Annotated in this window: 393 protein-coding genes, 2 tRNA genes, 1 other RNA gene, 22 pseudogenes and 3 riboswitches (2 of these 421 cut by a window edge); of the genes and pseudogenes, 209 read left to right on the forward strand and 209 right to left on the reverse strand. The window is 66.9% G+C overall.

Annotation, left to right across the window (positions count from 1 at the left end; translation table 11 throughout):
* Positions 1–652, reverse strand: partial view of an acyltransferase family protein gene (locus WT26_RS11250; protein WP_069270131.1) — the 5' portion only. 458 nt of this gene lie to the left of the window's left edge; 652 of the gene's 1,110 nt are visible here — the first part of the coding sequence; the start codon lies at positions 650–652; the stop codon falls past the left edge of the window.
* Positions 653–1,426: 774 nt separating this feature from the next.
* Between WT26_RS11250 and WT26_RS38880 the strand changes: the two genes are divergently transcribed.
* A complete protein-coding gene (locus WT26_RS38880; RefSeq protein ID WP_069270132.1) occupies positions 1,427–2,035 on the forward strand; it encodes a patatin-like phospholipase family protein in 609 nt (202 codons plus the stop codon).
* Here WT26_RS38880 and WT26_RS11260 read toward each other — a convergent pair.
* On the reverse strand, positions 1,998–3,104 hold the full coding sequence (locus tag WT26_RS11260; protein WP_069270133.1) for an acyltransferase family protein: 1,107 nt from the start codon (positions 3,102–3,104) through the stop codon (positions 1,998–2,000). The genes WT26_RS38880 and WT26_RS11260 overlap by 38 nt on opposite strands.
* Before the next feature lie 91 nt (positions 3,105–3,195).
* Here WT26_RS11260 and WT26_RS38410 point away from each other — a divergent pair.
* Positions 3,196–3,315 (forward strand): annotated as a pseudogene (locus WT26_RS38410) (IS3 family transposase); the annotation flags it as partial.
* Between the two features lie 108 nt (positions 3,316–3,423).
* Here the strand turns inward: WT26_RS38410 and WT26_RS11265 are convergent.
* The 3 genes from WT26_RS11265 to WT26_RS11275 form a co-directional block, all read right to left on the reverse strand.
* Positions 3,424–3,696, reverse strand: coding sequence for a hypothetical protein (locus WT26_RS11265; protein ID WP_059768079.1), 273 nt, complete (start codon positions 3,694–3,696; stop codon positions 3,424–3,426).
* Positions 3,697–4,115: 419 nt separating this feature from the next.
* Positions 4,116–4,403: a DUF1330 domain-containing protein gene (locus tag WT26_RS11270; RefSeq protein WP_069272885.1), complete on the reverse strand. Its 288-nt coding sequence runs from the start codon at positions 4,401–4,403 to the stop codon at positions 4,116–4,118.
* Positions 4,404–4,552: 149 nt separating this feature from the next.
* A complete protein-coding gene (locus tag WT26_RS11275; protein ID WP_155774648.1) occupies positions 4,553–5,563 on the reverse strand; it encodes a lysozyme inhibitor LprI family protein in 1,011 nt (336 codons plus the stop codon).
* A gap of 306 nt (positions 5,564–5,869) precedes the next feature.
* Between WT26_RS11275 and WT26_RS11280 the strand changes: the two genes are divergently transcribed.
* Complete coding sequence (locus WT26_RS11280; protein WP_069273735.1) at positions 5,870–6,343, forward strand: VOC family protein; 474 nt, start codon at positions 5,870–5,872, stop codon at positions 6,341–6,343.
* Positions 6,344–6,627: 284 nt separating this feature from the next.
* Complete coding sequence (locus WT26_RS11290; RefSeq protein WP_059895985.1) at positions 6,628–6,855, forward strand: hypothetical protein; 228 nt, start codon at positions 6,628–6,630, stop codon at positions 6,853–6,855.
* Between the two features lie 106 nt (positions 6,856–6,961).
* On the opposite strand, the gene WT26_RS11295 is transcribed toward WT26_RS11290, so the two are convergent.
* A complete protein-coding gene (locus WT26_RS11295; protein WP_069272887.1) occupies positions 6,962–7,585 on the reverse strand; it encodes a phospholipase D family protein in 624 nt (207 codons plus the stop codon).
* Between the two features lie 64 nt (positions 7,586–7,649).
* On the opposite strand from WT26_RS11295, the gene WT26_RS37260 reads away from it, so the two are divergent.
* Positions 7,650–7,823: a hypothetical protein gene (locus WT26_RS37260; protein WP_155123098.1), complete on the forward strand. Its 174-nt coding sequence runs from the start codon at positions 7,650–7,652 to the stop codon at positions 7,821–7,823.
* 31 nt (positions 7,824–7,854) lie between these two features.
* Here WT26_RS37260 and WT26_RS11300 read toward each other — a convergent pair whose 3' ends face one another.
* Positions 7,855–8,340, reverse strand: coding sequence for a winged helix-turn-helix transcriptional regulator (locus WT26_RS11300; protein WP_069272888.1), 486 nt, complete (start codon positions 8,338–8,340; stop codon positions 7,855–7,857).
* A 168-nt stretch (positions 8,341–8,508) separates the two neighbouring features.
* Here WT26_RS11300 and WT26_RS11305 point away from each other — a divergent pair, with 168 nt between their 5' ends.
* A complete protein-coding gene (locus WT26_RS11305; protein WP_069272889.1) occupies positions 8,509–8,946 on the forward strand; it encodes a PaaI family thioesterase in 438 nt (145 codons plus the stop codon).
* A 123-nt stretch (positions 8,947–9,069) separates the two neighbouring features.
* Positions 9,070–10,122 carry an NADP(H)-dependent aldo-keto reductase gene (locus tag WT26_RS11310; protein WP_059526297.1) on the forward strand — a complete coding sequence of 351 codons (1,053 nt, stop codon included), beginning with the start codon at positions 9,070–9,072 and terminating at the stop codon, positions 10,120–10,122.
* 77 nt (positions 10,123–10,199) lie between these two features.
* Here the strand turns inward: WT26_RS11310 and WT26_RS11315 are convergent, their stop codons facing one another.
* Positions 10,200–11,486 (reverse strand): MFS transporter, encoded by a 1,287-nt coding sequence (locus WT26_RS11315; protein WP_069272890.1) that lies wholly within the window; start codon positions 11,484–11,486, stop codon positions 10,200–10,202.
* 194 nt (positions 11,487–11,680) lie between these two features.
* Between WT26_RS11315 and WT26_RS11320 the strand changes: the two are divergent.
* Positions 11,681–12,055 (forward strand): annotated as a pseudogene (locus WT26_RS11320) (RNA-guided endonuclease InsQ/TnpB family protein); the annotation flags it as partial.
* A gap of 84 nt (positions 12,056–12,139) precedes the next feature.
* Here WT26_RS11320 and WT26_RS11325 read toward each other — a convergent pair.
* Entirely contained in the window at positions 12,140–13,561 is a 1,422-nt protein-coding gene (locus WT26_RS11325; protein ID WP_069272891.1) for a M20 family metallopeptidase, read from the reverse strand.
* Between the two features lie 166 nt (positions 13,562–13,727).
* Here WT26_RS11325 and WT26_RS11330 point away from each other — a divergent pair, with 166 nt between their 5' ends.
* The 4 genes from WT26_RS11330 to WT26_RS11345 all read left to right on the forward strand — a co-directional run bounded on the left by WT26_RS11330 (position 13,728) and on the right by WT26_RS11345 (position 17,522).
* Positions 13,728–14,681 carry a LysR family transcriptional regulator gene (locus tag WT26_RS11330; RefSeq protein WP_069272892.1) on the forward strand — a complete coding sequence of 318 codons (954 nt, stop codon included), beginning with the start codon at positions 13,728–13,730 and terminating at the stop codon, positions 14,679–14,681.
* Between the two features lie 65 nt (positions 14,682–14,746).
* Positions 14,747–15,838, forward strand: a complete 1,092-nt coding sequence (gene mnmH, locus WT26_RS11335; RefSeq protein ID WP_069272893.1) for a tRNA 2-selenouridine(34) synthase MnmH — start codon at positions 14,747–14,749, stop codon at positions 15,836–15,838.
* A 14-nt stretch (positions 15,839–15,852) separates the two neighbouring features.
* Complete coding sequence (locus tag WT26_RS11340) at positions 15,853–16,911, forward strand: permease (RefSeq protein WP_069272894.1); 1,059 nt, start codon at positions 15,853–15,855, stop codon at positions 16,909–16,911.
* 188 nt (positions 16,912–17,099) lie between these two features.
* The gene (locus tag WT26_RS11345) at positions 17,100–17,522 is read left to right on the forward strand and encodes a hypothetical protein (RefSeq protein ID WP_059526280.1); all 423 of its coding nucleotides are present in this window, start codon (positions 17,100–17,102) and stop codon (positions 17,520–17,522) included.
* 73 nt (positions 17,523–17,595) lie between these two features.
* On the opposite strand, the gene WT26_RS11350 is transcribed toward WT26_RS11345, so the two are convergent.
* Together WT26_RS11350 and nodI are read right to left on the reverse strand one after the other, a co-directional pair.
* A complete protein-coding gene (locus WT26_RS11350; protein ID WP_059526277.1) occupies positions 17,596–18,429 on the reverse strand; it encodes an ABC transporter permease in 834 nt (277 codons plus the stop codon).
* Positions 18,430–18,435: 6 nt separating this feature from the next.
* Entirely contained in the window at positions 18,436–19,350 is a 915-nt protein-coding gene (gene nodI, locus WT26_RS11355; RefSeq protein ID WP_069272895.1) for a nodulation factor ABC transporter ATP-binding protein NodI, read from the reverse strand.
* Between the two features lie 353 nt (positions 19,351–19,703).
* Here nodI and WT26_RS11360 point away from each other — a divergent pair, with 353 nt between their 5' ends.
* Positions 19,704–20,201 carry a universal stress protein gene (locus WT26_RS11360; protein ID WP_069272896.1) on the forward strand — a complete coding sequence of 166 codons (498 nt, stop codon included), beginning with the start codon at positions 19,704–19,706 and terminating at the stop codon, positions 20,199–20,201.
* Between the two features lie 90 nt (positions 20,202–20,291).
* On the opposite strand, the gene WT26_RS11365 is transcribed toward WT26_RS11360, so the two are convergent.
* The 3 genes from WT26_RS11365 to lexA are packed head-to-tail and all read right to left on the reverse strand — an operon-like array spanning position 20,292 to position 22,014.
* Positions 20,292–20,975, reverse strand: coding sequence for a DUF2939 domain-containing protein (locus tag WT26_RS11365; RefSeq protein WP_069272897.1), 684 nt, complete (start codon positions 20,973–20,975; stop codon positions 20,292–20,294).
* Between the two features lie 29 nt (positions 20,976–21,004).
* Positions 21,005–21,340: a hypothetical protein gene (locus WT26_RS11370; protein WP_069272898.1), complete on the reverse strand. Its 336-nt coding sequence runs from the start codon at positions 21,338–21,340 to the stop codon at positions 21,005–21,007.
* 26 nt (positions 21,341–21,366) lie between these two features.
* Positions 21,367–22,014: a transcriptional repressor LexA gene (gene lexA, locus WT26_RS11375; protein WP_006754655.1), complete on the reverse strand. Its 648-nt coding sequence runs from the start codon at positions 22,012–22,014 to the stop codon at positions 21,367–21,369.
* Between the two features lie 264 nt (positions 22,015–22,278).
* On the opposite strand from lexA, the gene WT26_RS11380 reads away from it, so the two are divergent.
* The 19 genes from WT26_RS11380 to WT26_RS11470 all read left to right on the forward strand — a co-directional run bounded on the left by WT26_RS11380 (position 22,279) and on the right by WT26_RS11470 (position 47,084).
* Positions 22,279–23,316, forward strand: a complete 1,038-nt coding sequence (locus tag WT26_RS11380) for a sulfate ABC transporter substrate-binding protein (protein WP_011351893.1) — start codon at positions 22,279–22,281, stop codon at positions 23,314–23,316.
* Positions 23,317–23,438: 122 nt separating this feature from the next.
* A complete protein-coding gene (cysT, locus tag WT26_RS11385) occupies positions 23,439–24,332 on the forward strand; it encodes a sulfate ABC transporter permease subunit CysT (protein WP_059728233.1) in 894 nt (297 codons plus the stop codon).
* Positions 24,329–25,279, forward strand: a complete 951-nt coding sequence (gene cysW, locus WT26_RS11390) for a sulfate ABC transporter permease subunit CysW (protein ID WP_059526263.1) — start codon at positions 24,329–24,331, stop codon at positions 25,277–25,279. Before cysT ends, cysW begins: the two co-directional genes overlap by 4 nt.
* A 13-nt stretch (positions 25,280–25,292) precedes the next feature.
* Positions 25,293–26,351 (forward strand): sulfate/molybdate ABC transporter ATP-binding protein, encoded by a 1,059-nt coding sequence (locus WT26_RS11395; protein ID WP_011545347.1) that lies wholly within the window; start codon positions 25,293–25,295, stop codon positions 26,349–26,351.
* A gap of 75 nt (positions 26,352–26,426) precedes the next feature.
* Positions 26,427–27,353 (forward strand): CysB family HTH-type transcriptional regulator, encoded by a 927-nt coding sequence (locus tag WT26_RS11400; protein ID WP_069272899.1) that lies wholly within the window; start codon positions 26,427–26,429, stop codon positions 27,351–27,353.
* A 346-nt stretch (positions 27,354–27,699) separates the two neighbouring features.
* Positions 27,700–28,650: a sugar ABC transporter substrate-binding protein gene (locus WT26_RS11405; protein ID WP_069272900.1), complete on the forward strand. Its 951-nt coding sequence runs from the start codon at positions 27,700–27,702 to the stop codon at positions 28,648–28,650.
* A gap of 145 nt (positions 28,651–28,795) precedes the next feature.
* Positions 28,796–30,400 (forward strand): sugar ABC transporter ATP-binding protein, encoded by a 1,605-nt coding sequence (locus WT26_RS11410; protein WP_069272901.1) that lies wholly within the window; start codon positions 28,796–28,798, stop codon positions 30,398–30,400.
* The gene (locus tag WT26_RS11415) at positions 30,397–31,416 is read left to right on the forward strand and encodes an ABC transporter permease (RefSeq protein ID WP_069272902.1); all 1,020 of its coding nucleotides are present in this window, start codon (positions 30,397–30,399) and stop codon (positions 31,414–31,416) included. Before WT26_RS11410 ends, WT26_RS11415 begins: the two co-directional genes overlap by 4 nt.
* A 49-nt stretch (positions 31,417–31,465) precedes the next feature.
* Entirely contained in the window at positions 31,466–32,497 is a 1,032-nt protein-coding gene (locus WT26_RS11420; protein WP_069272903.1) for a LacI family DNA-binding transcriptional regulator, read from the forward strand.
* Positions 32,494–33,435, forward strand: a complete 942-nt coding sequence (rbsK, locus tag WT26_RS11425) for a ribokinase (RefSeq protein ID WP_069272904.1) — start codon at positions 32,494–32,496, stop codon at positions 33,433–33,435. Before WT26_RS11420 ends, rbsK begins: the two co-directional genes overlap by 4 nt.
* A 193-nt stretch (positions 33,436–33,628) precedes the next feature.
* Complete coding sequence (locus WT26_RS11430) at positions 33,629–35,305, forward strand: methyl-accepting chemotaxis protein (RefSeq protein ID WP_069273737.1); 1,677 nt, start codon at positions 33,629–33,631, stop codon at positions 35,303–35,305.
* A 488-nt stretch (positions 35,306–35,793) separates the two neighbouring features.
* Positions 35,794–37,716 (forward strand): PrkA family serine protein kinase, encoded by a 1,923-nt coding sequence (locus WT26_RS11435; RefSeq protein ID WP_011351905.1) that lies wholly within the window; start codon positions 35,794–35,796, stop codon positions 37,714–37,716.
* Between the two features lie 127 nt (positions 37,717–37,843).
* The gene (locus tag WT26_RS11440) at positions 37,844–39,112 is read left to right on the forward strand and encodes a YeaH/YhbH family protein (RefSeq protein WP_059526245.1); all 1,269 of its coding nucleotides are present in this window, start codon (positions 37,844–37,846) and stop codon (positions 39,110–39,112) included.
* Entirely contained in the window at positions 39,109–40,788 is a 1,680-nt protein-coding gene (locus WT26_RS11445) for a SpoVR family protein (protein ID WP_059664005.1), read from the forward strand. Before WT26_RS11440 ends, WT26_RS11445 begins: the two co-directional genes overlap by 4 nt.
* Before the next feature lie 232 nt (positions 40,789–41,020).
* Positions 41,021–42,325 carry an MFS family transporter gene (locus WT26_RS11450; protein WP_059526240.1) on the forward strand — a complete coding sequence of 435 codons (1,305 nt, stop codon included), beginning with the start codon at positions 41,021–41,023 and terminating at the stop codon, positions 42,323–42,325.
* A gap of 249 nt (positions 42,326–42,574) precedes the next feature.
* Entirely contained in the window at positions 42,575–44,521 is a 1,947-nt protein-coding gene (locus WT26_RS11455; RefSeq protein WP_069270140.1) for a rhomboid family intramembrane serine protease, read from the forward strand.
* A 163-nt stretch (positions 44,522–44,684) separates the two neighbouring features.
* Positions 44,685–45,500, forward strand: a complete 816-nt coding sequence (locus tag WT26_RS11460; RefSeq protein ID WP_059526227.1) for an ABC transporter substrate-binding protein — start codon at positions 44,685–44,687, stop codon at positions 45,498–45,500.
* Between the two features lie 118 nt (positions 45,501–45,618).
* Complete coding sequence (locus WT26_RS11465; protein ID WP_069272905.1) at positions 45,619–46,344, forward strand: amino acid ABC transporter permease; 726 nt, start codon at positions 45,619–45,621, stop codon at positions 46,342–46,344.
* Between the two features lie 2 nt (positions 46,345–46,346).
* Positions 46,347–47,084 (forward strand): amino acid ABC transporter permease, encoded by a 738-nt coding sequence (locus WT26_RS11470; RefSeq protein ID WP_069273738.1) that lies wholly within the window; start codon positions 46,347–46,349, stop codon positions 47,082–47,084.
* Between the two features lie 21 nt (positions 47,085–47,105).
* Here WT26_RS11470 and WT26_RS11475 read toward each other — a convergent pair whose 3' ends face one another.
* Entirely contained in the window at positions 47,106–48,347 is a 1,242-nt protein-coding gene (locus WT26_RS11475; RefSeq protein WP_069272906.1) for a M23 family metallopeptidase, read from the reverse strand.
* A 320-nt stretch (positions 48,348–48,667) separates the two neighbouring features.
* A complete protein-coding gene (locus tag WT26_RS11480) occupies positions 48,668–49,315 on the reverse strand; it encodes a TetR family transcriptional regulator (RefSeq protein ID WP_069272907.1) in 648 nt (215 codons plus the stop codon).
* 150 nt (positions 49,316–49,465) lie between these two features.
* On the opposite strand from WT26_RS11480, the gene WT26_RS11485 reads away from it, so the two are divergent.
* The 4 genes from WT26_RS11485 (at position 49,466) to WT26_RS11500 (ending at position 56,310) form a co-directional block, all read left to right on the forward strand.
* Positions 49,466–50,665 carry a MexX/AxyX family multidrug efflux RND transporter periplasmic adaptor subunit gene (locus WT26_RS11485; protein ID WP_059526215.1) on the forward strand — a complete coding sequence of 400 codons (1,200 nt, stop codon included), beginning with the start codon at positions 49,466–49,468 and terminating at the stop codon, positions 50,663–50,665.
* A 25-nt stretch (positions 50,666–50,690) separates the two neighbouring features.
* A complete protein-coding gene (locus tag WT26_RS11490; RefSeq protein ID WP_059664010.1) occupies positions 50,691–53,828 on the forward strand; it encodes a multidrug efflux RND transporter permease subunit in 3,138 nt (1,045 codons plus the stop codon).
* Complete coding sequence (locus tag WT26_RS11495; RefSeq protein ID WP_069273739.1) at positions 53,828–55,270, forward strand: efflux transporter outer membrane subunit; 1,443 nt, start codon at positions 53,828–53,830, stop codon at positions 55,268–55,270. The genes WT26_RS11490 and WT26_RS11495 overlap by 1 nt, the downstream gene beginning before the upstream one ends.
* Positions 55,271–55,374: 104 nt before the next feature.
* The gene (locus WT26_RS11500; RefSeq protein WP_069270145.1) at positions 55,375–56,310 is read left to right on the forward strand and encodes a hypothetical protein; all 936 of its coding nucleotides are present in this window, start codon (positions 55,375–55,377) and stop codon (positions 56,308–56,310) included.
* A 151-nt stretch (positions 56,311–56,461) separates the two neighbouring features.
* Here WT26_RS11500 and WT26_RS37265 read toward each other — a convergent pair whose 3' ends face one another.
* Complete coding sequence (locus WT26_RS37265) at positions 56,462–56,686, reverse strand: hypothetical protein (RefSeq protein WP_155123099.1); 225 nt, start codon at positions 56,684–56,686, stop codon at positions 56,462–56,464.
* Positions 56,687–56,923: 237 nt separating this feature from the next.
* On the opposite strand from WT26_RS37265, the gene WT26_RS11505 reads away from it, so the two are divergent.
* The 12 genes from WT26_RS11505 (at position 56,924) to WT26_RS11560 (ending at position 70,356) form a co-directional block, all read left to right on the forward strand.
* The gene (locus tag WT26_RS11505) at positions 56,924–57,436 is read left to right on the forward strand and encodes a fimbrial protein (RefSeq protein ID WP_069272908.1); all 513 of its coding nucleotides are present in this window, start codon (positions 56,924–56,926) and stop codon (positions 57,434–57,436) included.
* Positions 57,437–57,554: 118 nt separating this feature from the next.
* Positions 57,555–60,008: a fimbria/pilus outer membrane usher protein gene (locus WT26_RS11510; RefSeq protein ID WP_069272909.1), complete on the forward strand. Its 2,454-nt coding sequence runs from the start codon at positions 57,555–57,557 to the stop codon at positions 60,006–60,008.
* 16 nt (positions 60,009–60,024) lie between these two features.
* Entirely contained in the window at positions 60,025–60,768 is a 744-nt protein-coding gene (locus tag WT26_RS11515) for a molecular chaperone (RefSeq protein WP_069272910.1), read from the forward strand.
* Positions 60,765–61,775, forward strand: coding sequence for a fimbrial protein (locus WT26_RS11520; protein ID WP_069272911.1), 1,011 nt, complete (start codon positions 60,765–60,767; stop codon positions 61,773–61,775). Before WT26_RS11515 ends, WT26_RS11520 begins: the two co-directional genes overlap by 4 nt.
* Before the next feature lie 82 nt (positions 61,776–61,857).
* Positions 61,858–63,207 (forward strand): calcium-binding protein, encoded by a 1,350-nt coding sequence (locus WT26_RS11525; RefSeq protein ID WP_069272912.1) that lies wholly within the window; start codon positions 61,858–61,860, stop codon positions 63,205–63,207.
* A gap of 314 nt (positions 63,208–63,521) precedes the next feature.
* Positions 63,522–64,190, forward strand: coding sequence for an RNA polymerase factor sigma-70 (locus tag WT26_RS11530; RefSeq protein ID WP_069272913.1), 669 nt, complete (start codon positions 63,522–63,524; stop codon positions 64,188–64,190).
* Positions 64,191–64,298: 108 nt separating this feature from the next.
* On the forward strand, positions 64,299–64,541 hold the full coding sequence (locus tag WT26_RS11535) for an MbtH family protein (RefSeq protein WP_021163602.1): 243 nt from the start codon (positions 64,299–64,301) through the stop codon (positions 64,539–64,541).
* A 44-nt stretch (positions 64,542–64,585) separates the two neighbouring features.
* Complete coding sequence (locus WT26_RS11540) at positions 64,586–65,596, forward strand: TauD/TfdA family dioxygenase (protein WP_059664018.1); 1,011 nt, start codon at positions 64,586–64,588, stop codon at positions 65,594–65,596.
* Positions 65,593–66,441, forward strand: a complete 849-nt coding sequence (locus tag WT26_RS11545) for an ABC transporter ATP-binding protein (protein ID WP_059728263.1) — start codon at positions 65,593–65,595, stop codon at positions 66,439–66,441. Before WT26_RS11540 ends, WT26_RS11545 begins: the two co-directional genes overlap by 4 nt.
* Entirely contained in the window at positions 66,438–68,534 is a 2,097-nt protein-coding gene (gene fhuB / locus WT26_RS11550) for a Fe(3+)-hydroxamate ABC transporter permease FhuB (RefSeq protein WP_069272914.1), read from the forward strand. The genes WT26_RS11545 and fhuB overlap by 4 nt, the downstream gene beginning before the upstream one ends.
* A complete protein-coding gene (gene fhuF, locus WT26_RS11555; RefSeq protein WP_069273740.1) occupies positions 68,531–69,340 on the forward strand; it encodes a siderophore-iron reductase FhuF in 810 nt (269 codons plus the stop codon). The genes fhuB and fhuF overlap by 4 nt, the downstream gene beginning before the upstream one ends.
* Positions 69,337–70,356, forward strand: coding sequence for an ABC transporter substrate-binding protein (locus tag WT26_RS11560; RefSeq protein WP_069273741.1), 1,020 nt, complete (start codon positions 69,337–69,339; stop codon positions 70,354–70,356). The genes fhuF and WT26_RS11560 overlap by 4 nt, the downstream gene beginning before the upstream one ends.
* Positions 70,357–70,477: 121 nt before the next feature.
* Here WT26_RS11560 and WT26_RS11565 read toward each other — a convergent pair whose 3' ends face one another.
* Positions 70,478–72,235, reverse strand: a complete 1,758-nt coding sequence (locus WT26_RS11565) for a cyclic peptide export ABC transporter (protein WP_069272915.1) — start codon at positions 72,233–72,235, stop codon at positions 70,478–70,480.
* 231 nt (positions 72,236–72,466) lie between these two features.
* Between WT26_RS11565 and WT26_RS11570 the strand changes: the two genes are divergently transcribed.
* The 10 genes from WT26_RS11570 to WT26_RS11615 all read left to right on the forward strand — a co-directional run bounded on the left by WT26_RS11570 (position 72,467) and on the right by WT26_RS11615 (position 95,931).
* Positions 72,467–82,132, forward strand: coding sequence for a non-ribosomal peptide synthetase (locus tag WT26_RS11570; RefSeq protein WP_069273742.1), 9,666 nt, complete (start codon positions 72,467–72,469; stop codon positions 82,130–82,132).
* 9 nt (positions 82,133–82,141) lie between these two features.
* Positions 82,142–87,106 (forward strand): non-ribosomal peptide synthetase, encoded by a 4,965-nt coding sequence (locus tag WT26_RS11575; protein ID WP_069272916.1) that lies wholly within the window; start codon positions 82,142–82,144, stop codon positions 87,104–87,106.
* Positions 87,096–88,112 (forward strand): GNAT family N-acetyltransferase, encoded by a 1,017-nt coding sequence (locus tag WT26_RS11580; protein WP_069272917.1) that lies wholly within the window; start codon positions 87,096–87,098, stop codon positions 88,110–88,112. The genes WT26_RS11575 and WT26_RS11580 overlap by 11 nt, the downstream gene beginning before the upstream one ends.
* A gap of 32 nt (positions 88,113–88,144) precedes the next feature.
* A complete protein-coding gene (locus WT26_RS11585; protein WP_069272918.1) occupies positions 88,145–89,512 on the forward strand; it encodes a lysine N(6)-hydroxylase/L-ornithine N(5)-oxygenase family protein in 1,368 nt (455 codons plus the stop codon).
* A 46-nt stretch (positions 89,513–89,558) separates the two neighbouring features.
* Positions 89,559–91,781, forward strand: a complete 2,223-nt coding sequence (locus WT26_RS11590; protein ID WP_069272919.1) for a TonB-dependent siderophore receptor — start codon at positions 89,559–89,561, stop codon at positions 91,779–91,781.
* 85 nt (positions 91,782–91,866) lie between these two features.
* The gene (locus WT26_RS11595) at positions 91,867–92,724 is read left to right on the forward strand and encodes a formyltransferase family protein (protein WP_069272920.1); all 858 of its coding nucleotides are present in this window, start codon (positions 91,867–91,869) and stop codon (positions 92,722–92,724) included.
* On the forward strand, positions 92,724–93,740 hold the full coding sequence (locus WT26_RS11600) for a GNAT family N-acetyltransferase (RefSeq protein WP_069272921.1): 1,017 nt from the start codon (positions 92,724–92,726) through the stop codon (positions 93,738–93,740). Before WT26_RS11595 ends, WT26_RS11600 begins: the two co-directional genes overlap by 1 nt.
* A 209-nt stretch (positions 93,741–93,949) precedes the next feature.
* Positions 93,950–94,213, forward strand: a complete 264-nt coding sequence (gene vapB, locus WT26_RS11605) for a type II toxin-antitoxin system VapB family antitoxin (protein ID WP_069272922.1) — start codon at positions 93,950–93,952, stop codon at positions 94,211–94,213.
* Positions 94,210–94,626: a PIN domain-containing protein gene (locus WT26_RS11610; protein WP_081333727.1), complete on the forward strand. Its 417-nt coding sequence runs from the start codon at positions 94,210–94,212 to the stop codon at positions 94,624–94,626. Before vapB ends, WT26_RS11610 begins: the two co-directional genes overlap by 4 nt.
* 141 nt (positions 94,627–94,767) lie before the next feature.
* Entirely contained in the window at positions 94,768–95,931 is a 1,164-nt protein-coding gene (locus WT26_RS11615; protein ID WP_059526154.1) for a M20 aminoacylase family protein, read from the forward strand.
* A 257-nt stretch (positions 95,932–96,188) separates the two neighbouring features.
* Here the strand turns inward: WT26_RS11615 and WT26_RS11620 are convergent, their stop codons facing one another.
* The 5 genes and pseudogenes from WT26_RS11620 to WT26_RS11640 all read right to left on the reverse strand — a co-directional run bounded on the left by WT26_RS11620 (position 96,189) and on the right by WT26_RS11640 (position 100,976).
* Positions 96,189–97,493 (reverse strand): cobyrinate a,c-diamide synthase, encoded by a 1,305-nt coding sequence (locus WT26_RS11620; protein WP_069272923.1) that lies wholly within the window; start codon positions 97,491–97,493, stop codon positions 96,189–96,191.
* A gap of 2 nt (positions 97,494–97,495) precedes the next feature.
* On the reverse strand, positions 97,496–98,098 hold the full coding sequence (gene cobO / locus WT26_RS11625) for a cob(I)yrinic acid a,c-diamide adenosyltransferase (RefSeq protein ID WP_069272924.1): 603 nt from the start codon (positions 98,096–98,098) through the stop codon (positions 97,496–97,498).
* Between the two features lie 36 nt (positions 98,099–98,134).
* Positions 98,135–98,512 (reverse strand): cobalamin biosynthesis protein, encoded by a 378-nt coding sequence (locus WT26_RS11630; protein WP_059664042.1) that lies wholly within the window; start codon positions 98,510–98,512, stop codon positions 98,135–98,137.
* Positions 98,509–99,260 (reverse strand): annotated as a pseudogene (gene cobA, locus WT26_RS11635) (uroporphyrinogen-III C-methyltransferase). The gene WT26_RS11630 and the pseudogene cobA overlap by 4 nt, the downstream one beginning before the upstream one ends.
* A 199-nt stretch (positions 99,261–99,459) precedes the next feature.
* Positions 99,460–99,628, reverse strand: a riboswitch (cobalamin riboswitch).
* A 136-nt stretch (positions 99,629–99,764) separates the two neighbouring features.
* On the reverse strand, positions 99,765–100,976 hold the full coding sequence (locus tag WT26_RS11640; protein ID WP_069270160.1) for an MFS transporter: 1,212 nt from the start codon (positions 100,974–100,976) through the stop codon (positions 99,765–99,767).
* Between the two features lie 116 nt (positions 100,977–101,092).
* Here WT26_RS11640 and WT26_RS11645 point away from each other — a divergent pair, with 116 nt between their 5' ends.
* The 14 genes from WT26_RS11645 to WT26_RS11710 all read left to right on the forward strand — a co-directional run bounded on the left by WT26_RS11645 (position 101,093) and on the right by WT26_RS11710 (position 118,422).
* Positions 101,093–102,079 carry a LysR family transcriptional regulator gene (locus tag WT26_RS11645; RefSeq protein ID WP_080485647.1) on the forward strand — a complete coding sequence of 329 codons (987 nt, stop codon included), beginning with the start codon at positions 101,093–101,095 and terminating at the stop codon, positions 102,077–102,079.
* 44 nt (positions 102,080–102,123) lie between these two features.
* A riboswitch (cobalamin riboswitch) is annotated at positions 102,124–102,389 on the forward strand.
* A 186-nt stretch (positions 102,390–102,575) separates the two neighbouring features.
* Positions 102,576–103,634, forward strand: coding sequence for a HoxN/HupN/NixA family nickel/cobalt transporter (locus WT26_RS11650; protein ID WP_059481726.1), 1,059 nt, complete (start codon positions 102,576–102,578; stop codon positions 103,632–103,634).
* A 26-nt stretch (positions 103,635–103,660) separates the two neighbouring features.
* Positions 103,661–104,749, forward strand: coding sequence for a cobalamin biosynthesis protein CobW (gene cobW, locus WT26_RS11655; RefSeq protein ID WP_069272925.1), 1,089 nt, complete (start codon positions 103,661–103,663; stop codon positions 104,747–104,749).
* A gap of 6 nt (positions 104,750–104,755) precedes the next feature.
* Positions 104,756–108,568: a cobaltochelatase subunit CobN gene (gene cobN, locus WT26_RS11660; RefSeq protein WP_069272926.1), complete on the forward strand. Its 3,813-nt coding sequence runs from the start codon at positions 104,756–104,758 to the stop codon at positions 108,566–108,568.
* The gene (locus WT26_RS11665) at positions 108,565–109,635 is read left to right on the forward strand and encodes an ATP-binding protein (protein ID WP_069272927.1); all 1,071 of its coding nucleotides are present in this window, start codon (positions 108,565–108,567) and stop codon (positions 109,633–109,635) included. Before cobN ends, WT26_RS11665 begins: the two co-directional genes overlap by 4 nt.
* A 77-nt stretch (positions 109,636–109,712) precedes the next feature.
* Complete coding sequence (locus tag WT26_RS11670; RefSeq protein WP_069272928.1) at positions 109,713–110,327, forward strand: vWA domain-containing protein; 615 nt, start codon at positions 109,713–109,715, stop codon at positions 110,325–110,327.
* A gap of 284 nt (positions 110,328–110,611) precedes the next feature.
* On the forward strand, positions 110,612–110,881 hold the full coding sequence (locus WT26_RS11675) for a hypothetical protein (protein ID WP_059954169.1): 270 nt from the start codon (positions 110,612–110,614) through the stop codon (positions 110,879–110,881).
* Positions 110,882–111,178: 297 nt separating this feature from the next.
* Positions 111,179–111,835 carry a glycoside hydrolase domain-containing protein gene (locus WT26_RS11680; protein WP_196222152.1) on the forward strand — a complete coding sequence of 219 codons (657 nt, stop codon included), beginning with the start codon at positions 111,179–111,181 and terminating at the stop codon, positions 111,833–111,835.
* Between the two features lie 110 nt (positions 111,836–111,945).
* Positions 111,946–113,082 carry a hypothetical protein gene (locus WT26_RS11685; RefSeq protein WP_060137449.1) on the forward strand — a complete coding sequence of 379 codons (1,137 nt, stop codon included), beginning with the start codon at positions 111,946–111,948 and terminating at the stop codon, positions 113,080–113,082.
* 10 nt (positions 113,083–113,092) lie between these two features.
* On the forward strand, positions 113,093–114,256 hold the full coding sequence (locus WT26_RS11690) for a caspase family protein (RefSeq protein WP_060137448.1): 1,164 nt from the start codon (positions 113,093–113,095) through the stop codon (positions 114,254–114,256).
* The gene (locus WT26_RS11695) at positions 114,253–116,133 is read left to right on the forward strand and encodes a pYEATS domain-containing protein (protein WP_069270166.1); all 1,881 of its coding nucleotides are present in this window, start codon (positions 114,253–114,255) and stop codon (positions 116,131–116,133) included. Before WT26_RS11690 ends, WT26_RS11695 begins: the two co-directional genes overlap by 4 nt.
* A 112-nt stretch (positions 116,134–116,245) precedes the next feature.
* Entirely contained in the window at positions 116,246–117,388 is a 1,143-nt protein-coding gene (locus WT26_RS38420) for a hypothetical protein (protein WP_230461624.1), read from the forward strand.
* A 123-nt stretch (positions 117,389–117,511) separates the two neighbouring features.
* Entirely contained in the window at positions 117,512–118,084 is a 573-nt protein-coding gene (locus tag WT26_RS11705) for a DUF1993 domain-containing protein (protein ID WP_069272930.1), read from the forward strand.
* An 11-nt stretch (positions 118,085–118,095) separates the two neighbouring features.
* Entirely contained in the window at positions 118,096–118,422 is a 327-nt protein-coding gene (locus WT26_RS11710) for a low molecular weight protein tyrosine phosphatase family protein (protein WP_060104034.1), read from the forward strand.
* A gap of 11 nt (positions 118,423–118,433) precedes the next feature.
* Here WT26_RS11710 and WT26_RS11715 read toward each other — a convergent pair whose 3' ends face one another.
* The gene (locus WT26_RS11715; RefSeq protein WP_060118125.1) at positions 118,434–118,937 is read right to left on the reverse strand and encodes a hypothetical protein; all 504 of its coding nucleotides are present in this window, start codon (positions 118,935–118,937) and stop codon (positions 118,434–118,436) included.
* Positions 118,938–119,181: 244 nt separating this feature from the next.
* Here WT26_RS11715 and WT26_RS11720 point away from each other — a divergent pair, with 244 nt between their 5' ends.
* Positions 119,182–119,394, forward strand: coding sequence for a hypothetical protein (locus WT26_RS11720; RefSeq protein ID WP_010092392.1), 213 nt, complete (start codon positions 119,182–119,184; stop codon positions 119,392–119,394).
* Positions 119,395–119,440: 46 nt separating this feature from the next.
* On the opposite strand, the gene WT26_RS11725 is transcribed toward WT26_RS11720, so the two are convergent.
* The 7 genes from WT26_RS11725 to cobG all read right to left on the reverse strand — a co-directional run bounded on the left by WT26_RS11725 (position 119,441) and on the right by cobG (position 126,642).
* Entirely contained in the window at positions 119,441–119,713 is a 273-nt protein-coding gene (locus WT26_RS11725; RefSeq protein WP_042584022.1) for a hypothetical protein, read from the reverse strand.
* A gap of 405 nt (positions 119,714–120,118) precedes the next feature.
* The gene (locus WT26_RS11730) at positions 120,119–120,433 is read right to left on the reverse strand and encodes a hypothetical protein (RefSeq protein ID WP_059592385.1); all 315 of its coding nucleotides are present in this window, start codon (positions 120,431–120,433) and stop codon (positions 120,119–120,121) included.
* Between the two features lie 218 nt (positions 120,434–120,651).
* Positions 120,652–122,007, reverse strand: coding sequence for a chitinase (locus WT26_RS11735; protein WP_069272931.1), 1,356 nt, complete (start codon positions 122,005–122,007; stop codon positions 120,652–120,654).
* Positions 122,008–122,218: 211 nt separating this feature from the next.
* The gene (gene cobJ / locus WT26_RS11740; protein WP_069272932.1) at positions 122,219–123,943 is read right to left on the reverse strand and encodes a precorrin-3B C(17)-methyltransferase; all 1,725 of its coding nucleotides are present in this window, start codon (positions 123,941–123,943) and stop codon (positions 122,219–122,221) included.
* Positions 123,940–124,674 carry a precorrin-2 C(20)-methyltransferase gene (locus tag WT26_RS11745; RefSeq protein ID WP_059526105.1) on the reverse strand — a complete coding sequence of 245 codons (735 nt, stop codon included), beginning with the start codon at positions 124,672–124,674 and terminating at the stop codon, positions 123,940–123,942. The genes cobJ and WT26_RS11745 overlap by 4 nt, the downstream gene beginning before the upstream one ends.
* The gene (locus tag WT26_RS11750) at positions 124,671–125,297 is read right to left on the reverse strand and encodes a precorrin-8X methylmutase (protein ID WP_069272933.1); all 627 of its coding nucleotides are present in this window, start codon (positions 125,295–125,297) and stop codon (positions 124,671–124,673) included. The genes WT26_RS11745 and WT26_RS11750 overlap by 4 nt, the downstream gene beginning before the upstream one ends.
* Positions 125,290–126,642 (reverse strand): precorrin-3B synthase, encoded by a 1,353-nt coding sequence (cobG, locus tag WT26_RS11755; RefSeq protein WP_335622461.1) that lies wholly within the window; start codon positions 126,640–126,642, stop codon positions 125,290–125,292. Before cobG ends, WT26_RS11750 begins: the two co-directional genes overlap by 8 nt.
* Before the next feature lie 103 nt (positions 126,643–126,745).
* A riboswitch (cobalamin riboswitch) is annotated at positions 126,746–126,937 on the reverse strand.
* Positions 126,938–127,145: 208 nt separating this feature from the next.
* Here cobG and WT26_RS11760 point away from each other — a divergent pair.
* The 4 genes from WT26_RS11760 to cobM are packed head-to-tail and all read left to right on the forward strand — an operon-like array spanning position 127,146 to position 130,987.
* Positions 127,146–128,399, forward strand: a complete 1,254-nt coding sequence (locus WT26_RS11760; protein ID WP_069272935.1) for a bifunctional cobalt-precorrin-7 (C(5))-methyltransferase/cobalt-precorrin-6B (C(15))-methyltransferase — start codon at positions 127,146–127,148, stop codon at positions 128,397–128,399.
* Positions 128,399–129,487 (forward strand): cobalt-precorrin-5B (C(1))-methyltransferase, encoded by a 1,089-nt coding sequence (locus WT26_RS11765; protein WP_069272936.1) that lies wholly within the window; start codon positions 128,399–128,401, stop codon positions 129,485–129,487. Before WT26_RS11760 ends, WT26_RS11765 begins: the two co-directional genes overlap by 1 nt.
* Entirely contained in the window at positions 129,484–130,215 is a 732-nt protein-coding gene (locus WT26_RS11770; RefSeq protein ID WP_069272937.1) for a cobalt-precorrin-6A reductase, read from the forward strand. Before WT26_RS11765 ends, WT26_RS11770 begins: the two co-directional genes overlap by 4 nt.
* A 43-nt stretch (positions 130,216–130,258) precedes the next feature.
* A complete protein-coding gene (gene cobM, locus WT26_RS11775; protein ID WP_069272938.1) occupies positions 130,259–130,987 on the forward strand; it encodes a precorrin-4 C(11)-methyltransferase in 729 nt (242 codons plus the stop codon).
* Positions 130,988–131,039: 52 nt separating this feature from the next.
* Here cobM and WT26_RS11780 read toward each other — a convergent pair whose 3' ends face one another.
* Complete coding sequence (locus WT26_RS11780) at positions 131,040–132,212, reverse strand: MFS transporter (RefSeq protein WP_069272939.1); 1,173 nt, start codon at positions 132,210–132,212, stop codon at positions 131,040–131,042.
* A 129-nt stretch (positions 132,213–132,341) separates the two neighbouring features.
* On the opposite strand from WT26_RS11780, the gene WT26_RS39030 reads away from it, so the two are divergent.
* Both WT26_RS39030 and WT26_RS11785 read left to right on the forward strand, forming a co-directional pair.
* Positions 132,342–132,563 carry a hypothetical protein gene (locus WT26_RS39030; protein WP_420480937.1) on the forward strand — a complete coding sequence of 74 codons (222 nt, stop codon included), beginning with the start codon at positions 132,342–132,344 and terminating at the stop codon, positions 132,561–132,563.
* A 142-nt stretch (positions 132,564–132,705) separates the two neighbouring features.
* Positions 132,706–133,143: pseudogene (locus tag WT26_RS11785) on the forward strand (MarR family winged helix-turn-helix transcriptional regulator); the annotation flags it as partial.
* Between the two features lie 102 nt (positions 133,144–133,245).
* Here WT26_RS11785 and WT26_RS11790 read toward each other — a convergent pair.
* The 3 genes and pseudogenes from WT26_RS11790 to WT26_RS11800 form a co-directional block, all read right to left on the reverse strand.
* Positions 133,246–133,950, reverse strand: coding sequence for a glutathione S-transferase N-terminal domain-containing protein (locus WT26_RS11790; RefSeq protein ID WP_069272941.1), 705 nt, complete (start codon positions 133,948–133,950; stop codon positions 133,246–133,248).
* 256 nt (positions 133,951–134,206) lie between these two features.
* Positions 134,207–135,331: a porin gene (locus WT26_RS11795; protein WP_069272942.1), complete on the reverse strand. Its 1,125-nt coding sequence runs from the start codon at positions 135,329–135,331 to the stop codon at positions 134,207–134,209.
* A gap of 152 nt (positions 135,332–135,483) precedes the next feature.
* Positions 135,484–138,197: pseudogene (locus tag WT26_RS11800) on the reverse strand (LuxR C-terminal-related transcriptional regulator).
* A 243-nt stretch (positions 138,198–138,440) separates the two neighbouring features.
* Between WT26_RS11800 and WT26_RS11805 the strand changes: the two are divergent.
* The 11 genes from WT26_RS11805 (at position 138,441) to WT26_RS11855 (ending at position 149,359) form a co-directional block, all read left to right on the forward strand.
* Positions 138,441–139,340: a universal stress protein gene (locus WT26_RS11805; protein ID WP_069272943.1), complete on the forward strand. Its 900-nt coding sequence runs from the start codon at positions 138,441–138,443 to the stop codon at positions 139,338–139,340.
* A gap of 18 nt (positions 139,341–139,358) precedes the next feature.
* Entirely contained in the window at positions 139,359–140,339 is a 981-nt protein-coding gene (locus WT26_RS11810) for a quinone oxidoreductase family protein (RefSeq protein ID WP_069272944.1), read from the forward strand.
* A 10-nt stretch (positions 140,340–140,349) separates the two neighbouring features.
* On the forward strand, positions 140,350–141,198 hold the full coding sequence (locus tag WT26_RS11815) for a TauD/TfdA dioxygenase family protein (protein WP_069272945.1): 849 nt from the start codon (positions 140,350–140,352) through the stop codon (positions 141,196–141,198).
* A gap of 50 nt (positions 141,199–141,248) precedes the next feature.
* Positions 141,249–142,304, forward strand: coding sequence for a 3-keto-5-aminohexanoate cleavage protein (locus WT26_RS11820; RefSeq protein ID WP_059526066.1), 1,056 nt, complete (start codon positions 141,249–141,251; stop codon positions 142,302–142,304).
* Between the two features lie 146 nt (positions 142,305–142,450).
* Complete coding sequence (locus tag WT26_RS11825) at positions 142,451–143,803, forward strand: MFS transporter (RefSeq protein ID WP_069273744.1); 1,353 nt, start codon at positions 142,451–142,453, stop codon at positions 143,801–143,803.
* A gap of 18 nt (positions 143,804–143,821) precedes the next feature.
* The gene (locus WT26_RS11830) at positions 143,822–144,397 is read left to right on the forward strand and encodes an RBBP9/YdeN family alpha/beta hydrolase (RefSeq protein ID WP_069272946.1); all 576 of its coding nucleotides are present in this window, start codon (positions 143,822–143,824) and stop codon (positions 144,395–144,397) included.
* 267 nt (positions 144,398–144,664) lie between these two features.
* Complete coding sequence (locus WT26_RS11835) at positions 144,665–145,831, forward strand: extracellular solute-binding protein (protein WP_069272947.1); 1,167 nt, start codon at positions 144,665–144,667, stop codon at positions 145,829–145,831.
* 49 nt (positions 145,832–145,880) lie between these two features.
* Positions 145,881–146,960: an ABC transporter ATP-binding protein gene (locus WT26_RS11840; RefSeq protein ID WP_069272948.1), complete on the forward strand. Its 1,080-nt coding sequence runs from the start codon at positions 145,881–145,883 to the stop codon at positions 146,958–146,960.
* Entirely contained in the window at positions 146,957–147,829 is an 873-nt protein-coding gene (locus WT26_RS11845) for an ABC transporter permease (protein WP_069272949.1), read from the forward strand. Before WT26_RS11840 ends, WT26_RS11845 begins: the two co-directional genes overlap by 4 nt.
* Positions 147,829–148,770 (forward strand): ABC transporter permease, encoded by a 942-nt coding sequence (locus WT26_RS11850; RefSeq protein WP_069272950.1) that lies wholly within the window; start codon positions 147,829–147,831, stop codon positions 148,768–148,770. The genes WT26_RS11845 and WT26_RS11850 overlap by 1 nt, the downstream gene beginning before the upstream one ends.
* Positions 148,771–148,921: 151 nt before the next feature.
* On the forward strand, positions 148,922–149,359 hold the full coding sequence (locus WT26_RS11855; RefSeq protein WP_069272951.1) for a hypothetical protein: 438 nt from the start codon (positions 148,922–148,924) through the stop codon (positions 149,357–149,359).
* 21 nt (positions 149,360–149,380) lie between these two features.
* Here WT26_RS11855 and WT26_RS11860 read toward each other — a convergent pair whose 3' ends face one another.
* Positions 149,381–149,677 (reverse strand): DUF4148 domain-containing protein, encoded by a 297-nt coding sequence (locus WT26_RS11860; protein WP_059480685.1) that lies wholly within the window; start codon positions 149,675–149,677, stop codon positions 149,381–149,383.
* A 209-nt stretch (positions 149,678–149,886) separates the two neighbouring features.
* Here WT26_RS11860 and WT26_RS11865 point away from each other — a divergent pair, with 209 nt between their 5' ends.
* Positions 149,887–150,099 (forward strand): hypothetical protein, encoded by a 213-nt coding sequence (locus WT26_RS11865; protein WP_069272952.1) that lies wholly within the window; start codon positions 149,887–149,889, stop codon positions 150,097–150,099.
* A 132-nt stretch (positions 150,100–150,231) separates the two neighbouring features.
* Here WT26_RS11865 and WT26_RS11870 read toward each other — a convergent pair whose 3' ends face one another.
* The gene (locus WT26_RS11870) at positions 150,232–151,206 is read right to left on the reverse strand and encodes a D-2-hydroxyacid dehydrogenase (RefSeq protein WP_081333729.1); all 975 of its coding nucleotides are present in this window, start codon (positions 151,204–151,206) and stop codon (positions 150,232–150,234) included.
* Between the two features lie 279 nt (positions 151,207–151,485).
* Between WT26_RS11870 and WT26_RS11875 the strand changes: the two genes are divergently transcribed.
* From WT26_RS11875 to WT26_RS11890, 4 genes are all read left to right on the forward strand, one after another.
* Positions 151,486–152,676 (forward strand): CaiB/BaiF CoA transferase family protein, encoded by a 1,191-nt coding sequence (locus tag WT26_RS11875; RefSeq protein WP_069273745.1) that lies wholly within the window; start codon positions 151,486–151,488, stop codon positions 152,674–152,676.
* Between the two features lie 19 nt (positions 152,677–152,695).
* Positions 152,696–153,667, forward strand: coding sequence for a hydroxymethylglutaryl-CoA lyase (locus WT26_RS11880; protein WP_069272954.1), 972 nt, complete (start codon positions 152,696–152,698; stop codon positions 153,665–153,667).
* 31 nt (positions 153,668–153,698) lie between these two features.
* Positions 153,699–154,082: a VOC family protein gene (locus tag WT26_RS11885; RefSeq protein WP_059526039.1), complete on the forward strand. Its 384-nt coding sequence runs from the start codon at positions 153,699–153,701 to the stop codon at positions 154,080–154,082.
* 141 nt (positions 154,083–154,223) lie between these two features.
* Positions 154,224–155,120: a LysR family transcriptional regulator gene (locus WT26_RS11890; RefSeq protein WP_069272955.1), complete on the forward strand. Its 897-nt coding sequence runs from the start codon at positions 154,224–154,226 to the stop codon at positions 155,118–155,120.
* A 34-nt stretch (positions 155,121–155,154) separates the two neighbouring features.
* Here the strand turns inward: WT26_RS11890 and WT26_RS11895 are convergent, their stop codons facing one another.
* Together WT26_RS11895 and WT26_RS11900 are read right to left on the reverse strand one after the other, a co-directional pair.
* Positions 155,155–156,849, reverse strand: coding sequence for a sialidase family protein (locus WT26_RS11895; RefSeq protein ID WP_069270180.1), 1,695 nt, complete (start codon positions 156,847–156,849; stop codon positions 155,155–155,157).
* Positions 156,850–157,070: 221 nt separating this feature from the next.
* A complete protein-coding gene (locus tag WT26_RS11900; protein ID WP_059743112.1) occupies positions 157,071–157,424 on the reverse strand; it encodes a hypothetical protein in 354 nt (117 codons plus the stop codon).
* Positions 157,425–157,658: 234 nt separating this feature from the next.
* Here WT26_RS11900 and WT26_RS39035 point away from each other — a divergent pair.
* Positions 157,659–157,757: pseudogene (locus tag WT26_RS39035) on the forward strand (GntR family transcriptional regulator); the annotation flags it as partial.
* Between the two features lie 74 nt (positions 157,758–157,831).
* Here WT26_RS39035 and WT26_RS35600 read toward each other — a convergent pair.
* The 3 genes and pseudogenes from WT26_RS35600 to WT26_RS11910 all read right to left on the reverse strand — a co-directional run.
* Positions 157,832–157,981, reverse strand: a pseudogene (locus WT26_RS35600) (DinB family protein); the annotation flags it as partial.
* Between the two features lie 54 nt (positions 157,982–158,035).
* Positions 158,036–158,665, reverse strand: a complete 630-nt coding sequence (locus WT26_RS11905; RefSeq protein ID WP_059531462.1) for a LysE family translocator — start codon at positions 158,663–158,665, stop codon at positions 158,036–158,038.
* A 35-nt stretch (positions 158,666–158,700) separates the two neighbouring features.
* Positions 158,701–159,105 carry a VOC family protein gene (locus tag WT26_RS11910; RefSeq protein ID WP_010099774.1) on the reverse strand — a complete coding sequence of 135 codons (405 nt, stop codon included), beginning with the start codon at positions 159,103–159,105 and terminating at the stop codon, positions 158,701–158,703.
* A gap of 133 nt (positions 159,106–159,238) precedes the next feature.
* On the opposite strand from WT26_RS11910, the gene WT26_RS11915 reads away from it, so the two are divergent.
* Positions 159,239–160,585, forward strand: coding sequence for a PLP-dependent aminotransferase family protein (locus WT26_RS11915; protein ID WP_069270181.1), 1,347 nt, complete (start codon positions 159,239–159,241; stop codon positions 160,583–160,585).
* A 210-nt stretch (positions 160,586–160,795) separates the two neighbouring features.
* Here WT26_RS11915 and WT26_RS11920 read toward each other — a convergent pair whose 3' ends face one another.
* From WT26_RS11920 to WT26_RS11950, 8 genes and pseudogenes are all read right to left on the reverse strand, one after another.
* Positions 160,796–162,226 carry an MFS transporter gene (locus WT26_RS11920; RefSeq protein ID WP_069272956.1) on the reverse strand — a complete coding sequence of 477 codons (1,431 nt, stop codon included), beginning with the start codon at positions 162,224–162,226 and terminating at the stop codon, positions 160,796–160,798.
* Between the two features lie 183 nt (positions 162,227–162,409).
* Positions 162,410–163,024 (reverse strand): peptide chain release factor H, encoded by a 615-nt coding sequence (gene prfH / locus WT26_RS11925; RefSeq protein ID WP_069272957.1) that lies wholly within the window; start codon positions 163,022–163,024, stop codon positions 162,410–162,412.
* Positions 163,018–164,166 carry an RNA ligase RtcB family protein gene (locus WT26_RS11930; RefSeq protein WP_069272958.1) on the reverse strand — a complete coding sequence of 383 codons (1,149 nt, stop codon included), beginning with the start codon at positions 164,164–164,166 and terminating at the stop codon, positions 163,018–163,020. Before WT26_RS11930 ends, prfH begins: the two co-directional genes overlap by 7 nt.
* A 417-nt stretch (positions 164,167–164,583) precedes the next feature.
* Entirely contained in the window at positions 164,584–165,699 is a 1,116-nt protein-coding gene (locus WT26_RS11935) for an alkene reductase (protein ID WP_069272959.1), read from the reverse strand.
* 64 nt (positions 165,700–165,763) lie between these two features.
* Positions 165,764–166,570: a 2,5-didehydrogluconate reductase DkgB gene (gene dkgB / locus WT26_RS11940; RefSeq protein ID WP_069272960.1), complete on the reverse strand. Its 807-nt coding sequence runs from the start codon at positions 166,568–166,570 to the stop codon at positions 165,764–165,766.
* 118 nt (positions 166,571–166,688) lie between these two features.
* Positions 166,689–166,820: pseudogene (locus tag WT26_RS37280) on the reverse strand (LLM class flavin-dependent oxidoreductase); the annotation flags it as partial.
* A gap of 98 nt (positions 166,821–166,918) precedes the next feature.
* Positions 166,919–167,047: pseudogene (locus WT26_RS38020) on the reverse strand (MoaF-related domain-containing protein); the annotation flags it as partial.
* A gap of 54 nt (positions 167,048–167,101) precedes the next feature.
* Positions 167,102–168,322, reverse strand: a complete 1,221-nt coding sequence (locus WT26_RS11950) for an MFS transporter (protein WP_069272962.1) — start codon at positions 168,320–168,322, stop codon at positions 167,102–167,104.
* 192 nt (positions 168,323–168,514) lie between these two features.
* Here WT26_RS11950 and WT26_RS11955 point away from each other — a divergent pair, with 192 nt between their 5' ends.
* Positions 168,515–168,982, forward strand: a complete 468-nt coding sequence (locus WT26_RS11955) for a YaiI/YqxD family protein (protein ID WP_069272963.1) — start codon at positions 168,515–168,517, stop codon at positions 168,980–168,982.
* Positions 168,983–169,063: 81 nt separating this feature from the next.
* Here the strand turns inward: WT26_RS11955 and WT26_RS11960 are convergent, their stop codons facing one another.
* A complete protein-coding gene (locus WT26_RS11960; RefSeq protein ID WP_069272964.1) occupies positions 169,064–169,894 on the reverse strand; it encodes an alpha/beta fold hydrolase in 831 nt (276 codons plus the stop codon).
* A 378-nt stretch (positions 169,895–170,272) separates the two neighbouring features.
* Here WT26_RS11960 and WT26_RS11965 point away from each other — a divergent pair.
* Positions 170,273–170,464: pseudogene (locus tag WT26_RS11965) on the forward strand (acetoacetate decarboxylase); the annotation flags it as partial.
* 34 nt (positions 170,465–170,498) lie between these two features.
* Positions 170,499–171,743 carry a saccharopine dehydrogenase family protein gene (locus WT26_RS11970; protein WP_069272965.1) on the forward strand — a complete coding sequence of 415 codons (1,245 nt, stop codon included), beginning with the start codon at positions 170,499–170,501 and terminating at the stop codon, positions 171,741–171,743.
* A gap of 44 nt (positions 171,744–171,787) precedes the next feature.
* On the opposite strand, the pseudogene WT26_RS39040 reads toward WT26_RS11970, so the two are convergent.
* A pseudogene (locus tag WT26_RS39040) lies at positions 171,788–171,880 on the reverse strand (type 1 glutamine amidotransferase domain-containing protein); the annotation flags it as partial.
* A gap of 130 nt (positions 171,881–172,010) precedes the next feature.
* Between WT26_RS39040 and WT26_RS11975 the strand changes: the two are divergent.
* The 3 genes from WT26_RS11975 (at position 172,011) to WT26_RS11980 (ending at position 173,141) form a co-directional block, all read left to right on the forward strand.
* A complete protein-coding gene (locus WT26_RS11975) occupies positions 172,011–172,394 on the forward strand; it encodes a GFA family protein (RefSeq protein WP_069273747.1) in 384 nt (127 codons plus the stop codon).
* Entirely contained in the window at positions 172,391–172,534 is a 144-nt protein-coding gene (locus tag WT26_RS38025; RefSeq protein WP_196222153.1) for a hypothetical protein, read from the forward strand. Before WT26_RS11975 ends, WT26_RS38025 begins: the two co-directional genes overlap by 4 nt.
* 151 nt (positions 172,535–172,685) lie before the next feature.
* The gene (locus WT26_RS11980; protein ID WP_069272966.1) at positions 172,686–173,141 is read left to right on the forward strand and encodes a MarR family winged helix-turn-helix transcriptional regulator; all 456 of its coding nucleotides are present in this window, start codon (positions 172,686–172,688) and stop codon (positions 173,139–173,141) included.
* 133 nt (positions 173,142–173,274) lie between these two features.
* Here WT26_RS11980 and WT26_RS11985 read toward each other — a convergent pair whose 3' ends face one another.
* The 10 genes from WT26_RS11985 to WT26_RS12025 form a co-directional block, all read right to left on the reverse strand.
* Positions 173,275–173,619 (reverse strand): DUF4148 domain-containing protein, encoded by a 345-nt coding sequence (locus tag WT26_RS11985; protein WP_059672495.1) that lies wholly within the window; start codon positions 173,617–173,619, stop codon positions 173,275–173,277.
* An 87-nt stretch (positions 173,620–173,706) separates the two neighbouring features.
* Positions 173,707–174,126, reverse strand: a complete 420-nt coding sequence (locus WT26_RS11990; RefSeq protein WP_069273748.1) for an organic hydroperoxide resistance protein — start codon at positions 174,124–174,126, stop codon at positions 173,707–173,709.
* 223 nt (positions 174,127–174,349) lie between these two features.
* Positions 174,350–174,499: a hypothetical protein gene (locus WT26_RS37290; RefSeq protein ID WP_155774651.1), complete on the reverse strand. Its 150-nt coding sequence runs from the start codon at positions 174,497–174,499 to the stop codon at positions 174,350–174,352.
* Positions 174,500–174,581: 82 nt separating this feature from the next.
* Positions 174,582–175,499 (reverse strand): LysR family transcriptional regulator, encoded by a 918-nt coding sequence (locus WT26_RS11995; RefSeq protein WP_042584060.1) that lies wholly within the window; start codon positions 175,497–175,499, stop codon positions 174,582–174,584.
* Positions 175,500–175,568: 69 nt separating this feature from the next.
* Positions 175,569–177,830 (reverse strand): xanthine dehydrogenase family protein molybdopterin-binding subunit, encoded by a 2,262-nt coding sequence (locus WT26_RS12000; protein ID WP_069270187.1) that lies wholly within the window; start codon positions 177,828–177,830, stop codon positions 175,569–175,571.
* Positions 177,830–178,330 (reverse strand): (2Fe-2S)-binding protein, encoded by a 501-nt coding sequence (locus WT26_RS12005; RefSeq protein WP_045566077.1) that lies wholly within the window; start codon positions 178,328–178,330, stop codon positions 177,830–177,832. Before WT26_RS12005 ends, WT26_RS12000 begins: the two co-directional genes overlap by 1 nt.
* On the reverse strand, positions 178,327–179,607 hold the full coding sequence (locus WT26_RS12010) for a c-type cytochrome (RefSeq protein ID WP_069270188.1): 1,281 nt from the start codon (positions 179,605–179,607) through the stop codon (positions 178,327–178,329). The genes WT26_RS12005 and WT26_RS12010 overlap by 4 nt, the downstream gene beginning before the upstream one ends.
* Positions 179,608–179,787: 180 nt before the next feature.
* Complete coding sequence (locus tag WT26_RS12015) at positions 179,788–180,921, reverse strand: FAD-dependent monooxygenase (RefSeq protein WP_060079306.1); 1,134 nt, start codon at positions 180,919–180,921, stop codon at positions 179,788–179,790.
* Between the two features lie 131 nt (positions 180,922–181,052).
* A complete protein-coding gene (locus WT26_RS12020) occupies positions 181,053–181,751 on the reverse strand; it encodes a glutathione S-transferase N-terminal domain-containing protein (protein WP_059486748.1) in 699 nt (232 codons plus the stop codon).
* Position 181,752: 1 nt separating this feature from the next.
* Entirely contained in the window at positions 181,753–182,457 is a 705-nt protein-coding gene (locus tag WT26_RS12025; RefSeq protein ID WP_059807301.1) for a glutathione S-transferase family protein, read from the reverse strand.
* 106 nt (positions 182,458–182,563) lie between these two features.
* Here WT26_RS12025 and WT26_RS12030 point away from each other — a divergent pair, with 106 nt between their 5' ends.
* From WT26_RS12030 to fabI, 6 genes are all read left to right on the forward strand, one after another.
* Positions 182,564–183,391, forward strand: a complete 828-nt coding sequence (locus WT26_RS12030; RefSeq protein WP_069270189.1) for an AraC family transcriptional regulator — start codon at positions 182,564–182,566, stop codon at positions 183,389–183,391.
* 417 nt (positions 183,392–183,808) lie between these two features.
* Positions 183,809–184,216, forward strand: coding sequence for a VOC family protein (locus WT26_RS12035; protein WP_196774771.1), 408 nt, complete (start codon positions 183,809–183,811; stop codon positions 184,214–184,216).
* Positions 184,217–184,518: 302 nt separating this feature from the next.
* Entirely contained in the window at positions 184,519–185,868 is a 1,350-nt protein-coding gene (locus WT26_RS12040) for a reverse transcriptase family protein (protein ID WP_069272968.1), read from the forward strand.
* Between the two features lie 302 nt (positions 185,869–186,170).
* On the forward strand, positions 186,171–188,375 hold the full coding sequence (locus WT26_RS12045; protein ID WP_080485649.1) for a DUF3141 domain-containing protein: 2,205 nt from the start codon (positions 186,171–186,173) through the stop codon (positions 188,373–188,375).
* A 9-nt stretch (positions 188,376–188,384) separates the two neighbouring features.
* On the forward strand, positions 188,385–188,564 hold the full coding sequence (locus WT26_RS12050) for a hypothetical protein (RefSeq protein ID WP_069270191.1): 180 nt from the start codon (positions 188,385–188,387) through the stop codon (positions 188,562–188,564).
* Positions 188,565–189,344 (forward strand): enoyl-ACP reductase FabI, encoded by a 780-nt coding sequence (fabI, locus tag WT26_RS12055; RefSeq protein ID WP_059660918.1) that lies wholly within the window; start codon positions 188,565–188,567, stop codon positions 189,342–189,344.
* Between the two features lie 232 nt (positions 189,345–189,576).
* On the opposite strand, the gene WT26_RS12060 is transcribed toward fabI, so the two are convergent.
* Both WT26_RS12060 and WT26_RS12065 read right to left on the reverse strand, forming a co-directional pair.
* Positions 189,577–190,986 carry an ISNCY family transposase gene (locus WT26_RS12060; RefSeq protein ID WP_059918601.1) on the reverse strand — a complete coding sequence of 470 codons (1,410 nt, stop codon included), beginning with the start codon at positions 190,984–190,986 and terminating at the stop codon, positions 189,577–189,579.
* Positions 190,987–191,158: 172 nt separating this feature from the next.
* On the reverse strand, positions 191,159–191,605 hold the full coding sequence (locus WT26_RS12065) for a phosphate-starvation-inducible protein PsiE (protein WP_069270687.1): 447 nt from the start codon (positions 191,603–191,605) through the stop codon (positions 191,159–191,161).
* 479 nt (positions 191,606–192,084) lie between these two features.
* On the opposite strand from WT26_RS12065, the gene WT26_RS12070 reads away from it, so the two are divergent.
* The 3 genes from WT26_RS12070 to WT26_RS12080 all read left to right on the forward strand — a co-directional run bounded on the left by WT26_RS12070 (position 192,085) and on the right by WT26_RS12080 (position 196,688).
* On the forward strand, positions 192,085–193,134 hold the full coding sequence (locus WT26_RS12070; RefSeq protein WP_069272969.1) for a Dyp-type peroxidase: 1,050 nt from the start codon (positions 192,085–192,087) through the stop codon (positions 193,132–193,134).
* The gene (locus WT26_RS12075; protein ID WP_069272970.1) at positions 193,127–193,939 is read left to right on the forward strand and encodes a family 1 encapsulin nanocompartment shell protein; all 813 of its coding nucleotides are present in this window, start codon (positions 193,127–193,129) and stop codon (positions 193,937–193,939) included. The genes WT26_RS12070 and WT26_RS12075 overlap by 8 nt, the downstream gene beginning before the upstream one ends.
* A 469-nt stretch (positions 193,940–194,408) precedes the next feature.
* Positions 194,409–196,688 carry an FdhF/YdeP family oxidoreductase gene (locus WT26_RS12080; RefSeq protein WP_069272971.1) on the forward strand — a complete coding sequence of 760 codons (2,280 nt, stop codon included), beginning with the start codon at positions 194,409–194,411 and terminating at the stop codon, positions 196,686–196,688.
* A gap of 122 nt (positions 196,689–196,810) precedes the next feature.
* On the opposite strand, the gene WT26_RS12085 is transcribed toward WT26_RS12080, so the two are convergent.
* From WT26_RS12085 to WT26_RS12095, 3 genes are all read right to left on the reverse strand, one after another.
* On the reverse strand, positions 196,811–197,731 hold the full coding sequence (locus WT26_RS12085) for a bestrophin family protein (RefSeq protein WP_069272972.1): 921 nt from the start codon (positions 197,729–197,731) through the stop codon (positions 196,811–196,813).
* A 142-nt stretch (positions 197,732–197,873) separates the two neighbouring features.
* Positions 197,874–198,881 (reverse strand): cytochrome d ubiquinol oxidase subunit II, encoded by a 1,008-nt coding sequence (gene cydB, locus WT26_RS12090; protein ID WP_069272973.1) that lies wholly within the window; start codon positions 198,879–198,881, stop codon positions 197,874–197,876.
* 3 nt (positions 198,882–198,884) lie between these two features.
* Positions 198,885–200,285 carry a cytochrome ubiquinol oxidase subunit I gene (locus tag WT26_RS12095; RefSeq protein ID WP_069272974.1) on the reverse strand — a complete coding sequence of 467 codons (1,401 nt, stop codon included), beginning with the start codon at positions 200,283–200,285 and terminating at the stop codon, positions 198,885–198,887.
* A 424-nt stretch (positions 200,286–200,709) separates the two neighbouring features.
* Between WT26_RS12095 and fdhD the strand changes: the two genes are divergently transcribed.
* The 5 genes and pseudogenes from fdhD (at position 200,710) to moaD (WT26_RS12120) (ending at position 205,025) form a co-directional block, all read left to right on the forward strand.
* Positions 200,710–201,570, forward strand: a complete 861-nt coding sequence (fdhD, locus tag WT26_RS12100; protein ID WP_069272975.1) for a formate dehydrogenase accessory sulfurtransferase FdhD — start codon at positions 200,710–200,712, stop codon at positions 201,568–201,570.
* 7 nt (positions 201,571–201,577) lie between these two features.
* The gene (gene glp, locus WT26_RS12105; RefSeq protein WP_069272976.1) at positions 201,578–202,792 is read left to right on the forward strand and encodes a gephyrin-like molybdotransferase Glp; all 1,215 of its coding nucleotides are present in this window, start codon (positions 201,578–201,580) and stop codon (positions 202,790–202,792) included.
* A 205-nt stretch (positions 202,793–202,997) separates the two neighbouring features.
* On the forward strand, positions 202,998–204,107 hold the full coding sequence (moaA, locus tag WT26_RS12110) for a GTP 3',8-cyclase MoaA (RefSeq protein ID WP_069272977.1): 1,110 nt from the start codon (positions 202,998–203,000) through the stop codon (positions 204,105–204,107).
* Between the two features lie 56 nt (positions 204,108–204,163).
* Positions 204,164–204,728: pseudogene (locus tag WT26_RS12115) on the forward strand (molybdenum cofactor biosynthesis protein MoaE).
* A gap of 39 nt (positions 204,729–204,767) precedes the next feature.
* Positions 204,768–205,025, forward strand: a complete 258-nt coding sequence (moaD, locus tag WT26_RS12120) for a molybdopterin converting factor subunit 1 (protein WP_069272978.1) — start codon at positions 204,768–204,770, stop codon at positions 205,023–205,025.
* A 43-nt stretch (positions 205,026–205,068) separates the two neighbouring features.
* Here the strand turns inward: moaD (WT26_RS12120) and WT26_RS12125 are convergent.
* The 3 genes and pseudogenes from WT26_RS12125 to WT26_RS12135 form a co-directional block, all read right to left on the reverse strand.
* A pseudogene (locus WT26_RS12125) lies at positions 205,069–206,492 on the reverse strand (PLP-dependent aminotransferase family protein).
* A 442-nt stretch (positions 206,493–206,934) separates the two neighbouring features.
* A complete protein-coding gene (locus WT26_RS12130) occupies positions 206,935–207,420 on the reverse strand; it encodes an aminoacyl-tRNA deacylase (protein WP_069272979.1) in 486 nt (161 codons plus the stop codon).
* A gap of 101 nt (positions 207,421–207,521) precedes the next feature.
* Positions 207,522–208,496 carry a cysteine synthase A gene (locus WT26_RS12135; RefSeq protein WP_069272980.1) on the reverse strand — a complete coding sequence of 325 codons (975 nt, stop codon included), beginning with the start codon at positions 208,494–208,496 and terminating at the stop codon, positions 207,522–207,524.
* 142 nt (positions 208,497–208,638) lie between these two features.
* Here WT26_RS12135 and WT26_RS12140 point away from each other — a divergent pair, with 142 nt between their 5' ends.
* A complete protein-coding gene (locus WT26_RS12140) occupies positions 208,639–209,127 on the forward strand; it encodes an adenosine-specific kinase (RefSeq protein WP_091923283.1) in 489 nt (162 codons plus the stop codon).
* 267 nt (positions 209,128–209,394) lie between these two features.
* On the forward strand, positions 209,395–209,682 hold the full coding sequence (locus WT26_RS12145) for a YciI-like protein (RefSeq protein ID WP_059520964.1): 288 nt from the start codon (positions 209,395–209,397) through the stop codon (positions 209,680–209,682).
* Positions 209,683–209,690: 8 nt separating this feature from the next.
* On the opposite strand, the gene corA is transcribed toward WT26_RS12145, so the two are convergent.
* The gene (gene corA / locus WT26_RS12150; protein ID WP_059520965.1) at positions 209,691–210,668 is read right to left on the reverse strand and encodes a magnesium/cobalt transporter CorA; all 978 of its coding nucleotides are present in this window, start codon (positions 210,666–210,668) and stop codon (positions 209,691–209,693) included.
* Positions 210,669–210,869: 201 nt separating this feature from the next.
* Here corA and cydX point away from each other — a divergent pair, with 201 nt between their 5' ends.
* On the forward strand, positions 210,870–211,016 hold the full coding sequence (cydX, locus tag WT26_RS12155; RefSeq protein WP_010092333.1) for a cytochrome bd-I oxidase subunit CydX: 147 nt from the start codon (positions 210,870–210,872) through the stop codon (positions 211,014–211,016).
* Positions 211,013–211,627 carry an AAA family ATPase gene (locus WT26_RS12160; RefSeq protein ID WP_069272981.1) on the forward strand — a complete coding sequence of 205 codons (615 nt, stop codon included), beginning with the start codon at positions 211,013–211,015 and terminating at the stop codon, positions 211,625–211,627. Before cydX ends, WT26_RS12160 begins: the two co-directional genes overlap by 4 nt.
* A gap of 90 nt (positions 211,628–211,717) precedes the next feature.
* On the opposite strand, the gene WT26_RS12165 is transcribed toward WT26_RS12160, so the two are convergent.
* The 5 genes from WT26_RS12165 to WT26_RS12185 all read right to left on the reverse strand — a co-directional run bounded on the left by WT26_RS12165 (position 211,718) and on the right by WT26_RS12185 (position 219,140).
* Complete coding sequence (locus tag WT26_RS12165) at positions 211,718–212,818, reverse strand: saccharopine dehydrogenase family protein (protein ID WP_011352168.1); 1,101 nt, start codon at positions 212,816–212,818, stop codon at positions 211,718–211,720.
* Between the two features lie 275 nt (positions 212,819–213,093).
* Positions 213,094–214,320, reverse strand: a complete 1,227-nt coding sequence (locus WT26_RS12170; RefSeq protein WP_069270198.1) for a hypothetical protein — start codon at positions 214,318–214,320, stop codon at positions 213,094–213,096.
* Between the two features lie 40 nt (positions 214,321–214,360).
* On the reverse strand, positions 214,361–215,383 hold the full coding sequence (locus tag WT26_RS12175; protein ID WP_059807745.1) for an IS30 family transposase: 1,023 nt from the start codon (positions 215,381–215,383) through the stop codon (positions 214,361–214,363).
* 242 nt (positions 215,384–215,625) lie between these two features.
* Positions 215,626–217,653, reverse strand: a complete 2,028-nt coding sequence (locus WT26_RS12180; RefSeq protein ID WP_059716151.1) for a S8 family serine peptidase — start codon at positions 217,651–217,653, stop codon at positions 215,626–215,628.
* Positions 217,654–217,727: 74 nt separating this feature from the next.
* Positions 217,728–219,140 (reverse strand): alkaline phosphatase family protein, encoded by a 1,413-nt coding sequence (locus tag WT26_RS12185; RefSeq protein ID WP_080429187.1) that lies wholly within the window; start codon positions 219,138–219,140, stop codon positions 217,728–217,730.
* A 737-nt stretch (positions 219,141–219,877) separates the two neighbouring features.
* On the opposite strand from WT26_RS12185, the pseudogene WT26_RS38425 reads away from it, so the two are divergent.
* Positions 219,878–220,066 (forward strand): annotated as a pseudogene (locus WT26_RS38425) (transposase); the annotation flags it as partial.
* 87 nt (positions 220,067–220,153) lie between these two features.
* Here WT26_RS38425 and WT26_RS12195 read toward each other — a convergent pair.
* Complete coding sequence (locus WT26_RS12195) at positions 220,154–220,618, reverse strand: Lrp/AsnC family transcriptional regulator (RefSeq protein WP_006481526.1); 465 nt, start codon at positions 220,616–220,618, stop codon at positions 220,154–220,156.
* Positions 220,619–220,895: 277 nt separating this feature from the next.
* Between WT26_RS12195 and WT26_RS12200 the strand changes: the two genes are divergently transcribed.
* Together WT26_RS12200 and WT26_RS12205 are read left to right on the forward strand one after the other, a co-directional pair.
* Positions 220,896–221,408 carry a Spy/CpxP family protein refolding chaperone gene (locus WT26_RS12200; protein ID WP_069272982.1) on the forward strand — a complete coding sequence of 171 codons (513 nt, stop codon included), beginning with the start codon at positions 220,896–220,898 and terminating at the stop codon, positions 221,406–221,408.
* A 128-nt stretch (positions 221,409–221,536) separates the two neighbouring features.
* The gene (locus WT26_RS12205) at positions 221,537–221,971 is read left to right on the forward strand and encodes a PGDYG domain-containing protein (RefSeq protein ID WP_069272983.1); all 435 of its coding nucleotides are present in this window, start codon (positions 221,537–221,539) and stop codon (positions 221,969–221,971) included.
* A 31-nt stretch (positions 221,972–222,002) separates the two neighbouring features.
* Here WT26_RS12205 and WT26_RS12210 read toward each other — a convergent pair whose 3' ends face one another.
* The 8 genes from WT26_RS12210 to WT26_RS12245 all read right to left on the reverse strand — a co-directional run bounded on the left by WT26_RS12210 (position 222,003) and on the right by WT26_RS12245 (position 229,719).
* A complete protein-coding gene (locus tag WT26_RS12210; RefSeq protein ID WP_069272984.1) occupies positions 222,003–222,365 on the reverse strand; it encodes a DUF3022 domain-containing protein in 363 nt (120 codons plus the stop codon).
* A gap of 13 nt (positions 222,366–222,378) precedes the next feature.
* Positions 222,379–223,167, reverse strand: coding sequence for a YhfC family intramembrane metalloprotease (locus WT26_RS12215; RefSeq protein WP_069272985.1), 789 nt, complete (start codon positions 223,165–223,167; stop codon positions 222,379–222,381).
* A gap of 54 nt (positions 223,168–223,221) precedes the next feature.
* Entirely contained in the window at positions 223,222–224,265 is a 1,044-nt protein-coding gene (locus tag WT26_RS12220) for a LacI family DNA-binding transcriptional regulator (RefSeq protein WP_059520971.1), read from the reverse strand.
* 277 nt (positions 224,266–224,542) lie between these two features.
* Positions 224,543–225,517, reverse strand: coding sequence for an NAD(P)-dependent oxidoreductase (locus WT26_RS12225; RefSeq protein ID WP_069273749.1), 975 nt, complete (start codon positions 225,515–225,517; stop codon positions 224,543–224,545).
* Between the two features lie 5 nt (positions 225,518–225,522).
* The gene (locus tag WT26_RS12230; protein ID WP_069272986.1) at positions 225,523–226,809 is read right to left on the reverse strand and encodes an MFS transporter; all 1,287 of its coding nucleotides are present in this window, start codon (positions 226,807–226,809) and stop codon (positions 225,523–225,525) included.
* A gap of 95 nt (positions 226,810–226,904) precedes the next feature.
* Positions 226,905–227,897, reverse strand: a complete 993-nt coding sequence (locus tag WT26_RS12235; RefSeq protein WP_069272987.1) for a sugar kinase — start codon at positions 227,895–227,897, stop codon at positions 226,905–226,907.
* Between the two features lie 50 nt (positions 227,898–227,947).
* A complete protein-coding gene (locus tag WT26_RS12240) occupies positions 227,948–228,712 on the reverse strand; it encodes a TIM barrel protein (RefSeq protein ID WP_069272988.1) in 765 nt (254 codons plus the stop codon).
* A 113-nt stretch (positions 228,713–228,825) separates the two neighbouring features.
* Entirely contained in the window at positions 228,826–229,719 is an 894-nt protein-coding gene (locus WT26_RS12245) for a LysR family transcriptional regulator (protein ID WP_069272989.1), read from the reverse strand.
* A gap of 112 nt (positions 229,720–229,831) precedes the next feature.
* Here WT26_RS12245 and WT26_RS12250 point away from each other — a divergent pair, with 112 nt between their 5' ends.
* Both WT26_RS12250 and WT26_RS12255 read left to right on the forward strand, forming a co-directional pair.
* Positions 229,832–230,899 carry a YeiH family protein gene (locus tag WT26_RS12250; RefSeq protein WP_059520976.1) on the forward strand — a complete coding sequence of 356 codons (1,068 nt, stop codon included), beginning with the start codon at positions 229,832–229,834 and terminating at the stop codon, positions 230,897–230,899.
* 103 nt (positions 230,900–231,002) lie between these two features.
* The gene (locus tag WT26_RS12255; protein WP_196774797.1) at positions 231,003–232,736 is read left to right on the forward strand and encodes a ClcB-like voltage-gated chloride channel protein; all 1,734 of its coding nucleotides are present in this window, start codon (positions 231,003–231,005) and stop codon (positions 232,734–232,736) included.
* A gap of 1 nt (position 232,737) precedes the next feature.
* Here the strand turns inward: WT26_RS12255 and WT26_RS12260 are convergent, their stop codons facing one another.
* Positions 232,738–233,361, reverse strand: a complete 624-nt coding sequence (locus WT26_RS12260) for a TetR/AcrR family transcriptional regulator (protein WP_069272991.1) — start codon at positions 233,359–233,361, stop codon at positions 232,738–232,740.
* 189 nt (positions 233,362–233,550) lie between these two features.
* Here WT26_RS12260 and WT26_RS12265 point away from each other — a divergent pair, with 189 nt between their 5' ends.
* The 4 genes and pseudogenes from WT26_RS12265 (at position 233,551) to WT26_RS12280 (ending at position 240,505) form a co-directional block, all read left to right on the forward strand.
* Positions 233,551–234,660: an efflux RND transporter periplasmic adaptor subunit gene (locus tag WT26_RS12265; protein ID WP_069272992.1), complete on the forward strand. Its 1,110-nt coding sequence runs from the start codon at positions 233,551–233,553 to the stop codon at positions 234,658–234,660.
* Positions 234,638–237,846 (forward strand): annotated as a pseudogene (locus WT26_RS12270) (efflux RND transporter permease subunit). Before WT26_RS12265 ends, WT26_RS12270 begins: the two are co-directional and overlap by 23 nt.
* 2 nt (positions 237,847–237,848) lie before the next feature.
* Positions 237,849–239,372 carry an efflux transporter outer membrane subunit gene (locus WT26_RS12275; protein WP_069272993.1) on the forward strand — a complete coding sequence of 508 codons (1,524 nt, stop codon included), beginning with the start codon at positions 237,849–237,851 and terminating at the stop codon, positions 239,370–239,372.
* 104 nt (positions 239,373–239,476) lie between these two features.
* Positions 239,477–240,505, forward strand: a complete 1,029-nt coding sequence (locus WT26_RS12280) for a MerR family transcriptional regulator (protein ID WP_069272994.1) — start codon at positions 239,477–239,479, stop codon at positions 240,503–240,505.
* Positions 240,506–240,588: 83 nt separating this feature from the next.
* Here WT26_RS12280 and WT26_RS12285 read toward each other — a convergent pair whose 3' ends face one another.
* The 5 genes from WT26_RS12285 to WT26_RS12305 form a co-directional block, all read right to left on the reverse strand.
* On the reverse strand, positions 240,589–241,116 hold the full coding sequence (locus WT26_RS12285; RefSeq protein ID WP_069272995.1) for a M949_RS01915 family surface polysaccharide biosynthesis protein: 528 nt from the start codon (positions 241,114–241,116) through the stop codon (positions 240,589–240,591).
* Between the two features lie 74 nt (positions 241,117–241,190).
* Complete coding sequence (locus WT26_RS12290) at positions 241,191–241,898, reverse strand: hypothetical protein (RefSeq protein ID WP_069270202.1); 708 nt, start codon at positions 241,896–241,898, stop codon at positions 241,191–241,193.
* A 27-nt stretch (positions 241,899–241,925) separates the two neighbouring features.
* On the reverse strand, positions 241,926–242,150 hold the full coding sequence (locus tag WT26_RS12295) for a helix-turn-helix domain-containing protein (protein ID WP_069272996.1): 225 nt from the start codon (positions 242,148–242,150) through the stop codon (positions 241,926–241,928).
* A gap of 8 nt (positions 242,151–242,158) precedes the next feature.
* Complete coding sequence (locus tag WT26_RS12300) at positions 242,159–242,722, reverse strand: DUF2975 domain-containing protein (RefSeq protein ID WP_069272997.1); 564 nt, start codon at positions 242,720–242,722, stop codon at positions 242,159–242,161.
* A 127-nt stretch (positions 242,723–242,849) separates the two neighbouring features.
* Positions 242,850–244,229: a sigma-54 interaction domain-containing protein gene (locus tag WT26_RS12305; RefSeq protein WP_069272998.1), complete on the reverse strand. Its 1,380-nt coding sequence runs from the start codon at positions 244,227–244,229 to the stop codon at positions 242,850–242,852.
* A gap of 249 nt (positions 244,230–244,478) precedes the next feature.
* Here WT26_RS12305 and WT26_RS12310 point away from each other — a divergent pair, with 249 nt between their 5' ends.
* From WT26_RS12310 to WT26_RS12320, 3 genes are read left to right on the forward strand one after another with little or no spacing between them, the layout of a single operon-like run.
* Positions 244,479–245,345 carry an MBL fold metallo-hydrolase gene (locus WT26_RS12310; protein ID WP_420480938.1) on the forward strand — a complete coding sequence of 289 codons (867 nt, stop codon included), beginning with the start codon at positions 244,479–244,481 and terminating at the stop codon, positions 245,343–245,345.
* A 36-nt stretch (positions 245,346–245,381) separates the two neighbouring features.
* The gene (locus tag WT26_RS12315; RefSeq protein WP_069272999.1) at positions 245,382–247,061 is read left to right on the forward strand and encodes a bifunctional protein tyrosine phosphatase family protein/NAD(P)/FAD-dependent oxidoreductase; all 1,680 of its coding nucleotides are present in this window, start codon (positions 245,382–245,384) and stop codon (positions 247,059–247,061) included.
* A gap of 18 nt (positions 247,062–247,079) precedes the next feature.
* Positions 247,080–247,886, forward strand: a complete 807-nt coding sequence (locus WT26_RS12320; protein ID WP_069273000.1) for a sulfite exporter TauE/SafE family protein — start codon at positions 247,080–247,082, stop codon at positions 247,884–247,886.
* Between the two features lie 89 nt (positions 247,887–247,975).
* Here the strand turns inward: WT26_RS12320 and WT26_RS35610 are convergent, their stop codons facing one another.
* Complete coding sequence (locus WT26_RS35610; RefSeq protein WP_230461562.1) at positions 247,976–249,019, reverse strand: hypothetical protein; 1,044 nt, start codon at positions 249,017–249,019, stop codon at positions 247,976–247,978.
* Between the two features lie 346 nt (positions 249,020–249,365).
* Between WT26_RS35610 and WT26_RS12325 the strand changes: the two genes are divergently transcribed.
* Entirely contained in the window at positions 249,366–250,973 is a 1,608-nt protein-coding gene (locus WT26_RS12325; protein WP_060226978.1) for an RICIN domain-containing protein, read from the forward strand.
* A gap of 95 nt (positions 250,974–251,068) precedes the next feature.
* Here the strand turns inward: WT26_RS12325 and WT26_RS12330 are convergent, their stop codons facing one another.
* From WT26_RS12330 to WT26_RS12345, 4 genes are all read right to left on the reverse strand, one after another.
* Positions 251,069–251,899 (reverse strand): ABC transporter permease subunit, encoded by an 831-nt coding sequence (locus WT26_RS12330; protein WP_069273001.1) that lies wholly within the window; start codon positions 251,897–251,899, stop codon positions 251,069–251,071.
* Positions 251,896–252,822: an ABC transporter permease subunit gene (locus WT26_RS12335; RefSeq protein ID WP_059666552.1), complete on the reverse strand. Its 927-nt coding sequence runs from the start codon at positions 252,820–252,822 to the stop codon at positions 251,896–251,898. Before WT26_RS12335 ends, WT26_RS12330 begins: the two co-directional genes overlap by 4 nt.
* Positions 252,819–253,979: an ABC transporter ATP-binding protein gene (locus WT26_RS12340; protein ID WP_069273751.1), complete on the reverse strand. Its 1,161-nt coding sequence runs from the start codon at positions 253,977–253,979 to the stop codon at positions 252,819–252,821. Before WT26_RS12340 ends, WT26_RS12335 begins: the two co-directional genes overlap by 4 nt.
* Before the next feature lie 85 nt (positions 253,980–254,064).
* The gene (locus WT26_RS12345; RefSeq protein ID WP_059666553.1) at positions 254,065–255,159 is read right to left on the reverse strand and encodes a polyamine ABC transporter substrate-binding protein; all 1,095 of its coding nucleotides are present in this window, start codon (positions 255,157–255,159) and stop codon (positions 254,065–254,067) included.
* 365 nt (positions 255,160–255,524) lie between these two features.
* Between WT26_RS12345 and WT26_RS12350 the strand changes: the two genes are divergently transcribed.
* Complete coding sequence (locus WT26_RS12350; RefSeq protein ID WP_021159754.1) at positions 255,525–255,728, forward strand: DUF1289 domain-containing protein; 204 nt, start codon at positions 255,525–255,527, stop codon at positions 255,726–255,728.
* A gap of 89 nt (positions 255,729–255,817) precedes the next feature.
* On the opposite strand, the gene WT26_RS12355 is transcribed toward WT26_RS12350, so the two are convergent.
* The 3 genes from WT26_RS12355 to WT26_RS12365 all read right to left on the reverse strand — a co-directional run bounded on the left by WT26_RS12355 (position 255,818) and on the right by WT26_RS12365 (position 259,279).
* Positions 255,818–256,459, reverse strand: coding sequence for an OmpW/AlkL family protein (locus tag WT26_RS12355; RefSeq protein ID WP_069273002.1), 642 nt, complete (start codon positions 256,457–256,459; stop codon positions 255,818–255,820).
* 66 nt (positions 256,460–256,525) lie between these two features.
* On the reverse strand, positions 256,526–257,716 hold the full coding sequence (locus tag WT26_RS12360; RefSeq protein ID WP_069273003.1) for an NAD(P)H-dependent flavin oxidoreductase: 1,191 nt from the start codon (positions 257,714–257,716) through the stop codon (positions 256,526–256,528).
* 126 nt (positions 257,717–257,842) lie between these two features.
* Positions 257,843–259,279, reverse strand: coding sequence for an aldehyde dehydrogenase family protein (locus WT26_RS12365; RefSeq protein WP_069273004.1), 1,437 nt, complete (start codon positions 259,277–259,279; stop codon positions 257,843–257,845).
* 234 nt (positions 259,280–259,513) lie between these two features.
* Between WT26_RS12365 and WT26_RS12370 the strand changes: the two genes are divergently transcribed.
* The 4 genes from WT26_RS12370 to WT26_RS12385 all read left to right on the forward strand — a co-directional run bounded on the left by WT26_RS12370 (position 259,514) and on the right by WT26_RS12385 (position 264,078).
* Positions 259,514–259,879, forward strand: a complete 366-nt coding sequence (locus WT26_RS12370; protein WP_027787292.1) for a hypothetical protein — start codon at positions 259,514–259,516, stop codon at positions 259,877–259,879.
* 87 nt (positions 259,880–259,966) lie between these two features.
* Positions 259,967–260,509, forward strand: coding sequence for a hypothetical protein (locus WT26_RS12375; protein ID WP_069270205.1), 543 nt, complete (start codon positions 259,967–259,969; stop codon positions 260,507–260,509).
* 421 nt (positions 260,510–260,930) lie between these two features.
* The gene (locus WT26_RS12380) at positions 260,931–261,749 is read left to right on the forward strand and encodes a response regulator (RefSeq protein ID WP_069273752.1); all 819 of its coding nucleotides are present in this window, start codon (positions 260,931–260,933) and stop codon (positions 261,747–261,749) included.
* A 19-nt stretch (positions 261,750–261,768) separates the two neighbouring features.
* Positions 261,769–264,078: a sensor histidine kinase gene (locus WT26_RS12385; RefSeq protein WP_069273005.1), complete on the forward strand. Its 2,310-nt coding sequence runs from the start codon at positions 261,769–261,771 to the stop codon at positions 264,076–264,078.
* A gap of 99 nt (positions 264,079–264,177) precedes the next feature.
* Here the strand turns inward: WT26_RS12385 and WT26_RS38030 are convergent, their stop codons facing one another.
* The 9 genes and pseudogenes from WT26_RS38030 to WT26_RS12425 all read right to left on the reverse strand — a co-directional run.
* Positions 264,178–265,047 (reverse strand): hypothetical protein, encoded by an 870-nt coding sequence (locus WT26_RS38030; protein WP_069270690.1) that lies wholly within the window; start codon positions 265,045–265,047, stop codon positions 264,178–264,180.
* Positions 265,048–265,302: 255 nt separating this feature from the next.
* Positions 265,303–265,580: pseudogene (locus tag WT26_RS12395) on the reverse strand (transposase); the annotation flags it as partial.
* Positions 265,581–265,777: 197 nt separating this feature from the next.
* The gene (locus WT26_RS35620; protein WP_230461563.1) at positions 265,778–266,386 is read right to left on the reverse strand and encodes a hypothetical protein; all 609 of its coding nucleotides are present in this window, start codon (positions 266,384–266,386) and stop codon (positions 265,778–265,780) included.
* Positions 266,387–266,427: 41 nt separating this feature from the next.
* Complete coding sequence (locus WT26_RS12400) at positions 266,428–268,095, reverse strand: ShlB/FhaC/HecB family hemolysin secretion/activation protein (protein ID WP_231130449.1); 1,668 nt, start codon at positions 268,093–268,095, stop codon at positions 266,428–266,430.
* 270 nt (positions 268,096–268,365) lie between these two features.
* Positions 268,366–268,659 carry a hypothetical protein gene (locus WT26_RS12405; RefSeq protein ID WP_231130450.1) on the reverse strand — a complete coding sequence of 98 codons (294 nt, stop codon included), beginning with the start codon at positions 268,657–268,659 and terminating at the stop codon, positions 268,366–268,368.
* Positions 268,616–275,812: a hemagglutinin repeat-containing protein gene (locus tag WT26_RS12410; RefSeq protein ID WP_420480923.1), complete on the reverse strand. Its 7,197-nt coding sequence runs from the start codon at positions 275,810–275,812 to the stop codon at positions 268,616–268,618. The genes WT26_RS12405 and WT26_RS12410 overlap by 44 nt, the downstream gene beginning before the upstream one ends.
* Positions 275,813–276,179: 367 nt before the next feature.
* Positions 276,180–277,100 (reverse strand): annotated as a pseudogene (locus tag WT26_RS39045) (filamentous hemagglutinin N-terminal domain-containing protein); the annotation flags it as partial.
* A gap of 855 nt (positions 277,101–277,955) precedes the next feature.
* The gene (locus tag WT26_RS12420) at positions 277,956–278,993 is read right to left on the reverse strand and encodes an IS110 family transposase (protein WP_060093842.1); all 1,038 of its coding nucleotides are present in this window, start codon (positions 278,991–278,993) and stop codon (positions 277,956–277,958) included.
* A gap of 771 nt (positions 278,994–279,764) precedes the next feature.
* A pseudogene (locus tag WT26_RS12425) lies at positions 279,765–279,890 on the reverse strand (hypothetical protein); the annotation flags it as partial.
* A gap of 305 nt (positions 279,891–280,195) precedes the next feature.
* On the opposite strand from WT26_RS12425, the pseudogene WT26_RS12430 reads away from it, so the two are divergent.
* Positions 280,196–280,387: pseudogene (locus tag WT26_RS12430) on the forward strand (flagellar protein FlgN); the annotation flags it as partial.
* A gap of 165 nt (positions 280,388–280,552) precedes the next feature.
* On the opposite strand, the gene WT26_RS12435 reads toward WT26_RS12430, so the two are convergent.
* Positions 280,553–280,915: a hypothetical protein gene (locus tag WT26_RS12435; RefSeq protein ID WP_230459277.1), complete on the reverse strand. Its 363-nt coding sequence runs from the start codon at positions 280,913–280,915 to the stop codon at positions 280,553–280,555.
* 332 nt (positions 280,916–281,247) lie between these two features.
* Between WT26_RS12435 and WT26_RS12440 the strand changes: the two genes are divergently transcribed.
* The 13 genes from WT26_RS12440 (at position 281,248) to WT26_RS12500 (ending at position 289,096) form a co-directional block, all read left to right on the forward strand.
* Positions 281,248–281,538 (forward strand): RebB family R body protein, encoded by a 291-nt coding sequence (locus tag WT26_RS12440; RefSeq protein WP_069273010.1) that lies wholly within the window; start codon positions 281,248–281,250, stop codon positions 281,536–281,538.
* A gap of 34 nt (positions 281,539–281,572) precedes the next feature.
* Entirely contained in the window at positions 281,573–281,842 is a 270-nt protein-coding gene (locus tag WT26_RS12445; RefSeq protein WP_069273011.1) for a RebB family R body protein, read from the forward strand.
* A gap of 38 nt (positions 281,843–281,880) precedes the next feature.
* The gene (locus tag WT26_RS12450; RefSeq protein ID WP_069273012.1) at positions 281,881–282,147 is read left to right on the forward strand and encodes a RebB family R body protein; all 267 of its coding nucleotides are present in this window, start codon (positions 281,881–281,883) and stop codon (positions 282,145–282,147) included.
* A gap of 59 nt (positions 282,148–282,206) precedes the next feature.
* The gene (locus tag WT26_RS12455) at positions 282,207–282,479 is read left to right on the forward strand and encodes a RebB family R body protein (RefSeq protein ID WP_006024227.1); all 273 of its coding nucleotides are present in this window, start codon (positions 282,207–282,209) and stop codon (positions 282,477–282,479) included.
* Between the two features lie 88 nt (positions 282,480–282,567).
* A complete protein-coding gene (locus WT26_RS12460) occupies positions 282,568–282,762 on the forward strand; it encodes a RebB family R body protein (protein ID WP_069273013.1) in 195 nt (64 codons plus the stop codon).
* A 2-nt stretch (positions 282,763–282,764) separates the two neighbouring features.
* Positions 282,765–283,298 (forward strand): RebB family R body protein, encoded by a 534-nt coding sequence (locus WT26_RS12465; RefSeq protein WP_081333731.1) that lies wholly within the window; start codon positions 282,765–282,767, stop codon positions 283,296–283,298.
* Positions 283,299–283,347: 49 nt separating this feature from the next.
* Positions 283,348–283,695 carry a hypothetical protein gene (locus tag WT26_RS12470; protein ID WP_069273014.1) on the forward strand — a complete coding sequence of 116 codons (348 nt, stop codon included), beginning with the start codon at positions 283,348–283,350 and terminating at the stop codon, positions 283,693–283,695.
* A gap of 43 nt (positions 283,696–283,738) precedes the next feature.
* Complete coding sequence (locus tag WT26_RS12475) at positions 283,739–284,839, forward strand: hypothetical protein (RefSeq protein WP_069273015.1); 1,101 nt, start codon at positions 283,739–283,741, stop codon at positions 284,837–284,839.
* A complete protein-coding gene (locus WT26_RS12480) occupies positions 284,836–285,153 on the forward strand; it encodes a hypothetical protein (RefSeq protein WP_059469337.1) in 318 nt (105 codons plus the stop codon). Before WT26_RS12475 ends, WT26_RS12480 begins: the two co-directional genes overlap by 4 nt.
* Positions 285,150–285,515, forward strand: coding sequence for a hypothetical protein (locus tag WT26_RS12485; RefSeq protein ID WP_059627204.1), 366 nt, complete (start codon positions 285,150–285,152; stop codon positions 285,513–285,515). The genes WT26_RS12480 and WT26_RS12485 overlap by 4 nt, the downstream gene beginning before the upstream one ends.
* A gap of 217 nt (positions 285,516–285,732) precedes the next feature.
* Positions 285,733–287,652: a hypothetical protein gene (locus tag WT26_RS12490; RefSeq protein ID WP_059761010.1), complete on the forward strand. Its 1,920-nt coding sequence runs from the start codon at positions 285,733–285,735 to the stop codon at positions 287,650–287,652.
* 53 nt (positions 287,653–287,705) lie between these two features.
* Positions 287,706–288,362 carry a glycoside hydrolase domain-containing protein gene (locus WT26_RS12495; protein WP_059627208.1) on the forward strand — a complete coding sequence of 219 codons (657 nt, stop codon included), beginning with the start codon at positions 287,706–287,708 and terminating at the stop codon, positions 288,360–288,362.
* 50 nt (positions 288,363–288,412) lie between these two features.
* Entirely contained in the window at positions 288,413–289,096 is a 684-nt protein-coding gene (locus WT26_RS12500) for a glycoside hydrolase domain-containing protein (RefSeq protein ID WP_059627203.1), read from the forward strand.
* Between the two features lie 10 nt (positions 289,097–289,106).
* Here WT26_RS12500 and WT26_RS12505 read toward each other — a convergent pair whose 3' ends face one another.
* Positions 289,107–290,678, reverse strand: a complete 1,572-nt coding sequence (locus WT26_RS12505; protein ID WP_069273016.1) for a helix-turn-helix domain-containing protein — start codon at positions 290,676–290,678, stop codon at positions 289,107–289,109.
* Between the two features lie 469 nt (positions 290,679–291,147).
* Here WT26_RS12505 and WT26_RS12510 point away from each other — a divergent pair, with 469 nt between their 5' ends.
* The gene (locus tag WT26_RS12510) at positions 291,148–291,870 is read left to right on the forward strand and encodes a response regulator transcription factor (RefSeq protein WP_059611721.1); all 723 of its coding nucleotides are present in this window, start codon (positions 291,148–291,150) and stop codon (positions 291,868–291,870) included.
* On the opposite strand, the gene WT26_RS12515 is transcribed toward WT26_RS12510, so the two are convergent.
* Complete coding sequence (locus WT26_RS12515) at positions 291,834–294,038, reverse strand: ATP-binding protein (protein WP_059760896.1); 2,205 nt, start codon at positions 294,036–294,038, stop codon at positions 291,834–291,836. The genes WT26_RS12510 and WT26_RS12515 overlap by 37 nt on opposite strands.
* An 82-nt stretch (positions 294,039–294,120) precedes the next feature.
* Between WT26_RS12515 and WT26_RS12520 the strand changes: the two genes are divergently transcribed.
* Both WT26_RS12520 and WT26_RS12530 read left to right on the forward strand, forming a co-directional pair.
* On the forward strand, positions 294,121–295,143 hold the full coding sequence (locus WT26_RS12520) for an IS630 family transposase (RefSeq protein ID WP_069270214.1): 1,023 nt from the start codon (positions 294,121–294,123) through the stop codon (positions 295,141–295,143).
* Positions 295,144–295,628: 485 nt separating this feature from the next.
* Positions 295,629–296,809, forward strand: a protein-coding gene (locus WT26_RS12530) for an IS3 family transposase (RefSeq protein WP_155123104.1) whose coding sequence is annotated in 2 segments (ribosomal slippage) — positions 295,629–295,893 and positions 295,893–296,809 — 1,182 coding nt in all. Because the reading frame shifts where the segments join, the coding sequence is not laid out codon by codon here.
* A 426-nt stretch (positions 296,810–297,235) separates the two neighbouring features.
* On the opposite strand, the gene WT26_RS35640 is transcribed toward WT26_RS12530, so the two are convergent.
* From WT26_RS35640 to WT26_RS12545, 3 genes are all read right to left on the reverse strand, one after another.
* A protein-coding gene (locus tag WT26_RS35640; protein ID WP_155123105.1) for an IS5 family transposase occupies positions 297,236–298,053 on the reverse strand; the annotation gives its coding sequence in 2 pieces (ribosomal slippage) (positions 297,236–297,705 and positions 297,705–298,053; 819 coding nt in all).
* Positions 298,054–298,260: 207 nt separating this feature from the next.
* Complete coding sequence (locus WT26_RS12540; protein ID WP_069273017.1) at positions 298,261–299,853, reverse strand: ABC-F family ATPase; 1,593 nt, start codon at positions 299,851–299,853, stop codon at positions 298,261–298,263.
* A gap of 166 nt (positions 299,854–300,019) precedes the next feature.
* Positions 300,020–302,266 (reverse strand): AsmA family protein, encoded by a 2,247-nt coding sequence (locus WT26_RS12545; protein ID WP_069273018.1) that lies wholly within the window; start codon positions 302,264–302,266, stop codon positions 300,020–300,022.
* A 152-nt stretch (positions 302,267–302,418) separates the two neighbouring features.
* Between WT26_RS12545 and WT26_RS12550 the strand changes: the two genes are divergently transcribed.
* Both WT26_RS12550 and WT26_RS12555 read left to right on the forward strand, forming a co-directional pair.
* Positions 302,419–303,117: an ABC transporter ATP-binding protein gene (locus WT26_RS12550; protein ID WP_069273019.1), complete on the forward strand. Its 699-nt coding sequence runs from the start codon at positions 302,419–302,421 to the stop codon at positions 303,115–303,117.
* Complete coding sequence (locus WT26_RS12555) at positions 303,114–303,917, forward strand: ABC transporter permease (protein ID WP_021159773.1); 804 nt, start codon at positions 303,114–303,116, stop codon at positions 303,915–303,917. Before WT26_RS12550 ends, WT26_RS12555 begins: the two co-directional genes overlap by 4 nt.
* A gap of 17 nt (positions 303,918–303,934) precedes the next feature.
* On the opposite strand, the gene WT26_RS12560 is transcribed toward WT26_RS12555, so the two are convergent.
* The 3 genes from WT26_RS12560 to WT26_RS12570 all read right to left on the reverse strand — a co-directional run bounded on the left by WT26_RS12560 (position 303,935) and on the right by WT26_RS12570 (position 306,267).
* Complete coding sequence (locus WT26_RS12560; RefSeq protein ID WP_069273020.1) at positions 303,935–304,405, reverse strand: PliI family lysozyme inhibitor of I-type lysozyme; 471 nt, start codon at positions 304,403–304,405, stop codon at positions 303,935–303,937.
* A 132-nt stretch (positions 304,406–304,537) separates the two neighbouring features.
* Positions 304,538–305,089 carry a DUF6013 family protein gene (locus WT26_RS12565; RefSeq protein WP_059521045.1) on the reverse strand — a complete coding sequence of 184 codons (552 nt, stop codon included), beginning with the start codon at positions 305,087–305,089 and terminating at the stop codon, positions 304,538–304,540.
* 161 nt (positions 305,090–305,250) lie between these two features.
* A complete protein-coding gene (locus WT26_RS12570; RefSeq protein ID WP_069273021.1) occupies positions 305,251–306,267 on the reverse strand; it encodes a zinc-binding alcohol dehydrogenase family protein in 1,017 nt (338 codons plus the stop codon).
* Positions 306,268–306,389: 122 nt separating this feature from the next.
* Here WT26_RS12570 and WT26_RS12575 point away from each other — a divergent pair, with 122 nt between their 5' ends.
* Complete coding sequence (locus WT26_RS12575) at positions 306,390–307,331, forward strand: LysR family transcriptional regulator (protein ID WP_069273022.1); 942 nt, start codon at positions 306,390–306,392, stop codon at positions 307,329–307,331.
* 227 nt (positions 307,332–307,558) lie between these two features.
* On the forward strand, positions 307,559–308,404 hold the full coding sequence (gene serB / locus WT26_RS12580; RefSeq protein ID WP_042975202.1) for a phosphoserine phosphatase SerB: 846 nt from the start codon (positions 307,559–307,561) through the stop codon (positions 308,402–308,404).
* 72 nt (positions 308,405–308,476) lie between these two features.
* On the opposite strand, the gene WT26_RS12585 is transcribed toward serB, so the two are convergent.
* The 4 genes from WT26_RS12585 to rimO all read right to left on the reverse strand — a co-directional run bounded on the left by WT26_RS12585 (position 308,477) and on the right by rimO (position 312,709).
* On the reverse strand, positions 308,477–309,673 hold the full coding sequence (locus WT26_RS12585; protein WP_069273023.1) for a cystathionine beta-lyase: 1,197 nt from the start codon (positions 309,671–309,673) through the stop codon (positions 308,477–308,479).
* A gap of 113 nt (positions 309,674–309,786) precedes the next feature.
* Entirely contained in the window at positions 309,787–310,329 is a 543-nt protein-coding gene (locus WT26_RS12590) for a hypothetical protein (protein ID WP_059666564.1), read from the reverse strand.
* 88 nt (positions 310,330–310,417) lie between these two features.
* Positions 310,418–311,344, reverse strand: coding sequence for a sugar kinase (locus WT26_RS12595; RefSeq protein ID WP_069273024.1), 927 nt, complete (start codon positions 311,342–311,344; stop codon positions 310,418–310,420).
* Between the two features lie 3 nt (positions 311,345–311,347).
* A complete protein-coding gene (rimO, locus tag WT26_RS12600; protein WP_059521013.1) occupies positions 311,348–312,709 on the reverse strand; it encodes a 30S ribosomal protein S12 methylthiotransferase RimO in 1,362 nt (453 codons plus the stop codon).
* A 286-nt stretch (positions 312,710–312,995) separates the two neighbouring features.
* Here rimO and dhaL point away from each other — a divergent pair, with 286 nt between their 5' ends.
* The 4 genes from dhaL (at position 312,996) to WT26_RS12620 (ending at position 319,040) form a co-directional block, all read left to right on the forward strand.
* Positions 312,996–314,696, forward strand: coding sequence for a dihydroxyacetone kinase subunit DhaL (gene dhaL / locus WT26_RS12605; protein ID WP_069273753.1), 1,701 nt, complete (start codon positions 312,996–312,998; stop codon positions 314,694–314,696).
* A 269-nt stretch (positions 314,697–314,965) separates the two neighbouring features.
* Complete coding sequence (locus WT26_RS12610) at positions 314,966–316,330, forward strand: M16 family metallopeptidase (protein WP_080485655.1); 1,365 nt, start codon at positions 314,966–314,968, stop codon at positions 316,328–316,330.
* Positions 316,327–317,673 carry a M16 family metallopeptidase gene (locus WT26_RS12615; RefSeq protein WP_060226569.1) on the forward strand — a complete coding sequence of 449 codons (1,347 nt, stop codon included), beginning with the start codon at positions 316,327–316,329 and terminating at the stop codon, positions 317,671–317,673. The genes WT26_RS12610 and WT26_RS12615 overlap by 4 nt, the downstream gene beginning before the upstream one ends.
* Positions 317,674–318,767: 1,094 nt before the next feature.
* Complete coding sequence (locus WT26_RS12620; RefSeq protein WP_060080486.1) at positions 318,768–319,040, forward strand: hypothetical protein; 273 nt, start codon at positions 318,768–318,770, stop codon at positions 319,038–319,040.
* Positions 319,041–319,427: 387 nt separating this feature from the next.
* Here WT26_RS12620 and phaR read toward each other — a convergent pair whose 3' ends face one another.
* The 6 genes from phaR to WT26_RS12650 all read right to left on the reverse strand — a co-directional run bounded on the left by phaR (position 319,428) and on the right by WT26_RS12650 (position 326,539).
* Positions 319,428–319,994: a polyhydroxyalkanoate synthesis repressor PhaR gene (gene phaR / locus WT26_RS12625; RefSeq protein WP_006485265.1), complete on the reverse strand. Its 567-nt coding sequence runs from the start codon at positions 319,992–319,994 to the stop codon at positions 319,428–319,430.
* A gap of 120 nt (positions 319,995–320,114) precedes the next feature.
* Complete coding sequence (locus WT26_RS12630) at positions 320,115–320,855, reverse strand: 3-ketoacyl-ACP reductase (RefSeq protein ID WP_006491801.1); 741 nt, start codon at positions 320,853–320,855, stop codon at positions 320,115–320,117.
* Positions 320,856–320,974: 119 nt separating this feature from the next.
* Positions 320,975–322,156, reverse strand: a complete 1,182-nt coding sequence (locus WT26_RS12635) for an acetyl-CoA C-acetyltransferase (RefSeq protein WP_069273025.1) — start codon at positions 322,154–322,156, stop codon at positions 320,975–320,977.
* A 99-nt stretch (positions 322,157–322,255) separates the two neighbouring features.
* Entirely contained in the window at positions 322,256–324,121 is a 1,866-nt protein-coding gene (locus WT26_RS12640) for a PHA/PHB synthase family protein (RefSeq protein ID WP_069273026.1), read from the reverse strand.
* Between the two features lie 363 nt (positions 324,122–324,484).
* Entirely contained in the window at positions 324,485–325,324 is an 840-nt protein-coding gene (gene pgeF / locus WT26_RS12645) for a peptidoglycan editing factor PgeF (protein ID WP_069273754.1), read from the reverse strand.
* A gap of 6 nt (positions 325,325–325,330) precedes the next feature.
* Positions 325,331–326,539 carry an RluA family pseudouridine synthase gene (locus tag WT26_RS12650; protein WP_059532849.1) on the reverse strand — a complete coding sequence of 403 codons (1,209 nt, stop codon included), beginning with the start codon at positions 326,537–326,539 and terminating at the stop codon, positions 325,331–325,333.
* Between the two features lie 41 nt (positions 326,540–326,580).
* Here WT26_RS12650 and WT26_RS12655 point away from each other — a divergent pair, with 41 nt between their 5' ends.
* On the forward strand, positions 326,581–327,405 hold the full coding sequence (locus WT26_RS12655) for an outer membrane protein assembly factor BamD (protein WP_021163132.1): 825 nt from the start codon (positions 326,581–326,583) through the stop codon (positions 327,403–327,405).
* Positions 327,406–327,473: 68 nt separating this feature from the next.
* Here WT26_RS12655 and WT26_RS12660 read toward each other — a convergent pair whose 3' ends face one another.
* The 3 genes and pseudogenes from WT26_RS12660 to WT26_RS12670 all read right to left on the reverse strand — a co-directional run bounded on the left by WT26_RS12660 (position 327,474) and on the right by WT26_RS12670 (position 330,829).
* Positions 327,474–329,726: an ATP-dependent DNA helicase gene (locus WT26_RS12660; RefSeq protein WP_069273027.1), complete on the reverse strand. Its 2,253-nt coding sequence runs from the start codon at positions 329,724–329,726 to the stop codon at positions 327,474–327,476.
* Between the two features lie 55 nt (positions 329,727–329,781).
* Positions 329,782–329,997, reverse strand: a complete 216-nt coding sequence (locus WT26_RS12665) for a YdcH family protein (RefSeq protein ID WP_006478692.1) — start codon at positions 329,995–329,997, stop codon at positions 329,782–329,784.
* Between the two features lie 77 nt (positions 329,998–330,074).
* Positions 330,075–330,829, reverse strand: a pseudogene (locus WT26_RS12670) (hypothetical protein).
* Positions 330,830–330,991: 162 nt separating this feature from the next.
* Here WT26_RS12670 and WT26_RS12675 point away from each other — a divergent pair.
* Positions 330,992–333,316 (forward strand): Tex family protein, encoded by a 2,325-nt coding sequence (locus tag WT26_RS12675; protein WP_069273028.1) that lies wholly within the window; start codon positions 330,992–330,994, stop codon positions 333,314–333,316.
* A 94-nt stretch (positions 333,317–333,410) separates the two neighbouring features.
* Here WT26_RS12675 and WT26_RS12680 read toward each other — a convergent pair whose 3' ends face one another.
* The 17 genes from WT26_RS12680 to ndk form a co-directional block, all read right to left on the reverse strand.
* Positions 333,411–335,330, reverse strand: coding sequence for a potassium transporter Kup (locus WT26_RS12680; RefSeq protein ID WP_069273029.1), 1,920 nt, complete (start codon positions 335,328–335,330; stop codon positions 333,411–333,413).
* Between the two features lie 255 nt (positions 335,331–335,585).
* The gene (locus WT26_RS12685; protein ID WP_069273030.1) at positions 335,586–336,146 is read right to left on the reverse strand and encodes a phosphoribosyltransferase; all 561 of its coding nucleotides are present in this window, start codon (positions 336,144–336,146) and stop codon (positions 335,586–335,588) included.
* 50 nt (positions 336,147–336,196) lie between these two features.
* On the reverse strand, positions 336,197–337,543 hold the full coding sequence (locus WT26_RS12690; protein WP_059532830.1) for an adenylosuccinate synthase: 1,347 nt from the start codon (positions 337,541–337,543) through the stop codon (positions 336,197–336,199).
* A 113-nt stretch (positions 337,544–337,656) separates the two neighbouring features.
* Complete coding sequence (locus WT26_RS12695) at positions 337,657–338,805, reverse strand: ATP phosphoribosyltransferase regulatory subunit (protein ID WP_059729541.1); 1,149 nt, start codon at positions 338,803–338,805, stop codon at positions 337,657–337,659.
* 100 nt (positions 338,806–338,905) lie between these two features.
* Positions 338,906–339,097 (reverse strand): DUF2065 domain-containing protein, encoded by a 192-nt coding sequence (locus WT26_RS12700; protein ID WP_011352254.1) that lies wholly within the window; start codon positions 339,095–339,097, stop codon positions 338,906–338,908.
* 36 nt (positions 339,098–339,133) lie between these two features.
* Positions 339,134–340,033 carry a protease modulator HflC gene (hflC, locus tag WT26_RS12705; RefSeq protein WP_069273031.1) on the reverse strand — a complete coding sequence of 300 codons (900 nt, stop codon included), beginning with the start codon at positions 340,031–340,033 and terminating at the stop codon, positions 339,134–339,136.
* Between the two features lie 15 nt (positions 340,034–340,048).
* Positions 340,049–341,392 (reverse strand): FtsH protease activity modulator HflK, encoded by a 1,344-nt coding sequence (hflK, locus tag WT26_RS12710; protein WP_069273032.1) that lies wholly within the window; start codon positions 341,390–341,392, stop codon positions 340,049–340,051.
* Positions 341,393–341,439: 47 nt separating this feature from the next.
* Positions 341,440–342,603, reverse strand: coding sequence for a GTPase HflX (gene hflX, locus WT26_RS12715; protein WP_196774798.1), 1,164 nt, complete (start codon positions 342,601–342,603; stop codon positions 341,440–341,442).
* A 72-nt stretch (positions 342,604–342,675) separates the two neighbouring features.
* Positions 342,676–342,915, reverse strand: a complete 240-nt coding sequence (gene hfq / locus WT26_RS12720; protein WP_006399927.1) for an RNA chaperone Hfq — start codon at positions 342,913–342,915, stop codon at positions 342,676–342,678.
* Positions 342,916–343,056: 141 nt separating this feature from the next.
* Positions 343,057–344,394 carry a ribosome biogenesis GTPase Der gene (gene der / locus WT26_RS12725; RefSeq protein WP_069273034.1) on the reverse strand — a complete coding sequence of 446 codons (1,338 nt, stop codon included), beginning with the start codon at positions 344,392–344,394 and terminating at the stop codon, positions 343,057–343,059.
* A gap of 241 nt (positions 344,395–344,635) precedes the next feature.
* The gene (gene bamB, locus WT26_RS12730) at positions 344,636–345,781 is read right to left on the reverse strand and encodes an outer membrane protein assembly factor BamB (RefSeq protein ID WP_069273035.1); all 1,146 of its coding nucleotides are present in this window, start codon (positions 345,779–345,781) and stop codon (positions 344,636–344,638) included.
* A 41-nt stretch (positions 345,782–345,822) separates the two neighbouring features.
* Positions 345,823–346,452, reverse strand: coding sequence for a tetratricopeptide repeat protein (locus WT26_RS12735; RefSeq protein ID WP_027787237.1), 630 nt, complete (start codon positions 346,450–346,452; stop codon positions 345,823–345,825).
* 55 nt (positions 346,453–346,507) lie between these two features.
* Positions 346,508–347,848: a histidine--tRNA ligase gene (gene hisS / locus WT26_RS12740; protein ID WP_059532815.1), complete on the reverse strand. Its 1,341-nt coding sequence runs from the start codon at positions 347,846–347,848 to the stop codon at positions 346,508–346,510.
* 16 nt (positions 347,849–347,864) lie between these two features.
* Entirely contained in the window at positions 347,865–349,169 is a 1,305-nt protein-coding gene (gene ispG / locus WT26_RS12745) for a flavodoxin-dependent (E)-4-hydroxy-3-methylbut-2-enyl-diphosphate synthase (protein WP_027787235.1), read from the reverse strand.
* A gap of 112 nt (positions 349,170–349,281) precedes the next feature.
* Positions 349,282–350,319: a helix-turn-helix domain-containing protein gene (locus tag WT26_RS12750; protein ID WP_069273036.1), complete on the reverse strand. Its 1,038-nt coding sequence runs from the start codon at positions 350,317–350,319 to the stop codon at positions 349,282–349,284.
* Positions 350,320–350,484: 165 nt separating this feature from the next.
* Positions 350,485–351,624, reverse strand: a complete 1,140-nt coding sequence (rlmN, locus tag WT26_RS12755) for a 23S rRNA (adenine(2503)-C(2))-methyltransferase RlmN (RefSeq protein ID WP_006484457.1) — start codon at positions 351,622–351,624, stop codon at positions 350,485–350,487.
* A gap of 55 nt (positions 351,625–351,679) precedes the next feature.
* Positions 351,680–352,105 (reverse strand): nucleoside-diphosphate kinase, encoded by a 426-nt coding sequence (gene ndk / locus WT26_RS12760; RefSeq protein ID WP_011352265.1) that lies wholly within the window; start codon positions 352,103–352,105, stop codon positions 351,680–351,682.
* Positions 352,106–352,354: 249 nt separating this feature from the next.
* On the opposite strand from ndk, the gene WT26_RS12765 reads away from it, so the two are divergent.
* Positions 352,355–353,053, forward strand: coding sequence for a Bax inhibitor-1/YccA family protein (locus WT26_RS12765; protein ID WP_006761414.1), 699 nt, complete (start codon positions 352,355–352,357; stop codon positions 353,051–353,053).
* Positions 353,054–353,118: 65 nt separating this feature from the next.
* Here the strand turns inward: WT26_RS12765 and rlmD are convergent, their stop codons facing one another.
* Entirely contained in the window at positions 353,119–354,516 is a 1,398-nt protein-coding gene (rlmD, locus tag WT26_RS12770; protein ID WP_081333749.1) for a 23S rRNA (uracil(1939)-C(5))-methyltransferase RlmD, read from the reverse strand.
* Positions 354,517–354,588: 72 nt separating this feature from the next.
* On the opposite strand from rlmD, the gene WT26_RS12775 reads away from it, so the two are divergent.
* On the forward strand, positions 354,589–355,443 hold the full coding sequence (locus WT26_RS12775) for an endonuclease/exonuclease/phosphatase family protein (protein ID WP_069273038.1): 855 nt from the start codon (positions 354,589–354,591) through the stop codon (positions 355,441–355,443).
* Positions 355,444–355,452: 9 nt separating this feature from the next.
* On the opposite strand, the gene WT26_RS12780 is transcribed toward WT26_RS12775, so the two are convergent.
* The 10 genes from WT26_RS12780 to ffs all read right to left on the reverse strand — a co-directional run bounded on the left by WT26_RS12780 (position 355,453) and on the right by ffs (position 364,990).
* Positions 355,453–356,229 (reverse strand): 3'-5' exonuclease, encoded by a 777-nt coding sequence (locus WT26_RS12780; protein ID WP_059662597.1) that lies wholly within the window; start codon positions 356,227–356,229, stop codon positions 355,453–355,455.
* 3 nt (positions 356,230–356,232) lie between these two features.
* Positions 356,233–357,321 (reverse strand): RNA polymerase sigma factor RpoS, encoded by a 1,089-nt coding sequence (gene rpoS / locus WT26_RS12785; protein WP_069273039.1) that lies wholly within the window; start codon positions 357,319–357,321, stop codon positions 356,233–356,235.
* 11 nt (positions 357,322–357,332) lie between these two features.
* Positions 357,333–358,214, reverse strand: coding sequence for a peptidoglycan DD-metalloendopeptidase family protein (locus WT26_RS12790; protein ID WP_069273040.1), 882 nt, complete (start codon positions 358,212–358,214; stop codon positions 357,333–357,335).
* Positions 358,215–358,219: 5 nt separating this feature from the next.
* A complete protein-coding gene (locus WT26_RS12795; protein WP_069273755.1) occupies positions 358,220–359,272 on the reverse strand; it encodes a protein-L-isoaspartate(D-aspartate) O-methyltransferase in 1,053 nt (350 codons plus the stop codon).
* Positions 359,269–360,030, reverse strand: coding sequence for a 5'/3'-nucleotidase SurE (gene surE / locus WT26_RS12800; protein ID WP_069273041.1), 762 nt, complete (start codon positions 360,028–360,030; stop codon positions 359,269–359,271). The genes WT26_RS12795 and surE overlap by 4 nt, the downstream gene beginning before the upstream one ends.
* A gap of 105 nt (positions 360,031–360,135) precedes the next feature.
* Positions 360,136–361,341, reverse strand: a complete 1,206-nt coding sequence (locus WT26_RS12805; protein ID WP_059532792.1) for a CaiB/BaiF CoA transferase family protein — start codon at positions 361,339–361,341, stop codon at positions 360,136–360,138.
* A 48-nt stretch (positions 361,342–361,389) separates the two neighbouring features.
* Positions 361,390–361,986, reverse strand: a complete 597-nt coding sequence (gene recR, locus WT26_RS12810) for a recombination mediator RecR (RefSeq protein ID WP_006478665.1) — start codon at positions 361,984–361,986, stop codon at positions 361,390–361,392.
* Between the two features lie 31 nt (positions 361,987–362,017).
* Positions 362,018–362,344 (reverse strand): YbaB/EbfC family nucleoid-associated protein, encoded by a 327-nt coding sequence (locus WT26_RS12815; RefSeq protein WP_006482124.1) that lies wholly within the window; start codon positions 362,342–362,344, stop codon positions 362,018–362,020.
* A 92-nt stretch (positions 362,345–362,436) separates the two neighbouring features.
* Positions 362,437–364,764 carry a DNA polymerase III subunit gamma/tau gene (gene dnaX, locus WT26_RS12820; protein ID WP_069273042.1) on the reverse strand — a complete coding sequence of 776 codons (2,328 nt, stop codon included), beginning with the start codon at positions 364,762–364,764 and terminating at the stop codon, positions 362,437–362,439.
* 127 nt (positions 364,765–364,891) lie between these two features.
* An RNA gene (gene ffs / locus WT26_RS12825) (signal recognition particle sRNA small type) lies at positions 364,892–364,990 on the reverse strand.
* Positions 364,991–365,357: 367 nt separating this feature from the next.
* Here ffs and trxA point away from each other — a divergent pair.
* From trxA to WT26_RS12865, 8 genes and pseudogenes are all read left to right on the forward strand, one after another.
* Positions 365,358–365,684 carry a thioredoxin TrxA gene (gene trxA, locus WT26_RS12830; protein ID WP_006402348.1) on the forward strand — a complete coding sequence of 109 codons (327 nt, stop codon included), beginning with the start codon at positions 365,358–365,360 and terminating at the stop codon, positions 365,682–365,684.
* A gap of 193 nt (positions 365,685–365,877) precedes the next feature.
* The gene (gene rho / locus WT26_RS12835) at positions 365,878–367,140 is read left to right on the forward strand and encodes a transcription termination factor Rho (protein WP_006478662.1); all 1,263 of its coding nucleotides are present in this window, start codon (positions 365,878–365,880) and stop codon (positions 367,138–367,140) included.
* Between the two features lie 128 nt (positions 367,141–367,268).
* Positions 367,269–367,769: a MerR family transcriptional regulator gene (locus tag WT26_RS12840; RefSeq protein ID WP_059662601.1), complete on the forward strand. Its 501-nt coding sequence runs from the start codon at positions 367,269–367,271 to the stop codon at positions 367,767–367,769.
* Positions 367,766–369,322: an MFS transporter gene (locus WT26_RS12845; RefSeq protein ID WP_069273043.1), complete on the forward strand. Its 1,557-nt coding sequence runs from the start codon at positions 367,766–367,768 to the stop codon at positions 369,320–369,322. Before WT26_RS12840 ends, WT26_RS12845 begins: the two co-directional genes overlap by 4 nt.
* Positions 369,323–369,360: 38 nt before the next feature.
* Positions 369,361–370,195: pseudogene (locus tag WT26_RS12850) on the forward strand (zinc-dependent peptidase).
* Positions 370,196–370,352: 157 nt separating this feature from the next.
* On the forward strand, positions 370,353–370,613 hold the full coding sequence (locus tag WT26_RS12855) for a type B 50S ribosomal protein L31 (protein ID WP_021156486.1): 261 nt from the start codon (positions 370,353–370,355) through the stop codon (positions 370,611–370,613).
* 144 nt (positions 370,614–370,757) lie between these two features.
* Positions 370,758–372,590, forward strand: coding sequence for an ArnT family glycosyltransferase (locus WT26_RS12860; RefSeq protein ID WP_155774652.1), 1,833 nt, complete (start codon positions 370,758–370,760; stop codon positions 372,588–372,590).
* A gap of 2 nt (positions 372,591–372,592) precedes the next feature.
* Positions 372,593–373,966, forward strand: coding sequence for an MATE family efflux transporter (locus WT26_RS12865; RefSeq protein WP_069273045.1), 1,374 nt, complete (start codon positions 372,593–372,595; stop codon positions 373,964–373,966).
* A gap of 52 nt (positions 373,967–374,018) precedes the next feature.
* On the opposite strand, the gene WT26_RS12870 is transcribed toward WT26_RS12865, so the two are convergent.
* Together WT26_RS12870 and WT26_RS12875 are read right to left on the reverse strand one after the other, a co-directional pair.
* Positions 374,019–374,417 carry a carboxymuconolactone decarboxylase family protein gene (locus tag WT26_RS12870; protein WP_069273046.1) on the reverse strand — a complete coding sequence of 133 codons (399 nt, stop codon included), beginning with the start codon at positions 374,415–374,417 and terminating at the stop codon, positions 374,019–374,021.
* Positions 374,401–374,853: a MerR family transcriptional regulator gene (locus WT26_RS12875; protein WP_069273047.1), complete on the reverse strand. Its 453-nt coding sequence runs from the start codon at positions 374,851–374,853 to the stop codon at positions 374,401–374,403. The genes WT26_RS12870 and WT26_RS12875 overlap by 17 nt, the downstream gene beginning before the upstream one ends.
* 283 nt (positions 374,854–375,136) lie before the next feature.
* Here WT26_RS12875 and WT26_RS12880 point away from each other — a divergent pair, with 283 nt between their 5' ends.
* Together WT26_RS12880 and WT26_RS12885 are read left to right on the forward strand one after the other, a co-directional pair.
* A complete protein-coding gene (locus WT26_RS12880; RefSeq protein ID WP_069273048.1) occupies positions 375,137–375,766 on the forward strand; it encodes a ComEA family DNA-binding protein in 630 nt (209 codons plus the stop codon).
* 88 nt (positions 375,767–375,854) lie between these two features.
* Complete coding sequence (locus WT26_RS12885; RefSeq protein ID WP_021156497.1) at positions 375,855–376,286, forward strand: YidB family protein; 432 nt, start codon at positions 375,855–375,857, stop codon at positions 376,284–376,286.
* Between the two features lie 129 nt (positions 376,287–376,415).
* Here the strand turns inward: WT26_RS12885 and clpB are convergent, their stop codons facing one another.
* Positions 376,416–379,013 carry an ATP-dependent chaperone ClpB gene (gene clpB, locus WT26_RS12890; RefSeq protein WP_059532736.1) on the reverse strand — a complete coding sequence of 866 codons (2,598 nt, stop codon included), beginning with the start codon at positions 379,011–379,013 and terminating at the stop codon, positions 376,416–376,418.
* Between the two features lie 145 nt (positions 379,014–379,158).
* On the reverse strand, positions 379,159–379,656 hold the full coding sequence (locus WT26_RS12895; RefSeq protein ID WP_069273049.1) for an Rrf2 family transcriptional regulator: 498 nt from the start codon (positions 379,654–379,656) through the stop codon (positions 379,159–379,161).
* A gap of 173 nt (positions 379,657–379,829) precedes the next feature.
* On the opposite strand from WT26_RS12895, the gene WT26_RS12900 reads away from it, so the two are divergent.
* Positions 379,830–380,378, forward strand: a complete 549-nt coding sequence (locus WT26_RS12900) for a group III truncated hemoglobin (RefSeq protein WP_069273050.1) — start codon at positions 379,830–379,832, stop codon at positions 380,376–380,378.
* Between the two features lie 149 nt (positions 380,379–380,527).
* Here WT26_RS12900 and WT26_RS12905 read toward each other — a convergent pair whose 3' ends face one another.
* From WT26_RS12905 to WT26_RS12930, 6 genes are all read right to left on the reverse strand, one after another.
* The gene (locus WT26_RS12905) at positions 380,528–381,004 is read right to left on the reverse strand and encodes a molybdenum cofactor biosynthesis protein MoaE (protein WP_069273051.1); all 477 of its coding nucleotides are present in this window, start codon (positions 381,002–381,004) and stop codon (positions 380,528–380,530) included.
* A 10-nt stretch (positions 381,005–381,014) separates the two neighbouring features.
* Complete coding sequence (moaD, locus tag WT26_RS12910; protein WP_011352296.1) at positions 381,015–381,272, reverse strand: molybdopterin converting factor subunit 1; 258 nt, start codon at positions 381,270–381,272, stop codon at positions 381,015–381,017.
* 19 nt (positions 381,273–381,291) lie between these two features.
* Positions 381,292–382,539: a gephyrin-like molybdotransferase Glp gene (gene glp / locus WT26_RS12915; RefSeq protein ID WP_069273052.1), complete on the reverse strand. Its 1,248-nt coding sequence runs from the start codon at positions 382,537–382,539 to the stop codon at positions 381,292–381,294.
* Positions 382,540–382,787: 248 nt separating this feature from the next.
* Positions 382,788–384,239: a threonine synthase gene (thrC, locus tag WT26_RS12920; protein WP_069273053.1), complete on the reverse strand. Its 1,452-nt coding sequence runs from the start codon at positions 384,237–384,239 to the stop codon at positions 382,788–382,790.
* A gap of 13 nt (positions 384,240–384,252) precedes the next feature.
* Positions 384,253–385,581, reverse strand: a complete 1,329-nt coding sequence (locus tag WT26_RS12925; RefSeq protein WP_059532717.1) for a homoserine dehydrogenase — start codon at positions 385,579–385,581, stop codon at positions 384,253–384,255.
* Between the two features lie 52 nt (positions 385,582–385,633).
* Positions 385,634–386,872 (reverse strand): pyridoxal phosphate-dependent aminotransferase, encoded by a 1,239-nt coding sequence (locus WT26_RS12930; protein ID WP_021156506.1) that lies wholly within the window; start codon positions 386,870–386,872, stop codon positions 385,634–385,636.
* 367 nt (positions 386,873–387,239) lie between these two features.
* Between WT26_RS12930 and WT26_RS12935 the strand changes: the two genes are divergently transcribed.
* The 9 genes from WT26_RS12935 (at position 387,240) to WT26_RS12975 (ending at position 395,588) form a co-directional block, all read left to right on the forward strand.
* Positions 387,240–387,614, forward strand: coding sequence for an Mth938-like domain-containing protein (locus WT26_RS12935; protein WP_059532712.1), 375 nt, complete (start codon positions 387,240–387,242; stop codon positions 387,612–387,614).
* Between the two features lie 112 nt (positions 387,615–387,726).
* Complete coding sequence (locus WT26_RS12940; protein ID WP_059532710.1) at positions 387,727–389,403, forward strand: glycosyltransferase family 39 protein; 1,677 nt, start codon at positions 387,727–387,729, stop codon at positions 389,401–389,403.
* A 13-nt stretch (positions 389,404–389,416) separates the two neighbouring features.
* Positions 389,417–389,788, forward strand: coding sequence for an EamA family transporter (locus WT26_RS12945; protein ID WP_027787200.1), 372 nt, complete (start codon positions 389,417–389,419; stop codon positions 389,786–389,788).
* Positions 389,789–389,918: 130 nt separating this feature from the next.
* Positions 389,919–391,070 (forward strand): DegT/DnrJ/EryC1/StrS family aminotransferase, encoded by a 1,152-nt coding sequence (locus WT26_RS12950; protein WP_059532708.1) that lies wholly within the window; start codon positions 389,919–389,921, stop codon positions 391,068–391,070.
* Between the two features lie 6 nt (positions 391,071–391,076).
* Entirely contained in the window at positions 391,077–392,114 is a 1,038-nt protein-coding gene (locus WT26_RS12955; RefSeq protein WP_021156513.1) for a glycosyltransferase, read from the forward strand.
* Complete coding sequence (locus WT26_RS12960) at positions 392,111–393,058, forward strand: formyltransferase (protein WP_069273054.1); 948 nt, start codon at positions 392,111–392,113, stop codon at positions 393,056–393,058. Before WT26_RS12955 ends, WT26_RS12960 begins: the two co-directional genes overlap by 4 nt.
* A complete protein-coding gene (locus WT26_RS12965; protein WP_006482864.1) occupies positions 393,055–394,110 on the forward strand; it encodes a bifunctional UDP-4-keto-pentose/UDP-xylose synthase in 1,056 nt (351 codons plus the stop codon). Before WT26_RS12960 ends, WT26_RS12965 begins: the two co-directional genes overlap by 4 nt.
* Before the next feature lie 13 nt (positions 394,111–394,123).
* A complete protein-coding gene (locus tag WT26_RS12970; protein ID WP_021156515.1) occupies positions 394,124–395,020 on the forward strand; it encodes a polysaccharide deacetylase family protein in 897 nt (298 codons plus the stop codon).
* Positions 395,021–395,126: 106 nt separating this feature from the next.
* Positions 395,127–395,588: a peroxiredoxin gene (locus WT26_RS12975; RefSeq protein WP_034207483.1), complete on the forward strand. Its 462-nt coding sequence runs from the start codon at positions 395,127–395,129 to the stop codon at positions 395,586–395,588.
* A gap of 192 nt (positions 395,589–395,780) precedes the next feature.
* Here WT26_RS12975 and WT26_RS39050 read toward each other — a convergent pair.
* Positions 395,781–396,071, reverse strand: a pseudogene (locus tag WT26_RS39050) (hypothetical protein).
* On the opposite strand from WT26_RS39050, the gene WT26_RS12980 reads away from it, so the two are divergent.
* Positions 395,961–397,718 (forward strand): PhoH family protein, encoded by a 1,758-nt coding sequence (locus WT26_RS12980; RefSeq protein WP_420480939.1) that lies wholly within the window; start codon positions 395,961–395,963, stop codon positions 397,716–397,718. The pseudogene WT26_RS39050 and the gene WT26_RS12980 sit on opposite strands and share 111 nt — an antisense overlap.
* Positions 397,719–397,959: 241 nt before the next feature.
* The gene (locus WT26_RS12985; RefSeq protein WP_069273056.1) at positions 397,960–399,021 is read left to right on the forward strand and encodes a C40 family peptidase; all 1,062 of its coding nucleotides are present in this window, start codon (positions 397,960–397,962) and stop codon (positions 399,019–399,021) included.
* Between the two features lie 237 nt (positions 399,022–399,258).
* On the opposite strand, the gene ltrA is transcribed toward WT26_RS12985, so the two are convergent.
* The 11 genes from ltrA to WT26_RS13040 form a co-directional block, all read right to left on the reverse strand.
* Positions 399,259–400,518, reverse strand: a complete 1,260-nt coding sequence (gene ltrA / locus WT26_RS12990) for a group II intron reverse transcriptase/maturase (RefSeq protein ID WP_069270238.1) — start codon at positions 400,516–400,518, stop codon at positions 399,259–399,261.
* Between the two features lie 201 nt (positions 400,519–400,719).
* Complete coding sequence (locus WT26_RS12995) at positions 400,720–401,730, reverse strand: inorganic phosphate transporter (protein WP_027787193.1); 1,011 nt, start codon at positions 401,728–401,730, stop codon at positions 400,720–400,722.
* A 10-nt stretch (positions 401,731–401,740) separates the two neighbouring features.
* Positions 401,741–402,367 (reverse strand): DUF47 domain-containing protein, encoded by a 627-nt coding sequence (locus tag WT26_RS13000; RefSeq protein ID WP_034188683.1) that lies wholly within the window; start codon positions 402,365–402,367, stop codon positions 401,741–401,743.
* Between the two features lie 139 nt (positions 402,368–402,506).
* On the reverse strand, positions 402,507–403,889 hold the full coding sequence (locus WT26_RS13005; RefSeq protein ID WP_006486249.1) for a replicative DNA helicase: 1,383 nt from the start codon (positions 403,887–403,889) through the stop codon (positions 402,507–402,509).
* A 136-nt stretch (positions 403,890–404,025) separates the two neighbouring features.
* Positions 404,026–404,478 carry a 50S ribosomal protein L9 gene (rplI, locus tag WT26_RS13010; protein WP_021156519.1) on the reverse strand — a complete coding sequence of 151 codons (453 nt, stop codon included), beginning with the start codon at positions 404,476–404,478 and terminating at the stop codon, positions 404,026–404,028.
* Positions 404,479–404,505: 27 nt separating this feature from the next.
* A complete protein-coding gene (rpsR, locus tag WT26_RS13015) occupies positions 404,506–404,781 on the reverse strand; it encodes a 30S ribosomal protein S18 (protein ID WP_006486248.1) in 276 nt (91 codons plus the stop codon).
* Between the two features lie 4 nt (positions 404,782–404,785).
* Positions 404,786–405,085, reverse strand: a complete 300-nt coding sequence (gene priB / locus WT26_RS13020) for a primosomal replication protein N (RefSeq protein WP_011657069.1) — start codon at positions 405,083–405,085, stop codon at positions 404,786–404,788.
* Between the two features lie 40 nt (positions 405,086–405,125).
* A complete protein-coding gene (gene rpsF, locus WT26_RS13025; RefSeq protein WP_006402295.1) occupies positions 405,126–405,500 on the reverse strand; it encodes a 30S ribosomal protein S6 in 375 nt (124 codons plus the stop codon).
* A 205-nt stretch (positions 405,501–405,705) separates the two neighbouring features.
* Positions 405,706–406,554 carry an anti-sigma factor family protein gene (locus WT26_RS13030; protein ID WP_069273057.1) on the reverse strand — a complete coding sequence of 283 codons (849 nt, stop codon included), beginning with the start codon at positions 406,552–406,554 and terminating at the stop codon, positions 405,706–405,708.
* Positions 406,544–407,212 (reverse strand): RNA polymerase sigma factor, encoded by a 669-nt coding sequence (locus WT26_RS13035; protein WP_069273058.1) that lies wholly within the window; start codon positions 407,210–407,212, stop codon positions 406,544–406,546. The genes WT26_RS13030 and WT26_RS13035 overlap by 11 nt, the downstream gene beginning before the upstream one ends.
* 357 nt (positions 407,213–407,569) lie before the next feature.
* Positions 407,570–408,481, reverse strand: coding sequence for a LysR family transcriptional regulator (locus WT26_RS13040; protein WP_059532688.1), 912 nt, complete (start codon positions 408,479–408,481; stop codon positions 407,570–407,572).
* Positions 408,482–408,653: 172 nt separating this feature from the next.
* Here WT26_RS13040 and gcl point away from each other — a divergent pair, with 172 nt between their 5' ends.
* From gcl to WT26_RS13055, 3 genes are read left to right on the forward strand one after another with little or no spacing between them, the layout of a single operon-like run.
* Positions 408,654–410,429 (forward strand): glyoxylate carboligase, encoded by a 1,776-nt coding sequence (gcl, locus tag WT26_RS13045; RefSeq protein WP_059532685.1) that lies wholly within the window; start codon positions 408,654–408,656, stop codon positions 410,427–410,429.
* A gap of 43 nt (positions 410,430–410,472) precedes the next feature.
* Positions 410,473–411,282, forward strand: coding sequence for a hydroxypyruvate isomerase (hyi, locus tag WT26_RS13050; RefSeq protein ID WP_069273059.1), 810 nt, complete (start codon positions 410,473–410,475; stop codon positions 411,280–411,282).
* 42 nt (positions 411,283–411,324) lie between these two features.
* Positions 411,325–412,230 (forward strand): 2-hydroxy-3-oxopropionate reductase, encoded by a 906-nt coding sequence (locus WT26_RS13055; protein WP_069273060.1) that lies wholly within the window; start codon positions 411,325–411,327, stop codon positions 412,228–412,230.
* Between the two features lie 266 nt (positions 412,231–412,496).
* Here WT26_RS13055 and WT26_RS37300 read toward each other — a convergent pair whose 3' ends face one another.
* A complete protein-coding gene (locus WT26_RS37300) occupies positions 412,497–412,652 on the reverse strand; it encodes a hypothetical protein (protein ID WP_155774653.1) in 156 nt (51 codons plus the stop codon).
* Positions 412,653–412,667: 15 nt separating this feature from the next.
* Here WT26_RS37300 and lysM point away from each other — a divergent pair, with 15 nt between their 5' ends.
* A complete protein-coding gene (gene lysM, locus WT26_RS13060) occupies positions 412,668–413,138 on the forward strand; it encodes a peptidoglycan-binding protein LysM (protein ID WP_069273061.1) in 471 nt (156 codons plus the stop codon).
* 80 nt (positions 413,139–413,218) lie between these two features.
* Here the strand turns inward: lysM and WT26_RS13065 are convergent, their stop codons facing one another.
* Positions 413,219–414,238, reverse strand: coding sequence for an asparaginase (locus WT26_RS13065; RefSeq protein WP_069273062.1), 1,020 nt, complete (start codon positions 414,236–414,238; stop codon positions 413,219–413,221).
* A gap of 261 nt (positions 414,239–414,499) precedes the next feature.
* Here WT26_RS13065 and WT26_RS13070 point away from each other — a divergent pair, with 261 nt between their 5' ends.
* The 3 genes from WT26_RS13070 (at position 414,500) to WT26_RS13080 (ending at position 416,313) form a co-directional block, all read left to right on the forward strand.
* Entirely contained in the window at positions 414,500–414,790 is a 291-nt protein-coding gene (locus WT26_RS13070) for a PsiF family protein (RefSeq protein ID WP_011549641.1), read from the forward strand.
* Positions 414,791–415,049: 259 nt separating this feature from the next.
* Positions 415,050–415,490 carry a hypothetical protein gene (locus tag WT26_RS13075; RefSeq protein ID WP_069273063.1) on the forward strand — a complete coding sequence of 147 codons (441 nt, stop codon included), beginning with the start codon at positions 415,050–415,052 and terminating at the stop codon, positions 415,488–415,490.
* Between the two features lie 235 nt (positions 415,491–415,725).
* Positions 415,726–416,313: a YSC84-related protein gene (locus tag WT26_RS13080; RefSeq protein WP_069273064.1), complete on the forward strand. Its 588-nt coding sequence runs from the start codon at positions 415,726–415,728 to the stop codon at positions 416,311–416,313.
* A 92-nt stretch (positions 416,314–416,405) separates the two neighbouring features.
* Here WT26_RS13080 and WT26_RS13085 read toward each other — a convergent pair whose 3' ends face one another.
* From WT26_RS13085 to mltG, 9 genes are all read right to left on the reverse strand, one after another.
* Positions 416,406–417,470 carry a glycosyltransferase family 4 protein gene (locus tag WT26_RS13085; protein WP_021162641.1) on the reverse strand — a complete coding sequence of 355 codons (1,065 nt, stop codon included), beginning with the start codon at positions 417,468–417,470 and terminating at the stop codon, positions 416,406–416,408.
* A 170-nt stretch (positions 417,471–417,640) separates the two neighbouring features.
* Entirely contained in the window at positions 417,641–418,816 is a 1,176-nt protein-coding gene (locus WT26_RS13090) for an AAA family ATPase (RefSeq protein ID WP_059532659.1), read from the reverse strand.
* Between the two features lie 21 nt (positions 418,817–418,837).
* Positions 418,838–420,010, reverse strand: a complete 1,173-nt coding sequence (locus WT26_RS13095; protein WP_069273065.1) for a mechanosensitive ion channel family protein — start codon at positions 420,008–420,010, stop codon at positions 418,838–418,840.
* Positions 420,011–420,110: 100 nt separating this feature from the next.
* Positions 420,111–420,467, reverse strand: coding sequence for a Rap1a/Tai family immunity protein (locus WT26_RS13100; RefSeq protein WP_069273066.1), 357 nt, complete (start codon positions 420,465–420,467; stop codon positions 420,111–420,113).
* Positions 420,468–420,532: 65 nt separating this feature from the next.
* Positions 420,533–421,243, reverse strand: coding sequence for an ankyrin repeat domain-containing protein (locus tag WT26_RS13105; protein ID WP_059532653.1), 711 nt, complete (start codon positions 421,241–421,243; stop codon positions 420,533–420,535).
* A 44-nt stretch (positions 421,244–421,287) separates the two neighbouring features.
* Positions 421,288–422,067 (reverse strand): TatD family hydrolase, encoded by a 780-nt coding sequence (locus tag WT26_RS13110; RefSeq protein WP_059532650.1) that lies wholly within the window; start codon positions 422,065–422,067, stop codon positions 421,288–421,290.
* Positions 422,068–422,157: 90 nt separating this feature from the next.
* Entirely contained in the window at positions 422,158–423,186 is a 1,029-nt protein-coding gene (locus WT26_RS13115) for a DNA polymerase III subunit delta' (RefSeq protein ID WP_069273067.1), read from the reverse strand.
* A 19-nt stretch (positions 423,187–423,205) separates the two neighbouring features.
* Positions 423,206–423,826 carry a dTMP kinase gene (gene tmk, locus WT26_RS13120; RefSeq protein ID WP_043188143.1) on the reverse strand — a complete coding sequence of 207 codons (621 nt, stop codon included), beginning with the start codon at positions 423,824–423,826 and terminating at the stop codon, positions 423,206–423,208.
* Positions 423,826–424,845, reverse strand: coding sequence for an endolytic transglycosylase MltG (gene mltG / locus WT26_RS13125; RefSeq protein WP_021162648.1), 1,020 nt, complete (start codon positions 424,843–424,845; stop codon positions 423,826–423,828). Before mltG ends, tmk begins: the two co-directional genes overlap by 1 nt.
* 77 nt (positions 424,846–424,922) lie before the next feature.
* Between mltG and WT26_RS13130 the strand changes: the two genes are divergently transcribed.
* Together WT26_RS13130 and WT26_RS13135 are read left to right on the forward strand one after the other, a co-directional pair.
* Positions 424,923–425,960, forward strand: a complete 1,038-nt coding sequence (locus WT26_RS13130) for a YgfZ/GcvT domain-containing protein (RefSeq protein ID WP_069273068.1) — start codon at positions 424,923–424,925, stop codon at positions 425,958–425,960.
* A gap of 76 nt (positions 425,961–426,036) precedes the next feature.
* Positions 426,037–426,882, forward strand: coding sequence for an NRDE family protein (locus WT26_RS13135; protein ID WP_059532642.1), 846 nt, complete (start codon positions 426,037–426,039; stop codon positions 426,880–426,882).
* A gap of 20 nt (positions 426,883–426,902) precedes the next feature.
* Here the strand turns inward: WT26_RS13135 and WT26_RS13140 are convergent, their stop codons facing one another.
* From WT26_RS13140 to WT26_RS13160, 5 genes are all read right to left on the reverse strand, one after another.
* Positions 426,903–427,343, reverse strand: coding sequence for a GNAT family N-acetyltransferase (locus tag WT26_RS13140; RefSeq protein WP_059532639.1), 441 nt, complete (start codon positions 427,341–427,343; stop codon positions 426,903–426,905).
* 48 nt (positions 427,344–427,391) lie between these two features.
* A complete protein-coding gene (locus WT26_RS13145; protein WP_069273069.1) occupies positions 427,392–428,351 on the reverse strand; it encodes an alpha/beta hydrolase in 960 nt (319 codons plus the stop codon).
* Positions 428,352–428,415: 64 nt separating this feature from the next.
* Positions 428,416–429,414 (reverse strand): NADP-dependent oxidoreductase, encoded by a 999-nt coding sequence (locus WT26_RS13150; RefSeq protein ID WP_042584209.1) that lies wholly within the window; start codon positions 429,412–429,414, stop codon positions 428,416–428,418.
* A gap of 94 nt (positions 429,415–429,508) precedes the next feature.
* Positions 429,509–429,988 carry a PaaI family thioesterase gene (locus tag WT26_RS13155; protein WP_069273756.1) on the reverse strand — a complete coding sequence of 160 codons (480 nt, stop codon included), beginning with the start codon at positions 429,986–429,988 and terminating at the stop codon, positions 429,509–429,511.
* Positions 429,988–430,299, reverse strand: coding sequence for a Dabb family protein (locus WT26_RS13160; protein ID WP_069273070.1), 312 nt, complete (start codon positions 430,297–430,299; stop codon positions 429,988–429,990). The genes WT26_RS13155 and WT26_RS13160 overlap by 1 nt, the downstream gene beginning before the upstream one ends.
* Before the next feature lie 174 nt (positions 430,300–430,473).
* Between WT26_RS13160 and WT26_RS13165 the strand changes: the two genes are divergently transcribed.
* Positions 430,474–430,872, forward strand: coding sequence for a hypothetical protein (locus WT26_RS13165; RefSeq protein WP_069273071.1), 399 nt, complete (start codon positions 430,474–430,476; stop codon positions 430,870–430,872).
* 42 nt (positions 430,873–430,914) lie between these two features.
* Here the strand turns inward: WT26_RS13165 and WT26_RS13170 are convergent, their stop codons facing one another.
* From WT26_RS13170 to WT26_RS13190, 5 genes are all read right to left on the reverse strand, one after another.
* Positions 430,915–432,363, reverse strand: coding sequence for a GGDEF domain-containing protein (locus WT26_RS13170; RefSeq protein ID WP_069273072.1), 1,449 nt, complete (start codon positions 432,361–432,363; stop codon positions 430,915–430,917).
* A 329-nt stretch (positions 432,364–432,692) separates the two neighbouring features.
* Complete coding sequence (locus tag WT26_RS13175; protein WP_069273073.1) at positions 432,693–433,871, reverse strand: acetyl-CoA C-acyltransferase; 1,179 nt, start codon at positions 433,869–433,871, stop codon at positions 432,693–432,695.
* A gap of 49 nt (positions 433,872–433,920) precedes the next feature.
* Positions 433,921–434,553 carry a bifunctional nicotinamidase/pyrazinamidase gene (gene pncA, locus WT26_RS13180; RefSeq protein WP_059532618.1) on the reverse strand — a complete coding sequence of 211 codons (633 nt, stop codon included), beginning with the start codon at positions 434,551–434,553 and terminating at the stop codon, positions 433,921–433,923.
* A 40-nt stretch (positions 434,554–434,593) separates the two neighbouring features.
* Positions 434,594–436,678, reverse strand: a complete 2,085-nt coding sequence (locus tag WT26_RS13185) for a 3-hydroxyacyl-CoA dehydrogenase NAD-binding domain-containing protein (RefSeq protein ID WP_059662674.1) — start codon at positions 436,676–436,678, stop codon at positions 434,594–434,596.
* A 151-nt stretch (positions 436,679–436,829) separates the two neighbouring features.
* Complete coding sequence (locus tag WT26_RS13190; protein ID WP_069273074.1) at positions 436,830–438,467, reverse strand: 3-(methylthio)propionyl-CoA ligase; 1,638 nt, start codon at positions 438,465–438,467, stop codon at positions 436,830–436,832.
* Positions 438,468–438,618: 151 nt separating this feature from the next.
* On the opposite strand from WT26_RS13190, the gene WT26_RS13195 reads away from it, so the two are divergent.
* From WT26_RS13195 to WT26_RS13215, 5 genes are all read left to right on the forward strand, one after another.
* Complete coding sequence (locus WT26_RS13195) at positions 438,619–440,187, forward strand: protein adenylyltransferase SelO (protein ID WP_059662680.1); 1,569 nt, start codon at positions 438,619–438,621, stop codon at positions 440,185–440,187.
* A 45-nt stretch (positions 440,188–440,232) separates the two neighbouring features.
* A complete protein-coding gene (gene msrB, locus WT26_RS13200; RefSeq protein ID WP_059532605.1) occupies positions 440,233–440,664 on the forward strand; it encodes a peptide-methionine (R)-S-oxide reductase MsrB in 432 nt (143 codons plus the stop codon).
* Between the two features lie 123 nt (positions 440,665–440,787).
* Positions 440,788–441,318, forward strand: coding sequence for a septation protein A (locus WT26_RS13205; RefSeq protein WP_011352350.1), 531 nt, complete (start codon positions 440,788–440,790; stop codon positions 441,316–441,318).
* Position 441,319: 1 nt separating this feature from the next.
* Positions 441,320–441,628, forward strand: a complete 309-nt coding sequence (locus WT26_RS13210) for a BolA family protein (RefSeq protein WP_059532602.1) — start codon at positions 441,320–441,322, stop codon at positions 441,626–441,628.
* Positions 441,629–441,646: 18 nt separating this feature from the next.
* Complete coding sequence (locus WT26_RS13215) at positions 441,647–442,429, forward strand: peptidylprolyl isomerase (RefSeq protein ID WP_069273075.1); 783 nt, start codon at positions 441,647–441,649, stop codon at positions 442,427–442,429.
* Positions 442,430–442,508: 79 nt separating this feature from the next.
* On the opposite strand, the gene WT26_RS13220 is transcribed toward WT26_RS13215, so the two are convergent.
* Complete coding sequence (locus WT26_RS13220; protein ID WP_069273757.1) at positions 442,509–443,060, reverse strand: GNAT family N-acetyltransferase; 552 nt, start codon at positions 443,058–443,060, stop codon at positions 442,509–442,511.
* Positions 443,060–447,124: a phosphoribosylformylglycinamidine synthase gene (purL, locus tag WT26_RS13225; protein WP_059532595.1), complete on the reverse strand. Its 4,065-nt coding sequence runs from the start codon at positions 447,122–447,124 to the stop codon at positions 443,060–443,062. The genes WT26_RS13220 and purL overlap by 1 nt, the downstream gene beginning before the upstream one ends.
* Before the next feature lie 240 nt (positions 447,125–447,364).
* Between purL and WT26_RS13230 the strand changes: the two genes are divergently transcribed.
* The 3 genes from WT26_RS13230 to pgi all read left to right on the forward strand — a co-directional run bounded on the left by WT26_RS13230 (position 447,365) and on the right by pgi (position 452,007).
* Positions 447,365–448,666 (forward strand): FAD-dependent oxidoreductase, encoded by a 1,302-nt coding sequence (locus WT26_RS13230; RefSeq protein WP_059532593.1) that lies wholly within the window; start codon positions 447,365–447,367, stop codon positions 448,664–448,666.
* Positions 448,667–448,710: 44 nt separating this feature from the next.
* A complete protein-coding gene (locus WT26_RS13235) occupies positions 448,711–450,273 on the forward strand; it encodes an NAD(P)H-hydrate dehydratase (RefSeq protein WP_069273076.1) in 1,563 nt (520 codons plus the stop codon).
* Between the two features lie 111 nt (positions 450,274–450,384).
* Positions 450,385–452,007: a glucose-6-phosphate isomerase gene (pgi, locus tag WT26_RS13240; RefSeq protein WP_069273077.1), complete on the forward strand. Its 1,623-nt coding sequence runs from the start codon at positions 450,385–450,387 to the stop codon at positions 452,005–452,007.
* A gap of 48 nt (positions 452,008–452,055) precedes the next feature.
* On the opposite strand, the gene WT26_RS13245 is transcribed toward pgi, so the two are convergent.
* Positions 452,056–452,769, reverse strand: a complete 714-nt coding sequence (locus tag WT26_RS13245; RefSeq protein WP_069273078.1) for an ABC transporter ATP-binding protein — start codon at positions 452,767–452,769, stop codon at positions 452,056–452,058.
* Between WT26_RS13245 and WT26_RS13250 the strand changes: the two genes are divergently transcribed.
* Complete coding sequence (locus WT26_RS13250) at positions 452,768–453,448, forward strand: arylesterase (protein ID WP_069273079.1); 681 nt, start codon at positions 452,768–452,770, stop codon at positions 453,446–453,448. The two genes, WT26_RS13245 and WT26_RS13250, sit on opposite strands and share 2 nt — an antisense overlap.
* A gap of 307 nt (positions 453,449–453,755) precedes the next feature.
* Here WT26_RS13250 and WT26_RS13255 read toward each other — a convergent pair whose 3' ends face one another.
* The 5 genes from WT26_RS13255 to lon form a co-directional block, all read right to left on the reverse strand.
* Positions 453,756–454,781, reverse strand: coding sequence for an IS110 family transposase (locus WT26_RS13255; protein WP_060092462.1), 1,026 nt, complete (start codon positions 454,779–454,781; stop codon positions 453,756–453,758).
* A 117-nt stretch (positions 454,782–454,898) separates the two neighbouring features.
* On the reverse strand, positions 454,899–456,833 hold the full coding sequence (locus WT26_RS13260; RefSeq protein ID WP_069273080.1) for a SurA N-terminal domain-containing protein: 1,935 nt from the start codon (positions 456,831–456,833) through the stop codon (positions 454,899–454,901).
* Positions 456,834–456,975: 142 nt separating this feature from the next.
* Positions 456,976–457,052, reverse strand: a tRNA-Asp gene (locus tag WT26_RS13265).
* A 23-nt stretch (positions 457,053–457,075) separates the two neighbouring features.
* Positions 457,076–457,151, reverse strand: a tRNA-Val gene (locus WT26_RS13270).
* Between the two features lie 192 nt (positions 457,152–457,343).
* Positions 457,344–458,858: the 3' portion of an endopeptidase La gene (lon, locus tag WT26_RS13275; protein WP_059532571.1), read on the reverse strand. 909 nt of this gene lie beyond the right edge of the window; only the last 1,515 of its 2,424 coding nucleotides appear in the window; the start codon falls outside the window, past its right edge; it ends in the stop codon at positions 457,344–457,346.

A 458,858-nucleotide genomic window follows, 5' to 3' on the forward strand; every position in this document is an offset into this window, starting at 1 on the left:
CGATGAGTGCCCCGATGAAGAATCCAGCTAGGCAGCGTGCCCAGCCGTAATCGAACGTCAGATCAAGGCAAAGGCGATGCTCGGTGCAGAGCTGCGAGTTCAGCGATGACCAGATCGCGATCGCATATCCCGTCAAGGCGAGGGCGATGAAAGCTGCGATTCGCTGGCGGTTCCGCAGAGCGAGACAAAAGACTCCGAACATCAGGTAAACGTAAAACTCGTCGCTGCTACTCCAACTTACGGCCGTGCCGATGTCGTGGTCGTATAGATGCAGACCCTGCGTCATGAAAACTATCCCGAGCACTTCGCCGACCGTAGGGAGTGTCGGTTGCGGGATATCCGCATGCATCCTCGTAAGCGCCGCATAAATTGCACTAGGAACCAAGTAGCACAGCACGCTCGCAGTCATATGCGTAGGCCATAGGCGGCCGAATCGCCTGACAATGAAGCTCGTCAACTGGTTCGGGCTATCGATGCGCGCGCTGTATGCGCTCGAGATCACGAACCCGCTCAGAACGAAAAACAAGTCGACGGCCAGATAGCCGTTACGGGTCATGTCGAGCCCAGGCAGGCTGAAGTGCATGTGGAATAAAACAACGAATACGGCGGCTGCGCCGCGCAGCCCTTCAAGGCTGAGATTGGTCGTTCTCATTGTCGCTCCCCGTCCATTTTGATTTTTCTGGATACGTGGCCTGAGTTATAGGGGTAAAGCGCTCCGGGCTCAAAGAATCATAGGGAAAGCCATTACATTGGCCTCGCGCGGCGTGGCGACGATATCGATTTGCTTCCATCACCCAGTCGGTCGCGCTGATCGATCCACCACAAACCTTATCCATGACTTGCGTGCATGCCTACGAAGATGGAGTCCGATTGCTTCGTTCGCACGTGCTCCGACACTACTATCATGACGACGCGTCTGGTCGGCGCGGCCAGGCCATCAAATTTTCGTGGAACGTGCTGTTAAAAACGATGAAAAATCAACGGCTGCTTCAGGTGAAATATTCCACACCATAGTCCGGAAGCCTTACCAGACAAGGATCGACTACTAAGATTGTGATTCCTGTCGTCGTGGGTTCGAGTCCCATCAGCCACCCCACAGAATTTCCAGCGGGATCAGGTAGTTGGAGAACGGCACGAGATTTTATCCAGTGCCGTTTTTGCTTTGGAATTCCCAAATTGGGAATTACATGCCGCGTCGCTTCACGATCTTCGTGCGATCGTAGACCCGCGCCATGGTGGCCGGATTGGCATGGAGATCGGGAAGGGTACCGCGTTCATTCTTGAACTGCGTCGCGTAGTATGCGCGCAGGTCATGGAACGTGAAGCGACGCTCGACGCCTCGTCCATCAGCTTCCCCCGGAACGCCTTGAACCCGTCGCGCGTGTAGTGCGTGCCGAAGCGGTTCGTGAACACGTAGAGCCGATCTTTGTCGCCGCGGATCTCGCCGTGGGCGCTCATTCGGCACCAGGCGCTCTGCACCGGCGACGCGCTGCTGCAGTACCTGCTCGGCACGACGAACGGCAAGACGTTCGCGCAGCTCGACGTCGACCTGAAGGTGATCGCGGCGAACCTGCTTACCGAGCGCGAGTTCCAGTTCTCGAAGGCGGCGACGCCGGATGTGCCGATCGCGCTGGCAGCGCGCACGAGCGTGTCAATTCCGATCGCATTCGCGCCCGTCGCGGTGGCCGGGGGCCTGATGGTTGATGGCGGCACGTGCGACAACATGCCGGTCAGCGACCTGACGGTCGACGATGTGCCGCGTGTCGGTATCTACCTAGTGTCGGACGATGCGCCGCTGCCGCCCGGGTCGTACGGGCTCGCACCGCGGATCATCGACCTGATGCTCGCCGCGTGCGAGGCGACGCACGTCGCGCTCGATAGCCTGAACGGCACGACGATCGTCCACGTGCCGACCGGCTACGCGAGCTCGTTCGACCGACACATGTCGGTCGCGATGTGCCAGCGCCTGTACGACGATGGGTCTCAGTTGAGGGCGGCTAGCCGGCCGACACCGTGCGCGACGGATTCCCGCTGATCCTGTCCGCCCACGCGTGAAAGCGCGCGCGGCACGGTGCCTCGACGCGGTTGTAAAGCGTGTGTGCGAGCGCGAACGAGAAGTAGAAAAATGCCGCGAGCACCAGCCCTTGATCGAGTGGCGAACGAAAGGCGCCGCCCACACGGATGAAATCCCCGAAAACGCCATAGCTCAGGTAGAGGGAGTAGGAGACGCGGCCGAGGTACTGGAACGGGGACGTGTTGAGCAGGGCAGAGACCAGCCCTGAATCGCCGGACAGCGAGCTGACCAGGACCGCGAACGCGATCGGCGCGGCGAGCGCCAGCCCCGGCAGCTGGAATGCGAAGGCGACGATCAAAGCCGACACGGCGAGAGCGGCGCATTGCATCGGGCCGGTGCGCAGCGCGCGAACCGGCGCTGAATCACGGAATTCCGCAAGCAGGGCGCCGATGAAGAATCCGGCGAGACACCTGGCCCAGCCGTAGTCGTAGCTTAGGTCCATGCAGCGGTAGCCGGCCGCGCAGGGGTGCGACACATACGACACCCATACCGTTACCACATACCCGATGAACGCCATCGCGCCGAACGCCGCCAGGCGGAGCTTGCCGCGCGCGAACAGGCATAGCGCGCCGAACAGAATGTAGACGTAGAACTCGTCGCCAGTGCTCCAGTTGACCCCCGTTCCAATAACGTGATTGAACAGGTTCAGCCCTTGCGACATCGTGAGTTGTGCAACGATCTCGAGGGGAGTCGGAATCACCTTGATCGCGAATCGCCCAGTCACAAACAGGGCGGCGATGCCGAAGACTGCGTTCGCTACGCAGTAGTAGAGGATCGAGGTCACCACGTGGGTCGGCCACAATCTTCCGAATCGCCGCACCATGAATGCCATTAGGCTCGGCCCGTCGGCCATTTTGGCACCGTATGCGCCGCAGATCACGAATCCACTCAAAACGAAAAACAGGTCGACCGCGAGGTAGCCGCTGCGGGCATAGGTCAGGCGGTGAAAATCCAAATCGACGTGGTAAAAGACGACCAGAAGCGTGGCCGCTCCGCGCAGACCATCCAAGGCTTTTACGGTTTTTTGCATGTATCCCCCGACTCGGTGCGGCCTTCTATTTTTCCCTTCGGCAGCGTTTTTTTGTACACCGATCCGTGATCGCTATCGAACGAGTCTGACGAAGGCCTGCGCGTTGTTTGGCATGTCTCGTTCGCTGTATCGGTATCAGTCGGTCGCGCGCAATTCGTCGGCTCTGCTCGTGCGTATCAAGGAGATCACCGCCACGCGAGTGCACTACGGGTATCGATGCGTCCCTGGCGGATCATCAAGCGAAGTCGAATTCGATCAAGACGACGGTCATCCAGCCATCACGACCGAGCGTCACGCATCGCCAATCCGAACACCGACGTCACTCGCCCGACTTCCCCCACGACTCCGGATCGCCCCCCTGCTGATCATCCGGGGGAGGCAGGTCGAGAACGAGTTTGACGGCGCTCGTGTTGGCCTTGAGCGAAAACACCCGGCCGATGACGAGAAACGTCTGTTGCAAATTCTCGAGCTCGACGAAGTCGCCCGGTTGCGGGAGATGTGCACCCTGGTCGTACGAAAAGCTGGTGCCGGTTTGATCGCCGACCGCTTGCGCGGCCAGTTCGGTGAATTCGATCGTGATGTGCGTGGTCATGCGAAACCTGCCGTGTGTGGGGTGGAGTGGCCAGAGGCTTCAATTCTCGCATAGCGGAGCTTAGCCTCTTGGAGTATCAGCAGGATGAACGTCGTGACGCGCCGCGGCCGCATCTCTCCGTGGGTTGTTGACGTCCCCGTGGACTCAGACGCCACGGGGACCTATTTCACTCTGCGGCCGCAACCAGCCAGGATCCCGGCCATGCGAACTGTGATGGTTCAACGCAAGCGAAAATGTGCATCCGGCCGCAATCCCCGGACCAGTAAACTTCGAGACGTCTGACCTTACCCGAATGCTTCAAGACCCTCGGTCAGGCACCGTGTCTCTCAACGGTTTTTCACATCCCCACGGTTTCAAGGCCCGTGGGGATTTTTTTCGCGCGATTGCGAAGCCGGGCGGTTTTTCGGCAGCCGCTTCGTTCACGCGCCCTCGACCAGCACCGCGCGATAGCGCCCACCCTTGAAGCGATGCTGGGCGACAGCCTGGTATTCGGGGCTGTCATACCATGCGTGCGCCGCCGCCTTCGACGGAAACTCGACGATCACGACGCCTTCCGGGCCTTCGCCCTCGAGCGTCTCCTGATCGCCGTACGCAGCGAGCACCTTGACCGGATGCCCGGCGAGCGTCGCGCCGACCTTGCTCTTGTAGACGTCGAGTTCTTGCTGGTCCTGCGTGCTTTCAAGGGTGAAGACGATATAGGTCGCCAAGATGACACTCCTCATGCGGTTCGGAAACGACCCGACGACCGCGGGGCCATCGGGCTGCCTGACGTGATGTTGCGCGACTCGCGACGCGATCGCGGCATCGATCGTACACCGCAGCCGCAGTTGCCGCTCGCACCCGGCACGACCAGTCCTTATTGCGACAGATAGCGCACCTTCCGCTGCCACTTGCCGTTGACCAGGCGCTCGTCGATGATCGCCATCCTGCCGTCGCCGCGCATGCCATCCTCGATATGCCGTTCCACCGCGACCGGCCGATTCCGCTCGACGCGATAGACGGTCGTTACGTGATAGCAGCATCCGCTCTTGCCGAGCGTCCGGAGTCGCTTGTTTTTGGTGTCGACGTCGAAGAAACCGAGCGAGGACCGTGTCAGCTCACTCATCGCGTCATTGAGGATGAACTTGCCGCCGTTCGGATCGAACACGTAGACGTCGTAGCTCGGCCCGCCATAGCTGCCCTCGTGGCCGGTCTGGACGCCGAAATCGTCGTGACCGTCGAAGTTGAAGTCGCCGACATTGATAACGCCCTGATAGTCGTAAAGCCGGGCGGAATTGGCGAGCGGCTTGCCGGATGCCATCAGCGTCGCGAAGATCATCGGCATGTCGATCGTCTGCAGCGGCTTTGCCGCGCCTTTCCGGTAGACGGATATTTGGCCGGGCGCATTGCAGGTCTCGCTGTCCTTGCCCTTCGGCGTCGGGCAATCGGCGTACATCCGCACATTGAAGTCGAACTGCGTGGAGACATCGTCGAGCCGGAATCGGCTGCCGCCCCCGTTTTTCACGGCGTCGGGGAAGTCCGGCAAGTCCTGCAGTTCGTCGATCCGCCGTCGATACGCGTCTTTCAGTACGCGCACGTCGATGCGCGCGTTGGTCGGCTGCAGCGATTTCAGCCACGCACGCTGCGTCGTGCGCACGCCGTTTCGCGTTTCGCCTTCGGTCAGGCTGAGCGCAACGCGATAAGTATCGTCGAGCTGTTCATCGAGCCGGGACAATTCCGCGTCGCCGCAGATGGCGCGCTCGACGTCGGTGCGCGCCGCGCGGCAATCGAAACTGGCCGCGACGGCGTGGACGGGCAGCCACGACAAGGCGGCGACGCACAGTGAAGCAGCGAGGCGTCCGGCTCGGGGCAGGGGAATCGAAATCATGTCGGTCGTCATTTTGTCGGTTGTGGTGATGCGTCAGGCCTTGTGACCCCGTCCGTCTCTCTCCGGACGCAGCGAGGCGATGAAGCATGCGCTTCGCGCGCGCTCGACGCCAGCCGGAAATATAGCGCCGACCGGGCCGGCGCGGGCCGGCGAAACCGTCGGCAGGTCGCAGCGCCACTGCGCCGAAAAAAATTTCAGCCCGGTCTGTCGATTTCGCGTTTGCTCGCCCGTCGTATGGTCGCAGGCGTGCGCATCGCGCGCCGCATTCCGTTTTCCGATCCGACCACCGACTCAAGGAGCCCGCTCATGTCCACGTCCGTCAAACCGATCCCGGAAGGGATGCGTACGCTGACGCCGCACCTGATCTGCGCCGGCGCCGCCGATGCGATCGAGTTCTACCGGCAGGCGTTCAACGCGGTCGAGCGGGTGCGTCTGCCTGCCCCGAACGGCAAGCTGATGCACGCCTGCCTGACCATCGGCGATTCGTCGCTGATGCTCGTCGACGAAATGCCCGAGCACGGCGCGCTCGGACCGAAGGCATTGAAAGGAACGGCCGTCTGTCTGCATCTGTTCGTGCCGGACGTCGATGCGGCGATCGCGAAGGCGGTCGCGGCCGGCGCGACGGTGACGATTCCTGCCGCAGACATGTTCTGGGGCGATCGCTACGGACAGGTCGAGGATCCGTTCGGACATCGCTGGTCGCTCGCGACGCACCAGCGCGACCTGACGCCGGCGCAGATCCGCGACGCAATGGCCAGCGCCCCCGGCTGCGGAGGCTGAGCGGTTCCGGCCAGCCGGGCATGCACGTGTCGGGCGAGGGTCTCGAAGCCACGGCGGTTGATCAACTGCGTGAGATCGTCGGTGGTTGCGAGATGCCGCGCGGCGATCTCGCGATCGGGCATGCGGGGAAGTCTTCGAGCGGCGACGGTTCGTCGTGGTCGAGCGAGGGCGGATGTGTGCCGCCCCGTGCGCCGTCCATCGCGCGTGTACGCGTCGCAGTCCGCCTAAAGTCGTTCATTGCGATGCCGTAAACAAAGCGAAGCTATTGTTCAAGACAACGCAACATGGTCCGTCTCCTGTACGCTGGGTATCTCGCTTTTGCGCTCTACATCATCTATCCGATGGTCCAGAACTACCTCGCGGCCGACGAGGCGTGCCTTCGCGGCGCATCGTCGATGAGCGTCGCCGCCGCGGTCGCGCCTGCGGCCAGCGACGCGCACGCGCGCAAGCGCAACTGCGCGCTGGAGGCGCGGATCAACGTCGTTGCCGGGCGGTCAGGCGGGATCCATTGAGCGCATCGGCGCAGCGAATCGTTGGCCGTTCGGCAGAGTTGAGCAACGTTCGCCGGTCGCCGATCATCGATCCACGTCGTGCGCGGCGACTCGCGCGGCGGCGCAGTCAGTATGCGGAGCGGTACGGCGTGCCCTGGTCGAAACGGCTTTGCCAGTGCGTGAGATAACGCGACGCGAGCTGCGGGTTGTTCCACACCACGACGACGTTCTCGGAATTGCGGCTGGCCGCCGACGCGCTGTAGTTGAACGAGCCCGTTTCGACGTGCTCGGCGTCGATCACGAGGTACTTGTCGTGATGGATCGCATAGGCGTCGATCGTGCGTGTGGGGATGCCTGCGTTGACGAGCAGGTTCAACGCCTGCTTGCTGCTCTTTGCGCGATTGCCCTTGTCGTCGACCACCACCGCGACATTCACGCCGCGTCGCTTGGCGGCGAGCAGGGCGCGCGTGACGGGCGGCGACGTGAACGAATAGGCGGCGACGCGAATCGAACTGCGCGCGGCGCCGATCGCTTTCAGCACCAGCGCTTCGGCACCGCCATCGGGCGAAAACGCAGATTCGACGACCTGGGTGGCCGGCGCCTCGTGCGTCGGGGCCGGCAACAGGCGCGACACGAGGTCGATCGCCTGCTGGAGCAGCGATTCGCTTTGCGTCTTGCCGAATGCCGCGTACGGCGTGACGAGCAAGGAAGAGGCAACGCAAACGGCGGCGAGGCGATTGCGCGACAACATCTTGGACAGCGAATAATTTCGAGACAGCGGGCCGTGAGTGTAACGCAGACGCGCGGTCGCGGCCATGTCTGTGTCCGTGCGGATTGCGTACGATCGTAGCGAGCAGGGGCGTGCCGGTGCGTCGGTGCGCGTCGCGATTCAGCGCGACCGGCTTGCGCCGAAGCAGGCCGGCGCGGCGCGTGCCGGTGCAACCGTGCGCGCGGCGGCAGCCGATTGCATCCGTGCAAGCGGCGCGTGACGCACGGGCTTGCCGCCGCCGTCGTGGTGAATCATTCGCCGGACGCTTCCGTTTCGTGCGACGGCGCCACCCAGCCGGGGCCGGCCTCGGGCTGAACGTCGCGCGCGTCGAGCGGCTCACCGCACGCCGAACATACGGTAACCGCGTGCATCAGATGGCCGCAGGTGCGGTGGCGCAGTTGCAGCGGCGGCCCGGTGCCGTTGTCCTTCCAGCGGTCGCCCCAGGCCATCAGCGCGAGCAGCGCAGGGTACAGGTCGCGGCCTTTCTCGGTCAGCCGGTATTCGAAACGCGGCGGGCGTTCCTGGTACGCGCGCTTGGCCAGCACGCCTTCGTCGACGAGCCGCGCGAGCCGCTCCGCCAGCACATGGCGGGTGAGGCCGAGCTGGGCCTGGAACGCGTCGAAGCGGCGGCAGCCGAGGAACGCGTTGCGGAGGATCAGCATGGTCCAGCGGTCGCCGAGCACGGCAAGCGTGCGCGCGAGCGAACAGTTCAGCGTGCCGATGTCATCCCATTTCATCGTCGAGTCTCGTCAGTCGGTTCAGCGTATTGGCGGGTTCGATTATAGAACTGACCCTCGGAAGGATCGGGCGGACCAGCGTTGACAGCAGGGTTCTCGCCATGAATAATCAGTTCCAATTTGGAACTTACTCGCGCGGCAACGCGCTTTCAATCAGGAGACGAACTGATGAATCCGCTTTCGATGTCCGGTATCGAGTTATTGCGCGCCGCCGCAGTGGGCGACGTGCCGCTCGCATCGATTTCCGAGACGATCCCGATGCGTCCGCTCGACGTCGAGCTCGGTTATGTGAAGTTTTCGGCGCGGGCGGACGGCAGGCACCTGAATCCGCTCGGCGGCGTGCACGGCGGGTTCGCGGCGACGGTGCTCGATTCGGTCACGGGGTGCGCGGTGCATTCGATGCTCGACGCGGGCGTCGGCTACGGTACGGTCGATCTGCATGTGAAGATGCTGCGACCCGTGCCGCGCGACGTCGAGCTGGTTGCGGAAGGGCGCGTGATTCACCTGTCGCGTTCGCTGGGCGTTGCCGAGGGCACGCTGAAGACGCCGGACGACAAGATCGTCGCGCATGCGTCGGCGACCTGTTTCATCCAGCGGCCGCAATGACGCCGCGGCAGCCGTCACCGAAACCTGCCGCGCAGGCCGGATGTAAGCCGCCGCGCGGCCCGTCTGAAGCGAACATTTCAATGTGATAGCGTTCCTGCTTTCCACCGACGCGACAGGAACAGCATGGAATACCGCACACTTGGCGATTCGGGCATCGAGGTCAGCCTGATCGGCCTCGGCACGATGACGTGGGGCGAGCAGAATTCGGAGCGCGACGCGCACGAGCAGATCGACTACGCGATCGGGCAAGGCGTGACGCTGATCGATGCCGCGGAGATGTATCCGGTGCCGCCGAAGCCCGATACGCAGGGGCGTACCGAGCAGTACATCGGCACGTGGCTCGCGCAGCATCGCGCGCAGCGCGAGCGCATCGTGCTTGCGACGAAAATCGCGGGACCGGCGCGGCAGCCGCACAATCCGCGCCATATTCGCGGCGAAGGCAACCAGTTCGACCGCAAGAACCTGACCGAAGCGCTCGACGGCAGCCTCAAGCGCCTGCAGACCGACTACGTCGATCTTTATCAGCTGCACTGGCCCGACCGCAGCACGACGACGTTCGGCCGTCCCGCCTATCCGTGGGTCGACGACGCCTACACGGTGCCGATCGAGGAAACCCTCGGCGTGCTCGCGGAATTCGTGAAGGCCGGCAAGGTACGCGCGATCGGCGTGTCGAACGAAACGCCGTGGGGCGTCGCGCAGTACCTGCGCGCGGCCGAGAAGCTCGGGCTGCCGCGCATCGCGAGCATCCAGAATCCGTACAGCCTGGTGAATCGCACGTTCGAGAACGGGCTGTCGGAGTTCACGCATCGTGACGGCGTCGGCCTGCTCGCGTATTCGCCGCTCGCGTTCGGCTGGCTGTCCGGCAAGTACGAGAACGGCGCGCGTCCGGCCGGCGCGCGCATCACGCTGTTCGAGCGCTTCCAGCGTTACAGCAAGCCGCAGGCCGTCGAGGCGACGTCGCGCTATGTCGCGCTCGCGCGGCGTCACGGGCTGTCGCCCGCGCAGCTCGCGCTGGCGTTCGTCAACAGCCGGCCATTCGTGCGCAGCAACCTGGTCGGTGCGACGTCGCTCGAGCAGTTGAAGGAGAACATCGGCAGCATCGACGTGAAGCTGTCCGACGAGATTCTCGCCGAGATCGACGCGCTGCACGAACGGCAGCCGAACCCGGCGCCGTAAACGGCGCGCGGCCCGCGCGGCGACGATGCCGCAACGGGCCGCAACGGCGGCGCGTCGTCGCGCCGTCGTTTTTTCCGTTATCGCATCTTGAGGCGGGTGCGCGCGACGAACAGCGCGACGAGGCTCAGCACCGCACACCCCATCAGGTAGAGTGCCGGCGACAGCCGGTTGCCGGTCGCGCTGATCAGCCAGGTGATGACGAACGGCGCGAAGCCGCCGAACAGCGTGACCCCCGTGTTGTAGCTGACGGCGAGCCCCGTCGCGCGCGTCTGCGACGGGAACAGCTCGGCCATCAGCGCCGGCAGCGCGCCGCAGTACATCGCCTTCAGCGCGCCGATCCAGACCAGTGCGGCGAGCATCGTCGCGAACGACGCGTGGCGCGTGAGCCACGCGAACGTCGGCCACACGCTGACGAGCATCAGCACGGCCGCGGCCGCCATCATGCGGATCCGCCCCGTGCGATCGGACAGATGGCCGACGACCGGCGTGACGAGCGTGAGCACGAAGCCGGTCGCGAGCGTCGCCGCGAAGCCCGTCGACGCGGGCAGGCCGAGCTGCTTGATCGCGTAGGTCGGCATGTACAGCACCATGTAGTTGATCGCGGTCGAGATCACGAGCGCGCCGATCGACAGCAGCAGCCGCAGCTTCTGGTCCGCGAACAGTTCGCGCACGGGCGCTTCCGAGCGCGCCTGCGTCTTGAACTCGACGCCTTCGTCGACGTAACGGCGGATGTACAGCCCGACCGGGCCGATCGCGAGCCCGAACAGGAACGGCACGCGCCAGCCCCAGCTTTCGAGTTGCGCGGTTGTCAGCGTGGCCGTCAGCAGCGCGCCGAAGCCCGACGCGAGCAGCGTCGCGAGGCCCTGGCTCGCGAACTGCCAGCTCGACATGAAACCGCGCCGCTGCGGCGCGTGCTCGACGAGGAACGCGGTCGAGCTCGCGAATTCGCCGCCCGCGGAAAAGCCCTGCATCAGCCGCGACAGCATGATCCCGAGCGGCGCGAGTATGCCGATCGATGCGTAGGTCGGCATCGACGCGATCAGCAGCGTACCGGCCATCATCATCGCGATCGACAGCAGCAGCGACGCCTTGCGGCCCGCGCGATCGGCGTACGCGCCGAGCACGAAGCCGCCGATCGGCCGGATCAGGTAGGACAGGCCGAAGGTGCCGAGCGTGAGCATCAGTGAGGTCGCTTCGCTCGTGGCGGGGAAGAACAGCTTGGCGATCGTCACCGCGAAGAAGCCGTAGACGATCAGGTCGAACCATTCGAGTGCGTTGCCGATCGACGCCGCGAAGATGATGCGCCGGATCTTCGCGGCGCCGGGATGAGCGGCTTCCGGCGTGGTGAGGGTGGTGGTGTTCATCAGACTTTGCTCCGAGAAACCCTGTCATTGATGGTGGGGAGGAAGGGAGCGCTCTTGACAGGCCGCTTCTTCCACCGGTTAGGATGGTCGACATGATTCTTGTCTACCGATACCGGGTGAAGTCGCTCAACGGACTCCTGAACCAGCAGAGCCGTGCGGTGAACTACGTGTGGAACTTCTGCAACGACACGCGGAAGCACGCGCTCGATCTGGTGCGGCGATTCGATTACATCGCGGTCGGTAACGTGTCGGCCGCGAAACTCGCCAGAACCAGGATGGCGAAGAGCGTCTACGACGCATCCTGGTCGTCCTTCCGAAACAAGCTCCGTTACAAGGCGATGGCGCACGGGGCCACGTTCGAGGAAGTGAACGAAAGCGGTTCGACCGAGTCCTGTTCGTCGTGCGGGTCGAAAGACAGCACGACGCGGCCGAAAGGTATCGCGGGACTGCGAGTAAGAGAGTGGACCTGCAGTGACTGTGGTGTCGAGCATGATCGAGATACCAACGCTGCGTTGAACATTCTCCGATGCGGACGTGCATCGCCAGGTGTGGGAATCCTTCACCTTTAGGCGGAGGAGGACGTCAACGTGTCAGCGTGTCCGTTGAAGGTGGGAACGACAGGCGATGCGGGAAGGTTGCGCCGCGGCGGCGCGTCAAGCGCCGGCGCAGGCGGTGTCGGGCGCCTTGCGGCGCACGGGCGGTGCGTCGTCGCCGAGATCCCAGAAGAGGCCGGCCATCATCTGCAGCCCCTCGCTGACGATGCTCGCGAGCAGGTGCTCGTCGGGCGCGTGCTGCGAGCACGCCGGGTACGAATGCGGTACCCACAGGGTCGGCAGCCCGAGCGTGTCGGCAAACACTTCGTTCGGCAGCGTGCCGCCGAGATTCGGCAGGATCGCGGGTTTCTTGCCGGTGGTCCGCGCCAGCGACGCGACGGCCCAGCGCACCCACGGATCGTCCGGTGGCACGCGCGTCGCCGGTGCACCGCGCTCGACGTCGATCTCGATGTCGGCGAAGCCGTGCGCGTCGAGGTGCGTACGCAGGTGCGCATGCAGCGCTTGCCAGTCGGTGCCGACGACGAAGCGCAACTGGCAGTGCGCATACGCGGCGGGCGGGATCGCGTTGACGGGGTGCTCGGGGTTGCCGGCCTTGAACGCGAGGATCTCGAACGTGTTCCAGCCGAACACGCGCTCGGGCGCGGTGAGGCCGGGCTCGCCCCAGTTGGCGTCGAGCGCCGGATCGCCCGGGCCGCCGCCGACGTAGAGATCGGCGAGCGCCTCGCGCACGGCGGCCGGGATCGGCGGTGGACGCAGCCCCGCGACGCGAATCGCGCCGCGCGCGTCGACGAGGCTCGCGAGCGCATGCGCGAGCACGATCGCCGGGTTGCGCAGCAGCCCGCCCCAGTTGCCGGAGTGGTGTGCGCCGTCGCGCGCGCGCAGGCTCAGCTTGAAATTGACCGAGCCGCGCGAGCCGAGGAACACCGTGGGGCGCGCGGCCGCGATACGCGGGCCGTCGGACGCGATCAGCACGTCGGCCGCCAGCGCGTCGCGCTCCTGGCGGCACAGCGCGTCGAGGCCCGGCGAACCCGTTTCCTCGCCCATTTCGATCAGCAGCTTCGCATTGAAGCCCATCCGGCCGCCGCGTGCGTCGAGCACGCTCGCCAGCGCGGCCAGGTTGATGGTGTGCTGGCCCTTGTTGTCGGCGCTGCCGCGGCCGTACCAGCGGTCGCCGTCGGCCGTCAGCGTCCACGGCGACAGCGGTGCGCGCCACTGCGCGTCGTAGCCGCGCACGACGTCGCCGTGGCCGTAGATCAGCACGGTCGGCAGTGCATCGTCTTCGTGGCGCGATGCGAGCAGGAACGGGCCGCCGCCGTCGACGGGATTGTCGACGATCCGCGACGTGAAGCCGAGGCGCGTGGCCTCGGGTGCGATCTCGTCGGTCAGGTAGGCGCGCAGCGCGGCATCGTTGCCGCTCTCCTGGCTTTCGGTGCGCAGGCCGACGCGGCGGCTCAGGGTCGCGAAGAACGCACCGGATTCGAACTGGTTCAGCGCGTGCTGGATGGCGGCGGTACGGCTCAAGTCGTGTCTCCTCTGTCGGGTGCGCTGCATGCGGCGGATCGTGCGTGCAGCGTGAAGTGCGATCGATTCTAGAAAGCCGTTTTTTTTGTCACAATGATCGAATTTCGAACCTTTCTTTGCCGAAAAGGCAAAGCAGCGCGGCCGGCAGCCGGGTGGAGACAGAACGATGGCGGCTTTCCTGCATGGCCTGGCGTTGCGGTATTTCGTCGAGGTGGCGCGCACCGGTTCGATCAGCGATGCGTCCGCGCGGCTGCACGTGGCCGTTTCGGCGATCAGCCGCCAGATCGCGAAACTCGAGAGCGAGCTCGGCGCACCGCTGTTCGAGCGCCGGCCGCGCGGGATGGCGCTGTCGGAGGCGGGCGAGCGGCTTCTGGCGTTCGCGCAGCGCAGCCTGCTGGAGGCCGAGCACGTGATGAAGGACATCGGCGGGCTCGACGCGCTTCACGGCAGCCTGCTGAAGATCGCCTGCTCGGAAGGGTTCGCGATCGATTTCCTGCCCGGCACGCTCGCGCGCTTCAAGGCGCGCCATCCGGGCGTCGATTTCTCGGTGTGGGTCGTGTCGCCGGCGGAAGCGACGCGGCGCGTGCGCGACGGCGACGTGGACATCGCGCTGAGCTTCAGCCTCGCGCCGGAGAAGGGCGTGCGTGTCGAGCATACCGAGCGCGCGCCGATCTTCGCGCTGGTGCGGCGCGACCATCCGCTCGCGACGCGCGAAGCGGTGTCGCTCGCCGATGTCGCGCGTCACCCGCACGTGCTGCCCGAGGCCGGCACCACGGTGCGCCAGTTGATCGACATCGCATGCGCGCTCGACGGGCTGCTGCTCGAGCCTGAACTGACGAGCAACAACACGGCGGCGATGTACGGTTATGCGCGGCGCACGGGCGCGGTGATGTTCACGGGGCTGCTGTCGGTGCGCGACCGCTGTGCCGCCGACGGCTTCGTCGTCATCCCGCTGACGGACCCTCAACTGGGCGAGCGCAGCATCCAGGTGCAGACGATGGCGGGGCGCGATCTGCCTGCGTCGGTTCGCGCGTTCCGCGACCATCTGATCGACGCGATCACGGCGACGCGCGCCGCGCCGTCCCTCGCGCGACGCCCGCGAAGCCGCCGCGTGAGATAATCGCTCGATCCACCCATCCGCACCGCTGCGGCCCGCCACGCCGGGCCGGGTCGCTTGACGCCAAATTGAAGAACCTGATTGTCACCCTCGATCGCGCCGGCGAGTTCGACGAGATCATCGACGTGCGCACACCGCTCGAGTTCGCCGAGGATCATATCCCCGGCGCGCTGAACGCGCCCGTGCTCAGCAACGAGGAGCGCGTGCTCGTCGGCACGATGTACCGACAGGTGTCGCCGTACGAGGCGACGCGCGTCGGCGCGGCGATGGTGGCACGCAACATCGCGCGCCATCTCGACACGACGTTCGCCGACCGGCCGCGCAACTGGCGGCCGCTGATCTACTGCTGGCGCGGCGGCAAACGCTCGGGCTCGATGACGACCTGGTTCAACCTGATCGGCTGGAAGGCGCGCCAGCTCGACGGCGGCTACAAGTCGTACCGCCAGTCGGTGTGCGCGACGCTCGACTCGCTGCCGACGCGCTTTCGCTACATCGCGCTCGTCGGCCATACCGGCTGCGGCAAGACGCGCCTGTTGAACGCGCTGCGCGACGCGGGCGCGCAGACGCTCGATCTCGAAGCGCTCGCGTGCCATCGCGGTTCGCTGCTCGGCGCGCTGCCGGGCAAGCCGCAGCCGGCGCAGAAGATGTTTGACACGCGGCTCGTCGAGACGCTCCGGCGCTTCGATCCGGCGCGGCCTGTCTTCGTCGAATCGGAAAGCCGCAGGATCGGGCTCGTGCAGTTGCCGATCGCGCTGCTGCAGGCATTCCACGCAGGGCCGTGGGTGCATGTCGACGCGGCGCACGACGAGCGCATTGCGTTCCTCCTCGACGATTACGCGCACCTGTTCGACGAACCGGACGCGTTCAAGGCGCAGCTGCACCGGCTGATCGGCCTGCACAGCCGAGAGCAGGTCGCGCGCTGGGGCGAACTGATCGACGCGAATGCACGTGCCGAATTGTCTGGCGAACTGATCGACAAGCATTACGATCCCGCCTATGCGCGGACCTACGGCGAGCGTTTCGGCAAGCCCGGCCGCGTGCTGACGTTCCGGTTCCGGCCGAACGCCGCCGATGTGCGCGAACAGGCGCAGACGTTGCTTGCACGGCTCGCTGAGGCAGGGCTGCCGGCGACAGCTGCCGACACGACCTCCACTACATAACTTCAGACCAGAACATGACGACCACACGCACCCAACCCAGTCCGGCACTCGGCTGGATGACCTTCCTGCTGATCGCGGTCGCGGGGCTGTTCTATGTGAAATGGTTCCCGTACTACAACAAGGCGTTCGTTGCCGCCGAGCATCATTCGATCGGACAGTCGATCCTGATGGGCACGTCGGCGGCCGCGCCCGAGCCGTCGCTGAAGGCCGCGCTCGACTACGCATGGGCGTACGGCAAGGCGATCTGGCAGGCGATGGTGCTCGGCTTGCTGCTCGGTTCGGCCGTGCAGGCGTTGCTGCCCGCGCACTGGGTCGCGCGCGTGCTCGGCCGCACCGGCTTCGGCAGCGTCGCCGCGGGCGGACTGCTGTCGCTGCCCGGCATGATGTGCACGTGCTGCGCGGCGCCGGTCGTCGCGGGGCTGCGTGCGCGCCATGCGTCGCCGGGCGGCGCGGTCGCGTTCTGGCTCGGCAACACGGTGCTGAACCCGGCGGCGCTGGTTTTCATGGGCTTCGTGCTCGGCTGGCAATGGAGCGCGCTGCGCCTCGTGCTCGGCGTCGCGATGGTGTTCGGGATCGGCTACCTGCTGAACCGGCTCGCGCGTCCGGAGGACCGCAGCATCGACGACACGCGGCTTGCTGCGCTGGCGGCCGAGCAGGCCGCGGCCGGCAATCCGTTCGTCCGCTGGATGAAGCTGCTCGCGCGCATGGCCGTGCGGCTCGTGCCCGAATACATCGTGCTCGTGCTGTTGCTCGGCGCCGCGCGCGCATGGCTGTTCCCCCATATCGGCCCGGACATCGGCAATCATCTCGGCTGGATCGTCGCCTTCGCGGTCGCGGGCATGCTGTTCGTGATCCCGACGGCGGGCGAGGTGCCGATCATCCAGGCGATGCTGTCGCTCGGCATGGGCGTCGGCCCGGCCGCCGCGCTGCTGATGACGCTGCCGCCGATCAGCGTGCCGTCGCTCGCGATGCTCGCGCGTTCGTTCCGGCCGGCCACGCTCGCGCTCGTCACGGCGCTCGTCGTCGTGTTCGGGATCGCGAGCGGCCTGCTCGCGGTCGCGCTCGGGTTCTGACGGCGCGCCACGCGGGGAGCGCGTGATCGTGCGCACCGCGGGCCGCGCGGGGGCGAAGACGTCCGGCGGCCCTGGCAGTGCGAAGGCGCCGTTCGGTGTCGCGCGCCGGCCCGCATAATCACCTTATTCATCCGGCGCCGCCGTTTCACGCGTGCGGCGCCATTTACAAGAAGCAAACAGGAAAACGCATGACCCAACCGAAGATCCATCCTCGACTCGAAAAGGCGCTGACGCGCGGCGATCTCGCGATCCGCCAGGCCAATTCCGCGCGGGCGACTGCCGTGCTGAACGCACTCGGCACGATGATCATCGAGGCCTCCGCAACGATCGGCGTCGAGGCCAGCATCGACATTCCGCAAGGCGACCGCATTTACGATCCGGTCAACGGCCTGTGGCCGCAGAAGATGCTGGTGTCGTTCGACGGCCCGGTGGACGAGGCCGAAAAGGAAGAGTTGCGCACGGTTTATCTGGTCGCCGACGATCCGGGCACGCAGTTCCGCGTCGAATGGCATCGCGCGGACGGCAAGCTCGGCCGCCAGGAAGGCGGCCCGCTCGCGACCGTCGCGTTCCTGACCGACGTCGAGATCCCGTGGAGCGACGACGACGAGTGACGTCAGTCGCCGCGGCGCGCAAGCGCGATTGCCGTGGGGCGGTCGCGCCCCGTGCGTGCGCGGCGTCGCGCGTTCAGCGCATCATCCGCCGCCGGAACAGCCAGGCGGACAGCAGGAACCCGCCGACCGCGTAGCCGGCGAGCACCGCGACATGCAGCGCGACGTCGGTCGCCGGCCGGCCGAGCATCGCGGGCCGGATCAGCTCGACGGCGTTCGCGAGCGGCAGCGCCTGCGCCGCGTGCTGCGCGATCGGCGGCAGCTGCGTGGTCGGGAAGAACACGCCCGACAGCAGCAGCATCGGCGTCAGCACGAGCGTCTGATAAAACATGAAGAAATCGTAGGACGGTGCGAGCGCCGTGACGATCATCGCGACGCTCGCGAACGCGAGGCCCGCGAGCGCGATCACGGGCAGCGCCGCGAGCATCGACGGAAACTGCGCATAGCCGAGCGCCCCCGCGACGAGCATGATCGCGGCCCCCGACAGCATCGCCTTGCTCGCTCCCCAGACGATCTCGCCGAGCACGATGTCGCCGAGCGCGAGCGGCGTATGCATGATCGCTTCCCACGTGCGTTGCACGTGCATCCGCGAGAAACCCGAATACATCGACTCGAAGCTCGCGGACATCATCACGCTCGAGCCGACCGTACCGGCCGCGAGGAACGCGATATACGACACGCCGTCGACATGGCCGAGCATCAGGCCGAGCCCGAACCCCAGACCGAACAGATAGATCATCGGATCGGCAAGATTGCCGAACATCGACGCGAGCGCGAGCTTGCGCCAGACGAGATAGTTGCGCCGCCAGACGGCGATCCAGTTGGTTGCGTTCGCGGGCATCGCGATCGCGAAGCGTGACACGCGTGGCGGTGCCGACGGTGCGGTGGCGGAATAGTTGCGCACGTCCATGATCGATCAGTCCTGCATGTCGCGGCCCGTGAGCCGCAGGAACACATCTTCCAGATTGGCCGGGCGATGCAGATAGCGCAACCCCGTGCGACCCTTGAGTCGCGCACTGAGCGGTTCCGGGTCGCTCACGTAGCAGAACAGCGTCTCGCCGCTGATCTCGGTGCGCTTCGCGAATGCCGACAGCTCGTCGCGCAGCGTGGCCGGATCGGGCCCGTAGATCTCGATCACGTCGCAGCCGATTTCCGATTCGATCAGCACGTGCGGCGCGCCTTCGGCGATCTTGCGGCCTTCCTCGATCACGCACAGCCGGTCGCACAGGCGCTCGGCTTCTTCCATGAAGTGCGTGGTGATCAGGATCGTCTTGCCTCGCGCGAGCAGCGAGCGCAAGCGTTCCCACATGAGATGGCGCGCCTGCGGGTCGAGGCCGGTGGTCGGCTCGTCGAGCACCAGCACATCGGGATCGTTGACGAGCGCACGGGCGAGCGTGAGTCGGCGCTTCATGCCGCCCGACAGCTCGCCGACCTTCGCATCGGCCTTGTTCTCGAGCTTCGCGAACGCGAGCAGCGACGGCACCAGCGCGCGGGCGTCGTGCGCCGACATGCCGAAATAGCGGCTGAAGACGAGCAGGTTCTCGCGCACGGTGAAGTCGGGGTCGAGGTTGTCGAATTGCGGGACGACCCCGACACGCTGGCGCGCATGCCGCGCACGCGATGGAACCGGTTCGCCGCAGAGCGAGATCGCACCGGCGTCCGGATACGTGAGGCCGAGCAGCATTTTCAGCGTCGTGGTCTTGCCCGCGCCGTTGGGGCCGAGCAGGCCGTAGCATTCGCCGGCCTGTACGGTGAACGACAGGCCGTTGACGACGAGCTTGTCGCCATAGTGCTTTTCGACGTTCCGGAAATCGATCGGTGCGACGGACATGGGCAATGTTGTCATTGGATGCGGCGTGGCGGACACGTCCGGAGACCGTGCGCGCCGAAGCCGGGGCGCGAACCGATGCGCCGGTCAATGGTCACGCCGGCATGACGGGAGTGCACAATGCGGCGCGCACCCCGCGCGTGACGCGAATGGGCGGCACGACCGGGCCATTCTAGTGCATTGCCTGCACGCCTTCAGCGCGGGTGCGCGCAGCGCGGTGCCGGCGCATGCCGATCGTGCACCGCATCATCGCGGATCGGCCCCACGGGGCGAATCAGCGTTTTCCATCCCTTGCGTCCTGAATTGCGGCGCACCATGATGAATGCGTAGGCTCGTTGTTGCGATAGGGAGGTTTCATGGCTAGCTACAACAAGATTCTGCTGTGTTACGACGGCACGCTCGAAGGGCGCAAGGCACTGCGCTGCGGCGCCAATCTCGCGATGGACCTGAAGGCCGAAACGCATTTGCTGTCGGTCGTCGACATGCGCTCGAGCATTGCACAGAGCGCGGGTTTGCTGACCGACGTCGCGTGCGGCCGGTTCGAGGAAACCGCGCGTGAAATCCTGCAGGAAGGGGTGAACTGGCTGCGCGAGCGCGGTGTGCAGGCCGAAGGCCATTTCGCATTCGGCTATCCGATCGACGAAATCGCGAATCTCGCGACGGAACTGAAGGTCGACCTGATCGTGGTCGGGCACCGTTGCCGCAGCGGGCTGTCGAGATGGTGGATGGGCTCGGGCAACACACAACTGCTCGACCGCGTGAACTGCAGCATCCTGGTTGCGTGCTCGTCGGCGCAGGAGCAGAAGGCCGAAATCGCTCGAGAACGCGACGCGGCTGCGACCACCGCCAGATGACTGCCTGACTGTCTTATAGCCTGACCGGCGCCGCCTTGTGCGGTGCGCCGGTCGTCCGCCGGCCGCGCACGGCGCCGGCCCGCTGCCGGTTCAGCCGTGCAGGTCGATTGCGGACAACTTCCACGAGAACAGGCCGAAGCGGTGGAATATCGCCGCATAGCGTGTCCCATCCGCGGTGCGCTGGTAGGTCACGACGAATTCATCGATATTCCGGTAGCCGGCGCTGGTTTGCTGCTGCCTCGGCGTGCCGGCGCGTGTCGAAGTGGCTGACGACGGTGCGGCCGGCGCGGGCGTTGCAGCCGGCGCGCTGCCGGCGGCCGCGTTCGGCCCATTCGTCGGCGCGGTGCTGCCAGCCGAATCGGCCGGCGGCTGTGCCGGCCACTCGGGCGGCCGCTCGCCCGGATTGCCCCGCGGTGGCAATCCGCTCATCAGCGCGGCCACGCCCTCCGGGGTCGCGTATGCATCGACCAGCGGGCCGATCAATGCCGACCCGATCAGCGCACCGAGCACCGCGAACGGATTGTTCTGCCGTTTCGCGTCGATCCGGCGCATCAACTCTTCCGTGACCTGCTGCTTCAGGCTGATGCGCAGCGACGGAAAATCGACATATTCACTGATGGCCTGCGCATCGCGTGCATCGATCGCCGTTTTCAGGCGGCCGAGCGCGACGTACGGCGATGCGTAGGCATAGCCGATTGCCGCAATGGCGGCGACGGCCAGCACGATGATCAGCAGGGGTTTGAGCCGCCTGGGGCGGCCCGGTGCGTGATTCACGTTGCCTCCGGTGCGCGGGTGTTCCGCAATCAGAGACCGCCTGGCGTGGCCGATCGTTCCTCTGCGATGCAGCGATCGATCATCCGGCACACGGCATCGATCGTGCCGACCATGATCAGGCGCGAACGACCGTGATAGACGCGTACCGGCGCGCGGCGCGCGGGTTCAGCGTGATTCAGGCCGGCGTTCAGCGATACCCGCGCGAAAGCGGGGAGCGCCGACGGCAGCAGGGACGCCTGCCGTTCGACTGCTTCTTCTTGACCGGTGGGCGCCGCGGTGGACAGCGGTGCGCAGGGCGTGCGGCCGCGCAGGTGACGCAGGCGACCGAATTGACGGAAAGGCAGCAGGCGGGCAAGGCGTTCCATGATGTTCTCCTCAGCGAGACGGAATGTCAGAGTTCGCCCGAGCGGATCAGCCCGACGGCGATGCCTTCCAGCGCGAATTCCGCGCTGCCGGCCTTGACGAAGATGTTTTCGTAATCCGGGTTCTCCGCGATCAGCTCGAGACCGCCCGGCCGGCGCATCAGGCGCTTGACCGTGACGTCGTCGCCGAGACGCGCGACGATGATCTGGCCGTCCTTCGCTTCCGTGCGCTTCTGCACGGCGAGCAGGTCGCCGTCGAGGATGCCGGCGTCGCGCATCGACAGGCCGCGCACTTTCAGCAGGTAGTCGGGCTTGCTGGTGAACAGCGCGGGATCGCACGCGTAATGCTGCGAGATGTGCTCCTGCGCGAGGATCGGGCTACCGGCTGCCACACGGCCGACGAGCGGCAGCGACAGCTGCATCAGGCCGGCGTGCGGGAGCGTGAACTGGTGCGGGGCATCGTCGATGCCGAGCAGGCGGATGCCGCGCGACGCGCCGGCGGCCAGCTCGATCACACCCTTGCGCGCCAGCGCGCGCAGATGCTCTTCGGCCGCATTCGGCGAGCTGAAGCCCAGTTCGGCCGCGATCTCGGCACGGGTGGGCGGGAATCCGGAGCGCTCGATCGCGCGACGGATCAAGTCGAACACTTGCTGCTGACGGGCGGTGAGTTTGGTCATGGCTCAACTGTATGGATAGACAGTGAGCTGTATTTTTATACAGTAGTTCGCGAATTTCAAGTGTTACGTGAGGTTCGACGCGATCACGCCGGTTCCGGCGTGATGTCGCGACGTCCGGACGCCGGTTCGTCTGCCGCAACCGTCCATCCCGTCTGCGTTAGCACTTTTGAGTATTAAAAAATAAGGAACGATTATTTTTAATCATGTAACCCGTTCGTTAGACTGGCCCGACATCGCAATACCGACAACACTGGAGAACCAAGGATGGGCAAGCGCAATACGGGGCTGGTGGGCGGAGTGGGCCGCCTGATCGCAACACTCGCGCTGGGCGCGGCGGCGGCGCTGGGCGTCGCGACGCACGCCCAGGCCGATACGACTTTCCTGAACGTGTCGTACGACCCGACGCGCGAGCTGTATCAGGACTTCAACCAGGCGTTCGGCAAGGAGTGGAAGGCGAAGACGGGCGAGACCGTCAACTTCAAGCAGTCGCACGGCGGTTCGGGCGCGCAGGCGCGCTCGGTGCTCGACGGCCTGCAGGCCGACGTCGTCACGCTGGCGCTGGCGTACGACATCGATGCACTCGCGAACAAGGGGCTCGTGAACAAGGATTGGCAGAAGCGCCTGCCCGACAACGCGTCGCCTTACACCTCGACGATCGTGTTCCTGGTGCGCAAGGGCAATCCGAAGGGGATCAAGGACTGGGACGACCTGACCAAGCCCGGCATCTCGATCGTCACGCCGAACCCGAAGACGTCGGGCGGCGCACGCTGGAACTACCTGGCCGCATGGGCGTATGCGGTGCACAAGCCGGGCGGCAACGAGCAGACGGCGAAGGAATTCGTCACGAAGCTCTACAAGAACGCGGGCGTGCTCGATTCGGGCGCGCGCGGCGCGACCACGAGCTTCGTGCAGCGCGGGATCGGCGACGTGCTGATCGCATGGGAAAACGAGGCGTTCCTGTCGGTCAAGGAATTCGGTACCGACAAGTTCGAAATCGTCGTGCCGTCGGTGAGCATCCTGGCCGAGCCGCCCGTCGCGGTGGTCGACAAGGTGGTCGACAAGAAGGGCACGCGCAAGCTGGCCGATGCGTACCTGAACTTCCTGTACAGCCCGCAGGGCCAGGAGATCGCGGCTCGCAACTACTACCGGCCGCGTTCGAAGAACGTGCCGGCGGAACTGACCAAGCAGTTCCCGAAGCTGAAGCTGTACACGGTCGACGATACCTTCGGCGGCTGGACGAATGCGCAGAAGACGCATTTCGCGGACGGCGGCGTGTTCGATTCGATCTACAAGCCGCAGTAACACCATAACGACAGCGGCGCGCCACGACAGCGCGCCGCACCCTCGGCGGGCCGCCGGCGCAAAGCATCGCGCCGGCGTTTGCGTCGGCCCCATGAGCAGCATCGACCCAGCAAGAGCATCCGATGACGACGTACACCTTTCGCAAGCCGAGCGCGCTGCCCGGTTTCGGCGTGACGCTAGGCATCACGGTGGCCTATTTGAGCCTCGTGGTGCTGATACCGCTCGCCGCCACGTTCCTGAAGACCGCGACGCTGTCGTGGGACCAGTTCGTCACCGCCGTCGCGTCGCCGCGCGTGCTCGCGTCGTACCGGCTGACGTTCACGTCCGCACTGGGCGGCGCGCTGATCAACGCCGTGTTCGGCTTCCTCGTCGCGTGGGTACTCGTACGCTACACGTTCCCGTTCAAGCGCCTCGTCGATGCGATCGTCGACCTGCCGTTCGCGCTGCCGACGTCGGTTGCCGGCATCTCGCTCGCGGCCGTCTACGCGACCAACGGCTGGGTCGGCCAGTATCTCGCGCCGCTCGGCATCAAGATCGCGTTCACGCCGGCCGGCGTGCTGGTCGCGCTGACCTTCATCGGGCTGCCGTTCGTCGTGCGCACCGTGCAGCCGGTACTCGAGGATTTCGAGCGCGAGCAGGAGGAGGCGGCCGCGTGCCTGGGTGCGTCGCGCTGGCTGACGTTCCGCCGCGTCGTGCTGCCGGCCGTGCTGCCGGCGCTCCTCACCGGGTTCGCGCTCGCGTTCGCGCGCGCGCTCGGCGAATACGGCTCGGTGATCTTCATCGCCGGCAACGTGCCGATGAAATCCGAGATCACGTCGCTGCTCATCATCACGAAGCTCGAGCAGTACGACTACGCGGGCGCGACCGCGCTGGCGGTCGTGATGCTCGTCGTGTCGTTCCTGATGCTGCTGCTGATCAACACGCTGCAGTGGTATCTGCAGCGCCGCACGAGCAAGGGCGCGAGCGGTCCCGCGCCTGGCGCCGTCACCGCCGCCGCAGCAGGAGGCCAGCAATGAGCCAGGAGGCCACCGTCGTGCTGAAAACCCCGTCTTCGGCCGCGCAAGGGCGCGCCGCGAAGCGGCTCGACCCCGTCAGCGAGTCGCGCGTCGTGCGCTGGCTGCTCACGGGCATCGCGCTGGCGTTCCTTGCGTTCTTCCTCGTCGTGCCGCTCGCCGCGGTGTTCGTCGAGGCGCTGAGAAAAGGCGTCGGCTTCTATCTCGAATCGCTGGCCGATCCCGACGCGTGGTCGGCGATCAAGCTGACGCTGACCGTCGCCGTGATCGCCGTGCCGCTGAACCTCGTGTTCGGCGTGTGCGCGTCGTGGGCGATCGCGAAATTCGAATTCCGCGGCAAGGCGCTGCTGACGACGCTGATCGACCTGCCGTTCTCGGTGTCGCCGGTGATCTCGGGTCTCGTGTACGTGCTGCTGTTCGGCGCGCAGGGCTGGCTCGGGCCGTGGCTGCAGGCGCACGACGTGCAGATCATCTTCGCGGTGCCGGGCATCGTGCTCGCGACGATCTTCGTCACGTTCCCGTTCGTCGCGCGCGAGCTGATTCCGCTGATGCAGGCGCAAGGCACCGACGAGGAAGAAGCCGCGCGCGTGCTCGGCGCGTCGGGCTGGCAGATCTTCCGCCGCGTGACGCTGCCGAACGTGAAGTGGGGCCTGCTGTACGGCGTGATCCTGTGCAACGCGCGCGCGATGGGCGAGTTCGGCGCGGTATCGGTCGTGTCGGGCCACATCCGCGGCGTGACCGACACGATGCCGCTGCACGTCGAGATCCTGTACAACGAATACAACTTCGCGGCAGCGTTCGCGGTGGCGTCGGTGCTCGCGCTGCTCGCGCTCGTCACGCTCGCGCTGAAACTGATCGCCGAGCGTCATCTCGCCGCCGAACTGGCCGGCGCGAGCGACGCCGTTCCCGCACACGCCGGCCCCGCCGCCGTCGTTTCGTCGAAATCGTAAAGAGGCAACCAGAATGGGTATCACCGTCCGTAACCTTCAGAAGCGCTTCGGCGATTTCACGGCGCTCGACAACGTGTCGCTCGACTTCCCGCCCGGTGAACTGGTCGCGCTGCTCGGGCCGTCCGGCTGCGGCAAGACCACGCTGCTGCGCGTGATCGCGGGCCTCGAGCACGCGGATGCCGGCCAGGTCGTGCTGCAGGGGCTCGACGTCGCGTCGGTCGGCGCGCGCGATCGGCAGGTCGGGTTCGTATTCCAGCACTACGCGCTGTTCCGCCACATGACGGTGTTCGAGAACGTCGCGTTCGGGCTGCGCGTGAAGCCGCGCCGCGAGCGGCCGTCGGAAGCCGCGATTCGCGAGAAGGTGCACGAGTTGCTCAAGCTCGTGCAGCTCGACTGGCTCGCGCAGCGTTATCCGTCGGAGCTGTCGGGCGGCCAGCGCCAGCGCATCGCGCTTGCCCGCGCGCTCGCCGTCGAGCCGAAGGTGCTGCTGCTCGACGAGCCGTTCGGCGCACTCGACGCGAAGGTCCGCAAGGAACTGCGCGGCTGGCTGCGGCGGCTCCACGACGACCTGCACATCTCGACGATCTTCGTCACGCACGACCAGGAGGAGGCGCTGGAAGTCGCGGACCGCATCGTCGTGCTGAACCGCGGCCACGTCGAGCAGGTCGGCAGCCCGCAGGACGTCTACGATCATCCGCAGAGCGCGTTCGTGTACGAGTTCCTCGGCGCGGCGAACCGGCTGCCGGGCACGGTCGCCGGGCGCGGTTTCGTGGCCGAGGGCGCGGCTGCGCCGATCGAGGTCGATGCCGATTTCGCGGGCCCTGCGAACGCGTACGTGCGGCCGCACGACCTGCAGCTCTGGCCGGTGGGCGAAGGGCACCGCGACGGCATCGCGGTGGACGTGCGCCGCGTGATTCCGCTCGGCGGGTCGGTGCGCGTGGAGCTCGAGGCGCGCGCAGGCGGCGCGCTCGAGGCGGAACTCGATCGCGACGCATGGCGTGCGCTGTCGCTGCAGGTCGGCGACGGTGCGACGGCCGTGCCGCGCGCGGTGCGCGTGTTTCCCGCGCGTTGACGAGAAAATGCAGGGCAGGGGGCGGAACACGCTCCGATCGGACAATCAAACAACGACAGCCTAAGAGGCATACCCATGAATTTTCAGCAATTGCGGTTCGTGCGCGAAGCGGTGCGCCAGAACATGAACCTGACGGAAGTCGCGAACGTGCTGTACACGTCGCAGTCCGGCGTGTCGAAGCAGATCAAGGATCTCGAGGATGAGCTGGGCGTCGACATCTTCATCCGGCGCGGCAAGCGGCTGACGGGGCTCACGGAGCCCGGCAAGGCCGTGCACCAGCTGATCGAGCGGATGCTGCTCGATGCCGAGAACCTGCGCCGCGTCGCGCGCCAGTTCGCCGACCAGGACAGCGGCCACCTCGTCGTCGCGACGACGCACACGCAGGCGCGCTACGCGCTGCCGAAGGTGATCCGGCAGTTCACCGAGGTGTTCCCGAAGGTGCATCTCGCGCTGCGCCAGGGCAGCCCGCAGCAGATCGCGCAGATGATCCTGAACGGCGAGGCCGATCTCGGCATTTCGACCGAGGCGCTCGACCGCTATCCGGACATCGTCACGTTCCCGTGCTATTCGTGGCACCACACGGTCGTCGTGCCGAAGGACCATCCGCTCGTCGGTCGCGAGAACCTGACGCTCGAGGAAATCGCCGAGTACCCGATCATCACGTACGACCAGGACTTCACGGGCCGCTCGCACATCGACCAGGCGTTCGCGCAGGCGGGCGCCGTGCCCGACGTCGTGCTGACCGCGATCGACGCCGACGTGATCAAGACCTACGTCGAGCTCGGGATGGGGATCGGCGTCGTCGCGGCGATGGCCTACGATCCGCAGCGCGACACGGGGCTCGTCGCGCTCGATACGCAGCACCTGTTCGAGGCGAGCACGACGCGGGTCGGCCTGCGCAAGGGCGCATTCCTGCGTGCGTATGCGTACCGGCTGATCGAGATGTTCGCGCCGCATCTGAGCGAGGCCGAGATCGCCGGACAACTGCGCGAGCAGGCCTGACGCGCCGCTGCCGGGACGCCTGCGCGGCGTCCCGTTTCAACCGCGCCGTGATCACACGCGCGTTCTCGCGCCAGCGGCCGGCGCGCTCCGAATAAACCCTTAAATATTGATCAGACAGGTTGCGCGCGGACAAGAAACGGTCCAGCATACCTCTCACCCCGCCGGCAGCCTGCCGGCGGTTGCGCGTGAACGCATCGCCCGCGCTCCGGCAGTCGGCCGTCTGCCTCGCTTCCATTCCGTGGTACCGACAGCAGCATCGATGGCCATTGCCCGGGTAGTGTGGCGCAAACGTTTGCTCACATTAAAACAACAGATGCCCCGCGGGGCCCAATGCCAGGAGATGAGTATGAATGTCCTCTTTCGCCGTCGCTTCCTGACCGCCGCCGTTGCCGCGGTCGCGCTCGCCGCCGCGCCGTTCGCCCATGCGGAGACGGCCGGCAAGCCGAAGGTCGCGCTCGTGATGAAGTCGCTCGCCAACGAGTTCTTCCTGACGATGGAAACGGGCGCGAAGGAATACCAGAAGCACAACGCGAACCAGTTCGACCTGGTCACCAACGGCATCAAGGACGAGACCGACACCGCTAACCAGATCCGCATCGTCGAGCAGATGATCGTGTCGAAGGTCGACGCGATCGTGCTCGCACCGGCCGATTCGAAGGCGCTCGTGCCGGTCGTGAAGAAGGCGGTCGATGCCGGCATCATCGTCGTGAACATCGACAACCGGCTCGATCCCGACGTGCTGAAATCGAAGAACCTGAACGTACCGTTCGTCGGCCCGGACAACCGCAAGGGCGCGCGCAAGATCGGCGATTACCTCGCGAAGCGGCTGAAGGCGGGCGACCAGGTCGGCATCCTCGAAGGCGTGTCGACGACGACCAATGCGCAGCAGCGCACGGCCGGCTTCCAGGACGCGATGAAGGCGGGCGGGATGAAGGTCGTATCGGTGCAGTCCGGTGAATGGGAGATCGACAAGGGCAATGCGGTCGCTGCCGCGATGCTCAACGAATACCCGAACCTGAAGGCGCTGCTGTGCGGCAACGACAACATGGCGATCGGCGCCGTGTCGGCCGTGCGCGCGGCCGGCAAGCAGGGCAAGGTGTTCGTGGTCGGCTACGACAACATCAACGCGATCAAGCCGATGCTGAAGGACGGCCGCGTGCTCGCGACGGCCGATCAGTACGCGGCGAAGCAGGCCGTGTTCGGCATCGACACGGCGCTCAAGGCAATCTCCGAGCATCGCAAGCAGGCCGACATGTCGGGCGTGGTCGAGACGCCGGTGGATCTCGTGACGAAGTGACGCAACCCCGATACGGCCGCCGCCCTCAAGAATCGGGCGCGGCGGCCGTTATCAGGGGTGAGCGCGATCACGGCCACTGCATGCACATGCACTTGTGAGCGTCATACCCGCGCGCCGCGTGCGCGCGGCCGCAACCAGGATCGCGATGGACCCGACTTCCCAACCCTCCCGCGCAGCCGCTCCCGTGCTGTCCGTCTCCGGCATCGGCAAGACCTATGCCGAACCCGTGCTCGCCGACGTCACGCTGACGCTCGAGGCGGGCCACGCCCTTGCGTTGACGGGCGAGAACGGCGCCGGCAAGAGCACGCTGTCGAAGATCATCGGCGGGCTCGTCGAGCCGACCGCCGGCACGATGCAGCTCGACGCTCGCGCGTATGCGCCCGCGAGCCGCAAGGACGCCGAAGCGCTCGGCGTGCGCATGGTGATGCAGGAGCTGAACCTGCTGCCGACCCTCACGGTCGCCGAAAACCTGTTCCTGAACCGCCTGCCGCGGCGCTTCGGGATCATCGACCGCGCGCGGTTGCGCGACGACGCGCGGGCCGCGATGGCGCAGGTCGGGCTCGATACGGTCGATCCCGATACGCCGGTGGGCGCGCTCGGCATCGGCCATCAGCAGATGGTCGAGATCGCGCGCAACCTGATCGGCGACTGCCGCGTGCTGATTCTCGACGAACCGACCGCGATGCTGACCGCGCGTGAAGTCGAGCTGCTGTTCGAGCAGATCGACCGGCTGAAGGCACGCGGGGTCGCGATCATCTACATCTCGCACCGGCTCGAGGAACTCGCGCGTGTCGCCGAGCGGGTCGCGGTGCTGCGCGACGGCCGGCTCGTCCACGCGGGCGACATGGCGGCGACGACGTCCGACGGGCTCGTCACGCTGATGGTCGGGCGCGAGCTCGGCGAGCACATCGATCTCGGCGAGCGCCGTATCGGCGCACCGCGGCTCGTCGTGTCGGGCATGACGCGCATGCCGGCCGTGCAGGACGTGTCGCTCGAGGTGCGCGCGGGCGAGATCTTCGGCATCTCGGGGCTGATCGGCGCGGGACGTACCGAACTGCTGCGGCTGATCTACGGCGCCGACACGCCGGACTCGGGCGTGATCGCGGTCGGCCAGCCGCCCAGGCCGGCCGAGATCCACTCGCCCGTCGAGGCGGTGAAGCACGGCATCGCGCTGATCACCGAGGATCGCAAGGGCGAAGGGTTGCTGCTCACGCAGTCGATCACCGCGAACGTGTCGCTCGGCCAGCTCGACCGGCTGGCGCGCGCGGGCGTCGTCGACGCGACGCGCGAGACGGCGCTCGCCGAGCAGCAGATCGACGCGCTGCGAATCCGCACGCACGGTGCGGCGCAGGCGGTCGGCGAGCTGTCGGGCGGCAACCAGCAGAAGGTCGTGATCGGCCGCTGGCTCGCGCGCGACATGGGCGTGCTGCTGTTCGACGAGCCGACGCGCGGGATCGACGTCGGCGCGAAGTTCGAGATCTACACTTTGATGGGCGCGCTCGCGCGCGAAGGCCGCGCGCTCGTCGTCGTGTCGAGCGACCTGCGTGAGCTGATGCTGATCTGCGACCGGATCGGCGTGATGTCGGCCGGCCGCATGACCGCCGTGTTCGAGCGCGGCAACTGGACCCAGGATGCACTGCTGGCCGCGGCGTTCGCCGGCTTCGGCCGCGACGAGGCCGCGCGCCATCCGGCAGCCGGAGTGGCGCCGCGCGCCGCGTCCGGCGCTTCGACGACAGGACCTTCGCCATGACCCAGCCCCCCGTTACCCCGACCGACGCCAACCCGCCGCAGCCCGTCACGGGGCGCCGCGCGCGCACGCTGTCCGGCACGCGGCTCGGCCTGTCGAACTATCTCGGGCTCGCCGGCGCGCTTGCCGCGATGATCGTGCTGTTTTCGACGCTGAGCTCGCATTTCCTGACCTACGATACGTTCAGCACGATCGCGAACCAGATTCCCGATCTCGTCGTGATGTCGGTCGGGATGACCTTCGTGCTGATCATCGCCGGGATCGACCTGTCGGTCGGCTCGGTGCTCGCGCTCGCCGCGTCGATGGTCAGCGTCGCCGCGCTGAAATGGCAGTGGGGGCCGTTGCCGGCCGCGCTGATCGGCATCGCGGTCGCGACCGTCACGGGCGCGCTGACGGGTGCGGTCACGGTCGGCTGGCGGATCCCGTCGTTCATCGTGTCGCTCGGCGTGCTGGAGGCCGCACGCGGCCTCGCGTACCAGCTGACGAATTCGCGCACCGCCTATATCGGCGACGCGTTCGATTTCCTGTCGAACCCGATCGCGCTCGGCATCTCGCCGGCGTTCCTGATCGCGGTCGCGGTGATGATCGCGGCCCAGTTCGTGCTGACGCGCACCGTGTTCGGGCGCTATCTCGTCGGGATCGGCACGAACGAAGAAGCCGTTCGACTTGCCGGGGTTAACCCGAGGCCGTATAAAATTCTCGTATTCGCGCTGATGGGCGCGCTCGCGGGGCTCGCGTCGCTGTTCCAGATTTCGCGGCTCGAGGCCGCCGATCCGAACGCGGGCGTCGGCCTCGAACTGCAGGTGATCGCGGCCGTCGTGATCGGCGGCACGAGCCTGATGGGCGGGCGCGGCTCGGTGATCAGCACGTTCTTTGGCGTGTTGATCATCTCCGTGCTGGCCGCGGGGCTGGCGCAGATCGGCGCGAACGAGCCGACGAAACGGATCATCACCGGCGCGGTGATCGTGGTGGCGGTCGTGCTCGATACGTATCGCAGCCGGCGCACGCGCGTGCGGTAGAGCGCGTGCGGTAGAAAGACACACAGAACAGACCAGAGAGAAACGGGAAATGGCGACGATCAAGGATGTGGCAGCCATGGCGGGCGTGTCGTTTACGACCGTCTCGCACGTGGTGAACAATTCGCGGCCGGTGTCCGCGGATGTGCGTGCGAAGGTCGAGGGCGCGATCCGCGAGCTGAATTACGTGCCGTCGGCCGTGGCACGTTCGCTGAAGGCGCGTGCGACGGCGACCATCGGCCTCGTCGTGCCGAACAGCACGAATCCGTACTTCGCGGAACTTGCGCGCGGCATCGAGGATCAGTGCGCGGCCAACGGCTATTGCGTGTTCTTCTGCAACTCGGACGACGATCCCGTGAAGCAGCGCAACTACCTGCGCGTGCTGCAGGAAAAGCGCATCGACGGGCTGATCGTCGCCTCGGCGGGCGAGGATGCGGTGCTCGCGCAGACGCTCGCGGACACGCACGCGCCGCTCGTCGTCGTCGATCGCAACATCGAGGGGCTCGCGGCCGACCTCGTGCAGATCGACCACGAGCGCGGCGCGTACCTGGCGACGCGCCACCTGCTCGAGCTCGGGCACGCGAAGATCGGCTGCATCACGGGGCCGACCGACACGGCGGTCAGCGCGATGCGCGTGCACGGCTTCATCCGTGCGATGGCCGAGCGCGGTGTCGACATCGTGCCGGGCGCGATCGCGGAAAGCGACTTCTCGTGCCTCGGCGGTTATCACGCGGCGTCGCGGCTGTTCGAATCGGTGCGGCCGAGCGCGATCTTCGCGGGCAACGACCTGATGGGCGTCGGCGCGCTGCGTGCGGCGGCCGAGCGCGGCATGCGCGTGCCCGACGACTGTTCGATCATCGGATTCGACGACATCGAATTCTCCCGCTACACGTATCCGGCGCTGTCGACGGTCGGCCAATCGGTGCGCGCACTCGGCGAAATGGCGGCGCAGACCCTGATCGAGCGGATCGGCGGCGGCTCGTCGGCCGTGCCGAGCCGCCGTCGCGTCGTGTCGCCGCGTCTCGTGCTGCGTGAATCGACCGCGATCTACCGCGAACCGGCGCCGGCCGGCAACCGCGCATGACGGCGCACGTCACATCCGGCGCGCCGCAAGCGGGGCGCGTGACGGTGGTCGGCAGCCTCAACATGGATCTCGTCGTGCGTGCGCCGCGTCTGCCGCTGCCCGGCGAAACGCTCGCCGGCCACGCGTTCGCGCAGGCGGCGGGCGGCAAGGGCGGCAATCAGGCCGTCGCCGCCGCGCGGCTCGGCGCGCAGGTCGCGATGATCGGCTGCGTCGGAGCGGATGCGCACGGCGCGGCACTGCGTGCGGGCCTCGAAGCCGAGGGGATCGACTGCGCGGGGCTCGCGACGAGCGCGTCGGCGTCGACCGGCGTCGCGCTGATCGTCGTCGACGATGCGAGCCAGAACGCGATCGTGATCGTCGCGGGCGGCAACGGCGAGGTGACGCCGGACACGATTGCACACCATCACGCAGCAATCGCCGCGGCCGACGTCGTGATCTGCCAGCTCGAGACGCCGCCGGATGCGGTGTTCGCGGCGCTGTCGGCCGGACGTCGGCTCGGCCGCACGGTGGTGCTCAATCCGGCCCCGGCCGTCGCGCCGCTGCCGGACGGCTGGCTGCCGCTCGTCGATTATCTGATTCCGAACGAGGTCGAGGCGGCCGCGTTGACCGCGCTGCCGGTGCGCGACCCGGCGGAGGCGGAAGCCGCCGCCCGCGCGCTGCAGGCCGGCGGCGCGCGCAACGTGCTGGTCACGCTGGGCGCGCGCGGCGTGCTTGCGCTGACGGCAGACGGCGTGGCGCGCCACTACCCGGCGAGCGCGGTGCAGGCCGTCGACACGACGGCGGCCGGCGATACCTTCATCGGCGGCTTTTCCGCACGGCTCGCGGCCGGCGCGGACGTCGACACCGCGATCCGCTTCGCGCAACGCGCGGCCGCCCTGTCGGTCACGCGAGCGGGCGCGCAACCGTCGATTCCCACGCTTGCCGAACTGGCCGATTGACTACTCGGCCCGATGATTCCGGGCCGTTTGCGCGTCATTATTGATTGATTCGAAATTGACTGACGAATTGTTTTGAAAATTTTGGTAAACACCATCAAGTCGTGCGAATTGTTGTCGTAATTGCATCGAGGGAAGCCCGTGCTTCCGGGCGATGGGCGCGGCCCGTCAACGACGACGCAACACAGGAAGGATGATGGTGTTCAAAAACCTGACGATTCGTGCGCGCATCGGTTTCACGATGGCGTTTCTGGCCGGGCTGCTGTGCCTGATCGGCGTGCTGGGGTTGTTCGGCATGGGGCGCGCGAACGATTCGAACCGCGAAATCTTCACGAACCAGATGCCGAGCGCGGTCAACCTGGGGCTCGCCGAGATCTACGCGGCGCGCGAACGCCTCGCGCTCGATCGCGCCGCGCTCCTGGCCGGCACGCCGGATGCGGCGGCAGCCATCGAGCGAAGCCGCGCGATGCGCGCGCAGTCGGACACGTGGTGGCAGAAGTACCTCGCGTTGCCGCGCGACGGCGAAGAGGACAAGCTCGCACAGGACGTCGCCGCGAAGCGGCAGGCGTTGCAGCACGAGTGCGACGGCTTCGCGGGCGTCGTGGCGGCGAACGAGCATGACCGGATCGCCGACGGCGCGAAGCAGCTTCAGGTGCGCTACAACGACCTCACGGTATCGGGCGAGGCGCTGCGCAATTTCCAGTTCACCGCCGGGCAGGCCGCGTTCGAGCGGGCCGAGTCGACCTACGCGACGCTGCGGATCGTGTCGATCGTCGCGCTCGTGGCCGGGCTCGTCGCCGCGCTGGCGTCGTACGTGACGCTGAGCCGAGCGATCGGCCGCCCGATTGCCGACGCGCTCGCGCATTTCGATGCGATTGCCGCCGGCGACCTGCGCCGCCGCATCGTCGTGACGCGCCGCGATGAAATGGGCCAGTTGCTGGAGGGGCTCGGCAAGATGCAGCGCGGGCTCGTCGATACGGTGCGCACCGTGCGCGGCGGCAGCGAGTCGATCGCGACCGCGGCGCGCCAGATCGCGGCCGGCAACATCGACCTGTCGTCGCGCACCGAGGAGCAGGCCGCGGCGTTGCAGGAAACCGCGTCGAGCATGGAGCAGCTGACCGGCACCGTGAAGCAGAACGCAGACAATGCACGCCAGGCGAGTTCGCTGGCCGCGAACGCGTCGGAGATTGCAAACAAGGGCAATACGGTGGTCGGCCAGGTGGTCGGCACGATGGGCGAGATCAACGACAGCTCGGCGAAGATCGCGGACATCATCGCGATCATCGAGGGAATCGCGTTCCAGACCAACATTCTTGCGCTGAATGCCGCCGTGGAGGCCGCGCGGGCCGGCGAGGAGGGCCGCGGTTTCGCGGTCGTCGCGGGCGAGGTGCGCAGCCTGGCCCAGCGTTCGTCGGCCGCGGCCAAGGAGATCAAGGTGCTGATCGACGCGTCGGTGGAGCGCATCCGGTCGGGTTCCACGCTGGTCGACGAGGCAGGGCGCACGATGAGCGACGTGATCGGTGCGGTGCAGCGCGTGACGGACATCATGGGCGAGATCGCGGCGGCATCCGAGGAGCAGAGCGGCGGGATCGACCAGGTGGCGCGCGCGGTCGCGCAGATGGACGAGGTCACGCAGCAGAATGCGGCGCTCGTCGAAGAAGCCGCGGCCGCCGCGCAGTCGCTCGACGAACAGGCGGCGCGGCTGCGCGAGACGGTCGCGGTGTTCCAGCTCGACGACGGCGCGGCACAGCGGCGCGCAACCGTGCCGGCCGTGGCGCGTCGCGTGACGCCGGCGCCAGCGCCGGCAGCGCGCGACAGCCACGACGCGCCCGCGCCGCGCGCGGCCGGCAACGACGACTGGGAAACCTTCTGATTCCCGGGAATGCGGCATACGTCGCGCATCTATCCCCATTTGCGTGATCCCGAACGCCCGCCTCGCGCGGGCGTTTTTGCATCCGTAGCCGGCGCGGCATGCTCGTGCGCAACCGTCGTACGGGTATCTCCGTAAGGGGCGCTGCGAAAAAAATTTGTAACGGCGCGTCGCGCGTGTCGTCCGGAACGCGTACTCGAACGTATAGGGATGAAGGGGAGGCGGTGTGGACTTCGCGGCGCCCGGCACGTCCAACGCACAAGACGTTCCGTTGTTCGACGAGACGCGACGGATGCAGTTTCTGCGGCTCGGGAGATCGATTGTAAAACGACGAAATGCGTTGTCCAAGTCATGTGTCGTCGATGACGAAAGTTCACACAACGAGTTCGTGAAAAAAAATAAGAAAGGGTTTAGGATGAATTCGAACGCGCTTGCTTCTGCGCAGTCGTACGAAGGCAGGCACGTCTTCAGACTCAGGCGAGGGAGGTAGCATGGATATTTACAGCAGCTTCGCGAACCGCTTCGAAAAAACGCGAGAGGAAGAGCTCTCGCTGGAGGAGTATCTCGCGCTCTGCAAGAACGATCCATCCGCGTACGCGACGGCTGGTGAACGCATGCTGGAAGCAATCGGGGAACCTGAACACATCGATACCCGCAACGATCCGCGCCTGTCGCGGATCTTCGCGAACAAGGTCATCAAGGTCTATCCCGCATTCCGTGAGTTCTACGGAATGGAGGAAGTGATCGAGCAGGTGGTCGCATATTTCCGTCACGCTGCGCAAGGGCTCGAAGAGAAGAAGCAGATCCTCTATCTGCTTGGCCCGGTGGGCGGCGGCAAGTCGTCGATCGCCGAGCGTCTGAAGCAATTGATGGAGCGCGTGCCGTTCTATTCGCTGAAGGGGTCGCCCGTCAACGAATCGCCGCTCGGGCTGTTCGACTACGACGAAGACGGCCCGATCCTCGAGGAACAGTACGGCATTCCACGCCGCTACCTGAAGAACATCCTGAGCCCGTGGGCCGTCAAGCGCCTGCACGAATACAACGGCGACATCCGCCAGTTCCGGGTGGTGCGTCGCTATCCGTCGATCCTGCGGCAGGTCGGCATCGCGAAGACGGAGCCGGGTGACGAGAACAACCAGGACATCTCGTCGCTGGTCGGCAAGGTCGATATCCGCAAGCTCGAACAGTACGCGCAGGACGACGCCGACGCGTACAGCTACTCGGGCGGCCTGTGCCTCGCGAACCAGGGCCTGCTCGAGTTCGTCGAAATGTTCAAGGCGCCGATCAAGGTGTTGCACCCGCTGCTCACCGCCACGCAGGAAGGCAACTTCAAGGGCACCGAGGGCTTCGGCGCGATTCCGTTCGACGGGATCATCCTCGCGCACTCGAACGAGTCGGAATGGAAGGCGTTCCGCAACAACCGCAACAACGAGGCACTGCTCGACCGGATCTTCGTCGTGAAGGTGCCGTACTGCCTGCGCGTATCGGAAGAGACCAAGATCTACGAGAAGCTGATCCGCAACTCGTCGCTGGCCGAGGCCGTGTGCGCACCGGGCACGCTGAAGATGATGTCGCAGTTCTCGGTGCTGTCGCGCCTGCACGAGCCGGAGAATTCGAGCCTGTTCTCGAAGATGCAGGTGTACGACGGCGAAAACCTCAAGGACACCGATCCGAAGGCGAAGTCGTACCAGGAATACCGCGACTACGCGGGCGTGGACGAAGGGATGACGGGCGTGTCGACACGCTTCGCGTTCAAGATCCTGTCGCGCGTGTTCAACTTCGATTCGAGCGAGGTCGCGGCCAACCCCGTGCACCTGATGTACGTGCTCGAGCAGCAGATCGAGCGCGAGCAGTTCCCGCCGGAAACCGAGCAGAAGTATCTGTCCTTCGTGAAGGACGTACTGGCGTCGCGCTACGCGGAATTCATCGGCAAGGAGATCCAGACGGCCTACCTCGAGTCGTATTCGGAGTATGGCCAGAACATCTTCGACCGCTACGTCACGTATGCGGACTTCTGGATCCAGGACCAGGAATTCCGCGATCACGATACGGGCGAGAGCTTCGACCGCGCCGCGCTGAACGCAGAGCTGGAGAAGATCGAGAAGCCGGCCGGCATCAGTAATCCGAAGGATTACCGCAACGAGATCGTGAACTTCGTGTTGCGTGCACGGGCGGCGAACGCCGGCAAGAACCCCGTGTGGACGAGCTACGAGAAGTTGCGCGTCGTGATCGAGAAGAAGATGTTCTCGAATACCGAGGAACTGTTGCCGGTGATTTCGTTCAACGCAAAGGGTTCGGCGGAGGAGCAGCGCAAGCATGAGGACTTTGTGAACCGGATGGTCGCGAAGGGCTATACGCCGAAGCAGGTGAGGCTGCTTTGCGACTGGTACCTGCGCGTGCGCAAGTCGTCATGACGCGCGCGGTACCGCGCCCGTACGGTGTCGCCGTACGGGTGTTTTCAGAGACGCCGCCCGCATGACGGGAGACGGCATGTGTGCGGCGAGCGTCCCGGCATATCGACTTTCGAGCGGGAGACCGGGAGTGCTTCATCAAATCATCGACCGCAGGCTGGCCGGCAAGAACAAGAGTATCGCCAACCGCGAACGCTTTCTGCGTCGCGTCAAGAACTACATTCGTCGTGCCGTGTCGGACGCGGTGCGCGATCGTAGCATCAAGGATATCCAGAGCACGCAGAGCATCACGATCCCGCGCAAGGACATCGCGGAGCCGAATTTCCGGCACGCGCCCGGCGGGCGTCGCGAATACGTGCACCCCGGCAACGAGGACTACGTGCGCGGCGACAAGATCCCGCGCCCGCAGGGCGGCTCGGGCGGCGGGGGCAGTCAGGCGAGCAACGAGGGCGAAGGGCAGGACGACTTCGTGTTCGAGCTGTCGCGCGACGAGTTCATGCAGTACTTCTTCGACGATCTCGAGCTGCCGCGCCTCGTGAAGACGCACCTGCTGACGGTGCCGAGCTGGAAGAACGTGCGCGCGGGCTGGTCGGCGGAAGGCACGCCGAACAACATCGACGTCGTGCGTTCGCTGCGCAGCGCACTCGGGCGCCGTATCGCGCTCGGCTCGCCGCTCGTCAACGAGCTGCGCGAACTCGAGGCGCAGCTCGAGGCGCTGAAGAGCGACCCGGAAGACCGGCGCGCGGAGATCGCGGTGCTCGAGGCCGAGATCCATCACCTGAAGGGGCGCATCTGGCGGATTCCGTTCATCGATCCGTTCGACCTGCGCTACATCAACCGCGTGAAGCAGCCGCAACCGTCGAGCCAGGCCGTGATGTTCTGCCTGATGGACGTGTCGGGCTCGATGGACGAGCAGCGCAAGGATCTGTCGAAGCGCTTCTTCATCCTGCTTTACCTGTTCCTCAAGCGCAACTACGAGCGCATCGAGGTGGTGTTCATCCGTCACCACACGCGTGCCGAGGAAGTCGACGAGGACACCTTCTTCCATTCGACCGAGAGCGGCGGCACGGTGGTGTCGAGTGCGCTCGAGCTGATGCGCAAGGTGATGAACGAGCGCTACTCGCCGACCGAGTGGAACATCTACGGCGCGCAGGCGTCCGACGGCGACAACTGGACTGACGATTCGCCCAAGTGTCGCAAAATCCTGGAAGAGGATATCCTCACGAAGACGCGTTACTTCGCGTATATCCAGGTCGCGCCGGAAGAGCAGAACCTGTGGCTGGAATACGCGCAACTGGCCCTGTCTCAGCCGCATCTCGCGATGAAAAAAGTGGAATCGGCTGCCGACATTTACCCCGTGTTTCGCGAATTGTTCGAAAAGCAGGTGGAAATGTCATGACGACCCGCCATCTGCACAACGAGTCGCGCGGCTATGCGCCGCGCCCTTCCGGCGACGACACGGCCGGCCCTGCCGCACCGCAGCAACGCGGGCAGGCCGAACCGCCGCCGCCGGCCGCCGACTTGCCCGGCCCAGGGCAAAAGGAAGCGCGTATGAACGTTGCCGAACGCAAGCCGCTGCCGTGCCCGTCCGACTGGACGTTCGAACTGCTCGAGGAATACGACACGCACATCTCGCAGGTCGCCGAACAATACGAGCTCGACATCTATCCGATCCAGCTCGAACTGATCAGTGCCGAGCAGATGATGGACGCGTATGCGTCGGTCGGGATGCCCGTCAACTACCGTCACTGGTCGTTCGGCAAGCACTTCCTGTCGACCGAGAAGAGCTACCGTCGCGGCCAGATGGGCCTCGCGTACGAAATCGTCATCAACTCGAACCCGTGCATCGCGTACCTGATGGAAGAGAACACGATGACGATGCAGGCGCTCGTCATCGCGCACGCGGCGTACGGTCACAACTCGTTCTTCAAGGGCAACTACCTGTTCCGGCTGTGGACCGACGCGCACGCGATCATCGACTATCTCGTGTACGCGAAGAACTACGTCGCGGAATGCGAGGAGCGCTACGGTCTCGATCGTGTCGAGGAACTGCTCGATTCGTGCCATGCGCTGATGAACTACGGCGTCGACCGCTACAAGCGGCCGCAGAAGCCTTCCTTGTCGAAGGAGGCCGCGCTGCGGCGTGAACGCGAGGCGTATCTGCAGTCGCAGGTGAACGAACTGTGGCGCACGCTGCCGGGCAAGAAGCCCGAGCTGATGGAGGAGCAGGAGGACCGCTATCCGCCCGAACCGCAGGAGAACCTGCTGTATTTCGCGGAAAAGAATGCGCCGCTGCTCGAGCCGTGGGAACGGGAAGTGATCCGCATCGTGCGCAAGATCGGTCAGTATTTCTACCCGCAACGGCAGACGCAGGTGATGAACGAAGGCTGGGCGACGTTCTGGCACTACACGCTGCTGAATACGCTGTACAACCAGGGGAAGCTGGAAGACGGCTTCATGATGGAGTTCCTGCATTCGCACAGCAACGTGGTCTACCAGCCGCCCGTGACGAAGCCGTACTACAGCGGGATCAATCCGTACGCGCTCGGCTTTTCGATGATGAGCGACATCCGGCGGATCTGCGAAGCGCCGACGGAGGAAGACTACAAGTGGTTTCCCGAGATCGCGGGTACCCCGTGGCTGCCGGCGATGCACTACGCGATGCGCAACTTCAAGGACGAGAGCTTCATCGCGCAGTACCTGTCGCCGAGCCTGATCCGCGACATGCGGCTCTTCTCGGTGCTCGACGACGACATGCGCGATTCGCTCGAGGTGTCGGCGATCCACGACGATTCGGGCTACCAGTATGTGCGGCAGGCACTGTCGAGACAGTACGACATCCATCACCGCGAACCGAACATCCAGGTGTGGGCCGTGAACACACGCGGCGACCGCAGTCTCACGCTGCGCCACTTCATGACCGACAACCGCCACCTGTCGAACGACAGCGACGAGGTGCTCAAGCACATGGCGCGGCTCTGGCAGTTCGACGTGTTCCTGGAAAGCGTCGACGAGGCCGGCACCGTGCGCAAGCGCTACGAGTGCCGCTACGTGCCGCCGGAGGTGCGGATCTGAGCCTCGCTTGCGGAGAGTTTGCATCGAACGCCAGCCTGCGGGCTGGCGTTTTCATATGACGAACGCATGGCGGGAGAAAAATTTTCTACATCCGGACGAACCCGGAGAGCCTGTTACTTTACATTTCGCTAAAATCCCGTAGCGCCGTGCGCCGGAACCGGTGCCACGTTCGATCGCACGCGGCGGCCCAGCCGTCTCGCCCAGAAAAGCACTACAAGGAACAGACCAATCCATGGACGTCCAGACCGAACAAGCTGCGCTGTCCGCGCATGACACCCGGCGGCGCGTGTTCGCCATCGTCGGCGCATCGTCGGGCAACCTCGTCGAGTGGTTCGACTTCTACATCTACTCGTTCTGCGCGCTGTACTTCGCGCCGGCATTCTTCCCGAGCGGCAACACGACGACGCAGTTGCTGAACACGGCGGGCGTGTTCGCGGCCGGCTTCCTGATGCGTCCGATCGGCGGCTGGCTGTTCGGCCGCATCGCCGACCGCCACGGCCGCCGCAACGCGATGATGATCTCGGTGCTGATGATGTGCGGCGGCTCGCTCGTGATCGCGGTGCTGCCGACCTATGCGCAGATCGGCGCGCTCGCGCCGGCGCTGCTGCTGGTCGCGCGGCTGTTCCAGGGGCTGTCGGTGGGCGGCGAATACGGCACGAGCGCGACCTACATGAGCGAGGTGGCGCTGAAGGGCCGCCGCGGCTTCTTCGCGTCGTTCCAGTACGTGACGCTGATCGGCGGCCAGCTGTGCGCGCTGCTCGTGCTCGTGATCCTGCAGCAGACGCTGTCGGGCGACGAACTGAAGGCGTGGGGCTGGCGCATTCCGTTCGTGGTCGGCGCGGCGGCCGCCTTGATCTCGCTGTACCTGCGCAAGTCGCTCGACGAGACGTCGACGTCCGAATCGCGCGACAAGAAAAACGCGGGCACGATCCGCGGCGTGTGGCAGCACAAGGGGGCGTTCTTCACGGTGGTCGGCTTCACGGCCGGCGGCTCGCTGATCTTCTACACGTTCACGACGTACATGCAGAAGTACCTCGTGAACACGGCCGGCATGCATGCGAAGACGGCCAGCAACGTAATGACCGTCGCGCTGCTCGTCTACATGCTGATGCAGCCGGTGTTCGGCGCGCTGTCCGACAGGATCGGCCGCCGCACGTCGATGATCCTGTTCGGCGCGTTCGCGGTGATCGGCACGGTGCCGCTGATGCACGCGCTGAAGGACGTGACGAGCCCGGTGGCCGCGTTCGTGCTGATCACGGTCGCGCTCGCGATCGTCAGCTTCTATACGTCGATCAGCGGGCTGATCAAGGCCGAGATGTTCCCGCCGGAAGTGCGCGCGATGGGTGTCGGCCTGTCGTATGCGGTCGCGAACGCGATCTTCGGCGGCTCGGCCGAGTACGTCGCACTGTGGTTCAAGTCGATCGGCAGCGAGGAAACCTTCTACTGGTACGTGACCGTGCTGTGCGCGATCTCGCTGATCGTGTCGTGGCGGATGCGCGATCCGAGCAAGGAAGGGTACCTGCGTCACGAGCCGTGATCGCGCCGCGCGCGATAACGATATCGAAATCGCTTCGTTGCCGGCGACGGGCGATCCGCTTAATCTGAACCCGTAGTTCGTGTGACACCTCCTTGACTGGGATTCACGCCCGCGGCTTGCAGCGGGCGTTTTTTTGCGTGCCGCGAGGCACCGGCAACGGCGCGAGCTTGACCCGATGCGCGTCCATGGGCTCCGAAGATACAATCGGCACCGCCTGTCCGAGGCGCGATAGCCGATTCCTGAGATCCCATGAAAGAACAACATCCCTCCATTCCGAGAACCCTGCCGCGGCTGACGATCCTGCTCGCGGTCGTCAACGCCGTCATATTCCTGCTGATGTGGCGGCAGGCATCGTTCGACAGCCTGTCGAACGGCCTGCTGCTCGACTGGGGCGCCAATTTCGCGCCGTACACACTGACGGGCCAGCCGTGGCGGCTGCTGACCAGTGCGTTCCTGCACGGCGGCTGGCTGCATCTGCTGCTGAACCTCTACATGCTGGTGATGCTCGGCACCGTGCTGGAGAGCGTGGGCGGATCGACGCGGTTCGGCGTCACGTATCTGCTGTCCGCGCTCGGCGGCTCGCTGGCGAGCGCGCTGTGGTACGGGTATCACGAAGTCGGCGGCACGAGTCTCGCGTTCGGCGTCGCGCTGACGACGAGCGCGATACGGCCGGTCGTCAGCGTTGGCGCGTCGGGCGCGCTGATGGGGCTCGCGGGCGCGGCGGGTGCGTTCGCGTTGCGCATGGACCTGGATCGTGGCCGAGCCGCGCCGATGATCATCAACCTCAAGGCGGTGGCCCAAGTGATCGCGATCAACCTGGTGTCGGGCTTCTTCCTTTCCGGCATCGACCAGGCCGCGCATGTCGGCGGCGTGGTGACGGGCTTTATCGTCGGCTGGGTGCTGTACCGATCGCGCGCGACCGGACGCACGCCTGCCGGCGTCGTCGTGCCGCTCGCGCTCGCGGTGCTCGGCAGTGCCGGGATGCTGGTCGCGGCGCAGCACGCGTCCAGCGCCGAGCTGCAGGAAATGCGCGTCGACTTCGATCGCGAGCGCGTGCGGGACCGCGCGCAGCAGGCTGCGAAGCAGCAGGCCGAGACGCTCGCCGCGCAGATTCGCGACGACGAGCAGCATCGGCCCGCGCCCGTGTCGCCGGAGCAGGCCGCAGGCACCGTCATTCCGGTGGGCAAGGCGCCGTACGCGATGGTGATGGGGCCGTCCGGCAAGCGCCTGTATGTGACCGACAACGACGCGAACACGCTCGTCGTCGTCGATGTCGATACGCGCAAGGTCGTCCGCACGATTGCCGGTGAGCCGTTCAAGACGGGGCTGGACGGTTGTCAGAACAACATGTGCCGTGGACGCGGCGCAAGCGGCGTCGTTATCAGCCCGGACGAACGCTATGCGTACGTCGCGTCGATGCGCGAGGACGGTCTCGTGCGCATCGACCTGACGAGCGGCGCCATCGTCGACGGCGTGGCGCTCGGCCGGTTTCCGCGGGCGATCGTCGCGTCCGCGTCGCACGACCGGCTGTTCGTGCTGAACAGCGTCGACGACACGATCTCGGTCGTCAGCCTCACGCAATGGCCGCAGGTCCTCGCGACGCTGAAACTGGGCGACGGCGACGCGTCGGGCGTCGATTTCGGCCGGCAACTGTCGATGTGGCTGTCGCCCGACGGGCGGCGGCTGTACGCCAACTCGACGCAGCGCGGCGCGATCGTCGCATTCGATACGTCGACGAACCAGCCGGTCGGCTCGCATCCCGTCGATCAGGATTTCGTGCAAGCCGTACCGGCCGCGTCAGGTGACGGAACGTGGTTCTACGACACGTCGTCGGTCAAATGGGTGGACGCCGCGAACCTGACGACGCTGAAGACCTATCCGATCTGCCGGACTTCCGTGCACAGATTCGACGGCAGCGGCGACGGCAGGCTGATTGCCGTCAATGCGTACGCCGACCCGTCGTTGCGGGTGATCAAGATGGCAACCCGCCGGACGGTCGGCGAATTCCCGGTCGCGGGCGGGGCGTCGCAGGTGATCTTCTCGCACGACAACCGGACACTGTTCGCGCTGGGCGCCGCGGGCACGCTGTCGTTCCTGAGCATGGACCGGTCGCTCGACTATCTGCAGGGCACGGGCGACGGCGAGTTCCTGTGCGCGGCGAGCGCCGACGGCGAAGCGGGCGGCGACGGCACGTAACCCCTTCATCACGAAACCCGCTGAGCAAAGCACCATTTGTTGGTTCGAATCGGCACGACCCGCTGGTACGTTAGCGGCTTCACGGCACCACGCGCCGTGGATTTCCTCGAACCGGGCCGCCGCGCGATCCGCGGCGGCCTTCATAACAATTCAGGTCGTGCTCATGAAAATCCACACTCTCGCTACGTGGCTCGTCGGGGCTGCGCTCATTGCCGCAGGCACCGTCGCGCATGCGGACCGTCTCGACGACATCAAGAAGGCCGGCGTGCTGCGCGTCGCGACGTTCGACAGCAACCCGCCGTTCGGCTATGTCGACGGCAAGAGCAATCACATCGTCGGTCTCGACGTCGACTATGCGAAGGCGCTCGCCGACAAGCTCGGCGTGAAGCTGCAGCTCCAGCCGACCAACCCCGCAAACCGCATTCCGTTCCTGACGTCCGGCAAGGTCGATCTCGTGCTCGCGAACTTCACGATCACCGACGAGCGCGCGAAGCAGGTCGACTTCAGCATTCCGTATTTCTCGTCGGGCCAGCAGTTTCTCGCGAAGAAGGGCGTGCTGAAATCGGCCGACCAGCTGAACGGGCTGCGCGTCGGCGCCGACAAGGGCACGACCAACGAGATCACGCTGCGCGAGAAATTCCCGAAGGCGACGATCGTCGCGTACGACGACACGCCGTTCGCGTTCGCCGCGCTGCGCGCCGGCAACGTGCAGGCGATCACGCAGGACGGCCCGAAGCTGATCGGCCTGCTCGCGAACGTGCCGGACAAGCAGAACTACGAGATCCCGGCGTTCACGATCTCCAACGACTACATGGGCGTCGGCGTGCCGAAAGGCGAGACGCGCCTGCTCGGCTTCGTCAACGACACGCTCAAGGGGCTCGAGGCGAACGGGCGCGCCGTGCAGATCTACGACGCATGGTTCGGGCCGACGACGAAGACGCCGCTCACGCGCATCTTCCGGATCGGCGACAAGACCTGAGCGCGCGACACGATACGTGACACACGCGCCGCGATGCGCCGCCGGGCCAACCGGCGAGTGCATCGCGGCGCATTTCGTTGACTTCCGATCGCGGGCGCCACGCGTTCGCGCCACACGCATGCTCGGGTTGGCTCCCAAATATCTGTCCTGGCTCTGGCAGGGCTTCCTGCTGACGCTCGGTCTCGCAGCCGCGTCGGCCGTCGCCGCGACCGCCGGCGGTCTTGCGCTGTCGATCCTGCGCCATGCGCGCCACCGGGTGCTGCGCGCCGCGGTGGCGGCCGCGTACGTCGTCACGTTCCGCAACACGCCGTTGCTCGTGCAGTTGCTGTTCTGGTATTTCGGCGTCGCGTCGCTGCTGCCCGACACGTGGATCGCATGGCTGAACGCGCGCCATGCGTTCGGCATGGGCCCGTTCACGCTCGCCTGGCCGTCGTTCGAATTCGTCGCGGGCTGGGTCGGGCTGAGCGCCTATACGGCCGCGTTCGTCGCCGAGGAATGCGAGGCCGGCCTGCGCGGCGTGCGGCGCGCGCAGCACGATGCGGCGGCCGCGCTCGGCCTCACGCCGATGCAGTCGCTGCGCTACGTCGTGCTGCCGCAGGCCGTACGCATCGCGTTGCCGCCGCTGTTCGGCCAGTACATGAATCTCGTGAAGAACTCGTCGCTCGCGATGGCGATCGGCGTGGCCGAGCTGTCGTATGCGTCGCGGCAGGTCGAGACGGAGACGTTCAAGACCTTCGCCGCATTCGGCGTGGCGACTGTGCTGTACGTCGCGGCGGTGGCCGCGATCGAAGCGGGCGCATATGCGGCGACGCAATGGCGCGACCGGTTGGGGGCGGGGCGCTGACGATGGATTTCTCGCTGCTGCTCGCCAATCTGCCGTACCTGCTCGTCGGCGCGTTCCCGGAGGGGCCGCTCGGCGGTGCCGCGCTGTCGCTGCTGCTCGCGATCGCGTCGGCCGTTGCATCGGCCGTGCTCGGCATCGCCCTCGGCGTCGCGATGGCGCTCGCGCGCGGCCCCGCGCGCGTGCTGCTGCTCGCGTTCATCGGCTTCTTCCGCGCGATTCCCGTGCTGATGCTGATTTTCTGGACCTACTTCCTGATGCCCGTGCTGCTGCACATGGACGTGCCGGGGCTCGCGACGGTCGTGTGCGCGCTCGCGCTGATCGGCGGCGCGTATCTCGCGCACGCGGTGCATGCGGGCATCGTCGCGGCCGGCGACGGGCAATGGCAGGCCGGGCTGTCGCTCGGTCTCACGCGCTGGCAGACGGTGCGCTACGTGCTGCTGCCGCAGGCGATCCGGATCATGACGCCGTCGTTCGTCAACCAGTGGGTCGCGCTCGTGAAGGACACGTCGCTCGCCTATATCGTCGGCGTGCCGGAACTGTCGTTCGTCGCGACGCAGGTGAACAACCGTCTGATGGTGTATCCGGCGCCGATCTTCCTGTTCGTCGCGCTGATCTACCTGGTGCTGTGTACGTCGCTCGACGGCGCGGCACGCTGGCTGCTGTCACGTCGCCCGCGTGCGGAACGCCACGCGCGCACGGCGGCCGGGCGCGCGCAGCCGGCGCGCGGCGCGACGCGTTGACGCCAACGGGCGCCGTGCGCGTCACGACGCGGCGTAGTGCGTATTGAAGACCGCGCGCAACGTCGACGTGTCGGTCGCGAAATCGCCCCACAGCGGCCCGTCGTTCTGCGCGAACGCGAACGGCGCCGTCTTGATCGACGCGAGCCGGAAGCGCCATTGCGCCGCTTCCTGGCGGAATGCGGTGAGCTGCATGTCGGACAGCGCCGTCTGCGCGCTCGCGAGCGTGACGAGCGGGTCGACCGGATTGTTCGCGACCCGCACCTCGAAGTGCAGGTGCGGGCCCGTCGCGGCGCCGGTCATCCCGACCGAGCCGATGCGCTGGCCCTGCCTGACCCGCTCGCCGACCTTCAGCCCGTGCGCGAACGCCGACAGGTGCGCGTAGTAGGTCGAGTAACCGTCGGCGTGATCGACGATCACGTAGCGGCCGTAGCCGCCCGGATCGGTTCCGACGAACGACACGACGCCGTCGGCCGCCGCGTCGACGGGCGTGCCGCTCGGCGCGGCGAGATCGACGCCCGTATGGAACGCCATCGCCTGCGACAGCGGATGGATTCGCTCGCCGAAGAACGAGCTGATGCGCGTCCATTTGACCGGCATCGTGAACGCGGCGGCTTCGAGCGGCGAGCCGTCGAGCGCGTAGTACGCGCCGTGCTCGGCGCCCGGCGCGCGGAACCAGATCGCGCCGAACGTGCGGCCGGCGACGCGCAGCTCGAGCGCGGTAAGGCGCGGCGTGCCGTCGTTCGTATCGAACGCGACGCGGTAGTAGTCGCCGCGCTGCGCGCTCGCGCGCATCGCGACCTTGCCGCTGACGAGATCGCCGAGCTGGATGCGCACCTCGGGCGGCACGTCGAGACGGTTCAGCGTATCGGACAGCGTGAGCTCGATGTCGCCCGCCCGCAGCCCGTGCTCGGGCTCGGGCGGCGCGAGCGTGAACAGGTTCGCATAACCGAGCATGTCGTTGCGGTGCGCGCTGAGCGGCGCGAACAGGCCCGGCTGCGCGTTGCGCTCGCCGATCGTGTGGGCGAGCTCGCTCGTCACGAAATGCTGGGCAGTGGGAAACGGCGTGTCGGACAGCACGCGCTGCGGCAGCGCGGCCGTGCCCGAGTCGACGGCGCCCGGCAGTTGCGACACGGCCGGCAGCGCGGCGAGGCCGAGTGCGGCGAGGGCGCCGAGCACGGCGGCCGGCAGCATCGCGCGTACGAGCTGCCACGCGCGCACGGGACGCGGCGCGGAAGAATCAGGAATTGCGGCAGACTTGACCAAGGTGTCCACATCCAGGAAAGCGGTTCAAAGGGGTGTGGGCAGGGGCCGCCGAAAGGAGGGGGTGGCGGGCGTGCAACAAAACAGGCCCCGCCAGGGGCCTGTGTCGTTTCCGTTCGACCCAACAGCGCGGGAGGCAACCCGCTTCGAACGGCGGCGTGCATACCGGGTCGAACCCGGTTATCACGAAGACGCTAAAGAAAGATGACAGCGTCAGTCTACCGATGTTCCGCAAAATGCAGAAAATTTTAAACGGGGTCGGAAATGTTGTTTCGCAGAGCGGAAAATTGGGATGATTTCGGTGTTTTTTGCGTATCCGGACCTCATTCAGGCAATTTTTGCGCGCGTCGCCGGAGCGCGGCGGACGTGCGCACGGTGTCGAAGCCGGCGTCGAGCATGGCCTCGGCGTCGTTCCACAGATTGCCGCGCAGCCGGTTGGTCCAGATCATCGACGCGAACACGCCTTCGAGCAGCGACACGAGATAGACGGCGGCCAGATGCACGTCGAGATCGGCGGCGAGTTCACCGGCCGCGATCGCGCGGCGCAGCAGCGCCTTCGTGATGCGCAGCATCTGCAATTCGAGCAGCATGCGGCGCCGCTGCAGCGCGCCGTTTTCCTCGCTCTGCTCGCACTTCGTATAGAGGATCACGAGCACGCGCTGCATCGGGCCCGGCTCGCCGCATTCCTGCAGGTAGTGCGAGGCGGCGCGCCGCAGCGTGGCGAGCGGCGGCAGCCCGTCGCCCGCGTCGAAGCCTTCCGACGTGCGCGCGAACGCGCGGTCGCACATCGCGAGACACACCTCCATCTTGTTGCGGTAGTGGCCGTAGACGGCGCCGCGCGACATCCCGGCGGCCTCGGCGAGATCCGCCATCGCGGTTTGCGCGACGCCTTTCTCGAGCAGCACGAGCTCGGCGGCGTCGAGGATCCGGTGCTTGATGGCGAGCGATTCTTCGCGGGTCTTGCGGGCCATGTCCTGAAATTCCTTACAGTTCGCTGTCGTTTTATTGAGACAGTGTGACGGTCAGATTGAAGTGGTGTGTATTTAATCAGTCGTGACTGATTATAATCGGCCACCCTGAGCCGCCGCATTGTATCGGCGGCGAACGATCCGAGGTCACATATGAATAACAATCGCTCCCTGTTGCGCCACCGGCTGGCGCCGTTCGCGCTCGCGGCCGTGCTGGCCCTGGCCGGATGTGGAAAGGGCGACAAGGACGCCGCGCCGGAGGCCGCGAAACAGGCGACGGTCGTGACGGTGCGCCCGACGGCCGTGCCGATGACCGTCGAATTGCCGGGCCGGCTCGACGCATACCGGCAGGCGGAAGTGCGCGCGCGGGTCGCGGGCATCGTGACCGCACGCGCCTACGAGGAAGGCCAGGAAGTGAAGCAGGGCGCGGTGCTGTTCCGCATCGATCCCGCGCCGCTGAAGGCCGCGCGCGACGCCGCGCAGGGGGCGCTCGCGAAGGCGCAGGCCGCCGCGCTCGCGGCGGGCGACAAGCGCCGCCGTTACGACGATCTCGTGCGCGATCGCGCGGTGAGCGAGCGCGACCACACCGAGGCCGTGGCCGGCGACACGCAGGCGAAGGCCGATGTTGCGTCCGCGAAGGCGGAACTCGCGCGGGCGCAGTTGCAGCTCGACTATGCGACCGTCACCGCGCCGATCGCGGGCCGCGCACGGCGCGCGCTCGTGACCGAAGGCGCGCTCGTCGGCCAGGACCAGGCGACGCCGCTCACGACCGTCGAGCAGCTCGACCCGATCTACGTGAACTTCTCGCAGCCGGCCGCCGACGTCGACGCGCTGCGCCGGGCGGTGAAGAGCGGGCGCGCGACGGGCATCGCGCAGCACGACATCTCGGTGACGCTGCTGCGCGCCGACGGTACCGCGTATCCGCTGAAGGGCAAGCTGCTGTTCAGCGATCTCGCGGTCGATCCGACCACCGACACCGTCGCGATGCGCGCGCTGTTCCCGAATCCGGAGCGCGAGCTGCTGCCGGGCGCGTACGTGCGGATCGCGCTCGACACGGCGGTCGACCAGCGGGCGATCCTCGTGCCGCGCGATGCGCTGCTGCGCACGGCCGACCGCACGTCGGTGCGTGTCGTCGGCACGAACGGCAAGGTCAAGGACGTCGAGGTCGCGGCCGACCAGATGAGCGGCCACGACTGGCGCATCACGCGCGGCCTCGCGGGCGGCGAGCGCGTGATCGTCGACGATGCCGCGCAGTTCGCGCCCGATACGGCCGTCAAGCCCGTCGAGAAGGCGCCGCCGTCGAAAGCGGCGCCGGCAGCGGCCGCTTCGCAGGCGGCCGCCCGTCAAACCTGACCGGTTAACACAACACCACACCACCATGGCACGTTTCTTCATCGATCGCCCCGTCTTCGCGTGGGTGATCGCAATCTTCATCATGCTGGGCGGCGCATTCGCGATCCGCTCGCTGCCCGTTGCGCAGTACCCGGACATCGCGCCGCCCGTCGTCAGCATCTACGCGACGTACCCGGGCGCGTCCGCGCAGGTCGTCGAGGAATCGGTGACCGCGCTGATCGAGCGCGAAATGAACGGCGCGCCGGGGCTGATGTATACGTCCGCGACGAGCAGCGCCGGCGCGGCGTCGCTGTACCTGACGTTCAGGCAGGGCGTCAACGCCGATCTCGCGGCCGTCGAAGTGCAGAACCGGCTGAAGACGGTCGATGCGCGGCTGCCGGAACCGGTGCGGCGCGACGGCATCCAGGTCGAGAAGGCGGCCGACAACATCCAGCTCGTGGTGTCGCTGACCTCCGACGACGGGCGCATGACCGACGTGCAGCTCGGCGAATATGCGTCGGCGAACGTCGTGCAGGCGCTGCGACGTGTCGACGGCGTCGGCCGGGTGCAGTTCTGGGGCGCCGAATATGCGATGCGGATCTGGCCCGACCCGGTGAAGATGGCCGGGCACGGCCTCACCGCGTCGGATATCGCGTCGGCGGTGCGTGCGCACAACGCGCGCGTGACGATCGGCGACATCGGCCGCACCGCGGTGCCGGCGAGCGCACCGATCGCGGCGACGGTGTTCGCCGACGCGCCGCTGAAGACGCCGGCCGAGTTCGGCGCGATCGCGCTGCGCACGCAGGCCGACGGCTCCGCGCTGTACCTGCGCGACGTCGCGCGCGTCGAGTTCGGCGGCAACGACTACAACTATCCGTCGTACGTGAACGGCAAGGTCGCGACCGGGATGGGCATCAAGCTCGCGCCGGGCTCGAACGCGGTATCCACCGAGAAGCGCGTGCGCGCGACGATGGACGAGCTGTCCGCGTATTTCCCGCCCGGCGTGAAGTACCAGATCCCGTACGAGACGTCGTCGTTCGTGCGCGTGTCGATGAACAAGGTCGTCACGACGCTGATCGAGGCCGGCGTGCTCGTGTTCCTCGTGATGTTCCTGTTCATGCAGAACCTGCGCGCGACGCTGATCCCGACGCTCGTCGTGCCGGTCGCGCTCGCGGGCACGTTCGGCGTGATGTATGCGGCCGGCTTCTCGATCAACGTGCTGACGATGTTCGGGATGGTGCTCGCGATCGGCATCCTCGTCGACGACGCGATCGTCGTGGTCGAGAACGTCGAGCGGCTGATGGTCGAGGAGGGGCTCGGGCCGTACGATGCGACCGTCAAGGCGATGAAGCAGATCAGCGGCGCGATCGTCGGGATCACCGTGGTGCTGACGTCGGTGTTCGTGCCGATGGCGTTCTTCGGCGGCGCGGTGGGCAACATCTACCGGCAGTTCGCGCTGTCGCTCGCGGTGTCGATCGGCTTCTCGGCCTTCCTCGCGCTGTCGCTCACGCCCGCACTGTGCGCGACGCTGCTCAGGCCCGTGTCCGGCGAACATCACGAGAAGCGCGGCTTCTTCGGCTGGTTCAATCGCTTCGTCGCGCGTTCGACGCAGCGCTACGCGTCGCGCGTCGGCACGATGCTGAAGAAGCCGGTGCGCTGGCTCGTCGTGTACGGCGCGCTGACCGCGGCCGCGGGGCTGATGCTCACGCAACTGCCGACCGCGTTCCTGCCCGACGAGGACCAGGGCAACTTCATGGTGATGGTGATCCGGCCGCAAGGCACGCCGCTCGCGGAAACGATGCAGAGCGTGCGGGAAGTCGAGTCGTACATCCGCCATGACGAGCCGGCCGCGTATACGTTCGCGCTCGGCGGCTTCAACCTGTACGGCGAAGGGCCGAACGGCGGGATGATCTTCGTCACGCTGAAGAACTGGAAGGAGCGCAAGGCCGCAGACGCACACGTGCAGGCGATCGTCGCGCGCATCAACGAGCGCTTCGCGGGCACGCCGAACACGACGGTGTTCGCGATGAACTCGCCCGCGCTGCCCGATCTTGGCTCGTCGAGCGGCTTCGACTTCCGGCTGCAGAACCGCGGCGGGCTCGACTACGCGACGTTCAGCGCCGCGCGCGAGCAGCTGCTCGGGGCGGGCCGCAAGGATCCCGCGTTGACCGACCTGATGTTCGCCGGCACGCAGGACGCGCCGCAACTGAAGCTCGACATCGATCGCGCGAAGGCGTCCGCGCTCGGCGTGTCCATGGATGAGATCAACACGACGCTCGCGGTGATGTTCGGCTCGGACTATATCGGCGACTTCATGCACGGCACGCAGGTGCGGCGCGTGATCGTGCAGGCCGACGGGCTGCACCGGCTCGATCCGGACGACGTGAAGAAGCTGCGCGTGCGCAACTCGCACGGCGAGATGGTGCCGCTCGCGGCGTTCACGACGCTGCACTGGACGCTCGGGCCGCCGCAGCTCACGCGCTACAACGGCTTTCCGTCGTTCACGATCAACGGCTCGGCCGCGCAGGGCCACAGCAGCGGCGAGGCGATGGCCGCGATCGAGCAACTCGCGGCGAAGCTGCCGGCCGGCACCGGCTATGCGTGGTCGGGGCAGTCGTTCGAGGAGCGGCTGTCGGGCGCGCAGGCGCCGATGCTGTTCGCGCTGTCGGTGCTCGTCGTGTTTCTCGCGCTCGCGGCGCTCTACGAGAGCTGGTCGATTCCGTTCGCGGTGATGCTGGTCGTGCCGCTCGGCGTGATCGGCGCGGTGCTCGGCGTCACGCTGCGGGCGATGCCGAACGACATCTACTTCAAGGTGGGGCTGATCGCGACGATCGGCTTGTCCGCGAAGAACGCGATCCTGATCGTCGAAGTCGCGAAGGACCTGGTCGCGCAGCGCATGTCGCTCGTCGACGCCGCGCTCGAGGCCGCGCGCCTGCGGCTGCGGCCGATCGTGATGACGTCGCTCGCGTTCGGCGTCGGCGTGCTGCCGCTCGCGTTCGCATCGGGCGCCGCGTCCGGCGCGCAGATGGCGATCGGCACCGGCGTGCTCGGTGGCGTGATCACGGCGACCGTGCTCGCGGTGTTCCTCGTTCCGCTGTTTTTCGTGATCGTCGGCCGCCTGTTCGACGTCGGCCCGCGCCGGCGCGGCGGCGCGCAGCCGGCGACGATGGAGGGTTCCCAATGATGTTTGCGCTGAATGCACAGGCGGCGCTGCGGGTTCAGGTCGCGCTGGCCGCCGCGCTCGCGCTGGCCGGCTGCACGCTCGCACCGCGTTACGAGCGGCCGGCGGCGCCCGTGCCGGCGACCTATGCGCCTGTCGACGAGAGTGCCGCGCCGGCCGCGGCATCGCCGGCCGATGCCGCGCTGCTCGACGACTGGCGCACGTACTTTACCGATGCCGCGCTGCAGGCGTGGATCGACGCGGCGCTCGCGAACAACCGCGACCTGCGGGTCGCCGCCGGCCGGCTCGAGGAAGCGCGCGCGCTGTACGGCGTGCAGCGCGCGGACCTGATGCCGTCGGTCGATGCGAATCTGGGTTACGAGCGTGCGCGCCAGTACGACCCGGTCGTGCGCGAAAGCGCGATCAGCGGGCTGTATCGTGCGGGCGTGGGTGTCAGCGCGTACGAGCTCGACCTGTTCGGCCGCGTGCGCAGCCTGTCCGACGCGGCGCTCGCCGAGTATTTCGCGACGGCCGACGCGCAACGCACGGTGCGCATCGGCGTGATCGCCGACGTGGCGGGCGCGTACGTGTCGGAGCGCTCGCTGCACGAGCAGCTCGCGCTGGCGCAGCGCACGCTGGACGCGCGCGAACGCATGGCCGCGCTCACGCAGCGTCGTTATGCGGCCGGCACGAGCGACGCGATCGAGCTGCGCTCGGCCGAGATGCTGGTGGCATCTGCGCGCGCATCGCAGGCCGCGCTGCAGCGCGAGCATGCGCAGTCCGTGCGGGCGCTGCAGTTGCTCGCGGGCGATTTCGCGCGCGTGGCGCCCGGCGACGGGCTGACGCTCGACACGCTCGCGATCGCGCCCGTGGCGCCCGGCGCACCGAGTGCGCTGCTCGAACGGCGGCCGGACATCCGGCAGGCGGAGGCGCGGCTCAAGGCCGCCAACGCGCAGATCGGCGCCGCGCGCGCGGCGTTCTTTCCGCGCATCACGCTGACGAGCGACTACGGCTCGGTCAGCGATGCGTTCTCGAGCCTGTTTGCCGGCGGCACGAGCGTGTGGACGTTCGCGCCGCGCATCACGTTGCCGATCTTCGCGGGCGGACGCAACCGCGCGAACCTCGACGTCGCGAACGCGCGCAAGCACATCGCGGTTGCCGATTACGAGAAGACGGTGCAAACCGCGTTCCGCGAAGTGGCCGACGCATTCGCCGCGCGCGACTGGATCGATCGCCAGCTCGCCGCGCAGCAGGACGTGTATGCGGCCGACGGCGCGCGGCTGAAGCTCGCGGAACGTCGATACGCGGGCGGCGTCGCGACGTATCTCGAACTCCTCGACGCGCAGCGCAGCACGTACGAGTCGGGGCAGGAGCTGATCCGGCTCAAGCAGCTCAGGCTCGCGAATGCGATCGCGCTGTACCGCGCGCTCGGCGGCGGCTGGTCGCCGGCGGAAGCCGACGCGTGACGGTGCCGTCCCGCATGCGTGATATCCGGTAATGTGACCGCTGTCGGCGCGCGGTCGTGGCCGCGCGTTGGATACGCTGGTCGACACGACGCAGCGGAGCACGTATGGGAATCGATCCAGCCCGGCTGGGAGTGGCGTTCGCCGCCGGCATGGCGTTCGTGGCGGCGCAAGCGGCGCACGCGCAGGTGGCTGACGTCGCGGCAACAAGGCAGCCCGCGCACGCGCAAGCCGACGCGGCGACGATTCCTCCCGGGCCGGCCGCCGCGACGGTGAACGTCGCGGGCGTCGCATTGCCGGTCTTCACCTATCGCCCCGCGCATTGCGTACCGGCGACGCTGCTTATCGTATTCCATGGCGTGCAGCGCGACGGCGCCGCCTACCGTGACCACGCGATACCGCTTGCCGAGCGCATCTGCGCGATCGTCGTCGCGCCGCAGTTCGACGCGGCGCGCTTTCCACGCAACGTTTATCAATATGGCGGCGCGAGCGCCGCGCACGGGTTGTCGCGCGATCCGCGCCAGCCGCGCGCGCTGGTCGCGCCGCTCATCGACTGGGCACGGCGCGCATCGGGGATCGCCGCACCCCGCGTCGTGCTGCTCGGCCATTCGGCAGGCGCGCAGTTCCTCGATCGCGTTGCCGCGTACGGACGCGTGCCCGGCGTCGCGCGCATCGTGATCGCGAATCCGTCGACCTGGGTAATGCCGAGCGTGACCGACGCCGCACCGTTCGGCTTCGGCGGCCTCGGCCCGGCGCATGCCGGGGACGATGCGCTGCGCGCGTATCTCGCGCAACCGGTGACCGTGCTGCTCGGCACCGACGACACCGGCGGCAGGCACCTCGTCCACGGCAGCGAAGCGGACGGGCAGGGGGCCAACCGCTACGCGCGCGGCCTCAATGCCATTCGCGCCGCCCGGACCGTGGCCGCGCAACGCGGCTGGACGTTCAACTGGCGCCTCGTCGAGGCGCCCGGCATCGGCCACGACGCCGCCCGCCTGTTCGCATCGCCGGCCGCGCGCCGCGCGGTGCAGGACGACCGCTGATTCCGCTCCTTCTTCCCGCTTTTCAGACCGAGCGCGTGACGGTACGACGCCGTCGCGCGTGCATCGGCCTGGTTCTTCAATTGTCAAATGCGAATTTCAATTCTATTACGTGATTTTGATTATTCGGCGACAAAGTGACGCATGTAAAACGTTAAACTCGATCGCGCAAACGATTGCGCGAAATATGGGTTGCGAGCGAGCCGGAAGTTAATTTCTTGTGGATTGAAAATCGCGGCGCGTTGCCGTTGTGAATCGGCAACGAATGGCGGATTGGTGCAGGATTATGGCCTTGCGGTATCGGATCGCCTGAAGCCATTGCCAGCATGCCTCCAGCGGGTTTTTGGAGGGTGCGACGGGAAATGTTCTTTATCTTCATACGGTTTTGGAATGTCAATCAGGATTGCAGATCAAAGTAAAAAGATTGTGAACTGACGGGAAACAATCATATGAATGGCGGTAAATCGAACATTGTCAGAAGCATTTGACAATGATTTACAGAAAACTTTCACGATTATCTCGATAATGCCGCCTCGTGACGGACGGGGCGAGCCAAGCGCTACCGGTTGTGTCCGCCACGTCGTCCCATTCTTTTGCCATTCATACGGAATCGATCATGAAGAAATCCCTCCTGTCCGCCGTCGCCTTCGCAGCGCTGTCCTCGTCGGCCTTCGCAGCGGGCACCGGCACGATCAACTTCACGGGCGAGATCGTCGCGGGCGCATGCGGCATCGATTCGGGCTCGGTCAACCAGACCGTCAACCTCGGCAAGGTGCCGACCAACGTGTTCAAGCAAGCTGGCGACAAGTCCACGCCGACCAACTTCGACATCAAGCTGACCGACTGCGACACGAGCGTCGCGCAGAACGCGTACTTCACGTTCACGGGCACGTCGAGCGCGGGCCAGCCGAAGCTGCTCGCCACGATCGGTTCGGCAACCAACGTCGGCATCCGCCTGCAGGCAGCGTCGGGCGAATACCTCGACAACGGCGCCGAGCAGAAGGCACCGACCGTGCTGCAAAACGGCACGAACGTCGCACGCTTCGCGGCAATGTACGAAGCGACCGCAGCCGGCGTGACGCCGGGTACTGCCGAAGGCGTGGCGAACTTCACCGTCCGCTACCAGTAAGCCGCCGTACCGGGGAAGGGTGCGCGCACCCTTCCTCGTTCGTTTTTCCTCCTTTCCCCCTTCATTGGACTTCCGGTAGCGCCGCGTGCGAATCAGACATTCCTTCCTTTGCGTCTCCGTGCTGGTTGTCGGCAGCCAGAGCCATGCGACGGAATTCAATTCGTCGTTCCTGAACATCGACGGCTCGAACAACGTCGATCTGTCGCAGTTCTCGCAGGCGGACTTCACGCTGCCGGGCGAGTACATGCTCGACGTACAGGTCAACGACCTGTTCTACGGGCTGCAGGCGATCGAATTCATCGCCGTCGACGCGTCGGGGGCCGGCAAACCGTGCCTGCGCCCGGAGCTCGTCGCGCAATTCGGGCTGAAGCCGTCGCTCGCGAAGGACCTGCCGCGCTTCCAGGGCGGACGTTGCGTCGACCTCGGCGCGATCGAGGGGGCGACCGTGCGCTACCTGAAAAGCGACGGACGGCTCAAGATCACGATTCCGCAGGCTGCGCTCGAGTTCAGTGATGCGACCTACCTGCCGCCGGAGCGCTGGTCGGAAGGGATCCCCGGTGCGATGCTCGACTATCGCGTGATCGCGAACACGAACCGCAACTTCGGCACGGGTGGCGGGCAAACGAATTCGATCCAGGCCTACGGGACGGTTGGCGCGAACTGGGATGCGTGGCGCTTTCGCGGCGACTACCAGGCGCAATCGAACGTGGGCAACACGGCCTACGCGGACCGCACGTTCCGCTTCAGCCGGCTTTATGCATTTCGCGCGCTACCGTCGATCCAGTCGACGGTGACGTTCGGCGACGACTACCTGACGTCCGACATTTTCGACACGTTCGCGCTGACGGGCGCGTCGATCCGCAGCGACGACCGCATGCTGCCGCCTTCGCTGCGTGGTTATGCGCCGCTGATCTCGGGCGTCGCGCGCACCAATGCGACGGTGACCGTGTCGCAGGCGGGCCGCGTGTTGTACGTGACGCGCGTGTCGCCGGGCGCCTTCGCGCTGCAGAACATCAATACGAGCGTGCAGGGCACGCTCGACGTCGCGGTCGAGGAAGAAGACGGCAGCGTGCAGCGCTTCCAGGTGACGACGGCCGCCGTGCCGTTCCTCGCGCGCGCCGGGCAATTGCGCTACAAGGCCGCCGTCGGCAAGCCGCGGCTCTTCGGCGGCGCCGGCATCACGCCGTTCTTCGGCTTCGGTGAAATCGCCTACGGCCTGCCGTTCGACGTGACGGCGTACGGCGGTTTCATTGCCGCGTCGGGCTACACGTCGATCGCGCTCGGCGTGGGCCGCGACTTCGGCGCGTTCGGCGCGCTGTCGGCCGACCTCACACATGCGCGGGCGAAGCTGTGGTGGAACGGCGCGACGCGCAACGGCAACTCGTACCGCATCAACTATTCGAAGCACTTCGACGGGCTGGATGCCGACGTGCGTTTCTTCGGCTATCGCTTCTCCGAGCGCGAATACACGAACTTCGCGCAGTTCTCGGGCGACCCGACCGCGTACGGCCTCGCCAACAGCAAGCAGCGCTACTCGGCGACGCTGTCGAAGCGTTTCGGCGACACGTCGACCTATTTCTCGTACGACCAGACGACCTACTGGGAACGCGCGAACGAGCAGCGCGTCGGCCTCACGCTGACGCGCGCGTTCTCGATCGGCACGCTGCGCCGCGTGAACGTCAGCCTGTCCGCGTTCCGCACGCTCGGCGCGGGCGGCAGCGGCAACCAGGTCTCGGTTACCGCGACGTTGCCGATCGGCGGCCGCCACACCGTCACGTCGAACCTGACGACGGGTAGCGGCAGCACGAGCGTGAACGCCGGTTACATCTACGACGATCCGGATGGCCGCACCTACCAGATCAACGCGGGCGCGACCGACGGGCGCGCGTCGGCGAACGCGAGCTACCGCCAGCGCTCGTCGGCGTATCAGCTGACCGCGCAGGCGTCGACGCTCGCCAATGCGTATGCGGCCGCGTCGCTCGAAGTCGACGGGTCGTTCGTCGCGACGCAATACGGCGTTTCGGCGCACGCGAACGGCAATGCGGGCGACACGCGGCTGCTGGTGTCGACCGACGGCGTGCCCGACGTGCCGCTGTCCGGCACGCTCTCGCATACCGATTCGCGCGGTTACGCGGTGCTCGACGGCATCTCGCCGTACAACGTCTACGACGCGACCGTCAACGTCGAGAAGCTGCCGCTCGAGGTGCAGGTGACGAACCCGATCCAGCGCATGGTGCTGACCGACGGCGCGATCGGCTTCGTGAAGTTTTCCGCCGCGCGCGGCAGCAACCTGTACCTGACGATGACCGACCCGGCAGGCAAGCCGCTGCCGTTCGGTGCGTCGGTGCAGGACGCGGCGAACGGCAGGGAACTCGGCATCGTCGGCGAGGGCGGCGCGGCGTTCCTGACCCAGGTTCAACCGAAATCCACGCTGGCGGTGCGCGCGGGCGAACGCACGCTCTGCACGATCGACACGCTGCCGAACCAGCTCCAACTCGAAGGCACGCCGATTCCGGTGACGTGCCAGACGCCCGGCGAGTCGCATGCGGCGACCGGCCGGACCGAACGATGAATCAACGGACATTGCGATGAAACTTCTTTCTTCTCTTTTCCTGCGGCGCGCGACCTGCGCGCTCGCAGCCTTCGGCACGCTGCTGGCGGGCGCCGCGCAGGCGGCGATCGTGCCCGATCGCACGCGCGTGATCTTCAACGAAGGCGAACAGGCCGCCGTCGTCACGATCACCAACAAGAGCACGACATATCCGTATCTCGTGCAGTCGTGGCTCGAGGACGCGAAGGGCAACAAGATCACGTCGCCGCTGATGGTCGTGCCGCCGTTGCAGCGCGTCGAGGCGAACGAGCGCAACGTGCTGCGGATCGCGAAGCTGCCGGGCACCGAGCTGCCGGCCGATCGCGAATCGGTGTTCTACCTGAACATCCGCGAAGTGCCGCCGAAGACCGATACGCCGAACACGCTGCAGATCGCGCTGCATACGCAGATGAAGCTGTTCTACCGGCCGAAGGCCGTGCAGCCGGCGCGCGACGAGGACTGGACGCTGCCGATGACGTTGCGCGTCGATGCGGCCGCGCACAAGCTCGTGTTCGACAATCCGACGCCGTATCACATCACGATCGTCGACGTGGCGTCGGGTGCGCAGAAGACGCACGTGCCGCTGGAGCCGGTGATGGTGAGCCCGATGAGCACGGCCGACGTGCCGTTCAAGGCCGCGACGCCCGCGACGCTGTTCGTCACGCACGTCGACGATTACGGCGGCCAGGTGGCGGTCGAGTATGCGTGCGAGGCCGGTGCGTGCAAGAGCGTGAAGAAATGAGCGGCGCACGGCGAAACGCCGGCGGTGCGTACGCATGGCTGAGATGGTGCGTGGTCGCGCTGTTTGCCGCGATGGTTCAGCCCGCATGGGCGGTGCGCTGTGTCGCGGACGGCGGCGGCACGGTGCTGACGGAAGCGATCGGCAATGTTGCGTCGTATCCGACCGATGCGCCGGATGGATACGTGATCTGGGTGTCGCCGCCGCGCACGACGACGGGATACTGCTACAAGGATCTCGGCGGCGACATGGCGACGTTCGGGGAGTCGATCTATTTCTATGCGAACCCCGAAAAGCAGACCCCGGCTGCGTGGGGGCTCGAGATCGGCATTCGCTATCTTGGCGAAGACTACTTCGGCCGCAGCAGTCAGCCCGGCGATGGCGTGAAGACGAATACTTACGTCGACTCTTGCTGGACGTTCCCGAAGTGCGAGAGGTTTCCGCTGAGCATCACCTATCAGGTCGTGGTGCGCAAGCGCGGCAACTGGTCGCAGCCGCCGTCCGACATCTACGCGGTGTTCCAGTTCGATGGCAGAGGCGGCCTGAACTACATCAATCCGAGCTTTCGCTACAAGTTGAGCGGGCTGCAGAAACTCAAGCCGACGCCGTGCACGGTCGACGTGCTGGTGACGCCCGAGCCGGGCATCGTCAACTTCGGGCAGGTGCAGACGTCAGGCAACGGGTTCCTGCCGGCCGTGCCGCGCAAGCGGTTTTCGCTGTCGCTGACCAAGAAGTGCAGCATTCCGGTGCGCGTCGACGGTTACTTCGAAGCGACGAAGGGCACTGTGCAAAACGGCTTGCTGGTGCCTGAAAGCAAGAGCAACTTTGGCATCGGCCTGGAAGACAGTCAGGGCAAGCCGATCGAATTCAACAAGCAATTCACGCTCACGCAGTTTCCGGCCAACGTCGCCAACCAGAGCGTGACGCTTGATGCCGTGCTGAAGGCGTTCGGCCCGCCGAAGATCGGTCCGTTCAACGCGTCGGCGACGATCCGGATTTTCCTTTACTGAGTTCGAGACGGTGCGAGCGGCGTGCATTGCGGCGCAAGCCGCTCGCACCGAATTTCATTGACGGTGTTTCGGGGGAGACGAGATGCAGTTGAGAAGCAGTGTGGTTGCGGCAGTGCTGGCCGCTTCGGCAATGAGCGCGGTTCACGCGCAGACGGTATCGGCGGGCGGTTATTCTCTGACGGTGTTGGGCGAGCTGGGCGGACCGCGTGGCAGCCAGAACTACGGTTCGGCCGTCAGCGCGGACGGCAAGACGATCGTCGGCTTCAACAGCACCTGGACGATACCAGGTCACTCATTCGCGTTTTCCTGGTCTCCCGCGGCCGGCTGGCAGCGGCTGGCCGCGCCGGCGAACGCCGAAGACTCTTATGCACAAACGGTATCGGCCGACGGTCGGATTGTCGGTGGCTCGATCGGCGCTACGCAAGCCGACAACAATTTCGATCGATGGGCGGTGCGATGGCCCGGCGACGGTCGCACGCAGACGATCGTGCCGCAAGCAGCGGGCCGGGCCAGCCGCGTTGAAGTCGGCAACCGCGATGGCTCCAGAATGGCCGGACATTTCTTCAGTACAGACGGCCGGAATGCGATGTTCCTGTGGGACGTGCGCAGCGGCTTCGCGAGCCTGACGCCGACAGGCGATTCGGCGGGACAGTTCTTGGCGATGAACCAGGCGGGCAACGCAGCGGCAGGTTTCGCCGGCAATGTCGATGGGGTGTACGGAACCCGTGCATTCTTGTGGACCGAGAACGACGGGGTCCGGCTATTGCCGACGCTCGGCACGAAGGAGACGGTGCTGGATATCGCGTATGGCGTGAGTGACGATGGACGGACGATCGTCGGGACGTCCGACACCGGAAGGATGCTGACGGCTCCGTACGGACCGGTACCGGAATCGAGAGCCGTGCGATGGACGGATGGCGGCGATGCCGTTCAGTCGCTCGGTGTTCTCGACGGCGACGACTACAGCAGCGCAACCTCGATCAGTGCCGACGGGCGTGTCGTGATTGGCGAATCGGGCAATAGCCAGCGAGGCGGTCCGTCGCGCGTCTACATCTGGACACAGCAAAGCGGCATGCGCAGTCTCGATGCGCTGCTCGCGGCCGCGGGCATTTCGGTCGGCACGCTGAACTTGACCGGCTTGATCGGCGCCAGCCCGGACGGCCAGACCATCACGGGGCAAGGCTATCGCGAAGACGACCCCGACGGGAAGACGCAGTTCTGGCAAGTGCACATCGATGCAGCGACATTGCGGTCGCTGCCGCCGGCGAGTCCGGGCGCGGACACACTGCGCGTGCGGACGTCCCAGCCGAAGCTTGCGTCGTTCAAGTTGTCGGCGAAGCAACGCGCGCCGCTGCGCGGCAACGCGTGCGGCACGGGCGCCGGCCGTGCGTGGCTCGTGCAATGCCGGATGCCGATGCAAGCAGCACATTGACCGATACACGCGCCGGGCGGCACTGTCGGCCGCCCGGCGCCTCGTCGCCTTCATCGCACCGGTGATGAGGGCGATCGAAGCGACGTTCGCGATGCGGCTGCGCTTCACCGATCCATCTCCCCCAAAAGCCGGGAACGACTCGTCGGCCCAGGCCCGCAAGCCATCCGTCCATCGGACGCCTCCGCACACCCGCGTGCAACGCCGCCTTTATTCATACAAATCCGACCAATCCGAAGGGGTATTTAAGAATCGGATTGAGAATGATTTGCGTTTACGTTAAATTGCGCTATCTCGGAATTTGACGGAGCAGATCGATGGCGATGGCGGAAGTGCTCGACCGACCGGCGGCGGCAGCGGCGAACCCGTTCCTCGGCAGCCCATCCGATCGGCCGTCCAGGCCCGCGCTGCAGGCGCGCCGCGCGGCGAGGCCGAGCGCGCAGGGCGCGTTGCTCGACGTGCTGATCTCGCATCGCGCGATGCTCGTGAACGTCGCGCGCGGCTTCGTCGGCTGTGCGAGCCGTGCCGAGGACGTCGTGCACGACGTGTTCGTGAAGCTCGTCGAATTCCCGAACCAGGATGCGGTGCGCCAGCCGGTCGCGTACGTGACGCGGATGGTGCGCAATGCGTCGATCGACGCGTGCCGCCGGCAAAACCTCGAGAACGTCTATCACACGGAAGAGGACGACGGCTTCGACGTGCCGTCGCCCGAGCCGACGCCGGAAGCCGCGCTGCTGACGCGCGATACGCTGCGGCGCGTGTGGGCCGCGCTCGACGACCTGCCGGCGCGCAGCCGCGCGGCCTTCGAGATGGTGCGGCTGCGCGAGGAGACGCTGCAGACCGCGGCGCGCGCGCTGAACGTGTCGCAGACGCTCGTGCATTTCATGGTGCGCGATGCGGAGCGCCACTGCGCGGAATGCCTCGACGCATGCCATCGCGGTGTCGCGTGCCCGGTATTTCTCGGCGGCCGCACGCGGCGCCGGTGAGCGCGGGTAAAAAAACGCGCCGGCCAATCGTCTATCAGACAGGCGCGGCCGAAACCGCCGCTTTGCCATCCGCTTTGCCACTTTCAACCGCCTCAGCGATTTCCGATCATGACGCAAGCCACGACGCCTTCCGCCGACACCGACGATCTCGTCTATACGGTCGTCATCAACGACGAAGAACAGTATTCGATCTGGCCGACGTTCCGGCCCGTGCCGGCCGGCTGGCGCGAGGTCGGCGTGAGCGGCCCGAAAGCCGACTGTCTCGCGCACATCGAGACCGTCTGGACCGACATGCGCCCCGCGAGCCTGCGCCGCGCGATGGACGGCGAGCGCGCATCGCGCGCGTCGTGACCTGTTGCGCCGTGACCCGGCGCACCACCTGAAGAGGACGTTGCATGACCCTGCTTTCGTTGCCGACGCTCGACGACCTGCGTATCGAGCCGGGGCTGCCCACCGTCGTGTCGCCGCGCGGCAGCGACGGGATGTCGATCGACGACGTCGCGCCGCTGGCGCGCGAGATCGCGGCCGACACGCTCGAACGGGCGGGCGGCGTGCTGTTCACGGGTTTTCACGTGCCGTCGATCGACGCGTTCCAGCAGTTCGCGGCGTCGTTCGGCGATCCGCTGATCGGCTATGAATACGCGTCGACGCCGCGCAGCCAGGTCGAGGGCGCCGTCTACACGTCGACCGAGTACCCGCCGCACCGCGCGATTCCGCTGCACAACGAGCAGTCGTATACGCGCGAATGGCCGCTGCGGATCTGGTTCCACTGCGCGCTCGCCGCGCCGAAGGGCGGGGCGACGCCGATCGCGGACAGCCGTGCCGTCTACCGTGCGCTCGATCCGGCGCTCGTCGCGCGTTTCGAGAAGCGCGAGCTGCTGTACGTGCGCAATTTCGGGCAGGGGCTCGACCTGCCGTGGCAGCAGTCGTTCGGCACCGACGAACCGGCCGAGGTCGAACGGATGTGCGCGGCGCGCGGCATCGAATGCGCGTGGCGCACCGACGACGACGGCGAGCTGCTGCTGCGCACGCGCGAACGCTGCCAGGCCGTCGCGCGCCATCCGCGCACCGGCGAGCGCGTGTGGTTCAACCAGGCGAACCTGTTTCACCTGTCGGCGCTCGACGACGACATGCAGGAAGCGCTCGTCGACGCGGTCGGGCTCGAGAACGTGCCGCGCAACGTCTATTACGGCGACGGCGAGCCGCTCGAAGCCGACGCGCTCGCGGAGATCCGCGGCGTGCTCGACCAGCAGCGCATCGTGTTCCCGTGGCGCACGGGCGACGTGCTGATGCTCGACAACATGCTGACCGCGCATGCGCGCGACCCGTTCGAGGGGCCGCGCAAGGTCGTCGTCGCGATGGCGCAGAGTTATACGGTCCCGCGCGACCGAACGGAGGATCGATGACGCGTCGTACCGCCGCGCTTGCCGCGCGCGGGCTGTCGGTGGGATATCGCGACCATGTCGTGATCGACGGGCTGGACCTGTCGATCGCGGCCGGCCGCGTAACCGCGCTGTGCGGACCGAACGGCTGCGGCAAGAGCACGCTGCTGCGCACGCTCGCGGGCTTGCAGCCCGCGCGTGCCGGCCATGTCGAAGTGAACGGGCAGCCGCTCGCGTCGTTTCGCCGTCGCGCGCTCGCGCGCGAGCTGACGATGCTCGCGCAGTTCAACCAGATCCCGTCGGGCCTCACGGTGCGCGAGCTCGTCGCGTACGGGCGCTATGCGTACGGCGGCTTCCTGCGCGGCCTGTCGCGCGCCGACCATGCGGCGATCGACGAGGCGCTCGACACGAGCGGCCTCGCCGGCGACGCGGAGCGCGACGTCGGCGCACTGTCGGGCGGCGAGCGCCAGCGTGCGTGGATCGCGATGGCGCTCGCGCAGCAGGCGCCGATCGTGCTGCTGGACGAACCGACGACCTATCTCGACATCCACCACCAGCTCGACATCCTCGATGCGCTGCGCACGCTGAACCGCACGCGCGGGCTGACGATCGTGTGGGTGCTGCACGACCTGAACCAGGCGGCCGCATACAGCGACGAGATCGTGCTGATGCGCGCGGGCCGCCTCGTCGCGCAGGGCACGCCCGACGCGATGCTCGATCCGGCACGACTGCGCGCAGCGTTCGGCGTCGAAATGCTGAAGCTTTCGCATCCTCAAACGGGCGCACCGATGTGCGTGCCGGCCTACGGGCCGACCACCGACGGCGCGCCGCAGGCGGCCGGTGTCTTCGACCGGGATCTCGCCGTATGACCACGTTCGCGATGCGCAAGCGCCGCGCCGCATCCGCCGGCGGCAGGGTCATGCGGCCGAACCGCGCCGGCGCGCTGGCGATCGGCATGCTGCTGCTGATCGCGTGCGTCGCCGCGCTGCGCGCCGCGCCTGACCTGCGCGCATGGTGGGGCGCCGCGCCCGACAGCGACGCGGACGCGCTTGCGCACGTGTTCCTGTTCGACCTCAACCTGCCGCGCGTCGCGGCCGCGCTCGTCGCGGGCGGGTGCCTCGGCATCGCGGGCGCGCTGTTCCAGTCGCTCACGCGCAATCCGCTCGCGTCGCCCGACTTGCTCGGCGTGACGGGCGGCGCCCAGCTCGGCCTGCTTGCGGCGATGCTCGTGCCGGCGCTGGCCGGCGTCGCGTCGGTGCCGCTGCTGTTCGTCTGCGGGCTGGCCGCGGCCGCCTGCGCGATCGCCGCAGCCGGCGGCTGGCGCGCGACGCCGTTGCGCCTCGTGCTCGCGGGCAGCGTGTGCATGCTGCTGTTCGCCGCGCTGTCGACACTCGTGCTGGCCTTCTTCGAGCAGAACATCGCGGGCGCCGCGCTGTGGACCAACGGCAGCCTGTACCAGCCGGGCGCGACCGGCCTCGCGCTCGCCGCGCGCTGGCTCGTCGTGCCGCTCGTCGCCTTGCCGTTCGTGATCCGGCCGCTGAATCCGCTCACGCTCGGCGACGATGCAGCGGCCGCGGCCGGCGTGCGCGTCGACGCAACGCGGCTCGCCGCGACGATCGTCGCGGTCGCGTTCACGAGCGTGGCCGTCAGTATCGCGGGCCCGCTGTCGTATGTCGGCCTCGTCGCGCCGAACCTGCTGCGCCAGGTGCGCGGCGCGCGCGCGGCTCGGCTCGGCGTGCTGGTGCCGCTGTCGGCGCTCGCGGGCGGTGCGCTCGTCCTTCTCACCGACAGCGCGGTGCTCGCGTCGGGCCTCGACGCCACGCTGTCGACCGGCGTCGCGATCGCGCTGGTCGGCACGCCGCTGATGCTGGCGATGATCCGGCGCGGTGCCGCGTGGTCGGGCGTGCTGCACGCGGGCCCCGAGCGCGCGGCGTCCGGGCGCGCGACGCGCGTAGTCGGCTGGCTCGACGGGCTGCGCTGGCCATCGCGCACGGTGCTGTTCGCGCTGGCGGGTGCGCTCGTGCTGCTCGCGGGCGCGTCGGCCGGCCCCGAATGGCTGACGCCCGCGCGCTGGCAGGCGGCGCTGTCGGGCGCCGACCCGGTCGCGCGGATGCTGATCGACCTGCGCATGCCGCGCCTGCTGTGCGCGCTCCTCGCGGGCGCGCTGCTGGCGGTGAGCGGCGTCGCGATGCAAAGCGTCGTGCGCAATCCGCTCGCGGGCCCCGAGGTGCTCGGCGTCACGCAGGGGGCGGGGCTCGTCACGCTGTTCGCGCTCACGCGCTGGCCGCTCGCGGGCGGCGGCGTGCTCGCCGGCGCGGCGCTGGCGGGCGGCGGACTGTCGCTCGCGATCACGCTCGCGCTGAATCACCGGCATCGCTATGCGCCGCTCGCGGTGGCGCTCACCGGGATCGTGATCGGCACGCTGTGGACGACATTGTCGGAATGGCTGATCACGCAGGAAAGCGTGCAGCCCGCGCGCTTCGTCGTGTGGCTCGTCGGCGGCACGTATGGCCGCAGCTGGGGCGAGGTGTCGATGCTGCTGCCGTGGTGCGTGCTCGCGGTGCCCGTGTTCGCGTGGCTCGCGAAGCCGCTCGACATGCTCGCGCTCGGCGACGACCAGGCGGCCGCGCTCGGCCTGCCGGTGGCTGCGCTGCGGCCGCTCGCGCTGACGATCGCGACGCTCGCCGCGTGCGCGGCGGTCGCGGCGGTCGGGCCGGTCGGCTTCATCGGGTTGATGGCGCCGCACCTCGCGGCGATGCTCGGCGCGCGCCGGCACCGTACGCGGTTGTGGCTCGCGGCCGCGTGCGGCGCGCTGATCCTCGGTGCGGCGGATCTCGCGGCGCGCACGGCCGTCGCACCGCGCGAAGTGCCGGCGGGCGTGCTGACCGCGCTGATCGGCGCGCCGTACCTGCTCGGGCTCCTGATCCTCGAGGGGCGCCGCGCCCGGCGCGCGGGGCGATGACGCCGCCGGCCCCCGGCGTGCACCACACGCGCGCGACGTGCTTCGCGTCGTTCGCGCCGGCTGAATTCGCGCCGTATCTCGACGCGGTGTGGCTCGGCATGCCCGAAGACGCATGTGCGGCAAGCGCGGCGCTCGTGCCGGTGACCGCGCTGCGCGACCATCGCGACGCGCTGCTCGACGCGATGGTCCGCCATTACGGCGGCGATCCGGCGCAGCACGCGCGCGCGCTGATGTCGCAATGGAGCAAATACTATTTCGGCCGCGCGGCGCCGGCCGGCGTCGTCGCCGCGCTGACGCTCGGCCGGCCGCTCGACATGACACCCGAGCGTACGTTCGTCGCGCTCGACGACGGGATGCCCGCCGCGCTGTACTTCACGCGCGATGCGCTCGGCGAACCCTGCGACGACCCGGCGCCACGCTACGCGGGCCTCGTCGCGCATCTCGGCGCGGTGATCGACCTGCTCGCGGCGATGGGGCGCGTCACGCCGCGCGTGCTGTGGAGCAACGCGGGCAACCTGCTCGACTATCTGCTCGACGTCTGCGGCGCGCAGCCGTGTGCGGCCGACCCCGGGCGCGACGCCGCGTGGCTGTTCCGGTCGGCGTGCGTCGACGGCGAACCGAATCCGTTGCGCATGCCCGTGCGCGATGCGGTGCCGCGTTCTGCGCTGCTGCCGACGCCGTTCCGCGCGCGCCGCGTGTGCTGCCTGCGCTATGAAATTCCTGGAGAAACGCAACTGTGTGGAAGCTGCCCCCTGCTACTGACGATGGACGACGCGGCGCTGGCCGGGCAGGACGCGATTCGCTGACGGCGCCCGGCCGGCGGCGGGCGCTTGCGCAGCTCGCCGCGCTTGGCGCGGGCTGGCCGCTGGCCGCGCAGGCCGCAGCGAGTGGCGCCGTGCGCGGACCAAGCGGCGGCATGCCGGCCGGTGCGTCGCTGGCCGGCAATCCCGTCGTGTCGCAGGCGAGCGCGACGATGCCGGTGCGGCCGCAGCGCGTGGTCGCGCTCGACTTCATGTTCGCGGAAACGCTCGCGGCGCTCGACATCATGCCGGTCGGGATGGCCGATACGGCGTTCTATCCGGGCTGGCTCGGCTACGACAATGCCCGCTTCGCGCATGTGACGGACGTCGGTTCGCGCCAGGAGCCGGGCCTCGAGGCGATCGCGGCGGTCGAGCCCGACCTGATCATCGGCGTCGGCTTCCGTCATGCGCCGATTTTCGAGGCGCTCGACCGCATCGCGCCGACGATCCTGTTCCAGTTCAGCCCGAACGTGTCGGACGGCGGCGTGCCGGTGACGCAGCTCGACTGGATGCGCCAGATCTTCCGGACGATCGGTGCGGTCACGGGGCGCGACGCGCGTGCGCAGGCGGTCGATGCGCAACTCGATGCGGGCATCGCGCGCAACGCGAAACGGCTCGCGGCGGCCGGCAGGCAGCATGAACGCGTCGCGCTGCTGCAGGATCTCGGCTTGCCCGACCGTTACTGGGCCTATACGGGCAACAGCACGTCGGCAGGCCTCGCGCGGGCGCTCGGGCTCGATCCATGGCCGCAGAAGCCGACGCGGGAAGGCACGCTGTACGTGACGTCGGCCGATCTGCTCAGGCAGCGCGAGCTGGCCGTGCTGTTCGTGACCGCATCGGGCATGGACGTGCCGCTGTCCGCGAAACTCGATTCGCCGGTCTGGCAGTACGTGCCCGCGCGCAAGGCAAAACGGATCGCGCTGATCGAACGCAATATCTGGGGGTTCGGCGGGCCGATGTCGGCGCTGAAACTGGCCGACGTGATGACCGATACGCTGCTCGGGCTGCCGCGGGTGCGGTGACGCATCAATCCTGCGGGTCGGCCGTGTATCCCGGCGGGTAGGGCGCGTTGCCCGGCACCTTCCCGCGCGCATCCGGCAAGGCGCCGGCGCTTCGGCAAGCCGCCGCGCCGGCACATGACGATTACGCATTCACCTCGTTCACCGCATCGACCCGCTGCCGCGCGGGCGTCGTGTCGCTGACGATGCGCCCGTTGTCGAGCTTCAACAAGCGGTCGGCAAGATCGAAGTAGCGGTCGTCGTGCGTGATCACGATCACGGCCTTGCCGCGCGCGCGCAGCTCGGGCAGCAGCTGCTCGTAGAACACGGCCTTGAACGTCGGATCCTGGTCGGCCGCCCATTCGTCGAACAGGTAGAACGGCCGGTCCTCCAGGTACGCGACGACGAGGGCGAGCCGCTTGCGCTGCCCGGTCGACAGCGCGCGGGTCGAGAACGCGCCGTCGACCACCTTCACCTTGTGATCGAGCGCGAGCTTCGCGACGAGCGCGTTCGCGCGCGCATCGGCCTGCGCGCGGGACGGATCGTCGGGATCGACGATGCCGAGCAGCGCGTCGAACAGGTGGAAATCGTTGAACACCGCGCTGTAGCGCTGCCGATAGGCGGCGCGCTCGCGCCAGCCGATCGGGCGGCCGTCGACCTCGATCGTGCCTGCCTCCGGTTCGTAAAGCCCCGTCAGCACCTTCGCGAGCGTCGTCTTGCCGCTGCCGTTGCCGCCGACGATGAACACGAGCTCGCCCGGCCTGATCGTCAGGTCGATCGGCCCGACGCTGAACATCCGTTCGTCGCGTTCGTGGAAGTATGCATGCGTGACGCCGCGCAGCGTGACGGCGCCGGCCGGCGGCACGTCGGGGGCGTCGGCCGCGGGCGGCACCGTGCGCAGCGCGCCGAATTCGGCCATCACGCCTTCGATCCGCGTCAGCGACACGCGTGCCGCGTTGACGGTCGGCAGGTTGTTCAGCAGCCCGTCGAGCGGCACGAGCATGAACAGGAACACGACGACGTAGCCGGCGGCCGCGGCCGGCTCGGCATGCACGCCGAGCTGCGGCCAGAACGACGCGACGCCGAGGAACGCATAGAACAGGAAGATGATCCAGCCGACGCCGACCGCGTACGCGCTGAACGCGCGGCGGCGGTGGTCGCGCACTTCGCCGATCGCGGCGCCGAGCTGGCCGTCGACGAACTGGCGTGCGCGTTCATCGTGCAGCTTCAGCTCCTTCGCACCGGAAAACAGCGAGCCGAGATAGCCGAACAGACGATCCTGCGCCTGGCCGGCCGCTTCGAGCGACGCGATCGCGCGGCGGTCGCCCGTGTGATAGCCGAGCGAGCCGGCGACGATCGCGGCCAGCGCCAGCAGGCACACCGGCCACGAGAGCCACGCGAGATAGCCGAGGCAGCCGAACACGATCGAGCCGTGCATGACCAGGTTCGGCAGCGCGAAGAACAGCATCGACACGTTGGTCGCGTCGTCGGTCAGCACCGACTGCACGGGCGCCGCGCCGATCCGCTCGATGTCGCGCAGCTCGGCCGCGCCGACGCGCCGCGCGAGATGCACGCGCAGCCGCGCCATCGTGTCCTGCGACAGGCGCGCGAACAGCGTGCCCGACACGATCCTGGTGACGAGTGCGAGCACCGCGCACAGCGCGAAGCGCCATGCGAGCGACGCGTCGGCCGCGCCCGGCTGCGACAGCGCGCGGTTCAGCGTCGCGACGAGCAGCACGCTCGCGACGCCGTTCAGCACGCACGCGGCGAGCGCCAGCGCGAGCGACGCGCGGCTTTCGCGCAGCAGCGCGAGGATCAGCCGCGCCGCGGGGCGGGCGGGCGGCGCGGCATCGGCGGCAGGCGGGCGGGAGGGCGGCAAAGAGGGCTCGTGGGCAGCTGTCATCGGCAACGTCAATTAAGTGAGAACGAACAGCGGAGAACGAACAACGGAGAAACGAACGGCGCGCGGTGCGCCTCCTGCCGAATAGACGAACGAGCCGCCGAAATATTTAGTCATCGGCGGATTGAGTGCAAAACGGTAAAAAATCGGCCGCGCCGTTCGTCACACCAGTGAAGCCGCCCCAAGCGGCCCCGAGACTTGGCCGAAGCGGCCGGACCGAAGGACTTCACGCACATGACGAGTTTCCCGACTGCGCTGCATCACCGAATCCGCGAACTGGCGCGCATCGCGCCCGACGCACCCGCGCTCGCCGTCTCCTTTCCGACCGAAATCCGCCTGTCGCGCGGCGCGCTCGACGCGCGGGCGTCGCGGCTCGCCCGGCTACTGCGCGCGGCCGGCGTCGGCACGGAAGTGCGGGTGGGCGTGTGCGTCGAGCGTTCGTGCGAACTGTTCGTCGCGCTGCTGGCCGTGCTGAAGGCGGGCGGCGTGTTCGTGCCGCTCGATCCGCGCCATCCGGCCGCACGCCTCGACTGGATCGTGCGCGACGCGAACCTGCGGCACGGGATCGTCGATGCGGCGGGCCGCGCGGCGCTCGGCGCGCCGTTCGAGCACGCGTTCGACGTCGCGGAAATCGATGCCCATGCAACGGACGCGTGCGTCGATGAAGACGACGCCCCGGTCCACCCGCGTGCGGCCGCCTACATGATCTACACGTCGGGTTCGACCGGCACGCCGAAGGCGGTCGTCGTCGAACACGGGCCGCTCGCCGCGCACTGCGACGCGCTCGCGGCCGCGCTGCCGATCGAGGCCGGCGACCGCCTGCTGCATTTTGCGTCGGTCAATTTCGACGCCGCGCACGAATGCTGGCTTGCGCCGCTCGCGACCGGTGCGAGCATCGTCGTGGCGCCGCCGCAGCCGTTCGCGCCCGATGCCGCACATGCGCTGATGGTGCGCGAAGCGGTCGACGTGGCCGCGTTCCCGCCCGCGTACCTGCGCGAATTCGCCGCGGTGGCCGCGCGCGACGGCGTGCCGCCGGCGCTGCGCGTGCTCGCGTTCGGCGGCGAAGCGCTGCCGCAGCAGGCGTTCGAATTCGTGCGCGACACTTTTCCGGCGGTGCGGCTCGTCAACGGTTACGGGCCGACCGAGGCCGTGATTTCGCCGATGCTGTGGCCGGTCGAGCCGGGCGAGACGCCCGTGCTGGCCGCCGACGATGCGTATGCGTCGTTGCCGATCGGCCGGCCGATCGGTCCGCGAGTTGCCCGCGTCGACGGTGGCGACGGTGCAGCGGCCGGCGAGCTGCTGCTGGGCGGCGCCTGCGTCGCGCGCGGCTATCACGGCCGCCCGGCGCTGACGGCCGAGCGCTTCGTGCCCGATCCGGACGGCGCGCCCGGAGCGCGCGTGTACCGCACTGGCGACCTCGCACGGCTGCGCGACGACGGGGCATTCGATTATCTCGGCCGCCTCGACGACCAGGTCCAGGTGCGCGGCGTGCGCGTGGAGCCGGGCGAAATCGCCGCGTGCCTGCGCTCGCATCCGGCCGTGGCCGACGCGGCCGTGGTCGCGGAAACCGGCAACGGGCCGACCCGTCTGATCGCATGCGTCGCGCTGCGCGCGGCGGCCGACGATGCGGCGCTCAAGGCGCACGTGGCCGCGCAACTGCCGGCCGCCTGGCAGCCGCACCGGTTCGTGCGTTGCGATGCGCTGCCGTATACGTTGAACGGCAAGCTCGACCGCGCCGCGCTGCGCGAGAAGATCGCCGCCGACCGTACCGACCGCGCGGACCGCGCAGCCGGTGACGCGCCGCGCACGGACACCGAGCGGCGCACCGCTGAAATCTGGCAGACGCTGCTCGGCCTCGATGTCGCACCGTCGCGCGACGACCGCTTCTTCGCGCTGGGCGCCGATTCGCTCGCCGCGATGCAGCTGCAGGCCGCGATCCGTGCCGAATGGCGCGTCAACCTGCGGCTCGATACGCTGTTTGCCGATCCGGTGCTCGCCGAACTGGCCGACGCGGTCGATCGTGCGGAACGCGAAACCGGCGCGCCGCTCGTCGCGATCGCGGCGCGCGCCGGCGCGCCGGCCGGCGCACCGTATGCGGAGCGTGCGGCGTCGCTGGCACAGCAACGCTTCTGGGTGCTCGCGCAAACGCGCGACGCGAGCGCCGCATATCACATCGCCGCGCACTGGACGATCGACGGCACACTCGATCGCGACGCGCTGCAACGTGCACTCGATCACGTGATCGGCCGGCACGAGGCATGGCGCACGACGCTCGTCGACAACGACGACGGCGTCGTGATGCAACGGATCCATGCGCATCTGCCGGTGTCGATCGCCGACGTCGACCTGCGCGACCAGCCGCCTGCCGCCCGCGACGCGCAGGCGGCGATCCTCGCCGAGCGCGACGCCGGCGCGCCGTTCGACCTCGCCGAAGGGCCGCTCGTGCGCGCGACGCTGGTCGCGCTCGCGGGCGACCGTCATCGCCTGTTGCTGACCGCCCATCACGCGATCACCGACGGCTGGAGCTCGCGCTGCGCGTTCGAGGAGCTGACGGCGGTCTATTGCGCGTATGCGAACGGCGTCGCGCCGGCGCTGCCCGCGCTGCCGATCCAGTACGCCGACTATGCGGACTGGCAACGCGACATGCTGGCCGGCGGCGAGGGCGAACGTCAGCTCGATTACTGGCGCGGCGCATTGCGCGACGTGCCGGGCCCGCTCGCGCTGCCGGTCGACCGCCAGCCGGGCGCGGCGCGCACGCTGCAAGGCGCGCGCGTGTCGGTGCGGCTGCCCGACGCGGTCGCGGCCGACGTGCGGCAACTCGCGCGCGACGCGCAGGCGACCGTCTTCACGGTGCTGCTGGCCGCGCTCGACGCATGGCTGTCGCGCCTGACCGGCGCAACGGATGTGGTGGTCGCGGTACCGGTCGCGCATCGTCAGCGCCCCGAAACGCGTGCACTGCTCGGCCTGTTCCTGAATACGGTCGCGCTGCGCGTGCAGGTGGCGCCGACGCTGCCGTTCCGCGCGCTCGTCGATGCGGCACGCACGGCGGCGCTCGACGCGGTTGCCCACCAGGACGTGCCGTTCGAGCGTGTCGTCGATGCGGTGAAGCCGCCGGTCAAGCGCGGCGACGAATGGCTGCGCGTGAAATTCGCGCAGCAGTTCGACGCGCGGCACGACAGCGTGCTGCCAGGCGCGACGGCCGTGGCGACGCCGGGCCCCGATCTCGCCGCGCGTTTCGACTACGCCGTGGATTTCACCGACGATGCGCATGGCATCGAACTGGTCGCGGCCTATGCGACCGACTGCATCGATGCGGACACCGCGCGCGCGTGGCTCGACAGCTACGCGGCGCTCGTCGGTGCCGCCGCGCGCGATCCGCAGCGCGCGGTCACGGCGCTGCCGTGCGACGGCGCGCATCGCACACATGAAGCGGGGCAGCCGCGCGACGGCCGCGTGTTCACACCCGAGCACGCGGATATCGTCGCCGCATTTGCGCGTCAGGCGGCCGCGTATCCGCATCGCGTCGCGCTTGCCGACGCGTCGGCGTCGCTGACGTTCGGCGAACTCGACGACGCGTCGGATCGCGTCGCCCGCGCGCTGCAACTGCGCGGCACGGCGGCCGAGGAACCGGTCGTCGTCTGCATCGAACGCTCCACGCGCTTCGTCGTCGGCCTGCTCGGTGTGCTGAAGGCCGGCGCGCTCGCCGTGCTGCTCGATCCCGCCCAGCCGGCCGCGCGACTGGCCGCCGCGGCAGCCGATTGCGGCGCGCGCTGGGCGCTTGTCGCCGGCGACGCCGCATGGCCGGCCGGCACGCTTGCGCAGGCGCTCGACGTCGACGCGCTCGCGGCCGACGCGACGCTCGCGCAGGCGGGCGCCGCACGCATCGCGCCGCACCCGGAACAGGGCGCTTACCTGATCTATACGTCGGGCTCGACCGGCACGCCGAAGGGCGTCGTCGTGTCGCACGGCGCGCTGGCCGACTACGTGCAGGGGATGCTCGACGAATTCGCGTTCGCACCGGATGCGTCGTTCGCGATGGTATCGACCGTCGCGGCCGACCTCGGTCACACGACGCTGTTCGGCGCACTGTGCGCGGGCCGCACGCTGCACCTGCTGCCGGCCGCGTGCGCGTTCGATCCGGACCTGTTCGCCGACGAGATGCGCCGCCGCGACGTCGGCGTGCTGAAGATCGTGCCGAGCCACCTTCAAGCGCTGCTCGACGCGCGCGTGCCGGCCGACGTGCTGCCGCGCCATGCGCTCGTGACGGGCGGCGAAACGCTCACGTGGGCGCTCGTTGCGCGCGTGGCCGCGCTCGCACCGGCTTGCCGCGTGATCAATCACTACGGGCCGACCGAAGCGACGGTCGGCGCGATCGCCTGCGACACGGCGTCGATCGCCGCCGATGGGCACGATGGGCACGATGGGGCGCGCGGTGTGCCGCTCGGCCTGCCGCTGCCGAATGCGCGCGTGCTGGTGCTCGACGCGTTCGGCGCGTGCGTGCCGGCCGGCGCGACGGGCGAGCTGTATCTGGGCGGGCCGGGCGTCGCGCGCGGCTACCTGGGGCGCCCGGCGCAAACCGCCGAACGCTTCGTGCCCGATCCGTTTACGCCCGGCGCGCGGCTGTATCGCACCGGCGACCGCGTGCGGCTGCGCACGGACGGCCGCATCGACTTCCTCGGCCGCATCGACGACCAGGTGAAGATTCGCGGCTACCGAGTCGAACCGGGCGAGGTGAGTGCGGCCCTGCGCGCGGCCGACGGCATCGCGCAGGCCGAAACGCTCGCGGTCGAACACGATGGCCGCCTGCGGCTCGCGACGTTCGTCGTCGCGCGCGACGGCGCGGCGTTCGACGAGGCCGCGCTGCGCGCACGGCTCGCGGCGGCGCTGCCCGACTACATGGTGCCCGCGCAGTTCGTCGCGCTCGCGCGCCTTCCCGTCACCGCGAACGGCAAGATCGATCGTGCCGCGTTGCGCGCGCTGGCCGCCGCGCCGGTCGCGAGCGCGCAAGGCGACGCGCCGCGAGGCGCGGTCGAAACGGTGCTCGCGGAGGTCTGGCAGGCCGTGCTGAAGGCGCCGCAGGTTGGTCGCGACGACAACTTCTTCGAACTCGGCGGCGATTCGATCCTCGTGCTGCAGGTGATCGCCCGGGCGCGCAAGCGCGGTGTGCGCTTCACGCCGAAGCAGTTGTTCGACGGCCCGACGGTCGCCGAACTCGCACGCATCGCGAAGACGGACGACGTGGCTCAATCCGCCCCGGTCGCGCAGGCCGCGACGACAACGGTGGCCGCCGCGCGCGTGCTGACGCCCGCGCAGCAGCGCTTTTTCGCACTCGACATCCCGCGCCCGGGACACTGGAACCAGTCGGTCGCATTCGACGTGCGCGGGCCGTTCGACGCCGATGCGTTCGCGCGCGCCTTCGACGCGTTGCTGACGCATCACGATGCATTCCGCCAGCGCTTCGCGCGCGACGCGCACGGCGCGTGGCAGGCCGACGACGCCCAGCGCCCATACGACGCGCTGCCGTTCGTCGAAGTCGCCGCCGGCGACGAAGCCGACGCGCTCGAGCGCTTCGACGCGTTGCAGCGCCGCCTCGACCTCGGTCGCGGGCCGCTGGCCTGCGCATGCGCGGCGCGCTTGCCGGACGGCTCGACGCAGCTCTATCTGGCGATTCACCATGCGATCGTCGACGGCGTGTCGTGGCGCATCCTGCTCGACGACCTGGACACGGCCTACCGCGCCGCCTGCGAGCAACGGCCGATCCGGCTCGCGCTGCAGGGCCTGTGCGCCGACGCGTGGGCCGCGCGGCTCGCGCGCGCGGCGACCGATCCGGGCTCGCCGTTCGCGAACGAGACCGCGTACTGGGCCGACATGGCGCAGGGCGACGACGTCGTGCCCGACCACCCCGACGCAACGGCGACGAACGCCGATGCAGCCGTCGTCGTGCAGACGATCGACGCGGCATTGACCCGCGCGGCGCTGACCGATGCGCATGCCGCCTATCGCACGCAGACGATCGAGCTGCTCGCCGCCGCGCTTGCCATGGCGCTGACCGACGGGCGCGACGCGGCGTCGTGCCGGGTCGAACTCGAAGGGCATGGCCGCGAGGCGCTGTTCGACGATGCCGATGCGAGCCGCACGATCGGCTGGCTGACGAGCCACTACCCGGTGACGCTGCCGGTCGCGGCCACCGCGCGCGACACGCTGTGCGCGGTCAAGGACACGCTGCGCGCCGTGCCGCACAAGGGGCTCGGCTTCGGCGTGCTCGCGCACTACGGCGATGCGGCGACGCGCGCGGCGCTGGCCGCCGTGCCGCGTCCGCGCGTCACGTTCAACTATCTCGGCCAGTTCGACGCACCGCGCGATGCCACGCTCGTGCCGCGCTTCGGCGGCACCGGCGTCGAGCGCGACCGCCAGGGCCCGCTCGGCAATGCGCTCGCGATCCACGCATATCTCGACGAAAACCACGACGGCGGGCGCACGCTGAAAGTGCACTGGGTCTACGGTGCGCCGCAATTCGAGCGCACGACGATCGACGCGTGTGCCGAACGCTTCGCGGCGGCGCTGCGCGAGCTCGTCGACGCGTGTGCGTCGCGCGTCGCGCAGCGCGGCGCCGGCGCGACGCCGGGCGATTTCCCGCTCGCGCAGGCCGCCGGCCTCACGCAGGCCGCGATCGAACGCACGCCGCTCGACTGGCGCACGATCGACGACGTGTACCCGCTGTCGCCGATGCAGCAGGGCATCCTGTTCCATGCGCTGTTCGCGCCCGGTCACGCCAGCTACGTGAACCAGCTCGTCGCGACCGCGGCCGCGCTCGACGCCGACCGGCTCGTTGCCGCGTTCGAAGCGTCCGTCGCGCGCCACGACATACTGCGCACGAGCGTGATGCCGGACGAAGCCGCGCCGCTGCAGTGCGTGCATCGCCACGCCCGGATGCCGGTCGAACGGCTCGACTGGCGCACGCGCGGCGACACGCTCGACGCCGATTTCGACGCGTGGCTCGCGGCCGATCGCGCACGCGGCTTCGACTGGCGCGAGCCGCCGTTGATGCGCCTCACGCTGATCCGCGTGACCGACGACGCATGGCGCGTCGTGTGGACACGCCACCACGTGCTGCTCGACGGCTGGAGCACCGCGCGCCTGCTCGCCGACGTGCAGCGCGACTATCGCGCCCCGGACGCCGTGTCGCCATTCGCGAGCCGCCCGGCACGCCGGTATCGCGACTTCATCGCCTGGCTCGGCACGCGCGACCGCGCCGCCGACGAACGCTTCTGGACCGAACGCCTCGCACGACTCGACGCGCCGACGCTGATCGCGGAACGCACGGCCGACCGTGCGGATGCCGACATGGTCACGTGGCGCGCGACGCTCGATGCCGATGCGACGACACGCATCGCGCAGACGGCACGCGCCCTGAAGCTGACGGTCAACACGCTGGTGCAGGGTGCGTGGGCGCTCGCGCTGCAGCGGATGACGCACCAGCCGGCCGTCGCGTTCGGCGCGACCGTCGCGGGCCGTCCCGATGCACTCGCGGACGTCGACTCGGTGCTCGGACTCTTCATCAACACGGTGCCGGTGATTACCGCACCGGCACCGCAGCAACGCGCGGCCGACTGGCTGCGAGCGCTGCAACGCGACAACGCGGCGGCCGCCGAGCACGCGCACACGCCGCTTGCCGACATCCAGCGCTGGGCGCGCGGCGCGGGCGGCGCGCTGTTCGACACGCTGGTCGTATTCGAGAACTATCCGGTCGACGACACGGCGCGCGACGCCGATCCGCGCGCGCTGGCCTTGAGCGGCGTGCGCAGCATCGAAGCCACCGATTTCGCGCTGACGCTCGTGATCGAGAGCGGCGCCGAGCTGACGATCGACTACGGCTACGACACCGCGCGCGTCGATGCGGAGCAGGTCGAAACCTGGCACCGCGCGTTCGCCTGCGCACTCGATGCGCTGGCCCGCACGCCGGATGCACGGCTCGGCACGCTGTCGATCGCCGACGACGCGGCGCGCGACGCGCTCGCCCAGCGCGAAGCGACCGCGCGCGCGTGGTCGGCACATCAGCAATTGCCGCTGCACGCGCAATTCGAAGCGGCGGCCCGCGCGACGCCCGACGCGATCGCGCTCGAATACGCGGACGCGCACGGCAGCCTGCACCGGATGACCTACGCCGAGCTCGACGCGTGCACGTCGCGCATCGCGGCCGCGCTGCGCCGGCGCGGCGTGCGGCCCGATACGCCGGTCGCGCTGTGCGTCGAGCGTTCGTTCGACATGGTGATGGCGCTGGTCGGCGTGCTGAAGGCCGGCGCGGCCTACCTGCCGGTCGATCCCGACTATCCGGCCGAGCGCATCGCGTATCTGCTGCGCGACGCGCGGCCGGCCGTCGCGATCACCCAGGCCCATCTGCGCGAGCAGGTCGAGGCCGCGCTGGGCGACACCGCCGGCACGCGGCTGCTGACGGTGGCGGAGCTGCTCGCGCAGGACATCGCACCGGACGCGACCGAGCCGGCCACGGTCGCCGACGCACAGCTTGCCTACCTGATCTACACGTCCGGCTCGACCGGCAAGCCGAAGGGCGCCGGCAACACGCACGGCGCGCTCGCGAACCGGATCGCGTGGATGCAGCACGCGTACCGGCTGACGCGCGACGACGTCGTGCTGCACAAGACGCCATTCGGCTTCGACGTGTCGGTGTGGGAATTCGTGTGGCCGCTGGCGATCGGCGCGAAGCTCGCGATCGCCGCGCCCGGCGACCATCGCGATCCGGCGCGTCTCGCGGCCGCGATCCATGCGCACGGCGTGACGGTACTGCACTTCGTGCCGTCGATGCTCGCCGCGTTCGCCGCGTATCTCGACGATTTCGCGGCCGCGGCGCAATGCGACAGCGTGCGCCTGATCGTCGCGAGCGGCGAGGCGCTCGCGCCCGAACTCGTCGAGAAAATGGCGCGGCTGCTGCCGCACGCGACGCTCGTCAACCTGTACGGGCCGACCGAGGCCGCGATCGACGTGTCGCACTGGACGTGCGGCCCCGACGACGCGCAGGCGGTCGCGGTGCCGATCGGCCATCCGATCGCGAACCTGCAGCTGCACGTGCTCGATGCCGCATGGCAGCCGGTGCCGGCCGGCGCGACCGGCGAACTGTATCTCGCGGGCGCGGGCCTCGCGCGCGGCTATCTCGGCCGGCCGGCGCTGACCGCCGAGCGCTTCGTGCCCGATCCGTTCGTGCCGGGCGCGCGCATGTACCGCACGGGCGACCTCGCACGCCGGCGTGCCGACGGTGCGCTCGACTATCTCGGCCGCGTCGACACGCAGGTCAAGCTGCGCGGCCAGCGGATCGAGCCGGGCGAGATCGAGGCGCTGCTGCGCGCGGCGCCCGGCGTGAACGACGCGGTCGTGATCGTGCGCGACGCGCAGCTGGTCGGCTATGTCGCGCGCGGCGACGCGGGCCCGCTCGACCGCGCGGCGCTGCTCGATGCGCTGCGCGCGCAACTGCCGGCCTACATGGTGCCGTCGCAGCTGATCGAACTCGACGCGTTGCCCGTCACGCCGAACGGCAAGTGCGACCGCCATGCGCTGCCCGCGCCGGTGCGCGAGACGGCAGCCGAAGCCGCACTCGCGACCGACACGGAACGCACGCTCGCGGGGATCTGGCAACGCGTGCTGCACGTGGACGCGATCGGCCGCGACGGCGACTTCTTCCTGCTCGGCGGCCATTCGCTGCTCGCGACGCAGGCCCATGCGCAGGCGAACCTGCACTGGGGGCTCGCGTTGCCGCTGCGCACGCTGTTCGACACGCGCACGCTGGCGCGGTGCGCGGATGCGATCGACGCGGCCTGCGCGGCACGCGGCGCGACCGATGCGGCGAGCGCGATCGACGCGCTGCTCGGCGAACTGGAAACCCAATAAGGACGACGGATGACGAAGGTTCAACCCGACTGGCTCGCGCTCGCGACGCGTTTCGCGCAACTGCCCGACGCGCAGCGCGCGGTGTTCATCGACAAGCTCGGCGCGGCCGGCATCGATTTTCGCGTGCTGCCGATCCCGCCGCGCACGCCGCGCAGCGACCGCGTGCCGGCGTCGTTCGCGCAGACGCGGCTGTGGCTGCATGCGCGGCTGATCGATGCGCCCGACGCGTACCACATCACCGAACGGCTGGCGCTGACGGGCCCGCTCGACGCGCACGCGTTGCGGCTTGCGTGCGATGCGCTGATCGCGCGCCACGAGGCGCTGCGCACGACCTTCGACGAAGCGCAGGACGGCGTCGCGCAAACGATCCACGCGCCGATGCGCTGCCCGTGGCGCGAAACGGACCTGTCGTCGCTCGCCGAGCCGCAGCGCGACGAGCGCGCCGACGAAGTCGCGGCGGCGGACGAGGCGCAAGCGTTCGACCTGGGCGTCGCGCCGCTGGTGCGCGCGCATCTGATCCGGCTCGACGCGACGCATCACTGGCTCGCGCTGACCGTGCACCACATCGTGTCGGACGGCTGGTCGTCGGGCGTGATGCTCGAGGAACTCGCGGCGTTCTATCGCACGTATGCGTCCGACCTGCCGGTGGCGCTCGCGCCGCTGCCGATCCAGTACGCCGACTACGCGCTGTGGCAGCGCCGCTGGCTCGACGCCGGCGAACGCGAACGCCAGCTCGCGTTCTGGCGCGAACGGCTCGATCCGCAACGCGGCGTGCTGACGCTGCCGGGCGCGGCCGCGCGACCCGCGCGCCGCAGTGCGCGCGGCGCCCGTCACGTGTTTTCGCTCGACGCGCCGCTCGCCGCGCGGCTGCGCGCGTTCGCCGCGGCCGCCGGCGCCACGCCGTTCGCGGTGCTGCTCGCCGGGCTCGATGCGCTGCTCGCGCGCGCGACGGGCGATGCGCGGATCTGCGTCGGCGTGCCGGCCGCGAACCGCGAACGCGCGGAAGTCGCCGGCCTGATCGGCTTCTTCGTCAACACGCTGGCGATCGACGTCGACGTGCCCGCGCACGGCGATTTCTCGTCGCTGGTCGCGCGCACGCAGCGTGCGCTCGTCGACGCGCAGATGCATCAGGACGTGCCGTTCGAGCAGGTGGTCGACGCGCTCGGCGTGCCGCGCAGCGCGAGCCACCATCCGCTGTTCCAGGTGATGGCCGCATACGGCGAGCGTCGCGCGTTGCCGGCGCTCGGCGCACCCGGCAACGCGGTGGAAGCGGCCGTGCTGCCGTCCGGTACGCCTTCCGCGAAATTCGACCTGACGCTGTCGGTCGAAGCGACGCCGGACGGCACGTTCGACGCCGCGTTCATCTACGCGCTCGACCTGTTCGACGCCGACGCGATCGCGCGGCTCGCGCAGCGCTTCGTCACGCTGCTCGCCGATGCGCTCGCGCGCCCCGACATGCCGGTCGGCGATCTCGACTGGCTGCCCGCCGCCGAGCGCGCGCAGCTGTTCGCGTGGAATGCGTCGCCGGCTGCCTGCGACGACGCGCCGTTCATCCCCGTGCACGCGCGTATCGCCGCGCATGCACGGGCGCGGCCCGACGCGCGCGGCGTCGCCGATGTCGATCGCGCGTTCACGCGCGGCGAAGTCGATGCGCGCGCGGCCCGCCTGGCGCGCCATCTGGTGGCGGCCGGCGTACGGCCGGAAATGCGCGTGGGCGTCGCGCTGCAGCGCTCGGTCGACCTGCTCGTCGCGCTGATCGCGGTACTGAAGTCGGGCGCCGCGTTCGTGCCGCTCGATCCGGCCCATCCGCGCGAACGGCTCGCGCAGATCGTCGGCGATGCGCGCATCGAACACGTGCTGACCGACGCGCACAGCGCAGCCGCGCTCCCCGAATTGCCGTCGCTGCGCGTGTGGCGCGCGGATGCGAGCGACGCGCTCGACGACGTCGCGCACGTCGTGCTGCCGGACGTGCTGCCGGGGCATGCGGCTTACGCGATCTACACGTCGGGATCGACCGGCAAGCCGAAGGGCGTGATCGTCGACCATGCATCGTTCGCGCTGCATTGCGCGGCGATCGCCGAGCGCTACGGCGCGGGCGAGCAGGACGTGTTCCTGCTGTTCCAGTCGGTCAACTTCGACGGCGCGCATGAAGGCTGGTTCTCGCAATACATGTCGGGCGCCGCCGTGTCGGTGACGGCCGACGTGCTGTGGCCGCCCGCGCAGACCTGCGCGATGATGGTCCGCGACGGCGTGACGATGACCTACGTGCCGCCCGGCTGCGCCGCGCAGCTCGCCGAATGGGCGCTCGCGCATGGCGCGCCGCCGACCCTGCGGTCGCTGACCGTCGGCGGCGAGGCGACGTCGCGCGAGGCGTTCGCGATGCTGCGCCGCGCGCTGCCGGACGTGCGCGTGGTCAACGGCTACGGGCCGACCGAGACGGTCGTCACGCCGACGCTGTGGATGTTCCGGCCCGGCGACGATCTCGCGAAGCTCGGCGACGCCGCGTACCTGCCGATCGGTACGCTGGTCGGCGCGCGCACCGCGCACGTGCTCGACGCGCGGCTGCATCCGCTGCCGGTCGGCGTGATCGGCGAACTGTATCTGGGCGGCGAGGGGATCGGCGTCGCGCGCGGTTATCTCGACCGCCCGGCGCTGACGGCCGAGCGTTTCGTGCCCGATCCGTACGGCGCGCCGGGCGCGCGGCTGTACCGCACGGGCGACCTCGTGCGGCGTCGCGCGGACGGCGTGTTCGACTTCATCGGCCGCGTCGACCACCAGGTGAAGCTGCGCGGGCTGCGCATCGAACTCGGCGAGATCGAGGCGCAGCTTGCCGCGCACGACGCGGTGCGTGAAGCATGTGCGGTCGTGCACGGGCAGGGCGCGCTCGCGCAGCTCGTCGCGTACGTCGAGCTGACCGCCGACGCGCGGGCGGCCGCGCAGCCGGTCGACGCCGCGACGCTCGACGCGCACCTGCGCCGCACGCTGCCCGATTACATGGTGCCCGCGCAGCTGATCGTGCTCGACGCGCTGCCGCGCAACGCGAACAGCAAGGTCGATCGCGCACGGCTGCCGGCGCCCGTGCGGGTCGAGCGCGCGTACGAAGCGCCGCTGGACGGCGACGAAGCCGCGCTCGCGGCGATCTGGTGCGACGTGCTCGATCTCGAGCGCGTGGGCCGCGGCGATCACTTCTTCGATCTCGGCGGCCATTCGCTCGCCGCCGTGCGCGTCGCGACGCGCGTGGCCGAACGGCTCGACCGCGACGTGCCGGTGCGTGCGCTGTTCGAAGCGCCGGTGCTCGCGCAGTACGCGCGTCAGGTGGCCGGTGCGCCGCGCGCCGCGCACGACGGCGCACGCGCGCCCGGCGCGGCGGCGCTGCGGCCCGACGCACACGGCGTGTGGCCGCTGTCGCCGGCACAGCTCGGCCTGTGGTTCCTGTGGCGCGCGCAGCCGGACAGCGCCGCGTACAACATCCCGGTCGCGCTGCGGGTGCGCGGCCCGCTCGACGTCGACGCGCTGCGTGCCGCGTTCGCGGACGTGGCGGCGGCCCATCCGGCGCTGCGCGCGCGGCTCGTGGCGCGTGACGGCGCGCTGCCGGGCCAGCGGATCGACGCGCCGGCGCCGGTCGCGCTGCCGGTTGTCGACCTGTCGGCTTCGCCCGACGTGCTTGCCCGCGCGGCGGCGCTGACCGACGAGGATGCGCTCGCGCCGTTCGACCTCGCGGCCGATGCGCCGCTGTGGCGCGCGCGGGTGCTGCGGCTCGGCGCGGACGATCATGTGCTGTCGCTGGCGATTCATCACATCGTGTCGGATGGCGAATCGATCGAGCTGTGGCTCGATGCGATCCGGTGGCATTACGTTGCGCGGGTGCAGGGCGTCAACTTGCCGGTGGTCGCCGGCGCGCCGCTCGTGCTGCCGGCGCCGGGCGCGCCCGCGCGGGTCGCTTACTGGCGCGATGCGCTGGCCGACCTGCCGCGGCGCGTGCTGCCCGAGCGCGCCGACGCACCTTCGATTCCGCAATGGCGTGCGACGCGCACCGCGTTCGCGTTCGATGCGACGCTGATCCGCGCCGCACGCGATACGGCGTCGGCTGCGCACGCGACGCTGCCGATGCTGCTGCACGCGGCGCTCAACACCGCGTTGTTCCGCGCGACGGGTGCGGCCGACCAGCCGGTCGGCGTGCTCGCGTCGACGCGCGAGCTGACCGGCAACGCGGCCTGCGAGGCGCTCGGCCTCTTCATCAATTCGGTCGTCGTGCGTACGCGGATCGACCCGGCCGCGCGTCGCGCGGACGTGCTGGCACACGTGCGCGACGCGGCACTCGCGGCCTATGCGCACGCCGACGTGCCGTTCGCGGACGTCGTCGCGGCGCTGCGCGCGCCGCGTGCCGCGCAGGCCAATCCGCTGTTCCAGGTGATGTTCAACTACCTGCGCCCGACCGGTGCCGCCACGCGCGACTGGGCCGGCCTGTCGCTGACCGGGTTCGACGGGGTGCGCCATCGCGTCGTGTTCACGCTGGAACTGGACGTCGTCGAGCATCCGGACGGGCGGGTGAGCGCCGCGTTCTCGTATGCGGACGAACTGCTCGACCGCGGCTTCGTCGATGTGCTCGTCGATGTCTACCACGACGAAGTCGCGCGCTTCGCCGTGGCCGGCGGAATGGTGCTCGGCGGCCCCGACGCGCCGTCCGTCATCGAAGCGGCCCACGCGCCGGTCCAGGTTTGCGCTTCTCGAACGGCCGCCACGCTCGCGGCGCTGTGGTCCGACACGTTCGCATCGGCCGCACCGGCGGCGGACGTGGACCTGTTCGAAGCGGGCGCGACGTCGTTCGACGTCGTGCGCTTCGTCGACGCGGCCAGCCGGGCCGGTCACGCGCTGACGGTCGCCGACCTGTTCGCGTCGCCGACGTTCGCGGCACTCGGCGCGCGGCTCGACGCACCGGCGGACGCGGGCACGGAGGTGCGCCATGCTGGCTGAAGTGCGACCGGACGGGCTGACCCCGATCGACACGTTCCGTCTCGCGCTGGCGAACGACCTGGTCGCCGTGCGGGACGGCGCGGAGATCCGCGTCGCGCAGGGCGACGGCATCGGCGCGCAGTTGTTGCGCGCGCAACTCGGCGACGACGGCGCACTGCGCCTCGTCGCATACAACCATCGCGCGTCGCCGGCCGACCAGCGGCGCGCGCTGCTGGCCGCGCTCGCGGCCGCCTTCGCCGGCGGCGACGCGCACGCGACGGTGCGGCTCGATCCGGCCGCGTGGCCGGCAGTCGCGCTCGATGCGCTGCGCGCGAGCGGCGTGCTCGCCGATGCCGGCCGCTGCATGCGCGAAGGCTGGGCACAGCAGGCCGACCTGTGGCTCGCCGACGCACGGCCGCCGTGCGCGACGCTCTACACGCTGACACACGGGCGGCGGCATCCGCGCCGGCCGCCGGCGCCGCGCGGCGACGTCTATGCACGCGACCTGCCGGCGCTCGGCGTGCGCTTCACGCTGCGCGGCTGGCAGCCGGCCGAGGATGCCCAGCGCGTCGCGCGCTGGTTCGACGAGCCGCGCGTGCGCGACGGCTGGCCCGGCGAGCCGGCGGGCACGACGCCCGCCGCCGATCCGCACGTCACGCCGCTCGTCGGCTGCTTCGACGGCGAACCGTTCGCGTATTTCGAAGCGTTCTGGCTGAAGGAAGACGCGCTCGCGCCGCACGTCGCGGCGCGCGACTACGACCGCGGACTGCGGATGCTGGTCGGCGAATCGCGCTGGCGCGGCCCGCATTGCGTGGCGGGCTGGCTGCCGTCCGTCGTTCATTACCTGTTTCTCGACGACCCGCGTACCGAAGCGGTCGGCTGTGCCGTTCCGGCCGGCCATGCGCGCGTCGTCGACCACCTCGCGCGGCATGGCTTCTCGCGGCAGCGCTGTCTCGCGCTGGCCGACGCGCAGCCGCTGTGGATGCGCACGCTGCGCGAGACGTTCTTCTCCGGCCGTCACGTCTGACGCGCCGGATTCACCGACAAGGGAGCTGAGACATGCAGAGAGAAACCGTATTCGACCTGATCGGCGTCGGCTTCGGGCCGTCGAATCTGGCGCTGGCCGTGCGCCTCGCGGAGCGCGGCGGCGCGCGTACGCTCACCCATTGCTTCGTCGAGCGCCAGCCTGAATTCGGCTGGCATCGCGGGATGCTGCTCGACGACTGCCGGATGCAGATCTCGTTTCTGAAGGATCTCGTCACGATGCGCGATCCGAAAAGCCGCTACACGTTCATCAACTACCTGTTCGAACGCGGCCGGCTGAACGAATTCGTCAACCTGAAGAACTTCTATCCGACCCGCGTCGAATTCCACGACTACCTGAGCTGGGTGGCCGACGCGTTCGACGATCGCGTCCATTACAGCGAGACCGTGCTGGGCATCGAGCCCGTGCGCGGCGACGGCGCGCGGATCGACGCGCTGCGCGTGCTGTCGCGCGACGCCGCCGGCCACGAGCGCCAGCGCGTCACGCGCGCGCTGTCGGTCGGCGTCGGCGGTACGCCGGCGATCCCGGACGCGTTCGCCGCGCTCGGCCGCGACCGCGTGATCCACTCGTCGTCCTACCTGACCGACATCGACCGGCTCGCGGACGCGGGCGCCGGCGAGCGCCGCCGCGTCGCGGTGATCGGCGCGGGGCAGAGCGCGGCCGAGGTGTTCATCGATCTCGCGCGCCGCTTCCCGCATGTCGACGCGAGCCTCGTGATGCGCGCGGGCGCGCTGAAGCCGGCCGACGACAGCCCGTTCGTCAACGAGATCTTCAGCCCCGAATTCACCGACGTCGTCTATGCGCAGCCGCACGACGCGCGCCGCGCGCTGCTCGAGCGCTATCGCGACACGAACTACGCGGTGGTCGACCGGCCGCTGATCGAACAGATCTACGAAATGCTGTACCTGCAGCGCATCGACGGCACGCCGCGTCATGCGCTGCTCGCGAACAGCGCGATCGAGGCCGCCGCGCGCACCGCGACCGGCCAGATCGAGCTGACGCTGCGCGACCGGATGAGCGGCGCGACGCGCGTCGAGCGCTTCGACGCGCTCGTGCTCGCGACCGGCTACCGCCGCGACACGCATTCGGCGCTGCTCGAAGGGCTCGCGCCGCATCTGGGCGATGCGCTCGCGCGTGGCGACGTGACGCGCGACTACCTGCTCGCGACGCCCGGGCACTTCGCGCCGCGCATCTACCTGCAAGGCTGCTGCGAGGACAGCCACGGTTTGTCCGACACGCTGCTGTCGGTGCTGGCGCGTCGCGCGGACGAAATCTGCGCGTCGCTCGAAGGCGGGCGCGCGCAGCCGGACGACGACGTCCGGCCGCCACAGACAAGACAGGAAAACGGGGTGAGCGCGGGCCGGCTGGCCGTAGCGCTTTGACAAAAAGGGCGGCCGGGAGGCCGCCAAACAAGTGGAGCAGAGAAAGATGGAGTGGGCAACAGGGACACGTCGAGGCACACATCGGCGTGCGATCGCAGCCGCGGCAAGCGTGGCGTTTTATGCGGCGGCAGGCCAGGCGATGGCCCAGGCGGCGCCGAACCCTGCGGTGAAGGCGGACCCCGCCGCGCAGGCGAACGGCGCGGCGCCGGGCACGCTGCCGACGATCAACGTCAACGCGGCCTCGGCAGGGGACGGCACGGTCGGGCTCGTCGCGAAGCGCAGCCGGACCGGCACGAAGACCGATACACCGATCAACGAGATCCCGCAGACGATCAACGTCGTCACCGCGCAGCAGATCGAGATGACCGGCGCGACCGACGTGAACCAGGCGCTGCGCTACGTGCCGGGCTTCTCGTCGTACGGATCGGACAACCGTTCCGACTGGTACGCGGCGCTGCGCGGCTTCACGCCGACCGCATACGTGAACGGGCTGCAGGTGCCGAACACGATCAACCTCGCGAGCTGGCGCGTCGATCCGTACATGATCGACAGCATCACCGTGCTGCGCGGGCCGACCTCGGTGCTGTACGGCGCGGGCGACCCCGGTGCGATCGTCGACGTGCAGACCAAGCTCGCCGACGGCGAGCGCGTGCGTGAAGCCGGCGTGCAGATCGGCAACTACGCGCGCAAGCAGTTCATGATCGACGTGGGCGACAAGCTCGACCCGGATGGCAAGTACGCGTACCGGTTCGTCGGCGTCGCGCGCGACGGCAATGCGCTGACCGGCCCGAACAACGACCAGCGCGTCGCGCTCGCGCCGTCGTTCCGCTGGCGCCCGAACGCGGATACGTCGCTGACGCTGTCCGCGACGTACCTGCAGGACTGGGGCGACATTTCGTCGAACTTCCTGCCCGCGCAGGGCACGGTGCTGCCGAACCCGAACGGGCAACTGTCGAAGGACGTGTACGTGGGCGACCCGAACTTCAACTACTACCGCAAGAAGCAGTGGTCGCTCGGCTACCAGTTCGAGCGGAACCTGACTTCGGCGTGGACGTTCCGCCAGAACGTGCGCCTGATGCACCTGTCGCTCGACAACGGTTCGGTGTGGGGCAACGGCTTCGTCGACGGCAGCACGACCGATGTCAGGCGCTGGGCCGGCGTGTTCCAGATGAACTACAGCCGCTTCGACATCGACAACAACGCGCAGGCCCGCTTCGCCACGGGGCCGCTCGAGCACACGCTGCTGCTCGGCTTCCAGTACAACCGGCAGACCGCGACCGACAGCGAGTGGATCGCGGCGGCGCCGCCCGTGAATCTCTACAACACCGTGTCGCCGCCGGTGACGAACGCGGTGTTCGCGGATCCGAGCACCACGGGCCGCACCAACACGTACACGGCGATGAACACGTTCGGCCTGTACGCGCAGGACCAGATCAAGTGGAACCGCTGGACGCTGACGCTCGGCGGCCGCGAGGACTGGGTCAACATGCGCCAGGACGACCGCGCCGGCGGCACGTCGACGAAGGCGGACGTCACGGCGTTCACCGGCCGCGTCGGCCTCACGTACCAGGGCGACTACGGGCTGTCGCCGTACATCAGCTACGCGACGTCGTTCAACCCGCTGATCGGCGTGAACCTGCTCGGCGGCGGCCTGCCGCAGCCGACGCGCGGCAAGCAGATCGAAGCCGGCCTGCGCTGGCAGCCGCCCGGCAAGAACCTGATGCTGAACGCGGCGATCTACCAGATCAACCAGACCAACGGCATCACGCCGACACCGACGAATCTCGACCCGACCGGCACGACGTCCGTGCAGACCGGCGAGGTGCGTTCGCGCGGGATCGAGCTGAGTGCGACCGGCAAGGTCACGCCGAACCTGTCGATGATCGCGTCGTACGTCTACCAGGACGTGAAGGTCATCAAGGCGAACGACGCGTCGCTGAACAACTGGCCGGTCGACATCCCGCGGCCGCGCCAGATGGCGTCGCTGTGGGCCGACTGGACGTGGCACACGGGGGCGCTCGCGCGGCTGGGCTTCGGCGGCGGCGTGCGCTACCAGAGCGCGTCGGCCGGCGCGCCCGACAACTCGCTGTCGGTCGCGAGCTACACGGTGTACGACGCGGCGATCCACTACGACGTGCGCAACTGGCGCTTCGCCGTGAACGCGACGAACCTGGCCAACCGCCACTACATCAGCGGCTGCCAGTCGGTGAACGTCTGCGTGTTCGGCACCGACCGCACGGTGATCGCGACCGCGAAATACAACTGGTGACGATGCGCGCCGCGGCCCGCCGGCCGGCCTTCGCGGGCCGGTGCCTGCGCGTCGCGGCGGCGGCGTCCTTTTCCCATCACGACCCATGCCGAAGAAAAATCTCGTCTACATCCAGTCGCTGCGCAACGGCGCGGCCGATCGTGCCGGGCAGCCGGTCGCTTATCGGGGCGGCACGCGCTACATGAAGGCGCCGCTCGAATTCCTCGTCGAACGCCTGAACGATTCGCCGCTCGGCGAGCGCTATACGCTCAAAGGCGTGATCGTCGACGACGACGACGGTTCGCCGGCCGACCGCGCGAAAGTCGCCGACTACGGTTTCGCCCGTACGCCGGGCCGCCCGTGGATCCTGCCGGAAGGGTTGGCGGTGCAGGGCCGGCCGGTCGACGAACTGTTCTGCACGATTGCGTCGACGTACCGGCGGCTGCCGCGGGATGTGCACGACGTGCACACCGTGCGCGAGCGCGCGGCGGGCAAGGCGGCGTTCGAGCGCCGCCTGCTCGAGCGCCTGCTCGAACTCGACGCCGACGTCGTCGTGCTCGACGGGCTGCTCGTGATCCTCGACGAGCTCGTGCGGCCCGGCGCGCGCTTTCACCGGCGCATCGCGAACATCCACCCGGGCATCACCGCCGACGGTTCGCCGTACCAGCGGCGCGGCGCATGGGCGACGCTCGACGCGCTGCACGGCGCGCGCGGCGAACGGGTCGACTGGGCGAGCGGCGCGACGTCGTCCGTCGAACCCGTGATGATGACGGGTGCGTCGTTCCACTACGTCGACAACGGCATCGATTCCGGCGAGGTGATCTGCGATGTGCTCGACACGCCGATCGCACCGGACGACACGATTCTCGAACTGCGCTGGAACAACTTCCAGCGCAGCCTGTTTCCGGCGCTCGAGCGGGGGCTTGGCATCCTCGCGGACCGCCACGACGCGGGGGCCTTGTGATGACCGACACGCTGACGAACCCTGCCGGTCCGGCGGATGCCGTCGAGTTCGCCGCGCCTGCGCGTGAGGCGGCATCCGCATCCGCATCCGCGGCGCACGACGCCGATCGCGTCCTCGACGCGTGGCGGCCCGACGATTCGCCGGCCGCGCTGCTTGCCGAATTCGCCGCGCTGTTCAACACGGAGACGCCGCGCGCGTCGGCGACGCTCGCCGTGCCGCTCGCGGGCGCCGATCCCGCGACGGTCGCGGCGTATGTCGGGCGCGCGGTGCGCGAGGGCGTGATCGACGGCGCGCGGCCCGTGGACGGCCGGCTGCACCTGAGCGCGTCGCGCGCGACGTTCTGGCAGCATCCGCAGCCGTGGCTGAAGGCGCCGGGCTCGGGCGGCATGCCGCTGCGCTATGCGGTGACGAACGAGCGACGTCATCCGGTGCGCGCGCCGAGCGTGCCCGGCGAGATCTATGCACGCCACATGCCGCAGGTCGGGATGACGTTCAGCCTGCGCACGGTCGACATCGACGCGCATGCGGACCTGTTCAGCGGCTGGATGAACCTCGACCGCGTCGCGCATTTCTGGGACCAGCGCGGCACGCGCGACGAGCACGCGGCGTATCTTGCCGAGCGGCTCGCCGATCCGCACATGCACCCGATGATCGGCTATTTCGACGACACGCCGTTCGGCTATTTCGAGTTCTACTGGGCGAAGGAGGATCGTCTCGCGCCGTTCTACGATGCGCACGACTACGATCGCGGGCTGCACCTGCTGATCGGCGACTCGCGGTTCCAGAGCGCCGGCAAGCTGCATGCGTGGTGGAGCGGGGTGCTGCACTACATGTTCGTCGACGAACCGCGCACGCAGCGGCTCGTCGGCGAGCCGCGCGTCGATCACGTGCGGCACATCGCGTACATGCACCGGCTCGGGTTCCACACGCTGAAGGAGTTCGACTTCCCGCACAAGCGCGCGGCGCTGGTGATGATCGACCGGGATACGTTCTTCGACACTTTCCGGTTGCCGTGACGGCGCGGGGTGCCCGCGTTGGCCGTTCGGCGTATGGACCGCGCGCAGGCAGGCGTGAAAAATGGGGGCTATCACATGACGAGGGCTGCAAGCTCATGGACAAGGCACTCATTGCGACAGGCTGGCGCACGGCGCCCCGGACGCGGGCATCCATATTGACATATGTGCGCATATGTCTAAAATGGGCGCATCGTACTCCGGAGTGGCTCATGCGCACCGTTTCCATTTTCAAGAACGCCCGTAACCAGGCAATCCGCATCCCGAAGGACATGGAGTTCGAGGGAGTGACGGAACTCGAGATCCGCCGCGAGGGCGACACGCTGCTGCTGCGGCCGGTGCGGCCCACGTGGACGTCGCTCGCGCACGAGCCGCTGGCCGACGCCGATTTCCTCGCCGAACGCCCGGCCGTGATCGAGTCCGGCCGCTTCGACCTTTCCGGCCCCGACGATGCGCAAACGGAGTCCGGCCAGTGACCACGCTCTACATGCTCGATACGAACGTCTGTTCGTTCATCATGCGCGAGCGGCCGCCGGCAGTGCTGTCGCGGCTGCAATCGTGCGTCAATGCACAGCACCGGATCGTCGTGTCGGCCATCACCTATGCCGAAATGCGGTTCGGTGCCGTCGGCAGGAAGGCGTCACCGAAGCACGCGGAACTCGTGACGGCCTTTGTCTCGCGGCTCGATGGCGTGCTGTCGTGGGATACGGCGGCCGTCGATGCAACGGCCGCGATTCGCGCCGATCTCGCCGCGCGCGGCACGCCGATCGGCGCGAACGATGCGTCGATCGCCGGGCATGCGGTCGCGGCCGGTGCGGTGCTGGTGACCCACAACACGCGCGAATTCGGCCGCGTCGACGGGTTGTCGTTCGAGGATTGGGCCGATTGAGCGGCGACGCCCGCGGACGATGCTTGCATCGTGATAGCCGGCAACCACCGGTTGCCGGGCTGAAGACATTTCGTCTATCCGGTTGACGTCCGGCGGACTATCCTTGCCTGCACATTCCCCGCAGACACAGGAGACGACACCGTGACGCACAGCGTGATTCCCGCAGGCCTCGCCGACGAAATGATCGAGATCCGGCACCGCATCCATGCCCATCCCGAGCTCGGCTTCGAGGAATTCGCGACGAGCGACCTCGTCGCCGAGCAACTGCAGTCGTGGGGCTACACGGTGCATCGCGGGCTGGGCGGCACGGGCGTCGTCGCGCAGCTGAAGGTCGGCAACGGCACGCAGCGTCTCGGCCTGCGCGCCGACATGGACGCACTGCCGATCCACGAGGCCACGGGCCTGCCGTACGAGAGCAGGATCGCCGGCAAGATGCACGCATGCGGTCACGACGGCCACACGGCGATGCTGCTCGCGGCCGCGAAGCATCTTGCGCGCGAGCGCCGCTTCTCGGGCACGCTGAACCTGATTTTCCAGCCGGCGGAAGAAGGGCTCGGTGGCGCGAAGAAAATGCTCGACGAAGGGCTGTTCGAGCTGTTCCCGTGCGACGCGATCTTCGCGATGCACAACATGCCGGGGTTCCCCACGGGCCAATTCGGCTTCCTGCCGGGGCCGTTCATGGCGTCGTCGGATACCGTCGTCATCGACGTGCAGGGCCGCGGCGGCCACGGCGCGGTGCCGCACAAGGCGGTCGACTCGGTGGTCGTGTGCGCGCAGATCGTCATTGCGCTGCAGACGATCGTGTCGCGCAACGTGTCGCCGCTCGACATGGCGATCGTCACGGTCGGCGCGATCCACGCGGGCGAGGCGCCGAACGTGATTCCCGATCGCGCGCAGATGCGCCTGTCGGTGCGCGCGCTGAAGCCGGAGGTGCGCGACCTGCTCGAGACGCGCATCAAGGAAGTCGTGCATGCGCAGGCCGCCGTGTTCGGCGCGACCGCGACGATCGACTACCAGCGCCGCTACCCGGTGCTCGTCAACGACGCGGAAATGACCGCGTTCGCGCGCGGCATCGCGCGCGAGTGGGTGGGCGAAGCGAACCTGATCGACGGGATGGTGCCGCTCACCGGCAGCGAGGATTTCGCGTTCCTGCTCGAGAAGCGGCCGGGCTGCTACCTGATCATCGGCAACGGCGACGGAGAGGGCGGCTGCATGGTGCACAACCCCGGCTACGACTTCAACGACGCGGCACTGCCTACCGGCGCGTCGTACTGGGTCAAGCTGGCCGAGGCGTTCCTGGTGTGACGGGATGGCGCGGCGCAGGGTGTACCAAATTTTGGTATATGGTCGGCGTATTGATGTGATGTTTTATCGTGAAACGGAGCACTCGCTCGATGTGATTCGCATCCTGCACCAGCGGATGGACGTCGAGCGCCATTTGTAATCGCGGAGTCCGACGGCAGAAATGCCGGAGCATCGTCGCAGCAAGCATGGTGTGACGTGCAGCCGACGACGTTGTCGCCGTCACCGCTCGATCGTGATCGCCGAAATCAGCGCTCAGCTCAAATTGTTCCGCCGCTGAACAGCGCCGCCGCCGCCGTCGGATTCGACGGCCAGTACATGTGCATGTACGTCGCGACGATCGGGCCGGCCCGATACACGGCCTCGCCGCTGCCCGTGCCGCCGTCCGGCCGGACCGCGGCCGCGACCGGGGCAAGCGGCGTGTCGAGCCGCGAATAGTGGAACGTATGGCCGCGCATCGGCCCGGTACGCGTATCGAGCTGCTGCATGCCGAGCGCCGCGAACCGGCGCTGCATCGTCGCCCGACCCGGCAACAGCCCGAGCATCGACGTCGTGACACCGTCGACGTCGGTCAGCGATTCACACAGATACACCATCCCCCCGCATTCCGCGACGATCGGCCGGCCGGCTGCCGCATGCGCGCGGATCGCGCCCGCGCTCGTCGCGTTCGCCGCGAGCGTCGCCGCATGCAGTTCCGGATACCCGCCCGGCAGGAACAGCGTGTCGCAATCGTCCGGCACGGGTTCGTCGGCGAGCGGCGAGAAGAAGCGCAACCGCGCGCCGAGCGCCTCGAGCAGCGCGAGATTCGCCGGATAGATGAACGAAAACGCCGCGTCGCGCGCAATCGCGATTCGCTTGCCGGCGAGCGCACGCGGCAGCGGCGCCGCGGCGTCCGGTTCCGCGAACGCGACGGCGGGCGGCAATTCGGCGAGCGCCGTCTGCGCGAGCACGTCGGCCGCGCGCTCGAGCCGCACGTCGAGATCGTCGATGTCGGCCGGCTGGTGGAGACCGAGATGCCGCTCCGGCAGCGCGATGCCCGCGTCGGCCGGCACATGCCCGAGCCAGCGCAGGTCGTCGGGCAGCGCCTGCTGCAGCAGTTCCGCATGCCGGGCCGAGCCGACGCGGTTCGCCAGCACGCCGTGAAACGGCAGCCCCGGCCGGAACCGCGCGAGCCCGAACGCGAGCGCCGCGAACGTCTGCGCCATCGCCTTCGCGGATATCACCGCGACGACCGGGACGCCGAACGCGGCCGCGAGGTCGGCACTGCTCGGCGTGCCGTCGAACAGCCCCATCACGCCTTCGATCAGGATCAGATCGGCGTCGCGTGCGGCATCGGCGAGCAATGCGCGGCAGCCGGCCTCGCCGACCATCCCGAGATCGAGCGCATGCACGGGGGCGCCGCTCGCGCGTTCGAGCAGCATCGGATCGAGAAAGTCGGGCCCGGTCTTGAACACGCGCACACGACGCCCGAGCCGGCGGTGCAGCCGCGCGAGGCCGGCCGTCACCGACGTCTTGCCCTGGCCCGACGCGGGCGCACTGACGAACAGCGCGGGGCAGGCGGGCATGCTCAGAACTCCACGCCGCGCTGCGCCTTCACGCCTTGCTCCTTGTACGGATGCTTGACGAGCCGCATCTCGGTGACGAGGTCGGCCGCGTCGATCAGCGCATCGGGCGCATGCCGCCCGGTCACGACGACGTGGACCGAATCGGGACGCGCGGCGAGCGTCGCGAGCACTTCGTCGAGCGGCAGGTATTCGTACTTCAGCACCGTGTTCAGCTCGTCGAGGATCACCATCCGGTAGTCGCCGCTTTCGATCATCCGGCGCGCCTTGTCCCAGCCCTTGCGCGCGGTCGCGATGTCGGCGTCGCGGTTCTGCGTGTTCCATGTGTAGCCGTCGCCCATCGTCACGAAATCGCATTCGGCCACCGCGCCGAGGAAGTCCCGCTCGGACGTGTGCAGCGCGCCCTTGATGAACTGCACGACACCGAGCCGCATGCCGTGGCCGAGCACGCGCACGGCCATGCCGAACGCGGCCGTGCTCTTGCCCTTGCCGTTGCCGGTGTTGACGATCAGCAGGCCTTTCTCGTTGACGGCGGCGGCCTGCTTCTTCTCGTGGCCCGCACGGCGGCGTTCGGTCATCCGTTGATGGGATTCGGCGTCGGTTTTCATCGATTCGTCCTGTCGAAAGAAAGCGAAACAAAGGGTTCAGAGCGGGCCGGCGAGTGCGACCGTCACGCCGTCCCGGATGGATTTGGGGCCCAGCAGCCGGCCGTGCGGCGCCGCGAGCTGCGCGCACGGCTCGGCCACGCCCGCGACGCCGAAACGGGCGAGCGCGGCCTCCGACGGGCCGCTCGCGGCCAGTTCGGGGCGGCTCGCGAGTTGCGCCGCGTCGAACCCGACGAGCGGCCAGCCGCGTCTCGCGCACAGCGTGCGCAGCGCGCGTGCGCGCGCCTTGTCGGCAAGCGTGGCGACGAGCGCCGGTTCGGCAGCCGGGTACCGCATCAGCGCGATGCGGATCGCGGCGTCGAGTTGCGCGGCCGTGACGCCCGCGCGGAAACCGACACCGATCGCGACCCGCATCATGCGCGGCTGCCGAGTGCGGCACGTACCGCGGGATCGTCGGCGAGCGCCGCGACGGGGCCGATCACGACGATGGCCGGCGAACCGATGCCGGTTGCGCCGACACGTTCGACGAGCGTGTCGAGCGTCGCGAGCACGTGCCGCTGTTCGGGGCGCGTCGCATGCGCTCGATCGCCGCGCACGGCGTCTCGCCGGGCAGGCCGCCTTCGCGCAGTGCGGCTGCAATCGTGTCGAGCCGGCGGATGCCCATGTAGACGACGATCGTCATCCGCGTGGCCGCGAGCGCGCGCCAGTCGGGTTCGTCGGCGCCCGCGCCGTGGCCCGTGACGAAGATCACGCCCTGCGCGTCGCCGCGCTGCGTGACGGGAATGCCGAGTGCGGCCGGCGCGGCGATGCCCGCCGTGACGCCGCTCACGATCTCGACCTGAAATCCCGCGGCGCCGAGCGCGGCCAGCTCCTCGCCGCCGCGGCCGAACACGAACGGGTCGCCGCCCTTGAGCCGTGCGACGCTGCGGCCTGCGCGCAGATGCGCGAGCATCGCCGCGACGATCGCTTCCTGCGGCGTCGATGCATGACCGCCGCGCTTGCCGACGTGCTCGATGTGCGCATCGGCGCGCGCATGGCGCAGCACGTCGGGGTTCACGAGATCGTCGACGAGCAGCACGTCGGCCGAGCCGATCGCGTGGACGGCCTTGAGCGTCAGCAGGCCGGCGTCGCCGGGGCCGGCGCCGACGAGCCAGGCGCGGCTCATCGGGCGCGGCACGGCGCGCACCGTGGCGAAGACCGGAAAAGCGGCGAACGGGCGGCGCGAAGCCGGCCTGCGGAATGGCGATGCATAGCGGAATGAAAGCAGCCCGCTCGAAGCGGGCATGAGCACACAACACGCGCACGCAGTCCGTCCCCCGCGGATCGGGCGTTCGGCGAGCATCGGGCTCGCCCCTTGCGTCGGCCGGTATCCGGGCTGGCCGCTTGCCAGGCCGCAGCCTTCCCGCCCGGTGGAAGGGCAGTGGCATCGTGGGCGGCATGGGCGCGTGCGCGTGGAAGCGCGTCGCGCGGGCGGCGTACCGTTGCGGGGACAGCACAGGCAGGGCGGCGATCCGCCTCCTGTTTCCCGTTTAACTGCGCCTGCCGGCGGGCAGGCGCGAGCACCGAACGCGGCGCATACGATAGCACAGCGCGCCGGCGCAAACGCATGCGGGACGCCTTGGCCAGCCGGCGGCGGCGCGCGGTGCGCGAGCCGTAGAGAATGCCGGTGTCATGCCCCCGAAGCGGGCTGATCCATGCTCGCCCGTTTCCTTCGGCACGTCGCAGCCGTTCCCAGCGCCAAGGCTGCGCAAAGCACGCCGGCCGAGGCCACGCCGCTCCATCCGAAGCGTCCCGCCATGGCCGTGCCCAGCGCCGACCCGGCAGCGCCCCCCAGGAAATAGCAGGTCATGAACACCGTGTTGAGCCGCCCGCGTGCGTGGGGCAGCGCCGCATACAGTCGTGTCTGATTAGCCACGAGGCTGGCGCGGCTGCCCAGGTCGAGGATCACCACGCCCGCGATCAGAAAGCCGATCCCCTGCATCGAACCGGCGACCAACGCGAAAGCCAGCATCACCAGCGCTGCCGCCGATGCCACGACCCGGCGGCCTCCCCAGTGGTCGGTCAACCGGCCGATGGTGGGTGACGCAAGCATGCCCGTCACGCCCACCAGCCCGAACAACCCAGCCACCTCGCTGCCGTAGCCGTAGGGCGGCCGTGCCAGCATCAGCGCCAACGAGCCCCATAGGACGTTGAACGCGGCGAACAGCAGGAACCCGGCCAGGCAGGCTTCGCGCAGCAACGGCTGCTGTTTGAGCAATTGCCCCAGCGAGGCCAGCAACTTCGGATACGACAGGTCGCTGTCCGGCCGGGTGTGCGGCAGGTGGCGCCAGACCAGGGCGATCAGCGCCGCGTCGAGCACGGCAGCCAGCATGAACATGGCGCGCCAGCCTGCGTGCGCCCCGACATAACCGCTGGCCGTGCGTGCCAGCAGCGTGCCGGCGAACAAGCCGCTCATCAGCCGCCCGACGGTCTGCCCGCGCAGGGCCGGATCGGCCAGGCCCGAGACCGCCGGGATGATGATCTGTGCGCCGACCGCCGTCAGGCCGACCACGACACACGCGGCCAGCAACCCGTCCAGGTTGGCCGCTATTGCGCATAGCGCCAAGCCGATCATGTTCGTCAACAGCAGCGCGGTGATCAACCGGCGGCGGTCGATTCGGTCGCCCAGCGGGCCGAACAGCAGCAAGCCCGCAGCGTAGCCGGCCTGGGTCAGCATGGCGATGGCGCCCTGGGCCGATGCATCCGAGCCGAAGGTTGCCGCCATCTGCGGCAGCAGCGGTTGGCTGTAATACAGGTTGGCGACGGCAAAGCCACAGGCCGCCGACAGTGCTGCCACACTGCGCCCGGACAAGGATGCGGCGGCGCGGAAAGGATGGGACATCGTGCGAACTCCGTTCGTGTGGCCCTATTGCCACACATCCGCGGGGAATGCTAGGCGTGCCGGCATGGCGACAGAACGCCTCGGCGTCGCACAACAGTTTTGCATAAAATGCGGAAATGACGCCCATTCCTTATGCCGAACACTTGCCGGTCTTTGTCGCGGTCGCGCGCGCAGGCAGCTTTTCCGCCGTTGCCGCCCGACAGGGTGTGGCGCCGTCGTCGGTCGTGCGCCAGATCGATGTCCTGGAGGCCGCGCTGGGTGTACGGCTGTTTGCGCGCTCCACGCGCGGACTTGCACTGACCGACGCGGGCGAACTGCTGCTGGCCCGCGTTCCCGCATTGATCGACGAACTGGTGGACTTGCGCGCCGAGGTCGCGTCGCTGGGCGACGAACCGCGAGGCGTACTCCGTGTGGCCTGCCTGCCGACATTCGGCCGCCACCATGTCCTGCCGCTTCTCCCGGACTTGCTCGCGCGCTACCCGGCGCTGCGCATCGAGCTGGAATTCACCGAGCGGCTGGCCGACCCGGTACGCGAACGCCTCGACGCGGTGATCCGCATCGGTCCGCTCAAGGACAGCCGGCTCTATGCTCAGCGCCTGGCCACGCAGCGTTGGTCCATCTGCGCCAGCCGTCCTTACCTCGACCGGCATGGGCATCCGGCCACCCTGGCCGAGCTGGCCGGCCATCGCCTGCTGGACAAGCGCCACGACCCCGAAGGCCTGGGCTGGCGCGGCCTGCGTGCCGCCGGCCTGATACCCGGAGATGCCGCCGACAGCGTCCTTGCGTGCGACGACTTCGAGGCGCTGCTGCTGGCCGCCATCGCCGGGTTGGGTTTGGCGTACCTGCCGACCTGGGCGACGGAGCAGGCCACTTCCAGCGGACAGTTGGTCACGGTATTCGACAACCCCGCCCAGCGCGAGGACGACGTCCACCTGTTGCGTGCATTGCCGCGGCCGTCCGCCAAGCTGGCTGTTTTTGCCCAGGCACTGCTGGCCGCTCTCGACGCAGGCCAAAACCGGCTTCCCTTGCCGTCCGTCGACAGCCGGCCGCCTCGGCCCGGCACGGCTCGCGCGAACGTACCCGCCGTGAACGGACTGCCCTGATCCGCGGCCCCGCCGTTCGCCTTGACGCTCCCGCCCGCGCCGCCTACACTCGCACGCGTTTTGGTGCTCGCGCGCGCCGCTCCGGTGCGCGCAGTTAAACGGGAAACAGGGAGCCTGCCTGCGCCGCAGTCGAGCCAACCTGTGCTGCCCCCGCAACGGTAAGCGAACGCGTCGCGCGCAAGCGCCACGCAGCGCCGCTTCGCCGCATGCCGCGCGCATGCGGACGACCGCCACTGGATTGCTATGCATCCGGGAAGGCGAAGCGGCGTGTTCGCCAGCCCGGATACCGGCCCAAACGTAGGGGTTCAGCGCCGCGGGGAGGCGGCGCATCGTCCACGGCCGCAGCCACGGTGCGTCCGGCGCCCGAGCGTCTCCCGTGTCCCGATCCGCCGCGCGCTTCGCGCGGGCCGGTCCGGCATCCGGCGGCGCGCGGGCCCGCGCATCCGGCGCCGGCCGTGTTGGCATTCACGATGTCGACCGTTCGCAAGGAAGCACCATGCTCGACTCGCTTTTCCGCCTGTTCAACGACAGCCCTTCCGGGCTGCGCGGCAAAATCATCGCCATCTATTCACTGCTGATCGCCTTCAACGTCGGCGCGTGGATCTGGGCGTTCATCGCGTTCCACGGCCAGCCGGTGCTGCTCGGCACCGCGTTGCTCGCGTACGTGTTCGGCCTGCGCCACGCGGTCGACGCCGACCACATCGCGGCCATCGACAACGTCACCCGCAAGCTGATGCAGGAAGGCCGCAGCCCGCTCGGCGCCGGCCTGTTCTTCTCGCTCGGCCATTCGACGGTCGTGATCGTGATGTCCGTCGTGGTCGCGCTGACGGCGGCGTCGCTCGCGCGCTTCGAGAGCATGAAGGCGTGGGGCGGCGTCGTCAGCACGTGCGTGTCGGCCTTCTTCCTGCTGCTGCTCGCGACCGCGAACCTGCTGATCCTGATCTCCGTGTACCGCACCTTCCGCGCGGCGCGCCGCGGCGAAGCGATCGTCGACGCGGATCTCGACATGCTGCTGAACCAGCGCGGCGTGCTCGCGCGCCTGTTCCGGCCGCTGTTCCGCCTCGTGTCGCGCAGCTGGCACCTGTATCCTGTCGGCTTTCTGTTCGGCTTCGGCTTCGACACCGCGACCGAGATCGCGCTGTTCGGCATCTCCGCGACACAGGTGCAGGGCGGCCTGTCGTTCTGGTCGGTGATGGCGCTGCCGGCGCTGTTCACCGCGGGCATGACGCTCGTCGACACGACCGACGGCATCCTGATGATGGGCGCGTACCGCTGGGCGTACGTGCGGCCGATCCGCAAGATCTACTACAACATGACGATCACGTTCGTGTCGGTGCTGGTCGCCGCGCTGATCGGCGGCATCGAGGTGCTCGCGCTGCTCGCCGACAAGCTGTCGCTGCAGGGCCCCGTGTGGGCCTTCGCGTCGATGGTGGCGTCGCACTTCGGCATGCTCGGCTACGTCGTGATCGGCCTGTTCGTCGCGTGCTGGGTCGTGTCGGCCGCGATCTACCGCCTGAAGCGCTACGACGAGATCGACGTGACGATCTCCGCCTGACTCCCTTTCTCGATACAGGACCTACCATGACCCTACGCAAGCTTCCCGTCACGATCGTCACGGGCTTTCTCGGCAGCGGCAAGACGACGCTGATGCGCCACATCCTGCAGCACGCCGAAGGCCGCCGCATCGCGGTGATCGTCAACGAATTCGGCGAACTCGGCATCGACGGCGAAATCCTCAAGGGCTGCGGCATCGGCTGCGAGGATGCCGACGGCGCGCAGGGCGAAGCGTCGGGCCAGCTCTACGAACTCGCGAACGGCTGCCTGTGCTGCACCGTGCAGGAAGAGTTCTATCCGGTGATGGAAGCGCTCGTCGAGCGCCGCGCGGATATCGATCACGTGCTGATCGAGACGTCGGGCCTCGCGCTGCCGAAGCCGCTCGTGCAGGCGTTCAACTGGCCGACGATCCGCAACAGCTTCACGGTCGACGCGGTCGTGACCGTGGTCGACGGGCCGGCCGCGGCAAGCGGCCAGTTCGCGGAAAACCCGCAGGCCGTCGACGCGCAGCGCCGCGCCGATCCGAACCTCGACCACGAGTCGCCGCTGCATGAGTTGTTCGCCGATCAACTGTCGTCCGCCGATCTCGTGATCGTGAACAAGGCCGATCTCGTCGACGATACGCAGCTCGCGCAGGTCGAGGCGGCGATCCGCGACGAGATTCCGCCGCAGGTGAAGATCGTGCGCGCGACGCGCGGCGAGCTCGATCTTGCGATGCTGCTCGGCCTCGAATCGGCGTCGGAAGAAACGATTCACCTGCGTCACGACCATCACGGCTCGGCCGACGACGGCGACCACGATCACCATCACGACGATTTCGACTCGGTGGTCGTGTCGGGCGACGCCGGCACGCGCGAGGCGACGATCGCCGCGCTGCAGCGCGTCGTCGAAGCGCATACGATCTACCGCGCGAAAGGCTTCGCCGCGCTGCCCGGCGCGCCGATGCGGCTCGTGATCCAGGGCGTCGGCCGCCGCTTCGACAGCTATTTCGACCGTCGCTGGCAGGACGGCGAAACGCGCGCGAGCCGCTTCGTGCTGATCGGCGAGGATCTCGACGCGGCCGCGCTGCAACGCGCGTTCGACGCCGCGTGCGCGGCCGAGCCGCAACAGGCGTAACGCACGATGCATCTGCTGCGCACCACGCCGGGCGGCTTCGTCGACGATACGCAGGGTGTCGTCCGGATCGACCAGCAGCCGGCCGACATCGTGATCCTGAGCTCGGCCGACACGACGCTGTCGCTGCTCGCCAGCGTCGTGCCGACGCTGCCGGCCGGCTTCCCGAGCGTGCGGCTCGCGAACGTCACGTTCCTGCGGCAGCCGGCGTCGGTCGATTTCTACGTCGACGACGTGCTGCGGCACGCGAAGGCGGTCGTGATCGACCATCTCGGCGGCGAGGCGTACTGGCCGTACGGGATCGAGCAGGCCGTGTCGCTCGCGTCGAAGCGCGCGCAGCAGCTCGCGATGTTCTCGGGCGACCTGCAGGAAGATCCGAACCTCGTCGCGAAAAGCACCGTCGCGCCCGGCCTGTGCCGGCTGTGGTGGCGCTACCTGCGCGAAGGCGGCGTGCACAACGCCGAGGCGCTGCTGCGCAGCATCGCATTCCACACGCTCGGGTTCGGCGACGAACCCGAACCGCCGCGCCCGCTGCCGGCCGCCGCGCTGTATCACCCGGCGCGCGACCGCGCGGGCATCGACGACTGGCGGCCGCGCTGGACGCCGGGCGCGCCCGTCGTCGCGATCCTGTTCTATCGCGCGCACTGGCAGGCCGCGAACACGGCCGTGTTCGACGCGCTGGCCGATGCGCTCGTTCAGGCAGGGCTGAATCCGCTGCCGATCGCGGTCACGTCGCTGAAGGATGCGGTGAGCCGCGAAGTCATCACGCAGCTCTGCGACACGCATGACGCCGCGCTCGTGCTGAACACGACCGCGTTCGCGGCCGGCGCGATCGACAGCCCGGAACACGACGTGCTCGCCGGCGACGCGCCGGTGTTGCAGGTGATCCTGTCCGGCGGCAATCGCGAGGCCTGGATGGCCGACAACCAGGGCCTGCATGCGCGCGACATCGCGATGCACATCGCGCTGCCCGAGGTCGACGGCCGGATCGTCACGCGCGCGGTGAGCTTCAAGGGGCTCGCGTACCGCTGCCCGCACACCGAAGTCGACGTCGTGCGCTACCAGCCGGACGCCGAGCGGATCGCGTTCGTCGCGGCGCTCGCGCGCGGCTGGTGCCGGCTGCGCACGCTCGACAACGGCGACAAGCGTGTCGCGCTGATTCTCGCGAACTATCCGCAAAGCGAAGGGCGTATCGGCAACGGCGTCGGGCTCGATACGCCGGCGTCCGCGCTGCGCGTGCTCGCGGCGCTGCGCGACGCGGGCTACACGGTGGCCGACCTGCCGCCGGACGGCGACGCGCTGATCGCGCGGCTCACCGAAGGCGTGACCAACGACGCGGCCGTGCATGCGCTGCGCCCCGCATTCCAGAGCTTCCCGCTGGCCGACTACGTCGCGCATTTCGCGCGGCTGCCGGCGGCCGTGCGCGACGCGCTGAACGAACGCTGGGGCCCGCCCGAAGCCGATCCGACGCTGCGGCAAGGGCGCTTCACGATCGCCGGCTGGCGCGCGGGCAACGTGTTCGTCGGCATCCAGCCGTCGCGCTCGCGCGGCGAGAACGACTACGCGAGCTACCACGACGCGGATCTCGTGCCGCCGCATGCGTATCTCGCGTTCTATTTCTGGCTGCGCGATGCGTATCGCATCGACGCGGTCATCCACCTCGGCAAGCACGGCAACCTCGAATGGCTGCCGGGCAAGAGCGTCGCGCTGTCCGACGCGTGCTGGCCCGACCTGACCCTCGGGCCGCTGCCGCATCTGTACCCGTTCATCGTCAACGATCCGGGCGAGGGCAGCCAGGCGAAGCGCCGCGCGCAGGCCGTGATCGTCGATCACCTGATGCCGCCGCTCACGCGCGCGGAAAACTACGGCCCGCTGCAGGATCTCGAGCGGCAGGTCGACGAATACTACGAAGCGCTGATGGTCGATGCGCGGCGCGCGAAGCTGCTGCGCAAGACGATCCTCGCGACGATCGCCGAACACCGGCTGCACGACGAGCTGAGCGTGTCGCCGCCGCGCGACGCGGGCGACGAGGATGCGCTGCTGACGCGCGTCGACGCGTGGCTGTGCGAACTGAAGGAAGCGCAGATCCGCGACGGGCTGCACGTGTTCGGCGTGTCGCCGGCCGGGCGCCAGCGGCGCGACACGCTGCTGGCGCTCGCGCGCTTTCCGGTCGGCGACGGCAAGGGGGCACGCGCGGGACTGATCGGCGCGCTCGCGCGCGATCTCGCGCTCGGCGACGATTTCGACCCGCTCGCGGCCGAGTGGGCCGCGCCGTGGGCCGGGCCGCGACCGGCGATCCTGCAGGCACTCGATGGATCGCCGTGGCGCCATGCGGGCGATACGCGCGAGCGGCTCGAACGGTTCGCGCAGCAATGGCTGGACAGGCTGGGGGCGGCCGACGCCAGCGATACGGGCACGCAAGACGCGACGCCCCCCGGCGACTGGCCGCACACGCTCGCCGTGATCGAGCGCGTCCGCGCGACGCTGCTGCCCGCGCTCGACGCGTGCGGCGGCGAGGAAATGCGTCAGCTGCTGCGCGGGCTCGACGGCCGCTTCGTGCCGCCGGGGCCGAGCGGATCGCCGTCGCGCGGCCGCCCCGACGTGCTGCCGACCGGCCGCAATTTCTACTCGGTCGACACGCGCGCGGTGCCGACGCAGGCCGCGTGGACGCTCGGCCTGAAATCCGCGCAGCAGCTGATCGAGCGCCATCTGCAGGACCATGGCGACTATCCGCGCGCGATCGGGCTGTCGGTGTGGGGCACGGCGACGATGCGCACGGGCGGCGACGACATCGCGCAGGCGTTCGCGCTGCTTGGCGTGCGGCCGAAATGGGCGCACGGCAGCCATCGCGTGACCGACTTCGAGATCCTGCCGATCGAGATCTTCGACCGGCCGCGCATCGACGTGACGCTGCGCGTATCGGGTTTCTTCCGCGACGCGTTCCCGAACCTGATGCATCTGTTCGACGCAGCGGTGCAGGCGGTGGCCGCGCTCGACGAGCCGGAGGAACTGAACCCGATCCGCGCGCGCATCGAGCGCGAACGCGCGAAGTGGGTCGCACAGGGCGTGGCGCCGGACGAAGCGCGGCGCCGCGCCGGCTGGCGCGTGTTCGGCGCGCGGCCGGGCAGCTACGGCGCGGGCCTGCAGGACCTGATCGACCAGCGCCGCTGGCAGACCGACGCCGATCTCGCGGAGGCGTACCGCCAGTGGGGCGGCCATGCGTATGCGCAGAACAGCGCGGGCGACGCCGCGGCCGACGTGTTCGGCGAGCGGCTCGCGACGATCGACGTCGTCGTGCAGAACCAGGACAGCCGCGAGCACGACATCCTCGATTCGAACGACTACTACCAGTTCCAGGGCGGGATGACCGCGGCCGTGCGGCACCTGTCCGGGCGGCAGCCGAGCATCTACCACGGCGACCACGCGAACCCGGTCGCGCCGAAGATGCGCACGCTGCGCGAGGAAATCGCGCGCGTGATCCGTTCGCGCGTCGTCAACCCGAAGTGGCTCGACGGCGTGAAGCGCCATGGTTACAAGGGCGCGGCCGAGCTGGCGGCGACCGTCGACTACCTGTACGGCTATGACGCGACCGCGCGCGTGCTGTCCGACCACCAGTACGCGCTCGTCGCCGACGCGTACCTGTTCGACGACGCCACCCGCGCGTTCCTCGAACGGCACAATCCGAAGGCGCTGCACGGGATCTGCGAACGCTTCGTCGAGGCGATGCAGCGCGGCCTGTGGCAGCAGCCGGGCGACTATCGCGAGCGGATCGAAGCGGTCTGGCTCGACAGCGAACAACTCCAGGAAGGGGGACGGCGATGACCGATCCGACGCACCGCCTGCGCGCGGTGTTTCCGTTCACCGCGCTCGTCGGGCAGGCGGCGCTGCAGCAGGCGCTGCTGCTCGCCGCGATCGACCCGTCGCTGGGCGGCGTGCTCGTGAGCGGCCCGCGCGGCACCGCGAAATCGACCGCCGCGCGCGGCCTCGCCGAGCTGTTGCCGGAAGGGCAGTTCGTCACGCTGCCGCTGTCGGCGAGCGACGAGCAGGTGACGGGGACGCTCGACCTCGCGCATGCCCTCGCCGAAAACGGCGTGCGCTTCCGGCCGGGCCTGCTCGCGCGGGCGCATCTCGGCGTGCTGTATGTCGACGAGGTGAACCTGCTCGCCGACGGGCTCGTCGATACGCTGCTCGACGTCGCCGCGAGCGGCGTGAACATCGTCGAACGCGATGGCGTGTCGCACGCGCACGATGCGCGCTTCGTGCTCGTCGGCACGATGAATCCCGAGGAGGGCGAGCTGCGTCCGCAACTGCTCGACCGCTTCGGGCTGATGGTCGAGCTGGAGAACTGCTTCGACGCCGCGCAGCGCGAGCGGATCGTGAAGGCGCGGCTGGCATTCGATCTCGATCCGGAGGCGTTCCGCGCGCGTCACGACGACGCGCAGCGCGCGCTGGCCGGGCGGATTCGCGCGGCGCGCGAACGTGTGGCCGCGCTGACGTTCGGCGACGCGGTACATGCGCATGTGAGCGCGCTGTGCATCGACGCGGCCGTCGACGGACTGCGCGCCGATCTCGTGATGCTGCGTGCGGCGCGCGCGCTCGCCGCGCTCGAAGGCGCGGACGCGGTGACGGTCGAGCATGTCGAGCACGTCGCGGAAGCGGTGCTGAGGCATCGCCGGTCAGCGCATGCGACGCCGCCTGCGGCGTCGGGGGCGCGCGACGCGGAGCGTGCGCCGTCGCAATCGAATGCGGGCGGTTCGTCCGCCACGCCGCCTGACACGGCGCGGCCGCGCGACGAGGATGCACAAGGCGACTGGGGCTACCTGCGGCCCGAACCCGCGGGGCTGCACGACGTGAAAGGCGTGGTGCCGCTGCCGCTAAAAAAACGCTGAGCCATCGAGCCGGCGCCGCCGCGAACGCCGTTCGCGGTCCTCGATGGCAGCAGGGCGAAACCGGGCGTGCGCCGGGCGTGACACGCGCCGGTGTGGCGGTCGCATGGCCGGCGACGTTCGCGGTCAAGCGCGCCGGGCGATTGCAGGCCGAGCATCTGCGGTTCCGGAAACAGGCGGGCGCGCCGCGCGCGTTGCATTGCTTCGTGCTCGACTGTTCGGCGTCGATGCTGTCGCACGGGCGGCTCGCGCTGGCGAAGGGGCTGATCGTCGCGTATTTCGATGAAGCGGCGCGCGCGCGGGCGGAGACGGCGCTGATCTGTTTCGGCGGCGACGGCGCCGCGCGGCGCTTCGGCCCGGCCGTGCCGCGCTGGTGGAATGCGCGCTGGCTCGAACCGGTCGGCGGTGGCGGCGGCACGCCGCTCGCGGACGGCATCGCGGCCGCCGCGCAGGTGCTCGCGCGCGCGGCGCGACGCGATCCGGACAGGCAGCGCTGGCTGTGGGTGCTGTCCGACGGGCGCACGCGCGAGACGCCGGCGCGGCCGAAGGCGGCCGATCACGTCGTGTTCGTCGATTTCGACGATGCGGCCGTGAGGGTCGGGCGCGGGGCAAGGATCGCGGCCGAGTGGGGGGCGGAGTGGGTGAGGCCGGAGGGGTTGGTGGCCGCTTCGCCGGTGCGTGGTGAGCGTGCATGATGCCCATGGCGGTGAGTCCGGCGCAAAACGCAAAGCGGCGTTGACCGAGCGCATATCTCTGCAATATCAAAATGCCTGTTATTGAGTAGGCGCTTAGTGCAAATGCACAATCGACGCGCGCGTGCGCCGGTTGATGGCGATATTTTGCATGCTGACGCTTTAATTTGAGGCGATCGTGTCCTAGTCTTTCATAGCGGTGCGCGTTATGTCTTGTCGATGCGCTCGCAATAAGCCAAACGTAAACGGGGTGTTCATTCAAACGTCAGATTTGAAGGAGAGGAATTATGAGCGGGGATATCTCTGTCGTGATAACTCAAGAACAAATTTCAGCGCTCGCTGAGCAAATAAAGCAGAGTGTCACGACTGCCCAACTGGCCGAATCGACGGCGAAATCCGAATTCTGCAAAATCTGGCCGGAGGCCAGCGCCGGGTTGACGGCTTTGAAAACCGTGCTCGAGTTGGTGCCCGGCGTGAGCGTCCTGGCCGGCGCCGCAATCGCGATCGTGCTGGCGGCGGGAAATGCTGCTTCAGGCGCCGTGTGCGCTAAATCCTGACTGCCGCGATATCGGCAACGACATGCCGGCCCCGGACAGGTGACCGGCATGTCGAATGCTGTCCTTGAGCGCAGATCATGTGACGACATCAACCGAGGTGGCCGAGAGATCGACTGATGCGTCGAAGTTCCGCAGTCGGAGGGGCTTCATTTTGTCCACGCCAATTCGGGGAAAGTCAAAAAAGCGGTATTTGGTGAAATTTATTGTCCGTGCTCAGCGAGCGATTTCGGGGGCGGCGGTTTTTTCTCGTAAATCATCGAAATGCTTATAAGCGGAAGCAGCCAGGAGGCCAATAAAATGACATCGACAATTTCCATACCGAACGGATCGATCGGATTCGATCATAGCGGTTCGCGGTTAACGTCCCAGCAGGCCCAGGATTACGTCGACAGAGGCTACAAATTCTGCCTACGTTATATCCCCAATCCACTGTCTTCAGGCGCCAGCGATTTGAACAAGGACGAGGCCGACGCAATCCTGGCGTCGGGCCTATGGCTGGGGGCAGTCCAGCATTGCTGCGCAGCGAGCGAATCTTCCACGTTCGAGCCGACGCCTGGCATGGGAATCGAATGGGGCGCGCTTGCCGCGCAGCATGCCGCGGCCGCCGGTCTCACCACTGGCACCACCGTCTGGCTTGATCTCGAGGGCGTCAAGGCCGGCACCGCCGTCGCGGACATCATCGGGTTCTGCAATCAATGGTTTGCCCAGGTCACGGCGGCCGGCTTTGCATCGGGCGTCTACGTCGGATTCGATTCGGGCTTGTCGTCGGACCAACTCTATTTTCAGTTGACCACGCAGCATTATTGGCGCGGGGCGTCGAATGTTCCGGATGTAGCGTTCCGTGGCTACCAGATCGTCCAGCGCGTCATAAAAGATTCCGGAGGTAACGAGTTCGACGTCGATCATGCGCAAACCGACAACCTCGGATTGAGTGCGACGGTCACTTCGCAATGACGCATGCCGCGTGAAGCACGGTGACCGGCAACCAAATGGGCACGAGGGGGCCGATGCAGGCCGCAGCATCTCTCGAAATAAGCACGTGGATACCATTCCGGGGAAGGAAGATGGCACAACTGGTGTTCGTTCATGGCGTCGCAACGCGCGATACGCCGGCGTATCAGGATGCAGTCGAGAACCGTGACAAGCTGTTTCGCGAATTACTGTTCACTGGAAGCGACGTCACAATCCACTCGCCGTTGTGGGGGCAATTCGTCCCCGCAATCCCGCACGATGTTTTCGACACCGACAAGGGGGTGGCGACCTACTCGCTCAATTTGGGCGCGGCTCCAGGGCTTGGTGCTGGCCTTATGGGAGGAGGCGGGCAGGCAGGAGACACGATCGACGTTTCGATTGGCGCCATCGGAAAGCAGGATCCAGTGGCGGCGCTTGATGCGATTTGTTCGGAGATCGTCGACCGGGCCGCGCGCGAGCAACGCGGTCTCAAGCCGGAGGAACTTCAGGCGTTCCGCAAAGCATCCGAGCTCATCGCGTCGGACAGCGCAGCGACCGCGTTCGATGGGGACGCAAGCTCTCGGACGATTGCGGATCAGCTTGCTGCCGGGGCGCCGGTACCGTTCGGCGGCGTCGTAAGTCTTATCGGCGAAGCCATCTCCGCCGTTACGGATCGGGTACGCAACGTGGCGTCGACGCTCGGCTTCGATGCTATTCGAGGCAGCCTCAGCCCTGCCGTTGGCCTTTTCTTCGGTGACGTGTTCGTCTACCTGAAGGAAGGGGCGCATCGACAGAGCATACGAAGCGAAGTCGGGAAGGCCCTCGCCAATGCATATGCGGAGGTCCAGGCTGGCAAGGGGCCGCTCGTGGTGGTCGGGCACAGCATGGGCGGCGTCATACTTGTCGACATGCTGACGAATCCCGATTCGGCAAACCTTCCTGACGGCTTCAAGGTCGATGCGCTTTTGACCGTCGGCTCGCAGCCCGGCCTCTTCGCCGCGCTCGATCTTCTCGCGCACAACCTGCCGTCCGGATCGGTGCGTCGCAAGCCCGACTGCGTCAAGCATTGGCTCAATATCTTCGACCCAATCGATCCGCTGGCCTTCCGAACGGACATGATCTTCGACGGCGCTGTCGACCTCGCGTTCAACTCCGTGACGGGGATTGCGGACGCGCACTCGAAATACTTCCAGCGGCCGCAGTTCTATGCCCGTTCGCGCACGCGTCTTCAGGACTTCGGGGTTTTGTGAGGTCAAGACGATGCCACTCATGCTCGATCGGCCAGTCAAGGGGCCCAAGACCCACGCCTTCGTCATCGGCGTGGGCAATTACCCGGACGCGAAGGCGAACAGGGGCGTTCTGGATATCCTTCGCGGGGTTCCGAATCTCCCGAGTGCGGCGGACAGCGCCAAGCTCATGTGCGACTGGTTGCTCGGCAATCAGGACCGGCTCGCTGCGCCGCTTGCGACACTCGACGCGCTGATTTCTGATCCGGTGGATCCCGGTGGACGCTACCCGTGGGCTCGCGGGCCGGTCGACTCGGCTACCGAGGCCAACGTTAAGAAGAGGGGACTGGAATGGTATGAACGCGTCGTCGCCGAACCGGGCAATATTGCGTTCTTCTATTGTTGCGGGCATGGCGCATCGCATCTCCAGCAGCCGGTCTTGTTCCTCGAAGACCTGAACCAAAGCCTGGTTAATGTCTGGACGCATATCAACCTGGGCTCACTTGCGCGTGCGCTGGGAAAAAGCCAGTCCATTTCCGCGGCTTTCATGTTTTCCGATGCGTGCGGTCAATTTGTGCGCGACTTCGAACTCGAGGACGCGCAGGATTGCCGGTTCTTCCATAGGCCTAACCTGTTTGCGACGAGCAGCAACCAAGTATCGCTGTTATGTGCGGCGGCTGAGGGCCAACTGGCCTACGAGGGAACGGACCGGAATGGCAGCGATTTCAAATTCGGGCGCTTCACTCAGGCAGTGCTGAAAGGGCTGAGTGGCTCGTCTGCGCGGTGGTCCCATAACAGATGGGGCGTTACTTGTCGTGACTTGCTTGGCGATCTCAAGTCTCTGCGACGCGTCTTTTTCAGCCACTGGAGCGAGAACGAACCCTTCGAACCTTACCCGGCTGTCACGCAGACGGATCCGATCCCGATCGTGTTTCCCGACGGGTTCGAATTGCCGATCGTCGTCATGACCGATCCGCCGGACCGGATGCCCCACTACAACTTCGTGATCAGCCAGAAGAGCGAGCCGACACAGCCGTGGCTGAAGAGCAGGGATGCGGGTGACCCGAGCGCATGGTTCACGACGGTTCCGCCCGGTCTCGATGCGCTCTATGCCATCGCGGTGAAGGGTGCTGACCACTATCCGCTGCTGTTGCAGCCCAAGGAACCCTTGTTCGATCGGTGGGTGTCCGTGCCATGAAAACGAGCCTGCATTTTGAAGCGCCAAGCGACCTTTCCGTCGGGACCGTGCGGATCACGGGTGAGGGACAAACGATCGCCGATTGGGTGGCGACTCCTGACAATCGCACCTTCGAGGGGGACAATTTGACACCCGGCATCTACTCCGTCGAAATCGGCCCCGCCGGTGTCTCGCCTCAGTCCGTTCTTTTCGAAGTCAGGGAGGGGCAGCCTAACCAAGTCGTTCTGCCGTCCTTTTCGGCACTCTCTTCATCCGGCAGCAATACGAGCTTCTTCGATGCGGATAGCCAGAAAACGGTCGCGGAAGTTCCGCATTCGGTGAAGCTGAACGCCCTTGAAAAGCTGGATCTGTCGTCATATCAGAGCGGGATATTCAGTGACATCGTTCGCGAGAGCGTCATCGATTCCAGACGTTCGCAACAGGTCGAGGTTTCCAAAGAAAAGAGACGAATCTCGATCGGCCTGTCGGAAGAAAAGCGTGGCCGAGAAACCTTCGATACGTTCGCCGGCCAATCGAGTATTGCGCTGTTTTCCGGACGGCTTGAAATCGAGCTTCCGACAGACCTGCATCGCGATCGCTGGGCCGGACATCGAGTCAGGCTATCGGTGGCCATCGAGCAGGTGCGGGTCGAAAGATGCCTGCTCCCGCTCTATCGCGGCGGGACGAGGATCATGGTCGCGGCGCCGTCCTTCGCACCCGCCGATCTCGAGTTCAGCGTCATACCGGTCGATCCGAAGCTGCGAGCGCTGGCTCGGGCATTGGATGCAGGAACGTCCGCAGAGGCAGCCGCGGTTCGCGACGATGTGGTCGGCAAGGGTGATCTGGCGACACAGTTCGCCGACTGGGCTGATCCTTGGGCTGCGATCCTCACGGGGCTCCTTGCGATCCGCTTTCCGGAGATATTCCAGCCGATCGAACGGGTATGGGCCGACAAGCTTGTCGAACGCGCCGGCTGGGCTTTCGATGCACACGTCATCCGCGCCAGCCAGGCGCTTGCCTCAGCGCACTCCGCCTCTCGCCAGGCGCAGGACGAGGCCGTCGCCGATGCGATCGCATTTCTCGCGAAGGCACAAGTTGCAGGATCGCCGTACTACCGCTACACCAACCAGCTTTTCGCGGAGATGGCGGCAGGCATCGCCGACTATCTCAAAACGAGCAGTCCTCGCGTCGATTCGGCGATTGTGAAGCGATTCGATCGGCTTTACGGCCGCTGGCATCGTGAACTGCCGCTTCAACGCGGCGTGGGATGGACATTCACTTGGCTTGCACGCGATCTGGCTGCGCTGAAAGAGCGTAACGTCCTTGTGCCGTATCGGCAGGCGTCCGGAAAGTTACGTCATAGAGACACGTCGATCATATTCGAAGGGCAGGTAAGCGCCGGCCAGATCGCGATTATTGGAGGAGGCCGGGACGCGCTCCGGGGTTTGCCGAATAACGATGTGGTTTTGTCCACAGCCGACGAGCGGTCGGAGGACGTGCCCGAGTATGGCCTCTCCCGGATGCCGGCGCTAAGCCGAGCGCCGGGACCTGACAAGGATCCCAACAGAGGCAGATTCGGCGGGCAGGCCAGTGAAAGCGGCTTTCACCTGATGGCAGCGTTCGAACCGACAAAACACCGCGACTGGGTCACGGTCGTCCTGACGGTGGAGGCGGAGCGATCGATCAAGATCGGGCTCGGTGACTTCGCATGGTTCGTCCTTCACCCGACCTTCTCGCCGTCGGCGCTGAAAGTTGCCTTTCGAGGAAACCGCGCCCGGCTGCGCCTCCAGGCATGGGGCGGATTCACCGTAGGCGTCTGGTTGCCTCAGGCTGGTCTCGAACTCGAATGCGATCTTGCTCAGGTTGAGGGCGCGCCCGAGATCGTGAGATTGCGGTGATCCTGTGATCCGGAATCGAGATGCCGCCGACAGTCAACCGTAACAGGGATGGGTGCGAACGTAGTCGCGCGCAACGACTGTCGGAGGACGTAGTCGCGTGAGGGGACGAGTCATGCCTGAGCAGATTACCAAGTACCCGGAAGTAATGCTCCAGGTACTGAAGGGTGCGGGCGCCATATGCGGTCAAGGGGTGACGCAGAATATTCTGACGCAATGTCCTCCAGCGCGGTTTTGCAAGTTGCCGAGCGGCGAGATCTGCGTCTATGGGATCAACGAGATTCCGCGTATGACGCAAATCGATGCGCGCGAGATCGCCGCAGTCGTCGCCCCGAAGGTCCAACCGGATCTCCCAACGGTGTTATGGGCGACGTCGTGGGTAGGGGCTGTAATTCTTGTGGGCGGTGTTCTGGCCGGCTTTGTGCTCGGGAGGTACTGGAAAATGGCGGTAGGCCGATGGGCGAAACCGGGCATTGGCCGGGCACCGACAGCAATCAAGAGGACACCGAATGAAATGAAAAATCGAACAGTCGGGTTCCGGGCGAAGCCTGCGAACCACCGCTCGTTTCCGGATCGCTTTTTTCGTCATCCGTCGGTACTTTTGATACTGGGTTTCCTTCTGACCGGAGTGCTCGGGACCATGTATTCAAGTTGGAGGGAGCGGCAGGACCGTACCGCAGAACTGAACGTCAAAGAAGTCGAAGCCCACCGGCTGGCCACCGCGCGTCTCGTCCAATCGATCTATTTGCTCGAACTTCGAAGCTACCGCCTCTATGACGCGCTGACTCACACCATTCCAGCGGAGGAAGTACGGGACAAGAATCGAGAGTATGAGCAAGCCGCATCGGACTTCGGGACAAGTCTCTTTGCAAATGTACAACTCGCGAAATCGGTTGTGCCGGATGATGCTGGCCCTGCAGGCGCGTCGATCGCTGACCCGGCGGTACTGTTGATGCGGCTACAGAAGCTCTTTATTGACGTCGATCAGTGTTTGCATGGGATGTATTTGACCTGGGCGGCTCAGGCCAATCCTAAACCGATTGCGTCAGTTTGCTTCGCTTCCAACCAGCACGTGAACAAGGATCCGATCAATCGAATCGAGCTTGTGCGGAAATGTGGCACTGACATTGCTGACGCGCTTATGAACGCGGAGGCGAACGCGAAATTCGATCCGCAGCAACGATACCATGCTTTCGTGCACGAGCTCCCCAAATCGAGTGCTTGTGCTTCACCGCAGGCGACACCCTCGGCTCAATGAGGACACGAGCGTGGAGCGTCAATGCCGATACACAAATGTCAGCAATGACCCGTTATCGCCGTCGTTGCGCCACCTCCCGCCGCGCTGCTATCGTTACGCGACCCGTAGCCATCGGAGGATTTCGTGTCGCTGACCCAGCTTCTCGTCCCGACCTTCACCCAGTTTCTGCGTGGCCTGTCGTCGTGGCTTGACAAGGCCGCAGCCCATCGGCAGGCGATAGACGCCGAGCCGGATGCGCTGCTGTCCGAGCGGCTTGCCGCAGACATGTATCCGCTCGCGGCCCAGATCCGCTTCGCCTGCTTTCAAGCGCTTGAGCCCGTCTGCCGGCTGCGCGGCGAACCGCTTCCGGAAGCGCTGCTGGCGGTGCGGCAGGAAGGATGGAATGCCAACGCGCAGCCGGGCACGTGGTCCGATGCGAAGGCGCGCCTTGCCGACGCGCTTGCGTTGCTCGACGGCCTGTCGCCTAACGCGCTCGACGCAGGCGGCGCACTGCCGATTGCGCTCGAACTGCCCAACGGCGTCGTCTTCGACATGACGGGCGAGCAGTACGCGCGCGACTGGGCACTGCCGCAGTTCAACTTCCACGCGATCACCGCTTACGCGATCCTGCGCCACCATGGTGTCGAACTCGGCAAGGCCGACTACGTGTCGCACATGCTCGCGTATCTTCGGCCCGGCACGATGCCGCAAGGCTGATCGCATCCGGCATGACGCGGGCACTCTTCATCTGCAGCCGGAACCGGCTGCGAAGCCCGACGGCGGAAGAATGGTTCGCCGGCTGGCCGGGCATCGAAACGGATTCGGCCGGCGTCGCGCCCGATGCGGAGTCGATCGTGTCGTGCGAGCAGATCGCTTGGGCCGACATCATCTTCGTGATGGAGCGCTCGCACAAGGCAAGGCTGTCGAAGCAGTTCGGCGCGGACTTGCGCAACAAGAAAATCGTCTGCCTCGACATTCCCGACAAGTACGCGTTCATGCAGCCGGAACTGATCGCGCTGCTCGAGCGCAGGGCCGGGAAATTCCTGCGATCGTGAGCGGCGGGGCGTCAGCGATCGTCGTCACGCCATGTATGAACCTGCTTGCCGTCCTTCCGGAGCAGCGCCGACCTCAGCAAACCGAACCCTTTCAGCCGGAAGAACAGCGCGAAGTAGGCCTGCTCCAGCGCTTCCCAGGTGTCGTAGGATTCCGCGGCGCCCTCCGTGCCGTCGCAATAGAGGTCGCCGTTGGGCTGGCCCGCGAACGGTTTGGATGTCCACGCGCCGATCAACGGCGCCTTCCAGAGGTCACCCTTGATCGACCTGAGCACGGGTTGCGTTCCGGTCGTCTCCGGCGCGAACGCAATCAGTTGGCGCGCGTTGTCGTCGACGTGCAGCCTGCCGCATGACGGGCATTGATAGCAGGCGCGCGCATACGAACGATCGACGTAGCCGCGCGAATGGCTCGCTTCGGCAAAATCTTCCCAATCCTGATCCGCGATCAGGTACGCCTTGTTGGCCAGGAAATCGGTTTGGTCGTAGATGACGGTTCCGCAGACGCAGGCGAAATTCATGGGTATTTATAGTGGTTTCGGAAATCGCTTCGGTTGGCCGACGTACAGCCCGAACAGCCGGACCGGATGATAGCAGCGCGGTCCCGCGTCGCGCCGAAACGACACCTCACGCACGCATCGCCGGGAAAATCGTCGGCCCATTTATGGCCGGATATAGTCGAGCACCGGAAGGCGACGATGCGCGGGCTCATGCTCCCCGCGCGTCGCGCCTGACCAGAACAATATTGGCTACGGGTGTAACGACATGAGCGACTTCGACAAGACTACTTCCGGATCGATCGGAGGACTGATCGCGGGCATCGCGATGATTGCCGCCGGCATCGGCGTCGGCGTGTATCCGGCGTTGCGCCAGGCCCCGGCCCGGCTGAGCGAATTCGTGGCCGTCGGCATCATGATGCTCGGCGCCTTCGTCGTCGTGTATCAAGGCCACGAACTTCGGCGCAAACGATTGCGCTGACGAGCGCCTTCGCGTTTCTCACCGGTGTCGGCGCGCCCGGGCTGCGTCAATACGAGCCGGCGCTCGACAGCAGGTCGTCGACGATGATCTCGCCGGCCGTGCGGCCCGCGCTGAGCGCGTCCAGGCTGTCGGCGAACGGTTGCCCGCGATCGTCCGCGAGCCGCACCGGCGAGAAGAAGATCGACGAAGTATGGCCCGCCCGCACCTGGACCACGGCGACGTAGCCGGGGGCCGGCGCGGCCATGTCGGCCGCCTCGGCCGGCTGATGCTCGCAGCGCACTTCGATCGTGTATCCGCGGTAGGTGTACAGGCTCGTCATGTCGGGCTCGCAAAAAGTGACGCGGCGTCACGCGCGCGTCGTGGGTGCAACCGGCTTCCTGCGCACGGCGTCGGCGGGAATCGCGACGCCGGTCGCCGCCGTCCGCGTGCCGGCGGACGGCGTTCGATGAGGGTCCTGACGGCCGCGCACGTGCGCGGTGTTCCGCACCTGTCGCACGCGAGCCGCTTGCAACAGGCCAATGACGGGCAACCGTCTTTCATCTGACAAATTCGGCGTGCCGCTGCCGATGTGGCGATCAATGGCCGCTCTTGCCGGGACGCACGAACACACGTCCGACCGAGCGCTCACCGACCCGCGTTGCCGAAAGAATAGGTTAACTCGTGCGAAATGGTGAGCAAAAGATGCATCGCCATCCGAAACAATGGATGGCGTGCCGCCGCCGCTTCACGAATACCGGTAGATCCCGTGTCGCGTCGGCCTGGCATGCCGAACGTGGTGGCGATGCCGCTTGACTGCCGCGTGGCGGTGATGCCGATGCGGCCTCGCGTGCGGCCGCCGCGGCGCGGGCCGCGACGTCGGCACCGCGCCCTGCGGCAGCGGCGGGGTCTGCACCGCGCCCGGCAGCGGCGCGGGTTGCGCCGGTTGCGCCGCGCCCTGCGGCTGCGTCCCGCCTTCGCCGAATGGATAGGTCTGGGTCTGCGCGTGCGTGACGCACAGCGTCGCCGCGATCGTCACGGCGGCCAGCAGCAAGCGTTTCATGAAAGCTCCGGATTCGGGACCGTCGGAATGCCAGCTTAGCGAACGGCAGTGCGGCGCGGCAACCGGATCGCGTCCGTCCTCCTCGAGGCTCGGGCAGGGTCGTCGAACCGCGCTCGCTAGCGGCCGGGCCGCGCCGGCGCAGACTGATGCCGACGCGGCCCGGTTCGGGTCACGGGAGCGCCGTTAGCGGCCCGTGCTGACGGCCCGCATGCGCGCCGTCACGACTTCACCCACACGCCGCCCGCACTCGGGTTGTCGCCTTGCGTCCACCATTTCGCGCAGTATTTCGCGCCCTGGTACATCACGCAGGTGCCGCCTGAATACGCGGCGGTCGCCGACCACGTGGCCGTGCCGCCGTTCACGGCCTTCCACACCGACGACTGGCCGGGCACGTCGCCCTGCGTCCACCATTGCGCCTGGTAGGTGACGCCCTGGTACGTGACCGTCGCGCCCGCGTTGTACACCTGGCTCGCGGACCACGGCGCGCCCGGTTGCGGCGTGCCGCCGTCCGAGCCGCCGCCGTAGTTCGGATCCTGCGTGACGCCCGCTCCCCACTTGCCGCCGAGCTGCTTGAAGATCGTCGCGAACGCATACGGCTGCTGCGCGACGCCGGAACAGGTCGGCGACGCATAGCCGCTGTTGCTGTCGCACTGCTTGTCGCGAGTCGCCGACCAGTTGCCGAAGAAGCCGTAGCCGTTGGCGACCGCCGCGTTCAGCACGCTCTGCGCATTCGCGAGCGTGAAGGTTTCGCCCTGCACGTCGTTCACGCCGATCATCGGCGTAACGCCGACCATCTGCCAGAGCTGCGAGCTGCTCAACGGCCGGCCGGCGGACTTGTACGCGGTGTCGAGCTGCGAGTAGAGCCCCTGCGCCGCGCTGATCGCGGCCGCCCCCATGTCGAGGTTCGCGGGGCCGTAGTCCATCGCCATCACGTTCACCGCGTCGAGGTTGACCTTGCTCGCGATCGCCGCGTTGACGACGTTCAGGCCGTCCTGCGTGAGCCCGGTCGGCATCGTCGGCAGCGTCAGCGTGACGTGCAGCGGCTTGCCTTTCGCCGCGTAGCTGGCCTGCAGCTGGGCGACGGCCTGGAAGTTGCGCGCGACCGCGGCCGTGTCGAGCTGCGACGCGCCCTCGATGTCGAAGTCGATGTGCGTGAGGTCGTACGTGTCGATCACGGTCTGGAGCGCGGTCTTCAGCGCGGGGACGCTCGTGCACGCCTGCATCAGCGGCGTGCCGTTCGCGCCGCCGAACGACACGGCGACTTCGCCGCCTTTCGCGCGATAGTTCGTGACGGCGGTGCCGATCGACGTGAGCAGGCCGCCGCTCGCGCCGTTGCCGATCGGCTGTACGCCGCCCCACGACGGCGTACAGCCGCTGCCCGCGACCACGAACGCGAGCGTGAACTGCTGGATGCCTTGCCGGACGCCGATCTGGTCGACGAGCGGCGTCGGATAGAGCGTCACGTCGACGTAAGGCGCAAAGGCGCCCGCCGCCTGCGAAACGCTCGCGCCGGCGAGCAGGCAACCCGCGGCAAGCGCGCGCGGGATGAAACGCGGCAACACATTGTTGTGCATTGTGTTCTCCATGGTGATGAGCGCTACGCTGGTTTGCGTATCACCGCCGTAATCGGACCGGGCATGGGTTGGACCCGGCCGGCGGCGTGCCCATCTTGGAGGATTGCAGATCAATCGGGAATCCTTGACTGCGCTTTTATTTTGTTTGAATCGAGGTGCGAAATGATTGCGTGCATTCGATACGGCGCCGGGCGCGCGGCCCGGCGCGCATTCAGCGATACCAGCGCGGCGTGTACACCCAATCCCGACCATTGTTGACGGAAAAGCGGCGCGTGGTCGACGAGCCGACGATCACCATCGTGCGCATGTCGACCTGGTCGCTGCGCAACGCGCCGAGCGTCGTCGTCGCGAGCGTCGCGCCCGGCCGGCCGATGTCGCGGCCCAGCACGACCACCGTATCGGCCGTGCGATGCGCGCGCACGACATCGAGCGCGCGATCGAGCTGCCACGGCCGCGCGCGCGAGATCGGGTTGTAGAACGCCATCACCAGATCGGCTTGCGCCGCATGCCGCAGGCGCGTTTCGATCACGTCCCACGGCTTCAGGTTGTCCGACAGCGAGATCGCGCAGAAATCGTGGCCGAGCGGCGCGCCGGCCTGGGCGGCCGTCGCGAGCGACGCCGAGATGCCGGGCTCCACACGCAGGTCGACCGCGGCCCAGCGCAGGTCGCGCGCGTCGTCGAGCGCCTCGAGCACGGCCGCGGCCATCGCGAACACGCCCGGGTCGCCGGACGACACGACCGCGACGCGCCGGCCCTCGGCCGCGAGCTCGAACGCATGGCGCGCGCGCTGCATCTCCTCGCGATTGTCGGTGCCGTGCACGCGCTGGTCGTCGCGGAACGGGCCGGCCATGTTCACGTAGGTGGTGTAGCCGAGGATGTCGGTCGCGTCCGCAAGCGCGGCGCGCGCGGCCGGCGTGAGCCACGCGGCGCCGCCCGGGCCGAGCCCGAGCACGGTCAGGCGGCCGCGTGCACGGCCGAGCGTGGCGGGATCGACCGGATGCGGCGCGACCGCGCAGGCGAGCCCGTCGAGCGGCGTGTGCCGCGTGTGCGGCACGCGCAGTGCGCGTTCGAGCACGTCGGACGCCGCGGCATCGGGATCGGCATCGACGTCGGCATCGACGAAGCGCAGCGGCGCGCCCAGCGCATCGGCGGCCGCTTCGAGCGCCACGTCGCCGATCATCGTCGCCGGCGCGACGAGCGCAGCCAGCGCTTGCGGCGCGAGGCCCTGTGCGTCGAGCAACGCGCCGATGCGTGCGTCGAGCGGGGCGGCCTCGCTGGCCGATGACGGCAGACGCGCGCCGATGCCGATCACCACACTGCGCGGATGAATCACGAGCTCGTCACGCGTGCCGCGCCAGGCTTCGGGCGTCACGCGGATCGCATGCGCTGCGGCGGCGTCGCGCGGCAGCGCGACGTCGTCGAGCCACGGCGCCGCGCCGTCGACGCGCGTCGATGCGCCCGCGAGCAGATCCGACACGAAACGCTTGCCCTGGGCGAGATCGGCGAGCGCATAGCCTTCCGGCGGATTGAGCACGCACGCGCCGAAGCGCAGTTCGCCGCTCGTCGTGATCGCCGGCGCAACGCCGACGCAGGCGGCGATTTCGCGCGCCATCACGTTGACGCCCGTCAGCCCGCCGAGCAGCGGCACGACGGCCGAGCCGTCTTCCGCCACCGCGAGCACGGGCGGTTCGACGCCCTTGTCGGCAAGCGCCGGAGCGATGCAGCGGATCACGATGCCGGCCGCGCACAGCGCGACGATCGGCAGGCCGCGCGCATAGAGTTCGCGCAAGTGCGCGCCGAGATCGTCGAACGGCACGTCGGCGGCGACGCGTGATGCGAGGCCATGCACGCGCGCCCCCGGATAGCGCGCCTGAATGCGCCGCGCGGTATCGAGCGCGCCCGCGCCGAGGATCACGATCGCGGGCGGGGTCGTCATCCTTGCCATTTTTCCCCCGGCACGACGAGCAGCGAGAAATACGGCGACGCCATCGGATCGACTTCGTCGAGCGGCACGATGCGCTGGCTCGCCATCGTCGCGCGCTCGACGTACCGCGCGCGCTTCGCGAGCCCCAGCTCGTCGAGCACGCGCCGCACCTTGTCGAAATTGCGGCCGAGCTTCATCACGACGGCCGCATCGGCCTGCGCGAGCCGCGTGCGCAACTCGTGCTCGGGCAGCACGCCCGACAGCACCGACAGGCTCTGGTTGCGATAGACGAGCGGCTGGCCGAGCACGGCGGTGCCGCCGAGCATCGCGCATACGCCGGGGATCACCTCGGTGTCGTAGCGCGGCGCGAGGCGGTCGTGCAGGTACATGTACGAGCCGTAGAAGAACGGGTCGCCTTCGCAGATCACTGCGACGTCGCGCCCCGCATCGAGGTGCGCGGCAACGATCTCCGCGGCCGTGTCGTAGAAGTCGGCGATCACCGTCTCGTAGCAGAGCGGCGGCGGCAGTGCCTCGGTCGTCACCGGGTAGACGAGCGGCAGTTGCGTCTGTCCGTCCCGCAGGTGCGCCTCGACGATGCCGTATGCGTTGCCTTTCTTGCCCTTCGCGACGAAATACGCGACCACGGGCGCGGCCTGCAGCACGCGCAGCGCCTTGATCGTCATCAGTTCGGGATCGCCGGGGCCGACGCCGACCCCGAACAGGCGTCCGCGCGCGGTCGTCATTCGGCCTCCGTCGCGAGTGCGTTGACCGCCGCAGCGGCCATCGCGCTGCCGCCGCGGCGGCCGAGCAGCGTGACGTACGGGACACCGCGGCTCTCGGCGTCGAGCAGCGCCTTCGATTCGGCCGCACCGATGAAGCCGACCGGGAAACCGAGGATCAGCGCGGGGCGCGGCGCGCCGGCGTCGATCATGTCGAGCAGGTGGAACAGTGCGGTCGGCGCATTGCCGATCACGACGACGCTGCCGGCGAGGTGCGGACGCCACAGTTCGAGCGCGGCGGCCGAACGCGTGTTGCCGAGATCCCGTGCGAGACCGGGCACCTCCGGCTCGCCGAGCGTGCAGATCACGCGGTTGCCGGCCGGCAGCCGCGCGCGCGTGATGCCTTCGGCGACCATGCGCGCGTCGCACAGGATCGGCGTGCCGGCGGCCAGCGCCGCGCGGCCCGCCGCGCCCGCGCCGGGAGAGAAGCGCAGGTCGTAGACGACGTCGACCATCCCGCACGCATGGATCACGCGCACCGCGAGTTTCTCGAGGTCGGGCGGAACCTGCGACAGGTCGGCCTCGGCGCGGATCGTCGCGAACGACTGGCGATAGATTTCCTGCCCGTCGCGAATGTAGTCAAGCATCGGTGGTGTCCTGGCTGTGCCGCGCGCCCGTCAGTCGGGCCGCGGCCTGGTCAATCGTCAGATGGCGCGCGAGCGGGGCGCCGAGGCCCGCGGCCGCATCGCGCCGGTAAAGGTCGTAGCGCGCGGGCGCAACCGCGACGAGCGTGTGCGTCGCGGGATGCGGCAGCGCGCAGTGCCGCTCGCAGCCGGTCAGGTGCACGTCGACCGCATGGCCGATGCGCGCGGCGAGCGCGAGCGCGTCGTGTTTCGTGTCGGCGCGCGCCTTCGCGCAGCCCGCGCTGCCGGTGCACGCGACGAGCGACGCGAGCGGATGCGTCGGTTCACACACGAGGCCGAGCGCGGCGAGCGCGTCGCGCAGCGCGGGCGCGTCGCCGGTAGCGACGCCATGGACGAACACGCCTTGCCAGGGCGTCATCGACAGCGTGCCGTCGCCGTGCGCGTCCGCGAGCGCGGCCAGCTGGTCGAGGCGTTCGGCGTCGAGCCGGCCGAGCGGGAAGTGCGCACCGACGTTGCAGTGCGCGGCATCGCGCGACGGGAGCACGCCGAAACGCAGCGCGGGCGCGGACGGCGCGCGCCGCCACGCGGCGAGCGCGGGATCGGCGGCAAGCGGAAACGGCAGATACGCCTGCGCGCGTTCGAGCAGCGCGCGCTCGCCGTGCGTCGCGAGCAGCGCACGCATCCGCGTGACGTCCGCCGGCGCGAGATCGAGGAACGCGAGCAGCAGCGCGCGCACCAGCGCGACGGCGTCGCCGGGCGCGACGTCGGCGCACGCCGGCGCATCGCCGGGGGCGACCGGCGGGCAGCCGGCCAGCCCGGCCGCGACGCGCACCGCGCCGTCGCCGCGACGCCATGCGGCCAGCCAGATGTCGTGCGGATGATCGAGCGCCGCAACCGATTCGCCGCCGTCGAGCTGGATCGAGAATTTCGGCGACAGCTCGCCGCGGCGCGGCTCGCGCGCCAGCATGTCGAGGAGCGGCGCCGCGAGCGCGCGGCTGTCGACGAGCGCGGCAGGGTCGTGGCCGGCGAGCGGGCTGAGCATCACGTTGCGGACGTCGTCGCTCGCGGCGAGCGCGGCGGCGTTGCCGTCGGCGTCAACGAGCGGGCCGAGGCCGGCGCCGAGCAGCGCGGCGGTGAGCGCGGCCGCTTCGCCGTTGCGGATGCCGCGCAATTGCAGGTTCGCGCGATTGGTCGCTTCGATCACGCCGGAGCCGTGCGCGCGGGCGACGGCGGCGATCGCGCGCGCCTGACGCGCGTCGAGCCGTCCGCCCGGCAGCTTGATCCGGCACAGCCCGCCGTCGGCGGCCGCGACCACGCGCACGAGCCCCGGGCAAGCCGACGGGCGCACGACGGGTGAAGCAGACGGAACGGGGGCGGAACTCAACGGGGTACCGGGGCAGTGTCGCGCCGCGGCCAACGCGTCGGTACACCCCGCCCGACGCCGACTGGCACGCACGCACTTTCTGGCCGGCAGGTCTCCTGGCTGACAGGTCGGCGCCGGCTCCCGGCCTTCCCGGACAAGCCAGTGGCGCGAGATGGAGGCGGGCTCGCTGTCTACAGTTGCGGGGGCAGCCACAGCGGCGCGCGGCGCGCCCTGTGTTCCCTCTTCGGCCCCGAAGGGCACCGGCGAACGAACGGCCGTAGGATACCCGATTTTTCGGGTGCCGCCGGAGCAAACGAGCGCCGGAAGGCGGGACTGGCGCGGCTTTCGGCCGGAAAGCGGGCAGTCGCCCGGATGGTACGATGGCGCCGTGACAGACTGGGATAGGGCAAGGCGGACCGGCGCGCGGCGGCGGATCGCCGCGCAACGCAACGCAACTGAGCGGAACGACGAACGATGGGGAAGGGTGCATGACGGCGTGGCTGACGGTAGTGGGGATCGGCGACGACGGTTACGCGGGGCTCGGCCGCCGCGCGCGCCGCGCGCTGCTCGACGCGACGCTCGTCGTCGGCGCGAAGCGGCATCTCGACATGCTGCCCGCACGGCTGCCGGCCGCGCGCGAAGCGTGGCCGTCGCCGTTCGACCTCGCGGGCGTGCTCGCGCGGCGCACGTCGCCCGTGTGCGTGCTCGCCAGCGGCGACCCGATGCTGTTCGGCGTCGGCGCCACGCTCGCGCGCACGTTGTCCCCGGACGAATGGCGCGTGCTGCCCGCGCCGTCGTCGCTGTCGCTGGCGGCCGCACGCCTCGGCTGGCCGCTGCAGGATGTCGGCGCGGTCTCGCTCGTCGGCCGTCCGCTCGCGATGCTCGCGCGCCACCTGCTGCCGGGCCGCCGGCTGTTCGTGCTGAGCGCCGACGGCCGGACGCCGGCCGCCGTCGCCGCCGAACTCGTCGCACGCGGCTTCGGGCCGACCCGCATCAGCGTGTTCGAGCATCTGGGCGGCCCGCTCGAGCGGCGCATCGATGCGCTCGCGCACGACTGGGCGGTCGACGAGACCGCGGCGCTGAATCTCGTCGCGCTCGACTGCCGCGCGGCGCCCGACGCGCCGCGCCGCGCGCTCACGCCCGGCCTGCCCGACGAGGCGTACCGCCACGACGGCCAGCTCACCAAGCGCGACCTGCGCGCGATGACGCTCGGCCGCCTCGCGCCCGTGCCCGGCGAGCTGCTGTGGGACGTCGGCGCCGGCAGCGGCTCGATCGGCATCGAATGGATGCGCGCGCATCCGTCATGCCGGGCGATCGCGATCGAAGCGCATGCGGAGCGGCAGCGTTTCATCGAGCACAACCGCGACGCGCTCGGCGTGCCGGGCCTGCAACTCGTCGCGGGCCGCGCGCCCGATGCGCTCGCGGGGCTCGCCGCGCCCGACGCGATCTTCATCGGCGGCGGGGCGACCGCGGCCGGCGTGCTCGACGCATGCTGGGCGTCGCTGAAGCCCGGCGGCCGGCTGGTCGCGAACGCGGTCACGCTGCAGGGCGAGCTGGCGCTCGCCGCTTGGCGCGAGACGCACGGCGGCACGCTCACGCGCGTGTCGCTCGCGCACGCCGAGCCGCTCGGCCGCTTCGATACGTGGCGACAGCCGCTGCCGGTCACGCTGTACGACGTGCGCAAGCCGGACACGGTCGACACGGCGGCATCGCCGGCCACGACGACTACGACGGACGCGTGATGCGCGACGAGACCCCCGAACAGCCCGCGCCGCTGCGCTTCGGCTACACGACCGGCAGTTGCGCGACCGCGACGTCGCTCGCCGCCGCGCGGCTGCTGCTCGCGGGGCGTGCGGACGACGCGGTCGAGATCGTGTTGCCGAAGGGGCAGCGCGTCATGATGCGGCTCGCGTTCTGCCGGGCCACGGCCGACGGCGCGGAAGCCGGCACGATCAAGGATGCCGGCGACGATCCGGACGTCACGCACGGCGCGCTGATCTTCGCGCGCGTCGCGCTCGCGGCGGCGCCCGGCGTGCGTTTTCACGCGGGGCCGGGTGTCGGCACGGTCACGCGCACGGGGCTGACGCTGCCGGTCGGCGAACCGGCGATCAACCCGGTGCCGCGCCAGATGATGACGGCGCACCTGGAAGCGCTGGCGGCCGAGCACGGCTATGCGGGCGGCTTCGACGTGACGATCGGCGTCGAGGGCGGCGAGGCGCTCGCGCTGAAGACGATGAACCCGCGCCTCGGCATCGTCGGCGGGTTGTCGATCCTCGGCACGACCGGCATCGTGCGGCCGTTCTCGTGCTCGGCCTATATCGCGTCGATCCACCAGGGCATCGACGTCGCGCGGGCGAACGGCATCGCGCATATCGCCGCGTGCACGGGCAACGCGAGCGAGGATGCGATGCGCGCGCACTACCACCTGCCCGACATGGCGCTGATCGAGATGGGCGATTTCGCGGGCGCGGTGCTCAAGCACCTGCGGCGCGCACCGGTCGCGCGGCTGTCGATGTGCGGCGGCTTCGGCAAGCTCAGCAAGCTCGCGGCCGGCCATCTCGACCTGCACAGCCGCCATTCGAGCATCGACCTGCCGCTGCTCGCGCAGTGGGCGGCCGAGGCCGGCGCCGGCGACGCGCTGCAGGCGGCGATGCGCGCCGCGAACACGAGCCAGGAAGCGCTGAAGCTCGCGCACGCCGACGGCGTGCCGCTCGGCGATCTCGTCTGCGCGCACGCGCTGCGCGTCGCGCGCGACATCGTGCCGCCGTCGGTTGCGGTCGAGATGTTCGCGATCGACCGGCAGGGCCGCTTCGTCGGGGCCGCGCGATGAGCGCGCGCATCCTGCTGCTCGGCGGCACCGGCGACGCACTGAAGATCGCGCGCGCGCTCGGGCCCCGTCACGTCTACAGCCTGGCCGGTCTCGGCAAGGTGCCCGACGACCTGCGCTGCGACGTGCGCGTCGGCGGTTTCGGCGGCGCGGCCGGGCTGGCCGCGTATCTGCGCGACGCCGGCATCGGCCTCGTGATCGACGCGACGCATCCGTATGCCGCGCAAATCAGCGCGAATGCCGCCGCCGCGGCGCGTGAAGCGGGCGTGCCGCTGTGGGCGCTGCGCCGCGCGCCGTGGTCGCCGCAACCCGGCGACGACTGGCGCATCGTCGACGACTGGGCCGGCATCGAAGCCGCGCTCGCGCCGTTCCGGCGGCCGCTGTTCACGCTCGGCCGCGAACCGCTCGCCCATCTCGACGCGATCCCGCCGCACCAGTTCTGGCTCGTGCGCTGCCTCGATGCGCATGCCGGCAACGCGCGTGCGCAGGTCGTCGCCGCGCGCGGGCCGTTCACGCTCGACGGCGAGCGCGCGCTGTTCGCGCTGGCGGGCATCGACGTCGTCGTCAGCAAGAACAGCGGTGGCGCGGCCACCGAGGCCAAGCTCGACGTCGCGCGCGAACGCAGGCTGCCGGTCGTGATGCTGCGCCGGCCGCCGCTGCCCGACGCCGACCGCGCGTTCGACTCGGCCGCGGCGCTCGTCGACGCGCTCGATCCGGCCGCGCGCGCCTGACGCCGCGCGGCCGGTCATCCCATGAACTGACGGAGATTTTTCGATGACGGTGTATTTCATCGGCGCGGGCCCCGGCGACCCGGAGCTGATCACGGTGAAGGGCCAGCGCCTCGTGCGCACGTGCCCGGTGATCCTGTATGCGGGTTCGCTGGTGCCGCCCGCCGTGCTTGACGGCCATCGCGCGGAGCAGGTCGTCAATACGGCCGAGCTCGACCTCGACGCCATCGTCGCGCTGCTCGCCGCTGCGCACGCGAAAGGGCAGGACGTCGCGCGCGTGCATTCGGGCGACCCGTCGCTGTATGGGGCGATCGGCGAACAGATCCGCCGCCTCAAGACACTTGGGATTCCGTACGAAATCGTGCCCGGCGTGACGGCCACGGCCGCGTGCGCGGCGACGCTCGGCGTCGAGCTGACGCTGCCCGGCGTCGCACAGACGGTGATCCTCACGCGCTTCGCGGGCAAGACGACGATGCCGGAAGGCGAAGCGCTCGGCTCGCTCGCCGCGCACCGCGCGACGCTCGCGATCCATCTCGGCGTGCGCCATCTCGCGCGCATCGTCGACGAAGTGCTGCCGCATTACGGCGCCGACTGCCCGGTCGCGGTGATCTATCGCGCGAGCTGGCCGGATGAAGAACGCGTGACCGGCACGCTTGCCGACATCGTCGGCAAGGTGCGGGGCACGCAGATCGAGCGCACCGCGCTGATCCTGATCGGGCGCGTGCTCGACGCCGAAGGGTTTGCGGACTCGACGCTGTACGCGAGCGCGGACTGACGGCGCTTTTCGTTGCGGTTGCTACCTGCCGCTCCCGCTCCCGCGCCTGCGCTCACGCGCGCGCGACGCGCCGCGCAACGTGCGGCGCGAAGCCGGACGCCAGCGCGAACAGCGCGACGCACAGGCAGGCCATCGCGACCCACGCGGGCGTCAGGTCCGCGAGATGCTGGCGCACGATGCCGGCCGCGAACGGAAACAGCCCGGCGATCAGGTAGCCGATGCCCTGCACGAACCCCGTCAGCGATGCGGCATCGGCCGGCGTCGCCGCATGGTCGACCGTGACGATCAGCGACAGCGGAAACAGCGCGCCGATCCCCGCGCCCATCAGCAGCGCGGCGGGCAACGCGAGCCCCTCCGGCGACGCGAGCATCAGCACGAGCCCGACGAACAGCGATGCGATCGCCGCATGCAGCGCGGGCCGGCGATCGGGCAGGCGGTCGATCGTCGCCGAGACCGTCAGGCCCGCGACGACCTCCGCGAGCGTCACGCCGCCGAGCAGGCTGCCGGCCGCCGTCGGCGACCAGCCGAGCCGCATGTAGTAGGGCGGCAGCCACGCGAGCACGAGCGTGTACGCGCCGGTCGCGACGCCGAAGAACAGCGCGAGCCGCCACGCGCGCGGCGAGCGCGACGGCCGCGCGAGCACCGGCGACGCGGCGGCGACCGGCGCGCCGCCACGGCTTGCGAACGGCCACACGGCCGCCGCGACGACGGCCGGCAGCGCCCAGCCCGCGAGCGCGGCGAGCCAGCCCCAGCGGGCCGCGGCGAACGGCGCGACGACGCTCGCGAGCACGGCGCCGCCCATGATCGACGTCGAATAGACGCCCATCGCACCGCCGATCCGCGTCGCGAAATGCGCCTTCACGAAGCCGGGCAGCAGCGCCTGCACCATCGCGATCCCGACACCCGCGCAGCAGGCGCTCGCGAGCAGCAGCCACGCGTGCTGCGCGCCGACGCGCGCCGCGCACGCGACGCCGATCAGCACGATGCCGATCCCGACGCCGCCCGCGATGCCGGTCACGCGCTGCAGGCGCCGCGCGCTCAGCGCGCCGAGCCCCATCAGCAGGATCGGGATCGTCGTCAGCAGGCTCGCCGCGCCGTCGCCGATGCCGGTCGCACGCTGGATCATGTCGAGCAGCGGGCCGACCGCGGCAAGCGCCGGCCGCAGGTTCAGCCCGACGAGCACGATGGCAGCGAGCCGCCATCCGGGGGAAGTGAAGCGATTCATCGTGTGGCCCTCGGTGACGCGCGCGGCGTCGAGGCGGACGCCGCGCGATTTTCATGTAAAGTATCTCGACATCAAGATAAACGCCGATTTATCTCGACGTCAAGATAACTGGCAGACCGAGGAGGGTTAATGGACGGGGTGGATCGAGCCGCGCATGCGCTCGCGCAATGGCGTAACGAGCGTCCGGATCTCGACGCGTCGTCGATGCTAGGGTCTGTTTACATACGGAACGCACATGCGAATGCCCGAAATCGCCCGCAGGGCAAGGAGGAAGGAGCGCCGTTTGGCCGAGCCAAACAAGCGACGCGCGACGCCGCCATGCGGGCGATTTCGGGCATTCCCCTGGAATGAATTTTTTAATTTGGGGTTGCCACGAGAACGGCCGCTCGCCGCGTTGTGCTCCTTGGCGATACGTCCAGTATTCGCGGCGTCGCACGCCTCGCGAGCGGCCGTTCTCGTGGCAACGCATGTGCGTTCCGTATGTAAACAGACCCTAGTGATGGGCAGGCTGCAGGAAGCGGCGCTCGTGATCGCGCGCGACCGTCTCAATCCGCTGTTCGCGCGCTACGGGATGCAGCCGGGCGAATTCGACGTGCTCGCGACGCTGCGGCGCGGCGGTGCGCCGTTCGCGCTGACGCCGACGGCGCTGTACGACGCGCTGATGATGTCGTCGGGCGGGATGACCGCGCGCATCGACCGGCTGCAGAAAGCCGGCTGGGTCGAGCGCCGGCCGAACCCGGCCGACGGGCGCGGCACGCTCGTCGCGCTGACGGAGACCGGCCGCGCGCTGATCGACGAAGCGGTCGTCGCGCACATCGACAACCAGCGCGCGATACTGGACGCGCTGTCGGCTTCGGAGCAGGCGCAGCTCGCGCGGCTGCTCGGCAAGCTGCTGGCGGGGTTGGGTGAGGCTGGCGGCGGGGGCGGTTAGTCTCGTCGCACGGCTGGGCGCCGCGCGGCCGCATCGGCCCGCCGCGCGAGGCGGCGGACTGTCGGGTTGCCGGCGCGACGGATGTGCGGCCGGCTGCGCGGATCAGGTGCGTGCCGGGATGTTGAGCCCGCGCGCGACGGCCGGGCGGGCGACGAACGCGTCGAGCGCGCGCGCGACGTTGCGGAATTCGCTGAAGCCGACCAGATCGCCCGCTTCGTAGAAACCCACCAGATTTCGCACCCACGGGAAGATCGCGATGTCGGCGATCGTGTAGGTATCGCCCATCACCCACTGGCGGTTCGCGAGATGCGCGTCGAGCACGCCGAGCAGGCGCTTCGACTCGTCGACGTATCGGTCGCGCGGGCGCTTGTCCTCGTAGTCGCGGCCGGCGAACTTGTGGAAGAAGCCGACCTGGCCGAACATCGGCCCGATGCCGCCCATCTGGAACATCACCCACTGGATCGTCTCGTAGCGGCCGGCGAGATCCTTCGGGATCAACTGGCCGGTCTTGTCCGCGAGATAGATCAGGATCGCGCCCGATTCGAACAGCGGCAGCGGCTTGCCGTCGGGGCCGTCCGGATCGATGATCGCCGGGATCTTGTTGTTCGGGTTCAGCGACAGGAACGCGGGCGAGAACTGGTCGTTCGTGTCGAAGCGCACGAGGTGCGGCTCGTACGGCAGGCCGGTTTCCTCGAGCATGATCGACACCTTGACGCCGTTCGGCGTCGGCAGCGAGTAGAGCTGGAGACGGTCGGGATGCTGGGCCGGCCATTTTTGCGTGATCGGGAAGGCGGACAGATCGGGCATGAAGGTTCGCTCGTCGGGGTGGGTCATCTGCGGCTCGCTGCGCCGCCGCGCGTGACCGGCCGTTCACGGCTCGGGAACGGCGGGGTCACGCGAGAGCGGGCGTGGCCGGCCGCGCCAAAGCGCCCACTGTAGCCGATCTGACAAATCGGTGCTGTGGGTGCCCCGGCAGGCTTGCGGAAAGCTTGCCGCAGGGGCTTCCAGCCAGGCGCCCCCGGCTACGCGCCCCGAGCTAGGCGCCCCCGGCTCCGCGCCCCCCTCAAAAGCTATGCCGCAGCCCGACCATCGCGGCCGTCGTGCCGACGCCCGGCGCGACCGGCTGCCCGTACACGAGCATCTGGTCCATCGTGCCGCGGTTGTTCACGTGGCCGACCTGCGCATAGACCGTCGTGCGCTTCGACAGGCTGTAGTCGGCCGCGAGCACGACCGACGTCGACTTGTTCGCCGAGACGTTGCGATCCTTCAGGTAATACACGGCCGACGTGACCTGCAGCGCGGGCGTGAAGCGATAGCCGATGCCGGCCGACAGCATGTCGAAATTCGCCCGGTTCGAATGCGCGGGGTTCTTGCCGTTCCCATACGACGCCGACACCGAGAAATCGCGGATCGTGTATTTCGCGCCGACATAGACGAAGCGGTTGTTGTCGACGCCGGTCGGCGCAACGCCCGGCGCCGGGTTCGTGTCGTGCCCGTTGTAGTACACGGCCGACGCGTTCAGCCCGTCGTTCGCATACTTGAGCACGACCGATTCGCGCGTGCCGCCCTGGAACTGCCCGGCCACGCCGCCCGGCGCGTATTCGAGCGCGATCGACGCGCCCGCGAACACCGGCGACTGGTAGACGAGCGCATTGCTGTCGTACAGCGCGCCGATCGCGCCGTTGGTGCTCGTCCCGGGCCAGCCGGCCGCCGTGTTCAGGCCGAGCCACGCAGTCAGCACGCTGCCGAAGAACTGCGCGCTGCGCACGTCGGTGTCGGCCATCGCATAGATCATCGGCACGATCTGGCGGCCGGCCGTGAAGGTGCCGAACGGGCCCGACACGCCGAGCGACGCGACCTGGTTGAAGATCGCGACGGCGCCCGGCGTATCGCTCAGCTGCAGCTTGCCGGTGCCGCTGTCGAACGAACCCTGCAGCTTGAAGTTGACCTTGTAGCCGCCGCCGATGTCCTCGCTGCCCTTGATGCCCCAGAAGCTCGAGTAGATGCCGCCGTCCTTCATGCGGAACACCTTGCCCGTGTTCGGCGCGGTGGGGCTGAACGACGCCGCCGACGTGCTCTGGTACAGCAGGCCCGTGTCGATCACGCCGTAGAGCGTGACGGAGGATTGCGCGTGCGCGAGCGCCGAACAGCCGGCAAGCGCCGCGAGCGCGGCCAGTTTCGTCTTCATCCGAGTCTCCGGGATCGTGTTGTTCCCGGGCGGGATCGAGCCTGCCCGGGTGATGCGGAAAGACTACGCAACGGCGGGCGGCCGCTCCCCCCCATGCGCGGGGGGCAGGGTTGCGGAGAATCGACGGGACGAAGGCGTGCTGCTGCGGCGCGCTACGGCGCGTTTTCAAGCAGGCCGAGCACCAGCGCGCGGCGCACCGCATGCTTGCGCGAACTGGCGTCGAGCTTGCCGAACAGGTTCTTCAGGTGCCACTTCACGGTTTCCTCGCCGACGGCGAGCGCCACCGCGATCTCCTTGTTCGACAGGTTGCGCGCGAGCAGCTCGAGAATCGCGCGCTCCTTCGGCGTCAAGACGACGCTCGGCACCGCGCGCGGGCTGGCCGCGCCGCGCGGGGCGGGCGGCACGATGCGCGGCGGCGGCAGCGCGTGGCGGGCCTGGCCCGTCTGGCTCGCGCCCGCGGCCGCTTCGTCGCCGGCGCGGCGCGCCCAGTCGGCGACGGCCGGATGCGCGTCGGCGAGCGTGCGCGTGAGCCCGTACAGCTCCGCGAGGTTCATCGCCTCGTCGAGCAGCGCGCGGCCGCCGCCCCCGGATTGTTCGAGCGCGAACGCACTGAGCGCCATGATCTCGATGCGCGCCTGCCCCAGGCTCATTTCGCGGGCCAGCACCGCCGCTTCGTCGAGCGCCGCGCGCGCGTCGTCCCAGCGGCGCGCGGCCAGCGCCGCGCCCGCATGCGCGCTCGCCTGCAGCAGCACGACCGGGCGCCGCCACAACGGCCCGTGCGACGGAAACTCGGCGGCCGCGATCGCATCGATGCGCTCGACGAGCGCATGGCAGGTCGCCTCGCGATAACGCGCCGCGTGAATGCGCACCTGTTCGGCGAGGCTCGCGACCGACAGGCGCGGCAGGCGGCGCGCGACACCCATCGCGTCGAGCGCTTCGAGCAGGTCGACCGCGCGGTGCTCGACGCCGCGCAGCAGCGCGATGCGCGCGGCGGTGCGATAGCCGAGCAGCACGGTATCGGGCGTGCCCGCATGTTCGAGCACGTCGAGCCGGTTCGCGAGCAACGCGGCGGCCTGGTCGACGCGGTCGGCCTCGTACGCGAGCGCCGCGCACATCGCCGCGAGCATGCAGGTCAGCGGATGGCGGCGCCCGAGATCGGCTTCCGCGCGTGCCAGCGCCGGCGACAGCGTGTCGTCGGCCAGCCGGACCTGGCCTTCGCGCAGGTAGCTCAGGCCCGTGATCAGCTCGCCCCAGCGCGCGACGTAGCCGAACCCGGCCGCCGTCTCGCCGCGCGGCGCGGCGTGCTGGAAGCGGCGCGCCTGCGCCGGTTCGCCGACGATGATCGCGCGCGCCGACAGCCGGTTCGCGTGCATTTGCGCGAGCCACGTCGCCGGCGACGGCGTGAAGTCGGCCCACGGTTCGAACAGCTCGACGAAACGGTCGATTTCGTCGGCGTAATACGCGGCCGCGCTGAGGATCAGCGCGCACTCGTAGCGCATCGCCGCGGGCGTGCCGGGGTCGGCGAGGATGCCCGCGATCTGGCGCTGCGCCTCGACGTGGCGCTCGCCGAGCGCCAGCGCCCACGCGACCGCGACGCGCAGCGTCGGGCGCTTGTCGAGCTCCGCGTCGGGCAGCAGCGCGAGCCAGTCGAGCACGTCGTTGATGCGGCCCTGCTTGATCGCATCCTCGAGGCAGCGCTGCGCGAGCGCGTACGCCACCTCGAACTGGCCGGCCGCATACGCGTGGCGCGCGGCTTCCTCGGTCATCCCGTGCGCGTCGAGCCAGGCCGCCGCACGCGCATGCAGCGCGCTGCGCTCGGCGTCGGGGCCCGCGGCCAGGCGGTCGCGCAGCGTGTCGCGCACGAGCGGATGCAGCCGGCACCAGTCCGAATCGTCCGATGCGATGAACAGCGGTGTGTCGCGGGCGAGCCGTGCGAGACGGCCCGGCGCGTCCGCGTCGTCGAGCAGTGCGGCGCACAGCGACGGATGCAGGCGATCGGCGACGCTCGTGCGGGGGTCAGGAACGCGGTGTCGTCGGACGACAGGTTCGCGAGCAGCAACTCGACGAGGCGGTCGCGCGTGCCGTCCATACGGGCGGCGAGCGCGTCGACCGCCTGGCGCGGATCGGCCGAGCGCGCCATCGCGGCCATCGCAAGCTGCAGGCCGAGCGGCCAGCCGTCGACGCGCTCGAACAGCCGCGCGCACGCATCGGCGTCGACCCGCTGCGCAAAGCGCGCGCCGACCAGCGCGATCGTCTCGTCCAGGGTGAAGCGCAGCCGGTCGGGGCCCGCGAGCGTGCATTGCCCGCCGGCGAGCAGGTCGCCGGCCGTGTGGTCGAGCCCGCGCCGCGCGGCGACGACCACATGGAGGTTTTGCGGCGCGTTGTGCAGCACGTAGGCCAGCGCCTCGAGGCCGGCCGGCGGCAAGCGCTCCGCATCGTCGACGATCAGGAGTGCATCGATCGACAGTTGCGCGACCTCGGCCAGCCACGCGGTCACGCCCTCCAGCGCACGCGCCGCATCGGCCGCACCGAGCGCGATCAGGCGCCCGAAACCGGGCCGTGCGCAACCGGTGCGCACCGCCTGCACGAGCCCCTGCAGCAACCGGGGCGCATCGTCGCGCTCGTCGGCCGACAGCCATACGACCGCGCGGCCGAGCGCAAGGGTCTCGCGGCGCCATTGCGCGAGCAGCGACGTCTTGCCGTAACCGGCCGGCGCCTGCACGAGCGTGACCGGCCGGCCGTCGAAAGCGGGCGCGGCAAGGCTCAGCCGCGCGCGGGCCAGCAACTGCGCCGGCACGCGCGGCGCGGTCGTCTTCAGGACCAGTTCGGTGGGAGGCGCGTCGGCGCGATCGGGTGGGTGGGCCATCGGGGCAGCAGTCGGAAACCGGCGGTGCCGTGCGGGCCAGCGTCCGGTATGGAACGTGGGGGAAGGATCGGCCGAACCGCGTTCGCGCGTCAATCCCCCCCGCGACGAGTGGGGCCGCACCGGCGCCGCGTCGATAGCATGGGTTCCGATGAATCACGAATGCGACGAGGAGAGCGCCCATGACGACTGCATCGACCGGCACGCCCGCCAGCGCGTCGCTCGCCGGATAAACGGAGCGGCACGATGTACCGCCATCTGCTCGTGACGGTCGACGGCGCGCCCGGCGGCATCGATGCGATCGGCCATGCGCTGGAGCTTGCGCGGGCCGTGAGCGCGCGGGTCACGTTCGTGCTGTCCGGCACGTCGCCGCACGCGTATTTACCCGGAGCGCGGCTGACGGAGCACGGTGCGAAAGTGGAAGCCGCCGCGCGGGCGCAGGGGGTGTCGTATGCAATCGCGCCCGCCGGCGGCGCGCCGCTGCCGGACCTGGCCCGCGTGCTCGGCTGCGACCTGATCGGCGTCGCGGCGCTGCCGCACGGCGCGCCCGCCGGCGCAGGCGCGCAGCGGCGGCGCCTGTTCGCGGCAAGCGGCGTGCCGGTGCTCGTGTGCGCGGCCACGCACCCGCCGGCCGAGGCGCGCGTGATGGCGCGTTGCCTCGACGCGCATCGCGCGGTGGCCGCGCTGCTGCATGCGTTGCTGCGGCATGCGGCGCACGCGGGCGAACCGGGGCCGGATGCCGTTGCGTGCCGCCGCGTGCTCGCGGATCTCGCCGGCCTGCAGGCGCAGCGTTTCGGCGCGGGCGCGCAAGCGCGGCTGTTCGCGACGCTGCGCGCACGCACGGAGTGCGTCGCGGCCGAACTGGACGAACTCGACCGCCAGCGGCAGCGCGACGCGCAAGCGCTCGACGCGCTCGCGCGGATCGCCGCGGACGGGCTGCCGTCGGCCGCGTTCGACGCGGCGCTCGCCCGTTATGCGCACGGCGCGTTCGAGCAGATGGGGCGGATGGAAGGCGTGATTTTCCCGGCCGCGCGGCGCTACCTGGGCGACGCGGACTGGACGGAACTGGATGAATGCCCAGCGGCGCACGCAGCCGCGACGCCGGGTGCGGACGAACCCGACGATGCGCGGCGCGCATCCGACTGACACCATACGGAGAACACGATGGCACATGCAGTGCGATTCCACGAAACCGGCGGCCCCGACGTGCTGCGCTGGGAAGCAGTCGAAGTCGGCGACCCGGGTCCCGGCGAAGTGCGCGTGAAGCACGCGGCGGTCGGGCTGAATTTCGCCGACACGTATTTCCGCAGCGGCCTGTATCCGGTGCCGCTGCCGGCCGGTATCGGCGTCGAGGCGGCCGGCGTGGTCGACGCCGTCGGCCCCGGCGTGACGAACGTCGCCGTCGGCGACCGCGTGACCTACACGGGCTTCCTGAACACGCTCGGCGCGTACAGCACCGAGCGGCTGATCCCGGCCGCGCCGCTCATCAAGCTGCCCGACGCGATCGCCTGCGACACCGCGGCCGCGATGACGATGCGCGGCCTGACGTCGGCCTACCTGCTGCGCCGTATCCACGCGTTCAACGCGGGCGACAGCATTCTGCTTCATGCGGCGGCCGGCGGCGTCGGGCTGATCGTGTCGCAATGGGCGAAGCTGCTCGGGCTCACGGTGATCGGCACGGTGTCGAGCGAAGCGAAGGCGGAAGTCGCGCGGGCGCACGGCTGCGATCACGTGATCCTGTACCGGCACGAAGACATCGCCGGCCGCGTGCGCGAGCTGACGGACAGCGCGGGCGTCGACGTCGTGTTCGACAGCGTCGGCAAGGACACCTTCGAAGGCTCGCTCGACTCGCTGAAGCGGCGCGGGCTGATGGTGTGCGTCGGCACCGCGTCGGGCCCGATCCCGCCGTTCGACCCGCAGCGCCTCGCGATGAAGGGCTCGCTGTACCTGACGCGCCCGGCGCTGGCCGACTACATCGCCGATCCGGCCGAGAAGGCGGCGCTCGCGGGCGAGCTGTTCGACCACGTCGCGGCCGGCCGCATCAGGATCGGGATCAACCAGCGCTACGCGCTCGAGGACGCGGTGCGCGCGCATCGCGACCTGGAAGCGGGCAAGACGACCGGTTCGTCGGTATTCATCGTCTGAGGAGACGCGCATGCGAGTCGAACCCCTGACCTGCGCGCTCGGCGCGGAACTGCTGGACGTGAGCCTCGCCGACGCCGTGCACGACGACGGCCTGTTCGCCGAGATACGCGCGCAACTGCTGCGGCATCGCGTGCTGTTCCTGCGCGACCAGGACATCACGCGCGCCGAGCATGTCGCGTTCGCGCGGCGCTTCGGCGAGCTCGAGGATCATCCGGTTGCCGGCAGCGATCCCGAGCACCCGGGGCTCGTGCGGATCTACAAGTCGCCCGACCAGCCGAACGACCGCTACGAGAATGCGTGGCACAGCGATGCGAGCTGGCGCGTGGCGCCGCCGTTCGGCTGCGTGCTGCGCTGCATCGACGGTCCGCCGGTTGGCGGCGACACGATGTGGGCGAACATGGTGCTCGCCTACGAGCGCCTGCCGGACCACGTGAAGCAGCAGATCGGCGACTTGCGCGCGCGCCACAGCATCGAGGCGAGCTTCGGTGCGGCGATGCCGATCGACAAGCGCCTCGCGCTGAAGGCGCAATACCCGGACGCCGAGCATCCGGTCGTGCGCACGCACCCCGAAACCGGCGAGAAGCTGCTGTACGTGAACGCGTTCACCACGCATTTCACGAACTTCCACACGCCCGCGCGCGTGCGGGTCGGGCAGGACGCGAATCCCGGCGCCGGCCAGCTGCTCCAATACCTGATCAGCCAGGCCCATATCCCCGAATACCAGGTGCGCTGGCGCTGGCGGAAAAACAGCGTCGCGATCTGGGACAACCGCAGCACGCAGCACTACGCGGTGATGGACTACCCGCCGTGCGTGCGCCGGATGGAGCGCGCGGGCATCGTCGGCGACGTGCCGTTCTGAGCCCGCATCGACACGAAACACGAGCACAACGATTCAATCTGGAGGACGACATGCAATTTCTCGACGATTCGCTGCACCCGGAAAACCAGGACAAGGTAGTCATCACGGTCGCGCCGTACGGCCCCGAATGGATGCCCGCCGATTTTCCGGAAGACATTCCGGTGACGATGGACGAGCACGTGCAGAAGGCCGTCGACTGCTACAACGCGGGCGCGACGGTGCTGCACCTGCATGTGCGCGAACTCGACGGCAAGGGCAGCAAGCGGCTGTCGAAGTTCAACGAGCTGCTCGGCCGGCTGCGCGAGGCGGTGCCCGACATGATCCTGCAGGTGGGCGGCTCGATCTCGTTCGCGCCGGAAGGCGACGGCGCGGAAGCGAAATGGCTGTCCGACGACACGCGCCACATGCTCGCCGAGCTGACGCCGAAGCCCGACCAGGTGACGGTCGCGATCAACACCGTGCAGATGAACATCACCGAGCTGATGAACCGCAAGGACATCGCCGGTACGTCGCTGAGCGAAGCCGCGTTGTGGGACGCGTACCGCGAGATGACCGTTCCGGCCGGCCCCGGCTGGGTCGACGAGCACCTGCGCCGCCTGCAGGCGGCCGGCATCCAGCCGCATTTCCAGCTCACCGGCATGCATGCGCTGGAAACGCTCGAACGGATCATCCGCCGCGGCGTCTATCGCGGCCCGCTGAACGTCACGTGGGTCGGCATCGGCGGCGGCTTCGACGGCCCGAACCCGTACAACTTCATGGAATTCGTGCGGCGCTGCCCGGACGGCGCGTGTATCACGCTCGAATCCCTGATGAAGAACGTGCTGCCGATCAACACGGTCGCGATGGCGCTGGGCCTGCATCCGCGCTGCGGGATCGAGGACACGATCATCGACCAGAAGGGCAACCGGATGACCTCGGTGCAGCAGGTCGAGCAGTGCGCACGGATCGCGCGCGAACTCGGCCGCGACATCGCGACCGGCAAGGAGGCGAAGGCGATCTACCGGATCGGCGTGCAGTACGACGGCATCGACGAGACCCTCGCACAGCTCGGGATGGCGCCGAACCGCCGGCCGGGCCAGCCGAACGTGCCGCTGCGGGCCGCCTGACGCGCCGCGCAGCCGCCCGCCGATCGCAGATTGCTGTGGCGCGGCGCCCACCCTTGCGCGCGGCGCAAGGCGGATTCCGGGAAACGGAGCGGGGCCGCGCAAACCGTGCCGACGCGCGAGCGCGCGCGGCGCCGGAGGAGACACGCATGCTGATCCATCATGTCGAGCCGTCGATCCAGGACCTGAGCGTGGGCCGCCGCCGCACGCCCGCGTTCGCGTGGCTCGTGTTCGGGCTGACCGTCGGCCTGCTGCTGTCGGACTACATGTCGCGACAGGTGCTCAACGCCGTGTTCCCGCTGCTCAAGCACGCGTGGGCGCTGTCGGACACGCAGCTCGGTTCGCTCTCCGGCGTCGTCGCGCTGCTGGTCGGGCTGCTGACGTTTCCGCTGTCGGTGCTCGCCGACCGCTTCGGGCGCGTGCGCAGCATCGTGCTGATGGCCGCGCTGTGGAGCGTCGCGACGCTCGGCTGCGCGCTGTCGACCCATTACACGGAGATGCTCGTCGCGCGCGGCCTCGTCGGGCTCGGCGAAGCCGCGTACGGCAGCGTCGGCGTCGCGCTGATCCTCAGCATCTTCCCGGCACGCCTGCGCGCGACGCTGACCGGCGCGTTCATGGCCGGCGGCGCGTTCGGCTCCGTGTTCGGCATGGCGCTCGGCGGGCTGGTCGGCGCGCATCTCGGCTGGCGCTGGTCGTTCGGCGTGATGGCCGCGCTCGGCATCGTGCTGCTCGTCGCGTATCGCTGCGTCGTGACCGAACGGCGGCTCGCCGCGTATCGGATCGAATGCGGTACCGAATACGGCGCCGAACCGTGCCGGCGCGACACCGACACGCCGCGCGACCTGCGCGGCAGCGCGCGCGTGCTGATGTCGGGGCTGTTCGCGTCGCGTTCGGTGATCTGCGCGTATCTCGGCAGCGGGCTGCACCTGTTCGTGCCGGGCGCGCTGTTCGCGTGGCTGCCGAGCTACCTGAACCGCTACTACGCGATGGCGCCCGACCGCGCAGCGGTGCTCGCGGCAGGCTTCGTGCTGCTCGCGGGCGTCGGGATGGTCGGCTGCGGGATCGTCACCGACCGCGTCGGCAAGAACGACGGCAGGCGCAAGTGGCTGACCGCGATCGCGTATTGCGTACTCACGGGCGTGTGCCTCGCGATTGCATTCCGGTTGCCACCCGGGCCGCTGCAGCTCGCGCTGATCTGCGCGGGGATGCTGGTCGGCGCAGGCGCATCCGGCGCGTCGGGCGCGATGGTCGCGAACCTGACGCCGGCCGCGATCCACGCATCGGCGTTCGCCACGCTCACGCTCGCCAACAACCTGCTCGGCATGGCGCCGGGCCCGCTGCTGACGGGGTGGGCCGCCGATCGCGCCGGGCTCGTCGGCGCGCTGCAATGGATTCCCGTCGTGCCGCTCGCGGCGGCGGCGACGTTCGCGATCGGGCGCGCGAGTTACGCGGCCGATCTCGCGCGCCTCGAACGCGGGCAGCGTGTGCCTGCGCGTTCCTGAACCTTTGTTGGAGACTGCATGACCCTGACGACCGCACCCACCATCCTGATCGTGCCCGGCTTGCGCGATCACGTCGAAGACCACTGGCAGACCCACCTCGAACGGCGCCTGCCGAACGCGCGCTCCGTCGCACCGCTCGAAACCGACAAGCTGAGCCGCGCCGCGCGCGTCGCGGCGCTCGATGCGGCGCTGGCCGGCATCGACGGCCCCGTGATCCTCGTCGCGCACAGCGCGGGCGTGATGATCACGGTGCACTGGGCGCGCCAGGCCACGCGCCGGATCCACGGCGCGCTGCTCGCGACGCCGGCGGATCTCGAAACGCCGATGCCCGCGCCGTATCCGTCGATTGATGCGATTCGGGACAACGGCTGGCTGCCGGTTCCGCGCGAACGGCTGCCGTTTCCGAGCATCGTCGCCGCGAGCCGCAACGATCCGCTCGCGCGTTTCGAGCGTGTCGAGGCGCTGGCGGCCGGGTGGGGCAGCACGCTCGTCGATCTGGGGGAGGTCGGGCACCTGAACCCGGCGTCCGGGTATGGCGAGTGGCCGGGGGCGCTTGCGCTGATCGGCGAGGTTCAGGCGCTTGGGGCGGGGTGAGTGCTGGTTGCGACGCGATGCGCGCCGCCGGCGCGCCGAACCGGTTCCATTTCTCTATTTATTGATGTCTGATGTCATAACACATCGAATCCCCCTGCCAGTCCCCGCGCAAACCGCGCCCTACACATGGATCGATATACGGCGAACGAGTTTTTGTTAGGGAAACTCCTGTCCCTTTCGTCGTGCTTTTTTGTTGACCGACATCGTATAACGCCGTCATGATTTCCTGAAAAGAAAGGTCCCATCCACCGACCGCAGTGAGGAGACATGAACTCATCCAGGATCGCGCGCCGCGTCCGCCGCATCGCGTTGGCGCTGGGTTTCACGCTGTCCGCCACGGCGGCCGTTGCCGCCCCCGTCTCGCTGAACATCGTCGATGTCGCGGGCAACCTGCAGCTCACGCAGAAGGCGATCGAAGCCTTCAGGGACAAGAACCCGAACCTCGTCTCGAACGTCACGTTCACGAACGCGCCCGCACCGCAGCTGCCGGGCAAGATCAAGGCGATGCAGGCGGCGGGGCGCGCCGACATCGACCTCGTGCTGACGGGCACCGACGCGCTGGCCGCCGGCATCGAACAGAACCTGTGGCTGAAGGTGCTGCCCGACAACGCGGGCGTCTTCCCCGGCGTGCTCGACAGGTACGCGCCCGGCCCGCGCAAGATGCAGGACCTCGCGCAGGGCTTCGGCCTCGAAGTCGCCTACATGCCGGCCGGCCCGCTGCTCGAATACAACCCGGCGAAGGTCGGCGACCCGCCGAAGACGCCCGACCAGCTGCTCGCGTGGTGCAAGGCGCACCCGAACAAGCTGATCTACGCGCGCCCGGCGAACTCGGGCCCCGGCCGCACGTTCCTGATGGGGCTGCCGTACGTGCTCGGCGACAAGAACCCGCAGGACCCGATCAACGGCTGGGACAAGACCTGGGCGTTCCTGAAGCAGCTCAACGACTGCGTCCCGTACTATCCGGGCGGCACGTCGGCGGTGATGAAGGAACTCGGCGAAGGCACGCGCGACATGACCGTGACCGTCACCGGCTGGGACCTCAACCCGCGCGCGCTCGGCATCGTGCCGGCCGAGTTCCGGGTCCAGGCATTCGACAACATGACGTGGGTCAACGATGCGCACTACATGGTGATCCCGAAGGGCGTGCCGAAGGACAAGCTCGACGTGCTGTTCAAGCTGATGAACTTCCTGCTCGAACCGGCGCAGCAGGCGATGACCTACGACGACGGTTACTTCTATCCGGGCCCGGCGGTGAAGGGCGTGACGCTCGAGATGGCGCCCGCGCACAGCCAGGAAGTGGTCCGCAAGTTCGGCCGCCCCGAATACGCGAAGCTGCTGGCGGATCGCCCGCACGTGCAGCCGCTCAGCGCGCAGGCGATGGTCGCCGCGTTCCAGAAGTGGGATCGCGAGATCGGTTCGCAGAAGTCGAAATGACGCATGGGCCGGCGGGCGCCGCGGCGCCCGCGTCGATGGAGTTCGCGCAATGAAGCACAGTTTCGAACGGCTGCGGCTCGATGGCGTCAGCCGCAGCTTCACCAATGCGGAAGGTGCGCAGGTCGCCGCGCTGAACGGGCTCGATCTCGAGATCCGGCGCGGCGAGTTCATCGCGCTGCTCGGCCCGTCGGGCTGCGGCAAGTCGACCGCGCTGAACTGCATCACGGGGCTGCAGCCGCTCACGAGCGGCGGCATCTGGCTCGACGACACGCGCATCGACGTGCTGCCGCCCGAGCGCCGCGGCTTCGGGATGGTGTTCCAGAACTACGCGCTGTTTCCGCACCTGTCGGTGCTCGACAACGTCGGTTTCGGCCTGAAGATGCGCGGCGTGCCGAAGCAGGAAACGCGGCGGCGCGCGCAGCAGGCGCTCGAACTCGTGCAGCTCGTCGGGCACGAGGGCAAGCTGCCCGGGCAGTTGTCGGGCGGGCAGCAGCAGCGCGTCGCGATCGCGCGCGCGATCGTCATCGAGCCGCCGCTCGTGCTGATGGACGAGCCGCTGTCGAACCTCGACACGAAGCTGCGCATCGAGATGCGCGCCGAGATCCGCCGCATTCACACGCAGCTCGAACGCGCGACGATCTACGTGACGCACGACCAGGACGAGGCGTTGTCGATGGCCGACCGCATCGTCGTGATGAAAGAGGGCGTCGTACAGCAGGTCGCGACGCCGAAGGACGTCTACACGCGCCCGCACAACCTGCACGTCGCGCGCTTCATGGGCTATCGCAACGTGCTGCCGTTCACGCTCGACGGGATGGCCGGCGGCCACGTGATCGTCAGCGCCGCTGGCGTGCGGCTCACAGGCGTGCCGATGGCCGGCTTCGACGCGAAGGACGTCGCGGTCGCGCTGCGTCCCGACGATTTCGCGCGCGCCGGCGCAGCCGACGACAACGCGTTCGACGCGACCGTCGAAACGGTCGAATACGGCGGCCGCGATTCGCTGATCCGTGCGGCCACGCCGTTCGGCCCGATCTGGGCGCGCGTGGCCGGCGAATTCTCCGAAGGCGAGCGCCTGCGTTTGCGTATCCCCCCGGAGCGCACGCTGATTTACGCGGGAGAAGCAGAATGAGCACGCTCGTCGCGCCCGGCGCGCCGCGCGACGCGAAAGCGTGGCTCGTCACGCCCGCGCTCGCGTTCATCGTCGCGCTGTTCATCTATCCGTTCGCGTACGGCCTCGTGCTGTCGTTCCAGCCGATGAACGGCGGCGGCGCGCTCGCGAACTACGTGCAGTTCTTCACCGACACCGCGATGTGGCCGACCGTGCTCGTCACGCTGAAGCTGGCGGTGCCGGCGACGCTGCTCAACGTCGGCGTCGCGGTGCCCGTCGCGTTCGCGCTGCGCCGCAATTCGCCTTACCAGAAGTTCGTCACGACGCTGCTCGTGATTCCCGTCACGCTCGGCACGGTGCTCGTCGCCGACGGGATGCTCACGTATTTCGGGCCGAACGGCTGGTTCCCGCAGGCGTTGCAGGGGCTGCACCTGTACACCGGCGAAGTGCGCCTCACGCACAACTACTGGGGCGTGCTGCTGTCGCTGATCGTGTCGGGCTTTCCGTTCGCGTTCCTGCTGATGCTCTCGTACATCAGCGGCATCGACCCGACGCTCGCGCGCGCGGCGGCGACGCTCGGCGCGAACCCGTGGCAGCAGTTCCGGCGGATCTACCTGCCGCTGCTCGTGCCGGGGCTCACGATGGCCGCGTGCCTGTCGTTCGTGCAGGCGTTCTCGGTGTTCCCGTCGGCCGTGCTGCTCGGCGCGCCGGCCGGGCCCACGCGCGTGATCTCGATCGCGGCGGCGGAAGCGGCGTTCGAGCGCTACGACTATTCGCTCGCATCGGCGATCGCGATCGTGATGGGTTTCGTGCAGTTGCTGGTGGTCGCGTCGATGCTCGGCGCGCGCCGCTTCTTCTATACCGGCGCGGTGACGGGGGGCAAGGGCTGATGGCGACCGACAATCATGCCGCGCGGACGTGGCCGTCGCAGTCCGGCCCGCACGACGCGCGACGCGACGACGGCGCGCGGCCCGTCAACACGATGAAGCCGCAGAAGGCGCGCCGCGGCGTGGCCGCCCGCGCATGGCAGGCGCTCGTCTGGGGGCTGATGGCGTTCTTCCTGCTGAACGTGATGCTGCTGATCGCGACCGTCGCGGTGAACTCGATCGCGACACGCTGGTTCGGCACGCCGCTGCCGCAGGGCTTCACGCTCCACTGGTACGCGAAGGCGTGGGAGGACTTCCAGCTCGCGAGCGTGCTGTGGGTGACCGTCGAGGTCGTCGGCGCGGTCGTGCTGCTGTCGATCGCGCTCGGCGTGCCGGCCGCCTATGCGCTCGCCCGCGTGCAGTTTCGCGGCAAGCGCTTCGCGCTGCTGGTGTTCCTGCTGCCGCTGATGGTGCCGCCCGTCACGTACGGGATCCCGATGGCCACCGTGATGTACAAGGTCGGGCTCGCGGGCACGCTGCCCGGCGTGATCCTCGCGAACCTCGTGCCGGCGCTGCCGTTCGTGATCCTCGTGATGACGCCGTTCATCGAGCAGATCGATCCGACTCTCGAAGCCGCCGCGCGCATCTTCGGCGCGAACACGTGGCGCTATTTCCGCCATGTGCTGCTGCCGCTGCTCGTGCCCGGCATGCTCGCGGCGGGGCTGCTCGTGCTGGTGCGCACGATCGGGATGTTCGAGCTGACCTTCTTCACCGCGGGGCCGAGCACGCAGACGCTCGTCGTCGCGCTGTATTACGCGGTGTTCTCGACCGGCGTGCGCGCGCCGCAGTCGATCGACGCGATGGCGATGATCTACATGGCCATCACGCTCGTGTGGGTGGTCATCGCGCTGCAGTTCGTGAGCCCGACGCAGCTCGTGAGCCGCGTGAAGCAGGAGCGCCCGTAGCGCCGCGCGGGCGCGCCGTGCAATTGGTTACAAATGGATACCGCGCACGATACGCGGACGTTGCAGACTACGCGGCATACCGGCGCGCGACCGGCGTCCTGCGGGGCGCGGGCTCGGCGCGCTTCCCGTTGCTCACCGGATCACGAATCACATGAAGTTTCACACGCTGCTGACGCTCGGCGTCTCGACGATGCTCGTCGCCGCCTGCAACCTGCTCCACGACGGCCCCGGATCGGGCGACGTCGATGCCGCCGTGCGCCGCGCGCTCGAGGCGGAAAACCACGGCGGCCTGAACGCGCTGTTCGGCCAGCCGCTGCCCGTCTCGGCCGATGTCGTGTCGGCGAAACCCGACGGCGACTGCAAGAAGCTCGGCGATCGCACCTACTCGTGCGACGTCGTCGTCACGTGGCGCAACCCCGACAACGCGCCGACGCGCGCGAACCTGACCTTCGTGAAGGCCGCCGACGGTTCGTGGCAGACGTCCGGCGTCGACGCGGCGATCGTGACGGGCACCGCGAAATCGCTGGTCGACCAGATCGGCAAGGCATGGCCCGGCAACGCGGCGAGCGCGGCGTCGGACGCGCACTGACGCGTCAACGTGTATTGCGGGTCAGTGGTGGCTGATCAGCATATCGGCGCCGTGCGCCGGCGTCACGCGCGTGCCCGACTGGGCAGCCGCGCCGGCTTCGCTGCCGAAGCCCGAGGTTTGCGCGACGCGGGCCTCGGCGGCCTGGATGTCGGCAGGATACTGATTGCGTGACGGCTTGTAGCCGGCTTGTTCGAGTTGCTGCAATTGCGACACGACTTCGGAGCGCGTAACCGGCTCGCCGGCCGGTTGCGATTGCGCGAACGAAGCAACAGGGGCCGCGAACGCGGCGGCAACGAGCAGAGATAGGGCGGATTTCATGATTGGAGCCTCCGAAAGAGATAGCCGGCAGGAGCAAACACACCCGCAACCAGCATTTCCATCCTGACGATCCGCACTTAAGCGAATGTTAACGGCGGCCACATGTGCGGGCGGCCCAAGCAGGGACGGACACCACCGTGCACGCGCGCCTCATCCTAGGGAAAACCCTTACTTGAGATATAATATCGACCTCGAAGAAAGGTCGAATCATGCCTGAACGTTTACAAGCCCTTGAAAGAATTGCCTTTTCGCTGGTCTGCATGTCCGCGGTCGTGTGTTCCGCATTCCTCGCCTACGCGCAGCATCCCGAAATCAAGGATGCGCTCCGCCAGGGCGAAGCGCTGATGCGCGAGAGCGCCAAGTATTCGGTCATCTGCTCGCCGTCCAAGGTCGACCCTTGCGTCGAGATGTCCGCGTATTGAACCGGACGGCGTGATGCCTGCGCACGGGGCCTCGAACCCGTCGCGCGTTAGATCCGCCGTTTCCCCTGCGGCGCCGTTCCGGGCCCCCAATCCTCCTCCAGCCCCCGCTTCCCCGAGCCGCTGCCGCACCGCTCAACCCGCGGTCACGACGTTGCGCGGCGCGCCGTCGGCGAACGCGGCGACATTGTCGACGAGCTGATCGGCGAGGGCCTGCATCGCTTCGTCGCTCGCCCACGCGACGTGCGGCGTCAGGATGAACGCCGGATGCGACAGGATCGCGTGGAACGGATGCACGGCCGGCAGCGGCTCCTGCGTGACCACGTCGAATCCCGCGCCCGCGATCTGCCCCGACTGCAAGGCGTCGACGAGCGCGCTTTCCTCCACGAGCCCGCCGCGCGCGGTATTGATCAGCAGCGGCCGGCGCGCCATCCGCGCGAACGCGGCCGCGTCGATCAGGTGCCGCGTCGCGGGCGTGAGCGGGCAGTGCAGCGTGATCACGTCGCTGTCGCGCAGCAGCGTGTCGAGCGGCGCGCAGCCTGCTTGCGGATCGGCGTGGCCGGCGTGCGCGGCGAACCGCACCCGCATGTCGAGCGCGCGGCCGATGGCGGCCACCGCGCGCCCGAGCACGCCGTCGCCGACGATCCCGAGCGTCGAGCCGGCCAGGTCGCGAATCGGATGATCGAAGAAGCAGAACTGCCCGCTGTCGAGCCAGCGCCCCGCGCGCACCGCGTCGCGGTACGCGACGAGGCTGCGGCGCAGCGCGAAGATCAGCGCGAACGTGTGCTCGGGCACCGTGCGGACCGCGTACCCGCGAATGTTGCTCACGACGATGCCGTGCGCGGCACACGCGTCGAGATCGACGATGTCGGTGCCCGTCGCGGCGATCGCGACGAGCCGCAACCGTTCCGCGCCGGAGAGCGCTGCCGCATCCAGCCGGACCTTGTTGACGATCACGACGTCCGCATCGCGTATGCGATCTGCCACGTCGGCTGGCGCGGTGCGCTCGAACGTACGCAACACGTGCGGAAACGGGAACGGCTTCAGCACGGTGTGCGGCGACAGCGTCGCGCGGTCGAGGAACACGATGTTCACGGGGGCATGGGTCATGGTCGGGCCTGTCGGTGTCGATGACATGCGTCCGCAGGAGAGAGAGGACGCGGGAAGCGCACGATTGTGCGCGCCGCGTTGGCGCGTGATTTGACCGTTGCGCGAGCGCGCTTTCCCGTCGGGAAAGCCGGGGCCGTCCATCCGCCCATCGCGACGCCGCACTGCGCACCGCCAGCCTTTCCATTCCGGCAAGGCTGCTTGACCATCGATCGATTTCCGGGCGGTGCGATCCCGGTCATGATCGTCGTCGTCGACAACACGATTTCATCGGAGACAGCCATGACACGCCCCCTCGACGGCATCCGCGTGCTGGAACTCGGACAACTGATCGCCGGCCCGTTCGCGGGCCGGATGCTCGCCGAATTCGGCGCGGACGTGCTCAAGGTCGAGCCGCCCGCGCTCGGCGATCCGCTGCGCAAATGGCGGCTGCTGCACGACGGCACGTCGGTCTGGTGGGCCGCGCAGTCGCGCAACAAGACCTCGCTGACGCTCGACCTGCGCACGCCCGAAGGGCAGGACGTCGTGCGCCGCCTCGCCGCGGAAACCGACGTGCTGATCGAGAACTTCCGGCCCGGCACGCTCGAAGGCTGGGGGCTCGGCTGGGACGCGCTGTCCGCGATCAACCCGGGGCTCGTGATGCTGCGCGTGTCGGGCTTCGGCCAGACCGGCCCGTACCGCGACCGTCCCGGCTTCGGCGTGATCGCCGAGGCGATGGGCGGCCTGCGGCACCTGACCGGCGAGCCGGGCCGCACGCCGGTACGCGTCGGCATCTCGCTCGGCGATTCGCTGTCGGCGCTGCACGGCGTGATCGGCGTGCTGCTCGCGCTGCGGCATCGCGAGCAGCAGGGCGGCAAGGGGCAGGTCGTCGATGTCGCGCTGTACGAGTCGGTATTCAACATGATGGAAAGCCTGCTGCCCGAATACTCGGCGTTCGGCGCGGTGCGCGAGGCGGCCGGCAGCAGCCTGCCCGGCATCGCGCCGACCAACGCGTACCGCTGCCGCGACGGCAGGTACGCGCTGATCGCCGGGAACGGCGACAGCATCTTCCGGCGCCTGATGGAGCTGATCGGCCGGCCCGATCTCGGCAACGATCCCGCGCTCGCGCACAACGACGGGCGTGTCGCACAGGTCGAGCGCATCGATGCGGCGATCGGTGCATGGACGGCTCTTCAGGACCGCGACGACGTGCTGGCCGCGCTGAACGAAGCGGGCATCCCGTCCGGGCGCATCTACGACGTGGCCGACATCGCCGCCGATCCGCATTACCGCGCGCGCGACATGCTCGTCGAGGCCGCGCTGCCCGACGGCACGCCCGTGCTCGTGCCCGGCATCGTGCCGAAGCTCGGCGCGACGCCCGGGCGCATCGAGCGCCCGGCGCCCGCGCTGGGCGCGGATACCGACGCGGTACTGGCAGCGCTCGGCATCGATGCGGCGACGCGCGGCGACTGGCGCACGCGCGGCGTGATCTGAACCTTCACGGACGGACGACATGACGATGACAGGCAAACGGCGCCCCAGGCTCTACATCCACGAAGTCGCGACGCGCGACGGTTTCCAGAACGAAGCGGCGTTCGTCGACACCGACGACAAGATCGCGCTCGTCGACGCGCTGAGCGCCTGCGGCTACGCGAAGATCGAGGTCACGTCGTTCACGTCGCCGAGGGCGATCCCCGCGTTGCGCGACGCCGAGGCCGTGATGCACGGCATCGCGCGCGCGCCGGGTGTCGTCTACACGGTGCTCGTACCGAACGTGCGCGGCGCCGAGCGCGCGCTGTCGTGCGGCGTCGACGAAGTGAACCTCGTGATGTCGACGAGCGAAAGCCACAACCGCGCGAACCTGCGGATGACGCGCGAGCAATCGTTCGCGCAGCTGCGCGACGTGATCGACGCGGTACGCGGCACGGGTGTCGCCATCAACGTCTCGCTGTCGACCGCGATGGGCTGCCCGATGGAAGGGGATGTCGCGGCCGAGGGCGTGCTCGCGTGGATGCAGCGCTTCGCGGATCTCGGCGTGCACGGCTTCACGCTGTGCGATACGACGGGCATGGCGTTTCCGTCGCAAGTGCGCGCGCTGTGCGAACGCGCGGCCGGCCGCTTCGGCGCGCTGCAGCTCACGCTGCACTTCCACAACACACGCGGGATGGCGCTCGCGAACACGCTCGCGGCACTCGGCGCCGGAATCGACCGCTTCGACGCCTCGCTCGGCGGCCTCGGCGGCTGCCCGTACGCGCCGGGCGCGACCGGCAACGCGTGCACCGAGGAACTCGTGCACATGCTCGAGCTCGACGGCTACGATACGGGCGTCGATCTCGCGGCCGTGCTGGCCGCGTCGGCACGGCTGCCCGCGCTGATCGGCCACGACGTGCCGAGCCAGATCCTCAAGGCCGGGCGCCGCTCGGACCTGCATCCCGCGCCGGCCTCGACGGCGGACGGCATGCCGGCGCAGCGGGCGTGCGCGTGACGCCGTCGATTTTCATCACAAGGAGAACAACATGGCGCTGATCGATCATCTCGACCATCTCGTGCTGACCTGCGTCGATCCCGACCGGACGAAGCGTTTCTACACCGAGGTACTGCAGATGCAGCTCGAAACCTTCGGGGCGGGCCGGATCGCGTTCCGCTTCGGCAACCAGAAGATCAACCTGCACGTGCGCGGCGCGGAGTTCGAACCGAAAGCGCACGTGCCGGTGCCCGGCGCGCTCGACCTGTGCTTCATCGCGTCGGTGCCGCTCGACGACGTGATCGCGCACCTGAAGCGCGTCGAATGGCCGATCGTCGAAGGGCCCGTCGAACGCACGGGCGCGACGCAGAAGATCCGGTCGGTCTACGTGCGCGATCCCGACCTGAACCTGATCGAGATCTCCGAGCTGATCTGACGCGCGCCGTCGTCGCGCGTTTGTCTCGCCCGGTCCCGCCGCGACCGGGCTTCCCGCACTTTCGCCGCGCGGCCGGTTGACGCACAATCGGTCACGCCGCGCATCGCGCCGCCCCCATTCCCGGCAAACACGCAACACGACATGGTGAACCCGCTTCATTTCGATCTGCAGTCGCTGCGCGTGTTCGCGCTCGTCGCCGAGCACGGCAGCCTGACGAAAGCGGCCGAGCACGGCCAGCTCACGCTGTCCGCGGTCAGCAAGCGCATCGCCGAGCTCGAAAGCGTGACGGGCAGCGCGCTGTTCGTCCGGCATGCGCGCGGTGTCGAGCTGACGCCCGCGGGCCGCGCGCTGCTCGACCATGCGGCGAAGGTGATCGAGCAGGTCAACCGGATGGCGCACGAGATGAGCGACTACGTCGCCGGCGTGCGCGGCCACATCCATGTGTGGACCAACACGTCCGCGATCGTCCAGTTCCTGCCGGTCGACCTTGCCGGTTTTCTCACGGCGCACCCCGGCATCAAGGTCAGCCTCGAGGAGCGTTTGAGCCACGAGATCGTCGATGCGCTCGCGTCCGGCAAGGCCGATCTCGGCGTGTTCGCCGACAACGTGCCGGCCCCCGGTATCGAACGGCGGCTGTACCGCCGCGACGAACTCGTGCTGCTCGTGCCGCGCACGCACCGGTTCGCCGCGCGCGACCGCATCCGCTTCGCGGACACGCTCGACGAGGACTACGTCGGGCTCAGCGACGGCAGTTCGCTGCTCGCGCGCATGACCGATGCCGCGTTCGCGGTCGAGCGTTCGCTGAAGCTGCGGATCCAGGTATCGAATTTCGACGGCGTGAGCCGGATGATCGAGGCGGGGCTCGGAATCGGCATCCTGCCGCGCGATGCGGTGACGACCGAGCGCGCGGGGTCGAGGCTGTGCGTGGTGAAGCTCGACGATGCGTGGGCGACGCGCACGCTCTGGGTCGGCGTGAAGGCCGGAACCGTGCTGACGACCGATATCGCGAAGCTGTTCGATTTCATGTCGGCGCGCTGACAGGGCGGCGACCGAAGGTCGTCGCCCCTTGTGCTCACTGCAGTCCCGAGATCTTGCGGGTGAATTCGGCCGTCACGTTGTGGCCCGTCGCGATGCCGAACACCGGATACACGGTCGTCGGCCCGCTCGCGGTCAGGCCCATGTAATCGCCGAGGAAATGGCCACGCGCCACGGGAGCGTCAAGTATGTTGAACGAGGCCGTGGTCAGTCGCTGCTCGTTGCCCCAGTTGGCAGGGTTCGTGCATGCGGTCGCGGTCGAGCAGAAGAGCGCGAAATAGTCGGTGCCCTCGAAGCCGACAGGCGTGTTTGTGTCGTTACGAAAGTCGTAGTAGGTCACCACGACCGTCTTGCCGTCGCCCGACGCCACCACGGCAGGAATGAACGCCTGCTGCCGGCAGCGGTTCGCGGCATTCGCCGGCGTCTTGTTGATCATCACCGGCTTCGACCAGGTCGCTCCGCCGTCATCCGACTCGCTGAAGGCGATCCCGTCGACCGGGATCGAGCCGGTGGGCGTGGTGCAGGCGGCGGTCGAAAAACGATCGTCCTGCCACGCGAGATAGATTGCTCCCGTCGCCGGGTTCACTGCGACGCTGTAGAGAATGGCGGCATCGCGTATCCGCTGGCCGGAGTCCGGCGTGACCACGCCGACCACCCGAATATCGCTGGCGAACGCCGGCCCCGTCCAGCTTCCGCCCTTGTCCGTCGACTTGATATAGCCGATGTTGAGCACCTGCGGCGTGACGTTGATCGCCGTGAAGAAATCGAGCAGGGTGCCATCGGGCAATGCGCGGACGATATTGTCGATCGTCTGCTTGTTCGTCCCCGGCTGGTAGATCGGGGTGGCCGTGCTCCAGGTCACGCCATTGTCGGTGGACCGTGAGAAGAAGGTCGGGCCGGTAAAGTTGAACTTGAAGGACGGAGCGCCGCCCTTGCACGGCGGACTCGTGAACGGCTCGCATACCGACGATGCGCCCGCCGTGGAATTGAGCAGTTGGCGTGCGATCGCTACGCCGTCGTTGCCCGCGAGCAGCTGTGCAGCGTCTTTGCTCGGCGGGAAAACGCTCAACTGATCCCACACTGCATAGACGTAGCCGTTCGCGGTCGGATCGGCGGTGAGCGAGTTCTTGTCGTTCAGCACGTGCGACGAGCTGTTGTGGATCAACTCGACGGGAGCCTGCCACGTTGCGCCGTGATCGACGGAGCGGCTGACCAGCATCGCGCTGCTTCGTGCGCCGAATGGGGTCGTCGGCTGCATGGGGTCCAGCACCAGCGAGAAGAAGAAGGCCGTGCCGTCTTGCGCAAAGTCGACCCAGGGGTCGGAGGCGCGACGGAATTTGCCGCCGGTGCACTCGCTCACGCCGGTCGGGATCGAATTGGCCCAGCTGCTGCCCGCATCGCTGGAGACGACGCCGACGAGCCCGCGTGAGCCGCCGTCGCTCCAGCGGTCCTGCTGGTGGCCGGCGAGAAGGCGGGATGCGTTGGTCGGGTCGGCCGCCACCCACGGCTCGATCGACGTCGCGGGATAAAGGACGCTCCCGAGCGCGGTCTCTTGCGCATGCACCTGGTCGGCGGTGCATCCGCTGAATGGGTCGCCCGCGGCCACCTGGACGAGTGGGCTGAGCACTTGCGCCTGCACGCCCGGGCCGAGCGTGGATGCGAGCGCGATGACGCCGCCGGCCGCGAGACTCTGGGAAACGGAGCGGGACAGGCGTCTGCAAATGGAATTCATCTTGTACCTCCGATAAGCCGTACAACGCCTTTGCACTGCCGGCCGTACATGGCCGGCATCCTGACTCTCGCACTTGAAATCCATCCAGGTGCGAAAGCGACTTCCCCCCGACAAAACCAACGCTTGCGGCGCAAATATGTCCGATGGCAGGATTCGCCGCTTCAGAGCCAGCGGCAACGACATTCAGCGTCGCAAACGCATCTCACGCGTCGAGCGCGTGATCAGTCTCGTTTGATACGTGCAATGTGGCGGGAGATGTCCCTGACAACCGTCAACCTCGGAGCCGGCCGGGCGATCGGGCGCGAAACCGTCGCTTCAGGATTCGAGACCAATTCCAGGTGGAACGTGGTGAGCGTCATATGCAGCGGCACGTCACCGAGCGCAGCGGCGATGTCGGCCGTGCGCAGCAGGCCGGATTCCACGATGTCGACGTTCATCGACTCGATCCCCGTGTCGAGATCGACATCGATCCGCACGCGGCGAACTTTCGCGCCGCGATTTGCCAGGCACCGCCATATCGACGGTGCCTGAAGCTTGCCCAAGGCAGCCAGGATCGAGAGCCTTTGTACGACCATTTTGGTTACCTGTCGTCGTGTCCGCCTTGGCCAAGAGAAGACAGTACCAAGCATATGTCGGAAAGGTGGAAACGTACATGAGCGAGCGTGTTCGTATATTCAGCTTTGCGAACAGGAACGGCGCTTGCAGGGAGCCTGCGATATCGTCGAACTCTTCGCTTTCGAGAGAAGTTGACAACGCATCGAGTGGTGAGTCGATATCGGACGAGTCAGCGATGGCGCGATGGATCGCTCGCCGGTCTCGCGCTGCTCGACCATGCGGCAAAGGTCATCGACCAGGTGAACCGGATGGCGCACGAGATGAGCGATTACGTCGCGGGCGTGCGCGGTCATAGGGTCTCTGCGGCCGCGGCCGGCACAGGTACGAGACAAGTGGCAGGCGTGCGCCAGGTTGGCCGAACAGGCGCTCACCGAGCGTCGCGATAGTGATCCCTGATGAATACCGGAAGATCATTCGACGGTGGCGCAAAAGGCACCTGATACATCATGTCGCCGACAAAACCTCGGTGATAGGTGGCGTGATTGACGACATGCAGCACGATTTGCTCGCGGGTCATGACATCGCTCTTTCAATTCAGATCAGTGGGTGATGGCGCCGACAAGCCGGGATATCAACGTTGCCAGGCAAGCAGCTTGACTCCCGCAACGGCGAACACCGCGGAGAGCGTGCCTTCGATCCAGTGCCGGAGTCTGGCATACAGGGCGATCATCCGAGCGGTCGAGAAGAGGACCGCATAACCACCGAACACGATGACGCCGAGGAACGCGCAACCGCCGACGATCGCCGGCAAGGTACCGCCGGGGGCGTTTTCCCGAAGCCCAAGGGACATGATGGCCATCCAGGCCAGAACCGCCTTCGGGTTTCCGATATGCATGAGAATGCCCTGGCGGTAGAGCAGCCGATAGCGCGGTGTCGAGCGTCCCGGTTCCATCTTCGCGAAGTCGGAGCCCGGTTTCAGCGCCGACCTGCCCGTGCGGAACGCCAGGTAGAGCAGATAGACGCCACCCACCATCTTTATGACGAAAAGCGCCTCGGCATAGGCCGCCAGCACAGCGGAAACGCCGGTTGCAGCCAGGATCGCCCAGAAGAGTGAGCCCGTGATGACGCCGGTCGCCAGAACGAGGGCCGGCAGACGGCCGTCACGCATCGCTGTTCCCATGATCGCCATGTTGCTCGGCCCAGGGCTGGCGGTGGCGATGAGATAGGTGCCGTAGGCGAGTGCGATCTGACTGGCGATCATTCGAGTTTCTCCAGAGATGCGGGGCGTCTCCAGCGTTATGGCTGGAGGTCTCCGCGATGAACGATATGGACCTTGTTCCCGTCAGGGTCGCGCAGATACGCGCCGAAGTAGCCGTCACCATAGTGGGGGCGTAACCCGGGCGCACCGTTGTCCGTCCCACCGTGCTCAAGACCATTCGCGTAGGCCGTGTTCACGGCTTCTTGCGAGGGCGCCAGAAAGGCGACCATGCTGCCGTTGCCGATGGTCGCCGGCTCGCCATCGTAAGGGATGTAGACATAGAAGCGCGGCAGCGGCGTTTGACCGGTTACCCAGCAAAGCGCAGGAGGCCCGCCATCGGACATGACGACGCGACGCTTCAGTCCGAGCGGAGCGAGCACCGCGTCATAGAAACGGCCTGCCCGCCCAAGATCACGCGCCCCAACAGTTACATGGCTGAACATTTGACTCTCCACGCGCCCGTCATGGCGATCAGGCGCCTCCAGAAATGCATGACTTCATCCAATCACATCGCGCATGTTACTCTTGTTATTTATATCAATAGTGTCACGTGACACTAATATTTAGGCGGCGAACATGCTCCTGCAATCCCCCTGGTCACCACGGCTTGCCGACATCGAGGCGAATACCGCCGAGCGGTTGGTCCTCGCCCTGGCCGACGACATCATCGAGGGGCGGCTGACAGGAGGCGACCGTCTGCCCGCTCATCGCGATCTCGCGTTGAAACTGGGGATTGGCCTTGGCACGGTGACGAAAGCCTATGCCGCGCTTGAACGGCGAGGCCTGACGCGCAGCATCAAGGGCCGGGGAACCTTCGTGGCGATCCGCCAGGCGCATCATGATCGCCAGATCGACCTTTCTTCCAATGTGCCGCCAGCCATGCTCAACGCTCGCTTGCTGGCGCGAACATTGACGGGGATCGCACGCAAGATCGATGCGGACCATCTCAATCTCTATGCCCCGCCCGCTGGGCATATGGAGCACCGACGCGTGCTGGCTCGCTGGCTCGAAACGCTGGGCCTGATGGTGGAACCGTCGCATCTGGTGCTAACGAGCGGCGCCCGCCAGGCGCTATCGTTGGCCTTCGATCTTTCCTGCGGCTCGCAAGGGCTGCTTCTGACCGAGCGGATCACCTATCCTGGCGCGATCGCGCTGGCGCGGCGCAAGGGATATCGGATGCAAGGCGTCGAGACCGACGCGCAAGGGATGGCGCCGGGAGCACTGGCCGACGCACTCGACGGCACCGCATCGACCGGCAGCAAGGCGGTCTATCTCACGCCGACGCTGCACAACCCGACCACTGCCACGATGGGTACGGAACGAAGGCAGGCCATCGTGGATATTTGCCGCCGGGCGGGCGCGTGGATCATCGAGGACGGCGTCTATGCGTCGGCAGAGCCGGCTTCGCCACCGCTTGCTGCGTTGGCGCCCGAGATCACCTTTCATGTGAACGGGCTGTCCAAATCCCTTGGCCCCGGTTTGCAGATCGGCGTGCTCGCGCTGCCGGCCGGACTCGACGACGCAGCGGAAGACGCGCTGCGGGACCTGCCAATGGCGCCGTCGCCGCTCTCTTGCGCAGTGGTTGAGGAATGGCTGGCCACCGACGTCATCTCCTCGATCCAGCGGGATCTGCACCATGAAGCGCGGCGTCGATCCAATCTGGCTATCTCTCTGCTCGGCGCGAGCGAACTGGTCTCGCATCCCGGCGCCTACAACGCCTGGCTGCCGATGGAGCGTGACGCTGCCAATCGTGTCGTATCCGTCGCTGCAGCGATGCGTATCAAGTTGACCCCTCCGGAATCCATGATGGTGAACCCGGAAGATCGGGCGAGCGGGATTCGACTTTGCCTCGGCGGCCCGTCGTTCGAAGATCTGACAAAAGCACTGACACTTCTGGCAGGGCTGCTGAAGCAGCGCGCTTGACGCCACCGGACGAGCACCGTACATAGCCGTCGGCAGCGCGCCGCATGCAGGCGCTGGCCTCCGCAGAGCTGATGCTCTGTTCCGTTGTTAACTGATGTATGTTCGCGTAGCCATAAGCGACACCCAAGGAAATCCACGAAGAACCCCAATAAAAGGGGCGCTCGAGCGGCGCACACCACTTCGCCGCCGAGTGCCCGTGACCACACCGAATCACACCGGATTGATCTCGTCCTGGCTGCGCCGCGTCGTCAGCGGCCCGAGCATGCGCAGCGTGACCGCGACGATACCGAGCGCAACCGAGATCACGCCGAACATCGCGCCCGCGCCGTAACCGCCGAGCACCGGCAGCAACACGAACGGCAGCGCACCGCTGACGATACGCGACAGTGCATAGGTACTGCCGATCGCCGTCGAGCGCACGCGCGCCGGAAAGATCTCCGCCTGGTACACGTGATACGCGTTGCTGAACACGTTCGACGCACAGGTCGTCAGGAACCCGAAGCCGACGATCAGCCAGGTTTGGCCCGAGTACGCGAAGCACAGACCGAACACCGCGATCGACAGGATCGACGCAATCACGAGCGTGCGGCGCTCGATCCAGTTGAGCAGCGGAATCGACAGCAGCGAGCCGACCGGATAGCCGATGAACGACAGCGCGATGAACAGCGTACTGTCCGTCACGTCGAAGCCGCGGCTCTTCACGACCGTGCCGGCCAGCGTGCCGAAGCCGTAATAGCCGAAGCCCTGGAACAGATGAAAGATCGCGAGCATCAGGTAGCGCGCGCCGTACGGTTCGCGCCGCAGCAGCGCGAGCGGCCGCTGCGGCTCCGCCGAGGTCGCGAAGCGCGCCGGCATGCTTGCGCCGGCGCTGTCGGCGAAGCGGCGCAGCGTCGCTTCGGCCTCGTCCGTGCGCCCTTGGGCCAGCAGCCAGCGCGGGCTTTCCGGCAGCCGGTGCTGGACGAACAGCACGTATACGGCACCGAGGCTGCCGATCGCGAGAATGATGCGCCAGCCGGCCACGCCGCCCACATGCAGCGGATTCAGCCACAGTGCGAGGAAACCGACGAGCGGCACCGCGACATAGGAAGTCGTATAGGCCCACGCGGCGAGCCGCCCGCGCTTTTCCTTCGGCAGGATCTCGGACAGGAAGCTGTCGGCAACCGGATAGATCGCGCCGACGCCGATGCCGGTCAGGAACCGGCACGCGACGAGCATGTCGGCGTTCACGGAAAACGCGCCGACCAGCGAGAACGCGCTGTACCACGTGAGCGTCAGCAGGAAGGCCTTGCGCCGCCCGATGCGGTCGGCGAGGCTGCCGAGGCACATCGCACCGACGAACATGCCGATGAATGCCGATGCGAGCAGCAGCTTGAAATCGGTACTCTGCCGGCTCAGCCCGTATTCGTTCTGCAACGCGGAACCGATCGTGCTGACGAGGAAGATCTCGTACATGTCGAAAAACAGCCCGATGCCGATCACCCAGACGACGAACCGGTGCAATGCGCCGACCGGCAGGTCGTCCATGAAATCGCCGAGCGTGACTTCGCGGGCGGCGTGGCGCGCCGCACCGCCATCGGCGGCGCGGGCGGGCGACGCGGGCAGGCCGGTGTCGCCGCCCAACTCGAGGGAATGGCTGTTCATCGTGTCTCCTGATTTTCGATTTGCCGCGGCGCGGGGCCGGGAAGCGCCGGCGTCCGGGAAGCGCCGATCGTCCGGCACATAGTGGGCAATTCCGGCGCGCACGAAAATTGAACAAGCCTCAAGCGTCCTTTCCCGGCGAGAAAGGTTGCCGAGCGCGCCCGTGGTTCGCCCGAGCGTCCGCGCTCAGCCCGACGGCGTGAACGCGGCGCCATGAAACACGCGCACGGGGTTGCCGCGCTCGAGCGCGAAGTGCTGCATCCGCCGCTGCTCGCGCGCGTGCCCGGCCTGCCGGTCGGCCTGCTCCCGCAGGCGCGCGTGCAGCAACTGCAGCGCGAGGCGCTTGTTCGCGTGCTGGCTGCGCTCGCTTTCCACGCGCACCGACAGGCCGGTCGCGACATGGGTCGCACGAATCGCCGAGCTCGTCTTGTTCACGTGCTGGCCGCCCGGCCCGCGTGCGCGCATCGCTTCGAATTTCACTGCGCCGTCCGGCAATGGCGGCGCGTCGGCGCAGCGCGTGACACCGATGAACCAGTTCTTGCGCGGATGGCGCAACCGGTACGGGCTCGCGCAAATCCATTGCAGCGTGCCCGTCCAGCGGTTCGCCAGCGCCTGCGCGCCGGCACCGTCGAGATCGAGCAGCGCCGAGCGCAGCGTGCCCGGGCGCTCGCCCGGTTGCAGGTCCAGCACCGTCAGCGCGACGCGGCACGCGTCGGCTTCCGCCTGCAGGCGCCGCAATGCATTGGCCGCGGCGAGCTGGCACTCCAGCGGCCCGTGCGCCGAAGAAATCTGCATCAGCATCGGCAGGCCTCCCCGGACGTCTTGTAGGTCAGCACCGGCGCGAGCCGCGCCAGCTTGCGCAGCAGGCCGGCCGCCTCGAGCGCGTCGACGACGCTGTCGATCGGCTTGTAGGCCTGCGGCGCTTCCTCGTACAGCAGTTCGCGGTCTTCGCAGACGACGTGGCTGCCGAGCGGCGTACGCGTGAGCTGCGACGGCGTGAAGCGCCGTTCGAGACGCTCCTTGCAATCGCCGCGCGCCCACTTGCGGCCCGCGCCATGCGCAAGCGACGCGAGACTCGCGGCGGCGTCGCGCGGCAGCGGCTCGACGAGATAGCTGTAGTCGCCGCGCGACCCGGGAATGACGACCGGCCCCGCATCGGCCGGCGTCGCACCCTTGCGATGCAGCCAGCCGGGCTCGCCGTCGACGTCCGCGCGGCTCACCAGGTTGTGGTTCACGTCGAGCACGCGCCGGCCGTCGCTGCGCCAGCGCGCCAGCATGCGCCGCGCGATCAGGTCGCGATTCGCGATCGCGTAGCGCAGCGCCGCGTCGTGACGCTGCAGGTAGGCTCCGCACTCGGCGTGCGTGTCGTCGAGCCCGTTGTAGCCGTGCTCGCGCATGTGCTGTTCGAGGATCGACTGGCCGAAGCCGCGCGACCCGCTATGCACGAGCAGCAGCAGGCGGTCGCGGTCGAGGCCGAGCGCCTCGACGGCATCGGCGTCGTACACCGCGTCGATCCGCTGCGCTTCCGCGAAATGATTGCCGCTGCCGATCGTGCCGAGCGACGCCGCGAACGCGTGGCCGGCCAGCCCGGCGTCGGCGATCGACGCTTGCCAGCTGTCGTCGAGACGCGCGTCGATCGAGCCGAGCTGGCCGACGAGCCGCACCGCGCTCGCGCGCCGCGCATCGAGCGCGGTTTGCCACAGCGCCATTCCGCAGCCGATATCGCCGCCGATCAGCGCAGGGTAGAGCCGCCCCGTCGAAAAGAACGCGGCGCCGACCGGGTAGCCGCGTCCGGGGTGAAGATCGGGCATGCCGGCGACGCGCCGCATGCCGGGGAGGGTGGCAGCGTGTTCGAGCTGCCGGATCGCCTCACCTTCGATCCAGGTGGTGGCGCAAGCGCACAACGTGACGCGCTCGCCCAGGTATTGCATGGAATTGCCCATGGAATAGTCCGTTCAATGCAGAAAGGGAACGGCGGGCCATGGCACGGGCAGCGCGCGCGAATGCACTGCCTGACATCGGATGTCGGGAGTACGGCAGACCGAATCGGGTCAGGGCGACCCGCCGCATCGCCGGAACGACGATGCAATCGACTGCGATGCGTGAACGATGAAACGGACGGACGCGAAAAACCCGGACTACGACCCGCGACGGGAGGAGCGTTGGCGTGACGTCATGATGTTCTTCTCCTTGCGAGTGAGGGGTTGATCGGAATGGCGGCGACTCTAGCATGCGGCGAACCGGCGTCGCAAGAGGGCGCTATCGTGCGTTGGCGCGGATGCGACAGTGGCAGCGATGATGGCGCGAGCCGGGGGCAAGCCGTCTCGCACGTATCGACCGGATTCAGTCGCTGGTTTCGCTCAGGCCGCGGCGTCGGCCAGCGTCGGATAGTCGGTCAGGCCGTGGGCGCCGCCGCCGAACAGCGTGTTGCGGTCGTGCGGCGCGAGCGCGGCGCCGGTGCGCAGGCGGTCGGGCAGGTCGGGGTTCGCGACGAACGGGCGGCCGAACGCGACGAGGTCGGCCCAGCCGGCGGCGATCGCTTCGCGGGCGCGCTCGGCGGTGTAGGCGCCGGCGTAGATCAGCACGCCCGGGTACGCGGCGCGCAGCCGCTGCTTGAATGCGACCGGCATCAGCGGCGCGTCGTCCCAGTCGGCTTCCGCAATGTGCAGGTAGCCGACGCCGAGCTCGCCGAGCAGCTTCGCGGCCGCGAGATAGGTCGTTTCGGGATCGTCGTCGACGCAGCCGTTCAGCGTGGTCAGCGGCGCGAGGCGGATGCCGACGCGCGACGCGTCGCCGGTGCCTTCGATCAGCGCCTGCGTGACTTCGCGCAGGAAGCGCAGCCGGTTCTCCAGCGAGCCGCCGTATGAGTCGGTACGCGTGTTCGCGTTCGAGTCGATGAACTGGTTCACGAGGTAGCCGTTCGCGCCGTGCAGCTCGACGCCGTCGAAGCCGGCCTCGATCGCGTGGCGCGCGGCGGCGCGGTACTGGTCGACGATCTCGCGGATTTCGTCGACGGACAGCGCGCGCGGCTCGGAGGCCTGCACGAAGCCCGGCGTGCTGCCGTCTTCACCGGCGACGAACACGTTCACGCCCTTCGCCTGGATCGGCGACGACGATACGGGTTGCGCGCCGCCGAGCAGGCTCGTGTGGCTCAGGCGGCCGACGTGCCACAGCTGCGCGAAGATGCGGCCGTGCGCGCCATGCACGGCATCCGTCACCTTGCGCCAGCCGGCGACCTGCGACGGCGTGTGAATGCCGGGCGTCCATGCGTAGCCCTTGCCGAGCGGCGCGATGTAGGTGCCCTCGCTGACGATCAGGCCCGCACTCGCGCGCTGCGCGTAATACGCGGCCATCAGTTCGTTGGCGTCGTCGCCGGGCTGGCTGGCGCGCGAACGCGTCATCGGCGGCATCACGATGCGGTTCGGCAGCGTCAGCGCGCCGAATTGCAGCGGTTGGAAAAGCGGGTCCTGGGTCATGATGGAGTCCTGTCGGTGCCGCGGCCGGCGGGCCGCGGACGGGTATGGGAAAGTGCCGGGGCGATCAGTCCCACTTCGGCGCGAGGCCGGCCGGGTCGACTTCGCGGCCGTTGCGCTCGAGCGCGGCGATCTGCGCCATGTCTTCGTCGGTCAGGCGCAGCGTCTGCGCGAGCAGGTTGCTCGCGAGGTTCTCGCGCTTCGTCGACGACGGAATCACCGAGTAGCCGAGCTGCAGCGCCCACGCGAGTGCGACCTGTGCCGGCGTCGCGTCGTGACGCTGCGCGATCGCGCCGATCACCGGGTCGCCGAGCACCTTGCCGTACGCGAGCGTCATGTACGACGTCACGTGGATGCCTTCGGCGTTCAGGAATTCGACGAGCTTGCGGTTCTGCAGGTAGGGGCTCAGTTCGATCTGGTTCGTCGCGATCGCTTCCTTGCCGACGGCCGCGATCGCTTCCTTCGTCAGTTCGATGTTGAAGTTCGAGATGCCGATCTGGCGCGTGAGGCCCTTCGCCTTCGCGTCGGCCAGCGCGGTCATGAACGCCTGGATCGACACGCCGTTGCCCGGGGCCGGCCAGTGGATCAGCGTCAGGTCGACGTGGTCGGTGCGCAGCTTGTCGAGGCTTTCCTGAAGGCTCGGCACGAGCTTGTCCTTCGCGTAGTTGTCGACCCAGATCTTCGTCGTGAGGAACAGGTCTTCGCGGCGCACGCCCGACGCGGCGATCGCTTCGCCGACTTCGGCTTCGTTGCCGTAGATCTGCGCGGTGTCGATCGCGCGGTAGCCGACTTCGAGGCCGTTGCGCACCGAGTCGATGACCACCTGGCCTTGCAGGCGGAACGTACCGAGGCCGAAAGCGGGGATCTTGCTCATGATGGGCTTCCTTGAGTGTATGTGGACCGGGTGGGTCCGAGAGGCATTCTGGTGCCTGCCACTGATGAGATAAACGCCTTTAGAGGTCAAAAATATTTGATTTGAAATCAAATACGGTTCATGCGACGGACGCGTCCGCCTGCGCATGGAATGCCGGCAGCACGTCCGACGCGATCTCGGCCATCGTCTCGTCGAGCTGGCGGCGGTTGCGGCGGAAATGCAGGCCGATGTGCCGTACGCCCGCGTCGCTCGCCAGCGACCAGTCGTTGTCGAGCGGCAGTTCGATGCCGACGCTGAAGCCGCCGCGCGTCAGTTTGCCGAGGGGAGCGGGCATGGTCGACATCCGTTTCAGCGCGCGCGCAGGCTGCTTTCGAGGCGGTAGAAATCGAGCGACGCCGCGGTGAAGAACGAGCGCGACGTGCCGGCGGCGAAATCGTCGATATGCACGACCGTCGCGCGGTCGGCTTCCTGCCACGTGGCGGACGTCGGGCCGGTGCATTCATGATGATCTCCGGCGGGTAGCGAAAGGGCTCAGTGGGCGAATTCAGCAGCTTCGGCGGCGTCGGCGGGCTCGGCCGTGCGCTCGGGCAGGCCGGCACGCAGGTCGAGGCGGCCGCTCAGCGCGGTGAGCGCGAACGCGCCGAGCGTGACGACGGCGGCGATCCACGGCGTGTGGCCGAGGCCGACGTTCGCGACGATCAGGCCGCCGAGCGACGAGCCGCCGGCCACGCCGAGGTTGAAGGCGGCGATGTTGAAGCCCGACGCGACGTCGGTGGCGTCCGGCGCGACGTGGCGTGCCTGCTTGACGACGTACACCTGCAGCCCCGGCACGTTGCCGAACGCGACCGCGCCCCACGCGAGCATCGTCAGCACCGCGAGCCATTTCACGTGGATCGTGAAGGTCAGCGCGAGCAGCACGATCGCGAGCAGCAGGAAGATCCGCTTGAGCGCCTTCACCGGGCCGACGGCGTCCGCGAGCTTGCCGCCCCAGACGTTGCCGACCGCGACCGACACGCCGTAGCCGACGAGCACGAGGCTGACCTGCGACGGCGTGAAGCCGGCGATCTGTTCGAGCAGCGGCGCCATGTACGTGAACGCGATCAGCGAGCCGCCGTAGCCGACGGCCGTCATCGCATAGACGAGCAGCAGGCGCGGCTGGGCCAGCACGCGCAGCTGGCGGGCGAGCGGCGCCGGCGGCGTCTGCGGCAGGCCGCGCGGCACGAACGCCACCGCGCCGAGGAACGCGACGAGGCCGAACAGCGCGACGATCAGGAACGTCGCGCGCCAGCCGAAGTGCTGGCCGATGAAGGTGCCGAGCGGAATCCCGGCGACGAATGCGACGGTCATTCCGCTGAACATCGTCGCGATCGCGCTGGCGGCCTTGTCCTTCGGCACGAGCGTGGTCGCGATGATCGAGCCGACCGAGAAGAACACGCCGTGCGCAAGGCCGGTGAGCACGCGCGCGACGATCAGCGATTCGTAGCCCGGCGCCTGCCAGGCGACGAGGTTGCCGACGGTGAAGAGCGCCATCAGCCCGGCGAGCAGCGTCTTGCGCGGTACGCGGCCGGTGAGCGCGGTGAGCAGCGGCGCGCCGATGGCGACGCTCAGCGCATAGAGGCTGACGAGCAGGCCGGCCGACGGCAGGCTGACGCCGAGATCGGCGCCGATCGTCGGGATCAGCCCGACGATCACGAATTCGGTCGTGCCGATGGCAAAGGCGCTGATGGTCAGCGCAAGCAGGGCGAGTGGCATGATGGGCGCTCCGGGTTCCAGTAACGACGCAGCGCAGTGTGCCCGGTTTATTTTTGCTGAAAAACCAGTCGATTCGCCAAATTGTTTTGATTTGAAGTCAAGAATCGAGGTTGTCGCCCGGCCGCCTGCTGCCGCAAGATGACCGCCGGCGGTGAGATATGATCGCGTCTTCTGTGTATTGGAAATGCCGCCATGCAAGTACTGGTCGATGCCGACGCGTGTCCGGCCGTCATCAAGGACATGCTGTTTCGCGCCGCGCGTCGTGCCGAAATCTGCGTGACGCTGGTCGCGAACCAGTTCCTGCGCACGCCGCCGTCGCCGTTCATCAAGGCGCTTCAAGTGCCGGCGGGTTTCGATGCCGCCGATGCCCGCATCGTCGAGCTGGTCACTGCCGGCGATCTCGTGATCACCGCCGACATCCCGTTGGCCGCCGCCGTCCTCGACAAGGGCGCGCATGCGCTCGACCCGCGCGGCAACTGGTTCAGCCGCGAGAACATCGAGGAACGCCTGTCGACGCGTGCAATGCTGGATCAACTTCGCAGCACGGGCATCGACACGGGAGGGCCGGCGCCTTATGGCGCGCGCGACGGCAAGGCGTTCGCATCGCAGCTCGACCGGTTTCTCGCGCGTCGCGGCGCGCTGCCCGGCGGAGCCTTTTGAAATCCGCAAGCGACCGCGCCGAAACCACGGGCCGCCGACAGGGAGGCGGATGCCAAGGGTCGCCCCTTGGCATCCGTTGCTTCAACTGCGGACAAACGCGAGCAAATCGGCGTTGATCGTTTCGGCGTTGGACGTGGGCATGCCGTGCGGGAAGCCCTGATAGGTCTTCAGCGTGCCGTTCCTGAGCAGCTTCGCGGACAGCGGGCCGGAGTCCGCGTAAGGCACGATCTGGTCGTCGTCGCCGTGCATCACCAGCACAGGGATCGAGATCGCCTCGAGGTCCTTGGTGAAGTCGGTCTGCGAGAAAGCGACGATGCCGTCGTAATGGGCCTTCGCGCTGCCCATCATGCCCTGCCGCCACCAGTTCCGGATGACGCCTTCGGACGGCTTGGCGTCGGGACGGTTATAGCCGTAGAACGGTCCCGCCGGAATGTCGTGGTAGAACTGCGCCCGGTTCGCCGCAAGCTGCGCCTGCAGATTGTCGAACACTTCCTTGGGCAGACCGCCCGGATTGCGCTCCGTCTTCACCATGATCGGCGGCACGGCGCTGATGAGGACCGCCTTGGAAACGCGATCCTCGCCGTGTCGGGCGATGTAGCGCGCGACTTCGCCGCCGCCGGTCGAGTGGCCGATATGCACGGCGCCCTGGACACCGAGGTGGTTCACGACCGCGGCGACGTCGTCGGCATAGTGATCCATGTCGTGGCCGTCCCAGACCTGGCTGGATCGTCCGTGGCCTCGACGGTCGTGCGCGATGACGCGGTAACCGTGAGCCAGGAAGAAGAGCATCTGTGCATCCCAGTCGTCGGCGCTGAGCGGCCAGCCGTGATGAAAGAAGATGAGCGGTGCGTCGCGCGGGCCCCAGTCCTTGTAGAAGATGTCGACACCATCTTTCGTTGTGACGTATCCCATGTCTGCTCCTGTTGGCGGGTTGATCGAAAGGCAATGCGGCCGCCGCGCATTCGCCGGCGACGAACCGAGTCTAGGATTAAAGCCAGGTTTAGTGTCAATCAGGAGACGAGGCAAGCATGAAAACAAGGGCCGTCGCTCGGGCGCCGAATGATTCGAAGATATGACGACGATCGACGTGTTCCTCTATCCGGGCCCTTGACCTTGAAGTCGAGTTCAACCTTAAAGTGCTTGCTGACGGCAGCGAGTCAGCAGGCTTCGGGTGTTGCCTGCCGTGGTCGATCATCGAGGAGGGGCAACGAACATGGACAGGCGGTTCACACAGGTCGAATTCGGGCCGCACAAGGTCGACGTGCCTGAAGGCGGATACTACGACCGATGTTCGCCCAGCGCCTGCTGCCGCGCAACGTCGAGCTCGTGCGGCACGGCGGTCCGTTGAGCCAGCTGCTCGACGGGCTGCGCGCATCCACCATCCTGCGTCTCGACGTGGTGAAGGACGCGCAACTGGTCCTGAACCTGCCGACCCCGTTGAAGGCCTTCGATGAACCCGGAAAGCCAAGTCAACGTCGCTGATGACCCTGCCACGCCCGCTCCGAAGGAATCGTCCATGACCACACCGACCCACGATCTCGTCGTATTTGGCGCCACCAGTTTCGTCGGGCAGATCCTGGCCCGCTACCTGTCCGAGTACCTGTCGGGCGCCGGCGAGACGCTGCGCTGGGCCATCGCCGGCCGGTCCGAAGCAAAGCTCGGGCAGGTCAGGGATACGCTGGGTGCGGCCGGGCAATCGGTGCCGATCATCGTCGCCGATGCGGCCGACGAAGCGCAGCTTCGAGCGCTCTGCGCGCAGACGCGCGTGGTCGTGTCCACCGTCGGCCCCTATGCGCTTTACGGGGAGCCGCTGGTCAGGGTCTGCGCGGAAACCGGCACCGACTACTGCGACCTCACCGGCGAGACGCAGTGGATCAAACGGATGATCGACAAGTACGAGCCGGCGGCGCGGCAATCCGGTGCGCGCATCGTCCATTGCTGCGGCTTCGATTCGGTGCCGTCGGACATGGGCGTGTTCTTCCTGCAGCAGCAGGCGCGGCAGCAGTGGGGCGCGCCGGCCACGCAGGTGAAGATGCGTGTCAGGACGCTGAAGGGCGGCGCGTCGGGCGGCACGGTGGCGAGCGTGATCAACGTCGTCCGCGAAGCGGCCGCCGATCCCGCATTGCGCAGGGAACTGCTCGATCCATATTCGTTGTGCCCGAAGGGGCACGGCTTCACGGTGCGCCAGCACGCCGTCAGATCGGCCGAATTCGATCGCGACTTCGATGCATGGATCGCGCCGTTCGTGATGGCGGCGATCAACGAGCGTGTCGTGCACCGCTCCAATGCGCTGGCCGGCAACGCGTACGGCAGCCGCTTCGCGTATGACGAAGCGGTGATGACGGGTACGGGCCTCAAGGGCCGCCTGACGGCGCTGGCGATGGTGGCCGGCCTCGGCGCGTTCATGGTCGGTGTCGTCGTCAGGCCGGTGCGCAGCGTGATGGAGCGTTTCCTGCTGCCCAAGCCCGGCGAGGGGCCGAGCGCGGCCGCCCAGCTGGCCGGCCGCTACGATTTGCGTTTCGTCGGTCGTGCCGACGACGGGCGAACCTTGCGCGTGAAAGTCACCGGCGACCGCGATCCGGGCTACGGCTCCACCGGCAAGATGCTCGGCCAGGCCGCGATCGGTCTCGCACTGGATTGCCGCCGGGACGGCGAGAAGACGGGGCGCGGCGGCGGCTTCTGGACGCCCGCGACGATGTTCGGCGAGCATTTTGTCGAGCGTCTGGTTCGCCATGCGGGGCTGCGTTTCGACGTGATTTGAGCGCGAGTCGTATCCGAAAGGCATCCGTAGGAAAGCCCGCCGCGTCAAAGGCGCGCGACGACCTGCTCGGCCGTCGCCTTCGACGATTGCGGATTCTGGCCGGTCACCCGATGGCCGTCGACGACATTCGACGTGAATGAATTACGGAATCGTTACGCCCATGAATTGAATCGCTTTGTATCGGCGGGCGAAGTCGATACATCGCGATACAAGGCAAGCTGCCGCGTGCGCTATAACGCAAGGCATGACCTTGATATGGAGCGCCACATGCAACAAGCTCAACAAGCTGCCTGGCTCAAAGGGTCCTGCCATTGCGGGGCCGTCAGATTCGAAGTCCGAACCGCCGTGACGCCGGCGGTTCGCTGCAACTGCAGCCTGTGCCGCCGGCGCGGCGCGCTGATGAGCCCGATGTTCGACGGCCACGCGCTAAGAATCCTGGCGGGCCGGGATGCGCTGACGGTCTATCAGTTCAACACGCGCGTCGCGAAACACTACTTCTGCAAGCACTGCGGCATCTATCCGTTCCATCAGACCCGCAAGGACCCGGCCTGCTGGCGCGTCAATCTCGGCTGCCTCGACGGTATCGACGCGTATGCGCTCGACGCGGCGGTCGCCGACGGCGCGAGCCTGTCGGTCGTGGAGGACGCATGAAACGCTGGCTGACGATCCTCCTGTTCGCCGCGGGCGGATTCGCGACCGAGCTCGTTCAACCCGTGCAGTGCTCGCTGCTGACGGAAAGCCGGCTGCGGGCCGACAGGAAAGCGGACCGGAACGGCAACCGGCGGCGGTGAGCGCCGGGGCGCAACGGGCATCGTCCACATCGTTGCGCAACAGCCGGCCCCGGCATGCGCCGCGCGCCGGCAGTCCCGATTGCTTCCGATAAGATCGCACGCGATATATAATGCGTGCATTCGCGCGCGATCTTTGCCAAGGAGGCAGCTGATGAAACCGACCCAGACAGCGCCCAGGCTGTCCGAGTTCCTGTGCTTCGCGATCTACTCGACGAACCTTGCGTTCGGCAAGGCCTACAAGCCGATCCTCGAGGAACTGGGCCTCACGTACACGCAATACATCACGATCATTGCGCTGTGGGAGCAGGACAACCAGACGGTCGGCCAGCTCGGCGAGAAGCTGTTCCTCGAATCCAATACGCTGACGCCGATCCTGAAGAAGCTCGAGGCGATGGGCTACCTGGAGCGGCATCGCGATCCGTCGGACGAACGCCAGGTGCTCGTCAGCCTGACGAAGAGCGGGCGCCGCGTGCGCGAGAAGGGGCTCGACATGAACCTGGTCGAGGCCACCGGGCTGAAGCCGGACGAATTCGAGAAGATGCAGAAGGCGATCGTCACGCTGCGCAATAACCTGATCCGTTCGACCGAGGAGCAGGAACAGGCGTGATGGCGGGCAGGCAGGCGGAAGCAGGGAATGCTTCCGTTTTTTTATGATAAAAAGCGCATACGATTACATCGCATGCGCTTTTTATTTGGAAATGTAATGGCGTCGATGCGGTCGACTCCGGCCGCTTGTCCATTCAATGACCGAAGTAGATCGAACGCTCGGCGCTGCGGATCACGTTGCGGCGACCGGCCTGCGTGGCGGCGTCGGCGTTGCCGCCGTAGCCGGCCGCCGACGTGCCGCCTGCGGCCGCGTCGTTCGCGTGAATGCGCGTCAGCGCGGCCTGCAGGTCGTCCGGATAGTGCGGATCGTTCGCGCGGCCGGGCTGGAAGCCCGCCTTCTGCAATTCGGCCAGCTCCGCCCGCACTTGCGCGCGGGTGACAACCGCACCGGACGGCGAAGTTTCGACGCCGGCGAACGCGGGCGCGGTGAAGGCGGCTGAAACGGCGACGAGCAGGGCAGCGATAAGAGGGGTTTTCATGGTTGGCCTCAAGAAAGGATGTTCAACACGGTTAGGGGCCGATTTCGGGCCGACAGGCCGCGAACATCGGCTGATGCAAAGACATGCTCAGATCAGATTGATGGCGACGTCGATGTTGCCGCGCGTCGCCTTCGAATACGGGCAGGTCTGGTGTGCGGCATCGACGATGCGCTGCGCGACGTCGCGATCGAGCCCCGGCACGCTCACGTTCAGCCGGGCCTGCAGGAAGTACGCGTTGCCGGCGGTGCCGAGATCCACTTCGGCGTCGACGGCGAGATCGGCCGGCAACGTCACCTTCGCGGCACGCGCCGCGAGCTGCATCGCGCCGATGAAGCAGGCCGACCAGCCGGCCGCGAACAGTTGCTCCGGGTTGGTGCCGGTGCCGGCGCTGCCCGGCGACGACAACTGGATGTCGAGGCGGCCGTCGGAACTGCGCGCCGCGCCGTCGCGGCCGCCCGAAGTCGTATGCGTCTTGCCCGTGTACAGCACTTTTTCGATCTTGCTCATCTTGAACTCCTGACGTGGTGAAGTGGGTGTCTGCTCATGCGATTCGATCGCATGCGATGCATTCTGCGACTGGAGTTTCGCCATGTCAAGCGGTTTCGATTAAATCGTGTGCGATTCATTTCAATGTATCCGGAGCGATGGGGGCGGCGTATCGCCGAACCGGGTGACGGCATTTCACCGCCGCGGGGCGGTGGGGCTCAGGCCGGCGGAATCTGCGCGATCATCACGCAGACTCCATGACGTCACGGCCGGGCACCAGACAGGTCAGGAAAAGATGCGTGTTGCCTTGCTGAAACATGAAACGTTCGCGCAGCACGCGCAGTACCGGCTCGGAAAGCTCGCGTTCGTCGACGAGCCCGCGCCACGCGACCACACGCGGCACGAGGAAGCGGCGGCGTTCGCGGCGGGCGCCGGGCCACGTCGCGCCGAGCGGCGAGCGCGCGCAACCGCCGCATTCAGCCCCGCTTGCCCTGCAGCGTCGGAATCTGCTCGAACAGGCTGGAGAGCCAGTCGACGAAAAGCTTGAGCTTGGCCGGCACGTGGCGATTCGGCGGATACAGCACCGAAATCGGCCGCGCCGGTGTATTGAAGCCGGTCAGGACTTCGCGCAATTCGCCCGACTTCAGATAAGGATCGACCAGATACAGCGAGGTCTTGATCAGGCCGATTCCCGCGACGCCGCACGCGATATAGGTATCCGCATCGTTGACGGCCACCGTGCCGCACATCTGCATCACGCGCGGTTCGCCGTCGACGACGTATTCCCACGCCCGCGGCCGCCCCGTATCGGCGGAGATGTGGCTGACCGCGACGTGCTGCGCGAGATCCTCCACCGTTTCGGGTTCGCCGAACCGTTCGAGATAGGCGGGGGACGCGCAGGTGCAGGTCGTCAGGCTGCCGATCCGCTTCGCGATCAGGCCGGAGTCGTCGAGCGCGCCGACGCGCACGACGCAATCGACGCCCTCGCCGACGAGGTCGATCTGGCGATCGGTCACGCCGAGCTCGATCGTGATGCTCGGGTGCGCGGCCAGGAACGCCGGCAGCGCCGGCACCATGATCTGTTTCGCCATCGCCGGCGGCAGATTCACCTTCAGGCGGCCGCGCGGCGCATTGCGCGCCTGGGACACCGACGCTTCCATGTCGTCGATCTCGCGCAGCACCGCGACGCAGCGTTCGTAGTAGGCCCGCCCGTCCTCCGTCAGCGCGATCCGGCGCGTCGTGCGGTTCAGCAGCCGGCAGCCGAGGTGTTGTTCGAGCGTGCTCAGCAGCGCGGATACGCGCGGCGTCGTGAGCCCTGTCGTGTCCGATGCGCGCGTGAAGCTGCCCGTCTCGACGATGCGCGTAAACACGCGCATCGAAAGCAGTGTATCCATCGTTCGATCCTCTCCAACCCGTGAATCGTCGGCGCCGGTGCGTGCCGGCGCGCTGTCGTGTGTGTGCCGCTATGCGTCGATGCGCTTGCGGAGCCCGTCGCCGGCGAACGGCATTTCCCGCATGCGCTGGCCGGTCGCATCGAAGATCGCGTTGGCCAGCGCGCCGGCGGTCGGCCCCATCGACGCCTCCGCCGCGCCGAGGAACGGCGCGCCGGGACGATTGATCAGATGGACCTTCATGCTCTGCGGCGCGGCCGAGAAGCGCAGGATCGGATAGCTGCTCCAGTCGAAGCTGCGAATGCGCTGTGTATCGTATTGCAGCGCCTCGTACAGCGTCCAGCTCGCGGCTTGCACGATGCCGCCCTCGATCTGGTTGCGAATGCCGTCCGGCGACACGATCTGGCCTGCGTCGACCGCGGCTTCCGCGTGTTCGAGCGTCACGTGGCCCGTTTCCGGCACGACCGAAATCTCGACCGCGAGCGCGACATAGGCCATCAGGTTCTTGTACTTGCCGAACGCGAAGCCGACCCCGCGGTTGCGCGCGCGCGGCGGCCGCGGCCAGCCGAAGCGCGTCGCGACGAGCTGGATCACGTGACGCGCGCGGGGGTCCTGCATGTGACGCAGCCGGAACTCGACCGGATCGACGCCGGCCGCGTGCGCGAGCTCGTCCATGAAGCTCTCGATCGCCCACACGTTCGTGTGCGCGCCGAGCGAACGCATCGCCGAGGTCTGCAGCGGCATCGTCGGCGAGAAGTGGTTGACGACGTGCAGGTTGGGCAGCGCATACAGCGGGATCGCGTTGCGGTCGCCGCCGCCCTCGGGCTGCAGCATCGGCGTCGACGGCGCAGGCGCGAACGGCGGTTCGAGCATGCGCGCGGGCAGCAGCCGGCCGGCGTTGACGATCCGCTCGTTGTGCGAACTGCTCCACAGCGCGTAGTTCCAGTCGACGATGTGGCCGCTCGCATCGAGCGACGCGCTGAGTTCGGTCACCATTGCCGGCGTGAAGTGGTCCCACGTATGTTCCTGCTCGCGCATCCACTGCACGCGAATCGGCTTGCCGGGCATCGCGGCCGCGATCAGCGCCGCATGCGCGGCCGCGTCGTCCGCGCCGTTGTGCCCGTAGCAGCCCGACCCTTCGGTATGGATGCAGCGCACGCCCGCCTGCGGCATCGACAGCATCTCGGCGAGCGCGTCGCGCAGCGGGTAGACGCCCTGCGAGTGGGTCCACACGGTCAGCATGCCGTTCTCGAGCCGGGCGACCGCGCACGACGGCCCGATCGAGCCGTGCAGCAGGTAGTTCTTCAGGAACGTCGCGGTGAGCGTTTTCGTGGCCGGCGCGGTCGTCGCATGCGTATTGGCGATCTCGATGCGCTGCGTCGCGATCCGCTTCAGGTCGTCGTGAACCGTCTTGCGATCGGGCAGCGGCCGGCCGGGCGACCAGCGGCAGCCGGCGGCCAGCGCGCGCTGCGCGACGACGGCCTGCCATTCGCCGCGCGCGACGACCGCGAGCATGCTGCCGTTGCGCACGATCCGCACGACGCCGGGCAGCTTCAGGATCGCGGCCTCGTCGAACGCGAGCAGCTTCGCGTCGTAGACGGGCGGCATCACGACGCGCGCATGCAGCATGTCCGGCAGCGTCATGTCCTGCACGTAGCTGACGCCGCCCGTGACCTTGTTCGGAATGTCGACGCGCGGCAGCGACGTGCCGATCACGGCGAACGTGGCCGGATTCTTCAGCGGCGACGTCGGCGTCGCGCTGCGATGCAGGTCGACGCTGCGCACCGCGTCGCCGTAGCGCATCGTGCGGCCGTCCGGCGCCTTGATCACGGCGTCGGCGGTCGTCAGCAGGCGCGCGTCGACGCCGAACTGCTGCGCCGCCGCGTCGACCAGCAGCCCGCGTACCTGCGCGGCGGCATTCAGCAGCGCGGAGCCGCTGTCCGCCATCGTGTGGCTGCCGGCGGTCAAGCCCTCGTCGGGCGACGCGCCCGTATCGGCGGTCAGGAAGGTGATCAGCGAGGGCTTCATCCCGAGCTCCTCGGCGGCCACCTGCAGCAGCGCGGTGCGCACGCCGGTGCCGAGCTCGACCTTGCCCGTGAACACGGTGACCTTGCCGTCGGGCGTGATCTTGATCCACGCGTCGAGCAGCGGGTTGGTCTTCAGGCTGCCGGCGAGCGTTGCCGTGGCTTTCGACACGTGCACGGCGGCGCCTTCGTCCGCGATCACGACCTGGGCCGCGGCGCGGGCGGCCGGCGCGAGGCTGAACGCGACGAACAGCGCGCCGGAAACCATGAAGTGCCGGCGGCTTTCGTCGATGTCGTCGTGAGCGTTCATTACAGTGCCTTGTTGATCATGACAGGGGCGGAGCCGGGCTCCGGCTCGGGCAGGCCCGCGACCTGGCGCACGGCCGCCAGGATCCGCATGTGGGTGCCGCAACGGCACAGATTGGGTTCCATATGCGTGCGCAGCTCGTGCTCGGTCGGCTTCGGATTGCGCTCGAGCAGCGCCTGCGCGCGCATGATCATCCCCGCGATGCAGTAGCCGCACTGCGCGGCCTGGTGATCGATGAACGCGCGCTGCAGCGGGCCCGGATGGTCGGCGGTGCCGAGGCTCTCGATGGTCCTGACGCGGCGCGCGCCGACAGCGGCGACCGGGAGCAGGCACGAGAACATCGGCTTGTCGTCGACGATCACGGTGCAGGCGCCGCATTGTCCAAGTCCGCAGCCGAATTTCGCGCCATGCAGATGCAGGTCGTTGCGCAATGCATAGAGCAGCGGCGTGGACGGATCGATGTCGAGCGTGTGCTGCACGCCGTTCACGTTGAGGGTGATCATCGCGCGCTGTCCTCCTTTCTGAGCTTCGCGGCCATCGCTTCGACGCCGGTCCACGCGGGCCGGTCGGAGTAGGCCGCGCGAATGTACGCGGCAAGGTCCGCGATCTGGGCGTCGTCGTACTGGTCGAGATACGACGGCATGTAATTCAGCGGGTCCTCGCCATGCCAGCCGATCCCGTTGAACATCATCCGGATCGCGTTGCGCGGCGTATCGGCGTTGACGGCCGTGCTGAACGCAAGCGTCGGCCGTTCGCCGATCGCCTGCATCGGCGAGGCGGGCCCGTGGCACTGCGCGCACGACGCCTGGAACAGCACCGCGCCGCGATGTTCGTCGGGCGTCGTCGCGCTGCGCGCGGCGCCGGGCGTCGCGGGCCGTGCGCCGGCCGGTTTCTGGATCGACAGGATGTAGGTGGCGATCGCCTCGACGTCCTCGACCGGCACCGTCGCGAGATCGCGCGTGACGGGGAGCATCGGCCCGGCCGCCGCGCCGTGCTCGCTCGCGCGGCCGGTGCGCAGGTACGTGACGAGCTGCGCCTGCGTCCACGGGCGCGTCGCATGGCCGAGCGTATTGAGCGGCGGCGCTTCCCAGCCGTCGACGAGGCCGCCGTCGAACGCCTTGCCGGCCTGTTCGCCGCCGATCGCGTTCAGCGGCGAATGGCAGGACGCGCAGTGGCCGAGGCCGTCGACGAGCAGCTTGCCGCGGTTCCATTGCGCGGATTGCGACGGATCGGGCTGGTACGCGCCCTTGCGCAGGAACAGGATGTTCCAGAACGCCAGCGGCGGACGGAAGTTGAGCGGGAAGATCAGGTCGTTCGCCGGCGCGGCCGCGTGAACGGGCTCGCGGGTCATCAGGTACGCATAGGCGGCCGCGATGTCGTCGTCGGTCATCCGCGTGAAATGAATATACGGAAATGCCGGGTAGAGCAGGTGGCCGTCGCGGGCGATCCCGCTGCTCAGCGCGCGCGCGAACGCGTCGCGCGACCAGCGGCCGATGCCGGTATCGGCGTCCGGCGTGATGTTGGTCGCGTAGATCGTGCCGAACGGCGTCGCGAGCGGCAGCCCGCCGGCGAATGGCTGGCCGTCCTTCGCCGTGTGGCAGACGACGCAGTCGCCGAGCGCGACGACGCGCGCGCCCGCGCGCACGAGCTGCGGATCGAACGACGTGCGCGCGGGCGGGTCGATCGGTGCGATCGACGGCTGCACCATGATGCCGATCGCGATCGCCAGGCCGGCGATCGCGATGCCGGCCGCGCCGAACCAGCGTTTTTTGTGCTTCATGCGGGCTCCACGCGGCGGCGATTCGCAATGGGGATCATGTCGTCATTCCAGGGAGAGAAGCCGCGCGCGGGCGATGGCCGGCGCGGCGTTGGATGCAGGCAGTCTATGCCGGCGCCGACGTCGGATCTTGAAGCGAGGCTGAAACGTTCTGAATCAGGGCGACAGGCCGGGCTACGCCAATCAATCGTCGTGAATCGATGTGCCGAGCCCGAACGATGCGGCGAGCTGAGGCCCTTTCGCGAGCAGCGTCGTCACTTCCGTGCGCCGCTGCGCCGACCAGCGCGCGAGGCGCTCGACGACATCGGCCGCACCGGGCGGCAGCGCTTCGGCGAGCGACACGGCGTCCTGGGCCGCCTTCGACGTGCCCGACGCCGTATGCGGGCGCACGGTGCATGCGGCGTCGCCGACCAGCGCGACGCGGCCGCCGACGAAGTCGGGGCTCATCGCGTCGAAAATCGCCTGGACGAACGGCGCGCGCGTCGCGAGCACCAGTTGCGACAGCACGGCCGGCAGCCGCTCGGCGGCCAGTTGCCGCAGCGACGCGGCGCTGTCGTCGGCCAGCCGCCCCGGATGGACCGACGCGTGGTGCACGCGTCCGTCACGATCGGTCAGGTGGCGGCGCAGCGCATCGAGGTCCGTTTCGTTGCGATACCAGAGCCAGTTGAAGCGGCGCGCACCGGGTTCGAGCGAACCGTCGAGCGCGGGAATCAGGAACGCCATGAACAGTTCGCCCGGCGCCTTGTGCAGCGTCATGTTCTCGACCAGCGACGCGATCGCGTCCGCGTCGAACGCGGCTTCGTCGACGATGCCGCGCCACGCGACATAGCCGGCGAACGACGGCGCGCAGCCGGGGAAGAGGCGCGTGCGCAGGCTCGATCCCGCGCCGTCGGCCGCGATCAGGAGATCCGCGCGGATGCGTTCGTCTTCGACGTGCACGTCGATGCCGTCGGCGTGCGGGTCGAAGCCGGTGATCGCGCGGCCGTAGCGGATTCGTCCCGGCGGCAGCGTATCGCACAGCGAGCGGTAGACGGCGTCCCACGACGAGAACGGCAGCATTTCGGGTTCGTCGCGCGTGACGGCGCCTTGACGATCGATCCATCGCCGCCGATGCGTCGGCACGCTGATCATGCGGCGGCAATGCCGGCCATGCTGTTCGAGAAACGCCATCATGCGCCGCAGCACGGCCACACCGCCGCCCTGGCCGCGCAGCGGGTTGGGCGAGCGCTCGTAGACGGTCACGTCGTGCCCGATGCAATCGAGCGTCAGCGCGGCCGCGAGGCCCGCGATCGAGCCTCCTGCAATGACTATCTTCATCGTGCCTGGCCTCGGTTCTTGCGCGCGTTTGATTGTGCACGATCGCTTTGCGGCCGGACCTTAATTCTTATTAATGGCGCTGACGCAACACGTCGGCGTGCGCGAATGAGCCGGCGTGCCGGCCGGTCGCGTCAGCGCACCGTCGCGGCGGATTGCCCGAACAGGATGCTGCGCGATTGCTCGTCGACGACGGGCGTCACGTTGACTTCCTTCGCGCGCTCGTACGCGCGGATCGTCGCCGGCCGCGCGCCGATCCGCTCGAACCACCGCGCCAGATGCGGGAAATCGTCGAGACGCTGACGCTGGCGCTCGTGCGGCACGATCCACGGATAGCACGCGATGTCGGCGATCGAGTAATCGCCCGCGATGTAGTCGCGGCCGTCCGCCAGCTGCTTGTCGAGCACGCCGTACAGCCGCGACGTCTCCTTCACGTAGCGATCGATCGCATACGGCAGCGGTTCGGGCGCGTACTGCGCGAAATGATGGTTCTGCCCGGCCATCGGCCCGAGCCCGCCCATCTGCCAGAACAGCCACTGCAGCACGAGATTGCGGCCGCGCAGGTCCTGCGGAATGAAGCGGCGGGTCTTGTCCGCGAGGTACAGCAGGATCGCGCCCGATTCGAAGATCGACAGCGGCTCGCCGCCGTCGGCCGGCGCCCGGTCGACGAGCGCGGGAATCCGGTTGTTCGGCGCGATGCGCAGGAAGTCGGGCGCGAACTGCTCGCCGCGGCCGATGTTCACCGGGACGATCCGGTACGGCAGCCCGGCTTCCTCGAGCAACATCGTCACCTTGTGCCCGTTGGGCGTCGTCCAGTAGTAGAGGTCGAGCATGTCACGCTCCGGTTGCTGCGCCGGCCTCGAGCCGCGCATTCTGCGGGAACATCGCGCGGCGGGCCTCGTCGTCCATCTCGATCTTGAACGCGTGGCGCGCCTTCAGCGCTTCGGCGCGCTGCGCGGCTGGCCGCGCATTGATGTCGTCGAGCAGGCGCTTCACGTGCGGCAACTGTTCCCAGGCGGTTTCGCCGAGCACGAACGGCACCGCGCGCGCCCAGCCCCACACCGCCATGTCGACCAGCGTGTACGTGTCGCCGAGCATGTAGCGCGACGTCGCGAGACGTTCGTCGACGATGCGCCAGTGCCGCCACGCCTCGAAGTCGTAACGGTTGATCGCGTACGCGTTCGGCTCCGGCGCGTGATGCTTGAAGTGCACCGCCTGTCCCGCATACGGGCCGATGCCGGTCGCGACGAACATCAGCCACGACAGCATCTCGCCGCGCGCGGCCGGCGTGTCGTCGGGGAGGAACCGGCCGGTCTTTTCCGCGAGGTACAGCAGGATCGCGTTGCTGTCGAACACCGTGGCGTCGCCGTCGACGATCGCGGGCGTCTTCGCGTTCGGGTTGATCGCCCTGAACGCGGCCGAGTGCTGTTCGCCCTTGCGCGGATCGACCGGCACCAACTCGTACGGCAGCCCGGCTTCTTCCAGGAACAGCGCGACCTTGGCGGGATTCGGGGAAGGGTTGTAGTGGAACTGGATCATCGGCGTGATTCCTTCGTTGAAATGGGGTTGAACCAAGGGCTCCAATCTACCGAAATCGATGGGATTGAAAGTTACAATAAGTCCGAAAATCGCAACCAATCGTCCCATGCCAGACCGACTCTCCAATCTCATCAGCCGCTTCGACCTGCAAGCGCGCGTGTTCTCCGATCCCAGCGCGTGCAGCGTCGACGATGCCGTCCGCCACGACGGCGCCGGCCATCTGCACCTGTTGCGCGCCGGAAGGATCGTCGTGACCGGGGGCGCGATCGGACGCCAGACGATCGACGCGCCGAGCATGCTGTTCCTGCCGCGCCCCCAGTCCTGCCGGGTTGACGTGGGAGCGCACAACCCTGCCGAACTCGTATCCGCGAGCATCGCCTTCGGGTCTCGCGACGAGAATCCGTTGCTGCGCAGCATGCCCGACCTGCTGGTCACGCCGCTGAACTGCGTGCCGTCGCTCGACGCGGTCCAGCAACTGCTGTTCGCCGAAGCGCTCGAGCCCGCCTGCGGTCATCACGCGATGGTCAACCGGCTCGTCGAAGTGCTGATGGTCCAGATGCTCCGCCATGCGATGCGCAAGCAGCTCGTCGACACCGGCTCGCTCGCCGGCCTGTCCGATCCGCGGCTCGGCAAGGCGCTGACCGCGCTCCATTCGGACCCGTCGCGCAGCTGGACGCTCGAGGACATGGCCGGGACGGCCGGCATGTCCCGGTCGCGGTTTGCCGCGCATTTCGCGGACGTCGTCGGCGTGCCGCCGGGCGAATACCTGCTGCAGTGGCGGATCGGGCTCGCGAAGTCGCTGCTGCGCCGCGGCCGGCCGGTCAAGCTGGTTGCCGCCGAAGTCGGCTACGGCAGCGCCGGCGCGCTCGCGCGGGCGTTTGCGCAAGGCGTCGGGCTGACGCCGACGCAGTGGCTCGCGCAGCAGCGCGGGTAGGCCGACGAGCTGTGGTTATCGAGGCGACGCGCGACGCGAAGTAGTCAGGCGCGTTTTCATGGTGATCAGTTTTGGCACAAAATGCACGCGTTAAGATAAGAAAACTTATCCTGACCGTACCAAAAAAATGCAAACCGGATGCATCCGAAATTCACTTTTGGTCGTATTCCGGGATCGCTATCCGGGGCAGGGCGGGGAGACGACGCCGACGCGCACGCCCGGCGCAGCCTTCGAGAATGCGAGTAGCCGACAGCCGGGCCAGGGCAGTGCATGGTCCGGACAGCCGCCTGGCGCGGCTTCCTCGCCAGGCCGGCGCGCGCGCCGAATGCGAGTTGTTGGGGGCGGGCTACCGCTTATATTCTGATGTCCTCAGGCGGTAACGGCATCGGGCCACCGCCACTGCACGAGAGATCGAACATGACAGACGTCACCCGAACCATGAAGCTCAATCACCTGAGCTTCCCCTCCGCCGACACACTGGCGACGGCCCGATTCTTCGAGCGGCATCTCGGCTTCACGATCGCGGGAAGCTGGGACAAATCCTGGATCCTCAAGCGCCCGGGCTTCGACGTGGTGATCGATCACGCCGGCGACGCCGTGCCCGCCTGGCCGAAGGCGTTCCATGCCGGGTTCGAGCTGCCGAGCCTCGATGCCGTTCGCGAGCTGTATCAGCGCTTCAAGGAAGAGCGCGTCGAGATGGTGACGGACGTCTTCAACAACGGGCGCGGTTCGCGTTTCTTCTGCCGTGCGCCGGGCGGCGTGATGTTCGAGCTGAACACGCGCGCGGATGCCGCGCCGGAATATCAAGGCACGTTCGACGACTGAAGTCCGTTATCCGTGCGTTCATCGGCCGATTCCGAACCCGGATGATCAGTTCTACTGCCGATTCCGTGCGGCGGCATGTCATGGCGCGGTTGACACTGCCGCCCCGCGACCGTTACATTCGCGTCGCGGGCCGGTGGGTCAAGCACACGCCCGGAACAGGCAGCCGATGTTCCAGGACTACGGGGCTACCCCGTGGATCAGATCGACATCCCGATGCGTCGCAAGGAGCCCCGTTGCGCGTTGCGCAAGACAGCTCTCGCAGCACCCGTCACGTTGGCTCATCGTCCCGCCCATCCCTGTTCATGCATTCATCCGTATACGACACCGCGCACACGATCGCCGACGCGATGCTGGCCGGGCCGCCGGACCCCGGCGGCGTGGCCGCCCGCATGGCGGCCGTGCTCGGCGATGCGCCGCCGTGGTTGCACGACGTCGCGCGCGACGCGATCGCGCGCTTCGGCGCGCGCTGGGCCGCCGTCGAGCCCGGCGACCTGACGCGGCTCGTCGCCGAAGCGCCGGGATTTGTCGCAGCGTGGCGCAGCGACAGTCCGCCCGCGATCGTCCGCATCCTGCCGCGCCCCGCGGTGCAGCGGCCGCTGCCGGCGGCGCTCGGCGCGCTCGATTTGCCGCAATGGGCGACGCCCGGCGATCTTGCCGACTGGCTCGGCGTCGCCGTGCCCGACCTCGAATGGCTGGCGGACCGGTGGCGCGTTGCCGCACGCGGCAGCGAAACGCCGTTGCATCACTACACGTACGTGGCGCACGACAAGCGCAGCGGCGGGTGCCGCCTGGTCGAGATCCCGAAGGGCAGGCTGCGCGAAGCGCAGCGCCGCATCCTGCACGGGCTGCTCGATCGCGTACCGCCGCACGATGCCGCACACGGCTTCCGCAAGGGGCGCGGGATCGTGTCGTTCGCGGCGCCGCATGCCGATCGCGCAGTCGTGATCCGGTTCGACCTCGCCGACTTCTTCGCGTCGGTCAGCGCGGCAAAAGTCCATGCGCTGTTCGATACGCTCGGCTATCCGGTCGAGGTCGTCAGGACGCTGACCGCGCTTTGCACCAACCGCGTACCGTCCGCGCGCCTGCTCGCGCCGGACCTGCGCGACCGGTTCGACTGGATCGGCCGCCAGCGCTATCGCGAACGGCATCTCCCGCAGGGCGCGCCGACGTCGCCGGCGCTGGCGAACCTGAGCGCGTTCCGGTTCGACATGCGGCTCGCCGCGCTCGCGCGTTCGCTCGATGCGACCTACACGCGCTATGCCGACGATCTCGCATTTTCCGGCGGCGCCGTGTTGACGCGCGCGACGGAATGGATGACGGTCAGGGTCGCCGCGATTGCGCTCGAGGAGGGCTTCGCGCTGCAGCTGCGCAAGACCCGGGTGATGCGGCGCGGCGTGCGGCAGCGGCTTGCGGGCGTGGTCGTCAATCGGCACCCGAATCTCGCGCGCGACGAATTCGACACGCTGAAGGCGATACTGACCAACTGCGTGCGGCACGGGCCGGCGTCGCAGAATCGCGATGCGCATCCGGACTTCCGCGCGCATCTCGCCGGGCGTGTCGCGCACGCGACGATGCTGAACGCGGCGCGCGGGATGAAGCTGCAGGCGATCTTCGACGGGATCGCGTGGGACGCGGGCGATAGCGGCGCCTGAGATCCGTCGACGACGAAACAGGAAACTAGCGGGTTCTCCTTGCTCGGAAATAAATGATAGAGCGCCCCAACCGATGCGCCTGCATGGTGTGCGATCCCGCTCGCATTTTGCGTGATTAAGGTCAACCCGTAATCGCGGTGTTTTTGCGATTGTGTGAATGCCCGGCGTATCGTCCGTCGACTTTAATCCGCGTTCAACGGCTTCGTCATGCGGCGCAGCGCGGCATTACGCTTTCGACCGGCTGATCGATCAGCCGAAGTGTCGTCTGCTTCATCCGAAGTTCCTCAAACAGGAGTTGCAGCATGTCCGACGTCAACCACGCGGTACCATCCCCGGTTCAGTGCGCGCACGACGCGATCGAATACGGGATCGATGCCTGGCAACGCAGCGTATTGCTGCTGGACGTGCTGCGTGAGCGCGGCAACATCTATCTCGATCATGCGCGGTCCGGCCAGCCTCCTGTTCTGGCGTTCGAGTACGAAGTCATCATGGACGGCCGAGCGCTGCCGCAGCCGGCAAATTATGCACTGGCGCGCATCGTCCCTCCGGACGGATCGCCCGAGACCGATCCGAAGAAACGGCCGTTCATCGTCATCGATCCCCGCGCCGGTCACGGGCCGGGCATCGGCGGCTTCAAGATGGACAGCGAGATCGGCATCGCATTGAAGCAGGGACACCCATGCTATTTCGTCTTCTTCTTTCCCCACCCGGAACCGAGCCAGACGATCGAATCGGTCACGCGCGCGGAGATCGCCTTTCTCGAATGCGTGGCGCAGCGGCACCCCGACGCCGAAGACAAGCCGTTCCTGATCGGCAACTGCCAAGGCGGATGGGCAGCGCTGATCCTTGCCGCCGCCGCGCCCGAAATGGCCGGGCCGCTGCTGCTCGCGGGCTCGCCGGTGTCCTACTGGGCCGGCGTGGCCGGCAAGAATCCGATGCGCTACACGGGCGGCCTGCTCGGCGGGACATGGCTCGCGTCGTTTGCCGGCGACTGCGGGAATGGAACCTTCGACGGCGCCAACCTGGTCAACAACTTCGAGCAGATGAATCCGTCCAATACGTATTGGACGAAGCTCTACAACGTCTACGCGAACATCGACACCGAGCCTGCCCGTTTCCTGGAATTCGAGCGCTGGTGGGGCGGCCATTTCCTGATGAACAAGGAGGAAATGGAATGGATCACGCAGAACCTCTTTGTCGGCAATCGCCTGTCCGCGGGCGAGGTGGTATCGGCTGACGGCAGGACGCGCATCGATCTGCGCAACATCCGTTCGCCGATCGCCGTCTTCGCATCGTGGGGCGACAACATCACGCCTCCGCAGCAGGCGCTTTACTGGATTCCGGATCTGTACGACAGCGTCGACGCGATCCGCTGCAACGAGCAGACGATCGTCTATTGCCTGAACGACAGGATCGGGCATCTGGGGATTTTCGTGTCCGCCGGCGTCGCGAAGAAGGAGCATGCCGAACTCATCAGCGCGCTCGACCTGATCGACGTGTTGCCGCCGGGCTTGTACGAAGCGGTGATCGAGGATACGCAGCCCGACCTGCCGGGTCTCGAGTTTGTCGCGGGGCGCTATCTGATTCGTTTCGAGGCCCGGGAGATCAGCGACATTCTCGCGCTCGGCGACGGGCGCGAAGGGGAGCGCGCGTTCGAAGTCGTCAAGCGCGTCGCCGAAATCAACCAGGGCACTTACGACAAGTTCGTTTCGCCGTGGGTGAGGGCTGCATCGAATCCGTGGACTGCGGCATGGGCACGGCTGATGAACCCGGCACGCGTCGAGCGGTGGGCGATTTCGAATCTGAATCCGTGGGCGTTGCCCGTCAAGCTGACCGCGGATGCGGTACGGACCTGGCGGCAGGCGACATCGCCCGAGAACCCGCTGGTCAAAGGCGAAAACCAGGTATCGCGGGCGATCGTGCGAGGTCTGGAAGGCTATCAGGCATGGCGCGACGGCGCCGTCGAGATCCTGTTCAGGACGATCTACGAGTCGCCGTGGCTCGCGTCTCTGGTCGGCCTGAAGGAGGGGTCCGTCCAGCGACGCACGAACGAAACGGAGAGTTGGTTCGAAGAGGAATTCAAGCGGCTCAAGCGACTTGAGCTTGAAACGTGGTTCGAGAACGGCACGCTGCTCGACGGCGCGATGCGCCTGATCATCTACTGCGGGCGCGATCTTCGTGTCGTGGATGAGCGCCCGTTCAACGCGATGCGCGAGCTGATGCGCGAATCCGGACTCGATGCGCAGATCCGGCTCTCCGACCTCAAGCAAGTGACCAAGCGTCAGACCTTTCTGGTGCTGCTGGACGAGGAGCGCGCGCTGGCGGGGCTTCCCAAGCTGCTGGTGCGCGAATCCGACCGCCGTCGCGCGCTCGACGTCGCCTATGCGTTGGCGGCCACCGTTGGCGAGATCGCGCCGGTGGAACGGGCTCGATTCGACCGTGTCGCCGAGGTGCTCGGCCTGGCGCCGCGCGCGCGTCGCGCGACGAAGTCGACGGAATCCGCGTGAGGGCCGGCCATGGAACACAAGCGTGAAAAGTACGAACGCCTGATCGCGCCGATTCTGATCGGACCGTCGGCGAGAATCGTTTCGGTCGCGGAAGAGGGCGGCATGCGGCCGCTGTGCGCGACACGGGTCATCCCGACCGATGAAGAATGGATGATCGCGTCGCATACCCTTGATCTACTGGGAGCCTGAATGGAGAAGATCCCGAACTTGCCGCTCGAGGGGCGCAAGGCGCTGATCCTCGGCATCGCGAACGAGCATTCGATCGCCTATGGATGTGCGCGAGCATTTCGCGAGCTGGGTGCGGAACTGGCGATCACCTATGCGAATGACAAGGCCCGTCCGTATGTCGAGCCGCTTGCGCGTGAACTCGGAGCGGCACTCGTGATGCCGCTCGACGTGTCGAAGCCGGGGGAAATGGACGCGTTGTTCGACGCGATTCGCCGGACGTGGGGGCGACTCGACACGGCGGTACATTCGATTGCATTTGCGCCCAAGGCGGATCTCCAGGGCGGTTTGATCAACAGCTCGGCGGAGGGGTTCGCAACGGCCATGGATGTGTCGTGTCACTCGTTCATTCGCATGGCGCGACTCGCCGTACCGTTGATGGATCAGGGCGGAACGCTGTTCGCGATGAGCTATCTGGGTGCCTCCAGGGTCGTGCCGAACTACGATCTGATGGGGCCGGTCAAGGCGGCGCTCGAGGCGACGTGCCGATATCTCGCACACGAGCTTGGTCCGCGCGGCATTCGCGTTCATCCGATTTCGCCGGGGCCGCTCAAGACGCGTGCCGCGTCGGGGCTCAAGGATTTCGATTTGCTGCTCAATGAAGCGGTTGAGCGGGCGCCGCTTGGCGAACTGGTCGACATCATGGATGTCGGTTTCAGTTGCGCCTATCTCGCCACGCCGTACGCGCGGCGAATTACAGGAAACACCATGTTCATCGACGGCGGCGTCAGCATCATGGGCTAGGTGCCGCGTGCGGCGATCCTGGACACACATGAGATTGCTGGCTAGGTGTTTCGGTACTGCTTTGAAATAAAAGGGAAATTAACTAGGGTCGAATCTGATGGGCTCCGCGATTTTGTCAAAGCCAGATTCAAATGTCGTAGCGCCAGCTAAATAGAGATGTCGCATCTTTCATTGGTTTGCCGTCACTCAGCGTAGAAGGTCAGGGGTGAAGCAGCAGGGCGCTGGTGCCCGTTCAGATCGGGCTAGCAGACCGACGACCTGGTTTGCGAGGTTGCGGTGGCGCCTGCCTGCGCTCGGCCAACTCCACGATCACCTGTTCAACGTCCGCCTGCGTGAACTCGCGCGGTTTCTTCGTCCCCGGCCGGCGTTCCGATTGGCGAGCCTCGATGCCTCGGTTCGTGCGTGACGGGGAACCCGACGCCCGCCGGTTGTCACGCTGCGCCTGGATCGCTTCGGCCACTTGCAGCGCATGGCTCAGGCGCTTGTGGTCGATCACCGCGCCTTGATCGACCTCCGCCAGCTTGTCGTACTGCCGGCAGGACAGCACGGCGCCGTCGGCGCGAATCTCGATGCGTCCGTCCGGGTACTCCCACACGTCGATGTAGCGGTGAATCAGCTTGCGGTTCGCCGGCGTGTCGTCCAGCAAGTAGAGCACCCGGTCATACAGCACCGTCAGTGACTTCGTCACGCGACGCGTCTCGCGCCAGGTCAGCAACTGGTCCAGATCCTCGTCGTCCCGCAGCGGCCGGTGCGCGTCGAAGCCGGTGCGCGGCGGCTTCGCAAACCGCGCATTGTAGGCCGCGATGAAGGTGGGCGCGTACGCATTGGCGTCCTCGATGGTGTTGATGCCTCGCAGCCGCATCTCCTTCACCAGCCGGTCCTGCAAGGTCAGATGGGCACGCTCGACACGCCCCTTGGCCGGGCTGCTGTTCGCGCAGAACGTGTCGATGTTCAGCTCGTACATCGCGCGGCCAAAGTGCGTCACGCTGCGGCCGGTCTTGCTCGCAGTCGTGCTGCGGAACACGCTCGCCTTGTCGCTGTAGAGCGCCACCGGCTTGCCGTAGCGTTCCAGATACGCGCGCGTCGCCTCGAAATAGCTGAAGGTCGATTCCGTCGCCGTGAAGTGCAGCATCATCAGCCGGCTGGTCGCGTCGTCGACGTACACCAGCAGTGTGCACTGCGGCGCCCGCGCCTCGAACCAGCGATGCTCGCTGCCGTCGATCTGCACCAACTCGCCCAGGCATGCGCGCCGCGCTCGCGGCTGGTAGACCTTCGGCGGGCGCTGCCGGCGCGGAATCCATAAGCCGGCGTCCGTCATCAGCCGGCGAACTGTCTCTGCTGCAAGTCGGATGCCGTGGCATTCGTGGAGCTTCTCGCAAGCCAAGGTCGGCCCGAAATCCGCGTAGCGCTCGCGGATGATCGCCAAGGCTCGATCAGCCAATCCGGCCGGCAACTGATGATTGCTCGATTGACCTCGCTTGCGCGACACCAGGCCAGCCGCGCCCTGGCTTCGATAGCGGTTCGCCAGCCGTTCCACTTGACGTCGGCTGATGCCGAGCCGTTCCGCGGCCCGCCACGGCATCAGCCGTCCGTCAACGACCGCTTCGACAACTTTGAGTCGATCCAGCTCGCGCATGCTCATCGTGATCGTGTTGGTGTTATTGGCCACGACGGACTCCCGTTTGAGCGTCAGGAGCCGCCGAGCATGAACCAATCAGGCGCCAACTACGACATTTCTATTTGGCTCAGCTACGACATTACTACTTGGTTTCTACAATTTAACGTTGATAATTGAGATTATGTTAAATAATATGCTACCGCCCACCCGGCGCATCATCGGCCTCATCCGCCTCGGCAGGATACCGATGCTGCCCGAACCGCAGAATCAGCACGCCCACGGCAAGCAGCACGATGCCGAGCGTCGTCATCAGCATGTGTTCCGGGCTGTCCGTCACGCCGCGCAGGATCAGGTCCCGCGCGAGCGACGTCATCGCGATATAGAGCGGGAAGCGCACCGGCAACCGCCCCAGACGCAGGTAGCGCACGGTCATCGCGAGCACTTCCAGATACAGGAACATCAGCAGCAGGTCCGTCAACGAAACCGCGCCGGCCACGATGACCTTCCAGGCTTCCTGTCCCATCGCGAACGACGTCGCGAGACCGATCACCACGAGCCCGGCGAGTTCGGCCGCATGAAGAAAGCGGTCGAAACGCCGGCGAATGCGGTCTGCCGCGGTGGCCAGCGGCCGAGAGGTATTCAGTGTATTCAAGGTGTTGAACAGCGTAAAAAGTGAATCGGCATCTTTACTTGCCCTATCGGCGACGACATCATCATCGATTCGTTGTCCGGATCAACCTGCGCGCCAGCCCGACAGGCTGCCTTGACCGACCATCGCGACACAACCGCGCATCGCTTCCGGCCGCTTCGCCGTCGCGCCCGTTGCCTGACGGCAGCGGCCTTAATCTACTTCACGCGACGCGCTGCCATCAAGAGCACAGCTGCCGCACATCTGTACTCCGATCCGGCGGCCATCAAGCATTCGAATAACAGATCGGCGATTCGTGTTCCAAAGTCGCACCGAAGCTGATAGATTGCTTTCGCATCGATATCCTGCGATGCGGCGGTCGCGCATGTCGCAATCGAGAACAGACGCCTGTCACACTTCTCCGATACGCTTTCGCAAAGCAGCATTTCAACAACCCGCGTATCGTATCGGCACCAATAACACCGACACACCCGATGCAGACAAACCCTCCCTCCCCCCAGAACGTCCACAGCCCGCCGACCCGCAACGCGATCTTCCTCGTGGCGACGATCAATCCCGGCGCCGAGCACGCCGACACGATCCGTTCATGGTGCGGCGACATCGCCGCGCTCGTGCGCTCGGTCGGCAAGCGCGTGCCGGGCGGCAACCTCACCTGCGTGTGCGGCTTCGGCGCCGACGCATGGGATGCGCTGTTCGGCGAGCCGCGCCCCGCCGCGCTGCATCCGTTCCGCGAATTCGGCGCGGGGCAGCGCGTCGCGGTCGCGACGCCGGGCGACATCCTGCTGCACATCCGCGCGGATGCGATGGATCTGTGCTTCGAACTCGCGACGCAGCTGCTCGGCGCGCTCGGCGATGCCGTCACGGTGGTCGACGAGGTGCACGGCTTCCGCAATTTCGACCAGCGCGCGATGATCGGCTTCGTCGACGGCACCGAGAACCCGGAAGGCCGCGAGGCGGTCGACTTCACGGTGATCGGCGACGAAGACGCGGAATTCGCGGGCGGCAGCTACGTGATCGTGCAGAAGTACCTGCACGACATGGCCGGCTGGAACGCGCTCGCGGTCGAGACGCAGGAGCGCATCATCGGCCGCACCAAACTGTCGGACATCGAGCTCGACGCCGCGGTCAAGCCGTCGTGCTCGCACAGCTCGCTGACCACGCTCGAGGAGAACGGCCAGGAAGTGAAGATCCTGCGCGACAACATGCCGTTCGGGCGTCCGGGCGCGGGCGAATTCGGCACCTACTTCATCGGCTACGCGCGCTCGCCGGCGCCGATCGAGCAGATGCTCGAGAACATGTTCGTCGGCCGCCCGCCCGGCAACTACGACCGCCTGCTCGACTACAGCCGCGCGGTCACCGGCTCGCTGTTCTTCGTCCCGTCCGCCGACCTGCTCGAAGCGCTCGCAACGCGCGCCGCACCGGCCGCCGATGCCGTTCAGCCGGCCGCCTCCCCGTCGACCGAGCCGGCTTCCAACGGCTCGCTGAAAATCGGATCGCTCAAAGGAACCCACCCGCATGAATAACCTGCACCGCGAACTCGCCCCGATCTCGTCTTCCGCCTGGGAACAAATCGAGGAGGAAGTGGCACGCACGTTCAAACGATCGGTGGCCGGCCGCCGCGTCGTCGACGTCGAGGAACCGGGCGGCGTCGAGCTGTCGGGCGTGGGCACGGGCCACCTGCGCACCATCGCCGCACCGCGCGAGCACGTCGGCGCGAAGCTGCGCGAGGTCAAGGCGCTCGTCGAATTCACCGTGCCGTTCGAGCTGAGCCGCGATGCGATCGACAGCGTCGAGCGCGGCGCGCGCGATGCCGACTGGCAACCGGCGAAGGACGCCGCGCAGCGGCTCGCGTTCGCCGAAGACAACGCGATCTTCGACGGCTATCCGGCCGCCGGCATCGTCGGCATCCGCGAAGGCACGTCGAACCGCAAGCTCACGCTGCCGAGCGACGTCGGCGCGTACCCGGGCGCGATCAGCGACGCGCTCGAGGCGCTCCGCCTGGCCGGCGTCGACGGCCCGTACTCGGTGGTGCTCGGCTCGGATGCGTACACGGCGCTCAGCGAGGCGCGCGACCAGGGCTATCCGGTCCTCGGCCATATCAAACGGATCGTCAGCGGCGAGATCATCTGGGCGCCGGCGATCAGCGGCGGCTGCGTGCTGTCCACGCGCGGCGGCGATTACGAGCTGCATCTCGGGGAAGACGTATCGATCGGCTACCGCAGCCACAACGACGAAGTCGTGCATCTGTACCTGCGCGAAACGTTCACGTTCCTGATGCTGACGAGCGAAGCATCGGTGGCGGTGGAGCCGCAGCAAGCGGCCGTTTGACGATCACCGGATCGCGCCAGCGGCTCGGCATGAACCGCTGACGCCGATGCCCCCTTCCCGTCCCGCGTTGCCCGGCGTCTAGCCACGGCATCGCGGGCGCGTCCCGGGCCGGGCGGCTGCCCGAGTATCACCTCTTCCCGATGCGGCTGCCAGATCGCCTCCAGACTCGCCTCCTTCCACCCGAGCGCATTCGTCTGTACTCCCATTCAGCGAGACCGCCCCTTGCACAGGGGTGCAATTCGCGCGCCACGACACTGCCAACTGTGTCTTGGATCGCATCCGTCGATCCGCTATTTTTTGACGCAATCAACGTGATGCAGTGGGCTCCCCGGAAGCACTGCCCTGCACTGCACCGCGCCAGATCACGGCGCGCGCGCCCGCCCTCGCGCGGCGGCGCCGAACCCGGCCGCCACGCGGCCTAACCCGAGCCGCGATCCGGCCTGCCCGGAACGGCTCACGGAGCATTCACATGACAAATCGACGCGAAGTGCCAGGCATCAGGAAGTACGACGGGCCCGCCGGCGGTTGGGGCGCGCTTCGCGCGACAGCCGACGCGGTGCGCACCCAGATGGAGACCATCGAGGCGCCGATCGTGCTGATGCGGACCAACCAGCCCGACGGCTTCGACTGCCCCGGCTGTGCGTGGCCCGACAAGGAACACAAGTCGACGTTCCAGTTCTGCGAGAACGGCGCGAAGGCCGTCACGTGGGAAGCGACGACCAAGCGCGTGACGCCCGAGTTCTTCGCGGCGAACACCGTGTCGTCGCTGCTGCGCATGTCGGACTACGAACTGGAGAACATGGGCCGGCTCACGCATCCGCTCGTCTACGATCGCGCGACCGACACGTTCCGCGAGATCGCATGGGACGATGCGTTCGCCCGCATCGGCGAAGTGCTGCGCGCGCTGCCGCCCGAGCAGGTCGAGTTCTATACGTCGGGCCGCGCGTCGAACGAAGCCGCGTACCTGTACCAGCTGTTCGCGCGCGAGCTCGGCACCAACAACTTCCCCGACTGCTCGAACATGTGCCACGAGCCGACCAGCGTCGGCCTGCCGCAGTCGATCGGCATCGGCAAGGGCACCGTGTCGCTCGAGGATTTCGACAAGTGCGAGCTGATCATCTCGATCGGCCACAACCCCGGCACGAACCACCCGCGGATGATGGGCACGCTGCACGAGTGCTCGCGGCGCAACGTGCCGATCATCGTGTTCAACCCGCTGCGCGAGCGCGCGCTCGAACGCTTCGCGGATCCGCAGGACATGATCGAGATGGCATCGTTCGGCTCGACGCGGATCGCGTCGACGTACTACCAGGTCGACGCGGGCGGCGACGCGGCCGCGCTGAAGGGCATCATGAAGGCGCTGCTGCAGCTCGAAGCCGAACGCGGCAACGTGCTCGATCGCGACTTCATCGCGCAGCACACCGACGGCTTCGACGCGTTCTCGGCCGACCTCGAAGCGACGTCGTGGGACGACATCGAGCGCGCGAGCGGGCTCAGCCAGGCGCAGCTCGAACAGGTCGCGCTCGCGTACGCGAAGTCGAACGCGACGATCGTCACGTACGGGATGGGCGTCACGCAGCACAACAAGGGCACCGCAACCGTGCGCCTGATCGCCGACCTGCTGCTGATGCGCGGCAACATCGGCAAGCCCGGCGCCGGCGTGTGCCCGCTGCGCGGCCATTCGAACGTGCAGGGCAACCGCACGGTCGGCATCACCGAAAAGCCGTCGGCCGAGTTCCTGAAGAAGATCGAGGACGTGTGCGGCTTCACGCCGCCCGCGCATCACGGGCACGACGCGGTGCAGGCGATGCAGGCGATGATCGACGGCACCGCGAAGGCGCTGCTGTGCCTCGGCGGCAACTTCGCGGTCGCGCTGCCCGATCCGGAACAGTCGTTCCCGGCGATGGCGAAGCTCGACCTGAGCGTGCATCTCGGCACGAAGCTGAACCGCTCGCACCTGCTGGTCGCGAAGGAAACCTTCATCCTGCCGGTGCTCGGCCGCACCGAACTCGACATGCAGGCCACCGGCCGCCAGTCGATCACCGTCGAGGATTCGATGTCGATGGTCCACGCGTCGGCCGGCAAGCTCAAGCCGGCGTCCGACCAGCTGCGCTCGGAGCCCGCGATCGTCGCGGGGATCGCGCATGCGACGCTGCCGAACAGCAAGGTCGCCTGGCTCGACCTGATCGCCGACTACGACCGCATCCGCGACCTGATCGACCGCACGGTGGCCGGCTTCGAGGCGTTCAACGAGCGCATCCGCACGCCGGGCGGCTTCCGGCTGCCGCTGCCGCCCACCGAGCGCGTGTGGCCGACGCCGACGGGCAAGGCGATGTTCTCGGTCTACAAGGGCGTGAAGGAGGACGCCGACGTGCTCGGCGGCGAGCAGGTGCTGCGGCTGATCACGCTGCGCAGCCACGACCAGTACAACACGACGATCTACGGGCTCGACGATCGTTATCGCGGCGTGTTCGGGCGGCGTGACGTGCTGTTCATGAACCCGGCCGATCTCGCGAAGTACGGGCTCGAACACGGCGACCTCGTCGACATCGAGACGATCACCGCATCGGGCCGCACGCTGCGTCTCGAGAAGATCACCGCGATCGAGTACGACATCGCGCCGGGTTCGGTCGGCGCGTACTACCCGGAAGCGAACGTGCTCGTGCCGCTCGACTACATCGACAAGGAAAGCGGCACGCCGTCGTACAAGTCGGTGCCGGTGCGCGTGACGCGCTCGGCCACCGTCTGACGGCGGACGGCTCGCGGCGAGGGTTCATGCCGCGAGCCGCCGACATGAAAAATTGCGCGTCAGTTCAGTCCTGACGCGCCATTTTTTGCCTTTCGCACACCGCGGGCGGCGATCGCCGCGCGTCAGGTCAGCTGATAGGCATTCGTCGGCGCGACCTCCTTCGGCAATTCGGCGCCGCACAGCTCGAGCACCGAGCGCTCGATCGTCCTGGTCATCGCATCGAGCGCCAGCGCGTTGGGCGCGGTGCTGAACGGCTCGGCGACCTCGTTGGCGATCGCCTCGAGCGCGATCAACGTATACGAAATGAACACGCAGATCAGCGGTGTGAAGAATTCCGTCGAATCGACGAGCCCGAACGGCAGCAGCACGCAATACGCATACACGGTGCGATGCAGCAGCACGCTGTACGAGAACGGGATCGGCGTCGACAGGATGCGCTCGCAACCGCCGACCGACTTGCCGAGCCGGTTGATCTGCTCGTCGACCATCCAGCGCGTCGTGCCGGCGTCCGGCGCGCGCGCCAGCATCCGCGCCAGATTGCCGCGAATCTCGTCGAGCAGCGCAACCGGCTTGTAGACCTTGCTGCTCAGCGCATCGGTGCGCGCGCGCCCGAGGACGCGCGTCAGGTCGTCGGTCGGATCGGTACGGCGCAGCTGATGCTTCAATGCATAGACGAATGCGATCAGCAGGTCGATCGTCTGGTTGCGCAACGCGTCGTCGACGTGGTCGGGCAGATAGCGCCGCATCTGCGACGTCAGCGTGCGCGACGCGATCAGCAGGTTGCCCCACAGATGCCGCGCCTCCTTGAAACGCTCGAAGCTCGCGTTGTTGCGAAACGCGAGGAAGATCGCGAGCGCGAGCCCGAACAACGTGAACGGCGCGGTGTTGAGCGGAATCTTCTCGCCGAAGATGCGCCCGTTCGTGAAGACCGCCAGCGTGCTGACGACCGCCATGAACGCGAGCTGCGGAATGATCGATTGCAGCACGGAGCCGTTCCAGACGAACAGCATCTGCAACCAGTTTTGTCTCGGTCTGACGATCATGATGGTGCCTCTTCGGGTCGCGGCGCGGCCGCGTTGCCCTGCGTAACGAAAACGGCCCCGCGAGGCGGGGCCGAAGTGCGGGTGTCGCGGGGCCCGGCCGTTGCGACGCGGGTCCCCGTGGCAGTACCTGCGCCCGCAGGCGTCAGTGGTGGTAGCCGTCCCCTTCCCGCACCTTGCCGCGGAACACGCGGTACTGCATCGCGTTGTACACGAGGATGATCGGCAGCACGATCACGGTGCCGATCAGCGCGAACTTCTGGCTCGAATGGCTCGACGATGCATCCCAGATCGACAGCGACGGCGGCACGATGTTCGGCCAGATGCTGATCACGAGCCCCGTGTAGCCGAGGAACACGAGTGCGAGCGTCAGCAGGAACGGCGTGGCCTCGTGCTTGTGGCGCACGGTGTGGAAGATGCCCCACACGCAGACGAGCACCAGCACCGGCACCGGCAGGAACCAGCCGAGGTTGCCGCTGCCGAACCAGCGGTGCGCGACGGCCGGCAGCCCGATCACGGTCCACAGGCTGACCACGCCCATCACGGCGAGCAGCACGCCCGTGAGCGGCTTCATCAGGAGCCGCATCTTGCGCTGCAGTTCGCCATCGACCTTCAGGATCAGCCAGCCGCAGCCGAGCGTCGCATACGTGACGAGCACGCCGATCCCGCACATCAGGCTGAACGGCGACAGCCAGTCGAACGGCCCGCCGACGAAGCGGCCGTCGGCGATCCTGATCCCCTGCAGCAGCGAACCGAGCACGATCCCCTGGCAGAATGCCGCGAGCGCGGAGCCGCCGATGAACGCGAGATCCCACATGTGTTGCGTGCGGGTGGCCTTCGCGCGCAGCTCGAACGCCGCGCCGCGAAAGATCAGCCCGACCAGCATCAGCACCAGCGGCAGGTAGTTCGCGGGCAGCAGCGTCGAATACACGACCGGGAACGCGCCATAAAGCCCCGCGCCGCCGAGCACCAGGAACGTCTCGTTGCCGTCCCACACCGGCGCGACGGTGTCGAGCATCACCTGGCGCTCGGCCTTCGCATCGAAGAACGGAAACAGCAGGCCGATCCCGAGATCGAAGCCGTCCAGCATCACGTAGATGAATACACCGAGGCCGATGATCGCGGCCCACACGACAGGAAGATCGATTTGCATGGCTTACTCCGCTTCGGTCACGTTCAGCGGCGTGGACAGCGCGCTCTTGCGCAACCCCGGATGCCGGTGCAGCTCGATATACCCGGCCTGGGCAGCCGGCCCGCGCTTCATCAGTTTCATCATGTAGTAGATACCCGTTCCGAACACCAGGAAATACACGACCACGAAGATCAGCAGCGACACGCCGACCTGCTGCGCGCTGAGCGGCGCGACGGAATCGACGGTGCGCAGCACGCCGTATACGGTCCACGGCTGCCGCCCGACCTCGGTCGTGATCCATCCGGCCAGCAGCGCGAGGATGCCCGACGGCCCCATCGCCACCACGAACCACTGGAACCAGCGCGTCTCGTACAGGCGCCCGCCCTTTCTCAGCAGCAACCCGAGCAGCGCGGTGAGCAGCATCAGCATCCCGAGGCCCGCCATGATCCGGAACGTCCAGAACACGATCGGCGAATACGGGCGGTCCTGCGGCGGGAATTCCTTCAGCCCGCGAATCTCGCCGTCCCAGCTGTGCGTGAGGATCAGGCTGCCGAGGTGCGGCACCTGGATCGCATAGCGCGTGGTTTCGGCCTGCATGTCGGGCAGCCCGACGAGGTTCAGCGCCGTGCCGCCCTTCTCGGTTTCCCACAGCCCTTCGATCGCCGCGATCTTCGCCGGCTGGTATTCGCGCGTGTTCAGCCCGTGCGCGTCGCCGACGACGATCTGGATCGGCGCGAGCACCAGCAGCATCCACAGCGCCATCGAGAAGCTGCGCTTCACCGGCTCGTCGCGGCGCCCCTTCAGCAGGTGCCACGCGCCGCACGCGGCGACGATGAAGCCCGCGACGATGAACGCCGCGATCGTCATGTGCACGAGGCGGTACGGGAACGACGGGTTGAACACGATCTTGAACCAGTCGACCGGCACGACGAGGCCGTTCTCGATCTTGTAGCCCTGCGGGGTCTGCATGAAGCTGTTCGACGCGAGGATCCAGAACGTCGAGATCAGCGTGCCGACCGCGACCATCAGCGTCGCGAAGAAGTGCGCGCGCGGGCTCACGCGCTGCCAGCCGAACAGCATCACGCCGAGGAAGCCGGCTTCGAGGAAGAACGCCGTCAGCACTTCATAGGTGAGCAGCGGGCCGGTGATGTTGCCGGCGATCCGGGAAAACCCGCTCCAGTTCGTGCCGAACTCGTACGCCATCACGACGCCGGAGACCACGCCCATCCCGAAGCCGATCGCGAAGATCTTCGACCAGAACTGGAACATGGATTTGTAGGCGGCGTCGCCGGTGACGAGATAGCGCCATTCCAGCACCGCCAGGAAGCTCGCCATACCGATGCTGATCGCGGGAAACACGATGTGGAACGACACCGTGAATGCGAACTGCAATCGTGCGAGATGGAACGCATCGAAGATTTCCATGACCGTAATTTGCTCGTGTTTGTGAGGACGTCCGCCCGAAGCAGGAAATCCCCGCGAGGCCCGACGGCCGCCCCTGCGGCCGGCCCGGCGATCGCATGTGAATCGCAGGTGCCGACATCGGGGCGAAACGACGATATCGCGTTTCGAACGCCGCTCGCAATCACTCGCTCGCTGTTGCGAACTGTGCTCGTTGCCCCCTTCGTGAGGTGTGCATGTAAAACCGGGGCGCCTCGCATCGCGCCCGCCATCTGTACTGCTTTTTCGGTCGCCGGGCTGTGCACGCGCGAGCCGGCCGAACGCCCGTAAGCTGGCAGCGGATTCGGGTTCCCGGCGCTCGGCGTACAGATGCGACGGCCGTCGCGGTTCTCGTCATCCATCGGTGCGCCGACCGTTCGGCCGCCCGTCGAAATTCAGGGGATCTTTCATGCAGCCATGCGCCCTTCCAGTCGAGCCGGTCGGCAGCGTCGCGTGCGACGTGACCCGCCATCGTCACGGCGACCTTGCACAGGTCGTCGACCGCGTCGTCGACGAGTGCCCGGTCGCCCTCGTGTTCAACGATATTTCGCACGCCGTGATGATGGCGACCCCGATCGACCTCGACGCGTTCGGCCTCGGCTTCGTGCTCAGCGAAGGTATCGTCGAGCGTGCGTCGGACGTGTTCGACATCGAGAGCGCGTGCACGGCAAGCGGCGCCGTGGTGCGCCTCACCGTGTCGCAGCAGGCGTTCATGGCGCTGAAGGCACACCGGCGCGCGCTGGCCGGGCGCACGGGCTGCGGCGTCTGCGGGATCGAAAGCATCGCGCAGCTCGACCTGCACCCGCCACGCATCCGTCACGCGGGCGCCGCGGCCGGCATCGGCGCCGACGCGATCGCACGCGCCGCGCGCACGCTGCCGGCCCATCAGACGCTGATGCGCGACACCGGCGGGATTCATGCAGCCGCGTGGTGCAGCCGCGACGGCGCGGTCGTCGACGTGTTCGAGGACGTCGGCCGCCACAACGCGCTCGACAAGCTGATCGGCCGGCTCGCACGGCGCCGCGCCGACCTGCACGACGGCTTCGTGTTCCTGTCGAGCCGCGCGAGCTACGAACTGGTGCGCAAGGCCGCGCGGGTCGGCATCCCGATGATCGCGACGATCTCGGCACCGACGTCGCTCGCGATCGACGTCGCCCGCGAAGCCGGCGTGCGCCTGCTCGGCTTCTGCCGCAACGACGGCTTCGTCGAATACACCGCTCCGACCGCCCCGGCCGCTCAGGCCCATTCTCCGGCAGCCCTTGAACAGTAACGCCACGATGACCCGACCGATCGACTTCGAAACCGCCCAGCAACAGTTCGCGCACGCGTTCGCGCGGCCGCTCGCCGCGACGTCCGTGCCGACCGCCGAAGCGGCCGGCCACGTGCTGGCCGCGCCGCTCACCGCCGTGCTCGACCAGCCGCCGGCCGACCAGAGTGCGATGGACGGCTATGCGGTGCGCCACGCCGAACTCGCGAGCGGCACGCCCTTGCCCGTCGCGCAGCACTGCTATGCGGGCGACATGCCGTCGCCGCTGGCCCCGCGCACGGCTGCGCGCCTCTTCACCGGCAGCCTGATTCCGCCCGGCGCGGATACGGTCGTCATGCAGGAAGACGCGCAGGAACGCGACGGGCACGTGACGTTCGATGCGGACGTGCGTGGCGGCTCGCACATCCGCCGCCGGGGCGAGGAACTGCAGGCGGGCCGCGTGCTGATTCCCGCCGGCGTGCGGCTGCGGCCCGCGCATGTCGGGATGATCGCCGCGCAGGGCATCGGTTGCGTCGACGTTCATCCGGTGCTGCGCGTCGGCATCCTGACGACCGGCGACGAACTCGCCGCGTGCGGCCAGCCGCGTGCGCCGCAACAGATTTACAACAGCAATGCACCGATGCTCGGCGCGCTGGTCTCGGGCACCGGCGCGATCGTCGCGGCGAGCACGCATGCGCGCGATACGGCGGACGCGATCGACCGCGCGCTGCGCGACCTGCATGCGGGCTGCGACCTGGTGATCTGCGTCGGCGGCGCGTCGGTCGGCGACAAGGATCTGCTGCGCCCCGCGCTGACCGCGCTCGGCGCGTCGTTCGTGCTGTCCGGCGTGCGCATGAAGCCCGGCAAGCCGGTTGCACTCGCGCGTCTCGACGCGCGGCCGGTGGTGCTGCTGCCCGGCAACCCCGGCGCGGCGATGACCGCGTTCGCGCTGTTCGTCGCGCCGCTGATCCGCCGCCTGCAGGGGCGCGCCGCACGCCTGCCGATCGTGCCGTCGCTGCCGATCGACGGCGACTTCGAACCGGACGCGCAGCGCGAGCGCTTCATCCGCGTGCGATGCGGCGTTGCACCGAACGGGCTGCCGGTGCTCGATACGCTGCGCCAGCAAGGCGCCGGCACGCTGTGCTCGCTCGCGGACGCGGGCGGCATCGCCCGGCTGCCGGCCGGCCGCGCGATCGCGTGCGGCGACGCGGTACCGTATTACGAATTCGCGCCGTGGCTCGCATGACGGCCGCGGCGCGCATCGTCACGCTGCGGCGCGGCGGCGAACTGTATTCCCGCGATTCGGCCGGGATTGTGTCTCTGCACGGCCATTGCGGCGGACTATCCTCCGGCTTGGCGCCTGTCACGGCCGCCGCGGCGTCGTGTCGACAAGCCGCGCGGGCCGCCGACAGCCCGTTTCCTCTCATCCTGCGCAGGCCAACGGACAGATCGTGAACGTCATCGACTCCGTCACGCCGCCCCTCACCGCGCCGAGCCGCGGCGCGGCGGCGAGCGACCCACCCGGCACCGTCGACACGCTCGGCCGCCCGCTGCGCGACCTGCGCCTGTCCGTCATCGACCAGTGCAATTTCCGCTGCGGCTACTGCATGCCGCGCGAAAGCTTCGGCGCCGACTATGCGTTCATGCCGTCGTCCGAACGGCTGTCGTTCGCGCAGCTGACCCGCATCGCACGCGCGTTCGTCGCGCTCGGCGTCGAAAAGATCCGCATCACGGGCGGCGAGCCGCTGCTGCGGCGCGGGATCGAAACGCTGATCGAGTCGCTTGCGGCGCTGACGACCGTCGACGGCAAGCCCGTCGAAATCGCGCTGACGACCAACGGTTCGCTGCTGGCCGCGAAGGCGCGCTCACTGCGCGACGCGGGCCTGTCGCGCGCGACCGTCAGCCTCGATGCGCTCGACGACACGATGTTCCGCCGGATGAGCGACGCCGACGTGCCCGTGTCGCGCGTGCTGGCCGGCATCGAGGCCGCGCAGGCGGCCGGGCTCGCGCCGGTCAAGGTCAACGCGGTGATCGAGCGCGGTGTGAACGACGACCAGATCCTGCCGCTCGTGCGGCACTTCCGGCATACGGGCGTGGCCGTGCGTTTCATCGAATACATGGATGTCGGCGGCGCGAGCTTCTGGTCGGGCGACAAGGTCGTGCCGGCCGCGCAGATGCGCGGGATCATCGAATCCGCGTATCCGCTGCTCGCGGACGCCGCCGACGACGACGCGCACGTCGGCACTGCGCTGCGCTATCGGCACGCCGACGGCGCGGGCGAGGTCGGCTTCATCGCGAGCGTCTCGCATCCGTTCTGCGGCACCTGTTCGCGCGCCCGCGTGTCGGCCGACGGCAAACTCTATACGTGCCTGTTCGCGACGCAAGGCACCGACCTGCGGCCGTGGCTCGGCGACGCGGCGCCGCTCGATCAGCTCGTCACCGCGATCCGCGGCCGCTGGCTGCGCCGCGACGACCGCTACTCGGAGCTGCGCGCGGCGCACCGCGCCCGGCGGACCGGCAAGACCTATCCGACCGTGCGCATGTCGCTCGTCGGCGGCTGATGAACGGCTGACCGCTGCCGCGCGATGCGAGACGAACCGCCCCCTGGAGAACAGTCATGACGTCACTCATCGATCCGCAAGCCGAGCCGGACGACCCGGCACGTTCCGGCCGCCATCCCGGCGACGAGCCTGCCGGGCCGCCCCCGCATTCGCCGCCGGCGATCTCCGGCGGCATCGAGGTCCGGGTCCAGTACGAACCGATCGACGTCGACGCGGAGATCACGCCGATCGTGCGCAACCCGCGCGTCGGCGCGGTCGTGAATTTTCTCGGCGTCGTGCGCAACGGGCGATGTCGACGATGTCGTCGCGCTCGAGGTCGAGCACTACCCGACGATGACCGAGCAGGCCCTGTGGAGCATCGTCGAGGAAGCGTCCGCGCGCTGGCCGCTCGAGGCGGTCAGGATCGTGCACCGCATCGGCCGGATCGCGCTCGGCCATCCGGTCGTGCTGATGGTCGTGGCCGCGCCGCATCGGGCAGCGGCCTTCGACGCGTGCGAATTCCTGATGGACTTCCTGAAGACCCACGCGCCGTTCTGGAAGAAGGAGATCCGGCACGACGGCGAATCCGGCTGGGTCGAGGCGAAGGCGCACGACGACCAGGCGATGCGGCGCTGGGGCTGACCCGCCCGCCGCACCCTCACTTCCCGCCGACGACCCATCATGAGACTGACGATCAAATACTTTGCAAGCATTCGCGAACAACTCCGCATCGACGAGGAAACCCTGGAGATCGACGCGCGCGAACTCACCGTCGACGCACTGCGCAGCACGCTGGCCGCGCGCGACGCACGCAGCGCGCAGGCGCTGCGCGACGAGCGGCCGGTGCGCACCGCCGTCAATCACGAGATGGTGACCGGCTCGTTCGTGTTGCGCGAGGACTGTGAAATCGCGTTCTTCCCGCCCGTCACCGGAGGCTGACGCACGCCGCGGCGAACCCGCCGCGCCGTGCGCTCCGCCCAGATCAGCGCGCGCAGATCGCCGCCAGCTTGCCGACCGTGATGACCGCCTGTTCGATCTCCGGCGACCACGGGCTGCTGTAGTTCAGCCGGATGAAGTTCCGGTAGTTGTCCGCGATCGAGAACATGTAGCCGGGCCCGATCGTGATGCCCTGCTCCAGCGCGAGCTGGTACAGCCGCATCGCGTCGACCTGCGCGGGCAACTCGACCCACAGCACGTACCCCCCCGCCGGGCTCGAGATCCGCGTGCCTTCCGGGAAGAACCGCGACACCATCGCACGCATCAGGTTCGCCTGCTGCGCATACGCCTTGCGCAAGCGCCGCAGGTGATGCTCATAACCGTCGCGTTCGAGAAACTCCGCGATCGCGAGCTGCGGCAGCGACGGCGTCGCAAGCGTGTTCAGGAACTTCAGCTTCTCGACCTGATCGCGATAACGGCCCGGCAGCGCCCAGCCGATCCGGTACGCGGCCGTCAGGCTCTTCGAGAACGACGCGCAATGCAGCACGAGCCCCTTCCTGTCGAACGATTTCAGCGTACTCGGATGCATGTTGCCGAAGTACAGTTCGTTGTACACACCGTTCTCGATCACCGGCATTCCGCCTTCGTCGCGAACTCGACCAGCTCGCGCTTGCGCTCGTCGGGCATCTGGAAGCCGAGCGGGTTCTGGAAGTTCGGCATCACCATGCATGCGGCGATCGGCTGCGACTTCGCGATCGCGGCGAGCGCCGCGATGTCGATCCCGTATTCCGGATGCGTCGCCACCTCGATCGCCTTCATCCCCATCCGCTCGATCGCGTGCAGCATCGCATAGAACGTCGGCGATTCCACCGCGATCGTGTCGCCCGGTTTCGCCACCGCCTGCAGGCACAGGTTGATCGCCTCCGTCGCGCCCACCGTCACGATGATCTCGTTCGGGTCCACCGACATCCCGTTTTCCAGGTAGCGCCGCGCGATCTGCCGGATCAGCCGCGGATGCCCGGGCGGCAATCCGTCCGTCACGCCCCACAGCGACTTGTCGCGGCCGGCCGCATACGCGTAGCGGTTCAGCTTCTCGAACGGGAACAGGCTCGGGTCAGGATACGGCGAGCCGAGCGGCACCGCGTCGTCGGTGCCGATCGAGCGCAGCGTCGACAGCACGAGCCGGCTCACGTCGACCGACGACGAGATCGCGATCGGCTTCGACGGCCGCAGCTCGCGCACCGGCGCATGGCCGTCGTCGCGCCGCAGGTTCACGAAATAGCCGGACTGCGGGCGGCTTTCGAGCAGCCCGCGGCTTTCCAGCAGCAGATACGCGTGCAGCACGGTCGTGATGCTGATCCGGTGCTGCTGGCTCGCCTGCCGCACCGACGGAATCCGGTCGCCGTGCCGGTACACGCCCTGGCGGATCAGGCGCTCGATGTCGTCCGCGAGCTTTTCATAGAGTTTCATCGCGTGCCTCCCGCCGGGGCGCCGCCCGGGTCGTGATGCGTCGCGCGCTTTCCGTTCGACCTTGCCTTTTCCATCGCTTGACTCTCTGGTGGGGGCATCCGCAGCGTCCCCAAACCTCGTGCGCCGCGGTGCTGTGCTTTTGATGATGGAAGAGTAAAAGGAGAACAGTCAGCCGCGAGCACACACATTCATCGCGCCCGCAAGAGTACAGTTCGGGCAATCAGGATTACTGTGCGCGAACTGTATGTCTTACGAATTCGTGACGGGGAAGTGTCGGGAAGAGCAATCGAATCGCGGAATATTAGGGAGCACGAACGGTCCCTGAAGGCAATTCACTGGCGCACGCCCGCTCCTCAGGCGCGCAGCCTGAAAAGGTGCGTCGTGTCGCGCCCGCCGTCGGCCGCCATGACGGCCGACGACGATCGCCCGCGCCGGCTCCCGCTCAAGACGCCATGCCCTGCATCTTGTGCGAGAAATGCGCACGCTCGGCCGTCTCCATCAGCGTCAGGAATTCATCCTGCATCATGTGGATCAGCGCTTCGTGGTCGCCGGCCTCGAAATAGACTTCCGGCTGCTGTGCGAGATGTTCCTCGAGAAACGTCTTCATGCCGTACGCCATGCAGACCGGTGGCAGCGCACCCATGTCGCAATCCTTGAACAGCTCGCGCAGCTCGAGTTCCTTCGCGAGCACGAGATGGCGTCCCGTCTTCACCCAGAGATCCGACAGGCGCACGGCGTGCGTGGTCGGCAGTACGGCTGCGACGTAGCCTTCGTCGTCTTCGAGGAGCACGGTCTTCGCGAGACGATCGCCGGGAATATGCGCGGCGGCGGCCGTCTCCATGCTCGTATGGCTATAGGGGTGGTACACCACTTCGTACCGCGATGACTTCTGGCGCAGGCAATCCTGCAGGGTGGCTGATACTGGCATGGCACACCTCGTCTGGGCGAATCGGGCGAACGGAGTTCGCTCCGGATTTGTTCAGCATAGGTCGCATTCGAGCCAATGGAAAATCCCGTTGCACCCCATCGTCACGCCGGCTCCAGACCCTTTTCGCGCAGCCATTCGCGGTTGAAGAGTCGCGCACGATAGATGTCGCCGCGGTCGCACAGCAAAGTCACGATCGTATGCCCCGGGCCCATCCTGCGGGCCAGCCAGACCGCTGCCGCGACGTTGATTCCGCTCGATCCGCCGACGTACAGCCCTTCTTCGCGCAGCAGCCGGTAGACCATCGTCACGCACTGCGAATCGTCTATCCTCACGGCGTCGTCGATCGGTGAGCCGGCCAGATTCGCGGTGACGCGCGTCGAGCCGATGCCTTCGGTGATCGAACTGCCTTCGGCGCCGAGGTCGCCCGTTTTCACGTAACCGTAGAGCCCGCTGCCGTGCGGATCGGCCAGCACGATCCGGACCTCCGGATTCTGCTCCTTCAGGTAGCGGCTCACGCCCGCCAGCGTGCCGCCCGTGCCCGTTGCGCAGACGAACGCATCGACCGTGCCTGCCGTATCGCGCCAGATTTCCGGCCCGGTTGTCTCGTAGTGCGCCTGCCGGTTGACGACGTTGTCGAACTGGTTGGCCCATACCGCGTTGTCGAGTTCGTCCGCGAGCCGCCCGGCAATCTTCTGATAGTTGTTCGGGTCGCGATACGGCGCCGCCGGCACCGGGCGCACGTCGGCGCCGAGCGTGCGCAGGATCGCCATCTTGTCCGGCGATTGCGTGTCGGGAATCACGATCACGCAGCGATAACCGCGCGCCGCGCAGATGTGCGCAAGGCCGATGCCCGTGTTGCCCGCCGTGCCCTCGACGACGGTGCCGCCCGGCTTCAGCGCGCCGCGCTGCTCGGCGTCGCGGATGATGTAGAGCGCCGCGCGATCCTTCACCGAACCGCCCGGATTCATGAATTCCGCCTTGCCCAGGATTTCGCAGCCCGTTTCCGCGCTGAGCGTCGCCAGCCGGATCAACGGCGTGCGTCCCACGCAGTCGACGAAGCCGTGTCGCACGTCCATATCCGCCTCCGTCGCGCGCCCAACCCGCACACAACGAAGGATAGGACGCCGCGCCGCCGCCCGCTTTCGCCGCCGGCGATCGCGTACTAAGCTTGGAGAGCCCCTTGCGGCGCGCGCGCCGCATCGCCAGACGAGGTCCGCCATGCTGCAATTCGAAACCGTCACCATCGACAAGCCCGAGGCCGTGAACTTCATCCTCGGCCAGTCGCATTTCATCAAGTCCGTCGAGGACATCCACGAGACGCTGGTCGGCACCGTGCCCGGCATCCGTTTCGGGCTCGCGTTCTGCGAGGCATCGGGCAAACGTCTCGTGCGCCGTTCCGGCACCGATGCGGAACTCGTCGAACTCGCGTGCCGCAACGCCCTTGCGATCGGCGCCGGCCACGCGTTCATCGTGTTCCTCGGCGACGGTTTCTATCCGGTCAATGTGCTCAATGCGATCAAGGCCGTGCCGGAGGTCTGCCGGATCTACTGCGCGACTGCGAACCCGACCGACGTGATCGTCGCGGAAAGCGCGCAGGGACGCGGGATCGCCGGCGTCGTCGACGGCTTTCCGCCGCTCGGCGTCGAGAACGACGACGACGTGCGCTGGCGCAAGGATCTGCTGCGCACGATCGGATACAAGGCGTAAGAGGAATTCGCCGCGGGCTGCCGCGGCCGGCACGGGCACTCTGGAGCGCCCTCCGATCCTGCAAGCCCTGCTGACCCGGCGGGGCGATGACGCGTCAGGATTCGGCGGCGGTGAAAAACTTGACCGTTAGTTGCGATTAGTCGGCAGGCGCAGCGCGCATTCCGGCATCGCGCCACAACCGTGCGCGTGCCCTATACTTGCCCGCAGATTGATACGCGGCCGCGCGGGCGCAACGGCGGCCGTGGCCGATTCTTCCGGGAGCCACGCATGCATTACCAGTTGATCTACGAACTCGTCGACGATTACCTGACGCGGCGCGAACCCTTCCGTGCCGAACATCTCGCGCTTGCACAGGCCGCGACCGAACGCGGCGAACTCGTGCTCGCCGGCGCACTGTCGGATCCGGCCGACCAGGCCGTGCTCGTGTTCGAAGGCGATTCGCCGGAGGCGGCCGAGTCGTTCGCGCGCGCCGATCCGTATGTGCAGAACGGCCTCGTGAAATCGTGGCGTGTGCGTCCGTGGCGCGTCGTGATCGGCAAGCACGCGCCGCGCTAGGCGCGAGACTACAGCCACCCTGCCCGCTTGAATCGCCACCACAGCGCGAAGTCGGCGACGACCATCACCGCGATGCAGCCGTAGAAACCGTATTTCAGGTGCAGTTCGGGCATGTTCGCGAAGTTCATCCCGTAGATGCCGGCGATCATCGTCGGTATCGCGAACAGCGCGGCGAACGAACCGAGCCGCTTCGTCACTTCGTTCTCGGCCAGCGAAATCATCCCGAGGTTGACCTGGATCGCCGTGACGACCATCTCGCGGCGCCCTTCGATCGTCTTCACGATCCTCTGCAGATGGTCGTACACGTCGCGGAAATAAGCCGCCATCCCGCTGCAGACCTGCGGCACGCGTCCGCCGGTGAGTTTCGCGAGCGGTTCGATCAGCGGCGCCGTGTGCTGGTACAGCATCACGAGCCGGCGCTTCAGCGAATAGAGATCCTCGATGATCGCGCGCGACGACGCGGGCGTGGCCTTCGCGAAGATACGATCCTCGAGTTCCTCGAGCTCGGTGCCGAGCGTTTCGAGGATCGGGAAATAGCGGTCGACGACCTGGTCCATCAGCGCGTAGAACACGAACGCCGAGCCTTCCCGCAGCAGATGCGGCTCGTGCTCGCAGCGCTTGCGCACGTCGCGGAAGTCCTGCTCGGTGTGGTTGCGGATCGACAGCACGTAGTTCGGGCCGACGAACACGTTCAGCTCGCCCACCTTGAATTCGCCGTCGGCATCGAGCTCGACCGTATGCAGCACCGCGAACAGCGAATCGCCGTACTCCTCGATCTTCGGCCGCTGGTGCCCCTTGCGGGCATCCTCGAGCGCCAGCTCGTGCAGCCCGAACTCCTCGCCCATCAGGTCGATTTCCTCGGGTGTCGGATCCTTCAGCGCGACCCACACGAAGCACTCGGGCTTCGACACGTAGTCGCTGATGGCGTCGATATCGATGTCGGCCAGCTTGCGGCCGTCCTGGTATGCAGCACAGTTGATCAGCATGGTGCCTCTGATGTTGCGGTTTCATCCGCGAGTTTACCCGTTTGTCGCAGGTCCGGTCCCGCTTCGGCGCGGCTTGCGCGGCACGGCGATATTGGTCATGATCGGGCTGCGTGCGCCGCAGCATGCGCGGGTACGCACCCACACGCCCGCCCGCGGCCCGCCTGCGCGGCTTCATTACTTCAGCGTCAAGGAGACAGACCCATGTGGTATTTCTCGTGGATACTCGGCATCGGCGTGGCGCTCGGCTTCGGCATCATCAACGCGATGTGGCTGGAGGCGGAAGTGTATCCGCGCGACCCGAAGCTCAACGGCGCCGACCGGCCCGGATCGGGGAGCACGCCCTCGTGACGCACCTGGTGTTCTTCTGCGGTCACGCCGGCACCGGCAAGACCACGCTCGCGAAGCGGCTCATCGGGCCGCTGATGCGCGCGACCGGCGAGGCCTTCTGCCTGCTCGACAAGGACACGCTGTACGGCCGCTACAGCTCGGCCGCGATGGGTGCGCTCACCGAGGATCCGAACGACCGCGACAGCCCGCTCTACCTGAAGCACCTGCGCGATCCCGAATACCAGGGCCTGCTCGACACGGCCCGTGAAAATCTCGCGCTGGGCATCGGCGCGCTCGTCGTCGGCCCGCTGTCGCGCGAAGTGCGCGACCGTCGCATTCTCGACCGCGCATGGCTCGGCATCGCACCCGACGTCACGCTGACGGTCGTCTGGGTGTACACGTCGGAAGACGTCGCGCACCAGCGGATCGTCGCGCGCGGCAACCCGAACGATGCCTACAAGCTCGCGCACTGGGACGAATACCGGCAGCGCCGCTTCGTGCCGACCGGCCACGAATGCGACGGCATCGTGATGTTCGACAACACCGCGCCCTCCGACGCGGACGTCGCTGCGCTGCTGGCGCGGATCGTGCCGCCGCCGCGGGCGCCGCTCGTCCCGCCGCTGCCTGCCTGAACTTTCCCGCCGCATGGAAAAAACGCCGGGCGGCGCATCGCGCCCCCGGCGTCGTCATGGCGTCGTGCATCGACGCCAGGCGATTTGCATTCAGGCCACCGCGTGCACGCGCTCCATCGTGCCGCCTTCGTACAGCTTGCCGAAGCGGTTCGACAGGAACGCCTTCAGCGACACCTTTTCCTGCGGGATAAAACCGCTTTGCGGCAGCTTCTTCTCGCGGAACAGATCCAGCACCGCGCACATCGCGCCGGCCGTCGTGATCTGGATCGCGCTCATGTGCATCCCGCACACGTCCTTCGCGAAGATCTTGCGCGTGAACACGTCCTGCACCAGCTGGCCGTCCTTCACACCCGTCACGGTGATGAACACGAGCACGACGTCCTGCTTCGTCGACGGCACCGCGCGGCGCATGATTGACTTCAGCGTGTCGCGATCGGTCGACAGGCGCAGGTCCTCGAGCAGGAACTGCACGAGATCGCGGTGCCCCGGATAGCGCACCGACTTGTAGTCGAGCGTCTCGACCTTGCCCGACAGCGTCTCGCACAGCGTGCCGAGGCCGCCCGACGTGTTGAACGCTTCGTATTCGGTGCCGTCGAGCGAGAAGTGCTCGAGGCCTTCGAGCGGCTGCACCCACTGCTTGCGGCCGTCGCGGATCGCCTCGCACGGCTGGCAGTATTCGTTGATCAGGCCGTCGACGCTCCACGTCAGGTTGTACTTCAGCGCGTTGGTCGGATACTCGGGCAAGGCGCCGACGCGCATCTTCACGTCGCGCACCTCGCTGAAACCGTTCACCAGTTCATGCGCGGCGAGACCGATGAAGCCCGGCGCGAGGCCGCACTGCGGCATGAACGCACGGTCGGAGCCTTCGGCCAGCTCGCGGATCGCGTGCGTCGCGCGCACGTCTTCGGTCAGGTCGAAGTAGTGGACGCCGGCAGCCTTCGCGGCGGCGGCAACGTTGACCGCGAGGTAATAAGGCAGCGCATTGACGAGCGCGTCGAAGCCCTTCACTGCTTCGCGAATCGCGTTGGCGTCGGCCGAATCGACCCGTTGCGTCGCGATGCCTTCGCGCGACAGCTTCGCGAGCGCATCCGCATCGCGGTCGAACGCGACGACTTCGTAGTCGCCCGTTTCACGCAGCATGTGAGCAATGGTGTGGCCGATCAGACCTGCGCCGACGATGGCGATTTTCATGCGCTTATCTCCTGATGATGGGTTTGGTGTTGTGGACGGCGTCGAGCCATGAACACAGTTTAGGGACGCGCAAAATCAGTTCCAAGACGAAGAATGATGCGAAACGACCGATAATTTCGACGTTATGACTATGCGTTTCGTCGAAATGAGCAAATGATGTCGAAATGGCCCGCGCGCCGGCCTGTGCCGGGGCGTGGGCGCATCGGGTATCGAAAGGCTGCGAGGAGGGAATGAAAGGTGCGCAGCACGCGGCTCGACGTTCGTTTGGTTTGGTCTTAGTGATGCTCTCCTGCCAATACGGGCCGTTCGCTGCGCTTGAACCCGAACACGTGATTGATGAGCGAGTCAATCTTGCTGAAGAACGTCTCGGCACCGTAGCCCGCTGCGAACGCAATTGCCGATGCGGATAAACTCAAACCCGCCCCCAAACTGACATGCGTGACGACGATCGAGGGGTCAAAAAACAATCCAACTGTAACGCCGGCTATCAAGCCCAAAGGCAGACGCACCAGCGTGACGACTCTGTCTCTTGGAGCCAGCACGCCGTCCTGGATCTTTTCGTAAATCCCCCGAACCGAGGCTGCGAAGGAGCCAATCACGGCGAAAAGAATCGGGAGGATGTAGCTTGTGAAGGTTGAAAGCACAATGGCCACGGAGCGCGCATCCGCTTGCTCACCCGACCTAAAGTTGGGTATCTCGAACATAAACCTTATTGGCCAAAATGCCCAACTTTCTTTGAAGGCCGAAACACCATAGATTGCTGCCTCAAAACGCTTCGCAATGTACGAATACTCATTGCACATTTCTATGATTTGATAGGTTTCTTTCGAAATGCCTGGCGGCTCGCAATGCTCCTTGACCAGTATCGATGGCGGCGTTGCAGCAGCGATCGGTGCGAATTGCTTTGCGAGTATCGAGTAGACATCGTCTATCGACTTCATATGCGCCACCCTGTCCTGTTCAAAGCGCGCAACCACCTGAGAACCATAAGAGACAATCGACAGAATAATTGCCGCAATCACCGTGATTATGACGACCCATAAACTCATTTTATCCGTGACGCGACGAAAGTGCCGAGCATTTTCAACTATTCTCGGGAAGGCATCTTTCGCCACGCCGATCCTGGAATAGCGTGCCCCACTAAAATTCGGCCCCGCGCCCTTTTCCATCAAGCTCCTTTCATCCTCTACAAACATGTAGGTGTACGCGATAGTCAGGCCGTTCGCCGGATAGGCCAAATGATTCAACGAACACTTTGCTTTAAATAGAAATGCAACATCCTCTACGTCATATGATCCAGATTGATTGGCGAGCCTCGATATCCTGTCAATTGTCTCGCGAACTTTGTCGTTAACAATTTCCCCGCCCTGACATATGACATCGCCTCTCTCCAATTTGACAGAAAGATAATCGACAAGCAGCAAAATTTCCTTGAATTCACAGTCGAAGAATTCATTCAGCTCCTTCGTCGCGACCTCATGCCTTTCTTGCACATCATTCATTTCAGGGCGGTTTCAAGGGCGAAGTGCAACACCTCGCGGGTTACTGAACGGGAAGCCGGTCTATGGGGTTAGCCAGGACTTGGGCAAGGATTTCCAGAGGGGTGTGCCAGTTCAGTGTGGCGCGCGGTCGGGTATTGAGTTTGTCGGCAATGGCGTCGAGGTCATCTTGAGAGTAGACGGACAAATCAGTGCCTTTTGGCAGGTACTGCCGCAGCAGGCCGTTGGTGTTTTCGCAGGTGCCGCGTTGCCAAGGGCTGTGCGGATCACAGAAATAGACGCGCACATTGGTCGCGGCGCTCAGTTCGGCGTGTCGCGCCATCTCGCGACCTTGATCGTAGGTCAGCGTCTGGCGCAGCGGTTCGACGAGCGATTGCAGCTTGGTCGTGAACGCGGCCAGCGCCGAAGCGGCCGTCGCGTCGGGCATCTTCGCCAGCAGGACGGCGCGGCTCATGCGTTCGACCAACACGGCCACCGACGATTTGTTCTCGGCACCCTTGATAAGGTCGCCCTCCCAATGGCCCGGCATGAGGCGATCATCGATTTCGGGCGGACGCACGTGGATGCTGATCATGTCGGGAATCGTCGCGCGCCGATCGGCGCCACGCGATCGCGGCAGGCGTTTGTTGCGATGCTGGCGCAGGCAGGCAATCAGTTCGCGGCGCAACTCGCCGCGAGGCTGGGCGTAGATGGCGTTGTAAATCGTTTCGTGGGACACGTGCAGGCTCGGGTCGTCGGGAAAGACACGCTTCAGAGTACCGGCGATTTCCTGCGGCGACCACTGACGTTCGCAAAGCAAGCGACGAACGAGGCCCCAAAGGATCGAATCTGGTGCGAGCTTCGGATCCGGCCGTCCAGCCTGTCGGCGCGCGTCGCGAGATGCCTGCGCGGCGCGCGGGCAGTACAGGCCGTTGGATTGGGTATTGCGGGCCAACTCGCGACTGAGCGTCGACGGCGCGCGCTTGAGCTTGCGGGCGATCGCCCGCAAGCTCAAGCCTTCGTCCCGCCAGAAATCGATTCGCATACGTTCTTCAGGTTGCAGTTGTTGGTACGTTCTCTTTGCCATTCGCGGACATTACCGGATGGCGAGAGTGTTGCACTTCAGATTTGAGGCCGCCCAGCCTTCCTGAGCGTCATGTGGACTCGAATTCCAGGACTCAAATGACGCGAATTGACGTCCTGTCATGCTCGCCGTAAAGACACGGCATCCCCACATCTGCGAGAAAGGGTTCCGTGATCTTTACGGCTGCACATGCACACGCAAACGGGCCGCGGCGATCGCTCGCCGTGGCCGGCGCCAACACCTAGTCAAGTCAACCGCACCACCAACGCATAGTTCTGCGGTGTCGTTACCCGGAAGGCGCGCACGACGATCTCGACCTCCCCTTTCGGCACGCCGGCCCAGATCACCTGCTCGACGTTGTTCGACCGATCGAAGTCCGCCGAGCCGGGCGCCATGTTGCCGTGCCGCTCCTGGCCGTCCGCCGCGCGAACGATCAGATCGAGATCGTTCTGCAGCGCCTCGCCGGGCGCATCCGTCCAGACCAGCGTGACCTTGAGCGTGCGTCCGTCGACGTCGACCGCTTGGGTCGTGGGTTCCTCGTCGCCCGTGTCCAGCGTGCCGCCCTCATCCTTGAACGCGACGGTCTCGCCCGCCGCGTAGGGGCCGACGGTTGCGGCGAGATCGACCCTGCCGAACCCTTGGGCTGTATCGGGCGGCGCCCCGACTTCCGGCGGAGCGTATTGGCCCGGAATGACTGTCGCCCCGTTGATAAGCATCGCCTTGACGAGCGCCGCACTCGGCTGCGCGAGTCCGCGCGACTTCAGGTATTGCCGGACCACCGCCGCGCAGCCCGCGACCAGTGGCGTCGCCATACTCGTGCCGCCATCGTAGAAATAGAGCGGATCGGCCGACAGCGCCCATCCGTCGCCTGTCGCCACGCGGGAACGCGCGGAGAGGATCGCGGTGCCCGGCGCAACGACGTCCGGACGTATGCGACTGTGGGCCGCCGGCCCCCTGCTGCTGAACGCGGCTATCCCGTTCGGATTGTTGGCCACCGCATCATCGTGGATCGGGTTCTCGGGAAAGTTGGTCGGCCAGCCGTTGCCGTAACGCAGAATATCGGCGGGATCGATGAAATCCGGTCTGTCGTTTTCGCTGGCGCCGACGGTAATGCAGTTCTTCGCGGTTCCCGGCGAACCGACCGAGCCGTCGTCGATGACGCCGCGTCCCCGCGAATCGGCGCCGTCGTTGCCGGCAGCAAAGCAGATCACACAGTCCCTGAAATTCCAGACGAAGTCGTCGACTTCGCTGGCACTCGACGTGTACGCGCCCGCCGCCGGGCTCCCCCACGAATTCGTATGGACTCGCGCACCGTCGTCCCGGTACGGGCCGGTGAACAGATCGTGCAGATCGGCAGGAAGCCCGCCGAGCAAGTCGTTCGAATCGAGCAGCGATTGCAGGATCAGTTGGGCCTTGGGCGCCGTGCCGCGAATCGGCGTGCCGTCCGCCAAGACCCCGTCTCCGAGCGCAGACCCGGCAACGTGCGTGCCGTGGCCGTTCGGGTCGCTCGCAGTCGGCCGGCCGAGCGGATAGAGCTTGAGCACGCGTCCGGTGAATGCGGGATGCACGTGAACGGTGTCGCCTTTGTCGAAACCCGTATCGGCTATCGCGATGATTTCGCCCTCGCCTTCAAGGGAGTGACCGTTCTGCGCGTCATCGGCGCGCAGGATGCCGCGTGCCTTGTTGTTCGCGAGCTTCGGCGCGATGTAAGGCTCGATGTGCCGTACTGCGTCCACGGCGGCGAGCGCCGCCAGCCGCCGACGCGCGACGGTGAGTCTTACCTTGCTCCGCCCCATTTCGAGTTGCGTCGGGTCCAGCCCTGCTGCCTTCGCGATCTCGGCTCGCGCGGCGTTCGCGTCGACCTTCTCGTGGAGCACCACGTCGACGGTCACGCTGTCCTTCGACAACGTATCCGGCGGCATCAGCGACAGCAGTTGCCCGCTCGCGCCGCCGTTCGCGCCCGGCCGTAACGACGTGTGCACCTTGAAGCCGGCCATGTAGACGTTCGCCCACTCGACATACGGAAGCGCCCGTATCGACGTCAGATCCGTAGGCGGGTAATGGCAGATATATGTGTCTTCGGGAACATACTGGAGGATCGCCGCGCCCAGGTGCGCGAGTTCGTCCCTTTGCGCCCGGGTCAGCGGCTGCTTCGCCTGGACGAGGATGTAATCCGATCCGGAACTGTCGGCGCTCACGAGACTGGCCGCCGCGAGCGCCGGATGATTCGCGACGGGATCGACTGTAATGCCGTTGATGGTTATCTTGGCCATTGCACTTCTCCCACTATTCCAATCAAGCAAAAGGTTTTGCGTTTCGCCCTCTCGTGGCGCGCCGGCGCCGACGATCAACCCGCGACGCCGAAATGGCGCTGGTAGGCCGCCCTGATGAAGTCGTGCGCGTCGCCCTGCGTCACCGGCAGCGAGGCCGCCGTCAGCGTCGCGGGTTGCGATGACTGCGTCAGGTGGTAGATCCTCATCAGCATGTCGCGCTGGTCGGGATCGAGCGGCTGGTTCGCCGGGTGCCGCGGATCGTCGGCGGCGACGGTAATCTCCGGCAAGCTCGCGCGTGGAAGCGTGGTCGGCGTGTCGGTGCGCGGCTCGTCCATTTCGTCGAACAGGGTTTCGAAGCTCTTGGCGCTCGCGTCCCGCTCGGTGAGGAATCCGCCGAAACCGAACATCTTGCTTAGCGTGGCGAGCACCGACGTGTGCTGGTAGCGCGTCGAATCGACCCGCTGCGCCTTCACCCACGGCGATGCGATCACCGCCGGCACGCGAACCCCGAGCCGATCGAACGCGAATGTCGGTGCGAACGATGGGTCACCGTCCATCGGCGACGTCAGTCCGTCCGGATTCGGCACGGGCGACGGCGGCGGGACATGGTCATAGAAGCCGCCGTGCTCGTCGTAGGTGACGATCAGCGCGCTTTTCACCCAGATATCCGGGTTGCCGCGCAATGCTTCGTAGACGTCGGCCACGAGATTGTCGCCGTACCGGGCATCCTGAGGCGCGTGCTGCGAGTTCGCGAGTCCGTCGGTTGGCGCGGCCGCGTTCTTCGAATTGAAGAAGCGCGGGATGATGAACGAGTAGTTCGCCAGCGTGCCCGCTTCGACGTCGGCTTTGAACGCTTCGTCGAACAGCTTGAAGTTTTCCTTCTTCCCGCTTACCTGGGAAAATTCGAGCACTTCATTGCTGTCGAACGCATAGGTGGCCCACGTGCAACCTGCGTCTTCGAGCGCGTTGTAGATCGTGCGGACGTCGAGCACGCGTTTCCAGTTGTTCAGCGCGAACCCCGCCGACGTGGCCGCATGCATGTAGAAGCGATTGGGCTGGGTTGGCCCCGGCACTTCCGAAAACCAGTTGTCGCATATGCAAAACGCATCGGCCAATGCGTTGATGGACGGCAGGCTGTCGGCGGAAAAAGACTGCATCACGACGTGTAGCGTGGCAGGCGACGGGTTTGACACGTGGTCGTGAATCAGTTCGTCCCGGTAGTTTCGTACGAATCCGTCGTTAGAAGGCAGTAGCGTTGCGCTGGGCCCGGCCTTGTCGTTCACAAGCTGGTAATTCGTCGCGTGCACCGAATGCCCCGGTCCGTGTCCGGCGAGAACAGCAAATGGCGCACTGTTGTCCGCCAAAAATGCGGGATTCGCGGCCGATTCCGGCTCGGAAGGATCAAGCAGGTTGAATTCGCCTCCTTTGAGACCGTTGACATTTTCGCGGAACCCGAAAATATGGTCGAACGAGCGGTTCTCGAGCATCAACACCACGACGTGATCGATTTTTCGCACGATATTTCTCCAAGCAAACGTGTCGCAATGGGTCGATTTCGATGGATGTTTGTCTCGTCACGCGTTCGTGCCACCGGAACGATGCCCGGAGAGATCGAATCGGCGTTCTTGATGGTTATCCAGCCTGATCGACTTGACGTACCCCCGGAGAAAATAAACATGACTTGCCTGCCGCCCACGAACGGCAGCCGACTTGTCATGGCGCCTCCCCACACTGCCCAATTGCGATGCCGCCCGTCGGGTTGACTTGTTTACGGGCACTATTCAGCCGCGGACGTGGAAATATTGGCTGCTTTCCGAGGAATGGAAAGTTGCATGACGCACCCTCGACAAGCCATCGATTTTATTGGTTATTTAAATTAATGATCAAGTAAGCAAATTTAAATAAATACCAATGGATTTGAAAATCAAGAATAATAAGAAGAATGCAACCCAGGACTTGCTTGCACTCGATGTGATTTGTTTTAGCCTAACTCGCAGGAAAAACAAGGAAAACATATATATGAAGAATTTGATCGATTCCGCGCGCCATACCCTGGTCAGGCACCACCAATTCGGCAAACGTTTTACAAAAGAGAACGATTTTATTGATTCGATATTTTGAGAGAACTGTGCCCCTGGCGGATGTGGGCAACGCGCTTTCATCTTCCCGGCAGGGCCAACGCGTCATTCCCTTGGGGTTCAGTAAGAAGAAGCGAAGCCAGGCAATTCGATGCCAGCACCACCTTTGCATCTTTCGTAAGGCCGAGAGCCGGGATGAGTCGGTATAGGATCCGTGCAAGCGCCACAACATCTCGGAACAGACGTTCCATCGTCGACGCAACAAATTCGGTGGGTTGGACGCGGCTGACGCGCGTCGGCTCAAGGCACTGGAATCGGGGAACGATCTGCTCAAGCTTGGCTCTGCGCCCCCCGCACGTCGACGACCATTCGTCGACGCCGCCGTCACGCCGGACGGCAGTCTCGCCAAGGTTTCTGCCGCATCACCCGCCGATCGTCCCGCGATCGATCTTGCGCGACAGGATGATCGACGTCGTCGTGCGCTCGACGCCTTCGAGCGTGCCGATCTGGTCGAGCAGGTCGTTGAGGCGTTCAGGCGAATCGGCGCGCAGCCATGCGACGTAGTCGTACTCGCCGCTCACCGCGCACAGCAGTTGCACCTCGGGCATCCGGTCGAGCTTGCGCAACACGTCCTTGCCGAACTTCGGCGTGAGGATGATGCCGACATACGCGTAAATGCTCGCGTCGAGCACGTCCTGCCCGAGCCGGACGCTGTAGCCGGCGATCACGTTGGTACGTTCGAGCCGCGCGATGCGTGCGACGACCGTCGTGCGCGCGACGTCGAGCTGGCGCGCGAGATCCGCGACGCTGGCGCGCGCATCGGCCTGCAGCAGCGCGACGAGTTGCCGGTCGAGATCGTCGAGTTGGTCGAGGCGGGGTGGACGCATGAGGCTTGAGGCACGCGAGCGGAGCGCGTTTCGGATTGGAAGGTGACGCGATGATAGCGCCGAACGCCGGCCCGCCCAACCGGCGCGTGCATCGGCTGCGGCGCACGGCCTCGCCGATTGGTTACGCAACGATATCGATTCGTATCGGATGTAAGCAAGTGTCGCCTTGGCTGAACGCGCGGCGCGCGCCGTGCTACTAATACGTTGCGACGCGAAACCCGCGTGCGCCGCAGAAGCGCCCGCGCCCGCTCGCACGACACTATCCGGAGAGCCAACCATGAAGAAAATCTCGCTCACTCTCGCTACGCTCATGCTCGCGACCAGCGCATTCGCGCAGACGCAAACGCCGCCGCAGGCGCCTGCGCAGCCGGCTGCCGCCGCGGCGTCGGCTCCGGCCGCCGCACGCCACGAAACGCGCCTCGAGCAGCGCATCAAGTACCTGCACGACCAGCTGAAGATCACGTCGGCGCAGGAACCGCAGTGGAAGACGTTCGCCGACACGATGCGCGACAACGGCGACACGATGGGTCGCCTGTACCGTCAGCGGATGGAAAGCCGCAACGCATCCGCGCTCGACGACATGAAGCAGTATGCGGAACTGTCGCAGGCAAACGCGGACGGCGCGAAGAAGCTCGCCGACGCCTTCGCCCCGCTCTACGAGAGTTTCCCGGCCGACCAGAAGGCACTGGCCGACACGACGTTCCGCAGCTGGCTGCACCACGGCGGCGAGCACCGCGGCAAGGCCAAGGCGGCACCCGGCGCGGCCGCGAGCGCGCCCGCGAAGCCCTGACGCGTGACGCGCAGCCGCCCCGCCCTCGCCGGGCCGGACGGCTGCACGGCTTCCGCCCGCGACCGGCGCCGATTTCACAGCGCGCCGATTTCGGGATAAGCTCCCGGCTTTTCCCGCACTTCCCCGCCATGCTCGAACTCAAGCACCTCGACCTGCGTACCGATCCGCAGGCCCGTCGCGTCGTCAAGGACGAAACCGTCGCCGTTTCCTTCGCGGATGCCGACGGCGAACTGATGAGCCTCGAAGGCCCGAACCGCTATGTGGCGGGCGACGCGCTGATCACGGGCTCCACCGGCGACCGCTGGGTCGTGTCGCGCGCGCGCTTCGACGCCAAATACCTGCCCGCCGATCCGGCACTCGCACACGGCGCACCGGGCGCCTACCGGAACCGGCCGGCCGTCGTGCTCGCCCGCCGGATGGACGAACCGTTCACGATCGCCCGCTCGGAAAACGGCGACACGCTGCGCGGCGTCGGCGGCGACTGGGTGATGCAGTACGCGCCCGGCGATTACGGTGTCGTGCAGGCGCAGCGCTTCGCGCAGGTCTACCGCGACGCCGGCTGACATCCTCAACGCGCCGGCAACGACGCCGCACTCAAGCGAACTCGTCGTCGAGCGCGATCTCCGCGTCGCGCGACACCGCTTCGCCGGCCGCGTGGCGCTCCTCGAGCGACCCGAGCATCGCTTCCGTATACGCATGCAGCACCGCATGGCTGCGCGCGCGCTGCATCGGCTTGAGCGCCAGGTAGCGCGCGAGCGCCGCCGGCACGATACGGATATCGAGCGTCATCCGCTTCGGCGTCGCGCCGAAACGCATCGCGAGCCAGTGCACGGACAGGAACCGCCCGCGCGCGTCGCTGCTTTCCGCGAAACGCGTCTGCTCCGGAAAGAGATCGCAGATCACGCGGGCGAGCGCGTCGAATTCCGCGCTCTGGCATTCGATCAGATAGTCGTCCATCTCGCGCCTCCCGTCAGGCCGCCGCGCGCGCAGGCCGGCACGTCTTCACCAGTACGCCGATGAGCACCGCGGCCAGCACGAAATGCGCGGCCTCGACCCAGCCGGCCGGCAGCACGCGCACCTGATACAGCAGCGCCGGCGCGGCCGCCAGCGCATGCAGCACGATCGCGAGCGGCAACACGCCCGCGCGGCCGGCGCGCACGCCGCGCCAGACCAGCACCGACAGCGCAAGCTGCAGCACGAACGCCGCGCAGCGCTCGAGCAGCAGCATCGCGATCGACGGCCCCGACAACGTCGCCAGCATCACGTGCAGGCGCAGCACGGCATCGCCCGGCAGCCCCGCGAGCTGCGCGTCGAGCTGGCCGCGGCTCGCGAGCCACGCGAGATACGACCACTGGCCCCACACGAGTACGCCGACGAACCACGCTTCGGCGCCACCGTGGCCGATCCCGTAGCCGATTCCGCGGCTGTCGCCGGCCGACGCGCCGTAGCGGCGGTTCAGGAAACGCATCCCGAGATAGCGGCCGACTTCCTCGAACACGGCGGTCGCGAGCGCGCTGTACGCGACGAACGCGAGCGGCTGCGTGAGCCAGCCGTCGGGCGGCGTCTGGCTCAGCACGAGCCCGTGGAATGCGCGTTCGAGGATCATCGCGAACAGCGTGAAGACGGCCACGCCGACGATCGTGTCGCGGCGGTTCAGCGCGAGCGGCTTGCGCAGGATACGGAAGAGGACGAGCGGCAGAAGCGCGATGATCAGCGTGGCGGCGATCAGCACCGCCAGCGTGACGGGGGCGACAGTCATGTATTTCCTTGTTCGGGGCAGCGCACCTGACGCGCTGCGTGCCCCGAATGATACTCAGCTTGCGGTCGACGCGCGCGCAACCAGCTCGCCGGGCAACAGCGAGACGCGTACGTCGCCCGCCGCGCCGTCGATCCGCTCGTGCACGAATTCGACGGCCTTGTAGCCGATTTCGTAGGTCGGCTGCCGGATCGTCGTGATACCGATCAGCTCGGCCCATTCCGGATCGTCGATCGACAGCAGCGCCGCCTTCTGCTGCCATGCGGCGCCGAAGCGCACGCGCAGGTGGCGCGCGATCGCGAGCGCGACCGGCGCGTTCGCGGCGAACAGCGCCGCGCGCACGCCGCGCCGTGCCGCGTCGTCGATGCGGGCATCGACGTCGGCGAGCGCCGTCGCGGTCGCGTCGGGCTCGTTCAGGTCGAGCACGACGGTCGACGGCACCGTCAGCCCGCGCGCGCCCAGTGCCGCGCGGAATGCGGCCTCGCGCAGGCGCCGCGAGCTGACGCGCTCGAACGGCTGCACGACGAAATGGATCGCGTCGAAACCGTGTTCGACCAGGTGCGCGAGGGCCGTCTCGATCGCGTCGGCGTTGTCGAGGCCGATCAGGTCGGCCTCGAAGCCTTCGACGGTCCGGTCGACGAGCACGGCCGGGATGCCGGCCCCGCGCAGCGGGCGCAGCACGTCCTCATCGGCGCCGAGCGCGTTGACGATCAGCCCTTCGACGCGATAGGTCGTGAGCAGCTGCAGGAAGCGGCGTTCCATCTCGACTTCGTTCGCCGCGTGGCAGATCAGCGGCATGTAGCCGAGCGCCTGGCAGGCAGCCTCGACGCCCTGCAGCACTTCGACGGTATAGGGATTGGTCAGGTCGGCTGCGAGCATGCCGAGCAGCCGGTTGCGGCCGCGCTTGAGCCCGCGCGCCATCTGGTTCGGCCGGTAGTTGAGCCGCGCGATTGCCGCTTCGATCCGCTGGCGCAGATCGGTGGACAGCACGTGCGTCTCGCCGTTCAGGTAGCGCGACACGCTGGTTTTGCCGGTGCCGGCCTCGCGCGCGACGTCGCTGATCGTCGCCGGACGCGTTGTGGTTGGTTGCGAATCGGTCACTGTCGTGCCTCGCGACGTTCGATCCGCTCTGCGACATACGCGGGCGGACGTTTGTTGTTGGATAGGTAAGCCAACTGACGGACTCTCCTGTCGGTCAGCCGCGCCGGACCCGGCGCGGATACGGGTCGCCCGAAGCGGGCGGCAACGGCTCCAGCTTCGAGGCGACGAGCGGGCGATCATAACGCAGCCGACGGGACGGCTCCAAGTCCATCGACTCTAAACGATCGACGCGAAAAAAGCCTGTCGTACGCGGCCCCTCCCGGCCGCGCCCGCGCGCTCAGCCGGCGCGTGCGCGGGTCAGCACATCCGGATTGACGAGATTCGTGCGCAGCGTGCCGGCCAGCGCGCCGACCAGGTTTTCCGCGGCGCAGCGCGCCATCGCGTGGCGCGTCTCGTGCGTCGCCGAGCCGATATGCGGCAGCGCGACGACATTCTTCATCTGCAGCAGCGGCGAATCCGCGGCCAGCGGTTCCTTCTCGAACACGTCGAGCCCCGCGCCGCGGATCGTACCCGCACGCAGCGCATCGATCAGCGCGGCTTCGTCGACCACCGGCCCGCGCGACGCGTTGATCAGGATCGCGCCGCGCTTCATCTTCGCGAATTCGGCCGCGCCGATCAGGTGGTGCGTTTCCGGCGACAGCGGCACCTGCAGGCACACGAAATCGGACGCGGCGAGCAGTTCGTCGAGCGTCACGCGCCGTGCGCCGTACTGCGTTTCGGCTTCCGCATGCGCGGACCGGTTCGCGTACAACACCTGCATCCGGAAGCCGAGCGCCGCACGGCGCGCAACCGCGCCGCCGATCCGCCCGAGCCCGACGATGCCGAGCGTCTTGCCCTGCACGTCGGTGCCGTACAGGTCGGGACCGATGCTGCGATGCCAGTGGCCGGCCTTCACCCACTCGGCCAACTCGACCACGCGTCGCGCGGACGCGAGGATCAGCGAGAACACCGTATCGGCGGTCGATTCGGTCAGCACGTCCGGCGTATGCGCGAGCACGATCCCACGCCGCGTGAGATCCGCGACGTCGAAGTTGTCGTAGCCGACCGAAATCGTCGACCATGCCTTCAGCCGCGGTGCGCGGTCGAGCATGTCCGGCGTGACCTTCAGGCTCGCGCCGATCGCGCCGTCCGCGTCGCCGAGCGCATCGGCGAGGGCGGCGGCGCCGTCGGCCTGCACGACGTCCGCATGCTCGCGCAGGTACGCGAGGACGTCATCGGGCAGCGGTTTGTACGCGACGATACGAGGCTTCATCGGGTTCATTTTCCTTGCAGCGGCGCCGCGAGCGAATGCGTATCGGGCGCCTGGGGTTTGACGGACAGCGTGAGGACCACCGCGGCGACGAGCGCGGCGCTCATGAACGCGTAGGACGCGACGGGCGAGCCGGTCGCACCGTTCAGGTAGCCGACGAAGTACGAGCCGACGAACGAGCCGAGCGCGCCCATGCTGTTGATCAGCGCCATCGCGCCGCCGGCGACGTTCTTCGGCAGCAGTTCCGGCACGATCGCGAAGAACGGGCCGTACGGCGCGTACATGGCGGCACCCGCCACGACCAGCAGCGCATACGAGATCCAGAAGTGCGACGAGCCGAGTGCGTACGACGCGGCGAACGCGGCCGCGCCGATCAGCAGGAACGGCCACACGAAGCCGCGGCGCGAACCGACCTTGTCGGACGCCCACGACGCGGCGAGCATCGCGATCGTCGCGGCGAGATACGGCAGCGCGGACAGCCAGCCGGTCGCGACCATCCCGAGGTCGGAGCCGTTCTTGACGATCGACGGCAGCCACAGCACGAAGCCGTACACGCCGATGCTCCAGCAGAAATACTGTGCGCACAGCTTGATCACGGCCGGCGAGCGGAACGCCTCGCCGTAGTTGCGCACGGGCCTGATCGCCGCCTGCTCGGCCGCGAGCGCGGCGTCGAGGTCGCGCTTTTCCTGTGCGTTGAGCCACGGCGAATCGGAATCGGCCGGCTTGTCCTGCACGAGGAACCACCAGCACACGGCCCAGAGGACGGCCGGCACGCCTTCGGCGATGAACATGTGGCGCCAGCCGAATTCGTGCACGAGATAGCCCGAGACGATCGACATCCACAGCACGGTGACCGGGTTGCCGAGGATCAGGAACGTGTTCGCGCGCGAGCGTTCGTTCTTCGTGAACCAGTTGCTGATGTAGATCAGCATCGCCGGCATCACGGCCGCCTCGACGACGCCGAGCACGAAGCGGATCGCCATCAACGACGGGATGTTGCTGACCACGCCCGTGAGCGCCGCGCAGGCACCCCACAGGACGAGGCTGACGAACACGAGCTTCTTCACGCTGCGGCGTTCCGCATAGATCGCGCCGGGGATCTGGAAGAAGAAGTAGCCGAGGAAGAACAGCGCGCCGATCAGCGACGACAGGCCCTTGCTGATCCCGAGGTCCTGGTTGATGCCGGCCGCGGCGGCGAACCCGTAGTTCGCGCGGTCGAGGTAGGCGAGGCTGTAGGTGATGAAGACGATCGGCATGATCGTCCACCAGCGTCGAGCGGCGAGATTGGCAGTCATGGATGTGTCTCCTGAGTCGACCGGGGTGCTTCGGCACCGGCTACGGTCCCATGCAAAGCGATGAAATAGCTCGCGATTGTGCCGTGTCCGGCCTCTCATTGCGCGGTGAAGGTTTCCTCTAAGCGATCGGCGCGATTGGTGACGTTTTCGATTCGATCGAGCGCGGCACGGGTCGGCAGCCCTTCCGAGTCGCCGATCACCTGGATCGCGAGCGCGCCGATCCGGTTGCCGCGCGCCACGGCCTGCTCGACGCCGCGGCCTTCGAGCAGCGCGCTGACCACGCCGACCGCGAAGCCGTCGCCGGCGCCGACCGTATCGACGACGCGCTCGACGCGCACGCCGTCGACCGTGCCTTCGCGGCCGTCGGCGGTCAGATAGTACGCGCCTTGCGCGCCCAGCTTGATCACGACACCGCGCGCGCCTTGCGCAAGATAGAAGCCCGCGATATCGGCCGGCGTGTCGTGCCCGGTCAGTTGCCGCCCTTCGGCGATGCCCGGCAGCACCCAGTCGGCGAGCGACGCGAGCGCGTTCAGCGTCTTCGCCATCACGTCGGCGGACGGCCACAGCGTCGGGCGCAGGTTCGGGTCGAACGAGATCGTCTTGCCGGCCGCGCGCATTTCGCGCGCCAGCTTGAACGCAAGCTCGCACGACGTCGCGGAAATCGCCGGCGCGACACCCGTCAGGTGCAGGTGGCGCGCGCCGAGCACGTAGTCGGCCACGTAGTCGTCGCACGACAGGTGGCTCGCGGCCGAGCCCTTGCGGAAATACTCGACGGTCGGGTCGCTGCCGTCGTCGTTGCGCGACTTGAGCTGAAAGCCGGTCGGGTAACGCGGATCGACGGTCACGCACGACGCGTCGATGCCCTCGCGCGCCAGCGTGTCGAGCACGTAGCCGCCGAACGAATCGCGGCCGACGCGGCTCATCCAGCCGACCCGGAAGCCGAGCCGCGACAGGCCGATCGCGACGTTCAGGTCGGCGCCCGCGATCCGCTTCGCGAATTGCGTCGCATGCGCGAGATGACCGGGCTCGGTCGCGACGAACATCGCCATCGCTTCGCCGTAGGTCACGACATCGAGTTGCTGGTGCATCAGTGAATTCCTCCGGGTCCTTCGCGCATTCCTGCGCGCTTCAAGGGACTTCAAGCGGCTTCGAGCCACGCGACACGCCGGCACGCATCGCCCGCCAGGTCGGCCGCGTCGAACGGAAACTCGATGCCGCGCGGCGCCTGCTGCGGCAGCGCCGCGAGCACGCCGGTCACGAGCGGGTCGTTCGGTGCCGGCGCGGCGGCGAAACGGCGTGCGCCCTCGCCCTCGACGGCCTTGCAATGAATGTATTCCACATGCGACGCGAGCACTTGCGCGCAATCAAGCGGCGCTTCGCCCGGCCACTGCCAGTTGCCGATGTCGAACGTCATCCCGAGCGCGCGCGGCGCGCCGGCCGCATCGAGCGCGTCGAACAGCCCACGGAACTGCGCGAGCGCGCCGCCGACCGGGAGCTGGCCGTTCTCGACCACCACGCGGGCCCGCGCGCCGCGCGACAGCGCGACGATGTCGGCCGCATGCGCATCGCCGGCGAAGCCGCCGAGCTGGAATTTCACGAAGCGCGCGCCGAGCGCGTCGGCTTCCGCGAGCGTGTCGCGCAGCGCGTCGGCGTCGAGCGCGCCTGCGTCGGTGTACAAGTTGGCGGGCGTCGAGTAGACCGACCACAAGCCGTGCGCCGCGAGCTGCGCGCCAAGCGCGGCCAGCGCGTCATGCGCCGCGTCCGCTTCCGACGCGAACAGTTCGCGCCGCACCTCGAACCCGGCCGCGCCCGCCTGCGCGACGGTCGCGACGAATGCGCCGTGGCCCTCCTGACGCACGCGGTCCATCCCGAATGCGCTCGCCACGATCACGATGTCTGTCATTTCGCCCTCTTTTCCCCGGAATGGAACCGGTTCCATTTGCTTGAGACGGATGGTGCGCCTCGTGCCGGGGGCACGCCATAGAGGAAATCCCTAGGATTTTCTCCGTGCGCGCGTCAAATCCCGTTTTGCGCAAGGCTCAACGCCAGGAATTGCGCGGCGACCCGCGACGGCGCGCCGCCGTGCGGCACCAGGATGGAGAAGTGACGCGCGAGCGGCGCGGGCGCGAGCGAGCGCAGGACGAGCGCGGCATCGTCGTGACGCAGCGACATCGCGGACACGAACCCGACGCCCATTCCCGCACGCACGGCTTCTTTCACGGCCTCGACGCCCGCGATCTCGAATGCGACGCGCAGCGGCGCGCCCGTGTGCGCGAATGCGCGCTCGACGAGTTGCCGCACGGCGGAGCCCGCCTCGCGCAGGACGAGCGGATGGGCCGCCAGCGCGTCGAGCGTCACGCCGCCCGCGTGCGCGGGCCCCGCCAGCGGATGCCCGGTCGGCACGATCGCCACGATCTCGTCCTCGCGCCACGCGTGCACCGCGGTGCCCGGCGGCAGCGCCTCGCCGGGCGGCCCTTCGATCATCGCGATGTCGAGCGACGGCAGCGCCGCGACCACGTCGGCCGTATTGCCGCTCATCGTGTGGATCGCCACGCGCGGGGCGCGCGGCTGGAACGCCGCGATCAGGTAAGGCAACAGGTAGCTCGCGGGTGTCGTACTCGCGCCGATGCGCAGCGTGCCGGCTTCCAGGCCGCGCACCGCGTCGCGAAACGCGCGCGCCTGCGCGAACGTGTCGCGCTGCGCCTTCGCGTACTGCGCGAGCTGCTCGCCGACCGGGGTCAGGCGGATGCCGCGGCCTTCGCGCTGGTACAGCGGCTCGCCGAATTCGTCCTGCAGCAGCCGCAACTGGCCCGACACGGCCGGCTGCGACAGATGCAGCGCCACGGCGGCGTGGCTGATGTTCAGGTGTTCGGCGACGGCGGCGAACGTTATCAGTTGATCCGGGGTCATGGGGATAAATTATCGGCTTTCCGGATAGTTTACGTCACAAATCACAATTTTTCATATCGATATAACGAAATTAGGATTACAGCATCGCAACACGCTCCATCACGGTGCTTCCATGTCCACTGCCCCGACTCCTCATCTCAGCCCGGCCGCGCCGTCGATGCGCGGCCAGTTGAACGGCGTGCTGTTCGTCGCGCTGTTCGCCGCCGCCGTCACGAGCCTGTCCCAGCTTCCCGCGATCGCGGGGCTCGGCCTGTCGCCGCTGATCGTCGGCATCGTCGCCGGCGCGCTGTACGGCAACGCGCTGCGCGACGGCATGCCGGCAAGCTGGGCGGCCGGCGTCAATTTCTCCGCGCGCAAGCTGCTGCGCATCGCGGTCGCGTTCTTCGGGCTGCGCGTGAGCCTGCAGGAAATCGCGCAGGTCGGGCTGCCGGGCCTGACGGTGTCGGTCCTCGTCGTCGTCAGCACGCTCGCGATCGGCACCTGGGCCGGCATGAAGCTGATGAAGCTCGACCGCGATTCCGCGCTGCTGACCGCCGCCGGCAGCGCGATCTGCGGCGCGGCCGCCGTGCTCGCGTTCGAATCGACGCTGCAGTCGAAGCCGCACCAGAGCGCGATGGCCGTGGGCAGCGTCGTGCTGTTCGGCACGCTGTCGATGTTCCTGTACCCGATCGCCTATCACGCCGGTCTGCTGAACCTCGATCCGGCCGGCCTGGGCCTGTTCTTCGGCGGCACGATCCACGAGGTCGCGCAGGTGGTCGGCGCGGCGAGCGACATCAGCCCGCAGGTTGCGCACATCGCGACGATCGTCAAGATGACCCGCGTGATGCTGCTGGTGCCGGTGCTGCTGGTGCTCGGCGGGTGGCTCGCCCGCTCGGCCCGCGCCACCGCCGGCGGCGCGCAAGGCAAGCGCAAGGTGGCCGTGCCCTGGTTCGCGCTCGGCTTCCTCGGCTTCGTGATCGTCAACTCGCTGAACGTGCTGCCGACCGACGTCACGCACACGCTGAACGTGCTCGACACCTTCGCGCTGACGATGGCCATGACCGCGCTCGGCATCGAAACCCGCGTGGCGCAGATCCGCGCAGCCGGCCCGCGCGCGCTGATGACCGGCCTGATCCTGTACGTGTGGCTGATCGCCGGCGGCTACGGGATCACCTGGGCCGTGCAGCACTGGCTTGGCTGAGTTGCCCGCCCGTGACACGTCGCGCGCCGCGCCCGCCGGGAGGGTCCCGCGGGCGCGGCGCAATGCTATGCTTCGCGTCGTTTTCCATCGCCCTCTTTCAGCCGTGCTCTCGTTCCTGCTGAAGCTGCGCACTCGCGCCCAAACGCTGTTCCGCCTGTCGGACGCCCATACGATGCTGATCTGGTCGGCCATCGTCGGCGTCGGCGGCGCCTTTGCCACGATGGCGTTCCGCGAAGGCATCGACCTGATGCAGCACCTGATCTCCGGGCAAAGCGGCAGCTTCGTGCAGATGGCGAAACGCCTGCCGTGGTATGTGCGGTTCTGGATGCCGGCCGCGGGCGGCTTCCTCGCCGGCTGCGTGCTGTTGCTCGCGACGCGCGGCGACAAGAAGGCGGGCAATACCGACTACATGGAATCGGTCGCGCTCGGCAACGGGGTCGTGCCGGTACGGCAGAGCCTGTGGCGCAGCGTGTCGTCGCTGCTGACGATCGGCAGCGGCGGCTCGATCGGCCGTGAAGGCCCGATGGTGCAGCTCGCGGCGCTCGCCGCGTCGCTCGTCGGCCGCTTCGCGCATTTCGACCCGCCGCGCCTGCGCCTGCTGGTCGCTTGCGGGGCGGCCGCCGGCATCACGTCCGCCTACAACGCACCGATCGCCGGCGCGTTCTTCGTGTCGGAAATCGTGCTCGGCACGATCGCGATGGAGAGCTTCGGGCCGATGGTCGTCGCGTCGGTCGTCGCGAACATCGTGATGCGCGAATTCGCCGGCTACCGGCCGCCGTACGAGATGCCGGTATTTCCGGCCGTCACCGGCCCCGAGGTGCTGCTGTTCGTCGTGCTCGGCGCGCTGTGCGGCGTGCTCGCGCCGCAGTTCCTGCACCTGCTCGACGCGTCGAAGAACCAGTTCAAGCGGCTGCCGGTGCCGCTGCCGGTGCGGCTCGCGCTCGGCGGCCTAGTCGTCGGCGTGATCTCGGTGTGGACGCCGGACGTATGGGGCAACGGCTATAGCGTCGTGAACCAGATCCTGCATTCGCCGTGGACCTGGCAAGCGCTGGTCGCGGTGCTCGTGTTCAAGGTCATCGCCACCTCCGCCACGGTCGGCTCGGGTGCGATCGGCGGCGTGTTCACGCCGACGCTGTTCGTCGGCGCGGTGTTCGGTTCGCTGTTCGGGCTCGCGATGGAATCGCTGTGGCCCGGCCATACGTCGGCGTACTTCGCGTACGCGATCGTCGGCATGGGTGCGTTCATGGCGGGCGCCACGCAGGCGCCGCTGATGGCGATCCTGATGATCTTCGAGATGACGCTGAGCTATCAGGTCGTGCTGCCGCTGCTGGTGTCGTGCGTGTTCGCGTATTTCGTCGCGCGCGCGACGGGCACGACGTCGATGTACGAGATCACGCAGCACCATTACCAGGACGCGCAGGAGAAGCTGCGGCTGCGCACCACGCAGATGCGCGAGCTGATCCAGCCCGCGCAGACGGTCGTGCCGCTCACGGCGAGCGTCGCCGACATGACGCGCGTGTTTCTCGAATATCCGGTGAAGTACCTGTACGTCGCCGATGACGCCGGGCGCTTTCGCGGCGCGGTCGCGCTGAAGGACATCACGTCGGACCTGCTCGACAAGCGCGACACGACCGACAAGACGGCCGCGCATTACGCGCACACGCCGTTTCCGCTCCTGACGCCCGACATGCCGCTCGCCACCGCGCTCGAACGCTTCATGGCGTTCCAGGGCGAACGCCTGCCGGTGATCGAAAGCGAAACCGAGCCGACGCTCGCGGGCGTCGTCTACAAGACGTCGCTACTCGATGCGTACCGGCGGATGACCGGCGAGCGCTGATTCAGTCCGGCGCGCGCCCCAGCACCGCCCACGAGAAGAACCCCGCGAGCACGGCCTCGGCCACCTCGGCCGACACGTGCTGCGGATCGGCCGTGTAGTACGACTGCACGCCGTCGCACAGGCACATCAGCCCGAACGCAAGCGTCTCCGCCGGCAGCAGCAGCGGCGTGCCCGAGTGCTCCGAGAACGCACGGATGATGTCGGCCATCCGCGTGCGCGATTCCTGCAGGAACTGGTTGAAGCGCACGCGGAATTTCGCGTCGCGCGCGGCCTGCAGTTTCGCCTCGCCCCACAGCAGGTGGCACCGGTCGTCGATATGCATCCGCCGGTAGTAGGCGAGCGCGGTCGCCTCCATCTGCTCGCGCGACCCGCCCCCGTCGAAGATCTGCCGCAACTCGGCCTGCACCGACGCGTGATCGCGCTCCAGCAACTCGAGCAGCAGGTCGGACTTGCTGCGGAAATTCGAATAGAACGCGCCGCGCGTGTAGCCCGCTGCCGCCGCAATGTCCTCGACGCTTGCGGCGACATAGCCTTTCTTCAGAAAAATCCGGTGCGCGGCAATCAGCAGACGTTCGCGCGTCTGGTCCCTGCTCTGCTCCCGGGTCAAGCGCGTTGGTTGTTTCATGCCGCGAAGTCTAGCACCAACCTGGCGCCAACTGGCTTTCAGATTCATCTTTGCATTCAGATACAGGTGTGTATTAGAATTCGCCACAGTTTCTGAAAGATGGTGTCCGCGCGCATCGTTGCGCGCCGCTCGGGGCAAGCGCCCGCCGCTTGCCGGTTTCGCTCCGTTCTTACCGCCTCTGGGGGTTTCGTGAATCGCTCCGGTTCCCGCGCCGCGCTGCTGATCGGCGCCGCGCTCGTCCTTGCCGCCTGTCATCCGAAAGAATCCGCGCCGCCCGCTCCGCGCCCCGTCGTTGCCCAGCCGGCCCGCGCCGACGGCGTCGCGGTGTCGCGCACGCTCCCCGGCGAGATCCAGCCGCGCTACGCCACCCCTTTGTCGTTCCGCATCGCGGGCAAGATCATCGAGCGCAAGGTGCGCCTCGGCGATTCGGTCAAGGTCGGCCAGGTCGTCGCGCTGCTCGATCCGTCCGACGTCGAGAAGAACGCCGCGAGCGCGCAGGCGCAACTCGATGCCGCGACGCACAGCCTCGCGTTCGCGAAGCAGCAGCTCGACCGCGACCGCGCACAGGCGCGCGAAAACCTGATCGCGACCGCGCAGCTCGAGCAGACCGAGAACAGCTACACGTCGGCGCTCGCGCAGCGCGACCAGGCGCAGCAGCAGCTCGCGCTCGCCCGGAACCAGCTTCGCTACGCGACGCTCGTCGCCGATCACGCGGGCTACATCACCGCCGAACAGGCCGACACCGGTCAGAACGTGTCGGCCGGCCAGGCCGTCTACCAGCTCGCGTGGTCCGGCGACGTCGACGTCGTCAGCGACGTGCCCGAAGCCGCGCTTGCGTCGCTCACGCCCGGCCACGCGGCCAGCGTCACGCTGCCGTCGCTGCCGGGCCGCCAGTTCGCCGCGAAGGTGCGCGAAATCGCGCCGGCCGCCGATCCGCAAAGCCGCACGTATCGCGTGAAGCTCACGCTCGCCGCGCCCGATCCGGCGATCCGGCTCGGGATGACGGCCAGCGTCGCGTTCGACGGCGCACCGGCCGCCGGCGACGCGCCGTCGATCACGCTGCCCGCGACCGCGCTGTTCCACGACGGCGCGCAGCCGGCCGTGTGGGTCGTGCGCACGAAGGACGACACGCTCGAGCTGCGCCGCGTCGACGTCGCGCGCTTCAACGAGCGCACGGTGACGGTGTCGCACGGGCTGCAGCCCGGCGAGCGCGTCGTGCTGCAGGGCGTGCACACGGTCAGCGCGGGCGAGAAGGTCCGCGCGATCGCGCCGCTGCATCCGGAGGACTTCGCATCGTGAGCGTTTCGTATACGAAGAAGGCCGCTTCAATCTCTCCGCGTGGGCGCTGCGCCACCAGGCGCTGGTCGTCTACCTGATCGCGCTCGCGACGCTCGCGGGCATCCTCGCGTACACGCGGCTCGCGCAGTCCGAAGACCCGCCGTTCACGTTCCGCGTGATGGTGATCCGCACCTTCTGGCCCGGCGCGACCGCGCGGCAGGTGCAGGAACAGGTGACCGACCGGATCGGCCGCAAGCTGCAGGAAACGCCGGCCATCGACTTCCTGCGCAGCTATTCGCGCCCCGGCGAATCGCTGATCTTCTTCACGATGAAGGATTCGGCGCCCGTGAAGGACGTGCCCGAGACCTGGTACCAGATCCGCAAGAAGGTCGGCGACATCGGCTATACGCTGCCGCCCGGCGTACAGGGCCCGTTCTTCAACGACGAATTCGGCGACGTCTACACCAACATCTGGACGCTCGAAGGCGACGGCTTCACGCCCGCGCAACTGCACGACTATGCCGATCAGTTGCGCACCGTGCTGCTGCGCGTGCCGGGCGTCGGCAAGGTCGACTATTTCGGCGACCCCGACCAGCGGATCTTCATCGAGGTGAACAACGCGCAGCTCACGCGCCTCGGCATCTCGCCGCAACAGCTCGGCCAGGCGATCAACGCGCAGAACGACATCTCGTCGGCCGGCGTGCTGACGACCGCCGACGATCGCGTGTTCGTGCGGCCGAGCGGCCAGTTCGACAACGTCGATGCGATCGCCGACACGCTGATCCGCATCAACGGCCGCACGTTCCGGCTCGGCGATCTCGCGACCGTGAGGCGCGGCTACGACGACCCGGTCGTCACGCAGATGCGCGCGGCCGGCTCAGGCGCGGCCGGCTCAGGTGCGGCCGGCAAGGCCGTGCTCGGCATCGGCGTGACGATGCAGCCGGGCGGCGACGTGATCCGGCTCGGCAAGGCGCTCGACGCCGAATCGAAGGACCTGCAGGCGCAACTGCCGGCCGGCCTCAAGCTGGTCGAGGTGTCGAGCATGCCGCACGCGGTCGCGCATATTCGGTCGACGATTTCCTCGAAGCCGTCGCCGAAGCGGTCGCGATCGTGCTGGTCGTGAGCCTCGTGTCGCTCGGCCTGCGCACCGGGATGGTCGTCGTGATCTCGATCCCGGTCGTGCTCGCGGTCACCGCCCTCTTCATGTACCTATTCGACATCGGGCTGCACAAGGTGTCGCTCGGCACGCTCGTGCTCGCGCTCGGGCTGCTCGTCGACGACGCGATCATCGCGGTCGAGATGATGGCCGTGAAGCTCGAACAGGGCTACACGCGCGCACGCGCCGCCGCGTTCGCCTATACGAGCACCGCGTTCCCGATGCTGACCGGCACGCTCGTCACGGTGTCGGGCTTCCTGCCGATCGCGCTCGCGAAATCGAGCACCGGCGAATACACGCGCTCGATCTTCGAGGTGTCGGCGATCGCGCTGATCGCGTCGTGGTTCGCGGCCGTCGTGCTGATTCCGCTGCTCGGCTACCACATGCTGCCCGAGCGCAAGCGGCACGCGCACGAGGCGCACCTGCCCGACGACCACGAGCACGACATCTACGACACGCGTTTCTACCGCCGCCTGCGCGGCTGGATCGACTGGTGCATCGAGCGGCGCTTCGTCGTGCTGCTGATCACGGGCGCCCTGTTCGTCGTGGCACTGATGGGCTTTTCGCTCGTGCCGCAGCAGTTCTTCCCGAGTTCCGATCGCCCCGAGCTGCTCGTCGACCTGCGTCTGCCGGAAGGCGCGTCGTTCGCGGCGACGCTGCGCGAGACCGAGCGCCTCGAGAAAGTGATCGACAAGCGTCCCGAGATCGATCATTCGGTGAGCTTCGTCGGCAGCGGCGCGCCGCGCTTCTACCTGCCGCTCGACCAGCAGCTTCAGTTGCCGAACTTCGCGCAGTTCGTGATCACCGCGAAATCGGTGAAGGATCGCGAGAAGCTCGCGACCTGGCTCGAAACCACGCTGCGCGAGCAGTTCCCGGCCGTGCGCTGGCGGCTGTCGCGGCTCGAGAACGGCCCGCCGGTCGGCTACCCGGTGCAGTTCCGCGTGAGCGGCGACAGCATCGCGACGGTCCGCTCGATCGCCGAGAAGGTCGCGGCGACGATGCGCGGCGACGCGCGCACGGTCAACGTGCAGTTCGACTGGGACGAACCGGCCGAGCGCTCGGTGCGCTTCGAGATCGACCAGAAGAAGGCGCGCGAACTGAACGTCACGTCGCAGGACGTCTCGAGCTTCCTCGCGATGACGCTGTCCGGCACGACCGTCACGCAGTACCGCGAACGCGACAAGCTGATCGCGGTCGACCTGCGCGCGCCGAAGGCCGATCGCGTCGACCCCGCGAAGCTCGCCGGCCTCGCGCTGCCGACCCCGAACGGCCCGGTGCCGCTCGGCTCGCTCGGCCGCTTCAAGCCGACGCTCGAATACGGCGTCGTGTGGGAGCGCGACCGCCAGCCGACCATCACCGTGCAGTCGGACGTACGCGCCGGCGCGCAGGGCATCGACGTCACCCATGCGGTCGACGCGAAGCTGAACGCATTGCGCGCGCAGTTGCCGGTCGGCTACCAGATCAACATCGGCGGCTCGGTCGAGGAAAGCGCGAAGGCGCAGAACTCGATCAATGCGCAGATGCCGCTGATGGCGATCGCCGTGTTCACGCTGCTGATGATCCAGCTGCAGAGCTTCTCGCGCGTGCTGATGGTCGTGCTGACCGCGCCGCTCGGGCTGATCGGCGTGGTCGCCACGCTGCTGCTGTTCGGCCAGCCGTTCGGCTTCGTCGCGATGCTCGGCGTGATCGCGATGTTCGGGATCATCATGCGCAACTCGGTGATCCTCGTCGACCAGATCGAACAGGACATCGCCGCCGGCCACGGCCGCGTCGACGCGATCATCGGCGCGACCGTGCGGCGGTTCCGCCCGATCACGCTGACGGCCGCGGCCGCCGTGCTCGCGCTGATCCCGCTGTTGCGCTCGAACTTCTTCGGGCCGATGGCGACCGCGCTGATGGGCGGCATCACGAGCGCGACCGTGCTGACGCTGTTCTACCTGCCCGCGCTGTATGCGACGTGGTTCCGCGTGAAGCGCGACGAACGCGACCCGCAGGACGGCCCTCCGCAGGGTGGCCACGCTTCCGGCGACGCCGCGCCGTCGGGAGCCTGATCATGGAGCTGTCGATGAATCTGATGACGAACACCGCGCGCGCGCTCGCGGCCGCGGGCCTCGCCGGCCCGCTCGCGGGCTGTTCCTGGTTCGCGCCGAGCGGCGAGCCGCCCGCGATGCCGTCGCCCGCGCACTACGGCACCACGCCGCAAGCCGGGCAGACGGTCGCGGCGCAAGGCGTCGCGCAGCAGTTCGAGGTCGGCGCGCAGCCGGTGCCCGACTGGTGGAAGCAGTACCGCTCCGATGCGCTGAACGCGCTCGTCGACGAAGGGCTGCGCAACAGCCCGACGCTCGGTGCGGCATCGCACTCGCTGGATGCCGCGCGCGAACAGCTGCGCGGGCAGATCGGCAGCTCGATGCTGCCGTCGATCGACGCAGGCGCACAGGCCACGCGCCAGCGTGCGCTCGGTGTGCCGATCCCCGCGCTCGGCGCGCCGACGCTGCTGTACGACACGTTCGTCGGCCAGTTGCAGGCGAGCTACACGATCGACCTGTTCGGCGCGTCGCGTTTCGCGAACCGCGCGCTGGCGCGACGCGTCGACGTCAGCGCGTTCCAGCTCGAATCCGCGCGGCGCGCGCTGGCCGCGAACATCGTCACCGCGTCGATCACGGTGTCGGTGCTGAATGCGCAGATCGACACGACCGAACGGCTCGTCGCACTCGCCGATGCGCAGGCGCGCGACGCGGAGCGCCGCTATGCGCTCGGTTCCGCGTCGCGCAGCGACGCGCTGAACGCGCGGCAAAGCGCCGACACGTTCGCGGCGAGCCTGCCCGCGCTGCGCCAGCAGCGCGACTCGGCCCGCCATGCGCTCGCGGTGCTGGTCGGCCGCACGCCCGACCGGCCGCCGGCCGATCTCACGCTCGCCGACCTGCACCTGCCCGAACAGGTGCCCGTCGTCGTGCCGTCGGACCTGCTGCGGAGCCGCCCGGACATCCAGGCCGCCGACGCGGGGCTGAAGGCGGCCGCGGCCGAAGTGGGCCTCGCGACCGCGCAGATGTTCCCGCAACTGTCGCTGTCGGCCGCGATGGGCAAAGGCGGCTTCAGCTGGCCGGCGATGCTGTCGGGCGCCGGCGCGATCTGGAACGTCGGCGCGTCGCTGAGCCAGCCGATCTTCCACGGCGGCGCACTGCTCGCGCAGCGCCGCGCGGCCAAGGCGACCTACGAGGCCGCCGTCGACCAGTACAGGCAGGCCGTGCTCGGCGCGTTCCAGAACGTCGCCGATTCGCTCGCGGCGCTCGAGCACGATGCGCAGGCGCTCGACGCGTCGTCGCGCGCCGCGTTGTCCGCGCGGGGCGCGTACGACGACGCGGCGGCCCGCGTGCGGCTCGGCGCGCTGCCGCCGTCGGCCGCGCGCGCCAGCGAACTGCAGTATCGCAATGCCCGGCTCGACGAGATCCGCGCGACCGGCGCGCGGTTCGCGGACACCGCGCGGCTCTACCAGGCGATGGGCACGCCGCCGGTCGAGACGGCGGCCGGCCAGCAAGCCCGCGCCGCCGTGCCGAGCGCGCCGCCATCGCCGCAATGAGCCGGCCCGGGCGTCGGGTTCCGCGCCCGACGCCCACTCTTCCGCTTGACCCTCACGTAGCGTAACGTTCGAGACTCCAGTGTGCGTACCGAACGGAGGAACGAATGCGACTGAAAGTGGGAGAACTGGCGAAACGCAGCGGGCTGACCGTCCGCACGCTTCATCACTATCACGCGATCGGTCTGCTGACGCCTTCGGCACGCGCCGACAACGGCTACCGGCTGTACGACCGCCACGACATCGCCCGGCTCCACCAGATCCAGGCGTTGCGTCGCTTCGGCCTGTCGCTCACCGAAATCGGCGACCACCTGAACCAGCCCGGCACTCCGCTCGTCGAGCTCGTCGCGAAGCAGATCGCGCTGCTCGACCGTCAGCTCGCGCAGACCGCGCAGCTGCGCGAGCGGCTCGTGAGCCTGCATGCGCAGCTCGCCGCGGGCACGGAGCCGGAGCTGGCCGATTGGCTCACCACACTGGAGTTGATGACCGTGTACGACAAATATTTTTCCGAGGAAGAACTCGCGCGCCTGCCGATGTACCAGAAAAGCCAGGCGGGCGACGCCGAATGGATCGCACTCGTCGACGAAGTGCGCGCGCTGCACGACGCGGGCATCCCCGCCGAGGACGAACGCGCCCGTGCGCTCGCCAGTCGCTGGATGACGCTGCTCGTGCGCGACACGAACAACGATCCGCGGCTGCTGGCGAAGCTGAACCTGATGCACGAACAGGAACCGGCGATGCAGTCGAAGATCGGCATCTCGACCGCGCTGCGCGACTACGTGCTGCGCGCGTCGTCCGAAAACAAGATGCGGATCTTCGAGAAGTATCTCGCGCCGGACGAGATCCGCTTCATGCGCGCGCACTACGGCGAACGCGCGATGGAATGGCCGCAACTGATGGGCGACGTGCGCGACGCGATCGATGCGGGCACCCGACCGGCTTCGCCGGAAGGCCGCGCGCTCGCGCAGCGCTGGCTCGAGCTGTTCTGCAGCTATGCCGGCCACGATCCGGCCACGCACGCGAAATTCCGCGAGGCGATGATGAACGAGCCCGCACTGAGGCAGGATACGTGGGTCGACGACACGCTGATCGGTTTCGTGCGGGAGGCGATGGCGCAGTTGAATCCGCAGCATTGACCGACGCTCGGCCTGGCCGCATGCGCACCGCATGCGCACCGCATGCGGCCAGGCCGCCTGACAGCCTGACGGAATGCGCGCGATTACGGATAGGCGCGCAGGCTGACGCCGCGCCAGTGCTTCGTCATGTAGCGCAGAAACACGGGTTGGGCTTTCAGGTCCGCATTCGGGACGGGCGCCGCGCCGCCGTCCATCACCTTGCCGTTCAGCGTGATGGTTTCCTCGCCGCGCAGCACGTATTTCCTGCCCTGATCGATCAGGAAATACTTGACCTCGTCGGGGCTGACGTCGCCGCGGCAGCCGATCTTGTACGCGAACAGGAACTGCTTGCGGCCGTTGCCGAGCAGGTCGCGCATTTCGACCGATGACGGCACGACGGCGAGAATCTTGTCCACCTGGCATTGCGTCACGTCGTCGCGCACCTTCCAGTCCGGCTGTCCGTTCAGCGTCCCGACTATCCTCAGCTGCGCGCCGTCCGGACGCGGGGTCTCCGTGAACGTGACCGCGTGCGCGCCGGCCGTGTCGGTCCACGTGTACTCGGCCGCATGAACGGCGTGACTGAACAGCATGGCGGCGATCGCGGGCCATGCGTGGCGGAAGCTTGTTTTCATTGTGATGGCGAACCTCGGAATGGACGCGCCATTATCCCGAAAGGCGCACGCCGCCGCCATGCAATCGCGCCGACTCACCACTTGCAGCCGGCATCGCGCACCGCGTCGATCGCGAGCGCAGGAATCGCGAGCAGCCCCATCCCCGCATGCGCATTGCGGCAGTCGGCGCGGCGCGCCTCCGACATCCCGCGCGCGAGCGTGGCGTCCGCCGTTGTCCGCCTCGACGCGCCCGCGACCGCGCCGGACGAAGCCCCCAGCCCGCTGATGGTCGCGGCCGCCGGACTGCGCCCGACCGTTCGCGGCGCGCCGATCGCATCCAGGTCGCCCCGCCAGTCGACGCCGGGCGCCGGCGCGTCGGCCGGGCTGCTTTCGGGGGCGCTCACGGCGTCCGCACGCGTAACGGCCTCCGCTTTCGGCATTCGGGGCGCCGCTGCGGACGAACGCGCCGGCACGCGTGTCGTCATGCTCGCGTCCCGATCGCGCAACGGGCGTGCGCCGCCGGACCCGGCCGCATCCGTCCGGCCACGAACCGGCGCGATCGTCGCCGGCGCGCGCTGCGGCTGCGCCGGCGCCGGCGCCGGCGTCTGCAACGGAATCAGCTCGACGCTCAACGCCCGCCTGGCCGTGTCCGCGGCCGGCAGTCTCGCGGCGCGCTCGGCCGTCGACGCCGACCGCAGCGCCAGCCAGCCGAGCAGATGGAGCGACAACGCCACGACGAACGCCAGCACGCCAACGCCCAGCCGCCGCGCATCGATCTTGCCGACTGCGATGCTCCCCGTCATGCCCGAGCCGCGCGTTTGCGCGACGCGTCAGCCCGCGTCGGCGACACCGTCATCGCTGAACGCGAGCAGGTCGCCGGGCTGGCAGTCGAGATAACGACAGATCGCCTCGAGCGTCGCGAAACGGATGCCCTTGACCTTCCCTTGCTTGAGCAGCGACAGATTCTGTTCGGTGATGCCGACCGCCGCCGCGAGATCCTTCGAGCGGACCTTGCGCGTCGCGAGCATCACATCGAGCTTGACCACGATCGACATGGCGCGCCTCAGACGAACTGCCGATGTTCGGCATCGAGTTCGCTCGCCTGCCGGAGGATATGCGCGATGACCGCGATGCAGGCCGCGGTGAACAGCGCGACCACGTACGGCATGCCGATGCTGATCGTGACGACACGGTGTCCGGCCGGCTCGCGCAGCGTCGCCCACACGCTCAGGAGCGGTTCGCACACGATGCTCAGCAGGACCCACAGACCGACCGCGCGCCCCATCTTGCCGAGGTGCCGGGCGGCGTCCGCCGAGAAATAGTCGCCGCCCGCATAGCGGCGGAACAGCAGGCGCAGATGCCGCAGGCCGTTCGCGAGCGCGATCAGCGGCACGCTCGACAGCAGGATGCCGACCGCCTTCTGCCACCACGGGAACGCGGCGACGTCGACGCCGAGCCCGGTGATCACCGAATCGGTCAGGCCGAAGCCGAGGCCCGCGCCGGACGGCGTCGCGTTCAGCGACGGCGCCACCCAGCATGCGGCGTTGAGCACCAGCATGCCGACGATGAACCACAGCGTGACGGTGGCCATCTGCTGGCTGATACGGGCAATGCGATCGGCAGGCATGCGAATTCCTCGCGGTAGGGAGAACATGCCCGGATTCTAGGCGATAAATTATCGTAAAACAATCATTAATGATTGTTCGGGTTTTAATATTTGTCGCAATGCATGCATGTGCGGAGATGGGATGCCGTCACGCATCCCGCGTCGCGAGCCCGAGCGCACGCAGCCGCCGGTACAACGTCCGCTCGCTCATCCCGACCTGTTCGGCGAGCGCCTTGCGCGTGCCGTCGAACGTGCGCGCGATGCGCACGAGCTCGTCGTCGGACGGCGCGCGCGACGCGTCCGGCAGCCGCGACGCCGCGTCCGCACATGCGATCTCATCAGGCAGGTGCTCGCTGCGGATCGTCCCGTCGTCCGCGAACAGGCACGCGCGTTCGAGCACGTTGCGCAGCTCGCGGATATTGCCCGGCCACGCATACGCATCGAGACACGCGCGCGCGGCGTCGGTCAGCGTGTGCGGCGCGGCGAGCGCGTCGCCGGCCCCGGCGCGCGCGTTCGCGATTCGCCGCAGGATCGATTCGGCCAGCAGCGCGACGTCCCCGCGCCGCTCGCGCAACGCCGGCAGCGGAATCGGAAACGCGTTGATCCGGTAGTAGAGGTCCTGCCGGAACCGGCCGTCGTCGATCATCTCGCGCAGCGGCTTGTGCGTCGCCGCGACCAGCCGGAAGTCCGCGCGCAGCGCCTCGACGCCGCCGACGCGGCGGAACGTGCCCGACTCGATCAGCCGCAGCAGCTTCACCTGCATCGGCAGCGGCACGTCGCCGATCTCGTCGAGAAACAGCGTGCCGCCCTGCGCGGTCTCGACGAGGCCCGGCTTGCGCTGGTTCGCGCCCGTGAACGCGCCCTTCTCGTAACCGAACAGTTCGCTCTCGAACAGCGTCTCGGCGATCCCCGAGCAATCGACGACGACGAACGGCCCCATCGCGCGATCGCTCGCCTCGTGCAGCGCGCGGGCGAACAGTTCCTTGCCGGTGCCCGATTCGCCGAGCAGCAGCACCGGCAGCATCGACGGCGCGACACGCTGCAGCGCGCCGAGCGCCGCATTGAACGCGTCGGCGCCGCCGACGAGCCCTTCCGCACTCGGCTGCGCGGATGCGCTGCGCACCGTGGTCAGCCGCTCGACGTACGCGATCACGCTGCCGTGCGCGTCGAAGATCGGCCGCAATTCGACGTCGACGTGCTCGGGGCCGCGCGGCGTGTGATGGATGTGCAGCACGCGGTTCAGCCCGCGCGACTCGAGCGCCTGCTTCATCGGGCAATGCTCGCCGGCCTGGTCGCACGGCACGTCGTAGTGATGCGAGACCTGGAAGCAGTGCCGGCCCACGTGCTCGACGCCCGCGACGCCGAACTGGCGCCGGTACGCATCGTTCGCCGCGAGGATGCGGTAGTCGGGATCGACGACGATCATCGGCTGCGGATCCTGCTCGAGATACGCGACGAGCGCGCGCACGTCGGGCGCGGCGCTGCGCGGCTGCGCTGGAACGATCGGGATGACGTCGTGCTGGCTCATGGTCGGGTTCGGCGGGGTCTGTCATGTGGACCGCCAATTCTGCCACGAGACTGCCAGAAGTGGCAGCATGCGCGCGCCGGCAGGTTGCGCGCGGCGCCGCCCGCCGCGTGCCCGCCGGTAAAAACCCGAACTGAATCAAGCCCCTGGCGCGTTTCCCGATGCGTCACGGTCACCTGGCACGTTTTTTGTACTACCGAACGCCGATTGCAGAACCTGAATGAGGACGATCCCGTGAGCAACCTGCCCGTCATGTCGGTCGAAGGCTTTTTCGACCCGGCGACCCACACCGTCAGCTATCTCCTGCTCGATACCGCGAGCCGCGCATGCGCGCTGATCGACAGCGTGCTCGACTACGACCCGACATCCGGCCGCACGCACACGGCCAGCGCCGACCGGCTGATCGCCCGCGTCGCCGAACTCGGCGCGGACGTGCACTGGCTGCTGGAAACCCACGTGCACGCCGACCACCTGTCGGCCGCGCCGTACCTGAAGGAACACGTCGGCGGCCGGATCGCGATCGGTTCGCACGTGCGCCGCGTGCAGCACGTGTTCGGCACGCTGTTCAACGCGGGCCCCGGCTTCGCGCAGGACGGCCGCCAGTTCGACCGGCTGCTCGACGACGGCGACACGCTCGCGCTCGGCGCGCTGACGATCCGCGCGCTGCATACGCCGGGCCACACGCCCGCGTGCATGACCTACTGCGTCGACGACGCGACGCAGCGCGCGGCATTCGTCGGCGACACGCTGTTCATGCCCGACTACGGCACGGCCCGCTGCGACTTCCCGGGCGGCGACGCGCGCACGCTGTACCGCTCGATCGCGCGCGTGCTCGGCCTGCCGCCCGACACGCGCCTGTACCTGTGCCACGACTACCAGCCGGGCGGCCGCGACGTGCAGTTCGTGACGACCGTGGCCGAGCAGCGCCGCGCGAACGTGCACGTGAAGGACGGCGTGACCGAGGACGATTTCGTCGCGATGCGTACCACGCGCGACGCCACGCTCGCGATGCCGGTGCTGATGCTGCCGTCCGTGCAGGTCAACATGCGCGCCGGCCACTTGCCCGAGCCGGAAGACAACGGCGTGCGCTACCTGAAGATCCCGCTCGACGCGATCTGAGCGCCCCGCCGGCGCCCCAACCGAAGGACCCCCGACATGAACATCCGCAAGCTGACCGACACGCTGTCGGTCTCGCCGCAGATCACGGCGGCCGACCTGCCCGCGCTTCACGCGGCCGGCATCCGCGCGATCGTCTGCAACCGCCCCGACGGCGAAGGCCCCGACCAGCCGACCGTCACCGAAATCCGCGCGGCCGCCGCGCCGCTCGGCATCGACGTGCTTTACCTGCCGGTCGATACGGGCAAGGTGACCGACGACCAGGCCGCGCAATTCGGCGCACTCGTCGCGTCGCTGAATGAGTCACTGCACGCGCCGGTACTCGCGTACTGCCGCAGCGGCACGCGTTCGGCCACGCTGTGGGCGTTGTCGCAAGCCGGCCTGCGTCCGCTGAACGACATCGTCGCGACGGCCGCCGCGGCCGGTTACGACCTGCGCGCAATCGCGTCGCGTGTGGTGCAACGCGGCAAGCAGGCGGCACCGGCCGTCGACGCGCGGCACGACATCGTGATCGTCGGCGCGGGCGCGGCCGGCATCGCGGTCGCGTCGAGCCTGCTCGCGCGCGACGCGTCGCTCGACATCGCGGTGATCGATCCGGCCGACGTCCACTACTACCAGCCGGGCTGGACGATGGTCGGCGCGGGCGTATTCCGGCCCGAGACCACCGCGCGCCGGATCACCGACGTGCTGCCGCGCGGCGTGCACCGGATCCAGGCCGCCGTCGCGGGCTTCGAGCCCGACGCGCACACGGTCGTGCTAGACGGCTGCCGCCGCATCGGCTATCGCAAGCTCGTCGTGTGCCCGGGGCTCAAGCTCGACTGGCACGCGATCGAAGGCCTCGCCGACACGCTCGGCCGCAACGGCGTCACGTCCAACTACCGTTACGACCTCGCGCCGTACACGTGGGAGCTCGTGCGCGCGTTCCGCGGCGGCAACGCACTGTTCACGCAGCCGCCGATGCCGATCAAGTGCGCAGGCGCCCCGCAGAAGGCGATGTACCTGTCGTGCGACCACTGGCGGCGCGCGGGCCGCCTCGAGGCCGCGAACGTCGAATTCCTGAATGCGGGCGGCGCGCTGTTCGGCGTCGCCGACTACGTCCCCGCGCTGATGGAGTACGTGAAACGCTACGACATCGCGTTGTCGTTCGGCCACAACCTGGTCTCGATCGACGGGCCCGCGCGCCGCGCGACGTTCGCGCGCGCGCTGCCCGACGGCGGCAAGGAAACCGTGGTGCGCTCGTTCGACATGATCCACGTCGTGCCGCCGCAGAAGGCGCCCGATTTCGTGCGGTCCAGCCCGCTCGCCGATGCGGCCGGCTGGATCGACGTCGATCCGGCGACGCTGCGCCACCGGCAGTATCCGGACATCTACGCGCTCGGCGACGCCACCAACACGACCAATGCGAAAACGGCCGCGGCCGCCCGCAAGCAGGCGCCCGTCGTCGCGCACAACCTGCTCGCGTCGCTCGGCCGCGCGCACGGCGGCGCCGCCTACGACGGCTACGGCTCGTGCCCGCTCACCGTCGAGCGCGGCAAGATCGTGCTCGCCGAATTCCTGTACGGCGGCAAGGTCGCGCCGACCTTCCCCGCGTGGCTGATCGACGGCAAGCGCCCGTCGCGGCTCGCGTGGCTACTCAAGGAACGCGTGCTGCCGCCGCTCTACTGGAAGGCGATGCTCAAGGGCCGCGAATGGCTCGCGAAACCCGCGATCGCGCGTTGACCGGAGCCCGATGACGTCATGCTGATTTCCCTCGTACTGGGCGGTTTCGTCGGCGCCGTGCTCGGCCTGACCGGCGCCGGCGGCGGCATCCTCGCGGTGCCCGCGCTGGTCGTCGGCATGAGCTGGCCGATGCAGCAAGCCACGCCCGTCGCGCTCGTCGCGGTGGCCGGCAGCGCGGCGCTCGGCGCACTCGAAGGCTTCCGCCGCGGGCTCGTGCGCTATCGCGCGGCCTTGCTGATGGCGGTGGCCGGCGTGCCGCTGACCACGCTCGGCGTACGGCTCGCGCACGTGCTGCCGCAGCGCCTGCTGCTCGCGCTGTTCGCGCTGACGATGCTGATCGTCGCCGGCCGCCTGCTGCGGCAGGCGCTGCGCACGCCTGGCGGCGCCGTGCAGGCTTCGCCGCTGTGCGTCGGCCGCGTGAATCCCGATACCGGCCGTCTCGTGTGGTCCTGGCCGGTCGGTGTGGCGCTGGCCTCGACCGGTGCGTTGACGGGCCTGATGACGGGGCTGCTCGGCGTCGGCGGCGGCTTCGTGATCGTGCCGATGCTGCGCAAGTTCACGAACGTGTCGATGCATGGCGTGGTCGCGACGTCGTTGATGGTGATCGCGCTCGTCGGCACCGGCGGCGTGTTCGCGACGCTCGTGTCGGGCACGCGCGCACCGCTCGACGTGACGCTGTGGTTCACCGCCGCGACCGCGCTCGGCATGGCCGCCGGTCGCGGCGCGTCGCGCTTCCTGTCCGCGCGGCACGTGCAGGCCGGGTTCGCGGCCGTGCTCGTGTGTGTCGCGCTTGGGTTGCTTGTGAAGGCGGGGTTGGGTGGGTGAGCGGAGGGGCGGCATCGCGAACGTCGCGGTGCCGCCTCACTGTCCGTCGAAGTGACAACCTCCCTGCGGACATATCGGCCCTACCCGATCTAATACTGGGTCGCGTCGACCTTTACCTCGATCCTCGTATATTCCGGTCCTAGCAATTGCATTCGTTCAGTTTGCCCGCGCTCATCAGTCATCCCGACATAATGGGCGGCGCTCGTGGTGATTCGGTAGCAAACGTGCGCGAGTGGCTTCGAGGAAGACTCAAGGAACAACGCTTTATCTTCGGTGTGTGCCGTCCATCTCTCCGTCGCAACAATGCGAGCCGTTGCCGGCTCGCGCTTGTCCGCACACGTGAAACGATTACTGTCCGGTACGGGACCGGGCGTAGCCTCAGTGACTGCATAGCTGGCAACACCTCGCAAACCCGGCGTATTGCAAAGGCTCTGACAACCTTCCGGCGGGCATTTCGGGACAAATTCAACGCCGACTTGATGTACGTCGTCGGGGTCAGGCTTGCCGTCCTTCCCCTGAATTATCCGCTCTTGAACCCACACGTCTTGAGGATCCATTCCCAGTCGAACAAGGAAGGATTTCATTGCCTCACCGCGCAGCTTTGCCAACTCTTTCGGATTGCGCTCCCACGCAAAAGCGGCTGCATCTATCGTTGCTGATGCCCCTTCACGTGTCCACTCTCTCGCAGTTAGAAAGTGCCTGACAACGCTCAACCGATCGCTGTTGCCGATTTCTACAGAATTCAATGGCAGCTGCATATTGTCTAGTTCCAGCACTTTACATGCATATGCCTTTGACGAGCCGAGCACAAACGCGATGAGAAGTAATGTTGACCGATTCATTATTTTGGCCCCGCTAACGAGCCAAAACGAACCACGCGATGCTGTCCGCATTGTTAATAGCCTGTTCAGGATGTTCTTTCGCCAATCGTCCGCAAGCCCAACGACCATACGCGCCCGGATAGTCCTCGGAACAAGGTTCCTGAATTCTGCGTCGCTCATGTTAGGGCAGATAGGCGGACCGTTCAGCGACAGCGGAACTACAACCTTCGAACCGGGGGCCGTGTTCGATTCGCCGCTTGCGACGTGAATCCACCCACCGTTTCCTTGCGCATTTGCATTGTCTCTTTCCATGTTTTTTAGTCATCCACATTAAATATTCCCCTCGCCAACCTAACACCGACCCAACAGTGGGATCAATTGTCCGAGTACGAAAAGGTGATAACGGTTTTCTGGTATTCGAACGAATGTCACGAAAAGCTAGCGGGCAAACGATGGCGGGGGTGAAAGTGAATTATTCGGAGGAGCGGCGTCGGCCGGATGCCCGTAGGCCATGCCCATCAGCAGACGACGATCGCGCACCCCCGTTGCCAAGGACATCCAGAATTGTCCACAATGCTGGCGGAACCGGTGCGCTAAAGCCGGTTCCTCGCGGCGTCGCGGCACACCGCGAACCAAACACGTCAAAAGGATCCCGGCCATGCCGATCAACAAAAGAGGATGCACGGCGATTGCGGCGTTGATGCTCACGCCGCTCGCCGCGTTCGCAGCACCCGCCTATACCGCTGCATTGACCCTCGCCAGCCTCTCCCCGTCCGTCGGCGGAACCGACAAGGCAACGCTGCAGCTCGCCAACACCGGCACCGCGCCCGCCGCTGCCGGCCTGACGATCGGCATGCCCGCCGGCTTTACGGCGGACGGCTTGACGAGCGCGTGCGGCGGCGCGCTCACCGCCAGCGACGCCACTGTCACGCTCTCCGGCGCGACAGTGCCTGCCGGCGGCGCCTGTACGTTCACGTTTACGACCCACGTGCCGCCCGTCGCATCGCTGCCGCCGCCGGGCGCGCGCAGCTTCAGCATCACGGCGAGCACCGCTCCAAACCTCGCGACGCTGTCGGCCAGCACCGCGCCGACGCTCAAGGGCTTCCTCGGCGCGACGCCGGGGCTATACAGCAATACGTGGTTCCCGTCGACGGTGCGCAGCGTCGCGATCCTCGACCTGTTCATCACGCCGCAGACCGACCCCGGCCCGAACTCGAACGTGTTCTGGTCGAACCAGGTCAACTCGCTGCACGGCTACACGGGCCTGCAGTCGACCGAACTGGTGTCGGCCACCGAAGGCGTCGGCAAGCAATTCCTGTTCAGCCTGTGGGGCGCGACCGCCGCGCAGCCCGGCACCCCCGCGAGCGCCGGCATCGGCGCGGGCAGCTACTGCACGGTCAGCGGCTCGGCGACGGACGGCAGCGCAGGCGCGCAGTGCCGCTACCGCTACGAGTGGCAGGCAGGCCACACGTACCGTTTCCGCATCACGCCGGACGCGAACCAGGGCCCCGGCTGGTTCAAGAGCAACGTGACCGACGTGACGAACGGCGCGACCGGCGACAGCTTCGACATCGGCAGCATCTACGTCGGCACGACGCAGACGCAGGTGCCGGTCTCGTCGATCAGCCAGTGGGTCGAGTACTTCGACTGGAATTCGAGCCGCACGAGCTGCGCGTCGGTCGCCTACACGAACGCGCAGTTCAGCGTGCGCGCGTACGACGCGCTCGGCAACGCGGTGACGGTGCCGGCCCCGTCGGTCACGGTCAACAAGACCTGCCCGGCGTCCTACGCGAACGCGTCCGCGTCGAACGGCGTCGCGACGCTGATCGGCGGCCCGCAGCAGTCGGCGGCCGGCCTCGTCAAGGCGAACGGCGCATGCCTGACGGCCACGAGCGGCCTGCGCGACGGCAGCCCCGCGGCGCTCGGCGCCTGCCCGACGCTCGCGTCGGTGCGCGCGTCGGGCGGCACGCACTTCAATCCGCAGCTGTGGGTCGCCGCCGGCGACGGCACGCTGCAGACCAAGTCCAGCTACTGCCTGACCGCCCCGGCGCCGGGCGCTGCCGGCGGCGCGCTGCTGCGCACCTGCGTGCCCGGCGAAGCGGACCAGCAATGGCAGGTGACGGCCGGCCCGCAGCCGGGCACGGCACAACTCGTATCGCTGCCGACGGGCCGCTGCCTCGCGCCTGCCGGCAGCACGCTCGGCCTCCAGCCGTGCACCGCGGCCACGGCCGTCTGGGCGACGCCGGGCAAAAGCTTCGCGTACTGACCTGACCGGCGCGCGTCGCGACGGCGCAATAGAAAACGCCCGGCCCGACTCGTCGTCGGCGCCGGGCGTCTTGCGTGGCGTCGGGCGAAACGGCGTCAGGCCATCGCCGCCGCTGCCGCCGTCATCCTGCGCCGCTCCTGGCGCAGCATCACGAAGTTCGCGATCACGACGCCGGCCGTCACCGCGACGATGAACAGCGTCGCGAGCGCGTTCATCTCCGGGTTCAGGCCGAGGCGCACGCGCGAGAACACGACGAGCGGCAGCGTCGTCGAGCCGGGGCCCGACAGGAACGCCGACAGCACGAGGTCGTCGATCGACAGCGTGAACGACAGCAGCCAGCCCGCGATCAGCGCCTGCGAGATCAGCGGCAGCGTGATCGTGAAGAACACCTTCAGCGGCGTCGCGCCGAGATCGAGCGCGGCCTCTTCCAGCGACGGATTCAGCTCGCGCACGCGCGACTGCACGATGATCGCGACGTACGAGATACACAGCATCACGTGGCCGAGCCAGATCGTGAAGATGCCGCGCTCGGCCGGCCAGCCGATCCACTTCGCGAGCTCGATGAACAGCAGCAGCAGCGAGATCCCCTGGATCACCTCGGGAATCACGAGCGGCGCGTTGATCATCCCGCTGAACAGCGCGAAACCGCGAAAGCGCCCCATCCGCGCGAGCACGAAACCGGCCCAGGTGCCGATGATCACCGACGCGAACGCGGTCAGCACGCCGATCTTCAGCGACAGCCACGCGGCCGTCAGCAGCTCGTCGTCCTCGACGAGCGCCGAGTACCAGCGGAACGAGAACCCCGACCACACGGTGACGAGCTTCGACTCGTTGAACGAATAGACGATCAGGCTGATGATCGGGATGTACAGGAACGCGAAGCCGGCAAACAGCGCCGCGAACTGCAGGTAACGATTCGGCTTCATCGACGGCCTCCCTGCTCCTTCGCCTGGAAGTGCTGGAACATCGCCATCGGCACGAGCAGCAGCAGCACCATCGCGCAGGTCACCGCCGACGCCATCGGCCAGTCTGCGTTGTTGAAGAACTCGTTCCACATCACGCGGCCGATCATCAGCGTGTTCGCGCCGCCGAGCAGCTCGGGAATCACGTACTCGCCCACCGCCGGGATGAACACGAGCAGGCAGCCCGCGATGATCCCGTTCTTCGACAGCGGCAGCGTGATCTGCACGAACGCCTTCCACGGCTTCGCGCCGAGGTCGTACGCGGCTTCGAGCAGACGCAGGTCCATCTTCACCAGATGCGCGTACAGCGGCATCACCAGGAACGGCAGGTACGAATACACCATCCCGATATACACCGCGTAGTTGGTGCGATACAGCTCGATCGGCGTATGCGTGAGGCCGATCCACATCAGGAAGTTGTTCAGCAGCCCGTTGTTCTTCAGGATGCCGATCCACGCGTACACGCGGATCAGGAACGACGTCCAGAACGGCAGCATCACGCCCATCATCAGCAGGTTGCGGGTCGCCGGGTTCGAGCGCGCGATGTAGTACGCCATCGGATAGCCGATCAGCAGGCACAGCAGCGTCGTGATCGCGGCCACCCACACCGAGTTCACGTAGGTCGCGAAATACAGGCTGTCCGTGAACAGGAACGCGTAGTGCGACAGGTTCAGCGCGACGTGCACGACGCCGTCGGTGTACGACGCAAGTTCCGTGTACGGCGGGATGCCGAGCTGCAGCTCCGCGAAACTGATCTTGACGACCAGCACGAACGGCACGAGGAAGAACAGCACGAGCCACGTGTACGGGCCGGCCACGACCGCCGTGGCGCCCGTCAGGTTGAAGCGCCGCACCGGCCACGAGAGCATGGACTTGAGCGCGGTCATGACGTCAGCACCACGCCGGCCGTCGCGCTCCAGCGCACGTAGATCTCGTCGCCGAGCGACGGCGTGTCGAGCTCCGAAATCGCGAGGCTCGACACGTTCGCGATCACCGTCTTGCCGCCGTCGAGCTTCACGTGATACAGCGAATAGCCGCCCATGTACGCGACGTTGCTGATCCGGCCGCGCGCCCAGTTGAACGCGCCTTCGGGCGGCTTGCGCGTGAGCGCGATCCGCTCGGGCCGCACCGACACCGTGACCGGCATCCCGAGCGGGCCCGAGATCCCGTGGCTCACGTACAGCCGGCTCGGCAGCTCCGGCGATTCGATGTACACGTGGTCGGGTTCGTCCTCGACGGTCACGCCTTCGAACAGGTTCGTCGAACCGATGAATTCGGCCGAGAAGCGGCTGTTCGGGTATTCGTACACTTCGTTCGGCGAGCCGATCTGCACGATCTGGCCTTCGCTCATCACCGCGAGGCGATTGGCCATCGTCATCGCCTCTTCCTGGTCGTGCGTGACCATGATGCAGGTGACGCCGACCTTGTTCAGGATGTTGACGAGCTCGATCTGCGTGCGCTGGCGGATCTGCTTGTCGAGCGCGGACATCGGCTCGTCGAGCAGCAGCAGCTTCGGGCGCTTGACCAGCGAACGCGCGAGCGCGACGCGCTGCTGCTGGCCGCCCGACAGCTGGTGCGGCTTGCGCTTCGCGTACTTGCTCATCTGCACGAGTTCGAGCGCCGCGGCCACGCGCTCCTTCAGCTCGGCCTTCGGCGTGCCTTCCTGCTTGAGGCCGAACGCGACGTTCGACTCGACCGACATGTGCGGGAACAGCGCATACGACTGGAACATCATGTTCACGGGCCGCTTGTACGGCGGCATCTGCGCGAGGTCCTCGCCGTCGATCAGGATCTTGCCCGACGTGACCGTCTCGAGGCCCGCGAGCATCCGCAGCAACGTCGACTTGCCGCAGCCCGAGCTGCCGAGCAGCGCGAACAGCTCGCCCTGGCGCACCGTCAGGTTGACGCTGCGCACGGCTTCGGTGTCGCCGAACTTCTTGACGACGTCGACGATCTGGACAAAGTTCTCGGCGCGCGCACCGGCGCCGGTGGAGGAAACGGAGGACGGTGCGCCCGCGACCGGCGCACCCGACTGGCTATTCATGATGTGCTGCATCTCTCCTGCGTTGAACGAACAAAGCCCCCGGGGGCACCAGGGGCTTCATGACTGCTGGGAACGCCGGCTCGCGTCAGCGGCCCGACTTCAGCTCGGTCCACAGACGCGTCTGCAGACGCTGGATTTCAGGCGGCAGCGGCTTGAGCAGGAACAGCGTCTTCACGACGTCGGCCGGCGGATAGACGGCCGGATCGTTCGCGACGTCGGGCCGCACGTACTTGCGGGCCTCGGCGTTGGCGCTCGGGTAGTACACCGCGTTCGTGATCGCCGCGTGCACCTTCGGATCCTCGATGTAGTTGATCCATTCCAGCGCGGCTTCCTTGTTCTTCGCGTCCTTCGGGATCGCCATCACGTCGAACCACACCGGCGCGCCGCCCTTCGGAATGAAGTACTCGACCTTGTACGACTTCTTCGCCTCGATCGCGCGATGCTTGGCGATCACGACGTCGCCCGACCAGCCGAACGCAAAGCAGATGTCGCCGCCGACCAGGTCGTTGATGTAACCCGACGAGTTGAATTGCGTGATGTACGGGCGGATCTTCTTCAGCACTTCCATCGCGGCCTTGTAGTCGGCCGGGTTCGTGCTCATCGGATCCTTGCCGATGTAGTGCAGCGTCGCCGCGAACATCTGGTCGGGCGCGTCGAGCACCGACACGCCGCAGGTCTTCAGCTTCGAGATGTTTTCCGGCTTGAACAGGATGTCCCAGTTGTCGAGCGGCACCTTGCCGAGCGCCTGCTGCGCCTTCGTCAGGTTGTAGGCGAGACCGGTCGTGCCGTACGCCCAGGGCACCGAGAACTTGTTGCCCGGGTCCGCGCCGGCGACGAGCGCCATCAGCTGCGGATCGAGGTACTTGAGGTTCGGCAGCTTCGACTTGTCGAGCGGCGCGAAGATGCCGGCGGCGATCTGCTTGCCCGCGTAGTTGCTGGTCGGCACGACGATGTCGTAGCCCGAGCTGCCCGTCAGCAGCTTCGCCTGCAGCGTATCGTCGCTGTCGTAGTTGTCGTAGCGGACCTTGACGCCCGTCTGCTTCTCGAAGTTCGGGATCGTGTCCTTCGCAATGTAGTCCGACCAGTTATAGACATTGAGCTGCGTATCCTTCGCCGCTGCCGCCGATGCACCCACGCACAGCGCGAGCGCTGCGAACCGGCCCACTACCTTTGCTTTCATCCCGTTCTCCCTCCGGCCGGACACGTTGCCCGGCTGCCGTCTGCCTCGTCATGGCGGCGCGTGAAAATCCGCGCCGCCCCTCGAAAACCCCGAAAACTACCATCATTCGCGCCCCGTCACAAAAAAATCATGCCGGTGTCGCGCAAACGGAACAGATTCCTGTCGCAAACCGGCATCCCGGCGCGCGCAGCGGGGTAATCCGGAGGAAATTCTATCGGGTAATTTCCGTCTGTCCATCCTGAAAATGGACAGGCGAAAGCGATCGGCCGACAGGCGGCCTCGCCCGGCGTCGCGCCGGGCGCCGGGAGCGGCCGCGCCCGATGCATTAAAATGCCCGCTGACGTTTTCCCCGTGCGAACCTTCCGATGGCCTCCAATCTCCACGACCTGCCCGACAGCCCCTGCATCGGCGTGTGCTCGACCCTCTTCGACGAAGTCTGCAAGGGCTGCGGCCGCACAGCGGCCGAAGTGTCGAACTGGGTGTTCCTGAGCGACGACGAAAAACGCGCGGTATGGGAGCGCATCCAGCGCGAAGGCACCGCGATGCGCTTCCAGTACGACAAGCTGTAAATCCGCCGCGCAAAAAAAAGCGGCATGCAGACCGCCATGCCGCCAACCCCAACTCTGTTCTTGTTGCGTCTGTTGCGCGTGCTGCGTGATCAGAACTTCATCCCGACGCCCACGCCGACGATCAGCGGATCGATGTGCAGCGTGCCGATGCCCTTGTCGCCGAGCGTCGCATCGGTGCTCATCCAGATCTTCTTCACGTCGACGTTCATGAAGACCTTCTTCGTCAACTGCACGTCCACGCCGGCCTGCAGCGCGGGGCCGAAGCTGCTCTTGTTGATCGACACGCCCTGCCCGCCGACGTTGAGCCCGTTGTTGTAGAAGTACGTGTAGTTCACGCCCGCGCCGACATACGGACGCACCTTGCCGGCATGGTTGAAGTGATACTGCAGCAGCAGCGTCGGCGGCAGCACGCCCACGCCGCCGAGATTGCCGAGGCTCGACGTCAGCTGGTGCCGCGACGTGCCGAGAATCAGTTCGACGCCGAGGTAGTCGCGGATCATGTACGTGAAGTCGAGCTCGGGCACGATCGCGTTGTTCACGCCGACGTTGAGCGCGCCCAGCGTGTCGCTCGCGCGTTCGTTCGGCTGGATGCTGATTGCGCGCAGGCGGGCCAGAAAATCGCCCTGGTTGATGCCGTCGCCCGGCGAAGCCGCGTGCGACACCGCCGGCATCGCGGCAAGACCCGCAGCGCATGCCGCGGCGGTAACAATTTTTTGAATCGTGTTATGCATCTGTATGGACCCCCAAAGAACGGAATCCATTCTGCCGGCAGGGTCTTGGGTGCGTTTTGATGTTCGTCAAGCCAGCGTAAACGTGGGACGGTTTGCCGCAGGCTCGGTCGCACAGCCCGTCAGCAGCAGGTCGAGCAGGTCGCGCACGCTGCGAATCGCACGGCCGAACGGCAACGCTTCACGGCCGCGGAAGAACAGCCCGTTCGCGACGTCGCCGCGCAGCGCCGCCGCCAGCCGTGTGTCGATGCAGAAATGGCCGAACTTCTCGATGCCGTCGCGCAAGCCGCATACGCTCAGGCATTCGAGCGCGGTCGGGCAGCGCTGCTTGAGCGCGCCGAGCTTGTTGCGGATGCGCGTCTCGTTGCGCAGGTAACGATCGAGCCACGGCGTTTTCACCGCGCGTGCGGGCAGCCCCGTCACGCTGACGAATTCGACGATGTCGTCGGGCGTCGCGTCGGCCAGCACGCGCTTGAAGTGCGGATGCGCATCGCCCTCTTCCGTCACCGCGAACGGCGTGCCGACCTGCACGCCGTTCGCGCCGGCCTCGAGCGCCGCGCGCACCGTGTCGTGACTGTTGATCCCGCCTGCAACGATCAGCGGGATCGTTTCGCGCGCGATGCCGAGCGATGCCATCACCTGCGCGGTCTCGTCGAGCACGCGCGCGAAATCGAAACGGCGGTCGTGCATGTCGTCGATCTGCGTGACGCCGAGATGGCCGCCCGCATGCGCCGGATGCTCGATCACGATCGCGTCGGGCAGGCGCCCCTTCTTCATCCACTTCTTCAGCACGAGCGCGATCCCGCGGCTGTCCGACAGGATCGGGATCAGCGCGATGTCGCGTCCTTGCGTGAGATCGGGCAGGTCGAGCGGCAGGCCCGCGCCCATCACGATCGCATCCGCGCCCTCGTCGCATGCGACCCGCACGTAGTCCGCATGCGCGCTCACGGCCTTCATCACGTTGACCGCGATCATCCCGCGCCCTTCGCTGTAGGTCTTCGCGAGACGGATCTCGCGGGCGAGCGCCTCGAGGTTCGCGGCCTCGAGCGTCGCGCGATCGGGTTGCGCGCGGCAACGCGCGAGCAGATCCGCATGATGGTGACGCAGGTCGATGCTTGCGATCGTGCCGACCGCGCCTTCGCGCGCGACGCTGCCCGCCAGCCGGTGCGCGGAGATGCCGACGCCCATGCCGCCCTGCACGACAGGCAGCAAGGTACGGCCGCGGATCGTCAGCGGCGGAAAGGAAGTGCGTGCGGACATCGGGTACCTCGTCGAACATCGGGAAATGCGATGATCGGCGCGTCCGCCGACGTGCACCTTGAGCCGCGTCAAGAAAAAACGGCACGCGCGGTGCGTGCCGTTTTCAGAAATCGCGCGTCGTGCCGTTCAGGCCGGCTTCGCGGGCTTGAGCTGCATCGACTTGTACTCGAGATATTCCTCGAGCCCGTACACGCCGTTTTCGCGGCCATGCCCCGACTGCTTGTAGCCGCCGAACGGCGCGGCGCCGTTCCACGTGCCGCCGTTGATGTCCACCTGCCCCGTGCGGATACGGCGCGCGATGCCCATCGCGCGTTCGTCGCTGCCGGCCCACACCGCGCCGCCGAGCCCGTACGGCGAATCGTTCGCGATCCGCACGGCCTCGTCCTCATCGCGGTACGTGATGATCGACAGCACCGGCCCGAAGATTTCCTCCTGCGCGATCGTCGATTTCGGATCGACGCGGCCGAACACGGTCGGCTTCACGAAGAAGCCCTTCGCGAGCCCTTCCGGCAGGCCCGTGCCGCCCGTCACGAGCTCCGCGCCTTCGTCGATCCCGCGCTGGATGTAGTCCTGCACGCGCTGCTGCTGCACGGCCGACGCAAGCGCGCCGAGTCGCGTCGCATCCTGCCGCGGATCGCCGGCGACGTAGGTTTCGGCCGCCGCCTTCGCGATCGCGCGCGCTTCGTCGTAGCGCGCTTCCGGTACCAGCATGCGCGTGTGCGCCGAGCAGGTCTGCCCCGCGTTCAGGTAGCACGCGTTGACCGTGCCCTTCACCGCCGTCGCGAAATCGGCATCGTCGAGGATCACCGATGCCGACTTGCCGCCCAGTTCGAGCGCAACGCGCTTGACGCCCGCGGCCGCCAGCTCGGCCACGCGCTTGCCGGCGCGCGTCGAGCCCGTAAACGACACCATGTCGACGTCCGGATCGGTGGCCAGCACCTCGCCGACCACCGGGCCGTAGCCGCACACGAGGTTGAACACGCCGGGCGGCAGCCCGGCTTCGTGAATCGCTTCGGCAAGCATGAACGCGTTGAGCGGCGCGACTTCGGACGGCTTCAGGACGACCGTGCAGCCGGCCGCGAGCGCCGGTGCGACCTTCAGCGTCACCTGGTTGAGCGGGTAGTTCCACGGCGTGATCGCCGCGACGACGCCCACCGGCTCGCGCACGACGAGCGAGTTGCCGACCTGTGCCTCGAACTCGAACGACTCGGCGAGCTTCGCGTACGCCTTCCAGTTGTAGATCGGGCCGCCGACCTGGATCGCGCGCGACAGCTTGATCGGCATCCCGACTTCGCCGGTGATCGACTGCGCGAGTTCCTCGCTGCGCGCCTGCAGATGCTCGACGATCTTGCGCAGGTACGCGGCGCGGGTCGCGGGCGGGGTCGCGGCCCAGCCGTCGAACGCGGCGCGCGCGGCGCGGACCGCCGCCTGCGCGTCGGCCGGCTGCCCTTCCGGAATCCGGCCGATCACCGCTTCGGTGCCCGAGTCGATCACGTCGATCGTGCCGGTGCCGGCCGGCTTGCGCCACGCGCCGCCGATATAGAACTGGTCGTAGATTTTCATCGTCGTGTTCCGTCTCCGTGGAAACGATCATTTTAGCGAGCGCGGGACGCGCGTGACGGCACGCGGCGCCGGCGCGGCGACCGGCGGTGCGGGATGACGTCCCGCCCGCCATGCGCCCCCATCCGCACCAGTCCGGGTGCGCGGCATGGCCCGCATCGTGCTATGTTTTTACTATCGGCACCGGCCCATTGCAACCGGCGCCGCCCGGAATCGACGTATTTCGTGAGCGCTGCCATGTCCGACGCACCCCATACCCTCGGCTCGCAAGACCGCCTCGAGCTGCTTTGCTGGCTCACCTGCGGCAACCTCGGCGCGTTTTACCTCAACGAATCGTGGCCGGACGCCACGTTCCAGGTCCAGGCCGCGCACCGCTGGCTCGACCGCCATCACCGTCAGGCCGACTGGCTCGCGATCGCCAAGCTCGCGGCGCTCGCGCAGGACATCGCCAAGCGGCACGCCGGATTCGTCGATGCGTCGTGGGCGCGCGACGCGGTCGAGGAAATCGTCGATACCGACGACCTCGACTATCGGGCGAAACTCGTGCAATGGGTCTACGAAGACTGCTGCAAGGCGCTCGCCGACAAGCGGCTGGCCGATTGACGACGAGGCGGACATGCGGCGCACGGATCGATGCTCGGGCGCCGTGCCCGCGGACCCACTGAACCTCGAACTTGCAAGGATGATCGCGTGACACGCGCATACCGATTTCTGCTGACCGCCGGCGCCTTCGCCGTGCTTGCCGCCTCGGCCGGCGCGGCCACGCCGGCGGCGCCCGCCAGCGCATGCCCGTCGCCATCGTTCGACCGGTACCCGGCTCGCGCCGTGCGCGCGCCGCGCACGCTGCCCGACGCGCCCCGGCTGCGCAGCAAGGAAGCCCGCCTCTACCGCACCGTCATTCGAGGCGAATTCACGGAACCCGCCAATTTTGCCGGTCACTACCGCGTCGCCGTGTGGGGTTGCGGAACGGACTGCCGGAATTTCGCGATCGTCGACAAGTACACGGGAACGACCTACACGATGCCCGGCGTGCAGGAGATCTCGGGGGTGATGGGCAATGGCGACGAGCGGCTCGATTTCCGTGCCGGCAGCACGTTGCTGATCGTATCCGGCTGCTTCAACGACGACTGCGATCACGGCAACGCGAAGGCGGCCCGGTTCTTCTACGAGTGGACCGGTACGCGCTTGCGCCTTGCCGGCACGTGCCCGCTGGACATCGAGCCGGCCGAGTGACGTCGGCCCGGACCTCGCGCCGACGCCCATCGCGTTCGAACCTCTGCCGTTTGCCCCCCTTTCGGCCCTCGGATACCCGCACTTGGCGATACGGCCCGCGCAACACCGAAGCGCATTGTTGCAGCGCCGTCCATGCACGCCTTTTCCCGAGCGCCCAAACCTTTTGCTCGGGGGGAAATTTTTGATATTCCGCAGATCAATGCGATCTGATATTCTGCGCGGCAGCCGGCGATACCGCGCCGCGCCTCGTCACCGGGGTGCCGCATGCGCCGCTGCAGCGCAGCGATTCGGGCCAGGCAGAACAATCGTGAGAAGTCGGTAAATCAGACCGGTCGCGTAGAACGCGAATTGACACAGCGGCCGAAAGACAATCGAAAGCTTGATGTCGGATCGCAATCCGCAACGCCTGCACGTATCCACCATGCTGCCCCGACCATCCGCACTTGCCGACGCGCACATTCTCGTCGTCGACGACCAGCCGGACCAGCTTCACCTGTTGATCGCCATCCTGCGCCGTGCCGGCTTCCGGATCAGCATTGCATTCGATGGATCACAGGCGTATCAGCGGGCGCTGGCGATCTCGCCCGACCTGATCCTGATGGACGTCCGGATGCCGCGCATGGACGGCTTCGCCGCGTGCCGGCTGCTTGCCGAAACGCCCGGCACGTGCGCGATTCCGATCATTTTCCTGACGGTGGCCGGCGACCTCGACGAGCGTCTCGAGGGGCTGGGGATCGGCGGCGTCGACTACGTGCTGAAGCCGTTCGAACCTGCCGAGGTCCTTGCGCGGATTCGCGTCCACCTCGGCCGCGCGAAAGGCGGCCGGCATGCCGAAGCCGATCCGGCTGAGTCGGATCCCACCGGCAACGACGCCATCGTTCGCGCGGCCATTCGGCATCTTTCGCAAAGACTGAGCGACCCGCCCACGGTCGAGCGGCTCGCCCGCCTGGTCGGCACGCATGAAAAGCGGCTGTCGCGTGCGTTTCGCGACAATCTCGGCCAGACCGTGTTCGAGTATCTGCGCAACGAACGCTTGCGGATTGCTCAAGGCCTGCTGAGCCGCACGCCGTTGAGCATCGCGCAGATTGCCGAAGAAATCGGCTTTTCGAGCCCCGCGAATTTCGCCACGGCGTTTCGCGAGCGATTTGGCGTCACGCCGTCGGCTTACCGGGACGAATGTCGCACGTGTCGCTTGCAGGAGCCGGCCGGCATCCTGGAGCCCGATCTTGATCTCGGCTAGCGCCGCGACAACGACCGTCATGTGGCGCCGGCTGTTCCTGCTGTTCCTGCTGTTCCTGTGCCTGTGCGGGTGGGCGTCGTGCGCCTTTGCCGTGCTGCCCGATGTGGCCGCCCAACCGATCCCGCAGCGTGCTTCGCTGGACCGGATTCAGGTATTCGAAGACGTGTCGGGCCGGATGCGGCTGGACGACGTGCTCGCGCTGCCGACCGAACGCCCGGGCGGATTTCGCTCCGTCCGGCAGAACGGATTGAAGCCCGGCTTCTCGCATTCGGCGTGGTGGCTGCGCGTGACCGTGACGAACCGCGGCACGACGGAATCGTCGCTCGTCCTTGCGCTCATGGAGCCGCGCCTCGTGCACGTGGACTTCCATATCGGCAGGGACGGCCATCGGACACCTGACGGCATCGCTGCCACCGCGGCGCCGGCAGCGCGGCCATCGGTATCCCGCAATCCATTGACGCGATTCACCCTCGGTCCCGGCGAGCAGGCCGTCATCCTGATTCGCGTGACGGGCGATACCGCGCTCGCGCTCGAGCCGAAGCTGTATGCGGCGGCGGAGTATGAAGCGCTGGAGAAGCGCGCGGCGCTTTGGGGCGGCGGCCTGATCGGCGGCGTCCTGGCGCTCGGATGGTGCGCGCTGCTGATCGCCTGTTTCTCGCGCAGCGTCTCGTTCCTCGTGCTCGCGGCCGTCTGTTTCATGACGGCATCGTATGAAGCCGCCTTGCGCGGTTACACGAAAGTCTATCTATGGCCGCACGCAGCCGAATGGAGCGCCCGCAGCGTTTCGGTGTTCGGCTGCGTCAGCGTGCTGCTGTTCATCGTCTTCATCCTGCGCATCGCCCACGGCGAGCGAACCATGCTCCCCGCGCGCCGCGTGCTGTCCGGATTCGCGGTACTGGAGTGCGTCACGGCGGCAGGCGCCGCGTTCGGGAATCTGTACGTTTTCGCGCAGGTCAGCCTGACCGTCAACGGGGTGTTCGGCATCGTCGAAGTGGGCGTTGCCGCCGTGCTCTCGCGCCAGGCGACGCCCACCGCGCGAATCATGCTGATCACGGTCGGCTTCGGGTTGTTCAACTTTGCGTTGCACCTGGTCGAGACGCTCGGCTTCCTGCCGGCCGGCCTGGGATGGCTGAATGCCGACATTCGTCCGAACCCCGTCATCGCCGTGATTGGCTTGGCCACCCATCTCGTCGTGCTCGCCGCATGGATCAACCATGTCGGGAAACAGCGGCAGGAGGCGCGGGACGAACTTGCCGACTGGCAGCGAAGCGAGCACGAACGGCTGCGGCACGAGGTTGCGCAGCGCACGGCGGCATTGAACGCGGCCTTGCTCGACGCGGAAGAGAAAAACCAGCAGAAGATCGAAACCCTCGGCTATGTGAGTCACGACCTTCGCGCCCCGCTCGCGACGATTGCCGGCTACGCCGGACTGCTGCTGGACGCGGCCGATTCGAAGCAGGCACACCTGATCCGCGCGATCGAGCGCAGCGTGAGCTATCAACTCGGCCTGATCGACGAGCTGATCGGGTATGCGAAAGCCGAGCTGCAGCCGCTGGACATCGCCCCGGCGCCAACGGACCTGCTCGCGCTGCTGAACGACATCGCCGAATACGCGATCGCACTCTGCACGCCACTGAACAACCAGTTCCACCATCAGGCGCTGACGTCATTGCCTCGCCGGGTGGCGATCGATGGCCGTCGGCTGCAGCAGGTGCTGCTGAACCTGCTGTCCAACGCGTCCAAATTCACCCGTGACGGCATCGTCATGATGACCGTGCGAGCGCGCCGGCAGGACGACCGCTGGCTGATCGGATTCGACGTCGCGGATACCGGCATCGGGATCGGCATCGAGCAACAGTCGAGCCTCTTTTCGGCCTTTCGCCAGATGCAGTCGATGAACGGCACCACGGGCCTCGGGCTGTTCATTGCACAGCGCATCGTCGCCACGATGGGCGGCGATCTGCGCGTGTCGAGCGCGCCTGCTCGCGGCACCTCGTTCTCGTTCGCGATCGTCGTTGCCGGAGCGGAGGCTGGCGCTGCGGCGACGTCGAACGTCATCCCCTATTCGTCCTTCGGTTCCGCGGACATACACGTGCGACGCGATCGCCACACGGCAATTGCCGTTCCGCCCGAAAGCGACCGCCGGGAACTGGCGGTTCTCGCGAAAGACGGACGCCTGACCGATATCGAGCAATGGATCGACAGTGCGAGCCGCGTTCATCCCGCAGCCACGGCGTTTTTGGCTGAGATCCGGCTCAGTCTCGACGCACTGGATTTCTCGGGCATCGAAGCGCTCGCGCTGGCGCCTCATGATCATCCGGTACATTGAAAAAACCGGAGGCCCGCTACCGGCAAATTGCCGATGCGGGCCTTGGGGGGATTCCGATGGCGTCAGCCTATGTGCTCGGTTCCAAGTGCCTCGAGGACATTACTGGCACGACAACACCACAACGCCGCCAACTCCCGACTTAGACTGCGAAGTCGAGTAGCCGAGGGCCACCAACGGCTGCTTCGCGTCATGACCGACGACAACCGTTTGTACGGACAGGCTCCCGTCGGTCGAAACGCCATTCAACGGCGTCTGTGCCTTCGTCAACGTATATTGACCATTCAAGTCGTGAATCGTCATGCTCAGGTTGTTCAGCGTACGCGTACCGAGATCCAGCGTAGCCGAAGCCGTTCCAAGCGTGCCGGTCGGGCCACTGAAATCGTTTGCGACCGAATCCGCGATCAGTTGCGTGCAGGCAAGCGTTCCGCTCGCCACGGGTAACGAAAGGGGCGTGCCCACCGCGTAGTGAAGGCCTTGGTCCATGGTATAGGTATTGCCATCCGTGTCCTTGGCCATGTTCCAGCGGCCAATCGCGACATCGCTGCCGACGCCCTGGATTTCCGACACCATTCCGTGATCGAGTCCCAGGCAGTCGGTCGCTGAATCCGAAGAAGCCAGCGTTGTAAATGCGCCGCTCGCTTGTTGCAACAGGCTCGACGCGGGTACAGCCGAGGCGGTGAAATTCCGGTTCAACTGATATTCCTTGGGCATACTGGGCACGACCACCACGGCCAGCTTGCCGTTATTGTCCTTGACCTGAGAGGCGGAACCGGAATACGTGAAATTGCCGTTCGGCCGGCACGCTGCCTGAACGGATGGCGATGGGGATGGAGGCGTGGTGGATGATGCCGGAGGCACGGATGTTCCTGTGCCGGACGTATTGACATCGTCTCCACCGCCACATGCCGAAAGCGCTGTAGTGATGAGTGCAACGCCGAAAAGGCTGGCGCAGCGGGAAAAGTGTTGCATAGTATTGGCCTCCATTCTTTCCCAATATTGTTGGGAGAAGGTTTTCGGATGAGGTGCTTTGCCTCACGTGTGATTGGGCGCGCGCGATGGGCGCTACGATGATGCACTGATATGCCTGAAGCTCTCCTTTCGATTGAATACTCAGAACTGTCCCGTCGACTGAAATTCGACCATCGCAAATGGCTTGCCCCATCTGTCCAGTCCGCACCTGCAATTCATCGCAAATGTTTGTTACCAAGATTTCCGAAAGAAATGTCATATGGCCGCGTATTGGCATTCGGGTTGGCGAAGAAGGATTTCACCAGTGCGGGCAACTTTTGGATTCGGCACAGAGCGCCGATGGCCAGCCGTTTCATCTCGTCCTTGGTCTGTACGAGGCGTTTGGAGACGCTGCGCTTTACGCGTGCCCAGACCTGCTCGTCGGGGTTCAGGTGCGGCGAGTACGGCGGCAGATAGAACAGCTTCGGGCGTCCCTTCTGGGCTTGCACGAAATCCTGGACCAGCTTGGCTTTGTGAATCGGATGGCCGCTCAACGCGTTCGATATCCACGGATACCAACGTGCACGGAGCCGCAATGGAAGCATGGCGGACGCGGCTCCGGATTCGATGACAGCAACGCATCGATGTGCCGCCTCAAAGATGCAGCCAGTTCGTCATCTTCAAGCATTGATCGCAGTGTTCAATTCGCCGCGAAATCGTCATCAATTCAACTGCCAGACCTGCTCACCTGTCACTGTGTTGCGGAGCTTCCTTCCGTTGAACATTTCGGCGCAGGCGTGACTTTTACTGATTCGTCCAGTCCATGACCGTCAATGCGCCGAACCTCTAACCAACAACTCTTCTTTCGCCAATCCAGAAAAATGTCGTAATCCTGACCGGGTTGCGGATTGAATGTAACCCATGGCGCAGAACAACTCCAATGATAATTTCCAAAGTCGTTATTGACCGACATACCAATCGCCAACGGCTTTTCGGCAGGCACAACATATTCCCGGATCATATTTTTGAACTGCAAACCATCTACTGCCATTGTCGGCCGAGGACTTTTTGGCATCCCGATCACGACGCTTCGCGATGAATATTTCATCGCGGACAAAAATCCATCTCCGACAACGACTGTTTTATCGTCCGATCCGAAACCATTCTTGTAACAGGATTCACCCGGACGGAATGCCGCGCCACCCGTGCCATTTCCAGTCAATATCCGAATTCGAGCCGACATTGCAGGGTCGTAGGTCGGATGTTCCGTGGTTACATAATGAGTCGGTGGTATGACAAGTGCGCAGCCTGTCAACATGGCAATGATGCTTAATCCGAGTGTTGTTATGATCGCCTTCACTGACCTATCTCCTTTTCTATGTTCATTCGATAACTGATAAATCAAAATTGCGCCGTCACCTGAAATCCGACCGTCACACGCGCAGTCGGAAAGCCGGACGGCTTGTAGACCGGGGTCCCGGCAAACAGGTTGTAGCCATATCCACCGAAACGCGTCGCGACGCTGCCCTTCACGCCGATCACGGCGCCTGCCAGTTGCGTGCCGACCAGCGCGACCGGCTGCGGGCCCCATACATGGCCGTAGTCGAGTCCCGCGTAAAGGGCCTGCCCCGTCTGCCCGATCGGCGCCTGCAATTCGTTGCGCCAGTAGAAGCCGCGCGCCGCCGCGAGCATCGTCTCGCCGTCGAAGCCGCGCACCGTGTAGCGGCTGCCGATCGTCAGGTCGTCGATGTAGTGCAGCGTGTTGCCGGTGTATTGGCCGTGGAACGTGGTGACGTATCGGAACGGCTGCTGCGCAATCGCAAAAGGCGCAGATAGGTTTGCATCGACCACGGCCATCTTGTAGCGGTACGTCGGACCGCCGCCGGCCGCGAGCACGTCGTCTTGCGCGCCGAATCCACCAACGCCCTGCCGGTACGCAAGCGTGCCGTCGAACTGTGCATTGCCGAAATAGTGGCGATCGGTCAGGCCGAGCTCGATGAACGTGTTGTTGCGGCGCTGCTGCGGGATTTCCGTGTCTTCGATGAAGCTCTGCCCGAACCGGCGCGACAAGCGGACATAGCCGCCGAATACGTCGTTCTGGCTACGCGCGAGCACGCGGGCGAGCTTGAAATCGATCGTCTTTGAATTACCGCTGGCGACGAACGTCTGGTTCACGCCAGCGATCTGCTGGTAGTACGTGTTCGTGTACGCTGAAAGCGTCGCCGTCCAGTAGCCCCATGGGATCGAATAAAAGCCGTTCCAGCCGTGCGAGCCGAGACGCTTGTCGCCAAATTCAAGGTCTTGACTCGCGCCAACGTTGAACACGTCGTTCAGCCCAAACGGATTGTCGATCCCGAGCGAAATATTGCCCTGCAATTTGCCGGTCGCGCGCGTGCCCGAGTTGTCGATCGACGCGACGACGGTCCACGGCTTGCCGCGCTTCACGTCGAGCACGACGTCGCTTTCGCCAGGCACGTCGGCCGGCACGATCTGCATCGACACGTCCTGGCTCGACACGCGCTTCATCTGTTCCAGACCTTGCTCAAGGTCACGCAGATTCAACAGTTCACCATCGCGCGTCGGAAACGCGGCTTTCCATGTGCCCCGCAGCTTTTCGTCAGCGAAATGCACGCGGCGAATCACACCGGGAATCAACGACACTTTCAACGCGCCAGACGACAAATCCTGTTCGGGCAGCAGCACACGCGTCGTGATATAGCCACGCGACAAAATGTCTTGCGACAACGCCTTGACGAGAACATCAAGCCCCTGTTTGCCGACGCACTGTCCGATGTAGTGTTCGAGCCATTCACGCGCGAATGCGAAGCGATCCATCGGCAGCGCGGATGCACCCTTTGCTTTCACGCCATCCGGCAACGAGTCAGGCACGTCGACCACGAAACGATCAACGCGGAAGCATGGTGTTTCGGTTGGAAGTACCGGGTGGCCTGCACTTGCACCGACGCTCGAACGAACTCCCGGTGCGGAAACGGTTCGTTCACGCTCGCGTGCTTCTTCCTGCTGTCGAACCTGTTGGTCATTACCAACCGATTGAACCGACTGTGCCATCGCGCAGGTCGATGCAAAAAGCAACGATCCGGCGATAAAGCCACCCCCTCGGATTTTCTTCTTCATGTATTTGATTCTCGATTACACATGCCCTGCGACAATCCGAAATCAAAGCAGGATAACAATCGCACCGACCGCATGCACTAGTCGAAAAAGATGTTTGTGCAGCGCCGCGAACGGTAAAATCACATTTATGAAGATCGCCGCCACTTTCACTGATCCAACAGTAGCAGCGATCGGATTAAGAAATGTCGCCAACCTCTTGATCAACTATGCACACTTCCGCAACTCATCTCTCGCGGAATTAACTACCCCCATAAAATCATCGAGACTGAATTTCATTTTTACACTGTCTGGCAGGATGTACAAATCAACCAAAAACTCAATCTGCATACTGTCATTTCCGCCCTCCTTGTCGATAACGCACAGTCTTTGCCCTTCAAAGCTGATTTCTGCCGTAAGGTGCTCGTGATCCATGTCACTAACAAAATCAATATTAAATTTCGACACACCATTCACCTTATTTCTTGGGGTCCAAAATCCCAGAAAACGAGCCGTCTGCATTAAATCGTATTCCTTGTCCGCTAGGCAAGCGGAATTCGACGCCTCCGCGAGAAAGTTCGGTCCGAGTCGTATTTGGATTATTCAGAACACTATTCACGAAATCGCTAGCCGCAGCATTCTTATCTGCAATAGAGCCCGTGAGTGGTTCAAATGTTCCTCCTGGACGGCCAGCGTGCTTATCCCACGCTCTAGCCGCTGCTGATAAGCCAGAATCATTATAGGGTTGGTCCGCTGCCTTCTGATAGTCGCTTACTTTGACATCGCGAGCTTCACTTCCCGAGACCTGTGCATTGTCGCCGCCTCCACTGTTCAAAATTGCGTTCGGCGGTGTCCTACCCGCTGCGGTAAGCGCAGCATCAGCGGCTTGGCCTGCTGACGAATTCACCAGCACCGCGCCCTGACTCGTCGGGGGTTTACCACCGCCCATGCCAACGACTGCGCCTAATCCATTCGCGGCACCTTGGGCTGCCAAGGCGGCAGGTGACTCGGACATCTTCGCCTTAGCCCCAGCCTGCATCAGTCCGATGAACTGATCGATCAGCTTGCCAACCGAGTAATTGTCCATCGCCACCAACTGATCCGCTACTGCCTTGCCAACAGTTTTTTCAATCAGCTTACGTGCTTTGTCATTGTCCTTCGCTTCGCCAGCATCATTGCCCGCATTGTAGAGATTGACGTTCGATGCCGTCGCAGCGCCTGCGCTACCGCCAGCCAAGGCACCGGCCAGCCCTGAAAGAATGTTCGCACCGATGTTGCCAATCAGAGACGAACCCGTCGCGTTTCCAACGCTGTCGCTGAATGCTTTGGTCTGTTCAGCGAGCTTTGATGACAGACCTGCTCCCGCCGCGCCGCCAATTGCGCCGAATCCACCACCGCCAAGGCCGCCAATGAGTGCGCCGCCGCCCATTTGGAGCGCTGCACGCAAATCTCCCCCTTCGCGCCAATTGTTATAGTCCTTCAGGGCGGACACCATCCCTTCGATGTCGCCACTATCGGAGGCCGTCTGAGCAGCCTTAAGCGCATCTGAACGCTTCATGTCGGCATAAGCCCCGATGCCTTGCGCAACGACCTGACCTGCCGCCTGCGTCGCATTCATCAGGTCAGCCTGCTGATCCAGCAGGTGTTGCACGTCCGGCGTCTTCGAAACGCTTCCGTTCAGATTCGACGTGTCGCGGTTCAGGTTCGCCACGTCCTGCGTTTGACCCGCCGCGTTCGTGATATTGATCGCGCCCGCGCTGACGCCACTACGCGTGGTCGCATGCTCGTTGCCGCTGTCCGATTGCGAAATCATCGGCGTCACGCCACCCGAACCGCTGACCGATCCTGGCCCGATTGCCTTGCCGGTGACGCCGACGCCGGCACCTGCGCTGAGGCCGCTGCTGTCCGCGTTGTAGGTCGAATGGTTTTCGATATCGCGATACGTCAGCGTGCCTGTCGTCAGCGTGTTCTTCGACGGATCGGCCGTGCTGGAGATCGCCGCGCCCGCCAGGTCGGTATTACCCTTGACGTTCACGTTGAAGCCGCCTTCACCAGCCTGAATTCCGGCCTGTTCGTTCACCCCTGCGTAATCGCCGTTTGCGTTGCCGTGGGACGAACTGAAGCTGGCGCTGCCACCGCCCATCGTACTGACACTGATACCGCCGCCCACACTGCTTTGATGCGCGCTGCTGACGGTCGTGTCCTGCACGCTGCGCATGTTCAGGTTGCCGCCGACGTCGGCGGTAACAGTGCGACCGGATACGTTCGAGCCGATCACATTCGTATCGCCACCGCTGACGAGCGTCACGCTATTCGCTCCGGTCACATGCGAATTGTTCTGCATCGCCGCGTCGCTATTGCCGTCACCATGCGCACGCGACATCGACGCCGAAACCCCGATGCCATTCGTGCCGATCGATACGCCAACGCTGCTGCCCGACGACGAATTCGAACTGCGCGTCGAATCGGCGTTCGTCGTGTTTTGCAGATCAATCTGGTTCTTCGCGGCCAGCAGCACATCGTTGCCAGATACGTTCGAACCGGCAACCGTGATATTGCCGCTGCCCGGTGTTCCGTTACCCGTCGCAATCAACGCAGTCGTACCACCGGCCGTCACACTCGATCCGCGCTGCGTCGTCTGGTTTTCCGACGTGTCAAGACGGCTATGGCTCGATCCGACGCTGACTTGAATACCGATGCTCGGCGTACCGCCGCCGGCCAACGCGCCGCCGGTCAGTCCAGCCACACCCATCGCAGCATTACCAGCTGCCGCAATCGCGTGCAGGGCTGTCGCACGGCTATCGCCGGCACCGCTCTTTGCTGCCTGCGCCTGTTGATACGCGCCATTAATGGCGTCGCCGATGCTGCCCGACAAACCAAGCGTGACACCACTGCTGCTTGTCGTCTGGCTATGCGTCCTGTTTCCAGTATCGGTTGCGGAATCGATGACGACATTTGCAGCCTTGCCCGTCAGGTCTTTTCCTGCAACCAGATCGCTTCCTGTCACGTGCAGGGAGTTTCCGGCGCTGATACTCAGGTTGCCGTTGATCGAGCCGACTGCGCTTGCATTGTTCGTGACGCTCGATGCCTGATCCGTAGTCGCGAGTTTGCTGTTGCCGAACGATACCGTCAGACCGCTCGTCATCAATCCCGATTGCTGCTTCTGATAGTAGCTCGACGATTGCGTTGTATCTTGCGAAGTCTTGATATTGACATCGTGCACCGCATTCAGCGCTACATCGTTGGTACCGACGATCGTGCTGCCCGTGACGTTGATGTCTTTCCCGCTGACGATATTTACACCATCGGCCGAGATCGTACTGCCGCTGCTGATCGTCGTAGTCTGGTCGATTCCGCTTGCGATCTTCGTTCCGCTCAACACACCGCTACGGCTATGCGTTTCGTGCGAACTGTATTCGTGCGTCTCCGTCGCTGCACCGACGTTCACATCGCCGGCCGCCAGCAGGTTCGCGTTGCCCTTGTCGAGACTGATCGTGCTGCCGGAAAGCGTAATGTCCTTGCCCGACACGATATTGACCGTGTCGCCGCCTTTCAGCGTCGTGCCGGTCACGGTTTCATTCACCGCATGCAGGGTCGCTGCCGAACTGCGGCCACGACTGCTGCTGGAACTATTGCTGTCGATAGTGGACGTTGCGCTCGCCGCACCAAGCGACACATCGCCCTTCACGGCCACCGTGCCACCTTGCCCAAGATCGATCTGCGCGCCCTTCGCCGTCAGGTCGCCGCCGACGCCGATTTGCGACACGCCGCCGACCTTCACGGAACTGCCGACCGCCTGATTGACGTCCACGTCCGACACACCATTGGCGCGATGCACGACCGTGTGCTCGCCAGTCTGCTGCGCACCGAGATTCCAGTTGCCCCCGACCTGCATCCCCAAATTGCCGCCGACGTTCAGGTCTCCCGCGTTCTGCTGGAAATTCCCTCCAGTCACGATCGCCGCATTGCCTGCTACATCGATTTTCGCCTGCGGCCCGAGCGTCGTCGTGATGCGCGTTGCGCCCGTGTCGTTGACTTGCTTGACGGTTTTCGTTGCGGTATCGAGAATCAGGTCTTTCCCGGCGTCCAGCTGCAAGCTACCCGCCTTCACGTTCGCGGATGTCAGATCGACGTCGCCCGTCGTCGTCAGCTTCATCAAGCCGCCGCTTTGCAGCGCGCCGAATGCGTTGTCGATCTGCTTGCCTTCCACCGACAGCGTATTCGCCGCCTTCATCGTGCCGCTGTTCGTGAACGTTTGTGCGTTCTTGAGATCGATGTCGTTCGCCGCGATCAGCGGACCATGCCAGTTTTCCTGACTGGCTTTTGCCAGATAGACGACCGGCACCAAGACCGACTGTCCGCCAACGACGCGCGTCTCCATCAGGATCACGTTGCTCGTCAGTTGCGAAACCTGTTCAGGCGACAGGCTCATGCCGAGCGGAAGGCTGAGCGACTTCGACAGCGATGCACCGGCCGCCATCAGCGATTCGTACATCGACTGCGTATCCGTGTACGGTCCCAACACGGCCTTGCCCGTCAACGACGTAATTTCGTTGCGTACCAACTGCTGCTCGTAAAAGCCGTCGCCGAGCCGCTTCGGAATGTGCGTCAGGTCAACGCCGATCTGCTGGAAGAAATAATCGCTCGAAATGAAATTCTTTTGGTTCGTGAACGCCGGATTGGTCTCGATGACGTACGGTGCATTCGGCGCAGTGGTCGGCTTGAACAAGCCGCCTTGCGGAATGGTGAGGTTGTTCAGGACGTTGAGCGCAGTCGCACTCGCGATCACCGGATTGACCATCGTCGGTGTGGTGCCGTGCACCGCGCCGGAATTGACGGGCAACGACTGACCGGCCACCAATCCAAGCGACGGAATCGACGCGTTGCCTGCGGTGTTGTTGAGGCTCACGCCCGTACCTGACAACGTGCCATTCGTGACGAGAGTCGATTGATAATCGGGAATCTTGAATTCCTTCACATCGGCCGGACCATTACATCCTTTATCGCAGAATGAATAGGTCCAGTCGTGTTCACTGTTGTCGTAGTTGTTGTAGTGATAATGCCCCGAATAAGTGACTGTCAGACTTGGCGCTTGCTGTCCCGATGCTTTCCAGCCGTCCGCATCGTAATTCGCAGGCATTTCGATGCCATTGACAGCGGCAATATTGCTCCAATAGTTTTGAAGCGTGCCAACCGACGATGCTCCGAGTTTTCCGCCCGAAACAATTTGGCCAGCAGGACTGATGTCTTTTACCGTATTTGCAGCCGCGACACCTGTATAGGTCGTGCGTTGATAGCGGCTATTCCATTGGCCTTCATGGGGTGGATCAATAAAGATGCCGCCGATTTGCTTCCTCAATTGTTCGATGACAGAAGGATCAGCCTTTGCAAGATCAATCCCCGGAACATCATATGCGCCGTTGCATGCGTCCGTGAAATAGGCCGCGCAACCGGACATGCTGATGCCAAGCTGTTGCAGCCACGCCGGATCGACGTTGTTGGTATAGCCGGTCGTCGTCATCACGCGACGCGTGTTCGTCACCTGATCGGCATGCAATTCCATATCACCGCCGGATTGGATCAACGCAGACTGGTTACGGATCAGTGCTGCATGCGTGTAATTCCCGTTCGCATCCTTGCCACCGGCCAACACGACCTTGCCCAAGCCGTAAATGGCCGTCTGCGCCATCGCGTCCGCCGCAGTCGTATCGTCACGGTTTTCGATATCCCGCGATAGCAGTTCGAGCGTGCCGTTGCTATCCGATGCGCCAATCAACGCGGTCGGACCGATGTTCGACAGTGTGCTGTCGGCAACGAGCGAAGCACTGCCCCCGACCATCACGCCGGTATTCGTCAGCGTATTCGAATGCGTTTTCAGCAGATTCCCGGCCGCGATTGCGCCGCTGTTCACGATATCGCCTGCGTGGATGGACAGGTTGTTGACCGATTGCAGGCCCGCACTGTTGGTGAACGTGCCGGGCAACGTGAACGCGAGATCATGACCCGCGCTGAATTGGTATGCCGGCGTGCTCGAAAAATCGCCCTGCAGATTCAGCGACGCATCATGGGCCGCACTGTACGTGCCGCCACCAAGCAGCGTGCTGGCCGATACCGACAAGTCGTGCGTCGCACCGATTTTCCCGTTCGTGTTCGTAATCGCGCCGGTCGTTGCGATGTCGACATTGCCATCGGCGACGTTGCCGATTTTGCTATCGGTGTTGTCGAGCGTATCGCTACGCACCTGAACGTTCGCCCCGCTCATCTGCGCTCCATTCGTATTGACGATCGAAGCAGCTTGCGCGGTCACGTCACCGTTACCGGTGATCGTGCCTGCGCTGTTGAGCAGTTGACTGCCGCCTTGTACCGATGTCGCGCCGGTCCCAAAATCCGCAATCAGCCCGCCCGAATTCTGAATCGTTGCTGCGTGTACATTCAGCATGCTCGTATCCGGACGAGCATCGGTGCCCGCTGCAATTTTCCCGTTCTGGTTGTCCAGCCTGCCGCCGCTCGTCAACGACATACCCGCTTGCGAGCGAATCAAGCCTTGCGAGTTCGCCAGATCGCCCGCGATGTTCGCGACAATGCCGTGACGCGCCGCGAAAGTCCCTTGCGCGTTGTTCCATGAATCTGCTTGAACAGCGGCCTGCCCATTGGTAACGACGGAGCCACCGACATTGCTGAAAGCACCTGTGCGGTTGCCCGGCTTCACCATCAGCACGCCTGATCCGCCATGCGTGATCGTGCCGCCATCGTTCAGCAACGTAGCCGATGCGAGCGTCAAGTCCGTGCTGTTGGTCTGCAGCGTGCCGCCTTGCGAATTATCGAGCGTACCGGAGACATTAACCGCGATCGGACCGGTCCCGGTCTGCGTGATGACGCCGTTGTGATTGACAAGATCGATACCATTCAACGCAACCTGCGTCGCTTGTACCGTGCCACCGCTGTTGTCGATCGTGGTGCCATTCACGGTCGCCGACTGACCGACGATCGTGCCGTTCGCGTTCGACAACCGCGCGCCCGCATCGACCGTCACGGATTGTGCTGCCTTCAGCGAGCCGCCCGAGTTGTCAACGGCTTGCCCGGTCACGTGCAGGTCCGTATTGGCCGTGATGACGCCTTGATTGACGATGGTGCCGCCTTGTACGTTGACGCCACCGTTACCGCCGATCACTCCGCCTTGCGCGCCGGTTGAGGTCGTACCGCTCGCGTTGATCAGTTGCCCGGTCGTTGTGATCGACAGGCCGTCGCCGTTCAACGACGTGACGCGCCCCGCCGAATTGTCCAACGACGCTCCGGAAATATTCACTCCGCCTGCGCTTTGTATCGTCCCTTGGTTATTCGCGAGCGCGCCGCCGTGCACCTGCATCGAGTCTTCCGATACGAGCGTGCCGCCCCGATTGTCGAATTGGCCGGACGACTGCACAGTCAGCGGACCTTGCGTCGATACCTTGCCGCCTTGGTTCGAAATGCTGCCCGCAGCGAGCGTTGCATGACTGCCGCTTGACAGGCTGCCGTGATCATTGATCAACGCACCCGCCGCATTGGCATTGACCGCACCCTGTGCGCTCGTCGTCGCATTGGAAAGGTTTAGGTCGCCCGCGTTCGCGTTCAGCGAGAGATGGCCGTTTGCAGCCGTTTGCAGCCGTTTGACTGCCGGAAAGATTGACAACGCCACCAGAAATCGACGCGTTGCCGCCTGCGACGTTCTGACCGGTCGCCGTCAGCTGGCCCGTGCTCGACAAATTCAGGTCGCCGCCCTTTCCGACGGAACCGTCGTTATTGACGCCTGCGCCGAGCGTTCCCGTCGAATTGACGCTGCCCGCGTTGACCGTCGTATTTTCCTGCGCCGCAAGCGTGCCGCTGTTCGACAACGCGCCGCCGGTCGATACATTGACGTTCTGCTGTGCGTACGTCGTGCCGGAATTTTGAATACTGTTCGCGGTTGCGGTAAGGTTACCGCTGGCAGTCGTCTTGCCAGTCAATACCAGTTGGCCATTCGACTGCAGCGTCAGATCGCCCGCTTGTGCGGCAATCGTTCCGGCGTTTGCGACACCCACCCCGTTCTCGTTCGATACGAGGAGGATGCGGTTGCTATACATCCCGCCGAGTTGGCTCACGTCGATCGCAATGGCGGGTGCAGCGCCATCGCCGGCGATCGGCGTGGCGGCCAGCGTGTCGTGATTGATCTGATTCGCACCCGCGACGACGTTCAGGTTTTTCGCGTAAATTGCCGCGTTCGCTTGCACGGCACGGGAAATCAGGTCGACCTGATCGACATTTGCGGCATTGAGACCCGCCCCTTGCACGGAAATCAGGCCGCGGGTTACGTTGAACCCGCCGAGCGAACCATCGGCGCCGTAGTACGGCTGGCCCGTCGTTAACGTCGCGCGGCTTGTATTGATGAATCCCCCGCCATCGACGACGATGCCGGACGGGTTCGCCAGGATGACTTCCGCGCGGCTACCCGCGACCTCGACATAGCCTCGCAATTGAGACGGATTCGCGCTGTTGACCTGGTTGACGATGATTCGCGCAGACTGGCCCGGACCAAAGTTCGGGTTGCCGTTGATCCAGCCCGCCTGCTGCGTCTGAACCATCGTGGCCGAGTTGTTCAGGATCGCGCCGTTTTTCTGGACGTCGAACTGGTTGTACGTATTCACGGACACGCCAGCTCCCGAAGGCGCAGCGATATTCACCTGCGGCAAGCCATTTTGCGTCTGGATGACGTGCGTATTCGTGCCCGGCGTCGGCGCGATTTGCGCGATGCTCGGGAGCGGCGCGCCGAACAGCAACGCCACAGCCATCACAGTCGGTTGCCATTCGACACGAAGTCCCGTTGATTCGAACCATGCACTCGATCCCCGCGCAATTCCGGGCGCACGCGCAGCATTACTTTTTTCCTGAACGACAATCATCGCGCCACGCGCGCGATTGAAAACCACCCGATAGCGATTCTTGTTCATTCTTCGTTCGACGCAGGCCGCGCCTCTGCTTCATATTGCGATTGATCTCAACGTCCATTCGGTCGGACGCCGTTAGTCTAGATCGCAGTGAAAATTAGGATAACGATATTTTTCATCGCACACGTCATGATTGCACGCTTCGGACGCGCCACGTGCAATTGATTTACCCTATCCGTGACGCGATCGTAGCAGACGCGAGGTCCCGCACATTGTCAGAGATGATCAAATCGATGAGCAAAGTCTCGACTTTCTCTGCTTAATCTAGGGAATATCCATAAAAAAACACTCAGCAATTAACATTTTAAAATTCTTTCTAATTGTTAATTCCGAATGGGCATGCCGGCCCAAAATAGATGTGCGCTGGTTTGGCAAGCAGCATCACCGACAAGATTTAATTTTTGAATACATCGGGATAGGGGCGGTCAGATTGCCTGAGCGACCCCCTCCCACACTCGGTTGCCCTCATGCAGTTGCGCTTCACTTCTTCGCCGTGACCAGCTTACGGCAGGACTTGCACCCGCAAGAGTGCGCCCATGCTGGGCGCACAATCGGGATAGGGGCGGTCAGGTAATCTGACCGGTCCCCTCCCACATACATGGACGCCTCCGTTTTGCAAGGCAGCCGTACACGATCGGCAGATAGATTGAGATTGCGGCCATACATCCGGACTGTTCAGGAGGCTAGCGAGACGCCTCTGTCCCTGATGGAATCAGCTGATCGGACTCTAATCACCACCTCGCGCTCGAAGCGCCTGTGGGAGGGCAGAGTATTCCGATCCCGGTCCAACCTGTCTTGCCATCACGTCACGATTGCCCAAGCAACCTCCTGGGAGAGCCTTAACCGAACCCGATCGGATTACGCAGCGGCCACGGACGGCGCGTAATCCGATCGGAACGCAGTGCCTTGCGTGAGCAGCGCCCAGGCAATCCGGGCGTTCCTATTCGCCACTGCCACCACGGCGACGTTCTTGTGCCGGCGCGTGAGCAAGCGATGAAGCCAGCCCGAGAACGCATCGTCCTTGTTGGCGCAATAGCGAACGACAGCCCGCGCGCCGTGCACCATCAGTGTCCGCAGGTAGGTATCGCCGTGCTTGCTGATACCCAGCAGCGTCGGCCTGCCTCCGCTCGAATGCTGTCTGGGTACCAGACCTAACCACGCCGCCAGTTGCCGGGCATTGCTGAAGCACTTGCCGTCGCCGATCGAGGCAACCAGAGCGCTGGCCGTAATCGGGCCGATGCCGGGAATCTCTGCCAGTCGGCGACTGGCGTCGCTCGCGTGATGCCACGCCTTGATCTGCGTCTCGATCTCTGCGACCTGCCGGTCAAGCTCCTTCAAGTGGTCCGTCAAGCGCTGTATCAACAGACGGAATGACCCCGGCAGTTCATTGCTGGCGTCTTCGATGAGCTGAGGTACGTGCTGGGCAATGCTGGTGATCCCCCGCGGCATCACCAAACCGAATTCCCCCAGCAGCCCGCGGATCTGATTGGCCTGCGCGGTACGCGCCCGAACGAACCCTTGGCGGGCTCGGTGCAATGCAAGAACCGCCTGTTGATCGACGTTCTTGATGGGCACAAACCGCATGTTGGGTCGCGCCACCGCTTCGCAGATCGCTTCGGCATCGGCAACGTCGTTCTTGTTCGTCTTCACATAGGGTTTAACGAACTGGGGAGCCATGAGCCTCACCGTATGGCCGAGCGTCTGCAGCTTGCGTGCCCAGAAGTGGGCGCTGGCGCAGGCTTCCATGCCGATGAGGCACCCTGGAAGGTTCGCAAAGAACGCGACTATCTGGTGCCGTTTCAGTTGCTTCCTCAATATCGGCTTGCCGTGCTCGTTCACACCGTGGACCTGGAAGATGTCCTTGGCGAGGTCAATGCCGATCGTAGTAACGTTCATGGTGACGCCCTCCTCCGGTGAAGGTGGTGTTTCGACAGCCTCACCACTTTGACACGGCAATGCCGCTTCGGACGGGGGCGTCCATTCCATTACCACCTGGCATGCGGGTCCGCACCAGGCGGTTGGAATGGTTGAGGTCGTCAGGCTTGTGTTGCTCCCGACCCGACGCCCAGGCTTGCCGTGGTCCGGTTCGGCGGAACTGATTCCTCGCTGCCGGGGCCTGTCGGGCTTCACCCTATCCACCTGACCGGCGAGCTTCGCTCTCGCGAACATCTGAGGCGCTTCACTTCCGATAACCAGAGGGCTCCCCCTCCCATCCCTTCGGCCCTTCGCCGGCAGCTTTAGCTTTCCCAGCCACACCGCCCAACTACTATGGCCTCTGCTGACTCCTCGCTCCGACTCGACGTCGTTGCCCTTTCAGGCATGAGGCGAGGCCTCCCCAGGTAAGAACGCACTCCTTCATCGCACAACCGCTGCATTTACGCCGCCGCGCCTTGGTCACAAGAGCTTCGCGGTTTGTTGCCCGCTCGCCCTGCTCGGCAGCGCCTTCTATGCAGTTCTTGTCCATCGGCTCGCGATTTACGCTCCACGCTTCCTCCCCACATTCGGTCGCCCTCGTGCAGTTGCGCTTCACTTCATTCGCCGTGACCAGCTCATGGCGGGACTTACACCCGCAGGAGTGCGCCCATGCTGGGCGCACAACAAAAAACCCGCCAGGCACAAACCTGGCGGGCTCTCGGGTACATCAAGCCGAGTAGATCGGGCAGATCTTTACGCCTGCCCCTGGCTCGCGAGGAAGTCCTCGTAATTCCCGCCGAAGTCGGTCAGCGTGCCATGCGTGGTCACTTCGATGATCCGGTTCGCCAGCCCGCTGACGAACTCACGGTCGTACGACACCAGACCCCGTTCATGTTCCTAATCAACCACTTGGAGAGCATGAATGGCAACAATCACCCTGCGTGGGACAAAATGGCAGGTCAAAATCCGCCGGAAGGGCCAACCGTGCCTATCCGCAACATTCGTCAGTGAAGCGATATACTCACCTACGTGCAGAGGACTTGGCACTCAAACTAGGTTAAGGATTGGCGGGCTAGCGGCCCGCCTTTTCTCCCTCCCCGCAAATCGTGCAAGCTCAGACGCGAGGCCAGAGAACGCACTACTCATCGTCCTGGTGTCACAACCACTATGAAGCCGCGTGCAAAACCGACGTGCGTCTCGCGACCGGCTGGCAGTTGCTGCAGCAATCGGCCGGACGCGCGCGCCACGCGAACGCGATCAACGGGATGCTGATCCGCATCCGGATGGACTACAACGAACGCACGCTGTCCGTGCTGCGCGCCGCGCCGCAGCGCAACGGCTTTTACGGGCGGACGGCCGCGGCCGCCGCGCGCTAGGGTCTCTTGTCCGGATGCCCCGAGCGCGTTTCATGATCGACGTGAGCTCGGAAGCGCGCCGTGTCACAATCGGCCGTGATCCAATCGCGGCGGCCGCCGTTCCGGCGGCTTGCGCCGCCCGCTGACTTCGATTCGCCCTTCTCGTCATCCAGGCGACGGATCGGCTCACCGCCCAAGACGCTCAAAGATCGCCTTCTCGAGCACGGCAAGCTGCTCATGGATGAGCTGCCCGGTCCCGCGTCCCGTGCGCCATTGGCCCGATCGTTCCGGGTCCGGGTTCGCATTCCGGGTCCCCCTCGCTTCCCCCTTGCGTTTGTGCGGCATAGCGGCTCCTTCGTCGTCCGTTTGCGCGCCGCAAGCAAGCATTCGGTCAGGCCCTGCGTTCACGTCGAACCCGGCCAGCAAACCGCCTCTTCCCGTCGCAAGTCGTAAGTCCGGCTTATCGCCGCGTTGTCTCGCTTTCTTTTCGCCAAAGCCGCATGCCTTGCCGGTATGCGCGTCCTTCTCGGCGGCAATCGAGGAAAACACTCAAGACGGCTTACCGGTCCGGCGTCGCGCTCTTTGTCCCTCCGGATCCAATCGGAAATTCCACCGCAAATCGGCGTTTTTTCCGCATGCCGCGTTTCGTTCCGCAAAAGGCACTGGAAACCCATGCAGCGAAATCGCTGATCCGCATGGGTAGTCGGTTTTGGCTGATTACAACGGTTGTCGCGATTCGGCGCCGTGTTTTCCATCGGCTGCGCCAATCGCGCTCGCGATTGCTTTCCTACGATGTTTTCACGGCCCTACCACGCAGCGCAGGGTTCGTACCGGAAAAACATCCCGCCGCAAGGCAGCCTCACATTTATCCAGGAGCAACCATGGCTTTTCCTACCAGCGTCAACGACCAGATCACCGATTCCGTCACGCAGGCCAACACGAAAGTGTTGGGCGACGCGCCGGCCATCGCGCTCGGCAACCTCTACCAGGCCACCGCGCAAGCCCTGGCCAATGCCGCCCACAACGCCACCAATGCGCAGCAGCAGAGCTACGTGACGTCCCAGGCCGCCACCACGATGGGGGTGGCGACGTTGTACTCGCTCGACACGGCCTCCACCGGTGTCGCGACGAAGGACATCCTGAGCACCGGCGTTCGCGGCCTCGGCAGCTGATAACCGAAGCCCATAAACCATTGAGGAGCCCGACATGGCTTTTCCTACCAGCGTCAACGACCAGATCACCGATTCCGTCACGCAGGCCAACACGAAAGTGTTGGGCGACGCGCCGGCCATCGCGATGGGCAACCTCTACCAGGCTACGGCGCAAGCCCTGGCCAACGCGGCCCACAACGCCACCAATGCGCAGCAGCAGAGCTACGTCACCGCGCAAGCCGCCACCACGATGGGCGTCGCGACGCTGTATTCGCTCGACACGGCCACGACCGGGGTAGCCACCACGAAGATCCTCGGCACCTGAGGATTGCCGGAAACAGTTGACCCCAAGGAGTTGAACACATGGCCTTTCCTACAGCCGTCAATGACCAGGTCACCGATTCGGTGACGCAGGGGAACACCCAGGTGTTGGGCGTATCGCCGGCCGTTGCAATGGGCAACCTTTACCAGGCTACGGCGCAGGCGTTGGCCAACGCGGCCCACAACGCCACGCTGGCGCAGCAGCAGATGTACGTTACGGCGCAAGCCGCAACCACGATGGGTGTCGCGCTGCTGTACTCGTTGGATACCGGCAGTACGGCAATGGCGACCAAGAAGATCCTCGGCTGAGGGCTCATGCGTTGATCACCGGCCCCCACCTGTCATCCAAACATTAAGGAGCATGAATCATGGCATTTCCGACATCAGTCAACAGCCAGATCACCGATTCGGTTTCGCAAGTCAACACGAAAGTCCTGGGCGACGCGCCATCGGTCGCGATGGGAAATCTGTACGTGGCGACGAGCCAAGCGCTTTCGAATGCCGCTCATAACGCGACGAACAACCAGCAACAGTCCTACGTGACGATGCAGGCGTCCACCACGCAGGCCGTATCCACGCTGCTGACGGTGGAAACGGGCACCACGGGCGCTGCCACCGCGGAGATTCTCGGCCTGAAATAACCGCGCATGACGCCCGCGGCCGACGCACTGTGGCACGCGGGCGCCGCGCGCATCGGCTATCGGGTACCCGGCAGCACCGGCCCGCGCGATGCCACAGCTCGCCGTAGATCAAACGGCCGCCGCCGCGATGGCCATGACCTATCTCGCGATGGCCGACAGCATCGGCATCGCGATGAGCAATGCCGTGGCCAACCAGCAGCGCGGCCAGGTCGTCGCCGGCGCGGCCACGACCCAGGTTCTCGCATTGATCATCGCAAAGGGAAGCCAACAGGGAAGCAAATAGCCATGACCACCGACAACAGCACCGTCAACAGCCAGATCGTCGACGCCGTCAGCAACGTCGTCACGCTGACAACCGGCCAATCGCCGTCGCAAGCGTTCGGCATGCTCGACGCCGTCTTGCTGGAAACGCTCGGCATGGCGATGCATAACGCCGTGAATCGACAGCAAAGCGCCGGCATGATCAATTCGGCCGCGCTGACGGCTGCGTGCGCGAAGATCCTCGCCGTGCCGTTCCCGGCGCCGCCTCCACCTCCGCCGCCCGCGCCGCCACCGCCGCCCGAAGTGCATCCGCTGCCGGGGCCCGACGAATCAATGTCGCCGGCCTCCGTCGTGGAGGCCGCCGTCAAGGAAAGCGAGACGGCCTTCGGCGAAGCCAAGGCCGCCCTCGACGAGCTGAAGGCCTCGGCCGACACGGCCGTGAAGGACGCGGGCGACGCCGAGTATGCGCTGGACCAGTTCGCGCAATCGGTCACGGCCGCGCTGTCGAAGCCGGGCGGCGGCACGCCGAACCACGGCGGACCGAGCGGCAAGAACTGAAGGATTTCGCGCTGCCTGCTGACACACCCACTCCACCGAAGGAAATGTCATGGATCCCATGAAGGTCAACTCTCAGATCATCGACGTCATCAACCAGAGCCAACTGGCGACGATGAGCCCTCAGGTCGTGCTGACGAGTGGTGCGGGAAAGGCTTATCAGTCGGTGGCTCAGTCGACCGCGCTCGCGGTGCAGGACGCGACGGACGCACTGCGCAACATCTCGACGATCGCGACTACCGCAGCCGGCGTGGCGATGGCGCAGCTTCTCGCCACCGGCAAGCCGCAATACGCGACGGCGCTCACCCAGGCGCAGGAAATGATGAAGTCCGCAACCGACGACTACGCGAAGATCGGCTCGGTCGCCGCGAACGTGCTCAAGGGATTCCCGGCCGGCTGAAGCGAACCCGTAAGCCCCCGCAGTCCGATCAAGGAGCATCGCCATGACCGTATCCGTTGCCGGCAAGCTGATCCCGCTGCCCAACGCGCTGTCCGACATCGGACGGCTCGCGCTTGCGTTCATCGACGGCGGGATCGAGTGGCTCGGGTGGGCTGCCAACGCGCCGGCGGCGCGCTATGACTTCGCGGACGAGACGGAGCTGATCGCCACGGTCCAGCAAGGGCTGCACGCGTCGCGCTACACGCTGCTGCCACAGCTCGGGCTGACGATCAGCCCGGTCAAGCTCATGACGCTGAGCCTAGCTGACTTGAACATCCTCGCGCGCGCCGAGAGCGGCGACGGCTCTTCCGTCGTGGCCGCGCAAGTGGCGAAGGTCCTCTCGGAACACGGTCTCGTCACCCGCGAGGATCTGGCGGCGGGCGTCAGCTTCCTCGCGCAGTTGGGCGTCAAGTCGGCGCCACTGTTCCAGGCTCTCGGCTTCGACGACAGCCTGGCGGTCACGAACCTGATGCACCTGCCGCAGGGCGCACGGCAACAGCCGCTGCAGCAGGAGGCCGCCTCGTTCGCGTTGAAGCAGGCGCGCACGGTTCACGAGTTCTGCGATTTCTACCGCTTCTACCTCGACTACGCGGAACAACTGAACAGCAGCGCCGCCACGCCCGAGCGACGCGAAGCCGCGGCTGCGGACGCCTCGGAAGCGCTGCTGCCGATTCTTTTCGGCGCACTGGACTGTCCGCAGGTGCAGGGCCTGGCAGGTCCGTCCGACGTCGCGCAGACCGTGCGCAACTGGCTCGCTCAAGGCCGAATGGTGGGCTTTGCGAGGCTGTCGCAAGGCGCCCAGCAGATCGTTCAGCACACCGCCTACAAGGGTGAAACCGGCGACGCGGCCAGGCGCATCGTCGAGCTCTTCATGCACGCGGCACAGTCGTTTCTGGCCGCCCACCAGCCCGACAGCGGCACGATGGGCCAGGATGGCGCGACCTGTCTGTTCCCCGTCGAGTCCGCTCAATTACGAGCCGAATTGCAGTTGAGCGGCAGCGGCGTGATTTCACTGAACGACTTCGGCGCGAGACCCGCCGTGCCGGCGGCGCTTGCGCCCGCCGTGACGGAAACCGCAATCGCAGAACAGGAGAACGTATCGTGAGCATTCCAAAGATACCGATTTCGAACGCATCCGAACGGCCGGAAGACTCGCAAGCGGCGGCCGAGCGGCTAAGCGTGCGTGCCCCTTCCGGCGTCGCGCCGTCCATCACGCCGGCCGACGTACCGGCTGAATTCACGAACCCGCACGCCGCCGTCGCCGACATGCGCAAGGAAGCGCGCGCGAAAGCTCAGCAGATGGTCTTGGAAGCCAAACTGGCGCTGCTGGAATCGCTGCACGCATTGCACACCGGCGTAAAGACGGATGTCGTTTCCACCGGTGCGGTTCCAGCTCCGAACAAGCGAGGCACGCGATGAAACCTCGACGTGACGTATCGGCAACGAATCCGCCCGAGTCCATTTCGCAGATCGCCGAAATGCAGGCGCAAGAGGCGGTCGACAACGCGGTCGCGGCCAGCGACAAGGCGATGCGCGCCGCGTTGAACAGCACGGCGCACGCCGGCGCGGCCGACGGGAGTCATGCCGCGCTCGAGGCGATGGCGTTGGCCGAGCAAGCGCTCGCGGCCGCGTTAAGCGGCGCGGCCGCGGGCGAGGCCGCCGTGGCAAACGCGTCGCGGCAAGCCGGAGAGGCCGAGACTCGCGCGGTCGAAGAAGCGCAGCGACAGGCCGAGAAGGCGATGGCGGCGGCGGCCGGGGCGTCGGCATCGCGGGCGGGGTAGCGCATGAACCGCCTCGATTTCCCAAAGGGACTGCTCGCGACGAATGGCTTCGCGTCCTGTCGAGTCCCGATCGAACCGCCTCCGAGTGAGGTCGCGGTCTTTCGGATTGCCAACGACGGTCTTGCCATCGCGCGGCGACGTCGTTCAATCGCCGCTATTGGGACTTAGTCCGGGAGCACGTATGGAAACGTCCGAACAGCGGGCGACGCGGCGCATGATGAGCGGCTGGCTGACCAAGCAGATCAACGATCTGGGGAAACCGGACGGTATCAAGAAGCGAGACATTCGCGCCCAGGTCCTGCACGCGCTGCAGGAGATCGACGTGCGCATCGCCGAGCTGAACCGGTCGTTGCAGGAGAAATTCCACGTCGCCCCCGGCCGGCGGGACCTGGTGAAGTTCTACATGAAGGGCGGCAATGCGTTCGAATGCAGACTCGACCCTAGCGGAGAAGCTGCGATGCAAAACGGCGGCGGAACATCGGACTGGGATACGCAAGTCGTCATCGATCCGTGGGCGCCCGTGCCGCTGCAACGCTTCATCTACGGCCTGCTGGAAGAACTGGTGACGGACACGATGATCCGGGCCGGCGTAGACATCGCGCGGGTAGCCGACACCTTCGCCGACGAGACGGTCAAGCATTGGAAGGCGCAGCGAGACAATCTGGAACGCAAGGACTATTCGGCCTATACGCTGGAATACGACGATCCGCAATCGCTGCGGCAGGTATACGACCAGCAGCGGCTCGGGCTCTGGACCAACGACCGGCGCAGGCTGTCCGAACCGGACATCGACCACCCCGAACGCATGCCCGGCATCCTGCTCAACGACGCGATCCGGCCGTTCGTCCTGTATCGGCTCGGTTATACCTGGCACGCCAAATTGCCTCCGCCTCTGCCGTTCGCGGCGCTGTCGGCACAGCCGCCGATCCGGCTGCCGGCGAAGCTGCCTAAACCATTCCCTCAAATGAAAGCGGATATTCGCAAGCCGCTGCTGATGGAGTTGATCGACGTCACGCTGCCGCGACGCGACACGATCGAGGCAGTGGCCGTCTGGGAGGAACTGGCGCAGGAGCAAATCAAGATTGAAAAAAAGACGGTTTCCGTGAAATCGCCCGATGCGGACATCGCAGAGACCGAGCCGACCGGCGATATCGCCAGGGTGACACTGCCGTTGCCGAACATCATGTACCACCTGCGAGAAATCGCCACGATGCTGTGCGAGATCGCGGACGGCAGTTCGCGTCATCCGGATAAGCTCGAAAGGCGCTTCGCGCGCTTCAAGCAAATCTGGGGGCTAGGCGAAAATGAACAAATCAAACGCATACTCAGCAAGATGGCCGGAGTGCCTGACATCGGCGCAACCCATCCTGCGCACATGGAAAAAGTCACTCAGTACATCGAAAAATACGGCGGCGATCTGAAAGACGACATTCTGGGAGACAAGGACGACGCGTTCATGCTAGCGCGCCGCCTGATGGACTGGATTGCCCAAAGAACGGCGGAACAAAACGACAGCTTCACCAAGAATGACCACGTGAGCCGCGCGTGGCTGGGAAAATTCGACAGAGGGCGAAACGAGCTAAGGGAAATCGTCGATGAAGTCGCCAAGGGCGTGCCCGACGTCGTCGAGGGCGCGCTCGAAGCGGCGTATAGCGACGATCTGGTGCTGATCCGCTTCCTGGAGGAGAACGAATACCTGACGCCGAGGCAAATCGGACTATCGGGCGTGTTCAGGGCGGCCGTGATTCGCGTGCGAACCCCGATGCAAGTGGATGCGCTCGGCACGTTGTTCCTGGCCCGGTTCGGCCTGAATTTAGACAGGCCCAAGAGCGCCGAGGGCGAGCATCCGGTTCGCTACCGGGCCTACGGCGTGCCGCGCGCTACCGGCATTACCCACGAGCTGACGATGGTGGCGTTCGACGAGGGGAAGGCGACCACCTATCTGTCCATTACCACCGCAACTTCCGGAGAAGCGCCGTTCCGGCGCGACGCGGTCAACCCCTACGTGAACTTTGCGTCGCTGCCGGAAATTGCCGCGCAACGCAAGATCGCCGCGGCACTGATCGAAGACTACCTGATCCGCAACGTAATCTCACGGCAATACGAGGCGCTGAAAACGCTGCTTCCCGTGGTGTGATCGAGCGCCTGGCGAGGCCGCGCGCCGCGGGCCGTCAAAAAAGGAGCAATGGCATGACCTTCTACGCAGGATTCGACATCGACGAGTTCCCTGGTCTAGACCAGCTCGCCTGGTTGAAGAAGGCCACCAACCTAAGTTGGTGCGGCTACCCTCTCGCCGACCAGTGGAAAGGCCGTCGCAAAGACCTGATCAAGCAAGGCTGGGGCCTGCTGCCCGTCTATAAGAGCCAACCGACTGATCCGACTGATTCGAACCCCGAACAGCAAGGTAAAACGGACGGCGAGCAAGCGGCCGACCTGATGCGTAAAGAAGGATTTCCACGGAACGCCTACGTCTTCATCGACTGGAAAAGCAGCAGCCTTCCCGATAACGCCGAGACCTATCTCCGCGCGTGGGTCGACGCCGTGCAGAAGAATGGCTATATGCCGGGCGTCCACTGCTCGACTGCCTTGGCCTCGTCCATCACGTCGTGGATGGACGACAAAGCCGCGGCGAAGCCGCGCATCTGGGCGACGAAGGCGTCGACCGACGAGCCACATCTGTATTCAGGCGCCGTCAGCGACTTTCCGGCCAAAGACCCCGCCGGCTCCGGCTATTCGACCGCGACGGCCTGGCAATACCAGACCAACGCCGTGTTGATGCTGTGGACGATGCAGGTGGACTTGAGCTCATCGACGCTGGAAAACCCGTCCGCACCTTCCGCATCCTAACTGTCTACGGAACGGTTCACCGCCGCGAGCCATCGAAAAGGAGCAACACCATGTCGTTCTATGCTGGCTTCGACACCAAGATCTTCCCCGGCCAACTGCAACTGGACTGGCTGAAGTCCAACAGCAACCTCAGTTGGTGCGGCTACTATCTGGCTCCCACGCCGAACCATCCCGACAAAAGTTGGATGAGCAACCGCCAGGCGTTGATCGATCAAGGCTGGGGACTGCTGCCCATTTATGTAGGCCTGCAATCAGGATCGAAAAATCTGACCAAAGCCCAAGGCGCCACCGACGGCTCACAAGCCGCTCAACTGGCAGGTTCCGAAGGCTTCCCGCGCGACTGCTACCTATACATCGACTGGGAAGACGGCAGCCCTCTCGACAACAATGCCCAGGCCTATCTCGGCGCGTGGGCCACCGGGATCATGAAGAGCGGATATCAACCCGGCATCTATTGCTCGCACAATCTGGCCGCCTCGATGGCAACGCTGATGGCGGGTCTGAGCCCATCGCCCGAATTGCGCATCTGGGCATGGAACGTGCCGACGACGAACCGGCAACCGTATTTAGGCTCCCTTGACGCATTCCCCGCCGTCACGCCTGCCGGTTGCGGCTATGTAAGCGCCATGGCGTGGCAACACCTGCAAAACTGTGTGCTGATGCCGGGAACCATACAGATCGACCTGAGCGCATCGAACCTGAAAGACCCGTCCGCCCCGTCCATATCGCGATGACAACGGCCCGTCACGCAACCGAACTCCTGAATTCGCGCGGACTCAACCCCACGATGCGCCTGAAGCTTTTTTCGAAATGACTCAGGTCGCCGAAGCCGACACTCAGCGCAACTTCAGTCACGCGCGGACAGTCGTCGCGCATCAGCATTTCCTTCGCCTTCTCGATGCGAATTTGCTGGAGCAGCGGCTTGAACGCGACATTCAACGTGTGACGGAACAGATAGCTCAAATGCGACGGACTCACGTGGGCGTGTTGGGCCAGCTGCTCCATTGAAATCGGCTTGGCGTAATGTTCGCCCAGATACAGCAGCGCCTTGCGCAGCGCCTTGTGCAATCGCGCCAGCTCCGCGCCGTCGCGCGTCATCGCACACCGTGCCCAGTGGGCCGGCATCGCCGAAGGCCGCAACGCGGCGACATCCGGCGCCGTCGTGCGCCGTGACGTCTCGTCATCTCGATCGGCGACGCGCGACGCGCCGACGCGCTCGCTACGCGGTAGCGAGATCATCCACGGCACGTGAAGCGCGACATCCGCGCGGCCAATCGCGGCATCGCCCGTCATGACCGCGAGACGCGCAATCACGCGCTCCAGTTCATACAGATTTTCCGGCCACGCATAGAGCCGGCATATCTCGAGCAGCGCGTCGCTGCACTTGCGCTCCGCGACATGGCCATGACGCTCGAGCGCAGCGACGACCAGCGGCTCGATGTCGTCCGGGCGCAGGCGAAGCGACGGCACCGTCACCGACAGGAAATCCAGTTCGGCCAGCAGGGCTTGCGAGAATCGCCCCTCTTCCACGCATCTTCGCAAGTCGGACGTCGTCGACGCGACCACGCGCACCTCGCACTCGTCCGGCACCACCAGCCATTGCCCGAGCCGCGAATGCAGATGTTGCCGCAGCTGGTTCTGAAGCCGGGGAGCAAGCTCGTCGATGCCGTTGAAGAACAAGGTGCCGCCCGCCGCCTGTTTGAACCATTGCGCCGGCTCGCCGGCGGGATCGGCGCAGTTGACTTCGACGAACGGCCCGTCCCGCCGAGGCCCGCAACAATGCAGCGCCGCCGCCAACAGGGCTTTCTCGGTGCCGAACTCGCCGGTGAGCAACACGGGCAACGTGCTGTACGACGCCTTTTCGACGAAAACCTCGACATGGTGCAACGGCTCGGACACGCCCACGAGCAACAAGCTGCGGCTCAGACGTTGCTGAGCCCACCGTTGCACGTCATAGCGCTTGCACAGCAACGCGCAGCGATATGCAAAGGCGGCTCCCCGCTCGGCGAAGGCGTCCGATCGATCGGCGGCGCCCCGTCCATTCAGCCGCAGCGTGCCGAGTTGCTCGCCCGCATATGTCACGGGGAATCGAGCCGAATGCGCGGCCGGTGCAGTATGTGCGTCGACGTTCGCTTCCTCGAGCCATGCGAGATCGAACTGTTCGCCGCTGCGATTCAACTGAAGGACGCCCACGCCGCGCAGCCGCAAGGACGCGCTCCCCAGCCCCAGTTGCCGGACGAATGCGCGTACCAGCGATTCGAGCAGATCCGAGAGCGTTCGATATGGTCGATAGACGCTTCGCAACAGCGATTCCACGTCGTTGGCCTCGTTCAGACGTTGACGACTCGATCATCCCGGCATCGAGATGCTGATGCCGGGTTTCATCGATTGCCCGACATCGGCGAGCGGCCTTGCATTCTCGATGTCGGATCCGGGAACAGTCCACATCAGGCGTCTCCCTCGCATGAATTGGCATTTCGCAACGACGGCGCGCCGCAACCGCGAACCATCGCAGGTGCATGAAGTATGCAGGGCGTGCGTGGAATCGAATGAGACACGCGGGCCGTTGTCAATCGTTGTTCACATCACATACGACGCGGCGTCACGGAACGATAGAGCCGTCACGGCAAACGGCCGCACGACGGCCGGCGAACTTCACGCATTCGATTGCGCTCCGCGTAACATGGCGACTGCAATTTGTCGGCTGACGTCAACGGTGGAATCGGGGCTGAATTTTTCAATCCGCGAATCGATTGCCTGAATTGGTTATCCCGAAGGAGAAACCATGGAAGCTTCGCCGGGACGTATTCTCGTCGTCGAAGACGACCCCATTACCCGCACGATGCTGGCACGCTACCTGGGCGACGCCGGCTTTGATCTCCTCACCAGCGGCAACGTCGCGCAAGCGCGCCAGGCGCTGCGCGCCGCGCCGGCCGACGTGCTGCTGCTGGACATCAACCTTCCCGACGGCGACGGCATCTCTCTTGCCCGCGAGCTGCGCGAGCACAGTACCGCCGGCATCATCTTCGTGACGCAACGCGACGGCGACCTCGATCGCGTCCTCGGCCTGGAAACCGCCGGCGACGACTACATCACCAAGCCGATCCGGCTGCGCGAGCTGCTCGCCCGCGTGCGCGCCCTGTTGCGCCGGCAGCGGCTGTATCGCGAGATCGCTCCGGTCGATACGGTGCTGACTTTCGACCGCTGGCTGATCGACCTTCGGCGCCGTGAGCTGGCGCTGTCGGGCGGCGCCGTGCTGCCCCTGACCCCGCGCGAGTTCGATCTGCTGGCCGCGCTCGTGATGGTTCGCGGCGCGACGCTCACGCGCGAGTATCTGCTCGAAGTGGTCAGCAAGCGCGAGCGCGCGACGGACTCGCGTACCGTGGACACCTTGATCGCGCGACTGCGCCGCAAGATGTCCGACGACGCCGGCGGAATGCGCTGCCCGATCGGCACGGTCGCCGGAATCGGCTACCGGCTCGATGCCGCCGTGAATCGGGGCAGTTGACGACCGCATCGCGCCCCCCGCGCGTCGCGCGCGATTTTGCGCAGTGCTTCGAAGGCGTGTTCGAATTCGACGTCGAGCGCGATGAGGAGAACGGAAAGCTCCGATGCGTCGTTCCGATCGGCCGCCTGTTTCACTCGCTCGGCGAACCTCCTGAGTCTTACCAGCCCCAGTGCCGCCGCCGAGCTCGTCAGCCGGTGTGAAAGCGCTTTGATTCGATCTGCGTTTTGCTCCGCGACGGCTTCGCCGAGGTCGTTCAGCAAACGTCGCCCGGCATGCCGGAACTGGTGCACGAGCCAGCCGACCGCGTCTGCGCCAAGCGCGTCGGCATGCTCGCTCAGACAAACGAGATCCACTGCTGCGTCCGTCGACCCGATCTCGCCTGAAGGCCGGGCCCGCGCGACAGCCGTGCCGCCCACGGTCTCGAGTACCCGGCGCAACGCGTCTCGCCGGATCGGCTTCGCCAGAACCGACGTGAAGACATCCGTCACGCCGGAGCTTTGCGCCTGAAGGAGATCCGCCGTCAGCACGACAATCGGCATCTCCCCCCGCCCCTGAGCGCGCGCATTCTGTGCGCGTATGCGACGTGCAGTCTCGATACCGTCCACGCGCGGCATATGAAGGTCCACGAATACGCCGTCGAAATGCTCGCGAGCGGTTTCCGCAACCGCAGCCTCTCCGCTGCTCACGGGCGTGGCATCGTGGCCCGCCTGAGCGAGAAGGCCGCAAATCACGATCTGATTGATCGGGTCGTCGTCGACGACGAGGAGCTTCAAGCGTCGCGACGGCGGTGACGCCGGTATGTCCCGCGGCGCCGCGACAATCGCCGCGGCCACCGGCACCACGACCTGGAACCGACTACCGATGCCCTGCTCGCTCGCCGCAGTGATCGTGCCGCCCAGCATGCCGACGACACGCCGGCACACGGCCAAGCCCAAGCCTGCCCCGCCGAAGCGTCGTCCGATCGATTCGTCGACTTGAGTAAATTCGTCAAAGATCCGCGCCAGCATGTTTTCCGGGATACCTATCCCGGTGTCCTCGACGGTGATCTCCAGCTGCAACTCGTCCGCCGCGCTGCCCCGCATGGTCAACGAAACGCCGACGCGACCTCGCTCGGTAAACTTGACCGCATTGCTCAACAGATTCACCAGCACCTGGCGCAACCGTCCGGCATCGGCGTGCAACGCTTCCGGCACGTCACGATTGACGAGAACGTCGATGGTCGTCTGCCGGGCCAGCGCACGCGTGCGCATCAACTCGACGACGCTTTGAATCAGCTGCCGAGGATCGAAGTCGGCCGGAACCGGTTCATCAACCACGACACCGAGGCGCACGTAATCGATAATGCTGTCGAGCAAGCCGGTCAGATGTTCGGCGCAATCTCGCGCAATCGCGACCTGGCGGCGCTGTATCGCATCCAGTCGCGAACCTTCCAGCAGTTGCAGCACGCCGAGCACGCCATTCATGGGTATGCGTACCTCGTGACTGACTACGGCCAACAACCTTGTCTTGGCCTGGTCGGCTGCTTCGGCCACCTCCTTGGCGCGCCGCAGTTCCTCGCGTTGGCGGGTCTCGCTGCGCACACGGGCGAATTCCTGCCGGCGCATCCGCTCCGCACGCCAAACCTGTTGCAAGCCAACGGCAAGCGCGAAACCCATCGCAATCGACAGCGGATAGAGCAGCGGCGACATCGCCGCGCACCGCCACCGCAGGATCGCGATGAGCCCGACTGCAAAGCTTGCGCCATTGATGGCGCTCGGCACGAAGCGCAGCGGCAGGACAGTCACGATCCCGAACAGCACGGTCTGCATGACCAGCAAATTCGACGGGCTCGCGACACCCTCGGCAATCGCCAGCACGTCGATTACGATTGCCCAAGCCAACAGCAAGCATTGGATCGTGGCGGCCTCTATCGGCCGACGCAACCGCAACAGCAGCCATGCCGACCACAGGACCGCCGCAAAGCGCAGGCCGAACTGAATGACTGACCCGAGCTCAAGTCCGGCCTGCGTGATGTCGTTGAGCGCAAAAGACAGCGCGGCAATGACCGCCACCCATAATGTGGCGCGCGCCTGATACACGGTTTCCGACACGCGGCATCGGCGAAAGATCTGTTCGGTCTCGGCGTCGACAAATTCAGGAATTACGCCCCTCAGCGTGTCGGCAGTCATAGTTGTTCTGGTTATTGATTCGAAATAGTTGATCTTGATATCGGGAAATCGCCCCTCATGTGAAGGACATGAAAAACGAGACATGAGATCGCTTCCTCGTGAGGCACGTGAAGAGCGGCGTCGGCAGGTGATCAGCCTGCGCAAGCGCGGCTGGACCTATGACGAAATTGCCGACCATACGGACCTGTCCCGTACGGGGGTGTTCGACATCTGCAAGCGGTATGCGCTCGATGGCGCGACGGCCCTGCGCGACAAACCCAGTGGGCGCGCGGTGAATCGAGGTCGTGCGCTGACGGAGCAACAGGAAGCCGACATTCGCGTGCTGCTGCGCGACCAGATGCCGGACCAGTTGAAGATGTCGTTCGCGTTGTGGACACGACATGCCGTGCGGGAATTGATCCGGCAGCGATGCGGTTTGACGCTGACGTTGCAGGGTGTCGGCCTGTATCTGGCGCGCTGGGGCTTCACGCCGCAAAAGCCGATGAAGCGAGCCTACGAGCAGCGACCGGAGGCGGTCCAGACGTGGCTGAACGAGACGTATCCGGAGATTGCGCGCCGGGCAAAAGCCGAAGGCGCGGAAATCCAGTGGGGCGACGAAACGGGACTGCGTTCGGATGACGTACGAGGCCGTTCCTATGCGCCGATCGGCAAGACACCCGAACGGCGCGTGGCGAGCCGACGCGAAGGCCTGCCGGTGATGTCGACCGTGACGAATCGCGGTCAGGTGTGCTGGAAAGTCTTCGAGGGAGCGATGAACGCCGACATCCTGCTCGATTTCCTGAAGCGGCTGATCAAGGACATGCGCAGCAAGAAGGTGTTTCTGATTCTCGACAACCTGAAGGTTCATCACGCCAAGCCGGTCAATGCGTGGCTGGCCGAGCACGTCGACGAGATCGAAGTGTTCTACCTGCCGTCGTACAGCCCGGAGCTGAATCCCGACGAGATGCTCAACGCTGACCTGAAGGCGAACGTGACGAAACAGGCTCCGGCGCGGACCAAGGGACATCTCAAGAAAGCGGTCGTCAGCCATTTGCGTCGTCTCCAGAAATCACCACGGCGTGTCGCTCGCTATTTCATGCATAGACCCATCCGCTATGCGGCCTGATTCAAGTTCATGCATTTCTGATCAATAAGCATTACCCGTTGGATAATCGGGTTGGGCTGGTCAGCTTGAATTTTAGACGCTGGAATAATCGATAGCAGTATTCGTTTTAGAAATCAAAGGACCGCGATCCAATAACATCGCGAAAGCCGCGACACGACCGATTTATCAAGCCAAATTCGGGAAGAAGCGATATAGGGAAATCTGGAATGGAAAATTGAAGGTCGGACATTTATACATTTGCTTTATAACGGGTCTGTAGCGAAAAATGACTGGTGTGATAAGCGCTTAAAGACAGTCACGGGCGGTACGGTTCTCCGGGAACTGACGATTCTTCGCTCAGTGATCCGCGCTGCGCGTTCCGATTGGGGTGTTCAGCTTGCGGAAGATCCGATGAAGTTTGTCCGCAAGCCGAAGGACAATGAGCTTGCCCCCGAAAAACGAATCCCTTGCTGAGCGTTTAAACTCAAGCAAGGAGAGTCAAGAAGATGAACAAGACGAAACGAGCGCGCTACACGCTCGAATTCAAGCTGGAAGCCGTTCGGCTGGTCAAGGCAGGCCAGAGCGTTGCGGCGGTGGCCGCGACGCTGGACGTGCCGGCGCAATCGATTTCCAACTGGTTCAAAGCTGAACAGGAAGGCAAGCTCGGAGGAGCTGGCACGAAGCCGGTAAGCCCGGAGCAGATGGAGTTGTCGAGGCTTCGTGCCGAAGTGGCGCGGCTGAAGATGGAGCGCGACATCCTAAAAAAGGCCTGTGCGTACTTCGCGAAGGACTCAACGTGAAGTACGCCTTCATCGAACGCAATCGCCGTCACTGGCCGATTTCGGTGTTATGCGAGGTTCTGGAAGTCAGCCCCAGCGGCTTTCACCAGCGACGGCAACGTGTCGCCCAGGACAAGCCGCAGCGCAGCCGCGTGAGTGACGATGCACTGCTGGCGCACATCAAGGCGATTCACGCGGAAGTGAAAGGCGAATACGGCTGGCCGCGCATGTGGAAAGAACTGGTTGCGCGCGGCGTACGCGTGGGTAAGGAGCGCGTTCGCAAGCTGATGGTGCAGCATGGCGTGCGTGCTCGGCACAAGCGCAAGTACATCGCGACGACGAACTCGAATCATGGCCTGCCGGTCGCGCCGAATCTGCTCGAGCGCAACTTCACGGCGCTGGTGCCGAATCAGGTCTGGACGAGCGACATCACCTACTTGGCGACGGCTGAAGGCTGGTTGTACCTGGCCGTCGTCATCGACCTGTTTAGCCGGCAGGTGGTGGGCTGGTCGATGCAGCCGCATATGAAGGCCGAGCTGGTCACGGATGCGCTGCGCATGGCGTGGTTCCGACGCCGTCCCGACGCCGGCGTGATTGTGCATAGCGACCGTGGCAGCCAGTATTGCAGCGGGCTCTTCCAGGACACGCTCAAGGCGTACGGCATGCGTTCGTCGATGAGTCGGCGCGGCGATTGTTGGGATAATGCGCCGACCGAAAGCCTGTGGGGTTCGCTGAAGGTGGCGCGGCTGCACGGCCGGCACTTTGCGACGCGACGTGCGGCAATGGACGAAGTCATCGACTGGCTCGGCTTCTACAATGCCCGTCGACTCCATTCGACATTGAACTACGTCAGCCCCGTGACGTTCGAGAAGAACTGGGCCGCCGCTCAGCAAGGGCAAGCGGCCTGATTGCCTCGGCTATGGGATTCGTGAAACAGGGGCAAGGTCACCGGTCCGAAAACACCCGAACGAGCTCCTTCGCAAGCCTGAGCAACGAAGCTTCGTCCTTGCTTGCGAAGCGCGACACGTGCTGCATGACTTCTGCATCGTCAATGTCGTGCGTGTACAAGCCAACGCCGAAATGCTCGCGAACACTTGTCGTAAAAAATCAATTCCGGTCAGCTTTCCTACCACACTCTACGGACAGGCGTGCAGCGTCGATGCTTGCATTCGTAACGCCAAACAACCGCGAACTTTTGATCTTTAGCATGCGCTCCCGGTGAAGCCAACGGCGGGTGTCCGACGAGAGAGTACTTCGCCCAAAGTGAAAAAGCCCATACCGGCAATCTGCCAATATGGGCTTCGGGGTTCACAAAGCGCCCCTTAGAGGCCAGTTCAAAAATCCTGCTCAGCACGGCTGAAGATGTTCCAACAGACGAGCGAGCAGCCGAGTTTGAGGAACGCTTCGTGAATGTCCGCGCGACGATCGAAGCGAATGCGTAGACGCCGGAAATTGTGGAGCCAAGAGTGAGTGCGTTCGACGACCCAACGATACGTGCCGAGTCCGCTACCGTGTTCGGTTCGACGCTTTGCGATCACGGGCTTGATGCCGCGTTCGCGCAGCGCACGCCGGTGTCGTTTGGAATCGTAGCCACGGTCGGCATAGACAATGCCGGGTTTCTGAAGCGGTCGGCCACGCACGCCTCGAATCGGTGGAATCGAGTCGACGAGCGGCAGCAGTTGCGTGACGTCGTTGGCGTTTGCGCCGGTCAGGATTGCGACGACGGGAATGCCGTTAGCGTCTACGAGGATGTGATGCTTGGAACCCGGACGCGCGCGATCCGTGGGGTTCGGGCCAGTTTTTCGCCCGCCCCAACAGCGCGTATCGACGATGAATCGACCGCTGCATATGAGAGGTCGAGCTGGCCCGCCGCACGCAGCTTGTCGAGCAGCAATTCGTGCAGCCGATCCCACACGCCAGCCTTCTGCCAGTCGTCCAGTCGACGCCAGCAAGTCGCACCCGAGCCGAAGCCGAGCCGGGTCGGCAAGTGGTTCCAACGGATGCCTGTCCTGAGCACGAACAGGATGCCGTTGAGCGCCACGCGATCCGGCACACGCGGACGCCCCGGATCGCTCTTCGCGCGAGGCTTCACGACAGGCAGCAAGGGTTCGATCAGTTTCCACAGCTCGTCGTCAATGATCGGCGCTTCCATCCTTGGCCCACGTTGTTCCGGTGCCCAAGGTTAACAAATCGCCGAGGAAGTAAACAGCCCCCTCACGGGGAATTTGAACTGGCCTCTTACATGCTCTGTCGTGCGCTCGCTAAGAAAGCGTCACCGGAAAGTCGCCTGTCCCAACGGGACAATTCCGTGGGACAATCCGGGACACATGAACGGTGGCCTTGGGACAAACGGCAGACCTTACGCCTGCCCCTGGCTCGTCAGGAACTCCTCGTAATTCCCGCCGAAGTCGAACAGCGTGCCGTCCGTACGCACTTCGATGATCCGGTTCGCCAGCCCGCTCACGAATTCGCGGTCGTGCGAGACGAAGATCAGCGTGCCTTCGAACTGTTCGAGCGCGATCTGCAGCGACTCGATCGACTCCATGTCCATGTGGTTGGTCGGCTCGTCCATCAGCAGCACGTTGTGGCGGCCGAGCATCAGCTTGCCCCAGATCATGCGGCCCTTCTCGCCGCCCGACAGCACCTTCACCGACTTCTTGATGTCGTCCGACGAGAACAGCAGGCGGCCCAGCGTGCCGCGCACCATCGTTTCGTCGTCGCCGTCCTTGCGGTACTGGTCGATCCAGTCCATCAGCGTGATGTCGTTCGGGAACTCCTCGTACGTGTCCTGCGGCATGTAGCCGACATTCGCGTTCTCCGACCACTTCACCGTGCCGTGCTCGAGCGGGAGCGCGCCGAGCAGCGAACGCAGCAGCGTCGTCTTGCCCGCGCCGTTCTCGCCGATGATCGCGATCCGCTCGCCCGGCTGCACCGACAGGTTGAAGTTCTGGAAGATCGTGCGCTCGTACTTCTTCGTGATGTCTTCCGCGACCACCGCGACGTTGTGCAGCTTCTTCTCGAACTCGAAGCGGATGAACGGGTTCTGACGCGACGACGGCTTGAATTCCTCGATCTTGATCTTGTCGATCTGCTTCGCGCGGCTCGTCGCCTGACGGGCCTTCGACTTGTTCGCCGAGAAGCGGCGCACGAAGTCCTGCAGTTCGGCCACGCGCTCCTTCGCGCGCGCGTTCGCCGCGGCCTGGCGCTCGCGCGCCTGTGCCGATGCGAGCATGTAGTCGTCGTAGTTGCCCGGCCAGACCTTCAGCGTGCCGTAGTCCATGTCGGCCATGTGCGTACACACCGAGTTCAGGAAGTGACGATCGTGCGAGATGATGATCATCGTCGAGTTGTACTCGTTGAGCGTGTGCTCGAGCCAACGGATCGAGTTGATGTCGAGGTTGTTGGTCGGTTCGTCGAGCAGCAGCACGTCCGGCTTCGAGAACAGCGCCTGCGCGAGCAGCACGCGCAGCTTCCAGCCCGGCGCGACGTCGGCCATCGTGCCGTTGTGGAACTTCTCCTCGATGCCGATACCGAGCAGCAGCGCGCCCGCGCGCGCCTCGGCGTCGTAGCCGCCGTATTCGGCGAACTTGCCTTCGAGCTCGGCGGCATGCATGTAGTCGTCGTCGGTGGCTTCCGGGTTCGCGTAGATCGCGTCGCGCTCGGTCATCGCGGCCCACATCTCGGTGTGGCCCATCATCACGACGTCGAGCACGCGCACGTCTTCGTACGCGAACTGGTCCTGGCGCAGCTTGCCCAGGCGCACGTTCGGCTCCAGCGCGACGTTGCCGGCGCTCGGTTCGAGGTCGCCGCCCAGGATCTTCATGAACGTCGACTTGCCGCAGCCGTTCGCGCCGATCAGACCATAGCGGTTGCCCTCGCCGAATTTGACCGAGATGTTCTCGAACAGGGGCTTTGGCCCGAATTGCATCGTGATGTTGGCAGTAGAAAGCACGGCAGGTCCCGTTAGGAGGTAATCGACGGAAAACCGGACATTTTAGCAGGAGTCGGTGAATCGCTGGGTCACACCGCGTTCGGCTGTCGGATAAACAGGGGCGCATCACAATTTCCGCGGGGGCGGCAACCGGCGCCGAAGGCGTCCCGGCCGCCGTGCGCGCCCGTCATTTGCCGGCCTTCGCCGACACCTTCGTCGGCGTCTTCAGCTGCGCGAACAGCTCGCTGCATGGCACGTCCTTGTTGTTGCTCGGCGCGATCAGCGGGATCAAGGCCGCGAACGGGTTGATCAGGCCGAGGCCGACCATCGCGCCGGCGCGCAGCGCGAGCGCGCCCGCATCGACGCCGACCTTCGGGTTCTTGAACGTGCCCTTCGCATACAGCGGCGAGCGCAGCGAGAAGATCCGGAAACCCTTCGTATGCGGGTGCACTTTCAGGTTCATCGATTCGTCGCGGAGATTGATCGGACCGTCGACGTTGATCAGCGCGTCATCCGTATCGAGCGCGAACACCTTCGGGTCGAGCATGCCGTTGGTCGCGACGAAGTCGATCGCCGCGCAGTTGATCTTCACGTCGTTGTTGCCGAACAGCTTCTCGTAGACGACGTTGGCGACGTTCAGCCCTGCCGCCTCCATCAGCAGGCGGCTGATGCGGCCGTCCGTGACGAGCGCCTTCACTTCGCCGGTCGACGTCGCCGCGAGCGCGGCCGGCGAGTTGCCGGTCGCCGACAGCGACGCGTCGCCGTTGATCTCGCCGAGCGCCGACTGCATGACCTTCTGCGTCGGGAACAGCTGCTTGAGCTTCAGGTGCCGCGCGGCCACCGTGAAGCGGCCCTTCAACGGCGCGCCGCTGCCGTCGAGATGCGCGGTCGTCGCGAGCGTGCCGCCCGCGACGCCGAACTGCAGCGGTTCGAGCGACAGCACGCCGTCCTGCATCACGATGTGCGTGTACAGGTTCGTGATCGGCAGATTCGCGCTCTTGAGCAGCTTGCGGCCCGTGAACTTGACGTCCGCGTCGAGCGCGCGCCAGCGGTCGGTCCGGAATGTCTCGACCGGCAATACACGGTCGGGCGGCTGGCGGGTCGTGTCGCCGCGCTTGGCCTTGCTCGCGGCCGTATCGGCACCGATCACCGGGGCGAGATCGGAGAACTGCAGCAGGTTCGACACGAGCTCGCCCGACAGCTTCGGCCGCGGTTCGCGCTGCTGGTAGACCAGCGTCCCGCCCAGATCGCTGCCGCCGACGCGGCCGTTGAAGTTCTCGTAGCGGAACGTACTTGCGTGCGGCTTGAAGTTGCCGATCAGCCGGCCTTCGGTCGCGTAAGGCGGCGTATCGGGCAGCGTGATGCCGCTGAGCTGGTAGAGATGCGACATCGACGTGCCCTGCAGCCACAGTCGCAGGTCGAGGGCCGCGAGATGCGTCGGATCGGTCAGCGTGCCGACGATCGCGAGCCGCGTGTCGCCGGCCTTCACGTCCGCCTGCAGCGGGAACGGACGTGTCGCATCCTGGATCGCCAGCACGCCGCCGAGCTTGCCGGTACCGGTGATCGGCACGTTCTTGTAGCGACCGTCGACCTTCACGCCGAATGCGTACGCGGGGCCGGCCGCCTTGGCAGTCGCGCGGGCGTCGCTCGCGCCGGAAGCCGATGCGACCGCCGCGGCGGACGAAGCAACCGGCGTGAACGACGCGGCCGCCGCACTCGCGGCCTGCGCGGCGGAAGCGCCCGACGCGGCCTCTGCGCTGGCCTTCGCGCTCAGCTGCGCGGCGCCGTGCTTGCCGACACGCTGCGCGGATGCCGCACGCGACGTCTGCTCCTGCTCCTTCAGCACGTCGCCGAGCGGAATCGGCTGCCCGAGCGTATCGATCGCGACGGTCAGGTCGGCCTTCGTGATCGCGTCGCGATACGTGACGGTGCCCTTCGCGAAACCGAAGCTGTCGAGCCGCACTTTCCACGGCGACGGCTGCGACGATTGCTTGAACTGGAAGGTCCACGTGTTGCGGCCGTCGGCGAGCCGCTCGAGGTCGACGGCCGGATTCACGACGTCGATCGACGGGATCACGATTTCATGCGCGAGCAGCGGCAGGATCGCGAGATCGAAGTGCGCGGCGTCGAGCGTGACGAACTTGGGCGTCTTCGCCCAGTCGGGGTTGCCGATCTCGAGTTGCGTGGCCGAAAAGCTCGGCCAGGGCACCCAGGCACGCCAGCCGGTTTCGCCGTCGGGGCGGCGCCAGCCGACCTTGAGATCGCCGTTGATCGCGAACGGGCGGCCGAGTGCGGCACTCACCTGTTCGTTGACCCACGGCTTCGCGCGGTTCCAGTCGAAGACGAAGAGAAAGATGCCGGCCGCCGCGATGAGCACCGCGACGATGCCGACGATCCATGCAGCCGATTTGCCGATGGCTCGGGTAAGCGTCATGGCGGTTCCGTTGTTGTTCTGAAATGTTGCCGCGCCATGCCATGCCGCTTGCGTGGACGAACGGCGCACGACACCCGCGGCTTTTCAATCGGTATTATGACGCACGCCATGGTGACGTTTCGGCGCCATTAACGCTTTTTTTCATTTGTGACATGACAGCCATCGGCCTCATCGACGCGCTGGGTGTGACCCGGCGCGACGCCAGCAGCGGCAAGACCCTGCTCGCCCCGACCGATTTCAGCCTGCCCGCGGGCGCCCGCGTTGCGATCACCGGGCCTTCGGGCTCGGGAAAGAGCGTGCTGCTGCGCGCGCTCGCGCTGCTCGACCCGCTTGACGGCGGCCACATCCTGTGGCGCGGCAAACGGATCCGGCGCAGCGCGATCCCGCGTTACCGGCGCAGCGTCGCCTACGTGCGCCAGCGCCCCGCGCAGATGGACGGCACCGTCGAATCGCAGTTGCGCTATCCGTATTCGCTCGCGATCTATCGCGACGTCGCATTCGATCGCGCGCGCGCCGAAGCGCTCGCCGCGCAGGCCGGCCGCGGTCCCGACTTTCTCGACAAGCGTGCGAGCGACCTGTCGGGCGGCGAAGCGCAGATCGCCGCGCTGCTGCGTGTGCTGCAGCTCGATCCCGACGTGCTGCTGCTCGACGAGCCGACCTCCGCGCTCGATCCCGAATCGGCGCGCGCGATCGAGTCGCTCGTCGGCGCATGGTTCGACGCGTCGCCCGACGCCCGCGCGTACATGTGGATCTCGCACGATCCGGCCCAGGCCGCCCGGATCGGCACGATGCGGCTCGTGATGCAGGCCGGCGTGATGCACGTCGCCGACCCGACGGAGGCAACGCAATGAGCCCCGCACTGCAGGACCTGAGCCTCGTCGACGTCGGCATCGCCGCCGCGCTCGTCGCGGTCAACGGCGCGATCTCGATGGCGCTGTCGCTCGGCCTCGGCCGCAAGCTCGCGCTCGCGGCCGTGCGCACCGTCGTGCAGCTGCTCGCGATCGGCTACGTGCTCGGCTGGGTATTCGGTCATCCTCACTGGTACATCGTGCTGCCGCTCACCGCGCTGATGACCTTGATCGCCGGGTTCGCCGGCGCGGGGCGCGGCAAACGCACCTACCGCGGCCAGCGCATCGACAGCATCGCGTCGATCTGGTTCAGCAGCTGGTTCGTCGCGGCGGTCGGCCTGTTCGTCGTGATCCGCATCCATCCGTGGTACGCACCGCAATACGCGATTCCGATCCTCGGGATGATTCTCGGCAATACGCTCACGGGTGTGTCGCTCGGCGTCGAGCGGATGATGGAGGAGCTCACGGCGCGCCGCGATCGTGTCGAAACCGCACTCGCGCTCGGCGCGACGCGCTGGGAAGCCGCGCAGGACGCCGCGCGCCAGGCCGTGCGCGCGGGCATGCTGCCGACGTTGAACCAGATGGCCGTCGTCGGCGTCGTGAGCCTGCCGGGAATGATGACGGGCCAGGTGCTGGCCGGCCAGTCGCCGCTGCAGGCCGTGCGCTACCAGATCGTGATCATGTTCCTGATCGCCGCGGCTTCCGCGCTGGGCACCGTCGGCGCGGTACTGATGACCTATCGCCGGCTGTTCTCGGCCGATCACCGCTTTCTCGCATCGCGGCTCGAGGAACGCGCGCACTGACAGGCATCGTCGCGCCGCTAACGCGCGCGCCGCTTGCCGAGCGCCTGCCGCAGCGCGGCGAGCACGTCGGCGTCGGGCGCCAGGGCGTCGACCGACGCAACGACGCGCACCGCGCGCGGCGTCGTCACATAGGCCTGCGCGCCGACACGGCCGCCGCTGCCGGCCGAGCGCGTCGTCACGACGAGCGCCTGCGGCGCCCGTGCGCCGAGGTCGGCCGTGAACGCATCGGTGACCGTACCGTCACGCGCATGCAGCGCGCCCGTCACGTAGTCGTCGGTATCGAAGCCGGCGGCGGCATGCGCGGTCGAATACACCCGCACCGCGTAGCTGCCGGTCGAGCACGGCTCGAGCGCGCCGCTCGACACGACCGCCACCTGCTGCCGGGACGGCAACTCGACCTTTTTCACGAAACTGCAATCGTCGGCCGCATGCGCCGGCGCGGCGACGAGCGCGGCGGTGGCGAGCAGCGCGCGCATTCGGTCTTTCATCGGGATTCCGTTCAGAGACTGGGGGGCATGCCGGGGAGGATAACGTGACATCCGCATGACGTCACGCTGGTGGTCACGAGCGCAGCGGCGCGCAACCGTTCCGTGTCACGCCGCGCTGCGCCCACGCACCGTTCAGCGTTTGATCGACACCGTCACCTTCGTGCCGTCGCTCATCGTGACGGACTTCGAACCGCCGTTGGTCGGGATCGACACCCACTTCACCTGGCTCACCGACGCGACGTCCGGGCATTGCAGCGACTTGCCGCCGGCCGTCACGTTGCGCGTGCCCTTCGGCGCGGCCGCCTGGAAGCTCATCTGCACGTTGGCGACGCCCTTCGCGTCCACCGACGGCGCGAGCCGCACCTGGGTCTGGCGCACCATCGCGCCGTTCGCGTCGCGCGGCAGGTTGTCGGCATTGGGGCAGCCGTCCGGCATCGCGACCGCACCGCTCGGCGGCACCGACTTCCAGTTGAAGTCGTCCGTCTCGCCCGAGCGGATCTTGCGGGTTTCCTGCGTATTGCCGAAGGTCTTCGAGTCGACCTTGACGGTGTATTCGAGCTGTCCGGTGCCGCCGCCCTTCAGGCTGCCCTTGACCGGCGGCGCCGCGAATACGCTCGCACTGACGCACGCCGCCGCGAACACGACCGACCACGATGCGGCGACTGACAAGCTGCGTTGGCTCATGCTGACCTCCTTGGTATGCGGCGGGCACGCGCATGCCGCGCGGTTTTCGATGCATGATGCGCTGCCAGTCTACCGCCAAGCGGGGTGCAATGCGCCGCAAACGCATCGGGTGTTACCCCGCTTGCGTTCGCGGCGCCGCGCGGCTTACGCGCGATGCCGGCTCAGAAGCCGCTCAGCACGAGCTTGCCGATCGCGCGCCCGGCCTCGAGCAACCGGTGCGCGCGCCGCACGTTCGCGGCATTGATCGTGCCGAGCTGCTCGCCGAGCGTGGTGCGCAGCGTGCCGCCGTCCACGAGCCGCGCGACTTCGCCGAGGATCCGGTGCTGCTCGATCATGTCCGGTGTCTCGAACATCGCACGCGTGAACATGAACTCCCAGTGAAACGCGGCGCTCTTCGCCTTCAGCAGTTCGACCGGCACCGGCTTGTCGTTCTCGACGATCGTGCAAATGCCGCCCTGCGGCCGGATTACCTCCGCAGCGGCGGGGAAATGGCGATCCGTATCGTTGAAAATCAGCACGTAGTCGACGCTCGGATGCCCGGCCTCGCGCAACTGTGCCGGCAAGTCGCCGAAATGGTCGACCACCGCATCCGCGCCCAGCGCGCGCACCCATTCGGCCGACGCCGGCCGCGACGCGGTCGCGATCACGTGCAGCTGGCCGAGCGCCTTCGCGAGCTGGATCGCGATCGAGCCCACGCCGCCCGCGCCGCCGATGATCAGCACCGATTTGCCGGCGTCCGCGCCCTGCGGCGACACATGCAGCCGGTCGAACAGCGCTTCCCACGCAGTCAGTGCGGTGAGCGGCAGCGCGGCCGCCGCGGCGAAATCGAGCGTACGCGGCTTCAGCGCGGCGATCCGCTCGTCGACCGTATGGAATTCGCTGTTCGCGCCGGGCCGCGTGATGCTGCCCGCGTAGAACACTTCGTCGCCGGGCCGGAACAACGTGACGTCGGCACCGACCGCGACCACCGTGCCGGCCGCGTCCCAGCCGAGCACGCGCGGCGTGTCCTCGACCTGCGGCTTCGGTGCGCGCACCTTGGTATCCACCGGGTTCACGGAAATCGCCTCGACCTTCACGAGCAGGTCGCGCGGGCCCGGCGCAGGCTGCGGCAGCTCCACGTCGAGCAAGGCTTGCGGGTCGTCGATCGGCAGATAACGGGTCAGTCCAACGGCCTTCATCACGAAACTCCTTCAGGAAAATCCGGGGGCCGCGGCGCAGCCCCATGAACATCATCGTAGGCAACCCGATCATTCGAGAAAACCGCTATATTTCCTGAAACATTTTCAGGAATTCCAGAATAATGGCCTCCGATCCGATTCCGGTTCCCGACAAGCCGCTCGACCTCCTCGACGTCGCGCTGTTCGTTCGCGCGGCCCTGCTCGCGAACGTCACCGCGGCCGGGCGCGAATTCGGGGTGTCGGCCGCGGTCGCGAGCGCGCGCATCGCCCAGCTCGAGCGTCAGCTCGGCGCACGGCTGCTGCACCGCACCACGCGCCGTATCAGCCTGACGCAGGACGGTGAAGTCTTCATGGCGCACGCCGATACGCTGCTGTCGGCCGCCGACGCCGCGCGTGCGTCGGTCGGCCACGGCCGCACCGAGCCGTACGGGCGGCTGAAGGTGTCGATGTCGTCGTCGTTCGGCCGGCAGCATGTCGCGCCGGTGATTCCCGCATTCCTGCGCCGTTATCCGTCCGTGTCGCTCGACCTGCGGCTGTCGGACGAGATCGTCGATCTCGTCGACGACGGCTACGACGTCGCGATCCGCCTCGGCGCGCTGAAGGATTCGACGCTCGTCGCGCGCAAGCTCGCCGCCAACCGTCGCGTGCTGTGCTGCTCGCCCGCGTATCTCGCCGGGCACGGCACGCCGCGCCATCCGGCCGACCTCGCGCAGCATGAATGCGTGATCCTCGGCGACCAGCGCGACTGGTCGTTCGCCACGCCGCAAGGCCCGTTCACCGTGCGGGTCGGCGGCCGGCTCGTCGCGAGCAACGGCGAGGCCATCCGCGAAGCGCTCGTCGACGGCTTCGGGATCGCGATCAAGTCGACCTGGGACGTCGCGCCCCAATTGGCGCGCGGTGCGCTCGTCACGATACTCGACGACTATCCGTTCGCCGACGACGTCGCGATCTGGGCCGTCTACCCGAGCCGCACGCACGTGCCGCTGAAGACGCTCGCGTTCATCGCGTTCCTGGCCGAACATTTCGGCGATCCGCCGTACTGGGATCGGGCGGATGCACGATAGACGGCGCGCGTAGCCGGTGCGGGCCGGCTCCAGGCGCGCGCATGAATGAACTCGACTGCCCGCCCGCGATCGCCGCGCGCCGCCGTCCGGCACCCGAGCCGCACCGACCGGCTACAATGTTGCGTTTGCGGCGCCGCCGCCCGCCGCCGGCATCGGGCGGGCCGGTTAGGCGTCCGCAGGCGGCCACGGCCGCCCACGCATTCCATTCGCATTCCAGCCCATCCGTCATGACCCACAACCTCGTCATCCAGAGCCTTGCGCCGCTGTCGGACGCCCATCACAAACCGCTGCTCGCGCTGTCGCGCGGCACCCGCATCGTGCAGACCGACGATCATGCGCTGCGCATCGAGGACGCGAGCCCGGCACAGCGCCTCGACATCGACGCGTACTGCGGCACGCACGCGCTCGACTTCGCGTTCGTCGAGGCCGGCCGCACGCTCGCCGATTTCGGGCTCGCCGTGATGGACATGGATTCGACGCTGATCACGATCGAATGCATCGACGAGATCGCCGATTTCTGCGGGCTGAAAACGCAGGTCGCCGAGATCACCGAAGCGTCGATGCGCGGCGAGATCCGCGACTTCAACGAAAGCCTGACGCGCCGCGTCGCGCTGCTGGCCGGGCTCGACGCGCACGCGCTCGAACGCGTGTACGAGGAACGGCTGCAACTGACGCCGGGCGCCGAGACGATGCTCGCCGGCGTGAAGGCCGCCGGCATGAAGACGCTGCTCGTGTCGGGCGGCTTCACGTTCTTCACCGAGCGGCTGAAGGCGCGCCTCGGCCTCGACTACGCGCATGCGAACACGCTCGAGATCGTCGACGGCAAGCTGACCGGCAAGGTGCTCGGCGAGATCGTCAACGCCGACGTGAAGGCGCGCCTGCTGCGCGAGACCTGCGCGTCGCTCGGCCTCGAGCCGAGCCGCGCGATCGCGATGGGCGACGGGTCGAACGACCTGAAGATGATGGCCGAAGCCGGGCTGTCGGTCGCGTACCACGCGAAGCCCGTCGTGCGCGACGCGGCGACGGTCGCGTTCGATCACGTCGGCCTCGACGGGCTGCTGCGGCTGTTCTGAAATCAAAACGCCGGCGCGACCTCAGGTCACGCCGGCGCCTAGCCTAGCCTGTCCTGCCTGCCCGCGCGCCGCTCAGCCGAGCGTCGCCTGCATCGCGCGCTCGATGTCCGCGCGCAGGTCGGCTTCGTCTTCCAGGCCGACATAGAAACGCACCAGCGTGCCGCGATGCGGCCAGTCCGGACGCATCGACGCAACGTCGTAAGGCATCGCGAGGCTGCATGCGCCGCCCCAGCTCCAGCCGATCGCGAACAGGTCGAGCGACTCGACGAAGCGATCGACCTGCTCCGCGCTGTAGCGTTCGTCGAACACCACCGAGAACAGCCCGCCGGCCGCCGGAGCGCCGCCCGCGGTGAAATCGCGAACGAACGACGCATGGCCCGGACAATCCGGCAGTTGCGGATGCAGCACCGCCGCGATCTCCGGCCGCGCCTTCAGCCATTGCGCCAGCGCGAGTGCGCTCCTGCCGTGCGCATCGAAACGCACCTGCATGCTCGGCAGGCTGCGCAGCACCAGCGAGCAATCGTCGACCGACACGCCGATCCCGCAGCGCATCCGCGCGAGCTTCAGCTTCGCCTGCAGGTCCGCGTTCGCGGTGATCGTCGCGCCCATCAACACGTCGCTACCGCCCGACTGGTACTTGGTCAGCGCCTGCACCGAGATGTCGACGCCGTGCTCGAACGGCTTGAACGCAAGCCCGGCCGAAAAGGTGTTGTCGATCGCGGTGACGACGCCACGCGCCTTCGCGGCCGCCGTGATCGCCTGCACGTCGGGCACCTCCATCGTCACCGAGCCCGGCGCCTCGATCCAGATCAGCCGCGTGTTCGGCTGGATCAGGTCGGCGATGCCGGCACCGACGAGCGGATCGTAGAAGCGCGCGGTGATGCCGAAATCCTTCGCGAGCCAGTTGCCGAAATCGGCGTTCGGCCCGTACACGTTGTGCGGAATCAGCACGTCGTCGCCGGCTTTCACGATCCCGAAGTAGACGTTCATGATCGCCGCGAGGCCCGACGGCTGCAGCAGCGCATGCGTGCCGCCCTCGATCTCGGCGAGCCGCTGCGCGAGCGCGAGCGACGTCGGCGTCGCATGCAGCCCGTAGCGCCACTGGTTGTCGTCGTGCCAGACGAGCGCACGCATCGTCGCGAGATCGGGGAACACGACCGTCGACGCGCGCGCGACCGGCGGCACGAACGAACGGAAACCTTCCGGGATCACGTCGTCGGGTTGAACGATGCGGGTTTGCAGCGCGCGCTTGGGAGTGGATGCAGTCATGACAGGAAGCCCGGCACGAGGCCGTTCGGTTGCGGAATATGTCGCTAGATTAGCCAAAATCGGCGCGATTGGCCCGGTACAATGCGCGCCGCGCGCGCCGAGCCAGCGCGGGTTCAGTCGTCGGTGCGCAGATTGACGACGCCGCCCACCGTCTCGATTTCCCGCACGCGGCCGTCGCGCACCTGCAGCGCCGCGCGCTTGCCCGGCGCGAGACGCAGCACGACGGGCTGCGGATCCGATTCGTCCGAATTCATCCGGTCGGCCTTCAGGGCGCCCGTCTCGTCGAAGCGGCCGATCCACACGCCCGTGATGTTCGTGCCGTCGTTCGATTCCTCGATTTCAAGCGTGTCGCCATCGCGATCGCCCGCGAGCAGTACGACCTCGCCCGTATCGGCGAACTGGTACTCGCCGTGCACGCCTTCCTCGTCCGTCTTCGGGCCGAGATGCACGACGATCGGCCGATCGCCGAGCGTGCCTTCGTAGCGCGGCAGGCGGGCAAACTCGGGATTCGGCTTCAGCGGCCGCGCCGGTGCCGGTTCGTCCTGCTGCACGCCCGGCGCGACGGCCTGCGCCGCGACCACGCCCGGCATCGCCATGCCCGCCGCCAGTGCGCCCGCGACGACGAGCGCCCGTTGCCATTGCGAATATCGACCCACCTTGTGTTGCTCCTTGCTTCAGATTCGCTCGAAAATTGCGGCGATGCGCTGGCCGTCATACGGGGCCGCAGCCTGCGCGTATTTCGCGTCAGCCTTGCATCAGGCGCTCCACCGCCTCGCGCTGCGGAATCGGCGCGACCGCGCCGTAGCCCGTCGTCGACAATGCCGCCGCCGCGTTCGCATAACGCGCCGCCGCGAACGGATCGTCGCCCGCGACGATCCGCGCGACGAAGGCACCGCCGAAGCAGTCGCCCGCGCCCGTCGCGTCGACGGCTTCGACCGCGAAGCCCGGCACGACGCGCCGCTCGTTCGGCGTCGCCACGTAGGCACCTTCCTTGCCGAGCTTCAGCGCAACGACCTGCGGCCCGTGTTCCAGCATCGCGTCGACGATCGCGTCGCGATCGTTCGCGCCCGTGATCGCCGTCACGTCGTCCCAGCTGGGCAGGCAGATATCCGTCTGGCGCAGCGCCTCGCGCATCACCGCGCGGGCGCGCGGCAGCGGCCACAGCTTCAGGCGCAGGTTCGTGTCGAAGCTGACCTTCGTGCCGTTGCGGCGCGCGTGGTCGATCGCCGCGAACGCGGCGTCGCACGCGGCCGTGCTGATCGCGAGGCTGATGCCCGACAAATGCACGGCCTTCGCGGCCGCCAGCGCGTCGAGCGGCAGGTCGCCTGCTGCATAGCGGCTCGCCGCCGAACCCGCGCGCAGATAGTCGAACTGGTGGCCGTCGGCGCCGTGCGTGACGAAATACACGCCGGTCGGCGCCGTGCGGTCGATCCGCACGTACGTCGTGTCGACGCGTTCCGCGCGCCACATGTCGGCCAGCAGCCGGCCGAACGGATCGTCGCCGATCGCCGACACGAAGCCCGTCGACGCGCCCTGGCGCGCCGCGGCGATGCAGAAGTTCGACGTGTCGCCGCCGAAGCCCTGCAGGAATTCAGGCCGGCCCGGCTGCGACTGGTTGAATTCGATCATCGCCTCGCCGAGCGCGAGGATCTCCGGAAACGCGGCGGCCATCGCTTACACCTCGCCCCACAGATCGTGGCCGTCGGCGCCCGTGATCTTCACGGACACGAAATCGCCGACCTTGTAGCGCTTAGAGGCCTTCGCCGCCGGCTCGACATAGACGACACCGTCGATCTCCGGCGCATCGGCCGCCGTGCGGCCGATGCCGCCTTCCTCGCCGACTTCGTCGATCAGCACCTTGAGGGTCTTGCCGACCTTGCGCTGGATGCGGTTCGCCGACACTTCCTCGGCGACTTCCATGAAGCGTGCGCGACGTTCCTCGCGAACGTCATCCGGCAGCGCGCCGTCGAGCTCGTTTGCGGTCGCGCCTTCGACCGGCGAATACGCGAAGCAGCCGACGCGATCGAGTTCCGCTTCGCGGATGAAGTCGAGCAGCGTCTCGAACTGCTCTTCCGTCTCGCCGGGGAAGCCCGCGATGAACGTGCTGCGGATCGTCAGGTCCGGGCAGATCTCGCGCCACTTCTGCACGCGCTCGAGCACCTTCTCGGCGTTCGCGGGACGCTTCATGCGCTTCAGCACTTCCGGATGCGCGTGCTGGAACGGCACGTCGAGATACGGCAGCACGTGGCCCTTGAACGGACCTTCGGCCATCAGCGGAATCACTTCGTCGACGCTCGGGTACGGGTACACGTAGTGCAGGCGCACCCACGCGCCGTACTGTGCCGCGAGCTCGCCGAGCGCGGCGACCAGGTCGGTCATGCGCGTCTTGATCGGCTTGCCGTTCCAGAAGCCCGTGCGGTACTTCACGTCGACGCCGTATGCACTCGTGTCCTGCGAGATCACGAGCAGTTCCTTCACGCCCGACTTGAAGAGGTTCTCCGCTTCCAGCATCACTTCCGCGACCGGGCGCGACACGAGGTCGCCGCGCATCGACGGGATGATACAGAACGTGCAGCGGTGGTTGCAGCCTTCGGAAATCTTCAGGTATGCATAGTGACGCGGCGTGAGCTTGATGCCGGCCGCGGGCACGAGATCGGTAAACGGGTCGTGCGGCTTCGGCAGGTGCGAATGCACGGCCTGCATCACTTCGCCCACCGCGTGCGGGCCGGTGACGGCCAGCACTTTCGGATGGACTTCCTCGATCAGGTTCGAGCCGCTGGCACTCGACTTCGCGCCGAGACAGCCGGTGACGATCACCTTGCCGTTCTCGGTCAGCGCTTCGCCGATCGCGTCGAGGCTTTCCTGCACGGCTTCGTCGATGAAGCCGCAGGTGTTCACGACGACGAGGTCGGCGCCGTCGTAGGTGCCGGAGATTTCATAACCTTCGGCACGCAGTTGCGTGATGATCTGTTCGGAATCGACGAGGGCTTTCGGGCACCCGAGGGATACGAACCCTACTTTGGGGGATTGGGACATCTGGAATGTGGGGGCGTGGCGGCAAAAGCGTGAGTTTACAGCGATTTAGGGTTCGGCGAGCCAAAATGACCCGGCGGAATTCGCGAGCCAAGGGCAACCTGCGTATCGCCCCTTGTTCTTTCATCTGATGTATCGTGGCGCGAGGCGCGCGCCGAACAACGGCCGTTGCGTCGCCGCATGCGACCGGCAAACGGCGCGCCCGTCTCCAAAAAACACGAAAGCGAAGGCCGTCCGACGCACGAGCGCGCTCGGCCAAGCCCCTGTCACCTACGCTGAAACCGCCGCCATGAAAAAGCTTGTCAACCGCCCGTCCGATGTCGTCCGGGAAATGCTGGAAGGCATCGCGCGGCAGTCGCCGCATGTCGCGATCCTCGGCGACGAGCACGTGCTCGTCCGCCAGCCGCTGCCCGAGCCGGCGCAGCGCCCTGTCGCCGTCCTCTCCGGGGGCGGCAGCGGCCACGAGCCCGCGCACGGCGGTTATGTCGGCGAAGGGATGCTGAGCGCGGCCGTCTGCGGCGAAGTGTTCACGTCGCCGTCCACCGACGCCATACTCGCCGCGATCCGCGCCAGCGCCGGCCCGAACGGCGCACTGCTGATCGTGAAGAACTACACGGGCGACCGGCTCAATTTCGGGCTCGCCGCCGAGCTCGCGCGCGCGGAAGGCATTCCGGTCGAGACGGTGATCGTCGCCGACGACGTCTCGCTGCGCGGCCGCGTCGAGCGCGGCCAGCGGCGCGGAATCGCCGGCACCGTGCTGATCCACAAGCTCGCCGGCGCGGCCGCCGCGCGCGGGCTGCCGCTCGCACGCGTTGCGGCCATCGCGCGCGACGCGGCGGCCGAACTGGGCACGATGGGCGTCGCACTCGACGGCTGCACGATTCCCGGCGCCGACAGGTCGGGCTTCAGCCTGGGCGATCACGAGATCGAACTCGGCCTCGGCATCCACGGCGAGAAAGGCGTCGAACGCCGCGCGCCGCTGCCGGCCGATGCGCTGGCCGACACGCTGCTGTCGAGCATCGTCGGCGATCTCGTACTCGACCGCGGCGAACGCGTCGCGCTGTTCGTCAACGGCCTCGGCGCGACGCCGGACATGGAACTCGCCATCGTGCTGCGCGCCGCACACGACAACCTGACGCGGCGCGGCATCGTCGTCTCACGCGCGTGGGCCGGCACGTTCCTGTCGGCATTGAACATGCCCGGCTGCTCGATTTCCGTGCTGCGGCTGAACGACGAACGCGCGGTGCTGCTCGACGCGCCGACGCAGGCGCGCGCGTGGCCGGGCGGCGGCGCCATCAACCCGCAGATCCGGGTGCCCGCCGCGGAAACCCGCGATGCGCCACCCGCGGCGCTCGACGCAACCGGCCGCGCGTGGGCGGCGCGCCTGCAACCGGCACTACACGCGGTCGCGCAGACGCTGATCGACAACGAAGCGACGCTGACGGATCTCGATGCGGCCGCCGGCGACGGCGATCTCGGTGCGAGCATGCATCGCGCCGCGCAGGCGATTCTCGAATTGCCCGACGCCGCGTACGGCTCGCCGGCCGGCGTGCTCGCGGCGCTCGGCGCCGCGTTGCGCCGCGCCATCGCCGGCAGCTCGGGGCCGTTCTATGCGACCGCGCTGCTGCGCGCATCCCGCCGGCTGGCCGATGTCGCCGAGCCGTCGGCGCGCGACTGGGCCGCGGCGTTCCACGGCGCGGTGGACTCGATCAGCGAACTGGGCGGCGCGCACGCCGGCGACCGGACGATGCTCGATGCGCTGGTACCGGCCGTCGACGCGTTCGACCGTGCGCTCGAAGACGATCCGAACGGCGCCGCCGCATGGGCGGCGGCGGTCGAAGCCGCCGAGCACGGTGCACAGGAAACCGCGCACATGACGCCGCGCGCGGGGCGTGCGAGTTATCTCGGCGAGCGCGCGATCGGCACGCCCGACGGAGGCGCCGTCGCGGTCGCGCTCTGGTTGCGCGCATTGCAGCCGCACGTGCGGTGAGCGGCGACTCGGCCGGGCTCGCCAATTGAAGCGGTGTTGTAATCAACAAGCGCGTCGCAGTCGTTGCGCCACTCGACAGCCCCTTCGACCATTGCGTACCGGACAACGATAGAAGCACGGTCTTCGCCACGCTGGACGAACGCAAGGATGACTGACCGCTATCTGTCCGGGCGCACGGTCGCGAAGATGCGTTCGCCCCCTTCTCGCCGGCCACTCAGGCCGGCGCCTAACCCTCCGCAATCATCCTGCCGAAACGAAAGGACGACTCCATGTCATTACGACGTTTGATACGCACAGGGCTCTCGCTATGCCTGTTGATCGCAGGCACGGCGATGGCCCAACCGGTCGAAGTACCGGGTTTTACCCACGTGCGCTCCCTGGGCGGTATCGACGAATACCGCCTGGACGCCAACGGCCTCACCGTGCTGGCCATGCCCGACCCTGCCGCGACGGTGGTCAGTTTCCAGGTGTTGTACAAGGTGGGTTCACGCAACGAGGTCACCGGCACCACCGGCGGCACCCACCTGCTGGAGCACCTGATGTTCAAGGGAAGCCGGCACTACAACAGGGAACAAGGCAACTCGCTGAACGTCTACATGGAGCGGGTCGGCGCCAGCTTCAACGCCACCACCTCGATGGACCGCACCAACTACTTCGGCACCCTCGGGCGCGATGCGCTGGAAGGCTATATCGCCATCGAGGCCGACCGCATGCGCAACCTGCTGCTGCGCCCGGAAGACCTGGCCAGCGAAATGACGGTGGTGCGCAACGAGTACGAGCAGGGCGAGAACAATCCTTTCCGCGCCTTGTTCCAGCAGGTGCTGGCCACCGCTTACCAGGCGCACCCCTACCATCATCCCACCATCGGCTGGCGTACCGACATCGAGCATGCCAGCGTGAACAAGCTGCGAGCCTTCTACGACACCTACTACTGGCCGGACAATGCGGTGGTCATCCTGGTCGGAGACTTCCGGCCTGAGCAGGCGCTCGGCTGGGTGAAGCAGTACTACGGCGACATCCCGCGCGCACCCACGGCGATCCCGGCGTTGACTACCGAGGAACCGCCGCAGCAGGGGCCGCGACGGCTGGTGCTCAAACGGGCCGGTGCAACGGGCAATCTCATCATCGCCTTCAAGGCGCCTAACGCGCTGCATCCCGATGCGGCCGCGCTGAGCGTGCTGGGCCTCGTATTGAGCCAGGGCAAGAGCAGCCCGCTGTATCGCACGCTGGTGGACACCGCGGTTGCCACGAATGCCGGAGCCAGCTTCTTTGCGCTGCGCGATCCCGGTCCGTTTCTGGTCACGATCGGCCTGTCGCCCAACGCCAGACATGCGGACGCCGAGAAAATCGCCTGGGCCGAACTGGAGCGCATCAAGACCCACGGGGTGACCCGCGAGGATATCCAGCGCGTGCTGGGTCCTTACCGGGCCGAGCAGATCTACAAGCGCGACGGTGTCAGCATGACCTCCGCCCTGCTGGGCGAGGCGGTCGCGCAGGGTGATTGGACCCGGTTCGTCACCGAGCTGGAACAACTGGAAAAGGTCACGCCCGCCGATGTGCAGCGAGTGGCCCGCAAGTACCTCAATGAAGACCAGAGCACCACCGGCTGGTTCGTACCGGAGAAATCCACATGATGCGCGTTCGTTTCAACTACCTGCGGCCGTGGCTGGTGTTGTTCGCCGCGCTGTGGTTGCCTGTCGCGGCCCAGGCGGGCATCGCCGATCGCGTCGTGCGCTCCCGGGCCGGCAGCATCGACTTGTTGGTCTATCCCATGGCGCCGCAGGAGATGGTGTCCGTTTCCGGCGTGATGCCGCTGGGCGATGCCGATGCGGCCAGCAAGGCGGCCAATCCCGCCGTGCCCTTGCTGACCGGCATGTTGCTGCAGGAAGGCAGCGCCCGCCGCGACAAGGTGGCCATCTCCGCGCTGCTGGACAGCCTGGGCGCGCAGTTGTCGTTCCGGACCGAGGGAGGCTACGTCGGCATACGCGGCCAAAGCCTGACCAAGGATTTGCCTACGCTGATCGAGCTGATGGCCGAGCAGTTGCGCCTGCCGGCCTTCAAGGCGGAGGAACTCGCCAAGGCCAAGACCCGGCTGGAGGCTCAAGTCCGCCAGAGAGGGGAAAATCCGTCCGCGCAGGCCGCCGAGGCGCTGTATCGATCCATCTACCCCGACGCGCACCTGAACGCCCCGGTGCCGCGTGAGCGGATGCTCCAGGCCATCGCCTCCGCCACGCTGGACGATATCAAGGCGTTTCATCAGGCCTACTATGGACCGGCGCATATGACCCTGGTCGTGGTGGGCGGCGCGGACCCTCGCCGCCTGCAGTCCTGGGTGACCGACGCTTTCGCCGGCTGGAGCGGTGGCATGGCTCTCGTGCGGCAGGGGCCGCCGCGCAAGGCGAACCAGGCCGACACGCAGCGCATCGCCATGAAGGACAAGGCGTCCATCAGCGTGATGCTGGGTCAAGCCATCGACGTGCGTGCCAACGACGCCGACTTCCTGCCCTTGAGCGCGGCCGTCAACATCCTGGGCAGCGGCTTCACCGGCCGGCTGATGGCGAGCGTCCGCGACAAGGAAGGCCTGACCTACGGCATCCGTGCCAGCCTGTCGGGCCTCTCCCTCATGGACGGAGGATTCCTCGTCAACACCAGCTTCGCCCCGCCCCTGCTGGACAAGGGCGTCGCAAGCACCCGCCGCGTACTGGACACTTGGTGGAAACAGGGCATCACCCAGGCGGAACTGGATGCACGCAAGGACGGCATGATCGGCCGCCACCAAGTCGCCATGGAAACCACGGGACAGATGGCCGCCATGCTCACCCAGACGGTGCTCCAGGACCAACCGCTGAGCGACCTGGATACCTATCCCGAGCGCGTCCGCGCGCTGACCGTGGACGAGGTCAACGCCGCCATCCGCAAGCACCTGGACCCCAGCAAGATGGTGCTGGTCGAGGCGGGGACGTTTGCGGAGAAATAGCGCGCCTCCCGCTTGATCGCTTCACTCCGACCCGGCTTCGCCCGGGTCGTCGCTTTTCGCCAAGATCCGCGCCGCGCTCCCCGGTAATCCGCGACGAACCCGAAAATATGGGGTTCACGAAGAAGTTAAAGCTCAGGCTCGCACGACCTGCCATGTTCCGCTACCGGCATCACGATTGTAAAAATATGAAGCCGAGACGTCGAACAGGAAACCGGAGCCAGGACTGGCGTGGTTGCGGGTGTCCAGAAAGCCGGCGCCGTTATTGAAATCATTTAAAAGATGCAACCGATCTCCGGCGACGAGACCCGGATTATCGTTGGCATTTTAGTCAATTAAAATGTAACAGCCGATCCCGCCCCTGCGCCGAGATAACTACCGCCCTGGTAGCCGTTAATGAAACGAACTACATCGCCATATCTAATGTAATCCTTCATTTTCACCATCCGTGTCGTGACGCATTGGCCAGCGCAGCCATGCAAGGATGGGAACTCACTGAAAACATACCCTTCGACAAACATCACATCAACCATGCCCGATTACACGGCAGCAAAACAAACAGCCCAATAAAAGCAAGAAACAAACACGCCACTCAACAAAATCACGCACCATTCAACAAACGCGAATATCCCGTGCAACTTGCGCAAAGGCCGCCGAGTAGCGTCTTGCCGCCCACCTCCAACGTTCACCTCATCGCGATCTCGCCATTAACTGCCCTGCTCAATATCGCCGACCATTATTCACGACATCCACAACTACCACCAATATACTGAACAATACCCGCCACAATATCGAGAGATCAAATCAATCCGACCGCTTATCAATCCAGAGAAACGATAAATTAATTTAATTGGAATTGTTCAATGCCAAACCATAATCTCTGTTGCGCACCGCAGCACGGGAACTCTGCAACCGAATTAGCAAGCAACACGAAACCCCAGACAACCTTTCAAGACAGATAACCCACACCGGGAAGCCGCAGAACCAAAACGAACTACAAGGTCACAGACTCCGTTTCTCATAAAAACAAACACCACCTCACCGAGCATCAACCGCGTCAAAAACTACATCATCGATTCACTCATAAAGGAAAAATCGTGAAAAAGATTGCACCGATGCTTTTTACTGCCATGATGCTCGCCTCTTCCTATGCGTCTGCTGATACGCTGTGCAAAGCCGGCAAGATCGACAAGGTCGAAACGGATACCAGCGGCAATCTGGTGGTCGTCATTGCCGACGGCTCCTACGCGTTCAGCGCGAAGGAATTTTTCCCGATCATCTATTCCGCCTATAACGACAACCGGAATTTCTTCGTCTACGGCAATGGATGCGCTAACGGGACGGTAGCAACTCGTTTCGCGATTCGATAAGCGCACCTCGCGGTTAGTCGACGGCAACGGCGATTAACTTTTATTTTCATGTCGGCGACCGGCATTCGCCGGTCGGCCTCTCTTGCGGTTGGCCTGACTCCACTTTTTTTCGGCGCACGAAATCCACTCGCATCTGTCGTGCGCGGAAGATCGGGAAACCGGGAGCAACACGCTACGGCAGCGATTCAGGCTTGCTCCGCGCATCGCAGAGCCACGAACCCTGCAGGCGCCGATGCGAACGACCGGCCCCTGGCACCGAACGGCGCCGCCGTCGCAGCGGACCACGAGTCCGCACGACATGCGGCGACCTTGGCGCAATACGACAGCCTTGCGTCCAACCCGCGCGATCCCGGCGCGGCGCGTTGCGCGCCCGCACCGCCTATCCGCTTACTTCTTTTCCGGCTCCGACGCGCCCGGCTGCTTGAACGGGAACGTGCTGAACATCGACTTCGCCTGGTTCTGCATCTGCTCCTGCATCTGCACGAACATGTTCTTCGACTGCTCGATGTAGCTCGTCATCATCCCTTGCATCATCGGCGCCTGCATGTTCATGAACTGCGACCAGACTTCCGGATTCATCGCATTGCCTTCGTACAGGTTCTTCGATTGATCCGCGAGCTTGTTCTGGATGTCGATAAACGCCTGGATGTTCTTTTCCAGGTACGTGCCCATCATGCCCTGCATCGCATGCCCGTAGAAACGGATGATCTGCGACAGCATCGACGACGAGAACATCGGCACGCCGCCGCTTTCCTCTTCGAGGATGATCTGCAGGAGGATGCTGCGCGTCAGGTCTTCGTTGGATTTCGCGTCGACGACCTTGAAGTCCTCCTGCTCCAGCACGAGTTGCTTCACATCGGTCAGCGTAATGTACGTGCTTGTCTCGGTATCGTAGAGCCGACGGTTCGGGTACTTCTTGATGAGCCGTTCGGCCGTCTTCTTTGTAGTAGTCATGTAACGCCTTTGAGTGCAGCGTAGCGGAAGTGACGAATCCCCGCCGCCCGAATCCGGGAGGCGGGGGGCCTTCGGAATACGTCCGGCTGCGCGGCCACCCGGCCCGCGCAGCGCGGACGTTCAGCCCATGTGCAGGCCGCCGTTCAGCGAGAAGTCGGCGCCGGTCGCGAAACCGGAATCGTTCGACGCGAGCCACGCGACGATCGAACCGATTTCCTCCGGCCCGCCGAGACGCCGCACCGGGATCGTCGCGACGATCTTCTCGAGCACGTCCGGGCGAATCGCCTTCACCATGTCGGTGCCGATGTAACCCGGCGACACGGTGTTGACCGTCACGCCCTTCGTCGCGACTTCCTGCGCGAGCGACATCGTGAAGCCGTGGATACCAGCCTTCGCGGTCGAATAGTTGGTCTGGCCGAATTGCCCTTTCTGGCCGTTCACCGACGAAATGTTGATGATCCGGCCCCAGCCGCGTTCGACCATCCCGTCGATCACCTGCTTCGTCACGTTGAACAGGCTCGTGAGGTTGGTGTCGATCACGGCGGTCCAGTCTTCGTGCGTCATCTTGCGGAACACGACGTCGCGCGTGATGCCCGCATTGTTGACCAGCACGTCGATCTCACCGACTTCAGCCTTGACCTTGTCGAACGCTTCCTTGGTCGAGTCCCAGTCGCCGACGTTGCCTTCCGACGCGATGAAATCGTACCCGAGCGCCTTCTGGTCCTCGAGCCATTTCACCCGGCGCGGCGAGTTCGGGCCGCAACCCGCGACCACCTTGAAGCCGTCTTTCGACAGGCGCTGGCAGATGCTGGTGCCGATGCCGCCCATCCCGCCCGTTACGTACGCAATTCGCTGAGACATAAATCTCACTCCATTTTTGGTTTCGAGAGCTGCCGGAGGCCCCCTCTGACTTCACGTGACGCCGGCCGACGCCGTGATCGGCCGGCACACGGATTCGTTCGCCGGTTGCGGACGGCCGGTTACGGACGCTCGACCGCGAGCGCGACACCCATCCCGCCGCCGATGCACAGCGACGCCAGCCCGCGCTTCGCGTCGCGTTTCTGCATCTCGTGCAGCAGCGTCACCAGGATCCGGCAGCCCGACGCGCCGATCGGGTGGCCGATCGCGATCGCCCCGCCGTTCACGTTCACCTTCGACGTGTCCCAGCCCATCTGCTTGTGCACCGCCAGCGCCTGCGCCGCGAACGCCTCGTTGATCTCCATCAGGTCCAGGTCGCCCGGCGTCCAGCCCGCGCGCTCCAGGCACCGGCGCGATGCCGGCACCGGGCCCATCCCCATCACGCTCGGGTCCACGCCCGCGTTCGCGTATGCCTTGATCTTCGCCAGCGGCGTCAGACCCAGCGCCGCCGCCTTCTGCGCCGACATCACCAGCACCGCCGCCGCGCCGTCGTTCAGCCCCGACGCGTTCGCCGCCGTCACCGAGCCGTCCTTCGAGAACGCCGGCTTCAGCCCGGCCAGCGATTCCGCCGTCACGCCGTGACGCACGAATTCGTCGGTCGCGAACTGCAGCGGCTCGCCCTTGCGTTGCGGGATCGACACCGGCACGATCTCGTCGTCGAAACGGCCCGCCTTCTGCGCGGCTTCCGCCTTGTTCTGCGACAGCGCCGCGAACGCATCCTGCTCTTCGCGCGTGATCCCGTATTCCTTCGCGACGTTCTCCGCCGTGATGCCCATGTGGTACTGGTTGTACACGTCCCACAGGCCGTCGACGATCATCGTGTCGACCAGCTTCGCATCGCCCATCCGGAAGCCGTCGCGCGAGCCCGGCAGCACGTGCGGCGATGCGCTCATGTTCTCCTGGCCGCCGGCGATCACGATGTCCGCGTCGCCCGCGACGATCGCGTTCGCCGCCAGCATCACGGCCTTCAGGCCCGAGCCGCACACCTTGTTGATCGTCATCCCCGGCACTGCCGTCGGCAGCCCGGCCTTGATCAGCGACTGCCGCGCCGGGTTCTGCCCGGAACCGGCCGTCAGCACCTGGCCCATGATCACTTCGCTCACCTGCTCGGGCTTCACGCCCGCGCGCTCCAGCACCGCGCGGATCACCGTCGCGCCCAGTTCGGGCGCCGCAATCTTCGCAAGCGAACCGCCGAATTTGCCGACCGCGGTCCGCGCGGCCGATACGATCACTACGTCCGTCATTTCCCTTTCCTCCAGGCCCGCACGACACGGCGCATCGCTACCGGCCCTGTTAAAAAAACTGCGGTGCATCGGACAGCGTGCGCCGCTGCCCGTCTTTCGTCAATCGCGCTGCAATACGTACCGGCCCGGCGCCGGCTCGATTACCGGGAACTGTGCGGAACCCGGCTGGGCGGGCGGCGCCACCTTGCGGCCGCCGTACTGGTCGAGCCACTCGACCCAGGTCGTCCACCAGCTTCCCGGCTGCTCGGCCGCACCGGCAAACCAGTCGTCCGCCGATTCGGGCAGGTCGCCGTCGTTGATCCAGTAGCTGCGCTTCTTCTTCGCCGGCGGATTGATCACGCCCGCGATGTGCCCCGACGCGCCGAGCACGAACTTCAGCGGGCCCGACAGGATCGACGTCGACGCGTAGGCCGTCTGCCACGGCACGATGTGATCCTCGCGCGAGCCGTAGATGAAGGTCGGCACGTCGATCAGCGTCAGGTCGACCGACTCGCCGCACACGGTCAACGCGCCCGGCTCGCGCAGCTTGTTTTCGAGATAGGTATGGCGCAGATACCACGCGTACATCGGGCCCGGCAGGCTCGTCGAATCGCCGTTCCAGTACAGCAGGTCGAACGGCGCCGGCGTGCGGCCCTTCAGGTAGTTGTCGACGACGTAGTTCCACACGAGGTCGTTCGGCCGCAGGAACGAGAACGTGTTCGCGAACTCGACGCCGCGCATCAGCCCCGGCTGAGTGCCATTTTTGCCGCCGATGGTCTGCTCGCGCATCTGCACGTGCGCCTCGTCGACGAACACGTCGAGGATGCCGGTGTCGCTGAAGTCGAGCATCGCGGTGAGCAGCGTCATCGACGCGACCGGATGTTCGCCGCGCGCGGCCAGCACCGCGAGCGCAGTCGCGAGCATCGTACCGCCCACGCAGAAGCCGAGCGTATTGATCTGCTCGCGGCCGCTCACCTGCTGCACGGCGTCGATCGCCGCGAGCAGCCCTTCGTTCATGTAGTCGTCCCACGTCTTGTGCGCGACCGACGCGTCCGCGTTGCGCCACGATACGAGGAACACCTGATGGCCGTTCGACAGCGCATGCGCGACGAGCGAATTCTCGGGCTGCAGGTCGAGGATATAGAACTTGTTGATGCACGGCGGGACGATCAGAAGCGGCCGCTCGAACACCTTGTCCGTCTTCGGCGTGTACTGGATCAGCTGGATCAGGTCGTTCTCGTAGACGACCGCACCTTCAGTACACCCGAGGTTCTTGCCGACCACGAACTGCGATTCGTCGGTCTGCGAAATCTTGCCGCGCTGCAGGTCGCCGAGCAGGTTCATCATCCCCTGCCGCAGGCTTTCGCCCTGCGTCTCGAGGATCGATTTCTGTGCGTCGGGATTGAGTGCGAGGAAGTTGCTCGGCGCGGCGGCGGCCGTCCACTGCTGGACCGTGAAACGAATGCGCTCGCGCGTCTTCGGATCGGTCTGAAGCGCGTCGGCCAGTTCCTGCAGATAGCGCGCGTTGAGCAGATACCAGGCTGCCGCGAACGCGTGCGCCGGCGACGCCTTCCACGCATCGCCGCTGAAGCGGCGGTCCTTCAGTTCGGGCGACTCGAGCTTCGCGGCGGCGGCCTGCTGCATCAGTGCCATGCAATCGCGCGCGTAGTCGGCCTGCAACGCCTGGAGCCGCTCGGGTGGAATCGCGGCGGCCGGCAGCTTCAGCCCGGCGAACGGCGACGCCATCGCGCCGAAATCGGGCATCGACGGCACCTGGAACGGAAACGATGTCGGAAACTGGAATGTCGCGAACGGATTCGTCGCGGCTGACGCCGTTGCCGCGCGCGCCGGGTCCGCGAAGCCCCGCCACGCGTTCAACCACGACTCGAACATCTGCTGCATCGGCTGGGCGGCCGGATCGAAACCAATGCTGCCCGTGGAAGTGCCCGCCTGAGCGGACGTCGACGATTTTTTCGATGCTGTCATTACCTGCCTTACCGGTGATTCGTGAGCGTCTATCGTGAAATCCTGCTCGCGCGCGGCGTGCCGGCTGCGAGCCGGGCCGTCATGCTCTGGAGAGGCGTCTCCAGATTCTGCCGCAGTGCGGTATTTTTATCATTATCGTTTTCCCCATGTGAAGCGTTGGATCAAAGCAGCGTCCCGCTCACCGTTATACCTCGAGATAATCCGCGCAAAACAGACGGGACAAGGCTTTCGACGAACCCGGAGCATTTTGATTCGCTTGACTTCACATATTTTCTTTTGACTGCGGACGCCGCGGCGCAACGCCGCGCAAATATCGAGATAAACCGATTCCGCATTGCAGCAGGCCCGTGCGCACACACCGTGTCAGTCGGCCAGCCAGATCGCCGCCGCCATGCGGCCCGTCACGCGGTCGCGCCGGTACGAATAGAAGCGCGAACGCTCGGCGACCGTGCACGCGCCGCCGCCGCTCACGTGCGCAACACCCGCACGCGCAAGACGCAAGCGCGCGAGCGCGTAGAGATCGGCCAGGAACTTGCCGGGCGCGCCATCGATCGCGACGAACGCAAGCCGGGTTTCATCATGCTCCGACTGCGGGGCCGTGTCGAGAAACGCGTCGCGCACGTCGGCGCCGACCTCGAACGCCCGCGGGCCGATCGCCGGCCCGAGGAACGCGTGCAGGCCATCCGTCGCGCCGCCGGCAAGCGCCGCGACCCGCGCCGCCGTCTGCTCGACGATGCCGGCCGCCAGGCCGCGCCAGCCCGCATGCGCGGCGCCGACGGCGCGACCCTGCGTGTCGCACAGCAGCACGGGCAGGCAATCCGCGACCATCACGACGCATACCGCATTCGCGCGATCGGTCACGCTCGCGTCGGCCTGCGCCGGCGCCGCGGATCCGGAATCGGCTGCGATCACCTCGTCCGCGCGCACGATCTGCACGCCGTGAACCTGCTCGAGCCACGCGGCGCTCGACTGGCCAGCCAGCGCGAGCAAGCGCGCGCGATTCCCGGCGACATGAGCCGGATCGTCACCGGTATGCAGGCCGAGATTCATCCCGCCCGGCAGCGCTTCCACGCCCTGCCAGCGCCCGTACGGGCCTTCGCTCACCCCGCCGTCGCGCGTCGTGATCAGCGCGCGCACGCGCGGCGACACCTGCCAGTCGGGCTGTACGCAGTCCTGCCACGTCAACGGCGCCAGGTTCGTCATCGGCACTCACTCCTCCTCGTCGTCCAGGTACGGCTCATCGTCGTGATACTCGCCGCCGAAATCGTCATCGTCGTAGACACCGTCATCGTCGTCGAATTCCTCGTCGCCCTGCCCGAAGCCGAGCGCCGCGACGAGGGCGTTCATGTCGTCCGGCAGCGGGCAGCGCCATTGCATCGCCTTGCCCGTGACCGGGTGCACGAGACCGAGCCGCCATGCATGCAGCGCCTGTCGCGCGAAACCGTCCGGCAACGGCGCGACCGAGCGCTTGCCCCGCGCGCGCCCGTACACGGGGTCACCGAGCAGCGGGTGCCCGGCATGCGCGCAGTGCACGCGGATCTGGTGCGTGCGACCGGTCTCGAGATCGCACTGGATCGCCGAAACCGGCTGACGTTGCCACAGGCATGTGTCAACCGTGCGGAAATGCGTGCGCGCGGGCTTGCCCGATGCGCCGGTGACGACGGCCATGCGCGTGCGTTCGCGCGGATCGCGGCCGATCGGCGCATCGATCGTGCCCTCCTCGGGCATCGTGCCCCACACGAGCGCGAAATAGCGGCGCTTCACCGTGCGGGCCTGCAGCTGCCGCACGAGGTCCGTCTGCGCGGCCAGCGTACGCGCCACCACCATCAGGCCCGACGTCTCCTTGTCGAGCCGGTGGACGATCCCCGCGCGCGGCAGGCCGGCCGCCGCGTCGCCATAGCGATGCAGCAGCCCGTTGAGGATCGTGCCGCTCCAGTTGCCGGCGGCCGGATGCACGACGAGGCCGGCCGGCTTGTTGATGACGACGAGCGCGTCGTCCTCGTAGATCACGTCGAGCGGCACCGGCTCCGCCGTGAAGGCGAGCTGCTCGGGGAGCAGGTCGGGCACCAGCTCGATCTTGGCGCCGAGCGGCACCGGCTGGCGGATCTTCGCCGGCGCGCCGTCGACGAGCACGCGCTGCGCCTCGATCCAGCTCTGCAGGCGGCTGCGCGAGAATTCGGGGAACAGTTGGGCGAGCGCCTTGTCGAGGCGTTCACCCGCGAGCGACAGCGGCACTTCGACGACGCGCGGCGCGTCGTCGGCCGCCGCGGACGGCACGACGGGCGCCTGCATGGCGTCGCCGGCCAGATCGTCATCGAGGGAATCCCCCGACGCAGCGTCGGCGGGCCGATCGCTTGGGCTATAATCTTCGCGATTTGGTGTGCCCGGCTGGGCATTCTGCGAACTTGAACGGGTCATTTAGACTGGGTCACCGAGACTTGAAGCTAGGACATGCGAGCATGATGAATTCGACCAAACGCACGGCCAGAACCGTCGCCGCCCGGGCTGCGGCGGTAGCGGCCGCGGCCCTCATCGCCGGCTGCCACGGCTTGCCGCAGAAGCAGGACGAGACGGCTACCTGGTCGAACAACAAATTATACTCAGAGGCCCAGGACGCGCTGTCCGGCGGCGACTGGGGCAAGTGCGCGAAATATTTCGAATCGCTGCAAGGTCGCGATCCGTTCGGCCACTTCGCGCAGCAGGCGCAGATCAACGTTGCGTACTGCAACTGGAAGGACAACGAAGCGGCCGCCGCCGACCAGGCCGTCGATCGCTTCATCCAGCTCCACCCGGATCATCCGGATATCCCGTACGCGTACTACCTGAAGGGGATGATCCACTTCAACGACGATCTCGGCCTGTTCGGCCGGTTCTCCGGCCAGGACATGAGCGAGCGCGATCCGCAGGCACTGCGCGAATCGTACGATGCGTTCAAGGTCGTCGTCGACCGCTTCCCGAAGAGCAAGTACGCGCCCGACGCCGCCGCGCGGATGCGCTACATCGTCAACGCCCTCGCATCGCACGAAGTGCACGCGGCCGACTATTACTACCGGCGCGGCGCCTACGTGGCGGCCATCAACCGTGCGCAGCTCGCGATCAAGGACTACAAGGGCGCGCCGGCGATCGAGGACGCGCTGCACATCATGATCCTGTCCTACGGCAAGCTGAACCAGCCGCAACTTGCCGAGGACACGAAGCGCGTGCTCGCAGGCACGTTCCCCGACAGCCCGTACGTCACGGGCCACTCGCGCCCCGGCGCGAAGAAGTCGTGGTGGCAGTTCTGAGCCGCCGCTGCGCATGAAGCGACAAAAAACCCGGCCGATTGGCCGGGTTTTTCATTGGCGTCGCGCCGCTATGCCCGCTTCGCCGCACGCTGCTCGTCGAAGAAGTCCTGGACGACCGCGATCTCGCGAGTCCGCTTGAACGGCGGCAGGCTCTGCCAGATCCGGCGCCCGTAGGGCTTGTCGACGAGCCGCGTATCGCAGATCATCAGCACGCCGCGGTCCGTCTCCGCGCGAATCAGCCGGCCCGCGCCCTGCTTCAGCGTGATCACGGCCTGCGGCAGCTGGTGCACGGCGAACGGGCTCAGCCCCTTCTTCGTCAGCGCATCGAGGCGCGCGGCGAGCACCGGATCGTCCGGCGGCGCGAACGGCAGCTTGTCGATCACGACGAGCGACAGCGCATCGCCGCGCACGTCGACGCCTTCCCAGAAACTCTGGCTGCCGACCAGGATCGCATTGCCGTATGCACGGAAACGGTCGAGCAGTTCGGTACGGCTCGCATCGCCCTGCACGAGCAGCGGCGTGTTCCAGCCGCGCGATTCGATCACGTCGCGCAGCTTCGACGCGATCCGGTCGACCGCGCGCAGCGTCGTGCACAGCATGAACACGCCGCCGCCGGACGCCTCGATCGCCGGCAGCGCGGCGTCGAAGACGGCATCGGTAAACGCCGGCGAAGACGGTTGCGGCAGGTTGCGCGGCACGTACAGCAGCCCTTGCGACTGGTAGTCGAACGGGCTCGCGAGCGTCATCGAGCGACGCGAGCTGAGGCCCATCTGTGCCGCGTAGTGCGTGAAATCGCCGCGCACCGACAGCGTGGCCGACGTGAACACCCATGCACGCGGCACACCCGCGCGCTGCTTCGCAAAGATCGGCGCGACCGACAGCGGCGTTTCGTGCAGCTGGACCGTATGCGCGAACACTTCGACCCAGCGCACCTTCTCGTTCGGATCGCCGTCGGATGCCGCCTTGTCGCCGGCCGCCGCCGCGTCGGCCTTCGCGGCCGCCTCCGTCGCGCCGGGCGCGACCCAGCCGGCCAGCAGGTCCTGCAGTTCGCGTGCGCGCCGCAGGCACGCGCCGAGCGATTCCGCCCGTTCGGCCTGGCCGGCAAGCGCCGACGCAAGCGCGTCGAGCGCGGCCTCGAGCGCGTCGAGCGCGCCGAACATCGGGTGATCGTCGCCGAGCTGGGCGAGCGACATCCGGACGATCTGGTCGTTCGCGAACGCCAGGCGCAAGTCGCGCGCCGCGCGCTCGAGATCGCCGCCGAGCTTCACCCATTCGACCGCGTCGCGGGCATGGCTCAGGCCTTCAGCTACCGTGTCGCGTGCGAGTTCGAGAATCTGCGTCGTCGACAGCGTCTCGCCGAAGAACAGCGTCGCCGTTTCCGGCAACTGGTGCGCTTCGTCGAAGATGACCGTGTTCGCGTTCGGCAGCAGCTCGGCCATCCCCGTGTCGCGCAGCATGATGTCCGCAAAGAACAGGTGGTGGTTGACGACGACGACGTCGGCCTGCTGCGCCTCGCGCCGCGCCTGCATCACGAAGCATTCCTTGTAATGCGGGCATTCCTGGCCAAGGCAGTTGTCGCGCGTCGACGTGACCATCGACCACACGGGCGCCGTTTCCGGCACGCTCGCGAGCTCGGCCTTGTCGCCGCTCTTCGTGATCTTCGCGAAACGGACGATTTCCTGCAGATAGGCCGTATCCTGCCGCGACGGCAGCCGGCCGTTGTCGGCCGTGCGTTGCAGGTAGTAGTGGCACAGGTAGTTTGCGCGCCCCTTGAGCATCGCGACCGACACCGGCACCGCCAGCGCGTTGCGCACGGTCGGGATGTCGCGCTGGAACAGCTGGTCCTGCAGGTGTTTCGTGCCGGTCGACACGATCACCTTGCCGCCCCACAGCATCGCGGGCACGAGGTACGCATAGGTCTTGCCCGTCCCCGTGCCGGCCTCGACGATCAGCGTGTTGTCGGCCGCGTCGTTATCGGATTCAGCGGGCGTGGCGGTACCCTCCGCGCCCGGCTCGGCCGCCTTGTCGCCGTCGCCCAGGCGCCGCGCCGGCCGCTTGCGGGTTTCGAAGATCTCGGGCTCGGGCATCCGGCGAGCGGACGCTTCCATCGCGGACGCGACGGCGCGCGCCATCTCGATCTGTGATGTACGCGGCCGATAGCCGTCGAGCGCGCGCGCCAGCAATCCGCCCTCGCCGAAGATCGTGTCGAGTTCGTCGACGCGCTTGCGGCTCAGTTCAAAGGTGCCTTCGGGCGCACGAGCGCGCCCGGCGGACGACACGTCGCGCCGGTCATCGGGGGTGGCTTCAAGCGGTGAATTCAAGGCAAGCGTTCCTGTGTCCAGCGCCCGGGCGGCGCCGGCGCTTGCCAGGCCGCGCTCAGGCGCGCTTATCCGGTTCCAGCTGCGATTGCAGCAAAATGATTTTGTCCTTGGCCGCCAGCTTTTCCTTCTTCAGCCGGTGCAGCGTGATGTCGTCGATGTCGGAGTGTCCTTCCTTCAGCTCGATCTCCCGAGCGAGCTGCTGGTGCTGCTCCTGCAATGCAGCCAAACGGTTGTGCAATTCCTGCTGCTGTTCCGTGTGACGGTTTTGCATATTTGCCTCCTCATCGAAGCAGCGCGCCGGCTGGCGTGCCAGCGCGCACGAGACTGATTCCGGATCAATCCAACACGTTACTGCCCCTGCTGTTGCTTCTGCTGCGCCTTTTCGGTCGCTTCCTTCTGACGCCGCTCGACATCGGCCCGGTGCTGCGCGGCTTCCTTCTGCTTCTGCTCGTAGCGCGCGGCGTTGTCCGCCCGCTCCTGCGCCTTCTGCGCGGCCTGCTGGTGCGCCTGGTCGAGCTTGCGCTGGAAGTCGCCCTGCTTCTGGTCGTACGCCTGCTTGTTCGCCGCGCGCTGCGGCCCTTCCGCGCCGCGCTGCGCCTGCTTCAACGCATTCTGCTCCTGCTTGTCGCGGAACGCAGCGGCGTTTGCCGCGTCGTTCGCCGCGCGCTGCGGCGCTTCCGCCGCCTCCTGCGCCTGCTTCAGCGCCTGCGCTGCTGGTCGCGCTGCTGTGCGCGCACCGCCCGCTGCTCGTCGTTGAGCGCGAGCTGCTCCTGGCGGATGCTCGCCCGCTCGTCGCGCATCTGGTCACGCGCCTTGCCGAGACAGTGATTGACGAAGAACTTGCTGTAGCAATCGTGCTCGGCCACCGCATAACGATAATCGTTTTCTGCGGAGCGTTGATTGAGCACTTTTTGACGGGCGTCGAAGTCGTGCGTGGTCGAGGCCGGGACGGGCGCGGCCGCGTCGGCGGCCGATGCCGCGATGGCGGACGCCTGCGCATGCGCGCCGGCCGCCCCGAGGGACAAAGCCGCGGCGAGCGCTGCGCCGAGCGCGACGAGAGAAATTCGGGAAGTTGGCAACGTCGTAGGAAAGCTGCGGGACATGTGTCAAATTCTATCACCCCCGGCTGGACGCTCCGCCATTTATGGCAAAATGCCCCGCTTCACTCACCCGCGGCATCTGGTTCGGCGGGCTCGCCGCGAGCGGCCCGCCAGGCGGGCCTCACCGGCCCGCGCCGCGATTTCAGCAGGCAGATCATCCACGACATGACGGAAACCGTAGCACTCAAGATCGTACAGCGCATCGCCACCGAACTGTCCGTCCAGCCGCGCCAGGTCGCGGCGGCCGTGCAACTCCTCGACGAAGGCTCGACCGTTCCGTTCATTGCCCGGTACCGCAAGGAAGTGACCGGCAACCTGGACGACACGCAGCTGCGCCAGCTCGAGGAACGCCTCCTGTATCTGCGCGAGCTCGAGGATCGCCGCGCGGCGATCCTGTCGAGCATCGACGAACAGGGCAAGCTGACCGACGAGCTGCGCGCCGCGATCGACGCGGCCGACAGCAAGCAGGTGCTCGAAGACCTTTATCTGCCGTACAAGCCGAAACGCCGCACGCGTGCGCAGATCGCGCGCGAGGCCGGCCTCGAGCCGCTCGCGCAGGCCCTGCTCGCGAACCCGCTGCTCGACCCGCAGGCCGAGGCGGCCGCGTACGTCGACGCCGACAAGGGCGTTGCCGACGTGAAGGCCGCGCTCGACGGCGCGCGCGACATCCTGTCCGAACAGTTCGGCGAAACGGCCGAGCTGCTCGGCAAGCTGCGCGACTACCTGCACAGCCAGGGCGTCGTGTCGTCGGCTGTCGTCGAGGGCAAGGAAAACGAGGAAGGCGAGAAATTCCGCGACTACTACGACTACGCGGAAACGATCAGGACCGTGCCGTCGCACCGCGCCCTCGCGCTGTTCCGCGGCCGCAACGCGGGCGTGCTGACGATCAAGCTCGGCCTCGGTGAAGAGCTCGACGCGCAGGTGCCGCATCCCGGCGAGGCGATGATCGCGCGCCATTTCGGCATCGCGAACCAGAACCGCCCGGCCGACAAATGGCTGTCGGATGTCTGCCGCTGGTGCTGGCGCGTGAAAGTGCAGCCGCACATCGAGAATGAACTCCTCACGCAGCTGCGCGAAACGGCCGAAACCGAAGCGATCCGCGTGTTCGCGCGCAACCTGAACGACCTGCTGCTCGCCGCGCCGGCCGGCCCGAAGGCCGTGATCGGTCTCGACCCCGGCCTGCGCACGGGCGTGAAGGTCGCGGTCGTCGACCGCACCGGCAAGGTGCTCGCGACCGACACGATCTACCCGCACGAGCCGCGCCGCGACTGGGACGGCTCGATCGCGAAACTCGCGCGCATCGCCGCGCAGACGCAGGCCGAGCTGATCAGCATCGGCAACGGCACCGCATCGCGCGAAACCGACAAGCTCGCGAGCGAGCTGATCGCGAAACACCCGGAGCTGCGCCTGCAGAAAATCGTCGTGTCGGAAGCCGGTGCGTCGGTCTACTCGGCGTCCGAACTCGCGGCGAAGGAATTCCCCGACATGGACGTGTCGCTGCGCGGCGCCGTGTCGATCGCGCGCCGCCTGCAGGACCCGCTCGCCGAGCTCGTGAAGATCGAGCCGAAGGCGATCGGCGTCGGCCAGTACCAGCACGACGTGAACCAGCGTGAACTCGCCCGCTCGCTCGACGCGGTCGTCGAGGATTGCGTGAACGCGGTCGGCGTCGACGCGAACACCGCGTCGGCCGCGCTGCTCGCGCGCGTGTCGGGCCTGAACGCGACGCTCGCGCGCAACATCGTCGATTACCGCGACGCAAACGGCCCGTTCCCGTCGCGCGAGCACCTGCGCAAGGTGCCGCGCCTCGGCGACAAGACCTTCGAGCAGGCCGCCGGCTTTCTGCGCATCAACGGCGGCGAGAATCCGCTCGACCGCTCGTCGGTGCACCCGGAAGCGTATCCGGTCGTCGAGCGGATCCTCGCGAAGATCAGCAAGCGCATCGACGACGTGCTCGGCAACCGCGACGCGCTGGCGGGCCTGTCCCCGACGGAATTTGTCGACGAACGTTTCGGCCTGCCGACCGTGCGCGACATCCTGTCCGAACTGGAGAAACCGGGCCGCGATCCGCGTCCGGAGTTCAAGACCGCGACGTTCCGCGAAGGCGTCGAGAAGGTGTCGGATCTCGTGCCGGGCATGACGCTCGAAGGCGTCGTGACGAACGTCGCCGCGTTCGGGGCGTTCGTGGATATCGGCGTTCACCAGGACGGGCTCGTCCACGTGTCCGCGATGTCGACGAAGTTCATCAAGGACCCGCACGAAGTCGTGAAGGCCGGCCAGGTCGTCAAGGTGAAGGTGCTCGACGTCGACGTGAAACGCCAGCGGATCGCACTGACGATGCGCCTCGACGACGATGCGACCCCGGGCAACGCGGCGCGCGGCGGCCAGGATCGCGGCGGCGCAAGCCGGGGCGGCCAGGCGCGTCCGCCCCGTTCGCGCGAGCCGGAACCGGCCGGCGCAATGGCCGCGGCGTTCGCGAAGCTGAAGCGCTGAGCGCGAGCGTTCCACAAAAGGAAAAGCCCCGCTGGTTCGGCGGGGCTTTTTTTCGTTTCGGCGCGGCCAACACGGGGCGTGCGCCCCGCAGCCGTCAGATCTCGATCTTCGTGCCGAGCTCGACCACGCGGTTCGCCGGAATCGAGAAGAAGTCGGTCGGCTTCGCCGCGTTCTGGTGCATCCACGCGAACACGCGCTCGCGCCAGATCGACATCCCGGGCAGATGCGTCGGCACGACCGTTTCGCGCGCGAGGAAGAACGACGTGTCCATCAGTTCGAACGTCATGTCGTGCGTGCGGCCGAATTCCTCGAGCACGGCCTTCACGTCCGGCGTCTCGTTGAAGCCGTACTCGGCCTTCACGATGTACAGCCCGCCGCCCGCATCACGCGCGGTCTGGCGCTTGTCGTCGCGCACGTAGGGAAAATCGCGCGTCACGAACGTGAGGAAAATGGTTCGCTCATGCAGCACCTTGTTGTGTTTCAGGTTGTGCAGCAGGCTGACAGGCACGAGCTTGTCGTTGCCGGTCAGGTAGATCGCGGTGCCCGACACACGATGCGGCGGATGCGCGAGCAGGCCCTGCAGGAACGGCTCGAGCGGAATACCGTCGGCGGCCGTGCGCTCCTTGACGATGTGACGCCCCTTGTACCAGGTCATCAGCAGGAAGAACAGCAGCGCGCCGATGCCGAGCGGCAGCCAGCCGCCCTGCGCAACCTTCAGCAGGTTCGCGCCGAAGAAACCGAGGTCGACCGCGAGGAACACGGCGATGATCGCGCCGACCAGCAGCCGGTTCCAGTTCCACACCTTCACCATCACGACCGCGGCAAGCACGGTCGTGATCACCATCGTCGCCGTCACCGCGATGCCGTACGCGGCCGCGAGGTTGTCGGAGCTCTTGAAGCCGACGACGATGCAGAGGATCACGAACAGCAGCAGCCAGTTCACGACCGGCACGTAGATCTGGCCGATCGCCAGTTCCGACGTATGCAGCACCTTCATGCGCGGCACGTAGCCGAGCTGGATGGCCTGCGACGTCAGCGAATACGCGCCCGAGATCACCGCCTGCGACGCGATCACGGTCGCGACCGTCGACAGCACGACGAGCGGCAGCAGTCCCCATTCGGGTGCCAGCAGGAAGAACGGGTTCTCGATCGCCTTCGGGTTCTGGATCAGCAGCGCGCCCTGGCCGAAGTAGTTCAGCACGAGCGACGGCATCACGAGCCCGTACGCGGCGATGCGGATCGGCTTCGCGCCGAAGTGGCCCATGTCCGCGTAGAGCGCTTCCGCACCGGTCAGCACCAGCACGACCGAGCCGAGCACCACGTACGCCTGCAGCAGGTGATCGGCCATGAACGACGCCGCGTAATACGGGTTGATGGCCGCCATGATGCCCGGTACACGCACGATGTGGTACACGCCGAGCGCCGCGATCACGACGAACCACAGCACCATGATCGGGCCGAACAGCTTGCCGACCAGTGCGGTGCCATGGCGCTGGATCCAGAACAGCGCGATCAGGATCACGATCGTGATCGGCAGCACGAGATGGGACAGGTGCGGCGTCGCGATTTCGAGACCTTCGACCGCCGACATCACCGAGATCGCCGGCGTGATCACCGCGTCCCCGTAGAACATGCACGCGCCGAAAATCCCGAGCGCCATCAGCGCGCCCGCGACGCGGGTCTTCGAGTCGAGCGGCCGCAACGACAGCGCCATCAGCGCGAGCACGCCGCCTTCGCCGTTGTTGTCCGCCCGCATCACGAACAGCAGGTACTTGATGCCGACCACCAGGACGATTGCCCAGAACAGCAGCGAGATCACACCGAGAATCGATCCTTCGGTGAGCGGAATACCGTGTGCGGGGCTGAACGCCTCCTTGAGCGAATACAGCGGGCTGGTGCCGATGTCGCCGAACACGACGCCGATGGCTGCTATCGCTAGCGCCCGCATCGAGTGTTGTTGCGTCGACGAATGCGGCGCGTGAATCGCGTCGGTCGCGTGGATCGTGTCGTTCATATGAAGCGTAATAATCGGGTCCGGGTCGGACAAAACGAGCGCTATTCTACTCGCGCGGGGGTCGAATGCCGTCCTGTCCTGTTGCCGCGAAGCCACGAGGCCCACTGCGCCGATGCAACGCGGCGCGAGCTGTGGCAGGGAGGCCATCATAGCCGTGACGTCGGCGGTTGCCTACCCGGGCCGCGCAGCGCCATTGAAAAACGGCGCCGCAAGCGGCGCCGTCAGAGAGCGGTTTGGCGATCGGCCGGCAGGCGCTTACGCGCGTGCGGCGTCGCGCTGCGCGTCGCCGCGCTTGATCCACGCCTCGAGGTTGTGCGGGCGAACCGTATCCCACTCCTCGAACGGCTGATGAATCCACGGATTCGTCGGCAGATACTGCGTGTGATAGTCGGGCTTGACCTTCGAGCAACCCTTGTACCAGAGCACGGCAGAGCGCACGGCCGTCACGGACGGGTAGCGCTCCTTCAGGTGCTCCTGCACGCGCGCAAGCGTGACGCCCGAATCGACGAGATCGTCGACCAGCAGCACGTTGCCCGCCAGGTTGCCGCGCGTCATCGTGATGTACTGCGCGATGTCGAGCTCACCCTGCTCCGTGCCGGCCGCTTCGCGGTACGAACTCGTCGCGAGGATCGCGAGCGGCACGTCGTAGATGCGCGACAGTTGATCGCCGACGCGCAGGCCGCCGCGCGCGAGGCACAGGATCTGGTCGAACTTCCAGCCCGATGCATGCACCTGGAGCGCGAGCAACTCGATCAGACGGTGATACTCGTCCCAGCCTACCCACAGGTTCTTGTCGTCGTTGCGCGGATCGGTCATCAAGTCTGCCGCTCTGCCGCCGTCATCGTGATTTGCTGCGTCATCTGGGGTTACACCTTGAACGGATGGCGGAGCAGGATCGTTTCGTCGCGATCCGGGCCCGTCGACACCATGTCGACCGGCACACCGGCGACTTCCTGGACGCGGCTCAGGTAAGCCTGGGCGTTCACCGGCAGCGCGTCCCACGTCTTGATGCCGACCGTGCTTTCCTTCCAGCCGGCAAACGTTTCGTATACGGGTTCGCAACGGGCCACGTCGGCGGCACCGCGCGGCAGGATGTCCGCATCCTTGCCGTCGATCTTGTAGCCGACGCACAGCTTGACTTCGTCGAGGCCGTCGAGCACGTCGAGCTTCGTCATGCACAGGCCCGACACGCCGTTGATCTGGATCGAGCGACGCAGCGCGGCCGCGTCGAGCCAGCCCGTGCGGCGCGGACGGCCGGTGACCGAACCGAATTCCTTGCCGACGTTCGCGAGCGTGACGCCGACCTGGTCCTGACGCTGCGGGTTGTCCGCATCGTACAGTTCGCTCGGGAACGGGCCCGAGCCGACGCGCGTGCAATACGCCTTCGTGATGCCGAGGATGTAGTTGAGCTTCTGCGGGCCCACACCCGCGCCGGCCGACGCCGCACCCGCGACGCAGTTGCTCGACGTGACGAACGGATAGGTACCGTGATCGATGTCGAGCAGCGTGCCTTGCGCGCCTTCGAACAGCAGGTTCTGGCCCGCATTGTTCGCGTCGTACAGGCGGCGCGACACGTCGGCCACCATCGGCTTCAGGCGGTCGGCATAACCGAGCATCGTGTCGAGCGTCGCCTGGAAATCGACGGCCGCGCCGCCCAGATACTGGGTCAGGACGAAGTTGTGGAAATCGAGGTTTTCGCGCAGGCGGTCGGCGAAGGTCTTCGCGTCGAACAGGTCCTGCACGCGCAGCGCGCGGCGGCCGACCTTGTCTTCGTACGCGGGGCCGATGCCACGGCCCGTCGTGCCGATCTTGCCCGCGCCCTTGCGCGCTTCGCGCGCCTGGTCGATCGCGATGTGGTACGGCAGGATCAGCGTCGTCGCTTCGGAAATGAACAGGCGGTCGCGCACGTTCACGCCGGCCTCTTCCAGCTCGCCGATTTCCTTGAACAGTGCTTCGGGGGACAGGACGACGCCGTTGCCGATGTAGCAGGCGACGCCTTCACGCATGATGCCCGACGGAATGAGGCGCAAGATCGTTTTCTTGCCGCCGATGATGAGGGTGTGGCCGGCGTTGTGACCGCCCTGGAAACGCACGACGCCCTGAGCGTGGTCCGTCAGCCAGTCGACGATCTTGCCCTTGCCTTCATCACCCCATTGCGTTCCCACGACGACGACATTGCGCCCGGGAGTCACGTTCACTGCGCTGGCAGACATGTTGATTCGTTAGCTGGTTAAAAACGTATTCTACCTATGTTCGCGGGCGATTCCGAATTTTTCCGTTTCGCTTCAACGATATCACGCCGAAGCACGTCCCGCGAACGCCTGGTTTATCGGGGCTCGACCACCCATGCGCCGTTGCGCTCGACGAGCGAACGGTCGCAGGCAAACTCGTCGAGCACGTGATCGTGGCCCGGCAGCGCCTGGATCACGACCTCGCCCGCATCGCGCAGCGCCGCAACGGCCGCGCTCAGCGCGTCGTCCTGCGCCCACGGCGCGAGAATCGCGGTGCCGCGCGCCTCGACCGGCGAAATCCGGGCGAGCTCGCGCAGGTCGAGCGAGAAGCCGGTGGCCGGACGCGCACGACCATACGCCTGGCCGACGTGGTCGTAGCGGCCGCCGCGTGCGATCGCGTTCGGCACGCCGTCGATGTAGGCGCTGAACATCGCGCCGCTGTGATACGCGTAACCGCGCAGATCGCCCAGATCGATCGCCACTTCGGCACCCTTCGCCTGCGCCGCGAGTTGCGCCAGATCGTCGAGTGCCCGCGTGATTTCGGGCAGCACCGGCAACCGCGCCCGCGCCTCGGCGAGCACGCCCGCATCGCCGTAGAGGTGCGGCAGCGCACGCAGCGCGGCGCGCGTATCGGCGCCGAGATCGTCGGTCAGTTCGTTCAGCAGCGGCACGTCCTTGCCCGACAGCGCGTCGTACAGCGACTCGCCACGCTCCGCGGCCTGCGCGTCGCGCGCCAGCAGCGCCGCGAGTACGCCCGCATGGCCGAGGTCGAGACGGATGCGCGACAGGCCTGCGAGATGCAGCGCATCGAGCATCAGTTGCTGGATCTCGAGGTCGGCTTCCAGCCCGGCGTGCCCGTAGATCTCGGCGCCGATCTGGATCTGCTCGCGCGTCGCGTGCAGGCCGCGCGGACGCGTATGCATCACGTGGCCTGCATAGCAAAGGCGCGTCACGCCCTGGCGGTTCAACAGGTGCGCGTCGATCCGCGCGACCTGCGGCGTGATGTCCGCGCGCAGGCCGAGCGTACGGCCCGACAGCTGGTCGACGAGCTTGAAGGTGCGCAGGCGCAGGTCGGCGCCGCCGCTCGTCAGCAGCGACTCGAGATACTCGAGCAGCGGCGGCATCACCATTTCGTAACCATACGAACGGAAGCGGTCGAGCAGCCTGCGGCGCAGCTCCTCGATCTTGCGCGCTTCCGACGGGAGCACGTCGGCGATATTCTCGGGAAGTAACCAGGTCGACATCGGTACGGTCCTACGACGGGAAGGCGCGCGACACGCGCGCCGCGATGTGAATCGGAAATTCTGAATTCGGGCGGAACGGACGGCGGATGCGCCGTCCGGATCAGGTGGCGAGCAGCAGCAGTATGAGCCCGAGCACCATCACGATCAGCCCGCCGATCCGGATATGATGCGGCGGCCGCTCAGCTATTCTACGAAACGTGTCGCGCCAGGCGACGGGAAACACGAAGGGGAACGCCCCCTCGATGATCAGCATCAGCGCTACTGCGAGCAACAACGAGCCAGCCAGGTCCATGCGAGCGACGGCGCCGCTCGACGCGGCGCCCCAAGGTCAGTGTTTGCGGGGAGCAGCCGCCGCCGGTGCGGCACCGCCCGTCGGGCTGCGCATGAAGCGGAAGAACTCGCTGTCGGGATCGACGACGATGATGTCGTTGCGCTTGAACGTGTTCCGGTAAGCCTGCAGGCTCGCGTAAAACTGATAGAACTGCGGATCGCGGCCGAACGCATCGGCGGCAATCGTCGCGGCCTTCGCGTCGCCCTCGCCCTTGATCGCCTGCGCGGACTTGTACGCGTTCGCGAGCACGGCCTGCTGATCGCGTTCGGCGTCGGCCTTGATCTGCTCGACGTCGGCCGCGCCTTGCGCACGCACCTGCGCGGCCTGATCGCGCAGTGCGCCGATCATCCGCTGATAGACGGCATCGGTTTGCGCGGCGGGCAAGTCGACCCGCGTCAGCTGGACGTCGACCACGTCGACGCCGAAACCGGATGCCGTCGCCAGCACCGCGCCGCGGGCCGCATCGGCGATCGCACGCTGGCCGCCGAGCGCATCGTCGAGCGCACGCTTGCCGAACGCATCGCCGAGTGCGCTCTTCAGCGCGACGCTCAGGCGGTCGCCGGCCGCCGCCGGGTCGCCCCCGGTCGCCGTGAAATACTTCATCGGATCGCCGATCCGGTACTTGACCATGTAGCCGACGAGCAGGTCGTGCTTGTCTTCCGTCGCCAGCTGCAGCGGATCCGACGACTCGAGCGATTGCAGGCGCGTATCGATCAGCGTCGCCGTCTGCAGCGGCGGCGGCAATTTGAAATGGACGCCGGGGCCGGCCAGCGTCGGGTCGGCGCCCGAACGGCCCGACAGCACGGCTGCATGGCGCGGATCGACGGTAAGGACTGTCGAGGATGCCGCGAAGGCAACGATGACGATTGCGACGACGAGCGCAATGATTCGGTTCATGTTCTGCGCTCCCCGTTACTTCAGATCGTCTTCGCGCGACCGGCTGCGAAACGCCTCGCGCGATCGCAGCACGTCGTTGCCGGATGCCGGTGCGCCCGCCGAGGCAGGCACGCTTGCCGACGGCGTCGATGCCGCGGCCGGCGCCGGCACTTCAGCCGCCGATGCGCCGGCGGGTGCAGCGGCCCCCGCCGCACTTTGCCGGCCCTGCTCGACGAGCTTGTCGAGCGGCAGGTACACGACGCTGTTGCCGCCCTTGTTGCCGACGAACACCTTCGTCGAGTTCGAATAGATTTCCTGCATCGTCTCGAGATACATCCGCTCACGGATCACCGCAGGCGCCTTCGAGTACTGCGCATAGACCTGCTTGAAGCGGTCGGCATCGCCTTCGGCTTCCGTGACCACGCGATCGGCGTACGCCTTTGCTTCGTCGACGAGCTTCGCGGCATCGCCCTGCGCCTTCGGCAGCAGGTCGTTTGCATACGCCTGTGCGGCGCGCTTCGCAGCCTCGCGCTCGTCGCGCGCCTTGGCGACTTCGCCGTACGCGGCCTGCGTCTGCTCGGGCGCGGCAACGCTCTGCATCGTGACGGCCGTCACCTCGAGCCCGGACTGATAACGATCGAGATCGCGCTGGATCGCGGCGGAAAGCTGCTCGCGCAGCGCGTCGCGATCCTGGTTCAGCACGTCGGCCGCGCTGCGCGTACCGACGATCGCACGCACCGCAGCCTGCGCGGCCTGCGACACGCTGCGTTCCGGATCGACGCTGCGGAACAGGTAATCGGTGGCGGAACGGATCCGGTACTGGACGATGAAGCGCACGTCGACGATATCGGCATCGCGCGTCAGCATCGCGGCTTCCTTCACGTTCGCGAGACGCACGACGTTGTTGCGGCCGATCTCGATCGAGCGGACCTGCGACGTGTCGACGATCTCGTGCGACGCGAACGGATACGGCGCGCGCCAGTGCACGCCCTGGCCGACCGTACCCGACAGCTTGCCGAGCTGCAGCACGACGCCTGTCTGGCCTTCCTGCACGACGAACAGCCCGCTGCCCGCGTAGACCGCGACCAGCACGCCGATCACGATGCCTACGCCGACTCGCGCGGCCCGCCCGTTGTCAGGACGAAAACCGTTGCCGCCCTTGCCGCCGAAAAGGCCGTTCAGGCGCCGGTTGAAGTTGCGCCACATCTCGTCGAGATCGGGCGGACCATCGCCGTCGCCGCCTTGCGGACGCTTCGATTCGTTCGCGCGGGGACGGGATCCGTCCTTGCCATTGCCTTCGCCGCGTCCCCAGCGGGGATCGTTGATCGACAGCAAGGCGCGCATCCGCCGCCAGGTACTCCGCTCGTTGTATTCGTTCACCAGAGTTTGTTCACCAGATTAGACGCCGGCGAACCGGCCGGGACCGGTTAGCGCCCGTGTTCGGAAATCGTGTGGTCTTCGTGTGGTTCAGCGGGGGCGCCGTCGAGCGGCATCGCGCCGTCAAGGTGTTCCGCGGAGGCGATTTCGGCGATGGCGGCACGCAACGCGTCAAGACCCTGACCGGTGCGCGCGCTCAAAAAGACGCGCGAAATATTACCATACTCGTCCCGCTCGACCGCGTCGCCGCGGGCCGCCAGCTCAGGCACGGCGTCGATCTTGTTGAACACCAGCACCTGCCGGATCGTGTCCGCGCCGATCTCGTGCAGCACGCCGTTGACCTGCTCGATCTGTTCGAGCCTGACCGCGCTCGATGCATCGACCACGTGCAGCAGCAGATCCGCGTGAATCGTTTCCTCGAGGGTCGCGCGGAATGCGGCAACCAGCTGGTGAGGCAACTCGCGGATGAACCCGACCGTATCCGACACGACGATCTGGCCGACCTCGTCGCCGAGGTACACGCGCCGCGACGTCGTGTCGAGCGTGGCGAACAGCTGGTCGGCCGCATAGGCCTGCGCTTTCGTCAGCGCATTGAACAGCGTCGACTTGCCCGCGTTCGTATAGCCGACCAGCGACACCGATATCGTGCCGCTGCGCGCGCGTTGCCGGCGTTGCGTGCTGTGTTGCCGGCGCAGCCGGTCGAGCCGCGACTTCAGCATCTTGATGCGTTCGCCGATCAACCGGCGGTCGGTTTCAAGCTGGGTTTCGCCGGGCCCGCGCAGGCCGATACCCCCCTTCTGCCGTTCGAGGTGGGTCCACGCGCGAATGAGTCGCGTCGACAGGTACTGGAGCTGCGCGAGTTCGACCTGCAGCTTGCCTTCGTGGCTACGGGCGCGCTGCGCGAAGATGTCGAGGATGAGGCTGGTGCGATCGACCACACGCCTGTTAAGTGCCTGCTCCAGATTACGTTGCTGGGCCGGCGCCAGTGCGTGGTTGAAGATGACGATTTCGACGTTGTGCGCGTCGCAGGCGAGCCGGAGTTCTTCGGCTTTGCCGCTGCCGATGAACATCTTGGCATCGGGACTGGAGCGACGACCCGTGAGGGTGACGGCGGGACGGGCCCCCGCACTGGAGGCGAGAAGACTGAGTTCTTCGAGACTGGCTTCGAAATCGGTCTTGCCGAAATCGATGCCGACGAGCGCTGCGTTGATCAAATTTTCAGGTGTCAAGATAAGGCGGCTGGCATCGGTCGCTCGCGGCGACCGGATGCCGGCCGCTGCGATAGGTTAGGACGAGGCTTCCGCGTCCGGGTGGAAATTCACCGGGCGCGCCGGCACGACCGTCGAGATGGCGTGCTTGTACACCATCTGGGTCACCGTATTACGGAGCAACACGACGTACTGGTCGAACGATTCAATGTTCCCTTGAAGCTTGATGCCATTGACGAGGTAGATCGAAACGGGAACGTGCTCTTTGCGCAGTGCGTTCAAAAACGGGTCTTGTAACAATTGCCCTTTGTTGCTCATGGCGTACTCCATCTTTTTTTGCAGGTTGATCTGGATTGGCGGCGAAGAAAAAGAGATCCGGCGCCAATCGCTACACTATAGCCGATTTTGCCTGCCCCGCCCGGGCGTCGGCCATGCGGCCTACCCTTGCGGGACGTGCGTTCAGCTCTTGTCCGCGTACGGATTGTTCGACGAACGGAACTCTATGCGCAATGGAGTCCCCGTCAGTGAGAAAGTTTCGCGGAACCGGTTTTCCAGGTAACGCTTGTACGTTTCCGTCACGGCGTCGAGCGCGTTGCCGTGGATGACGATGATCGGCGGATTCTGGCCGCCCTGGTGCGCGTAGCGCAGCTTCGGACGCACCGGGCCGCGACGGCGCGGCTGCTGGAACTCGACCGCCTCGATCAGCGCGCGCGTGAGCTTCGGCGTCGGCAGCTTCGCCATTGCGGCCGCGTACGCGTCGTCGACCGAGCGCATCAGCGTGCCGATGCCGGTCTTCTTCGTAGCAGAAATGAAGTGCGATTTCGCGAAGTCGAGGAATTTCAGCTTGCGGGTCAAATCCGCCTTGGTGCGTTCACGCACGTGCGGATCGAGCCCGTCCCACTTGTTGACGCCGATCACGAGCGCGCGGCCCTGTTCGACGACGAAGCCGGCGATGTGCGCGTCCTGGTCGGAAATGTCCTGCTGCGCATCCAGCAGAAGAATGACGACGTTCGCGTCGGAGATCGACTGCAGGGTCTTCACGACCGAGAACTTCTCGATCGCCTCGAACACCTTGCCGCGGCGCCGCAGGCCGGCAGTGTCGATCAGCGTGTATTTCTTGCCGTTACGCTCGAAGTCGACGTAGATCGAATCGCGCGTCGTGCCCGGCATGTCGAACGCGATCACGCGATCCTCGCCGATCAGCGCGTTGACGAGCGTCGACTTGCCGACGTTCGGGCGGCCGACGATCGCGATCTTGATGCCGCGCGACGCCTTGTCCTCGTCTTCCTCTTCCGGCCGGTCCGCGTACGCGACCTCCAGCGCCTCGTTGATCATGTCGGTCACGCCGTCGCCGTGCGCGGCCGAGATCGCGCGCGGATCGCCGAGCCCGAGCTCGTAGAAATCGGTCGCGACCGCCGTGTACTTCATCCCCTCGGCCTTGTTGACGACCAGGAAGATCGGCCGGCCGGTCTTGCGCAGGTAGTCGGCGATCGACTTGTCCTGCGGCGCGAGCCCGTTGCGGCCGTCGACGATGAACACGACGACGTCGGCTTCCTCGACGGCCTGCCGCGTCTGGCGCGCCATCTCGTGCAGGATGCCGTCCTTCGCGACGGGCTCGAAGCCGCCCGTGTCGACGACCAGGTACGGCCGCTCGCCGACGCGCCCTTCGCCGTAATGGCGATCGCGCGTCAGGCCGGGCAAGTCGGCGACCAGCGCATCACGCGAACGCGTGAGCCGGTTGAACAGCGTGGATTTCCCCACATTGGGGCGCCCAACGAGGGCAATGACCGGTTTCATCTGTCTTTTCTACGGTGAAGCGCAGCAGCGGGAGGCCCGCTGCTGCGGGCGGCTGCGCTGAATGAAAATATCACGAATTCGCGCCGCGCCGGATGCGCGCGCCTGACGCGCGTTGCGCGCCGTCGTCTTTCGTCTGGAACTGCCTTTCAAATACCGAGCGGCCGGGGAGCACCGGCCGCCTTCATGTGATGCGCGGCGCGCCGTGCGGCGAACCGCCGCGCCCGGCGAGCGCGCCGTCGCGTCAGCGCGGACGGAATCCGTACAGGCCGCCGTCCTTCGTCTGCACGACGAGCGTATTGCCCGCGAGGACCGGCGCCGCCGTGATCGCGCTGCCGTCGGTCTTCATCCGTGCGATGAAGCTGCCGTCTTCGCGCGACAGGAAGTGCACGAAGCCCTTGTAATCGCCCATCACGACCGCGTGACCGAGCAGATACGGTACGCCGACGTCACGGCTCTTCAGCTTGGTGTTGCGCCACAGCTCGTTGCCGCTCGCCGCGTCATACGCGGTCACGACCGACCAGTCGTCGCCGCCTGCGACGACCGAATCGTCCTGCGCGAGGCCGCTCCGGCTCGAGAACGGCTTTTCCCACAACGGCCGGCCCGAGTTGGCATCGAAACAGCCGAGCTGCCCCTGGAACGTCACAGCGCAGGCTTCCGCGCCTACGAGCGTCGGCGGGCCGCTGACGTCGTTGATGCGCTCGACTTCGGTCACGCCCTTCGGGAACGACACCGGCGTCTGCCAGAACGGCTCGCCCGTCTGCAGGTTGATCGCGACCAGCCCGCCACCGGGGAAGCCCGCCAGCACCGCCGCGTCACCGGCGAACGTCATGCCGGCCGATACGCGCAGGTTCAGCGGCACCGCGCGGTTGCGGTAGTTCCACTTCTGCTCGCCCGTCTGAGCGTTGAACGCGACCACCTGGCCGTCGATCGTGCGGACGACCACCAGGCCGTTGCCGACGAGCGGCGGCGAGAAGATCTCGCCCTGCACGCTGGTCTTCCACAGTTGCTTGCCGTCCGGGCCCAGTACGAACACGCCGCCCTTCAGCGCGCCGACCGCGGTCAGGTTGCCGTCGCTGCCGACACCGGCCGACAGGTCCGAGTCGAGCTTGGTGCGCCAGATCCGCTGACCGGTCTTTGCATCGATTTTCTCGACCGAACCGTTTTCGCCCGCCGCATAGACGGCGTCGCCCACGGCCACCGGCGAGAACAGGTAGCGCCCGCCCTTGCCGACGCTCGCCTTCCAGACCTGTTGCACGTCCATCACGGGCTTGAACTCGGTGAGCGGCGTCGGCACGCGGCGCGCATCCTTCGACGACGAGCAGGCCGCCAATGCGAGGACAGCCGCCGCGCAGGCAACGGGCACAGCGTAACGTTTCAGCAAATTCATCGGTTAGCGAAGCAGAGTTAAGAGGTTGAGGGGACCGGGGTTCAGCCGCCGAGCGCGTCCAGCTTGAACTGCACGAGCTGGCGCGCAGACTGGTCGTCCTTCGACAGGCCGTCGAGCGCGAGCTTGTAAGCGGCGCGCGCGTCGTCGGTCTTGCCTTGCGCGGCAAGCAGATCGCCGCGGCGATCGGCCACGAGGCCCTTGAATGCATCGACCGGCGTACCCGACAGCAGCGCGAGGCCCGCGTCGTACGCCTTCTCGTCGAGCAGCAGCGACGCGAGACGCAGCTTCGCGATCTGCTTGTACTCGTCATCCTTGGCGTGATCGACGGCCCATTGCAGCTGCGCCTTCGCACCTGCCGTGTCGCCGGCCGCGTACAGCGTCTTCGCCGCGGAGAGCGCCGTCATCTGCGCATACGGCGTGCTGCCGAACTTGTCTTCCATGTCGGCGGCCGCGCGAGCCATCGTCGCCTTGTCGTTCGCGGCGGCAGCCTTCTGGACCTGTTCGTACAGCCCGGACGCCTCGGCAGCCTGACGGCGCTGCCAGTAGTTCCAGCCATTGAAACCGGCCGCGACGACGAGCGCCGCGAGCACGATCCACGTGGTGAGGTTGCCCCAGCGGGCCCACCACGCCTTGAGACTTTCAATCGATTCTTGTTCGTCGTGATAACTCATCGGCGAGCGATTCCTTCCTGTTCAGGCCTTTCTTGTCGAGCGGATGCCAGCGCGATCAGTCGTCGCCGTCTTCGGCGGATGCAACCATCGCATTGATTAGGAATTCGGTCAAGCCTTCGACCGGTACGGTCTGCTGAACGTTCTTTTCCCCGTCCCCGCCCGCACCGCGCAGCGCCTTCACGCCCACCGTGCCGTTCGCAACCTCCTCTTCGCCGAAGATCACCGCGAACGCGGCGCCACTGGCGTCGGCCCGTTTCATTTGCGACTTGAAGCTCGCCGGCGCGCCGTCGGCGCTGCAGTGGAAGATCACGTCGAGGCCCGTATCGCGCAGGCGCTCGGCCGCGATGAACGCCTGTTCGCGCGCGGTCTCACCCTGGTGCACGACGTACACGTCGACGCCTTCCTGCTCGGGCGCGAGATCTTCTTCCTTCAGCAGTTCAAGGATCCGCTCGATGCCCATCGCCCAGCCGCACGCCGCGGTCGGCTTGCCGCCGAGCTGCTCGATCAGCGGATCGTAGCGGCCGCCGGCCGCGACCGTGCCCTGCGCGCCGAGCTTGTCGGTCACCCACTCGAATACGGTCAGGTTGTAGTAGTCGAGACCACGCACGAGACGCGGGTTGATCTTGAACGGGATGTTGTTCGCGAGCAGCAGGCGCTGCAGCCCTTCGAAGTGGGCGCGCGACGCTTCGCCGAGGAAGTCGATCAGCTTCGGCGCGTTCTGCGCGATTTCCTGCAGCGCGGGATTCTTCGTGTCGAGCACGCGCAGCGGGTTCGTATACAGGCGGCGCTTCGCATCCTCGTCGAGCACGTCGGCGAACTGCTCGAGGTACTTGATCAGTTCGACGCGGTGCGCGGCACGCTCTTCGGCGAGGCCGAGCGAGTTGATCTCGAGCTTGATGCCGGTCAGGCCGAGGTCATCCCACAGGCGCTGGCACATCATGATGATCTCGGCATCCGCGTCGGGGCCCGCGAAGCCGAGCGCCTCGACGCCGACCTGGTGAAACTGGCGATAGCGGCCGCGCTGCGGACGCTCGTGACGGAACATCGGGCCGATGTACCACAGGCGCTTCGGGCCGTCGTACAGCATGTTGTGCTCGATCGACGCCCGCACCACGGCCGCGGTATTTTCCGGGCGCATCGTCAGGTTCTCGCCGTTCAGCGCGTCGGTGAAGCTGTACATCTCCTTCTCGACGATGTCCGTGACCTCGCCGATGCCGCGCGTGAAGAGCTGCGTGTGCTCGACGATCGGCGTGCGGATGTTCTGGTAGCCGTATGCGCGCAGCAGCGATTTCACGGTGGCTTCGAAGAACTCCCAAAGGCCGGCATCCTGCGGGAGGATGTCGTTCATGCCCTTGACGCCGGTGAGCTTCTCGATCTTGCGTTTTTGTTCAGTCATCGTGTGTGTGTACGAATTAGTTCAGGGCCTCGGTACGGCCGTAATTGCGTGCGACGTAGTCGCTGACGATCTGCTGGAATTCCTCGGCGATCCGCTCGCCGCGCAGCGTCTTGACCTTCTCGCCGTCGATGAAGACGGGCGCGGCCGGGTTCTCGCCCGAACCCGGCAGGCTGATGCCGATGTTTGCGTGCTTCGATTCGCCCGGGCCGTTGACGATGCAGCCCATCACCGCGACGTTCATCTTCTCGACGCCCGGATACTCCTTGCGCCAGACCGGCATCTGTTCGCGCAGGTAGGTCTGGATCTGCATCGCGAGCTCCTGGAACAGCGTGCTCGTCGTACGGCCGCAGCCCGGGCATGCGATCACCATCGGCGCGAACGAGCGCAGGCCCATCGTCTGGAGGATTTCCTGGCCGACGATCACCTCGCCCGTGCGCGATGCGCCCGGTTCCGGCGTCAGCGAGATGCGGATCGTGTCGCCGATCCCTTCCTGCAGCAGCACGCCGAGCGCAGCCGTCGAAGCCACGATGCCCTTCGAGCCCATGCCGGCCTCGGTCAGCCCGAGGTGCAGCGCGAAGCCGCAGCGGCGGCCGAGTTCGCGGTACACGGCGATCAGGTCCTGCACGCCGCTGACCTTGCACGACAGCACGATGCGGTCACGGCCGAGGCCCAGTTCGACCGCACGCTCGGCCGAGCCGATCGCCGACTGGATCAGCGCCTCGTACATCACGCTCTGCGCATCCCACGGCTGCGAACGCGCACCGTTCTCGTCCATCATGCGCGCGAGCAGGTCCTGGTCGAGACTGCCCCAGTTCACGCCGATCCGCACCGGCTTGTCGTACTTGGCCGCGGCCTCGATCATCTGCGCGAACTGCGTATCGCGCTTCGCGCCCTGACCGACGTTGCCCGGGTTGATCCGGTACTTCGACAGCGACTCGGCGCAGCCCGGATAGTCACGCAGCAGCAGGTGGCCGTTGTAGTGGAAATCGCCGACGAGCGGCACGGTCACGCCCATGCGGTCGAGCTGCTCGCGGATCGCCGGCACGGCGGCCGCGGCCTCGGGCGTGTTGACCGTGATGCGCACCAGTTCTGAGCCCGCGTTCGCGAGTTCCTTGATCTGGATTGCCGTGCCGATCGCGTCGGCCGTGTCGGTATTCGTCATCGACTGCACGCGCACCGGCGCGTCGCCGCCGATCGTCACGAGCTGCCCGCCCCAGCGGACATCCACCGCATGCGATACGCGGCGCGGCTGATGCCCGCCGAACACCGGCTCGGTTGAACAAATCTGACTGCTGCGTGGGGATTGAGCTTCGGATTGCATCGATAGATCCATTTACGCGGAATGCGCCGCGACGCGGCGCATGAATTGAAAAAGCGCCGTGCCTTCCGGGTCTGTCGACGCACGTCACCGACCCTCGCCACGGCGCTTGACGTCAGGGCAACGTGAACCGCGCCACGTTACCCCGCGCTGCCGAATATTTTGCCGGATCGACGGGTTTTCCGTCGAACGCAACGGTGTCGAGGCCTGCCTTGTTGCCGATCGTGACCTTGAACGGGCCGTCGCCCGCGACCTGCTTCGTGTCGCCGCCGCGCACCAGCCCGGAGAACAGCTCCTTGCCGTTCTTGTCGCGCACGCTGAACCAGCTGTCCTGCTTGACCTTCAGTTCGACCATCGACTGGCCGGCCGCGACCGCGATGCTCGCCGGCTGGGCCGCGCCCGCCGCGACCGCGCTTGCCGCGGGCGCTACCGCCGCGGGCTGCGACACCGGCTCGGCTGCGGCCGGCACGGCGGAAGCCACGACTTGCGGCGCGGCTGCCGATGCGACCACCTGCGGCGCCGCTGCCGTCACGGCCGGCGCCGACGCCTCGACTGCGGCCGAGACCGACGCACCGCCCGCGCTCGCCGCGTCGGCGCCCGCCGCCGACGCCACCGGCGCCGACGCGGCGGACGCGCCGCCCTGCACTGCGCCGCTCTTGAAGCGCGCGAGCAGGCTCGACGAATCGCCGCCAGTGTGCCACATCGCCGCCGCGATCAGCGCGACCGCCGCCGCCGCAGTGCCCCACAGCCACGGGTGATGCCGCGACGATCCGCCCAGCGGAATCGACACGCGGCCGCGCGGCAGATCCGTCCCCGACGACGCGGGCATCGACAGGTCGACTTCCGGCACCCCGCGCTCACGGCGCAACGCCTGCGCGAACGGTTCCGGATCGACGCCGAGCATCTTCGCGTAGCTGCGTACGACGCCGAGTGCGAACGTCACGCCGGGCAAATGACTGATGTCACCCGCCTCGAGCGCCCTGAGCTTCTGCGGCGCGACCTTGAGTCGCGCCGACACGTCGTCGACGGTCCACCCTCTTGCCTCCCGAAGCTGCGCCAGCCGGCTGCCGACCGCCGCAAGCGATTCCAACCCTGCCGGTGCCGGCTTCGCGCCATTCGTCTCTGCGCCGTTAGACGGCTGCGGCTCACTCATCCTTGTCCTCGCGTCGATTCTTCTTCACTGGCGGGCGCATCCGGCTCCTGCCGGCGCGGCGCCCGCGCGTCGTCCATACCATGCGCGACGCCGTGGCGCCGCGACCGATCGCTATTCGCGTGTTGTACCGCCAAAAGGTCCTGACATCCCCGGCCAGGCGCCCCGTCAAACTGCCCGAACCTCGATGATTTTTCCCGCTGCGCCCGTTCGTTCCGCGAGGCGCGTGCGATCCTTCACCGCGCCGGCCAGCTGGCCGCACGCGGCATCGATGTCGTCGCCGCGCGTCTTGCGCACGGTCGTGACGACACCCGCGTCGATGAGGACCTGTGCAAAGCGCTTGATCTGCTCCGGTTTCGAGCGGATGAGGCCCGATTCCGGAAACGGATTGAACGGGATCAGATTGAACTTGCACGGCACGTCGCGCGTGACGGCCAGCAGTTCGCGCGCATGCGCTTCGGTGTCGTTGACGCCGTCCAGCATGCAGTATTCGAAAGTAATGAAGTCGCGCGGCGCGACTTTCAGGTAGCGCTGGCAAGCCGCCATCAGCTCGCGCAGCGGATACTTCTTGTTGAGCGGCACCAGCTCGTCGCGCAGCGCATCGTTGGGCGCGTGCAGCGAAACGGCCAGCGCGACCGGCAACTCGGCGCCGAGGCGGTCCATCATCGGCACCACGCCGGACGTGGACAGCGTGACGCGGCGGCGCGACAGGCCGTACGCGTTGTCGTCGAGCATCAGCCGCATGGCCGGCACGACCGCGCTGTAATTCAGCAGCGGCTCGCCCATGCCCATCATCACCACGTTGGTGACGACCCGCTCGGCCTTGCCGTTCGGGCCGGGTGCGCGACCCAGCGACGCTCGCAGTGCAAATTCGGCCATCCGGAGCTGGCCGATGATTTCGGCTGTCGACAGGTTGCGGGAAAAACCCTGCTTGCCCGTCGAACAGAAGCGGCAGTTCACCGCACACCCGGCCTGCGACGACACGCACAGCGTGCCGCGCGTCTCTTCCGGGATGAACACGGTTTCGACCGCATTGCCGTTTCCGACGTCGATCAGCCACTTGCGCGTGCCGTCGGTGGAAACGTGATCGCTGGCGATCTCGGGCATGACGATCGACGCGCGGCCCTTGAGTTTCTCTCTCAAGGACTTCGCAAGATCGGTCATGCCGTCGAAATCGCCAGCGTTGTACTGGTGGATCCAGCGCTGCAACTGCTTGGCGCGGAACGGCTTCTCGCCCAGGCTGCCGCAGTACGCGACAAGACCCTCGGCATCGAAGTCGAGAAGATTGACGGAAGTTTCGCTCGTCATGATGTGCTGCCTTGCCGCGTGCGCTGAATCCTGCCTACTTGCTGCCAGCCAGGGCTTAGCGCGAGTAAACGTTCATTTCCGGGAAGAAGAACGCGACTTCGACCGCTGCCGTTTCCGCAGCGTCCGAGCCGTGCACGGCGTTCGCGTCGATGCTGTCGGCGAAGTCGGCGCGGATCGTGCCCTTTTCCGCCTTCTTCGGATCCGTTGCGCCCATCAGGTCGCGGTTCTTCAGGATCGCGCCTTCACCTTCCAGAACCTGGATCATCACCGGGCCCGAGATCATGAAATCGACGAGGTCCTTGAAGAACGGACGCGCTGCGTGAACCGCGTAGAACTTCTCTGCGTCAGCACGCGACAGGTGTGCCATGCGCGATGCGACGATCTTCAGGCCGGCGCCTTCGAAACGGCTGTAGATCTGGCCGATCACGTTCTTTGCCACCGCATCCGGCTTGATGATCGACAGGGTGCGCTCGATTGCCATAAAAACTCCAAAAAATTAAGAAGTTACAGGTTCAAATGAATCCGCTATTGTAGCACGATCCCGTGTATCATTGCGATTGAACCCTTACACACGTGAAAGGTTCAGAATCCATATGTTTTGTGCCGCCCGGCCATTGAAACCTCCCGGCACGGAACGTATCTTAGCCATAGCTGCTCCGGTTTGCTGCGCCGCACACCGCGTGTGCCGAACCGGCCCCGGACGCCCACGCGTTCAATGTTAGGAGAAACCATGAACGACTATCCGTACAATTTCGGCCGCGGCGGTTCCGTCAGCACCGCCGAGGTTCGCAACCGCGTGCTGCGGAACACGTACTGGCTGCTCGCGCTGTCGATGGTGCCGACCGTGCTGGGCGCCTGGGTCGGCGTCGCGACGGGCTTCTCGCTGTTCGCGGCCACGAGCCCGATGATGAGCCTGCTCGCGTTCTTCGCGATCGCGTTCGGCTTCATGTTCGCGATCGAGCGGACGAAAAACAGCGCGGCCGGCGTGTTCGTGCTGCTCGGCTTCACGTTCTTCATGGGCCTGATGCTGTCGCGGCTGCTGAGCTTCATCCTCGGCTTCTCGAACGGCCCGTCGCTGATCATGCTCGCGTTCGGCGGCACCGGCATCATCTTTGCCGCGATGGCGACGATTGCCACCGTCAGCAAGCGTGATTTCTCGGGGCTCGGCAAGTGGCTGTTCATGGGCGTGATCGTGATCCTGCTCGCCTCGGTCGCGAACATCTTCCTGCAACTCCCGGCGCTGATGCTCACCGTGTCGGTACTCGCGATCGCGATCTTCTCCGCCTACATGCTGTTCGACGTCCAGCGCGTCGTGAACGGCGGCGAGACGAACTACATCTCGGCGACGCTCGCGATCTACCTCGACCTGTACAACGTGTTCACGAACCTGCTCGCGCTGCTCGGCATCTTCGGCGGCAACCGCAACTGACGTTCGCCACGCATCATGAAAAAACCGGCCCGCGGGCCGGTTTTTTTACGTCCGCCGCCCGGGACTCAGTCGCGCTCGAACAGCGCGATCGATTCGACGTGCGACGTATTCGGGAACATGTTCACGACACCGGCGCCCTTCAGGCGGTAGCCGGCCTCGTGCACGAGCAGGCCCGCGTCGCGCGCGAGCGTCGACGGGTTGCACGATACGTAGACGATGCGCTTCGGCAGCGGGCCTTCACCGCTTTGCGCGATCTCGGCCAGCGCCTTCGACACCGCGAGCGCGCCTTCGCGCGGCGGGTCGATCAGGAACTTGTCGAATGCGCCGAGTGCACGGATGTCGTCGCCGGTCACTTCGAACAGGTTCCGGCACGCGAACGTCGTGTGGCCGTCGACGCCATTCTCGCGCGCGTTCGCCAGTGCGCGCGTCGTCAGCGTATCGCTGCCCTCGATGCCCATCACCTCGCGCGACAGCCGCGCGAGCGGCAGCGTGAAGTTGCCGATCCCGCAGAACAGGTCGAGCACGCGATCGTCGCGCGACGGCGCGAGCAGGCGCAGCGCGCGGCCCACCAGCACGCGGTTGATCTGATGATTGACCTGGGTGAAGTCGGTCGGCTTGAACGGCATGCGGATACCGAATTCCGGCAGCGTGTAATCGAGCGACACGTCGAGCGGATAGAACGGCGTCACCGTATCAGGGCCCTTCGGCTGCAGCCAGAACTGCACCTTGTGCTCGTCCGCGAACGCGCGCAACAACGCTTCGTCGTCCGCGTTGATCGGTTCCAGCACGCGCAGCACGAGCGCCGTGACTTCCGAGCCGACCGCGAGCTCGATCTGCGGCATCCGATCGCGGATCGACAACCCCTCGACGAGCCGGCGCAGCGGCACCAGCATCGCCGACACGTGCGGCGGCAGCACTTCGCAGCTCGTCATGTCGGCAACGTAGCTGCTCTTCTTCTCATGGAACCCGACCAGCACGCCGCCCTTCTTCGCGACGTTGCGCACGGTCAGGCGCGCACGGTAGCGATAGCCCCACGACGGGCCGTGGATCGGCGCGAACATCGTTTCCGCGCGCAGCTTCGCCAGGTGCCACAGGTTGTCTTCGAGCACGCGCTGCTTGACCGCCACCTGTGCGCGCATGTCGAGATGCTGCATCGAGCAGCCACCGCAGGTGCCGAAAAACGCGCATTTCGGCTTCGTGCGCATCACGCTCGGGCGCAGAATGTCGACAACCGTCGCCTGCTCGTAGCTCGGCTTGCGGCGGAAGCTCGAATAGGTCACGCGCTCACCCGGCAGCGCGCCCTCGACGAAGATGACCTTGCCCGGCTCGCCATCCTCGGTGATCGTGCGGCCGACACCGCGCGCTTCCATGTCGAGCGATTCGATCTCGAGAACCGGGGCGATTCCGGGCGCGACGGGCGCATTTCTTAATTTGCGCGCAGAAGTGGGGACGGCTTCGGACACCAGCTTTTCCTGACAAACGTTGAAGAAGGCGAGATTGTAGACGAAGCACCGCCTCACCATGGAGATTCGACCATGCGACTGATCGACTGGAACATTCAATGGGGTCGGGACGCGGACGGCGTCGTCGATCTCTCGCGCACCGTCGCGGCGATCCGCGGGCTCGGCGACTTCGACGTGCTGTGCCTGCAGGAAGTCACGCGCGGCTTCGGCGCGCTGGCTGGCCATCCCGGGCCGGACCAGTTCGCCGAACTCGCGGCGCTGCTGCCCGGCCATACGATCGTCGAAGCGATCGGCGCCGACCTGCCGCCCACCGCGCCCGGCGCACCGCGTCGCCAGTTCGGCAATGCGATCGCGACCCGGCTGCCGGTCGGGCGCGTGCTCCGCCAGTTGCTGCCGTGGCCAGCCGACGCCGGCGCGCCGTCGATGCCGCGGGTCGCGCTCGACGTCGAATTGGCGACCGCGTCGGGCCCGCTGCGCGTGACCACCACTCATCTCGAATATTATTCCGCCCGGCAGCGGCGCGCGCAGGTCGATGCGCTGCACGACCGGCATCGGGAAGCGTGCGCGCATGCGGACCGCCCCGCGCGCGCCGAGCATGCGGACAGCCCGTTCAGCGCAACCGGCCAGCCGTGCGATGCGATCGTCTGCGGCGATTTCAACAGCGCATACGACAGCGACGCCTATCGGCGCTTTCTCGAACCGGTCGAAGGCGCGCCGCGCTTCGTCGACGCGTGGGCGGCGCTGCATCCGGGCGTCGCGCCGCCGCCGACAGCCGGTGTCTACGATACGGTGCAATGGTCGGAGGGGCCGCTCGCGTGCGACTTCGTATTCGTGACCGATACGCTGCTGCCGCGCGTCGCGCGCTGCGAGATCGACGGCGACCTGCGCGCATCCGATCACCAACCGATCGTGCTCGAGCTGAATTGACGGCGTGCGCTACGCGGCGAAACCGGCCAGGTATTCGGCCCAGTGCGACGCCGGCTCCTGCGCAAGCGAGTTCTTCACGAGCAGGATCTCGTCCGCATACTCGCTCGGCGTCAGCCCGCCGCGCATCAACTGGAACCGGCAATACAGCAGGTAGGTATTGACGACGTCGGTTTCGCAATAGTTGCGGATTTCCTCGATCCGCCCGTCCAGGAACGCCGGCCACACCTGGCTGCCGTCCATCCCGAGCTTGCCCGGAAAGCCGCACATCTTCGCGAGTGCGTCGAGCGGCGCGTTCGCGCGCGCCTGATACATCGCGAGCACATCCATCAGGTCGGTATGCCGCGAGTGGTAGCGCGAGATGTAGTTGTTCCACTTGAAATCGCGGTCGTCCTCGCCGAGATCCCAGTAGCGGGTCGCGGGAATGCCGTGCACGAGCGCGCGGTAATGGAGCACCGGCAGATCGAAGCCACCGCCGTTCCACGACACGAGCTGCGGCGTGTATTTCTCGATCACGCGGTAGAACGACTGGATCAGCGTGGCTTCGTTGTCCTGCGGCGTGCCGAGCGAGCGTACGCGAAACCCGTTGTTGTCACGGAACACACACGAGATCGCCGCGACGCGCTGCAGGTGGTGCGGCAGGAAATCGCCACCGGTCTTCTCGCGGCGCGCGGCGAACGCATGTTCGGCCACCGCGGCATCGTCGAGCGTCGCAGGCAGGTCTTCCAGACGGCGAATGCCGTCGACATCGGGAATCGTCTCGATGTCAAAAACAAGAATGGGAGTCATCAGTTACAGAACGGCGTCCTTGCGCACGCCGTTGGAGGCGAAAAACCGCTTGAGGCGCACCAGCGCTTCCTGCTGGATCTGGCGCACGCGCTCGCGCGTGAGCCCCATCTCGTCGGCCAGTTCCTCGAGCGTCGCCGGTTCGATGTGATTCAGGCCGAAGCGGCGCTCGATCACATGGCGGTGCTTGTCGGACAGCCGCGACAGCCACGCGCGAGTGAGCGTCTCGAGTTCGCGGTGCTGCACTTCAGCGTCGGGCGACTGGCTCTGGTCGTCAGGCAACAGGTCGAGCAGGCTGCTCGCGGGGTCGAGGTCGAGCGGCGCATCGAGCGACGCCGTGTGCTCGTTGAGCGCGAGGATGTCGGTGACTTCCTCGGCGGTCTTGCCGGTGAGATAGGCGATGTCGTCGATGCTGGCTTCGCGGCGCTCGGCCGCTTCGCCCGTCGACATCGAATTCTTTTCGAGGTGGCGCTTCGCGCGCAGCACCTGGTTCAGTTCGCGGATCACGTGCACGGGCAGACGCACCGTGCGGGCCTGGTTCATGATCGCCCGCTCGATGCTCTGGCGGATCCACCAGGTCGCGTAAGTCGAAAAACGGAAGCCGCGCGTCGGGTCGAATTTTTCGATCGCATGCATCAGGCCGAGGTTGCCTTCCTCGATCAGGTCGAGCAGGGGCACGCCGCGGTTCAGGTATCCCTTCGCGATGCTGACGACGAGACGCAGGTTGCGCTCGATCATCACCTGCCGCGCCTCGAATTCACCGGCCTTGGCCAGACGCGAATAACGCTGCTCCTCCTCGACGGTGAGCAGCGGCTTCACGCTGATGCGGTTCAGGTAATGCTGAATCGTGTCGGCCGTAAGTTCCGCCTGCAGCATGGCCCGGAAATCGTCCAGTTCGGGCGACGCCTCGGCGCGGCCTTCGCGCTCGTCATCGCCACCGTCCGCCTCGGCGTCGCGCACCTCGAGATCGCGTTCGTTATCCGCGTTGTCGTCTTCGTCGTCCGTCGAAGCACCCACTCGCCCCACCGATGCTTGCGTGGCACGACTGATCTTCTCAGACTCGGCTTGCGGCTCGTGGCGCTTCGATTTCGGCATGGTCGTCTCGGTTATTGAGGCGGCAAATACTTCAGCGGATCGACAGGTTTCTGCCGGCGAACCTCGAAATGCAGCATCACGCGGTCGGAGTCGCTGTTACCCATCTCGGCGATCTTCTGCCCCTTCGTTACCGCGTCCCCCTCTTTTACCATCAAAGCGCGATTGTGTGCATACGCCGTGAGGTAAGTTGCATCGTGTTTGATGATAATGAGGTTGCCGTAGCCACGCAGGCCATTGCCCGAATAGACGACGCGGCCGTCGGCTGCCGCCTTCACGGCCTCGCCGGCCGTACCGCCGATATTGACGCCCTTGTTCTTCGCGTCGTCGAACCCGTTCAGCACGGGGCCGCGCGCGGGCCACGCGAACGTCACGGGGCCGCTCGGTGCAGTTGCCGTGTCGCTCGATGCGGCCGCCGCGGCAGGCGGCGTCGCGACCGACGACGTACCGGCGGCCGGCGTCGCCGGGCCGCTGCTGAGCGGCGCGGTAGCAACGGCGGCGCCCGCGATCGGCGCGGCGACCTGCGTGCCCGCAACAGCGGCACCGGCCTGCGGCGACACGCGCAGCAGCTGGTCGACTTCGATCTGATTCGGGTTTGCCAGGTTGTTCCACGCGGCGATGTCGCGATAGTTCTGCCCGTTTTCGAGTGCGATCCGGTACAGCGTGTCGCCCGGCTTTACGCGGTAGTAACCCGGCGGCGCCGGCGGAAGCGGTACCGCAGGCTGCGCGGCGGCAGTCGTGCCGAGCGAACCGGAGCGATCGACGACGGGCGCGTTGTCGAGCCGCGTCGCACAGGCGGCCAGTAGCGTGGAGAACGCAGCTACGCAGATCGCGCGCTGGGCGAGCGTGAGCGGTTCCCTGGAACGGTTGTTTTGCATCGCGCGCAACATACTCATCGGTTTCAAATTACTCCGGATTTTAAAGGGACAAAGAAAACGCGATCAAGCCGTGACTCCCGCCATTGCGCGTGCGCGACGCGCTCGACGAGCGTGAGCACCTGGTGCTGCCCGCTCTGTGCACCGACCGGCGCGACGAGGCGCCCGCCGATCGCGAGCTGCTCGAGCAGCGCCTGCGGCACGTCGAGCCCCGCCGCCGCGATCACGATCGCGTCGAACGGGGCCGCGGACGGCAGGCCGACACGCCCGTCGCCGTAGTGCAGACGGATGTTCGGCACGCGCAGCGGCCGCAGGTTCAGCTTCGCGCGCTCGTAGAGCGGCTTGATGCGTTCAATCGAATACACGTCGCGTGCCACGTGGCTCAGCACGGCGGCCTGATAGCCGCAGCCCGTGCCGATCTCGAGCACGCGCTCGAGCGTGCGGCCGGCCATCGCGAGCTCGATCATGCGCGCGACGACCGACGGCTTTGAAATGGTCTGCTGGTGGCCGATCGGCAGCGCGGAATCCTCGTAGGCCTGCGTCGCCAGCCCCGGATCCACGAACAGGTGGCGCGGCACCGCGGCCATCGCCTCCAGCACGCGCGCATCGGTCACGCCGTTCGCGCGCAACCGTTCGACCATCCGTTCGCGCACGCGTTCCGACGTGAGCGCATGCGCGCCGGCAAGCGCGGCATTCTGCATTTGCATCGCGGGCCTGGGGGCAGCCTTCGGCGCAGCTGGTGGCGCAGCAGGCTTGCCGGCCGTCGGCCCGGGCGCGGGCGGCTTCGGCGCCGCCGGTTTGCGCGTGGCCGCGACGGGCGTCACCAGCTTGGGTGCAATCGGTTTCGGCGCAGCAGCGGGCTTGGGCGCAGGCGCCGCGCCCGGCCTGGACGCGCCGGGCGGATCGGACGCCCGCGGCGTCGCCACCGCGCCGCCTCGCGCGGACGCGCCGGCCGACAACCGCTGGCGCGTGCCGTCGCCCGCAGCATGGCGTTCGCCGGCCCGACCTTCCGACTTGCGTGGCGCTCGCTTGAGATCTTCGAGCGCGAGCGGGAACCGCTTCGCGCGCTCGCCGCTCATGAAGCCCGCCCTCCGGCGCGTGCCCATTCGCGCGTCGCGGGCAGCATCTGTGTATGCGTGAGATCCAGTTGCAGCGGCGTGATCGATACGAAACCGTTTGCCACCGCGTGGAAATCGGTGCCTTCGCTGGCGTCCAGCGCTTCGCCCGCTGCACCGATCCAGTAGATCGGTTCGCCGCGCGGGTCGGTCTGGCGAATCACCGGCTGCGACGGATGACGCTTGCCGAGACGCGTGACCTTCCAGCCTTTCAGTTCGTCGTAAGGCAGGTTCGGAATATTGACGTTCAACAGCGGCTGCCCCGGCAGCGGATGCGCGAGGGCGTGCTCGACGATCTCCGCGGCGACGCGCGCGGCGTCCGCGAGATGGGCCCAGCCCTTGACGACCAGCGAGAACGCAATGGCCGGCACGCCGAACATGATGCCTTCGGTGGCGGCCGCAACTGTCCCCGAATAGAGCGTGTCTTCGCCCATGTTCTGGCCGTTGTTGATCCCGGAAACGACGAGGTCCGGCCTGGCGTCGGCCATCCCTGTCAACGCGACGTGCACCGAATCGGTCGGCGTGCCGTTCACATAGAAGAAACCCGTACTCGCTGCGCGCTGCACCGACAGCGGCCGCGACAACGTGAGGGAGTTCGACGCGCCGCTGCAGTTCTGCTCGGGCGCGATCACCGTGAGTTCGGCCAGCGGCTGCAGCGCGTCGCTGAGCGCGGCGAGACCGGGGGCGAGATAGCCGTCGTCGTTGCTGAGTAGGATTCGCATCCGGCGATTGTAACCGAGGAAAGATGGCGCGAGAGCGACAGTCCGGCCCGCGCAGACGCGTGCTCGCGCGGCATGCGCCGCCGCGTTGCGCGGCGGCCTTCCCGGTCAGATCGCGCCCGCGTCGCGCAGTGCGGCAATCGCCTGCGGATCGTAGCCGAGGCCGCGCAGCACCTCGTCGGTATGCTCGCCGAGTTCGGGCCCGAGCCAGCGCGTTTCGCCCGGCGTGTCCGACAGCTTCGGCGTGATGTTCGGCAACGGAATGTCGGTGCCGTCGGCCAGCTTGAAGCGCTGGATCATCTGCCGTGCGACGAACTGCGGGTCGGTGAACATGTCGGCGGCACTATAGATGCGCCCGGCGGGCACGTCGGCCGCGTTGAGCACGACGAGCGCTTCGTCGATCGTGCGCGGCGCGAGCCATGCGGCAATCGCGTCGTCGATCTCCTGCGTGCGCGGCACGCGCCCGTCGTTTTGCGCGAGCGCGGGATCGTCGGCGAGATCGTCGCGCTCGATCGCCTTCATCAGCCGCTTGAAGATCGGGTCGCTGTTGCCACCGATCACGATGCTGCCGTCGCGGCATGCATACGTGTTCGACGGCACGATACCCGGCAGCGACGCGCCGGTGCGCTCGCGCACCATCCCGTACACGCCGTATTCGGGTACCACGCTTTCCATCATGTTGAAGACGGCTTCATACAGTGCAACGTCGACCACCTGCCCCGCGCCGCCGTTGACCTTGCGGTGATGCAATGCCATCAGCGCACCGATCACACCGTGCAGCGCGGCGATCGAATCGCCGATGGAGATCCCGATGCGCGGCGGCGGCAGGTCGGGATATCCGGTGATGTGGCGCAGCCCGCCCATCGATTCGGCGATCGCGCCGAAACCGGGCCGGTCGCGGTACGGGCCCGTCTGCCCGTAGCCGGACAGGCGCACCATCACGAGGCCCGGGTTCTCGGCCGACAGCACGTCGTAGCCGAGACCGAGCTTTTCCAGCAGGCCCGGGCGGAAATTCTCGATCACGATGTCGGCCTCGCGCGCGAGTTGCCGCGCGATCGCCTTGCCGGCGTCGGCCTTCAGGTTGAGCGTGACCGATTTCTTGTTGCGCGCCTGCACGGACCACCACAGCGACGTGCCGCCCTGCTCCGGATGGAGCTTGCGCCACTTGCGCAGCGGGTCGCCGCCGTTCGGATCCTCGATCTTGATCACTTCCGCGCCGAATTCGGCGAACAGCCGCGACGCGAACGGCCCCGCGATCAGCGTTCCGAATTCGAGCACTTTGACGCCCGCGAGCGGGCCCTGGCTGGTGCTCATGTGTCTCCCTGGCATGAGGAACGGCGCCGCCGACCGGCGGCGCCCGGCTTACATCGTGCGGCGGTCGAGCATCGCGCGGGCGATGGTGCCCGCGTCGACATATTCGAGCTCGCCGCCCACCGGCACGCCACGCGCGAGGCGCGTGACCGCAAGCCCGCGCGCCTTCAGCGTCTGGCCGAGGTAGTGCGCGGTGGCCTCGCCCTCGTTCGTGAAGTTGGTCGCGAGCACGACCTCCTTGACGACCCCGTCGGACGCGCGCCGCACGAGGCGGTCGAAATGGATTTCCTTCGGGCCGATCCCGTCGAGCGGGCTCAGCCGCCCCATCAGCACGAAATACAGCCCGCGGTAAGTCATCGTCTGCTCGAGCATGATCTGGTCGGCGGGCGTCTCGACGACGCACAGCAACGTCGGATCACGCTCTTCGTCGCTGCAGACCTCGCAGATCTGCGCTTCGGTGAACGTATTGCACTTCTCGCAATGCTGCAGGTGCTCGGTCGCGAACAGCAACGACCGGCCGAGCCGCTCCGCGCCCTCCCGATCGTGCTGCATCAGGTGGACCGCCATGCGCTGGGCGGATTTCGGCCCGACACCGGGCAGCACGCGCAACGCTTCGACGAGAGCGGACAGGGCGGACGGCTGTTTCATACGTCGACGGATGCCTGGACGGACGCGCCGCTCAGAACGGCAGCTTGAAGCCCGGGGGCAGCGGCAGGCCCGAGGTCATGCCGCTCATCTTTTCCTGCGACGTCGCTTCGGCCTTGCGCACGGCGTCGTTGAACGCAGCCGCGACGAGATCCTCGAGCATGTCCTTGTCGTCCGCGAGCAGGCTCGGGTCGATCGACACGCGACGCACTTCGTTGCGGCACGTCATCGTCACCTTGACGAGGCCGGCGCCCGACTGCCCTTCGACTTCGATCAGCGCAAGCTGCTCCTGCATCTTCTTCATGTTTTCCTGCATTTGCTGCGCTTGCTTCATCAGTCCGGCGAGGTTGCCTTTCAACATGGGAATACTCCTTCTTGATCGTGTGAACACCGGCACGCGACGCGTGCCGGCCAATGTGTGGGCGTGATTGTGCCTGTCGCTGGGCGCTCAGTTCAATGCAGCGTCGGCGGCGGGCCGTCCGCCGATGCGGCGGCATCCGCGAGCGGGCGCACCGAACCCTCGACGATGCGCGCACCGAAATCGCGCACGAGCTGCTGGACGAACGGATCGCCGTGAATCTCCTGCTCGGCCTCACGCTGGCGCGCCGCGCGCGCAGCCGCATCGAGTGCCGCCGCCGTACGCCGGGCGGGCCCGACTTCGACGGCCACCTCGACCGGCTTGCCGAGCGCATCGGCCAGCGCGGCCTTCAGCTTCGCCACCTGCGCAGCGTCCGCATATTGCGGCACCGGCACGGAAAGCTTCAACGTCGTCGCATCGACGGCCGTCAGTTCGCTGTTGAACGCGAGCTGGTACGCGACGCCCTTGAGCGGCAGCCGCGCGGCCAGCGCCGGCCATTCGCCGTCGAAGCCGACTGGATCGAGCGCGATCGCGGGCGGCAGCGGACGCGTGTCGACCGGCGCGGACACGGCCGGCTTCGGCGTCACGCGCACGTCGTCGGGGCCGCTGTCGAATACCGGCACGAAGCCGTCGTCGGGCGGGCCGCCGAACATCTCGTCGGCGCTGAGCGGCACGTATTCGTCCGGCGGGATGTCCTCCCACGGCGGCGGAGCCTGACGCGCATCGGGCTGCGGTGCGCGAGCCGCGGCGCGCGGCGTCGACACCTGCACCGCGGGACGCGGCGCAGCCGGTTTGGCGGCGGCCGGCGCGGCCGGTTTCACCGCCGCGCCGGCGCGCGAGCGATCGGTCGACACGCGCATCCCCGCATTGCGCAGCACATCGAGCGCCGCGGCGGCGCCACCCGAGCGTGCAGCAGAACGCGGGGCGGCGTCCGTCGACGCGGCGCGCGGCGCGAATTCGGCCGGCGCAGCATCCGCCGCATCGGTACGGAATTCGGATTTCGCCGGCGGCGCGGGCGGGTCGTTCTTCTCGGCTGCGGCGGGCGCGGCCGCGGGCGCATCGGCTGCCGCGACCGGCTGAGCCGCTGCGGTCGGGGCGGGCGCCTCGGTTGTCGCGGGAACGGCCGGCGGCTCGCTCGCGCGTTCGCCGGGTTGCGCAGGCACATCGGCGGCGGGTCGCGCGACCGGCGCGGCAGACGCCGTCGGCGCCGCGGCTGCCGCCGGCTTGCGCGTCGCCTCGGCGGGCGCCGCCGGCTTCGCGGCCGACACGGCCGCACGCGGCCCCGGCACGGCGCGCGGCGCCGAAGGCTGGCCGACCGGCGCACCGCCGGCAGCGCCGGCCGCCGGCTCGAACGCGAGCATCCGCAGCAGCGTCATCGTGAAACCGGCGTATTCGTCCGGCGCCAGGCCGAGTTCCGCGCGGCCGACCGTCGCGATCTGATAGAACAGCTGGACCTGCTCGGGGCTCAGCGTCTCCGCGAAGCGGCGCAGATCGCCCGCTTCGGGCCATTCGTCGAGCACCGAGCCCGGCGCGAACTGCGCCCACGCGATCCGGTGCAGCAGGCTCGCGAGATCCTGAAGCGCGGTCGAGAACGACAGGCTGCGCAGCGACATCTCGTCGGCAATCGCAAGGATTTCGGGGCCGCTGCCCGCGGCAAGCGCGTCGAGCAGGCGCACCATGTAAGTCTGGTCGAGCGCGCCGAGCATGCCCGACACGGCCGACTCGGTCACCTCGTTTGCCGAATAGGCGATCGCCTGGTCGGTGAGGGACAGCGCGTCGCGCATGCTGCCCTGCGCGGCACGCGCGAGCAGGCGCAGCGCCTGCGGCTCGAACGTGATGTGCTCTTCGCCGAGAATCCGTTCGAGATGCGACACGATGTGCCCGGCCGGCATCTGCTTCAGGTTGAACTGCAGACAGCGCGACAGCACGGTGACGGGAATTTTCTGCGGATCGGTCGTCGCAAGGATGAACTTGACGTGCGGCGGCGGCTCTTCGAGCGTCTTCAGCATCGCGTTGAACGCGTGATTCGTCAGCATGTGCACTTCGTCGATCATGTAGACCTTGAAGCGCGCATCGACGGGCGCGTATACGGCGCGCTCGAGCAGCGCAGCCATTTCATCGACGCCGCGGTTGCTCGCGGCATCCATCTCGACGTAATCGACGAAACGCCCTTCGTCGATCTCGCGACAGGCACGGCACACGCCGCACGGCTGCGACGTGACGCCGGTTTCACAGTTGAGCGCCTTGGCGAAGATCCGCGACAGCGTCGTCTTGCCGACACCGCGGGTTCCGGTAAACAGATAGGCGTGATGGAGACGCCCGCCGTCGAGCGCGTGCGTGAGCGCCCTGACGACGTGCTCCTGGCCGACGAGCGAAGCGAAATCCTTCGGACGCCACTTGCGTGCGAGAACTTGATAGGTCATCGGGAAATTGTATCAGTAACGCTGCGTCGCGCCGACACGCGAAACGGTACGGAACACGGATGCGAAAACGTGAAAAGCGCGTGGAGAGCGGAAATAAAAAACGCCCAACGAACGGGGCGAGAGGAAAGGTGACGAGCCCGACCCTCGGCACTGGCGGAAAACGATTGTGGCTGCTTCGTTCCCGACCTGACCAGGTTCACCGCCCCACCATGCGAGGAGGCCCGTCACGGCATATTCTATCACCGCTTTGCGCCGAATGCGATCGTTATTCGAACGAATATGCGAAAGCAGGCGCGTGCAACAGGCGCGACCGCCCTCTTGTATTTTGCGCGCCGGCCTCCACATCCGTGACGCAACGGTCTTCGGCGTACGTGCCCCTACTCGCGTAGCGGCTACTATCGCCGCCCGCAGCAGATAGCAATTTAGGCTAATATGACGCCCGAACGACCCGCGAGCCGCGGCATGCAGCGCTTACACCCCTCCTGTTCGGAGAGCGGAGTGACCTGCCGCAGCGGCCTGCCGCCCGCCGGGCGGCAGGCGCGCCGAGAAGGCGCCATGCAGGCAGTCCCCGAACCGTAAGAGGTATTGACCCAATGAGCGAACAGATCAAACACATCAGCGACGCATCGTTCGAACAGGACGTCGTCAAGTCCGACAAGCCCGTGCTCGTCGATTTCTGGGCCGAATGGTGCGGCCCGTGCAAGATGATCGCCCCGATCCTCGACGAAGTCGCGAAGGACTACGGCGACAAGCTGCAGATCGCGAAGATCAACGTCGACGACAACCAGGCAACGCCCGCCAAGTTCGGCGTGCGCGGCATCCCGACGCTGATCCTGTTCAAGAATGGCGCGGCCGCCGCGCAGAAGGTCGGCGCGCTGTCGAAGTCGCAGCTCACCGCATTCCTGGACAGCCACCTGTAATACCGGCAGTTCCGCGGACGTGTTGTCAACCGGCAACACGTCCGTCGTCAAGCCGCCGTTCGCTCGCTCAAGCGCGAATCGGCCTATGCTAGAATCAAAAAACGTCTACAAGACGCATTTAAGTCTCTGAGCGCTTCCGCTCGCCCTCCTCCCTTTATTTCTTTCGTCGTCTCCTCCCTGGCGGGTTCTCCGTATGCATTTATCCGAGCTCAAGTCTCTGCACGTGTCCGAACTGATCGAAATGGCCAATGGCCTCGAGATCGAAAACGCGAACCGCCTGCGCAAGCAGGAGTTGATGTTCGCCATTCTTAAAAAGCGCGCCAAGACGGGAGAGACGATCTTCGGCGACGGTACGCTCGAAGTGCTGCCGGACGGCTTCGGCTTCCTGCGCTCGCCGGAAATGTCGTACCTCGCGAGCACCGACGACATCTATATCAGCCCGTCGCAGATCCGCCGCTTCAACCTGCATACCGGCGACACCATCGAAGGTGAAGTCCGCACGCCGAAGGACGGCGAGCGCTACTTCGCGCTGGTGAAAGTCGACAAAGTCAACGGGCAGCCGCCCGAGGCCTCGAAACACAAGATCATGTTCGAGAACCTCACGCCGCTGCACCCGAACAAGCCGCTGTCGCTCGAACGCGAAATGCGCGGCGAAGAGAACGTCACGGGCCGCATCATCGACATGATCGCGCCAATCGGCAAGGGCCAGCGCGGCCTGCTCGTCGCGTCGCCGAAGTCGGGCAAGACCGTGATGCTCCAGCACATCGCGCATGCGATCAAGCAGAACCACCCGGACGTGATCCTGTTCGTGCTGCTGATCGACGAGCGCCCTGAAGAAGTGACCGAAATGCAGCGTTCGGTCGCGGGCGAAGTGATCGCATCGACGTTCGACGAACCGGCCACGCGCCACGTCCAGGTCGCCGAAATGGTGATCGAGAAGGCCAAGCGCCTCGTCGAAATGAAGCACGACGTCGTGATCCTGCTCGACTCGATCACGCGTCTCGCACGCGCATACAACACCGTGATCCCGGCATCGGGCAAGGTGCTGACGGGCGGTGTCGACGCGAACGCACTGCAGCGTCCGAAGCGCTTCTTCGGCGCGGCGCGCAACATCGAGGAAGGCGGTTCGCTGACGATCATCGGCACCGCGCTGATCGAAACCGGCAGCCGCATGGACGACGTGATCTACGAAGAGTTCAAGGGCACCGGCAACATGGAAGTGCACCTCGAGCGCCGCCTCGCGGAAAAGCGCGTATATCCGTCGATCAACCTGAACAAGTCGGGCACGCGCCGCGAAGAAATGCTGATCAAGCCCGAGATCCTTCAGAAGATCTGGGTGCTGCGCAAGTTCATCCACGACATGGACGAAGTCGAAGCCATGGAATTCCTGCTCGACAAGATCCGCCAAACCAAGAGCAACTCCGAGTTCTTCGACCTGATGCGTCGCGGCGGCTAAGCGCCCGCCCCGCTCCGAACGGCCGCCCGCGCATCCTGCCCGGCGGCCGTTTTTCGGCGCCAACCTGAACGTGAACGTACAGGTTGATCTATAATCGCGCCATCGCCCGGATCGAATCCCCCCGCCCCATGCCGAACGACGCCCCCAACCCGCTGCTGACCGTGAGCGACGCCGCGTCGAGACTCGGCGTCACGCCGCGCACGCTGAAGTATTACGAGGAGCGCGGGCTCGTCACGCCGTCGCGCAGCGAGGGCCGCTACCGCCTCTACGACGAAGCCGACCTCGAGCGCTTTTCGCGCATCCTGCGGCTGCGCGCGCTCGGCTTCTCGCTGCACGGCATCACCGAAATGCTGAAGCGCCCGCTGGAAGAAACGGGCGACGGCCGGCGCCGCTATTCGGACGCGTCGCTGCGCGAGATCCGCACCGGTCTCGCCGAGCAGATCGACACGCTCGACCGGCGGATCGCGGCCGTCCAGCGCGAACTGAAGGAAGCCGTCGCGCTGCGCAAGGAACTGCAACACGACATCGACTACGTCGAGCGGCGTCTTGCCGGCGAAAACGCCGACGCGCTGATCGCGCAGCGGCAGGCCGAAACCGGCACGCGGCGCGCGCGCAAGGCGCGCGAATGAACGCGATGCCCGGTCGCCCGCCGCTGTGGAGCCGCGCGAACCTGCGCGCGGACCTGTTCCCGTGGGCGCTCGCGCTCGTCACCGGCATCGACTATTTCGACAACGCGGCCTTCTCGTTCTTCGCGAGCTACATCGCGGGCGGCGTCAACGCCTCGCCCGACGAACTCGTGTGGTCGTCGAGCGCTTACGCGGTCACGGCCGTGCTCGGCATCCTGCAGCAGCAATGGTGGGTCGACCGGCTCGGCCATCGCCGCTACGTCGCCGGCTGCATGCTGATGTTCTCGTTCGGCGCGATCGCGGCCGCGCTCGCCGATACGTCGCTCGAACTCGCGTTCGCACGCGGCTTCCAGGGATATTTCATCGGCCCGATGATGGGCGCGTGCCGGATCCTGATCCAGATCAGTTTCAAGCCGCAGGAACGGCCGCCTGCGACGCGCGCGTTCCTGATCATGATCCTGATCGGCAGCGCGCTCGCGCCGATCGTGGGCGGCCTGCTCGTCGCGCATTCGACGTGGCGCGCACTGTTCGCATGCACGGCGCCGGCCGGCATCGCGTTCGCGATCCTCGCGCTGCTCACGCTGCCCGACACCGGCAACCTGCCCGACGACGAACGCGGCTCCGGACACTTCTGGCCGTACGTCGTGTTCGCGCTCGCACAAGGTGCGCTGCAGATCGTGCTGCAGCAGGTGCATTACCAGCTCTACAGCGGCTCGCCGATGCTGATCCTGCTGACGATCGCGGGGATCGGTGCGCTTGCGTGGTTCGCGTATCACCAGTGGAACCATCCGACGCCGCTCGTGCGCCTTCACGCGTTCCGCGAACGGACGTTCCAGGTCGGGCTGCTGCTCTACATGTTCTATTACTACGAGTCGACAGGCTTCAGTTACCTGACCTCGCGGTTTCTCGAAGGCGGGCTCGGCTATCCGGTCGAGAACGCCGGGCGGCTCGTCGGCACGATGTCGCTGATTTCGGCCACCGCGCTGTTCGCCTACCTGCGTTACGCGAAATTCGTCACGCACAAGAAGTGGTTCGTCGTGCCGGGGTTCGCGATCGCCATCACGGCCGCGCTGTGGATGACGCGCATGACGCCGCAGGTCGGCGAAGCCGCACTGATCGTCCCGCTGCTGCTGCGCGGGCTGCTGCTGCTCTTCATCGTGCTGCCGGTGGCCAACCTGACGTTCCGGATCTTCGCGATCGACGAATATACGCACGGCTACCGGCTGAAGAACATCGTGCGGCAACTGACGATCTCGTTTGCGACGTCGTCGGTGATCATCGTCGAACAGCACCGCGTGGCCGTGCACCAGACGCGACTCGTCGAGCGCGCGAACGTGTTCGATCCGCTGTTCCAGCAGACCGTCGATGCGCTGACGCGCAGCTATGCGGCCGCCGGCCACGCGCTGAACGACGCGCACGGGCTCGCGATCGCGTCGATCGCGCGCATGGTCGCGCAACAGGCGTCGTTCCTCGCGTCGCTCGACGGCTTTTACTTCCTGGCGGGCGTGGCGCTCGTCGGCGGCCTCTTCGCGGCATGGCAAAAAGACATCGATTGAGTTAAAAGACAGGCTTTGGATTTCCGCGAGCCGCTTTCATGCTCTCGAAACTGACCCGCTGGTTCGACGACCGCCGCCGCGACCGCGCGCTGCGCAGCCACCCGATCCCCGACGCCCTGTGGCAGGACACCGTCGAGCGCCTGCCGTTCCTCGCGACGGCTGTCGCCCGACGCGCTCGGCCGGCTGCGCGAACTGACGAGCCTGTTCGTCGCGAAGAAATCGTTCTCGACCGCGCACGGGCTCGAGCTGACCGACGCGATGATCGTCGCGATCGCCGCGCAGGCCTGCCTGCCCGTGCTCAATCTCGACCTGTCGCTGTACGACGGCTGGGTCGGCGTCGTCGTGTATCCGGGCGAATTCTTGATCCGCAAGACGGTGCAGGACGAGGACGGCGTCGTCCACGAAGTGGAGCAGGATGCGAGCGGCGAGGCCTGGGAAGGCGGCCCCGTGATCCTGTCGTGGGAGGATGCGCAGATGACGGACGGCCGCGACGCGTACAACGTCGTGATCCACGAGTTCGCGCACAAGATCGACATGGTCAACGGCGCGGCCGACGGCTATCCGCCCCTTTTTCGCCGCTGGCACGCGCCGCACCTCGATGCACAGGCCTGGGCCGACGTGTTCGAGCACGCGTACGACCAGTTCTGTGCGCGCGTCGACGCGGTGCCGGACCGCGCGTGGGCACGCTTCGAGCGCGATTCGCTGATCGATCCCTATGCGGCCGACCACCCGTCCGAATTCTTCGCGGTGTGCAGCGAAGCGCTGTTCGTACGGCCGAAAGCGTTCGAGTCCGAATTTCCGGAGCTGTACCGGCTGCTCGCGCGCTACTACCGGCAGGATCCGGCGGGCACCGGCGCACTCGACGCACCGTGAAAATAATTCGTCAACCATCTGATTTTCTGGCATAATCGCCGTTTTTCGACCTTAGGCAAGTGGCTCGCGCCGGGCTTGACGTCGGCTGGATCGCGCAACTTTGTGCGGCACGGCACGGCAAGCGGCGGGTTGGCTACCGCTCTCACCAAGGAAAATCATGAAACCTGGCATTCACCCGGACTACCGCGAAGTCGTCTTCCAAGACATGTCGAACGGCTTCAAGTTCATCACGCGCTCGACGATCCAGACGCGTGAGAACATCGAACTCGACGGCAAGACCTACCCGCTCGCCAAGATCGAAGTGTCGTCGGAATCGCACTCGTTCTACACGGGTCAGCAAAAGATCATGGACACGGCAGGCCGTGTCGAGAAGTTCAAGAACAAGTTCGGCGTTCGCGCCAGCGGCAAGGCGAAGTAAGCTTTGCACCGCATCCGGTGGTTGCAATGCACCGGTATCGCACAAAAGGGCAGCCCAGGCTGCCCTTTTTTGTCTCTGCTCGCCGGGCAAGCGCCGGCCGGCGTCCGGGCAACGACCTGACGCGCAACAGCCGGCGCGTCTACAATGCCGGATGCTCGAAACCGGCTCGACCGCGCGCGCCCGCGCCGGCTGCCCGCCCATAACAAATCGCTCATCTGCATGAAGCCTGTCGTCCGTCTCACCGCCTCCGCCACGCGCGCGCTGCCGCGCTGGCTGCTGCTTACCCTCTGCTTCGTCTACGCAGCGTTCGGCCTGTTCGGCCGCGATCCGTGGAAGAACGAGGACGCGGCAGGCTTCGGCGTGATGTGGACGATGGCCAAGGGCGGCTGGCACGACTGGCTGCTGCCGAACCTCGTCGGCAAGTTCATCACGACCGACGGGCCGCTCGGCTACTGGCTCGGCGCGCTGTCGATCCGCGGCCTCGGCCCGTGGGTCGATGCGAGCAACGCGTCGCGCGTCGATACCGGCGTGCTGTTCTGCGTCGCGTGCGCGTTCGTCTGGTACGCGGCCTACCTGCTCGGCCGGCGCGCCGAGGTCCAGCCGTTCAAATACGCATTCGGCGGCGAACCCGAGCCGCGCGACTACGGCCGCACGCTCGCCGACGGCGCGCTGCTGGTGCTCGTCGCCTGCTTCGGCCTCGCGGAGCGCGGGCACGAAACGACGCCGCAGCTGGCGCAGTTCGCGTGGATCGCCATGCTCGTCTACGGGATCGTCCGCGGCATCGACAAGCCGATGCAGGGCGCGCTGTGGTGGGGTTTCGCGATCGGCCTCGTCGCCCTGTCCGGCAACCCGGTGCTCGTCGTCGCCCTGCTCGCCGGCACGGCCGTGCTGTGGCTCGTCACGCCCGAGATGCGCAACCTGCGCCTGCCGCTGGTCGGCGTACCGCTCGCCGCCGCGATCATCGCGCTATGGGTGTTCGCCGCGCTCGCCGCGGCGCCGGACGACGCCGCTTGGTTCTTCGATCAATGGGTGCGCGGCAGCCTGATGCGCTTTTCCGGCCCGCCGACCGCTGTGCTCGGCTATGCGGCAAAGAACCTGCCGCTGTTCACGTGGCCCGCGTGGCCGCTCGCGATCTGGGCATGGTGGAGCTGGGCCGGCATGCGCCGCCGCGCGCATGTCGCGATTCCGCTGTCGGTCGCCGTGCCGCTCGTCGCGCTCGTGATCCTGCAGAGCCAGCAGTCGAACCGCATGTACATGCTGCTGATGCCGCCGCTCGCGGTGCTCGCGACGTTCGCGCTGCCGACCCTCAAGCGCGGCGCGATCAACGCGATCGACTGGTTCGCGGTGCTGAGCTTCACGATCCTCGGTACCTTCGTGTGGCTCGTGTGGCTCGCCTCGCTCACGGGCTTCCCGCACCCGCTCGCCCGCAACCTCGCGCGGCTCGTGCCCGGCTACGAGCCGCACTTCAAGATCCTGTCGTTCATCTGCGCGGTCGCGGTGACGGTCTGCTGGTTCCTGCTCGCGAGGTGGCGCGTGTCGCGGCAGCCGAAGGTCCTGTGGCGCAGCGTCGTGCTGTCGGGTGCGGGCACCACGCTGATGTGGGTGCTGCTGATGACGCTGTGGCTGCCGATCGTCAATTACGGCCGGACCTATCGCGACGTCGCGCAGCAGATCGCCGTGCACCTGCCGTCCGACTACGAGTGCATCTCGCCGGTGCGGCTCGGTGACGCGCAGATCGCGACCTTCGCGTATTTCGGCAACATGCGCTTCGACTTCTCCGGCGACTGCGACGTGATCCTGCGCCAGGACCACGCGGACTTCGGCGAGCCGAGCTCGATGTCGCAATACGTGTGGCGGCTCGTGTGGGAAGGCCGCCGCGTCGCCGACCGCGACGAGCGCTTCCGCCTGTACGAGCGCATCGAACGGCCGAAGACGCCCGTCAAGCGGCGTCCGCCGCGCCGTCAGCCGGCCGACTGACGATGTTCGGCGACATCCGCCGGATCGTCGGTCTCGCGTGGCCGGTACTCGTCGGCCAGCTCGCGATCATCGCGTTCGGCGTGATCGACACCGCGATGGTCGGCCGCTACTCGGCCGTCGATCTGGCCGCGCTCGGGCTCGGCTCGTCGATCTACGTGTCGATCTACATCGGCCTGACGGGCATCCTGTCCGCGCTGCAGCCGATCACCGGGCAACTGTACGGTGCGCGGCGTTATGCCGAGATCGGCGAGGAAGTGCGCCAGGCGCTGTGGCTCGCGCTGCTGCTCGCGGTGCCCGGCTTTCTCCTGCTGCATTTTCCCGAGCCGCTGCTGCGCGTCGCCCACGCGCCCGCCGCGCTGCACGAGCGCACCGTCGACTACCTGCGCATCCTGTCGTACGGGCTGCCCGCCAGCCTCGTGTTCCGCATCTACAACGCGCTGACCAACGCGGCCGGCAAGCCGCGCCTCGCGATGATCCTGCAGATCGGCGCGCTGCTGCTCAAGTTTCCGCTCAACGTGTGGTTCATCTTCGGCGGGTTCGGCGTACCGGCCCTCGGCGGCCCCGGCTGCGGGCTCGCGAGCACGCTGATCAACTGGGCGCTCGCACTGATCGGCTACACGCTGCTCGCGAAGCTCGACGTGTTCGCGCCGCTCGCGATCTTTTCGCGCTTCTGCTGGCCGGTCTGGGAACGCCAGAAGGCGATCCTGAAACTCGGCGTGCCGATGGGCCTGTCGTACCTGATCGAGGTCACGTCGTACACGTGCATGGCGCTGTTCATCGCGCAATTCGGCACGACGACGCTCGCCGGCCACCAGATCGCCGGCAACATCGGCGCGGTGCTGTACATGACGCCGCTGTCGATCGGCGTGGCGGCATCGACGCTGGTCGCGCGCGCGCTCGGCGCCGGACGGCCCGACGAAGCCCGCCTGCTCGGCCGGCACAGCGTGACGCTCGCGGGCGGGATCGCCGCGCTGTATGGCCTGCTCGTGTTCGTGCTGCGGCCGCTGATCATCGGCGGTTATACGCCGAACCCGGCCGTCGCCGCGGCCGCGATGCCGCTCGTCGCGATCGTCGCGTGCTACCACGTCTTCGATGCGCTGCAGGTCACGTCGGCGTTCGTGCTGCGGGCCTACAAGGTCGCGGTCGTGCCGACCGTGATCTATGCGGTCGCGCTGTGGGGTGTCGGGCTCAGCGGCGGCTACGTGCTCGGCTTCGACGTGGGCGGCATCGCGCCCGCATGGCTGACGGGCGCGCGCGGCTTCTGGTTCGCGAACACGGTCAGCCTGATGCTCGCGGGCGCCGGGCTCGTGCTGTACCTGCGGCATGTGAGCCGCGCCGTGAGCCGCGCGCCGGCGCCCTCGCCCGAACCCGCCTGAAAGCGCGCATGACGGGCACGCGCCGCCCGCGTCAGGCGGCCCCCCGAGCTGCCTATGCCGCCACCTCGCCGTCGCGCTGCCGGAACACCTCGCGCGCAGCGAACAGCGCATTGAGCGCGGCCGGGAAACCCGCGTACACGGCCATCTGCATGAACACCTCGACGATCTCGTCGCGCGTGCAGCCCACGTTCAGCGCGGCCTCGATATGCACCTTCAACTGCGGCTGCGCGTTGCCGAGCGCGGCCAGCGCCGCGATCGTCGCGATCTCGCGTGCTTTCAGGTCGAGCTGCGGGCGGCTGTAGATGTCGCCGAAACCGAACTCGACGAGGAGCCGCCCGAAGTCCGGCGCGATCGGCGCGAGGGCCGCGATCACGCGCTCGCCCACTTCGCCGTCGATTTCCTTCAGTCTGTTCCAGCCCCGCGTGTAGCGGTCTTCAACGAGTCGTTCCATGGTGTCCGTCCTGTTCCGGTTGTGGGGATGTTGCCTGTCGCCCCGCGTCGCGCTCCGCCGTCTCGTAATAGGCGATCTTGTCGCTGATCACGTCGAGGCTCGCCTGCAGCTCCGCGAGATGCGCGCGCACCGCGTCGCGATGCGTGACCAGCAGTTCGCGACGCGCGCCGAGCGTCGGCTCGCCGCGTGCTCGCAATGCGGCGAACCGCTGCATCTGCGCGATCGGCATGCCGGTCGCCTTCAGGCGCATCACGAAAGCCAGCCAGTCAAGGTCGGCCGGCGCATAGAGCCGGTGCCCGGCCGCCGTGCGCGAAATCGCGCGCAGCAGGCCGGCCTGCTCGTAGTACCGCAGCGTATGCGTCGATACGCCCATCAGTTCGGCAACCTGACCGATCGTCAGGGCGCGTGCGGCGGAAGTCTTCGATACGGGTGACATGACAGACAGGCTCAAGGTTAGGACTTAGAGTTCACTCTAAGTCAACACCCTGTCGACGGCCAGTGCGACGTGAGCGGCGATTCCGTCAAACATCGTCAAAACCGCGGTCCGGCGGGGCCTGCGCCCTTTACAGCGCCGCAAGCCTTCAGCAAGATTCGGTCAGCTTGTCTTAAAAAGGGCACGCATTTGTCCTATGCTTAACGGCGACGCCCGGCCAGTTCTCGCCCGCCGTCCGTTGCAACAGCCATTCATCCGTCAGAGTCAGAACCAGGGAGCCTTTGCCATGCTGAAAAAGCTGCTGATGCTGTTCGTCGCGCTGTCGCTGTCACTCGCCGCAGGCCTTGCCGCGGCCGTCGAAGTCAACACGGCCGACCAGGCGGCGCTCGAATCCGTGAAGGGGCTCGGGCCCGTGAAGTCGAAGGCGATCATCGACGAACGCACCAAGAACGGCCCGTTCAAGGACGCGGACGATCTCGCGAACCGCGTAAAGGGCCTCGGCACGAAGTCGGTCGGCCATCTCGAGGAAAACGGCCTGACGATCGGCGGCTCGTCGACGCCGCCGAAGGGCGTGAAGCTGTCGAAGCCGGCCGCGGCGACGGGCACTACGACGGGCACGACGGCGCCGGCGACGAAGCCGGCCGCAACGCCGGCCACGACGGCTCCGGCCACGACGGGCGCCGCGACGACCACCGCGCCCGCGCCGGCGGCAAGCGCGCCGGACGCGGCGGCGAAACCGGCCAAGGCCAAGCGCGCATCGAAGAAGGAAAAGGCCGCCGCGGCCGCCGGCGCATCGGCGCCGGCCGCGGATGCAAGCGCGCCGGCCGACGCGTCGTCCGCGAAGGCAACGAAGGGTTCGAAGAAGAAAGGCAAGAAGGACAAGGCAGCCTCCGCCACCGCGGCGTCGGGCGCCTGATGTGCGCCGCGCGCGCGACGGCGTGCGCGCGGCATTCGTTCAACGGGCGTCGTCGTCACGACGCCCTTTTCAGTAAAGGTGAAGCACCATGGGTCTCCTCGATATCGTTGGCGGTCTGCTCGGCGGCCAGGCCGGCGGCAACTCGCAAAGCGCGCTGATCACGACCGCGCTCGAATTCATCAACAACCAGCCGGGCGGCCTGAACGGCCTGATCGAGAAGTTCAAGGCAGGCGGCGCCGGCGACATCATCGGCTCGTGGGTCGGCAACGGCGAAAACCAGCCGATCTCGGCAGACACGCTGCAGAACGTGCTCGGCTCCGACGTCGTCGGCTCGCTCGCGAGCAAGGTCGGCATCGATCCGTCGCAGGCTTCGTCGATCCTCGCGCAGGTGCTGCCGCACGTCGTCAACGGCGCGACGCCGAACGGCGAAGTGCCGGCCGGCGGCCAGGTCGATACGTCGAACGTGCTCGGCACGCTCACGCAGCTCGCCGGCATGTTCGGCGGCAACAAGCAGGGCTGAGCCCGCACGACGCCGGCCGGCAGCCTCGGCTGCGGGTTCCGGCCGCTCCATACGCAAACACCCCGCCTCGGCGGGGTGTTTGTTTTTGCTCGCCCGGCGCGAACCGGGCGAGCAGCCGATGGCCGGCGATCAGTGCACGACGCGGTCGAACACGAACTGGCCGTCGTTGACGTCGACCGGGATCACGTCCTTCGGACCGAAACGGCCCGCGAGGATCAGCTTCGCGACCGGGTTCTCGATCTCCTGCTGGATCGCGCGCTTCAGCGGCCGCGCACCGAACACCGGATCGTAGCCGACCTTCGCGATCTGTTCGAGCGCCGCCGGCGACACGTCGAGCGCCATGTCGAGCTTCGCGAGCCGGTCGTGCAGGCGGGCGAGCTGGATTTTCGCGATCGACTCGATGTTGCTGCGGTCGAGCGCGTGGAACACGACGACGTCGTCGATCCGGTTCAGGAACTCGGGGCGGAAATGCTGCTTCACCTCGAGCCACACCGCATCCTTGATCTCTTCCTGCGGCGAACCCGTCATGGCCTGGATCACCTGCGAGCCGAGGTTCGACGTCATCACGATCACCGTGTTCTTGAAGTCGACCGTGCGCCCCTGCCCGTCGGTCATGCGGCCGTCGTCGAGCACTTGCAGCAGCACGTTGAACACGTCCGGATGCGCCTTCTCGATCTCGTCGAGCAGGATCACGCTGTACGGCTTGCGGCGCACGGCTTCCGTCAGGTAACCGCCTTCCTCGTAACCGACATAGCCCGGCGGCGCGCCGATCAGCCGCGCGACGCTGTGCTTCTCCATGAACTCGCTCATGTCGATGCGGATCAGGTGCTCTTCCGAATCGAACAGGAACGACGCCAGCGCCTTGCACAGCTCGGTCTTGCCGACACCCGTCGGGCCGAGGAACAGGAACGAGCCGTACGGACGGTTCGGATCGGCGAGACCCGCGCGCGAACGACGGATCGCATCCGCGACCGCGCTGATCGCCTCGTCCTGGCCGACCACGCGCTCATGCAGCTTTTCCTCGATGTGCAGCAGCTTCTCGCGTTCGCCCTGCATCATCCGCGACACCGGAATCCCGGTTGCGCGCGACACGACTTCCGCGATTTCTTCCGCGCCGACCTGCGTGCGCAGCAGGCGCGGGCGCGTCGGGTTGTGCTGCTCCTGCTCTTCGGCCTGCGTGACCTGCTTCAGCTGCGCCTCGAGCTGCGGCAGCTTGCCGTACTGCAGCTCGGCGACCTTCTCCAGCTTGCCTTCACGCTGCAGACGCGCGATGTCGGCGCGCACCTTCTCGATCTCTTCCTTCAACTGCGCGCTGCCCTGCACCGCGGCCTTCTCGGCGGTCCAGATCTCCTCGAGGTCCGCGTATTCGCGGCCGAGGCGCTCGATCTCTTCCTCGATCAGCTGCAGGCGCTTCTGCGACGCTTCGTCCTGCTCCTTCTTCACGGCTTCGCGCTCGATCTTCAGCTGGATCAGCCGGCGGTCGAGCTTGTCCATCTCTTCGGGCTTCGAATCGATTTCCATCTTGATCTTCGAAGCGGCTTCGTCGATCAGGTCGATGGCCTTGTCGGGCAGGAAGCGATCGGTGATGTAGCGGTGCGACAGCTCGGCCGCGGCGACGATCGCCGGATCGGTGATGTCGACGCCGTGGTGCAGTTCGTACTTCTCCTGCAGGCCGCGCAGGATCGCAATCGTCGCCTCGACGCTCGGCTCGTCGACGAGCACCTTCTGGAAGCGGCGCTCGAGCGCGGCATCCTTCTCGATGTACTTGCGGTATTCGTCGAGCGTGGTCGCGCCGATGCAGTGCAGCTCGCCGCGCGACAGCGCCGGCTTCAGCATGTTGCCCGCATCCATCGCGCCTTCGGCCTTGCCCGCGCCGACCATCGTGTGGATTTCGTCGATGAAGACGATCGTCTGGCCTTCGTCCTTCGCGATGTCGTTGAGCACCGCCTTCAGGCGCTCCTCGAACTCGCCGCGATACTTCGCGCCGGCGAGCAGCGCGGCCATGTCGAGCGACAGCACGCGCTTGCCCTTCAGCGTCTCGGGTACTTCGCCGTTGACGATCCGCTGCGCGAGCCCTTCGACGATCGCGGTCTTGCCGACGCCCGGCTCGCCGATCAGCACCGGGTTGTTCTTGGTGCGGCGCTGCAGGATCTGGATCGAACGGCGGATTTCGTCGTCGCGGCCGATCACCGGATCGAGCTTGCCCGCACGGGCGCGCTCGGTCAGGTCGACCGTGTACTTCTTCAGCGCCTCGCGCTGGCTTTCCGCGTCCTGGCTGTGCACCTGCGAGCCGCCGCGCACCGCGGCGATCGCGGCTTCGAGCGACTTGCGCGTGAGGCCGTGCTGGCGCGCGAGCTTGCCGGCTTCGCCCTTGTCGTCGGACACGGCGAGCAGGAACATCTCGCTCGCGATGAACGTGTCGTTGAGCTTCTGCGCTTCCTTGTCGGCCTGGTTCAGCAGCCCGGCCAGTTCGCGGCCGATCTGGATGTCGCCGCCCGTACCCGTCACTTGCGGCAGGCGCGAGATCGCTTCGTTCAGCGCGCCTTGCAGCGCCTGGATGTGAACACCCGCGCGCGACATCAGCGAGCGGGCGGAACCGTCCTGCTGCGCGACCAGCGCGGCCAGTACGTGAACGGGTTCGATGTATTGATTGTCGCGGCCGGCCGCGAGGCTTTGCGCGTCGGCGAGTGCTTCCTGGAACTTGGTGGTGAGCTTGTCGATTCTCATTTTGTCGAGACCTCCAATTTTCGATTAACACCAAGATGAGGATGGTTATGCGGCTTTCAAGCGAGATTCGGGTTGATTCAGCGCAAAAGTGCTCGCGGACCGTCGCAATCTGCGAACGGGCGGCCCGCACTGCGCGGCGTACGCGTCAGTTGGCGAGCGGCGACGGCTCGGCGGGCGCTGCCGCGTCCCGCACGAAGGCGATCGGCTTGATGCCGAGCAGCGCCGCGAGCGGCGACGCAGGCTGCGCGAGCTCGCCGAGCGTGTGACGGTCGAGTTCGGCGAAAAACGCATCGCGCGCGGCCGCCAGCACGCCCTTCAGGCGACACTGCGGCTCGATCACGCAGCCGCGCGACTCACCTTCGGCCGAAAAGCAGCCGACCAGCGCGAAATCGCTCTCGGTTGCGCGCACGACCTGACCGACAGTCAGCCGCATCGAGTGCGGGAACAGCCTCAGCCCGCCATTGCGGCCGCGGACGGTGTCGACCCACCCCAGCTCGCCGAGCTGCTGCACGACTTTCATCAGATGGTTCTTCGAGATGCCGTAGGCATCCGAGATCTCCTGGATCGTCGCGAGTCCCTCGCCGCGCACGGCAAGGTAAAGCATCACGCGCAGCGAATAGTCGGTGTAGTCGGTGAGTCTCATGGATGAAAGCGGTGTTTGATGATCGTGCGCTGATTACGCGCGCGCCCGGTTGCCGGGACCGCCGGCGCGCAATAAGATGCGGGGCATCAGCACGTTTATCGAGGGGTTGGCCGACGTTATTGTGCGTCAAAATCATGCCGGCGTCCCACCCTTCGCCCGGCCCCTTTATCGTCATGACCGCCACATCTACCCCGCCCGACGCCGCGCCGAACCGGTCCCGCGACGCGGAACCCACTGAAGACAACATTCGCGCGCTCGTCTACGCGTTCTACGACCGCGTGCGCGCCGATCCGCTGCTCGGGCCCGTGTTCGACGCAAAGCTGGCCGGCCGCTGGGACGACCACCTGCCGAAGATGGTCACGTTCTGGTCGAGCCTCGTGCTCGGCACCAAGGGCTATCGCGGCAACGTGCAGCAGGCGCACCAGCCGCTCGACGGGATCGAGCCGGCCCATTTCAGCCGCTGGCTGTCGCTGTTCCTGAAGACCGTCGAGGCGCGCTACGCACCGCCCGCGGCGATCCGCTTCATGGAGCCGGCGCTGCGGATCGCACAGAGCCTGCAACTGAGCCGCTTCGGCTGGGATTACCGGATTCCGCCCGAGCAGCAGGCGCTGCTCGACGCGATCGCACCGCGCCGCCGCGACGACCCGGATCGCCTGCCGTCGCGCACGCGCGGCGAGCCGTTTCCGACGAAGATCATCGGGCGCGGTTCGTCGGAGGATTGAGCCGCGCGGAGCAGTCGCGTGAAGCAGCCGCGCGACGCTTTGACGCAGTCTCCGTCCCGCCGCGACGCAATGACACGGCCCCTGCGTGGCCCGCGCGCAACGCCGGTCCGCGACCGGCGCGGCCCCTTGGCCCTTACCCTTGGCCGCGCTCAGCGCGGTGCGTTTCCCGATTCGATCCCCCAGCGCGCGAGCGCGGCATCGTCGGTGCTGCGCGCGTCGACCCAGCGCTCGCCGTCCGGCGTGGTTTCCTTCTTCCAGAACGGCGCTTCGGTCTTCAGGTAGTCCATCACGAACTCGCACGATGCGAACGCGTCGCCGCGGTGCGACGCAACCGTGGCGACCATCACGATCTGGTCGAGCGGCAGGAGCCTGCCGACGCGATGCACGATCGCGACGTCGATGCCCGGCCAGCGCCGGCCGGCCTCGGTCGCAATCTTCTCGAGTGCCTTCTCGGTCATCCCCGGATAGTGCTCGAGCTCCATCGCGGCGACCGCATCACCTTCGTTCAGATCGCGCACCGTGCCGACGAAGCACGCGACCGCGCCGATCTTGGGGTTGCGCGCACGCAATGCCGCGACCTCGGCGGTCAGGTCGAAGTCGTCGGTCTGGATTCGTACCGTTGCCATCGCCGGTGCCTCAACCGCCCGTCACCGGCGGAAAGAACGCCACTTCGCAGCCTTCGGTGAGCCGCGTATCGGGATCGGTCATCTCGTGATTGCACGCCATGCGCAGCGCGCGCCCTTCCGCGAGCGTCTCGGCCCATGCCCCGCCGCGCACGCGCAGCCATGCGCGCACGTCGCCCACGGTCGTGACGCTGTCCGGCACGTCGGCCTGCTCGTCGGCAACACCCAGTGCCTCGCGTACGCTCGCAAAAAATTTCAGCTGAATCTTCATGTCGAAAGGCGCCGCCCCGTCAGGACAGCAGTTCGGAAAACGGAATGAAACGCACGGTCTCGCCGGCGCTGATCGCGTGCTGCGGCGGATTGTCGATCAGGCCGTCGCCCCACACCGTCGACGTCAGCACCGCCGAACTCTGGTTCGGGAACAGGTCGAGGCCGCCCGCCGAGTTGATGCGCGCGCGCAGGAACTCGTTGCGCCGGTCGGATTTGCCCTGCGTGAAATCGGCGCGCAGCGACAGCGCGCGCGGCGCGACGTCGCGCACGCCGGACAGGCGCAGCAGGAACGGCCGCACGAACAGCAGGAACGTGACGAAACTCGATACGGGGTTACCGGGCAGCCCGATGAAGTGCGCATCGGGGCGATCGTCGCCTCGGCGCACCGCGCCGTACGCAAGCGGCTTGCCGGGCTTCATCGCGATCTGCCACAGCGCGAGCCGCCCTTCGGCCTCGACGGCAGGCTTCACGTGATCCTCGTCGCCGACCGACACGCCGCCGCTCGTCAGGATCACGTCGTGATCGCGCGCGGCCGCGCGCAGCGTGTCGCGCGTCGCGGCGAGCGAATCGGGCACGATCCCGTAGTCGGTCACGTGGCAGCCGAGCCGCTCCAGCAGCCCGCGCAACGTGAAGCGGTTCGAGTTGTAGATCGCGCCGGGCTTCAGCGGCTCGCCCGGCATCGTCAGTTCGTCGCCGGTGAAGAACACCGCGACGCGAATCCGCCGCGCGACCGGCAACTGCGCGCAGCCGACCGACGCGGCCAGACCGAGCGCCTGCGGCGTGAGCCGCGTGCCGGCCGGCAGGATCACCGAGCCCTGCCGGATATCCGCGCCCTGCGCGGTGATCCATTCACCGGCCTTCGGCGTGTGCAGGATCTCGACCGCCTCGCCGTCGGCCGACGCCTGCTCCTGCATCACGACAGCATCGGCGCCGGGCGGCACCGTCGCGCCGGTGAAGATCCGCGCTGCCGTGCCGGCCGCGAGCGGCGCGGCCGGATGGCCGGCCGGAATGCGCTGCGACACCGGCAAACGCCGCTCGCCGTGCAGCAGGTCGGCGACGCGCACCGCATAGCCGTCCATCGCGCTCGTATGCATCGGCGGCACGTCGAGCGGCGAGCTCACGTCGTCCGCCAGCACGCGGCCGAGCGCATCGAGCGTGGCGACGGTTTCGACGCCGGGCAACGGCTTCGCGGCGTCGAGCAGCGCGGCGAGCGCCTCGGCGGTCGACAGCATCGGCGCGCGCGGCGCCGCGGGATTCGGGTTCGACATCGATGGAATCGGGGATCGTTGGATGCAATACGTCATTGTAGCGACGCCGTCGCACGGACGCGCGATATGGCGGACATGCGGAAACTGTGATTCGCGCGAACGCGCGGGTCTGGCACTTGTTTCGCGCGAGATGCCGGTTTGACGGCAGCGGCGCGGCTCCGCCAAACGAAACGGCCGGAACCCCGATCCGTTCGACGAATCGGCATTCCGGCCGTCCTGCACAGCCGGGCCCTCGGCCCGGCCATGCGTCATGCGCCCGTATGGGCGACGATGAAGTCCTTCACCTGCTGCGCGTCGGCCTTCACGACCTCGAAACGCTGCGGCAGCGCCTCGAGCCCGTCGAATGCGGCCGGACGCTCGGCTTCGCGATCGAGTGCCTCGCGAATCGTCTCGCCGAACTTGATCGGCTGTGCGGTCTCGAGCACGACCATCGGCACGCCCGCGTCGAGATGCTCGCGCGCGACCTTCACGCCGTCGGCCGTATGCGTATCGATCATCGTGTCGTAACGCGAGAACACGTCGCGGATCGTCGCGATGCGGTCCGTGTGGCTGCTGCGGCCCGACACGAAACCGAACTCGGCGACCCGTGCGAAATCGCCGCTCGCCGCGAGATCGAAGCCGCCTTTCTCCTCGACGTCGCGGAACAGCTGCATCACGCGCGCCGGATCGCGGCCGAGCAGGTCGAACACGAAACGCTCGAAGTTCGATGCCTTCGAGATGTCCATGCTCGGGCTGCTCGTGTGATAGGTGTGCTCGGCGCTGCGCACGCGATACGCGCCCGTGCGGAAGAACTCGTCGAGCACGTCGTTCTCGTTGGTCGCGACCACGAGCTTCGCGATCGGCAGGCCCATCATCCGCGCGATGTGGCCCGCGCAGACGTTGCCGAAGTTGCCCGACGGCACCGTGAACGACACGCGCTCGTCGTTGGACTGCGTCGCCGCGAAGTAGCCCTTGAAGTAGTACACGACCTGCGCGACGACGCGCGCCCAGTTGATCGAGTTGACCGTGCCGATCTTCTGCTGCGCCTTGAACGCGTGATCGTTCGACACCGCCTTCACGATGTCCTGGCAGTCGTCGAACACGCCTTCGACCGCGAGGTTGAAGATGTTCGGATCCTGCAGGCTGAACATCTGGGCCGTCTGGAACGCGCTCATCTTCTTGTGCGGCGACAGCATGAACACGCGCACGCCGGCCTTGCCGCGCATCGCGTATTCGGCCGCGCTGCCCGTGTCGCCGGACGTCGCGCCGAGAATGTTCAGCGTCTGCCCGTGCTTCGCGAGCGTGTACTCGAACAGGCTGCCGAGCAGCTGCATCGCCATGTCCTTGAACGCGAGCGTCGGGCCGTTCGACAGTTCCAGCAGCGACAGCGCCGCACCGTTCTCGGTGCCGAGCGTCTTCAGCGGCGTGATGTCGGACGCGTTCTCGCCATGGCGCGTGTTGCGGTACACGTCGGCCGTGTACGTGCGGCGCGTGATCGCGCGCAGGTCGTCGGTCGGCACGTCGTCGCAGAACTTCGACAGGATCTCGAACGCGAGATCCGCATACGACAGCGTGCGCCAGCGCGCGAGCTCGTCGGCCGACACCTTCGGATATTCGGACGGCAGGTACAGCCCGCCGTCCTTCGCGAGGCCGCCGAGCAGGATGTCGGAAAACGTGTGGCGCTCGCCGATGCCGGCGCCGCGCGTGGAGATGTAGTTCATGTCGCTTCCGTCCTCAGTTCAGCGCTTCCATGCGCAGCTTCGTCACCTTCGACACCACCGTCGAGAGGCTCTCGATCTGCGCGATCGCAGCGTTCACGTTCTTCTCGACCGTCTCGTGCGTGATCAGGATGATGTCGGTCTCGCCCTTCGCGTCGTCCACCTGCTCCGATTCCTTCTGCAGCAGCGCGTCGATCGAGATGCCCGATGCGGCGAGGATGCGCGTGATGTCGGCCAGCACGCCCGTCTGGTCGGCGACGCGCAGGCGCAGGTAGTAGCCGCTCGTCACTTCCTCGATCGGCAGGATCGGCGTGTTCGACAGGCTGTCCGGCTGGAACGCGAGATGCGGCACGCGATGCTCGGGGTCCGCCGTGTGCAGGCGCGTGACGTCGACGAGATCCGCGACCACGGCCGATGCGGTCGGCTCCGCGCCCGCGCCCTTGCCGTAATACAGCGTCGTGCCGACCGCGTCGCCATGCACGACGACCGCGTTCATCGCGCCCTCGACGTTCGCGAGCAGGCGCTTTTCCGGGATCAGCGTCGGGTGCACGCGCAGCTCGATACCGTTTGCGGCGCGGCGCGCGATGCCGAGCAGCTTGATCCGGTAGCCGAGTTCTTCCGCGTAGCGGATGTCGGTCGCGTCGAGCTTGCTGATGCCTTCGACGTATGCGCGCTCGAACTGCACCGGCACGCCGAACGCGATCGCGCTCATGATCGTCGCCTTGTGCGCGGCGTCGACGCCTTCGATGTCGAAGGTCGGATCGGCTTCCGCATAGCCGAGCTCCTGTGCGGCCTTCAGCGCGGTCGCGAAGTCGAGCCCGCGATCGCGCATTTCCGACAGGATGTAGTTGGTCGTGCCGTTGATGATGCCCGCGATGTACTGGATGCGGTTCGCGGTCAGGCCTTCGCGCAGCGCCTTGATGATCGGGATGCCGCCGGCGACGGCCGCCTCGAACGCGACCATCACGCCCTTCGCACGCGCGGCCTCGAAGATCTCGGTGCCGTGCACCGCGAGCAGCGCCTTGTTGGCCGTCACGACATGCTTGCCGTTCGCGATCGCGCGCAGCACGAGGTCGCGCGCGATGCCCGTGCCGCCGATCATCTCGGCGACGATCGCGATCGACGGATCATCGACGACCGCGTTGAAATCGTCGGTGATCTGCGCAGCGCCGGCATCGCCGCCGAGCGCGGCCAGCGCCTTGGCCGGGTTGCGCACCGCAATGCGCGTCACCTCGATGCCGCGCCCCGCGCGTCGCTTGATTTCTTCCTGGTTGCGGCCCAGCACCGTGAAGGTGCCGCTGCCCACCGTGCCGAAGCCCAACAGGCCAACTTTGATCGGTTCCATGCTGCGTGTGATCGATGAGTAAGAAGTAGTGAGTGCCGTGTGGTCCTGCCGCTCAGGCCGAATGGCGCTTGCGGTAGCCGTCGAGGAAGCGTGCGATCCGGTTGATCGAATCGGTCAGGTCGTCGAGGTTCGGCAGGAAGACCACGCGGAAGTGATCCGGCGTCGTCCAGTTGAAGCCCGTGCCCTGCACGAGCAGTACGCGCTCCTCGAGCAGCAGGTCGAGAATGAACTGCTGGTCGTTCTGGATCGGATAAAGCTTCGGGTCGAGGCGCGGGAACATGTACAGCGCGGCCTGCGGCTTCACGCAGGTCACGCCCGGGATCGACGTGAGCATGTCGTACGCGAGTTCGCGCTGCTTGTACAGGCGCCCGCTCGGCACGATCAGCTCGTTGATGCTCTGGTAGCCGCCGAGCGCCGTCTGGATCGCGAACTGTCCGGGCACGTTCGCGCACAGGCGCATCGACGACAGGATGCCGAGCCCCTCGAGGTAGTCCTTCGCGCGCCGGCGGTTGTCGCCGCCCAGCCCCGACACGGCCATCCAGCCCGCGCGGTAGCCGCACGAGCGATAGCTCTTCGACAGGCTGTTGAACGTGACGGTGATCACGTCCTCCGACAGCGAACCCAGCGCCGTGTGCTCGAGGCCGTCGTAGACGATCTTGTCGTACACCTCGTCGGCGAACACGATCAGCCCGTGCTGGCGCGCGATCTCGAGCAGTTCGAGCAGCAATTCGTCCGAATAAAGCGCGCCGGTCGGGTTGTTCGGGTTGATCACGACGATCGCCTTCGTGTTCGGCGTGATCTTGCGGCGGATGTCGTCGAGATCGGGCATCCACGCGTTCTGCTCGTCGCAGATGTAATGCACCGGCGTGCCGCCCGACAGGCTGACCGCCGCCGTCCACAGCGGGTAGTCGGGCGCCGGCAGCAGCACTTCGTCGCCGTCGTTCAGGAGCGCCTGGGTCGCCATCACGATCAGCTCGGACGCGCCGTTGCCGATGTAGATGTCGTCGAGGCCGACGCCCACGACGCCCTTTTCCTGCGTGTAGTGCATCACGGCCTTGCGCGCCGAGAACACGCCCTTCGAATCCGAATAGCCGGACGACGTCGGCAGGTTGCGGATCATGTCCTGGATGATCTCGTCCGGCGCATCGAAACCGAACGGCGCGAGGTTGCCGATGTTCAGCTTGATGATGCGGTGGCCTTCTTCCTCGAGGCGCTTCGCGTGCTCGAGCACCGGGCCACGGATGTCGTAGCAGACGTTGAGCAGCTTGTTCGACTTCTGAATCGGTTTCACGACGACACGGTTCCTGGGTTGGCCTTGCGGCCGTGGGGACGGGATCAAAACTGGAAAGCGGCCGGTCTGTGCGCGCTGTCTAGGCTGGACGATTTTGCGGCGGTCGGGCGCGGCTTGTGGCGACGCGCGACGCAAGTGGCGCCCGGGGGCGACCAAAAAGTTATAATTTAGCGGATTTTGGCCGACTTTCGCAATGCACCATAGCCGCGCCGGGCCCACGCCGTCAGGCGTCCCGCGCGCGCCGCGCTCGAAATCGGCCTCCCGGGCCCGCGCGGCCCGTCCGGGCTGCCCGATCCGGGAAGCCCCATCCAGGCGGCCCATCTGGACGGCCCCATCGAACACCTATCGGAACTGCGGACATACTGATTTGAAACTGCACCAGGACACGAGCGGCGCGCTCAACACCGTCACCGGCTACGGCCCCGATTATGTCGACGTCAATCTCGAACGCCATGAAACGAGCGTCATCGTACTGCCCGGCGCGCCGGTCCAGACGTGGCCGGTGTCGTCGTTCGACGCGCTCGCGCCCGAGCATTTCGCGATGCTGCTCGATCCGACGCCCGAACTCGTGATCTTCGGCAGCGGCGCACGGCTGCGCTTCCCGCACCCGCGGCTCGTCGCGGCGCTCACGGCCAGGCGGATCGGCGTCGAGACGATGGATTTCCAGGCGGCCTGCCGCACCTACAACATCCTGATGGCCGAGGGCCGCAAAGTCGCCGCCGCGCTCTTAATTGAACGTTAATCCCCGATGCTGTAAAACTCTCGCCGGCGTTCCGGGTCCGATCCCCGGTCCGGCGCATGCCCCGTCGTAAGCCGCCGGCGGCCCGTCACAACAACCAACAGGCTGAAAATCCATGAACGATACGCCGTCGAGGCTACCGCTCAATCGCATCACGCTCGTCCTCCTCGTCCTCGCGCTCGCGATCGTCTGGTTCGCGCCGCTCGGGCTGCGCCACCTGATCCCGAGCGACGAAGGCCGCTACGCGGAAATGGCGCGCGAGATGTTCGTCACCGGCGACTGGATCACGCCGCGCTACAACGGCTACAAGTACTTCGAGAAGCCGCCGCTGCAGACCTGGATGAACGCGCTCACGTTCGCGTGGTTCGGCATCGGCGAATGGCAGGCGCGCCTCTACACGGCCGTCGCGAGCTTCGCCGGCGTGCTGCTGGTCGGCTTCACGGGCGCGCGCCTGTTCAACCCGCTGTCGGGCTTCCTCGCCGCCGTCGTGCTCGCGGCGTCGCCGTACTGGAACCTGATGGGCCACTTCAACGCGCTCGACATGGGCCTGGCGTTCTGGATGGCGCTGTCGCTATGCTCGCTGCTGCTCGCGCAGCGGCCCGGGCTGCGCCCGGCCGCGGCGCGCGGCTGGATGTGGGCGTGCTGGGCCGCGATGGCGTTCGCGGTGCTGTCGAAGGGCCTCGTCGGCCTGATCCTGCCCGGCGCCGTGCTCGTGCTCTATACGCTGATCGCGCGCGACTGGGCGCTCTGGAAGCGCCTGTACCTGGTGAGCGGCCTCGTGATCTTCTTCGCGATCGTCACGCCGTGGTTCGTGCTCGTCCAGCAGCGCAACCCCGAGTTCTTCAACTTCTTCTTCATCGTCCAGCAGTTCCGCCGGTACCTGACCCCGGAACAGAACCGTCCGGGCCCGCTCTACTACTTCGTGCCCGTGCTGCTGGTCGGCTTCCTGCCGTGGCTGTCGGTCGCGTGGCAGAGCATCCGCCATGCGCTGCGGATGCCGCGCCAGCCGAACGGCTTCTCGCCGATGCTCGTGCTGCTGATCTGGAGCGCTTTCATCTTCCTGTTCTTCAGCGCGTCGCACTCGAAGCTGATCTCGTACGTGCTGCCGGTCGCGCCGGCGCTCGCGCTGATCATCGGCGCGTACCTGCCGCTGATGACCGCCGACCGGTTCCGCCGCCACCTGCTCGGCTACCTCGTGTTCTTCGTCGCCGCGGCGTTCGGGATCATCTTCCTCGCGTACCAGGGCGATGCCCGCACGCCGAACGCGCTGTACCGCGCGTTCCAGATGTGGCTGTACGCGGGCCTCGCGGTCGCGGCCGCGCTGACGCTCGCGGCCGCGTGGCTGAACCGCCGCACGGGCGTCGCCGCCGCGCTTGTCGCGTTCGGCGCCGCGTGGCTGGCTTTCGGCACGATCGGCGGTACCGGGCACGACGAGTTCGGCCGCTACAGCTCGGGGGCGCTGCTCGCGCCGACGGTGCGCGCCGAACTGGCGAAACTGCCGCCCGACACGCCGTTCTACTCGATCGAGATGCTCGATCACACGTTCCCGTTCTATATGGGCCACACGACGATCATGGTCCAGCGCCAGGACGAACTCGCGTTCGGCATCTCGATGGAGCCGAACAAGTGGATTCCGACCGTCGACGAATGGATCACGCGCTGGAAGCAGGAAACCCATGCGCTCGCGATCATGCCGCCCGGCCAGTACGACACCCTGGTCAAGCAAGGCGTGCCGATGCGCGTGATTGCGCGCGACAACCGTCGCGTGATCGTCGAGAAACCGCAATCGTAAGGACGCCCATCGCATGAATCCCGTTTCGCTCGTCTGCATCGTCACCGGCGTGATGCTCAACGCCGTTGCGCAACTGCTGCTGAAGGCCGGCGTCAACGCCGTCGGGCACTTCGAGTTCAGCCGTGCGAACATCATCCCGGTCGGGCTGAAGATCGCCACCCAGTTGCCGATCATCGGCGGCCTCGGTTGCTACGTGCTGAGCGTCGTGGTCTGGATCCTCGGGCTGTCGCGAGTCGACGTGTCGATCGCGTACCCGATGCTGTCGCTCGGCTACGTCGTCAACGCGTTCGCGGCCTGGTACCTGTTCGGCGAGGTGCTGTCGGTCCAGCGGCTCGTCGGCATCGGCATCATCCTGATCGGCGTGCTGGTGCTCGCGCGAAGCTGAGCATGCCCCGCCGCGTTAAGCGTCCGCCTACAAAAAATCACGGTGCGATTCCGCCAACCGGTGTTTAATGCCGGTTTCGGCCGGGATCGCCCGACCCTTTTATTACACGCCATTACAGGCCAAAGCGTACATGAGCCAGACTACCGCTCCGTTTCTGCCGTTCACCCGCCCCGAGATCGATGAGGAAACCATCCAGGGCGTCGTCGACGTGCTGCGCTCGGGCTGGATCACCACCGGCCCGCAAAGCCAGAAATTCGAAGCGGCGCTGTCCGAATACTGCGGCGGCCGTCCGGTCCGCGCGTTCAATTCGGGCACCTGCACGCTCGAGATCGGCCTGCGCATCGCGGGCGTCGGCCCCGGCGACGAGGTGATCACGACGCCGGCATCGTGGGTCTCGACCAGCAACGTGATCCTCGAGACGGGCGCGACGCCCGTGTTCGCCGACATCGATCCCGTCACGCGCAACATCGACCTCGACAAGCTCGAGCAGGCGATCACGCCGCGCACGAAGGCGATCATCCCGGTGTTCCTGTCCGGCCTGCCGGTCGACATGGACCGCCTGTACGCGATCGCGCGCGCACACAAGCTGCGTGTGATCGAGGACGCCGCGCAGGCATTCGGCTCGACGTGGAACGGCAAGCGCATCGGCGCGATCGGCGACATCGTGTCGTTCAGCTTCCACGCGAACAAGAACCTGACGACGATCGAAGGCGGCGCACTCGTGCTGAACAACGAGGAAGAAGCGACGCTCGCGCAGAAGTACCGGCTGCAGGGCATCACGCGCACGGGCTTCGACGGGATGGACTGCGACGTGCTCGGCGGCAAGTACAACCTGACCGACGTCGCCGCGCGTGTCGGCCTGGGCCAGCTGCCGCACCTCGAACGCTTCACCGCGCAGCGCCGCGCGCTCGCGCGCGCGTATTTCGCCGCATTCGACGGCAGCGCGGCCGTGAAGCTCGGCGTCGGCCTGCCGGTCGCCGAGTTCGAGAACGGCAACTGGCACATGTTCCTGATCACGCTGCCGCTCGAGCGGCTGACGATCACCCGCGCCGAGTTCATGGCGCAGATGAAGGAACGCGGCATCGGCACGGGCATCCACTACCCGGCGATCCATCTTTTCACGCTGTACCGTGCGCGCGGCTTCAAGGAGGGCATGTTCCCCCACGCCGAACGGTACGGCGCGTCGACCGTCACGCTGCCGCTCTTCACGCAGATGACGGAAGGCGACGTGCGTCGCGTGGTCGACGCCATCAACCAGATTTGCGAACAATACGGAAATTAAGCGTACATGAGTCACCTTGAAGCACGCGCCGGGCATCCGGGCGCCGGGCACCTGGACGCAGGCCGTCCCGAAGTATCGGTCATCATCCCCGTGTACAACGAGGAAGACGGCCTCGCCGCGCTGTTCGCGCGGCTGTATCCGGCGCTCGACGCACTCGACACGTCATACGAAGTGATCCTGATCAACGACGGCAGCCGCGACCGCTCGGCCGCGATGCTCGCCGATCAGTTCCACGTACGTCCCGACACGACGCGCATCGTGCTGCTCAACGGCAACTACGGCCAGCACATGGCGATCCTCGCCGGCTTCGCGCAATCGCGCGGCGAGATCGTCATCACGCTCGACGCCGACCTGCAGAACCCGCCCGAGGAAATCGCCAAGCTGATCGCGAAGATGCGCGAGGGCTACGACTACGTCGGCTCGATCCGCAAGCAGCGCCAGGACAGCCTGTGGCGGCGCAAGGCGTCGCAGATGATGAACCGGCTGCGCGAGCGCATCACGCGCATCAAGATGACCGACCAGGGCTGCATGCTGCGCGCGTACAGCCGCCGCATCATCGACACGATCAACGTGTGCGGCGAAGTCAACACGTTCATCCCCGCACTCGCCTATACGTTCGCGCAGAAACCGACCGAAATCGAGGTCGCGCACGAGGAGCGCTTCGCCGGCGAGTCGAAGTACTCGCTGTACAGCCTGATCCGACTGAACTTCGACCTCGTGACGGGCTTCTCGGTCGTGCCGCTGCAGTGGCTGTCGTTCATCGGCGTGATCCTGTCGCTCGGCTCCGCCGCGCTGTTCGTGCTGCTGCTCGTGCGACGCTTCATCGTCGGCGCGGAAGTGCAAGGCGTGTTCACGCTGTTCGCGATCACGTTCTTCCTGCTCGGCGTGATCATCTTCGCGCTCGGCCTGCTCGGCGAGTACGTCGGCCGCATCTACCAGCAGGTGCGCGCGCGGCCGCGCTACCTGATCCAGGCCGTGCTCGAGCAGCACGACGGCGTGCCGCCGGTGCCGGCCGGCACGAACCGCACGGGAGCCGGGCAATGAAACCGCGCGCAGTCGTGTTCGCGTATCACAACGTCGGCGTGCGCTGCCTGCAGGTGCTGCTCGCGCGCGGCGTCGACGTCGCGCTCGTCGTCACGCACGAGGACAATCCGAACGAGAACATCTGGTTCGGCAGCGTCGCATCGGTCGCCGCCGAGCACGGGATCCCGGTCGTCACGCCGGCCGATCCCGCCGATCCGGCGCTGCGCCGCGCGGTGTCCGACGCACGGCCCGATTTCATCTTCTCGTTCTACTACCGGCACATGCTGCCGGTGGACCTGCTCGCGATCGCGCCGCGCGGCGCGTACAACATGCACGGTTCGCTGCTGCCGAAATACCGGGGTCGGGTACCGACCAACTGGGCCGTGCTGAACGGCGAGACCGAAACCGGCGCGACGCTGCACGAGATGGCCGCGAAGCCCGACGCGGGCGCGATCATCGGCCAGACCGCGGTGCCGATCCTGCCGGACGACACGGCCGCGCAGGTGTTCGACAAGGTGACGGTGGCCGCCGAGCAGACGCTCTGGCGCGTCCTGCCCGCGCTGCTCGCGGGCGAGGCGCCGCACCTGCCGAACGATCTCGCGACCGGCAGCTACTACAGCGGGCGCAAGCCCGAAGACGGCCGCGTCGACTGGTCGAAGCCGGCCGCGCAGGTCTACAACCTGGTGCGCGCGGTCGCGCCCCCGTATCCCGGCGCGTTCACGGACGTGAACGGCACGCGTTTCGTGATCGCGCGCGCGCGCCTCGCGGCGCCCGGCAGCGCGGCGGCGGCGGCCGCGGCAGATTTGCCGCCCGGCCTGCACGTAAGCGATAATGCGCTATTCGGCGTCTGCGGCGACAGCCGCGCCCTATCCATTCTCGAGCTGTGGCAGCAGCGCGACGGCAGCGAAACCGTCGTGACGCCCGCGGAATTCGCGCAGTTCATTCATTCTTCCCGTCATTCATGAAAGCAAAAAAAGTCCTGATCCTGGGTGTGAACGGCTTCATCGGCCATCACCTGTCGAAGCGCATTCTTGAAACCACCGATTGGGAAGTGTTCGGCATGGACATGCAGACCGATCGGCTTGGCGACCTCGTCAACCACGAGCGGATGCATTTCTTCGAAGGCGACATCACGATCAACAAGGAGTGGGTCGAGTATCACGTGAAGAAGTGCGACGTGATCCTGCCGCTCGTCGCGATCGCGACGCCCGCCACCTACGTCCAGCAGCCGCTGCGCGTGTTCGAACTCGACTTCGAGGCGAACCTGCCGATCGTGCGTTCGGCCGTCAAGTACGGCAAGCACCTCGTGTTCCCGTCGACCTCCGAGGTCTACGGCATGTGCTCGGACGAGCAGTTCGACCCGGATGCGTCGGCCCTCACCTACGGCCCGATCAACAAGCCGCGCTGGATCTACGCGTGCTCGAAGCAGCTGATGGACCGCGTGATCTGGGGCTACGGGATGGAAGGCCTGAACTTCACGCTGTTCCGCCCGTTCAACTGGATCGGCCCGGGCCTCGACTCGATCTACACGCCGAAGGAAGGCAGCTCGCGCGTCGTCACGCAGTTCCTCGGCCACATCGTGCGCGGCGAGAACATCAGCCTCGTCGACGGCGGCTCGCAGAAGCGCGCGTTCACCGACATCGGCGACGGCATCAGCGCGCTGATGAAGATCATCGAGAACAAGGACGGCGTCGCGTCGGGCAAGATCTACAACATCGGGAATCCGAAGAACAACTTCTCGGTTCGCGAACTCGCGCACAAGATGCTCGAACTGGCGGCCGAATTCCCCGAGTACGCCGATTCGGCCAAGCAGGTGAAGCTCGTCGAGACGACGTCCGGCGCGTACTACGGCAACGGCTACCAGGACGTGCAGAACCGCGTGCCGAAGATCGACAACACGATGCAGGAGCTCGGCTGGGCGCCGCAGGCGACGTTCGACGACGCGCTGCGCAACATCTTCGAAGCGTATCGCGGCCACGTCGCCGACGCACGCGCGCTCGTCGAGCAGCAAGGCTGAGCGGGACGTTCGCTTGGCTCGCATCGTCCTCAAGATCGACGTCGACACGCTGCGCGGCACGCGCGAAGGCGTGCCGAACCTCGCGCGCATCTTCGACCGCTTCAGTGCGCGCGCGACCTTCCTCTTCAGCCTCGGGCCCGATCACACGGGCTGGGCGCTGCGGCGCGTGTTCCGCCCCGGCTTCCTGAAGAAGGTGTCGCGCACGTCGGTGGTCGAACACTACGGCGTGAAGCAGCTGATGTACGGCGTGCTGCTGCCCGGCCCCGACATCGGCCGCCGCGCGATCGCCGACATGCGCGCGATTCACGAGGCCGGCTTCGAATGCGGGATCCACACGTGGGATCACGTGTACTGGCAGGACAACGTCCGCGCGCGCGATCGCGACTGGACCGCGCGTGAAATGCAGAAGAGTCACGCGCGCTTCATCGAGATCTTCGGCGCGCCGCCCGTCACGCACGGCGCGGCCGGCTGGCAGATGAACGATTCCGCGTTCGAGCAGATCGACGCATGGGGGATGCGCTACGCATCCGACGGCCGCGGCCATTCGCCGTACCTGCCCGTCGTCGACGGCCGCACGCTGTCGCACGTGCAGATGCCGACCACGCTGCCGACGCTCGACGAAGTGCTCGGCATCGACGGCGTCGACACGCACAACGTCGCCGCGCACATCCTCAAGTTCACCGAAACCAATCCGCACGACCAGGTGTTCACGCTGCATGCGGAGCTGGAAGGCCAGAAGCTCGCGCCCGTGTTCGAGCAACTGCTCGCCGGCTGGCGCGCGCAAGGCCACACGTTTGCGACGATGGGCGACTACCACGCGACGCTGGACCGCGACTCGCTGCCATCGTACCCTGTCACGTGGGGCGAAATTCCCGGCCGCTCCGGCGAACTGATCGTCCAGCCCGACTGAGTTCGCGCGCCGGCGTCGCCCGCACCGCCCTTGCGGCGCGCCGCCGCGACGCCCCGCCGAACCGCGCCGCCGCTGCGGCGCCTTTCCATAACAACAGGAGAAACACGTGTCCGTCGAAGTTGACCGTCAAGTTCCCGATTTCACCGCACCGGCCACGGGCGGCGACATTTCGCTGTCCGACCTGAAGGGCAAGAAACTCGTGCTGTACTTCTATCCGAAGGACAATACGCCGGGCTGCACGACCGAAGGGCTGCAGTTCCGCGATCTCTATCCGAAGTTCAAGAAAGCCGGTGCGGAAGTCATCGGCGTATCGCGCGACAGCCTGCGCTCGCATGACAATTTCAAGGCAAAGCTCGAACTGCCGTTCCCGCTGATTTCCGATGCCGACGAAGCCCTGTGCGCGCTGTTCGATGTCATCAAGATGAAGAAAATGTATGGCAAGGAAGTGCGCGGAATCGAGCGCTCGACGTTCCTGATCGACGCCGACGGCGTGCTTCGCCAGGCATGGCGCGGCATCAAGGTACCGGGGCACGTGGACGACGTGCTTAAGGCTGTACAAGCGCTTTGAGGCGCGTTATATTGGGCCGCAATGAATGCCAGTTCGCCCCATATTTCTCGTAGCTGCGCCGGTGCTCGATGCGATGCTTTCCGGCACTTGACGCGCATCACGACCGTATCAGCCGAGCCGCATGTCCCTGTCGACGGGGCAGCGGCTTTTTTTATGGATTGCGCGCCGGCCCTCGGTCCGGCCCTCACCCCGTCAAGGAGCTGATCGACACTTAGGCGAACCGGCTAGACGAACTTCCTGTGCGCCACCGCGCGCAAACTGCATGCGTCTACGTCAAGCAGGATGCGATCAGCGGCGCACGCCATTGCGACACGATTCCTCCCGAGGGACACCATGCCTTTGCCTACCCCCCCCAGCAAGCTCGGCAGCCTGCTGCCGCCCGACGAATACAAGGTAAAAGCGCGGCCCGCGAAAGCCGCGAAGAAATCCGCCGAAGGGGACGCATCCACAGCCGGTGACTACGGTCCGGCGAGCGTGGCCCAACCGATGACGCAAGCCGCCAACACCGCCGCACAACTGCGTGCGGTCGCGTCGGCGCCTGAAGCCGCGAGCGCACCCGCACGCGGTCGCAAGACCAAACAGACGGCCGCACTGTTGCAGCCCGTGCCGGCGCCCGCGGAGCCCGCCGCGCCACTCGCGCGCGCAGAGAAGCCCGCCGCCGCAAAACCGGTCGCGGCCGCCGCGAGCGAGGCCGGCGCGGCAACCAGGTCGCGCAGCCGCAAGCCCGCCGAAGCCGAACAGCAGAAACTGTTCGTGCTCGACACCAACGTGCTGATGCACGACCCGAGCAGCCTCTTCCGCTTCGAGGAACACGACGTCTATCTGCCGATGATGACGCTCGAGGAACTCGACAACCACAAGAAGGGGATGTCCGAAGTCGCGCGCAACGCACGCCAGGTCAGCCGCACGCTCGACGCGCTGGTCGCCGATGCGGGCCCGATCACGGCCGGCATTCCGCTGTCGCGCCTCGGCAGCCGGGAGGCGGTCGGCCGCCTGTACTTCCAGACGAAGCTCACCGACATCGCACCCGTCGAAGGCCTGCCCGAAGGCAAGGCCGACAACCAGATCCTCGGCGTCGTGCGCGCGCTGCAGCGCGACCGGCCGGACCGCCAGGTCGTGCTGGTGTCGAAAGACATCAACATGCGGATCAAGGCGCATGCGCTCGGCCTGCCCGCTGAAGACTACTTCAACGACCAGGTGCTCGAGGATTCGGATCTCCTGTACAACGGCGTGCGTGAGCTGCCGCAGGATTTCTGGACCAAGCACGCGAAGGGCATGGAAAGCTGGCAGGACACGAAGACGGGCACCACGTACTACCGCGTGACGGGCCCGCTCGTCGCGTCGATGCTCGTCAACGAGTTCGTCTATCTCGAGCCGCAGAACGGCGAGCCGACGTTCCATGCGATCGTCCGCGAACTCAACGGCAAGACGGCGCTGCTGCAGACGCTGCGCGACTACAGCCACCACAAGAACAACGTGTGGGGCATCACCGCGCGCAACCGCGAGCAGAATTTCGCGCTGAACCTGCTGATGAACCCGGAGATCGACTTCGTCACGCTGCTCGGCCAGGCCGGTACCGGCAAGACGCTCGTCGCGCTCGCGGCCGGCCTTGCGCAGGTGCTCGACGACAAGCGCTACAACGAGATCATCGTGACGCGCGCGACCGTGCCCGTCGGCGAGGACATCGGCTTCCTGCCCGGCACCGAGGAAGAGAAGATGCAGCCGTGGATGGGTGCATTCGACGACAACCTCGAAGTGCTGCAGAAGACCGACGACGCCGCCGGCGAATGGGGGCGTGCCGCGACGCAGGAACTGATCCGTTCGCGGCTGAAGGTGAAGAGCATGAACTTCATGCGCGGCCGCACGTTCGTCGACAAGTACCTGATCATCGACGAGGCGCAGAACCTGACGCCGAAGCAGATGAAGACGCTCGTCACGCGCGCGGGCCCGGGCACGAAGATCGTCTGCCTCGGCAACATCGCGCAGATCGACACGCCTTACCTGACCGAAGGCAGTTCGGGGCTCACGTACGTCGTCGACCGCTTCAAGGGCTGGGGCCACAGCGGCCACGTGACGCTCGCGCGCGGCGAACGCTCGCGACTCGCCGACTACGCGTCGGACATCCTGTAACGCAGCCTGCCGGCCGATTCAGGCCGGTTCGCGAAAGCACACGGCGCTCCCGAAACGGAGCGCCGTTTTTATTTTTGGGGTCGAAGTCAGTGCTTGACCGTGTCACGCAACCACGATGCATTACGCGCGAAACTTCAAGTAAATTCTCAGGAATGGTTGCCTAAGCCCGGACTGAACGTCTACCATCGGGTCTGTCTGTTGTCATACGATTCGCGAGCGTCCCGCGCTCGCCCGCCTTGCCATGCTTCGAATCTGGGTTCCCGTTGCTGTCGTTTCACTGCTTGCGGCCTGCTCCAGCGTGCCGCCGCAGTCGGCATCGCGCCCCGCATCGGGCATGAAGATCACGACGCCGCGCGCATTCCCTGCCCCCGCCAATTTCCCGAAGTTCGTCGATCACAGCGTCGGCCAGGAAGAAATTTCGATCCAGGCGATGAGCCTCGTCGGCGTCCCGTATCGCTGGGGCGGCAACACGCCGACGAGCGGCTTCGACTGCAGCGGGCTCGTGCGCTACGTGATCGGCCGCGCAGCCGACGTGAACCTGCCGCGCACGACCGCCGACATGAGCGGCCGCGGCGTGTCGGTCGAGCCCGACCAGATCGCGCCGGGCGACCTGATCTTCTTCAATACGACCGGACGGCCGCATTCGCACGTCGGCATCTACGTCGGCAAGCTGCGCTTCGTCAACGCGCCGTCGACGGGCGGCACCGTGCGGCTCGACTACCTGACGAACCCGTACTGGGCCAAGCGATTCGACGGCATTCGCCGCGTCGCGCCGCCGAAGTCGCAACCGACGCCGTTCGATGCGCCGACTTATGAAGCGCGGCGCGACGACGTGCCGCGTGTGCAGCCGGCGGCGCCCGCGCCTGTCGTAACGGCAGCAGCGCCGCGGCAGCCCGCTTTTGCGGCTGCGCAGCCGGGCGTGTCACCGGCGCCGGCGCCGATCGTGCCTGTCGCAACAGCCGCGTCGGCGGCTCCTGCCGATGCGTACGAACCGCCGCCGCCGCGCATGGCCGTGGCCCGGCAACAGGCAGCATCCGTGGGCGGCGGCGCCGCCCAGACGGCAAACGCGGCGCCGGTCGGCGCACCGGAAGTCGGCACGCCGATTCCGACGACGGCACTGACGGCCGCCCAGGCTGCCGCCTTCGATGCGGAGCCGCCGCCCGCCGCCGCGCCCCGTCAAGCGCGCGCCGCCGAGTCCGACGCCGTGCAGGTGCTGCGCGCGTCGACGCGATCCGCGCCCGTCAGCGCGCGCACCGGCACGGCCGATGATCCGATTGCACGGTTCGCCAACGGAAATGATTGATTCGCGTGGCGTTGGCGCCGCGCTGCGTTCTCATTGCGGGCAAGCTCCGCCCGATTGCGCTCCGCACTTGCGGAGATAGGCACATCGAACGGCAGCATACGGTCGTCATAGCCCGACTCGGCACCCCGTCCTCTTCCCGCACACTCGGCATTCCAGCCCGCCCGACATCGGGTCGGGTGAGGAGTTACCCCCTCAGCCCGCCCACACCACCGTACGTGCGGCTCCGCATACGACGGTTCAGTTGATACGCTGAAGGCGATCCACAGTAGCGCGGATCGAGATCAGTCCCCGCACCTCGAAGTAGGCATTGGGTAATGCTTGCTTCAGGTGGTGGGACCCGGCATTCCACCAGGGTCCACGCCCGTTGACGCTGGATTTCCAAGCCCGGTCTGGGCGCAGGCCCAGCTCAAGCATTCGACGCTCCCGCGTGCGTGGCCGCTTCCACTGCCGCCAGAGCAGACAGCGTAAGCGTCGACGCAGCCATCCGTCCAAGTCTTCCATCCGCCGTCGCTGGTCGTTCAAGCGGAAGTAAGTAGCCCAGCCGCGCAGCAGCGGGTTGAGCGCTTGGATTGTCTGTGCCAGGGACCACCCGCGTCCCTGACGCAGCAGCGCACGCACCTGATCAACCAATCGCTTGATGCTCTCGGGTGCGACGCGGATGTGCGCCTGGCCCTGCCGTACCGCGACCCGGTAACCCAGGAACTTGCGGGTACTTGGCGGGGCCACCGCGCTCTTGGCCTCGTTCACGCGCAGCTTCAAGGCCCTCTCGAGATAGGCCCTGATGCTCGCCATGACCCGGTGTCCCGCCGTTTTGCTGCCGACGTAGATGTTGCAATCGTCCGCGTATCGACAGAACGCCAGACCTCGGCTCTCCAGTTTCCGATCCAAGTCGCTCAGCAAGATGTTGGACAGCAAGGGCGACAGCGGGCCGCCTTGTGGCGTGCCTTCCGTGCGCTCCTGGACCAGCCCTTCGGCCATCATCCCCGCCTCCAGGAAGCGGCGAATTAGCTTCAGCACTGTCCTGTCTTGCACATGCCGCGCAACTCGGGCCATCAACACGTCGTGGTTGACCCGATCGAAGAACTTCTCCAAGTCGATGTCCACCACCCAATGTTGACCGCCTTGCACGTACTCTTGCGCTTGACGTACCGCATCCAGCGCTCCCTTGCTCGGCCGGAAACCGAAACTGCTCGCCGAGAACGTTGGCTCGAAGATCGGTTGCAGCACTTGATGTATTGCCTGCTGGATGAGCCGATCTACCACGGTCGGCACCCCGAGCGTACGCACCCCACCCGTCGGCTTGGGAATGTCCACTCGGCGCACGGCTCGCGGAATATACCTCCCGTCCAGCAACGCTTGCCTCACACTCGGCCAGTGCATCTTGAGCCAGTCGCCCAGGTCCTCCGTGCTCAGGCCATCTACCCCAGCCGAGCCTTTGTTCCTCAGCACTCGCCGATACGCCAGCCGCATGTTCGCGCGATCCACGACTCGCGCCATCAGCGAGTCGTCCTCCGATTTCGTTCGCCCGTCTGTCGCCGCGCCCGTCTCCGCACCCCGAACACTATCCTGCGGCTTCCGGCCGCCCCTCGTGTCCGTGGCCCCTGTTTAGCAGGTGCGCCCTGCCGGGCGCACCAAACAAAAAGCGCCGCAGCCTGTCGGCATGCGGCGCTTTCGACGTGAAGCGTCGTTCGAGTGCGATCAGAAGATCTGGTGGCCGAGCCACCATCCACCGGCCGCGAACAGCGCGGCCGCCGGCAGCGTGAGCACCCACGCCCACACGATGTTGCCGGCCACCCCCCAACGCACGGCCGACAGCTTCTGCGTCGCGCCGACGCCGACGATCGCGCCGGTGATCGTATGCGTGGTCGACACCGGGATGCCGAGGAACGACGCGAGGAACAGCGTCATCGCGCCACCGGTTTCCGCGCAGAAACCGCCGACCGGCTTGAGCTTCGTGATCTTCTGGCCCATCGTGCGCACGATGCGCCAGCCACCGAACAGCGTGCCGAGGCCCATCGACAGGTAGCACGCGCCGATCACCCATGCGGGCGGCGCATCGGCGGTCGCCGACGCGTAGCCCGACGCGATCAGCAGCATCCAGATGATGCCGATCGTCTTCTGCGCGTCGTTGCCGCCGTGGCCGAGGCTGTAGAGCCCGGCCGACAGCAGCTGCAGCCGGCGGAAGCGCCGGTCGACCTTGCTGGGCGCGGTACGGAAATACAGCCACGACACGCCGAGCATGAACAGCGAACCGAGGATGAAGCCGAGCAGCGGCGAAATGAAGATGAACGCGATGGTCTTCAGCAACCCGTCGATGTTCAGCGACGCCCAGCCCGACTTGGCGAGCGCCGCGCCGACGAGGCCGCCGATCAGCGCATGCGACGAGCTCGACGGAATCCCGTAGTACCACGTGATCACGTTCCAGCCGATCGCACCGACCAGCGCACCGAACACGACGTAGTGGTCAACGATCTCGGGATCGATGGTGCCTTTACCGACGGTCTGCGCGACTTTCAGGTGGAAGATGAAATACGCGATGACGTTGAACGCCGCCGCGAACACCACGGCTTGCTGGGGCTTCAACACCCCGGTGGACACGACGGTGGCGATCGAGTTCGCCGCGTCGTGAAAGCCGTTCATGAAGTCGAATACGAGCGCGACGAGCACCAGCGTCGCGACCATCCAGAGGGCGAGTTGTATCGAATGCATCGTGGTCCGCTCAGGCGTTTTCCAGCACGATGCCTTCGATGATGTTCGCGACGTCCTCGCACTTGTCGGTGATCTCTTCGAGCAGCTCGTAGATCGCCTTCAGCTTGATGAGCGTCTTCACGTCGTCTTCCTCGCGGAACAGCTTCGACATCGCCGCGCGCAGCACGCGATCGGCCTCCGATTCCCAGCGGTCGATCTCCTCGCATTGCTTGAGGATCTGCGCGGACTGCTTCATGTCGGACAGCAACCCGACCGCCTGCTGCACGTGCTGCGCCGACTGCGTGACGATGTGCGCGAGCTGGCTCGCCTCGGACGTGACGGACCGCACGTCGTACAGCGACACGGCGGTCGCGACGTCTTCCATCAGGTCGAGGATGTCGTCCATCGTCGTGATCAGCTTGTGGATCTCGTCGCGATCGAGCGGCGTGATGAAAGTCTTGTGCAGCAGATCGATCGCCTCGTGCGTGAGCTTGTCAGCGGCCTTCTCGGCGGTTTGCACGTTTTGCTTGTGAATCTCGGCGTCGGCGAGATTGTCGATCAGCAGTTCGAGCTCGCGGCCACCGGAAACGATGTGCTTCGCGTGCGCGTTGAAGAGTTCAAAGAACTTGCCCTCGGTGGGCATGAATCGACCGAACATGGGATTCCTGAGAAATTGTCAAACTACTGTCACGAAAACGGGCGACATTGTACCGTTTCCCGTCCGGCGCGCACATGAAGCGTGCGCGCGCACCGAGACGGGATACAACGTTTGGCGATTTAGGGCTTTACATCCGGCGTTACTCGCCGTAGAAGGTCTGCGCCCCTGCAAAGTTGTCGAACTTCGTGTATTGCCCCAGGAACGTGAGCCGAACGGGGCCGATCGGGCCGTTACGCTGCTTGCCGATGATGATTTCGGCCGTGCCCTTGTCGGGGCTGTCCGGGTTGTAAACCTCGTCACGGTAAATGAACAGGATCACGTCCGCATCCTGTTCGATTGCGCCCGATTCGCGCAAATCGGACATCACCGGACGCTTGTTCGGGCGCTGTTCGAGGCCGCGGTTCAGCTGCGACAGCGCGATCACCGGCACGTCGAGTTCCTTCGCGAGACTCTTCAGCGATCGCGAGATTTCCGAGATTTCGGTCGCGCGGTTCTCGCCCTGCGACGAACCCGACATCAGCTGCAGGTAGTCGACGATGATCAGGCCGAGCTTGCCGCACTGGCGCGCCAGACGCCGCGCGCGCGAGCGCAATTCCATCGGGTTCAGGCCGCCCGTCTCGTCGATGAAGAGCTGCGCCTCGCTCATCTTCTGCACCGCGTGCGTCAGCTTCGGCCAATCCTCGTCCGTCAGCCGGCCGGTACGCATCCGGTGCTGGTCGAGCCGGCCGATCGAGCCGAGCATACGCATCACGAGCTGGGTGCCCGGCATTTCCATCGAGAACACCGCCACCGGCAGCCCGTACTCGACCGCGACGTATTCGCCGATGTTCATCGAGAAGGCCGTCTTGCCCATCGACGGCCGCCCCGCGACGATGATCAGTTCGCCACCGTGCATCCCGGACGTCATCCGGTCGAGGTCGACGAAGCCCGTCGGCGTGCCCGTGACGTCGCTCGGATTCGCGGTGTGGTACAGCGTATCGATGCGCTCGACGACCTGCGTGAGCAGCGGCCCGATCTCGAGGAAGCCCTGGTTGCCGCGCGCCCCCTCTTCGGCGATCGAGAACACTTTCGACTCGGCCTCGTCGAGCAGCTGGCGGACTTCCTTGCCCTGCGGGTTGAATGCGTCGGCGGAGATTTCGTCGGCAACCGACACGAGCCGACGCAGCACCGCACGGTCGCGCACGATTTCCGCATAACGGCGGATGTTCGCGGCGCTCGGCGTGTTCTGCGCGAGCGCGTTCAGGTAAGCGAGCCCGCCGACGTCGTCGGCCTTGCCGGACGTGGTCAGCGCTTCGTACACGGTCACGACGTCGGCCGGGCGCGTCGACGCGATCAGGCGGCCGATGTGCTCGTAGATGATCCGGTGGTCGTAGCGGTAGAAATCGCCCTGCGACAGGAAGTCGGCAATCCGGTCCCATGCCGCGTTGTCGAGCAACAGGCCGCCGAGCACCGACTGTTCGGCTTCGACCGAATGCGGCGGGACTTTCAGCGATTCGATTTGGGGATCTTGCGGCGCGTTCATGGGTTGGGATTATCGCGAATAGATCGCGGCAGCGCTACCGCTCCGGCGATCGGGCAATAAAAAAGGCAGGCCCCGGTTGCCCGGGCGCCTGCCCTTGTCCGGACGGCGGAAGCCGCCCGGAAAGCTTGCGTAACGCTTACGCGTGGTCGCCGATCACGTTGATCGTGACGTCGACGACGACGTCCGTGTGCAGCGCGACCTGGACGTTGTGCTCGCCGATCATCTTCAGCGGGCCTTCCGGCATGCGAACCTGCAGCTTCTCGACTTCGAAACCTGCCTTCTTCAGCAGTTCCGCGACGTCGCCGTTCGTGACCGAGCCGAACAGACGGCCGTCAACGCCCGACTTCTGCGTGATTTCGAACGACTGGCCGTTCAGCTTCTCGCCGACTGCCTGCGATGCTGCCAGCTTTTCAGCGGCGATCTTTTCGAGTTCGGCGCGGCGCACTTCGAATTCGGCGATCGCTTCCTTCGTGGCACGGCGTGCCTTGCGGTTCGGGATCAGGAAGTTGCGAGCGTAACCGTCCTTGACCTTGACGATGTCGCCGAGGTTGCCCAGATTGGCGACTTTTTCCAACAGAATGATTTGCATTCGAATTCTCCTTATGGCGTCGCCGAGTTACGCCTTGTGCTGATCGGTGTACGGCAGCAGCGCGAGGAAACGCGCACGCTTGATGGCCGTGTCGAGCTGACGCTGATAGTGCGCCTTCGTACCCGTCAGACGCGCCGGCGTGATCTTGCCGTTTTCGCCGATGAAGTCCTTCAGCGTTTCCGTGTCCTTGTAGTCGATCTGCTCGACGCCTGCGGCCGTGAAACGGCAGAACTTCTTGCGCTTGAAGAGCGGGTTTTGTTGCTGACGACGCTTGTCGAATTTCTTACCAGTCGGGCGGGGCATGATTTCAGTCCTTTCCAATGTCCTGCAATGCTGTGATGTGAAACACCAAGGTTCTCGCGTTGCGGCTTTTCTTCGCCAGGAAGCCCGTGAACAGCGTTTCGACGCCCATTTCACGGCTTTCCAGCCTGCCGCTCGCCTCACCGGCCGCCACCGCCTCGATCGTCATTTCGACCTGACGGGGAATGCCTGCTTCGACGACTTCCGTGCGGTGATGCAATGTGGCGCTTGCGATCGGAACACCTGCCGGCGTATATCGCACCGGTGCGCGTTCGACGACGCTTGCCGTCAATTGCAACCTGTTCACGTGAGTGGCGCGCTCCTTGATGGCTTAATGAATGACGAACTTAAGCCTGCGCTTCGGTCGGCTGAGCTGCAGCCGCCTTCTTGGCTTCTTCGCGCTGAACTTCCTTCATCATCGGCGACGGGCCGGTTTCGGCCTTCTTCATCTTGACGATGAGGTGGCGCAGCACGGCGTCGTTGAACTTGAACGCGTGTTCGAGTTCGTCGAGCGTCGTCTGGTCGCACTCGATGTTCATGCAGACGTAGTGAGCCTTCGCGAGTTTCTCGATCATGTAGGCCAGTTGGCGACGGCCCCAGTCTTCGACGCGGTGGATCTGACCGCCGTGCGACGTGATCGTGGTCTTGTAACGCTCGATCATCGCGGGCACTTGCTCGCTCTGATCGGGGTGCACGATGAATACGATTTCGTAATGACGCATTACACACTCCTTGTGGATTAAAGCCACCCGGGCGTCTGAACCGGTGTGGCAAGTGAGAAGCCGAAGATTCTAACCCGGATACGGGGCGCATGCAAGGCGAACCGTTGATTCGCCGCGCGAATCGGCCATGTTTTCAACGACTTGAGCCCGGTCGGCAGCAGCAGCCCCCGCAGATCGTGATGGGGCCGCATCGCGCGGCCCGCCGTCACTCGGTGCGCGGCGGCGCGGCAAGGCGCGCGTTCAGTGCCGTCTTGAACGCTGCAAGTGCCGACGGCTCGGCGTCGGTCACGGCCCACCACGTCATTCCGGCCGCATTCCAGCGGTCGAGCGCATAGCCCTGCGACACGGTCGAGTACGGCGCCGCCGGCCCTTCCCCGGCCGGCCGCACATAGACGTCGATCACATGCTGCCGGTAACGGTAGACGAGCACTGCGACACGGCGGCGCCCGACATAGTCGAGCCGGCCGCCGGCGAGCGGGAAGCCGCTCGCGCCCAGGTCCTCGACCGGCGGCGCATAGTCGAGCCGGCCGTTGAACCACGGCTTGACCGTGTGCCGGTCGGTCGAGATCACGTCGATGTCGCGCGCCGACAGGTCGGCACGCACGTGGCTCGACACGAGTTCGTCGACGGTGCGCTCCGTCGCCGCGCGGTGCGCGGACAGCGTCAGCCCCGCCGCCGCGGCCAGCGCGACCACGAGCGCAACACCCCAGCCGAGGCCCGGCAGCGCGACGGCGCCCGGACGCGGCCGAACCGCCGCCGGGCCGCGCGGCGCGCCCCGCAGGCCGAGCCGCTCCAGCCAGCCGGGCCCGCGCGCGGCCGCCCGGGGTTCGGCGTCCGCCGCCGGCAGCCCCGCGAGAATGCGCGCGCGCAGCGCATCCGGCGCGCGATGGTATTCCGCCTGCCGGACTGCCTGGCCGAGCGCGACGATCCGGTCGCGCTCGCGCCGGCACGCGTCGCAGGCGTCGACGTGCCGCTGGACCCGCAACGCGTCGGGCGCCGACAGCTCGCGGTCGACGTCCGCGTCCAGCAACGCTCGCACTTCGTTACAGTCCATCGATAGCCTCCGATGCGGTTCCGCCCGCCGGCGCGCCGCCCGACGCGGCGCCGGCCTGCGGCGCTTCCTTGCGGGCCGCGCCGCGCGCGCCGCCGCCGAGCAGCGCGGCGAGCTTGCGCCGGCCGCGTGCGAGCCGCGACATCACCGTGCCGACCGGCACGTCCGCGATCGCCGCGATCTCGCGGTAGCTCAGATCCTCCATCTCGCGCAGCACCAGCACCTCGCGGTATTCGGGTGGCAGCTTCGCGAGTGCCGCATTCACGAGCCGTACGTCCTCGCCGCGCAGCAGCTGGGCAAGCGGATCTTCCGCCTCCGGGTGCCAGTCGTCGGCCGACTCCGTTCCATCGAGCGTGTCGGGCAGCGCGACCTCGTGCGCATGCGTGCGGCGCCGCCATTCGGTGTACCAGGTGTGGCGCACGATCGTCAGCAGCCACGGCCGCGCGTTGTCGCCGCGACACGAATCGACGAAGCGCAACGCGCGCATGCACGCGTCCTGGACGACGTCGTCCGCGTCGCCGGCGTTACCGCTCAGCCAGCGTGCGAGGTTGTACGCGGCGTCCAGATGCGGCAGCACGAGCGCGCGAAACCGCTCGCCGCGTGCCGCCGCGCCGCCGTCGTCCACCGCCCGTTCGTCGACCCTCCGGCCGGATTGCCCCACGTCGCCTCCTCGTTGATCCGCGCGGCCGCGGCCGCCTCCGTCCGGCGTGCGGCGCCCGGACAGACTGGCGATACGCACGCGGTCGAAGATATCTACCGCCCGTGAATCGAGTTTATTCCCGCCGAACACGCCGGGAGGCGAAAAATAATCCGGGAATGGCGGCCATGCGGGGGCGGTATCACAGGCAAACGCCTTCGTCATCATCCGCACAGGTGCCGCCATGCCATACGCTCTCGCCTTCCCGAAGCACCCCGATTCGCGCGCGGCCGGCCGCGCCCGCCGCGGCGAACTCCGCGCGCCCCGCGCCGCCCGCCGCCGCGCCCGGTCGTGCCCCGGCCGCCGCCGCGTCGCGCGCGCCTACGGCGTGGTGCTCCAGTAACCGGGGCGCGCATACGCGGCGCGCAGGTAGTCGATGAAATAGCGCACGCGCGCCGGCACGTAGCGCTGCTGCGGGTAGACCGCGAGGATGTCGTAGTCGGGCAGCGCGTACTCGTCGAGCACGGTCTCGAGCTCGCCCGTCTCGAGCTGCGCGGCGATTTCCCACGTGGAGCGCCAGCCGAGGCCGAGGCCTTCGGCCACCCAGCGGTGCAGCAGCTCGCCGTCGTTGCAGTCGAGGTTGCCGGTCACGCGCATCGTCGCGATCTTGCCGTGGCGCTGGAAATACCAGCCGCGGTTCTGCCCGCCCTGCAGGTTGAACGCCAGGCAGTTGTGCCTGAGCAGGTCGTCGAGCGACTTCGGCCGGCCGTGCTGGCGGAAATACCCGGGTGTACCGCACACGACGCGCCGGTTCGACGCAAGCTTCACCGCGACGAAGTTCGGATCGACGGCCCCGCCGATCCGGATCGACAGGTCGTAGCCTTCGCGCACGAGATCGACGACGCGGTCGGTCAGGTTGAACGACAGCTGCATCTCGGGCTTGTCGGCCAGAAAGCCCGGCGCGTGCGGCGCGACGTGCTTGCGCCCGAACGCGGCCGGCGCCGACACGATCAGGTGCCCGCTGACCGCGCGCCGCCCGGCGGCCAGTTCGTTCTCGGCCTGGTCCCATTCGGACAGCAGCCCGCGGCAGCGCTCGAGGAACGCCGCGCCCTCCTCGCTGACCACCAGCCGCCGCGTCGAGCGGTACATCAGCTTCACGCCGAGCCGCTTCTCGAGCGCGTCGATGCGGCGCCCGAGCACGACCGGCGACACGCCCTCCTCGAGCGCCGCCGCCGCGAGGCTGCCGGCATCGGCCACGCGCACGAACGTCTCGATCTGCTTGAAGCGATCCATCTCCCGTCTCCGTCTCTGTTCCGGCTCCGGCGGAAAGCCCCGCCCGGCCGTCATTCCATACTTTTAGTTTCGAAAAAAGCGACTTCGGCTGATCTTATCAAACCTTTCCTGCATCCCTAAAGTGTCCCCAACAGACCCATTTGCAAGATCCACCCCATTCAAGGAGACATTCATGGCCAAGATGAGAGCCGTCGACGCAGCTGTGCTCGTGCTCGAGAAGGAAGGCATCCAGACCGCGTTCGGCGTGCCGGGTGCAGCGATCAACCCGTTCTACTCGGCGATGCGCAAGTCCGGCGGCATCAGCCACGTGCTGGCCCGCCACGTCGAAGGCGCGTCGCACATGGCCGAGGGCTTCACGCGTGCGGCCCCGGGCAACATCGGCGTGTGCATCGGCACGTCGGGCCCGGCCGGCACCGACATGATCACCGGTCTCTACTCCGCATCCGCCGACTCGATCCCGATCCTCGCGATCACGGGCCAGGCGCCGCGCGCACGCCTGTACAAGGAAGACTTCCAGGCCGTCGACATCGAATCGATCGCAAAGCCCGTCACCAAGTGGGCCGTCACCGTGCGCGAACCGGCGCTGGTGCCGCGGGTGTTCCAGCAGGCATTCCACCTGATGCGCTCGGGCCGTCCGGGCCCGGTGCTGGTCGACCTGCCGATCGACGTGCAGCTCGCCGAAATCGAATTCGACATCGATACCTATGAACCGCTGCCGGTCTACAAGCCCGCGGCCACCCGCGCGCAGATCGAGAAGGCGCTCGCGATGCTCAACGACGCGGACAAGCCGCTGATCGTGTCGGGCGGCGGCGTACTCAACGCCGCGGCCGAAGACCTGCTCGTCCAGTTCGCCGAAACGCTCGGCGTGCCGGTGATCCCGACGCTGATGTCGTGGGGCGCGATTCCGGACGACCACCCGCTGATGGCCGGCATGGTCGGCCTGCAGACGTCGCACCGCTACGGCAACGCGACGATGCTCGCGTCCGACTTCGTGCTGGGCATCGGCAACCGCTGGGCGAACCGACACACGGGCAGCGTCGAGGTCTATACGAAGGGCCGCAAGTTCGTGCACGTCGACATCGAGCCGACGCAGATCGGCCGCGTGTTCGGCCCGGATCTCGGCATCGTGTCCGACGCAAAGGCCGCCCTCGAGCTGTTCGTCGCGGTCGCCCGGGAATGGAAGGCCGCCGGCAAGCTGAAGGACCGCAGCGCATGGGTCGCGGAATGCCAGGCACGCAAGCGCACGCTGCAGCGCAAGACGCACTTCGACAACGTGCCGGTCAAGCCCCAGCGCGTGTACGAAGAGATGAACAAGGTGTTCGGTCGCGATACCTGCTACGTCAGCACGATCGGCCTGTCGCAGATCGCCGCCGCGCAGTTCCTGCACGTGTTCAAGGCACGCAACTGGATCAACTGCGGCCAGGCCGGCCCGCTCGGCTGGACGATCCCCGCCGCGCTCGGCGTGCGTGCAGCCGACCCGAGCCGCCCGATCGTCGCGCTGTCCGGCGACTACGACTTCCAGTTCATGATCGAGGAGCTCGCAGCCGGCGCGCAATTCAAGCTGCCGTACGTGCACGTCGTCGTGAACAACTCGTACCTCGGCCTGATCCGCCAGGCGCAGCGTGCGTTCGACATGGACTACTGCGTGCAGCTCGCGTTCGACAACGTGAATGCGCCGGAGCTGAACGGTTATGGCGTCGACCACGTGGCCGTCGCGGAAGGCCTCGGCTGCAAGGCGCTGCGCGTGTTCAAGCCGGAAGAGATCGAGCCGGCGCTGCGCCAGGCGCAAACGCTCGCGGAAGAATTCAGCGTGCCGGTGGTCGTCGAAGTGATCCTCGAGCGCGTGACGAACATCTCGATGGGTACCGAAATCGACGCGATCAACGAATTCGAGGATCTCGCCGAAAAGGCCGAGCACGCACCGACCGCGATCTCGATGCTCGACTGAACCGCACGACATTTTTGACTGACCGACCGAAGAGGCTTAGCTCATGCCGAAGTTTGCTGCAAACCTGACCATGCTGTTCAACGAAGTGCCGTTCCTCGACCGCTTCAAGGCGGCCGCCGACGCGGGCTTCGACGCCGTCGAGTTCCTGTTCCCGTACCCGTACGCGAAAGAGGAACTCGCCGAGCGGCTCGAGAAGCATCGCCTGCGCCTCGTGCTGCACAACCTGCCCGCCGGCAACTGGGACCAGGGCGAGCGCGGCATCGCGTGCCTGCCCGATCGCGTCGGCGAGTTCCAGGAAGGGGTCGGCCGTGCGATCGAGTACGCGAAGGCGCTGAAGGTGCCGCAACTGAACTGCCTCGTCGGGATTCCGTCGGCGAGCACGGCGCGCGACAAGACGTTCGTCACGATCGTCGACAACCTGCGCTTTGCCGCGGACGCGCTGAAGCGCGAAGGCATCCGCCTGCTGGTCGAGCCGTGCAACAGCTTCGACATCCCGGGTTTCGCGCTGAACCGCTCGTCGGAAGGACTCGACGTGATCCGCGCGGTCGGCTCGGACAACCTGTTCCTGCAGTACGACATCTATCACATGCAGCGCATGGAGGGCGAACTGGCCGCGACGATCGAACGTAACCTCGCATCGATCGGCCACGTGCAGCTCGCGGACAACCCTGGCCGCAACGAGCCGGGGACGGGCGAGATCAACTACGCATTCCTGTTCGCGCTGCTCGACCGGCTCGGCTATGCCGGCTACGTCGGCTGCGAGTACAAGCCCCGCACCACCACGACGGAAGGCCTCGGCTGGCTGCAAAGCGTCGCCGGCTGCGCACCGGGCTCGGCGCGTCGCGCCGCCTGAGATCCGCCCTTTCCGCTTTCGCCCCTACAAGGAGACTTTCACATGGCAACCATCGGTTTCATCGGCCTCGGCATCATGGGCGCGCACATGGCGCGCAACCTGCTCAAGGGTGACCACCAGCTCGTCGTGAACGGCGCGTTCCCGATTCCCGACGACCTGCGCACGAGCGCGAAGGTCGTCGCGAACTCGACCGAAGTCGCACGGAACGCGGACATCATCATCTCGATGGTGCCGGATACGCCCGACGTGCGTAACGTGCTGTTCGCCGACGACGGCGTCGCGAAGGGCCTGACGGCCGGCAAGCTCGTGATCGACATGAGCTCGATCTCGCCGCTCGACACGCAGGCATTCGCGAAAGAGATCAACGCGCTCGGTTGCGACTACCTCGACGCGCCGGTGTCCGGCGGCGAAGTCGGCGCCCGCGAAGCGACGCTGACGATCATGGTCGGCGGCCCGGAGGCGGCATTCGAGCGCGCGAAGCCGCTGTTCGAGAAGATGGGCAAGAACATCACGCTCGTCGGCGACAACGGCGCGGGCCAGACCTGCAAGGTCGCGAACCAGATCATCGTCGCGCTGAACATCGAAGCCGTCGGCGAAGCGCTGCTGTTCGCCGCACGTTCGGGCGCGGATCCGGAGCGCGTGCGCCAGGCGCTGATGGGCGGCTTCGCCGCGTCGCGCATCCTCGAAGTGCACGGCGCGCGGATGACGAAGCGCACGTTCGATCCGGGCTTCCGCATCGAGCTGCACCAGAAGGACCTGAACCTCGCGCTCGACGGCGCACGCAAGCTCGGCCTCGCACTGCCGCACACGGCGAGCGCGCAGCAGCTGTTCAGCGTGTGTGCATCGCACGGCGGCAAGGCGTGGGATCACTCGGCACTCGTGCGCGCGCTCGAGATCATGTCGAACTTCGAGATCGCGCAGCCGCACGCGCAAGCCAAGGTCGCCTGACGCAATCGCGCGCCGTCCGCGGTCATCGCGGACGCGCGCACACGCCACACTTGCGGTTCCGCGTGCCGGACCGCATCGATGCGCGCGTCGTCGCGCATCTCCGTGGGGCGCCCCGCCACGCATCGCAGCGCGCGTGCGACGGGGCGAAAAACGCCGCTCTGGGCTGAGAGCGGCGTGGTGGGGTCCGCAGCGGCACCCGGCGACGCCGGGGAAGCCTTGGTCGGTCAGACGTCGTCGTCGGGTGTCCGCCTGTCGGATTTCGCGTATTACATTTCTTTACGTTCGAGCGTGCGATTTTTCATGCAATCGTCGCGATGAACGCCTACACTTTCGCCACGCCTTTCGAGAAAACCGCCGCGCGCGCATTCGTGCCAGCGCGGTGTTTTTTTCGCCACTTCACGGCGCGTTTTCTTTTCAACCACCCAAGGAGTGCAACGATGGGTCTTCTTTCGTTTATCAAAGAGGCGGGTGAAAAACTGCTGGGTCATGCCGATGCGCAAGCAGCGGAAGATCCGAATGCCGCAAACCAGACCGCGGCCGATGCCATCAAGAACTACATCAACACACAGGGTCTCGATACGTCGAACCTGACCGTGGCGTTCGACGGCGCATCGCGCACCGTGACGCTGTCGGGCAGCGTCGCCGACCTCGACACGAAGGCCAAGGTCAAGGTCGCGGCCGGCAACGTGCAGGGCGTCGCGGGCGTCAACGACGACGATCTGCAACCGGACGATCCGGAAGTGCAGTACCACGACGTCGTGTCCGGCGACAATCTGTGGAAGATCGCCGAGAAGTACTACGGCGACGGCACGAAGAACACCGCGATCTTCGAGGCGAACAAGCCGATGCTGTCGAGCCCGGACCGGATCTACCCGGGCCAGAAGCTCGTGATTCCGCCGCAGTCCTGATCGCTCGCTCAGGATCGCAAAAACGAAAAGGCAGGCCATCGGCCTGCCTTTTGCATTGACGCCGGGCGCCACGCGTCCGGTCAGTAGGTGTCGAACAAACGCTGCAGATCGTCGCGCGCGCCGATTCCGTTCGCGAGCGCGAGCATCAGCAGCACGCGCGCCTTGTACGGACCCAGCGAACCCGCGCTCACGAATCCGAGCGCATCGTCGCAGGCCGCGCCGTTCTTCATCACGTGCCCCGACCCGACGCGCGACGCGCGCACCACCGCGACGCCTGCACTCGCCGCATCGGCCAGCGCCGCCTGCAGCGTCGCATGGATCGAGCCGTTGCCGGTGCCCGCGACGACGAGACCTTGCACACCGGCCGCGACGAGCGCGTCGACGGCCGTCCGCGTCACGCCCGCATAGCTGGCGACAACCTCGACCGCCGGCCATGCATTAAGCATCGCCAGTTGCGCGTCGCGCGAACGCGTGACGCGGCGCGCGAATTCGACCCGGCCGTCCTGCACCCAGCCGAGCGCGCCGAGTTCCGGCGACTGGAACGCGTCGACCGCATAGGTGCTCGTCTTCACGACGTCGCGCGCGCCGTGGATACGGTTGTTGAACGCGACCAGCACGCCCTGCCCGCGCGCCGACGGATGCGCGGCCACCGTCACCGCATTCAGCAGGTTCAGCGGGCCGTCGGACGACAGCGCGGTCGCCGGCCGCATCGCGGCCGTCAGCACGACCGGCTTGTCGCCCCTGACGACCAGGTGCAGCGCATACGCGGTTTCCTCGAGCGTATCGGTACCGTGGGTGATCACGATACCGTCGACCGCCGGGTCGGCCATCAGCGCGTCGATCCGCGCGGCGAGCGTGTTCCACAGCGGCAGCGCGAGATCCTTGCTGTCGATGCTGGCGATCTGCTCGGCGTCGATGCGCGCGACGGACGCGAGCGCCGGCACCGCGTCGACCAGGAAATTGACGCCGAGCGCGCCGGCCTGGTAGCCGGCCGTGCTGGCCGCGTCGGGCGCGGCACCGGCAATCGTGCCGCCGGTGGCGAGCACGGCGATGCGCGGCAGGGCCGGCGGCGAAACGGAAGCGAAGTGCGGAGTATTCATGGGCGCGATTGTAATGGCTCGCGATCCGGGCACGATAGTCCGGCCGCGCCCGGCGCGTGCGCATCATGGTTTGCCCCGATCGTCCGCCTGCGTTTTTCGTCAACGCCGGTCCGGTCCGCAACGTTATAGGAAGTGCCGTTTTGGTGTTTTCACATTGATTTGCCATAATCGGAGCGCACGGCGCGATGCGGCCCTATGCTCATCGTGTGGTGCGTCGTGACGGCGTCGATAAAACGCAATTCACCCCATGGGAGTGTCGAAATGAAAATCCAATCGCTCGTAGCCGCAGTGCTTCTCGGCGGCATGCTGGCTTCCCCCGCGTTCGCCGCGAACAGCCAGCAGGACAAGATGAAGGCCTGCAACACCCAGGCAGCCGGCAAGACGGGCGACGAACGCAAGGCGTTCATGAAGGACTGCCTGTCGGCGAAGCCCGCGAAGGCGATGACGCAGCAGGAAAAGATGAAGGCGTGCAACACGCAGGCCACCGGCAAGAAGGGCGACGACCGCAAGGCGTTCATGAAGAGCTGCCTGAGCAATCAGCCGGCTGCCTGAGTTCCGGCGCTCCCGTATCGAATGCCGCGCACCGCTTCGGCGGGCGCGGCATTTTTGTTTTCGTTGCACGCGCATCGACGCGCCCGGCCCCGACCTCTCCCGCCCCGCTTTCCCGGCCCGCCGTGCCGGCGCCGCCACATGGTGCGGCAATTCGCCGCGATTTCTTCTATGATGGCTGCAACGCGGCCCATCCAAGTACAAGAAGCGCCATCGGGCCGCCCTCGAGACGGACGCGCACGCGCGTCAAACGGAGGCATGGATGGCATGGAGACAACACCGCTGGTTCCGCCGCTGGCTGATCGTGATCGTGTTCTGGGCCGTGCCCGTCGCGATCGTCGCCGTCCGCGAGATCCGCGAGGAAATGGCCTACAACAAGGCGGACCTGCAGCTCGCGCTGACCACCTGGCAGCTCACCGACGCGCAGCAGGCCGCCGGCGCCGCCGCGAAGTGCCACGGGGATCCTGACGAGGCGCGCGCGGCCGGCTGCCCGGCCGACGTGCTTGCCGCCAACGCGCCGCGCCAGCAGGCGGCCCGCGACGAATACGTGCTGCGCCGCAATACGCTCGCGGGCTACCTGTGGCATGCATTCGTCGGCTACTGGGTCGTGCCGGCCGCGTTCCTGTTCGCGTGCGGCGTCGTGATCGCGCTGATCCGCCGCGCGCTGCGCCGCCCGCCGATCAAGCCGCCGGTGCCGCACTGACGCGCGCGTCGCCGCACCGCGCCCGCCCTCCCCGTGGCCTGCAAGCCGCCGGCGCATGCGCCGCGCCGGCGAGCGCGTGCGCGCCGTTCGTCGGCGGATAGCGACACAACTTGACGATTTGACGCTTTTTCACTTCCCAATGAAAAGCCTCCCGTAATCCACTGTGATATAACTGCCGACGTGATCCGCTCCCTGAGCGAGACTCACTCCGAACGTCATCCGATGGAGAAGAACGATGCAAAAACGGAATCTTGCGCTGAAAGCCGCCGCTGCGCTCATCGTCGGTAGCCTCGCGCTCACCGGTTGCACCACCACCCCGGACAAGCCGGACAACGCCGCGACCAACGCGTCGAAGCGCCAGGCAATCGACTCGAGCGTCGACGCCACGCTGTCGCGCATGTACTCCACGGTCAAGGGTTCGCGGGAACTCGTCGCGAAGTCGCGCGGCGTGCTCGTCTTCCCGGACGTGATCCAGGCCGGCTTCATCGTCGGCGGCCAGTCCGGCAACGGCGCACTGCGCGTCGGCGGCAGCACGGTCGGCTACTACAACACGTCGTCGCTGTCGGTCGGCCTGCAGGCCGGTGCGCAGTCGAAGGCGATCGTGTTCCTGTTCATGACGCAGGAAGCGCTCGACGAATTCCGCGGCTCGGACGGCTGGGCCGCCGGCGCCGGCGCATCGGTCGCGCTCGTGAAGATGGGCGCGAACGGCGCGGTCGACACGACCACGGCTACCGCGCCGGTCCAGGTCATCGTGCTGACGAACGCGGGCCTGATGGGCGACGTGTCGATCAACGGCACGAAGGTCTCGAAGCTGAAGCTCTGACGCACGCTGCCCGCGCCCCGCGCGGGCAGTTCATTTGCAAACGGCGATGCCCGCGCGGGCATCGCCGTTTTTTTGCGCCTGCGCGCCACGCGTCAGGTCGTCGAGTCGATGACCTTGAAGCGCGAGCGTTTCTGCGCGCGGATCACCGACTGGTAGACGTCGACATACTGCTGCGCCATGCGGCGCGACGTGAAGCGTGCCTCGAAGCGCTGCCGCACGCGCGCGCGCGGCAGCAGGTGCAGCCGGTTCACCGCGGCCACCGCGCTGATTTCATCCTCGACGATGAAACCCGACACGCCCTCGTCCACCACTTCGGGCACCGCGCCGCGATTGAACGCGATCACCGGCGTGCCGCACGACATCGCCTCGATCATCACCAGGCCGAACGGCTCCGGCCAGTCGATCGGAAACAGCAGTGCATGCGCGCCCGACAGGAATTCCGCCTTCTGGTGATCGGCGATCTCGCCGATGTATTCGACGTGCGGCAACGCGAAGAGCGGCTTGATCTCGCGCTCGAAGTATTCCTGGTCGGCCGCATCGACCTTCGCGGCGATCCTGATCGGCAACCCGCACTGACGGGCGATGCGGATCGCCGTGTCGACGCGCTTCTCCGGCGAGATGCGGCCGAGGAACGCGAGATAGCGCGGCTCGACCGGCTGCGGCATGTACAGCGTATCGGGCAGCCCGTGGTAGACGGTCGTCAGCCATTTCGCCTGCGGCAGCGGCTGGCGCTGCGAGTTCGAAATCGAGATCACCGGCGCCGTGTTGAACGTGTCGAACACCGGCTGCTGCTCGGGCAGGTCGAGGCGGCCGTGCAGCGTCGTCACGTAAGGCGTTTCCTGCCGGTTGAAGACCGAGAACGAGTAGTAGTCCATGTGGAAATGCAGCACGTCGAAGTCCTTCGCGCGGCGCGCGACCGTCTCCATCAGCAGCATGTGCGGCGCGACGCGGTCGCGGATCGACGAGTCGAGCCGCAGCGCGCGCGGCCAGACCGGCTCGAGCTTCGCCCGCGTCGTCGAATCGCCGCTGGCGAACAGCGTCACGTCATGACCGAGCTCGACGAGCGCCTCGGTGATGTAGGACACGACGCGCTCCGTGCCGCCGTACAGCTTCGGCGGCACCGATTCGGTCAGCGGCGCGATCTGGGCAATTCTCATGGTCCACGTCTCCAAAGGGTCGGCGCAGCACCGCCCAACTATCTCATTATTAGCGATCCGGCCGGGGCGCACCGGGGGTCTTGCATTTTATGGGCGTTGTTACAGACCGGATACACTCGGCCGCCCTGCCGATACAGGGGTCGGAGCCCCGGCGGACAATGCGCCGCCCGTCAGCGCGACGGCCACTTCCATGCCGGCAGGTCGCGCGTGTCCGCGTCGACGAGCCCCGTCGCGCCGAGCTGCTTGTCGAGCACCAGCGATTCGCAGCCGGCCTCGCGCTCGAGCGTCGCGATGAGCCGCGCCGCGTGCGACACGACCAGCACCTGCGAACGCTGCGCCGCCTGCGCGATCAGGCGGCCGAGCGCCGGCAGCAGATCGGGGTGCAGGCTCGTTTCCGGTTCGTTCAGCACCATCAGCGCCGGCGGCCGCGGTGTCAGCAGCGCCGCCGCGAGCAGCAGGTAGCGCAGCGTGCCGTCCGACAGCTCGGCCGCCGCCAGCGGCCGCAGCAGCCCCGGCTGGCGCATCAGCACGTCGAAGCGGCCACGGCCGCCCGGATTGTCGATCTCGACCGACGCGCCCGGAAATGCGTCGTCGATCGCCGCGTCGAGCGCCGCGTCGTCGCCGATTTCGCGAATCGTCTGCAGCGCGGCGGCCAGATCCGCGCCGTCGTCCGCGAGCACCGGCGTATGGGTGCCGACGTGCGACTGCCGCGCGGGTGCCTGCGCATCGGTGCGGAAATGGTCGTAGAAGCGCCACGAGCGGATCCGTTCGCGCACCGCGATCATTTCCGGCGCACCGGTCGGATCGGCGAACTCGGTCATCATGCTGTCGAAGCTCGCCACCGGCTGCGGAATCGTCTGCCAGTCGCCGGTAGCGGTGCGCGCGCGGATCTGCGCACCCTGCCGGTCGACCAGCAGCGTCGACGGGCGCAGCACCGCGCCGCCCCAGATGCACTCGCGCTTGACGACCGGGTCGAGCGAGAACTGCGAGCGGCTCGGGATCGGCATGCCGAGATCGATCGAATAACCGAAATCGTCGCAGGCGAAACCGAGCTTCAGGCTCACGGGCCCCTTGCGCACCGTGCCGGTGACCGGCGCGTCGCCGTCCAGCATCGCCCGCGAGAAACGCTCGGGGCCGGCCCACAGCGTCGACGGCAACCCGCCTTCGCGCGCGAGGGACGGGATCACGCGCCCCTGTGCGGTATCGGCGAGCAGCCGCAGCGCGCGGTACACGCTCGACTTGCCGCTGCCGTTCGGCCCCGTGACGACGTTGAGCGCCGCGAGCGGCACGATCAGCTCGCGCAGCGAGCGGTAATTGGCGATGGCAAGCGTTTTCAGCACGATCATGACGATGGAGGGGGGCCGCGTTCAGCGGCCGTCGACGGCCTGCGGGTCGGCCGCGGTGTTGGCCGCCGTGCTGGCGGCAGGGGCGCGCGCGTGCGGCCGTTCGGGATTCGGCGCATCCGGCGCGGAATCGTGCGGATACAGTTCCATCCGGCTGCGCGGCAGGCATTGCGGGTAATGCGACTGGATGTACGCGATCAACCCTTCGCGCACGCGACAGCGCAGGTCCCAGCACGACGACGCATCGGCCGCGCTGACGAGCGCGCGCAACTGCATCGTGCGCTCCGTCGCGTCGGTCACCTGCAGCACCTGCACGCGACCGTCCCACTCGGGCGCCGCATGGACGAGCCGCGCGAGTTCCTCGCGCAACGGCGCGAGCGGCGTACGGTAATCGACCGACAGGTAAACCGTGCCGATGATCTCCGAGCTGCTGCGCGTCCAGTTCGTGAACGGGTTCTCGATGATCCACTGCAGCGGCACGACGAGGCGCCGCTGGTCCCACAGCCGCACCGACACGAACGAACCGGTGATTTCCTCGATGCGCCCCCACTCGCCCTGGATCACGACCACGTCGTCGAGCCGGATCGGCTGCGTGAGCGCGATCTGCAGCCCGGCGATCAGGTTGCCGAGCACCGGCCGCGCGGCGATACCGGCGACCAGGCCCGCGACGCCGGCTGACGCCAGCAGGCTCGCGCCGACCTGGCGCACGTTCGGGAACGTCATCAGCGCGGCGCCGGTGCCGATGATCACGATCAGCACCATCACGGTCCGCACGAGCACCTTGGCCTGCGTATGGATGCGTCGCGCCTGGAGGTTGTCGGCCGTATCGATCGGATGCGCCTGGATGATCGCGTCGCCGACGCCCGCCGCGAGCCGCACCAGCAGCCACGTGAGCGACACGATCGAGCCGACCGCCGCCGCGGTGCGCATGCCGCGCACGAACGACATGCCGTCGTCCGCCTGGATCCACAGGAATTCGAGCGCCAGCAGCGCGAGCACGACGAGCGACGGCCTGTCGATGTAGCGCAATTCCACGCTCAGCATCGGATAGGGGCGCGCGATGCGCTTGACGACGCGCGCGCCGATCCGGTGCGCGGCCGCGCCGACCAGCAGGATGACGGCCGACACGATCAGCGTGCCGAGCCATGAATGCAGCGGCGCATCGGCGATGCGCTGCAGTTCCTCGATTGAAATCATCGACGCCTGAGCCTCTTCGGTTCAGGAGGCGCATCATGCGCCTCGTCCTGGATGCATCGGCGACGCCCGGGCGCGGCATGCGCCCGGACACGGCGTCAGGTCAGTTGCCGCTCCTGCAGGGAAACGCCTTGCCGAGACCGAGCGACACCGCGGTGCTCGCGTTGTAGTCGGCCAGCTTCGGATTTTCCGCGATGTACCTGCGCACCGCGTCGGTCATCTGCTGCGCCCGGATGTCGGGCGGCAGGCAGAAATACTGGCCGACCCGCGGCCCCGTCGTGCCGCCGATCGCATCGATGGTGTTGTAGACGCCGTCGGCGGCACCTTCGATGTAGGCCGCGCAGGACGCCCGCGACTTGACGTCCGTCTTCGCGCACAGCCGGTCGAGATCCGCGCCCGTGAAAGCCGCCGCCGACAACGGCACGGCAAACGCCGCGGCACAAAACATTGCGCGCAACATGGTGTTCCTTATGTCAATGCGACCCGGGGCCGCCGGCCGCGCCTGGCCGGCCCCGCTCAAAACCGTTATTTTGCACTCTTTTGTGCGTCTGCCGGCGTCGACGCCCCGATGCGCGTCGTCCGCTTGCTCAGGATCTCGATCGCGTCCGGCGCGTTGTAGTGCTTCGCGAATTCGAGCGCGGTGATGCCGAGCTGGTTCTTCACCTGCGGATCGGCGCCCTGGTCGAGCAGCAGCGTCACCGTCGACGCATGGTTGCCGCGTGCGGCCATCATCAGCGGCGTCGTGCCGTTCGGCGATGCGGTGTCGATGTACGCGTCGTGGTCGAGCAGCAGCTTCACGACCGCGTCCTGGCCGTTGGTGGCCGCATAGTGCAGCGGCGCCCAGCCCTTCTTGCTGACCTCCGCACCCTTGTCGATCAGCAGCTTCGCAAGGCCGAGGTCGCCGTTCAGCGACGCGAGCATCAGCGCGGTTTCGCCGGCCTTGTCTTCCTTCTCGAGGTCGACGTTCGGCGTCGCGGCGAGCGCCGCCGCGACCTTGTCGGACTTCTCGCGCGCGGCGATCACGATCAGCGGGTCGCCGTTCGGCGCGATCGTGTTCGGGTCGAGCTTGCCGCTCTTGAGCTGCTTGCCGATGTCGGCGATGTCGTCGAACTTGACGGCCTTGACGATCGCATCGAGCGATTCGGCATGCGCGCCGGCTGCCGCGAACAGGCCGCTCGCGACAAGCGCGGCGGCAACGAGTGCGCGTTTCGGCAGATGGTTGGTCGGCTTCGTCATTGTTGTGGGCTCCTTCCCTGGGTTGTCGGCTGCGCGCAACGTCGTCAGCGGACGATCTTGAACAGCCGGAAAAAGTTCTGCGTCGTCGCGTCGGCCAGTGCCTCGACGGCGATCCCGCGCTCGGACGCGATAAAGCGTCCGACATGGCTGACGTACGCAGGTTCATTCGGCTTGCCGCGATACGGCACCGGCGCAAGGTACGGCGAGTCGGTCTCGATCAGCAGCCGGTCGAGCGGCACGCGCCGCGCGACGTCCTGCACGTCGGTCGCGTTCTTGAACGTGACGATGCCCGACAGCGAGATATGGAAGTTCTGCGCAAGCGCCTGCTCGGCCACCGGCCACGGCTCGGTGAAGCAGTGCATCACGCCGCCCGGTACGTCCGCGCGCTCCTCGGCCATGATCCGCAGCGTATCCTCCGACGACGAGCGCGTGTGGATGATCAGCGGCTTCATCGTCGCGGTCGCCGCGCGGATGTGCGTGCGAAAGCGTTCGCGCTGCCATTCCATGTCGGCGATCGAACGGCCTTCGAGGCGGTAGTAGTCGAGGCCCGTTTCGCCGATCGCGACGACCTTCGGGTGCGCGGCCAGCTCGACGAGCTCCGCGAGTGTCGGCTCGCGCGCGTCCTCGTGATCGGGATGCACGCCGACCGACGCATAGACGTTGTCGTGCGCGTCCGCGATCGCCAGGACCTCCGGCAGCGTCTCGAAATCGACGGACACGCACAGTGCGTGCGTGACGTCGTGCTCGCGCATGTTCTCGAGCACGGCCGGCAGGCGGTCGGCCAGGCCCTTGAAATTGATGTGGCAGTGAGAGTCGACGAACATCGTGTTTCCTGAATCCTGGTGACGGGCGGCCGCTCGGGCAGCGCGCCGCCGGTTATGCGCCCCATGCGCGGTCGAGCCGCTTGCCGGGGCTCACTCGAACATTTCCCGGTATCCGAGAAACAATTCCTCGAATACGAGCCGCGCGTTGAGCGGATGGTTCTCGACCGTCCGCTGCCGCGTCACGGCCTTCATGAAACGCGCGAACGCGTTCGCATCGACCGCTTCCGCGCAGCGCGCGAGCGCCGCCGCATGCATCGGGAAATAGCGCGGCGCGCCCGCCATCCGCTGCGCGAGCAGATCGTACAGCCAGCGCTGCAGCCAGCCGAGCACCAGCGGCACCGGCAGTTTCTGCAGCGTCTCGCCGCACGCGAACGGGTCGCATGCCGCACCGGCCGCGAGCTGCCCGAGCGTGTAGTCGCGCAGCGGGCGGTTCTCGTCGCTCGCGAGCGCCAGCGCGGCGAGCGGCGCGCCGCCGGCCTCGGCGAGCAGCGCGCCCGCATGCTCGACGCCCTGCGCCGCGAGCCAGGCCGCGGCCGCGTCGGGCGCCGGCACCGTCATCGGCCACTGCCGGCAGCGGCTGATGATCGTCGGCAGCAGGCGGTCGATGCGCGCCGACACGAGCAGGAACACGACGCCGGACGGCGGTTCCTCCAGCGTTTTCAGCAGCGCGTTCGACGCGGCGACGTTGAGCGCCTCGGCCGGATACAGCACGACGACACGCGCGCCGCCGCGGTGCGAACCGACCCCGCAGAAGTCGAGCAGCGCGCGCACCTGCTCGATCTTGATTTCCTTGCTCGGCGCACGGGTCTTCTTGCCGCCTTCGTCCGCGTCGGCCGCTTTCGGGTCGTCCGCGGCGCCCGGCGCCTCGCCCGCCAGCGCCTCGGGCAGCACGATCCGGTAGTCCGGATGATTGCCCTGCGAGAACCACGTGCAGGCCGCGCAGGCGCCGCACGGCTCGCCGTTCGGTTGCGGCGATTCGCACAGGAAGCCCTGCGCGAGATGCTGCGCGAACTGCAGCTTGCCGATCCCGGCCTGGCCGTGCAGCAGCAGCGCGTGCGGCCATTGCGCACGCAGTTGCTGCAGGCGGTTCCAGTCGTCGGTCTGCCACGGATAGATCATCGGGTGCGTTCCTTGCGAATTACAGCGCGGCGAGCACGCGCTCGAGCTGCTGGCGGATCTCGGGAATCGTCTGCGTCGCGTCGACGATCGCGAAGCGGTGCGGCGCCTCTTCTGCACGCCGCAGGTATTCGCCGCGCGTGCGCGCGAAGAACGCGTCGGATTCGCTTTCGAACTTGTCGGGCATGCGCGCGGCGCCGCGCCGCTCGCTCGCGACCTGCGGCGCGACGTCGAACAGCACCGTCAGGTCGGGCTGGAAGCCGCCCTGCACCCAGCGCTCGAGCGTCTCGAGCTTGTCGCGCGGCAGCCCGCGGCCGCCGCCCTGGTATGCGAACGTCGCATCGGTGAAGCGATCGGACACGACCCAGTCGCCGCGCGCGAGCGCCGGCTCGATCACGAGCGCGAGATGCTCGCGACGCGCGGCGAACATCAGCAGCGCCTCCGTCTCGAGATCCATCGGCTGGTTCAGCAGGATCTCGCGCAGCTTCTCGCCGAGCTGCGTGCCGCCCGGCTCGCGGGTGACGACGACCTGCCGGCCGGCCGCGGCCAGCTTGCCCTGGAGGCGTTCGCAGAACCATTGCAGGTGGGTGGTCTTCCCCGCCCCGTCGATGCCTTCGAACGTGATGAATTTACCGCTCGCCATTATTGACCTCGTATGTACTTGTCCACGGCCTTGTTGTGGTCGCCGAGCGTGTCCGAGAACACGCTCGTGCCATCGCCTTTCGCGACGAAATAGAGCGCGCTCGTCTGGGCCGGATTGATCGCCGCCTGCAGCGCGGCGACGCCCGGCAACGCGATCGGCGTCGGCGGCAGCCCGCGTCGGGTGTAGGTATTGTAAGGAGTGTCGGCCTGCAGGTCGCGCTTGCGCAGGCGGCCGTCGTACGCGTCGCCGAGCCCGTAGATCACCGACGGATCGGTCTGCAGCGGCATGCCGATGCGCAGCCGGTTCGCGAACACGGCCGCGACGAACGCGCGATCGGCCGCATGGCCCGTTTCCTTCTCGACGATCGACGCGATCGTCAGCGCTTCGTAAGGCGTCTTGTACGGCAGGCCCGGCACGCGCGCGGCCCAGGCCTCGTCGAGACGCGTCTGCATCAGATGGTACGCGCGCCGATAGATGTTCAGGTCGCTCGTGCCCTTGTCGAACAGGTAGGTATCGGGGAAGAACAGCCCCTCGCCGCTGCCGCGCTGCACCGCGTTGTCCGGCGCGCCGATCGCGCGCAGCAGCTCGGCGTCGCTCATGCCGGCCGTCGAGTGGGCAAGATCGGGATTCGCATCGAGTTCCGCGCGCATCCGCTTGAAGGTCCAGCCTTCGATGACCGTCGCGACGTACTCGTTCACGTCGCCGCGCGCGATCTTCTGGAGCACCTCGTACGGCGTGATGCCGGTCTTGAATTCGTAGTTGCCGGACTTGAGCCGGCTCGACAGGCCGAGCACGCGCGTCATCGCGACGAAGCCGAGCGGCTCGACCGGCACGCCGCCGCGCCTGAGCTGCAGCGCGACGCTCTTCACGCTGCTGCGCGGCTTGATCGTGACGTCGAGCGATGCGGAGCCCAGCAGCAGCGGCCGGGTTGCCCAGTAATACCCGCCGCCCGCGCCGGCAGCGGCCACAACGACGGCCAGCGCCACGATCGTCGCGGCGCATTTCTTCAGTAGGGACATGGAAACGTGACTCAGGTAAGACCCATATAATACTTGCTCGCCTCCGTCAAAGTCAGGGTTGACTGTTCCCTCATTCCATGAGCACACCGTTCGCTTCACCGGCTGCCCAGGCCGCATCTGCCTCGCTCCCCGTTTTCCCCCGCCCGTCCGCCGCCGATTTCGACGCGCCGGGCGCCTGCATGCCGCTGCCGCAGTTCGGCGTGATCGACGTGGCCGGCGACGACGCCGCGACGTTCCTGCACAGCCAGCTCACCAACGACATCGAGCACCTCGACGCCGCGAGCGCGCGGCTGTCCGGCTATTGCTCGCCGAAGGGGCGCCTCCTCGGGTCGTTCCTCGCGTGGCGCGCCGGCCACGGCGTGCGCCTGCTGCTGTCGAAGGACGTGCAGCCTGCCGTGCAGAAGCGGCTGTCGATGTTCGTGCTGCGCGCGAAGGCGAAACTGACGGACGCGAGCGACGCGCTCGCGGTGGTCGGCTTCGCGGGCGACGTGCGCGACGCGCTGTCGCGCATCTTCGACGCGCTGCCGGACGGCGTGCACGTGAAGGTCGACGGCCCGGCCGGCACGCTGATCCGCGTGCCCGATGCAGCCGGCCGCCGCAAGCGCTATCTGTGGATCGGCCCGCGAGCGGAAGTCGACGCGCGCATCGCCGCGCTCGGCACTACGCTGCCGGTCGTGTCGCCGGCCGTATGGGACTGGCTCGACATCCGCGCGGGCGAACCGCGCATCACGCAGCCCGCCGTCGAACAGTTCGTGCCGCAGATGGTCAACTTCGACGTGATCGGCGCCGTTAACTTTCGCAAGGGATGCTACCCGGGCCAGGAAATCGTCGCACGCAGCCAGTACCGCGGCACGATCAAGCGCCGCACGGCGCTCGCGCACGTCGCCGGCGAGACCGATACCGTGCATGCCGGCGTCGAGCTGTTCCACAGCGACGATCCCGGCCAGCCGTGCGGGATGATCGTCAACGCGGCGGCCGCGCCCGCGGGCGGCATCGACGCGCTCGTCGAGATCAAGCTCGCCGCGCTCGACAACGGCACGGTGCACCTCGGTTCGGCCGACGGCCCGGCGCTCGCGTTCGATACGCTGCCGTACGCATGGCCGACGGAAGCGTGACGCACTGACAACCCGTTCGCGCGCCGGCTCGCGAGTCGCAGCCGGCGCCCGATGTTTCCTGCGAGAGATTCGCCCGATGTGTCTGATTGCCTTCGACTGGCAGCCCGATGCCGCCGCCGGTCCCGTCTTTACCCTCGCCGCCAACCGCGACGAGTTCTTTCGCCGGACGAGCGCGCCGCTTTCGTGGTGGGAAGATGTCCCGGGCGTACTGGCCGGCCGCGATCTCGAAGCGGGCGGCACGTGGCTCGGCGTATCGCGCGACGGCCGTTTCGCCGCGTTGACGAACTACCGCGCGCCGTTCGACATCCGCGCCGGCGCGCCGACCCGCGGCAAGCTCGTGTCCGATTTCCTCGGCGGCCCGTCCGTTGCGCCGCTCGACTATCTGGGGCAACTGGCCGAGCATGCGGCCGTCTACAACGGCTTCAACCTGCTCGTCGGCGACTGGCGGCGGCGCGAACTCGCGTGGTTCTGCAATCGCGCGCCCGAGGGCGAAAGCGGTGTCGCCGCCCCCGTCGCGATTGCACCCGGCGTACATGCGCTGTCGAACGCGCGGCTCGATACGCCCTGGCCGAAAGTCGTGCGCAAACGCGCGGAACTCGGCACGCTGCTCACCGACAATCCGGCCCCATCGCTCGACGAGTTGATCGCATTGATGCGCGACCCGCATGTCGCGGACGACGATGCGCTGCCGCACACGGGCATTCCGATCGAGCGCGAGCGTGCGCTGTCGGCCGCGTTCATCGAGACGCCCGAATACGGCACGCGCGGCACGACCGCGCTGCGCGTCACGATGAAGGAAGGCGTGCGGCTCACGGTCGAGATCAAGGAACGCTGCGACGACGACGGTTCGCACCGTACCGTGCGGCCGGGTTCGTTCGAGCGCGCGTTCACGTTCGACCTCGACGCGACCCCGCCGCGCTGAGCGCGCGAGCGGCGGCCGTGTTACGGCGCGCGCGCCATCTCGACGTGGGGCACGCCGGCTTCGACGAACGGCTCACCGATCGCCGTGAAACCGTGCCGCAAGTAGAACGGCACGGCCGAATCCTGCGCATAGAGCCGCACGACGATTTCGCCGCGGCGCCGCGCCGCGTCCAGCAGCGCGTTCAATACGGCTGACCCGACGCCCTGGCCGCGTGCATCGGCCAGCACCGCGACACGGCCGATCGTGCCCGACGGCAGCAGCCGCCCCGTCGCGACCGCGCGGCGTACGCCCGTCGCGGCATCGACCCGGTACGCCACCGCATGGAGCGACAGCGGATCGTCGTCGTCGAGTTCCCATTCCGGCGGAATCTGCTGCTCGCGCACGAACACCGCGTCGCGGATCCGCGCGGCGTCGCCGCCGAGCACCGTCCAGTCGCCCGTTTCCACCACGCCGTCCGTCATCGCAGCCCTCCACGCGGCGCGCACGCCGTCAAATGCCGTCCAATGCCTTCAAACGTCGTCGAATGCGGCTTTCAGCGCCGCGACCGCGTCGGCATGCGCGGCCCGCACCTCGGGGATGTAGCCGCCCATCTTGAAGAATTCGTGGATCATCCCCGGATAGCAGACCAGCGTGACCGCATTGCCCGCCGCACGCAACTTCTCCGCATACGCGGCACCCTCGTCGCTCAGCGGATCGTATTCGGCCGTCGCGATCCACGCCGGCGCGACGCCCGCGAACGACGGCGCGTCGCGCGTGCCGTCGAGCGGTGCGAAACGCCAGTCGTCGCGATCCGCGCGATCGCGCACGTATTGCGTGAAGAACCACTGGATCGTGTCCTGCGTCAGCAAGTAGCCGTTCGCGAGCCGTGCGTGCGATCCGGTGTCCTGGTAGCCCGTCACGCCCGGATAGATCAGCATCTGCAGCGCGAGGCGAATGCCGGCATCGCGTGCGAGCACCGCGCAGACGGTCGCGAGCGTGCCGCCCGCGCTGTCGCCGCCGACGGCCAGCCGTCCGGCATCGATGCCGAACGCGCCCGCCTCGCGATGCAGCCAGCGCAGCGCGTCGTCGGCGTCGTTCACCGCGGTCGGGAACCGGTGTTCCGGCGCGAGCCGGTAGCCGACCGACAGCACCGCACACTGCGCGTCTTGCGCGAACATCCGGCACAACGCGTCGTGCGTATCGACGCTACCGACCGTAAAACCGCCGCCGTGGTAGTACACGAGCGCGGGCAGCGGCTCCGCGAGGCTCGGCGCGACCGGCAGGTACAGCCGCGCGCCGATCGTGCGGCCATCGCGCGTCGGCACGACGCACTCCTCGACCGAATGCATCGGCGCCGGCGCGACGTCGAGGATCGGCGCGCTCTTCTCGTACGCGGCGCGCGCCTGCTGCGGCGTCTGGTGGTGGTAGGACGGACGTTTCGCGCGCTCGATCATGTCGAGCACCTGGGCGATCTTCGGATTCAGCGGCATCGGCAAGCGGGCGCGAGAACGGCGCGGGAACGGTCGACAAGCGCCGTATCATGCCACGCCCGCGTCATACGAGCTGCACGAGCTGCTTGCCGAAGTTGCGGCCTTTCAGCATCCCGAGGAACGCTTCGGGCGCGCGCTCGAGCCCGTATGCGATCGACTCGCGGTAGTGCAGGTGTTTCGACGCGACGAGCTCGGTCAGCTCCGCGAGCGCGGGCGGCCACGCGTCCGGATGCTCGAACACGATGAAGCCCTGCATTTTCAGCCGCGAGCGCAGGATCAGCGCCGGCGCCGCCAACGGCGCGCTCGCGCCGTCGTACGCGGCGATCATCCCGCACACGGCGATGCGGCCGAACGCATTCATCCGCGCCATCGTCGCGTCGAGCACCGCGCCGCCGACGTTCTCGAAGCACCCGTCGACGCCGTCGGGCGTCGCGGCCGCGAGGTCGTCGACGAGCCGGCCTGCCTTGTAGTCGACGCACGCGTCGAAGCCGAGCGCCTCGACGACGTAGCGGCACTTGTCCGGACCGCCCGCGATGCCGACCGCGCGGCACCCGGCGCGCTTCGCGAGCTGCCCGACGACGCTGCCAACCGCGCCGCTCGCTGCGCTCACGACGACCGTTTCGCCCGCCTTCGGCACGATGATCCGGTTCAGCCCGTACCACGCGGTGACGCCCGGCATCCCGGTCACGCCGAGGCTCGCCGACAGCGGCACGCGCGACGTGTCGACCTTGCGCAGCCCGTGGCCGTTCGACGTGCCGTATTCCTGCCAGCCGAGCGTGCCGACCACGCGATCGCCGACCGCGAACCCGGGGTGCCGCGACTCGATCACCTCACCCGCAGTGCCGCCGATCATCACTTCGTTCAGCGGCTGCGGCGGCGCATACGACTTCGCGTCGTTCATGCGGCCGCGCATGTACGGATCGAGCGACAGGAAGTGATTGCGCACCCGCACTTCGCCGTTGGCGAGCGGCGCGAGCGGGGTCTCGACGAGCCGGAAGTTGTCGACGCTCGCCGCGCCCTGCGGACGCGATACGAGCAGGATCTGACGATTGACGATGCTCATCGCTGCCTCCAGTCCCATGCCTCGCGGCCGCGCGGAATGCGCGCCGCAAGAAGAAACGGCCCTGCCGGACAGGCAGGGCCGCACGTCGCCGCGCTTACGCGTCGCTCGGGCCGGGCTGGGCGTCCGGCGCCGTGCGGTTGCGTTGCCGGCGGATGTCGCGGCCCACCGCCAGCCGCCGCATGTACTTGAACGTGCCGAGCGCCTTCGCGACGAAGTTGCCTTCGCTGTCGCGCACTTCGCCTTCGCAATAGGCCATCGTCGTCGAGCGATGCATCACGCGCCCGTAAGCGCGCAACTCGCCGCGCCCCGGCTGCATGAAGTTCACCTTCATCTCGACCGTGACGACGCCGATGCCGTCGTCGGTCAGGCTGCGCGCCGCCATCGCGAGCGCGATGTCCGCGAGCGTCATCGTCACGCCGCCGTGCGCGATGCTCCACGTGTTCATGTGCCGCTCCTCGAGCGACAGCACGATCTCGCTCGCCCCGTCCTTCGCGGACACGAGCTGCACGCCGAGCATATCGACGAACGGGCTTTCGATCTGCGGGCCACCCGCCTGCTGTGCCGCGCCGCTCATCATGCCGCGTCGACGATGTAGTCGACGCACTCGCGCGATTCGGCCACCGCGACGACGAATTTCTTCACTTCCTGGTGAACCGGGTGCACCTGGTACGCGTCGAGCGCGGCCTTGTCCGCGAAATCGGACACGAGCACGATGTCGGCGGTCGCGTCGAGGCCCGGCGTCGCGAGACCGACTTCGAGATGAAGGACGCCCGGCACGAGGTCGCGGCAGCCTTCGAGCTTTTCCTTCAGCTTCAGCGCGTTCTGCGCGCGCGTCGCGCCTTCGGCCGATTCTTTCAACTTCCACATGACGATATGTCGGATCACTTCGTTCGCTCCAGTTTCAGGTCGTGATGGTTTGCCATTGTGGCCCAAACCTCGTCGACCGGGAATCCTGCCCCACCCGGCTCGCCAGCCGGATGGACGGGCAGGCGCGAGCCTGCATCTTCCGCGCCGGTTGGCTACACTGCCGACTTGTCCCCGTTATACGAAACGCACGCCATGAATCGCCCGCCCTATCTCGCGCACGCCGCGCTGCTGGAACTGGCCCGCCAATCGGCCGCCGTGTCGTCGTCGTGCACGTGCACGAAAACGCCGCTCGCCGGATGGACGAGCCTGCCGCTGTCGCTGCCGGAAGATCAACTGGAAGCGGTCGGAACGCTCGTGGCGCCGGACGAGACCGACGAACCGACCTTCGACGAATATCATCCGGCCGGAACGCGCTACTGGTCGGCGGATGCGCCGATCGCCGCGCGTCATTTCCCGTACAACCGCAGCAACGTCTGCCGGTGCCGGCCATGCGGGCGCGTGTACCTGCGCTACCAGGAAGGCGGCGGCTACTTCATCGACCAGCGGATTCGCGCACTGAATCCGGAACTGATCGTCGATGCGGGCGGTTGACGCTTTCGCATCGCGCCATCACGCGACCCGGCCCAATCGCCGTCAATGCGCGACGACGCGGTTTCGCCCTTCCCGTTTCGCCTGGTACAACCGTTCGTCGACCACGCGCAGCAACGCGTCGACCGTGCTCCCGTCGACCCCGTATTGCGCAACGCCGACACTGACCGTCACCTGCACGCGCTTGAAATCGAGCCCGAACGGCGAACTCGAGATCGACGAGCGCACGCGCTCGGCCGTCATCCGCGCGCCTTCGAGCGGCATCTCCGGCAGCAGCGCCATGAACTCCTCGCCGCCGACCCGCGCGAGCCCGCCGGCCGGCCGGACCACGAACTCGTCGCCACCGCCCCGCGCGGTCCCGCTCCCCGGCCGGATCGCGTCGAGGCACTGGCGCACGACGCCGCGCAGCACCTCGTCGCCGATCTGGTGCCCGTACGCATCGTTGATGTTCTTGAAATTGTCGAGATCGAGTGCAAGCAGGCAGAACGGCGTGCCGTCGCGTTCCGCGCGCTGGATCTCGCGTTCGACGAGGCCGATGAACTGCCGGCGGTTCGACGCGCCCGTCATCGGATCGGTCGCGGCCATGTATTCGAGCTTCTGGTTCGTGCGCCGCAGCTCCTGCAGCGCGCTCTCGGTGCGCGCCATCGATTCCGACAGCCGGCTCATCAGGTCTTCCTGGCTGTAGATCGCCGAGAACGAGCGCGTCGTCTGCAGCGCCTGCACGACGCCGTAGCTGAGCAGGAAGAAGCCGCCCGCGAAAATCGCGTGCGCGAGCCACCACATGTGATTCCACGGCTTGCCGAGAATGAACGCGAGCGACGACAGCGCGAACGCCATGATCGACACGCCGTAGATCACCATCAGCGGCGAACGGATTCGCCGCGCGAGCAGCACGGCGACGTTCAGCAGCGAGAACACGAGCGCGCCGCCTTCCATCGACAGCCGCGTGCCCGGCGCGCCCGCGACCGGCGAATACGCGACATACGCAACCGCTGCATCGACGACCAGGAAGAACACGATCCACGGCAGCCACGTGCGCACGCTCGTGCGCTTGTCGAAGCGATCGGGCGGACGGGAATAGGACAACAGGCCGGTGAGCAGCAGGATCGACATCACGAGCCGCGACGCGGGCCCGTACAGCAGGAACAGCCAGATATTGTGATGCGCCATCCCGGTGAATGCACCGTGCAGCGCGTAGATCATCGCGAAGCCGAGAAAGCCGAGTGTCAGCCAGCGCAGCAGCGGTTCGCCGGACGACCGGTAGCACACCCAGGTCACGTAGGTGACGAACCCGCCCTCGAGGGTCGCGGCCGCAATCGCGATTTCATGGAACGCGTGGCTCTCGAACACGGCGTGCGGGTCGCTGAAGAACCACAGATAGGCGATCAGATAGGCGGGCAGCAACGCGAATCCGACCAGCAGGCATTTCGCGTAGAGCCTCGCGGCCGCGCTGACGACGCGCGGCGGCTCGCTTGCGGTGTATGTCGTGCTCAATTCGGCCCCCGATCGATCCGCTGCGTTGTTCGAATGCGAAAGACGCCGGACCACGACACACCGCCCGCCCCCCGCTTACGGGGCATGCGCGGCGACCGTCCGCGCGACGCGCTATCCGGCCCCTAATACCGAAAGGCAAATGTCAGAGCAAGTATAGGTGGGGCAAATCGTTTGACAAGTAAGGGGAAACGGCATCGGTATGACCGCGCGGATTGATTCTCGTCCGTATCGGATCGCACGGATCGGACACATTGTCGTATGCGGGTCGAGGCTCCCACTCGCGCCGCTGCGCAGCCGGCGTTCGAACACGCACGCCGGCTGCGCCAAGGTCAGACGATCTCGAACAGGCCGGCCGCGCCCTGCCCGCCGCCGATGCACATCGTGACGACCACGTACTTCACGCCGCGCCGCTTGCCTTCGATCAGCGCATGGCCCGTCAGGCGCGCGCCCGACACGCCGTACGGATGGCCGACCGCGATCGCGCCGCCGTTCACGTTCAGGCGATCCTCAGGAATCCCGAGCGTGTCGCGGCAGTACAGCACCTGCACCGCGAACGCTTCGTTCAGTTCCCACAGGCCGATATCGTCGACCTTCAGCCCCGCCTGCTTCAGCAGCTTGGGCACCGCGAACACGGGGCCGATGCCCATCTCGTCCGGCTCGCAGCCGGCCACCGCGAAACCGCGGAATACGCCGAGCGGCTGCAGCCCGTCGCGCTGCGCGGCGTCCGCGCTCATCACGACGCAGGCCGACGCGCCGTCCGAGAACTGGCTCGCGTTGCCGGCGGTGATCACGCCGCCCGGCACGGCCGACCGGATCTTCGACACGCCTTCGAGCGTCGTGTCCGGGCGGATCCCTTCGTCGGCCGATACCGTCACTTCCTTCGTGAACAGGCGGCCCGTGGCCTTGTCGGCGATGCCCGCGAGCACCGTGATCGGCACGATCTCGTCGCGAAAGCGTCCGGCTTCCTGCGCGGCCGCGGCACGCAGTTGCGACTGCACGCCGTACTCGTCCTGCCGCTCCTTCGAGATGCCGTAGCGCTTCGCGACGTTCTCCGCCGTCTGCAGCATGTTCCAGTAGATCTCGGGCTTGTGCTGCGCGAGCCAGCCTTCCTGGATCATGTGGTGGTTCATCTCGTTCTGCACGCACGAGATCGATTCGACGCCGCCCGCGACGTACGCTTCGCCTTCGCCCGCGATGATCCGCTGCGCGGCCAGCGCGATGGTCTGCAGCCCCGACGAGCAGAAACGGTTCACCGTCATCCCCGGCACGCTCACCGGCAGCCCTGCGCGCAAGGCGATCTGCCGCGCGATGTTCGCGCCGGTCGCGCCTTCGGGGTTCGCGCAACCCATGATCACGTCCTCGACGCGCGCGGGGTCGAGCTTCGCGCGTTCGAGCGCGGCCGCGACCACGTGGCCGCCGAGCGTCGCGCCATGCGTCATGTTGAAAGCACCGCGCCAGGATTTCGCCAGCGGCGTGCGGGCGGTCGATACGATTACGGCTTCGGTCATGCGAGTCTCCTTCGGTCCTGCTTCGTGTCCTGCGTCGAATGGGAATGCGCTACGCCGCCGGGCGCGCGCCCGCGGACGTCACATGAGCGACGCCCGCTGCCTGCATCTGCTGCCATGCGTGGGCGAGCGACCCGTTCAGGTCGATCGCGCGGCACGCATCGTTGATCACCGCGGCGTCGAAACCGGCCGCGCGCGCGTCGAGCGCCGACCACGCGACGCAATAGTCCGTCGCGAGCCCGCAGCACCACACGCGCTTCGCGCCGAGCTCGCGCAGATAGCCCGCGAGCCCCGTGCGCGTCGTGCGATCCGCTTCGACGAATGCGGAATAGCTGTCGACCTGCGCGTCGCCGCCCTTGCGGATGACGAGCCGCGCATGCGGGATGTCGAGGTCGCGATGCAGCGCCGCACCCTCGGTGTCCTGCACGCAGTGCACCGGCCACAGCACCTGCTCGCCGTACGGCAGCGCGAGCGTGGAGAACGGTTCGCGGCCCGGATGGTTGGCCGCGAACGACACGTGCTCGCGCGGGTGCCAGTCCTGCGTCAGCACGACCTGGTCGAAGCGCTGCGCCAGGGCGTTGATCACCGGCACGACCGCGTCGCCGTCGGGCACCGCGAGCGCGCCGCCCGGCATGAAGTCGTATTGCACGTCGATCACGAGCAGTACGTCGTCGGTGTGTCTCATTGCGTTTCTCCGGGTGTGCGTCGCGCCGCGATCCGGCGCGTCAGCCGTTGAACCCGCGGCCGGCCTTCGCGAGCTCCGCGATCGACGGCGCGAGCTGCCATGCGTCGCCGTTCGGCGCGGCCGCGTAGCGGCGAATCGCGCGCTCGACGTTGTAGAGGCCGACCGCGTCCGCGTACAGCATCGGGCCGCCGCGCCACAGCGGGAAGCCATAGCCGGTCAGGTAGACCATGTCGATGTCGGACGCCTTCGACGCGATCTTCTCCTCGAGGATCTTCGCGCCTTCGTTCACCAGCGCGAACACGAGCCGCTCGACGATCTCTTCGTCGCCGATCTTGCGCCGCTCGACGCCGCGCTCCTTCGAATACGCGACGACCATCTCGTCGACGAGCGACGACGGCTTTGCCTTGCGCTCGCCCGGCACGTAGTCGTACCAGCCGGCGCCCGTCTTCTGGCCGAAGCGGCCCTGCTCGCACAGGCGGTCGGCGATCTTCGAGTACTGCAGGCCGGGCTGCTCGACATAGCGGCGCTTGCGGATCGCCCAGCCGATGTCGTTGCCGGCGAGGTCGCTCATCCGGAACGGGCCCATCGCGAAACCGAATTTCTCGATCGCGCGATCGACCTGCGCGGGCAGCGCGCCCTCCTCGAGCATGAAGAGCGCCTGGCGGATGTACTGCTCGATCATCCGGTTGCCGATGAAGCCGTCGCACACGCCCGACACGACCGCCGTCTTGCGGATCTTCTTCGCGACCGCCATCACGGTGGCGAGCACGTCCTTCGCGGTCTGCGCGCCGCGCACGACCTCGAGCAGCTTCATCACGTTCGCCGGGCTGAAGAAGTGCATGCCGACGACATCCTGCGGGCGCTTCGTGAACGCCGCGATCTTGTCGACGTCGAGCGTCGACGTATTCGACGCGAGGATCGCACCCGCCTTCGCGACTTCGTCGAGCTTCCTGAACACCTGCTCCTTCACGCCGAGCTCCTCGAACACGGCCTCGACGATCAGGTCGGCATCCTTCAGGTCGTCGTAGGACAGCGTCGGCGTGATCAGCGCCATGCGCGCGTCGAGCTTCTCCTGCGTGAGCTTGCCCTTCTTCACCTGCGCGTCGTAGTTCTTGCGGATCGTCGCGACGCCGCGCTCGAGCGCTTCCTGTTTCGTTTCGAGCAGCGTGACGGGCAGCCCTGCGTTCACGAAATTCATCGCAATGCCGCCGCCCATCGTGCCCGCGCCGATCACGCCGACCCGGCGAATCTCGCGCAGCGGCGTATCGGACGGCACGTCGGGAATCTTGCTCGCCGCGCGCTCACCGAAGAACGCATGCCGCAGCGCGCGGCTTTCCGGCGTCATCATCAGCGCGACGAACCCTTCGCGCTCGGCGATGCTGCCCTTGTCGAAGCCGTGCAGCACGCCGGCCTCGATCGCGTCGATGCACTTGTGCGGCGCGGGGAAATTCGGTGCCGCGGCCCGCGCCGAATTGCGCGCGAACTGGATGAAGCCCGCGGCGTTCGCGTGGACGATCTTGCGATCGCGCACGCGCGGATGCGGCCCCTTCTGCGCACCCGCCTTGCGCGCGAACGCGACGGCCGCGTCGAGCAGGTCGCCGTCGGCCATTTCGTCGAACAGCCCGCTCTTCGCGAGTTGCTCCGACGGCACGGGCGCGCCCGACACGATCATGTTCAGCGCGGTTTCGAGCCCCACCGCGCGCGGCAGGCGCTGCGTGCCGCCCGCGCCCGGCAGCAGGCCGAGCTTGACCTCCGGCAGCGCGACCTGCGCGCCCGGTGCCGCGACACGGTAGTGCGCGCCGAGCGCGAGCTCGAGGCCGCCGCCCATCACGACGCTGTGCAGCGCCGCGACGACGGGCTTCGCGCTCGCCTCGACCGCGCGGATCACGGTGTGCAGCGTCGGCTCCTGCAGCGCCTTCGGCGTATTGAATTCGGTGATGTCGGCGCCGCCCGAGAATGCGCGTCCCGCGCCGGTCAGCACGATGGCCGTGACCGACGGGTCCTGCGCGGCGCGATCGAGGGCGTCCATGACGCCCTGACGGGTCGACAGGCCGAGCCCGTTGACGGGCGGATTGTTGAGCGTAAGGACGGCCACGCCGTCGCGAGTCGAGTAATCCACTGCCATCTGCCTGCCTCCATGCATCGCGCGCCGGGGTGGCTGCGCTTCATTGTGCGCGGTCGAACAGCCGCATGTCCGGTTGAACGCAGGCAGCATACAACGAAAAAGCACGGTCGTTCAATTTGAATTTGAACGCGATTCGGGGGAGGAACAACTGCTAGCAGATCGCCGTCGGCAACACGTAATCGCGGAACGTTTCGCGCAGCTTCAGCTTCTGCAGCTTGCCGGTCGCGGTGTGCGGCAGCGAGTCGACGAACACGACGTCGTCGGGAATCCACCATTTCGCGACCTTGCCTTCGTAGAACGCGAGCAGTTCCTCGCGGCTCACGTCGGCGCCGTCCCGCAGGACGACGACCAGGAGCGGGCGCTCGGTCCATTTCGGATGCGCACAGGCGATGCAGGCGGCCTCGGCCACGCCCGGGTGCGCGATCGCGACGTTCTCGATGTCGATCGAGCTGATCCACTCGCCGCCCGACTTGATCACGTCCTTGCTGCGGTCGGTGATCTGCAGGAAGCCGTCGGGGTCGATCGTCGCGACGTCGCCGGTCGGGAACCAGCCGTCCGACAGCGGCGACGTATCGCCGCGAAAGTAGTGGTCGATCACCCACGGGCCGCGCACCTGCAGTTCGCCGAACGCGACGCCGTCCCACGGCAGATCGTGGCCGTCCTCGCCGACGATGCGCATGTCGACGCCGCAGATCACGCGCCCCTGCTTCTCGAACAGCTTGCGCTGCGCGTCGAGCGGCCGCTGCGACTGCGCCCAGTTGAGCTTCGCGAGTGTGCCGAGCGGCGACAGTTCGGTCATCCCCCACGCATGGATCACGCGCACGCCGTATTCGTCCTCGAAGGTGCGCAGCATCGCGGGCGGGCACGCGGAGCCGCCGATCACCGTGCGGTTCAGCGTCGAGAAGCGCACGCCGGCCTCGCGCATGTAGTTGAGCAGGCCGAGCCACACGGTCGGCACGCCCGCGGAGAACGTCACGCGCTCGGCTTCCATCAGCTCGTACAGCGATTTCCCGTCGAGATCCTTGCCGGGAAGCACGAGCTTGCCGCCCGTGAGCGGCACCGCGTACGGCAGCCCCCACGCGTTGACGTGGAACATCGGCACGACGGGCAGCACGGCGTCCATCGCGGACAGGTTCATCGCGTCGGGCAACGCGGCGCCGTACGCGTGCAGCACGGTCGAGCGATGCGAATACAGCACGCCCTTCGGGTTGCCGGTCGTGCCCGACGTGTAGCAAAGCCCCGACGCCTGCTGCTCGTCGAGGCGCGGCCAGTCGTAGCGGCCGTCCTCCGCTTCGACGAGCGTTTCGTAGCACAGGAACGGCGTCGTGCCGGACGGCAGGTGCGCGGCGTCCGTCATCGCGACCCAGCCCTTCACGTGCGGGCATTGCGGCGCGATCGCATCGACGAGCGGCGCGAAATTGAGGTCGAAGAATACGTAGCGGTCTTCCGCGTGATTGACGATGTACGCGATCTGCTCGGGGAACAGGCGCGGGTTGATCGTGTGGCACACGGCACCCATGCCGCCGATCCCGTAATACGCTTCCAGATGCCGGTAGCCGTTCCACGCCAGCGTGCCGACGCGATCGCCGGTTTCGACGCCGAGCCGCGCGAGCGCCTGCGCCAGTTGCTTCGCGCGGCGTTCGCAATCGCGGTACGTGTAGCGATGCAGATCGCCTTCCACGCGCCTCGACACGATCTCCGTGTCGCCGGCATGCCGCGCGGCATGAGAAATCAGCGAGGACACCAGCAACGGCAGGTCCATCATCTGGCCCAGCAACGGCTTACCCATCGTCTTGTTCTCCGTGAGGATGCGAATCGGCGACCAGCCTCTGCGGCGCGCCCGTCAGCGGCCCCGGACGGGCGTCGCGCAAGGCGCGCGGGCCACCATGCGGGCGGCGCGGCGCCGCCTTACAATATCGGCTTACCCAGAGGCGCTCAACATGTCGTTTTCCCGAAGCGCAGCCGATACGGCTGACACCCTCCCCGAGCTCGCCGCCACGCTCGGCGCGCCCGCCGCCGGCGCGTTCGTCGCGCTCGGCGACGCGTTTCATACGCGGCTGCCGGCCGCGCCGCTGGCCGCGCCGTACGTCGTCGGCTTTTCCGGCGAAGTCGCGCAACTGCTCGACCTGCCGCCGTCGCTCGCCGCGCTGCCCGGCTTCGCCGAGCTGTTCGCCGGCAACCCGACGCGCGACTGGCCCGCGCACGCGATGCCGTACGCATCGGTCTATTCCGGCCATCAGTTCGGCGTGTGGGCGGGCCAGCTCGGCGACGGCCGCGCGCTGACGATCGGCGAGCGCGCCGGCACCGACGGCCGCCGCTACGAATTGCAGCTGAAAGGCAGCGGCCGCACGCCGTATTCGCGGATGGGCGACGGCCGCGCGGTGCTGCGCTCGTCGATCCGCGAATTCCTGTGCTCGGAAGCGATGCATCACCTCGGCATCCCGACCACGCGCGCCCTGACGGTGATCGGTTCCGACCAGCCGGTGGTGCGCGAGGAAATCGAGACGTCGGCCGTCGTCACGCGCGTGTCGGAGAGCTTCGTGCGCTTCGGCCACTTCGAGCACTTCTTCTCGAACGATCGCCCCGACCTGCTGCGCCAGCTCGCCGATCACGTGATCGACCGCTTCTATCCGGATTGCCGCCACGCCGACGATCCTTACCTCGCGCTGCTCGAAGCCGCGACGCTGCGCACGGCGGATCTCGTCGCACAGTGGCAGGCCGTCGGCTTCTGCCACGGCGTGATGAACACCGACAACATGTCGATTCTCGGCGTGACGATCGACTACGGCCCGTTCGGCTTCGTCGATGCGTTCGATGCGAACCACATCTGCAACCATTCGGACACGAACGGCCGCTATGCGTACCGGATGCAGCCGCGCATCGCGCACTGGAACTGCTACTGCCTCGCACAGGCGCTGCTGCCGCTGATCGGGCTGCAGCACGGCATCGCCGACGACGATGCGCGCGCCGAGCGCGCGGTGGACGACGCGCAGGCCGTGCTCGCGAAGTTCCCCGAACGCTTCGGTCCCGCGCTCGAACGCGCGATGCGCGCGAAGCTCGGCCTCGAGCTCGAACGCGAGAACGATGCCGAACTCGCGAACAAGCTGCTCGAGACGATGCATGCGAGCCATGCGGACTTCACGCTGACGTTCCGCCGGCTCGCACAGATCTCGAAGCACGACGCGAGCCGCGACGCGCCGGTGCGCGACCTGTTCATCGACCGCGACGCGTTCGATGCGTGGGCGAACCTCTACCGCGCGCGGCTGTCCGAGGAAACGCGCGACGACGCGGCACGCGCGGCCGCGATGAATCGCGCGAACCCGAAATACGTATTGCGCAACCATCTGGCCGAAGTCGCGATCCGGCGCGCGAAGGAAAAGGATTTTTCGGAAGTCGAGCGGCTCGCGCAGATCCTGCGACGGCCCTTCGACGAACAACCCGAGCATGAAGCGTACGCGGCGTTGCCGCCCGACTGGGCCGGGTCGCTCGAAGTGAGCTGCTCGTCCTGAAGCCCGCCACCCGCGCGTATCGACCGACCGATCAGGAGAACCCCCATGTCCCACGATTCCGACGACAAGACCTTCCCGTACCAGAAGGACGACGCCGAACTGCGCCGGCGGCTCACGCCGATGCAGTACGAAGTCACGCAGCACGCGGCGACCGAGCGTGCGTTCACCGGCGAATACACCGACACCGAAGACACCGGCATCTACAAGTGCGTCGTCTGCAGCACGCCGCTGTTCGAATCCGGCGCCAAGTTCCACTCGGGCTGCGGCTGGCCCAGCTACTTCAAGCCGCTCGACGGCGAGGTGATCGACGAGAAGATCGACTACTCGCACGGGATGGTGCGCGTCGAGGTCCGCTGCAACCACTGCGGCGCGCATCTCGGCCACGTGTTCGAGGACGGCCCGCGCGACAAGACCGGTTTGCGGTACTGCATCAATTCGGCTGCGTTAAACTTCGAGTCCCGACCCGAAAACGAATGAGCGGCGCCGGGCGGATCGGCGGGGCACCCCGCGCCGCCGCCCCGATCCGCTCCGGCGGTGCCTGGCGGGTCCCTACAACGGTGAAAGGCCGCGCAAGCGGCCTTTCACGCAGCTGCGAGCGCCATGAAATTCCTGTTCGATCTGTTTCCGATCATCCTGTTTTTTGCCGCCTTCAAGGTCTGGGGCATCTTTACCGCCACCGCCGTCGCGATCGTCGCGACGCTGGCCCAGGTCGCGTGGGTCGCCTTCCGGCACCGGAAGGTCGATACGATGCTGTGGGTCAGTCTCGGCGTGATCGTCGTTTTCGGTGGCGCCACCCTCGTCCTGCATGACGAGAAATTCATTCAATGGAAACCGACTGTGCTGTACTGGCTGTTTGCGATCGGGCTGCTCGCCGCGCGCTATGCGTTCGGCAACAACCTGATCGAGAAGATGATGGGCAAGCAGCTCACGCTGCCGCACCCCGTGTGGGACAAGCTGAACGTCGCCTGGGCGCTGTTCTTCGCGGTGCTCGGCGTCGCGAACCTGTACGTCGTGCACAACTTCACCGAGTCGCAATGGGTGAACTTCAAGCTGTTCGGCACGACGGGCGCGATGGTCGTGTTCATCATCCTGCAGAGCCTGTGGCTCACGAAATACCTGAAGGACGAATGACATGACGGACGCCTTTCTCCACGCGTCGCCCGACGAACGCATCGCGCTGATCGAAGCGCGCCTCACCGCATCGCTCGCCCCGCTGTCGCTCACCGTACGCGACGACAGCGCGCAGCACGCGGGCCACGCCGGCGCGGCCGCAGGCGGCCACTTCACGGTCACGATCGTGTCGGCCGCGTTCGCGGGCAAGCCGCGCGTCGCGCGGCACCGGCTGGTGTATGATGCGCTCGCTGATGCGATGCAGCGCGGCATTCACGCGCTCGCGATCGTGGCTTACACGCCCGAAGAATTCAACGAATCTTCAATCTAGTCTCATTAGGAATTCCCGATGATCCTGAAATCCCCCCGCCTGTGGGTCGCGGCGGCTGCTTTCGCAGCGGCACCGGCATTTGCCCAGAACATCGCCGTCGTCAACGGCACGCCGATTCCGAAGTCGCGCGCCGACGCGATGGTCGCCCAGCTCGTGCAGCAAGGCCAGACCGACAACGCGCAGCTGCAGCAGGCCGTGCGCCAGGAACTCGTGAACCGCGAAATCCTGATGCAGGAAGCCATCCGTGAAGGCATCCCGAACCGTCCGGACGTGAAGGCGCAGGTCGCCGTCGCGCAGCAGACCGTCGTGCTGCGTTCGATGATCGAGAGTTTCCTGAAGAAGAACCAGCCGACCGACGCGGAAGTGAAGGCGCGCTACGACGACCTCGTCAAGGGCGCCGGCGGCAACCGCGAATACCACCTGCACCACATCCTCGTCAGCGACGAGCAGCAGGCGAAGGACCTGATCGCGAAGATCAAGGCCGGCGCGAAGTTCGAGGATCTCGCGAAGCAGTTCTCGAAGGATCCGGGTTCGGGCAAGAACGGCGGCGATCTCGACTGGTCCGACCCGAAGGCGTACGTGCCGGAATTCGCGGCGGCCGCGCAGAAGCTGCAGAAAGGCCAGATGACCGACACGCCGGTGAAGACGCAGTTCGGCTGGCACATCATCCGCGTCGACGACATCCGCGACATCGCGCCGCCGCCGCTCGAGCAGGTGAAGGCACAGATCGCGCAGCAGCTCGTGCAGCAGAAGCTGCAGGCGTTCGAGGAAGGTCTGCGCCAGCAGGCCAAGGTGCAGTAACGCCTCGCTGCGCCGCATACGAGAAAGCCGCTCCACGGAGCGGCTTTTTCTTTTTGCCGGCACGCGAAGCGCAGTGCCGCTACGCGTAGAACGACGCGTGATACCGCACTTCGCCCGCCGGGCTCGGCGCGGCGGCATCGAACGGCAGCACCATCAGGTATTCCGGCGGCGCCTGTGGAAACACGATGTTGCCTGCGGGCCCGAACCCGAAGCGCGCGTAATAGGCGGGCTCGCCGAGCACGACGCAGCCGCGCGCGCCGAGCCGGCGCAACGCGTCGAGCCCCGCACGCACGAGCCCCGCGCCGACACTCTGGCGCCGGCATTCGGGCAGTACCGCGAGCGGCGCGAGCCCGTACCAGCCCGATTCACCGCCGTCGCCGATCGTCCCGACCGTCCTGATCGTCACCGGGGAAAACGCGACATGCCCGATGATGCGCTCGTCGCGCTCCGCGACGAGCGACACGCCGAGCGCGCCGTCCGCACGCAGCGCGTCGACGATCCGTTGCTCGAACTGCCCGTGCTGCGGCGCGTCCGCGAACGCCGCGGCGATCACCCGGGCAACCGCCGCGACGTCGCTCGCGCGTTCGTCGCGCAGCGTGACGATCTCGACCGGTGCGTGCGGATCGAACATCAGCCGATCCAGCGGCGTGCGTTGCGGAACACGCGCATCCACGGGCTCGCTTCACCCCAGCTTTCCGGGTGCCAGCTCATCGTCACCGTACGATGCACGCGCTCCATGTGCGGCATCAGCACCGAGAAGCGGCCGTCGGCCGTCGTGACCGACGTGATGCCGGCCGGCGAGCCGTTCGGGTTGAACGGATAGCGCTCGGTTGCTTCGCCGCGGTGGTCGACGAAGCGCATCGCGACCGCGACGCGATCGATGTCGCCCTGTTGCGAGAAGTCCGCATAACCTTCGCCGTGCGCGACCGCGACCGGAATCCGCGAGCCTTCCATCCCCGCGAAGAAGATCGACGGCGATTTCTCGACTTCGACGAACGAGAAACGCGCCTCGAACTGCTCGGACTTGTTGCGCGTGAACTTCGGCCACGCTTGCGCACCCGGGATCATCGACGAGATGCTCGACAGCATCTGGCAGCCGTTGCAGATGCCGAGCGCGAACGTGTCGGGACGCGCGAAGAACGCCGAGAACATGTCGGCGAGATTCGCGTTGAAGCGGATCGTCTTCGCCCAGCCTTCGCCCGCGCCCAGCACGTCGCCGTACGAGAAGCCGCCGCATGCGACCGCACCCGCGAAATCGGCAAGATTCGCGCGCCCGGCCAGCAGGTCGCTCATGTGCACGTCGTGCGCATCGAAGCCCGCGCGGTCGAACGCGTAGGCCGTTTCGAGATGCGAGTTCACGCCCTGCTCGCGCAGGATCGCGACACGCGGACGCGCGCCCGTCGCGATGAAGGGTGCCGCGATGTCGTCGGCCGGATCGAAGCTCAGCACCGGCGAGATGCCCGGGTCGGCCACGTCGAGCAGCGCGTCGTATTCGGCATCCGCGCACGCGGGGTTGTCGCGCAGGCGCGCGATGCGCCAGCTCACTTCGCTCCATGCGCGATGGAGTTCGGCGCGCGGTGCGTCGAAAATCTTCTTCGCGTCGCGGTACACCTCGATCACGTCGCGATCGTTGACCGAGCCGATCACGTGCGAGCACGCCGACAGGCCGAACTCGCGCAGCGCGCCGAGCACCGCGTCACGGTCGGTCGCACGCACCTGCACGACGGCGCCCAGTTCCTCGGAGAACAGCGCGCGCAGCGTGCGATCCTCGCGGCGGCCGCTCGTCTGCTTCGCCCAGTCCTTCGCGTCGCCGTAGTCGGATTCGTGATTCGGGTCGAGCGTCAGCATGTCGACGTTCAGCGACACGCCGGCGTGGCCCGCGAACGCCATTTCGCACACCGTCGCCCACAGGCCGCCGTCCGAGCGGTCGTGGTACGCGAGCAGCAAGTCCCGCGCATTGAGCGACTGGATCGCGTTGAAGAAACGCTTCAGGTCTTCCGCGTCGTCGACGTCCGGCGTCGTGTCGCCAACCTGCTGCGTGACCTGCGCGAAGATGCTGCCGCCCATCCGGTTCTTGCCGCGGCCGAGATCGATCGCGATCAGCACGCTGTCGCCCGCGTCGGCGATGCGACGCAGTTGCGGCGTCAGGTGGCGGCGCACGTCCTCGACCGGCGCGAACGCGGAGATGATCAGCGACACCGGCGACACCACTTCCTTCGCGACGCCCTGCTCGTCCCACTTCGTCTTCATCGACAGCGAGTCCTTGCCGACCGGGATGCCGATCCCGAGCGCGGGGCACAGCTCCATGCCGATCGCCTTGACCGTGTCGAACAGCGCGGCGTCCTCGCCGGCCGTGCCGCACGCAGCCATCCAGTTCGCCGACAGCTTCAGCTTGTCGAGCGACGCGATCGGCGCGCTCGCGATGTTCGTGATCGCCTCGCCGACCGCCATGCGGCCCGAGGCCGGCGCGTCGATCACCGCGAGCGGCGTGCGCTCGGCCATCGTCATCGCCTCGCCCTTGAAGCCCGCGTAGTCGAGGGCGGTCACCGCGCAGTCGGCCACCGGCACCTGCCACGGGCCGACCATCTGGTCGCGCACCGACGTGCCGCCGACCGAGCGGTCGCCGATCGTGATCAGGAACGACTTGCTGCCGACCGTCGGGTGCTTCAGCACGTCGACCGCGACTTCCGACAACGCGATGCCCGTCACGTCGACCGGTGCGCGCTCGGTCGTGACGCGCGTGACGTCGCGATGCATGCGCGGCGGCTTGCCGAGCAGCACTTCCATCGGCATGTCGACCGGGTATTCGTCGGCGCCCGTCGCTTCGTCGTCGACGAGCTTCAGCTGGCGTTCGTCGGTCGCGACGCCGACCACCGCGAACGGGCAGCGCTCACGCGCGCAGATCGCCTCGAAACGCGGCAGGTCGGCCGGCGCGATCGCCAGCACGTAGCGCTCCTGCGCCTCGTTCGACCAGATTTCGCGCGGCGACAGGCCCGATTCCTCGAGCGCGACCTTGCGCAGTTCGAAGCGCGCGCCCTTGCCCGCGCCGTCGACGATCTCGGGGAACGCGTTCGACAGGCCGCCCGCGCCGACGTCGTGGATGCTCAGGATCGGGTTTTCCGCGCCGAGCTGCCAGCAGCCGTTGATCACTTCCTGCGCGCGCCGCTCGATTTCCGGGTTGCCGCGCTGCACCGAGTCGAAGTCGAGCTCGGCCGTGTTCGCGCCGGTCGCCATCGAGCTCGCCGCGCCGCCGCCCATGCCGATCCGCATGCCGGGGCCGCCGATCTGGATCAGCAGCGAGCCGGCCGGCACGTCGTGCTTGTGCGTGTGCTGATCCGCGATGTTGCCGAGGCCGCCCGCGATCATGATCGGCTTGTGATAGCCGTGCACCTTCCCGCCGACGTTCTGCTCGTACACGCGGAAATAGCCGCCGAGGTTCGGGCGGCCGAATTCGTTGTTGAACGCGGCGCCGCCGAGCGGGCCGTCGATCATGATCTGCAGCGGCGACGCGATGCGGTCCGGACGGCCGTACGGGCCGTGCGCGTCGTTCGGGTTGCGCTCGCCGACCGGCTGCGCTGCGTCGCGCGCGTTTTCCCACGGCTGGCGGGCGTCCGGCAGGTCGAGGTTCGACACGGTGAAGCCCGTGAGGCCGGCCTTCGGACGCGCGCCGCGGCCCGTCGCGCCTTCGTCGCGAATCTCGCCGCCCGCGCCGGTCGCCGCGCCCGGGAACGGCGAGATCGCCGTCGGGTGGTTGTGCGTCTCGACCTTCATCAGCGTGTGCGTGAGCTCGATGTGGCGGCCGTAGCGCTCGCCCGGCTCGCCGGCCGCGCCTGCGTTGCGCGGGAACCAGCGCTCGGCTTCGGCGCCGACCATGATCGACGAGTTGTCCGAATACGCGACGATCGTGCCCTGCGGGCTCAGCTTCTCGGTGTTGCGGATCATCGCGAACAGCGACATGTCCTGCGCTTCGCCGTCGATCGTCCACTGCGCGTTGAAGATCTTGTGGCGGCAGTGCTCGCTGTTCGCCTGCGCGAACATCATCAGCTCGACGTCGGTCGGGTTGCGTTCGAGCTTGCGGAACGCATCGACCAGGTAGTCGATCTCGTCGTCGGCGAGCGCGAGGCCCAGCTCGACGTTCGCGCGTTCGAGCGCGCCGCGGCCGACACCCAGCACGTCGACGGTCGACAGCGGCTTGGCCGGCAGTTCGTCGAACAGGTGCTTCGCGTCGTCGCGCGCCGCGACCACGCTTTCGGTCATCCGGTCATGCAGCGCGGCCGCGACGGCCGCGCGCGCGTCGTCCGACAGCGCCTTCTTGCCGCCGAGCAGGCCCGATTTCAGCGTGACCGTGAATTCGACGCCGCGCTCGATGCGGCGCACGTGCGTGAGGCCGCAGTGCCGGGCGATGTCGGTTGCCTTGCTCGCCCACGGCGAAACCGTGCCGAAGCGCGGCAGCACGACGAAGGTCTCGGCCGTGCCCTTGTCGGCCGCCGGCTCGAACGGCGCGCCGTAGTGCATCAGCGCGTCGATGCGCGCGCTGTCGTCGGCCGACAGCGGCTCGGCCGCATTGACGAAGTGCAGGAACTGCCCGCGCACCGCGACGATGTTGGCGTCGATTTGCCTGAGCGTGTCGAGCAGACGGGTTTGACGGAAATCGGAGAGGGCCGAAGCGCCGGGAAAACACGAGAAGTGAGCCATGGGCTGGACTGACGTCGATGAGTCGCGCGAGGTGGCGACGTGGGGCGAAAGGAAGGCCGTAATTATACCCGGAAGTCGGTCGCCCAAACCCGTCCGCGGCGCGCGCCGGGCGTGCCCGAACCGGTCGCGGGCCGCGCGCCGCCGGTTTGGCGCTATCATTCCGGGTTCACCGGGCCCCGCGGCCCGTCACGCGAATCACCCACCGGGCGGCCGGACGGCCGCCCGTCATCGAAGCAATCCATGGATGTCATCGTCATCGGCGGCGGAATCAGCGGCGTCGCCACCGCCTACCAGTTGCGCGCGGCCGGCCATCGCGTGTGCGTGGTCGAACGCCACGCGACCGTCGCGCAGGGAGCGACCTACGGCGACGGCGGCGCGCTGCTGCCGAGCCCGCTCGACGTCTGGTTCGGCCCGACCTTCATGCGCCAGCGCCAGCCGCGCGACAGCGGCATCGTCTACAAGCCCGGCTTCAACGGCGGCGTACGGCGCTTCGTCAAGCAGCTCGGCATGCTGCGCGAGCCCGACGCGTTCGCCGCGCAGTACGCGCGGCTGCGCCCGCTGATCGACGCGTCGCGCGACGCGCTCGCCGATATCGAGACCCGCCTCGAGCTCGAGTTCGAGCAGAAGCCCGGCATCCTGCACGTCGTGCGCGATCCGCGCGACTGGGAAGCGATGCAGCCCGCGCTCGACCTGCTGCGCACGCTCGACCAGCCGTACCGCGTGCTCTCCGCAGACGAATGCGCGGCACTCGAGCCCTCGGTGCCGGCCGAGCCCGGCTTCGCCGGCGGCGTGCTGCTCGAGACCGAGCGCACCGGGAATTGCCCGCTGTTCGCGAAACTGGTCAAGCAGACGCTCGACGAGCACGGCGTACAGTTCCGCTTCGGCGCGGAAGTCGCCGCGATCCGCGTCGACACCGGCCGCGCCGCGGTCGAGCTCGTCCCGCCCGGCGACCGCCTCGCGTCGAACGCCCGCGAGGTCGACGTGATTTCCGCCGACGCGATCGTGGTCGCCGCCGGCGCCGGCAGCCTGCCGCTGCTCGACCGGCTCGGCTGGCGCCTGCCGCTGCATCCGGTGCGGGTGCACACGCTGACCGCGCCGGTCGCCTACGAAGAACACGCGCCGCACCTGAACGTCATCGATTCGATCAAGCGCATCTCGATCACGCGCACCCACCAGCGGCTGCGCGTCGGCGGCGGCGCCGTGCTGCAGAGCCTGCCCGACACCGCGAAGCCGCTCGCCGAGCCGCTGTCCGAGGCTGCGCTCGCGTTGCTCGGCCAGGCCGTCCACGACTGGGTGCCCGGTGCCGCGAGGATCTCGGCCGCGCTGTCCTGGCAAGGTACGCAACTGCTGTCGCCGGACGGCCTGCCGGTCGTCGGTCCGACCCCGCATCCGCGCGTATTCGTCAATTTCGGGCACGGCCCGGCCGGCTGGGGGCTCGCGTGCGGGTCTGCTAAAGTGGTGACCGACTACCTGGGCGGCGACGTGCAGCACTGGCGCGCCGACACGCTCGCCGCGCTGAGCGCCGGGCGCTTCACGACCTGACCGGCCGCGCGGGCTCGCCCGGCGGCGCCGACCCTGCTGCCGCCATGACGCTCGCCCACCCCGCCCATCCCGCCCATCCGTTTCCCGCCCCTGAACCGATCGCGCTGCTGCGCGTCGCCGACCTGCGCACGGCCGAAGCCGATGCCGCCGCTGCGCTGCCGCCGCATACGCTGATGGGTCGCGCAGGCGCCGCCGCCGCGCGCTGGCTGTCCGAACGCGCGGCCGGCGACGACCGCCCCGTGTGGTTCGCGGTCGGCCCGGGCAACAACGGCGGCGATGCGCTCGTTGCCGCCGCGCACCTCCAGCAGCTCGGCGTCGCGACCCAGGCGTGGATGCCGGTGCCGGTGAAGCCCGACGACGCGCAATGGGCGCTCGGCCTCGCACGCGCCGCCGGCGTGCCGCTGTCGGCCACGCCGCCTGCTTCGCTCGACGGCTATGCGTGGGTGGTCGACGGACTGTTCGGCATCGGTCTCGGCCGCGCGCTCGACGACGCGTTCGCGGACCTCGCCGGGCGCATCGCCACCCGCGCGCGCAGCGGCGGCCGCGTGCTTGCACTGGATGTGCCGAGCGGCCTCGACAGCGATACGGGCCAGATCGTCGGCGCGGGCGTCGCCGTCGCCGCCACCCATACGCTCACTTTCATCGGCGCGAAGCCGGGCCTCTACACCGGCGAAGGCCGGGATCTCGCCGGCGCGATCGACGTCGAATCGCTCGACGTCGCGCCACCCGCCGCGCCCGCGGTGACGCTGAATGCCCCGGCACGGTTCGCCGCCGCCCTGCCCGCGCGCGCATTCGCGTCCCACAAGGGCACGTTCGGCAGTCTCGCCGTGCTCGGCGGCGACACCGGCATGTGCGGCGCGCCGATCCTGGCCGCGCGCGCCGCGCTGTTCGCCGGTGCCGGCAAGGTGCATGTCGGCTTCCTCGGCACCGGCGCACCGCCGTACGATCCGCCGTTCCCCGAGCTGATGCTGCACGCGGCCGACACCCTCGAGCTCGGCGCGATGACCGCCATCGCCGCAGGCTGCGGGCTGGGCACGCGCGAGGCCGCGGCGACGCTCGTGCGCGACCTGCTGGCGCACGGTGCGCCCACACTGCTCGATGCCGACGCGCTGAACCTCGTCGCGACGCATGCGGATCTCGCGGCCGCCGTCGCCACGCGCGGCGCGCACGGCCGCGCGTGCGTGCTGACGCCGCATCCGCTCGAGGCCGCGCGGCTGCTCGGTTGCGACACCGCGGCGATTCAGCGCGACCGCCTCGCGGCCGCGCAGGCGCTCGCCGCGCGCTTCGCGAGCGTCGTCGTGCTGAAAGGCTCGGGCACGGTGATTGCGGCGCCCGACGGCCGCATGACGGTCAACCCGACCGGCAACGCGGCGCTCGCCACGGGCGGCACCGGCGACGTGCTCGGCGGCCTGATCGGCGCGCTGCTCGCGCAACGCGTCGCGCCGTACGAAGCGGCGCTGGCCGGCGTCTACCTGCACGGCCTCGCGGCCGACACGCTGACCGCGAACGGAACCGGCCCGGCCGGACTCACGGCAGGCGAACTCGCGCCGATGGTGCGCACGCTGATCAATCGCCTTTTTTATGCGTCGCCGCGCGCCGACACATAACGCCGCTATACTGACTGCCCCGCCGCACGGCGGGCCCTCTCGTCCGCCGGCCTTCCGATCCCGATGAGCCGGCGCGGCATTCCTCCCGATTCACGCTTCACTCGAACCGCCATGACGCTGAATTCGCTCCCCGCCTGGACTGCCCTTCAATCCCACTTCGAACAGATCCGTCACGCCCGGCTGCGCGACTGGTTCGCGCCGGAGCACGACCGCGCGCCGACCCGCGCCGAACGCTTCACGATTCCGGGCGGCGGTCTCGCGGCCGATTTCTCGAAGAACCGCATCAACGACGAAACGCTGCGCCTGCTCGTCCAGCTCGCGCGCGACGCGGGCGTCGAGGCGCGCCGCGACGCGATGTTCGCGGGCGAAATCGTGAACCCGACCGAAGGCCGTGCCGCGCTGCACACCGCGCTGCGCGCGACCGATCCGCAAGCGCCGTTCCACGCGCAGGTGAGCGCCGAGCGCGCGAAGATGGCGACGTTCGCCCGCGCCGTGCGCAGCGGCACCTGGACGGGCTATACCGGCAAGCGCATCCGCCACGTGATCAACATCGGCATCGGCGGCTCCGATCTCGGGCCGAAGATGGTCGTGCACGCGCTGCACCACGTTGCGACGCCCGAAATTTCCACGCACTTCGTGTCGAACGTCGACGGCGCCGATCTCGCACGCGTGCTCGAACAGGTCGATCCCGAGGAAACGCTCGCGATCATCGTGTCGAAGACCTTCACGACGCTCGAGACGATGACGAACGCGCGCTCGCTGCGCGACTGGTTCGTCGCGCGCGGCTGCCCCGAGGACGCGCTTGCCAGGCACTTCGTCGGCGTGTCGGCGAACCCGGCCGAAGTCGTGAAGTTCGGCATCGCCGCGGACAACGTGTTCGAAATGTGGGACTGGGTCGGCGGCCGCTATTCGCTGTGGTCGGCGGTCGGGCTGTCGATCATGATCGCGATCGGCCCCGAGCAGTTCGACGAGCTGCTGGCCGGCGCGAACGACATGGACCGTCATTTCCGCGAAGCGCCGCTCGAGCGCAACCTGCCCGTGCTGCTCGGCCTGATCGGCATCTGGTACCGGAATTTCTTCGGTTCGCAGAGCTATCTCGTCGCGCCGTATTCGGAAGCGCTGCACTACCTGCCGTCGTACCTGCAGCAGCTCGAAATGGAGAGCAACGGCAAATCCGCGCGCCTGGACGGCACCTTCGTCGACTACCCGACGTCGGCCGTCACGTGGGGCGAGCCGGGCACCAACGGCCAGCATGCGTTCTTCCAGATGCTGCACCAGGGGCCGACGATCGTGCCGATCGACTTCATCGCGGTGCTGACGCCCGAGCATCCGCTCGCGAGCCACCACCCGAAGCTGCTCGCGAACTGCTTCGCGCAGAGCGAGGCACTGATGCTCGGCCGCACCCTCGAGGAAGCACGCAAGGTCGCGGGGCCGGGCAAGGAAGCGCTCGCGCCGCACCTGACGTTCCCGGGCAACCGCCCGACGACGACGCTGCTCGTCGATGCGCTGACGCCGCGCACGCTCGGCGCGCTGATCGCGCTGTACGAGCACAAGGTGCTGGTACAGGCAACGGTGTGGGACATCAATCCGTTCGACCAGTGGGGCGTCGAGCTCGGCAAGATTCTCGGCAAGGTGGTGGAAGCCGACCTGTCGGCCGAGTCGGTCGATCCGGCGAAGCACGACTCGTCGACCACTGCGCTGATCGCACGCGCACGCGCCGCGCTCAAGCGCTGACGCGCAACCGGCCGCGCATGCACGCGCGGCCGGGCCGTCGACGATCCGTCAGGCGCCGTGCTGTGCTGCGCGCGGCGCGACGATGCGCCCGGCGTCGAGCGTCACCGTCGTCGCGCAGCGGCGTGCAAGTTCGGCATCGTGCGTGACGAGCACGAGCGTTGCACCGTTCGTGCGGTTCAGTTCGAACATCAGGTCGATGACCGCATGGCCCGTGGCCGCATCGAGGCTGCCGGTCGGCTCGTCGGCGAAGAGGATCGCCGGGCGCGTGACGAATGCGCGCGCAAGCGCGACGCGCTGCTGCTCGCCGCCCGACAACAGCTTCGGATAATGCGCGGTGCGTTCGCCGAGACCGACCTGCACGAGCAGCGCCCGGGCGCGATCGACGGCATCGCGCGCACTGATGCCGCCCTGCAGTTCGAGCGGCAGCATCACGTTCTCGAGTGCAGTCAGGTGCGGCATCAACTGGAACGACTGGAATACGAACCCGACTGCGCCGTTGCGCAGCGCCGCGCGCGCGTCCTCGTCGAGCTGGTCGAGCGCGCGACCGAGCAGGCGAACCGTGCCGCTCGTCGCGCTGTCCAACCCCGCAAGCAGGCCGAGCAGCGTCGATTTACCCGACCCCGATGCGCCGACGATCGCGAGACTGCTGCCGGAGCGCACCGTCAGGTCGATGCCGTCGAGGATCGTCAGCTCGCCGGTTGCGTCGGCGACCCGCTTGCACACGTCATGGACTTCGATGATCGGATCGGTAATCTTGAACATGGACACGACATTTCGCTGGAAAAGACGCGCGGCGATGGCCGCACTGCTGAGCGGCGTGCTCGCCGCAACCGCGGCCGGCCTCGCTTGCGCCGCGACGACGCCGGCCGCGACATCGGGCCAGCCCGTGATCGTCGTGCTCGGCGACAGCCTGTCGGCCGAATACGGGCTGCCGCGCGACACCGGCTGGGTAGCGTTGTTGCGACAACGGCTCACGACCGAGCGAATCGATTATAGCGTCGCGAACGCCAGCGTCAGCGGCGACACCACCAGCGGCGGCCGCGCGCGGCTGCCTGCGGTGCTGCAGCGGCTCAAGCCGTCGATCGTCGTCGTCGAGCTCGGCTCGAACGATGCGCTGCGCGGCGTGCCGCTCGCGACGACCGAACAGAACCTGCGCGACATCATCGCCGACGCACAGCGCGCGCGCGCGAAGGTCGTGCTGGTCGGCATGTACGTGCCGCCCAACTACGGCCCGGACTACACGCAGAAGTTCCACGCCGTCTATACGCGGCTGTCGAAGGATCTCGGCGTGCCGCTCGTGCCGTTCCTGCTGGCCGGCATCGAGAACCGGCCCGAGATGTTCCAGGCCGACCAGATGCATCCGACGCAGCAGGCCCAGGGCATTCTGCTCGACAACGTCTGGCCGGCGCTGAAACCGCTGCTCGGCAAGCCGCGCGGCTGAACGCGCGCCGCGCCGGCAGCGTGCAAGCGCACGGCCAACAAAAATCTATGGTCAGCCCGATTTTTGCAAGCGAGGCAGCGTTGACCTAAAGTGGACTTGCTCGAATCTATCCGGGGTTGTGGATGGGAAAGATCCCGCCCCATGATGGGAGCCGCACCGGGCAAACCTCAAAAACCCCTCAGCATCGACATGCTGATTTTTGTGTCAGGTTACTTGCCCGGCCGTTGAGTCGTTTATGCCTTCACGTATCTCGCGTCGCAAAACCAGGTGTGACGACTGAAACTGAAGCTGTAAGCGATGGGAAGCGTCAGGCCGGCAGAGCCGCCGGCGCGCTTCGATAGTGTGTCCCTTTGGCGAGGATGGCCCAGGCGATCCTCGCCAATTTATTGGCCAGAGCGCAAGCCACCACGTTCGAGTGCCTTCGTGCCAGTAGACTGCGGACCCACACGCCCAAGGAATCCGTTCGGCGCTCGATGCGCAGCATGATGACCCGCGCACATTGCACCAGCAGTCTCCGCAAGCCTTTGTCGCCGCGCTTACTGATGCCCAATAACGTGGGTTTGCCGCCCGTGCTGTATTGCCGAGGTACCAAGCCGATCGACGCCGCGAACTGACGCGCTGAGCCGTATTGGCGGGCATCGCCCAATTCCGACATCAACACACTGGCAGTAATCGGGCCGATGCCGGGAATCTCCAGTAGCCGTTCGCTGCGTTCGTCTTCGTGCAGTTGCGTGAGCAGCTCGTGTTCGACCTGGCCGATCTGCTCGTCCAGATACTTGAAATGCGCCTGCAGGCGTTCGAGCACGGCCACCAGCCTGGGCGGCAACGCTTCCGCCTCCAGTACGGCCGGTAATCGCCGCATCACTGCCATGCCACGCGGTAGGCTGATACCGAACTCCAACAGAAATGCGTGAATCTGGTTGATCGTACCGGTGCGATTGCGCACCAGCGCCTCGCGCACGCGGTGCAACGCCGACACGACCTGCTGCGCTTCGTTACGCGGGCTCACGAAACGCATGCTCGGGCGCGAAGCGGCTTCACAGATCGCCTGAGCATCCGCGAAATCGTTCTTGTTGCCTTGCCGGAACGGCTTGACGAATTGGGGGGAGATTAACTTGGCCTCATGGCCTAGCGTTTGAAGTCGGCGTGCGATCCAGTGAGCACCGGCGCAGGCTTCCATTACCACGGTACAACTCGGAAAATTGCTCAGCAGCGTGAACATCTGATTGCGCGTGAGCTTCTTGCGCAACACCATCCTGCCCGACCCATCCTGCGCATGCAGGTGGAAGCAGTGCTTGCCGAGATCGATGCCGATCAGCGATACCGTGTCCATGATGGCCCCCAAAAGGACAAAATCCTCACTCAGCGTAGTCCACTGAGCGAGGATCGGGCTGACCATCCTATTAGCCCCGCTCGATGGCGGGGCTTTTTGCTGTCGACGCGGCGGAGATCAGTTCCCGCCGTCCTGCGCGGCATTCGCGGTCGAGCCGTACAGCTTCACCTTCGAGCGATCGCGCAGCGCGGCCAGATACGCTTCGCCTTCGCTCTGCGCGTCGACCTGCGCCATCTGCTGCTGCGCGGCCGCCAGTTGCTGCGGATCGACCGCCGAACCCGGGATCACCGCGTTCACGCGGTAGATCGCATAGCCGTCCGCGCCGAGATCGACACCGACGTAGGCCGGCAGCGTCTTCGCGTCGACCTTGTAGACGGCGCTCAGCGCAGCCGGCGTCAGGCCCTGCGACTGCGTACGCGATACCTTCTGCGCGGCCGCGAACCCGTCGGTCGACTTCGACTTCTGCAGTTCGGCGAGCTTCGCCGCGCCGTCCTTCTTCGCGAGTTCGGCAGCCTGCTCGGCGACCACCTTCTGGCGCACGACGTCCTTGATCGCGTCGAGCGCGGGCACGGCAGCCGGCTTGTAGTCGGTCACGCGCGCCGAGATCAGCGTGTTGTTGCCGACGTCGATCGCCTGCGTGTTGTTCTGGCTCTTCACCGAGTCGTTTGCGAACACGGCGGCCAGGAACTTCGGATTGTTCAGCGGGCTCGTCGGCGGCAACTGCGGATTCGGCGTCGGCGTGACGGTAGCCGTCTGGATCGTCAGCTTGTACTTGTCCGCGGCCGGCTGCAGCGTCTTCGCCTTTTCGTAGACGGTGGACGTGAAGCCTTCCGCGTTGTCCGTGAACGCCTTCGATGCATACTGCTGCTTCAGGTCGGCTGCGATCTGGTCCTTCACTTCCGCGAACGGCTTGACGGCCGCCGGCTTCACTTCCGTCGCCTTCAGGATGTGGAAGCCCAGATCCGACTGCACGACACCGCTCACGTCGCCTTGCTTGAGCGCGAACGCGGCATCGTCGAACGCCTTGCCGCCCGCCGTCGAGCCGCGCGTGATGAAGCCGAGGTCGCCGCCCTTCGCGGCCGACGGCGCATCCTGCGAGTCCTTCTGCGCGATCTGCGCGAACTGGTCCGGGTGCGCCTTCACGTCGGCCAGCAGTTGCTCGGCCTTCGTCTTCGCCGCGGTCTTGTCGGCCGCGCTCGCGCTGCCCGGTGCGGCGATGAAGATGTGGCTCACGCGCACCTGCGCTTCGGTGCGGAAGTGCGTCGGGTTATCGTCGTAGAACTTCCTGATGTCCGCATCGGTCGGCTGCGCGCTCGCGGCTGCTGCCGCGGGCGAATACACGAGGTACTGGATCGTCGCGGTCTCCGGCGTCGCGAAGCTCTGCTTGTGCGCGTCGTAGTACGCGGCGAGCTGCGCGTCGGTCGGCTGGACCTTCGCGGCGAAGTCGCTCGTCTTCAGCACGAGCGCCTGCACTTCGCGCTGCTGCGCGGCGAGTTCGGACAGGCGTTGCGCGAGGCTCTTCGGCGTGAATGCACTCGACACGATGCTGGCGGGAATCTGCTGCAGCGCGAGGCTGTAGCGCACGCGCTCCTGATACTGCTCGGGCGTCATCCCCTGGAACGACAGCAGTTGCGCATAGCGCTCGACGTCGATCGAACCGTCGGGTTTCTTCAGCGACGCGATCATCGGGTCACTCATCAGCGCGTCGCGCACGGCGTTGTCCGACGCGGTCAGGTGCAGACGTTGCGTCTCGTCGGCCAGCACGCGTTGCTGGATCAGGCCGTCGAGCACCTGCTTGCGGTGCTCGGGCGTATCGAACATCTTGATGTCGAACTGCCCGCCGAGCGCCTGGCGCGCCTGGTCGATCTGCTGGCGGAACGCGCCGTCGAATTCGACCCGCGTGATCTTGTGCCCGTTGACTGCCGCGACGTTCGCACTATCGTCGAAGAAGCCGCGGAAGCCTTGGATCCCGACGAAACCCAGCCCCGGCAACACGATCAGGAGCAGGAGCGCCATCATCAGGCGCTGGTGATTACGGAAGAAATCGAGCATGCGTGACGGGAAAATTGGACAAAACGCCCGATATTACAACAGCGGGCAGGAAAAAAGGCGAAACGGGAGGCGTCGGCCTGGCGGCGCCGGCGTTGCTGCAGCGCAAACAAAAATGCCCGCACGAGGCGGGCATTTATTGTCTTGGCGGAGCGGACGGGACTCGAACCCGCGACCCCCGGCGTGACAGGCCGGTATTCTAACCGACTGAACTACCGCTCCTTGGTCTGGCTGAATCAGGAAACTGGTGGGTGCTGAGGGGTTCGAACCCCCGACCTACGCCTTGTAAGGGCGCCGCTCTACCAGCTGAGCTAAGCACCCGTTTCCGATTCGTTCTGGCTGCGATCTGCGTTTCGGCATCAACAACCAGCGAGCCCCCTAGTCTAATCCATCCTTCAGAACTTTACCAGCCCTGAATCGCGAAATTTTTGCAGCGTCGATTTCGATCGGCGCGCCGCTCATAAAAAACCCGCGGCCATGCCGCGGGTTTCGTGAACAACCGTCACATCAGGCTCAGTGCTTGACGAATTCCGTCGAGCCGGCATCCTTCGTCGCATCGGCGACCGGTGCCGCCGCCTTCGCCTCTTCTTCCGGCGGCAGCGGGGTCGGCGAACGCTCGAGCGCGAGTTCAAGCACCTTGTCGATCCAGCGGACCGGCACGATCTCGATCGCGTTCTTCACGTTGTCCGGAATCTCGGCCAGATCCTTGACGTTCTCTTCCGGGATCAGCACGAGCTTGATGCCCCCGCGATGCGCCGCGAGCAGCTTCTCCTTCAGGCCGCCGATCGGCAGGACTTCACCACGCAGCGTGATTTCGCCCGTCATCGCGACATCGGCGCGCACCGGAATACCCGTCAGCACCGACACCAGCGCAGTCGTCATCGCACCGCCGGCGGACGGACCGTCCTTCGGCGTCGCGCCTTCCGGCACGTGGATGTGGATGTCCTGCTTCTCGAACGCCTCGTCCTTGATGCCCAGACGCCGCGAACGCGAGCGCACGACCGAACGCGCCGCCTCGACCGACTCCTTCATCACGTCGCCGAGCGAACCCGTACGGATCACGTTGCCCTTGCCCGGCATCACCGCGGCTTCGATCGTCAGCAGATCGCCACCGACTTCCGTCCACGCGAGGCCCGTCACCTGACCGACCTGGTTTTCCTTCGCAGCGAGGCCGAAGTCGTACTTGCGCACGCCGAGGAAGGTATCGAGGTTCTCGCCGTCGACCTTGATCGCGCCCGATGCCTTCTTCAGCAGCAGCATCTTCACGACCTTGCGGCAGATCTTCGACACTTCCCGCTCCAGCGAACGCACACCGGCTTCACGCGTGTAGTAGCGGATGATGTCGCGGATCGCCTGCTCGGTGACCTCGATCTCGCCTTCCTTCAGCCCGTTGTTCTTCTTCTGCTTCGGCAGCAGGTAACGCTGGGCGATGCTGACTTTCTCGTCTTCCGTGTAGCCCGACAGACGGATCACTTCCATCCGGTCGAGCAGCGGCGGCGGGATGTTCAGCGAGTTCGACGTCGCGACGAACATCACGTCCGACAGGTCGAAGTCGACTTCGATGTAGTGATCGGCGAACGTGTGGTTCTGTTCCGGATCGAGCACCTCGAGCAGCGCCGACGACGGATCGCCGCGGAAATCCATGCCCATCTTGTCGACTTCGTCGAGCAGGAAGAGCGGATTGCGCACGCCGACCTTCGTGAGGCTCTGCAGGATCTTGCCCGGCATCGAACCGATGTACGTGCGACGATGGCCGCGGATCTCGGCTTCGTCACGCACGCCGCCGAGCGCCATCCGGACGAACTTGCGGTTCGTCGCACGGGCGATCGACTGGCCGAGCGAGGTCTTGCCGACGCCCGGGGGCCCGACGAGGCACAGGATCGGCGCCTTGACCTTGTCCACGCGCTGTTGCACCGCGAGATACTCGAGGATCCGTTCCTTCACCTTTTCGAGGCCGAAGTGATCCTCGTCGAGCACCTGCTCGGCGTTCGACAGGTCGTTGTTGACCTTGCTCTTCTTGCGCCACGG

Origin of the sequence: Burkholderia cepacia (assembly GCF_001718835.1) — a bacterium.
Taxonomy (GTDB): domain Bacteria; phylum Pseudomonadota; class Gammaproteobacteria; order Burkholderiales; family Burkholderiaceae; genus Burkholderia; species Burkholderia cepacia_F.

What these genes read in the sequence shown, in the direction of transcription:
- WT26_RS37265 (WP_155123099.1), bottom strand. Translation starts at nt 56,686, where the DNA reads ATGAAGATAAAGAACATTTCCCGTCGCACCCTCCAAAAACCCGCTGGA.
- WT26_RS12470 (WP_069273014.1), top strand. Translation starts at nt 283,348, where the DNA reads ATGGATCCCATGAAGGTCAACTCTCAGATCATCGACGTCATCAACCAG.
- WT26_RS12635 (WP_069273025.1), bottom strand. Translation starts at nt 322,156, where the DNA reads ATGACGGACGTAGTGATCGTATCGGCCGCGCGGACCGCGGTCGGCAAA.
- WT26_RS11935 (WP_069272959.1), bottom strand. Translation starts at nt 165,699, where the DNA reads ATGACCCAGGACCCGCTTTTCCAACCGCTGCAATTCGGCGCGCTGACG.
- WT26_RS35610 (WP_230461562.1), bottom strand. Translation starts at nt 249,019, where the DNA reads ATGGAAAGAGACAATGCAAATGCGCAAGGAAACGGTGGGTGGATTCAC.
- cydX (WP_010092333.1), top strand. Translation starts at nt 210,870, where the DNA reads ATGTGGTATTTCTCGTGGATACTCGGCATCGGCGTGGCGCTCGGCTTC.
- WT26_RS12205 (WP_069272983.1), top strand. Translation starts at nt 221,537, where the DNA reads ATGCTCGAACTCAAGCACCTCGACCTGCGTACCGATCCGCAGGCCCGT.
- WT26_RS12900 (WP_069273050.1), top strand. Translation starts at nt 379,830, where the DNA reads ATGACCGCCACATCTACCCCGCCCGACGCCGCGCCGAACCGGTCCCGC.
- WT26_RS11360 (WP_069272896.1), top strand. Translation starts at nt 19,704, where the DNA reads ATGGCTAGCTACAACAAGATTCTGCTGTGTTACGACGGCACGCTCGAA.
- WT26_RS12485 (WP_059627204.1), top strand. Translation starts at nt 285,150, where the DNA reads ATGAAACCTCGACGTGACGTATCGGCAACGAATCCGCCCGAGTCCATT.
- WT26_RS12015 (WP_060079306.1), bottom strand. Translation starts at nt 180,921, where the DNA reads ATGAAGATAGTCATTGCAGGAGGCTCGATCGCGGGCCTCGCGGCCGCG.
- rho (WP_006478662.1), top strand. Translation starts at nt 365,878, where the DNA reads ATGCATTTATCCGAGCTCAAGTCTCTGCACGTGTCCGAACTGATCGAA.
- lexA (WP_006754655.1), bottom strand. Translation starts at nt 22,014, where the DNA reads ATGACCAAACTCACCGCCCGTCAGCAGCAAGTGTTCGACTTGATCCGT.
- WT26_RS11885 (WP_059526039.1), top strand. Translation starts at nt 153,699, where the DNA reads ATGGCGCTGATCGATCATCTCGACCATCTCGTGCTGACCTGCGTCGAT.
- WT26_RS11830 (WP_069272946.1), top strand. Translation starts at nt 143,822, where the DNA reads ATGACCCTGACGACCGCACCCACCATCCTGATCGTGCCCGGCTTGCGC.
- WT26_RS11620 (WP_069272923.1), bottom strand. Translation starts at nt 97,493, where the DNA reads ATGCCCGCCTGCCCCGCGCTGTTCGTCAGTGCGCCCGCGTCGGGCCAG.
- WT26_RS11530 (WP_069272913.1), top strand. Translation starts at nt 63,522, where the DNA reads ATGGCGATGGCGGAAGTGCTCGACCGACCGGCGGCGGCAGCGGCGAAC.
- cobM (WP_069272938.1), top strand. Translation starts at nt 130,259, where the DNA reads ATGACGGTGTATTTCATCGGCGCGGGCCCCGGCGACCCGGAGCTGATC.
- WT26_RS11370 (WP_069272898.1), bottom strand. Translation starts at nt 21,340, where the DNA reads ATGGAACGCCTTGCCCGCCTGCTGCCTTTCCGTCAATTCGGTCGCCTG.
- thrC (WP_069273053.1), bottom strand. Translation starts at nt 384,239, where the DNA reads ATGAACTACATCTCCACGCGCGGCGCCGGCATCGGCGAGCGCCACACG.
- WT26_RS11480 (WP_069272907.1), bottom strand. Translation starts at nt 49,315, where the DNA reads ATGGCCCGCAAGACCCGCGAAGAATCGCTCGCCATCAAGCACCGGATC.
- WT26_RS12130 (WP_069272979.1), bottom strand. Translation starts at nt 207,420, where the DNA reads ATGCCAGTATCAGCCACCCTGCAGGATTGCCTGCGCCAGAAGTCATCG.
- WT26_RS12555 (WP_021159773.1), top strand. Translation starts at nt 303,114, where the DNA reads ATGAGCCCCGCACTGCAGGACCTGAGCCTCGTCGACGTCGGCATCGCC.
- WT26_RS11515 (WP_069272910.1), top strand. Translation starts at nt 60,025, where the DNA reads ATGAAACTTCTTTCTTCTCTTTTCCTGCGGCGCGCGACCTGCGCGCTC.
- WT26_RS12565 (WP_059521045.1), bottom strand. Translation starts at nt 305,089, where the DNA reads ATGAGCCAACGCAGCTTGTCAGTCGCCGCATCGTGGTCGGTCGTGTTC.
- WT26_RS11305 (WP_069272889.1), top strand. Translation starts at nt 8,509, where the DNA reads ATGAATCCGCTTTCGATGTCCGGTATCGAGTTATTGCGCGCCGCCGCA.
- WT26_RS11495 (WP_069273739.1), top strand. Translation starts at nt 53,828, where the DNA reads ATGTTTGCGCTGAATGCACAGGCGGCGCTGCGGGTTCAGGTCGCGCTG.
- WT26_RS39030 (WP_420480937.1), top strand. Translation starts at nt 132,342, where the DNA reads ATGGACGGGGTGGATCGAGCCGCGCATGCGCTCGCGCAATGGCGTAAC.
- WT26_RS13145 (WP_069273069.1), bottom strand. Translation starts at nt 428,351, where the DNA reads ATGCCGCTGAATCCGAAGATCGCCCAGGTGCTCGACATGATCGAGCGC.
- WT26_RS11420 (WP_069272903.1), top strand. Translation starts at nt 31,466, where the DNA reads ATGGCGACGATCAAGGATGTGGCAGCCATGGCGGGCGTGTCGTTTACG.
- vapB (WP_069272922.1), top strand. Translation starts at nt 93,950, where the DNA reads ATGCGCACCGTTTCCATTTTCAAGAACGCCCGTAACCAGGCAATCCGC.
- WT26_RS11920 (WP_069272956.1), bottom strand. Translation starts at nt 162,226, where the DNA reads ATGAACAGCCATTCCCTCGAGTTGGGCGGCGACACCGGCCTGCCCGCG.
- WT26_RS11890 (WP_069272955.1), top strand. Translation starts at nt 154,224, where the DNA reads ATGGTGAACCCGCTTCATTTCGATCTGCAGTCGCTGCGCGTGTTCGCG.
- WT26_RS12000 (WP_069270187.1), bottom strand. Translation starts at nt 177,830, where the DNA reads ATGAACGCTCACGACGACATCGACGAAAGCCGCCGGCACTTCATGGTT.
- WT26_RS12025 (WP_059807301.1), bottom strand. Translation starts at nt 182,457, where the DNA reads ATGATCCAGTTCCACTACAACCCTTCCCCGAATCCCGCCAAGGTCGCG.
- WT26_RS11435 (WP_011351905.1), top strand. Translation starts at nt 35,794, where the DNA reads ATGGATATTTACAGCAGCTTCGCGAACCGCTTCGAAAAAACGCGAGAG.
- WT26_RS12685 (WP_069273030.1), bottom strand. Translation starts at nt 336,146, where the DNA reads ATGACCGATCCGCGCAACGACGACAAGAACCTGTGGGTAGGCTGGGAC.
- WT26_RS13095 (WP_069273065.1), bottom strand. Translation starts at nt 420,010, where the DNA reads ATGATTTCAATCGAGGAACTGCAGCGCATCGCCGATGCGCCGCTGCAT.
- WT26_RS11665 (WP_069272927.1), top strand. Translation starts at nt 108,565, where the DNA reads ATGACCGATCCGACGCACCGCCTGCGCGCGGTGTTTCCGTTCACCGCG.
- WT26_RS12885 (WP_021156497.1), top strand. Translation starts at nt 375,855, where the DNA reads ATGGGTCTCCTCGATATCGTTGGCGGTCTGCTCGGCGGCCAGGCCGGC.
- WT26_RS12665 (WP_006478692.1), bottom strand. Translation starts at nt 329,997, where the DNA reads ATGCAAAACCGTCACACGGAACAGCAGCAGGAATTGCACAACCGTTTG.
- WT26_RS12455 (WP_006024227.1), top strand. Translation starts at nt 282,207, where the DNA reads ATGGCATTTCCGACATCAGTCAACAGCCAGATCACCGATTCGGTTTCG.
- WT26_RS12195 (WP_006481526.1), bottom strand. Translation starts at nt 220,618, where the DNA reads ATGCGTCCACCCCGCCTCGACCAACTCGACGATCTCGACCGGCAACTC.
- WT26_RS13085 (WP_021162641.1), bottom strand. Translation starts at nt 417,470, where the DNA reads ATGAGAATTGCCCAGATCGCGCCGCTGACCGAATCGGTGCCGCCGAAG.
- WT26_RS11345 (WP_059526280.1), top strand. Translation starts at nt 17,100, where the DNA reads ATGACCCAACCGAAGATCCATCCTCGACTCGAAAAGGCGCTGACGCGC.
- WT26_RS11415 (WP_069272902.1), top strand. Translation starts at nt 30,397, where the DNA reads ATGACCCAGCCCCCCGTTACCCCGACCGACGCCAACCCGCCGCAGCCC.
- WT26_RS12170 (WP_069270198.1), bottom strand. Translation starts at nt 214,320, where the DNA reads ATGAATGATGTGCAAGAAAGGCATGAGGTCGCGACGAAGGAGCTGAAT.
- WT26_RS11430 (WP_069273737.1), top strand. Translation starts at nt 33,629, where the DNA reads ATGGTGTTCAAAAACCTGACGATTCGTGCGCGCATCGGTTTCACGATG.
- pncA (WP_059532618.1), bottom strand. Translation starts at nt 434,553, where the DNA reads ATGAGACACACCGACGACGTACTGCTCGTGATCGACGTGCAATACGAC.
- cysT (WP_059728233.1), top strand. Translation starts at nt 23,439, where the DNA reads ATGACGACGTACACCTTTCGCAAGCCGAGCGCGCTGCCCGGTTTCGGC.
- purL (WP_059532595.1), bottom strand. Translation starts at nt 447,124, where the DNA reads ATGGCTCACTTCTCGTGTTTTCCCGGCGCTTCGGCCCTCTCCGATTTC.
- WT26_RS12230 (WP_069272986.1), bottom strand. Translation starts at nt 226,809, where the DNA reads ATGACTGCCAATCTCGCCGCTCGACGCTGGTGGACGATCATGCCGATC.
- WT26_RS12050 (WP_069270191.1), top strand. Translation starts at nt 188,385, where the DNA reads ATGGAACACAAGCGTGAAAAGTACGAACGCCTGATCGCGCCGATTCTG.
- WT26_RS11295 (WP_069272887.1), bottom strand. Translation starts at nt 7,585, where the DNA reads ATGTTGTCGCGCAATCGCCTCGCCGCCGTTTGCGTTGCCTCTTCCTTG.
- WT26_RS13090 (WP_059532659.1), bottom strand. Translation starts at nt 418,816, where the DNA reads ATGATCGTGCTGAAAACGCTTGCCATCGCCAATTACCGCTCGCTGCGC.
- WT26_RS12490 (WP_059761010.1), top strand. Translation starts at nt 285,733, where the DNA reads ATGAGCGGCTGGCTGACCAAGCAGATCAACGATCTGGGGAAACCGGAC.
- surE (WP_069273041.1), bottom strand. Translation starts at nt 360,030, where the DNA reads ATGCGAATCCTACTCAGCAACGACGACGGCTATCTCGCCCCCGGTCTC.
- WT26_RS11845 (WP_069272949.1), top strand. Translation starts at nt 146,957, where the DNA reads ATGAGCACGCTCGTCGCGCCCGGCGCGCCGCGCGACGCGAAAGCGTGG.
- WT26_RS12905 (WP_069273051.1), bottom strand. Translation starts at nt 381,004, where the DNA reads ATGGCAACGGTACGAATCCAGACCGACGACTTCGACCTGACCGCCGAG.
- WT26_RS11490 (WP_059664010.1), top strand. Translation starts at nt 50,691, where the DNA reads ATGGCACGTTTCTTCATCGATCGCCCCGTCTTCGCGTGGGTGATCGCA.
- WT26_RS11765 (WP_069272936.1), top strand. Translation starts at nt 128,399, where the DNA reads ATGCGCGACGAGACCCCCGAACAGCCCGCGCCGCTGCGCTTCGGCTAC.
- WT26_RS12385 (WP_069273005.1), top strand. Translation starts at nt 261,769, where the DNA reads ATGTGGCGCCGGCTGTTCCTGCTGTTCCTGCTGTTCCTGTGCCTGTGC.
- ndk (WP_011352265.1), bottom strand. Translation starts at nt 352,105, where the DNA reads ATGGCAATCGAGCGCACCCTGTCGATCATCAAGCCGGATGCGGTGGCA.
- WT26_RS12335 (WP_059666552.1), bottom strand. Translation starts at nt 252,822, where the DNA reads ATGACCGCGCTCAAGTCCATGCTCTCGTGGCCGGTGCGGCGCTTCAAC.
- WT26_RS11850 (WP_069272950.1), top strand. Translation starts at nt 147,829, where the DNA reads ATGGCGACCGACAATCATGCCGCGCGGACGTGGCCGTCGCAGTCCGGC.
- corA (WP_059520965.1), bottom strand. Translation starts at nt 210,668, where the DNA reads ATGCTGATCAACTGTGCTGCATACCAGGACGGCCGCAAGCTGGCCGAC.
- WT26_RS11405 (WP_069272900.1), top strand. Translation starts at nt 27,700, where the DNA reads ATGAATGTCCTCTTTCGCCGTCGCTTCCTGACCGCCGCCGTTGCCGCG.
- moaD (WP_069272978.1), top strand. Translation starts at nt 204,768, where the DNA reads ATGAGACTGACGATCAAATACTTTGCAAGCATTCGCGAACAACTCCGC.
- moaD (WP_011352296.1), bottom strand. Translation starts at nt 381,272, where the DNA reads ATGAAGATTCAGCTGAAATTTTTTGCGAGCGTACGCGAGGCACTGGGT.
- WT26_RS12965 (WP_006482864.1), top strand. Translation starts at nt 393,055, where the DNA reads ATGAAAGCAAAAAAAGTCCTGATCCTGGGTGTGAACGGCTTCATCGGC.
- WT26_RS13110 (WP_059532650.1), bottom strand. Translation starts at nt 422,067, where the DNA reads ATGTTCGTCGACTCTCACTGCCACATCAATTTCAAGGGCCTGGCCGAC.
- WT26_RS12040 (WP_069272968.1), top strand. Translation starts at nt 184,519, where the DNA reads ATGCATTCATCCGTATACGACACCGCGCACACGATCGCCGACGCGATG.
- WT26_RS11900 (WP_059743112.1), bottom strand. Translation starts at nt 157,424, where the DNA reads ATGGTCGTACAAAGGCTCTCGATCCTGGCTGCCTTGGGCAAGCTTCAG.
- WT26_RS11860 (WP_059480685.1), bottom strand. Translation starts at nt 149,677, where the DNA reads ATGAAATCCGCCCTATCTCTGCTCGTTGCCGCCGCGTTCGCGGCCCCT.
- clpB (WP_059532736.1), bottom strand. Translation starts at nt 379,013, where the DNA reads ATGAGAATCGACAAGCTCACCACCAAGTTCCAGGAAGCACTCGCCGAC.
- WT26_RS12340 (WP_069273751.1), bottom strand. Translation starts at nt 253,979, where the DNA reads ATGAATAGCCAGTCGGGTGCGCCGGTCGCGGGCGCACCGTCCTCCGTT.
- WT26_RS12520 (WP_069270214.1), top strand. Translation starts at nt 294,121, where the DNA reads ATGAGATCGCTTCCTCGTGAGGCACGTGAAGAGCGGCGTCGGCAGGTG.
- WT26_RS12210 (WP_069272984.1), bottom strand. Translation starts at nt 222,365, where the DNA reads ATGGACGACTATCTGATCGAATGCCAGAGCGCGGAATTCGACGCGCTC.
- WT26_RS11880 (WP_069272954.1), top strand. Translation starts at nt 152,696, where the DNA reads ATGACGATGACAGGCAAACGGCGCCCCAGGCTCTACATCCACGAAGTC.
- WT26_RS13140 (WP_059532639.1), bottom strand. Translation starts at nt 427,343, where the DNA reads ATGACGGACGGCGTGGTGGAAACGGGCGACTGGACGGTGCTCGGCGGC.
- WT26_RS13205 (WP_011352350.1), top strand. Translation starts at nt 440,788, where the DNA reads ATGAAATTCCTGTTCGATCTGTTTCCGATCATCCTGTTTTTTGCCGCC.
- WT26_RS12650 (WP_059532849.1), bottom strand. Translation starts at nt 326,539, where the DNA reads ATGACCCGTTCAAGTTCGCAGAATGCCCAGCCGGGCACACCAAATCGC.
- fhuF (WP_069273740.1), top strand. Translation starts at nt 68,531, where the DNA reads ATGACGCCGCCGGCCCCCGGCGTGCACCACACGCGCGCGACGTGCTTC.
- WT26_RS11905 (WP_059531462.1), bottom strand. Translation starts at nt 158,665, where the DNA reads ATGATCGCCAGTCAGATCGCACTCGCCTACGGCACCTATCTCATCGCC.
- WT26_RS11330 (WP_069272892.1), top strand. Translation starts at nt 13,728, where the DNA reads ATGGCGGCTTTCCTGCATGGCCTGGCGTTGCGGTATTTCGTCGAGGTG.
- WT26_RS12845 (WP_069273043.1), top strand. Translation starts at nt 367,766, where the DNA reads ATGAACGCGATGCCCGGTCGCCCGCCGCTGTGGAGCCGCGCGAACCTG.
- WT26_RS13250 (WP_069273079.1), top strand. Translation starts at nt 452,768, where the DNA reads ATGGACACGACATTTCGCTGGAAAAGACGCGCGGCGATGGCCGCACTG.
- WT26_RS11980 (WP_069272966.1), top strand. Translation starts at nt 172,686, where the DNA reads ATGAAACCGACCCAGACAGCGCCCAGGCTGTCCGAGTTCCTGTGCTTC.
- WT26_RS12950 (WP_059532708.1), top strand. Translation starts at nt 389,919, where the DNA reads ATGAGCCAGACTACCGCTCCGTTTCTGCCGTTCACCCGCCCCGAGATC.
- WT26_RS12300 (WP_069272997.1), bottom strand. Translation starts at nt 242,722, where the DNA reads ATGCCTGCCGATCGCATTGCCCGTATCAGCCAGCAGATGGCCACCGTC.
- trxA (WP_006402348.1), top strand. Translation starts at nt 365,358, where the DNA reads ATGAGCGAACAGATCAAACACATCAGCGACGCATCGTTCGAACAGGAC.
- WT26_RS11795 (WP_069272942.1), bottom strand. Translation starts at nt 135,331, where the DNA reads ATGAAGACGAAACTGGCCGCGCTCGCGGCGCTTGCCGGCTGTTCGGCG.
- WT26_RS11675 (WP_059954169.1), top strand. Translation starts at nt 110,612, where the DNA reads ATGAGCGGGGATATCTCTGTCGTGATAACTCAAGAACAAATTTCAGCG.
- WT26_RS13070 (WP_011549641.1), top strand. Translation starts at nt 414,500, where the DNA reads ATGAAAATCCAATCGCTCGTAGCCGCAGTGCTTCTCGGCGGCATGCTG.
- WT26_RS12320 (WP_069273000.1), top strand. Translation starts at nt 247,080, where the DNA reads ATGCTGATTTCCCTCGTACTGGGCGGTTTCGTCGGCGCCGTGCTCGGC.
- WT26_RS11640 (WP_069270160.1), bottom strand. Translation starts at nt 100,976, where the DNA reads ATGTCCCATCCTTTCCGCGCCGCCGCATCCTTGTCCGGGCGCAGTGTG.
- WT26_RS11995 (WP_042584060.1), bottom strand. Translation starts at nt 175,499, where the DNA reads ATGGATACACTGCTTTCGATGCGCGTGTTTACGCGCATCGTCGAGACG.
- WT26_RS12550 (WP_069273019.1), top strand. Translation starts at nt 302,419, where the DNA reads ATGACAGCCATCGGCCTCATCGACGCGCTGGGTGTGACCCGGCGCGAC.
- WT26_RS12690 (WP_059532830.1), bottom strand. Translation starts at nt 337,543, where the DNA reads ATGTCTGCCAGCGCAGTGAACGTGACTCCCGGGCGCAATGTCGTCGTC.
- WT26_RS12095 (WP_069272974.1), bottom strand. Translation starts at nt 200,285, where the DNA reads ATGGAAATCTTCGATGCGTTCCATCTCGCACGATTGCAGTTCGCATTC.
- WT26_RS12365 (WP_069273004.1), bottom strand. Translation starts at nt 259,279, where the DNA reads ATGAAAATCTACGACCAGTTCTATATCGGCGGCGCGTGGCGCAAGCCG.
- WT26_RS12440 (WP_069273010.1), top strand. Translation starts at nt 281,248, where the DNA reads ATGGCTTTTCCTACCAGCGTCAACGACCAGATCACCGATTCCGTCACG.
- WT26_RS12575 (WP_069273022.1), top strand. Translation starts at nt 306,390, where the DNA reads ATGGCCTCCGATCCGATTCCGGTTCCCGACAAGCCGCTCGACCTCCTC.
- msrB (WP_059532605.1), top strand. Translation starts at nt 440,233, where the DNA reads ATGTCCCACGATTCCGACGACAAGACCTTCCCGTACCAGAAGGACGAC.
- WT26_RS13155 (WP_069273756.1), bottom strand. Translation starts at nt 429,988, where the DNA reads ATGAGCGGCGCGGCACAGCAGGCGGGTGGCCCGCAGATCGAAAGCCCG.
- hisS (WP_059532815.1), bottom strand. Translation starts at nt 347,848, where the DNA reads ATGACTGAACAAAAACGCAAGATCGAGAAGCTCACCGGCGTCAAGGGC.
- WT26_RS12185 (WP_080429187.1), bottom strand. Translation starts at nt 219,140, where the DNA reads ATGCTCGAGAACCGCTCGTTCGACCATATTTTCGGGTTCCGCGAAAAT.
- WT26_RS12475 (WP_069273015.1), top strand. Translation starts at nt 283,739, where the DNA reads ATGACCGTATCCGTTGCCGGCAAGCTGATCCCGCTGCCCAACGCGCTG.
- WT26_RS12775 (WP_069273038.1), top strand. Translation starts at nt 354,589, where the DNA reads ATGCGACTGATCGACTGGAACATTCAATGGGGTCGGGACGCGGACGGC.
- pgeF (WP_069273754.1), bottom strand. Translation starts at nt 325,324, where the DNA reads ATGACGAACCTGGCGCCGTTGACGTGGCAGGACTGCGTACAGCCCGAC.
- WT26_RS12145 (WP_059520964.1), top strand. Translation starts at nt 209,395, where the DNA reads ATGCATTACCAGTTGATCTACGAACTCGTCGACGATTACCTGACGCGG.
- WT26_RS12135 (WP_069272980.1), bottom strand. Translation starts at nt 208,496, where the DNA reads ATGGACGTGCGACACGGCTTCGTCGACTGCGTGGGACGCACGCCGTTG.
- WT26_RS11895 (WP_069270180.1), bottom strand. Translation starts at nt 156,849, where the DNA reads ATGAATTCCATTTGCAGACGCCTGTCCCGCTCCGTTTCCCAGAGTCTC.
- WT26_RS11730 (WP_059592385.1), bottom strand. Translation starts at nt 120,433, where the DNA reads ATGAAACGCTTGCTGCTGGCCGCCGTGACGATCGCGGCGACGCTGTGC.
- WT26_RS12350 (WP_021159754.1), top strand. Translation starts at nt 255,525, where the DNA reads ATGGCCTCCAATCTCCACGACCTGCCCGACAGCCCCTGCATCGGCGTG.
- cobJ (WP_069272932.1), bottom strand. Translation starts at nt 123,943, where the DNA reads ATGACGACCCCGCCCGCGATCGTGATCCTCGGCGCGGGCGCGCTCGAT.
- WT26_RS11745 (WP_059526105.1), bottom strand. Translation starts at nt 124,674, where the DNA reads ATGACGACCGCGCGCGGACGCCTGTTCGGGGTCGGCGTCGGCCCCGGC.
- ltrA (WP_069270238.1), bottom strand. Translation starts at nt 400,518, where the DNA reads ATGGCGCGAGTCGTGGATCGCGCGAACATGCGGCTGGCGTATCGGCGA.
- WT26_RS13230 (WP_059532593.1), top strand. Translation starts at nt 447,365, where the DNA reads ATGGATGTCATCGTCATCGGCGGCGGAATCAGCGGCGTCGCCACCGCC.
- WT26_RS12875 (WP_069273047.1), bottom strand. Translation starts at nt 374,853, where the DNA reads ATGTCACCCGTATCGAAGACTTCCGCCGCACGCGCCCTGACGATCGGT.
- WT26_RS12020 (WP_059486748.1), bottom strand. Translation starts at nt 181,751, where the DNA reads ATGCTCGACCTCTACTACTGGACGACGCCCAACGGGCACAAGGTGACG.
- WT26_RS12630 (WP_006491801.1), bottom strand. Translation starts at nt 320,855, where the DNA reads ATGTCTCAGCGAATTGCGTACGTAACGGGCGGGATGGGCGGCATCGGC.
- WT26_RS11520 (WP_069272911.1), top strand. Translation starts at nt 60,765, where the DNA reads ATGAGCGGCGCACGGCGAAACGCCGGCGGTGCGTACGCATGGCTGAGA.
- WT26_RS11855 (WP_069272951.1), top strand. Translation starts at nt 148,922, where the DNA reads ATGAAGTTTCACACGCTGCTGACGCTCGGCGTCTCGACGATGCTCGTC.
- fabI (WP_059660918.1), top strand. Translation starts at nt 188,565, where the DNA reads ATGGAGAAGATCCCGAACTTGCCGCTCGAGGGGCGCAAGGCGCTGATC.
- WT26_RS12200 (WP_069272982.1), top strand. Translation starts at nt 220,896, where the DNA reads ATGAAGAAAATCTCGCTCACTCTCGCTACGCTCATGCTCGCGACCAGC.
- WT26_RS13260 (WP_069273080.1), bottom strand. Translation starts at nt 456,833, where the DNA reads ATGCTCGATTTCTTCCGTAATCACCAGCGCCTGATGATGGCGCTCCTG.
- WT26_RS13080 (WP_069273064.1), top strand. Translation starts at nt 415,726, where the DNA reads ATGCAAAAACGGAATCTTGCGCTGAAAGCCGCCGCTGCGCTCATCGTC.
- WT26_RS11595 (WP_069272920.1), top strand. Translation starts at nt 91,867, where the DNA reads ATGCCGAAGAAAAATCTCGTCTACATCCAGTCGCTGCGCAACGGCGCG.
- WT26_RS12515 (WP_059760896.1), bottom strand. Translation starts at nt 294,038, where the DNA reads ATGACTGCCGACACGCTGAGGGGCGTAATTCCTGAATTTGTCGACGCC.
- WT26_RS12615 (WP_060226569.1), top strand. Translation starts at nt 316,327, where the DNA reads ATGATGCGCGTTCGTTTCAACTACCTGCGGCCGTGGCTGGTGTTGTTC.
- WT26_RS12285 (WP_069272995.1), bottom strand. Translation starts at nt 241,116, where the DNA reads ATGAAAACAAGCTTCCGCCACGCATGGCCCGCGATCGCCGCCATGCTG.
- WT26_RS11720 (WP_010092392.1), top strand. Translation starts at nt 119,182, where the DNA reads ATGAGCGACTTCGACAAGACTACTTCCGGATCGATCGGAGGACTGATC.
- WT26_RS13075 (WP_069273063.1), top strand. Translation starts at nt 415,050, where the DNA reads ATGGCATGGAGACAACACCGCTGGTTCCGCCGCTGGCTGATCGTGATC.
- hfq (WP_006399927.1), bottom strand. Translation starts at nt 342,915, where the DNA reads ATGAGCAACAAAGGGCAATTGTTACAAGACCCGTTTTTGAACGCACTG.
- WT26_RS11535 (WP_021163602.1), top strand. Translation starts at nt 64,299, where the DNA reads ATGACGCAAGCCACGACGCCTTCCGCCGACACCGACGATCTCGTCTAT.
- WT26_RS12545 (WP_069273018.1), bottom strand. Translation starts at nt 302,266, where the DNA reads ATGACGCTTACCCGAGCCATCGGCAAATCGGCTGCATGGATCGTCGGC.
- WT26_RS12855 (WP_021156486.1), top strand. Translation starts at nt 370,353, where the DNA reads ATGAAACCTGGCATTCACCCGGACTACCGCGAAGTCGTCTTCCAAGAC.
- WT26_RS11310 (WP_059526297.1), top strand. Translation starts at nt 9,070, where the DNA reads ATGGAATACCGCACACTTGGCGATTCGGGCATCGAGGTCAGCCTGATC.
- WT26_RS12275 (WP_069272993.1), top strand. Translation starts at nt 237,849, where the DNA reads ATGGAGCTGTCGATGAATCTGATGACGAACACCGCGCGCGCGCTCGCG.
- hflC (WP_069273031.1), bottom strand. Translation starts at nt 340,033, where the DNA reads ATGAACCGAATCATTGCGCTCGTCGTCGCAATCGTCATCGTTGCCTTC.
- WT26_RS12680 (WP_069273029.1), bottom strand. Translation starts at nt 335,330, where the DNA reads ATGAACGACACGATCCACGCGACCGACGCGATTCACGCGCCGCATTCG.
- WT26_RS11750 (WP_069272933.1), bottom strand. Translation starts at nt 125,297, where the DNA reads ATGCTTGACTACATTCGCGACGGGCAGGAAATCTATCGCCAGTCGTTC.
- WT26_RS11485 (WP_059526215.1), top strand. Translation starts at nt 49,466, where the DNA reads ATGAATAACAATCGCTCCCTGTTGCGCCACCGGCTGGCGCCGTTCGCG.
- WT26_RS12250 (WP_059520976.1), top strand. Translation starts at nt 229,832, where the DNA reads ATGTCCACTGCCCCGACTCCTCATCTCAGCCCGGCCGCGCCGTCGATG.
- WT26_RS12360 (WP_069273003.1), bottom strand. Translation starts at nt 257,716, where the DNA reads ATGTCCGCACGCACTTCCTTTCCGCCGCTGACGATCCGCGGCCGTACC.
- WT26_RS12465 (WP_081333731.1), top strand. Translation starts at nt 282,765, where the DNA reads ATGACCACCGACAACAGCACCGTCAACAGCCAGATCGTCGACGCCGTC.
- WT26_RS12010 (WP_069270188.1), bottom strand. Translation starts at nt 179,607, where the DNA reads ATGAAGCACAAAAAACGCTGGTTCGGCGCGGCCGGCATCGCGATCGCC.
- WT26_RS11630 (WP_059664042.1), bottom strand. Translation starts at nt 98,512, where the DNA reads ATGATGCGGGTCGCGATCGGTGTCGGTTTCCGCGCGGGCGTCACGGCC.
- WT26_RS12960 (WP_069273054.1), top strand. Translation starts at nt 392,111, where the DNA reads ATGAAACCGCGCGCAGTCGTGTTCGCGTATCACAACGTCGGCGTGCGC.
- WT26_RS11580 (WP_069272917.1), top strand. Translation starts at nt 87,096, where the DNA reads ATGCTGGCTGAAGTGCGACCGGACGGGCTGACCCCGATCGACACGTTC.
- WT26_RS12315 (WP_069272999.1), top strand. Translation starts at nt 245,382, where the DNA reads ATGAACATCCGCAAGCTGACCGACACGCTGTCGGTCTCGCCGCAGATC.
- lysM (WP_069273061.1), top strand. Translation starts at nt 412,668, where the DNA reads ATGGGTCTTCTTTCGTTTATCAAAGAGGCGGGTGAAAAACTGCTGGGT.
- WT26_RS11455 (WP_069270140.1), top strand. Translation starts at nt 42,575, where the DNA reads ATGAAAGAACAACATCCCTCCATTCCGAGAACCCTGCCGCGGCTGACG.
- WT26_RS12460 (WP_069273013.1), top strand. Translation starts at nt 282,568, where the DNA reads ATGCCACAGCTCGCCGTAGATCAAACGGCCGCCGCCGCGATGGCCATG.
- WT26_RS12700 (WP_011352254.1), bottom strand. Translation starts at nt 339,097, where the DNA reads ATGGACCTGGCTGGCTCGTTGTTGCTCGCAGTAGCGCTGATGCTGATC.
- WT26_RS12585 (WP_069273023.1), bottom strand. Translation starts at nt 309,673, where the DNA reads ATGACTGCATCCACTCCCAAGCGCGCGCTGCAAACCCGCATCGTTCAA.
- WT26_RS12165 (WP_011352168.1), bottom strand. Translation starts at nt 212,818, where the DNA reads ATGAAAATCGCCATCGTCGGCGCAGGTCTGATCGGCCACACCATTGCT.
- WT26_RS13030 (WP_069273057.1), bottom strand. Translation starts at nt 406,554, where the DNA reads ATGGACTGTAACGAAGTGCGAGCGTTGCTGGACGCGGACGTCGACCGC.
- WT26_RS12985 (WP_069273056.1), top strand. Translation starts at nt 397,960, where the DNA reads ATGCTTCGAATCTGGGTTCCCGTTGCTGTCGTTTCACTGCTTGCGGCC.
- WT26_RS13185 (WP_059662674.1), bottom strand. Translation starts at nt 436,678, where the DNA reads ATGGCAGTGGATTACTCGACTCGCGACGGCGTGGCCGTCCTTACGCTC.
- WT26_RS13210 (WP_059532602.1), top strand. Translation starts at nt 441,320, where the DNA reads ATGACGGACGCCTTTCTCCACGCGTCGCCCGACGAACGCATCGCGCTG.
- serB (WP_042975202.1), top strand. Translation starts at nt 307,559, where the DNA reads ATGACCCACAACCTCGTCATCCAGAGCCTTGCGCCGCTGTCGGACGCC.
- cysW (WP_059526263.1), top strand. Translation starts at nt 24,329, where the DNA reads ATGAGCCAGGAGGCCACCGTCGTGCTGAAAACCCCGTCTTCGGCCGCG.
- WT26_RS13165 (WP_069273071.1), top strand. Translation starts at nt 430,474, where the DNA reads ATGAATCGCCCGCCCTATCTCGCGCACGCCGCGCTGCTGGAACTGGCC.
- WT26_RS11460 (WP_059526227.1), top strand. Translation starts at nt 44,685, where the DNA reads ATGAAAATCCACACTCTCGCTACGTGGCTCGTCGGGGCTGCGCTCATT.
- WT26_RS11820 (WP_059526066.1), top strand. Translation starts at nt 141,249, where the DNA reads ATGCAATTTCTCGACGATTCGCTGCACCCGGAAAACCAGGACAAGGTA.
- WT26_RS12180 (WP_059716151.1), bottom strand. Translation starts at nt 217,653, where the DNA reads ATGGCCAAGATAACCATCAACGGCATTACAGTCGATCCCGTCGCGAAT.
- WT26_RS12420 (WP_060093842.1), bottom strand. Translation starts at nt 278,993, where the DNA reads ATGAACGTTACTACGATCGGCATTGACCTCGCCAAGGACATCTTCCAG.
- WT26_RS11690 (WP_060137448.1), top strand. Translation starts at nt 113,093, where the DNA reads ATGCCACTCATGCTCGATCGGCCAGTCAAGGGGCCCAAGACCCACGCC.
- WT26_RS12070 (WP_069272969.1), top strand. Translation starts at nt 192,085, where the DNA reads ATGCAGACAAACCCTCCCTCCCCCCAGAACGTCCACAGCCCGCCGACC.
- WT26_RS12060 (WP_059918601.1), bottom strand. Translation starts at nt 190,986, where the DNA reads ATGAGCATGCGCGAGCTGGATCGACTCAAAGTTGTCGAAGCGGTCGTT.
- WT26_RS12765 (WP_006761414.1), top strand. Translation starts at nt 352,355, where the DNA reads ATGAACGACTATCCGTACAATTTCGGCCGCGGCGGTTCCGTCAGCACC.
- WT26_RS11275 (WP_155774648.1), bottom strand. Translation starts at nt 5,563, where the DNA reads ATGATTTCGATTCCCCTGCCCCGAGCCGGACGCCTCGCTGCTTCACTG.
- WT26_RS11565 (WP_069272915.1), bottom strand. Translation starts at nt 72,235, where the DNA reads ATGACAGCTGCCCACGAGCCCTCTTTGCCGCCCTCCCGCCCGCCTGCC.
- WT26_RS13220 (WP_069273757.1), bottom strand. Translation starts at nt 443,060, where the DNA reads ATGTTCGATCCGCACGCACCGGTCGAGATCGTCACGCTGCGCGACGAA.
- WT26_RS13000 (WP_034188683.1), bottom strand. Translation starts at nt 402,367, where the DNA reads ATGTTCGGTCGATTCATGCCCACCGAGGGCAAGTTCTTTGAACTCTTC.
- WT26_RS13255 (WP_060092462.1), bottom strand. Translation starts at nt 454,781, where the DNA reads ATGGACACGGTATCGCTGATCGGCATCGATCTCGGCAAGCACTGCTTC.
- WT26_RS11470 (WP_069273738.1), top strand. Translation starts at nt 46,347, where the DNA reads ATGGATTTCTCGCTGCTGCTCGCCAATCTGCCGTACCTGCTCGTCGGC.
- WT26_RS12280 (WP_069272994.1), top strand. Translation starts at nt 239,477, where the DNA reads ATGCGACTGAAAGTGGGAGAACTGGCGAAACGCAGCGGGCTGACCGTC.
- WT26_RS11825 (WP_069273744.1), top strand. Translation starts at nt 142,451, where the DNA reads ATGCTGATCCATCATGTCGAGCCGTCGATCCAGGACCTGAGCGTGGGC.
- WT26_RS12075 (WP_069272970.1), top strand. Translation starts at nt 193,127, where the DNA reads ATGAATAACCTGCACCGCGAACTCGCCCCGATCTCGTCTTCCGCCTGG.
- WT26_RS12405 (WP_231130450.1), bottom strand. Translation starts at nt 268,659, where the DNA reads ATGCAGACGGCTCGTTTTCTGGGATTTTGGACCCCAAGAAATAAGGTG.
- WT26_RS11280 (WP_069273735.1), top strand. Translation starts at nt 5,870, where the DNA reads ATGTCCACGTCCGTCAAACCGATCCCGGAAGGGATGCGTACGCTGACG.
- WT26_RS11575 (WP_069272916.1), top strand. Translation starts at nt 82,142, where the DNA reads ATGACGAAGGTTCAACCCGACTGGCTCGCGCTCGCGACGCGTTTCGCG.
- WT26_RS12945 (WP_027787200.1), top strand. Translation starts at nt 389,417, where the DNA reads ATGAATCCCGTTTCGCTCGTCTGCATCGTCACCGGCGTGATGCTCAAC.
- WT26_RS11835 (WP_069272947.1), top strand. Translation starts at nt 144,665, where the DNA reads ATGAACTCATCCAGGATCGCGCGCCGCGTCCGCCGCATCGCGTTGGCG.
- WT26_RS13235 (WP_069273076.1), top strand. Translation starts at nt 448,711, where the DNA reads ATGACGCTCGCCCACCCCGCCCATCCCGCCCATCCGTTTCCCGCCCCT.
- WT26_RS13150 (WP_042584209.1), bottom strand. Translation starts at nt 429,414, where the DNA reads ATGAGCATCGTCAATCGTCAGATCCTGCTCGTATCGCGTCCGCAGGGC.
- WT26_RS12035 (WP_196774771.1), top strand. Translation starts at nt 183,809, where the DNA reads ATGACAGACGTCACCCGAACCATGAAGCTCAATCACCTGAGCTTCCCC.
- WT26_RS11545 (WP_059728263.1), top strand. Translation starts at nt 65,593, where the DNA reads ATGACGCGTCGTACCGCCGCGCTTGCCGCGCGCGGGCTGTCGGTGGGA.
- WT26_RS11955 (WP_069272963.1), top strand. Translation starts at nt 168,515, where the DNA reads ATGCAAGTACTGGTCGATGCCGACGCGTGTCCGGCCGTCATCAAGGAC.
- WT26_RS12610 (WP_080485655.1), top strand. Translation starts at nt 314,966, where the DNA reads ATGTCATTACGACGTTTGATACGCACAGGGCTCTCGCTATGCCTGTTG.
- WT26_RS11450 (WP_059526240.1), top strand. Translation starts at nt 41,021, where the DNA reads ATGGACGTCCAGACCGAACAAGCTGCGCTGTCCGCGCATGACACCCGG.
- WT26_RS13175 (WP_069273073.1), bottom strand. Translation starts at nt 433,871, where the DNA reads ATGACCGAAGCCGTAATCGTATCGACCGCCCGCACGCCGCTGGCGAAA.
- WT26_RS12995 (WP_027787193.1), bottom strand. Translation starts at nt 401,730, where the DNA reads ATGCATTCGATACAACTCGCCCTCTGGATGGTCGCGACGCTGGTGCTC.
- WT26_RS12140 (WP_091923283.1), top strand. Translation starts at nt 208,639, where the DNA reads ATGCTGCAATTCGAAACCGTCACCATCGACAAGCCCGAGGCCGTGAAC.
- WT26_RS11990 (WP_069273748.1), bottom strand. Translation starts at nt 174,126, where the DNA reads ATGAGCAAGATCGAAAAAGTGCTGTACACGGGCAAGACGCATACGACT.
- WT26_RS11570 (WP_069273742.1), top strand. Translation starts at nt 72,467, where the DNA reads ATGACGAGTTTCCCGACTGCGCTGCATCACCGAATCCGCGAACTGGCG.
- WT26_RS13190 (WP_069273074.1), bottom strand. Translation starts at nt 438,467, where the DNA reads ATGGGTAAGCCGTTGCTGGGCCAGATGATGGACCTGCCGTTGCTGGTG.
- WT26_RS11340 (WP_069272894.1), top strand. Translation starts at nt 15,853, where the DNA reads ATGACGACCACACGCACCCAACCCAGTCCGGCACTCGGCTGGATGACC.
- WT26_RS12445 (WP_069273011.1), top strand. Translation starts at nt 281,573, where the DNA reads ATGGCTTTTCCTACCAGCGTCAACGACCAGATCACCGATTCCGTCACG.
- WT26_RS12330 (WP_069273001.1), bottom strand. Translation starts at nt 251,899, where the DNA reads ATGAAGCCGAATCGTTACCTGCAGTTCGCGGCGCTGTTTGCCGGCTTC.
- WT26_RS11910 (WP_010099774.1), bottom strand. Translation starts at nt 159,105, where the DNA reads ATGTTCAGCCATGTAACTGTTGGGGCGCGTGATCTTGGGCGGGCAGGC.
- WT26_RS13105 (WP_059532653.1), bottom strand. Translation starts at nt 421,243, where the DNA reads ATGACGAAGCCGACCAACCATCTGCCGAAACGCGCACTCGTTGCCGCC.
- WT26_RS12735 (WP_027787237.1), bottom strand. Translation starts at nt 346,452, where the DNA reads ATGAGTTATCACGACGAACAAGAATCGATTGAAAGTCTCAAGGCGTGG.
- WT26_RS12865 (WP_069273045.1), top strand. Translation starts at nt 372,593, where the DNA reads ATGTTCGGCGACATCCGCCGGATCGTCGGTCTCGCGTGGCCGGTACTC.
- WT26_RS11915 (WP_069270181.1), top strand. Translation starts at nt 159,239, where the DNA reads ATGCTCCTGCAATCCCCCTGGTCACCACGGCTTGCCGACATCGAGGCG.
- WT26_RS12225 (WP_069273749.1), bottom strand. Translation starts at nt 225,517, where the DNA reads ATGAAGCCTCGTATCGTCGCGTACAAACCGCTGCCCGATGACGTCCTC.
- WT26_RS13100 (WP_069273066.1), bottom strand. Translation starts at nt 420,467, where the DNA reads ATGTTGCGCGCAATGTTTTGTGCCGCGGCGTTTGCCGTGCCGTTGTCG.
- WT26_RS12860 (WP_155774652.1), top strand. Translation starts at nt 370,758, where the DNA reads ATGCCGGATGCTCGAAACCGGCTCGACCGCGCGCGCCCGCGCCGGCTG.
- WT26_RS11865 (WP_069272952.1), top strand. Translation starts at nt 149,887, where the DNA reads ATGCCTGAACGTTTACAAGCCCTTGAAAGAATTGCCTTTTCGCTGGTC.
- WT26_RS12840 (WP_059662601.1), top strand. Translation starts at nt 367,269, where the DNA reads ATGCCGAACGACGCCCCCAACCCGCTGCTGACCGTGAGCGACGCCGCG.
- WT26_RS11300 (WP_069272888.1), bottom strand. Translation starts at nt 8,340, where the DNA reads ATGAAATGGGATGACATCGGCACGCTGAACTGTTCGCTCGCGCGCACG.
- WT26_RS11780 (WP_069272939.1), bottom strand. Translation starts at nt 132,212, where the DNA reads ATGAATCGCTTCACTTCCCCCGGATGGCGGCTCGCTGCCATCGTGCTC.
- WT26_RS11680 (WP_196222152.1), top strand. Translation starts at nt 111,179, where the DNA reads ATGACATCGACAATTTCCATACCGAACGGATCGATCGGATTCGATCAT.
- WT26_RS12870 (WP_069273046.1), bottom strand. Translation starts at nt 374,417, where the DNA reads ATGGAACGACTCGTTGAAGACCGCTACACGCGGGGCTGGAACAGACTG.
- WT26_RS11970 (WP_069272965.1), top strand. Translation starts at nt 170,499, where the DNA reads ATGACCACACCGACCCACGATCTCGTCGTATTTGGCGCCACCAGTTTC.
- WT26_RS12005 (WP_045566077.1), bottom strand. Translation starts at nt 178,330, where the DNA reads ATGATCACCCTCAACGTGAACGGCGTGCAGCACACGCTCGACATCGAT.
- bamB (WP_069273035.1), bottom strand. Translation starts at nt 345,781, where the DNA reads ATGAATTTGCTGAAACGTTACGCTGTGCCCGTTGCCTGCGCGGCGGCT.
- WT26_RS11400 (WP_069272899.1), top strand. Translation starts at nt 26,427, where the DNA reads ATGAATTTTCAGCAATTGCGGTTCGTGCGCGAAGCGGTGCGCCAGAAC.
- WT26_RS11600 (WP_069272921.1), top strand. Translation starts at nt 92,724, where the DNA reads ATGACCGACACGCTGACGAACCCTGCCGGTCCGGCGGATGCCGTCGAG.
- tmk (WP_043188143.1), bottom strand. Translation starts at nt 423,826, where the DNA reads ATGGCGAGCGGTAAATTCATCACGTTCGAAGGCATCGACGGGGCGGGG.
- rbsK (WP_069272904.1), top strand. Translation starts at nt 32,494, where the DNA reads ATGACGGCGCACGTCACATCCGGCGCGCCGCAAGCGGGGCGCGTGACG.
- WT26_RS12640 (WP_069273026.1), bottom strand. Translation starts at nt 324,121, where the DNA reads ATGACAGCATCGAAAAAATCGTCGACGTCCGCTCAGGCGGGCACTTCC.
- WT26_RS11350 (WP_059526277.1), bottom strand. Translation starts at nt 18,429, where the DNA reads ATGGACGTGCGCAACTATTCCGCCACCGCACCGTCGGCACCGCCACGC.
- WT26_RS12305 (WP_069272998.1), bottom strand. Translation starts at nt 244,229, where the DNA reads ATGAGCCAGCACGACGTCATCCCGATCGTTCCAGCGCAGCCGCGCAGC.
- WT26_RS13195 (WP_059662680.1), top strand. Translation starts at nt 438,619, where the DNA reads ATGTCGTTTTCCCGAAGCGCAGCCGATACGGCTGACACCCTCCCCGAG.
- WT26_RS12595 (WP_069273024.1), bottom strand. Translation starts at nt 311,344, where the DNA reads ATGGCCGCCGCGTTTCCGGAGATCCTCGCGCTCGGCGAGGCGATGATC.
- WT26_RS13135 (WP_059532642.1), top strand. Translation starts at nt 426,037, where the DNA reads ATGTGTCTGATTGCCTTCGACTGGCAGCCCGATGCCGCCGCCGGTCCC.
- prfH (WP_069272957.1), bottom strand. Translation starts at nt 163,024, where the DNA reads ATGCTGATGCAGATTTCTTCGGCGCACGGGCCGCTGGAGTGCCAGCTC.
- WT26_RS12500 (WP_059627203.1), top strand. Translation starts at nt 288,413, where the DNA reads ATGTCGTTCTATGCTGGCTTCGACACCAAGATCTTCCCCGGCCAACTG.
- rpsR (WP_006486248.1), bottom strand. Translation starts at nt 404,781, where the DNA reads ATGCCCCGCCCGACTGGTAAGAAATTCGACAAGCGTCGTCAGCAACAA.
- WT26_RS11960 (WP_069272964.1), bottom strand. Translation starts at nt 169,894, where the DNA reads ATGGGATACGTCACAACGAAAGATGGTGTCGACATCTTCTACAAGGAC.
- WT26_RS12570 (WP_069273021.1), bottom strand. Translation starts at nt 306,267, where the DNA reads ATGAAGGCCGTTGGACTGACCCGTTATCTGCCGATCGACGACCCGCAA.
- WT26_RS12080 (WP_069272971.1), top strand. Translation starts at nt 194,409, where the DNA reads ATGACAAATCGACGCGAAGTGCCAGGCATCAGGAAGTACGACGGGCCC.
- WT26_RS11645 (WP_080485647.1), top strand. Translation starts at nt 101,093, where the DNA reads ATGACGCCCATTCCTTATGCCGAACACTTGCCGGTCTTTGTCGCGGTC.
- WT26_RS12295 (WP_069272996.1), bottom strand. Translation starts at nt 242,150, where the DNA reads ATGTCGATCGTGGTCAAGCTCGATGTGATGCTCGCGACGCGCAAGGTC.
- WT26_RS13005 (WP_006486249.1), bottom strand. Translation starts at nt 403,889, where the DNA reads ATGAACGCGCCGCAAGATCCCCAAATCGAATCGCTGAAAGTCCCGCCG.
- WT26_RS11815 (WP_069272945.1), top strand. Translation starts at nt 140,350, where the DNA reads ATGCGAGTCGAACCCCTGACCTGCGCGCTCGGCGCGGAACTGCTGGAC.
- WT26_RS12790 (WP_069273040.1), bottom strand. Translation starts at nt 358,214, where the DNA reads ATGAGTATGTTGCGCGCGATGCAAAACAACCGTTCCAGGGAACCGCTC.
- WT26_RS12260 (WP_069272991.1), bottom strand. Translation starts at nt 233,361, where the DNA reads ATGAAACAACCAACGCGCTTGACCCGGGAGCAGAGCAGGGACCAGACG.
- fdhD (WP_069272975.1), top strand. Translation starts at nt 200,710, where the DNA reads ATGCAGCCATGCGCCCTTCCAGTCGAGCCGGTCGGCAGCGTCGCGTGC.
- WT26_RS12030 (WP_069270189.1), top strand. Translation starts at nt 182,564, where the DNA reads ATGCCAGACCGACTCTCCAATCTCATCAGCCGCTTCGACCTGCAAGCG.
- WT26_RS13115 (WP_069273067.1), bottom strand. Translation starts at nt 423,186, where the DNA reads ATGATCTATCCGTGGCAGACCGACGACTGGAACCGCCTGCAGCAACTG.
- cobW (WP_069272925.1), top strand. Translation starts at nt 103,661, where the DNA reads ATGACCCTACGCAAGCTTCCCGTCACGATCGTCACGGGCTTTCTCGGC.
- WT26_RS11725 (WP_042584022.1), bottom strand. Translation starts at nt 119,713, where the DNA reads ATGACGAGCCTGTACACCTACCGCGGATACACGATCGAAGTGCGCTGC.
- WT26_RS12235 (WP_069272987.1), bottom strand. Translation starts at nt 227,897, where the DNA reads ATGCACCAGCAACTCGATGTCGTGACCTACGGCGAAGCGATGGCGATG.
- WT26_RS11585 (WP_069272918.1), top strand. Translation starts at nt 88,145, where the DNA reads ATGCAGAGAGAAACCGTATTCGACCTGATCGGCGTCGGCTTCGGGCCG.
- WT26_RS38420 (WP_230461624.1), top strand. Translation starts at nt 116,246, where the DNA reads ATGCCTGAGCAGATTACCAAGTACCCGGAAGTAATGCTCCAGGTACTG.
- dkgB (WP_069272960.1), bottom strand. Translation starts at nt 166,570, where the DNA reads ATGAGCAAGATCCCCGCTTTCGGCCTCGGTACGTTCCGCCTGCAAGGC.
- dhaL (WP_069273753.1), top strand. Translation starts at nt 312,996, where the DNA reads ATGAAAAAGCTTGTCAACCGCCCGTCCGATGTCGTCCGGGAAATGCTG.
- WT26_RS12400 (WP_231130449.1), bottom strand. Translation starts at nt 268,095, where the DNA reads ATGGCACAGTCGGTTCAATCGGTTGGTAATGACCAACAGGTTCGACAG.
- rimO (WP_059521013.1), bottom strand. Translation starts at nt 312,709, where the DNA reads ATGTCCCAATCCCCCAAAGTAGGGTTCGTATCCCTCGGGTGCCCGAAA.
- WT26_RS12675 (WP_069273028.1), top strand. Translation starts at nt 330,992, where the DNA reads ATGACGGAAACCGTAGCACTCAAGATCGTACAGCGCATCGCCACCGAA.
- WT26_RS11770 (WP_069272937.1), top strand. Translation starts at nt 129,484, where the DNA reads ATGAGCGCGCGCATCCTGCTGCTCGGCGGCACCGGCGACGCACTGAAG.
- fhuB (WP_069272914.1), top strand. Translation starts at nt 66,438, where the DNA reads ATGACCACGTTCGCGATGCGCAAGCGCCGCGCCGCATCCGCCGGCGGC.
- WT26_RS11875 (WP_069273745.1), top strand. Translation starts at nt 151,486, where the DNA reads ATGACACGCCCCCTCGACGGCATCCGCGTGCTGGAACTCGGACAACTG.
- rlmN (WP_006484457.1), bottom strand. Translation starts at nt 351,624, where the DNA reads ATGACGAGCGAAACTTCCGTCAATCTTCTCGACTTCGATGCCGAGGGT.
- WT26_RS11760 (WP_069272935.1), top strand. Translation starts at nt 127,146, where the DNA reads ATGACGGCGTGGCTGACGGTAGTGGGGATCGGCGACGACGGTTACGCG.
- WT26_RS11840 (WP_069272948.1), top strand. Translation starts at nt 145,881, where the DNA reads ATGAAGCACAGTTTCGAACGGCTGCGGCTCGATGGCGTCAGCCGCAGC.
- WT26_RS12240 (WP_069272988.1), bottom strand. Translation starts at nt 228,712, where the DNA reads ATGACAGACATCGTGATCGTGGCGAGCGCATTCGGGATGGACCGCGTG.
- WT26_RS12245 (WP_069272989.1), bottom strand. Translation starts at nt 229,719, where the DNA reads ATGACCCCGGATCAACTGATAACGTTCGCCGCCGTCGCCGAACACCTG.
- WT26_RS11395 (WP_011545347.1), top strand. Translation starts at nt 25,293, where the DNA reads ATGGGTATCACCGTCCGTAACCTTCAGAAGCGCTTCGGCGATTTCACG.
- WT26_RS11790 (WP_069272941.1), bottom strand. Translation starts at nt 133,950, where the DNA reads ATGCCCGATCTGTCCGCCTTCCCGATCACGCAAAAATGGCCGGCCCAG.
- WT26_RS12290 (WP_069270202.1), bottom strand. Translation starts at nt 241,898, where the DNA reads ATGACGGGGAGCATCGCAGTCGGCAAGATCGATGCGCGGCGGCTGGGC.
- WT26_RS11410 (WP_069272901.1), top strand. Translation starts at nt 28,796, where the DNA reads ATGGACCCGACTTCCCAACCCTCCCGCGCAGCCGCTCCCGTGCTGTCC.
- WT26_RS11525 (WP_069272912.1), top strand. Translation starts at nt 61,858, where the DNA reads ATGCAGTTGAGAAGCAGTGTGGTTGCGGCAGTGCTGGCCGCTTCGGCA.
- WT26_RS12215 (WP_069272985.1), bottom strand. Translation starts at nt 223,167, where the DNA reads ATGACTGTCGCCCCCGTCACGCTGGCGGTGCTGATCGCCGCCACGCTG.
- WT26_RS11810 (WP_069272944.1), top strand. Translation starts at nt 139,359, where the DNA reads ATGGCACATGCAGTGCGATTCCACGAAACCGGCGGCCCCGACGTGCTG.
- WT26_RS37260 (WP_155123098.1), top strand. Translation starts at nt 7,650, where the DNA reads ATGTCTGTGTCCGTGCGGATTGCGTACGATCGTAGCGAGCAGGGGCGT.
- hyi (WP_069273059.1), top strand. Translation starts at nt 410,473, where the DNA reads ATGCCGAAGTTTGCTGCAAACCTGACCATGCTGTTCAACGAAGTGCCG.
- WT26_RS11975 (WP_069273747.1), top strand. Translation starts at nt 172,011, where the DNA reads ATGCAACAAGCTCAACAAGCTGCCTGGCTCAAAGGGTCCTGCCATTGC.
- pgi (WP_069273077.1), top strand. Translation starts at nt 450,385, where the DNA reads ATGACGCTGAATTCGCTCCCCGCCTGGACTGCCCTTCAATCCCACTTC.
- rplI (WP_021156519.1), bottom strand. Translation starts at nt 404,478, where the DNA reads ATGCAAATCATTCTGTTGGAAAAAGTCGCCAATCTGGGCAACCTCGGC.
- gcl (WP_059532685.1), top strand. Translation starts at nt 408,654, where the DNA reads ATGGCCAAGATGAGAGCCGTCGACGCAGCTGTGCTCGTGCTCGAGAAG.
- WT26_RS13040 (WP_059532688.1), bottom strand. Translation starts at nt 408,481, where the DNA reads ATGGATCGCTTCAAGCAGATCGAGACGTTCGTGCGCGTGGCCGATGCC.
- nodI (WP_069272895.1), bottom strand. Translation starts at nt 19,350, where the DNA reads ATGTCCGTCGCACCGATCGATTTCCGGAACGTCGAAAAGCACTATGGC.
- WT26_RS11715 (WP_060118125.1), bottom strand. Translation starts at nt 118,937, where the DNA reads ATGAATTTCGCCTGCGTCTGCGGAACCGTCATCTACGACCAAACCGAT.
- WT26_RS13130 (WP_069273068.1), top strand. Translation starts at nt 424,923, where the DNA reads ATGAGCACACCGTTCGCTTCACCGGCTGCCCAGGCCGCATCTGCCTCG.
- WT26_RS12940 (WP_059532710.1), top strand. Translation starts at nt 387,727, where the DNA reads ATGAACGATACGCCGTCGAGGCTACCGCTCAATCGCATCACGCTCGTC.
- cydB (WP_069272973.1), bottom strand. Translation starts at nt 198,881, where the DNA reads ATGCAAATCGATCTTCCTGTCGTGTGGGCCGCGATCATCGGCCTCGGT.
- WT26_RS12345 (WP_059666553.1), bottom strand. Translation starts at nt 255,159, where the DNA reads ATGAAAGCAAAGGTAGTGGGCCGGTTCGCAGCGCTCGCGCTGTGCGTG.
- WT26_RS38025 (WP_196222153.1), top strand. Translation starts at nt 172,391, where the DNA reads ATGAAACGCTGGCTGACGATCCTCCTGTTCGCCGCGGGCGGATTCGCG.
- WT26_RS11930 (WP_069272958.1), bottom strand. Translation starts at nt 164,166, where the DNA reads ATGGGCAATTCCATGCAATACCTGGGCGAGCGCGTCACGTTGTGCGCT.
- WT26_RS12175 (WP_059807745.1), bottom strand. Translation starts at nt 215,383, where the DNA reads ATGGCAAAGAGAACGTACCAACAACTGCAACCTGAAGAACGTATGCGA.
- WT26_RS11290 (WP_059895985.1), top strand. Translation starts at nt 6,628, where the DNA reads ATGGTCCGTCTCCTGTACGCTGGGTATCTCGCTTTTGCGCTCTACATC.
- WT26_RS11590 (WP_069272919.1), top strand. Translation starts at nt 89,559, where the DNA reads ATGGAGTGGGCAACAGGGACACGTCGAGGCACACATCGGCGTGCGATC.
- cobO (WP_069272924.1), bottom strand. Translation starts at nt 98,098, where the DNA reads ATGAAAACCGACGCCGAATCCCATCAACGGATGACCGAACGCCGCCGT.
- WT26_RS12380 (WP_069273752.1), top strand. Translation starts at nt 260,931, where the DNA reads ATGCTGCCCCGACCATCCGCACTTGCCGACGCGCACATTCTCGTCGTC.
- WT26_RS11465 (WP_069272905.1), top strand. Translation starts at nt 45,619, where the DNA reads ATGCTCGGGTTGGCTCCCAAATATCTGTCCTGGCTCTGGCAGGGCTTC.
- WT26_RS12495 (WP_059627208.1), top strand. Translation starts at nt 287,706, where the DNA reads ATGACCTTCTACGCAGGATTCGACATCGACGAGTTCCCTGGTCTAGAC.
- WT26_RS12925 (WP_059532717.1), bottom strand. Translation starts at nt 385,581, where the DNA reads ATGGAACCGATCAAAGTTGGCCTGTTGGGCTTCGGCACGGTGGGCAGC.
- WT26_RS12805 (WP_059532792.1), bottom strand. Translation starts at nt 361,341, where the DNA reads ATGAGCACCAGCCAGGGCCCGCTCGCGGGCGTCAAAGTGCTCGAATTC.
- WT26_RS12655 (WP_021163132.1), top strand. Translation starts at nt 326,581, where the DNA reads ATGATGAATTCGACCAAACGCACGGCCAGAACCGTCGCCGCCCGGGCT.
- WT26_RS11950 (WP_069272962.1), bottom strand. Translation starts at nt 168,322, where the DNA reads ATGCCACTCGCCCTGCTTGCGCTGACCATCAGCGCCTTTGCCATCGGC.
- WT26_RS13245 (WP_069273078.1), bottom strand. Translation starts at nt 452,769, where the DNA reads ATGTTCAAGATTACCGATCCGATCATCGAAGTCCATGACGTGTGCAAG.
- WT26_RS12880 (WP_069273048.1), top strand. Translation starts at nt 375,137, where the DNA reads ATGCTGAAAAAGCTGCTGATGCTGTTCGTCGCGCTGTCGCTGTCACTC.
- WT26_RS12510 (WP_059611721.1), top strand. Translation starts at nt 291,148, where the DNA reads ATGGAAGCTTCGCCGGGACGTATTCTCGTCGTCGAAGACGACCCCATT.
- WT26_RS11380 (WP_011351893.1), top strand. Translation starts at nt 22,279, where the DNA reads ATGGGCAAGCGCAATACGGGGCTGGTGGGCGGAGTGGGCCGCCTGATC.
- WT26_RS11805 (WP_069272943.1), top strand. Translation starts at nt 138,441, where the DNA reads ATGTACCGCCATCTGCTCGTGACGGTCGACGGCGCGCCCGGCGGCATC.
- der (WP_069273034.1), bottom strand. Translation starts at nt 344,394, where the DNA reads ATGAAACCGGTCATTGCCCTCGTTGGGCGCCCCAATGTGGGGAAATCC.
- WT26_RS13215 (WP_069273075.1), top strand. Translation starts at nt 441,647, where the DNA reads ATGATCCTGAAATCCCCCCGCCTGTGGGTCGCGGCGGCTGCTTTCGCA.
- WT26_RS12355 (WP_069273002.1), bottom strand. Translation starts at nt 256,459, where the DNA reads ATGCATAACACGATTCAAAAAATTGTTACCGCCGCGGCATGCGCTGCG.
- WT26_RS12695 (WP_059729541.1), bottom strand. Translation starts at nt 338,805, where the DNA reads ATGTCGACCTGGTTACTTCCCGAGAATATCGCCGACGTGCTCCCGTCG.
- WT26_RS12780 (WP_059662597.1), bottom strand. Translation starts at nt 356,229, where the DNA reads ATGACTCCCATTCTTGTTTTTGACATCGAGACGATTCCCGATGTCGAC.
- WT26_RS12370 (WP_027787292.1), top strand. Translation starts at nt 259,514, where the DNA reads ATGTCCGACGCACCCCATACCCTCGGCTCGCAAGACCGCCTCGAGCTG.
- WT26_RS12955 (WP_021156513.1), top strand. Translation starts at nt 391,077, where the DNA reads ATGAGTCACCTTGAAGCACGCGCCGGGCATCCGGGCGCCGGGCACCTG.
- WT26_RS11735 (WP_069272931.1), bottom strand. Translation starts at nt 122,007, where the DNA reads ATGCACAACAATGTGTTGCCGCGTTTCATCCCGCGCGCGCTTGCCGCG.
- glp (WP_069272976.1), top strand. Translation starts at nt 201,578, where the DNA reads ATGACCCGACCGATCGACTTCGAAACCGCCCAGCAACAGTTCGCGCAC.
- WT26_RS11540 (WP_059664018.1), top strand. Translation starts at nt 64,586, where the DNA reads ATGACCCTGCTTTCGTTGCCGACGCTCGACGACCTGCGTATCGAGCCG.
- WT26_RS11315 (WP_069272890.1), bottom strand. Translation starts at nt 11,486, where the DNA reads ATGAACACCACCACCCTCACCACGCCGGAAGCCGCTCATCCCGGCGCC.
- recR (WP_006478665.1), bottom strand. Translation starts at nt 361,986, where the DNA reads ATGAAACAGCCGTCCGCCCTGTCCGCTCTCGTCGAAGCGTTGCGCGTG.
- WT26_RS12750 (WP_069273036.1), bottom strand. Translation starts at nt 350,319, where the DNA reads ATGAGTGAGCCGCAGCCGTCTAACGGCGCAGAGACGAATGGCGCGAAG.
- phaR (WP_006485265.1), bottom strand. Translation starts at nt 319,994, where the DNA reads ATGACTACTACAAAGAAGACGGCCGAACGGCTCATCAAGAAGTACCCG.
- WT26_RS11260 (WP_069270133.1), bottom strand. Translation starts at nt 3,104, where the DNA reads ATGCAAAAAACCGTAAAAGCCTTGGATGGTCTGCGCGGAGCGGCCACG.
- WT26_RS11870 (WP_081333729.1), bottom strand. Translation starts at nt 151,206, where the DNA reads ATGACCCATGCCCCCGTGAACATCGTGTTCCTCGACCGCGCGACGCTG.
- WT26_RS11650 (WP_059481726.1), top strand. Translation starts at nt 102,576, where the DNA reads ATGCTCGACTCGCTTTTCCGCCTGTTCAACGACAGCCCTTCCGGGCTG.
- WT26_RS11505 (WP_069272908.1), top strand. Translation starts at nt 56,924, where the DNA reads ATGAAGAAATCCCTCCTGTCCGCCGTCGCCTTCGCAGCGCTGTCCTCG.
- WT26_RS13055 (WP_069273060.1), top strand. Translation starts at nt 411,325, where the DNA reads ATGGCAACCATCGGTTTCATCGGCCTCGGCATCATGGGCGCGCACATG.
- WT26_RS11265 (WP_059768079.1), bottom strand. Translation starts at nt 3,696, where the DNA reads ATGACCACGCACATCACGATCGAATTCACCGAACTGGCCGCGCAAGCG.
- WT26_RS12325 (WP_060226978.1), top strand. Translation starts at nt 249,366, where the DNA reads ATGCCGATCAACAAAAGAGGATGCACGGCGATTGCGGCGTTGATGCTC.
- WT26_RS13065 (WP_069273062.1), bottom strand. Translation starts at nt 414,238, where the DNA reads ATGAATACTCCGCACTTCGCTTCCGTTTCGCCGCCGGCCCTGCCGCGC.
- WT26_RS11695 (WP_069270166.1), top strand. Translation starts at nt 114,253, where the DNA reads ATGAAAACGAGCCTGCATTTTGAAGCGCCAAGCGACCTTTCCGTCGGG.
- WT26_RS11710 (WP_060104034.1), top strand. Translation starts at nt 118,096, where the DNA reads ATGACGCGGGCACTCTTCATCTGCAGCCGGAACCGGCTGCGAAGCCCG.
- WT26_RS12310 (WP_420480938.1), top strand. Translation starts at nt 244,479, where the DNA reads ATGTCGGTCGAAGGCTTTTTCGACCCGGCGACCCACACCGTCAGCTAT.
- WT26_RS12895 (WP_069273049.1), bottom strand. Translation starts at nt 379,656, where the DNA reads ATGAGACTCACCGACTACACCGACTATTCGCTGCGCGTGATGCTTTAC.
- WT26_RS11500 (WP_069270145.1), top strand. Translation starts at nt 55,375, where the DNA reads ATGGGAATCGATCCAGCCCGGCTGGGAGTGGCGTTCGCCGCCGGCATG.
- cobN (WP_069272926.1), top strand. Translation starts at nt 104,756, where the DNA reads ATGCATCTGCTGCGCACCACGCCGGGCGGCTTCGTCGACGATACGCAG.
- WT26_RS12795 (WP_069273755.1), bottom strand. Translation starts at nt 359,272, where the DNA reads ATGAGCGGCGAGCGCGCGAAGCGGTTCCCGCTCGCGCTCGAAGATCTC.
- mltG (WP_021162648.1), bottom strand. Translation starts at nt 424,845, where the DNA reads ATGTCCCTACTGAAGAAATGCGCCGCGACGATCGTGGCGCTGGCCGTC.
- WT26_RS11445 (WP_059664005.1), top strand. Translation starts at nt 39,109, where the DNA reads ATGACGACCCGCCATCTGCACAACGAGTCGCGCGGCTATGCGCCGCGC.
- rpsF (WP_006402295.1), bottom strand. Translation starts at nt 405,500, where the DNA reads ATGCGTCATTACGAAATCGTATTCATCGTGCACCCCGATCAGAGCGAG.
- WT26_RS12815 (WP_006482124.1), bottom strand. Translation starts at nt 362,344, where the DNA reads ATGTTGAAAGGCAACCTCGCCGGACTGATGAAGCAAGCGCAGCAAATG.
- WT26_RS11985 (WP_059672495.1), bottom strand. Translation starts at nt 173,619, where the DNA reads ATGAAAACCCCTCTTATCGCTGCCCTGCTCGTCGCCGTTTCAGCCGCC.
- ispG (WP_027787235.1), bottom strand. Translation starts at nt 349,169, where the DNA reads ATGCAATCCGAAGCTCAATCCCCACGCAGCAGTCAGATTTGTTCAACC.
- WT26_RS38030 (WP_069270690.1), bottom strand. Translation starts at nt 265,047, where the DNA reads ATGCAACACTTTTCCCGCTGCGCCAGCCTTTTCGGCGTTGCACTCATC.
- rpoS (WP_069273039.1), bottom strand. Translation starts at nt 357,321, where the DNA reads ATGCCGAAATCGAAGCGCCACGAGCCGCAAGCCGAGTCTGAGAAGATC.
- dnaX (WP_069273042.1), bottom strand. Translation starts at nt 364,764, where the DNA reads ATGACCTATCAAGTTCTCGCACGCAAGTGGCGTCCGAAGGATTTCGCT.
- glp (WP_069273052.1), bottom strand. Translation starts at nt 382,539, where the DNA reads ATGTCGAACCCGAATCCCGCGGCGCCGCGCGCGCCGATGCTGTCGACC.
- WT26_RS12560 (WP_069273020.1), bottom strand. Translation starts at nt 304,405, where the DNA reads ATGAAAGACCGAATGCGCGCGCTGCTCGCCACCGCCGCGCTCGTCGCC.
- WT26_RS12085 (WP_069272972.1), bottom strand. Translation starts at nt 197,731, where the DNA reads ATGATCGTCAGACCGAGACAAAACTGGTTGCAGATGCTGTTCGTCTGG.
- WT26_RS12450 (WP_069273012.1), top strand. Translation starts at nt 281,881, where the DNA reads ATGGCCTTTCCTACAGCCGTCAATGACCAGGTCACCGATTCGGTGACG.
- WT26_RS11685 (WP_060137449.1), top strand. Translation starts at nt 111,946, where the DNA reads ATGGCACAACTGGTGTTCGTTCATGGCGTCGCAACGCGCGATACGCCG.
- WT26_RS12045 (WP_080485649.1), top strand. Translation starts at nt 186,171, where the DNA reads ATGTCCGACGTCAACCACGCGGTACCATCCCCGGTTCAGTGCGCGCAC.